The organism is Isoptericola aurantiacus (assembly GCF_044769875.1).
Taxonomy (GTDB): Bacteria; Actinomycetota; Actinomycetes; order Actinomycetales; family Cellulomonadaceae; genus Isoptericola; species Isoptericola aurantiacus.
The window spans coordinates 173014-542511 of record NZ_JBJBAE010000003.1 but is presented as its reverse complement, the minus strand read 5'-3'; the positions used below and the strand labels follow the sequence as shown (position 1 = coordinate 542511).

Here is a 369498-nt window from a genome sequence, read left to right as displayed (position 1 = left end):
TCCCCGCGTTGTGGGTATGAAATCGACGGCCCCGAACCGGTTCGGGGCCGTCGATTTCATACCCACAACGCGGGGACGTGGGGCGCGAGGGTGTGGGGCGCGGGGTGGGGCGGCAGCCGGAGTCGGCGAGATCAGAGGAAGCGCAGCGGGTCGAACTCGTCGATCGGGATGATCCGCACCCGGGGCAGAGCGCTGGTGAAGGCGTCGGCGTCGCCCTCCAGGTCGAAGATCTCCAGGCCCTCGTCGCTCAGCGCCGTGAGCTGGCCGTTGACGAACTCGCGGAAGGCGAGCAGCCCGACCCGGCGGTCGCCGCCGAGCAGACGCTCCACCTGCGGCAGGAAGTCGCCGTCGTGGCTGGCCAGCAGGACGTCGGCGTCACGGTCGGCGATGGCGTCCAGGGTGAGCTGGATACCGAGGTCGACGACCTTCTCGTCGCCGCTCGCCGCCAGCGGGATCGGCTTGTAGCCCATCGCGAGCAGCGCCTGCACGAACGACATCGGCATCTGGCCGCTGGTGGCGTTCAGGAAGAACAACGGGACCACGTCCTGGTCCCAGACCTTCCGGGCGAACCCCGTGATGCGGTCCCAGCGGGGTCGCTCCTCCGGGTTCGGCCGCCGGTTGAGCACGTTCATGCCGAGCGTCGCGTCGATGTTCTCGCCGTCCACCAGCAGGTAGGTGGTGCGCGGGCTGTGCTGCGCCGGGGCGGACGGGACGGGGAAGGGGGCGGCCATGAGCACAGCGTACGCGGGGCGGCGCTCGTGCGGCCCGATCGTGCCGGTCGGGGACGGACCGGGCGGGCCCTGCGTCGAACCGGCAGCATGGACGCCGCGCGGCGCGAGGACTACTCTCGTGCGCCGTGGCCCTGAACACGACATCGGCGGATCCGCGCGTGACCGTGCTGCAGCACGGTTCGGACGTCCCCCTCGACCTCTACACCGGTCGGCTCGGCGACGTCCGCATGGTGCGCCTGTTCGCCGGAGACCCCGTTCCGTCCCTCCCCGACTGCGGTGACGCGTTGGTGGTGCTGGGCGGGCAGATGAACGCCTACGCCGACGACGAGGCGCCCTGGCTGCCGCAGGTGCGGTCGCTCCTGGCCGAGGCGGTGGGCGCGGACCTGCCGACGCTCGGCATCTGCCTGGGTGCCCAGCTCCTCGCCGTCGCCGGCGGTGGGAGCGTGGCCATCGCCGCACCTCCCGGGCGCGAGGTCGGCGTCGTGCCGGTGTTCTGGCGCGCCGAGGCGTTCGACGACCTGGTGCTCGGCCCGGTGGTCCGTGCGGCGGGTGCCACGGGCCCCGACGACCTGGACGGTCGTGGCCCGGCGACCGAGTTCCTGTCGATGCACTCCGACGCCGTCATCGAGCCGCCCGCCGGTTCCCGGTGGCTCGCCTGGTCGGACCTGTACCCCTACCAGGCCTTTCGCTGGGGATCGGCGCTCGGCGTCCAGTTCCACCCGGAGGCCGGCCCGACGACGGCGGTGCGGTGGGCGCTGGGGGACGGGGACGTCGACACGGCGGCCGTGCACGCCCAGGTCACCGCGCACGGCGCCGCGCTCGCGAAGTCCGGCACGCTGCTGGCCGACGCGTTCCTCGGACAGGTGCGAGCCGCCGTCGCCCTCCGCGACGCCCCCGCCCCGGAGACCGAGCGGCCCGCCGCCTGACCTCTTCCGGGACGCCGATCCGCTCAGGCCTCGATCTGGCCCGTCGGTGAGTTGCCGGACTTGAGCGCGGCGAGCCGTGCCTCGAGCTCGACGTCCTCCATCGAGCCCTCGAGCTCGGCGAACTGCGACTCCAGCGACGACGCCGCGATCTCGGCCTGGCCCATCGCCTGCGCCTCCTCGCGACGCACCGCCTCCTCGAACCGGGAGAGCTCGCTGGTCGGGTCCATCACGTTGATCGAGCTGATGGCGCCCTGGACGGTCTGCTGCGCCTCGGCGGCCTTCTGCCGGGCCACGAGCTGGTCGCGCTTCGACTTCAGCTCCACCAGCCGGTCCTTCATCTGCGCCAGCCCGGTCTTGAGCTTCTCGACCGTCACCTGCTGCTGCTGGATCATCGGCTCGGACGACCTGACCTCGCTCTCGGCGTCGAGCTGCTTGCGCAGCGCCACCTTGGCGAGCTGGTCGAACTTGTCGGCGTTCGGCAGGTCACCCGCGGCGCGCCGCTCGTCGGCCTTGCGCGAGGCGGCCAGCGCCTTCGCGCCCCACTCCTGCACCGACTGGACGTCCTCGTGGTAGTCCTGCTCGGCCAGCCGCAGGTTCCCGATGGTCTGGGCGATCGCCTGCTCCGCCTCGGCGATGTTGTTCGAGTAGTCGCGGATGAGCTGGTCGATCATCTTGCCGGGGTCCTCCGCCCGGTCCAGCAGCGCGTTGATGTTGGCCTTCGCGAGCTGGCTGATGCGGCCGAGGATGCTCTGCTTCTGGGTCATGACATGCCTTCCTGGTACAGGACTCGTGGTCGATCTGCCCCGACAACGTGCGGCGTGCCGGGAAAGTGCCTCAGAACCGGCCGCCGCCGCCGCCCCGGCCCCCGCCGCCGAAACCGCCGCCGAAACCGCCCCGGCCGCCGCCGCCGAAGCTCCCGCCGCCGAAGCCCCCGCCGCCGAAGCCGCCGCCGATCCGCACACCGGGCCGCCGGCCGCGCCGCCGGTGCCGTCCACCGGTGAGAACCTCCTCGAGGAGGATGCCACCCAAGATCATGCCGCCGATGTCCGCCCCGCGGCCACCGGGGCCGGCGATCCCGCCGGGCTGGTGCGACCCCCATCCGGAGGTGTCGGTCTGCGCCATCTGCAGCGCCTGCTGTGCGTACCGCTCGGCCTGCTGGGCGGTGGCCAGCGCCGCGTGCGGTGAGCTGCCCTGCTCGGCGCGGGCCTGGCCGAGCAGCCGCTCGGCCTCGGCGAGCCGGGTGCGGGCATCCGGCCCGACGGCGCCCCGGCGGGTGGCGACGAAGTCCTGGGTGGCGCGGATCTGGGAGTCGACGCGGCCGAGGATCTCGCGCAGCAGCGCCCGGGCCCGGGCGTCGGACTCGGCCGCCTCGCGGACAGGTGCCAGGGTGGCGTCCAGCGCGGCCTCGGCCGTGGTCAGACGCGTCAGGGCGGCCAGCGGGTCACCCTCCTCGCCGGCGCGACGGGCCTGACGGGCCTGGTCGATCGCGGCTCGGGCCTCGGTGACCGCGCCGCGGACCGTCGCGTCCTCGGGGGCCAGGCGATCGGCGTCCGCGACGTCCTGGGTGATCGAGGCGATCCCCTTGTCCAGGTCGCGGTCCGCGGCGGCGAGGGCGTCCCCGGCGCCGTCCACGGCGTCGAGCAGCATCACGGCCTGCCCGAGCGCGTTCTGGGCCGCGCGGGCGTCGGCGACGGCGAGCGCGCGCTTGCGCTTCTTGACGGCGACCCGACCGTCGGCGACGGCGTCGCGTGCGTTGGCGACGAGTCGGGCCGCCTGGTCGGGGTTGTCGGCCACGGAGGCCAGGGTCGCGGGCGGGTAGATCCCGGCCAGGCCGTCGACGGTGCTGCGGGCCACCTCGACCCGGGACTCGATCTCGGCGGCCCGCTGCTCGGTCTCGTCGAGGACCTCCGGGGCGCGGGCGTGCAGGCGCCGCAGGTCGTCGAAGGCGCGGGCCTGGGCGTCCAGGGTGCCGGCGGCCGTGTCGCAGCGGCGCACGACCTCGGTGAGCAGGTCCCTCTCGGTCAGCGGGTCCCCGGGCGGCTCGTCGTCGAGGCGCTGGCTCGTGCGGAACGCCTCGGCGACCTCCTGCCGGGCGTCCGCCAGCGCCGCGGAGAACTCCTGGGTCGCCTCGAGCCCGAACTCGGCCTGCGCGAACCCGAGCTCCTGCTCGGACGTCCGGATCGCGTCGTCGACGGCCACCAGGGTGCTGCCGGCCTTGCGCCGCAGGTCCTCCAGCGGCATCTGCGCCAGGGGGTCCGGCGCTGCCGCGCCGCCCCGGTGCCGACGGGCCGCGGCGGCGGCTCCGCGACGGGCGAGGTCGGCGTCCTTCGCGCGGGCGCGTCGCACCAGGACGATCCCGCCGACGACGACGAGCACCACGATGCCGCCGACCACCACGACGCCGGGCACTCCCGCGCCGTCGGACGTGCCGTCGTCGTCGGAGGCACCGGCGGACGTCGCGGCTCCGGCCGAGCCCGTGACGGCGAGCAGCGTGTCGACGGCCGCCACGGTGGCACCGGCCCAGTCGTCGTCGCGCAGCGCGTCGACGGCCGCGTCCCGGACCTCGTCGAGCTGGTCCTCGGAGAGCTCGACGTTGTGGTCCCAGCTCATGCCGTACAGCCGGTCCTCGGTGGCCACGGCGAGCAACAGGTCCTCGGTGCCGAGGTGCGCGTTGTTCGCGGTCGCGTCGGCCCACTCGCGTCCGTCCAGCCCGTCGAACCTGTCGACGTAGACCACGAAGAGCTGGTACGGGGTCTGTGTCGCGAGCTCGTCGAGGGAGGTCTGCACCTCGGCCAGGCCGTCGTCGTCCAGCACCTCGGCCACGTCGGTGACGTCACCGTCGAGGTCGGGCAACGGTGCCTCGGCAGCCGCTGGGGAGGCGAACAGGGCAGGCAGGAGCGCCAGTGCCACCGCGGCGAGGGCCACGGCGACGGGCGGTGCGGCCGCGCGTCGCCGCGCGGTCCGGAGGGACGGGGTCACGGTCTGCATCGTTCCGTTCCGGCGCGCGGCGCGCAATCTCGCGGCGGGTGAGGTGTGGACGGCCGGGTCGTCCGACCGGCCGTCCACGGGTCGTGCGCCCCTGACGTCACCTCCGGTCGACCGTTCCGTCACCTGGTCGTGACCTTCACCTGGTTGGATCCTGGGAGGCCGCGCCGTGGCCGCCGAACCGATACAGGAAGAAGAGTGCACGTGCGTAGACGCAAGATGACCGCCCTGCTCGCCGCCGGGGCCGTCGGCCTCACGCTGACCGCCTGCGGGGCCGCCGACGACGCGGACGTCGTCGACGAACCGACGGCAGCCGGCTCCGCGCCCGCCGGAGACGTCGACGAGGCCGCCGTCGAGCCCGTCGTGGTCGAGGACCTCGTCGCGCTCTCCGAGCAGATGGCGGCGGCGCAGGCGGAGCACCCCACGGTGCACGTCGAGTCCGGCGTGGGCGGCGACGCCGCCGAGGAGGCCGGGATGGGTGAGTTCACCCAGAGCGCCGACATCGTGCTCGCCGAGAAGTTCGAGGACATGCGGATGCGCATGACGATGGACATGATGGGCCTGTCGATGGAGGCCCTCCTGGTCGACTCGACCATGTACATGGACATGAGTGCGATGAGCGGTGGCGAGGTCGGCTACGTCTCGATCGACCTCGAGGACCTCGAGGACGAGCCCGGGATGGCGGGCGCGCTCGACACCCTCGACAGCGCTGACGCCGCCGCCCAGGCCGAGGCCGTGGCCGACGCCGTGCAGTCGTTCGAGCACACGGGTACCGAGACCGTCGACGGCCAGGAGGTCGAGGTCTACACCGCGACGATCGATCCCACCCTGGCCTCCGACCCGGCCTCCCTCGGCCTCGACCAGGAGATGCTGGACGAGATGGCGCGGACGACGATGGACATGGTGTTCCGTGTCACCGAGGACGGTCTGCCCACGTCCATCGACATCGTCATGGAGATCGAGGGGCAGGAGTTCGTCGCGACGACGGCGTACTCCGACTGGGGTGAGGACGTGACCGTCGAGGCGCCGCCGGCCTCGAAGGTGACGCCGTACGACGAGGCGATGGGCGCCGGGGCCGGCGCCTGACCGGAACGTCCGCCGTCGGAGCGCCGTGCCGACGCGTCAACCGACGCCGTCGGCGCGGCGCTCGTCCACCGTGCGGGCCGCCTCGCGGGCCGCACGAGCGTTGCGGGCGCTGCGTCCGCCCCTGCGCTCGGCGACCTCGGGGTCGCGCAGCAGGTCGGAGTCGACGAGCTCGTGGCGCTGCAGGTAGGTGTTGGCCACCGCCTGGATGGTGGCGGCGATGGGCAGGGCGAGGAACGCCCCCAGCGCCCCGAAGACGGCGCCGAACGCGAGCACGACGACGAAGCTCACGGCCGGGTTCATCTCCAGCGCACGGGCGGAGATCTTGGGGGAGAAGTACAGGTTCTCCAGCTGCTGGTAGGCGATGATGAACGCCAGCACCGCCAGGCCCTGCGGCAGCCCCTGGGACGTGAGCGCCACCGCCACCGGCAGGGCGCCGCCGATGTACGTGCCGATCGTCGGGACGAACTGCGAGACGACGCCGGTGAACAGCGCCAGCGGCAGCGCGTACGGGGTGCCCATGATCACCAGGAACACCGCGGTGAAGGCCGCGGACAGCGCCGCCAGGACGATCCGCGAGCTGATGAAGTCCGAGACCTTCACCTGCGTGATCTCCCACAGGCGCAGCACCTCGGTCTGGCGGTCCGGGCTCAGCCACCGGCACACCGCCGCGCGGAACTGCGGACCCGCAGCCATCAGGTAGTAGGTGACCAGCCCGATCGTCAGGGCGGCGAAGACGACGCCCACCAGCGTGGACCCCACGGCCAAGGTGCCCGAGGCGACGTCGGAGCCGTACTCGGTCACGAGCTGCTGCAGCAGGACGTCGGAGGCCGGCAGGTCGACGTCGAAGCTGCGTTCGATGTCGCCGCTGATCGTCACGTACAGCTCCGGCAGCACCCGGACGAGCTGGACCAGCTGCTGGACGAACAGGTTGCCGAACATGGCGAGCACCACCACGGCCACCACCACCGAGCCGAAGAACGCCGCCCCGGCGGCGACGCCGCGCCGCCAGCCGTGCCGCACCAGCCAGACGACGATCGGTTCCAGTGCCAGCGTGACGAAGAACGCGACGAGCAGGTAGACGAACAGCGTGCTGAGCTGCCCCAGGGCGTCCCAGGCCCACGCCGCCACGAACACCGCCACGGCGCCCATGACGAGCACCCGCGGCACCCAGCGCGGCGGGCGGGCGGAGTCGTGCAGCACCGGGCGGGCGCCGTCGTCGGCCATGACCGCACCGTAGAGCGTGCCGTGGGTTCTTGTCGCGACGTCGGCCCCTGACCTCAGCGCCGGCGATGCTGTCCCGTGCGCTCCTTCTGGTGCGCCGCCATGAGGGCCGGCGCCGTCCACACGTCCGGCGCCGGGCGCTTGCGCGCCCCGGGCTTCTCCTGGGCCAGGTGGGTGCAGGCGTCCTGAAGGTCGCGCAGCAGCATGTCGACCATCTGCCGGCTCAGGTCGACGCGCACCACGATGCGCAGCAGGTGGACCTCCTCGGCGTCGGGCGGAAGGCTGTAGGCCGGGACGATCCAGCCGTGCTCCCGCAACCGTGCGGACAGGTGGTAGACGTCGAACCCGGGGTCGTCCCGCAGGCGGAAGGTGACGACGGGCTCGCTCAGCCCGGGGTTGAGGATCTCGAACCACGGCCCCGACGCCAGCTCCTCGTTGAGGTGACGGGCGTTGGCGAGCATCGTCGCGACGATCTCCTGGTATCCCGACCGGCCGAGCCGCAGGAAGTTGTACAGCTGCGCCTGGATCATGGCGGACCCGCGGGAGAAGTTGAACGTGTACGTGGGCTGCGCACCGCCGAGGTAGTTCACGCTGAACACCAGGTCCTGCGGCAGCTTGGTGCGGTCGCGGAAGACGAGCCATCCGACACCCGGGTAGACCAGGCCGTACTTGTGCCCCGAGGCGTTGATCGACGCCACCTGCTCGAGCCGGAAGTCGAACTCCAGGTCCGGTTCGGCGAACGGTGCGACGAACGCGCCGCTGGCACCGTCGACGTGGATCGGGATGTCCCAGCCCTCCTGCTCCTTGATCTGCAGCAGGCGGTCGTTGATCTCGGCGATCGGGTCGGCCTCGCCGATGTGGGTGGTGCCGAGCACGACCCCCACGGCGATCGTGTTCTCGTCGACCTGCTCGGCCACCTCGTCGGCGCTGATGACGAACCGGTCCGGCTTCATCGGGATCTTGCGCATCTCGACGTCGAAGTAGTTGGCGAACTTGTCCCACACCACGTGCGTCTCGGCCCCGTAGACCACGTTCGGCCGGTCCGCCGGCAGGCCCGCGGCACGACGCCGGTCCCGCCAGCTGCGCTTGTGCGCCAGCAGCCCGAGCATGATCGCCTCGGAGGAGCCGATCGTGCCGACACCCACGACCTCGGCCGGGTCGGGGGCGTTGAACAGGTCGCCCAGCATGTGGACGCAGGCCTCCTCCATCAACGACGACGCCGGGTACTCCTCGTGGTCGATGTGGTTCTTGCGCAGCGAGCCCATGATGAGCCGCTCCGCCTCGGGCTCCATCCAGGTGGTCACGAACGAGGCCAGGTTGAGCGTCTCCCGGCCGTCCAGCATCAGGCCGGTGTGCAGCAGCTCGTAGGCGGTCCCGGCCGGCATCCCCGACGTCGGGAACTCGAACGGGTCGAGGTGCTCGCGGAACGCGGCCGTGCCGTGGATCGGCCCGGTGGGGTCGTCGGGCATCGCAGTCTCCTTCGTCGGTCAGGTGTCGGTCTCGACGTCGCACGGGAGCGCCGCCAGGTCGGGAGCCGTGGTCTCCATCGACTCCGTGGTCTGTTCGATCAGAGCGGGGGAGAGGCGCCCCGCTCCGGGGCTGAACGGCGTGCTCAGCGCGACGACGATCAGCAGCATCACCACCGTGAACACGGCCGACACCGAGACCAGTGCCGCCTGCGCGGCGGCACGGGCCTGGAGCGTCACCACGAACAGCAGCACGAGGATGAGGACCCCGCCGAAGATCAGCAGCACCCACAGCAGCGGCGGGGTCTGGATCTCGGCGGCCACCAGGCGGGTCTCGCGGGCCGTGGAGATGTTGCCCAGCTGTGCCAGCAGGTTCGTCGCGGTCGCCGGCTGGAACGTCCCGCTCGTGGGCTCGGTCGACTCGCTCAGCGTCACGAACAGGTCGCTGTACGCGGCATCCACCTCGGGTGACGCCCGGCCGACCTGCAGCGCCGGCCAGTCGTGGGCGGGGACCGCCCGGGAGTAGCAGATCAAGGAGTGCTGGATGGCGTCCTGGCTGGCAGGGAACAGCTGCGCCTCGTCGAAGGCGGTGCCGATCGACGTCGCCTCGTCACCGATCGCGGCGCGGGCCGCGGAGAACTCCCCGAAGAGGAAGATGATCGAGAAGCCGAGCACGATGCCGTACGCCGTCGCCACGTAGGACAGCGTCGACGACCACGGGCCCGGGTCGATGTCGATCCCGCGCACCCACCGCCGGGCCAGGAGGCTGAGCCCGAACGCCACGACCGCCGTCGTCAGCAGGAACGCCGCGGTCGTCGTGACCGTCATCGGTCGTCACCGTCCGACGACGAAGACGGAGTGATGGCCCCGGCGGCGCCGGCGGCGGAGAGCTGCTCGGGGGTCGGCATCGATGCCTCCGTCCAACGACGAACCCCGGCGACCTGCGCACGGGGGCCGGAGCGAGCGGACGGTCGCGGTGCGGCCGTGCGCGAGCCGCAGGTGCGTGGGTCGGCGTGGTGTCCCGGGCGGGGCGCCGTCGCCACGAGTCAGGCTACGCGTCCGCGACGTGCCCGGCACGACGAGTGGGCCTCGTTCCTCGGCCCCCACCCTTCACGTCGCTCCGTCCAGCTCCTCGGGTCCGAGGGTCGGAGCCGGGCTGCGCTTCGTCGCGGGCGCGTGCCTCGTTCCTCGGCCCCCACCCTTCACTTCGCTCCGTCCAGCTCCTCCGCGTCGACGATGCGGTAGGCGTACCCCTGCTCCGCCAGGAAGCGCTGCCGGTGCGCCGCGAAGTCCTGGTCCACGGTGTCGCGGGCGACGACGGCGTAGAAGTGGGCGGTGCGGCCGTCCGCCTTGGGGCGCATGACCCGGCCGAGGCGCTGCGCCTCCTCCTGCCGCGAGCCGAACGAGCCGGAGACCTGGACGGCGACCGACGCCTCGGGCAGGTCGATCGAGAAGTTCGCCACCTTGGACACCACGAGCCGTGAGATCTCGCCGGAACGGAACGCGGTGAAGAGGCGCTGGCGCTCGCGGACCGTCGTCGACCCCGTGATCAGCGGCGCGTCCAGGTGGGCGGCGAGCTCCTCGAGCTGGTCGATGTACTGGCCGATCACCAGCACCTGGTCGTCCGGGTGGTCGGCCACGATGCGTTCCACCACCCGGTTCTTCCCCGGAGCGCAGGCCGCCAGGCGGTACTTGTCCTCCGGCTCCGCCGTGGCGTACACCATCCGTTCGTGCTCGGGCAGCGTGAGGCGCACCTCCACGCAGTCCGCCGGCGCGATGTAGCCCTGGGCCTCGATGTCCTTCCACGGGGCGTCGTACCGCTTCGGGCCGATCAACGAGAAGACCTCGTCCTCGCGACCGTCCTCGCGCACCAGCGTGGCCGTCAGGCCGAGCCGACGGCGGGCCTGCAGGTCCGCCGTCATGCGGAAGATGGGCGCCGGCAGCAGGTGGACCTCGTCGTAGAGGATCAGGCCCCAGTCGCGGGCGTCGAGCAGCTCCAGGTGGGAGTAGACGCCCTTCCGCTTGGTGGTCAGCACCTGGTACGTCGCGATGGTGACGGGGCGGATCTCCTTGCGGGACCCCGAGTACTCGCCGATCTCGTCCTCCGTCAGGGAGGTGCGGCGCACCAGCTCGTCACGCCACTGCCGCGCACTGACGGTGTTGGTGACGAGGATGAGCGTGGTGGTCTGCGACCGGGCCATCGCCCCGGCGCCCACGATCGTCTTGCCGGCGCCGCAGGGCAGCACCACGACGCCGGAGCCACCGTGGAAGAACCCGTCCACGGCCTGCTGCTGGTACGGGCGCGGCTCCCAGGCGGAGGCCTCCTCGCCCGGGTACACGGGCGTCGTCGTCGGGCTCAGCGCGATGGCGTGCTTCTCGCCGTCGACGTACCCCGCCAGGTCCTCCGCGGGCCACCCCAGCTTGACCAGGGCCTGCTTGAGGTTGCCGCGCTCGGACGGGTGGACCGTCACGGCGCCGGCGGTGGTGCCGATGTCCACGCGCTCGCCCACGAGCCCCGCGGTCCGCCGCGACTTGAGGACCTCGGCCAGCACGGCGGCGTCGGTCGACTCGAGCACGAGCCCGTGGGTCGGGTGCGAGGCCAGCGTGAGGCGGCCGTAGCGACCCATCGTCTCGGCGACGTCGACCAGCAGCGCGTGCGGCACCGGGTAGCGCGAGTACGCGATGAGGGTGTCGACCACCTGCTCGGCGTCGTGCCCGGCGGCGCGGGCGTTCCACAGGCCCAGGTTCGTCAGCCGGTAGGTGTGCACGTGCTCGGGGGCGCGCTCCAGCTCGGCGAACGGGGCGATGGCGCGGCGCGCGGCCTCGGCCTGCGGGTGGTCGACCTCGAGCAGCACGGACTTGTCGCTCTGGACGATGAGGGGGCCGTCGGGCATGCGGGTCCTTCCGGTGGGGGTTCCAGGATGCCAACGCCGGGGCGGGCGGTCCTGTTCCGGACGCGGCCGGTGTCAGTCGACGGGCTCCACCGCGGCGATGCGGTGCACGGCCACGGTGAGCTCCGCCTCCCGGTCGGGGTCGAGCGCGCGCAACCGGCCGCCGTCGAGCCGCAACGGCTTGAGCGCGCGCCGCACCAGCGTGCCCGAGCCGCCCACCATCTCGACCCACACGGTGCGCCCGTCCCGCAGGGCGTCCTGCAGCTCGGCCAACGCGTCCGCGGGTCCGGGGCGCGGGGCGACGGCGGCACCCGCCCCCGTGGGGCTGCGGTCCGCGCCCGTCCCGGGAACCGGGCCGCCGTCGTCGTGCCCGGGACCTCCCGTGCCCGGTGCGGTGGGGCGCTCCGGCGCGCCGGCGCCGTCGGACCGCGCAGCAGCCCCGGCCCCCGGTCCGGCACCGTCGGGCGGCGGCCCACCGCTCGGCGCGGCGCGGCGCAAGGCGCGGACCAGGGCGACGCGGGCGTCGTCGCCGGGGCTGCGCACCGGTTCGCCGCCGTGGCGGACCCGGGCGTCGCGGTCGAGGCGCGCGGGGCGCCGCAGCCGCCCCAGCGCCCGCCCGTCGGGACCCTCGAGCGCCGAGAGCAGACCGCGTTCGCGCAGCGCGGTGTGCAGCTCGGCGGCCGGCACCGAGGCGGCGAGGACGGTCGGTGCGAGCCGGACCAGACCGAGACCCGCCAGCCGAGGGTCCTCGGCCAGGCCCGCCAGGACGGTGGGGTCGGCGGCACGCACGTACGACGTCGCGGCGCCGATGCGCAGCGCCTCGTGCCGCCGGGCGGTGTCCCGCACCAGGTACTCGAGCGGCTGCGGCACCGGCACGGGGGACCGCGCGGCGAGCTCGGCCAGCAGGTCCTCGCCACCGCGGCCGTGGTCGAGGGCGCGCGTGACCGAGCTCGTGGAGAACCGGACGGTCGTGGCGGCACCCCGCGTCTCGACGTCCGCGGCCTGGTCGATCAGCCGGGCGAGCTCCGGCGAGGGGCGGCCGGGCACGATCCCCGTCAGGTCGCCCTGCAGGAGGATCTCGGGGACCTCGGCGGGCAGCACGTGCCGCAACGCGTCGGCCAGCACGGCGGACTCGGCGGAACGGCCGACGGCGACGGCGTCCGGTGCCGTCTCGGCCGTCCGGGCCACGAGCGCCCCGGGTCCCGAGAGCGCGCCGGCCCCCGTGACGCCGAGCAGCGCGGCCTCGCGCAGCAGGCCGGCGACCGCGGCCTCGGGCGGCACCGCGCGCGGCGATCGCCAGCGCAGCACCTGCGCGACCTGCTCCAGGCCGAGCGCGACGCCCGGCTGGGCGGCCAGCACACCGAGCACGTCCCGGCGCAACCGTGGCACCCACGCGCGGTGCAGGTCGGGTGACAGGGGTGCACGCACGGCGCCCTTCTCGTCCCGGGTCCCGATCTGCCACGGGGTCCGGCGCGAGGCGGCCCACGCAGCGACCAGGACCGCCCAGCGGCCGGCGTCGTCGGCCTGCTCCCAGGCGTCGGCCCGTGTCGTGGGCAGGTACGACGCCGGGGCGTCGCCGTCGTCGGCCACCAGCCCGGCGCTCGCGGCGAGCTCGACGACGAACGCCGCGGTCGGCTCGTCGCACTCCAGGAGCTGGGCGGTGCGACGCAGGTCCCGCACCCCGAGGCCACCGGCGCGCAGGGCCACCGGCGCGGCGTCGTCCCAGGCGGTCACGACGAGCCCGACGTGGCGCACCACGTCCAGCGCAGCGGTGGCGGCCTCGGCGTCGGTGCTCGCCGCCGGGATCGTGGTGCCGTCGGGTCGGGGCGCCTCCAGGTCGGGTGCGCGGTGGGTGCGGCCGTGGCGCAGCGCGAGCCCGACGTCGCGGGGGAGCAGGACGTGCCGGGCGTCCGAGCGCAGGAGCAGGCCGTCGGCCACCAGGGCGTCGACGGCGCGGCGTGGCGCTGTGCCCGCGGGCGGGACGACGCCCACGGGCGGCCCCCAGGTCAGCGCGTCCAGGACCTGGCGCTCACCGGGTGCGAGGTCGGCGGGCGGCGCGGCGGGCGGGTCGGCCCGCACCGGGCCGAGGCCTGCCGGGTAGGGGCCGAGCACCTCGTCCAGCCCGGGGGCGGGGCGCAGGCCCTCGCCGTCGTCCCACACGAGGGCGGTGGTCCGCAGGTGCTCGAGCGTCTGCTCGACGGCGGCCCGGGAGTCGGGTGCGCCCAGCGCGGCCGCGAGGCGGTCGGGTGCCACCGGGGGGCCGCCGTCGGACAGCGCGAGCAGCGACTCGAGGACCTGCAGCCGCCCGGCGTCGAGGTGGGCGACGGCACGCTCGATGCTGGTGCGGCTTGCGGCGCGGGCGGCCAGGGAGCGCAGCGTGGACGGGGCGGGAGTGCCGAGGTCGGGGCGGGCGCGCAGCAGCGTCACGAGCTCGGCGTCGGAGCGCGAGCGCACCCACTCGGTGAACGTGGCGGCCATCGGACCGATGCTACGCGCCCTCGCTCCCGCGTCGCCGGGCCCTCGGAGGTCAGGTCCCGGCGGTCGCCCGGCAGACCTCGTCCCAGGGCGTGGGCATGACGCCGAGGTGCTCGCGGGCGGCGGTGTCGTCCAGCACGTACGGACGCTCGAACTGGTGGATCAGCTGGCGCAGCTCGCGCAGCAGGGGGCTGACCAGTGCCGCCGTGGCCAGCGCCGGACCGCGCAGCGTCCGGACTCGCACCGGCTCCGCCCCGACGGCGGCGAGCACGTCGGTCAGGGCGCGCTCCTGGGTGACGGGCGGGTTGGAGGGCACGTGCCAGGTGCGCCCGTGGGCGTCCGGGTCGGCGGCCGCCGCCACGAGCGTGGCGGCGACGTCGCGCACGTCGGTGAAGGTGTGCGGCTGGTCGGCCCGCCCCATCATCACGACGCCGCGGCCGCGGCGGGCGGCGGGCACGACGCGGGAGACGTGGCCGTTCTGCCCGACGCCGGGACCGACGTAGTCCGAGCCGCGGACCTCGACGGTGCGGACCCGGCCGGCGCGGTGCGCGGCCAGGGCGTCCGCCCACATCCGGGCACGCAGGCGGCCCTTGTGGTCGGTCGCGACGTCGGGCAGGTCCTCGGTGAGGGGGCCGTCCACGGGGCCGTAGGGGTAGAGGTTGCCGGTGATCGCGTAGACGGCGCCGGTGCGTTCGGCCGTGGTGAGCAGGGCGGTGGCCAGCGGGGGCCAGACCGTGTCCCAGCGGGTGTAGTCGGCGGGGTTGGCGCAGTTGTAGAGGACGTCGGTGCCCCGGGCGACGGCGGTGAGCGCGTCGGCGTCCGAGGCGTCGGTCGCGACGTGGCGCACGCCGCGCACGCCGGTGTCCCGGCCGGAACGGGTCAGGACGGTGACGTCGTGGTGGTCCGCGGCGAGCCGGGCCGCGACGGCGCGGCCCACGGGTCCGGCGCCGACGACGAGGTGACGGGACATGATCATCGCTCCGATCTGAGAGCAGTGCTCTTTCTGGGAGCGACAGCATCCCACGGCGTCGGCCGGCACGGCAAGAGCAGTGCTCTCGCGCGGCGGTCGCGGACGACGGCACACGACCGGCGTCGAAGCAAGCGCGTCACGGGTGAATCAGGGGGTGAAAACCGCGGAATCATGCGGATCGCAGGCCGGGTGAAAGAGCGGGTGAAAGGCCTCGGAAACGTCCCGTCGAAACGGTTCGCCACTCCTAGCATCTGGAACGTACGGAGTGCACGAGGAGACCGACGTGTCGATTACCGAGGTACGGGACCAGACCCGCAACGCGCTGGCGAGCGTCCGCGCGCAGCGGCTGCGCGAGGTGCGCGACACCTTCCGCACGGGTCGCTGGCAGGGTGCCTACCGTCGTCGTCTCATGACCACCGACGCGCTCCTGGTCCTCCTCGCGTGCGCCGTCGCCGTCGCCGTCCGGGACGGGCAGCTGCTCTTCGCCGCGGGCAGCGGAGCGCTGCAGCTGGACCAGCTCCTCCTCGTCGGTCTGGTGACCGTCACCTGGCCGGTGTCGATCGCCCTGAGCCGCGGCTACGACGTGCGCGTGTTCGCCTCCGGACCGCAGGAGTTCCACCGGGTCTTCGAGGCCACCTGGCGGCTCTTCGCCGCGCTGGCCCTCGTCGCGTTCCTGTTCACCTGGCCCGGTCTGCGCGAGTTCCTCGTGGTGGCCTTCCCGCTCGGGCTCGTCCTGCTGCTCGTCGGGCGGTGGTCCTGGCGCCGGCACCTGGTCCAGATGCGCGCCCGGGGCGGCTGCACGACGTCGGTGCTCGCCATCGGGTTGCGGGACCAGGCCGAGCGGCTGGTCACCGAGCTGCACGCCCGCCCCTCGGGCTACCGGGTCGTCGGGGTCTGCGTGCCGACCGACGACGTCCTGCCGGGCGAGGAGATCCTCGGTGTCCCCGTGCTGGGCGACCTGCGCACGGCGGCGAGCACGGCGATCCAGACCGGTGCCGAGTGCGTCGCGGTCTCCGGGTCGGACTGCATCACGGCCGACGTCGTGCGCCAGCTCGGGTGGGAGCTCGAGCCGATCGGGGTCGACCTGATGCTGACCGCGGAGCTCGCCGACGTCGCCGGACCGCGCATCACCGTCACCCCCGAGCAGTCGGTCTCCCTGCTGCACGTCGACGCCCCCCGGTTCGCCGGGCCCAAGTACCTGGCCAAGACCCTCATCGACTGGACCCTGACGCTGCTGGTCACCGCGGTCGCGCTGCCCGTGATGGCCGTGACCGCCGCGGCGGTGGCGTTCACGAGCGCCGGGCCGGTCTTCTACACCCAGGATCGCGTGGGCCGTGACGGGCGCACGTTCCGCATGCTGAAGTTCCGCACCATGCGGGTCGGGGCGGACCGCGAGGAGACGGTCCTCGGCGGCGAGAACGACGCCGACGGCGTGCTGTTCAAGCGGCGGGACGACCCGCGCGTCACCACGGTGGGCCGGTACCTGCGGCGCTACTCCCTGGACGAGCTGCCGCAGCTGTTCAACGTGCTCGCCGGGCAGATGTCCCTGGTCGGGCCGCGTCCGCCGCTGCCGCAGGAGGTCTCGCGGTACGAGGCGCGGATGCGCCGTCGCCTCCTGGTCAAGCCCGGGATCACCGGGCTGTGGCAGGTGGGCGGGCGCTCCGACCTGCCGTGGGAGGAAGCGGTGCGGCTTGACGTCTACTACGCGGAGAACTGGACGCCGTTCGGCGACCTGCTCATCCTGGCGCGCACGGCCAAGGTCGTGCTGACCGGCCGCGGGGCGTACTGACACCGACGTTCCCGTGCGAGCGGCCGTCGCGGAGCAGCGCTCCTCGTCGCGATCGGTGCTCTGCCGTGCCACCCTGACGCCATGGCAGCACGGACCGCCCGCGAGTTCGCGCGGGCCACGATCACCCGCGACATCCTCGACGCCGCCCGCGCACGCCTGGCGGCCGACGGTCCCGCGGCCCTGTCCCTGCGGGCGGTGGCGCGCGACGTCGGGATGGTGTCCTCGGCGGTGTACCGCTACGTCCCGAGCCGCGACGCGCTGCTGACCACGCTGCTGGTCGAGTGCTACGACGAGCTGGGCGCCGCCGTCGAGGACGCGGAGGCCGCGGTGCCCCGTGGCGACCACGGCGCCCGCTGGCTGGCGGCGTGCCGCGCGGTCCGGACGTGGTGCGTGACCCACCGCGGCGAGTTCACCCTGCTGTACGGCACGCCCGTGCCGGGATACGCGGCGCCGCAGGACACCGTGGAGCCGGCGATCCGCGTGGTCCTGGCGCTGGCGCGGATCGCTGCCGAGGCGCGGGAAGCCGCCGGGGGGCAGGGTGCGCCCCGCGCGGCGGCGCTGCCCGACGTCGGTGCGCTCGTGGCCGGAGCGCGCGACGTCGTGGTGCAGCGGGGGATGCCGGACCCTCCGGCCGAGGTCGTGGCGCGGGTCCTGATGGCCTGGAGCGGGCTGTTCGGCACGATCTCCTTCGAGCTGTTCGGCCACCTGAACAACGCCGTGAGCGACCCGGCGGACTGGTTCGACGCCGTCGCCGTCCGCCTCGGGTGCGACGCCGGGGTACCCGCCCCCTGACCCCCCTGATCGTTGTGGGTATGAAATTCACCGGGCGACACCGTTGTCGGTCGGTAGATCTCATACCCACAACGGGTGGGCGGCGGCGTGAACCGATGCGACGGCGGGCCGTGCGCCCCGGTACCCTGGGTCACTGCCCCGATCATCCGATCGCGCGGCCGAACGACGACGAGCACGAAGAGGTCCAGGTGCCCACCGGCAAGGTCAAGTGGTACGACGCCGATCGCGGCTTCGGTTTCATCGCCGGAGACGACGGCGGCGAGGTGTTCCTGCACGCCTCCGCGCTGCCCGCCGACGTGGCGAGCCCCAAGCCGGGCACCCGCGTCGAGTACGGGGTGGCCGACGGACGGCGTGGACCGTCGGCGCTCTCGGTCGCGCTGCTGGACCCGAAGCCGTCGGTGGCCCGCGCGAAGCGCAAGGCGCCGTCGGAGATGGCCGGCATCGTCGAGGACCTCATCCGGGTCCTCGACCGCACGGGCGACCAGCTCAAGCGTGGCAAGTACCCGGAGGCCGACGCCGGACGGCGCGTCGCCACGATGCTGCGCGCGGTCGCCGACAACCTCGATTCCTGAGAGCGAGACTTCCCATGGCTTCCGCCTCGGCCCCTGCGAAGGCACGCCGCGTGAGCTCGCGCGCCCGCAACGACGCCGTCCTGCTCGGTGCCGTCGACCAGGCGCGTGCGGCCGCGCTGGACGTCGCAGGCACGCCCGACGACGTCGGTGAGCACCTCGGTACCCTGGCCGAGGGCGAGCGCCTCATGTCGCACCGGTTCGCCGCGACGATGAAGGGCTACCACGGCTGGCACTGGACCGTGACCCTGGCCCGCGTCCCGCGCGGACGGTCGGCCACGGTCTGCGAGGTCGAGCTGCTGCCCGGTGACGAGGCGATCCTCGCCCCGCAGTGGGTGCCCTGGTCGGAGCGGTTGCGCCCGGGTGACGTGCGCCCCGGGGACACGCTGCCGTTCCGCGCCGACGACCCGCGGCTCGAGCCGGGCTGGGAAGCCACCGGTGACGAGGAGCAGGACCTCGTCGCCATCGACGAGCTCGCCCTGGCCCGTCAGCGCGTGCTCTCGCCGCAGGGCCGCGAGGAGGCCGCGGAACGCTGGTACCGCGGCACGCGCGGCCCGACGGCGCCCGGTGCGGTGGCCTCCGCCTCCGAGTGCAGCACGTGCGGGTTCCTCGTGCCGCTGCAGGGTTCCCTCGGTCAGCTCTTCGGGGTGTGCGCCAACGAGTGGTCGCCCGACGACGGCAAGGTGGTCTCGCTGGACCACGGCTGCGGCGCCCACTCGGAGACGGACGTCGAGCGACGGCGGAGCGACTGGCCCGATCCGGCACCGCTGATCGACGAGTCGACGGTCGAGCAGGTCGACCTGTCCTCGCCCCGGCCGGCGCAGGATCACGGGGCGCGGACGCCCGGTCCGGACGACGCCGGGACGGACCAGGGAACCGACGAGCCGGAAGGTGATGGGACCGCGTGACGGACGACGTCTTCGGGACCGCCGCGCTGCGGCACGCGGTCACGGAGGCGTGGCTCGGGTCCGCCACCCGCTTCCGTGAGGACGCGAACTCCGAGGAGGACCACGCGCGCGGGCACTACCGCGACCGCGTGGTGGTGGAGCTGCTGCAGAACGCGTCCGACGCCGCTACCCGTGCCGCCGTGGCCGGCCGGGTCCAGATCACGCTCGACGTCGGGCGCGCGCTGCTGCGCGTGGCGAACACCGGCGCCGCGCTGGACGCCGACGGCGTCGCCTCGCTCGCGGCGCTGCGCGCGTCGGCCAAGGGTGACGACGGCGAGGTCGGCCGGTTCGGCGTCGGCTTCGCCGCGGTCCGCGCGGTGTCCGACGACGTCACGGTGGCCTCGCGCAGCGGTGGCGTCCGGTTCGGGCTGGACGCCACCCGCGCGCTGCTGGACGAGCTGACCGCCCGGCCGGGGGCGCAGCGGCTGGCGGGTGACGTCGTCGCGCGCGGCGACGACCTGCCGGTCCTGCGGCTGCCGTTCCCCGCGCCGGCGCTCGACGACGACGACGGGTACGACACGATCGTGGAGGTGCGGCTGCGCGACGAGTCCGCCGTCACGGCGGTGCTCGCCCAGCTCGCCGAGGTCGACGAGGTGCTGCTGCTGGCGTTCCCCGCCCTGACCGACCTCTCCCTGAGCGTGGTGGGCGGTTCCGGGGCCGAGGACCGGCACGTCCGCCTGGTGCCCGGCCGCCGGCCCACGCCGCGACGGACGGCGGACGGCCGGTTCGCCGCGGAGGAGCTGGCCGGGCTGCCTCGCGAGCACCGGCGTGCCCGGTGGTCGCTGACATGGGCGCTCGCGCCCGACGACGCCGCCCGCGACGGCGCGGCGGACGCGCGCCGCCGGGTGCTGCACGCGCCCACGCCCACGGACGTGCGGATCGACCTGCCGGCGGTCCTGCTGGCGACGTTCCCGGTCGACGCCGGCCGCCGCACCGTGCTGCCGGGCCCCGCCACCGACCGGCTCGCCGCCGAGGCGGGCCGCGCGTACGCGGCGCTGGTGGGGCAGGTCGCGGCCGAGGGGGGACCCGCCCTGGAGCTCGTGCCGACCGGGCTGCCCGGTTCCGAGCTGGACGCCGCGATCCGTGCCGCCGCCGTCGAGGCGCTGCGCACCACCCCGCTGCTGCCCGCTCCGGACCGTCCGGGGCTCGACGCGGACGTCACCGACGAGCCCGCGCCCACCGACGAGCCCGGCACCCCGGGCGCGGCCTCCGACCGCCCGGCGCACCTCGTGCCAGCCGCCGAGGCCCTGGTGGTCTCCGGCGAGGCCGGCGCGGACCCGGACCTCGTGGCCGCGCTCGCGGGGATCCTGCCCGGCGTCGTGGCCGTCCCGGCACGGCACCAGGCCACCGCACGGTCTCTCGGCGCCACCGTGGTGCCGCTCGCGGACCTCGTCGACGACCTGCCGGGCGGCCTGGCGACCGAGGGCTGGCGCGCCGTCCTGGGCGCCCTGGCCCCGCACGCCGACGAGCCCGGGGTCCTGGAGGCCCTGTCGGGCGCCCGCGTCCCGCTCGCCGACGGCCGCGTGGCCGGCGTGCGTGGCGCCGTCGTCCTGCCCGAGGGATCCGTGGATGACGGCGACGAGGCCTCCCTGGCCGCCACCGCCCGGGTCCTCGGCCTCCGGGTGGTGCACCCGGACGTGGCCCACCCCCTGCTGGTGCGTGCCGGAGCCGTGGTCACCGACGCCCAGCGCATGCTGCACGACCCGGAGGTGCGCCGCGCCGCGCTGGCGGCCGCGGACGCCGTGCTCGACGGCGACGGGGACGACGGCGCCACCGAGATCGTGGCCTCCGCGCTGGCCCTGGTGCGCCTCACGGGCGGCATCGACGCGCCGTTCTGGACGGGCGAGCTCCCGGTGCCCACGGCGGACGGGGAGATGTCGGCGCTGCGCGAGGCGACGCTGCCGGGCACCTGGGCCGCCGAGGTGCTCGACGGGCTGTCCCCGGTCGACGTCGAGTACGTGGCCCGGTACGGCGCGCCCGTGCTCGCGTCCGCCGGCGCCCGCACCGACCCCGACGTGTACACGGTGGGCGACGTCGTCACCCCGGAGACCGACGAGCCGGACGACGACGGCGGCCCGGACGACCCGGCCGCGTGGCTGGCAGGGTGGTCGGACTACCTGCGCCTCCTCACCAGCCGGTTCGGTGCCGGCGTCGCGATCGGCGAGCTGGTCGCGGTGGCGGACCTCGACGCCGTCGCCGAGTCCGCCTGGCCCGACGTCCTGGCCCAGCTCGCCGTCGACCCGGTCACCCGCCGGGCCCTGCTGACGCCGGTGCGCCGCGGCCGCAGCAGCGCGCCGTCGTACACCGCCTGGTGGTTGCGCGAGCGGCTCGGCGCACCCTTCGCCCTGCACGACGGCGTCCCGCTGCTGCCGCCCGCGCCGCGCCAGGTGGCCGGGCTCGACCTGGCGACCCGGCGCGCCCTCGGCGGGGCGGAGTCGCTCGGCGACCTTGACGCCACGGACTGGCCGGCCGCGCTGGACCGGCTGCCCGCGCCCGGATCGGCCCTGCCGCTGCGGGACGCTCTCGTGGTGTGGCGCGGCCTGGCGAACCTCGCGACCCGTCTCGACCCCGCCGACCGGGGCGCCGCGCTGGACCCGCTGCCCGACCGGCTGCCCGCGCTCGACGCGAGCGCCGTCGTCGTGCAGCGTGCCGACGACGTCGAGGTGACGGGCACGGCGCGCTGGGCCGCGCTCGGTGCGGTGATCCCGGTACCCGCCCCGGAGGCGGAGGCGCTCGCAGACCTGCTCGACCTGCCGCTGGCCGGCCAGGACGGGCTGCCCGCCCCCGACCTGCTGGGTGACGAGCAGGAGCTCGAGCCCCGGGTCGCCGAGCTCGACCACCGGCTGCCGCAGGTCTGGTACCGGCACGAACGGCTGTCGGTGGCAGGGCGGCCCGTGCCGTGGTGGGTGGACGCCACGGGACGGGTCCACGCCACGTCGCGGGCCGGTCTCGCCGCGGGGCTGGCGGACCTGCTCGGACGTCCGGACCGGGTGGCGCTGCTGGGCGCGGTGCTCGACGAGCCGGAGCGTGCCGTCCCGCTGTGGGCCACGACGGCGTGGGGCTGAGCGACTGATCAGTCGTCGCGGTGGCGGCGGGCCCAGACCAGGCCGAGCAGACCGAGCAGGATGCCGGCACCGCACGTGGCGACGAACTCGACCGAACCACCGGCGAACGCCAGGAGGGCGCCGGCGACGACGAGGGCCACCGCCCAGGCGGCGATCCCGACGAGCATGACGCGGCGCAGGTCGGCACGCGGTGGGTCGGGAGCCTGCCGGCGCTGCTCGGGGTGCAGCAGCAGGGTCAGGACGGAGGGCACGTCCCGATCGTACGTGTCCGCACGGCCCGGGACCGACGGTGCGGCGTGGTGACCGTCACGGGCGGCCGGAACGGGCCAACCGGCCGAATCGCCCGAACGTCTCCGCAGGACCTTCACGCCTCTGGCACGATAGGTGCCCATGGCCACCGAGACCTCCGCGCCCCCGACGGGGCCCCGCGGCATCGACCGCTTCTTCAGGATCACCGAACGAGGATCGACCGTCGGGACCGAGATCCGCGGGGGTCTCGTGACGTTCTTCGCGATGAGCTACATCATCGTCCTCAACCCGCTCATCATCGGCACGGTCCCGGACGGCACGGGGCAGTTCCTCGGTGGTGGGACGGAGGCCACCCCCGACTCGATCGCCATGGTGGCGGCAGCGACCGCGCTGGTGGCCGGCGTCGTCACGATCCTCATGGGCGTCGTGGCGAACTTCCCCATCGCGCTCGCCGCCGGTCTCGGGCTCAACGCCGTGGTCGCCTACTCGATCGCCGGCCTGCCCGACGTGACCTGGGCCGACGCGATGGGCCTGGTGGTCATCGAGGGCGCCATCATCCTCGTGCTCGTCCTCACCGGGTTCCGCGAGGCGGTGTTCAACGCCGTGCCGCTGGAGCTCAAGACCGCCATCAGCGTGGGCATCGGCCTGTTCATCGCGCTCATCGGGTTCGTCAACGCCGGGTTCGTGGTCCCCGGCGAGGGGACGCCGCTGGCGCTCGGCTACCTCGGCACGTGGCCGATCCTCGTGTTCGTGGTCGGCCTGCTCCTGGTGATCGCGCTGTTCGTGCGCAAGGTGCGCGGGGCGATGTTCATCGCGATCGCCGTCGCCACGGTGCTCGCGATCGTCCTGGAGAACACCCTGCACATCGGGACCAAGGCGGCGGGCAACGAGCACGGCTTCAAACTCAACGCGCCGACGTGGGACGGCGTCGCCACCATCCCGGACTTCGGGCTCCTCGGGGAGTTCTCGCTGCTCGGTTCGTTCCGGTCGATCTCCGCCGTGACCGTCATCCTGCTGGTGTTCTCCCTGCTCATCGCCGACTTCTTCGACACGATGGGCACGATGGTGGCCGTGGGCTCCGAGGCCGGGCTCCTGGACCCCGACGGCAACCCGCCCAGGACCCGCCAGATCCTCGTGGTCGACTCCCTGGCCGCGGTGCTCGGCGGCATGGGGTCGGTGTCCTCGAACACCGCGTACGTGGAGTCCACCTCGGGCGTGGGCGACGGGGCCCGGACCGGGCTCGCGTCCGTCGTTACCGGTGTCGCGTTCCTCCTGGCGACGTTCCTGTCACCGCTCGTGGCGCTCGTGCCCTACGAGGCGGCGGCTCCCGCGCTCGTGTTCGTCGGCTACCTCATGATGATGCAGGTCGCGTCGATCTCCTGGCGCAACGTGGAGATCGCGATCCCCGCGTTCCTGACGATCGTGCTCATGCCGTTCACCTACTCGATCGCCGACGGCATCGGCGCCGGCTTCATCGCGTTCGTCGTCATCAAGGTGGCGCTCGGCAAGGTCAAGCAGGTGCACTGGCTGATGTGGGTCACGGCCCTGATGTTCCTCGTGTACTTCCTCCTCGCGCCGCTCGAGGCCGCGTTCGGGATCTGATCGGCGCAGCGTCAGGCGCGGAGCGACGCCACGTACTCCTCGACGGTCTCCAGCGTCGGCAGCAGGCCCTGCTCCTTCGCCTCGGCCAGGGTCGGGGCGGCGGTGTCCTTCGCGGACAGCTGTGGCGTGACCGGGGCACCGTCACGTGCCGACGTCGGCCACTCGATGCCGATCGCCGGGTCCAGCGGGTGGACGCCGTGCTCGGCCGTCGGGTTGTAGCCCGTCGAGCAGAGGTACATGACGGTCGAGTCGTCCTCGAGCGACATGAAGGCATGACCGAGGCCCTCACCGAGGTAGATCGCGCGGCGGTCCACGTCGTCGAGCAGCACCGAGTCCCAGCGGCCGAACGTCGGCGACCCGACCCGGATGTCGACGACGACGTCCAGGACCGCGCCCCGCGGGCAGGTCACGTACTTGGCCTGCCCGGGCGGGACGTCCGCGAAGTGGACCCCGCGCAGCACGCCCGCCGCGGACACCGAGAGGTTCGCCTGCTGCAGGTCCAGGTCGTGGCCCAGGTGCTCCGAGAAGGTCGAGGCCTTGAACCACTCGAGGAACACACCCCGAGGATCTCCGAACTGCTTCGGGGTGATCTCGTAGGCGCCGGGGACGGCCAGCTCGCGGAACTGCACGGGAAACTCCTCCAGATCGGTGGTCGCGGGCCTTAGGATCCTACGGTGACGGCAACGACTCCACAGACCAAGGACCCGCGTTGGCTCGTCCTGGGCGCGGGCGGCATGCTCGGCCAGGACCTCCTCGGCGTTCTCACCACCGCGGGGCGGGACGCGACGGGACTCGGCCGGGCCGATGTCGACGTGACCGATGCGCAGGCCGTCCGTGCCGCCGTCGTCGGCCACGACGTCGTCGTCAACGCCGCCGCCTGGACCGCCGTGGACGACGCGGAGAAGCACGAGGCCGAGGCCTTCGACGTCAACGCCACCGCCGCGGCCCACGTCGCCCGGGCGGCGGACGCTGCGGGGGCCCGCCTGGTGCACGTCTCCACCGACTACGTGTTCGACGGCGCGGCGGACGCACCGTACGCCGAGGGGGCGCCGATGGCGCCGCGATCCGCCTACGGCCGGACCAAGGCGGCAGGGGAGTGGGCGGTGCGCGCCGAGGCTCCGGACCACCTGATCGTGCGCACCGCCTGGCTGTACGGCGCCCACGGTGGCTGCTTCCCGAAGACCATGGCGCGGCTGGGTGCCGAGAAGGACCGGCTCGCCGTCGTCGACGACCAGGTCGGGCAGCCCACGTGGACGCGCGACCTCGCCGAGCTGATCGTGCGCCTGGTCGACGCCGAGGTGCCCGCCGGGACGTATCACGGGACGTCGTCGGGCCGGACGTCGTGGTTCGGGTTCACCCGGCGGATCCTGGCGTCGGCGGGCCTCGAGACTCCGGTGGAGCCGACCACGAGCGACGCGTTCGTCCGCCCTGCGCCGAGGCCCGCCTTCTCGGTGCTGGGCCACGACGCGCTGCGAGCGGCTGGTGTGGAGCCGATCGGTGACTGGGCCGAACGGTGGGAGGCTGCCGCGCCCTCCGTGCTCGCGTAGCTCACACGCTGCGGGTGCACGACACGCGGTAGGCCCGACCGCTCGATCGGCGTGTCGTGCACCCGCAGCGCGGGGTGGGCTACTCGTCCAGCAGGCCCAGCAGGTAGCTGCCGTAGCCGGACTTGACCAGCCTCTCGGCGCGCACGCGCAGCTCGTCGTCGGACAGGAAGCCGCGCCGCCAGGCGACCTCCTCCGGCGCGCCGATCTTCAGCCCCTGGCGTTGCTCGATCGTGCGCACGAAGTCGCTCGCCTCGAGCAGGGAGTCGAACGTGCCGGTGTCCAGCCAGGCCGTGCCGCGGGGGAGCACCTCGACCTGCAGCGAGCCACGGCGCAGGTACTCGGCGTTGACGTCGGTGATCTCGTACTCGCCCCGCGCCGAGGGCTCGATGTTCTTGGCGATCTCGACCACGTCGTTGTCGTAGAAGTACAGACCCGGTACCGCGTAGTTCGACTTGGGCTGTGCCGGCTTCTCCTCGAGGGAGATCGCGCGACCGGCGTCGTCGAACTCGACCACGCCGTACGCCGACGGCTCCGCGACCCGGTAGGCGAAGACGGCGCCGCCGTCAATGTGCTGGAAGCGTGCCAGCTGGTCGCCGAGGCCCTGGCCGTAGAAGATGTTGTCGCCCAGCACGAGGGCGGCGGAGTCGGAACCGATGAAGTCCTCGCCCAGCACGAACGCCTGCGCGAGCCCGTTCGGCTGCTCCTGCACCGTGTACTCGATCGACACCCCGAACTGGGAGCCGTCTCCGAGGAGCCGACGGAACTGCTCGGCGTCGTGCGGGGTGGTGATCACCAGGATGTCCCGGATACCCGCCAGCATCAGCGTCGAGAGCGGGTAGTAGATCATCGGCTTGTCGTACACCGGCACGAGCTGCTTGCTCACGCCCAGGGTGATCGGGTGGAGTCGGGTGCCGGAGCCGCCGGCCAGGATGATGCCACGCATAGGCGGGATGATCTCACGGAGCGGGGGTCCGATGACGCCGACGGCCGTCGCGCGCCGCGGCGCCACGCCACCTGCCACAATGGCCGGGTGACGCGTGACACGCCGCCGTGCGAGCGTGCCTATCGCCGCACCCTCGCCCTCCTGACGCTCGCGGTGGCGTCGTGGACGGTGGCCTGGGCCGTGCTGACGCCGGGGTTCCGCTCGCCCGACGAGCAGAACCATCTCAACAGCGTCGTGCGGGTCGCCTACGGCGGGGGCTGGCCGGCGCCGGGTGACGCCCACTTCGCCCCCGTGACCGACCAGGCGGTGGCCGAGGCCGCCTACCCGGCCGACCTGCCCGGGCGCTGGGTGTTCCGGCCCGACCGCAACCAGTTCGTCGACCTCACCCCTGTCCCCGCCGACGAACGCGTCCGGATCACCGCCCAGAACGCCCTGCCCGCGCCGGGCACCAGCGCCACCGTGGACCAGATGACCCAGCATCCGCCGGCGTACTACGCGCTGGGCGCCGCGGTCCTGCACGTCACCGGCACCGCCGACGCGCGCTGGGACGTCGCCCTGCTGGTGCTGCGGCTCCTCGACGCCGTCCTGTTCGCCGCGACGGTCCCGCTGGCGGCGGCCACCACCCGGCGGCTGACCGGGTCGCGCTCGGCCGCGCTCGTCGCCGCGCCGGTCCCGATGCTGATCCCGCAGGTCGGCCACATCATGGGAGCCGCCAACAACGACGCCCTCGTGGTCCTCACCGGCGCGGGCGTCACCTACCTCGCCGCCCGGGTCGTCACGGGCGACCTGCGCTGGCGGGTCGTGGTCGGCATCGGTCTCGCGCTCGGCGTCGGGCTGCTGACCAAGGTGATGCTCGCGTTCGCGATCCCCGTGGTGGTGGCCGCCTACCTGCTCGCGCCCGGTCCGCGCGGTCGCCCCCGCGCCGGCCCGACGGCGGTCTCCCGCGCCTGGCGCGGTCTCGTCGCACTGGTCGTGGCCTTCGTCGTCGGCGGCTGGTGGTGGGCCCGCAACTGGATCGTCGACGGCGCGGTGCAGCCGGTCGGGCTGCCGCGCGACTACTCGGGGATGACGCCCGTGCCCGCCGGCGAGGTCCTCTCCGACGCCGTCGGCCGCACCGCTCAGGCGTTCTTCGGGAACCTGTCCTGGCTGGAGGTCCGCCTGCCGGGTCACCTGGTGGTGCTCGGCTCGGTCCTGCTCGTCACGGCCGGACTGATCGCCGTCGTCGTGCCCGGTGCCCGGCGAGGCGCCGTGACGATCGCGCTGCTGCCCGCCGGACTGTTCGGCGGCGTCATCGTCAACGCCGTGAAGAGCTGGACGGACTCCGGTGTGCTCGTCGCCCTGCAGGGGCGGTACGTGTTCGGCGGTCTGACGGCGCTCGCGGCGCTCGTGGCGATCGCCGTCTGGCAGGTCTGCCGACGCCGGGAACGCCGGGTGGCCCTCGCCGTGCCGGTCACCGCGACGCTCGCCGTGACGGTGGCGGTCGCGGGCCTGGTCTGGGCCTTCGTCGCGATGTACCGGGGCCCGGGGGATTCGGCGGCCGACGCCTGGGAACGGTGGGCGGCGTGGAGCCCCCTGACCGCACCGGTGATCGCGAGCGTGCTGGTCGTCGTGGCACTGGGGCTGGCCGCCGCCGTCGTCGTCGCCTGGCGGTGGCGGGCCCGGACGCCGGGTCGCACCGTCGCGGCCGGGAGCGTCGCCGCGGGCCGCGGGTGAGCCCGCCGACGTCGCCCGTGGCTAGACTCGCGCACGTCAGCGCCACCGCGCTGCTCAGCGCCGCCGTCGTCCCCACCGAAGGGCCTCGATGAAGCTCGTCGTCCAGATCCCGTGCCTCGACGAGGCCGCGACCCTCCCGCTCGTCCTGGCGACACTGCCGCGCGAGGTCCCGGGGTTCGACGAGGTCGAGTGGCTCGTCGTCGACGACGGCTCCACGGACGGCACCGCCGAGGTGGCCCGCAACCTCGGCGTCGACCACGTGCTGCGCCACACCCGCACCATGGGCCTGGCCCGCTCGTTCCGCGACGGTGTCGACTTCGCCCTCGCCCACGGTGCGGACGTCGTGGTCAACACCGACGGTGACAACCAGTACCCGTCCGAGCTGGTCGGCGATCTCACGGCACCGATCGTCGCCGGTGCGGCCGACATCGTGGTCGGTGACCGGCAGACCGCCACGATCGAGCACTTCTCGCCCTTCAAGAAGCGGATGCAGCGCCTCGGCAGCCGGGTCGTGTCCGCCGCCGCACACACCGCTCTGCCCGACGCCGCGAGCGGGTTCCGCGCCTACTCCCGGCTCGCGCTGCTCCGGCTGAACGTCGTCACCCAGTTCAGCTACACGATGGAGACGATCATCCAGGCGGGGAACAAGCACCTGCGGATCGTCTCGGTGCCGGTGACCACCAACCCGAAGACCCGCGAGTCGCGGCTGTTCCGCAACATCTGGCAGCACATGGGCCGTTCGGGGCGGGCCATCGTGCGCAGCTGGATCATGTTCCGGCCGCACCTGGTCTTCCTCACGCTGGCGGCGGTGTTCTTCCTGGCCGCGGCCGTGCCCGCGGCCAGGTTCCTCGTGTTCTTCGCCCAGGGCGAGGGTGGCGGCCACGTGCAGTCCCTGGTGTTCGCCGCCGCGATGCTGGTGGGGTCGCTGCTCTGCCTGGCGCTGCTGGTCATCGCGGACCTGCTGCGGACCAACCGCACGCTGCTGGAGGACGCGCTCGAACGGCTCAAGCGGGTCGAGTACGGGCGGGACGGGTGATCGTCGCGTTCGGCACCTACGACGCCGCCCGGCACCCGCGCGTCGGCGTCCTCGTGGCCGGGCTGCAGGCCCACGGGTACGAGGTGGCCGAGCTGAACCGCCCCCTCGGGTTCTCGACGGCCGCGCGCGTCCGGATGCTCCGCCAGCCGTGGCGGTTGCCGCTGCTCCTGCTGCGTCTGCTGGCCTGCTGGGCGCTGCTGGTGCGCGACGCCGCCGCCCACCGCCGCGTCCACGGCGCCCCCGACGCGGTGCTGGTCGGCTACCTGGGCCACTTCGACGTGGTCCTGGCCCGGCTGCTGCACCCGCGCACCCCGGTGGTCCTGGACCATCTCGTCTTCGCCGCCGACACCGCCGTCGACCGCGGTGCGACCGGCCTGCGCGTCCGCCTGCTGCAGGGTCTGGACCGGCTCGCGCTGGCGTGTGCCGACGTCGTCGTCCTCGACACCGACGAGCACCGGGCGCTGCTCCCGACCCCCCGCGTCCGTCGAGCGTTCCTCGATCTCCCTCACCGGCGGCCTGTCGGGGAGAATCCGGCACGCTCGAGGCGTCGCGGGGTGGTGGTCGTGCCCGTCGGGGCGCCGGACGCATGGTTCGCCGACGCGGCGTCCCGTGCCGCACGGGGGCGGGGCATACCGGGGCCCGACGGCGGCACCCCGGCCGTCGCCGGGCCGTTGCGCGTCGTGTTCTTCGGCCTCTTCACCCCGTTGCAGGGAGCCGTGACCGTGGCCGAGGCCCTCGCCGACGCCCTGCCCCGGGCCGCCGCAGCGGGCCGGCCGATCGAGGCGACGTTGATCGGCACCGGCCAGGACCACGCCGCCGCGCGGTCCGCGCTGGAGGGCGTCGACGGCGTCACCTGGCTCGGCTGGACCGCACCGGCGGACCTGCCCGAGCTGGTCGCCGCCCACGACGTCTGCCTCGGCATCGTCGGCGGCACCCCCAAGGGGCGGCGCGTGGTGCCCAACAAGGTCTTCCAGGGGCTGGCCGCCGGATGCGTGGTGGTCACCTCCGACACACCGCCCCAGCGTCGGCTGCTCGGGGACCACCTGGAGCTGGTGCCGCCGGCCGACCGCCGGGCGCTCGCCGACCGGCTCGTCGACCTGACCGATCCCGTCCGGCTCGCCGCCGCCCGGGCCCGAGCGCACGGCGCGCGTGACGCGATCCGGCCGGCCGCCGTCGTCGGCCCCCTGGTCGCGGCCCTGGACCGCCGCGGGATCCGGCCGTGACCGGGCGGCCGGGACCCGGCGCCACGGGGGCCCCGCGCGCCACGGGGGCCCCCTCGCGAGCACGGCACGGCGCCACCGCGCGCCTGCTCGCCGTCCTGCGCTCGCCGTGGGTGCGCTGGGGTTTCCTCGTGCTGGCCGTGGCGCTGGCCGTCTACGCCGTCGTCGCCGTGCGCGAGGACCTGCTCGTGGCTGCCGCCGCGCTGTCCGGCGCGCGGCTGGTGGGGGCGTTCGCCCTGTCGGTGCTGTTCGTCGGCGGCACGCTGCTCGCGTGGCGGGCCGTGCTGGCCGACCTCGGCTCCCCGCTCGGTGCCCGCGCCGCCGTGGCCGTGTTCGGCATCAGCCAGCTCGGCAAGTACGTCCCCGGCGGGGTGTGGAACATCGTCGCGGCCGCCGAGGTCGGGGCCGACCACGGGGTCCCGCGCCGCCGCACCGTGACGGCCACCGCCGTCGCCACCGCTGTGGGCGTGGTCTCCGGTGCGGTCACCGGCGTGGTCGCGCTGCCGTTCGTCGCCGCCGACGCGCTCGGGCCGTGGTCCTGGACCCTGTGGTTGCTGCCCGCCGTCGCGGTGCTGCTGCTGCCTCCCGTGCTGAACCGGTTGCTGGCCGTCGCCTTCCGGCTGGCCCGCCGCGCGCCCCTGGAGCGCCCGCTGTCCTGGCGCGGGCTCGGCACGGCCGCCGCCTGGTCGGTGATCGGCTGGGTGTGCGTGGGCACGCAGGTCTGGTTGCTCGCGACCGGGCTCGGGATGGCGACGGGCATCGACACCCTCGCGCTGGCCGTGGGCGGGTACGCGCTGGCGTGGACGGTCGGCTTCCTCCTGGTGATGTTCCCGGCCGGTGCCGGGGCGCGCGAGCTGGTGCTCCTGGCCGTCCTGACCGGCGCGCTGCCGCACGCCGAGCTGCTGCTCGTCGTGCTCGTCAGCCGCGTCCTGGTGACCCTCGCCGACCTCGGGTTCGCCGCGGCCGGTGCGTTGGCCCGCCAGGCGATGCTGGCCCGCTACGCCCCGCTGCCGCCGCGGGCCTGGTTGCGCTGGGACGCCGTGCGGCGCGCGCTGCCGCGGCGGCGCTCCCGCGTCCTGGAGATCGGCTGCGGCCAGGGGGCGTTCGGCACCCGGATCGCCGCCCGGCACGACTACACCGCCGTGGAGCTCGACGGCGTCTCGTGGCGCACGGCAGCGGCCCGCGTCGCCGCCGTGGCCCCCGACGCCCGGGTCCTGCACGGCGACCTGTCCGCGCTGGGGCCCGGCGAGCGGTTCGACGTCGTGTGCGCGTTCGAGGTGATCGAGCACGTCGCCGCCGACGCCGCAGCGCTGCACGAGTGGGCCGCCCGGGTCCGGCCCGGCGGCATGCTGCTGCTGTCCACCCCGGCCGGGCCGGACCGGTTCGGCGCCTGGGACACCCTGGCCGGCCACTACCGGCGGTACGATCCCGACGCGCTCGCGGCCCTGCTCACCGACGCCGGGCTGGTCGACGTGCACGTCCGGCTCTACGACGCGCCGCTCGGCTACCTCCTGGAGGCGGTGCGCAACCGGGTGGCCCGCCGTCGGGCCCGGAGCCGCGACGAGGCCGGCAGCCCGGCCGAGCAGACGGCCGGGTCGGGGCGCACCCTGCAACCGTCCTCGCCGGTGACCGGGGCCGCCGTCGCCGTCGCCGTCTGGCCGTTCCGCCTGCTGCAGCGGGCCCTGCCTCGCCGGGGTACCGGCATCGTCGCCCGGGGCCGCCGCGCCCGTACCGAAGGAGTCCGTCGATGACCGCACTGCCGCCGCTGACGTTGTTCGGTTCGCTGCGCTGGGACGTCGTGCGCCGCCACCTGCCGCCGGGCGGGCGCGTGCTGGAGGTCGGCTGCGGCCAGGGCGCCGTGGGGGTGCGGCTCGCCGCGGCAGGTCACGACTACACGGGCGTCGAGCTGGACGGCGCCAGTGCCGCCGTCGCCGGCGAGCGGCTGGCCGCGGCCGGGCTGCCCGGCCGGGTCCTGCACGGGTCGGTCGAGGAGCTGGGCGACGACGGCGCGTTCGACGTCGTGTGCGCGTTCGAGGTCCTGGAGCACATCGACGACGACGCCGCGGCGCTCGCGCAGTGGCTGCCGCTGCTGCGCCCGGGCGGGCTGGTGCTCGTCTCGACCCCCGCGTGGCAGCAACGGTTCGGCCCGATGGACGCCGCCGTCGGCCACCACCGCCGGTACGACCCGCCGCAGATGCGGGCGTTGCTGGCCGGCGCCGGGCTGACCGACGTCGGCGGGCGCCTGTACGGCGCGCCGCTCGGCTACGCGCTGGAGGCGGTGCGCAACCGGCTCGCGGAGCGTCGTCTGGCGGACGACGGGACGACGACGGCGGAACGCACCGCGCGCTCGGGGCGCCTGTTCCAGCCGTCCTCCGCGGTCTCCGGCGCCGCGGTCGCGGCCGCCACCTGGCCCTTCCGGCTCACCCAGCGCGCGTTCCCGGCCTCGGGCCCGGCGCTGGTCGCGTGGGGACGGCGGCCCTGAGCCCGCCGTGAGCGGCCGGGAATAGACGGTCGCGTCGAAACGTTCCGAGACCACTGATGAGTGCCACCTTCTCCTCCCTGCGCTACCCGAACTACCGGCTGTGGTTCGGCGCCGCACTCGTCGCCAACGTCGGCACGTGGATGCAGCGGATCGCGCAGGACTGGCTGGTGCTCACCGTCCTGACCCACGACTCGGGCGTCGCCGTCGGCATCACCACGGCGCTGCAGTTCGTGCCCTTCCTGCTGATCGGGCCGTGGACCGGACTCCTCGCCGACCGACTGCCCCGCCGGCGCCTCCTCATGGCCACGCAGGGCGCGATGGGGCTGCTCGCCCTGGGGCTGGGCGCGCTGGTGCTCTCCGGGAACGCCGAGCTGTGGCACGTCTACGCGTTCGCCCTCGGGCTCGGGTTCGCCACGGCGTTCGACAACCCGGTGCGCCAGACCTTCGTCGCCGAGCTCGTCCCGCCGCAGCGCCTGGCCAACGCCGTCGGCCTGAACAGCGCGTCGTTCAACGCCGCACGCCTCGTCGGACCAGGTGTAGCCGGGCTGCTCATCGCCGCCGTCGGGCCGGGGTGGGTGTTCGTCGTCAACGGGGTCACCTTCGCGGCCACGATCGCCGCCGTCGCGGTCATGAGGCCGGCCGCGATGTGGACCAAGGAACGCGCACCCCGCGCCAAGGGACAGATCCGCGAGGGGCTGCGCTACGTGCGGGGCCGGTCGGACATCGTGGTGATCATGGTCGTGATGGCGGTCGTGTCGACCTTCGGCCTGAACTTCCAGCTCACCAGCGCGATGATGGCGCGGGTCGAGTTCGGGCGGGGCGCGCAGGAGTTCGGCCTGCTCGGCTCCGTCCTGGCGATCGGGTCGCTGGCCGGGGCGCTGCTGGCCGCCCGTCGCGAGCGCCCGCGGGTCCGGCTGGTGATCGGGGCCGCGTTCGGGTTCGCCGTGGCCACGGCCGTCAACGCCCTGATGCCCTCCTACCTCGGCTACGTCCTGACCTGCATCCCCGTCGGCCTGGCGGCCCTGACCATGATGACGGCCGCGAACTCCACCATCCAGACCTCCGTCGACCCCGTGATGCGCGGGCGTGTCATGGCGCTCTACATGATGGTCTTCCTCGGCTCGACGCCGATCGGGTCGCCCGTGGTGGGCTGGATCGGGGAGGCGTTCGGTCCGCGCCAGGCGATCCTCGTCGGATCGGTGACGACGTTCGCCGTGGCGTCGGCCGCGACCCTCTGGGCGGTGCGGAGCTGGCGGCTGCGGGTGCGGTACCGGCTGACACGCCGCCCGCACCTGGAGGTCGTCTACCTCGACGCGCCGCGTCCCGAGGTCGCGACCGCCGCCTGACCGCCGCTCAGACCAGCCGCTCGACGACGTGGTCCACGCACGCGGTCAGCGCCGCGACGTCGTCGGGGTCGACGGCGGGGAACATCCCGACCCGCAGCTGGTTGCGGCCCAGCTTGCGGTACGGGAACACGTCGAGGACGCCGGCCGCGCGCAGGTGGGCGACGACGGCGCTCGCGTCGATCCGGTCGTCCAGGTCGACGGTGCCCACCACCGTCGAGCGTTCCGCCGGCACGGTGACGAACGGCGTCGCCCACTCGCGGGCGTCGGCCCAGCCGTAGAGGATCTCGGCCGACGTCGCGCAGCGCCGGGACGACCACTCCAGGCCGCCCTGGCCGTTCAGCCACTCGACCTGCTCGGCCAGCATCACGAGCGTGGCCACCGCGGGCGTGTTCAGCGTCTGGTCCTTGCGCGAGTTCTCCAGCGCCGTCGTCAGCGACAGGAACTCCGGCACCCAGCGTCCGCCGCCCGACGCCTCGACCTCCGCGGCCCGTTCGATCGCGGCCGGGCTGCACAACGCGAGCCACAGCCCGCCGTCGGCCCCGAACACCTTCTGCGGGCCGAAGTAGTAGACGTCGGTGGAGCGCAGGTCCACCGGCAGGGCGCCCGCGCCCGACGTCGCGTCGGTCAGCAGCAGGGCGTCCTCGGCCGGGCGCCGCACCGGCGCCATCGCGCCGGTCGAGGTCTCGTTGTGCGGGGTGGCGTAGACGTCCACGGCGTCCGACGGCGTCAGGTACGCGACGCTGCCGGGTGCTGCGTCGACGACCTCGGGGTCCGCGAGGAACGGGGCGCGGCGCGTCGCCGCGGCAAACTTGGCCCCGAACTCGCCGAAGGTCGCGTGCTGGGCCCGCTCGCGCACGAGAGACGCCGTCGCCACCTCCCAGAACGCCGTCGACCCGCCGTTGCCGAGCACCACCTCGTAGCCGTCCGGCAGGTCGAAGAGGTCCGCCAGACCGGTGCGGACCCGGTGCACGACGTCCTTGACGGGTGCCTGGCGGTGCGAGGTCCCCAGGACGGGCCGGGTCGGGTCGCCCGCCGCGGCCACAGCGTCCACCTGGGCCGTGCGGACCTTCGACGGGCCGGAGCCGAACCGGCCGTCCGAGGGCAGCAGCGACGAGGGGATCTGCAGGGGCATGGTGACTCCGTGTCTCGGGTGCGCCGTCCGTCCCGGGGGCGACGCGGCAGCGTGGGTGTGTGCGAATAGACTAGGCCCGGGCCTCAAGACGGGAGCGGACGTGACGGACCTGATCGACACCACCGAGATGTACCTCAAGACGATCTACGAGCTGGGCGAGGAGGGCATCACGCCTCTGCGCGCACGGATCGCGGAGCGTCTGGGGCACTCCGGGCCGACGGTGTCGCAGACGGTCGCCCGCATGGAGCGCGACGGTCTCGTCGTCGTCACCGGGGACCGGCACCTGGAGCTCACGGACTCCGGCCGGTCCAAGGCCGTGCGGGTCATGCGCAAGCACCGGCTGGCCGAGCGCCTGCTCACCGACGTGATCAAGCTCGACTGGGAGCACGTGCACAACGAGGCGTGCCGCTGGGAGCACGTGATGAGCGACCTCGTGGAGCGTCGCCTGGTGACCCTGCTGGACCACCCTCACCAGGACCCGTACGGCAACCCCATCCCGGGTCTGTCCGAGCTCGGCGAGCAGTTCCAGGACGTCCCGTTCCTCGAGGGCGTGCAGTCCTTGCCGGCGCACCTGCTGGCGCGGCCCGGCGACGACGGGCTCGTGCTGCAGCGCATCGCCGAGCCGGTCCAGGTGGACGACGAGTTCCTCGCCCGGCTGGCGAGCGTCGGTCTGACGCCCGGCGTGCAGATCCAGGCCGAGCGGGCCGGTGACACCTACACGATCCAGGCCGTCGGCGGGAGCGAGGCGCTGGAGCTGCCGGAGGACCTCGCCAAGCACCTGTTCGTCGCAGCCGGCTGACCGGCGCCCGGACGCCCGGAGCGCGGTCGGACCGTCGGCCACGAGGCCGTCGTGATCGGAGCGTGACATCCCCATCCGGTTCGGGTACGGTCGGACACGCTCACCGGATTCGGTTTGGTGAGTACCGGGACGGACGCCGAACCCTGCCACCGTCCCGGTGCCCACGGATGACCGCACGGCAGGGGCGGGGGACCCACTTTCGGGCATCGGAGACGGTGTCCTCGGGGTGAAGCCTGATGGTTCGTAGGGACCGTGAGGCCGGGTGTTTTCTCCCACCCGAACCCGACAGCTGACCTCGTAGGCGACCGGAGAGGTTGAACGTGACTGCTCGCACCTCGCGTGGCAAGCACCGCGCTGCTCGTCGTCCGATGATCGCCGCGCCGTCGGCGGCTGCTGGGCGCCGGGCCGCTGTCGTGGCCACCGCCGGTGGTCTGCTGGTCTCGACGATCGGTGGCGCCACCGCTGCGCAGGCCGCGCCGGTCGACGCCGACGCCGCTCAGAAGCTCAGCACGGTCGACCTGGGTGCGCTGACCGACCAGGCCCGTGAGGCGCTGGAGTCCGCGCCGGTGGTCACGGTCGCGGCCAAGGCCGAGCTGGACGTCGAGAAGGTCACGGCGAAGTCGATCGAGAAGGCGGGCATCAAGGCCGCTCCCGAGCCCGAGCCGGTGCGTGAGGTCGCGCCGTCGCGTTCGGCCGAGCGCACCGCCGTGGAGTCGACCGAGTCCACCTCGACCGAGACGTCCACCACCGAGACCACCAGCACCGAGACGACGTCGGTCCCCGCCTCCGCGGTCGGTTCCTCCGTGATCTCGGTCGCCTCGCGCTACGTCGGCGTCCCGTACGTCTCCGGCGGCACCTCGCCGTCGGGCTTCGACTGCTCCGGGTTCACGCAGTACGTCTACGCCCAGGTCGGGATCTCGCTGCCCCGCAGCTCCTCGGACCAGCGGTACTCCGGAACCGTGATCTCCCGGGCGGACGCGCAGCCGGGTGACCTCATCTGGTCCCCGGGCCACGTCGCGATCTACGCGGGCGGCAACTCCCAGATCGACGCGCCGCGTCCCGGCAAGACGATCCAGTTCCGCAGCATCTGGCAGTCCAGCCCCACGTTCATCCGACTCGGCTGACGGCAGGACGCACAGCTCTCCGAGGGCCCCGAGGCGCGGCATGCGCCTCGGGGCCCTCTGCGTCCTCGGCACGGCACCCCGCGGTCCGTGTACCTCGGGCCGCCCTGCTGGCCGCAGAGGCCCCCTGGAAGCCCTCGACGAGCCCCGATCGACACGCTCCCGACGTCGTCGTGATCGAAACGTGACATGGCGACGACGATCGGATACCGTTCACTCGTTCGGTGGAGCATTTCGCCGAACCCCGTCCGGACGCCGAGTCCTGCCACCGGTCGGGGAGCCGAGACCCATGGCAGGAGCGGGGGACCCACTTTCGGGCATCGGAGACGGTGTCCTCGGGGTGAAGCCTGATGGTTCGTACGGACCGTGAGGCCGGGTGTTTTCTCCCACCCGAACCCGACAGCTGACTTCGTAGGCGGACGGAGAGGAAAGACGTGAACGCACGCACTACGACGCGAGGCCGGCACCGCGCCGCTCGTCGTCCGATGATCGCCGCGCCGTCGGCGGCTGCTGGGCGCCGGGCCGCTGTCGTGGCCACCGCCGGTGGTCTGCTGGTCTCGACGATCGGTGGCGCCACCGCTGCGCAGGCCGCGCCGGTCGACGCCGACGCCGCTCAGAAGCTCAGCACGGTCGACCTGGGTGCGCTGACCGACCAGGCCCGTGAGGCGCTGGAGTCCGCGCCGGTGGTCACGGTCGCGGCCAAGGCCGAGCTGGACGTCGAGAAGGTCACGGCGAAGTCGATCGAGAAGGCGGGCATCAAGGCCGCTCCCGAGCCCGAGCCGGTGGTGCGCGAGGTCGCGCCGTCGCGTTCGGCCGAGCGCACCGCCGTCGAGTCGACCGAGTCCACCTCGACCGAGTCCACCTCGACCGAGACCTCCTCGACCGAGACCACCAGCACCGAGACGAGCACGGCGCCCGCTGCCAGCACGAGCGGCTCGTCCGCCGTGTCGATCGCGGCCCGCTACATCGGCACGCCGTACGTGGTCGGCGGCGCCTCGCCGTCGGGCTTCGACTGCTCGGGCCTCGTCACCTATGTCTACGCCCAGCTCGGCATCTCGCTGCCCCACTCGTCCAGCGCGATCCTCAGCGCGTCGAACACCACGCAGATCTCGAGCTCGTCGGCGCAGCCGGGCGACCTCATCTGGTCCCCGGGTCACATCTCGATCTACATCGGCAACGGCCAGCAGATCGAGGCGACGCGCCCCGGTGGGTGGACCGTCCGCCAGTCCGGCATCTGGCAGTCCAGCCCCACGTACCTGCGCGTCACGGGCTGACCTCCCGCCGTCGCTGCGACCGACGCCCCGGTGCTCCCCACGAGCGCCGGGGCGTCGTCGCGTCCCGGTGTCGACGACGTGCCCGCGGGCGGGGGTGAGCGTGCGGCGCGCCCTCGGCGACTCCCGGCGGCTTTGCTGCACCTTGCGGCCGTCTTTCGCTACGCTTGAACCATGATGGCATCGGACGCCGAGGTCCGGTCATGACGGGAGGCGCGACATGACACGTCCAGAGGTCGTACTGGTCGGGGTCGACGGATCGGCGGCAAGCCTGCATGCCCTGGACTGGGCCGCGGCGTACGCCGGCAGGGTCGGCTGGTCGCTGCACGCCGTGTGCAGCTATTCGCTGCCGTCCTTCACGGCGGCCTCGCTCGACGGCGGGTACGCGGCCCTGGACGACACCGCCATCGCCGAGGGTGCCAAGGCCGTGCTGGCCGAGGTGCAGACACGGATCGCGCCGACGGGTGTGCCGATCGAGACGAGCGTCGCCACGGGGGACGCGGCGGGTGTCCTGGTCGAGCTGTCGGCGGAGCACTGCCTGGCCGTGGTCGGCACCCGCGGTCGCGGCGGGTTCACCGAGCGGCTTCTCGGCACCGTGTCGTCGGCGCTGCCGGCGCACGCCCACTGCCCGACGGTCGTCGTGCCGTACCGCGAGCCGGCCGGCGACGACGATCCGGAACGGCGGGACGGTGACACGGTCCATGAGGTGCGCCGGATCGTGGTCGGGGTGGACGGGTCGCCGACGGCGGAGGTCGCGCTGCGGCACGCCGTCGAGCAGGCCTCGGCCTGGGGCGCCGAGCTGGTGGCCGTCGCCGGGGTGCCGCTGGGGTCCGGCGCGGGCGTCCTGGCCTGGCTGCCCTCGCAGATCGACCACGAGCAGGTGCTCGCGGACGTGAAGGCCGGGCTCGACGTGATCGTCGACCGGGTCGGCGCCGAGCACCCGGAGCTGACGATCAAGCGGCACGTGCTCGACGGTTCGGGTGCCGAGCTGCTCACCGAGTTCTCGGCGGCATCGGACCTGGTGGTCGTGGGCTCGCGGGGCCGTGGGGGCTTCCGCGGTCTGCTGCTGGGCTCGACGAGCCAGGCGGTGCTGCACCACTCCAAGTGCCCGGTGCTGGTCGTGACCCGCAAGTGCGACGAGGAGCTGCAGGCGGAGTCGGCCGCCTGACCCCCTCCGTTGTGGGTATGAAATCGACGGCCTCGGAGCGATCCGGGCCGTCGATTTCATACCCACAGGGCTCTCGTGGGGGAGCCTGTGGAAATCGCCTGCAGGCAGGAGCGCGGTGGTGCCACGGTCGGGGTGTGCTGCACAGGACATCGGACAACCTGCTACACCCCAGCGAGACGCCGAGCCTGGGCCGGCCGTTCCGCGTCGCCGATGCGTTGGCCCGTGGCCTCCCGCCGCGGGTGCTGCGTCGGGCGGAGCTGGACCGGCCGTTCCACGGACTCCGGTCGCCCTCAGGCTTCGGAGGCGATCTGGCCGCCCGGTGCCGTGCGCTGAACGTCGCGATGGACGACGGCGTGGTGTTCAGCCACGTGACAGCGCTGCGGCTGCACGGGATCGACGTCCCGTGGACGCTGCGGGAGGCCGCGGCCGACGACGCGCCGCTCCACGTCGCCACACGGGTGGAGGGCGACCGTCTGCAGCGTCGCGACGTCGTGTCTCACCGCACCCGCCAGGATTTCCTGGAGGTCACCACGGTCGACGGCCTGCCCGTGACGACACCCGCGCAGACGTTCGTCCACGTGGCCGCCGACCTCAGGCTGCCCGACGACGTCGTGATCCTCGGCGACGCCATGATGCGGTACGGCGACGTGCTGACGAGCACCGCTGAGCTGGCCGACCTGGCACGCCGCACTCGCAAGGTCAAGGGAATCGCGCAGGTCCGGGAGCAGATCGAGCGGATGTGCCCCGGCACCGACTCGGTCATGGAGACCCGTACCCGGCTGCGGCTGACCGACGCCGGCCTTCCGTGGCCCCTGGTCAACGCCGTCGTCCGGCTCGACGACGGCACCTACGTCAAGCGCTGCGACCTGCTCTACCCGGAGGCGCGGGTCGTCATCGAGTACGACGGGGATCAGCACCGCACCGACAGACGGCAGTGGCGGGACGACGTCCGGCGTCGCCGATGGCTCGAGGAGCTGGAGTACGACGTGGTGGTCGTGGTCGCGGACGACTTCACGCGCGAGGCGTCGATGAGTCAGGAGCGCGACGCCGTCTCCCACGTCCGTGCTCTGCTCCGCGACCCGCGGCGTCCAGGTCCCGGAACGCCCGGGACGATCGTCGTGCCGTTCGACCCGAGGCCCGTCCGGTACTGAGGGGTTCGCCGACCGTCCCACCCCGTTGTGGGTATGAAAATGACGGCCCCGGACCGATCCGGGGCCGTCATTTTCATACCCACAACGGGGTGGGACGGGGTCAGTGGCGGGTGCGGTACAGATGCATGGTGATCGGGGCGAAGATCGCCGTCATCACGACGGCCGAGACCAGCACGGTCACCACGTCGCCGCCGTCCGCCGCCCCGCCCATGAGCCCGCGGACCGCGGTGACCAGGTGGGACACGGGGTTGATGTCCACGAACGCCTGCAGACCGGACGGCATCGTGGACGGGTCCACGAAGATGTTCGAGGCGAACGTCAGCGGCATCAGCACCATCATCGACACCCCCATCACGGCGTTCGGCGTGCGCAGCAGGAGCCCGAGGATGGTGAAGATCCAGCTCAGCGCGAAGGCGAACACGAGGAGCAGGGCCACCCCCGCGACCACGCCGACGAACCCGCCCGCCGGACGGAACCCGATGATGAGACCGAGCCCGATGCACATGATCGACGCGATCGTGTACCGGACGGTGTCCCCGAGCAGTGCCCCGACGATGGGCGCCGGGCGCCAGATCGGCAGCGAGCGGAACCGGTCGAACACGCCCTTGGTGATGTCGGTGTTGAGGGTGTAGCCGGTGTACACGGTCACGATGATGATCGTCTGGACCAGGATGCCGGGCAGCAGGAACTGGATGTAGGCGTTCGTCGATCCCGCGAGCGCCCCGCCGAACAGGTAGGTGAACATCAGGGTGAAGATCACGGGGGAGACCAGGACGTCGAAGAGCTGCTCGGGCACGTGCTTGATCTTGAGCAGCGCCCGCCACGCGAACGTCAGCGAGCAGGAGACGGCGGACGGCCGCGTCGGCCGGGTCTCGAGCGCGACGGCGTCGCGGAGCGTGGTGGTGCTGATGTCGACGGCGCTCATCGGGCCACCTCCTGCTCGATGCCGGCATCCTCGGGTGCGTCGTCCGGCAGGGGCTCGCCGGTCAGGGTCAGGAACACCTCGTCGAGGCTCGGCTGCCCCAGCGAGAACTCGGGGACCGCGATCCCTGCCGCGTCGAGCGCGGGCAGGAGCCCGGCCACCAGGTGGGCCCCGTCGTCGGGCACGCGGGCACTGAGCGCGTACGGGTCGGTGGGCAGCGTCGGTTCGGTCCCGAGGACGTCCTGCACGACGGCGGCCGCCTCGCCCCGCCGGGTGGCGTCCGCGAGGCGCAGGTCGACGGCGCCCTGCCCGACGGACCGCTTCAGCTCGCTGGAGGTGCCCTCCGCGATGAGTTGACCGTGGTCGATGACCCCGATCCGGTCGGCGAGCTGGTCGGCCTCCTCGAGGTACTGCGTGGTCAGGAGCACGGTGGCGCCGTCGTCGACGAGCACCCGCACGATGTCCCACACCTGGTTGCGCGAGCGCGGGTCGAGGCCGGTGGTGGGCTCGTCGAGGAACAGCACCCGCGGGGAGAGCACGAGCGAGGCCGCGAGGTCGATGCGGCGCCGCATCCCGCCGGAGTACGTCTTGACCTGGCGGGCACCCGCGTCGGTCAGGCTGAACGCCTCGAGGAGGTCGGCGACGCGTCGCCTGGCCGCGGGGCCGCGGAAGCCGTACAGCCGGGCCAGCATGAGCAGGTTCTCGGTGCCGGTCAGGTCCTCGTCGACGGACGCGTACTGGCCCGTGAGCCCGACGGCGCCGCGGACGGCGTCGGCGTCGCGCACGACGTCGTGCCCCAGCACGCGGGCGGTGCCGCCGTCGGGCCGCAGCAGCGTGGCGAGCATCCGCACGACCGTCGTCTTGCCGGCGCCGTTCGGCCCCAGCAGGCCGAACACGCTGCCGGTGGGGATCGTCAGGTCGACGCCGTCGACGGCCTTGGTGGTCTTCTTGCCGGACGTGAAGTGCTTGACGAGGCCGGACGCCTCGACGGCGTCGCCTGCTCGGTCGTCGGGTGTGCTCATCGGGGGATCTCCTCGGTCGACTCGTCCACGGTAGAACCTAGGACGCGCCACCGACAGGGAATTCATCGGTCGGCGGACGCTCCCGCGGCGGCGTCCGGGCCGCGCAGGACGCCGTGGGCGATGTCGAGGATGGTCTCGTCCGTCAGGCCGGCCGCGCGGGCCCGGGCGACGACGGTGCGCAGCTCCTCGACCAGCGCGGGTCGGGGGTCGCGTGAGCCGGCGCCGGGCCCGGTGCCCTCGGCGACGACGGTGCCCGTCCGGCGACGGGAGGTCACCACCCCGGTGCTCTCCAGCTCGCGGTAGGCCCGCTGGACGGTGCCGACGGCGATGCCGAGGTCGCGCGCGAGGTCGCGGGAGGCGGGGAGCCGGTCGCCGGGGACCAGGGTGCCGACGGCGACCAGGCCGGCGACCTGGCGACGGATCTGCTCGTAGGCCGGGACCGCGGCGTGCAGGTCGACGGTGATGTCGGTCATCCGTCCGCCCGGGCCCCGACCCGCACGGGTGCGACGGGCACACCGCGCGCAGCCCGGACGACGACGGCCACGGTGACGGCTGCGATCGCGACGGCGAGAGCGGTGGCCAGGTAGCCCGTCACCGTCATCGCCGCGACGCGGTCGACGACGTCGCCGATCCGGGCGGTACCCGCGCGGCGGAGCGCACCGCCGGTGACGACCAGCGTCAGTGCTGTCGCTCCGCCGACGCAGACCTGGACGGCTGCCACCGTGCGGGCGGCCGAGGTGCGGCGCACGGCGTCGTCCTGCTCGCTCGACAGGTCGGTGAGCGGGGCGCGGCGTGCGACGACGCGCAGGGTCGCGATCGTGACGACCAGCGTCACGGCGAGAGCGGCGAGCATCGGGACGCCGTAGGGCCAGCCGGGGTAGGGGCCCGCGGACCCGCTGACGATGCTCCCGTCGGCGAGCGTGCGTTCGGGGCTCGCCACCGACGTTCCGCTCGGCCCGGCCGTGACGCCGGCGGCCACCAGGGCTGTGGCCAGGAGCGCAGCCGTCGCTCCCAGCGCGCGCAGGGGCACGCTGCCGAGGTCGCGGACGGTGCGGCGGGTGAGCGACGCCGTGCGCACGGTCCCGGCGGGCCGTGGCCAGGTGAGCTCTCCGACCGCCCGGACGAGGCAGGCGGCCACGGCGACCGCGAACGGTCCGACGGTCCACAGCACCCCGGCGGCCGGTGGTGCGGGCAGCCGGTCGGTGGTCCAGGTGATCGGCAGCGTCAGGACCCCGGCCGCCGTGACGAGGCCCGCGACGGTGGAGGCCCAGGCGATGAGAGCGTCGTGCCGCCGGGCTCGTCGCAGCGGTGCGCCGTCGGGGGCGTGCCGGCCGGACCACCGGAGCAGGGCGACCGCGACCGCGGCGGGCACGGCGACGAGCAACCCGCCGAGGACGATCAGGGTGATGCCGGCCATGGGACCTCTCCTCAATGAGTGAATAACCTGATTCATTCAATCATAGAAGCTGACGGCGCCGCTAGGCTGGCGGCATGACCCTCACCGGCGCCGAGCATGCCCCTGCGCGCACCACCGCCGACCGGCTCAACACCCCCTACCTCGCCGACTGGGTCGCCACCCAGGCCGGCCTCGCCCGTGTCCCCGGTGTCCAGTACGCCGTGCTCGTGGACGACGAGGTGGTGCTCGACGGCGCGTGGGGCGTCACCGACATCACCTCCGGCACCCCGCTGCGCAGCGACCACGTCTTCCGGGTGGCCTCGCACTCCAAGACGTTCACCGCCACCGCGATCGCGCGCTTGGCCGACGCCGGTGCGTTGCGGCTGGACGACCCGCTCGGCGACCACGTGCCCGAGCTGGGCGGTGCCCCCGCCGGCCGGGTCACCGTGCGCGAGGCGCTCGGGCACACCGGCGGCCTGCGGCGTGACGGCCGCGACGCCGACTTCTGGCAGCTCGCCGCGCCGTTCCCCGACCGTGCCACCCTGCTGGACTCGGTCCTGGACGACGGTGACGTGCTGGGCCGCGGTGAGCACTTCAAGTACTCCAACCTGGCCTACGGCCTGCTGGGCCTCGTCATCGAGGCGGTCACCGGCACGCCGTACGCCGACCACGTGCGCCACGACCTGCTCGACCCGCTCGGCCTGGCCGACACCGCACCCGAGCTGGACGACGACGTCGCCCGCCGCGCCGTCGTCGGGCACAGCGCGCGCGCCCTGGCCACCCCGGGGCTGGCCACGACGTTCGCCGACGGGCGCCTGCCCGTGGCCGGGGTCACCACCGGGACGCTGGCCGCGGCGACCGGGTTCTGCTCCACCGCCCGGGACCTCGTGCGCTGGGCGGCGGCCCATTTCGACGGCTCGGCGCTGGTGCGGCCCGAGACGCAGCGGCTGCTGCAGCGCGACGAGTCCGTGATCGAGCGTCCCCACGCGGCCCGGCGGGCCTACGGGCTCGGGTTCGAGTCCCGCACGGTCGCCGGCCGGCGCCTGGTCGGCCACTCCGGCGGCTTCCCGGGCCAGATCACCCGCACCTGGTTCGACCCGACGGCACGCATCGCCGTCTCGGTGCTGACCAACGCCGTCGACGGGCCCGCCGACCCGATCGCGCTCGGCCTGCTCGCCCTGATCACGACGGCGCGGGACGACGACGGCGCTCCGGCCGCGGACGGCGTGCGGCCGGGGCCGGCCCCGGTGGAGGCGGCGGAGCTCGACCGGTGGACGGGCCGGTTCGCCAACCTGTGGGGGATGACGGACGTGGTGCGCCTCGGGGAGCGGCTGTGGCTGCTCGACCCGCGGCGCGCCGACCCGCTGGACGGCGCCGAGGAGCTCACGGTCGACGGGGACGTGCTGCGCCCGGAGCCGCACGCCGGGTTCGGGCCGGTCGGCGAGCCCGTGCACGTGCTGCGCGACGCGGCGGGGGAGCCGACCGCCGTCGTCGTGGGCGGGATGACGTCGTGGCGCGCGGACGAGTTCGAGGCGCAGCGCCGCGCGTCGGTGGCGGGCCGCTGACGGCTCCCGACCCCCCTTGCCGCTGTGGGTATGAAATTGACGGCCCGGCATCGATGCCGGGCCGTCAATTTCATACCCACAGCGGTCGAGGTCAGTGGCCGATCGGGCCGAGCCGCGGGGCCGGGAGCGGGCGCGGTTCCTCGAGCGTCTCGACGCCTGCCGACTCCGGTGCGAGCAGCCGCAGCACGGCGTCGTCCAGGTTGGCCCGGATCGCGGCCTCGAGGCCGTCGGCGTCGCGCGCCTCGAGCAGGTCGACCAGCGGTGCGTGCGACGCCGCCGCGTCCCGGCGGACCACGTACTCCTCGCTGACCGTGAAGCTGGCGATGCGCACCTCGACGATGAGCGTGCTCATCCAGCGCAGCAGCCACGGGTTGCCGCTCGCGGCCACGAGCTCCCAGTGCACGGAGAGGTCGGCGGCGCCGACCCGCAGGGCGTCGTGCGAGGCGTCGGCACGGACCAGCGCGTCGTGGGCGGCGCGGACCTCGGCGACCTGCTCGTCGGAGGCGTGCGCCACGGCGAGACGCGCGGCCGTGGTCTCGACCGTGGTGCGTGCTGCGTACAACGGGCGGATCCGGTCCGCCCCGATCGTCCGCACCGACAGGCCGCGACCCGGGGTGGCGACGATGAGTCCCTCGGCCACGAGGCGCTGCGCCGCCTCGCGGAAGGGCCCGCGGCTCACCCCGAGCTGCCCGGCCATCTCCACCTCGCGGATGGGGGAGCCGACGCGCAGTGCTCCGGTGTAGATGGCGTTGCGCAGCTCGACGGTGATCAGGTCCACGGTGGACGGCCGCGTCACGGGCGACAGTGTCGGCGCGGCACCGGGGGCCGGCCGGTGGGGCGGGGACATCTGGGCTCCTTTCCGGTCACGACCTGACAACGATCGCGAGGGTCGAATGTTGCAGGCTCGTGTCGCGGGGTGAACTCTGCCGCGATGAACTGCGGGATCACGCCGATCTGATCATTGTAGACAATCAGACACGACGACACGCCCATTGTCGGATCGTCCGGATCGACGCTACCGTAACGGATCGTCCGCACCACCCAGCCCGCGGCAGCACGCCGTCGGGCGACGGAAGGGAGACCCCGTGCAGTCCATCCGGACCACGAACCGCCGCCGCGCACTGGCCGCCGCCGGCTCCGTACTTGCTCTGACCGCCCTGGCCGCGTGCTCCAGCACCGACGACGGCGGATCCGGTTCCGACGGCGACGGGGACATGTCCCACCTCGCCTCGCTCCAGGACGCCGGCTCCATCAACGTGGGCTTCTTCGGCGAGGTGCCCTACTCCTACGAGGAGGACGGCGAGCTCACCGGTGCCACCATCGAGCTCGGCCGCGCCATCTACGGCGAGCTCGGCATCGACGAGGTCACCGGCACGCAGGTCGAGTGGAACGCCCTCATCCCGGGCGTCCAGGCCGAGCGCTTCGACGCCGTCAGCGCCGGCATGTCGATCCTCCCGGATCGGTGCGAGCAGGCAGCGTTCGCCGAGCCGACCATCATGTACACCACCGCGTTCCTGGTGCCCGAGGGCAACCCGCAGGGCCTGACCGACTGGCAGTCGGTCGAGGGCGGCGACGTCAAGGTCGCCGTGACCCAGGGCGCCATCGAGGCCGGCTACGCCGAGGACACCGACGTGGACTCCATGGAGGTCCCGGACCGCCAGGCGGGTCTGGACGCCGTGGTGAGCGGCCGCGCCGACGCCTACGCCCTGACCGGCATCTCGCTGCGTGCGCTGGCCGACAGCACCGACGAGGCCGTCGAGGCCACCGACGCGTTCGTCGCGACGATCAACGGCGAGCCGCAGATCGGTGCGGGCGCCGAGGTCTTCCGCCAGGGCGACACCGAGCTCCTCGACGCCTACAACGAGCAGCTCGCGACCTACCTGGGCGACGAGGACAAGTGGCTCGAGGTCATGGAGCCCTTCGGCTTCAGCGCCGCCGAGTTCCCGCCCGAGGGTCTGACGGCCGAGCAGCTGTGCGACCCCGACCAGGACCTCTCCGACCTCGCGGACGAGCTGGGGATGGACTACTGACCGCATGTCCGATGACATCCAGACACTCGTCGATCGGCTTCCCGACCTCGGCAGCAGTGTTCTTGTCACCCTGGAGATGACGCTCGGCGGGGCCCTGCTCGCCATGCTCGTCGCCGTGGTTCTCGGTTTCGGCTCGCGCACCCAGACCCTCTGGGTGCGCGGGCCGTCCCGCGTCATCGTGGAGTTCTTCCGCGGCACCTCGCTGGTGGTGCAGATCTTCTGGATCTTCTACGTGCTGCCGCAGTTCGGCTTCAAGATGGAGGCGCTCGCGGTGGCGATCGTCGCGCTCGGCCTCAACTACGGGGCGTACGCCTCCGAGGTGGTGCGCGGCTCCATCGAGTCGGTGCCGAAGGGCCAGTGGGAGGCCGCGACCGCACTGAACATGACCTGGTTCCACAAGGTGCGTCGCGTCATCTTCCCCCAGGCGTGGGCGCTGATGATCCCGATGCTCGCCAACCTGCTGATCCAGCTGGTCAAGGGGTCGGCGCTGGCGTACTACATCACGCTGCACGACCTGAACTTCTGGACGGTCGAGCTGCGCAAGGCCACGAGCGACACCCTCTTCAGCTACGGCGCCGGCCTTATCGTCTACTTCATCATCGCCTACCTGCTGACCTGGGGGATGAACGTGCTCGAGGAGCGCGCCAAGCGCCGCCTCGGCCGGGGGACGAAGCCGACGCTGCGTGAGACGTTCGGGGTCAAGCCGGCCCCCAACACGCGGCCGGCGAACACGCAGATGCCGTCGCAGGCAGGAGGTCCCCTGTGAACAGCAACAGCATCTGGGACTGGGACAAGGCCTGGGAGGTCCTTCCCGACCTGCTCCGTGGCCTCGTCGTCACCGTCGAGGCCACGGTCATCGGCATGGTGATCGCCTCGATCCTCGGGCTCTTCATCGCCCTGGCGATGCGGACCCCGACCCGCTGGGTCAGGATCCCGCTGAAGTTCGTGTCCGACTTCATCCGCATGACGCCGCTGCTGGTGCAGCTCGTCTTCGTCTACCTGCTCTCGCCGCCCTGGGTTCCCGTCCTGTTCATCGGCTGTACGGTGCTGGGTATCCACTACGCGACGTACATGTCCGAGGTGTACCGCGCCGGGATCGAGGCGGTGCCGAAGGGGCAGTGGGAGGCGGCCACGGCGCTCAACATGGCCAAGGGCCGCACCTGGCGTGCGGTGATCCTGCCGCAGGCGATCCGCAACACGCTGCCCGGCCTGGGCAACTACGCGATCTCGATGTTCAAGGAGACGCCGTTCCTCTTCGCGATCGGCATCGTGGAGATGTACACCGAGGCGCAGAGCTTCGGTGCCAACACGTTCTCCTACGTCGAGGCGCTGACGATGGTGGGCCTGCTCTTCCTCGCGGTGAGCTACCCGACCTCGCTGCTGGTGCGCAGGATGGAGATCCGCCTTGCTGCCTGACCCGAACCCTTCCGCAGAGAGCCAGACCATGACCACGAAGAACGGCGACACGCCCGCCATCGAGTTCCGCGACGTCACCAAGCGCTTCGGTGACAACGTCGTGCTGGACGGGCTGAACTTCTCCGTCCCGCAGGGTCAGCGCATCACGCTGATCGGGCCGTCCGGATCGGGCAAGACGACGATCCTGCGGCTGCTGATGACGCTCGAGGAGCTCAGCGGCGGCCTCATCCTCATCGACGGTGACCCGTACACCCACGAGTACAAGGGTGACAAGTGGGTCGCCGTCTCCGAGAAGCGCCGCCGGGTGGTGCGCAACCGGGTGGGGATGGTGTTCCAGCAGTTCAACCTGTTCCCGAACATGACCGTGCTCGAGAACATCATCGAGTCGCCGATCCATGTGCTGGGCAAGTCCAAGGACGAGGCGATCTCCGACGCCGAACGCCTCCTCGAGAAGGTCGGCATGTCCGAGAAGCGGGACTTCAACACCAACCAGCTCTCGGGCGGCCAGCAGCAGCGTGTGGCGATCGCCCGCGCGCTGGCGATGGACCCGGAGATCCTGCTGCTCGACGAGGTCACCTCGGCCCTCGACCCGGAGATCGTGGCCGACGTGCTCGGCGTGCTCCGCGAGATCGCCGAGACCACGGACATCACGATGCTCCTGGTCACGCACGAGATGCAGTTCGCCCGCGAGGTGTCGGACCGCGTGCTCATGTTCGACAAGGGGCAGATCGTCGAGGAGGCCGACCCCGAGACGATGTTCTCCAACCCGTCCCACGAGCGGACCAAGGAGTTCCTCAAGGCGGTGCTCGGCAACTGATCCGCAGGTCCGGCCGCGCTGCGTCGAGGTCGGGCCGGGACGCGACGAAGGGCGGTTCCCCGCATGGGGAGCCGCCCTTCGTCGTACCCGAGGTGGGTGCCGGCTCCGGCCGTGCTCAGCCGGCGTCCGTCGCGTCGCTGCCGCTCGACGAGCTGCTGACGCCGTCGGACGATCCGCTCTCGCCCGAGCCCGTGCCCGGCGTCGACCCGGCCCCGCCCGTCGACCCGTCGGTGCTGCCGCCCCCGGAGCCCTCGGGGTCCGCGGGGTCGGTCGGCTCGGCGGGGTCGGTCGGCTCGGCGGGATCGGTCGGTTCCGCAGGGTCGACCGGAGCGGTCACCTCGGGCGTCGGGTCGGTGCTCGTCTCGGCGCCGTCCTCCGACCCGTCCGTGCCGGTCGAGGTGCCGGCACCCTGCTCGTCGGTACCGGTGGCGGACCGGAAGTCGTCGGTCCCCGTCGTGCCGGTCTCGCGGCCGGCACGGTCCGTCGCACCGTCCGCGTCGCCGTCGGGCTGCTCGGAGGAACCCGACGGACTGGTGGCCTCGACACCGACGGACCGTCCGATGGTCGTGCCCGATCCCTCCTGACCCTGGACGGCGTCGGCGAGCGGCTTGCCGATCAGCAGCTCCACGGCCAGCACCACACCCATCACGGCCACGAACACCACAGCGGCCGAGGCCGCGAGCACACGGACCGTGCCGTGACGCCGGACCAGACGCAGCCAGGCATTGCGCGGGGGGACCTCGGCGTCGTCCGCGTCGTCCGCGTCGTCCGCCCGGTCCGCATCGGGCCCGCCGTCCGGCGGTGCGGCGTCGACCGCCGTGGCCGGACCGACCGGCGCGACCGATGCCGTCGTCGCGACGCCGTCGAGCGTGCCGCGGGCGGCCCGTGGCCGGACCATCTGGCCGACGACGGGCTTGAGCTGGGCGTGCGTCTTCTCGATGGAGCGCGTGTAGAGGAAGTTGGCCACGACGGTCAGGACGCTCGCGACCCCGGCGCCGATGATGGTCCCGGCGATGCCGAAGAACGACAGCGCCACCGTGGTGCTGACGGCGGCGAGCGCGCTGGCCACGATCTGGGTGCCCGAGAGCTTCGTCGCCGGCGCCTCGGCCGCCTCGCCGCGGGCGTCGTCGAGCTCCGTGGTCGGGGGAGGGCTGGTGGTGGTCACGAGTGCCTCCGGGGCGCGAGGGGACAGGACGCGCCCGCGTCACCCGTCGGCGGAGCTGCCGTGTGCTGCTGCGGATCCGGCGTCGGCCGCGGGCGAGGCCCCAGCCTAGGGTCCCGGCCGTGGCGCCCCCCGGGGGGAACGGCGAAGAACCTGTGCCGTGGCGCACGCCTCACTCCCGCCTCACCGCTGTGGGTATGAAATATGCGGGTCGCGACCGGTCGCGACCCGCATATTTCATGCCCACAGCGGTGGGTCAGGCGGCGGCGGCCTCCGCGGCGGCGAGCAGGATGCACGTCGCCACGCCGTCCATCGCCACCTCGACCTCCGCCAGCGGCGGCATCGACGGCGCGAGCCGGATGTTGCGGTCCTGCGGATCCTTGCCGTACGGGAACGTCGCGCCGGCCGGGGTCAGCTTGATCCCGGCCTCGCCGGCGAGCTCCACGACGCGCGAGGCCAGGCCCGGCGCCACGTCGACGGAGACGAAGTACCCGCCGTCCGGGTCGGTCCAGGTGGCCACCCCGGCGTCGCCGAGGCGCTCGGTCAGGATCGACGTCACCGCGGAGAACTTCGGGGCGAGGATCTCGCGGTGCCTGGCCATGTGGGCCCGCACGCCCGCGGCGTCCCCGAAGAACTGCGCGTGGCGCAGCTGGTTGACCTTGTCCGGGCCGATGGACCGGAACGCCAGGTGTTCGGTGAACCAGTCGATGTTCGCCGGGGACGACGCCAGGAACGACACGCCGGCGCCGGCGAACGTGACCTTCGAGGTGGAGGCGAACATCAGCACGCGGTCGGGGTTGCCCGCCTCGGCGGCCAGCTCGATCGCGTTCGCCGTCTTCGTCTCGTGCTCGGTCAGGTGGTGCACCGCGTAGGCGTTGTCCCAGAAGATGCGGAAGTCCGGCGCCGCAGCCGGCATCGAGACGAGCCGGCGTGCGACGTCCTCGGAGACCACCGACCCGTCCGGGTTGGCGTACGTCGGGACGCACCACAGCCCCTTGACGGACGGGTCGTCGGCCACCAGCGCGGCCACGGCCTCGACGTCGGGGCCGTCGGGCGTCATCGGGACCGTCACCATGCGGATCCCCAGCTCCTCGCAGATCGCGAAGTGCCGGTCGTACCCGGGCACGGGGCAGACGAACGTCACCGACTCCTCGGCCGACCAGGGGCCGTCGCCGCCCGGCACCCCGAACAGCACCGCCTGGACGAGGCAGTCGTACATGAGGCGCAGCGAGGCGTTGTCCTGGGCGAGCAGCTGGCGGACCGGCACGCCGAGCAGCTCGGCGAAGATCTCGCGCAGCTCGGGCAGGCCGTCCAGCCCGCCGTAGTTGCGCACGTCCGTCCCGGACGCGGCGGTGTGGTTGCCCTCGCCGGGCAGCGACAGCAACGGCTCGGACAGGTCGAGCTGCTCGGCCGAGGGCTTGCCGCGGGTCAGGTCCAGGGACAGGTCGCGGGCCTGCAGCGCGGCGTACTGCTCGCGCAGCTCCGGCAGGCGGGTGGAGAGCTCGGGGTCGACGGCGGTGGCGTGGTCGGGTGAGGTACTCACGATGGAGAGACTACGCGTCCGGGCGGGCACCGTCGTCGTCGGGGACCTGCGAACCTCGGCGCCGGAATCGGCGGAAACGCACAGCCGGGCGCTCCTCGCCGGCGTCGACCTCGAGCGCGGGCGGCGGCTGGTCGATGACACGGGGGAAGTGGCCGGGCGGTGCGCCGAACGCTGTCCGGGACTGCGCGATGACGCCGTGGCCGAGCGCCCGTCCGCCGGCGAACCCCACGACCGCGCCGACGCCGAACGGGATCATCCGGCCGAGCGCCAGCGTGCCCTGCTTGGCGAGCTGCCGCTTGAGGAACCGGTGCGTCAGGACGCGGTTCACCTGCTTGATCGTGGACTGCGGCATCGAGGTCAGCAGCACCTTGCCCCAGGCGAGCTGGGAGCCGGAGGCGGCGCGTTCCACGTCCCGGGCCCCCGACTCGCCGAGCACCGTGGCCAGCAGCAGGGCGCGGCGCCGGGCGACGTCGTCGATCGCGATGCCGTGCACGTCGGCGACGGCGAGGGAGAAGGCCGCCGACGAGGCGAAGAACGTGGCGATGTCGCTGGTGGTCAGCAGCCCGGCTGCCGCGGTGCCGACGGCGGGGGTGGCCGCCGCGGCGCCGACCGCGCCGCCGGCCGTCGCGACGAGGGTGAGGTACTCCTTCTCCAGGATGCGCACGACGCCGGCCGGGTCGGCCTCCGGGTTGCGGCGCCGCACCGAGTCGACGTGCTTGTGGATGGCCGCCGAGGGGATCGTCACCGCCTTCGACAGCAGGGCGTCCAGCAGCGGTGTCGGGCGGTACCGGGTCCAGCTCTCGACCTCGGTGCCCGGGGCGCTGCCGGGCACGTCGCCGCCGACGGTACCCGCGCCGACGTCGTCGAGGTGCTCGTTCGCGCTGCTCACCCCGGCGACTCTACCCACGTCGCGCCAGGAGGCGACCCAGGCGGTGCAGGGAGACGTGCATCATCACGCGCAGGGCGACCCCGACGAGCACCGCGTTCGGCCGTCGCGGCCACGGCCCGGCCAGGTACGCCTCCTCCCACCACACGACGACGCAACGGTCGGCGTCGAGCGGGACGACGTCGAACCCGGCCGTCCCCAGCAGGGCGGGTCCGGTCTTGCGCACGGCGGTGCGACCGACGGTCCCGGTCCGCGACGACGGACGCGCGACCTCCTCGACGACCATCCGGTCCACGAAGCCGCGCCGCCCGCGCCGCGCGCCCGGTCCGGAGACCATCGCGAACGACTCGCCGGGGCCGGGCGCCTCCCGCGCCGCGCCGTCGAGCCGGGTCAACGGGATGAAGCGCGGATGGGTGCGCGGGTCGGCCACCCAGGCGAACGCGACCGACGCCTCGACGGGCATCGTCCGGGCGACCTCGACGCGGTACGGCCGGTCTGCGGTGCGCTGTCCCATGGGAGGGTCCTCCGGGTCGAGGGCTGTCACCGGGCCGCGCGGCCCGGGGTAGATCGGGTCAGGACGCCGGGGGCTCGAACCGCGCGGGCGGCACCTCGGCCCCGGCCTTGAGGGTGCGCCCCACGGTGCACGCGCGGTCGATCGACCGCTGGGCCAGCAGCAGCGTCTTGTCGCGGGTCTTCTCGTCCAGGCCGGACAGGTCGATCTCGAAGACCTCGGACAACACCGGGTAGAGGTCCTGCTCCATGTCCTTGGGGTCCTCGACGCGGATGGTGGTGGCGTAGTCGTCGCCCAGCACGCGGGCGAACTTGGTGTCGCTCGACATCCCGGCGCAGGCGGCGAGCGCGATCTTCAGCAGCTCGCCCGGGGTGAAGACGGCGCCCTCGGACGCCGGGCCGATCTCGACGCTCGCGCCGCGGGCCGTGTAGCCGCGGTAGGTGCGGGTACCGGTGCGCTCCACCCACAGGGGGTCGGTGGGGGACGGGGTCACGGCGGCGGGGGCGTCCGCGGGAAGGGTCTGGTCGCTCATGCCCCGATCCTCCCACCCGTCGGCGCGGCCCGGTGCACCGGGTCGGGCGCGATCCGAGGCCGGGCCACGGCGCACGGCGGGCGAGCAGTGGCCGACGGTGCCACGATCGACGGATGAGCACCCGGGACAAGTCCGACTTCGGCTCCGGCAAGATCCTGCCCGAGGAGCCCGCCGACGGCGGGACGGGCCCCGGCGAGCCGCACCCGGACCGCGACTGGGCCACCGGTCCGGACATCGCCGCCGCCGAGACGGCGGAGCGCGCCGCCGAGGAGCACGCGGCGGGGGAGGAGCACGCCGGCGAGCACCGCCCGGTGGAGCAGGGTGCGCACTTCCGGCCCGACGACGGGGACGGCGCCGCGCCCGCCGCCCCGGTCGACCCGCCGACCCCGCCCCGGCACGCCCGTCCGGAGTGAGGTCCGGTCACCGGGCGAGCAGCTCGCGCACGCGGACGACGGCGGCCGCCCGGTGTCCCGTCGTCGCCCACGCCCGTCCCTCGTGCGACGTCGGCACGAGCTCGAGCCGGGCCGAGGCGTCCCGGATCGCCACGGCGTCCAGCTCGCGACGCCCGACCCGCACCGCACCGGTGGCCACGGGCGCCGGCAGCGTGACCCACCACCGCGGCGCGTCGTCGCCGCGGACCCACAGCTCGACCCGGTCGGGCAGGAACGCGTAGACGACGTGCTCGCGGTCCGGGCAGTCCGGCGGCAGGCCGCGCGTCCCGGCCCGCAGCCGCTGCGCCTCGGCCGTCAGCGCCGTCGTCGGGCGCCCCACCACCACCGGGACGCCGGGGCGGTGCCGCGCGACCCGGGCGACCTGACCGCGGACACGTGCCGAGGCGAAGGCGACCCAGGCGAGCACCCCCACCACGGCCACGGCCACCAGGGCGAGCAGCCCCGGGGCCACACCTGGCTCACCGAGGCGACGTCCGGCGCGGGCCGCGTACAGCAGCACGACGAGCACGGTGACCAGACCGGCCAGACCGCCGGTGGCCAGGCCGCGGCCGGGAGTCGTGCGGCGGGGCATGGGCGGCCTCCCTGTGGTTTCGCGACGCGGTCCGTAGACTCTCGCACATGAGCGGAGCCCCCGAGTCGAGCATCCCCACGCCGTACGAGGACCTGCTGCGTGACGTGCTCACCCACGGCACGCACAAGGACGACCGCACCGGCACGGGCACCCGCAGCGTGTTCGGGCGCCAGATCCGCTACGACCTGTCCGCCGGATTCCCTCTGATCACCACCAAGCGGGTGCACCTGCGCTCGATCGCCTACGAGCTGCTGTGGTTCCTGCGCGGCGACTCCAACGTGCGCTGGCTGCAGGAGCGCGGCGTGACCATCTGGGACGAGTGGGCCGACGACGACGGCGAGCTCGGTCCCGTCTACGGCGTGCAGTGGCGCTCGTGGCCGACGCCGGACGGGCGCCACCTCGACCAGATCGCGGCGGTGATCGAGCAGATCCGCAGCAACCCGGACTCACGACGGCACGTCGTGACGGCCTGGAACCCCGCCGAGATCGACCGGATGGCGCTGCCGCCGTGCCACGTGATGTTCCAGTTCTACGTGGCCGACGGCCGGCTGAGCTGCCAGCTCTACCAGCGCTCCGCCGACCTGTTCCTCGGCGTGCCGTTCAACATCGCCTCCTACGCGCTGCTGACCCACATGGTCGCCGCGCAGACCGGGCTCGCCGTCGGCGACTTCGTGTGGACCGGCGGCGACTGCCACGTCTACGACAACCACGTCGAGCAGGTCGAGCGCCAGCTCGCCCGCGATCCGTACCCGTACCCGACGCTGCGGCTCGCACCGCGCGACTCGATCTTCGACTACACCTTCGAGGACATCGAGGTACTGGGATATCAGCACCACCCGGGCATCAAGGCGCCCGTCGCGGTCTGACGGGCCGGGCGATGATCGGACTGATCTGGGCCCAGGCCCGTGACGCCGCCGGCCGCGCTGTCATCGGGGCCGACGGCGGGATCCCGTGGCACGTGCCCGAGGACTTCGCGCACTTCCAGCGCACGACGGCGGGGCACCCGGTCGTGATGGGCCGGCGCACCTGGGAGTCGCTGCCGGACCGGGTGCGGCCCCTGCCGCGCCGGACCAATGTCGTCGTCACCCGCGGGCCGGCCGACGGCGTCCGGGCGCTGGCCGTCCCCGAGCGTCACGACTCGCTCCGGGTGGCCGACTCGATCGCGGCGGCGCTCGCCGTGGCTGCCGAGGCGTCCGGCGGGGACGAGGTGTGGGTGATGGGCGGATCGCGCGTCTACGCCGACGCGCTGCCGGCGGCGGACCGGCTCGTCGTCACGGAGATCGACCTGGAGGTCGACGGGGACGTGTACGCACCGGAGGTCGACCCGGAGGAGTGGTCGCTCCTGCCCGACGGCACCTTCGCAGGCGACGTCGACACGGGCGGCACGGACGCCGACGGCACCTTCGCAGGCGACGTCGACACGGGCGGCACGGACGCAGGCGAGGCCGGGTGGGCGACGTCGTCGGGTGCGGACGGGCTGCGCTACCGCATCCGCACGTACCGGCGAGCGCGGCCGCCGAGGTAGGCCACCTCCCCCCGAGGTAGGCAACCTCCCCCCTGAGGTAGGCCGTTCTCGCTCGGGGTAGGCAATGTCCCGCCGAAGGGTGGCCTACCTCGCGGTGAGGATGCCTACCTCGGCGGGAGGTTGCCTACCCCGGCGGGGCGGTGCCTACCTCGGGACGTCGCTCGGGTCACCAGGAGGCGTTCCGGGCCATCTCCAGCGCGATCTCCTGCCACCACGCCCCGGCGCTCGGACCGCCGTTGCAGGTCCCGTCCGACTCGCCGGGCAGCTTGACCCAGAGCAGGGCGTCGAGCCCGCCGGCCTCGTCGACGACGGCCGGTCGCTCGCCGAGGGCGCGGCCCCGGGGGTTGCACCACTCCCCGTTCGACCCGTTGCCGTTGCGGGAGGTGTCGATGACGAACCCGGCGCCTCCCGTCAGCGCCGAGATCTGCTCGCCGTACGCGCGCTCGGCCGCCGTCGTGTGGTAGTTCGACGTGTTCAGGGCGAACCCGGCGGCGTGCTCGAACCCGACCTGGTTGAGCCGCTGCGCGGCCTCGGCGGCGCTCAGCCAACCGGAGTGACCTGCGTCGATGTACACCCGGCCGCCGGCGGCCGTGAGCTGCTCAGCCGCGTACTGCAGGAACCCGATCCGGTCCCCCTGCCCGTCGCAGTCGCCGAGCTGGGCGAGGGCGTCCGGTTCGAGGACGATGTACGGCTCGCCCTCGATCCCCGCGGAGACCGTGTCGATCCAGTGGGCGTACTCGCTCTGCTCGACGCCACCGCCCGAGTAGCTGCCGCAATCCCGGCCGGGGATCGCGTAGACGGTGAGCATCGGCGTCGTGCCGTCCGCGGCGGCGCGCCCCGTGTAGTCGGCGACGGCGGCACGCTCCTCGGCGGCGCTGTTCCAGTTGCCGACCCAGTACGACTGCGGGGTCAGCGCGATCTTCGCCAGCAGGTCCTTGTCGGTGCCGCTCGCGGACTGCCACGCCTCGTACGCCTGGTTCGCGGTGTCGACGTAGAGGTCGTCGGCGGGCGCCGGGGTCGGGTCCGCGGTGGGCTCGTCCGTGGGGTCCACGGTCGGGTCGTCCGTCGGGTCCACGGTGGGGTCCGGGGTCGGGGTCGGGTCGGGGTCGACGACGGCGCCGGTGCAGGTCACGCCGTCGAGCGTGAACTGCGTGGGCACGGGGTTGCTGCCGGACCAGGAGCCGATGAACCCGAAGCTCGCGGTCGCGCCGGTCGGGAGACCGGCGTTCCAGCCGACCCCGGTGGCCCGGATCGTGGCGCCTGACTGCGCGACCTCGGCGTTCCACGCCTGGGACACCGACTGCCCGGCCGCCGCGGTCCAGGCCAGCTCCCAGGCGTCCACCGGGTCGCCGAGGTTCGTCACGCTGACGTCCCCCTGGAAGCCCCCCGTCCACTGGTTGGTGACGCGGTAGTCGACCGTGCACCCCGTGGCTGCTGCGGCGCTCGTGGCGGCGACCGTCCCGGTGGCGCCGGCGGCCACGAGGCCGAGTGCGGCGGTGAGTGCGGTCCAGCGGGTACGTCGTCGTCCCTGGGGCATGGCTCGCTCCGATCGTCATCGAGGGGAGCGCCCAGCCTAGGGAGCGCGACCTGGCGGTGCCCAGCGCCTAAACGATTCGGTCACCACGCGGTCGTCCCGGGCGCGTGGGTCAGACCAGGTCGCGCACCGCCGCGTACTGCTCGCGGACCTCGGGGTGCGGGTCCGCCTCGAGCGTGGTCGCGACCGTCGCGGACCACCCGGGTGCCGCCGCGCCGGGCGCCTGCGCCGCCGCCAGCACCCACGCCGCCTGCCGCGCCGCGCCGTCGGCCACGTACTCACCCGGGGTGGGCACGGAGATCGGCAGCCCGAACACCTGGGTGGCGACCTCCTGGACGGCGGGGGACTGGGCGGCACCCCCGATGAGCAGCACCCGCTCGACGGGCACGTCCTGGGCGCGCAGGGCGTCGAGGCCGTCCGCCAGCCCGCACAGCATGCCCTCGACGTAGGCGCGGGCGAGGTGCTCGCGGGTGGAGGTGGCCAGCCGGATGCCGTGCAGCGTGCCGGTGGCCTCGGGGCGGTTCGGGGTGCGCTCACCCTCGAGGTAGGGCACGAGCACGAGTCCGTCGGCGCCCGACGGGGCAGCGAGCGCGAGGTCGGAGAGCTCGTCGAAGCCTGCGTCCAGGACGCTGCGTGCGGCGTCGAGCACACGCGCCGCGTTGAGCGTGACGGCTAGCATGAGGGCGTTGCCGGTGGCGTCGGCGAACCCGTTGATCGCCCCGGACCCGTCGGCCGTCCGCCGCGGCGCGACGGCGGAGACGACGCCGGAGGTCCCCAGCGAGATCGCGATGTCGCCCGGCTGCATGCCCAGGCCCAGGGCGGCTCCGGCGTTGTCGCCGGTGCCGGGCCCGATGAGCGCGCCACCGTCGACGTCGGCGCCCGCGACCGTCGGATGGGCCACCGCGCCGGACGCGGAGGGCGCGAGCACGCGGGGGAGGGTCACGTCGTCGCGGCCCAGACCGAGGCGCAGCAGGTCGCGTCGGTACGCGCCGGTGGTGCCGTCGTCGTCCCCGGGTGCCTCGGCGTCGTAGTAGCCGGTGCCCGACGCGTCGGAGCGGTCGGTGCACAGCGCGTCGAGGTCGGGGCCGAGCGGGGAGTCGTCGGCGGGGCCGTACCCGGCGATGCGCCAGGACAGCCAGTCGTGGGGGAGGGCGACGGCGGCCACGCGCGCGGCGTTCTCGGGTTCGGCGTCGCGGAGCCAGCGCAGCTTGGTGACGGTCAGGGAGGCGACGAGCACGGAGCCGGTGGCGTCGGCCCAGCGCTGGGCGCCGGCCTCGCGGTCCCCGTCGCCGAGCTCGCGGATCAGGTCCTCGGCGGCGTCGGCGGAGCGGGTGTCGTTCCACAGCAGGGCGTCGCGGATCACGCGGCCGTCGGCGTCGAGGGCGACCATGCCGTGCTGCTGGCCGCCGACGGCGATCGCGGCGACGTCGTCGAGCCCGCCGGCCTCGCGGGCGGCCTCGCGGAAGGCGTCCCACCAGTGGTCGGGGTGGATCTCGGTGCCGTCGGGGTGCTTGGCGGACCCGCTGCGCACCAGGGCGCCGGACTCGGCGTCGCGCACGACGATCTTGCAGGACTGCGTGGAGGTGTCCACGCCGGCCACGAGGGGCATCTTCGCTCCTGGGGAGTGTCGGGTGCCGTGAGATCGACCCACCCGGCCCGAGATCGATGCTCGGTGCGTCGATCTGGATCCGGGTGGGTCGATCTCACGGGCGGGGGTGGGTCAGCCGATGAGGTGCCGCAGCGCGAGCTGGTGCAGGCGGACCAGGCCGTAGTCCTTCTCGGCGTTGGCGTCGACGTCGATCCCCTCGACCGAGGAGTCGGCCATGAACGCGTCGAACGACTCGCCCTCGCCGAGCGTGGGCTGGGCGAGCTCGCCGATCCCGGCGTGCTCGAACGCCGCCTGGACCTCCGGGTCCTCGCGGTAGGCCTTCGCCTTGGCGGCGAGCATGTCGTAGGTCTCCATGTTCGCCTTGGCCGACTCCCACACGCCGTCGAGGTACTCGGTGCGCGAGGGCTTGTAGTCGAAGTGGCGCGGGCCCTCGTAGCGCGGGCCGCCGTTCGGGAACCCGTTCTCGAGCAGGTCCACGGTGAAGAACGCGGACAGCAGGTCGCCGTGGCCGAACACGAGGTCCTGGTCGTAGCGCGGGCCGTGCTGACCGTTGAGGTCGATGTGGAACAGCTTGCCGCAGTACAGCGCCAGGGCGAGGCCGTGGGTGTAGTTGAGGCCGGCCATCTGCTCGTGCCCGGTCTCGGGGTTGAGGCCCACGATGTCACCGTTGTCGAGGGTGTCGATGAGCGCGATGGCGTGCCCGATGGTCGGCAGGAGGATGTCGCCGCGCGGCTCGTTCGGCTTCGGCTCCAGGCCGATGCGCAGGTCGTAGCCCTTGGACTTGATGTAGGCGGCGACGGTGTCGATGCCCTCGGCGTACCGGGCGTGCGCGGCGTGCAGGTCCTTGGAGTTGTCGTACTCGGTGCCCTCGCGGCCACCCCACATGACGAACGTCGAGGCGCCCATCTCGGCGGCGTTGTCGACGCTGCGCAGCACCTTCTTCAGGCCGAAGCGGCGCACGTCGCGGTTGTTCGAGGTGAACGCGCCGTCCTTGAAGATCGGGTGGCTGAACGTGTTGGTGGTGACCATCTCGCAGACCAGGCCCGACTCCTGGGCGGCCTTCTTGACGGCGTCGATGCCGGCCTGGCGCTCGGACTCCGAGGCGCCGAAGGGGAACACGTCGTTGTCGTGGTAGGTGAAGCCCCACGCACCGAGGTCGGCCAGCTTGCGCACGGACTCCGCCGGGTCGAGCTCGGGGCGGGTGGCCGGGCCGAACGGGTCGTTCGCGGGCCAGCCGACGGTCCACAGGCCGAACGAGTACTTGATGTCGCTCACGGGTTCTCCTCGTCGAGTCGGGTGCCGGGCGACGCCACGGCGTTTGTTGTACGGCTGAACTATTACGTGTCCTTCGGCTACAGTCAAGGCGTGACGCTCCCACCGACGACGACGCAGCACACCACCGGTGCGTCCGCCAGCGCGTCCCGGCAGCACACCCTGCGGGAACGCAACCTGCGCCTCGTCGCCCGGGCGATCTACGACGCCGCGGCCGACGCCGTCGGGCGACGCGACGCCGTCCCACCGTCGCGCGCCGACGTCGCCGCCGCCACCGGACTCACCCGCGCCACCGTCTCCACCCTCGTCGACCATCTCGTCGCGGCGCACCTCGTCGCCGAGCTCCTCCCCGTGGCCACCCAGCGCGCCGGCCGCCCCGCCGTCCCGCTCGTGCCCGCGCGCCGCACCGTCGTCGGCCTCGGGCTCGAGGTCAACGTCGACTACCTCGGCGTGCGCGCGCTCGACCTCGCCGGCGACGTCGTCGCCGACCACGTCGAGGCGGGAACCTTCCACGACTCCGACCCCGCCACCGTCCTCGCGCGCCTGGGCTCGCTGGCCTCCGACGTCGTCGCCCGCGTCGAGGCCGACGGCATGCGCGTCGCCGGCGCCCGGCTCGCCCTGCCCGGCCTCGTCGACGCCCGCACCGGCGAGCTCGAGGTCGCCCCCAACCTCGGCTGGTCCTCCCTCGACCCCGTGCCGCTGCTCGGACTGCCGCGCCTCCCCGTCCACGTGGCCAACGAGGCCAAGCTCGCGGCGCTGGCCGAGCTCGCCGGTGATGCCCCCGACTCCTTCCTCTACGTCTCCGGGGACGTCGGCATCGGCGCCGGCATCGTCGTCGACCGCGCCCTGTTCCTCGCCGAACGCGGGTGGAACGGCGAGGTCGGGCACGTCGTCGTCGACCCCGCCGGACCGCGCTGCACCTGCGGCGCGCACGGCTGCCTCGAGCAGTACGCCGGCAAGGAGGCGATCCTGCGGGCCGCCGGGCTGCCCGGGGACGCGCCGCTCGACCGGCTCGTCGAGGCGTTGCTATCCGACGGCGGAGATCCGGTCGGCGCGGCGACGCCCGGCGCCGGTGCGGCTCCGCTGCCCGACGGCGGCACCCCGGCCGCGCAGGCACGTGCCGCCGTCGAGCGGGCCGGGCAGGCGCTCGGTTCGGCGCTCGCCGACTTCGTGAACCTCACGGGTGTCTCGACCGTCGTGCTCGGCGGGGTGTACACGGACCTGGAGCCCTGGCTGCGGGAGCCGGTCGAGGCAGGGCTGGCCGAGCGGGTGCTCGCGGCGCCGTTCGCGCCGGTGGCGGTCCGGTCCGCGCGGGCCGGCGTCCACGCGGCGCTCAGCGGGGGAGCGCGCGAGGTGCTGCGCGAGGTCGTGGCCGACCCGGCGGCGTGGGGCTGATTCCTGCTCGCGCGGGCTCGGACGCTAGGCTGTGGGCGTCGCCGGGGCTTCGGTTGCGGCGGCGCGTCGTCCTCAAGACGGCGAGCGCCTGTAGCTCAGGGGATAGAGCACGGCTCTCCTAAAGCCGGTGTCGTTGGTTCGAATCCAATCAGGCGCACTTTGGTCAACAGATCGTCAAATCGGTCAGGCTGCGTCGTACGCTGCCCGCATGCCGCTCTCCGACGTCGAACCTCGCCTCGACTCCACCGACCCGTCCGCCCAGTTCGTGGCCTACCTCGACTACTACCGGGCCGCCGTGGCGCGGAAGCTCGACGGGCTCACCGGCGCCCAGCTCACCACCAGCACGCTGCCGTCCGGGTGGACGCCCGCCGAGCTCCTGATCCACCTGGTCCACATGGAGCGTCGCTGGTTCGTGTGGGGGTTCCTCGGCGAACAGGTCGACGACCCGTGGGGCGACCACGCCGGCGGTGACCCCGAGGGCCCCTGGCAGGTGCCCGACGGTGTCACCGCGGCTGCGCTGGTCGACGCCCTGCACGCCGGTGGGGAGCGGACCCGCGCGGTGCTGGCCGGGCACGACCTCGCCGACCGTGCCGCCGTCGGCGGCCGGTTCACCGCTGACCCGCCGACCCTGCTGTGGATCTGCTTCCACGTGCTCCAGGAGTACGCCCGGCACGCCGGGCACCTCGACGTCGCGCGAGAGCTGGCCGACGGGGCCACGGGGGAGTAGGCCCGCCCGTCTCACCGAAGCCAACCCCCGTCGTTGTGGGCATGAAATATGCGGGCCCGCGGCGGAGCGGACCTGCATATTTCATGCCCACAACGACGCGGCGGGTCAGGTGGCCTCGGTGTGCGCGATGTTGGCGAGCTGGCGCCACACCAGCACCAGCGTCAGCCCGGCGCCGACGAACGCGAACCAGAACGGGGCGGTGATGCCCCAGAGCTCGGCGAGCACGCCGCCGATCGCGTTGCCCGCGACGATCCCGCCGAACAGGCCGATGAGGTACACCGACCCGACCCGCCCCTGGTACGCGGTGGGCACGGCCCGCTGACGCACCGTGTTCGACACCGTGCCCCACACGAACGTGTACGCGCCGAACACGAACAGGCACGCCATCGCCACCCAGCCGGTCGTCGTCAGGGCGAGGACCAGGTGGAAGACGACCTCGAGGGACAGGCAGACCTTCATGAGGTTCGCCAGGGAGAACCGACGCTCGAGCCGCCCGTACAGCAGCGTGCCGAGGATCCCGCCGACGGCCGAGGACGTGATGAGCAGCCCGTAGCCGACCGGACCCATCTGCACGCGCTCCAGGGAGTACAGCACCAGCACGCCCCACGGCGCCGCCCACGTCAGGTTGAAGCTGAAGATCACCAGCGCCAGCGTGCGGACGGGCGGGTGGTGCCACAGCCAGCGCAGACCGTCGCGGATCTCGCGCGAGGTGCCGGCCGTGGCCGTCCTCTCCACCGGCGGGAGCTGCAGTCGGCCGACCAGGACGACGGCGAGCAGCACGCACACGACCTGGACCGCGAACGGCCAGGCGGTCCCGGCGGCGAAGAGCGCCGCGCCGACGGGCGGCCCCACGAGCTGGTTCCCGGTGAGGAAGCCGGCCTGCAGGCGGGCGTTGCCGGTGCCGAGGTCGCGGGGTGCGACCACCATCGGCAGCAGCGTCTGGGAGGTCGTGTCGGCGAAGACCTCCGCGACGCCCATGAGCAGCATCGTCACCAGCACGACGCCGATGCTCACGTGCCCGGTGACGATGACGGCGCACAGCACCGCCACGACGACGGCGCGCAGAGCGTTGGCGACCATGACGAGCCGGCGGCGGTCGAGCCGGTCGGCCAGCGCGCCGGCCCAGAGCCCGAGGACCACCCACGGCAGGCGTTGCAGCAGCGCGGCCAGCGCCACGAGGAACGCGGAGTCGGTCTGGGAGGCGACGAGCAGCGGCCCGGCGGCCAGCGCGATGCCGTCACCGATGTTGCTGGTCCAGCTGGAGGCGAGCAGCCACCGGAAGTGGTGTCCCATCCGGGCGGGGACGATCGCCTCGAGCATGCGGTGCACCTGCCGAGGTTACGGCCCGGGCGTCGTCGCACGCCACGCGATGCCCCGGGGCAGGGGGCGACGTCGTGAACGGCCCGCCCGGACAGCGCAGGGCAGGTACCGGATCCGCCCGGACGGACGGCGCGGCCGCAGGGGCATCGTGCCTGTTGACGCCGCACGTTTCACCCGGCAGACTGCCCGATGGCAGCGCGTACCGCCCGCCCCCTGCGCGGTGCGCGCTGTCCTCATGTCCGGACGCCGCCGATCGACGACATCGCCGGGCCCGCGATCCGGGTCCCCACGGATTCGCGGCCGGTCCGGCGTGCCCACCGCCACCGACGCCACCGCGGGAATACCGTGCTCGCGTGAGAGTGCTGCGCCGATCCACCGCCGCTGCCGTGGCAGAGTCCGCGGCCGAGCCGCAGGACGCCCCGGCCCGGACCGGCGGCCCTGCGGACCAGCCCGACCCCGCGGAATCCGCGGGGACCAGTCAGGAGAGCCCCGATCCCGCCCCCGGTCCGCTCGCCTCGACCCCGCTCGCCGAGGCGGTGCGCCGGTGGCGCGCCGGGCTCGTCGACATGGTGGGCGGCTCCAGCCTGGCCGACGTCGGGCTCCTGGGTGAGGCCGTCGTCGATCTGTCCGCCGCCCACCCCTCCGGCGTCGCCCAGCTCTTCGCGGGGCGCCCCACCCGGTTGTCGAACCTGGTGCGCGAGCCCGCGACCTTCCCGACGGCACGACGGCGCGCGCGGTCCGTCGTCGTCCGCTCCGCCGAGCACGCCGCCCGCTACGGCATGGCGCCCACGTATCTCGCCATCGGTGTCGCCACGTGGAGCGAGCCGGTCGACGCCGACGGCGAGCCCACGAACGACCGCCGGGCCGGGCTGACGGCGCTCGCGGACGCCACGTCGGCCTCGGCCGCCGGCGCGTCGTCCCCGGTCGCCGCCGCCTCGGCCGCCTCACCCGACGCCACGGTCTCCGCCGACTCCCCGCCGGACCCGGACGACCTGCCCGCACCCCCGGTGACGACCTCGATCCCGGTGGTGAGCGTCGCGCGGCGCGACGACGCACCGCGGCTGCGCGTACCGCCGTCGGACCCCGAGCCGGTCGGCACCCGGACGGTTCACGCCCCCCTGCTGCTGCGACCCGTCACGCTCACGCCGCGCGGCGAGGGTGAGACGGACTACGAGCTCACGCTCGAACCGACGGTGGAGGTCAACCCGGTCGTCGTCCGCACGCTCGCCGCCCGGGGCATGACGCTCGACGCCGACGCGCTGGCGCAGGCGACGTTCACCGCCGCGGGGTTCGACCCCGACGACGTGCTGCACCGGATCGGCGCCGTGGCGCGGGAGCACCTCGACGACTACCGCCAGGAGCAGCGGGTGCTGGTGGGCACGTTCGTCCATCCCGGCCAGGCGCTCGTCGACGACCTCGACGAGCTGACGCCGGGGCTGGGACGCCACGAGCTCGTCGCCGCGCTGGCGGGGGCCGAGCAGGCTCGAGAGCGCGTGTCCCGGGTACAGCTGCCGGAGGCGAGGCGGACCGATGCCGATCCTGCCCGCGAGCGCGGTGTGGGAGACCTGGACCCCCACCAGCGGCACGTCGTCGACGTCCTGGCCACCGGGAGCCACGTCTTCGTCGACGCCCCGGTCGGTTCAGACGTCGCGGGCACGTTGGCGGCCGTGGTCGCCGAGGCCGCCGCGGCGGGCCGTTCGGTGCTCTACGTGACCGGCCACCGGCGCGCCGCGGACCAGCTGGCCCAGCGCCTGGAGGAGCTGGGGCTGGGCGGGCTGTCCCTCGACGTCACGCCGCGTCCGACCTGGCGGGAGGACATGGCGCGACGGCTCGCGAACGCGATGGCGACCGAGCCCGAGGAGGTCGACACCTCCGGCGCGGCACAGGTGCGTGACGCCCTCATCGGTGCCCGCGCGCAGCTCACCGGGTACATCGACGCGCTGCACGCCCGGCGTTCGCCGTGGGGCGTGTCGGCCTACGACGCGCTGCAGGAGCTGGCCCGGTTGACGTCGGAGCGCCCGGCCCCGGGAACGACGGTGCGGCTGGACCGCACCACGGTGCTGGCCCTCGACGGTGACCGCCGACGGCGCGTCGCCACCGATCTGGAGCGTGCCGCGACGCTGGGGGCGTTCACGCTGCGCCCGTCGGCGACGCCCTGGTTCGGGGCGAACCTGCTGACGATGGACGAGGCGCGCGACGCCCTGTCGCGGGTGCAGCGGCTCAAGGAGTCGACGGTGCCGCAGCTGCGCCGTCAGATCGCCTACGCCGGCGAGGTGACGGGCCTGGACCAGCCGCGCACGCTGCGGGCGTGGGGGGACCAGCTGGCGATGCTCGCCGGGATGCGCAGCACCCTGGACGTCTTCCACCCGATGGTGTTCGAACGCACCGCCTCCGACCTGGTGCAGGCGACGGCGTCGCGCGGGTGGCGCCGGGAGCACGGCGTCGAGATGGGCTGGTTCACCCGACGGCGGCTGCGCAAGCGGGCGAAGGACATGGTCCGCCCGGGCGTGCGTGTGCCCGACCTGCACGCCGCGCTCACCGAGGTCGCCCAGCAGCGTGACGTGTGGGCCGAGCACTCCGCACGCGGTGGGTGGCCGACGCTGCCGGAGGGTCTGGCCACCATCGAGGACACCTACGAGGCGGTGCGTATCGACCTCGTCGAGCTCGAGCCGGTCCTGGCTCCGACGACGCACGGCGCGCGGCTGCTCGACCTGGACCTCGACGCGCTGGCCGAGCGCCTGCACCAGCTCGCCGGGGACCCGGAGGCCCTCGAGACCCTGCCGGAGCGCACCAGCCTGCTGCGGCGCGCCCGGGAGTCGGGCGTGGGGGAGCTGGTGGACGACCTGACGACCCGTCGCGCCGACGCCGAGCTGGTGCGGGCGGAGGTCGACCTGGCCTGGTGGTCCAGCGTGTTCGAGCAGATCCTCGCGACGGAGCCGGCGCTCGCGGGGCAGGACGGCGCCGGGCTGGACGCGCTCGCGCGCCGGTTCCGCGACCTGGACGCACGGCACCTGGCCGCGTTGTCGCAACCGGTACGGGTCGCGGCCCGTGCGCACCTGGGCAGCGCCATGCGGCAGGACCGCGACGGGGCGGAAGCGCTCTTCGCGGAGCTCATCGAGGGCCGGATGACGTCGTTGCGCGATCTGGTGGACCGGTACGGCGACGTGGCGCGCCGGCTGCGCCCGGTCGTGCTGGCGACGCCGACGCTGGTGCCGCACCTGTTGCCCGCGCACCGCACGGTGGACCTGGTGGTGCTCGACGCCGTCCAGCACGTGCCGACCGAGGTGGTGCTGCCCGCGCTGGCACGCGGTCGGCAGGTGGTGGCCGTCGGGGACCCGCGGTCGGCGTCGGGGACGAGCGTCGACGAGCTCGCGGACCTGCTGCCGACGGTGACGCTGCAGCCCCTTGAGAACCGGCGTGATCCCGCGCTGACCCGGCTGCTGGCCGCGCACGGCTACGGCGACGTCCTGCGACCGGCACCGCTGCCGCGCCCGGAGGCGCTGGTGCGCCTCGACGTGGTGGACGGCACGGGGATGCCCGACCCGGTCTCGGGCTCGGTCGAGTCGACGCGTGCCGAGGTCGACCGCGTCATCGAGATCTCGATCGAGCACGCGCTCACGCGGCCGGAGGAGACGCTCGGGATCGTCACCGTCACGGCCGCGCACGCGGACCGGATCCGGGAGGCGCTGCTGGCCGAGGTGCGGGCGAACCCCGCGCTGGCCCCGTTCTTCTCGGGGCGCCGGCCCGAGCCGGTGGTCGTGGCGGACATCACGGGGGTCGCGGGGCTGTCCCGCGACACGATCCTGCTGTCGGTGGGCTTCGGCCGGACGCCGCACGGACGGGTGCTGCACCGGTTCGGCGAGCTCGGGTCCGACGGCGGCGCCGCGATGCTGCTCGGGGCCATCGGCGCCACGCGGCACCGGTTGCACGTGGTGTCCTGCTTCGGCGCGGACGCCCTGGACCCGGAGCGGCTGCGCGGCGGCGGGCCGCGCCTGCTGCGCGAGCTCCTGGAGCTGACGGCGCGGCGATCGGGTGTGGCCGACCAGGTCGAGCTCGGCAACGGCGTCGACGTGGGGCGGGTGCCTGACCGGCTGCTCACCGACCTGGGGGAGCGGCTGTGGCGGCTCGGGTACCTGGTCGAGACCGACTACGGCACCGACGACGGCGACCACGTGCCCCTGGTCGTGGGGCACCCGGACCTGCCCGGTGAGCTGCTGGTCGCGGTGCTGACGGACGACGCCGCCTACGTGGCCGAGCCGTCGGTACGGGTGCGTGACCGCCAGCTCGCCCAGCGGCTCGAACGGCTGGGTTGGACGGTCACCCAGGTGTGGTCGGCGGCCGCGTTCCTCGACCCGGGCGGCGAGGCGGACCGGGTGCGCCGCCTGGTGCAGCGGGTCCGCGACGAGCGGGTGGGGACGCCGGGAGGCGTGCCGGTGCCGCCCGAGGTGGTGGTGCCCGTGCTGCCCGACGACGGCGAGCCGGTGGCGTCCGCGGCGTCGGCGTCGTCCGCAGCGTCGGCGTCGGCCCCGGTGCCCGATGCTGTCGCGGGGTCGGCAGGCTCGGCCGGTTCGCCTGCCTGACCCGGGGGACAATGGCCCGATGAGCAGTGAGACGGACTCTCCCGACCGCCCGCAGGACGACGCGGCCGAGCCGCGCGTGCGTCGGTCCCGCCGAGCCGTCCGGCGCGGGACGGAGCGGGAGACGGTCTGGGGAGCCACCACCGACGACGAGGGCGGTCACGGCTCCAACGACGACCGCCTGCGCGGCGACGTCCCGCCGCACTGGTGACCCGCACGTTGTGGGCATGAAATTGACGGCTCAGCCCGGTGCGGGGCCGTCAATTTCATGCCCACAACGGTGTGCGGGGTGGGTGCCGGTGGTACCGGCGCGCGGGCTCAGCTGCGGGTCGACCGGTCCGCGAGCAGGTCGCGGATCTCGGCGAGCAGGACGACGTCCGGCTCGGGGACCGGCTCCGGTTCGGGCTCCTGGCCGCGGGCGCGGCGCTCGGCGAGCTTGTTCATCGGCAGCACCACGAGGAAGTAGAGCGTCGCGGCCACGATGAGGAAGTTCAGCACGGCGGACAGGAAGACCCCGATGCTGAAGTGGGCCTGGTTGATGGTGAACGCCCAGACTCCGGACAGGTCGGGCTGACCGAAGACCGCGGCGATGAGCGGGTTGATGATCCCGGCCTGCAGCCCGCTGATCACGCCGGCGAACGCGCCGCCGATGACGATGCCGACCGCCAGGTCGACGACGTTGCCACGCATGATGAAGACCTTGAACCCGGCCAGCGCGTTCTTCACGGTGCGATTCCTCCCTCGGCGCCGGACCTGCTCCGGCGCGACCGCGTCGATTCTGTCCGCGGGGCCCGCGCGGGTGCAAGCGGATGCCGTGCGCCGGCGGCCGTCAGGGGACGAGCACGGCGACGACGGCGCCCCATCCCGACGCGGACGAGACGGCCGCCGCCTCGTCCGGGTCGACGGCGACGAGCGTGACCGGGGAGTCGGTGCCCGTGGGCGCGGCCCCGTCGAGCAGCCCGCCGGCGCCGCCGCCGGCATCGGACCCGACGCCCGGCAGGACGAGCGCGCGCCGGGCCAGGCGGGTGCCGTCGTCGTCGGCCGCGAGCAGGTCGACGTGGTCGCCGGGACGCAGCCACGAGGTCTCCGCCAGCCGGACCGCGACGACGACGCTGCCCTCCGGCGCCCGGGAGGCCGGCCCGCCCCCCGGGACGAGGCCCGGGTGCAGGGGGAGCCCCGCGGGCAGCGGGACGGCGGACGTGCGCCCGACGACGTCGCCGGGGTCGCCGAGCACGTCGTCGGGTGCGAGCTCGACGGCCACGCTCACGGTCGTGACGTCGGCCGCCGCCAGGGTCGTGCCGGCCGGCACGTCGCGTGCCGTGACGACGACCTGTCGCGAGGGTGGGGCGGGCGGCCGCAACGCGTCGACCGTGACGCTCGCGGCGAGCCCGCAGCACACGGCGGCGAGCACGAACCGTGAGCGCCAGACCGCCGAGCGCAGCCGGCGCAGCAGCCGGGAGGTTCCGGTGGACTCCATGGCCGGCACGCTAGGTGGCGGCCGGGTCCACGGAGCGGTCCGCCCGGGAAGGCTGTGGACGACGCCGGTCGAGTGCCGGCTGGGGGTGGCCCGCGGCCGCGGCGGTCAGGCGGAGGCGGCCTGGGAGCCCGAGGACGACCCGGTGGAGCCACCGCTCGTCGACGACGTGCTCGAGGACGACCCGCCGGACGACGTGCCCGAGGACGACCCGCCCGAGGACGACCCGGACGACTTCTTCGACCCCGACCGGGAGTCGTTGCGGTAGAAGCCGGAACCCTTGAAGGTCACACCGATCGAGCCGAACTGCTTGCGCAGGGTGCCGGCGCACTCGGGGCAGACGGTCAGCGCGTCGTCGGTGAACGCCTGGTGGATGTCGAAGGCGTGGCCGCAGTCGGCGCACCGGTAGGCGTACGTGGGCACGGGCAGCTCCTCAGCACTGGCACTCGGATCAGGTGAGTGCCAATCATACGCCGGGCGGTAGTCTCGCCTGCGTGTCATCGAGCGCCCCACCCGAACCGAACGGTCCCGACGAACGTGCGACGGCCGAGGACGGCCCGGCGGACGACGCCGCGCAGCCGCCGCGGTCGCGGTTGCGCCGCACCGCGGTGGGCGTCTCGGTGCTCGTGGTGCTCGCCCTCGTGGCGGGTGTGACCTTCACGTTCGTCACGGTCCGCAAGCCGCTTCCCGAGGTCACCGGGACGCAGACGGTCCCGGGGCTCTCCGGGGACGTCACCGTGCACCGCGACGACCAGGGCGTGCCGCAGGTGTACGCCTCGGACGCCGAGGACCTGTTCACCGCTCAGGGGTACCTCGACGCGCAGGACAGGTTCTTCCAGATGGACTACCGCCGGCACGTCACGGCGGGCCGTCTCGCGGAGCTCGTCGGTGACGTCCCGGAGGCGATCGACGCCGACCGCACGGTGCGCACCTTCGGCTGGCGCGAGGTCGCGGAGCAGGAGTGGGACCTCGTCTCGCCGGAGACCCGGAGCTACCTGCAGGCGTACTCCCAGGGCGTGAACGCCTACCTGGCCGACCGCGGTCCGGACGACCTCGGCGTGGAGTACACCGTGCTGGGCACCCGCGTGGCTGTGGCCGACCCCGACCCGTGGGACCCGGTCGACTCGCTCGCCTGGCTCAAGGCGATGGCCTGGGACCTGCGCGGCAACTACGACGACGAGCTCGACCGCGCGCTGGCCTACAGCACGCTGGAGGACGTCGACATGGTCGAGGAGCTGTTCCCGGACTTCGACCAGAGCGGTGGCGAGCCGATCCTGCGCAAGCAGGACGTGGCCCGGACCGCGTCGGTCCGCCATGACGCCGTGACGCAGACCGCGGGTGCGGAGGTGCCGTACGGCACCGGTCTGCTGGACGCGGCGGTCGCCTCGGCCGAGGAGGCGCTGGAGGCGGTGCCGGTGCTGGTGGGCCGGGGCGACGGCGCCGGGTCCAACTCGTGGGTCGTGGCCGGCGAGCACACGGCGTCGGGGTCGCCGATCCTGGCGAACGACCCGCACCTGTCCCTGGAGATCCCGGGGGTGTGGTCCCAGGTCGGGCTGCACTGCGAGACGGTCGACGACGACTGCCCGTTCGACGTCGCGGGCTTCAGCTTCGCCGGCTTCCCCGGGGTGGTCATCGGGCACAACGCCGACCTGGCCTGGGGCCTGACCAACATGGGTGCGGACGTCACCGACTTCTTCATCGAACGCGTGCGGGGCGACACCTGGCTGCGGGACGCCGAGGGTGAGGAGTGGGCGACGATGACCACCCGCACCGAGACGATCCGCGTCAACGGCGGTGACCCGGTGGAGCTGGAGGTGCGGTCCACCGACCACGGGCCGGTCGTCTCCACCGTGCTGGACGTCGACGAGGTGGTGGACTCCCCGACGGAGGCAGGCACCGGGTTCGGCGAGTACGCCGTCTCCCTGAGCTGGACGGCGCTGGAGCCCGGACGGACCGCGGACGCGATCTTCGCCATGGCGACGGCGTCGGACGCGAGCGACGTCCAGGACGCCGCCGCGCTGTTCGACGTGCCCGCGCAGAACATCGTGTTCGCTACCACCGACGGCCACATCGGGTACCAGGCCCCGGGCCGTGTGCCGGTGCGCCACCGTGTCGCCGGGCCGGTGCCGTCGGACGGGACCTGGCCGCGACCGGGCTGGGACCCGCGCTACGCCTGGCAGGGGTACGTGGACCCGGCGGACATGCCGCGGGCGCTCGACCCCGAGTCCGGGTACGTCGTGGCGGCGAACCAGGCGGTGCTGCCGACCGGCACGGAACCGTACCTGTCGAGCGACTGGGACCCCGGGTTCCGGTCCGGGCGCATCTCCGCGCTCCTCGACGCCCAGATCGCGACCGGCAGGCCCTTCACGGTCGAGGACATGAGCACGATCCAGCTCGACGACTGGTCGCCGTTCGCCGCCGAGCTCGTCCCGGTCCTGCTCGACCTCGACATCGACGACGCGTACGACGCCGCGGGCCAGGAGCTGCTCGCCGGGTGGGACTACTCGACGGACGTCGACTCGGCGCCGGCCGCCTACTTCAGCGCGGTGTGGCGCAACCTGCTGTCGGCCACGTTCTGGGACGACCTGCCCGCCTCGATGGCCCCGTCGGGCGGCGCGCGCTGGCTCGTCGTCGTGCAGGACATGCTGCAACGCCCCGACGACCCGTTCTGGGACGACCGCTCGACGGTGAACGTCGTCGAGACCCGCGACGAGGTCCTGACCCAGGCGCTCGTCACCGCACGTCGTGACCTCACGGTCGAGCTGTCCAAGGACCCGGACGACTGGGACTGGGGCTCCGTCCATCAGCTGAGCCTGCAGCACCCCGTGCTCGGTGGCAGCGACGTGCCCGCGCTGCTGCGCGACTTCGTCAACCCGCGGCCGGTGGCGCTGCCGGGCGGCAGCTCCATCGTGAACGCGACCTCGTGGGACGCCTCGACGGGCAGCTTCGCCGTCACCACGGGCCCGTCGATGCGGATGGTCGTCGACCTCGGCGACCTGGACGGTTCGACGTGGGTCGCGGCCGGGGGTGTCTCGGGGCACCCCGCGTCGTCGCACTACGAGGACCAGCTCGCGGCCTGGGCGGACGGGGAGACCTTCCGGTTCCCCTTCTCCCGGGCGGCGGTGGAGTCCTCGGCCGCGGACACGGCGACCCTGACGCCCTGACCGGGGGGTGCCGCCCGGCCCCTACTCCACGGGCAGGGCGTGCCAGCCGGCGGGGGTGGCCACCGCCTGCACCGGCACGTCGTGCGACTCGTACGGCAGCGGCCGATCGGCGGCGTCGTACAGCTCCTCGGGGAAGACCATCGCGATCGACGGCACCCCGGGTCGCACCTGCTTGAGCACCCGGTCGTACCAGCCTCCGCCCTGACCCAGCCGGGCGCCGCTGGTGTCGACGGCCAGCGCCGGGCAGATGACGACGTCGGCCTCGACGATGACGTCGGCACCGAGGTTGGGTCCGCCGGGTTCGGGCGGGCGCCCCGGCGCGCGCTCGCGCAGGTCGTCCGGTCCCGCGTACTCGGCCCAGTCGCGCGCCAGCCCGGCGCCGAGGACGGGCAGCAGGACACGCGCCCCACGGCCGGCGAGCCGTTCGAGCAGCTCGCCGGTGCCGGGTTCGGTGGGCCGGGCCGCGTAGGCGACGACGACGGCGGCGTCCTGCACCGCCGGCACGGTGGCCAGCACGTCGGCGAACGCGACCGCGGCCTCGTCCCGCAGCCGGTGGGACCGACCCTCGCGCTGGTGGCGGATGGCGCGACGCAGCTCGTCCTTGACGTCCTCGGCCTCCATCCCTGCTGCGACCGGGTACGGCTGATGGGCTGTCGTGGGCCTGGGCTCGCCGTGCATGATCACATTGTGGCAGGGTCCGGTGCACGGGGTACCCGGCACGCCGGGTGGACGAGGGGCTTCGGATGAGCGACGCGAAGAGGTGGGCGGTGACCAGACCGTGGCCGGTGACGCTGCGTGAGGACACGCCGTCGGGCGCGGTGGTGCTGCGTCCGCTGCGACGGCGCGACGGCGGCGAGTGGATGCGGCTGCGCCGGTCCAACACCGACTGGCTGGACCGGTGGGAGGCGACGTCGCCGGGGGAGCACCCCGGGTCGGCGTCGTTCGCCGAGTACGTGCGCGCCCTGACGTCGCAGGCGAGGGCGGGCGCCGCCCTGCCGTTCGTCGTGGAGCTGGACGGTGCGCTGGTCGGCCAGCTCACGGTGTCCTCCATCCAGATGGGTTCGCTGTGCTCGGCCAGCATCGGGTACTGGGTGGCGCGTGAGCACGCCGGGCACGGGATCATCCCGACGTCGGTGGCGATGGCCACGGACTACTGCTTCCACATCGTGGGGCTGCACCGCATCGAGATCAACGTGCGTCCGGAGAACGCCGCGAGCCTGCGCGTCGTGGAGAAGCTGGGCTTTCGCGACGAGGGCGTACGCGAGCGGTACCTGCACATCCAGGGCGCCTGGCGCGACCACCGGACGTTCGCGCTGACGGCCGAGGAGGTCCCCGGGGGGCTGCTCGCCCGGTGGCAGCAGGTGCGCGACGGGGCCTGAGCACGGGCTCGCGGCCACGTCAGGTCGCGGACACGCCGCAGATCGGTGCGACCCACGGTGCCCCGGCTCGCCTACCGTCATGTCGTGGACACCTCGCCGGCAGGACTCGCAGCGCTCGCGCTGGTCGTGCTCTGGCTGGGGTACTGGGTCCCGCAGCAGGTGCGGCGGCGTCAGCTGCTCGCCGACGCGCGGGTGGCAGACCGTTTCTCCGGCGGTCTGCGGGTCCTGGCGGTGGCGGACGGAGCAGGGAAGGGGCGAGCGATGCGACAGACCAGCACGTCCGGCGCGCCGGCGACCGGCAGCGTGCCGCTCGTGACCTCGCGGACCGGGGGCGCGCCGTCGGGCATGACCCCGCAGGTGCGCGCGAGCCGGCTGGCCGTCCTGGAGCGCCGCGCCGCCCGGGCGCGCCGCAGGCTCACCCTGACCGTGGTCCTCGTGCTGCTGACGGCGGCCGCATGGACCGTCGTCGGGCTCGGCTACGTGACCTGGCCCGTCGCCGCGGTGCCGTCCGCGCTCCTCGCGGTGGTGCTGGCGCTGGGCCGCCTGGCGGTGATGGCCGCCCGCCGCTCCGACGCCCGGTGGCGGGCGGAGCGGCGCGCCGAGCGGCAGCAGGCCACGCAGCAGCGCACGCTGGCGCACGGCGGCCCGTACGCGCCCCGCAACCGGGCACGTGTGACGGGTCGGGCGGTGCACCCCTCGGACACCAGCACACAGATGATCCCGCGGGTGCGGCCGGCCGCACCGGAGCGGTCCGGCACCACGGAGGGGGCGACGGCGGGGCGTGAGCCGGGGACGCCGGCGGGCGTCGCGTCACCGGGCGGCGAGGCGGCGGGTGACGCGGCGGCGGGTGACGGGCGCGACGACGCCGAGCCCGAACGGGCCGAGCCGGCGTCGGCACCGGCCCGGGAGGACCGACCCGTCGGCGGTGAGCCGTGGGACCCGGTCCCGGTGCCGTTGCCCACGTATGTGCACAAGGCCTCGGCGCCGCGTCCCGAGCAGCCGACGACGGTGCCCACCCAGGAACGTCGGGTGGTGCCGCCGCCGTCCGAGCGTCCGGTGACGCCCGAGACCGCGCCGGCCTCAGGAGGTTCGGAACGGCCCGACGCCGGGGCGGCCCCCGAGGGAACGTCCGGCGCGGCGGACGGTCCGCGCGGTCGCGACGTCGGGGACGAGCCTCGCCCGCGGACCGAGACGCTGGGTCTGCCCCTGGAGCAGATCCTCGCGCGGCGTCGCGCCGCCGGGTGATCCGCGCGTCGGGTGCGACGCATGTCACGTCGGCGTCGCGGTGCCGATTTGGTCCGAAGCGGTGGCCGGGTGCTAATCTGACTACCGCTTCACGGGGCTATGGCGCAGTTGGTAGCGCGTCTCGTTCGCAATGAGAAGGTCGGGGGTTCGAATCCCCCTAGCTCCACCCGCAGAAGGCCCGGAACCGCACGGTTCCGGGCCTTCGTCGCTCTCGAGCGGCCGTCGCCCGACGCGGCGACCGGGTCGAGGACCCCGAGCCGCCGCCCCTCCCGCCACGTGGGGACATCCCCGGATGCCGAGATGTGCACCCCGAGCAATAATTGCTTCAGGCCCGGTCGCTGCGCCGGGTTTCTGCCGCACGGCAGCGCGTCGCTCCGGCCTTCTGCAGGCCGGTCGGCCCGACGCCGTGCGGGAGCGAGCAGTCCGGGGGGACGACAGCGGTATGACGACAAGAAACAGGATCGAGCAGGGCACGCACGTGGCCGGCAGCCGGTTCCGGGACGTCCGGTTCCGCGCTGCCACGGAGGACGGCGCCCGGGTGCTGCGCGACGAGGCGGACCAGCAGCTGCTCGCCGAGTGGATCACCAGGACGCGGCTCCAGCAGGCGCAGATCGACCGCGACGTCGCCGCCGGACGGTGCTACGTCCTGGTCGGGGACGACGTCGTCCACACGCTCGACTGCCGCCGTGTGGCCCACCTGCTGGACCGGCACGGCCTCGTGAGCGCCTGGATCGCCGGCACGATCCCCCGGGAGCCGGCCGTGCCGGAGCTGTACCACCGGCACGAGGTCCTCGACTACTTCGACGACTGGTTCCTCTGCGAGGTGTGCGAGCCCGAGCTCGGCGCCGGCGCCTCGGCGGACCCGCATTCAGGGCGGTCCGCGTCCGCGTGCTCGCCGGCCGGCTGAGCGGCGCTCCGGTCCCCGCCTACTCGCAGCCGACGCCGTCGCCGTCGCGGTCGAGGTGGTCGGCGTACCCCGGGTCGCCGCGACGCACGGGGTCCGCGCCGGCCTCGCGCACCTCGGTGCAGTTCTCGTAGTGGACGGACTCCGGCTCCGGGTCGGCCGAGCCGGAGCCGGAGGGCTGCGACTCGGTGGTGGGCTCGGGCTGGGCCGTGGCCGCCTGGACCGTCGGAGCCAGGCCGCCCTCGGGCAGCGGCTCGTCCGGGCAGGACGACAGCACCCGCTCCATCGCGTCGTGCTCGGCACCGGTGATCCACAGGTCGTAGGTCCTCTTCACGGCGATCTGCCGGGCCACGTACTCGCAGCGGAACGACGTGTTCGGGGGCAGCCACGTCGCGGCGTCACCGTCGCCCTTGGCGCCGTTGGTCGGCCCGTCGACGGCGTAGAGGTTCAGCGGGTCGTTCGCCAGCTGTCGGCGCGTCTCCTCGTCGATCTGCTGGGCGCCCTTCTGCCAGGCGTCCGAGAGGGCGACGGCGTGGTCGATCTGCACGGCCGTGGAGGTGTCCTGCCCGCGCTGGAACTCGATGACGGTGGCGGTGTACGGGTCGGCGAGCCGGCCGGTGAGGACCACGCAGTCGTGGGTCCCGGACTTGTACGTCGGCCGGGTCAGGTCCCGGGTGAGGATGTCGTTGCGGGTGTCGCAGCCGTTGTGGTCGACGTCCGCCCACGCCGGACCGAACTGGTCGCGGTCGTACCCGGTCTTCGGGGCACGTCCTTTGATCGTGAGGTCGGCGAGGGCGGCCAGCGCTGTGCCGTCGCCCGCCTTCTGCTTCGATCCCTCGCCCGACTTCTGGCTCGAGCCTTCGCCCGACTTCTTCGACCCGCCGTCGGTCTTCTTCGACCCGCCGTCGGACGAGGTGTCCGAGGACGCCGCGGCCGCTGCGGTCGGCTCGGTGACGGTGCCCGCCGTGTCGACCGGGCCGCACCCGGCCAGACCCGCCATCAGGAGCGCGGCCACCACCGCCCCGGCGCCCCGGGAGGCGCGGGTGGCGGCGTGGGCCGTCGGGCGGGCGGTGAGGCGGTGGCGCATCGAGGTCTCCTGCGGTCGGTCGGGGCCAGCCCAGTATCCACGGTGACCTGGGGTGGGACGGCCCGCCGGGCCCTTCTCACCCGGTCCGCCGGAGGTGGCCGCGGTGGGATGGCTGCTTCGTGAACGACGGTGAACAGTGGCCGAACGCTCGGCGACCATGCCCGGTTCGCCCGACATGACCGTTCGGCGCAGCACCATACTGCCACCGTGCACGACGAGATCACGCAGGTTGCCCGGCACCGGCAGGTCCGCGGCGGAGCCCGCCTGGCGGGCGTCGTCTCCGACCTCTCCCGTCCTGTCACCGTCGTCGGTTCGACGATGCCGGTGGGCCAGCTCGAGGTGATGTTCCGCAACCCCGAGGTGAGCTGCGTCGTCGTGCAGGACGAGCGCGGCGACCGCTCGGGGATGATCATGCGCTCGGGCCTGACGGCGGCGCTCACCGGCCGTCTCGGATACGGCCGAGCGGTGCTCGAGCGCCGCCCCGTCTCCGCCGTGACCGACTGGGCTCCGATGATCGTCTCCCCGGACGACCCCGTCTCGTCGGTGGCGACCCGGGCGATGGAGCGCGACGACGACCACCGCTACGACGACGTGCTCGTCGCGGGGCAGCGGTGGGGCAGCGCAGGGACGGCGGACCTGATGCGTTCGCTGGTCGCCGCGCTGGCCGAGCGGTCCTCGCTCGACCCGCACACCCGCCTGCCCACCCGCGCGGCGACGTGGCACTCGCTGTCCCGGCGCTGCGAGCTGGTGCGGACCTCGGGCACCCGCGTCGTCCTGGTGCTGCTGGACGTGCGCGGCATGGCGGCGCTCAACGCCCGTCACGGCCTGGAGATGGGTGACACCGTGCTGGTCGAGCTGGCCGGACGGCTCCGGACGAGCCTGCCCCGCGGGTGCGAGGCCGGGCGCATCGACGGCGACCGGTTCGCCGTGCTGGCGACCCTGCCCCCGATGGACGACATCCACGCGGCGGCCTCCGCCGACCAGCTCCGCCGCCACGTGCTGGGACACCTGTCCGCACCGTCCGGCGGCGTCGACGAGCTGGTCTGGCCCGACCTTCGCTCGGCGGTCGTGTGGTCGGTCGCCGGGGCGGCGGTCGCGGACGAGCTGGTGCGGGAGGGCGAGTCCCGGCTGGCCCGCAGCCGCGACGTCGGACCCGACAGCGCGGCCTCACCGCCGTCGTCGCCGGCCCCGCCGACGTCCTCGACGCCGGCCGTGCCTGCGGCACCCCTGCGGGACCGGGGTGCGGCGGGGGCGGACCCGTCCCGCGGTGCCCCGAGCCTGCCGGTCCGCGGCGCGTAGCAGCCGTCGGTGCGGCTGCCGTGGAGGCGCCTCGCCCGTGCACCGCGGGTGTCGACCGGACGGCTCGGCATGCGGGAGGATGGGCACCGTGCGTGCGCGAAACGTCCGATTCGTCCTGGCCCTCCTCGGGGCGGCCGTCCTGGTCGGTGCCTGCAGTCCTGCCGACCCGCCTCCCGAGCCCGCCGGGCCGGCGGTGCGGACCGTCGTCCAGGAACCGACGTCGCACACCCTGCTCCTGGACGTCTCCGACCCCGCCGAGCTCGCCCTGACCGCCAGTCAGCAGATCTTCTCGCGGTCACCGGTGGTGGTGCTGGCGGCCCCTGCCCAGGGCCCCGGTGCCCAGCACGTGCGTGCCGCCCATGCCGCCGCTGCCGAGGCGCTGTCCGCTCCCGCCCTGGTCGTCGGTGACGCCGTGTCGGCGCACGGCGCCGCTGCCGAGCTCGACCGCCTCGGGGCGAGGGTCGCCGTCGTCGTCGAGCCGGAGCCGGCGCCGCCGCAGGCGATGGCGTCCGACGGTGCGGCTTCTCCGGCGGGGGAGTCTCCGGGTTCGGACCCGAGCGGCACGCCCGGCGGTCCGGACGGCACCGCCGCCGCCGAGGAGGCCGCGAGCGCCGCGGGGGCCACGGTGGTGCGCCTGGACGTGGCCCAGCCGCTGCCGGGGGACGCTCCGCAGGACGGCTTGGCCGCGGATGACGCGTCCCGGCTGCACGAGCAGGTCGAGGCGGCTCTGGCCGGCTCCGGGGAGGCGACACCCCCGGTGGACCGGGCGCGGCTCGACGAGGTGCTGGCGCTCACGGACCCGCGCCCGGGGCAGGAGGCGGCGATCGCCACGCTCCGGGCGGCCGGCGCCGTGGACGAGGAGGTGCCCGACGGTGACATCGCCTCCTCGCCGGAGGCGATCGATCGCATCGACTCCGCACAGGCGCTGGCGGTGGTGGGCGTGGGGCCGTCGTTCGGGGACGCCGCGGAGTTCGCCTGGCGGGTCGCGGCCGCCGAGCGGGGGGACCTGCTGCCCACGGGTGACCAGCGCCTGCTGCCGGGCCGCTACGTCACGGTCGGTGCCGACGGGGACGACGACCCGGCGGAGGTGGTCGCGCGGGCGGCGGCGACGGCCGAGTCGTACGCGGGGCTGGACGGCGGGCCGGTGGTGCCGACCGTCGTCGTGCCCGCCGGTGCCGCAGGTGCGGTCCCCGGCGACGACGGTGACTGGGTGGACGAGGCGGCCGTGGCGGACCTGGCTCCGCTCGTCGACGCCGCCCGGGAGGCAGGCCAGTACGTGCTGCTCGACGTCCCGGCGGGGACGCGGCCGTTGGTCGAGGAGGTCGAGCCGCTGGCCGACCTGCTCGCCCGGCCCGGGGTCGGCGTCGCGCTGCACCCCGAGGACCGGCGTTCGGACGGGACGACGGCGCCGCAGCAGGCGTCGGTGGCCGAGGTGCAGGACGCGATCGCCTATATTGAAGGGGTGGTTACTAATAACGGCCTGCCCCCGGCGATGGTGGTGATCCACCAGACGCGGCCCGAGTCCGTCGTCCAGCGCGAGCAGCTCGGGACGGCCACGGCGTCCGACGCCGTCGAGGTGGTGATCGCCGCCGACCGGACCGGGGCCATGACCACCACCGGGTGGGTGTGGGGCCGAGTGACCGACGACCTGCCCGACGGCGTGCACGCCGCGTGGTCCGGTCCGACGCTGGTCGCGTACCAGTCGGCCGACCTCGTCCCGACGGACCCCGAGCCGCTGCTGGTCCTGGGTTCCTGACCTGGAGAGATCCATGCTCCCCCTCATCCCGTGGCCCACGGAGGTCACCGAGTCCGACGACGACGCGCTCCGGCTGGCAGCCGTGCGTCTCGACGCCCCCGACCCGGCGCTCGCCGCCGTGGTCGCCGAACAGCTGGCCGCTGCCGGTGTGCCCGTCAGCGAGGACGCCGACCCACCGGCCGGCGCGGTGACGTTCACGCTGCGCCTCGACCCCGCCGCGGGACCTGCCGGCCCCGGGTCCGACGGCCCCGAGCGGTACACGCTCCGCGTCGGTGACGGCGAGATCCTCGCGACTGCCGCCGAGCCGGTCGGGCTGCTGCACGCCGCGAGGACCCTGCGCCAGCTCGTGGTTCCCGCCGCCGACGGCACTGCCGCCGACGGCGCCGCCGCCACGGTGCCCGCCGTCGTCGTGCACGACGCCCCGCGGTACTCCTGGCGCGGGCTGAGCTTCGACGTCGTGCGCCACTGGTTCGGGCCGGAGGACATCCGCGCCGTGGTCGACCTGGTCGGCGCGTTCAAGCTGCGGGTGCTGCACCTGCACCTGACGGACGACCAGGGCTGGCGTATCGAGATCCCGTCCCGGCCCGAGCTGGAGAAGGCCTCCGACAACCAGGTCGGCGGCGGGACGGCCGGCTACCTCACCGTCGACGACTACGTGGCCCTGCAGGAGTACGCCGCCGCGCGGTACGTCACGATCGTGCCGGAGTTCGACATGCCCGGTCACGTCAACGCCGCCACGCACGTCTACGGCGCGCTGACCTCGGACGGTCTCGCCACCGACGCCTACGACGGCATCGAGGTCGGCTTCTCGCGGCTGTGGTTCGACAACCCGGCCACCGAGCCGTTCCTGCGCGACGTGATCGGCGACCTGGCGCGCACGACCGACGGTGCGTGGGTGCACGTCGGCGGTGACGAGGTGCTGACCATGGACCACGGCGAGTTCGCGCAGTTCGTCGAGCTCGCCGCGCGGATCGTGCGCGAGCACGGCAAGACGCCGATCTTCTGGCAGGAGGGCGCGCGCGGACCCGTCGAGCCCGGCACGCTGCTGCAGTACTGGGAGCCCAAGGGCGAGGAGTTCGAGCGGTTCGTCGCCGCGGCCGACGCCGGGGCGCGGTTCGTCATGTCGCCCGGCAACCACGCCTACCTCGACATGAAGTACACGTCCGAGCACCCGCTCGGGCTGGAGTGGGCCGGCACCGTCGAGCTGCGCGACTCCTACGAGTGGGAGCCCACGGCCGTCATCGACGGGCTGCCGGCGTCCGCCGTCGAGGGCGTCTCGGCGGCGGTGTGGACCGAGACGCTGACCACCCGCGACGAGCTGTTCTCGATGCTGCTGCCGCGGCTCGGGGCCGTGGCGGAGGTCGCGTGGACCGCAGCGGCGGCGAAGGACTTCGACGCGTTCGCGGCCCGGACGGCCGCTCAGGCCCCGGCGTGGCGGTCCGCGGGCTGGGCCTTCCACCCGACCCCGCAGGTCGCCTGGTGAGCTGAGCCGGGGCCCCGGCGAGCCTGCTCAGACCCAGTTCTGGAAGCGGATGACCTGACGCCAGTAGTCGTAGGGCACCTGCATCGCCGACCAGAACGGGTAGAACGCCACCGACACGGCGGTGATCGCGAGCAGGACCACCGCGATCACCGCGACCACACCGCCGCGGCCGGCTCTCCGGCGTGTGCGTTCCAGCGCCACGACCATCGGGTACACGAGCGTCATGATCACGAACGGCGTGAAGACGATCGAGTAGAACGTGAAGATCGTGCGGTCGGTGAAGAAGAACCACGGCACCCAGCCGGCGATCGTCCCCGACAGCACGGCCAGCGCCCGCCAGTCGCGCAGCCAGACGCCGAGCGCGATCGTGACGACGATCGCGATCGCCGCGAGGAACCACAGCAGCGGGTTGCCCAGCGCGGTCACCGCCGACGCGCAGCCGTTGGTGGTGTCCACGGGGCAGCCGTTCTCCCCGGCGGCCGAGCGCTCCCAGAAGAACGACGTGGGGCGCCACTGCACGATCCACCCCCACGGGCCGGCCGCATAGGCGTGCTCGGAGTCGAGGTGGGTGTGGAACGACCACATCTGCTGGTGGTAGTGCCACAGGCTCTCGAGCCAGTCGGGGATCCAGCCGACCGTCTCGTCGGGGTGCGCCGCCGCCCATCCCCGGTGGTAGCCGCCGTCGTCCGAGCCGGCGATCCACGACCACCACGAGGCCAGGTAGGTGACCAGCGCGACGGGCACGATCTGGACGAACGCGGGCAGGCCGTCGGCCAGCACGGAGTCCTCGAACCAGCGTCCGATCCCCGCCCGGCGGCGCGCCGTGATGTCCCACAGGACGGTGAGCAGGCCGAAGACGGCCACGAAGTACAGGCCCGACCACTTCACCCCGCACGCGAGGCCGAGCGAGACACCGGCGGCCAGCCGCCACCACCGGAACCCGAGCCGCGGGCCGTACCGCCCGACCGTGCCCCCCGCCTCCAGGACCGCCCCCACCCGGTCCGCCAGCCGGCGGCGGGCCTGCTCCCGGTCCAGGACCAGGCAGCCGAACGCCACGAGCACCCAGAACATGAGGAACTGGTCCAGCAGGGCCGTGCGGGAGTGCACGATCGCCTCGCCGTCGATCGCCAGCAGGAACCCTGCGGCCAGGCCCATCACCGTCGAGGAGAACAGCCGCCGCGCGATCCGCGCCAGCAGCAGCACGGCGAGGATGCCGACGACGGCGCTCGCTAGACGCCACGCGAACGGGTTGGTGGCACCGCCCCCGGACTCCATGCCGAGCCAGATCATCCACTTGCCCACCGGCGGGTGGACCACGTAGGCGGCCTGGTCGAGGTAGGTGTGGACGTCCCCGGCCTCGAACGCGGCGTTCGGGTCGTCCGGCCACTGCTTCTCCGCGCCCGTCTCCCCGAGCGTGAAGGCGTCCTTGACGTAGTACGTCTCGTCGAAGACGAGCGTCCCGGGCCGGCCGAGCTCCCACAGCCGGGTGACCGCGGCGATCAGGGTGACGACGACGGCGCCGAGCCAGCCCAGCGCGCGGGCCTGCCAGGTCACGCCCAGCGCCAGTCGGCGTTCGCCGAGAAGGCGGACGAGGAGCGTGCGCCCGGTCGGGACGTCGCGGTCCGCTGCGCTGTCGACCGTCGCGCCGGTGACCGGTTCGCGGTCGGCCGTCCGCCTGTCGGGCACGGGGCCGCCCGGAGGAACGGCGTAGGGATCGTCCGGCCCGTCGGGTGCAGCCGCCGTGGTGCCCGACGGCGGGACGGACGCCGCGTCGTCGGCCGACGGGGAGGTCGTCCCCCGCGCCGGATCGGCCGGGCTGTCTGCGGACCGCCGGCCCACGGCGGGCACGGCGCCCGTGATGGCCCGGATCGCACCCGTCACGACCGGGATGCCCCGGGTGTCGGTGCGGCGGTGGCCGTGGATGTCGCGCCGGGACGGGTACTGCTGGCGGGGCTCGGCGGACGTCCCGGCCTCCGGGATCTCACCGGTGGCCTGGGCGTCGGCATCGGGGGCGCTCACCTCGGCCACTTTAGGGGGTCATGACGCCGCCGTGGGACAGTTGTCCCCATGAGTCGTGTCGCCGAGGCAGGGTCCGTCGTGCTGGCCGCCACCCCGATCGGCAACGTCGAGGACGCCTCCCCGCGACTGCTGCGGCTCCTCGCCGACGCCGACGTCGTGGCCGCCGAGGACACCCGCCGGCTGCACGGTCTGGCCACCCGGCTCGGCGTCACCGTGGGCGGGCGTGTCGTGTCGTACCACGAGCACAACGAGCGCGACCGCGCCGACGACCTGCTCGACGTCGTCGCCGACGGCGGGACCGTCGTCGTCGTCACCGACGCCGGGATGCCCGCCGTGTCCGACCCCGGCTTCCGCCTCGTGGAACGGGCCGTCGAGCGCGGGCTGCCCGTCACCGCGGCACCCGGCGCCTCCGCCGTGCTCACGGCGCTGGCCCTGTCCGGTCTGCCCACCGACCGGTTCACGTTCGACGGGTTCGTGCCCCGCAAGCCGGGGGAGCGGTCCCGGTGGCTCGGGGCGCTGGCGACCGAGCCCCGCACGATGGTGTTCTTCGAGGCTCCCCACCGCGTCGTGGAGACGCTCGCCGCGATGGCCGACGCCCTGGGTACCGACCGGCCCGCCGCCGTCTGCCGCGAGCTCACGAAGACCTACGAGGAGGTGCTGCGCGGCACCCTCGGCGAGCTGGCGGCGCTCGCGGCCGACCGCGCCGAGGCTGGCCCCGGGCTGCGCGGCGAGATCTGCGTCGTCGTCGCCGGGGCGCCCGCCGCCGAGGCGCCGCGGGTCGAGGACCTGGTGCCCGAGGTCCTGACCCGGGTCGGGGGCGGGGAACGCCTCAAGACCGTGGTGGCCGACGTCGCCACCGCGGCCGGGGTGCCCAAGCGGGACCTGTACGCCGCGGCGCTCGCCGCGCGGAGCGCCTGAGCGGCTAACGGGCGGACCGCGCTGCCGTGTCCGCGAGGTAGCCGACCTCGTGGCCGGGTCGCCTACCTCGCCGAGAGCGTGCCTACCCCGCGGAGAGCGTGCCTACCCCGCGGAGAGCGTGCCTACCCCGCGGAGGAGCGGGTCAGCTCGACGCCCACGGCCGCCATCTCGCTGCGGGCCTGCTCGCCCTGCTCGGCCGAGACGGGAGCGGTGAGGTCGGTGAGCACGCGGGTCGCGAACCCGTGGCGCACGGCGTCCAGGGCCGTGTGCTTGACGCAGTGGGACTCGGCCAGCCCGACGACGTCCACGGTGTCGACGGCGGCCTCGCGCAGCACCTGGTCGAGTGACCGCCCGACGGGATCCGTGCCGTCGAACCCGGAGTAGCCGTCGTCGTACTGGCCCTTGCGGATCGCCACGTCGGCGTCCAGGTCGGCCAGGACAGGGTGCAGGGCGGCGTTCGGTGACTCCGCGACGCCGTGGACCGGCCACGAGCTGACGAAGTCGGGCGCGTCGCTGAAGTGCTCGCCGGGGTCGATGTGCCAGTCCTGAGTGGTGACCACCAGCCCGTACCGGTCACGGTGCGCGGCCGCGTAGGCGGCGACGTCGGCGGCCACGCGGTTCCCGCCGTCCACCCCGAGCTCGCCGCCCTCGCAGAAGGTCGGCTGGACGTCCACGACGATCAGTGCCCGCGTGCTCATGCCACCCACTGTGCCACCAACCGCCCCCCAGGTGTCGAGATCGACGTACCCGTACCGAGATCGACGGACCGTCCGTCGATCTCGGTACGGGTACGTCGATCTCGGCGGGAGAGGCGGCGGACGGGTGAGACGTCCCGACGTCGCCACGGCCCGGACCAGTAGGATTCGGGCCATGACCCACATCCTCTCCGCGGTGGCATGGCCCTATGCCAACGGTCCGCGGCACATCGGCCACGTCGCCGGCTTCGGCGTTCCCTCCGACGTCTTCAGCCGGCACATGCGGATGGCGGGTCACGACGTCCTGATGGTCTCCGGCACCGACGAGCACGGCACGCCGATCCTCGTGCAGGCGGAGCAGGAGGGGGTCACCCCGCAGGAGCTCGCCGACCGCTACAACCGCGTCATCGTCGAGGACCTGACGTCCCTGGGCCTGTCCTACGACCTGTTCACGCGCACCACGACGCGCAACCACTACGCCGTCGTGCAGGAGATGTTCCGTACCGTCCACCGCAACGGCTACATGGTCGAGAAGTCGACCATGGGTGCGATCTCCCCGTCGACGGGGCGCACCCTGCCGGACCGCTTCATCGAGGGCACCTGCCCCATCTGCGGCTACGACGGCGCCCGCGGCGACCAGTGCGACAACTGCGGCAACCAGCTCGACCCGATCGACCTGAAGAACCCGCGCAGCCGCATCAACGGCGAGACGCCCAAGTTCGTCGAGTCGAACCACTTCTTCCTCGACCTGCCGGCGTTCGTCGACGCGCTGTCGTCCTGGCTGGAGACGCGCGACGGGTGGCGGCCCAACGTGCTGAACTTCAGCCGCAACCTGCTCGACGACGTCCGCCCGCGGGCGATGACGCGGGACATCGACTGGGGCATCCCCGTGCCGCTCGAGGGCTGGGAGGGCAATCCCACCAAGCGGCTGTACGTCTGGTTCGACGCCGTCATCGGCTACCTGTCCAGCTCGATCGAGTGGGCCCGGCGCCGCGGCGAGCCCGAGGCGTGGCGGGCGTGGTGGACCGACCCGGACGCCCGCTCGTACTACTTCATGGGCAAGGACAACATCACCTTCCACTCCCAGATCTGGCCGGCCGAGCTGCTGGCGTACGACGGCGGCGGCTCGCGCGGGGGAGAGCCGGGCCGGTTCGGTGCGCTCCAGCTGCCCACGGAGGTCGTGAGCAGCGAGTTCCTCAACGTCGAGGGCCAGAAGTTCTCCTCCTCGCGCGGCGTGGTCATCTACGTGCGCGACATGCTGGCCCGCTACCAGCCCGACGCGTTCCGCTACTACGTGGCGGCGGCCGGGCCGGAGAACCAGGACGTCGACTTCACCTGGGACGGATTCCTGCGCCGCACCAACGACGAGCTGGTCGCCGGCTGGGGCAACCTGGTCAACCGCACCGCGTCGATGGTCCACAAGAACTTCGGTCAGATCCCGACGGCCGGCGAGCTCACCGACACCGACCGGGACGTCCTGGCGTCCACGCGCCGGGCGTTCACCGACATCGGCGCCCTCATCGAGTCCAACCGCCAGCGGGCCGCGATCGCCGAGGCGATGCGCGTCGTCGGGGACGTCAACCGCTACGTCTCCGAGACCCAGCCGTGGAAGCTCAAGACCGACCCGGACCGGCTCGCCACCGTGCTGCACACCACGACGCAGGCGGTCAGCGACTGCAACACGCTCCTCGCGCCGTTCCTGCCGCACTCCGCGCAGTCGGTGCACGAGGTGCTCGGCGGGACCGGGGAGTTCGCCCCCCAGCCGCGCATCGAGGAGGTCGCCGACCTCGACGACGACTCGCGGCACTACCCGATCATCACCGGCGACCACGACGGAGCCTACGAGTTCCCGTCGTGGGAGTCCCGCCCGGTGACCCCGGGGACCCCGATCGCCAAGCCCACGCCGGTGTTCACCAAGCTCGACGACTCGATCGTCGACGAGGAGCTGGAACGCCTGCGCGAGAAGGCCTGATGGGTCGCAGCAAGCGCGAGCGCGGCTTCCCTCCGGACCCTGAGCCGTTGCCCGTCCCGGTCGTCGACAACCACACGCACCTGGACGTCATCGCCGCGGTCCTCGACGAGCGTGCCCTGCAGGGCTCGCCGGTCCCGACCGTGACCGACCACCTCGCCCGGGCCGCCGCCGCCGGGGTGGACCGGCTGGTGCAGGTCGGTTGCGAGCTGCCGACGATCGCGTGGACCGACGCGCTGCTGCGCGACCCGGCGTACGGGTCGAGCCTGCTCGGCGCCGTGGCGATCCATCCGAACGAGGCGGTGCTGCACGCCGGGGTCCGTGAGGTGGGCCCGGACGGCTTGGAGCCGTCGCCGCAGGATCACCACGCGACGTCGCTCGGCGACGCGGTCACCCGGGTGGCCGACGTCGCCCGGGACAACCCGCGTGTCCGGGCGATCGGGGAGACGGGGATGGACCTGTTCCGCACCGGTCCGCAGGGCGAAGCCGCGCAGCGGGAGTCGTTCCGCGCGCACGTGGCGCTGGCCAAGGAGCTGGGGCTGGCGCTGCAGATCCACGACCGGGACGCGCACGCGCAGGTGGTCGACGTCCTGCTCGCCGACGGTGCGCCCGAGCGCACGGTGTTCCACTGCTACTCCGGCGACGAGCAGATGGCTGCGCTGGCCGCCGAGCACGGCTGGTACCTGTCGTTCGCCGGGCCGGTGACCTACCCGAAGAACGACCACCTGCGGGCCGCGCTGCGCACGATCCCCCTGGACCACCTGCTCGTGGAGACCGACGCCCCGTTCCTGCCGCCCCACCCGTACCGGGGCCGCCCGATCGGCCCCTACGTCGTCGGGCACACGGTCCGGGCGATGGCCGAGATCCTCGACCGGCAGCTCGAGCAGGTCTGCGACGCCGTCTCGGCGACGTCCGTCGAGGTGTACGGCCCGTGGTGAGGCCCTTCCGCCGCAGCGCGTGGTCGGCTACGGTCTGGTGACCGTGGCGGGAACCAACGCGAGTCGACGACGCGAGGAGCCGCGTCGTCGCCGTGCGTCGGCGCCTTACGTGGGCCGGCGGGGTCGCCTGCCGGCGGCCGCTCGGGCGGGCGTCCAGGCGCTGGTGGTCGTCGCGCTCGCCGTCGGCGCCTACGGAGTGGTCGACGCGCACGCGCAGATCACGGTCGACGTCGACGGCCAGGTCCGCACGCTCGACGGCTACGGCGACACGGTCGGGGACGTGCTGGCCTTCCACGGCATCCACCCCGGACCGGACGACCTGGTCCAACCCGCGGTGAACGCCGCGGCGCCCGATCACGGCGAGGTGGTGGTCCGGTCCAGCAAGGACGTCACCCTGGAGATCGACGGCGAGACCCTGACGTTCCCGACGACGGCGCACACGGTGGGCGAGCTGCTCGCCGCGCTGGGCCCCCGCGCCGACGGGGCGGTCACCACGGCCTCACGCAGCGCCCCGCTCGGACGCGAGCCGGTGCGCGTCTCCACGCTCAAGACCGTCAACGTCGCTGTCGACGGCTCGGTGCTGCCCCTGCGCACGACCCAGGCGACGGTGCGGGACGTGCTCGCGGAGGTCGGCATCAGCCTGGGCAAGCACGACCGGACGTCGGTGCCCCTGGGGGCCGCCGCGGTGGACGGCATGGTGGTGGTGGTCAACCGCGGGTCGAGCGGGGCCGACATCGTCACCGAGGTCGTGCCGTTCGAGACGGAGCGCGTCGAGTCCGACCAGCTGCCGGTCGGCCACGAGGTGGTCCAGACGCGCGGCGTCCCGGGGGAGCGGGTGACGACGTACCAGGTGCGGACCCTCGACGGCGCCGAGGTCGAGCGCACCGTGGTGGACCGCAGCGTGACGACGGAGCCGGTCACCGAGGTGGTCCTGGTCGGCACGCTGGACGTCTCCGACATCCAGGTGGACCCGGGGTCGGCCAAGGCCGTCGCCCGCGCCCTCGCCGCGGAGCGCGGGTGGGGCGACGACCAGTTCTCCTGCCTCGACAGCCTGTGGACCAAGGAGTCGAACTGGCGCTGGAACGCGCAGAACGCCTCGAGCGGCGCGTACGGGATCCCGCAGGCCCTGCCCGGATCGAAGATGGCCTCGGCGGGGTCGGACTGGCGGACCAACCCGTCCACGCAGATCACCTGGGGTCTGGGCTACATCTCCGGCCGGTACGGCACCCCCTGCGCGGCCTGGAACCACTCGATGTCGGTCGGCTGGTACTGAGCCGAGACCCTTGCTCGAGCGGCGCCTCGAGCAACAGTGTGACGTGCCCGGCAGATCGGGCTGATCTTTTGGCGCATATGGGCCCGTAACCGGTCAGACTTACCACAACTGCTCTTGGATGAATATCACGATGCGGTTACGGTCGTCGGAGCCACCGGATCGACCCGGGCCCCGACCACCACGCGCGGGCCCTCGTCGTGCCCGGACCTGACGACGACTGGACCGACACGTGAGCGACTGGCCCGCCGACTCCGTCACACCCCCGACCGCACCCGTGCCCGTCAGCGCGCAGCCCGCCGAGGCCGACGGCACCGCCGCTGAGCCGACGCCGCCCGCGCGCCGCCGCCGTCGCTGGCCGCTCGTCGCCCTCGTGGCCGTCCTCGGGCTCGCCGTGGCCGGCGGCGTCACCGCCGCCGTCGTCGAACAGCTGCGCAAGGACGTCACCATCGACGTCGACGGCACCTACACCACCGTCTCCACCTACGCCGGCACCGTCGACGACCTCCTGGCCGAGGAGGGCGTACGCGTCGGCGAGAACGACCAGGTCACTCCCGCCGCGGACGAGGACCTGCGGGACGGCGCCGTCGTCGAGGTCCGCTACGGGCGTGAGCTCACCGTCGAGACCGACGGCACGAAGCGTGACGTCTGGATCGCGGCACTCGACGCCGACGAGGTGCTCGACGACCTCGACGCCCGCGCCGACCAGGTCCGGCTGCTGCCCTCGCGGTCCGCCGACCGTGCGACCCTGCCCATCCGCCTCGACGCCGACCAGCCGGTCTCGCTCGTCGTGGGCGGCAAGGAGAGCATCGTCGACAACGGCGCGGTCACCCTCGACGAGCTCCTGGCCGAGGAGGGCGTCGAGCTCGACGGCGACGACATCGTGCACGTCGACCAGATCGAGCCCCAGAACCCCGGCGACCCCAGCGTCCGGGTCGTCGTGCAGGTCGTCGACGTCAAGAAGGTCTCCACCACCAAGAAGATCGCCTACGACACGGTGACGAGGACCGACGCCGACCGGTACGTCGACGAGGGCTCCTACGTCGCCACCGAGGGCAAGGCCGGCGAGCGGACCATCGTCCACCGCGTCACGCGCACCGACGGCAAGGTCACCGACCGCGAGAAGGTGTCGAACAAGGTCACCACCAAGCCGGTCGACGAGGTCGTCGTCAAGGGCACCAAGGAACGGCCCGAGCCCGAGCCCGAGCCGGCGCCCGCCGAGTCCTCGTCCTCGTCCTCGTCGAGCAGCTCCTCGTCGAGCAGCTCCTCGTCGAGCAGCTCCGGCAGCTCGTCCTCCGGTGGCTCCGGCACCGGCAGCGCGCCGGCCGGCGTGTGGTCGGCGCTCGCCCAGTGCGAGTCCGGCGGCAACCCGGCCACCAACACCGGCAACGGCTACTACGGCCTCTACCAGTTCACCCTGTCGACCTGGCAGGCCGTCGGAGGCACGGGCCTGCCGTCGGACGCCTCGGCGGCCGAGCAGACCAAGCGGGCGCAGATCCTCCAGGCGCGGTCCGGGTGGGGTCAGTGGCCCGCCTGTGCCGCCAAGCTCGGCCTGCTCTAGCTTCACTCGCTGAAGGCGCCGGACGACACGACGCCGGACACGATCGCGTTCACGGGCGCTGGGCGCCCTGCCACTTCGGGGATGACGATCGCGTCCGGCGTCGTGCCGTCCGGCGCCGTCGTGTTGTCTGCGCGCAGTGCCCGGCCGGCCCGCGCGGCGCAGGTGGAGAGGATCTGCGGAGCCGGCCGCGGAGCGGTCGCGGGCGGGTGGGCACCGAGATCTGACGGTGGCGGAACCGGGCCGTGAACGGGCTGTGAAGGTGCGGTGCGAGGGGCTCGGGATGTGAGGTAGACCGTCTTGCGATCGATAACGAGACGGTTACGGTCGGGTGTCTTTGGCGCTCACCCCATCCGATCTGGTGTACGCGCCGCGCCCGCCAGGGCCCCACTGCCCCACCACCTCTGGAGCCGTATGACCACCGCACCCGAGACCCCCGAACCGCAGCCGACCACGGCCGAGACCCGCGCCGTCGCACGCAGCCGCCGCAGCCGACGTCGCCGGATCCTGGTCGCCTCGTGCACCGCAGGAGCACTCGCCGTCGGCGGCGGTTCCGCCGTCGCCGTGTCCCACGCCTACAAGACCGTCACGCTCGACGTCGACGGCCAGACCCGCGACGTCTCGACCTTCGCCGGGGACGTCGACGGCCTCCTGGCCGAGGAGGGCATCGAGGTCGGCGACCGCGACGTGGTCGCCCCCGGCACCACCGCCGCGCTGCAGGAGGGCGCCGACGTCGTCGTGCGCACCGGCAAGAAGGTCGACATCCTGGTCGACGACGAGGAGTCGACGGCCTGGGTGACGGCCGCCGACGCCGACGAGGCGCTCAACCTGCTCTCCCAGCGCGGTGGCGACGTCGCCCTCGTCGCCTCGCGGTCCGACGACCGCCTCGAGCTGCCGCTCACCGTGCACGACGGCGAGCAGGTCGCCGTCGTGCACGACGGCGAGACCGCCGTCGAGGACGGGTCGGACGACGTGGACGCCGTGCTGGACGACGCCGACGTGACCGTCGACAAGAACGACGTCGTCACCGTGGCCACGTCCGCCGATGCCGGCGTCCGGGCCAAGGACCTGCCCGCCGACGCCGAGGTGCCGCAGGTCGCCGTCGTCGTGCAGCGCGTCGACGTCAAGAAGGTCAAGGACGTCAAGACCATCGAGCGTGACACCCGGGTCGTCGAGAGCGCCGACCGCTACGCCGACCTCGACGCCAAGGTGCGCCAGGCCGGTCGCGACGGGGAACGCACCGTCGTGCGCAAGGTCACCACCGTCGACGGCACGAAGGTCTCCTCGACAAAGATCTCGGACAAGGTCACCACGAAGCCCGTGACGCGGGTCCTCGTGGAGGGCACCAAGGAGCGCCCGGAGCCCGAGCCCGCCACGCCCTCGTCCGGCGGCTCGTCCTCGGGGTCGTCCTCGTCGAGCACGTCCGGCTACTCCGGCTCGAACCGCCAGATCGGCCAGCAGATGGCCGCTGCGCGGGGCTGGAGCGGTTCCGAGTGGACCTGCCTCGAGTCGCTGTGGACCAAGGAGTCCGGCTGGTCCCACACGGCCGCGAACCCGTCGTCGGGCGCCTACGGCATCCCGCAGTCGCTGCCCGGCTCGAAGATGGCCAGCGCCGGCTCCGACTGGCAGACCAACCCGGCCACCCAGATCGCCTGGGGCCTGGACTACATCGCGAGCGTCTACGGCTCGCCCTGCGGTGCGTGGAGCCACTCCGAGTCCGTCGGCTGGTACTGACCTGCCGGGTCGGGCGATACTCGGCCCCATGACACACACCCCTGGCGCCCTGCTCGGCCCTGCGGAGATCCGCGAGCTGGCAGGGCGCCTGGGCGTCCGGCCGACCAAGACGCTCGGGCAGAACTTCGTGCACGACGGCGGGACCGTCCGCAAGATCGTCCGTGCGGCCGGGGTGCTGCCCGGCGACCGCGTCGTCGAGGTCGGCCCCGGGCTGGGCTCGCTGACGCTCGGTCTGCTCGAGGCCGGTGCCTCCGTGGTCGCCGTCGAGATCGACCCCGTGCTGGCCCGCCAGGTCGGGGACACCGTGCGGCGTCACCTGCCGGACGCCGATCTCGAGGTCGTCACCGCGGACGCGATGGAGGTCACCGAGCTGCCCGGGACACCGCCGTCGGCTCTGGTGGCGAACCTGCCCTACAACGTGGCCGTGCCCGTGCTGCTGACCTTCCTGGAACGGTTCGCGTCGTTGGAGACGGTGCTCGTCATGGTCCAGGCCGAGGTGGCCGACCGGCTCGCGGCACCCCCCGGATCGCGGACCTACGGCGTCCCCTCCGCGAAGACCGCCTGGTACGGAGCCGCGCGGCGGTCGCTGACCGTCAGCCGGAACGTCTTCTGGCCGGTGCCGAACGTCGACTCGGCCCTCGTGGCGATCCAGCGGCACGAGCCGCCCGCCACGACGGCCGCACGCCGGGACGTCTTCACCGTGGTCGACGCCGCGTTCGCCCAGCGCCGCAAGACGCTGCGCGCCGCGCTGGCGGGACTGTTCGGCTCGGGGGCCGCTGCCGAGACGGCGTTGCGCGCTGCAGGGGTGGACCCGGGCCTGCGGGGAGAACGGTTGGGAATCGTGGAGTTCGCGCGCATCGCCGAGCAGCTTCCGGCAGGGGCTGCCAGGGTGGACGCGTGACCCGACTCGCCGCCGCTCCCTCGCCGTCGGTCCGTGTCCGCGCGCCGGGGAAGATCAACCTGTCCCTGCGCGTCGGGCCGGTCGCCGACGACGGCTACCACCCCCTCGTGACCGTCTTCCAGGCCGTGGCGCTGGTGGAGGAGGTCACCGCGACCCAGGTCGCCGAGGGCGCGGGGATCTCGTTGACCGTCGACGGCCCGCAGTCCGGACGCGTCCCGCTCGACGCCTCCAACCTCGCCTGGCGGGCGGCCGAGCTGCTCGCGCGGGAGGTGGGGCTCGCACCGGACGTGGCGCTGCACCTCGCCAAGGGGGTGCCGGTCGCCGGGGGCATGGCCGGCGGGTCGGCGGACGCCGCCGCCACGCTCGTGGCCTGCGACGCGCTGTGGGGAGCCGGTCTGCCCCGTGCCGAGCTGCACCGCCTCGCCGCGATCCTCGGGTCGGACGTGCCGTTCGCCCTGCTCGGCCACACCGCGGTCGGGACCGGTCGAGGTCACCTGCTGACCCCGGCGATGTCGCGCGGGGAGTTCCACTGGGCCTTCGCGACCCGGGACGAGGGGCTGTCGACGCCCGCCGTCTACGGGCGCTACGACGAGCTCGCCGCGACCGGCGCCCTCGTCCCCTCCGCGGACCCGGCGCAGGACACCGCGCTCATGCAGGCGTTGCGTGCCGGGGACCCCACGGCCCTCGGACCGGCGCTGCACAACGACCTGGAGGCCGCCGCGCTCGACCTGCGGCCCGAGCTCGAGCGCACCCTGGAGATCGCGCGGAACGGCGGTGCGCTCGGTGCGATGGTCTCGGGTTCCGGACCCACCGTCGCGGCGCTGGCCCGGTCGCGGCAGCACGCGCTGGCGATCGCGGCGACGTGGACCGCCGAGGGTGCCGCCGACGCCGTGTGGTGCACGACGGGCCCGGCCGCGGGCGCCCGCCTCCTCTGACCCCCCGGACGCTGTGGGCATGATTCTGACGGTCTCAGAACGATTCGAGGCCGTCGAATTCATACCCACAGCGGGTCAGTGGCGCGTGCGAGCGCTCAGAGGTGCTTGCGGAGGAACTGCAGCGTCGGGGCGAACCGGTAGTGCTGGCCGCCCTCGTGCCGGTTGTACGGGTAGACGTCGATCTGCTTGTCCGCCCCGCCCCACGTGTTGTAGGCGGCGTAGACGGTGGACGGCGGGCAGATGTCGTCCATGAGCGCGACCGAGAAGAGCCCGGCGGCCCGCGCCCGGCGCGCGAACGACACCCCGTCCAGGTAGGACAGGGTCCGCCAGACCGCCTCCTCCTGGTCACGGTGCACCGAGAGGTACTGCGTGATCTCGGCGTACGGGTGGCTGTCCACGATCTGTACGGCGCGGCGGAAGTGGCTCAGGAACGGCACGTTCGGCGCCGCGGCGACGACGTCGGGCAGCAGGCCGGCCGCCGCGATCGCGATCCCGCCGCCCTGGGAGGTCCCGGCCACCGCGACGCGCGCCGGGTCGACGCCCTCGACCTGCCGCACGGCGTCCACCGCGCGCACGCCGTCGGTGAACACGCGGCGGTAGTAGTGCTCGGCGGGGTCCAGGATGCCCCGGGTCAGGTAGCCGGGAGCCGCCGGGGCGTGCCCCACCGGGTCCGCGGTCCCGCCGCCGGAGCCCCAGCCCGACCCCTGCCCGCGGGTGTCCATCACCAGGTGCGCGAACCCGGCGGCTGCCAGGCCGAGATGCTCGTGCGGCAGCCCGCGACCTCCGCCGTACCCGACGAACTCCACCACCGCCGGCAGCGGACCGTCGACCCGCGCCGGGCGCACCAGCCAGGCCTTGATCGGGTGGCCGCCGAACCCGGGGAACGTGACGTCGTCGACCGTGATCTCGGTCAGCCCGGCGTCGACGCGCTCCAGCTCCACGCCGTCACCGTGACCGCGCGCCTCGGCGACCGTGCCGGTCCAGAACGCGTCGAAGTCGTCGGGCTCGGCGATCGCGGGCGCGTACTGCTCGAGCTCGGCGACGGGCAGGTCGAACTGGGCCATGCGGATCTCCTCGGTGCGGTCGGCGGCGACGGTCCGAGGCTAACGGCTTCCCCGGCCTCGACGGCGGAGGGTGGGGCGTGGGCAACTACCCTTCTCGGGTGGCACATCTCCTCGGTGCGGACGGCATCTCCTTGACCATCGGCACCCGCACCCTGCTCGACGGCGTCTCCCTCGGCCTCGACGACGGCGACCGGATCGGCGTCGTCGGCCCCAACGGCGCCGGCAAGTCGACCCTGCTGCGGCTCCTGGCCGGCACGGCAGCGCCCGACGGCGGACGGGTCACCCGGGTGGGTGGCTCGCGGCTCGGCATGCTCGACCAGCGCGACGACGCCCGCCCCGGCGCCACGGTGCTCGACCTCGTGCACGGCGACGACGCCACCCACGAGTGGGCCTCCGACGCGCGCATCCGGAACGTGCACGCCGGGCTCCTCGCCGACCTCGACCTCGACCAGCCGGTCGCCACCCTCTCGGGCGGGCAGCGCCGTCGGGCGGCGCTCGCCGCGCTGCTCGTGACCGACCCGGACGTGCTGCTGCTCGACGAGCCCACCAACCACCTGGACGTCGAGGGCGTGGCCTGGCTGGCCGAGCACCTGCGGAACCGATATGGATCGGCCGGGCGCGCCTCTGCTGGTCAAGGCGCGCTCGTCGTCGTCACCCACGACCGCTGGTTCCTCGACGCCGTCTGCTCGCGCATGTGGGAGGTCCGCGGCGACGGGACGGGCGCCGTCGACGGTTACGAGGGCGGGTACGCCGCCTACATCCTGGCCCGCGCCGAGCGGTCGCGGCAGGCCGCCGCGGCCGCCGAGAAGCGCAACAACCTGCTGCGCAAGGAGCTCGCCTGGCTCAAGCGCGGCGCCCCGGCCCGCACCTCCAAGCCGAAGTTCCGGCTCGACGCCGCCGCGGCCCTCATCGACGACGAGCCGCCGCCGCGCGACCAGCTCGAGCTCACCCAGATGGCCACCAAGCGGCTCGGCAAGGACGTCCTGGACCTCGAGGACGTCACCGTGCGTGTCCCGCTGCCCGACGGCGGGGACCGCACCCTGCTCGACGACGTCACGTGGCGCCTCGGCCCGGGCGACCGGTACGGGCTCGTCGGGGTCAACGGGGCGGGCAAGACGACGGTGCTCGCCCTGCTCGCCGGCCGCCGGGCGCCCGACGGCGGACGCGTGCGGCGCGGCAAGACGGTCGAGGTCGCCGAGCTCACCCAGGAGGTCACCGAGCTCGACGAGGTGGGTCACCTCACGGCTGTGCAGGTGGTCGACGCCGAGAAGCGCACCGTGGTCGTGGACGGCAAGGAGATGACGGCGGGCCAGCTCACCGAGCGGCTCGGGTTCACGCGCGAGCGGGCGCACACCGAGGTGCGCAGCCTCTCGGGTGGGGAGCGCCGGCGTCTCCAGCTCCTGCGGCTGCTGGTCTCGGAGCCCAACGTGCTGCTCCTGGACGAGCCCACCAACGACCTCGACACCGACACGCTGGCCGCCGTGGAGGACCTGCTCGACGGCTGGCCCGGCACGCTCATCGTGGTCTCCCACGACCGCTACCTGCTGGAGCGGGTGTGCGACCGCCAGTGGGCGCTGCTCGGCGACGGGACGCTGCGGGATCTGCCCGGCGGCGTCGAGCAGTACCTGGAGCTGCGCCGTGCTGCGGTCTCCGCGCCGGTGTCCGGCGGAGAGCCTGCGTCGCGAGGGGCGGCGTCCGCGCCGGCGGACGCCGCGACCCCCGCGCCGTCGGCCGCCGAGCAGCGGCAGGCGAAGAAGGCCGTGCAGCGCCTGGAGAAGCAGCTCGCGCGACTGGCCGACGAGGAGACTCGGCTGCACGAGCGGATGGCCGCCGACCCCACCGACTTCGAGGCGACCGCCAAGCTGGACGCGCGCCTGCGTGAGCTCGGCGCCGAGAAGGACGAGCTGGAAATGCAGTGGCTGGAGGCCGCCGAGCTCGCCGACTGAGCGAGCTGGACGGCGACGGCACTCAACCTCTCGGCGCGTCCGGGCGTGTACCGGGTGTGACAGCGACGACGAGCACGTCCGACGACGTGGCCGATCCATCCTGCGGTGACGAGGCGCACCGTCCCGAGTTCCGAGTGGTGCCGCACAGCAGCTACCAGAGCGTCCTGCCGCCTTCGGAGGCCGAGCTCGCCGCTTCAGGGGCCGACTGGGATCGATCGAGTGTCCCGGGCAGCGTGTCCCGGGAATGCTACGACGAGGCCCAGGACGCCGGACTGTCCTACGACCCGCAGGACTTCGAGACCGGTCGGCACCCGCTCGCCCCGGAGTCTGCCCCCAGCCCTGCGCTGACGACGGACGAGGGTCGACGAGTCCGCGCCGAGTGGCGTGAGTGCCTCGCCGAGCAGGGGGTTCTCGGAGCTCTGGGCGTGTCCGTCCCGCGCAGCGCGGAGGCGGGGATGGTCGTCGTCGGCGTGTTCGATCTGCCCCTCGAGGATCAGATCCGTGTCGCGACGCTGGACGTCGAGTGCAAGCAAGAGCTCGCCACGGTGCAGCACCTCGCGGATCTGGATGCTGCTGCACAGACGAAGTACATCGAGGCCAACCGCAAGTTCCTCGCCGACCGTCGTGCGGTCGAGGACGACGTGCTGGCGAACGCCGTCGAATACCTCGAGGAGCTCGGCATCGAGATGCCCTGAGGTGCTACCGCCAGGCGGCCACCAGGTCCTCGGGTCCCCAGGTGGCCGCCAGCGGCAGCCCGTCGCTGAAGCCCGATCGGGACACCCCGACCAGGGGTACGCCCTCGTCCGCACCGGGGACGGCGACGGCTGCGCGGGCCAGAGCGTCGTACTCGCGCCGGTCGAAGGGTCGGGTGTCGTGCCACTTCACCGAGCCGACGAACTCGACGGACCGCGCGACGGGCTCACGATCGGCGCCGACCAGGTCGACCTCGGGGTTGTTCTGACGGTTCCACCATCCGCCGACGGCAGCAGCGGTGGGCCAGGAGTTGTCGGGGAGCAGCCGTTCCAGCGACGCGCGAACCAGCGGCTCGACGGCGCGACCGCGCCAGGACGTCCACGACCGCTCGATGTGCTCGAGCGCGCGTTCGCCGTGGCCGCGTTCGGCGAGGGGCAGGGCTCGACGGATGAAGGCGAGCCAGAACCGCAGATAGGTGTCGGCGATGCGGTACCGCTTGTTCTTGCTGTCGGCCCGTGTCGACAGGGGGCTGTCCGCAGCGAGCACGCTCCTGCTCAACAGTGAGGTGAGGAGGGGTCCGAGCGTGCCGGACTTCAGGGGGCCGTCGTTGCCGGCTGCCGCGGCGATCGTGCTGAAGGTGCGCTCACCCGAGCCGACGGCGTCGAGGACCGCGCGCGCTGCGGTCGGTTCGGGAAACTCGCCGAGCAGGGAGAGCTCACCGGAGACGAGCAGCGGGGAGAGCGGGTCGGTCAGGGACTCGTGGAGGAAGGCGCGCAGCGGTGTACCCGGCTGCCACGACTGGACGACCTCCGGGAACCCGCCGGTGACGAGGTAGGCGTCGATGGCAGCGGCGGCATCGAGCCCTGTGGCGTCCTGGACGTCGGCGACATGCAGCGGCTCGATGTGCATCGGCCGTGCACGCCCGAAGAAGGGGCGGCCGTGCTGTTGCAGGGCGGTCATCACGGACAGGTCGCTGCCGACGAGGATCAGCAGCACCGGTTTGTGCGAAAGGTGCTGGTCCCACACCGTCTGCAGTGCGCCCTCGAGCTCGGGATCCTGTTCGGTCAGCCAGGGAAGCTCGTCGATGACGACGATGGCGGGGCGGTCGTCCGGCAGCGCGATCGCGAGGGAGCGGAGCGCCTGGTTCCAGTCGGAGGCGGTGAGTCCGGCGACGAGGTCCGAGCCGGGCAGACCGGCCTGGGACACCGTGTCGAGGAAGTCTCGGCGTTCGGCGCTGGTGCTGCGGCGCCGTGTCGCCTGGAAGACGACGGACGGGACGTCCGCGCGGTCGCACAGCTCCTGCACGAGCCGTGACTTGCCCACCCGTCGCCGACCGCTGACCATCAGCGCGCGGCCGGACGTCGTGCCTGCACCCGTGTGGACGTCCTCGAGTTGCCGTCGGAGCAGGCGAAGGTCTGCGGACCTGCCGTGGAACGCCATCGTCGCCTCCATGAATGTTAGATGTCATCTAAGTTAGATCGCATCTGACATTCGGTCAACGGTGTCCGTGAGGCCTCCGCGCGACGGCGGCCGGTCCGGGACCGCACCCCGGCCGGCCGCCGTCGTCCCTGCTACGGCACGGTGTAGCCCGCCGCGCGGAACAGCTCGTACCACTCGGCGCGGGTCAGGGGGACGTCGGACCCCTGTGCCGCACCGGCGACCCGCTCGGGCGTCGTCGTGCCGAGGACCACCTGCATCCCGGCCGGGTGGCGGGTGATCCACGCGGTCGCGATCGCGATGGCGGGCACGTCGTACTTCGCCGCCAGCCGGTCGATGACGGCGTTGAGCTCCGGGTAGTCCTCCGAGCCGAGGAACACCCCGGTGAAGAACCCGGCCTGGAACGGCGACCACGCCTGCACGGTGATGTCGTGCAGACGGCAGTAGTCGAGCAGCCCGCCGCCGTCACGCACCACCGACTGGTCCAGCCCGGCCATGTTCGCCGCCACGCCCTGCGCCACGAGGGGCGCGTGCGTGATCGAGAGCTGGACCTGGTTCGCCACGATCGGCTGCCGCACGGACTTCTTCAGCAGCTCGATCTGCCCCGGCGTGTGGTTCGAGACGCCGAACGCGCGCACCTTGCCCGTCGACTCCAGGTGGTCGAACGCCCGCGCCACCTCGTCGGGCTCCACCAACGCGTCGGGGCGGTGCAGCAGCAGGACGTCGAGGTAGTCGGTGCCCAGCGCCTCCAGTGAACCCTCGACCGAGGACACGAGGTGGTCGTACGAGTAGTCGAAGTACGGGCCGTCGGGCACGATGCCGGCCTTGGACTGGATGGTCAGCTCCGCGCGCTGCGAGGGCGTGAGCTGCATCGCCTCGGCGAACCGGCGCTCGCAGCCGTGCAGGTCCCCGCCGTAGACGTCGGCGTGGTCCACGAAGTCGATGCCTGCGTCGCGGGCGGTCCGTACCAGGGTGCGCACGGCGTCGTCGTCCATCTGCGCGATGCGCATCAGGCCGAGCACGACGTTCGGCACCTGGTGACCGGTGGTGCCCAGGGGGACGGTCCTCATGGTGATCCTCCTCGATCGGTGGGGGTGGTCAGCGGGCCGAGAGCTCGGCGAGCTCGTCGGCGGTGAGGGTCAGGTCGGCGGCGCGGGCCGAGTCCTGGGTGCTGGCCGGCCGCGACGCGCCGGGGATGGGCACGACGACGGGGGCGAGCGCGAGCTCCCAGGCGAGCGTGACCTGCTGCGGGCTCACGCCGTGACGCTCGGCCACGCGGCCGAACGCGGCGTGCGCGGAACCGACGTCGGCGGCCTTGGCGATGCCGCCGAGCGGCGACCAGGGCAGGAACGCGATCCCCAGGGAGGCGCAGTGCTCCAGCTCGTCCAGGCTGGAGCGGAACGCCGGGGAGAACTGGTTCTGCACGGAGGCCAGCCGCCCGCCGAGCACCTCGTTCGCCTCGTCGATCTGGGCGACGTCGGCGTTGGAGATGCCGGCCTGCACGATGACGCCCTCGTCGAGCAGCTCGACCAGCGCGCCGATCGAGTCGGCGTACGGCACGGCGGGGTCGGGCCGGTGGAACTGGTAGAGGCCGATCGCCTCGACGCCGAGCCGCTGGGCCGAGGCCTTGGCGGCCGCCTTGAGGTGCTCCGGGTGGCCGTCCTGGGTCCACGACCCGTCGCCGGGGCGCAGGTGCCCGCCCTTGGTGGCGACGAGCACCTCGGAGGCGTCGCCGCCCCAGCTGCGCAGGGCGCGGGCGATCAGCTCCTCGTTGTGGCCGACCTCGCCGGCGTCGCGGTGGTAGGCGTCGGCGGTGTCGATCAGGGTGACGCCGGCGTCGAGCGCGGCGTGGATGGTCGCGACGGACCGGGACTCGTCGGGGCGTCCTTCGATGGACATCGGCATGCCGCCGAGTCCGATCGCGCTGACGGTCCGGGTGCCGATGGTGCGTTGCTGCACGGTTCTCCCTCGGGTCGACGACGGGGTGCACTCGACGATAGGAAGGAGGATGGTGAGAAGTCCAACCACTGAGACCGATAAGATTAAGAAGCGGGAGTGATCGATGGAGCTGCGGCAGATGGAGTACGTGGTCGCGGTGGCCGACGAGGGCCACTTCACGCGGGCGGCCGCCCTGTGCGGGGTGAGCCAGTCCGGCCTGTCCGCCGCGATCCGGTCCCTGGAGAACGAGCTGGGCGCGCCGCTCTTCCTGCGCACCACCCGCCGGGTCGGTCTCACCGACGCCGGACGCGCGCTCGTCCCGTTCGCCCGCCGCATGCTCGCGCAGGCCTCGGCCGGCCGGGACGCCGTGGTGCGGGCCAGCCAGCAGCTCTCCGGGCGGCTCCGCGTGGGCTCCGAGCAGTGCCTCGGCGTCCTCGACGTCGGACCGCTGCTGGAGCGCTTCCAGCTCCGCTACCCGCTCGTGGACATCCAGTTCGTCCAGGCCGGCTCGCACGAGCTCGCGGCCCAGCTGCGAGCGGGCGTCCTCGACGTCGCCTTCGTCGCCACGACGGAGCACCTGGGCAGCCTGCGCCGTCTCGAGCTGGGGCGGCGCCCCGTGGTGGTGCTCGCCCATCCCACCGACGCCCTGGCCGGTGTGCCGGAGGCCGTGTGGGAGGACCTCGCGAGCCGCGACTTCGTCGACTTCCGCGAGCCCTGGGGGATCCGGGCGCTCGTGGACGGCGCGTTCGCCGAGAGGCACCTGGACCGCCGGGTCCGCATGAGCGTGGACGACGTCCACACCCTGCTGGACTTCGTCCAGCGTGGCCTGGGGATCGCGATCGTGCCGCAGCACGTCGCGGCCAAGCCCCAGGCGGCCGGGCTCGCGGTGCTGGAGCTGCCGGCCGCGGGGCGCCCGGAGTGGGTGGTCTCCGCGGTCTCGTCCGCCGGCGCCGAGCCCACCGCCGGTCGGCTGCTGGACCTGCTGGGCGAGGCGAACCTCGAGGTCGCCCGGACGTGAGGACGGCTCAGCGCACGTAGGTGGGGCGGGCGGCGACCCACAGCGCCGCCGTCATCAGGGTGAGCACGCCCAGCACCACCACCAGCGGCACGGTCCAGCCGCCGGTGGCCTCGTGGACGGCACCCAGCACGGTCGGTGCGGTGGCCGCGCAGGCGTACCCGGCGCCCTGCACGACGGCGGAGGCGCGGCGGGCGGCGGCGACGGACGGTGCGCGCTGGGCCACCAGGGTGAAGATCACCGTGAAGTTGCCGCCCTGCGCGACGCCCGACAGCGTGACCCACAGCCACCAGGCCTCCGGCGCCAGGAGCAGCCCGACCGGCAGCGAGAGCCACAGTGCCGACATCGCCGCCGCCACGGCACGCGGGGGCAGGCGGTTCGCGAGCCCGAGGGGCACCAGGAGCGCACCGGCCACGGCCGCGAGCTGGAAGGGTGCCGCCGCTCCTCCCGCCGCCGCGTGATCGAGGCCCAGCCGGTCGGCCAGGATCGTCGGCAGCCAGGCCGTCACGGCGTAATACCCGGACGCCTGCCCCGCGAACGCCACGGTGAGCAGCACCACCAGCCGTCGCTGCGCCCCCGCTGCGGCCGCCGAGGGAGCGGGGGCGGGCGACGACGGCGCCCCGGCGTGCCGGCGGGCCAGGCGCCGGCCGGTGGGGACCCACACGACCAGCGCGAGCACCGCCAGCACGCCCCAGCCGGCCAAAGCCCACTGCCACCCGAACGCGACGGCCAACGGCACGGTGAGCACGGTCGTGAAGGTCGAGCCGACGTTCATGGTGGCGGCGTACGCCCCGGTCACGGACGCGGCACGACGTCGGAAGTCCCGGGCGATGACGACGGGGACGGCGACGTTGCCGACCGTGATCGCCACACCCAGCACGGTGGTCCCCACGAGCGCTGTCGCGACCGAGCCCGTGGAGCGCAGCACGGTCCCGGCGAGCACCCCGCACAGGGCGAGGCCCAGTGCTCGCTCGGGGCCGAGCCGCGCCGTCACCCCCGAGGCGACCGGCGTGAAGAGCGCGAAGCACAGGACGGGGATCGAGGTGAGCAGCCCGGCGCCCGCCGACGACAACCCGAGCGCCGAGGCCACCTCGTCCACGACGGGCGGCAGGGAGGTGATCGGTGCGCGGAGGTTGAGGGCCACCAGGAGCAGCGCCACGAGCGCGAGCCCCCCGGCCGCCGCACCCGCGCCGCCCGGGCGGGCACCGGCGTCGTCCCCGGACCCCGACCGGCCGCGCTCCGAGCCATGCGCGGCCCCGGACGCGCCGTCGGACTCGCTACGCATCGAACTGTGCGCCGAGGGTGCGCAGCAGCGCCGCCAGCCTAGGGCGCTCGGCGGCCGGCAGGGCGTCCAGGACGGAGGCCTCGACGTCGAGCAGGTCGCTCATCGCCGCGTCGACGCGGGACCGTCCTGCGGAGGTGAGCTCGACCAGGACGCCGCGGCGGTCGTCGGGGGAGCGGTGCCTCTCCACCAGCCCGCGGCGCTCGAGCCGGTCGATGCGGTTGGTCATCGTGCCGCTGGTGACCAGGGTCTGCGCGACGAGGCGGCCGGGGGAGAGCCGGTACGGGTCGCCGGCGCGGCGTAGGGCCGACAGGACGTCGAACTCCCACGTCTCGAGCTCGTGGCGGTCGAACGCGCCGCGCCGGGCGCGGTCCAGGTGCCGTGCGAGCCGGCTGACGCGGGAGAAGACGGTCAGCGGTTCCACGTCGAGGTCGGGGCGCTCGCGCTGCCAGGCGGTGACGATGCGGTCGACCTCGTCACCGGTGTGCGTGCTCTCCATCCCCCGAGCCTAACGCGGTCTCTCGACGTCAAGACTCTTGACGCCCCATGACGCGCTGTGGGTGGACGACGCGCCGCGTCGCCGTCCGAAGCAGCGGCGCGTCGTCCACCCACAGCGATCGGGGGGGCCGGGAGGGAGGGCTCAGCGGCGGGACAGGGCGACGCCGACGCGCGCGACGACGCGGCCGAGGTCCCGCAGGTCGTCACCGACGACGACGATCACGATCCAGCCGAGCTCCTCGAGCCGGCGCCGGGCACGGACGTCCTCGCGCCACTGGGCCCGGTCGGTGCGGTGCTGGTCGCCGTCGTACTCGATCGCGACCCGTTCTGCGCGATAGACGAGGTCGACACGTTTGACGTACCGACCCTCCGGATCGGTGACGACCTGGTTGACCTGCGGGCACGGCAGCCCGCCGGCCACCAGGCCGAGCCGCGTCACTGTCTCCGGGGAGGAGTCGGTACCGGGCCGCATGCGCGGGATCTGGGCGCGCACCTGGGCGATCCCCTTCACCTTGCGGGTGCGTCGGGACAGATCGGTCAGCCCGGCCACGGTGGTGAACGAGCGCCGACGGCGCATCATCGCGTCACCGAGGACGACGACGTCGTCGGGGCGGCGCAGACCCACGCCGACGTGCACGAACGTCTGTGCCGCGGTGGTGACGAGCAGCCCGCCGTGCTCGACGACCTCCAGGGACGCCTGCCGTGAGCGGTGCGCGACCACGCCGTCGTACCGGGGCCGGTCCTGCTGCCTGGTCGTGACCACGTGGAGGGCGTCGTCGTCCTCCAGCGTCCAGGGGCGTTCGATGCCGAGCAGGTCGAGCGCCGTGGTGTGCGAGAACGCGACGCCGGGACCGAGCCGTGCGGCGAGGGCTCGGCACGTCGCGGCCAGGTCCTGCGGCGGCTCGACCGACCGGACCCCTCGGAACGGCGTGGCCAGCCGTGCCGAGCGGAGCCGATGGCGGGGGACGCCGTGCCGGACGGCGTCGGCCACGCGGAAGGGTCGGTCGCGGGGGATGCGGGGGTCGAGCTGTTCCGGTCGGGGCATGGGTCGACGCTGCCGGTGCGCCCCGCGGCGGTGGGAGGGGCGGCCGACGGGCCTGTGGACGATCGCGTCACCCCCCCGCGCTGTGGGTGGACGACACGCCGCGCCGGTGTGGGCGACGACGGCGCGTCGTGCACCCACAGCGAGGGAGGGGGTCAGGGGCCGAGGAGTCCCGGTCGGCGCTCCATGCCGGCCAGGCCGTTCCACGCGAGGTTGACCAGGTGGGCGGCCACGTCCGCCTTCTTGGGGCGGCGCGCGTCGAGCCAGTACTGGCCGGTCAGCGCGACCATCCCGACGAGCATCTGCGCGTACAGCGGGGCGACCTTCGGGTCCAGGCCGTTGCGCCTGAACTCGTCCGCGAGGATGTGCTCGACCTGCGTGGCGACGTCCCCGATGAGCGAGGAGAACGTGCCCGTCGCCTGCGCCACGGGGGAGTCGCGCACCAGGATCCGGAACCCGTCCTCGGACGCCTCGATGTAGCCCAGCAGTGCCAGCGCCGTGCGCTCCACCATGACCTTCGGGTGCCCGCCCTCGGACAGCGCCCCCGTCAGCGCGCCCGTGAGCGCCTGCACCTCGCGGTCGACGATGACGGCGTAGATGCCCTCCTTGCCCCCGAAGTGCTCGTAGACCACCGGCTTGGACACCTCCGCCGTCGCGGCGATCTCCTCCACGCTGGTGCCCTCGAACCCCTTGGCCGCGAACAGGCCCCGGCTCACGGCCAGCAGCTGCTCGCGGCGCTGGCTCGCGGTCATCCGGGCACGCGGGGCACGCTTGGACGCGCTGGGATCGGCAGGCATGGGTCCATCATGCCTGGTCCGTGTGGCACGCCCCACGCCGCCCGGGGGTCCGGTTCGCCCGGATGTGCGCAGCCCACCCCCGGCGACCTGGCAGACTGAGGCCAGACGTGCGGCAGCCGGCTCGTGCGCGCCCCCGCGCAGGTGCGTCCGGCCGCCCGCCGTCCGGTCCGCCTTGGTGTAATCGGCAGCACATGGGTTTTTGGTGCCCTTGGTCCAGGTTCGAGTCCTGGGGGCGGAGCTCGCGCGAGACGACCCCGACAGAGACGGAGCACCGGTGGTTCCCACGGACCCGCACGGCGAGACGAACGCAGCCCACGGCCCGACGCCCGGCCCGGACGACACCCCGCGGCCGGCCGCCGTCGTCGTCCTCGCCGCCGGGCAGGGCACCCGCATGCGGTCCACGACGCCGAAGGTCCTGCACGCCCTCGGCGGACGCACGATGCTGGGTCACGCCATGGTCGCGGCCCGCGAGCTCGAGCCCGAGCACCTCGCTGTCGTCGTCCGGCACGAGCGCGAGCAGGTCGCCGCCGCGGCGCTCGGCATCGACGCGGGAGCGTTCGTCGTCGACCAGGACGAGGTCCCCGGTACCGGTCGCGCCGTCCAGTGCGCGCTCGACGCCCTCGACGCCCGCGTGCACGCCACGCGCGCGGCCGCCCTGGCGCACAGCGACACGGTGCACGACGACCACCTCGAGGGGCAGGGTCATCCGCTCGGCGACGGGGTCGACGGCGCCGTCGTCGTCCTGGCGGGGGACATCCCGCTGCTCGACGGCGCGGCGCTGGCCGAGCTGCTCGCCGCGCACCACGCCGACGGCAACGCCGTGACGATCCTGTCCACGGAGCTCGCCGACGCCACCGGCTACGGCCGCATCGTGCGCGAGCCCGGCACGGGCGACGTCCTCGCGATCGTCGAGCACGGCGACGCCACGCCCGAGCAGCGCGAGATCCGCGAGATCAACTCCTCGGTCTACGTCTTCGACGCCGCGGTGCTGCGCCGCGGTCTGGGCGGTCTGGGCAGCGACAACGCCCAGGGCGAGGTCTACCTCACCGACGTCGTCGCCTCCGCGCGGGCCGAGGGCGGCGCGGTGCGGGCCGTGCTCAGCGACGACCCGATGCTCGTCGAGGGCGTCAACGACCGGCTCGCGCTGGCCGCCCTGGGCGCCGAGATGAACCGCCGCACGCTCGAGGCCTGGATGCGTGACGGGGTGACCGTCGTCGACCCGGGCACCACGTGGGTGGACGCCGACGTCGAGCTCGCCCCGGACGTGACGCTGCTGCCCGGCACGCAGCTGCACGGCGCCACGACGGTCGCCGCGGGCGCGACGATCGGCCCGGACACGACCCTGACCGACGTCGAGGTCGGCGAGGGCGCGACCGTGGTGCGCACCCACGGCTCCCTCTCGGTGATCGGCGCGGGGGCGAGCGTCGGACCGTTCGCCTACCTGCGCCCGAACACCGTCCTCGGGGCGAAGGGCAAGATCGGCACGTTCGTCGAGACCAAGAACTCGGACATCGGCGAGGGTGCCAAGGTGCCCCACCTGTCCTACGTGGGCGACGCGACGATCGGCGAGCACACGAACGTCGGTGCGGCCTCCGTGACGGTCAACTACGACGGCGTCGCCAAGCACCGCACCGTCATCGGCGCGCACGCGCGCACCGGCGCCGACAACATGTTCGTCGCACCCGTCACCGTCGGCGACGGCGCCTACACGGCCGCCGGAAGCATCGTGACCAAGGACGTGCCCGCCGGTGCGCTGGGGGTGAGCCGTGCCCAGCAGAAGAACATCGACGGCTGGGTGGAGCGCCGTCGTCCCGGCACGCCCGCCGCCGACGCCGCCGCGCGCTCCCGCGAGTCCGTCGAGGGCGCGCCCGGGCTGGCCCCGCAGGCGAAGCGTGAGCTCGCCGAGCACAATGCCCTCACGGGGGCCGTGCCGGTGGTCCCTCCGCCCGGCGACGACGCCGGCACCACCGAGTCCTCCACGTCCGCCTGACGCCGCCCGAACCCCGCAGCACGACCGAAGGAAGCCCCCACAGATGAACACCTCGATCCCTGGCACCGGTGAGCGCAACCTCGTCCTGGCGGCGGGGCGCGCCCACCCCGCGCTCGCCGAGGACGTCGCCGAGGAGCTGGGCATCGGCCTGCTGCCGACGTCCGCCTACGACTTCGCCAACAGCGAGACATACGTCCGCTTCGGCGAGTCGGTGCGCGGGGCGGACATCTTCCTGCTGCAGAGCCACACCGCCCCGGTGAACCAGTGGCTCATGGAGCACCTGCTCATGGTGGACGCCGCCAAGCGGGCCTCGGCGCGGTCGGTGACCGTCGTCGCGCCGTTCTACGCGTACGCGCGCCAGGACAAGAAGTCCCGCGGGCGCGAGCCGATCTCGGCCCGCCTCGTGGCGGACCTGCTGCGCACCGCGGGCGCGGACCGGATCATGAGCGTGGACCTGCACACCGCGCAGATCCAGGGGTTCTTCGACGGCCCGGTCGACCACCTGTGGGCGATGCCCGTGCTGACCGACTACGTGCGCACCCGGGTGGACACCACGAACGTGACCGTCGTGTCCCCGGACGCCGGCCGCATCCGCGTGGCCGAGCAGTGGGCGGCGAAGCTGGGCGGCGGGCCGCTGGCGTTCGTGCACAAGACCCGGGACGTGACGCGCCCCAACCGCGCCGTGGCCAACCGGGTCGTCGGGGACGTCGAGGGCCGCGAGTGCGTGCTGGTCGACGACCTCATCGACACCGGCGGCACGATCTCCGAGGCCGCCAAGGTGGTCATGGACGCCGGTGCGAAGTCCGTCATCGTCGCCGCGACCCACGGGGTGCTCTCCGACCCGGCCGCCCAGCGGCTCTCGGAGTCCGGGGCCACGGAGGTCGTCGTCACCGACACCCTGCCGATCACCGCCGACAAGCGGTTCGACGACCTCACCGTGCTCTCGATCGCGCCGCTCATCGCGCGGGCGATCCGCGAGGTGTTCGACGACGGCTCGGTGACGTCGCTGTTCGACGGCAACAGCTGAGGGTTCTCGGCTCGCGAGGTACGACGGCGGTCGCCCGGTCGGGGCGGCCGCCGTCGTCGCGTCCGTGGCACCGGGGTGAACGGCTCGCGGGCGACCGGCCCGGGTGAGGGGCCGCGGTGTGACGCGCACCGCGGACCGCCGCTTTCGCTCCACGTCGGGTGCCGGGTACAGTAGTCAGGTTGCCTCGGCGAGGGACGTCTGACGGGCGCCGGTCTGCAGGACCGATCGAACGCAGAGCAGGATCCGTCGGATTTCCGTGATCGACTGGGCGGCTGCGGGTGTCGCGCGTGAGCGCAGACCCTGCGGCGTCCGCGATCGCGTCCGTCACGTGTCCCACGCCGACGCAGCCGCCGCCCGCACCTCACCGGTCGCGGGCAGCCGACGGCTCCCTCTGGTCGTCGGCACGCCACAGACCATCCGCAGGAGTGATCCACATGGCCGAGATCAAGCTCGCCTCCGAGACCCGCACCGAGTTCGGCAAGGGTGCCGCCCGCCGCATCCGTCGCGCGAACAACATCCCCGCCGTGCTCTACGGCCACGGCACCGACCCGGTGCACATCACGCTGCCGGGCCACGAGACGATGCTCGCGGTGCGTCACACCAACGCGCTGCTCGAGCTCACCTTCGACAACGGCACCGAGCTCGCCGTCGTCAAGGACGTCCAGCGCCACCCGGTCCGTGCCGACATCGAGCACATCGACCTGCTGCTGGTGAAGAAGGGCGAGAAGATCACCGTGGACATCACGGTGCACGTCGTCGGCGAGTCCGCCCCCGGCACGATCCACCTGGTCGAGTCGCAGACGCTGTCCGTCGAGACCCTCGCCACGAGCATCCCCGAGTACGTCGAGGTCTCCATCGAGGGCCGCGAGAACGGCGACCACATCGTCGCGGGCGACGTCGAGCTCCCCCAGGGCGTCGAGCTGCTGACCGACCCGGAGTACACCGTCGTCACCATCACCGAGCCGCGCGGCGAGGAGTCGGCCGACGAGGAGTCCGCCGAGTCCGCCGCTGCGGCCTCCGCCGAGAGCGAGTCCTCCGCCGAGTGACTCTCGCCCCGGCGAGCAGATGACGACCCGAACGCCCGACGGCGGCCGTGTGCCGCCGTCGGGCGTTCTGCGTGCCGGGTAGGTTCTACCCGGCGGAAGGAAGACACCCATGGCTGACACCCCCTGGCTCGTCGTCGGGCTCGGCAACCCCGGACCGAAGTACGCGGGCAACCGGCACAACGTCGGCCACATGGTGCTCGACCTGCTGGCCTCGCGCGTCGGCGCGAGGTTCGCACGCCACCCCCGTGCCCAGGCCGCCGTCGCCGAGGCGCGTCTCGGCACGCTCCCCGGCGGGGCCCCGGGCCCGCGGGCGGTGCTCGCCAAGCCCGGCACGTACATGAACACCTCCGGCGGGCCGGTCTCGGCCCTGGCGAAGTACTACGGCATCGACGCCGACCACGTGCTCGTGGTGCACGACGAGGTCGACATCCCCTTCGACACCCTCAAGCTCAAGACCGGCGGAGGAGAGGGCGGCCACAACGGGCTGCGCGACATCTCCAAGGCGCTCGGTACCCGTGACTACGTCCGCGTCCGCGTCGGCGTCGGACGGCCGCCCGGGCGCACCGACACCGCCGACCACGTGCTCCGCGACTTCTCGGCCACGGAGCGCAAGGACCTGCCGATGCTCGTGGACGACGCCGCGGACGCCGTCGAGATGGTCGTGACCGAGGGGCTGCTGGCCGCGCAGGGGAAGTTCCACCCGCGGGGATGACGGGTGCCCTGCCCGGGCGACCGCCCGCGTGAAATGATGGGGGCGTGACGCACACCCCGGCACGCGCTCCTGCGACCGGCGTGACCCGCGTCGTCGTGCTCGACCACACGGGAGCGCTGGGAGGCGCGGAGCTCGCGCTGGTGCGGGTCTGCGAACACCTGCCGCGCACGGTCGAGATCCGCGTCGTCCTCTTCTCCGACGGCCCGCTGCGAGGCCTGCTCGAGAAGGCCGGCGTCACCGTCGACGTCGTCGCTCTGGACGACGACGTCGTGACGACGGACCGGACCCGCGTCGGGCGCCTCTCGCTGCGGACGCTCCGCGGCGCGGTGCGCCTCGTACCCTTCAGCTGGCGCCTGGCGCGGCACGTCCGGAGCCTGCGGGCCGACGTCGTCCACACGACCTCCTTGAAAGCCGACGTCCTCGGCATCGTTCCCGCCGCGGTCGCGCGGCGACCGCTCGTCTGGCACGTCCACGACCGGATCGCGCCGGACTACCTGCCCGGGCCGGTCGCCCGCGCCTTCCGTGGGCTGTCGCGGGTCGCGCCGGACGCCGTCGTCGTCAACTCGCGGGCGACGGCCGGCACCCTTCCGCGCGTGACACGGGTCGTCCACCCGGGGTTCGCACCGGAACAGCGCAGCGACGCCGCGCACCACCCCCGGTCGCCGCGCGAGATCGCCCTGATCGGCCGCATCAGCCCCACCAAGGGCCAGCTCGAAGCCGTCCGCGCGCTGCCCGCCGTGCTGGCCGTCGCACCCGACGCGCAGCTGCGACTGGTCGGCGAACCGGCCTTCGGGGCCGAGGACTACGCGGAGTCGGTGCACGCGGAGGTCCGGCGGCTCGGGCTCGGGAGCAGCGTGACGTTCGTCGGGTTCGTCCCGGACACGCGAGCCGAGCTCGACCGCGCCTCGGTGTGCTTGCACGCGTCCCCGGTGCCCGAGCCGTTCGGCCAGGTGGTGGTGGAGGCGATGGTCCGTGGCGTCCCGGTGGTGGCGACCCGGGCCGGTGGGGTCGAGGAGATCATGCAGGATCCCGAGGTGGACGGGCCGCTCGGCGTCCTGGTGGACCCGGGTGATCCCGCGGCCCTCGCCGCGGGGCTGTGCCAGGTGCTCGCCGCGCCGCAGGAGGCTCGTGCCGACGCTGCCCGGGCGCGGGAGTCGGCCCTGAGGCGCTTCCCCGTCGCGCGCACGGTCGAGGGGCTCACGGAGGTCTGGGATCAGGTGTCGCGCCGTCGGGCCGGGTCGCGATCCCGGCGCGGCCGTCCCGCGCGGCCGGCGGGCTCTCGGCGCTGATCGCGAGGCTCTGAGGCGTCGGCCACGTCCGCCCCCGCGCGCGCCGCGGATCCCGGGGTGAATTCACCCCGGTCCTGCGCGTGCCGACCGAATTCACCCACGGCCGGGACCGGTGGGGGCCGTCGCCGTTCCTATGCTCGAGGAAGGAGGTGGTCCATGACCGTCCAGGTCGCCCTCGCCCACGACTACGCCACCCAGCGCGGCGGGGCCGAGCGTGTCGCGCTGGCGATGACCCGCGCCTTCCCGGAGGCGCCCCTCCACACCACGCTCTACGACCCGGCCGGGACGTTCCCCGAGTTCGCCGACGTCGACCTGCGCACCTCCCGCCTCGATCGCTGGGGCGTGCTGCGTCGGCACCACCGCCTCGCCCTGCCCTTGCTCCCTGGTGCCGTCGATGCCCAGGCGGTCGAGGGCGACGTCCTGGTCGCGAGCTCCACGGGCTGGGCGCACGGCTATCGCGGGGCGCGGCGGACGGTCGTCTACTGCCACGCCCCGGCGCGCTGGCTCTACCAGCGGGACCGCTACCTGTCCGGTCAGGAGGCCAGCGGTCTGCTCGACCGGGGGCGGACCGCCCTGGCGGGCGCGGCGCTGGGGATGCTGACGCCGCGGCTGCGTCGCTGGGACGCGGCGGCCGCGGCCCGTGCCGATGTCTACCTCGCGAACTCCACGGTGACGCGGGACGCCGTCCGCGCGGCCTACGGCATCGAGGCGGAGATCCTCCCGCCGCCCCCGGCGATGATGCCCGCCGGCGAGGAGCGGGCGGTGCCCGGCCTGGAGCCCGGGTTCCTGCTCTGCGTGGCGCGCCTGCTGCCCTACAAGAACGTCGACGTCCTGATCCGGGCTGCGAGCCTGCTCGGCGGGCCGCGGCTCGTCGTCGTCGGTGACGGGCCCGACCGTGCACGGCTCGAACGGATCGCCACCGGTGCCCCGGTCACGTTCACCGGGAGGGTCGAGGACGACGAGCTGCGCTGGCTCTACCGCAGCTGCGGAGCCCTGGTCGCCGCCTCGTACGAGGACTTCGGACTCTCGCCGCTCGAGGCCGGAGCGTTCGGCCGGCCGTCGGTCGTGCTCGGCGCCGGCGGCTACCTGGACACCGTGGTCGACGGCGTGACGGGCCGCCACGTCCCGGTCCCGGAGCCCGGGGCCTTCGCCGAGGCGGCCGACGAGGTCCTGCGGGCCGACTGGTCCCCGGCCGTCCTGACCGAGCACGTGGCCTCGTTCTCGGAGGAACGCTTCGCCGACCGGTTGCGCGGGATCGTGCGGTCCGTCGTGGCGACGGTAGGCTCGGAGCCACGCGGACGGGTCGCGGGCCCACGCGCCGACGAGGAAGAGGTGTCCACCGGTGACCGTGCGTGATTTCCTGCAGGTCGTCTGGGCGGGCAAGTACTACGTCCTCGTCGCCGTGCTGCTCGTGGTGGCCGGCGCCTGGCTCTACCTCGACCGGCTGCAGACGGTCTACGAGTCCTCGGCCGTGGTCCAGATCAACTCGGCCGACTCGATCACCGGCGACACGGCCGTCGCCGCCCTGGGGAGCATCGATCCGTTGGTGGTGACCTCTGACCCGGTGGCGCGGGCCGCTGCCGACGAGCTCGGGTACCCGGGTTCGCCGGACGACCTGACGAACGCGGTGAACGCGGAGTACGACGCGAACGCCCAGACGGTCACGATCATCGCGGACGCCGCCTCTCCCGGGGGAGCCGAGGAGATCGCCGACGCGTTCGCCTCGGCATACGTCGGCTACCTCCCGACGGTCCGGGACGATCAGATCGCCGCGCTCGACGAGAGGCGCGACGCGCTCCGCAGCCAGCTCGAGGAGGTTCAGGGGCAGCTCCGTGTGAACAAGAACGACCCCCTCGCGAACGCCGAGCAGGAGTCCATCGTGGCGCAGTACCAGGCGGTCTCGGCGCAGCGCAGCACGCTGCAGTCGATCGTCGAGCCGGGCTCGGTGCTGACGACGGCCACGCCGGCCGTCGCCCTGGGTCTGTCCCCGGCGAGCGTGCTGGCGCTCGCGGCGATCCTCGGCCTGGTCGCGGGTGTCGGGCTCGCGTTCGCACGCCGGGGTCTGGACTTCCACGTCCGCTCCGCCGACGAGGCCGCCGCGGTGAGCGAGGTGAACGTGCTGGCCGAGCTGTACGGGGTCAGGGAGGCTGCCAAGCAGGCCGGCGGGACGTCGCAGCTCCCGATCACCAGCCGCGCGGCATCGCCCTTCACCGAGTCGATCCGTGAGCTGCGCACCGCCGTGCGCGTCTCGCTCGGAGGTCGCGAGCACAGCGTGATCATGGTGACGGCGGCCGACCCCGCGGCACCGCGCGCCTTCATCGTCGCGAACCTGGCGGCGTCGTGGGCCCTGTCCGGGCAGCGGACGATCGTCTTCTCCGCGGACCTGCGCCGTCCGCAGCTCGACGAGTGGCTGCCCGCCCCGGAGGGCTGGTCCGGTGATGCCACCGCGCTGCGCCCGACGACGGTCCCGAACCTGGAGCTGCAGCCCGTCCCGGACGTGCACATGGACCCGGCCGACTTCCTCGCCACGGCCGAGGTGCGTGGGCTCGTGGACGGGCTGCGCGAACGGGCCGAGGTCATCGTCATCGACGCACCTCCCGTGCTCGCCGCGGCCGACGCGACGATCCTCGGCGGGTACGCGGACGGAGCCGTCGTCCTGGCCTCGGCGGGCCGCACGGACCGCGTGGTGCTGGCCGAGGCCGTCCAGCGCCTGCGCATCAACGACGTGGCGATCTCCGGCCTCGCGCTGTCCGGGGTCAAGGGCGACCGCCGCACCCAGTACGCATCGGTCTACGGCGACGGGGAGTCCCGCCCGGCCGCCGGACCGGACGTGGCGCCGGCATCTGCCGCTTCGGCACCGTCGGCCGCCTCGGCCGGATCCGCGTCGTCCGCCGCGGTGGCGCCGCACCTGTCCGCGAGCTCGGGCTCGTCCTCCTCACCCGAGGCGGCCGAGTCCGCCGACTCGACGACGTCGGCCGCCTCCGCATCGGTGTCGTCGGCCGCCGTGCCGGAGCCCCGCGCCGACGGGACGAAGGGCCCCGGCTCCGCGCCCGACAGCTCCGCCTCCGACGCCTCGACGGCCGACGCCTCGACGGCCGACGCCGCCGCGGGGCGTGCCGCGGTGTCCGTGCCGGTCGCCCTGCGGAGCCCGGCGTCGGCGTCGTCGGCGCCCGCTCCGGCAGTCATCCCACCGACCGGCGAGGTCACGCCCGACCCCCGTGACCGCAGCCGCAGACCTGCGGAGAACCGCCACGCGGCACGCAGGCCAAGTCCGGTCTGGCAGCCCGTGCGGAGGTCCCGGGACGCCGAGGACTGACGTCAGCCGGTCCTGCCGACTCCGGCACGGCCGTCGGCCGCACCGCCCCGGCGCCGTTCCCGTGCCGTCCTGACCTCGTCCACGACCCGCGCCATCCGAGCGGCCTGGCCCGTCCAGGTCGGCAGGTCGCTCGGGACGTCGCGCGCCGGGGGCGCGACCCTGGTGGCGGCCAGGGTCGCCTCGGGAAAACGCGCACTGTCGACGGCCATGACCCGCCTGTCGGTGCTGTCGCGGAACCCCGCCACCTGCGTGGACACCACCGGCCTGCCCACGGCGCGGTACTCGTAGAGCTTGATGGGGTCGAGGCTGTCGGTGAACGCGTTCACCACGTGGGGCACCACGAGGGCGTCCGCGTGCTGCAGGTAGGCCGGAACCTCGTTCCACGGTCGTGGACCCAGGAGCGCGACGCCGGCCGACCTCAGGCGGTCCTCGTCGGGCGTGCCGAGAGCCGACGGGCCGACGAGGGTGAGCGTGGCCTCCCGACCGAGAGCCTCGGCCGTGCGGACGCACAGGTCGACGTCGAGGCGGTCGGCGTGCAACGTGCCGACGTACAGCGCGGTACGTCCGGCCGGCAGGTCGGCGGGCCGGGGGGCCGGCCGCACGTAACGTCCCACGTCGACGCCGTTGGTGAGCAGCGTGACGGGGCGGTCGGTGCCCTTGCTCGCCGCCAGTGCGGGCGAGCAGACCGTCACCGCTGCGGCCCCGGCCAGGACCCGCCGTTCCGCACTCGCGAGCCGGCGGTGCTCGGCCGGGGCGCGGTCGGCGGCGAGCCAGTCGTCGGTCACGTCGTAGAGCACCGGCCAGTCCGTCGCCTCGAGCAGATCGACGCCCACCAGGTCGTTGATCCACAGCGTCGGCGTGCTGAATCCCAGCCGACGAGCGGCCCGCACCACCGACCGCGCGCGGCGTCGGTCCCCACCAGCGGCGATGCGCCGGGGCAGGAGCTTCGTCGGGCGCACGGTGTGCAGCCTGCCCGGCCCCACGCCGTCGACGGCGGCGATCTGCCGCACGGGCCGGCCGAGCCCCGGTCGGCGACGGCTGAGGAGGTCGTGCAGCGGGTCGGCCGGAGGCTCGACGAACAGCACGCGCAGCCCGGGATCGGCGCGCAGCATCTCCGCGACGAGATACTGGTTGCGGCGCCAGACCTCGTTCCACGACTCGAGCGAGACGACGACGATCTCGTGGCCGGTGCCGCTCATGCCCGCACCGCGGGGCGAGACCTGGTCCGCGGCGTCCGGGCGGCACGCAGGACCCGACGGTAGACGTCCGTCGTGGCGCTCGCCTGAGCGGCGAGGGTGAACCGCTGTCGCTGCCGGGTCAGGGCACGCGCGGCCACGGCGTCGCGCAACCCCGGGTCCGCCCCGAGGACGGCCAGGGCGTCACCGGTGGCGTCCGCCTCGCCGGCAGGTGCCAGGCACGCCCGGCCGACGCCGTCGAGGAGCTCCAGGTGACCACCGGCGGCCGAGGCGACGACCGGAAGACCGGCGGCCATCGCCTCCAGGACGCTGAGGCCGAGGCCCTCGACGGGGCACGGCGCGACGAGCATCCCGGCCGAACGCATGAGCTCCGCGACGTCGGCGCGGTGCCCGAGGAAACGGACGCTGGTACCCGGGAGGATCCCGAGGGACGAGGCGAGCCGCTCCAGGCGCTCGCGCTCTGCGCCGTCGCCGGCGACGTCGAGCGTCCAGCCCTCCGCGGCGAGGCCGGACTGCGCGAACGCGCGGATCGCGACGTCGCTGCGCTTCTCCGGCTGGAGCCGTTGCGCGAGCAGCACGGTCCGGCCGCGCTCGCGGGCCGCGGGCCCCGGTGGCGCGGCGTCCAGTCCGGCCGGGACGACGGCCGAGGATCCGTCGATGCCGGCAGCGACGTACCGCGAGATCGCGATCTGAGCGTCGACCCGATGCCGGGCGACGGCGGCGACGACCGGGCCGGTGACCCCGTGCCCGCGCGTCAGGGCGAAGTGCCGGGTGCTCACCACGGCGGGTCGGCCGCGGGGCCTTCCCGCCAGTGCGAGGGTGGCGGCGATCTCGGCCGCCGTCATGTGCACGTGCACGACGTCCGCCAGGTCGCGGTGCTGGCGCAGGTCGCGAACCAGCTCGCTGATCGACCCGGCGGACGCGTGCGTGGCCCGAGACCCGTCCAGCTCGCGGACCATCGCGTCCGTGGCGCCACCGGCGACGTGGACGTCGAGCCCGGCGGCGCTCTGGGCCCGCGCGAGCCGAGCGACGTGGCGCTCGACCCCCGCGAACGCGTCGGAGACCACCGCGTGCAGGATCCTCATCGCCGGACCTCCGCTGCACGGCGCTCGTCGCGGGACGGTGCCGCCGGCTCGTCGTCCCGCCCCGCGGCGGCCGCGGCCTCGGACGGCCCGGCCCGGTCCTCGAGGGCCTCGTCCTCGGTCCCGTCCTGCAGGTCCCGGCCGGTCGGCGGCCCGGCGGCGTGCCGGGCCTGCACCCCCAGGCAGACACCGGCCAGCAGGAACGGGACCGAGGACTGGATCGCCACCCAGAACAGGTCGAACTGCGCCTGGACGAGCCGCGAGGCGACCAGGGCGAGCGCGAGCGACCCGTAGCGCCGGTCCATGCGCCACAGCACCACGAACATCCCGGCGAACATCACGAGGAAGCCGGCCAGTCCGACGGCTCCGGCCGAGGTGAGCACCTCCAGCTCGGCGTTGGGCGGCTGGAACTCGTAGTCGGTACGTCCGGCGGTCCACCAGCGCAGGCCGACGCCGAAGGCGGGGTTCTGGTTCCACACCGACAGGGCCTGTTCGTACCAGGTGAGCCGCTGGTAGGCGGAGTTGAACTCGTTGCCAGACTCGAGCTGGTCGTTGACCAGCGTGAGAACGTAGACGCCCGCGACCGCGACGGCGAGCAGGATGAGCTTGGAGTGCCGACGTCCGGGTTCCGGTCGTAGCACGAGGATCACCAGGGCGACCGCCAGACCCACCATGGCCTGGCGCGCCTGCGAGGCGACGACGGCGGCGGTGCAGAGCCAGAACATGGGCAGTGCCCAGCGCTTGGTCCATCCCATCCAGGACGGCCGTGCGTAGGCCACGACCGCGGCGAACGCGACGACGTCGCCGACGAAGTTCTTGTGCATGCCGAACGGCCAGGTCGGGTACACCGCCCCGAAGTTCCCTGCTGCGACCTGGCCGGCCCACTGCACGAGCGTCGACACCGCGAGAACTCCGCACGCCGCCAGGAACAACGTCATCCCGAGGCGCGCATGACCGCTGCGCCCCACGGCCCACCCGACGACCAGCGCCCCGCTGATCAGCACCCAGGCATGGAACCACTCGACGGTGTTGGCCTGGTAGGGGTTGGCGATGACGGTGAAGATCGTCGCCACCTGATACAGGGCGTTGAGCCAGAGCATCGATCGCATCGGCCGGGAGAAGGGGCGGGGTGCGAACACGAGAGCGATCCAGAACGCCCCGAACAGCACGATGTCGGAGATGGTCAGGTCGATCCCCCCGGCGCCGAAGCGCTCGACGATCACGACGGCCGGCATCGCCAGCACCGGCAGCGACATCGGATCGTGGAAGAGGAGCCCGCAGGCCAGGATCGCGACGGCGGCCAGGCCCGCGTACTGCTGGTCGAGGACCGACGCGGCCCCGAGGACGACGAGCACGACGGCGACGGCGACGGCGACCAGCATCAGCCCGGCGGAACGGCCGAGGCGCCTCATGCCGCCACCTCGCAGCGACCGTCGGCGCGCTTCGCGGCCGAGACCGGCCCGCGGAGGTAGAGCCCGAGACGGCGGCGGGCCTCGGCGCCCCGCTCGCCGGGGAGCAGCAGGCCACGCACCGCAGAGCCGGTGATCTGGGCGAGGCGCGCCGCGGTCCACCCGGCCGACCCGAAGTGCTTGCGCAGGTAGCGCTCCTGGGAGGCGTGGAACATGCGCTCGCGGCCGGCCGGGTCGGCGCTGGTGGCGCCACCGAGGTGCAGCGCCCGGGTGTCGTCCGCGACGACGTGCCGCCAGCGCGCCGTGCTCGCGCGATAGGCCCAGTCGGTCTCCTCCGCGTACAGGAAGAAGCGCTCGTCGAACGGTCCCACCTCGGCCAGGGCATCCGCGGACAGCAGCAGCACCGATCCGATGACGAACGTGCCACGGCGCCCGTCATTGAGCAGGCGTCCGAGCCCGAGCGCCTCGGCCCAGGAGCGGACCGGTGACGGGAAGGGCCATGCGACCCGCGCGGGCCTGCCGGCGGCGTCGACCTGGGCCGGGCCGACGCTCGCGACGTCGTCCCGGGTGTGCAGCACCTCCTGCAGCCGGACCACGACGTCGGCATCGACCACGGCGTCCGGGTTGAGCAGCAGCACGTCGGAGTCCGTGGACCGTCGGTGCGCCAGTCCGGTGTTGACGCCCCCGGCGAAGCCGAGGTTCCGACCGGGGTCGAGGTAGGTGGCGTCGAAGTGTTCGGCGACGGCGCGGATCTCGGGCAGCGAGGAGTTGTCGACGACCGTCAGCGGGAACTTGCCGGCCAACGGCTCGAGCGCCCGGCGCAGGAGGTCGGGCCGGCCGTAGGCGACGACGAGCACCTCGGGCAGCGGCCGGTCCCCGACATCTTGCGGACCGTCGACGACGTCGCGGTACAGCCGGTCGTACCGTGCGGCGACCCGGGGCCAGGAGCAGGAGCGGGCCCGTGCGAGGCCTCCCGCGCGCAGCCGGTCGGCGAGGCCGGGCTCCGTGCCGACCCGCAGCAGGGCGGTCCGCAGCGCGTCGGCGTCGCCGGGCGGGACGAGCAGCCCTCCGGCCGGTTCGCCGCCGGGGGCGCCGTCGTCGCCGACGACGTCGGGCAGCGCCCCCGAGCGCGAGACGACGACGGGGACGCCGCACCCCATCGCTTCGACCACGACCCGCCCGAACTGTTCCACCCAGCCCGGGGTGTCCAGGGACGGCACGGCGAGGACGTCCAGGCCGCGGTAGAACTCGACGAGGGCCGGCCCCGACAGCGAGCCGTGCCACCGCACGCGGGCGCTGGAGTCCGCCGCCTCGGCGACCAGGTCGCGCAGGGGGCCGTCCCCGGCGACGTCCAGGTGCAGCCGCTCGTCCGCGGCCACGGCGTCGAGCAGCACGGTGACGCCCTTGTGCGCCGCGAGCCGGCCGGCGTACCCGACGTGCACCGCCTGCGGGCCGGCATCCGGCGGGGCGGCCCGGGTCGTGCCGGACGCCTGGTCGGCCAGCTCGACACCGAGCGGGATCGTCGCCACGACGCCGCGGGCACCCTTGCGCCGCAGGATCTGCCCCGCACGGTCGTTGCAGACCGAGATCCCCGCCGCGCTGCGCAGCGCAGCACGCTCGAGGGCGCGGAACGGCCACGGGTAGCGCTTGGCGATGTTCTGGGCGGAGTAGAGCACGACCGGTGGTGCGGAGCGTCGGGAGAGCGTGGCCCGCAGGCGCAGCAACGCGAGCACCTCGGCCGTGGCCAGGGCGAACGGCTCCTCGTGCACGTCGACCACGTCCCACGGCTCGCCCAGCGCGCGCCACAGCGGCCCGGGGGAGTACAGGAACAGTGCGGGATGCCGGCCCCACGTCGCCACACCGCGCACCGGCTCCCCGGCGCGGGGCTCGAGGCGGACCCGACGGCCTCCCTCGTCCCACACGCGCGCGGACACCAGCCGCACGTCGTGGCCGAGCGCACGCAGCTCGCGCTCCCGCTCGCGCCAGGCGTCGACGACGGCGCTGTGCGAGACGCGCAGGATCCTCATGGTCCGATCCTCACGTGCCGACGCTCCCGGCGGAACGTCGATCCGGCTCAATCACCCGGTGGCCGGCCGTTTTCACCCGGCCAGGACCTGACGGTCGCCGCGCGCACTCGTTAGCGTCGAAGTCGCGGGCGTCATGTCCGCCCTCACGTGGCCTGGCGACGGGTGCACGACACAGCAGGCCGCAGATCGGGAGATTGCCATGAGAGTGCTCGTCGACGGTGACCGTGGGTATATCGGAGCGGTGCTCGTTCCCTTCCTGCAGGAGGCGGGTCACGAGGTGGTCGGGCTCGACGCCGGCTGGTACGACGGCTGCGACTTCGGGTCCCCGGTGGGCGGGTACGAGCAGCGCACCGGTGATGTCAGGGATGCGCAGCCCGAGGATCTCGAGGGGTTCGACGCCGTGATCCACCTCGCGGCCATCTCCAACGACCCGTTGGGTCACCTCAACCCCGAGGCCACGTACTCCGTCAACACCGACGGTGCCGTGCACATGGCGAAGGCGGCCAAGGCTGCAGGCGTCACCCGGTTCCTGTTCTCGTCGTCCTGCTCCTTGTACGGTGCCGCCGGTGACGCGCCCGTCGACGAGAACGCCGGGTTCCACCCCGTGACGCCCTACGGCGAGTCGAAGATCAGGTCGGAGCAGGCCCTGACGGAACTCGCCGACGACAGCTTCTCGCCCACCTACCTGCGCAACGCCACCGCCTACGGCTCGTCGCGTCGGCTGCGCGCCGACATCGTCGTCAACAACCTCACCGGCACGGCGTTCACCCGCGGTGAGGTCCGGCTCGCGTCCGACGGGTCGCCCTGGCGTCCGCTCGTGCACGTGGAGGACATCTCACGGGCGTTCCTCGCCGCGCTCGAGGCACCCCGCGAGGTGGTCCACGACCAGGCGTTCAACGTGGGCCGCGACGAGGACGTGGTGCAGATCCGTACCGTGGCCGAGCAGGTCAGCGAGATCACCGGGGCTCCCGTGACGTTCGCCGAGGGCGCCGGCGCCGACGCGCGCAACTACCGCGTGGACTTCACGAAGATCCGGGAGCAGCTGCCCGCCGCCGCGCCTCGATGGACCGTCCCGGACGGGATCCGGGAGATCTGGAAGGACGCCGGAGACCGTGGTCTGACGGCGGAGGACTTCGAGGGCGAGCGATTCGTCCGCCTCGAACGCATCCGCCGCCTGGCGAACACCGGTCGGCTCGACCTGGCGACCCTTCGCCTGAGCTGACCGAGCGCACGAGACATCCGACCCGGACGAAGAACCTGGAGCACCCGATGACCGACATCGCGACGTCCGCCTCGACCCCGCAGAGCGCGGCGGACGAGTCACTGCCCGACAGCGACTGGCGGGACCGCTGGAACGGCTCTCCCGAGGGCGTGGTCGTCCTCGACCTCGGGATGCAGCCACCGGCCGACCTCTTCCCCGCCCCGTCCGACGCCACGCCCGACCCGGAGCACCCTCTGCGCATGGTGCTCGGCACGTCGACGGGCCTGGCACAGCTCGAGGCCGACCCCACGACGCCGGAGGAGCCGCGGGGGGTCGAACCCGCTGCGCTCGTCGCCCAGGCGGAGGCGGCCGTCGACCAGGCGGAGGCGGCCGGGTTCGTCCGCCGGGGCACGCGCGTCCTGGAGTACCCGAGCCCGCACGGTGGCAGCTGGGTCGATCAGCTGGCCCGGCGCGACATGGTCGAGGTCACCGAGGGTCCCGCGGAACTCATCGTCGACATCTTCGGCATGATGCACGACGCCGACCAGCGGGCCGCTCTGGTCGAGCGTCGTGACCGGCTGGCGGACGACGGGGTCCTCCTCATGCAGTACCACACGCTCGCGGCGATCATGCGGGGCGGGATCTGGAACGCGCTGCGCCACGGGCACTTCGCCTACTACTCGACGCCCGCCCTGGTGCGCATGGCGGCGGACGTCGGGCTCACGGCCGTCGGGGCCTGGGAGTACCGGTTGTACGGGGGCACCATCATGCTGGCCCTCGCCAAGGACGGCTCCCGCTGGGGCGAGCAGTCGCCGGACGTCACGGCCATGATCGAACGCGAGACGGCGGAGGGAGTCCTCGAACCCTCGTCGGTGGCCGGGCTCGGCACCGCGTTGCGCGAGTCCGTCGCGGCGATCGGCGAGTACCTGGCCGACACCACGGCGCGTGGACTGCGCGTGGCGGGCTACGGTGCTGCCTCCCGCACCTCGGCGCTCCTGCGGGCGTCGGGGATCGAGGCGACGGACGTCGTGGCGATCGCGGACGCCTCGACGGCCAAGCACGGCCGGACGATGCCGGGCAACCGCATCCCCATCGTCTCGCCCGACGACCTCGTCGGGCTCCGGCCCGAGCGGGTGCTGCTGTTCGTGCCCGATCTGCTCGACGAGGTGCGTCGTGCACTGCCGCAGGTCGAGGCGAACGGTGGACGGTGGGTCGTCCTGGACCCGATGCCCCGCGAGGTCGAACCCGTCTGACCCGACGACGAAGGGCCGGGACGCCGTGGGCGTCCCGGCCCTTCGTCCTGGGGCCAGCTGTGTGGCCCCGCTGCGTCAGCGGCCCAGGGACGCCCGGAAGTCGGCCCACGACGTGGCGTGGCGGTCGCGCTCGCTCACGATCGTCACGGGGGCGGGCCACGGCACGGCGAGGTCGGGGTCGTCGAAGCTCACGGTGACGTCCTCGTCCGGTCCGTAGAAGTCGTCCATGCGGTAGACGAAGTCCGTGACCGAGGTGAGTGCCTGGTACCCGTGCAGGAATCCTCGGGGGATGTACACCTGCCGGCAGAGCTGGTCGTCCAGGAGGAACGTCTCCATCTGCCCGAACGTGGGCGAGTCGGGGCGGGCGTCGATCGCGACGTCGAGCACCGCGCCGTGCGCGCAGCGCACCAGCTTGGCCTCGCCCTTGTTCGACCGGCCGTGCAGACCGCGGACCACGCCCTGATAGGACCGTGACTGGTTCTCCTGCTTGAAACCCGCAGGGTCGATGCCTGCCTCGGCCATGACCGCCACGTCGAAGGTGCGCGAGAAGTAGCCGCGCTCGTCGCGGTGCGGAGTCGGCTCGAAGACGACGAGCCCGGGGATGGACGTCTCGGTGATCTTCATGGCTCATACGCTAGGACGGCTGGGCCGAGTCCGGCTGAGGCCGAGCGGATGAAATCCGGCGGCGGGAGCCGGTCGGCCGGGTGAACTTGGGGCTCCCGCCTTCCACCGCTCGTGGGCCGGTGCGCAGACTTGGACCGTTCAGGGCTTCCACGGCGAGGAGCAACGAGATGACCCAGGTCGCAGCAAACCCCACACCAGGTCTCCTTTCGGAGCCGGACCTCACGCCGAAGGGCTTCACGGCCTCGGCCGCAGCGCAGCGGCGGCTGCACGAGCTGGTCCCGGGCGGTGCGCACACCTATGCACGGGGCTCCGACCAGTACCCCGAGCACATGGCGCCCGTCCTGGTGCGCGGCGACGGCGCACGGGTGCAGGACCTCGACGGCAACTGGTTCGTCGAGTACGGCATGGGCCTGCGGGCGGTCACGCTCGGGCACGGCTACCGTCCCGTGGTCGAAGCCGTCACGCGAGCGGCCGCGGACGGAGTGAACTTCTCCCGGCCGACGGTGTGGGAGCTGCGGGCCGCGGAACGGTTCCTCGACCAGGTGCCGGGCGCCGAGATGGTGAAGTTCGCCAAGAACGGCTCCGACGTCACCACGGCTGCGGTCAAGCTCGCACGCGTCGCGACCGGACGCGACCTCGTCGCGATCTGCAGCACGCAGCCCTTCTTCTCCACCGACGACTGGTTCGTCTCGACGACGGCGATGTCCGCCGGGATCCCCCAGGCCCACCGCGACCTGACGGTCGGCTTCCGGTACAACGACCTGGACTCCGTGCGGGCGATGCTCGACGCACATCCCGGCCAGGTGGCGGCCCTGATCCTGGAGCAGGCCACCGCGACGGCGGAGCCCGCGCCCGGATTCCTCGAAGGCCTGCGCGAGCTCGCCGACCGCGAGGGCTTCGTGCTGATCTTCGACGAGATGATCACCGGGATGCGCTGGGCGGCCGGCGGGGCGCAGTCCGTCTACGGCGTCGTCCCGGACCTCTCGACCTGGGGCAAGGCCCTCGGCAACGGCTTCTCCGTCTCGGCGCTCGCGGGCCGCGCCGACCTCATGGAGGTGGGCGGGCTCAACACGGACGTGTCACGCGCGTTCCTGCTCTCGACCACGCACGGAGCGGAGACGACCGGGCTGGCCGCCTACCTGGCCGTCGCCGACGCGTACGCCGAGCGCGACGTCGTCGGGGTCATGGAGACGCAGGGGGAGCGGCTGCGCACCGGCGTCGAGGAGGCCGTGGCCGATGCGGGGATGTCCGATCACGTGACGGTCATGGGCCGGGCGTCGTGCCTGGTCTTCGGCACGCGCGACCACGAGGGCAACCCGTCGCAGGCGTTCCGCACGCTGTTCCTGCAGGAGCTGCTCTCGCGGGGCGTGCTGGCCCAGTCGTTCGTGATCTCGGCGGCGCACACCGATGCCGACGTCGACCGGACGGTGGAGGCCGTGCGCGGCGCGCTGTCCGTCTACGCGCGGGCTGTCAGCGCGGGGACCACCGAAGGACTCCTGCGGGGCAGGCCCGTGGCGCCGGCGATGCGCGAGCTGGCCGCCCCGCGCAGATTGCCGGACGCGCTTCCGCGGTCCGGGACCAGCACGAGCGAGGAGGCCGGCGACGCTGCCGGTCGGGCGACGACGGAGGTCGGGTCATGAAGGTCGTACTGTTCTGCGGCGGACTGGGGATGCGCATGCGCTCCGGTTCGGAGTCGCTGCCCAAGCCGATGACCTCGATCGGATCACGCCCCGTCCTGTGGCACATCATGAAGTACTACGCACACTTCGGGCACACGGAGTTCATCCTGTGCCTCGGGTACGGCGCGACGGCCGTCAAGGACTACTTCCTGAACTACTCCGAGACGCACTCCAACGACTTCGTCCTGACGAAGGGCGGGGAGCAGATCGAGCTGCTCGCGAGCGACATCAGCGACTGGCGCATCACGTTCGTCGACACCGGTATCGACACGCCGATCGGGGAGCGACTGCGGCGGGTGCGTCCGTACCTGGAGGACGACGACGTCTTCCTCGCGAACTACGGCGACGTGCTCACCGACGCGCCGATGAACGAGATCATCGACGAGCTGGTCGCCACGGACGCCGTCGGCTCCCTGCTGGCGGTGCCGCCCCAGGACTCGTTCCACGTCGTGCGGTACGACGCGGACGGCACGATGCGCGACCTCGAGCCCGTGGCCGGCATGAGCATGTGCATCAACGGCGGCTACTTCGTGCTGCGCCAGGGCATCTTCGACTACCTGGACGAGGGCGACGACCTGGTCATGAACGGGTGCGTCGGCGCGGCCCGTGACGGACGGTTCCGCGCCGTGGGCTACGACGGGTTCTGGGCGCCCATGGACACCCTGAAGGAACGCAACATGCTCGAGGAGATGGACCGGCGCGGCCACCGGCCCTGGGCCGTGTGGGAGCACCCCGCCGGCACGCTGCGCCCCCTCACCGCCAGCCCCTCCACCCCTGCGGCCGTGGCGCCCGTCCCGGCAGCGGACCGCGACCTCGCGCCGGCGCTGAGCGGGTCGAGCACGGCACGATGATCGGGCTCGGGCTGCCGGAGGGGAACCTGCGGGTGCTGTGCGTCGCGGCGCACCCCGACGACGTCGAGATCGCCTGCGGCGGCACCCTCCTGGCGCTCGCGGCGCGCGGGGGGGCGCAGGTCGTCGTGGCGACCCTCACCGGGAGCCCCGAACGGCGTGCCGAGGCCGAGGCGGCGGCCCAGGCGTTCAGTCCCGGGGCGACGAGCCGGTTCTGGTCGCTGGCCGACGGCCGGCTCCCGGAGCACTGGGGTGCCGTCAAGGACGCTCTGGAGGGCCTCGCCCGCGAGCTCGAGCCGGACGGAAGGATCGACCTGGTGCTCGCGCCCAGCCCGCAGGACGCGCACCAGGACCATCGGCTCGTCGGGGAGCTGGTGCCCACCGTGTGGCGCGACGCGCTGGTGCTCGAGTACGAGATCCCGAAGTGGGACGGCGATCTGCGCCGTGTGACGACGTACGTCCCGGTCGGCTCCGCGGACGCGCGCCGCAAGGTCGAGCTGTTGTCCAAGCACTATCCCTCCCAGACCGGCCGCGACTGGTGGGACGACGAGACCTTCCTGGGTCTGATGCGCCTGCGGGGGATGGAGTGCCGGTCGACGTACGCCGAGGGGTTCACTGTGCGCAAGCAGCGCCTGGATCTGGGGGCGGGCACGTCATGACCACCCGGGTGGCGCTGCTGGCGGAGCTGGGTGTGAGCAGCATCGGCAACGACGCATCGGCGGCACAGGTGATCGGCATGCTCGAGGCCGGTCCGGGCGATGTCGACGTGACGATCCTCAGCCGCGAACCGGCCGCCGCGCAGAAGGTGCTCGGCCAGCCTGCGTGGGATGCCCGAGCGGCGTGGACCTATCGCGGTCCGCTGCACGCTTCCGGCGTAGCGAAGGTCGTTCGCCTCGCTCTGGACCTGATGCACCTGCTGCGTATCGCGGGCCGTTTCGACGCGATCATCGTCCCCGGCACGGGTGCGCTCGAGGCGGGCCACGGAGGCCTGCCCCGAGGGACGCTCCTCTCGCTGCTCCTCGCCGGCGTGGCGGCTCGGTGCCGACGCACCCCCTACGTGTGGCTCGCCGTCGGGGGAAGTCGGTACACCCGTCGGCTGACCCGGTGGACCGTACGTGCAGCCGCAGCAACGGCGTGCGTCCGCTCGTACCGTGACGTGGTCACGCTCGAGGCCGTTCGATCTGCGGGTGTGGATACGTCCCGGGACGTGCTGATGGAAGACGTCGTGACCGGTCGGGCAAGTGTCCCCTCGCCCGGGCCGGGAGCCGCTGACGGTCCCGTGGTGGTGAGCGTCATCGACGTTCCGTCCGCCTCCGGTGCGGCCCAGGCGACGGATGACGAGCGTCGGCGATATCGCGGCGAGATGAGCCGTTTCGTCGCGGCCCTTCTCGACCGCGGGGAGCGGGTGCACGTCGTCGTGTCCGATGCCGCGGACGTGGCCGTGGCGCGCCAGGTGGTCGAGGAGGCCACGAGAGACAAGGCCTCAGCAACCGTCACGCTGCGGGTGCCGCGCAGCTTCGACGAGTTGCTGCGGGAGCTCGCGGGTGCGCGAGCAGTCGTCGGCAGCCGGTTCCACATCCTGATCGCCGCCGCGTTGAACTCGATCCCCTTCGTGGCGGTCGAGCACGCGGACAAGGTCGGGATCCTGTCGGAAGACCTGGGGCTCGGCGCCTACCGGGTCGGCGTCCACACCTTCCGACCCGAGGAGCTCGTCGGGTCGCTCGACGCGCTGCTCGACAAGCGCGACGCGTTGTCGCGCGACATCCGATCGTGGATCGACGCCGCGCGGGAACAGACGCTGCAGGGTTACGACGAGGTGCTGGCCAGGCTCGCGAGCAGGGGAGTGACCACATGACCGCCCCACCGCGTGTCACGATCGGCGTACCGGTCTACGACGGCGAGCGCTACCTGCCCCGGGCGCTGGCGGCGCTGGAGAGGCAGGACGTCGACGACTTCGCCGTCGTGGTGGCGGACAACGCGTCCACGGACGGCACCCAGGAGATCGCCCGCGCCGTCGCGGCTCGCGACCCCCGGTTCTCCTACGTGCGGCACGAGGTGAACATCGGTGGCGGGCGCAACGCGGCGTGGCTGCTCGACCACGCGCGCTCGCCGCTGTTCGCCTGGGCGTACCACGACGACGTGCGCGAGGAGACGTGGCTGCGCCGTAGCGTCGAGGTGCTCGACGACGCGGGCACGGGGGCGGTGTGCGCCGTCCCGCGGGTGGTGCTCGTCGACCCGCAGGACCGGGAGGTGGGCGAGCACCAGGACGGTGACGCCGAGCTGGCCGAGGGCTTGGCGGCAGCGACCCCGCACCGGCGCTTGGCCACAGTGCTGCGGCGCATGGTCGGCCAGGTCGGCTTCGGCCTGATGCGCACGGCTGCGGCCCGTGCGGCGGGCGGCATCAAGGTCTCGACGGCGGGCGAGATGGTGCTGCCCGCGGCGCTCGCCCTGTCCGGACGCCTCGAGGTGGTGCCCGAGCGCGGGCTGCTGCACATCCGCGCCCACGAGGAACGGCATGGCGGGGACCGCGCCTCGGAGGCCGCCTGGGTGAACCCGAACCGTCCGCGCACGGTGTTCCCCTACTCGCGGTCGACGGCGCTGCTGCTCCACGCGGTGGCAGCGGCCCCCCTCGACGTCGCGGAGCGCGCCCGGTGCGTCGCCACCGTGCTCGGCCGCTGGACCGTGCCCGGGTGGCGCTCCATCGCCGGGGACCTCGTCCGGCTGCCTCAGGACGTCGGGATCGTGGGGAACCGCCGGAGGACCGCATGAGGCCGGCGCGGCGGGTCGCATTCTTCGGCGAGACGGGCACCGGCAACTACGGGAACGAGGCCTCGCTGGCCGCCGGGCTGCGCCTGCTCGACGGCACGGACGCCCGGCCGCTGGCTGTGGCGCAGCTGCCCGCCGTCGTCGCCGCCGAGCACGGCGTCGAGGCGGTGGAGATCCGGTACCCGAGCGGCCCGCGCCACGGGCTGAGCAGCCTGTGGGGTCGCGTGGCCGACGTCGCGCACCTGGGGCGTACGGTGCGTTCGGTGGACGCCGTCGTCATCCCCGGGACGGGCATCTTCGAGGGCGAGGGGCAGCGCCCGCGCGGGATCGCGTTCTCGCTGTTCTGGCTCGCCGCATGGTCACGACTGCTGCGCCGACCGCTGCTACTGCTCAGCGTGGGAGTCGACGCCTGCGGCTCCTGGGGCGTGCGGTGGTTCTTCGCACGGACGCTCGCGTGGGCGGACGTCGTGACCGTGCGCGACGAGGGGTCCGCCAGGGCGCTCGTGGAGCTCGGAGTGCGTCGCACCGTCACGGTGGTGCCCGATCTCGTGCTGTCCCGAGATCCTGTCGCCACCGCACCCTCGCCCGGCAGCGTGGAGACCGACCCCGTGGTGGCCGTCGGCGTCATGGACTGGGGCGGCACCGAGCGCGACACGGATCGCGAGACGTACACGGGCCGGTGCGTCGACCTGGTGCGAGCGTTGCTCGACGTGGGTGTGCGGGTCCGGGTGGTCACGGGTGAGGAGCTGGACCTGCGGGTCGCCCGCGAGACGGCGGCACGGGTGGTCGACGACGACCCGGGGGCGGCCGTCGAGCTGAGCGAGGCACGCACGGTGGAGCAGGTCGCCCACGCGCTCGGGGGGTGCCACGCCATGGTCGCCACGCGGTACCACAACCTGGTCGCCGCGGTGAGCGAGGGGGTACCCGTCGTCGCGACGGGCTATTCCGGCAAGCAGGCGGCGCTCGCCGCGCACTACGCTCCACCCGGCACGGGCGACGAGCGGGCGCACGATCGCGACTCGTACGATCTCGCGACCGTCGTCGCCCAGGTGCGCCAGATCTTGGCCGACTACACCGCCGAGTCGTCGCACGTGCGGGCCGTCGCCGCCAACGACCGCGCGGCGGTGCGGGAGCAGGACGACCGGGTCCGGGCGGCGCTCGGTCTGCGGTCGGCCGAGCGGTTCGTGCCATGAGGCGCCTCATCGTCGTGCTGGTCCTCGTCGCCGTCGCCCTCGGTGGTGCTGCCGTCGTCTACCGGGAGCTGAGACCGGCCACGCCGACCCAGGACGGCTGGTACGAGAGGCCACCGGCCGCCGGCGCGCCGCTGAGGTCCGTCGAGCCGTCCACGGCCCGCAGCACCGCGGACGGCCGGCCCCGCTTCGTCACGGCCGTCTCGGCCGACGGGCGGTCGTTCGTCGACCAGGACGGCACGCCGATCCTGGTGGCCGGGGACGCTCCGTGGTCCTTGCTGGTGGACCTGCTGCCCGACGAGGCGGAGACCTATCTGACCGCCCGCTCGGACCAGGGCTTCAACACGCTCGTCGTCTCGTTGCTGGGCAACCCGGCCAACGGGGGACCGTCGGCCGACGGCGCGACCGTGGACGGGCTGCTGCCCTTCGCCGACGGCGACGTCACCCGGTGGAACGCCGCGTACTGGGATCGGGCGCACGCGACGCTGGAGCGTGCCGCCGAGCTCGGGCTCACGGTGCTGCTCTACCCGGTGGACAGCTGGACGATCGACGAACCCTTCGGGTCGCCGTCGGTCGACGTCTGCCGGGAGTACGGAGCGATGGTGGGCGCGTGGGCGGCCGACCTGCCGAACATCCTGTGGATGGCAGGTGGCGACTACACGCCGGACGCGGACGACGACGCGTGCCTCGAGGCGGTGCAGGCGGGTATCCGCTCCACGGGCGACGACCGTCCGTTCTCGGCCCAGCTGATCTCCGTGCGCTTCGCGGGGCAGGATCCGCACTGGGGGCCGCTCGTCGACTGGGACTTCGTCTACACCTACCAACCGGTCTACGAGGCGGTCCGCGAGGCGTACGACGCCGCGCCGGTGCGCCCCGCCCTGCTGGGGGAGACGAACTACGAGGGCGAGAACAACATGGGCGACGAGCCCACCACGACGGAGACCCTGCGGCGCCAGGTGCTGTGGGCGATCACGTCCGGTTCTCCGGGTGACGTCTACGGCACCGACGACTGGGAGTTCCTGCCCGGGTGGCAGGACCGGTTGCACTCGCAGGGCGCCCAGCAGGTGGCCCGGATCCGTGACGTCGTGGCCTCCCTGCCGTGGTGGACGCTCGTCCCCGACTCCGGCGATCTGCTGACCGGTGGCATCGGCGGCAACCCGGACGCCTCCGACCAGCTCGAGACCGACCTGGCGACGGCGGCCGTGAGCCCCGACGGCGACCTTGCCCTCGTCTACGTCCCCACGGACCGCACGATCACGCTCGATGTCGACCGGCTGGCGGAGGGTGCGGGTGCGTGGTGGGTCGACCCGACGACGGGCGAGGCCACGTCGACGAACCCTGCCGCGACCATGACGACACCGGGTGCCAACGCCGGCGGTGATCACGACTGGCTGCTCGTGCTCGGAACCCACGCTGTCGGATGAGCCGGGCGCGGGCGTTCCGCAGTCAGCCGCTGCTGCTCCGCCGGGTGCGGTTCCGGAGGCGCCGCACGGCCTCGCCAGTGGCGGCCCGCGTGTCGAGACGCACGGCGCGGGCGAGCATGCGGGCAGCACCCGGGACACGTCCGCGGCGCAGCCGGTCGAAACCCTCGCCCACGGAGTCCACGGCGTCGTGCGCGTCCAGAGCGGCGAGATTGGCGCGGACGTCCACGAGGACGCCCGGATCCGGGTGCTGCTCCGCACCCCACAGCTGCATGCCGATCATGCGGCGCGCCCAGTCGTACACCTCAGTCAAGTTGTCGTGGGTCGTGTTGGAGCCGTGTCGACGGTAGAGGGTGAGCACCTCAGGAACGGCAAGAATGCGCGAGTACTGCAGCATCCGGAACGTGAGGTCGGTGTCCTCGGCGTAGGCGAGAGCGGGGTTGAACCCGCCGACACGTAGCAGCGCAGTGCGTCGGTAGACGAACGAGACGAGGTTGGGGAAGGGATAGTGGCCGGACAACAGGTCGTGCGCCGACTCATCCTGTGCGATGAAATGGTGTCCCTGACGCCGACCACGAGAATCGATGACATCGATCGACGAGTACGCAGCGCCCGCAGCAGGGTCGGCGTCGAGAAGGTCCACCAGCACTCGGAGCCGGTCTGGCAACCACACGTCGTCGTCGTCCAGGAACGTCACATACTCGCCACGAGCGAGTGCTGCGCCATGATTGAGCGGAATCGACACGACGTGGCCCGACTCCTGCACCACGTCCGCGCCCGGGATCATTCCGACCACCTCGCGCACGCCGGCCGGGTCGGGCGAACCATTGTCCATGACGACGAGGTGCCAATCGGTGAACGATTGATCCTTGACACTCTGCAAGGCCTCGGCGAGATAGGGCGAGACACGGTTGGTCGACATGACCACCGTCACGCGTGCGTCCATCAGATCAGATCCGCGAACTCGCGCTCGCGCCGCTGGAAGATCAGCAGCCCCACCACCACGGCAAGCACCGACGCCGCAACGAGCCCCGCCACCTGCCAGACCGGCGGCGCCTGGGTGCCGAGCATGGCCCAGCGGAAGCACTCCATGAGCCAGGTCAGCGGGTTGATCTCGAACCACCACGACAGGCCGGCCGGGACGGCATCCAGGGAGTAGGCGACCGGGGTCGCGTACATGAGTACCTGCACCAACCAGGGCAGCACATACTGCACGTCGCGGTACTTGACCATGATCGCTGACGAGGCGAGGCCTAGACCAGACCCGAGAGCGAGGGCGCAGAGGGTCCAAAGCGGCAGACCGAGCACGGCCCATCCCGGGTTGACGCCGTTGACGGCGAGCAGTACCCCGAACAGTGCGAGTGACACCCCGAAGTCGAGCAGCACGGACAGCATGGTCGACAGCGGCACGACGACGCGCGGGAAGAAGACCTTGGACACCAGCTGCTGGTTGGCCACCAGGGACGGCGCGGCCCGGGTGAGCACCCCGGAGAAGACGGTCCACGCGGCTGTTCCGGCGAAGGCGAAGAGGAAGTACGGCACACCGCCCGTGGGCAGGCCGGCGACCCGGCCGAAGACGACGGCGAAGATCGCCGCCGTGACCAGCGGCTGCAGCACCACCCACGCCACTCCGATCGCCGTCTGCCGATACCGCAGCACGACGTCGCGAACTCCGAAGCGGTAGAAGATCTCGCGCGCCTCCCACAGCTCTCGCCACCGTGGCACGTTGAGCTTGCGAGGCGGGGTGATGACGATCTTCGTGGTGGTCCTGGATGCGCTCACGCCGGTCACCATGCCTCGTAGTCGAAGTCGCACAGGACGGCGCCGAAGATGCCGTCCTCGATGACGACCTCCGGGTACGGAAGGTGGGGGAGCACCTCGAACGTGGCGGCAGCCTGCCACTCGTCGAAGATGCCTGCCTGGCACAGATGCATGTCGACGGTGTAGAGCCCCGGCTGGAGCCAGAGGTCCTTGATCCGCACCTCACCGCCGTGCGGCTCGGAGGGATCGAACCACTGGTTCACGAGCCGGGAGTCGCACTGAGTGACGATGACGCCCTGGTAATTGCGGATGTGGCACGTCACGAAGTACTTCCCGACGATCTCAGGGTTCGCGCCGACCTCGAACTTGACCACGGTGTCGGCCACGGGTTCACGGATCTCGGGAGTTGTGACCTCGGTAAACCGGATGAGCCCGGAGCCGGGCCGCCGGCGGACGTCCTCCTGGCTCTTGCGAAAGCTGCTGAAGCTGTCGCGGTACGTCGACATCACGTCGTCCACCGTCCCGTGCTGCACCAGGCGGCCGCGGTCGAGGAACATCGCTGACGTGCACAGCGACGTCACCGTCTGCATCTGGTGGCTCACGTAGAGAACGGCACGGCCGTCCTTCGCGACGTCGCGCATCTTGTCCAGCGACTTGCGTTGGAACTCGGCGTCGCCCACCGCCAGCACCTCGTCGATGGCGAGGATCTCCGTCTCGAGGTGTGCAGCGACGGAGAATGCCAACCGCACGTACATCCCGGAGGAGTATCGCTTGACCGGCGTCTCGAGGAACTTCTCCACGCCGGAGAACCGGACGATGTCGTCGAACCGGCGCCGGATCTCGCTGCGGCCCATCCCGAGCAGCGACCCGTTGAGGTAGATGTTCTCGCGCCCGGTCAGCTCGGGGTGGAAACCGGTGCCGACCTCGAGCAGGCTGCCCACGCGGCCACCCAGCTCCACCCGACCACTGCTCGGCGCGGTGATCCGGGTGAGGATCTTGAGCAGCGTGCTCTTGCCTGCTCCGTTGCGTCCGACGATCCCGACGGCTTCACCCCACGGCACGTCGAAGGACAGGTCGGACAGAGCGTCGAACGTCTCGAACTCCCGCCGGTGGAACGGGTCCTTGAAGCGCGCGGCGACGGCCTCCGTGAGACGGTCGTGCGAGCGCCCGGACGTGGCGATGCGGTACGACTTGCCCAGGCCTTGCGCCTGGATCGCGGACCCTACCTGCTGATGCACAGGTGAACCGTAGGCATGGGGGACGGGCATCGGGAACGCCGGGAACGGGTGAATCTGTCGTCCCGGGCGCCTACAGGGGGTGAATCCGGGAGGAGCGGTGCCGCGAGGCGTCGGACCACCGGCGTGCCCGCCGCTCCAGACGTGCCGGGGCTCGGCCGTAGCGCCGCTGAACACGCGCCACGGCGACTGTTGCCAGGATCCATCCGGTGCGTATCCCCGCCCGCGCGCTGTGCGCCCGGGCGTCACGGACCGGCGTCGGGAGGACGCGCGTACGCAGCAGACGTCGCCGCTGGCGGGCCGGCAGCCAGGTCGAGGCGAACAGGAGCAGGTTGCGCAGGTAGTAGTACGTGCCCAGGTAGGCGTGGGCACCGGTGAAGGACCGCGAGACCCCGTGGTGGATCCGCGCGCGGGGCGCGACCTGCAGCGTGACCCCGCGGGATCGCGCTCGCATGCTCCAGTCGGAGTCCTCGAAGTTGAGGAAGTAGCGGTCGTCGTACAGCCCGACGTCCCGCCACGTCGAGGCCGACGCGGTGACGCAGCACCCGGCCAGGATCGCGACGGCGTAGGGATCGCCGCCGTCCCGACGACCTGCGGCGGCGGCCTCGACCGGCGTCATGTGCCGAGGCAGCCCGTCGTCAGGATCCAGCAGACCGCCTTCGAACCAGGCACGTCCCGGCTCGTCCCGGTAGAGGACGAGGGGGCTCACGGCCGTGCCGCCACTCGCTGCGATCCCGACGAGCTCGTCCAGGGCGCCGGGTTCGACCACCGTGTCGTTGTTCAGCACCGTGACGACGTCGTAGCCCTCGCGAAGCCCGCGGGAGATGCCGGCGTTCATCCCTCCGGAGAAGCCCAGGTTCGTCCCTGTCTGCATCGTCGCGACACCGTGGAACCTGGCTGCGAGCTCGTCCAGGACGCCGTCGAACGACCCGTTGTCGATCACAAGGACGTCGTGCCCCGGCGACCCCTGGACCAGAGAGTCCACGCACGCGAGGGTGTCGTCCACGCCGTGGAAGGACAGGACGACGACCAGGCTGCGGACCGTCGGCGGCATCTCAGTCGGCCACTCGCCGGAGACGGGGCCACAGGTCACGCGCGAACGGGTGGAAGTCACGAAGAAGCCGCCAGGTCAGGGGCGCCGGCAACCACACCGCGCAGTAGTACCGGTAGCGGTGGATGTCGTTCGCGTGTCCCCACGAACGGACCTTCGCGAGGATCTCGCGAGGAGTCCGCCCCCACGAGTTGTGCACGAGGGGGCTGAACTCGGCCGGGAGGTCCTCGCGGACCTCACCCGGTCCGGGCGGCCTGGCGACCTGCAACGAGGTGTCGCCGGGCACCACGAGACGGAGGAAGGCGCCGTCCGTCCGGCGCGAGCTGGCCAGCCGCGTGGGGGAGCGCACCAGCACCGGCCCCGGGTACTCGAGGTGCGGGGCACCGCTCGGCCGCACCACCTCGTAGCGGGCACGCCGGGTGCGGCGGAAGACGACCCGCATCGGCAGCTCGACCGCGTCCACACCCAGCACGTCGGCGCGGTCCATCGCGTGGACGAGCAGCTCGGGGGAGGGCAGCAGCTCGTCACCGTCGACCTGGACGACCCAGTCCGTCCCGGCCAGGGCATCGACCGCGGCCTGGCGCTGACGGGTCTCCACGCCGAGCGGGTCGCCGGGGTCCACCCAGCTGCCGCGCACGAAGCGCACGATCCCACGGGTGTCCACGGAGCGGACGATGTCGACGCACTCCTGGACCGGCAGAGGCCTGCCGGTCCAGCCGCGCTGGTCCTGTGGCAGCGCGACGACAAGCTCGTCGAGCAGCGGGTAGTACACGCGCAGCGTGCGTTCCAGCCACGTCGGGTCACCGGACAGGACGTAGGCACCCACGCGACGAGAGCTCATCGGGTCCAGGCCTCCTGCACATCGGGATGATCGGCGCTAGGGATCATCATCACCGGTCGGCACGGAGGGACGACAGCAGGAGCCCGTCCGGGCGGGGGTGAACTGCGGGTGATCTTGCCGACGGTCCGTCCGGGTGAAGTGTCAGCCGATCCCTCGCCGTCGTGGCACCGGCCTTCTAGCGTGGCAGTACCGGGTCGAGCGCGGGAGGCACCATGGCACGACGCCTTGTGGTCGCCCTGCCCGTGCTGCTGGTCGGCCTCGTGATCGTGGCGCTCGTCCTGATCCTCGTCCGCGGTCGGGGCCCGGACGACGCCCCCGCCGGCCGGCCGTCGACCGCCGGGGACGCCGCCGGCGAGCAGACCGCGGGGAGGCCCGCGGGCGACTCACCGGTCTGCGGGGTGCCCGACCTCACCCAGCTGGTCGCCGACGGCGTCGACGCCGAGGCGATGCCGGGATTGCGCACGGTCGTCGACGACGTGCTCCCGGACTCCGGTGAGCTCGTCACCGTCCGGGTGCACGACGGCACCGCGTTCGTCATGTCCCGTGACGAAGCCACGTACACGGTGGTCCGCTACGACCTCGACGACGGCACGTCCGGGGGCCGGACCGCGGTGACGCTGGAGTGGGACCCGAGCTACGAGCTGTTCGGCCTCGACACCTTCGAGGTGGACGACGAGGGGAACGTGTATCTGCTGGACACGCTCATGGGTCGCCGCGATCTTCTCAAGATCGCCCCGGACGGTACCGAGCTGTTCCGGGTGGAGCTCCCGGCGGGCCCTCAGACCACCGGCGCGGTGCTCGACCTGTCCGGAACGGTGGCGTGGGACGACGAGGTGCACGGACGCGTCGTCGGCGTGGACGACGCGGGCGCCGTCGTGCACCGCGTCACCGGCGACGGCGAGCGCCTGGACCCGCTCACAGCGGACGGCCGCGTCCTGGGTGCCCTGGACGGGGGCGCCGTGGTCTATCGCGGCGACGACGGGGACGGGCCGACGCTCACCGTCGCCGGTCCGGACGGCGAGGTGCAGGCACGACTCGGTGCGCCCCCCGAGCGGGACGGGCCTGTCGGACTGCCGGACCTGCCGTGGACCGAGGCGACCGGCGTCGCGAGCGCTCCGGAGGGCGGGTTGCTGCTGGCCGAGCCCGGCACCGGTCTGCGCTGGTACGGCGTCGACGGCGTCCGGCGCGGCGTGTGGCCCGATGTCGGCGCCGACCTCGCACAACCGTTCTCCCTGTGGGATCGCACTCCGGTGCTGCGCGACGCAGACGACTACTACCTGCTCACCGACGGCCCTGATGCCACGGTCTCGCTCACCGCGATCAGCACCGAGCGGATGGAGCTCGGCCTCCGCGAGCCGTTCCAGGTCGACGCCGCGGACGAGTCGCTGGTGGCCACCCTGGGTCTCGGCGCCGGTCTGCTGGTGGATCGCCCGTATGCGGTCTTCGGCGCGGACGAGACCCCTCGGGTCACCGCGGAGTTCGATCCCTCCTGGGGCGCTCACGCCGACCGGTACCGGCTGCGCTACCAGGTGCGCGGGGACCCTCGGGTTCCCGACCCCGTCGCGGGCGACGTCCACCTGAGCGACCTGCCCGCGGACGGCGGGTCGATCGTTCTCGAGCTGCCGGCACCGCGCCCCGGGGTCTACGAGGTCGACGCCGCGCTGCTCGACGGCGAGGACGTCCCCGTGTCCGGCACGTGCCTGCGGTACACCGTGACGCCCCCGGGCAGCGCGCTCGATCCGTCGGCGCTCGCCGAGGGCGCGGACTGGGGAGGCGCCGGCCCGCTGCGTGGTGTGCAGCTCGCTCACCAGCTCGGCGTCGGGTCCCACCGGGTGCAGCTCGACTTCGGCGCTCTCGTCCCCGACCCGGCCGGGACCCCGGACGCGGCGGCGATCGACTGGGAGTTCCTGCCGGGTGCGGGTCTCGGTGCCGCCGACGACGAGATCACGGACCCGTTCGCCGACCTCGAGGCCGCTGCGCGGCTGGCGTCCCGCAGCGGCGTCGAGCTCGCGGTCCAGGTGGGTCAGGGCGGCGAGGCGGAGACGGCGGCGGCGCGGGCGGGTACCTGGGAGGGGTGGGTGCGAGAGATCGTCACGGTGCTGGGAGAGCGTGCACCCGGCATCTCTGCCTGGGAACCGTGGAACGAGCCGAACAACACCGGCTACGAGGATGCGGCTCGCTACGAGCGCGAGGTGGGTGCGCCGTTCGCACGAGCCGTCCGCGCCGCCGACCCGGGTGCCGTCGTCGTCGGCGGCAACACCCTCGGCTTCGCCCTGGACTGGTGGCGTGGCCTGGTGGACGCGGGCGGGTGCGCGTCGATGGACGCCGTCGGGATCCACCCCTACACCGGGTACAACCGCTCGTGGGAGGAGGAGGGCTTCTCCCGCGACGGCGCCGAGATGGACGCGCTGCGCGAGATCCTCGCCGACTGCGACGGGCTGCCCTGGTGGGACACGGAGTCCGGGTGGTGGTCGGACGGGGTCGTGAACTTCTGGGCGTCCGGGTGGGACGTGGCCCGCAAGCTGTGGTGGTACGCGACCGAGGACGTCGCCGAGTGGACCTACTTCTTCAGCGAGGGTGGTTTCGGTGAGAACGGCGTCTCGTGGTCGCTCGTGCAGTACGACGGCTACGTCAAGCCTGCCGGAGCCGCGTTCGCGGCCACCGCACCCCTGGTGGACCGGTACGACGACGCGACGACGGTGTCCACGGGTGTGCCCGGGGTCCACGCCGTGCGTGCCGCCGCAGCCGACGGGACGTCCGTGCTGGCGTTGTGGTCGGAAGGGCTGAGCACCTCCGTCCTGGTCGCGTCCGGCTCCCGCGACGACGTCGAGGTGGTCCGTCGTGACGTCTACGGCGCGGAGGCCCCCCTGGTCGTGGAGCCCGGGGGGACCGACGTGCCGGTGAGCGGCAGCCCGGTGATGCTGAGAGCCCCTGCGGGGGAGCGGCTGTCGGTGCGGGCCGCCGAGCCCTTCGGCCGGGACGTGCTCGCCGGTGCGTCCGTCACGGCGTCGTCCACGCACCCGGAGGCCGGGGACCCGGCCACGATCACGTCCGGCACGTTCGATGTGCGGGACCCGTGGCGTTCGGGTCGCCTGAGCGACGGCTCCGTGGACCCCGCCCCGTCCGTGACCGTCACTCTGGAGGAACCGGCCGAGGTGGATCGGATCGCGGTCGCTACTCCCGGCATCCGCTGCTGCACCGCGGGCCTGCGTGCCTACACGGTGGAGGTCGAGACGACCGACGGCGAGTGGCGTCCGATCGGGTCCCCCACCGACCAGCTGTGGGACCGTGTCGCGCTGCTGCACACCGATCCCGTGGAGATCACCGCGGTGCGGATCAGCGTGCCGTGGACCCGTGTCCGGGGCGTACGGGTGCTGGACGTCAACTACACCGGCGTGCTCGGCGGTCCGCCGACACCGTTCATGGGGCTGGTGACCGAGAGCGACTGGCTGGTCGCCGTCAGCGCCGTGCAGGCATGGTCACCGTCCTGAGGCCCGCCGGCGTCGCGGTGCATCGCGGTGGCGTGATCGCACGGGTGAACTTCCGCCGAGGAGCTGGGGCGCGCGGGGTGAAAAGCCGCCTCGGACGTTGAGTGCCCCACGACTGGCGCCGAGACTGGGGTGGCGAGCGCGGTGCTCGGTGTGAGCGGAGGAGACCACAGATGACGACCGGACGTCGTGCTGGAGCGCATCGGCCAGGTGCCGCATGCAGAATCCGGGCGGGTCGACGCGGCCGCCGGCACGGAGCGGCATGACTGCGGTACGCCCGGTGGCGTTCTACCTGCCGCAGTTCCACCCGGTGCCCGAGAACGACGAGTGGTGGGGACGGGGGTTCACCGAGTGGACGAACGTGGCCCGTGCGCGGCGTCTCTACCCGGGACACCGGCAACCTCTCGTGCCGTCCGAGCTGGGCTTCTACGACCTGCGTCTGCCGGAGGCGAGGGCTGCGCAGGCCGAGCTCGCCCAGGAGTACGGCGTCGAGGCGTTCGCCTACTGGCACTACTGGTTCGGGCACGGGCGCAGGATCCTGGAGCGCCCGTTCGCCGAGGTGCTGGCGTCGGGCAGCCCTGATCTGCCGTTCTGCCTCGCGTGGGCGAACCAGACGTGGAGCGGGATCTGGCACGGCGAGCCCCACCGCGTCCTGATGCACCAGAAGTACCCGGGCCTCGACGACTACACCGCTCACTTCGAGGCGGTGCTACCGGCGTTCCGCGACGCGCGCTACCTGCGTGTCGGGGGGCGTCCGGTCTTCTACGTCTTCCGCCCCGAGGAGCTGCCCGACGCCGGACAGTTCGTGGACCTGTGGCAGTCGTTGGCCCGTCGCGCAGGTCTCGAAGGCCTCTACCTGGTGGCCGAGATGAGTGACATCGACGGTGGAGGGGTCCGCTACGACCGCGTCAAGGAGGACGGCTTCGACGCGGGCGTGTACATGCGCATGCCGGCAGGCAGGTCACGACTCGACATGGTCCGCATGCGCGCCTACCGCAAGCTGGCCGGCGGACCCGAGATCCACCCGTACTCCACGTCGTGGAGCCAGGAGAACCGCACCGGCGACCTCATCCAGCCGTGCGTGTACCCGAACTGGGACAACTCGCCGCGGTCGGGCCGGCGCGGCGTCGTGCTGCACGGCGCGACGCCGGAGAAGTTCCGTGAGAACGTCCACCAGGCAGCGGCCTCCATCGCCCACCGTCCCGCGGACGAGCAGCTGCTCTGGGTCAAGTCCTGGAACGAGTGGGCGGAAGGCAACCACCTGGAGCCGGACCTGCAGTACGGCCGCGGCTGGCTGCAGGCCCTGCGCGACGGTCTGCGGGACGCGTCATGACGGCCACGCCTGCGGCGCCCGAGGCCACCGGGGACCGGACCTCGAGCCGTCCCCTGCGCATCGCGATGATCTCCTACTACCTGCCGAGCGCCAGCAAGCAAGGTATCGGGTACCAGGTGCACGAGCTCGCCACCGAGCTCGTGCGGCGCGGGCACCACGTCGACGTCATCAGCGAGTGCCCACCTGTCCCGGGGGCGACCTACGGGCACCGGCACGTCGAGCTGTCCGGAGCGCTGCGGACGTTCCGGTTCGCCACGGCCGTGCGCCGACTGGACCTGACGAGCTATGACGTGGTGCACGCCCACGGTGACGACTACTGGATGTGGCGCCGCCGGGTCGGCCGGCACGTGCGCACGCTGCACGGATCGTGCTTCGAGGAGGCCCGCCGCATCCGCGGTGCCAAGGAGCGGGTGCGCATGGTGCTGCTCGGCCTCTCGGAGTGGCTCGCGAGCGTCGTCGCCGACGACACGGTGGTCGTCTCGCCGGCCACGCGACGGTGGTACCCGTGGGTGCGGGACGTCGTGCCCAACGGCGTCGACCTGGGGAGGTTCCACGCTCAGGGCGACCCGCGATCCGAGCATCCGACCGTGCTGTTCGTCGGCGCGTGGCACGGACGCAAGAACGGGGCCGAGCTCGCCCGCCAGTTCGTCGCCCAGGTGCGGCCCCGGCATCCCGACGCCGAGCTGTGGATGGTCTCGCGGGACGTCCCCGAGGACGCGGGGCCCGGCGTGCGGGCGCTCGGAGCACTCGACGACGCCGAGCTCGCCGACGCCTACCGGCGGGCGTGGGTCTTCTGCCTGCCCTCCGACTACGAAGGATTCGGCATCCCGTACGTCGAGGCGATGGCGAGCGGGACACCCGTGGTGGCCACGCCCAACGTCGGGGCCAGATACGTCAGCGACGACGGGCGTTCCGCACTTCTCGTGCCGCTGGACGGCACCGGTCGGGCGCTCGCCGACCTCCTCGCCGACGCGGGGCGCCGCGCGTCGCTCGCCGCAGCGGGTGCCCGGCGGGCCCAGGAGTTCTCGCTCGCGCGTACCGTCGACCGCTACGAGGAGCTCTACCGCCGTCGCTCCTGAACCCGGGGCCCGCGAACCCCGAGGCTCCTCCGGCCCGACCGGCCGTTCGTGGTCTCGCTCCGACTCCGGAGTAGCCTGGACCCACCAGCCCGCACGCCCCGTCCCGGGGTGAGGTGGGCCCGTCGTCGTGCGCTGCGCCGAAAGACCTGCTCCGAAGGACTCCCATGAACCTCACCGGCATCGTCCCCGCCCTGCTCGCCGACCCCGGTGCCGCAGCCGCCCTGGAGGCCGTGCCCGCGGGCGGCGAGGTGGACGTCGTCGGTCCGAAGGGCGTGCGGCCGCCGCTGCTGGCCGCCGCCGCCCAGGAGCGGCCGCTCGTCGTGGTCACGGCCACGGGTCGCGACGCCGACGAGCTGGCGGCGAGCATCCGTGCCTACCTGCCGGACGAGCGGTCGGACGACGTCGCGGTCCTGCCCGCGTGGGAGACCCTCCCGCACGAGCGCCTCAGCCCCCGCGCGGACACCGTCGCCAAGCGGCTCGCGGTGTTCCGCCGTCTGGCGCACCCGGACGCGGACAGCGGACAGGCCGGTGCGGTCCGCGTGCTGGTGATGCCCGTGCGTGCGCTGCTGCAGCCGGTCGTGGACGGCCTGGGCGAGCTGGTGCCGGTCGAGCTGCACCACGGGCAGACGGCGGACCTCACCGCCGTCGGTGACGCGCTGGTGGCCGCCGCCTACACCCGGGTGGACATGGTGGAGCGGCGCGGCGAGTTCGCGGTGCGCGGCGGCATCCTCGACGTCTTCCCGCCCACGGAGGACCACCCGCTGCGCATCGAGTTCTGGGGGGACGAGGTCAGCGAGATCCGCTGGTTCTCCGTGGCCGACCAACGCTCCCTGGAGATCGCGGACCAGGGTCTGTGGGCCCCGCCGTGCCGCGAGATCCTGCTCACGGACGCGGTGCGCGAGCGGGCCGCCGCGCTCGTGGAGCGGCTGCCCGGTGCCACGGACATGCTCGACAAGCTCGCGGCCGGCATCGCGGTGGAGGGCATGGAGTCGCTCGCCCCCGTGCTGGTGGACCGCATGGTGCCGGTTCTCGACCTGGTCGCCGCCGACGCCCTGCTGGTGCTCGACGAGCCCGAACGCGTCCGCCGTCGTGCCCACGACCTGGTCGCCACGACCGAGGAGTTCCTGGCCGCGGCGTGGACGGGCGCCGTCGCCGGCGGGGACGCCCCGCTCGACCTGTCCGCGGCGTCGTTCGCCTCGTTCGCCGACACCCGCGAGGTCGCCGCACGCCGGGGCCTCGGCTGGTGGACGCTCTCGGCCTTCTCCCTCGACACGGCCGAGCAGGTCGCGGACGACGACGGCGCTCCGGCCGCGGCGTCGGCCGCCGTCGTGCGGGGGGACGACGGCGGCACCACGCTCACCATCGCCGCCCGCGACGTCGAGTCCTACCGGGGCGACGTCGCCCGGGCCCTCGACGACGTCCAGGGCCTGCAGAAGGCCGGCTGGCGGCTGGTCCTGACCACCGAGGGCCCCGGACCGGCCAAGCGGATGGTCGAGCAGCTCGGTGCCGCCGACACCGCGGCCCGCCTGGTCACGACCCTGCCCGACGAGCCCGAGGGCGGCGTCGTGCACGTGGCGCCGGCGATGGTCGGCAAGGGGTTCGTCGTCCCGGAGCTGCGCCTGGCCGTCTTCAGCGAGGCGGACCTGACGGGCCGGCAGGGCACCACGACGCGGGACATGCGCAAGATGCCGTCGCGGCGTCGCAACGTCGTCGACCCGTTGCAGCTCCGCGCGGGGGACTTCGTGGTGCACGAGCAGCACGGCGTCGGGCGGTTCATCGAGATGGTGCAGCGCACCCTGGGCGCCGGCGCGAACGCCGCCACGCGCGAGTACCTGGTCATCGAGTACGCCTCCTCCAAGCGCGGCCACCCGGGAGACCGGCTGTTCGTGCCGATGGACCAGCTCGACCAGGTCACCAAGTACACCGGCGGCGAGGCGCCGACGCTGTCCAAGATGGGCGGCGCCGACTGGAAGAACACCAAGGCGCGCGCCCGCAAGCACGTGCGCGAGATCGCCTCGGAGCTGATCCGCCTGTACTCGGCGCGCATGGCCACGCAGGGCCACGCGTTCGGCCCCGACACCCCGTGGCAGCGCGAGCTCGAGGACGCGTTCGCCTACATCGAGACGCCCGACCAGCTCGTCACGATCGACGAGGTCAAGGCGGACATGGAGAAGTCGGTGCCGATGGACCGGCTCGTGTGCGGCGACGTCGGCTACGGCAAGACGGAGATCGCGATCCGCGCGGCGTTCAAGGCCGTCCAGGACGGCAAGCAGGTCGCGGTACTGGTCCCGACCACCCTGCTGGTCCAGCAGCACTTCGACACGTTCTCCGAGCGGTACGCCGGGTTCCCCGTGAACGTCCGGGCGCTGTCCCGGTTCCAGAGCAGCAAGGAGTCCTCCGAGACCTTGGAGGGGCTCAAGGACGGGTCGGTGGACATCGTCATCGGCACCCACCGGCTCATCACCGGGTCCGTGCACTTCAAGGATCTCGGGCTGGTCATCATCGACGAGGAGCAGCGGTTCGGCGTCGAGCACAAGGAGACGCTCAAGCAGCTGCGCACCAACGTGGACGTCCTGGCGATGTCCGCCACCCCGATCCCGCGCACCCTGGAGATGGCGGTCACCGGCATCCGCGAGATGTCGACGCTCGCCACCCCGCCCGAGGAGCGGCACCCGGTGCTCACCTACGTGGGCGGGTACGAGGAGAAGCAGATCACCGCGGCGGTCCGGCGCGAGCTGCTGCGCGAGGGCCAGGTCTTCTACGTGCACAACAAGGTCGAGTCGATCGACCGGACCGCCTCGCGCCTGCGCGAGCTGGTGCCCGAGGCCCGCATCGGCGTCGCGCACGGCAAGATGTCCGAGACCCAGCTCGACCAGGTGATCCGGGCGTTCTGGGAGAAGGAGCTGGACGTGCTGGTGTGCACCACCATCATCGAGACCGGCATGGACATCTCCAACGCCAACACCCTGGTCCTCGAGCGTTCCGACACCCTCGGCCTGTCCCAGCTCCACCAGCTCCGGGGCCGGGTGGGCCGTGGGCGCGAGCGCGCGTACGCCTACTTCCTGTACCCGCCCGAGCGGCCGCTGACCGACACCGCGCACGACCGGCTCGCCACCATGGCCGCCAACACCGACCTCGGCGCCGGCATGCAGATCGCCATGAAGGACCTGGAGATCCGCGGCGCCGGCAACCTGCTCGGCGGCGAGCAGTCCGGCCACATCGCGGGCGTCGGGTTCGACCTGTACGTGCGCATGGTGGGGGAGGCGGTGGCGGCCTTCCGGGGCGACCGTGAGGAGGAGCAGCCCGAGGTGACCGTCGAGCTGCCCGTGGACGCCCACCTGCCCGAGTCGTACATCGCGACCGAGCGTCTGCGCCTCGAGGCGTACAAGAAGATCGCCGCCGCCCAGGACGCTGCCGCGCTGGCGGAGGTACGGGCCGAGCTCGTCGACCGTTACGGTGCCCTGCCCGAGCCCACCGAGGCGCTGTTCGAGGTGGCCGAGTTCCGCAACCACGCCCGCCGCGCCGGCCTGACCGACATCACCGCGCAGGGCAAGCACATCCGGTTCGCCCCGGTGGACCTGCCGGAGTCCGCCCAGCTACGGCTCAAGCGGCTCTACCCGGGCACCATCCTCAAGCCGGCGATCCGGGCGGTCCTGGTGCCGTTCCCGACGACGGCGCGCATCGGCGGCAAGCCGTTGCGGGGCGCGGCGATCCTGACGTGGGCCAGGCAGCTCATCGACGCCGTGGTCCTCGGGGAGGTGTTCGCCGCCGCGGCCGTCTCCACGACCTCCTGACAGGCCCCGGGCGAGAGCCTGTCAGGGGACCGACTCGGGGGACGCGATCGCACCGATCTCGTCCAGCTGCGTGCGGTAGGCGACGAGGGACAGGAGCAGGAGCGCAACGCCAGACATCTCGAGGAGCTCCTCACCGAGGGCGAAGAGCTGGGTGAGCACGCGATCCGAGTCGGGGTCCGCGTGGGCGAGGCCGACGGCGATCTCCAGACCGGCCGCTCCGCCGACGAACAGGGCCCCTGCGAGGAGTATGCGATTCCGAACGGGGGCAGGCAATGCGCTCAGGTGCGGAATGAAGAGCAACAGCGCGAGCAACGCGAACGGGACGTAGACGATCACCCACACGTTGAACGGCAGCTCGGCTATTCCCGAGACGTTGTGCTCAAGCGCTGCGCCGATCCGCTCATGGACGGTTGCGGCCTCGTCGAGCGAGAGGAAGACCATGACGGTGCCCAGCGCGATCCAGGCGCGGCGACCGGCGTGATCAGCGCGTGCGAGGTCGAACGCCACCAGACCTGTGACCGCCAGCAGCACGGACGAGAACCACATCGGAAGGCCGCCCTCCTGGTCGAGATTGACGAAGAGGTCCACGATGTGCAATCCCCCCGAGTCCGGAAGCACCCACTCCGTGAGGGCCACCAACAGGACATGGAGCACACCGAGCCCGGCGATCGATATCACGAGGAATCGCGTGAGTGTCGAGATATCGATAGTGATACGCATGGGTTCCTTCGGCGTCGAGCGTGGAGTGGACCCTAGCTCAGGAGCCGTGCTCGGTGCGCCGCGCGACGCCACTTTCACCCACCGTCCCGCACCGACTACTCGGTGAGGAGAGACAGCTCGCGCAGCGAGTCCACGAACGCCTCGGCGTCGGCGACCGCCGTCGCACGGTCGATGTCGAACTCGTCGACGAGCGCTGCCGCGAGCGCCTCGAGGCTCTGCTCCTCGCGCAACCGCTGGGCGAGCACCGCCCCGGCGCGGTTCGTCGTCAGGTAGGCCGACGTCCTCAGGTCGAGGACGACGAGCTCGCCGTCGATCTCCTGCCAGGCCACGTCGTCGGTCCGGATCCTCATCGTGCACTCTCCTCGGTAGGTCGTGTCGTCCTAGGATCCTCGCCGCGCGCACGCGGCGCGGCGAACTGAAGCCGGATCTCGGGTGAAAACGTCCGCGGCACCTGGTTTCACCCGCCCGGACGATTGCCGGTCGGTGCTGCACTTGCGACGCTTTCGTTGCGACGACCAACGAGAGGGGGACACGATGTACGAAGCACCGAGCATCACCAAGGTCGGCAGCCTGTCGGAGCTGACGCTGGGCAAGGACGCCAACGCCGTCGACTGGGACGACACCTACAAGTGGTGGCCGTTCGACCACGTGAGCCGCTGAGCTCCACCAGCACGGATGGCCGGGGCACCGCCCCGGCCATCCGTCGTGAAAGGACATCGTGCCTGATCTCGTCGAGTCGGCCGAGCCCGGGTTCGTCCGTCTGTCCACGATCGAGGACACCCTCGGCGTCGTCGCCGGCCGGGACGACGCCGGACCGCTCCCGTGGGCAGAGCCCGAACCGCGCGCGGTCCTCGAGCGCGTCGTCGCCGAGCACCTCGCAGCGGGGCCTGCCGTCGTGCTGTTCTCCGGCGGGCGGGACTCGTCCGCGCTGCTCGCGGTCGCCGTGTCGGTCGCCCGGGCGCAGGGCATGGACGAGCCGATCGCGGTCTCGGTCCGCCATCCGGAGGTTCCCGAGTCCGACGAGACCGACTGGCAGCGTCTGGTCGTGGACCATCTCGACGTCCACCACGAAGTCATCGAGCTCCACGGGGAGCAGTCCCTGCTGAGCGAGACCGCGCAGCGGGCGATCCGGCGCCGCGGTGTCGTGTGGCCGACGGCGCTGCAGCTGCGCGAACCGGTGTACAAGGCCCTGGACGCCGCGGTGCTCCTGACCGGTGAAGGTGGCGACCACGCCTTCCTCCCGCACCGCGTCACGTCCCTGCGCAACGTCCTGCTCAACCGCGGGCGCCCCTCCCGGCGGCTCCTGCGGTCGGCGGCCTGGTCGGTCCTGCCGTACGCCGTGCAGGCCCGGCGCCCCGGCCTGCCGCGCGAGGACCAGTCCTGGCTGCGGGCCCCCTACGGCAGACGTCGTCTCCAGCTGATGAACACCGGGACGCACGAGCGATGGCGCTGGGACCAGGCGACCTGGCGAGTCTTCGAGCCGCGCGCCGTCTCGGTCGTCCTCGCGAACCACGAGGCGGGCGTCCGCGAGTTCGGGATGGCCCCGGCCACACCGTTCGCCGACCCTCGCTTCCTGGCGGCACTCGCACGATGGGGAGGTCGGTGGGGCCCGGCCGGCCGTACGGACGTCATGCGCCGGCTGTTCCACGACCTGCTCCCCGACGCCGTGCTCGCCCGGACCAGCAAGGCCGCGTTCAACGGCGCCCGCTGGGGCGGCCGTGAGGAGGAGTTCGCACGGTCCTGGGACGGGACCGGAGTCGACCCCGACGTCGTCGACGTGGAGGCGCTGCGTGCCGCATGGCTGAACCCTGTCCTGCGTTCCGGGACGGACCACCACCTGCAGACGGCCTGGGCGGCGTCGGAGCGCCTGAGCACGCCTCTGGTCGACGCATGAGTGCGCTCCGGACCTTCTGGTCCCTCCCGCTGCGCGCGCAGCTCGACGCCGTCGAGCTCGTCGCGTTGGCCGCCGTCGTCGAGCTGGGCGTCCGCCACGCGCCGCTGCCGCGCCTCGCCGCGCTCCTTCGCCTCGACCTCGTGGCGGGCCGACCCGCGGACGCCGCGAACGGCGCCGGCCGGGCGGCCCTGGCGTTCACGCCCCGGGAGCGCGACCGCCTGGAGCTCGCCGCTCGGATCCTGCGCACCCGGTACTTCGACGGCTCCTGCCTGCGCGCCGCGCTCGTCGGCGGGCACGTGCTGCGCGCCCACCGCCCGCAGCTCGCCATCGGGGTGGCCAAGCGCGGCGGCGCCGTCGCGGCGCACGCCTGGCTCGTCGTGGACGGGACCAGTCTCGACCCCAGCGCCGACGAGGAGTTTCTCGTCCTCGGCGCCCCGACATCCCCGAGGCCATGATGACCACGAACCGACTCGACGTGCAGGACATCTACGGGCTCGTCGTCGCCAGCACCTTCCCCCTGCACCAGGCCAGGCCCGCCACCGGGAGGACGCCGGACGTCCTGGTCTCGCTCGGTGGGCGCATCGGGTCGACCTCGGACACCCCGGCCGGCACGGTGCTCCTCGACCAGGCCACCGGTGACGACCACTGGTACTCGCTGGTCCGGGCCGAGGACGGCAGCCTGGTGTTCCGCATCTACGGGCTGTGCGACGTCCTGATCGCCCAGGACCTGGACCGTGCCGAGTTCCGGATGGTCGACGACGTCGACGAGGGCATGGCCTCGATCCTCGCGGTCGGGACCTTGTGCGCACTCCTGCTCACGCTGCGGGGTCGGCTCGTGCTGCACGCCAGCGCCGTCGAGGTCGACGGCGCTGCCATCGCCTTCATCGGCCACTCGGGGATGGGGAAGTCCACCATGGCGGCGCTGATGTGCGCGGACGGTGCTCGCCTCCTGTCGGACGACGTCGTGCCGGTCGACCCGGCCGACGACGTGGTGACGGTACCGCCGGGAGCGACCGAGATCCGCTTGCGGCCGGGGACCGTCGTGACCGAGGAGGGCCTGCGCGAGCAGGGTGTCGGCGAGCGGATCAGCGCGGACGACCGCAGGATCCTCCGCTTCGAGGGAGCGAGCTCCGACGCCGTCCCGCTCGCCGGCATCGTGGTGCCCCTGCCCACCCGCGACGGGCGGTCCGAGGTGGTGCGCCTCACGGGCAAGGAGGCGATGCTCGCGCTGATGTCCTTCCCGCGGCTCATGGGCTGGTCGGAACCCACGGTGGTGGGCAGGGCGTTCACGCAGGCCGCCGGGCTGGTGTCGAAGGTGCCGGTCTACCGTGCCTACGTCCCGTGGGGACCGGAGGCCGCCCCGACCACAGCACGGCTGGTCCGCGAGGGCGTCCTGCAGTCGGCGCCGATCTGACGTCGGCCCTCAGGTCGTGTAGGCCCTCGCCTGCAGCCGGAACAGCTCCGCGTACCGTCCGCCGAGGTCCATGAGGTCGTCGTGGCTGCCCTCCTCGACGATCCTGCCGTCGTGCAGGACGACGATCCGGTCGGCGTCGCGCACCGTGGAGAAGCGGTGCGACACGAAGACGGCGGCTCGTCCGTCCAGGGTCGACCTCAGGTCGCGGAACAGCGCGTGCTCGGCGCGCGGGTCGAGCGCTGCGGTGGGCTCGTCCAGGATCACCAACGGAGCGTCCTTGTAGAAGGCCCGGGCGATCGCCACCCGCTGCCACTGCCCGCCCGAGAGGTCGACGCCGTCGTCGAACATCCTCGACAGCATCGTGTCCAGGCCGGAGGGGAGCGACCCCAGCACGCCCGTGGCCCCGGACGCGGCCGCAGCGCGCTCCACGGCGTCGTCGTCGCCGTCGCCCCGGGGCGCGATGTTGTCCCGGGCCGAGAACGCGAACCGCACGAAGTCCTGGAAGATCACCGCGACCCGCCCGCGGTACGACTCGGGGTCGATCGTGGCGACGTCGGCTCCGTCCCAGGTGAGCGACCCGGAGTCCGGCGCGTAGAGCCCGGAGAGGATCTTGGCGAGCGTCGTCTTGCCGGACCCGTTCTCGCCGACGAGAGCCACGACCTCCCCGGAGCGGATCGTCAGGTCGATCTCGGCCACGGCGGGCCGGTCCGATCCGGGGTAGGTGAAGCCGATACCGCTGGCCTCGATCTGCTCGAAGTCCGTGGGCGCCGGGGTCGGGCTCGCCGGCCCGGTGGTGGCGGGCTCCAGGTCGAGGAACTCGTCGACGTCGTCCAGGAACAGCCCGGCCTCGAAGATCACCTGCATCCCCGCGTACAGGGCCTGCACCTGGCCCTGCAGGAGCCTGATCGCGACCACGGCGGCGCCGGCCTCCGCGACGGAGGCGCGGTCGGTGCTGATGAGCCAGACGACGACCAGCAGGGTCAGCGCCAGCATGAGCGACGTGGCCAGGCTTCCCAGCAGCGCCAGACGCGTCCGTCGGACCAGGTGTCGCCGCAGGTCCTTCAGGTAGCGGTCGTAGAGATCGGTGAAGCGACGCAGCAGCGAGTCCGCCATCGTGAAGGAGCGGATCTCCTTGGCAGCGTCCCGGTCACCGAGGATGTACGTGAGGTAGCCGCGCATCCGTCGCGTGGGCGTCTGGTCCACGGTGAAGCGGAACTCGAGCTGCCCGGCGCGTCGGTTGGCCAGGAACAGGGGCACGCCGCCGACGACCAGCAGGACGAGGATCGGCGGATAGATCGAGACCAGCGTGGCCGCCATCGCGATCGAGGCCGCCAGCGCCCCGATCATCGAGATGAGCCCTTGTGTCACCTGGTTGGGGCGGGAGATGGCGTCGCCCTGCACCCGCACGAGCCGGTCGTAGAAGCCCGTCGACTCGAAGTACCGCAGCGGGACGCGGGAGGCGACGGTCAGGACGTGCTCGAGCATGTTCCGCGCGACGCTCTCGCCGAGGAACCTCCCGATCGAGCCGGTGAGGCTCCCGAGGACGGTGGCGCCGGCGATGGTCGCCGCCAGCAGGACGATCGGCAGGGCGGCGGACGCGGCGTCGGCCGAGGGGTCCAGGAGGGTGTCGAGGACGAGCTTGACGGCCAGGACCTGGCCGGAGAGCAGCAGCGCGTTGACGACCTGCAGGAGCACCGTCCCGGTGAAGGCCTTCGGTGCCGCCTCACGGACGATGCGGATCGAGCGGCGCACGAGGTGGCCGAAGCGCATCAGGGACCGGCGCCGCGGTGCGGAGCCGGCCGCCCCGGTGCGGTCTCTCGACATGGTGCGCCTCGATTCGCGGGTGACGTCTCGCTGCATCTTCGCACCGACCGACCCGGTGGCGAACCTCGGAGCCGCGTATCACCCGTGCCGAGGACGAATTCACCCGACGCCGCAGTGGCCCGTCGACCGTGCCTCGGTACGCTGCCAGCGTGTCAGATCACGACCCGTCCGGACCGGGGCGCCGGCAGGTCCGGCGGATCCTCCTCGACGCGGTCCGGGGTGACCGGGAGGGCGGGACCGCCGACGTCGAGGGCCTCGACCTCGCGCTGCTCGGCGAGTCCGCGCGGGAGCACCGGATCCGCCCGGCCGTCCACCGCTACCTCGCGGCGACCGCGGAGATCCCCTCGGTGACCGCTGCCGCCCGCAGGCAGTCGATGCGGCACCTGCTGCTGCTCGCCGGTCTGCGGGAGGTCGGTGGGCACCTCGACGACGCCGGTGTCCGCTGGGCCGTCGGCAAGGGGCCGGTCGCGGCCGGGCACCTCTGGCCCAGCGCGGCGATGCGTGAGTACACCGACCTGGACCTGTACATCGCGCCGCAGGACTTCCCCACCGCCGTCGAGGCCCTGCTCGACAGCGGCTGCGTGCTGGTCGACCGCAACTGGCCCGCACTGCTGCGGTCCGGCCGTGGCGAGCTCGCGATGCGGGCGCCGCGCGGGCAGATGCTGGACCTGCACTGGAGCGTCGCGGTCCGCCCGGAACTGCGGCGTGCCTTCCGTATCGACCTGGACGCGATGTTGGCGGCACGTCGCACCGTCGAGATCGGGGGGATCGACGTCCCCACGTTCGACCCGGTCGACGGCGCGCTGCTGCTGGCCTTCCACGCCTGCCAGGAAGGGGCCAACCGGCTCCTGTGGCTGGGGGACGTCTGGCACGCCGCCCGCGAACCCGGGTTCGACTGGTCGGAGCTCGAGGACCGGGCACGGTCGTTCGACGTCTACGCGCCGGTGATGCAGGTGTGCGCGAGGGTGGACCGGGTGCTGGGGCTCGGCGAGCACGGTCGACGAGCCGTGCAGGGTCTGACGGGCTTCTGGCCCTGGATCGTGCGGCAGCGCGAGCGTCGGTTGCCGGGTGTCCTCCTGCCCGGGGACCGGCACGGCGACGGCAGGTTGATCGCCGCCACACGGAACGGACCCCTGTCGAGCCTCGCGGTGGCGGTCGGGTCGGGCCTGGAGGTCCGGCGCATCCAGCGACGCGTGGCCCGGAACGGTCCCGAGGGGAACGTGCTCGACCTGGACGTGCCGGACGACGACGCCCGTTCCGCCTACCTCGAGCTCGCCGCACGCGGGGCGGTCAGGCGTCCCTGACCGCCCGCTCCCGGACCCGCTCCGCGGTCGGTCGGACCCGGCGTGGACCGGCTGCTGCGATCAGCAGACCGGCGAGTGCGCAGACGAGGAGGACCCCGCCGACGACGTCGCTCGGTCGGTGCGCGTGCGTGGCCACCGAGCCGAGCGCGGCAGCGAGCACGACCACGATCGCGACGGCGACCGAACCCCTCGGGAGCGCTCGCGGCCACAGCAGGATCAGGGCGACCACCAGCGCGGCGGTCGCAGCGACATGTCCGCTGGGGTAGGTGTTGACCATCGACTCCCCGCTGAGGCCAGGTCCCTCGCCCGGGCGGGGGAGCAGGATGCGGAGCCCGGTCGCGGTCAGGACCGTGGTGACACCCAGGACCGCGGCCACCACGAGGGCGGCCCAGCGGCGGCGCCAGGCGGCCACGACGGCGAGGACGACCACGACGACGGCGAGCACGTAGGGGAACACGTTCCGCAGAAAGCTCCCGACCGGTTCGAACCAGGTCATGCCGACGACGATGTCGTGCATGAGGTCCTGATCGGCCCGTTGTCCCGTGTCGGTGTGGACCGCGAGGAGGTACAACCCGAGGAAGAGCCCTGCCGACAGGAGCCCGGCAGCGAGCACGTGCGTACGGCCCCTCGGCGCTGGGCGGGGGCGGCGCTGGGCGCGTGGTCGCGGTGGTCGTCCGATCACTCGCCTCCCTCGGTGTTGCAGTCGATCATCCCGCACTCATCGGCCGGACACCCCGGAGCGCCGCGGGTGAAACTCGGTTCGCGACCCTCGTGGTGGTCGATCGCCGGTGCTTGAGCCCCGTCCGGGGCCCGCCGTCCTCCGTCGCACCTCGTTGACATCGTTTTCGCACCACCTCTAGTGTCCTCACCACAGGGCACGCTGGGTGCCCGCGCCGCGGCACCGACGCCGCCGGCCGCACATCGCAAGGGAGCGACGATGAGGCAGAGGATCACCAGGACGGTCGCGGGGCTCATCGTGGCCGCGCTGGCGGTGAGCGGCGCAGCAGGTGCCGCCGTCGCCGGGGCAGCGACAGCGGCGGCGGAGGACTCCGTTTTGCTGGAAAACGATTTCGACACGACCTACGACCCCTGGGGGCCTCGTGGTCCCGTGACGCTGGAGATCACGGACGACGCCCGCACCGGCTCCGGCGCCCTGAGCGTCACCGGTCGCACCGCCGAGTGGAACGGCCCCGCCACGGACGTGACCGGCCTGCTCACCGAGGGAGGTGCCCACCAGATCGAGGCATGGGTCAAGCTGCCCGCCGGCGCCACGGACCCCACCGACCTCCACTTCACCGTCCAGGAGACACCCGCCGACGGCGGCGACGACGCCTACACCTGGGTCGGCGGCGCCGTCACCGCCACGGCCGACGACTGGGTGCAGGTCGGCGGCAGCTACACGATGCCGGAGGGCCTGAGCGCCGCACAGCTCTACCTCGAGGCCGCTCCCGTCGGCGACGTCCACCCCGACTTCCTCGTCGACGACCTGTCGATCACCGGCCAGCAGACCGACGGCAGCCTGCCCGACGGGTTCGTCCCCGGCGGCGCGGTGAACCCGACCACCGCACCGGTGTCCGCGGCCCAGGCGGGCAGCGCCGGCGCACCCGTGGCCGCCCTGACGTTCGACGACGGCCCGAACCCGGGCACGACCCCGGCCCTGCTGGACTTCCTCGCCGCGAACGGGCTGCACGCCACCTTCTGCGTGATCGGCCAGAACATCGAGGCCGACGGCGGCGCCGCGCTCCTGCGCCGCATCGTGGCCGAGGGGCACGCCCTGTGCAACCACTCCACCGGCTACGCCGACATGGGGTCGATGACGCCGGAGCAGGCGCAGGCGGACATGATCGCCAACCTGGACATCATCCGCGGCGCGCTCGGCGACCCGAACGCGAAGGTCCCGTTCTGGCGCGCCCCGAACGGGTCCTGGGGCGCCACCCCGGGGGTCGCGGTCAGGCTCGGCATGCAGCCGCTGGCCGTGACGAACACGATCTCCGACTGGGAGACCCAGGACGAGTCCACGCTGACGGAGAACCTGCGTTCCGCCATGACCGACGGCGAGCTGGTCCTGGTGCACGACGGCGGTGGCGACCGTTCGGGATCGCTGGCCGCGGTGCAGACCGTGGTCACCGAGCGGCTGGCCGACGGCTGGGAGTTCACGCCGGTGCAGGGCACCCCGCCCGCGTCGGGCACCGTGCTCAGCACCGACTTCGAGGACGGCCTCGCCGGCTGGGGCCCGCGCAGCGGCGACGAGACCGACCCGACGGTCGAGATCACCACGGCCGACGCCGCGTCCGGCGGGGCCGCGGCCCTGATCGGCTCCCGGGACGGCCAGGGCGACGGCATCGGCCGCGACGTCTCCGACGTCCTGACGCCGGGCGTGCGCTACGAGCTGACCGCCCAGGTCCGGTTCGCCGCCGGCCAGGAGCCGGACGCCGTCTGGCTCTCGCTGGCCAGCACGGCCGACGGCAGCACCAGCTACGCGACGCTCGCCCAGTGGTCCGGTGTCACCGCCGACGGCTGGACCGAGGTCACCGCCTCCTTCCAGGCACCGGCCGGAGCGGAGCAGTACCTGTACCTCGAGACCGACTACAACGGCACCAACACCAGCGACTTCCTGGTCGACGACGTCGTGCTCGCGGTGCCCGAGCCGGAAGGAGTCCAGGACCTCACGCCGATCCGCGAGACGGTCCCGTTCCACACCGGCGTGGCGATCGACTCGCGGGAGACCACGGGCCCGGCCGCCGAGCTGCTCCTGAAGCACTTCGACCAGATCACGCCCGAGAACCACATGAAGCCCGAGGCCTGGTACGACGACGAGGGCACGTTCCGCCCGCATCCCGAGGCCGTCGCGCTGATGGACTTCGCCACGGCGAACGACGTCGACCTGTACGGGCATGTGCTCGTCTGGCACTCCCAGACCCCGGACTGGTTCTTCACCGACGACGCCGGCGAACCGCTGACCGACTCGGCGGCCGACCAGCAGATCCTGCGCGACCGCATGCGCGACCACATCTTCGCCGTGGCCGAGTGGCTCGCCGGAACCTACGGCGAGTTCGGGGCCGACAACCCGATCACGGCCTTCGACGTCGTCAACGAGGTGGTCTCGGACGGCGCCACGGACGACGGCCTGCGTCGCAGCGAGTGGTACCGGATCCTCGGTGAGGACTTTATCGACCTGGCCTTCGAGTACGCCGACGAGGCCTTCAACGACGTCTACGCCGCCGAGGGCACGGACCGCCCGGTCAAGTTGTTCATCAACGACTACAACACCGAGCAGGGCGCCAAGCAGGACCGCTACGTCGCGCTCGTCGAGCGGCTGCTCGAGCGCGGCGTGCCGGTCGACGGCGTCGGCCACCAGTTCCACGTGTCGCTCGCGATGCCGGTGGCCGCGCTGGAGACGGCCCTGGAGCGGTTCGAGGATCTGCCGGTGACGCAGGCCGTCACCGAGCTCGACGTCACGATCGGCACGCCCGAGACGCAGGCGAACCTCATCGAGCAGGGCTACTGGTTCCGGGACGCCTTCCGGATGTTCCGCGACCACGCCGACGCGCTGTACAGCGTGACCGTGTGGGGGCTGACGGACGGGCGGTCGTGGCGAGCCGACAACGGGGCGCCGCTCGTGTTCGACGACGCCTACCAGGCCAAGCCCGCCTACCACGGCGTCGTCGACGGCGACCTGCCGGCGCAGCAGCGTGCGGCGGACGTCTTCGCCGGGGACGTCGCGCTCGACGGCTCGGCGGCGGCCTCACCGCAGTGGGACCGGCTGCCGCGCCACGCGATCACCGCAGCGGGGGAGCAGGTGGCAGGTTTCCAGCTCCGCTGGGCACCCGACCACCTCACCGCCGCGGTCGCGGTCGCGGACGACGCGGTCGAGGCGAGCGACGCCGTGACGTTCGAGCTGGACGGCAGCACCGTCGTCGTCGGCCGGGACGGCTCGGTCAGCGGGGCCGCCGGAGCGGCCGCGGAGGTCACCGGGACCGACGCCGGGTACGACGTCGTCGCGCACCTGCCGCTGGACGGCGCCGCGCAGGGCGACACGGCGGCCCTGGACGTGCGGGTGTCCGACGGCGGCACCACCGCCGGGTGGAACAGCCCCGGCGCCACCGGCACGCTCACGCTCCTGGAGGAGCTGTCGTTCGTCGAGGTGCCCGAGGGGGCGTCCGCGCCGGCGGTCGACGGCGAGGTCGACGACGTGTGGGCCGACGCGGCGTCGGTGACCGCGCAGAAGCCGGTGGAGGGCAGCGACGGAGCCGTCGGTACCTTCCGCACCCTGTGGGTCGGCGACACGCTGTACGTACTGGCCGACGTGACCGACCCGACCTTGGACGTCAGCGGCTCGGACCCGTGGATCCAGGACTCGGTGGAGATCTTCCTGGACACGGGCAACACCAAGAACGGTGGCTACGAGGCCGACGACACCCAGATCCGCGTCAGCGCCGAGAACGCGGTGTCGTTCGGCACCGGCGACGCCGCGGCCCAGGCCGCCCGGGTGACCTCGGCGACCACGCCCACCGCGGACGGCTACCGCGTCGAGGTGGCCGTCGACCTGCTCGGCCAGGGCGGCCTGCGCACGTTCCACGGCCTGGACCTCCAGGTCAACGACGCCGCCGACGGCGCGCGCACCGCGGTGACCTCGTGGGCCGACCCCACGGGCACCGGCTACCAGTACACGAGCCGCTGGGGTGTGGCCGAGCTCGTGGGCCCGGCCGCGCCGCCGGTGCCCGAGTGGGTGGCGGGTCAGGTGTACACCGCGGGGGACGAGGTGTCCTTCGAGGGGTCGGTGTTCCGGGCGTCGTGGTGGACGACCGAGACGCCGGGGGTCTCGCCGTGGGGGTCGTGGCAGGAGATCGCGGTGGCGGGTGACGGGACGGCGGTGTGGACGGCGTCGCGGATCTTCACCGCGGGTGACGTCGTGGTGCACGACGGGTCCCGGTACGAGGCGCAGTGGTGGACCCGCAACCAGGAGCCGGGTGGCAAGCACGGCCCGTGGGAGCCGGTCGACTGATCGCCCCGAGGTAGGCCAACTTCTCGCGGGGTAGGCCAACTTCTCGCGAGGTAGGCAATCATCTCGCGAGAGGTTCGCCTATCTCGCGCCGAGTTTGCCTACCCCGCGCAGGGTTCGCCTACCTCGCGGCGGCGCCCGGCACGGCGGCATAGCCTGACCCCATGGTCGCGCCGGAGCGGGTCGTCATCCACGTGGTCGCGGACTCCACGGGGGACACGGGCGCCCGTGTGGGCCGCGCCGTCCGAGCCCAGTACCCCGGCCTGGACGTCGTCGTCGTCCGCCACCCTCGGCTGCACAGCCAGGAGGGTCTCGACGACGTCGTGGAGCAGCTGCGGGCGGACCCGGACCCCGCCGTCGTCTTCTGCACCGTCGTGGACGAGGCGCTTCACGGCCAGGTGATCGACCGGTGCGCCGAGCTCGGCATCCCGTGCGCCGACCTGCTCACCCCCGCGCTGGACGCCGTGACCGCCCGGACCGGCGCCGCGCCGGCCCGGCTCGTGCAGCCGGTCGGGCTCGCCGCGGACTACTTCGAACGTATCCACGCGATGGAGTTCGCGATCGCCAACGACGACGGCAACGCCACGCCCGAGGGGCTGGCGGAGGCGCAGATCGTGCTGGTCGGGGCGTCGCGCACGGGCAAGACGCCGTTGTCGATGTACCTCGGTTATTTGGGGTACCCGACGGCGAACATCCCGCTGGTCGCCGGCGTCACCCCGCCGCCCGAGCTGTTCCGGATCGACTCCTGGAAGATCGTCGGCCTGACGATCGACCCGGAGCGGCTGCTCACGATCCGGCGCCGGCGGGTGGACCTCATGGGCGTCGGCCTGCAGGACGCCGGCCGCCTGGGCGGGTACGCCGACCTGGGCCGCATCGTCGACGAGCTCGACGACATCACGCGCGTCCAGCGGCGCCTCGGCTGTCCGGTGCTCGACACCACCACGCTGGCCCTGGAGGAGGCGGCGGGTCGCATCATCGACCTGGTGACAGCGCGGCGCCGTACCCGTACAGTCCTGCCCACGCACCGCGACGGGCGCGACGACCCCGCCTCGCCCGGAGCCGAGACGGAGACGAGGTAGCCATGAGCGACCAGTCCGAGCAGGCCCGCAGCACCACCGACCGGCCCGCCGCCGAGCCCGACGCCCCACGCCTCGTGTACGAGCTCGCCGAGGGCACCGCCGACATGAAGCCTCTGCTCGGCGGCAAGGGGGCCGGGGTGGCGGAGATGAGCCGTATCGGCGTCCCCGTGCCCGACGGGTTCACGGTCACCACCCAGGCCTGCGTCGCCACGATGGAGTCCGGCGGCACCTGGCCCGACGGGCTCTGGGCCGAGATCCTCGCCCACCTGGACGCGCTCGAGCAGCGCACCGGACGCCAGCTGGGCGCGGCAGAGCGACCGCTCCTGGTCTCGGTGCGCTCGGGCGCCGTCGTGTCGATGCCCGGCATGATGGACACGATCCTGAACCTGGGGATCTCGGACGAGTCCGTCGTGGGCCTCGCCGAGGAGTCCGGCAACCCGCGGTTCGCCTGGGACTGCTACCGCCGGTTCCTGCAGATGTACGGCGAGGTGGTCGAGGGCGTGCCGGCCCACGCGTTCTCCGACGAGATCGACGCGCTGAAGTCCCGGCGCGGCGTCGAGCAGGACACCGGGCTCACGGTCGAGGACCTGCAGGCGCTCGTCGAGACCTTCCGGACCGTCGCGCTGCGGCACACCGGCGAGGAGCTGCCGACCGACCCGCGCGAGCAGCTGCGCCGGGCCGTGCACGCCGTCTTCGCCTCCTGGGACACCCCGCGGGCCGGGGTCTACCGCAAGGCCCACGACATCCCGGACGATCTGGGCACCGCCGTCAACGTCATGCAGATGGTGTTCGGCAACCGCGGCGACACGTCCGCCACGGGTGTGTGCTTCACACGGAACCCCTCCACCGGCGCGAAGGAGCTCTACGGAGAGTTCCTCGTCAATGCCCAGGGCGAGGACGTCGTCGCCGGCATCCGCACCCCGCTGCCCCTGGCGCAGATGGAGCAGGTGCTGCCCGACGCCTTCCGGGAGCTGCTCGACACGATGGCCCGCCTCGAGCAGCACTACGGCGACATGCAGGACATCGAGTTCACGGTCGACGACGGCAAGCTCTATCTGCTGCAGACCCGCACAGGGAAGCGCACGGCGGCGGCCGCGCTCAAGGTCGCCCGCGACCTGGTGGCCGAGGGGGTCATCGACCGTGAGGCGGCGCTGCGGCGCATCGAGCCCGCGCAGCTCGACCAGCTCCTGCACCCCGGGCTCGACCCCGACCACGGGCAGACGGCGCTCACCCGCGGCCTCAACGCCTCCCCGGGTGCCGGGGTCGGCGCGGTGGTGTTCGACGCCGACACCGCGGCCGAGCGGGGCGGCGCCGGGGAGCCCGTGGTCCTGGTGCGCTGGGAGACCACGCCCGACGACATCCACGGCGTCATCGCCTCCCAGGGCGTGCTCACCTCGCACGGCGGCATGACCTCGCACGCCGCCGTCGTCGCCCGCGGGATGGGCAAGCCGTGCGTCGCGGGCGCGGGCGAGCTGCGGATCGACGCCGAGGCCCGCACCGTGACCGTGGGTGACGTGGTGCTCTCCGAGGGCGACACGATCACCATCGACGGCACCACCGGCGAGGTGTTCGCCGGGGCGTTGCCGCTGGTGCCGCCGCAGATCACCGACGACTTCACCGAGGTGCTCTCCTGGGCCGACGACGTGCGTCGGCTGGGCGTGCGGGCCAACGCGGACACCGGGGCCGACGCCGCCAAGGCCCGCGAGCTCGGTGCCGAGGGGATCGGGCTGTGCCGCACCGAGCACATGTTCATGGACGCCGAACGGCTCCCGGCGGTCCAGGCGATGATCCTCGCCGAGAAGCCGGAGGACCGCGCCGCCGCCCTGGAACGCCTGCTGCCGATGCAGCAGGCGGACTTCACCGAGATCCTCACGGCGATGAGCGGGCTCCCGGTCACGATCCGGCTCATCGACCCGCCGCTGCACGAGTTCCTGCCCGACCTGGTCGAGCAGTCCGTGCTGGTCCAGCGGCTGGAGGACTCGGGGGTGACGGGGCGTGAGCTGGACGACGCCCGCACGGTGCTGGGTCACGTGAAGCGACTCAGCGAGATGAACCCGATGCTGGGGACCCGCGGGGTGCGGCTCGCGCTGCTGTACCCGGAGATCGCGCAGATGCAGGTGCGGGCGATCGCGCGCGCCGCGACGGCCGTGCGCGAGCAGGGCGGCGACCCGCGCGTGGAGATCATGGTGCCGCTCGTCGGTTTCGACGAGGAGCTGCGCCGGATGCGTGCTGTCGTCGAGGAGACGTGGGCCGAGGAGACCGCTGGCGACCTGCCGTGCACGGTCGGCACCATGATCGAGCTGCCGCGGGCGGCGCTCGTCGCCGACGCGATCGCCCGGCACGCGGACTTCTTCTCGTTCGGCACCAACGACCTGACCCAGACGACGGTCGGCATCTCGCGCGACGACGCCGAGGGGTCGTTCCTGAGCGCCTACGTCGAGGCCGGCATCCTGCCCGGCAACCCGTTCGCGAGCATCGACGTCGACGGGGTGGGTGAGCTGGTCCGTACGGGTGTGCGCAAGGGCCGGAGCGCCGTCCCGGGGCTCAAGGCCGGCGTCTGCGGCGAGCACGGGGGAGACCCGGCGTCGATCGCCGTGTTCGACGAGATCGGCCTGGACTACGTCTCGTGCTCGCCGTACCGCGTGCCGATCGCGCGGCTCGCCGCGGCCCAGGTCACGCTCGACGCCTCCGCGACGTAGCGCACCTCTCGCCGGGGTGCGCCACGTCGCGGGCGGGGTCAGCGCTCGGAGACCGTGCCGCCGGCGATCCGGAGGCGACGCGGCGCGCGGCGGGCGACGGCGGAGTCGTGGGTGACCATGACGACGGTGAGCCCCTGCTCCTTCCAGAGCCCCTCGAGCAGCTCCACGATCTCGTCCCGCGTGGCCTCGTCGAGGTTGCCCGTGGGCTCGTCCGCGAGCAGCACCCGCGGCTCCTTGACGAGCGCGCGGGCGATGGCGACGCGCTGCTGCTGGCCGCCGGACAGCTCGCCGGGCAGGTGGTCGGCCCGCTCGTCCAGCCCGACGGAGGCGAGCGCCGCGAGCGCCCGCCGGGTGCGTTCCTCGGCCTTGACGTGCAACGGCACCAGCGCGGTGGCGACGTTCTCGGCCGCGGTGAGCGTCGGGATGAGGTTGTAGTGCTGGAAGACGAAGCCGATGCGCTCGGCCCGCGCCCTGGTCAGCGCCCCGTCGGAGAGCCGGGCGAGGTCGTCGCCGGCGAGCCTGACGCTGCCCGACGTCGGCCGGTCGAGCCCGCCGAGCATCTGCAGCAGGGTGGACTTGCCGCCGCCGGTGGGTCCCTGGATCGCGACGAGGTCGCCGTCGCCGATCTCGAGGTCGACGGATCGCAGGGCGTGGACGGTGCGCTTGCCGGTATAGGTCTTGGTGACGTCCTGGAGCTGGTACATGGTGGGTTCCTCTCGGGTTCGACGGCGGTCAGGCGAGCGAGCGCAGGGCTTCGGCCGGGCGCAGACGTGCGGCGCGCCAGCCACCCACGACGCCGGCGAGCAGCCCGCCGAGCACCGCGAGGCCGACGGCGGCCACGACGACCCAAACCGTCACTGGCGCGGAGAGCACCACGTCGACGGCGCCGGCCGCGGCGTCGGCCACCTGACCGAACGGGCCGCCACCGCCACCACCCCCGGCCGCGGCGCCGTCGGGCAGCCGGCCCCCACCGCCGCCGGGTCCGCCGAAGCTGACGGCGCCCCCGCCGGAGGACCCGGACAGGGTGATGCCGGCGAGGTTGATCGCCACCACCGCGACCGCCCCGAGCGCGACGCCTGCCACACCGCCGATGAGGCCCTGCACCACGGACTCGCCGGCGACCTGCCCGACCACGCGGCGCTTGGCCCAGCCGATGGCCTTGAGGGTGCCGAGCTCGCGGGTGCGGCGGTTGACGCCGGAGACGGTGAACAGGATCGCCAGACCGAACGCCGCGGCCAGCACGATGACGCTGAGCCAGGTGCCGAGGGTCCCGACCAGCGACGACGCGGTGGACAACGACCCGGTGACGTCGCCGGCCAGGTCGGACTGGGTGCTGACGGACGCGTCGGGCAGCTCCGCGGCGATGGCGTCCGCGACGGCGTCGACGTGGTCGGAGGAGTCGACCGAGACGTAGACGTCGGTCACCTGGCCGTCCAGGTCCGCGAGGGACTGCGCCAGGGCCAGCGGGACGTAGACGTCGGAGGCGGTCGCCACGCCGTCGCCGGTCGTGGAGGTCACCGTGCCGACGACCTCGACGTCGCTGCCACCCACGGAGATCGTGTCGCCGACGGCGATCTCGGCGGACTCGGCGTAGGCGGCGTCCAGCACCGCGACGTCCTCGTCGCCGGCCTCGAGCCCGCGCCCGTCGGCGACCTCCACGGTGGTGAGCGGCCCGACGGCGTCGGCGGCCGGATCGAGGCCGGTGACCGTGAACGAGTCGACCTCGAACGCGCTCCCGCCGGCGCCGTCGGGGCCGCCCGCGGGCGCTTCGGAACCGTCCTCGCCGTCGGAGCCCCCGGCGCCCGGCTGTCCCTGCCCGCCACCGGCCTCCATCTGCTCGCGCATGGCGTCGAAGTCGGGCATCTCGCCGCTGAAGGAGGTGCTGGTCAGCGTGAGCGTGGCGGCGGCGCCGGTGACGTGCTCCACGCCCAGGACGTCGTCCAGCGCGGTGTCGTCGAACGAGGCGCTGCCCCGCTCCACGGCCAGCCGGGCCTGGTCCAGGGACCGCGTGCCCTCGTCGTCGGCCTCGCCGTCCTGGGAGTCGAACTCGAACCGGCCGGGTCCGCCGCCGCCGGCCTCGCCCGCCTGGGTGACGGTCACGTCGGTCCCGACGCCGTAGACCGACTCCAGGACGGACGCCTGGGCGTCACGCACGCCCGCCGACACCGACGAGACGACCATGACCAGCGCGATCGCGACGGCCAGGCCGACCGCGACGACGGCGGTCTGCTTGCGTCGATGCCGCAGCTCGCGGCGCAGGTAGGTGAGGAACATGCCACTCCTTCTGGGGTGGGCCGGAGGCCCGCGGACGACCCGACGCCGTCAGGTCTGGACGTGGCGGAACCTAGGCGGCCGACCTGGTGCGGACCTGCCACGAGCCTGTGACGAACCTGTGAACGTGCAGTTCGGGGCGGCGTCGTCGGCGTGCGACGTCGCCGGTGACGTGGTCAGGCGGAGGGCTGCTCGTCCTCGGGCGTCTGCTCCAGCGCTCCGGCGATGCGCTGCTCGATCGCGTCGGTCGCGGCGTCGGGGAGCACGATGATGCCCTCCAGCTCCCGGGTGGCCCGGCGGTAGGCCGACTGGCGTTCCGCCTGGCTCGCGCCGGCGTCGTCGGCGATGGCCAGCAGCTTCTTCGCCCGGTCGACGGCGCGACGTTCCTCGGCGGAGAGGTCGGAGGCGAGGCGCCGCCTGGCCTCCCGCTCGGCGACGTCGAACGTGAGCTGGTACTCGCGGACCGCCTCGCGGTAGCGGTCCAGGCGACGGCGGTCCCGCAGCTCGTCGAGGTCGTCGGGCCGCAGCCCCTCGGCGTCGCGCCGGGCGCGGTGGAAGTCCACGGTGACCTGCTCGCGCATGTCGGTCATGACCGGGTGCTCGAGCATCTTGACGGCGTCGAGCTCGTACTCCAGCCAGCGGCGGTCGGTGTCGGCGTGCACGGCCACGACCCGTTCGATCTCGCTGGTCAGGGACTCCTCGGCCTCGGTGGCGGCGAGCCGGTCGGCGTGCTTGAGGCGGTAGAGCTCGATCTTGTCGCGACGCCGGCGCTCGTCCCACTTCCGGGCGCCGCGGACCCACCCGCCGGCGATGCCGCTCAGCGGGAAGACCAGCCACCAGTAGGAGCCGACGAACTCCCAGAACCCGTCCACCGCCGCCACGATAGTCCGATGTGTCGGACCCGCAGCGGCCGGTCCGGTGTCCGGGACGACCGCCTGGTGGGCCTCCGGAGCGACCGCGCGGCGACGGGGCTACGCTGGGGGCGTCAACCCTCCATCGTCGCGGGCGTCGGCTGCCCGGACGCACACGTGTCCGAGCCTGGTCCCGACAGCCCGCGAGCCCCTGCAGAAGGAGCATCCGTGGCAAGCATCGAAGCCGTTGGCGCACGCGAGATCCTGGACTCTCGCGGTAACCCCACCGTGGAGGTCGAGATCGCCCTCGACGACGGCACCTTCGCCCGTGCCGGGGTCCCGTCCGGCGCCTCCACCGGCGCCTTCGAGGCCGTCGAGCGCCGTGACGTCGACGCCGACCGCTACCTGGGCAAGGGTGTCGAGGGGGCGGTCAACGCCGTCATCGACGACATCGCCCCCGAGCTCATCGGCTACGACGCCGAGGAGCAGCGCCTCATCGACCAGACGCTCATCGAGCTCGACGGCACCCCGAACAAGGGCAAGCTGGGCGCGAACGCGATCCTCGGCGTCTCGCTCGCGGTGGCCAAGGCCGCGGCGAAGAGCGCGGGCCTGGACCTGTTCCGCTACGTCGGCGGCCCGAACGCGCACGTCCTGCCCGTGCCGATGATGAACATCCTTAACGGCGGGTCCCACGCGGACTCGAACGTGGACATCCAGGAGTTCATGATCGCCCCGATCGGCGCGACGTCCTTCAAGGAGGCGCTGCGGACCGGCGCGGAGGTCTACCACGCGCTGAAGTCGGTGCTCAAGGCCGACGGTCTGGCCACCGGGCTCGGCGACGAGGGCGGTTTCGCGCCCAACCTGTCGAGCAACCGTGCGGCGCTCGACCTCATCATCACCGCCATCGAGAAGGCCGGCTACACCCCGGGCTCCGACGTGGCGCTGGCCCTGGACGTCGCCTCCACCGAGTTCTTCTCGGAGGACAAGTACGCCTTCGAGGGCAAGAGCCTGCAGGCCGCCGAGCTCATCGAGTACTACGAGCAGCTCGTGGCGGACTACCCGCTGGTCTCCATCGAGGACCCGCTGGCCGAGGACGACTGGGAGGGCTGGAGCACTCTGGTGTCCCGGGTCGGCGACAAGGTCCAGATCGTCGGCGACGACCTCTTCGTCACCAACCCGGAGCGCCTGGCCAAGGGCATCGAGACCAAGGCCGCGAACTCCCTGCTGGTCAAGCTCAACCAGATCGGCACGCTGACCGAGACCCTCGACGCCGTCACGCTCGCGCAGCGCAACGGCTTCACCACGATGACCTCGCACCGCTCCGGCGAGACCGAGGACACCACCATCGCGGACCTGTCGGTGGCCACGAACGCCGGTCAGATCAAGACCGGTGCCCCGGCCCGCGGCGAGCGCATCAACAAGTACAACCAGCTCCTGCGCATCGAGGACGCCCTCGACGACGCCGGCCGGTACGCCGGTCGCTCGGCGTTCCCGCGCTTCCAGGGCTGACCCGCGAGGTAGGCAACCTCCCTCCGAGGTAGGCACCGTCGGCGCGAGGTAGGCGACCTCACGCCGAGGTAGGCAACATCGGCGCGAGGTAGGCCGTGATCCGGCGGCACGACGACGGCCGGTGGCTTCCGTACGGAGGTCACCGGCCGTCGTCGTCCCGGGAACCGGACCCAGCGGGCGAGTCGGGCCTACGTCGTCGGGATGTCGCCTACCTCGGCGGGATATCGCCTACCTCAGCGCGACGTGGCCTCCGTCGTCGCGAGGTGGCCTACCTCGGCGCGGCGCGGCTCGGCGGGAGGTGGCCGGCGGGACGTGGCCGGCCTGTCGGCGCCGGGCGCGCCGACGCAGGTCCCCGACGTGCGGCGTCGCCTTCGGCAGAATCGGAGCGTGCCCTCCCGTCGTCCCGCCACGCCCCGCCGCCCCGCCTCCCGCCCGGGTGCCCGTCCGGCCGCGCGCGCGACGTCGCGCACGGGCGGACGCGGACGCTCCACGGGTGCGTCCCCGCGGGCGGGCAGCTCGGGGAGCAAGGCTGCGGGTCGCAGCACCCGCCGCCCGTCGGGGCCGGCCCGTGACGAACGACGGCGCAGCCGGCTCGGGCTGGTCCTGCCCGAGGTGCTCACCGTCCGCCTGCTGGTGCTGGGCGTCGTGCTGCTGCTGGCGTTCGTCCTGCTGCTGCCGACCGTGCGGGGCGCGGTGCAGCAGCAGGCCGAGATCGACCGCCTGCAGGCCGAGCTGGCCGCGCACGAGACCGAGCGCGACGAGCTCACCCACGAGCTCGCGCGCTGGGACGACCGCTCCTACGTGATCCAGCAGGCCCGCAGCCGGCTCAACTACATCCTGCCGGGTGACACCCCCTGGCGGGTGGTGGACGGCGACACGGCGGCGGACGCCGACTCCGGGGACGGCGAGGCCACGGCGTCGCCGACGAGCACGGGCCGGACGCCCACGGTGCCCTGGTACCAGGCGATGTGGGAGTCGGTGCGGGTGGCCGATGACCCGGACGCCGGGACGCTGCCCACCGAGGAGCGTGACGGGTCCGACGCCGGCGACGTGCCCTCCGAGGAACCCGACGGGGGACAATAGTCGGCGTGACCCGCGAAGCCCCCGCCCCTCCCGACGACCCGACGGCCGTGACGGACCGCGACCTCGAGGTGCTCGCCGAGCAGCTCGGCCGGACGCCCCGCGGCGTGGTCGGCATCGCCGCGCGCTGCGTGTGCGGGCGCCCCCTGGTGGTGCGTACCGCCCCGCGGCTGCCCGACGGCACGCCGTTCCCGACGACGTACTACCTGACGCACCCGGGCGCCGTGGCCGCGGCCTCGCGCCTCGAGGCCGACGGCGTGATGGCCGAGATGACGCAGCGGCTCACCGAGGACACCGAGCTCGCCGCCGCCTACCGCGCTGCCCACGAGCACTACCTCGCCCAGCGCGCCGAGCTGGGGCACGTGGCCGAGATCGAGGGCATCTCGGCCGGGGGCATGCCCACGCGGGTCAAGTGCCTGCACGTCCTGGTCGGGCACGCGCTGGCGGCCGGGCCCGGCGTGAACCCGCTGGGTGACGAGGCGCTGGAGCGGGTGCGCGACCAGTGGCGCCCGGACCGGTGCTCGTGCTGAGGGCCCGCCGGTCGGCCGTGCGCCTGTCGGTCGCAGGTGGCAGGGTGCGGTCGTGATGAGCAGCACCCGTGTCGCCGCCGTGGACTGCGGCACCAACTCGATCCGCCTCCTGATCGCCGACGTCGCCCCCGACGGCACCCTGACCGAGCTCGACCGCCGCATGGAGATCGTGCGCCTGGGGCAGGGGGTGGACCGCACCGGCGAGCTCGCCCCCGAGGCGCTGGAGCGCACCCTGGCCGCGACCCGCGAGTACGCGAAGGTCGCCGCCGAGCTGGGTGCCACCCGTGCGCGGTTCGTGGCGACGTCGGCCACCCGCGACGCCCGCAACCGCGACGAGTTCTTCGAGGGGGTGCGCGCGGCGCTGGGCGTCGACCCGGAGGTGGTCACCGGGGCCGAGGAGGCCCGGCTGTCCTTCCGCGGCGCCGTCAGCGGCGCCGCTGGAGCGCACCCCGGTCCCTACCTGGTGGTGGACCTGGGCGGCGGTTCCACCGAGCTGGTCCTCGGGACGACGACGCCGGACGCCGCGATCTCGATGGACATCGGGTCGGTCCGGCTCACCGAGCGGCACCTGCACTCCGACCCGCCGGCTCCCGAGCAGGTCGCCGCGGCACGCGCCGACGCCGACGCCGCGCTCGACGCCGCGGCCGCCGTCGTCCCCTTCGGCCGGACGGCCACGCTGGTCGGCCTGGCCGGCTCGATCACCACGGTCACGGCGCACGCACTGGGGCTGGCCACGTACCGGCGCGACGTCATCAACGGGGCGCGGCTGGCCGTGCCCGACGTCCTGTCCGCCTGCGGTGACCTGCTGGGCCGCACGCGTGCCGAACGCCTCGCGCTGGGGTTCATGCACCCGGGCCGGGCGGACGTCATCGGGGCCGGCGCGCTGCTGTGGTCGCAGGTGGTGGCCCGGGTGCGCGACGACGTCGCGGCCTCGGGCGGCGAGCTGACGCACGTGGTCACGTCCGAGAGCGACATCCTCGACGGCATCGCCCTGTCGATGGGCTGAGGGAGACCGGGCTCGGACGTTCGTGTCCGGACCGTGACGACCGTCGCTGCCCATCCGCGCGCGAGCGGTCCGCGGGCAGTCGTAGACTGAGGATCATGCCTCAGAACGTTCTGACGACGGATACCCCTGCCCAGGACGCGACCGCGCCCACCCCGCGCCCTCGCAAGGTGCCGCGGATCGTGGTGCTCGGCGGTGGTTCCGTCGGGCTCTACGTGGCGCGACGCCTGCGCAAGAAGCTGGGCAAGCGCGAGGCCGCGATCGTCGTGGTCGACCCCCGCCCGTACATGACCTACGCGCCGTTCCTGCCCGAGGCCGGCGCAGGATCGATCGACGCGCGCGACGTCGTCGCCCCGCACCGCATCGCCCTCAAGGGCATCGACGTGCTGCAGGGCAAGGTGCGCCAGATCGCGCACGGCGACAAGAAGATCACGATCCGTCCCGAGGAGGGCCCGGACTACGAGGTCTCGTACGACCACGTCGTGATCGGTCTCGGCTCGGTCTCCCGCACGCTGCCCATCCCGGGCCTGGCGGAGCAGGGCATCGGCTTCAAGAACGTCGAGGAAGCCATCGCGGTGCGCAACCACGTGCTGAACCGCATGGACGTGGCCTCCTCGACGTGGGACGCCGACCTGCGCAAGAAGATGCTGACGTTCACGTTCGTGGGCGGCGGCTTCGCGGGCATCGAGGCGCTCGCCGAGATCGAGGACATGGCGCGGTACGCGACGCGCAACTACCCGACGATCGAGGAGTCGGACCTGCGGTTCGTCATGATCGAGGGCGCGGGCCGCATCCTGCCCGAGGTGTCCGAGCCGATGGGGGAGTGGGCGCTCGAGGAGCTGAAGAAGCGCGGCATCGAGTTCCACCTCAACACCTTCCTGTCCTCCTGCGAGGACGGGCACGTCGTGACCTCGACGGGGGTCGAGTTCGACACCGAGACGCTCGTGTGGACGGCCGGCGTCAAGGCGAACCCGGTCATCAAGGACCACTCCGACCTGCCGTACGACCGCATGGGCCGGGTCACGGTCAAGGCGACGCTGCAGGTCGCGACCGCGAACGAGGACGGCACGACCGGCGACGTCGTGCCGGACGCCTGGGCCGCGGGCGACTGCGCCGCGGTGCCGGACCTGCTCAACCCGGGCTCGTTCTGCCCGCCGAACGCGCAGCACGCGATCCGCGAGGCGACGCAGCTCGCGGACAACATCATCGCGACCCTGAAGGACGAGCCGCCGACGGAGTACAAGCACAAGAGCGTCGGCGTGGTGGCCTCCCTGGGCATGTACAAGGGTGTCGCGGAGCTCTTCGGCTTCCTCAAGCTCAAGGGCCCCCTGGCCTGGCTGGCCCACCGCGGCTACCACGTCTCGGCCATGCCGACGGGCAACCGCAAGCTGCGCATCCTGGTGGGCTGGACGGGACAGTTCCTCATGGGCCGGGAGATCGTCTCCCTCGGTTCGCTGCACGACCCGCGCGACGAGTTCCGCAAGGCCTCGGTGCCGCCCAAGAACGCCGGCGGCGCGTCGGGCGGCAAGGTCGAGCAGAAGGCGCAGTCCTCGGCGGCGGCGGCCGAGAAGGGCTGACCCGGCCAACGGACGCACGGGCGGTCTCGCTCGGTCGTTCCCACCTGGCTCGGTACCGTGAGGTGTCGAGCGAGGTCGGAGCCGCCGAACGAGGCCGCCCGTCGTCGTCCCGCACCGCCCCCGTAGCCCAACTGGCAGAGGCAGCCGGCTTAAAACCGGCCCAGTCCCGGTTCGAACCCGGGCGGGGGCACTATGTCTGACCTGCGTCGACGTATCGTCGCGGCACCCGTGTACACACGCCCGGTACACACGTGCGCCCCGGTGCGCACGAGGTTGCCCGAAATTCGCATCACTTCACCCTGTGGATATCGCTCCGACGTCTCACTCCTGATCCGTCGCAACGTCGTCGGCCGCGATCTGCCGGTGCACGGCTCGGCGAGCTCCGGGTCACGGCCGGGGCGCTAGGGCAGCCGTCCGGTGACGTCGCGGTACTCGGCGTCGAGCTGGGCCAGGGCGAGCACGGTCAGCGGGTCCATCGGTCCAGGGTGGCCCACCAAGAGCGATGGCGGCGGCGTGGTCCACAAGGGCTCGGCTCAAACGGTCAAGGTCAGCGAGATGCGCCCGCTGCCGGACGAAGCCTTCGAGCTCCACGTCACCATCGGCGCCGCGTCCGTGTGCCGGCGTCCGCGCGACCGACCGCCGCGAGGACATCGTCCGCCTGGCTCGCCAGGGCCTGTCCTGTCGCGCGATCGCCGACCAGGTCGGCCTCGGCAAGTCCGCCGTGAACAAGCTGCTGCAGGCCGAGGGCCCGCTGACCGCGTGAACTTCACCCGGTGCCGCGCCGACCAGCGGCGCGGCACCGGGTAGCCTCCGAACGACCCCACCTCGAAGAGGAACAGGACCGTGCGGACCGAGTACCGAACCAACACTGACCTGGCGTTCCATGCGATAGCGGGCATCGTCCTCTGTACCGTCGGCCTCGGGGCCATGACGTTCACCATCGTCGACGGCATCGTGTCGCTCTCCAAGCCTGACACCGGCGGACTCGTGATCGGTGGCCTTCTGATCGCCGGCGGCCTGGTGTTTGGCCTCATGGCCTTGCACCGCTTCCTGGTGCTTCACCAGGAGCAGACAGACCACCTGGCCGACGCCGTCGAACACGTCCGACGGATCGCGGTTTAGACCGAGCGCACCTAATCTGGCGCGCCGAACGACCTACGGACACACCACGGGAGATGCGAACATGGACCGTCCCAGCAGCCTAAAGAGCACCGTCCTCAACGACTCGCGCCAACCTGCACGCGTCAAGCCGCCCGAGTTAGGCGCTGCGTATGCGGCGCTAGGATTCGTCGGCTCTGTGGCTGGACCGGCGATGGTGGCCATCGGGTTGTCGATGAACACGAGCTACTCCAACGACGGTGGCCCGTTGGTGCTCATCGGCGGGATCGTCGGCGTCCTCGGCCTAATCCTTGCTGCGATGGGCATCTTCTTCGCCGTGAGCAACCTCGACACGATCGCCGCCGTGAAGTTCAACGAGGAGCTGCGAACGCTGCGAGCCGTCAGGTCGGAGGACGTGACGGGCCCCGAAGTGTAGGGAGACCACAGGAGACGTGCTAGCCAGACTTGTGGGAGGGCCCTGGGACGGTCTGGCCGGCGAAGTGCCTGGTCCCGGCTCCTACATGCAAGCGCCCGAGGTCAAGGGAGACCCTGAAACCTGGTGCTTCGAGCGCGGGCTAGACCCGGCCGACGTGGACGCCCATGCTGCCGCGACCCGAGCCCTGACACGCATGGTCATCGTCCCCGTCCGTCCCGACGGGACTGCGCACTGGGCGGACCGGCGGCCCGCACCACGCAGATCTGGACCAGCAAGCTCCAGGAGCTGACCTGAACTCGGCGGGTGGGTGAATTGCGGGGTGATCTGGGAATTCCGGGCGACCCCGCGGGGGCCGTGCCAGTAGCATCCGGTCATGGTCCTCGCCTCCGAACTGACCCCTTCCAGGGTGAACAAGGCGGGGAAGACCATACGTCGGGTGCTGCGGGGGGACGCCGAGCTGGACCCCGACCGGTTTGAGCAAGCCGTCGACATCTTGCTGGCCTTCCGAGCAGCACACCAACGACCGCTCACCACCGCCAACATGGGGCTGCGGTCGATGGTTCGCACCGAGCGGTGCGCAAAGGCTGAGGTTTCGCAGCGCCTGAAGCGGGTGCCCACGATCTTGGACAAGCTCGTCCGGGAGCCCACGCTTCCGCTCTCGCGCATGCAGGATCTGGGCGGATGCCGGGCCGTGCTCTCGTCGATCGACGAGGTCTACCGCGTACAGTCGCGGATCGCGAAGCGACGGACGATCGAGTCTGTAAGTGACTACATCGAGGAGCCACGGGCGTCCGGCTACCGCGGAGTACACGTGATCGCCTGGTACAAGGACCGTCGCATCGAGGTGCAACTTCGGACCCAGGTGATGCACCAGTGGGCTGTCACCGTCGAGCAGCTGTCCGCTGCGATAGGCAAGGACGTGAAGTCCGGCTACGGGCCCCAGGAGGTTCAGGACCTCATGCAAGCCATCTCACATGCGATGGCGATTGAAGAACAAGGTGGCATAGTGGAAGATGAACTGCTTCACGAGATGAGGGCGCGGCGAGAGGCCGCAGCCCCGCACCTGGCAGGAGGAGAGCGATGAGTGCAGGCAGTATCCACCACTACCTGCTCGTGTTCGACCACGCGGAGGGTCAGCTGATCGAGCAGGTTGACTTCCGCAGCGATGGCACCAAGGCGGTCAAGGAGTACGCGGCGAAGGAGCAGGAGTACCGCGACCGCAAGGACATCGAGATCGTCCTGGTCGGCTCAGACTCGATCGAGACCGTCAGGATGACGCACGCAAACTACTTCGATGGCTCGATCGCGATGTCGAAGTGGCTGCAGGGGATCGTCCCCGATCACGTCCGCTAGTCACGTTCCGAACGGCGGCGACGGCCCCCCTCCCCATCGCGGGAAGCGGGGGCCTTCGCCATGCTCGGACGCCTAGCTGGCCGGCGGCCGCCAGCTGAGCTCGAGGAGCCGCTCGACCTGACGGTCACCGAAAATGAGGCGTTCCTCGCCATCGAGCTGGTGCAGGAGATCGACGACCTCGGTCTTGGCGTCGGACACCTCGGCGAGCTCGTAACCCTCGGGCATGTCCGCGGACAGTGACGTGATGTCCGGGACGCCGTCCGCGCCGACGGGGGCGGGGTCGGGCACCTCGGGCAGGGACGCGATGAGTGTCCGCACCAGGGTGGTCGCTGCGGCGACGGCGGCCTGTCCGGCGACGGACGACCAGGCGACGGCGTCGAACGTGGCCGCGGCCGCGAGCGCCGCGGCGAAGACCTGAGCGAAGCTGCGGACGGTGCGGGATAGGATGGCTCGCCAGCGCGGGACCGGGGTGCCGGCCTTCTCGGGCAGGCTCGCGAGCGAGGTTGCGATGGACAGGGTGGCCGCGAGCGCGAGCGCGAGCGCGAGGGCGAGGCCGGCCTGCACGAGCTGCGTCGTTGACGGCTCGATGATGAGCAGTGCGAGGAACGGTAGCGCGGCGACGAGCACGGTCTGCAGGGAGCGCAGGCCGGCGGCGCGCCAGAGCTCGGCGCTGAAGAGCTTCATGGGTGGGTGGTCCTTACCGTGGTCGAGGTGTGGGGTCGGCGGGGTCAGCGCTTCTTGTCGCTGCGCAGCGCGAGGTAGGCGCGGTCGGTGTCGGGACCCCAGATGCCGTCGACGGTGACGCCGAGGACCTTCTGGATGGCGGCCACGGTGTCGTCGTGGCCGGCGCGGGACTTCGGGCCCCACTTGTCGTCGGGGCGGGTGCCGACGGCGCGCTGGGCGGTCTTGACGCCGTCGGGGAACTTGTTGCCGCGCCAGTTGGAGGCGGCGCGCACGGCCTGCAGGCCGGTCTAGCGAACCTCACGTTCTTGTGGGGGCCGGTTCGAACCCGGGCGGGGGCACCGCCGTCGGCCGCCGGCTGATAGTTGCTGCAAGCAACCAACTGGCGTAGTCTCGTCGTGTCCCCGCCCTCCCGAGGAGGTACCCCCGTGGCTGCGCACCGCGACGAGCCGAACAAGACCGCGATCTACGCGACCGCCCTGACCGCGTTCTTCGCGATCGCCGGCATCGCGATCGTCGACCCGATCCTGCCCGTCATCGGGCACGAGATCGGCGCCAGCACCTGGCAGATCGAGATGCTCTTCACCGCGTACGTCGCGGTGATGGCCCTCGGCATGGTGCCGGCCACCGTCGCGACCGGACGCTTCGGGTACAAGAAGATCCTCGTGGCCGGCGTCGGCCTCGTGGCGGTGGCGGCGATCGGCGCGGCGCTCGCCGGCAGCCTGCTCGGACTGTCCCTCCTGCGCGGGCTCTGGGGACTGGGCAACGCCATGTTCTTCGTCACCGCGATGGTGCTGCTGGTCTCCCTGGCCAACGACCGCGGCTGGGCCGTCGAGCTCTACGAGACCTGCCTCGGCCTCGGCTTCGCGCTCGGCCCGCTGCTCGGCGGCCTCCTCGGGCAGATCTCGTGGCGGGTGCCGTTCTTCGCGTGCGGCCTGTTCATGGTCGGCGCCCTGGTGCTGTCGGTGCTCAAGCTGCGCGACCCCGCCGAGCGGCCCGCGCCCTTGCGCTACCGCGAGGTCTTCGCCCCGTTCCGCCGCCCCGCGTTCGTGGTGCTCTCGGTGATCATCGCCGCGTACAACTTCGTGTTCTTCATCGTGCTGGGCTACACCCCCATCGCGCTCGGGCTCGACGTCGTCCCCCTCGGTCTGGTGTTCACCGGCTGGGGCGTGGGCCTCGCGTTCGGCATCCTGGTGGTCGGCCACCGCCTCGCGCACCGGATCGGTGCGGTGCAGACGGTCGCGATCGCGCTCGTCGTCCTGCTCGCGGCGCTCGTGGGCCTGGCGACCTCGCCCGGCACGACGGCGTCGGTCGTCTGGCTCGTCCTCGCCGGCCTGGCGATGGGGGTCACCAACGCCAACGTCACCGATCTGGCCCTGGGGGTCGGCGACCCCGACCGGCGCGTGACCACCGGTGCCTTCAACCTGGTGCGCTGGGGCTTCGCAGCCCCGGCGCCGGTGGTCTCCGGTCTGCTGGCCGAGCACGTGGGCCTCGCCGCGCCCTTCTGGGTCGGCGCCGGCGTCCTGGTCGTCGGGGTCGTCACGATGCTCGTGCTGGGGCACCGGATCGCCGACGGCGTGGGGGAGCGGGTGCTGTGGCGCCGCTGGAACCGCGCGGCCGCCCAGGTCGAGGCCACCCCCGCGGAGGCGATGACCGAGCTGTGACGTCGGGCGCCCCGCGGTCACCCGTGCGCCGCGGACGCCGCCGAGCCGGGTGACGGCACCCCGTGCGCCCGGGCGACCTCCTCGGCCGATCCGGCGATCGCGCGCAGCACCTGCCGCACGGCGCGCCGTCGAGCCCGGTCCGGCCGCATCACCGCCGAGACGTGGCGGACCGCCGGCACGCCCGTCAGCGGCCGCAGCGTCAGGCCCGAGCCGGTCGTGGTGGTGAAGCGCGGCAGCACCGCGAGCCGGTCGCTCGCAGCCACCAGCGCCTCGACCAGCCGGTTGTCCACCAGGCGCTGCCGGACGTCGAGCCGCTGGCCGGTGGCCTGCTCGACGCCACGCAGGACGGTGTCGAACGGGTAGCCCCGCGGCACGCCGATCCATGCCTCGCCGACGACGTCCTCGACGCTCACGGTGCGCTGTGCCGCGAGACGGTGCCCGGCGGCCATGGCGACGTCGAGCGGCTCGTCGACCACCGGGACGACGTCGAGCCCGTCGGTCCCGGCGGGCCGCACGCTGGTCAGACTGTGCGCGACGACGACGTCGTGGTCCGCGGTCAGCGCGCCGAACTCGGCCTCGGCCACGTCCGCGTCCGTGAAGCGCAGCTCGATGCCCGACTCCTCCAGGCGCCGCTCGAGCACGGGGTACAGGAACGTCGCCGCGCTCGGCAGCGCCGCCAGGGTGACGGTTCCCGTCGGCTCGTGGCGGAACGTGTCCCAGCGGGCCTGCACCTCGGCGAGGGCGGCGGCGACCTGGACGCCGCCCTCGGCGAGCAGCCGGCCGGCGTCGGTGAGACGGACCCCGCGACCGTGCGGCTCGACCAGCGGGGTCCCCAGCTCCCGCTGCGCCGTCCTGAGCTGCTGGGAGACGGCCGACGGTGTGCGGTGGGTCGCGGCCGCGACGGCGGTGATGCTCCCGCGGTCGGCGAGCTCGCGGAGAAGGTCCAGGTGGCGCGCTTCCATGAAGGCATCCTACAGAGATAGGCAAGAAAGCATCGCTTGTGCTACAGAGATCTGGCGGTGACGATGACGACATGCCGCCCCGCCACCGTCTCCTCGCCGTCGTCGTCGCCCTGCTGTGGGGGCTGAACTTCCTGGCCATCGACGCCTCGCTGGGACACTTCCCGCCGATGTTCCTCGTGGCGCTGCGCTTCGCGCTGCTCGCCGTCCCCACGGTGCTGTTCGTCCCGTGGCCCCGGGTGCCGGTGCGCTGGCTGATCGGGTACGGCCTCGGGTTCGGCGTCCTGCAGTTCGCGTTCCTCTACTGGGGGATGGCCGCCGGGATGCCCGCCGGCCTCGCGTCGCTGGTGCTGCAGGCCTCCGGACCGTTCACCGTGGTGCTGGGGGCCACGTTCCTGCGGGAGCGGGTCGGTCCGCGCCAGGTCGTCGGCATCGTCGTGGCGATGGCCGGCCTCGCCGTCGTCGGCTGGCAGCGGGCCGAGCACGCCGCGCTGCTGCCGTTCCTGCTCACGCTGGCCGGCGCGTTCGGCTGGGCGATCGGCAACGTGTGCAACCGGCAGGCGCGCCCCCGCAACCCTCTGCACCTGGCGATGTGGATGTCGGTGGTCCCGCCCCTGCCGATGCTGGCCGTGTCGCTGCTGGTCGAGGGGCCCGAGGAGATCACGACGTCGCTGACGACCTGGGGCGCCCCCGGAGCGACCGCCGCGCTCGTCGGGCTCGCCTACACCGTGGTGCTCGGCACCGTGGCGGGATCCGGGCTGTGGACCTGGCTGATGGCGCGCCACCCGGCGGGCGTCGTGGCGCCGTTCTCGATGCTCGTGCCGGTGTTCGGCATGTCGGCGGCGTGGGTGGTGCTGGGCGAGACCGTCTCCGCCGGGGAGCTGGCCGGTGGCGTCCTCGTGGTCGGCGGGGTGCTGCTCGGCAGCCGGCCGGCACGGCCCCGGGCCGGCGCGCCGGACCTGGTCGGCCCCGCGGCTGACGGGGCCCTCAGTCCTGCGGTTCCGGATCGTCCCGCAGCTCGTCGACCAGCGGGAACGCGTTGAAGTGGATCTGGACGGGGGACGCTCCGGGCGTGCCCTCCTGGCCGCGCAGCGGCGCGAGGTGCTCGTCGACGAACCGGTCGTAGGCGGCGATGACCTCCTGCAGCTGCTGCGGTGTCGCCCAGAGGTGCGAGGTGCTCAGCGTGATCGCGTGCAGCCACCTGCCGTACCGCGGGTCGGTGCGGTCGGCCTGTTCCATGGCCTCGAGCAGGCGCCACACCTTGGCCTGGCGGGTGCGCTCGAGCTCGGCGTTCACGGACGTCTTCGCCGTGCGGGCGCCGGCGTCGTCGTCGTCGTCGATCCCGATGCTGTAACCACCGGGCGCGGACTCCCACCAGCGCTCCCGCGCGGTGCCGCGCCCCTCGACCTCGCGGACGAACCCGTGCTTGGCGAGCTGGCGCAGGTGGTAGCTGGTCGAGCCGCTGGACTCGCCGACGAGCTCGGCGAGCCGGCTCGCCGTGAGCTCGCGGTGGGTGTGCAGCAGGTCGAGGATCTGCACCCGCAGCGGGTGCGACAGGCCCTTCAGCCGGTTCGAGTCAACGGCGTCCGACCGCTGGTCCGCCTCGGGGGCTGGCTCGGTTCCCATGGGACGACCGTACTGCGACGACGTCTCAGCGCAGACCCAGGGGATTGATCTGCGCGGTGTTGTCGCGCGCCCGCTCCGAGGCGGCGTGCCGGCGGGCCGCCGCGGCGCGCCGGGCGGGGGACCCTGCTAGGCGCTGCTCGACGCGACGGTGCGCGACGGCGGCCAGTCGGGTCCCGGCGGCGACGCAGGCGCGCCCGGCCCCGTCGATCAGGCGGTCCAGCGCGGTGCGGTGGGTCGAGGACGGTGCGGTGACGGCGACGATCATGGCTTCTCCCGGTCTGCTCACGGCGGCTGCTGCAGTGCCAACATAGCGCTGCAAAGAAGACGTTGCAAGGGTTTCTTTGCAACATGTTCGGATACGGGTGTGTACCGAACGGGAACCCGCGGCGCGTAGGCTCCGTTGTGCAGCCGTACGACTCCGCCGTCGTGCACTCCCCCTCGACCCCCTGGAGTGAGCGTGTTCCGCCTTGCCCGCTTGTCCCTGGCGAACCGCGCCGTGGTGGCCCTGGCCACGGTCGCGATCTTCGCCTTCGGCGCGCTGAGCCTGACGTCGCTGAAGCAGGAGCTCATCCCGTCCCTCGAGCTCCCCGCCGGCGTCGTCGTCGCGACGTACCCGGGCGCCTCGCCGGAAGTGGTCGAGGAGAGCGTCACCGAACCGCTCGAGGCCGCGGCGCAGACGGTCGACGGCATCGAGTCGCTCAGCTCCACCTCCGCCACCGGCATGTCCACCACCACCGTGGAGTTCACCTACGGCACGGACATGGACGCCGCCACGCAACGGCTCACCACCGCCGTGACCCGCACGCAGTCCCAGCTCCCCGAGGACGTCGAGCCGCAGGTCATCACCGGCTCCCTCGACGACCTCCCGGTCATCCAGCTCGCGGTGGCCGGTGACGGCGACCTCTCCGAGCTGGCCGACGACGTCGACTCGGTGCTCGTCCCGGCGCTCGAGGACGTCGACGATGTCCGGTCCGTGGCCGTCACCGGGGCCGTCGAGGACCAGATCGTCATCGACGTCGACCCCGAGGAGCTCGCCGCCGAGGGCCTGGAGCTCACCCAGGTCACCGACGTCCTCGCCGACTACGGCGTCGTGATCCCGGCCGGCACCATCACCGAGGACAGCGCGACGTACTCCCTGCAGGCCGGCACGCGCCTGGAGAGCACCGACGACCTCGCCGACCTGCCGCTGGTGCCCAGCGCCTCGAGCGCCACGGGCAGCGGGTCCGACGACGGGACCGCGGCGTCGGGCGGGGGCGACGCCGCCACGCTTCCCGAGGGCGGGGCCGCAGCCTCGCCGTCGGGCACCGAGGGTGACGGCGCCGCCGCCGCCGAGGGCGGTGCCGGGACGGGCGCCGACCTGCTGCCGGACGCCAACGCGCCCCCGGCCGTCCCCGACCCCGTGCTGCTCGGCGACGTCGCCGACATCACCGTCACCCCCAGCGAGGCCACCTCCTACTCGCGCCTCGACGGCGAGCCCTCGTTGGGCGTCGCCATCACCAAGACCCCGCAGGGCAACACCGTCGACGTCTCCCACGGCGTCCAGGACGTGCTCGACGACCACGCCGAGGAGCTCGACGAGGTCGGCATCACCACCGCCGTCGTCTTCGACCAGGCGCCGTTCATCGAGGAGTCCATCGAGGGCCTGGCCACCGAGGGCGGGCTCGGCCTGGTCTTCGCGATCGTCATCATCCTGCTGTTCCTGCTGTCCGTGCGCTCGACCCTGGTCTCGGCCGTGTCGATCCCGCTGTCGCTCGCGACCGCGTTCCTGGTCATGGAGACCACCGGCTACACCCTGAACATCCTCACCCTCGCGGCCCTGACGATCTCCATCGGCCGGGTGGTCGACGACGCGATCGTGGTCATCGAGAACATCAAGCGGCACCTGTCCTACGGCGAGGACAAGTCCGAGGCCATCCTCACCGCGGTCCGGGAGGTCGGCGGGGCGATCACCGCCTCGACCGTCGCGACCGTGGCCGTCTTCCTCCCGCTCGGACTCGTGTCCGGCATGACCGGCGAGCTCTTCCGGCCGTTCGCGTTCACCGTCGCGATCGCCATGCTCGCCTCGCTCCTGGTCGCGCTGACCATCGTGCCGGTGCTGGCCTACTGGTTCGTCAAGGCCCCGAAGAGCGCGCAGGGCACCGAGGGCTCGGTCGACGGCGACGACGTGGCGACCCGTGAGGCCGCCGAGGCCAAGGAGCGCCGCGGGCTGTGGCAGCGGGCCTACGTCCCCAGCCTGGCCCTGGCGCTGCGGCACCCGTGGGTCTCGCTCGTCATCGCCGTCGGCATCCTCGCGGGCACGCTCGCGCTGGTGCCGCGGCTCGAGACCAACTTCATCGGCGACTCCGGGCAGGACACCGTCACCGTCACCCAGACCTTCACCGACACGGCCTCGCTCGAGGCGCAGGACGACGCCGCCCGCGAGCTGGGCGACGAGCTGCAGACGGTGCCCGGGGTCGAGACGGTCCAGACCTCCGTCGGATCCGCCGGCGGTCCGGAGGCCGCGTTCTTCGGCGGCGGGGGTGCGCCCACGGCCACGTTCTCCGTCACGCTCGACGAGAACGCCGACGGGGTCGCCGTGCAGGACGACGTCCGCGCGGCGGCCGAGACCTTCGCGGGCCAGGGACCCACCACCGACGTCAGCGTCGCCGGTGGGGACTCCGGGTTCGGGTCCACGACCATCGACCTGGTGGTGCAGGCCGGCAGCGCCGACGACCTGGCCTCGGCCGCGCAGACGGTCCAGGACGCGGTCGCCGACCTCGACGGGGTCGCGGAGATCAGCAACGACCTGTCCTCCGCGCAGACCGTGCTGCAGGTCACCGTGGACCGCGAGGCCGCCGCCGAGGCGGGGCTGACCGAGACCCAGGTGGCCGGCATCGTCTCCGGGACGATGAACCCCCGGCAGACCGTCGGCGAGGTCGACCTGGGCGACGGTCCGCTGGAGGTCGTCGTCGACTCGGGCGACGCCCCGGAGAGCGTCGAGCAGGTCGAGGAGATCGAGATCCCCACGGCCACGGGCCTGGTCCCGCTGACCGACGTGGCGGACGTCGAGGAGGTCCAGACCCCGACGTCGATCAGTCGTATCGACGGCGAGCGCGCCGCCACCGTCTCGATCACCCCCGACGCCCAGGACCTGGGCACGCTCAGCGCCGAGGTCACGACCGCGATCGACGACCTCGACCTGCCCGCCGGGGCCGGCGTCGACGTCGGCGGCGTGGCGGCCGACCAGGAGGAGGCGTTCGCCGACCTCGGCCTGGCGCTGCTCGCGGCGATCGCGATCGTGTACCTGGTCATGGTCGCGACGTTCAAGTCGCTCGTCCAGCCGCTCATCCTGCTCGTCTCGGTGCCGCTGTCCGCGACCGGTGCGCTCATCGCGCTGCTGGTGACGGACACGCCGCTGGGCGTGCCGGCGCTGATCGGCGTCCTGATGCTCATCGGCATCGTGGTCTCCAACGCGATCGTGCTCATCGACCTCATCAACCAGTACCGCCGGCGCGGGCAGACGTTGGACGAGGCGGTGCGCGAGGGTGCTCGCAAGCGCCTGCGGCCCATCGTGATGACGGCCCTGGCGACCATCGGTGCGCTGACGCCGATGGCGTTCGGCCTCACCGGCGGCGGGGCGTTCATCTCCCAGCCGCTCGCGCTGGTGGTCATCGGCGGGCTCATCTCCTCGACGCTGCTGACGCTGCTCGTCGTGCCCGTGCTGTACGTGCTGGTGGAGGGGCGCAAGGACCGCCGGGCCGCTCGCCGGGACCGCCGCGCCGCACGCAAGGGCCGTCGCGCCACGGAGCGCAGGGACCGGGAGGCCGCGGCGCGGGCCGCGTCCCAGGCCTCGGGCTCGACCGCGCGCTGACTGCCGAGCTCGCGCACCGCAGGTCTCCGGGAACCTGTCGGCCGGGTCGTGCGTTGCCTAGGATGATGGCCACGGCCAGCGACCCGGCCCTGCCCGCGCGACGACCCGTCGTCGGGCACCCGGCAGCCGCGACCAGGAGGAGCTCATGAGCAACCCCGTCTTCTCGAACAGCGCCGTCTTCGGCGAGCCGCGGCGCGGCGCCGGCGGCGCCACCACGGCGCCGCCGCAGGGCGGCCGGTACGGCCAGGGCGGTCAGTACGGTGCCCAGGCCGCAGACGCCGCCTCGCTGCAGAACATGTACAACGCGCCGTCGGCCACGCCGGTCGACACCAAGCGCCTCACCTACACCGACGTCATCATGAAGACGACCGGGCTGTTCGCGCTGCTCGTCGTCGTCGGCGCGGTGAGCTGGCAGCTCACCGACACGATGCCGGCGTTGTGGATCATCGGGATGATCGCCGGGCTCGTACTCGGTCTGGTCAACGCCTTCAAGAAGAACCCGAGCCCGGTCCTCATCACCCTCTACACGGTGGCGCAGGGTCTGTTCCTCGGGGGCATCTCCGAATTCTACGAGGCCGCGTACGACGGCATCGTGGGGCAGGCCGTCCTGGCGACGCTGTCGGTGTTCGCGGCGGCGCTGGCGCTGTTCAGCTCCGGCAAGGTGCGGGTGACCCCGAAGTTCACGCGGTTCCTGCTCCTCGGCATGGTCGGCTACCTGCTGTTCTCGCTGGTGAACGTGGTCCTGACCTGGACCGGCGTGCTCGAGGGCTGGGGCATGCGCTCCGGCGGCTGGGGCATCGCGATCGGCATCTTCGCCGTGATCCTGGCCTCGATGTCCCTCATGGTCGACTTCGACGCCATCAAGCGGGGGGTCGAGGGCGGCGTGCCGGCCAAGTTCGCCTGGTCGGCTGCGTTCGGCCTCATGGTCACGCTCATCTGGCTGTACCTGGAGATCCTGCGCCTGCTGGCGATCTTCCGCGAGTGAGCGCCCGCTCCCGCGAGGTAGGCGACGTCCTCGCGAGGTAGCGCTCCACGCCGCGGCGTAGCACTCGCCGCACCGACGTAGCGCTCGCTGCTCCGATGACGGCCGGGCACCTTCACGCGAAGGTGCCCGGCCGTCGTCGTGCCGTCCCCGTCCCGCGAGATAGACAACCCTCCGCCGAGGTAGGCAACGACCCCGCGACGTAGGCGACCCTCCCGCGGGGTAGGCGACCCTCCGGCGGGGTAGGCAACCCCCCGGCCAGGTAGGCGACCCGGTGGCCAGGTAGGCCAACCTTTCGCGAGGAGGTGACCTACCTCAGCGGGAGGTGGCCTACCCGAGCGCGGCCATGCCTACCTGGGCACAGCGGTGCCTACCTCGCGGGGAGATGGTCTACCTGGGAGGGGCGTGGTCTACCTCGCGTCTCCGCGCCCGCCCGCTCGTCCTCGCTGCCCGCGCCCGCGCCCGCGTCCGCGGCCACGGACGCGGGACGACGGCGGTGCTCAGGCCCGGCTGGGCGTCCGGAAGGCCCGGTGGTCGCCCGGCTCCTCCTCGGCGCGGATGACGTGCATGACGGCGTTGATCAGCGCCAGGTGGGTGAACGCCTGCGGGAAGTTGCCGAGGTGCCGGCCCGTGCGCGGGTCGATCTCCTCGGCGTACAGGTTCAGCGAGGACGCGAAGGACAGCAGGCGCTCGCACAGGGTCCGCGCCTGCTCCACCTCGCCGATCTCGCTGAGCGCCGAGACGAGCCAGAACGAGCAGATCGTGAACGTGCCCTCCTCGCCGGACATGCCGTCGTCGGTCTCGTCGGTGCGGTAGCGCAGCACGAGCCCTTCCTCGGTGAGCTCCTCGGCGATCGCCGTCACGGTGGCCCGCACCCGTTCGTCGTCGGGCGGCAGGAACCGCAGCAGCGGGATCAGCAGCAGCGAGGCGTCGAGTGCGTCGTCGCCGTACCGCTGGGTGAACACCCCGCGCTCGTCGATGCCCTTGGAGCAGATGTCGGCGTGGATCTCGTCGGCGAGCTTCTGCCACTGCTCGGCGAAGTCCGGTTCGTCGTACAGCCGCGCCAGGCGTGCCCCGCGGTCGAGCGCCACCCAGCACATGAGCTTGGAGGAGGTGAAGTGCTGCGGCTCGCCGCGCACCTCCCAGATGCCGCGGTCGGGCAGGTGCCAGTGCTTGGCGGCCTCCTCGACCTGCCGCTTGAGCACGGGCCACAGCGCCTCGGGAAGCTGTTCGCGGTTGCGCGTGTGCAGGTACACCGAGTCGAGCACCGCCCCCCAGACGTCGTGCTGACGCTGGTTGTAGGCGGCGTTGCCGACCCGTACGGGCTGGGCGCCCTCGTAGCCCGACAGGTGGGCCAGCTGCGACTCGTCCAGCTGTTCCTCGCCGCCGACGCCGTACATGATCTGCAGCTGCTTGTTGTCGTGGCAGGCGTCCTGGATGAACGCGAAGAAGTCGTTCGCCTCCCGGTCCAGGCCCAGGGTGTACAGGCCCCACAGGGCGAACGTCGAGTCACGGATCCAGGCGTACCGGTAGTCCCAGTTGCGCTCCCCGCCGGGGGTCTCGGGCAGCGACGTCGTCGCTGCGGCGAGCAGCGCGCCGGACGGGGCGTAGGTGAGGCCCTTGAGCGTCAGGGCGGACCGCTGCAGGTAGATGCGCCACGGGTGGTCGGGGAACGAGCCCTGGGTGATCCAGTCGCGCCAGAACTGCTCGGTGCGCCACATCTTCTCGGCTGCCTCCGCGAAGGAGTCGGGGGCCGGCAGCGGTGACCAGGCCAGTGCGACGAAGTGGGTGTCGCCGGCGTCCATGCGGGTGCGGGCCTGGGCGCGGCGCCCCTCGAGGCCGAACCGCAGCGACGCGCTGAGGCGCAGGTCGGGGTTCTCCTCGCCGGTGCGGGCGACCACCGAGGAGTACCCCTCGTCGAGGTACTCCCACTCCGGCTCGTGGCGCCCGTAGTCGGCCATGGGGGAGCAGATGACCTCGAGGTCGACGGTGCCCGACACGCACTTCACGGTCCGCAGCAGGATGTGCTCGGCGTCGTGGTCGGTGGGCGTGCGGCGGTGCGTCTGGGACCGTTCGTCGACGTTGTGCCAGGGGCCCAGCACCATCGCGTCCCGCACGACGAGCCAGCCGGTGGACGTCTGCCAGGTGGTCTCGAGGATCAGCGTGCCCGGGATGTAGCGCCGGGCCACGGGGACGCGCACGGCGTGCGGCCCGACCCGGAAGGTGCCGGCCCCGCGGTCGAGGATCGCGGCGAAGACGCTGGGTGAGTCCGGCCGTGGGGCGCACATCCACTCGACGGCGCCGCTGGGGGCGACGAGCGCGTTGGTCTCGCAGTCGGACAGGAAGGCGTACTCCGCGATCGACGGGAAGGTGCTGCGTCCGTCGGGCCGTGGTGGTGCCGGGGAGTCGAGCGTCATGGGTCCAGACTGCGGTGCTCGGGGCCCGTCACGCCACTTCCGACCGGGGTGGTGTCCGAAGATTCACACAGTTGTGACGTGGGAGCCGTGCGGCGCCGTCGCTGTCAGGGTCCCTCGCTGCCGAGGGTCTCGATGCCGGTGACGAGCATGTCGATCAGCGCGTCGAAGCTGTGGTCGACGTCCTGCGGCAGGCGGAACCCGCCGGCGAGCTCGAGGACGACGTACCCGTGGACGCCGGCGCGCAGGGCGCGGACGGCGTCGATGGTGGCGGTCTCGGAGAGCCGGAAGCCCCGCAGGGCCGCGGCGATGGTGGCCACCACGTCCTGGGCGACCGCGCGGTGCTCGGCGGCCTCCGGGTCCTCGGGGTCCGGCGCCACCTGGGTGGCCTCGTACCGGCCCGGGTGGGCCCGGGCGTGGTCCCGCAGGGCGTGCGCCAGCCCCCGCAGCGCGTCCGGTCCGGAGCGGCCGACGACGGCGCGGGTGATCGTGGCGTCGAGCTCGCGGACGGCGACGACGGCGACGTCCCGACGCAGCGCGCCGAGCGAGCGCACGTGCTTGTACAGGCTCGGCGCCGAGACGCCGGCCCGTGCGGCGACCTGCGCGAGCGAGAGGTTCGTGAACCCGTCCGTCCCGCCGTCGTCGACGATCTCCAGGGCGATCCGGACGACCGCCTCGCGGGAGAGGCCGGCCCTAGGCACGCTGCGGACCGGTGGGCAGGTGGGCGAGGAACTCCCGCACGGACGCCGCGACCTCGTCCGGTGCCTGGTGCTGCGGGTAGTGCCCGGTGTCCGGCACCAGGGTGGCGCGGCCGTCGAGCGCGTCGGCGGCCCAGGCGAGCTCGGCGGCGGGGTCGGCGAAGTCCGGGTCCTGGGCCCCGACGACGACGAGGCTCGGCGCGCGGACCTCGTCCAGGCGCCGCTCGACGACCTCGTGGTCGAGGGAGACGGCGAGGCGACGGAACGCGCGCAGGTGCGCGGGGTCGCGCATCGCGTCGTGGACGGCGGCGACGTGGGTGTCGTGACGTGGCGAGCGGCGTCCCGTGCTGATCCGGGTGTAGTAGCGCGCCCAGAACGCCGCGCCCCAGGGGCGGGCGAGCAGCGCCGCGTAGGCGAGGGGCATGAGGCGGCGTGCGGCGGCCGAGCCCGGCTGGCGCAGGAACGGGGAGATCAGCACGAGCCCGCGGACCAGGTCGGGGCGCTCGGCGGCCGCCCACGTCGCGGCCGAGGCGCCCATCGAGTTGCCCAGGAGCACGGCCGGCCCGGCGTCCAGGTGCTGGACGAGGGCGATCAGGTCGGCCCCGGTGGCGTCGTCGCCGAACGTGGTGAAGGTGGTGTCGGAGTCCCCGTGGCCGCGCAGGTCGCTCACCACGACGCGGTGGCCGGCGTCGAGGAGGGCGGGCACGAGGTCGTCGTAGGTGGCGCGCAGGTCGCCCATGCCGGGGACGGCGACCACGAGCGGGCCGGCCCCGGCGTCGGTGTAGGCGATGCGCCCGTCGGGGCGGTCGAGGAAGTGCAGGGTATCTGGCATAGCCGTAAAGTTACGCTTACTAACTTTGCGGCGCAAGAGGTTCTCCGTCCCGCGTGCCCCGCGATCCCTGCCGAGCGATCTGGGGCCGCCTGTCGATCCTCGGCTGTCCCGTTCGACCTGGGGGTGAGAAGGTCTCGAACGGGGGCCTCCACCGTCACGGGAGATGAGAGAGATGGCCAGGTACATGCTGATCATGCGGGCCTCCGACGAGGCGCAGGAGGCGTTCGACGCCGCCGGGGTCGACTTCGAGGAGATGCTGGCCACGATGGGCCGGTTCAACGAAGAGCTGATCGACGCCGGTGTGCTGGTCGCGATGGACGGACTCGACGACCCGGCGAACGGCGTCGTCGTCGACTACTCCGGTGACGAGCCCGTCGCCACCGACGGGCCGTACGGGGAGACCAAGGAGCTGTTCAACGGCTTCTGGATCCTCGACGTCGCCACCATGGACGACGCCGTCGCCTGGGCCAAGAAGGCCCCGCTCGCCGGTCCGGGCATGAAGGCGGAGATCCGCCGCATCCCCGGGATCGACGAGTTCCCCCAGGACAACGCGTGGGTCCGGCGTGAGCGCGCCTGGCGCGAGCGCACCGGTCAGCTCTGAACTGCCGATCATCACCGGAGAGGAACGGATCATGACCAAGTACATGCTGATCATGCGCGGCACCGACGAGGGGCAGGCGGCCTACGAGGAGATCGACTTCACCGAGGTCATCGCCGCGATGGGTCGCTACAACGAGTCGATGATGGACGCCGGGGTGCTGAGTGCCGGGGAGGGTCTCTCGGACGCCTCGGAGGGGGCCGTCGTGGACTTCTCCGGGGACACCCCGGTGGTCACCGACGGCCCGTACGGGGAGACCAAGGAGCTGTTCAACGGCTTCTGGATCCTCGACGTCGCCTCGAAGGACGAGGCGATCGAGTGGGCCAAGCGGGCGCCGCTCAGCGGCCCGGGAACCAAGCTCGAGGTGCGCCGGGTGCACGGCGAGGACGACTTCCCGGCGGACAACGAGTGGATCCAGAAGGAGAAGCAGTGGCGCCAGGAGCTCGGGACGGAATGAGCGGCGTGCCCGACGGCGGCACCGCGGCGGGCGCTCCGGCGTCCGACGGCGGTACCCCGGACGAGCGGCGCGGCGTCGGGGCCGCCGAGGATCCCGACGCCGCGCGGCGTGCCGTCGAGGCGACGTGGCGGATCGACTCCGCCCGCATCGTCGGCGCGCTCGCCCGGTACACCGGCGATCTCGCTCTGGCCGAGGACGTGGCGTCCGAGGCGCTCGCCGAGGCTCTGGTGGCCTGGCCGCGCGACGGCCGGCCGCGGGACCCCACGGCGTGGCTGCTGACCACCGCACGGCGCCGGGCGATCGACGCGTTCCGCCGTCGTGCCGGGCGTGACGACCGGTATGCCGCGCTGGGCCGCGACCTGGCCGAAGGGCAGGCGCACGCCGGGGTGCCGCCGTCGGACACCGGTGAGGCGGACCTGCTGTGGGACCCGGACCGGATCGAGGACGACCGGCTCGCGCTGATCTTCACCGCCTGCCACCCGGTGCTGTCCAAGGAGGCGCGCGTGGCGCTCACGCTGCGGGTCGTGGCCGGGCTGTCCAGCGACGAGATCGCTCAGGCCTTCCTGGTGACGCGTGCCACGGTCCAGGCCCGCATCACCCGGGCCAAGAGGACGCTCGGCGCCGCGCGGGTCCCGTTCGAGGTGCCGACCGCGGCGGACCGGCCCGAGCGCCTGGGCTCGGTGCTCAACGTGCTGTACGTGATCTTCACCGAGGGGGCCACGGCGTCGTCGGGCAGCGATTGGATGCGCACGGACCTGGCGTCCGAGGCGATCCGCCTGGCGCGCGTGCTGCGGCGGCTGGTGCCGCGCGAGCCCGAGGTTGCCGGTCTTCTCGCCCTGCTGGAGCTCACCGCCGCGCGGTTCCCCGCGCGCACGGGACCGGACGGCGAACCCGTGCTGCTGGCCGACCAGGACCGGCGGCGCTGGGACACGGGCGCGATCCGGAGGGGCCGGGCCGCGCTCGCCCAGGCGGTCGGCGCCGGGCGCGGCCTCGGACCGTACGGGTTGCAGGCCGCGATCGCCGAGCAGCACGCCGTCGCCCGGTCCGTGCAGGACACCGACTGGGAGCGCATCGTCGTGCTGTACGAGGCGCTCGGCCAGGTGGCGCCCTCACCCGTGGTGGAGCTCAACCGGGCGGTGGCGGTGTCCATGGCCGCCGGCCCGGCGGCCGCGCTGGAGATCGTCGACGACCTGGTCGCCCAGGAGGTGCTCTCCGGCACCTACCTGCTGCCGAGCGTGCGCGGCGAGCTGCTGTCCCGGCTCGGACGGCGCGACGAGGCCCGCGCCGAGCTGGAGCTGGCCGCCCGCCTCTGCGGCAACGACCGCGAGCGCGGGGTGCTGGCGGCCAAGGCCGCGGCGCTGCGCTGACCGCTCAGGCCAGGCCCGTGGGCTGCCGCGCACCGGAGCTGCCGGCGCGGCGCGTCCGGCGGGGGAGCGTGGCGACGGCGACGCCGGCCAGGGCGAGCGCCCCGCCGGCCAGCGCCACCGGAGGCGGCACCTCGTCGAGCAGGATCCAGGACAGCAGCACCGTCAGCGGCGGGATGGCGTAGGCGCTCGCGGCGGTCCGCCCGGCGTCCGTGCGCGCCAGGACGTACCCCCAGGTGCTGAACGCGATCGCCGTGGGGAACACGCCCAGGTAGACGACCCCGACGGCAACCGCTGCCGGTGCCGCGGCGAGCTGGGTGACGAGGGCAGGCAGGAACGGCAGTGCGGCGAGGGTCCCGGCGGCGCAGCCGATCCAGGTCATGGTCAGGGCGTCCAGGCCGGGCAGGATTCGCTTCTGCAGCACGGCGGACCCGGCGTACAACAGCGCGGCGACCAGGGCGAGCACCACTCCGGCGGCGTCGAAGCGCCCGTTCGAGGTGGCGAGCGCGATGAGGACGACGCCGGCCAGGGCGACGCCCATCCCCGTCAGCAGGCGACGGGGGAACCCCTCGCCCAGCAGGAGCCCGGCGAGGACGGCGATGAGCACGGGTGCGAGGTTGATCAGCATCGCCGTGGTGCCGGCGTCGAGGTGCTGCTCGGCGGCGTTGAGGGCCACGTTGTAGCCGCCGAACCAGGCGACGCCCCACGCCGCGACCACCGCGAGGGTGCGGCCGCGGGGGAGCCGCCCGACGGGCCGACCGCGGGTGAGGCGCCGGTGGCGCGCGATCCCGACCAGGACCGTGAGGGTGAGCGTCCCGACCGCGACGCGACCGAGCGTGAGCGGCCCGGGGTCGAGGTCGTGGGCGACCGCGCGGATGCCGATGAACGCCGAGGCCCACAGCAGGATCGTCGTGGTCATCGCCGCCACGACGAGCGCGGGGCGGCGCGGGGCCGACGTCGGGGCGGGTGCCGGCGCGGGCTGCTCGCAGGGGACGGGTGCGGTCGTGGTCGTCATGCGGTGATCGTGCCCTGGCGCGACGCATCAGCACCAGTTCACGTTTCTGCTGAAGGATTCAGTGCGACTGTATGATCGACCCCATGCTCGACGTCCACCGCCTGCGCATCTTCCGCTCCGTCGTGGCCAGCGGCTCGGTCGCCGCGGCGGCGAGCAACCTCGGCTACACCCCGTCCGCCGTGAGCCAGCACGTCACCGCGCTGCAGCGGGAGACCGGCCTGACCCTCCTCGAACGCGCCGGCCGGGGCGTGCGGCCCACCGCCGCCGGACTCGAGGTCGCCGCCCAGGCCGACCGGGTCCTGGCGCGGCTCGGCGAGGCCGAGGCCGTCGTCGCCGACCTGCGCTCCGGCCGGACCGGGAGGCTGTCCATCGCCTACTTCGCCTCGGTCGGGGCGGCCTGGCTCCCGCGCGTGGTGCGGCGACTGACCGCCGACTTCCCCGGCGTCCGGCTCGACCTGACGCTCAGCGAGCAGATCGCCGACGACCCCGACGCCCGCCCCGACCTCCAGGTGGCCGTCGCGCAGACGGGGTTCCGCGCCGGGGCGGGGTTCGTGGCGCACCACCTCCTGGACGACCCCTACCGCGCCGTCGTGCCGGCCGACCACCCCCGGGCCGCCGCGGCGGAGGTCGACCTCGCCGACCTCGCGACCGAGCGGTGGATCGACAACGACTTCGCCCGCGGCTGGTGCCGCCGCAACCTGCTCGAGGCGTGCACCGCCGCCGGGTTCAGCCCGAGGTTCGACGTCGAGGCCCACGACTACCCGACGGCGATCGCGATGGTGCGGGCCGGCGTCGGCATCACCGTGCTGCCCGCCCTCGGCGCCGTCGACCTGCCGCCCGGGACGGCCTCCGTCTCCGTCGTCCGCCCCGAGCCCGTCCGGTCGATCTTCGTCGTGGTGCGCGACGCCGTCGCCCGCACGCCCGCCGCCCGGGCCGCCGTCGAGTCCCTGCAGGACGCCGTGGCGGCGGGACGCCCCGGCGCCGGACCGCGCCGCACCCTCCCGACCGCTGGTGTGCCCGCGGCGACGCCGTAGGCTGGTCCGGCACCCGCCGGCGCACCGCCGCCGGCTCCCCGAGCTCTCGTGAGGTACCCCTGTGACCACGCTGCCCACCGCTTCCGGTTCCTACGGCGACAAGCCCGAGATCACCTTCCCCGAGGGGGAGGCCCCCGCCGGCCTGCAGGTGCAGGTCCTGGCCGAGGGCACCGGCCCCGTCGTGGACGCCGGCCGCACCATCGTCGTGAACTACCTCGGCCAGACCTGGGGCGGCGACGTCTTCGACAACTCCTGGGACCGCGGCCAGACCATCGACTTCCCGATCGGCGTCGGCGCCGTCATCGGTGGCTGGGACAAGGGGCTCGTTGGCCGCAACGTCGGTGACCGCGTCCTGCTGTCCATCCCCGCCGAGCACGGCTACGGCCAGCGGGGCGTCCCGCAGGCCGGCATCCCCGGCGGCGCCACCCTCGTGTTCGTCGTGGACGTCGTCGACGTCAAGTGAGCTGAGCCGGATCACCCCGGACGGTCCGCCGCAGCCTGCCCGTCGTCGCCCCCGAGCCCCGCTCGGCGGGCGGCGACGATCGCCTGCGGCCGGTCCGGAACCTGGAGCTTGACCAGCACGTTCGAGACGTGGTTGGCGACCGTCTTGACCGAGACGTCCAGCCGCCGTGCGATCACCGCGTTGGAGAGACCGGACGCCACGAGGTCGAGCACCTCGCGTTCGCGGCCGGTCAGTCCCGGGAACGGCGTCACCGTCGGAACGCTGCCCGGTGCCGCGCGGAACATCCCACCCAGCCGCCGGGCCACCTGCGATCCGAGCAGGAGGTCCCCGCGCCCCGCCGCGTGCACCGCCCGCAGGACCTCCTCGGAGTCGGCGCCCTTGAGGACGTAGCCTCCGGCGCCGGCGCGCATCGCGGCGAACAGGGCGTCGTCGTCCTCCACCATGGTCAGCATCACCACGGCGACGTCCGCATGTGCGGCCGTGATCCGCTGCGTCGCGTCGATCCCGCTGGTCCCGGGCATCCGGATGTCCATGAGGACGACGTCCGGGCGCACCCTGGTGACGAGTCCGACCGCGTCCTCGCCGGAGCCGGCCGTTCCCACCACCACCGTTCCGGCCGCCCGGTCCAGCAGCGCGGCCAGGCCCTCGCGGAAGATCTCGTGGTCGTCCACCACGACCACCCGCAGGTCAGCGTCCTCGGACATCGTCCTCCTCGTCGTCCGGTGCGCCCGCCGGACGCAACGGTAGCCGGGCGACCACCTCCAGGCCGTCGGGCTGCGTGATCTCCAGCCTGCCGCCCAGCTCCTCGGCCCGCTCGCGCATGCTCGTCAGACCTACTCCCGGACGACCGCTCGTCGCCCGGGAGGCCACGCCGTGCCCGTCGTCGTGCACCGAGATCCGCAGATGCCCGCCCGATGCCCGCAGCGACACCTGGCACGCCCCGGCCGAGGCATGCCGGGCGGCGTTGGTCACCGCCTCACGGACGATGTGGAACGCTGCAGCCTCGACCGCTGCGGGCAGTGCCGGCAGCGGCACGGGATCGACCTGGACCTCGACGTCCAGCCGTCCACCCGCCAGCAGCGCCGCGTGGGATCGCAGGGCGTCGGCAAGACCGAGCTCGTCCAGTGCGCGAGGACGGAGCTCGTCGACGACCTGGCGCACCTGCCCGACGAGCTCGCGGTTGCGTTCCTTCACGGCGGTCACGACCAGCGCAGCCCGCTCGGGGTCGCGTGGCAGCAGGGCCAGCGCCTCGTCGAGCTGGAACGTCTGGGCGGCCAGGGACGGTCCGAGCCCGTCGTGCAGGTCCCGGCGGATCCGGCGCCGCTCCTCCTCACGAGCCACCACCAGGCGCTCGCGGGAGTCGCGCAGCGCGGTCGTCAGGCGGGCCGATCGGACCACCGCGGCGATCGGTCCCGCCACGCTCTCCAGCAGGGCGAGGTCGGCGGGCGTCAGGTCCTCCCCGGGCCGCCGTGGAGCGACGACGAGGTGCCCGACCAGCTCCCCGGCGTCGCGCAGGGCAACGTCCGCGGCCGTCTCGTCCAGGGCGCCGTGGTGTGCCAGCACCTCGGTCCGGCCGGGGTGGGTGGCCTCGACGGCCGCCCCTGCCAGGTGCAGCGACTCGCTGACGGTACGCACGATCGTGGCCAAGGTCTGCTCGGACGTGCCGGCATCGGCCAGGTGGCGCCCGAGCCGGCTGAGCACCGCGACCGGGTCGTCCCGTTGCCCGTACAGCATGCGGGTGACGACGGCCTGCAGACGCCGTCGGGCGGGCTCCACCAGGACGGCCACCACGACGGCGGCCAGCAGGGCGGCGGCGGGGAGGCGGTCCGGGGCGAGCGTCGCGGCCAGGGCGACCACGCCGGCGTACACGATCAGCAGCAGCGCGGTGAGCAGGCCGTAGACGGCGGTGCGCCGTAGGCCGCGGGGGACGTCGTGCAACCGGTAGCGCAGCACGGCTGCGCCCCAGAGGAGCGCCAGAGCGATCGCGGCCGTGGCCGCCGCCGCGTGCAGCACGGCGGACAACCCGAGACCGACGCCGAGCGTGGCGCCGACGGCATCGGCCGCCTCCGCCGTGGCGGTCAGGACCAGCACGACGCCGAATGCGACCGCGACGGTCGCGATCTGGCGTCGCAGCGTCGTCCCGGTCGCCCGGCGCCACCGGGTGACGAGGCTGCCGACGGCCACGACCACCGAGGCCACGACGAGGACCAGCCAGACCGGCCCCAGCAGTGCCGCCAGGACGTCGTCAGGAACCTCGAGCACACCGAGGGGGTTGGGCGGCGGGTCGGCCGCCTCGAAGAACACGTTCTGCGCCGGGCGCTCGACGAGGGCGAACCATGCCACGTACAGCACCCAGCCGGCGGCTGTGACGACGACGGCACGGCCCCGGCCCGGCGAGGCCGCCGACCCGTCGGGGAACAGTGCGGGCAGCAGCAGCGCCACCAGCAGGAACGTCACGGGGAAGAGGTCCTGCGTCCAGACGGCGGCCGCAGCGCCCGGCAGGTCGTCCGCCGTCGCCACCGGCGCGAGGACCGCGGCGCAGCGCAGCACCACCGTCGTCGTCCCGGCGGCGAGCATGAGCCAGCCGTAGCGGACCGGGTCGCCGCGCAGGACCACCAGCGTGCCCAGCACGGCCAGGGTCAGGGCGAACAGGTCTCCCGCGACGCCGCCCAGGTCGGTGCCGCCGGTCGTCAGGGCGACCCCGCCCGCGGTGGCCGCCGCGACGACGGCTACGGCAAGCAGCCCGACCGCGCCGGCCCGGGAGGGTACCGACGGGCGGTCGATGGAACGTCGGTCCTGCGTCATCGCTGTCTCCGGCCGGTGACGTCCCACTTTATGCCGGTGTCGACCCTGGCGCTCCCGATGCTCGCCCGCCACCGCCGCCGGGCCCGAGTTGGCCGCGCCGGACGCCGGATGCCGCGCGGCCGGTCAGCGCGGCGAAGGCCGCCGCCCAGAGGAGGGCGAGCACCGCCGTCGTCGTGCCGAGCGCGGAGGCTGACCCGGGGAAGGTCAGCGAGTGCACGGCCACGACGGCTGTCGCGCCGACGGCGATCCCGGCCGGTAGGCCGCGGCCGTCGGTCCGGGAGGCCCCGAGGAGCGCGGCGGCACCCAGGACGACGCCGAGCACCGCCACGGCCGCGCGGTGCTGGGAGTGCGGCCCGTCCGCACCGGCCTCCACCTGCCCGACCAGGGCGGCGACGGCCACAGCGGCCCATCCCGCTGCCCCCGCCAGCGCGAGCACGAGCGGGCCGCGGTCGAACGGGCCCACCGTGAGCACGTCCCGAGCCCGCGGGTGCAGTGCGGCGAGCAGCAGGACCGGCAGGAGGACGGCGCACTCCTCGAGCAGTGCGGGTCCGAGGTCGCCGGTGCTGCCGAACACCACGAACGAGCCGACCGCCACCACGCAGAGGAGCTGCATCGAGGCGACGCGTCGCTCCGGCCGACGCCACTGGGCGTAGGCGGGCAGCAGCGTCGCCCACCCCAGGAGGCCGGCGGCGAGGTAGTGCAGACGCTCGCCACCCAGATCCACGTCGTCGCCCGTGATCACGGTGACGGTGGATTCGGGCAGCCACATCAGCACGACCTCCGTCAGGGCGAAGACCACGACGGCGGTGAGCCAGAGGGCGACGACGACCGACACGACACGGAACGCACGCCGTCTCCGGGCGTGACGAGCGGTCGGTGCCGGTGCGGTGGTGGTGTGCATGGCGGGCCTTCCTCTCCGAGGGACGGTGCGAACCTACCCAGCGGGAGTTCCCGGGAGCACGGGGGCAGATTCCCGGCGGGCCGGGAGATCTGGTCAGGCCTTGCGCGAGCGCGTCACCGTGAAGCGCGGGTCCTGGGCGACGTGCTCGGTGGGGCCGACGGCACGGTTCAGCGACCCGCGGAAGCGCAGCCGCGTGTTGTACACGCACCACAGCTCCCCGCCGGGCCGCAGGATCCGGCCGGCCGCGGCGAACATGCGGTGCGCGGCATCGGTGCTCACGGCCGCCCGGTCGTGGAACGGCGGGTTCAGGAGCACGACGTCGGCGCTCGCGTCCGGCAGCCCGGCGGCGGCGTCGCTGCGGTCCAGACCGGCGGTGGCACCGTTCGCCGCCAGGGTCGCTCGCGTCGAGGCCACCGCGGCCGCCGACCTGTCGGTCGCCACGACGTGCGCCTCGGGGTACCTCAGCGCCAGGACGGTCGCCACGAGTCCCGAGCCGCAGCCGAGGTCGACGGCGTCACGCACCCGCTCGGCGCCGGGCCAGCGGGCCGCCGTGCTCAGCAGGAACCGGCTCCCGTGGTCCAGCGCCGCGCCCGCGAACACCGCCCCGTGCGCGACGACGTCGACGTGCCCGGGCGCTTCTCCTCCCGACGTCGGGGTGGCGGCGGCGAGCAGCTCGGCGTCGGTGAGGCGTGCGCGGACCGGGTGCAGGGGGTCGGCGGTGCGTGCCTCGGGCCGCGGGGACGAGGCCACCAGCGCGCGGGACTTGCTCCGCGCCAGGGTGGCGTGCACCGCGGTGAAGCGGTCGCCGAGCACGTCGTTCATCGCGCGCGTCATGTGCTTGACGCGCCCCCCGGCGAGCAGCGTGACGTCGTCGGACGCGTACCGCGCCACGGCCTCGGCGATCTCGGTCAGCTCGGCCAGCCCCTTGGGGAGCTGCAGCAGGACCAGCCGGGCGCCGTCCAGCAGGGCGGGGTCCAGGGCGCCGGAGGTGGTGATCCGGTCGGCGTCCTGCGGGCCGCCGAGCGCCCGCGCGGCGTTGTGCGCGACCGCTGCCTCGGCGTCGACGGCGTCGGTGTGGCTGCGCACGCGCTCGGCGCCGAGGGTGAGCGCGCCCACGGACAGCGCGCCGAACCGGTCGCCGAGGACGACGACGCCGGCCGGCCCGGCGCCCGGGACCAGGGCCGCCGCCTCGGCCAGCAGCAGCCGGTCGGTGGCGTCGACGGCGACCGGTGCGTCGGCGCGGGTGCCGTCGTCGGGCCAGGGCAGGAGCCGGTCGAGCACGGCGGTCAGCGACGGCGGCAGGGCAGCGGGGGAGGTCACCCCCCGACCGTAGTCTGGGCGCATGACCGAAGCCACGTCGTCCGAGGCCCGTGTGACCATCACCTACTGCACGCAGTGCCGCTGGCTGATGCGGGCGGCGTGGGTGGCCCAGGAGCTGCTGCAGACCTTCCGCACCCGGATCGGCGAGGTGGCGCTGGTGCCGGGCACGGGCGGGGTGTTCCGCGTCGAGCTGGTCCGGGCCCCGGGTGAGGAGCCGGTGCTGCTGTGGGACCGCAAGGCCGAGGGCGGCTTCCCGGAGATCCCGCCGCTGAAGATCGCGGTCCGCGACGCCGTGGCACCGGACCTCGCGCTGGGGCACACCGACCGGGTCGCGTCCGGCGAGTAGCTTCGTTCGGCACTCGCGGTTTCGATCGGCACTCCGGAGCTGCCGAGCGAAGCCGCGAGTGCCGAACGAGATCAGTGCGCCTCGCGCTCCTCCGCGATCCGCTCCTCCTCGGCGCGCACCTTGGCGGCCGTCTCGCGCTCGCGGACGAGCCACTCGGGCGGGTCCTCGCGCAGCTCCTCGATCTGCTCGGTGGTCAGCGGCTCCGTGACCCCGCCGCGGGCCAGGCCGCCGATGGAGATGCCGAGCCGCCCGGCCACGACGGGCCGGGGGTGCGGGCCGTGGCGCCGCAGGTCGGAGAGCCACTGCGGAGGGTTCTCCTCGAGCGCGGTGAGCTCCGCGCGCGTGATGCCGTGCGCCTGGAACTCCGCCGGCGTGGCCGGCAGGTGCACCCCGAGCTTCTTCGCGGCGTTCATGGGCTTGAGGACCTGCTGGGAGAAGGGGGTTCCGGCCATGGGCCCAGCCTAGACGTGCCCCGACGCCGCCGCCGTCCTGCGGGCGGTCGCCGCGCCGTCGGCGGGCCGGGTGCGGCCCCGTAGCCTGGTCCCGTGAGCGACGACACACCCCCCGCGCCCGGCCCGGACGGTCCCGGACCCGACGACGGCGCACCGGCCGAGGACACCGGGCCGCGGTTCCGCCTGGCCTACGTCCCGGGCGCGACGCCGGGCCGGTGGGCCCGTACGTGGGAGCAGCGACTGCGTGACGTGCCCCTGGACCTGGTGCCGGTGCCCGCGGCCGACGTCGCCACGGCACTGCGGGCCGGGGACGTCGACGCCGCGATCGGACGGCTGCCCGTCGACAAGGACGTGTTCCACGCCATCGAGCTGTACACCGAGGTGCCGGTCGTCGTCGTCTCCCGCGACCACCTGCTCGCCGCCACCGAGGAGTCCGAGCACCTCACGGCGGCGGACCTCGACGAGGCGGACGACGTCACCTGGCTGCCGGCCGACGACGTGCTGTTCACCGACGGTCGGCCGGTGCCCGGGCGGGCGCCGACATCGCCGGACCCGGAACTGGCCGACGGACTGCGCCCCCGGACGACGGCCGAGGCCGTCGAGTGGGCGGCGACCGGGGTCGGGATGGTCGTGGTGCCGATGTCCCTGGCGCGGCTCCACCACCGCAAGGACGTGGTGCACCGGGTGCTCGACGGCGGGCCGGAGGCTCCGGTGGGGCTCGTCTGGCTGCGCGACGGCCTCTCCGCGGAGACGGCCGTGCTCGTCGAGGAGATGGTCGGCATCGTGCGGGGGCGGACGGTCAACAGCTCGCGGGGGCGCGGTGGCGCCGAGGGGGCGACGGCGGGAGGCCCGACGGAGCCTCGGGGCCGGGGGGCCGGGGGCGGTCGCGCGGGTCGCCCGCCGGCCGAGGAGCGCCGCAGCGGGCGTGGTCGGGGCGGGACCACCGGCCGGGGCGGCCGGCCGGGCAAGGGGTCGTCCGGGCGGGGCGGCCGGACGGGCGGCCGCGGGCGGCGGTGAGGTGCCGGCGGTGCGGCGGGCACCGAGCCCGTCGCACGCAGTGCGGGGCGGCCCGACGGCGTCACACGCTGCGGTCGGTGCCCTGCGGATCCAGGAGGCGTCGGACGGTCTGGAGGGTGTCGGCCTCGTCCGGCCGCTTGTCGTCGCGGTAGCGCAGCACGCGGGCGAACCGCAGCGCGACGCCGCCGGGGTAGCGGGTGGAGCGCTGGACGCCGTCGAACGCGATCTCGACCACCTGCTCGGGGCGGACCGTCACGACGTAGCCGTCGGTGGGACCGTCGGCGAGCTCGGTGAAGCGCTCGGTCTGCCAGGCGAGCATCTCGTCGGTCATCCCCTTGAACGTCTTGCCGAGCATGACGAAGCCGCCGGCCGGGTCCCGGGCGCCGAGGTGGATGTTCGACAGCCACCCCTGGCGGCGCCCCGAGCCTCGTTCGACGGCGAGCACCACGAGGTCGAGCGTGTGCCGCGGCTTGACCTTGACCCACGCGGCGCCGCGGCGACCGGCGTCGTACGGGGCGTCGAGGTCCTTGAGGACCAGGCCCTCGTGCCCCTGTGCCACCGTCGCCTCGAAGAACTCCTGGACCGTCGTCGCCTCCGTGGACGTCACGCGGGGCACGACGGCGTCCGGTCCGGCCGCGTGGTCCAGCGCCGCCAGCCGGTCCCGCGCCGGGGAGTCGATCAGGTCGGTGCCGTCCAGGTGCAGCAGGTCGAAGAACCGGACGGTCAGGGGGAGCGCGTCGGGCTCGGCGTCGTGCGTGCCCGTGCGCGCCGCGGTGTCCTGGAACGGACGGGGGCGGCCGTCGTCGTCCAGCGCGAGGGCCTCGCCGTCGAGCACGGCGGCGCGCACGTCCAGGGAGCGGGCGACGGCGACGACCTCGGGCAACCGCTCGGTGATGTCGTCGAGCGACCGCGTGAACACGGTGACGTCGCCGCCGGTGACGTGCACCTGGACACGGATGCCGTCCAGCTTGACGTCGGCGGCCACCTCGCCGTCGAACCGCTCCAGGCCTCCGGCGACGTCGGGCGCGGACGAGGCGAGCATCGGCCGGACCGGGCGGCCGACCTCGAGCCGGAACCCGTCCAGGCTCGCGGTGCCGCCGGTGAGCGCCGCCCGCGCGATCGGGCCGGACAGGGCGCTGAACATCGCTGCGCGGCGGACCACCCGCACCGGGACGTCGGCCGCCGCGGCGATGGCGTCCAGGAGCAACGAGTCCAGGGCGCCCTGCCGCAGCTCGCCGAGGATCAGGTCGCGCAGGAACCGCTGCTCGGCGGCGGTCGCTCGGGAGAACAGGTCGGTGACCGCCGTGGCGCGAGCCGTCTGCGACCCGGGCCCGGCGAGGTGCGACAGGGTCTCCAGGGCGTCGTCGACGGCGACGGGGGTCAGGCCGGGGGCGTCGGCGGCCGGGGGCGCCTCGGCCAGCGACCGGCGGCCCAGCCCGGTGCGGCGCTGGCGGTGCCGCCCGGACAGGTACGAGGCCACGATCTCGATCTCGTCGCCCTCGGGGCCGTCCCGGTCGCCGGGGGCCGCGGCCGCCCGGAGCGCCTGGGACAGCAGCTCGCGCTTGCGCAGCCGCGACCGCGTCGCGGAGAGCGCGGTGTGGGTCTCGACGAGCTCGGCGAGCAGCACCCCTCGATCCTCGCAGGACCCACCGACATCGGCGTCGCGAATCCTCACGCTTCAGGCGGGCGAAGGCTGAGGAATCCCGACGCCGGCCGGGACCGGCGTCGCGCATCCTCATGGTTCAGCCCGCTGAAGGCTGAGGAATCCCGACGTCGGCCGACGCCGCGGCCGTCAGGCGGCGTCGGGGAACGGCACCCCGGTCGTCGCGTGGCAGCGGTAGCCGTGCGGGTTCTTCGCGTCGGACAGGTACTGCTGGTGGTAGTCCTCCGCGTAGAAGAACGGACCGGCCTCGGCCGCGGGCCGCATGTCCGTGGTGATCGGGTCGTAGCCCTTCGCGGCCAGCACCTCGCCGTAGCGGGCCGCGGTCGCCCGGACGGCCTCCGCCTGCTCCGGCGTCGTCCAGTACACGCCCGAGCGGTACTGCGTGCCGACGTCGTTGCCCTGCCGGAAGCCCTGGGTCGGGTCGTGCCGCTCCCAGAAGATCCGCAGCAGCTCCTCCTCGGACACGACCGCGGGGTCGTACGCCACCAGGGCCGTCTCGGTGTGACCGGTGCGGGCCGAGCACACCTCCTCGTAGGTGGGGTTCGGCGTCGTGCCGCCCATGTAGCCGACGGCGGTGCTCACCACACCGGGGACCTGCCAGTAGATCTCCTCGGCGCCCCAGAAGCAGCCCATCGCGAGGTACAGCACGCGGGTGCCGGGCGCCCACGGGCCGGTCAGCGAGGTGCCGAGCACCGTGTGCGGGCGGGGGGCCGGCAGGATCGGCGACTCGCGGCCGGGCAGTGCGTCCTCGGGCGCCACCATCGTGGTCTTGCCGCCGCCGAACAGGTTCTCGAACATCGCGTCGCCTCCTGGAGTGCCTGCGAGGCCGGTCTGCCGGCCCTGCACCCTGCGCAACGACGCGGGACCGTCCGGTGTTCCGACGTCGCCGCCGGACCCCGTGATCAGTCGAGATCGCGCACGGCGCGGGCCTCGACGTCGGCCAGCACCTCGTCCGCCACGTGCGGGCTGGCCAGCCCCTCGCTGCGGGCCCGGATGACGACGCCGCGCTCCACCTCGACGGCGTCGGCCAGCAGGGCGTCGACCAGCTCCCCGTAGCGGTCCTCGGTGTCCGCACCGGCCGCCCGGGCCTCGGACAGGGCGAGCTGCGCGGTGAGATACCCCTCGTACTGCAGGGCGACGGCGTCGCGCACCGGTTCCGGGACGTCGTCGCGGGCGCGGACCGCCTCGAGCGCCGCCCGGGTGGCCTCCTCCCGCAGCCGCGCCACCTCCGCGGTCTCGTCCACCGTGCTGCCGACGCCGAGCCGCCGCACCACCGGGGCCAGGGTCAGCCCCTGGAGCACCAGCGTGACGAGCACGACGACGAGCCCCACGAACACGACGGTGCTGCGGTGCGGGAAGTCGCCGCCGCCGTCGACCAGGTGGGGCAGCGCGAGCGCGGACGCGACCGAGACGACGCCGCGCATCCCCGCCCAGGACATCACCGTGGTCTCGCGCTGCGTGAACGCCCCGACGCCGGCCACCGCCTCCGGCACGCCCTGGCGCACCGCGCGGGCAGCCATCCCGCGCTCCACCAGCCACACCGCCGGGAACATCCAGGCGAACCGCAGCGCCACCAGCAGACCGACGACGGCGAGCGCCAGGGGGAGCGTGGAGGCGGCGACGGGGTTGTCGTCCAGGACGGACGTCAGCTCGAACCCGATGAGGATGAACACGACGCCGGTGATGAGGTAGTCGAGGTACTCCCACACCGACCGGCCCAGCAGCCACCCGCCCGAGGTCACCGACGTGTGCGACACGTCGCGCAGCAGCAGGCCGAGGGTGAGGACGGCGAGGACCCCGGACCCGTACAGCTCCTCCGCCAGGAGATAGGCGGCGAACGGCAGCGCCAGCGTGATCGTGGTCTCCGCGGCGGGCACCCGGATCCGGCCCAGCACGAGGTGCCCGACCCAGCCCAGCGCGAGCCCCAGCCCGATGCCGACGACGACGGCGAGCAGCAGGTCGAGCCCGACCTCCCCGGCGGTCACGGACCCTGCGACCACGGCGGCCACCGCCACGTGGTACATGACCAGCGCGGTGGCGTCGTTGAACATGCCCTCGCCCTCGAGGACCGTCACGACCCGTCCGGGCAGCCGCAGCCGCCGGGCCACCGCCGTCGCCGCGACCGGGTCGGGGGGCGCCACGATCGCGCCCAGCACCCAGGCCACGGCCCACGGGACGCCGGCGGCGTGCGCGACGACGGCGACGACCGCGGCCGAGGCGATCGTCAGTCCGACCGCGGTGAGCAGGATCGGGCGGGCCTGGTCCTTGAACTCCCGGGCGGTGGACCGCTGCGTGGCCGCGAACAGCAGGGGCGGCAGCACGATCGGCAGCACGAGCTCCGGGTCGATCGACAGGCCGGGGGTGCCGGGAACCAGGGGCAGGGCGATGCCGAAGATCGTCAGCAGGACCGGCAGGGGTACCCGGATCTTGTCGGCGAGCGGTGTCAGCACCACCAGACCCGCGAGGACCAGACCCCACAGGGCGACGGAGGACATGAGGTGGGCTCCCGGCGTGCGACGAGGGTGGACGCGCACAGTCTGCCCGTCGCGAGGTCGCGGTGCACGCCGCAGGCGCACGGAAGGGCGAGCCGCGGCTGCTGCCGGTGTCGGCGCCGGGCCGTAGCGTGACTCCCATGACCGAGCGAGCGACGGTGCCGCCAGAACCCCTGCTCCTGCCGGACGCCGCGGCCTGGCGTGCCTGGCTCGACGAGCACGAGGACACCACGCCCGACGGCGTCTGGCTGGTCCTGGCGCGCAAGGGCCAGGACGCCCCGACCACCCTGACGCGGGCCGACGCCCTCGACGAGGCCCTGTGCAGCGGCTGGATCGACGCCCAGGCCAAGGGCCGCGACGACGTCACGAGCCTGCAGCGGTACTGCCCCCGGCGCGCCCGCAGCATCTGGTCGGTGCGCAACCGCGGGATCGTCACCGGCCTGATCGAGGCCGGGCGGATGCGCCCGCGGGGACAGGCCGAGATCGACCGGGCGAAGGCCGACGGGCGCTGGGAGGCTGCCTACGCGGGGCCGGCCACGATGGAGGTGCCGCCGGCCATGGTCAGGGCGCTCGCCGAGAGCCCGCGGGCGACCGCCGCGTGGGAGCTCCTCACGTCGCAGAACCGCTTCGCCTTCCTGCACCGGTTGGCCACCGTGAAGAAGGAAGAGACCCGGGAGCGCAACGCCGCGAGGTTCGTCGCCATGCTCGAGCGGGGTGAGACGTTCTACCCGCAGCGCCGTAGCATCCCGCGGGACTGACCGTGCCGAGCGGGTCGGTCGCGCGACGTGCCGCGACCTCTCCGGGCGATGACCACCACGGAGACCTACTGTGGGGCCGTGGTGAACGCTGAGAAGAGCGGGGTGAGCGGGCGGGGCATGGTCACGCCCAGCGTGCGGGGCGCGGCGGCGTGGTCGTGGCGGCTGCTGCTGATCGCCGCGGGCGTGGCGGCCCTGGTGTGGGTGCTCGGGCAGCTCAAGACGATCGTGGTGCCGGTCGCTGTCGCCCTGCTCATCACCGTCCTGCTGCGACCGGTCCGGCTCACGATGGAGAGGTGGGGGGTGCCGCGCGGGCTGGCGACGGCGTTGTCCATCCTCGGGCTGATCGCCTTCGTCACCGGTCTGGTCGTCATCGCGGGGCAGTCCATCGTCAGCGGGTTCCAGGACCTGTGGGACCAGGCCGTGGCCGGGTTCAACGAGTTCCTCACCTGGCTCTCGGACGGTCCGCTGGGGGTCGACACCGCCACGCTGTCCGACCTCGGCCAGCAGGCCCAGGACTTCGTCGCCGACCAGAGCTCCTCGCTGATCACCGGGGCGTTGGGGGCCGCGACGACGGTGGGACACGTCCTGGTCGGGATCATCATCGCGATCTTCTGCCTCATCTTCTTCCTCCAGGACGGGCGCACCATCTGGACCTGGATCGTCAACCTCCTGCCGGTCACCGCCCGCGAGCCGGTGCACCAGGCCGGCCGCCGCGGCATGGTCACGCTGTCGTCCTACGTGCGCACGCAGATCCTCGTGGCACTGGTGGACGCGATCGGCATCGGTGTCGGGTCCGCGTTCTTCGTCCCCACGCTCGCCATCCCCATCGGCATCCTCGTGTTCGTCGGCTCGTTCGTGCCGATCCTGGGAGCGATCGTCACGGGTGCGATCGCCTGCGCCGTCGTGCTCGTCGCCGAGGGGTGGATCGCCGCCCTGATCATGCTCGGCATCGTGCTGCTGGTGCAGCAGGCCGAGAGCCACATCCTGCAGCCGTTCCTCATGGGCCACGCCGTGTCCCTGCACCCCGTGGCCGTGGTGCTGGTGGTCGCGGCGGGCAGCCTGTCGGCAGGCCTGATCGGCGCCCTGTTCGCGGTGCCGCTGGCGGCGGTGCTCAACACGGTCATGCAGTACCTGCACGGGCACGACAAGTTCCCCGAGCTCGGCACGGACGACCACGTGCCCCTGCTGAGACGGCCGTCCTTCTCCGACCTGCCCGGCACCCTGCTCTGGTCCAACCGGTCCGGTGCGACCCCGGACGACGACGAGGGGACGCCGTCGCCCGGCACCCCCGGGACGGAGCCCGACGAGCGCCGCGGCTGACGGCCCGGGCCGGTGCGTCGCCGTCCGGCGCCGTCGCATACTGGGCGGGTGACTCTTCCGACCCCCCTCGCCCGCGTGACCCTCGACGACGTCCGCGACGCCGCCGATCTGATCCGGCCGGTGGTGACCCGGACCCCGGTGCAGCCGTTCCGGGCGCTCACGCAGCTCGCCGGCGCCGACGTCGTCCTCAAGTGCGAGAACCTGCAGCGTGCCGGGTCGTTCAAGATCCGCGGCGCCTACACCCGGCTCTCCCGCCTGACGCCCGAGGAGCAGGGCCGGGGCGTCGTCGCGGCCTCCGCCGGCAACCATGCGCAGGGCGTGGCCCTCGCCGCACAGCAGCTCGGCATCCCGGCGGTCGTCTACATGCCCCAGGGCGCCTCGGTCCCCAAGCTGCAGGCCACCCGGGGTTACGGCGCCGAGGTGCGCCAGGTCGGCACCAGCGTGGACGAGGCGCTCGCCGCAGCCCGGGCCGAGGCGGCGCGCACCGGCAAGGTGCTGGTGCACCCGTTCGACCACGTCGACGTCGTGGCGGGGCAGGGCACCGTCGCGCTGGAGATCCTCGAGCAGGTGCCCGACGTCGGCACCGTCGTCGTGCCGCTGGGCGGCGGTGGCCTCGTGGCCGGGATCGCGACCGTGCTGGCCGAGGTGGCGCCCCACGTGCGCGTCGTCGGCGTCCAGGCGGCGTCCGCGGCCGCGTACCCGGCCTCGCTCGTGGCCGGGCGGCCCGTGGTGGGGGACCTGGGCTCCACGATGGCCGACGGCATCGCGGTGGGCACCCCGGGCGAGGTGCCCTTCGAGGTGCTGCACCGGCTGGGCGTCGAGGTGCGCACCGTCACCGAGACGGAGATCTCCCGGGCGCTGCTGCTGGTCGCGGAGCGGGCCAAGCTCGTCGTGGAGCCTGCGGGGGCCGCGTCCGTCGCCGCGGTGTCGGCCGCGCCCGAGGAGTTCCCGGGCACGATCGTGCCGGTGCTGACGGGTGGCAACATCGATCCTCTGCTCCTGCAGCGCGTGATCCAGCACGGACTGGTGGCCGCCGGGCGCTACCTGCAGATCTCCGTGCGCCTCGACGACGAGCCGGGTGCTCTCGCGTCCCTGCTGGACTCGGTGGCCGGCGCCGAGGGGAACATCGTGCGCGTCGACCACCGCCGCACGGACACGACGCTCGAGGTCGCCGAGGTCCTCGTCACCCTCCAGCTCGAGACCGAGGGACCGGATCACTGCGCGCAGGTGCTGGAGCGGCTGCGCCGCGACGGGTACCACCTCACCTGAGCTGCGCCACGGGTGTCGATCAGCGGTGTCGCCGTTCGTCGTCCTGATGACACGGCCGCACGGGCCGTGCGGACGAAGGAGGCGGACGATGCGATTCCTGGACAGGATCCTCGGCAGGGCCCCGCAGGCGCAGGGCTACCGGGCTACCGTGGCGCCTGACCGGCGCGGCCCCCGCGACGTCGAGCCGGTCGACGTGGCGTTCTACGGACCGATGGTGTTCTTCCGGCGTGACGACCGGAGTTGGTGAGGAGACGACGATGCGCTATCTGATGCTGGTGCTGTCCACGCCCGACGACCGACCCCCGAGCCCCGAGGACGCGGCGGCCGCCCCGTCGATCGAGTCCTGGGTGGAGCGCTACTACGGCGACGGCGTCGCCTCCGCGGGGGATCGGCTCCGCCCGCCCGAGGACGCGGTGGGCGTCCGGGTCCGCGGGGGCCGGGTGCTCGTCACGGACGGCCCGTTCTCCGAGTCCAAGGAGGCCATCGGCGGGTTCGACGTCATCGAGGCTCCCGACCTCGACACGGCGATCACCGTCGCCTCCGAGCACCCGATGGCCTACGCCGGCGCGATCGAGCTGCGTCCCGTGTGGCCGCTGGACCTCGACGGCACGGGCGGTGAGGGGTGATGCGCTACCTGTTCCTGATCCACGAGCCCGACGTGCCCGACCGTGGCCCGACCCCCGACATCGAGGACTGGGTGCGCCGGCACGACGCCGCCGGCTCCCGGGTGCTCGGCGAGCGGCTGCGCCCCGCGGCGGACGTCCGCCGGGTGCGCGTCGACGACGGCCGGACCGTCGTCACCGACGGCCCGTTCGCGGAGTCCAAGGAGGTGATCGGCGGGTTCGACGTCGTCGAGGCTCCCGATCTCGCGGCAGCGCTCGCCATCGCCGCGGAGCACCCGGGGGCGTGGGGCGGGTCGACGGTCGAGGTGCACCCGTTCTGGCCGACGGACGGTGACGGGTCGGCGTGAGCGGCACGGCGGGGACCGCGGTCGAGGACGCGTTCCGCTCCGAGTGGGGGCGCGTGCTGGCCGCGGTCGCCCGGTCCACGGGTGATCTCGACCTGGCGGAGGAGTCGACGCAGGAGGCGTTCGCGTCCGCCGTGCGGACGTGGGCCCGCGACGGCGTGCCCGAGCGGCCGGGCGCCTGGCTCACCACGACGGCGCGCCGCCACGCGATCGACGTGCTGCGCCGTCGGCGCACCGAGCGGGAGCGGACGGAGGAGTCCGCCCGCCTCGACGAGCGGGTGCGGTCCGGCGCGCCGGTCGGGGCCCGGACCGCGGACCCTGTCCTCGCGGAGGTCGCGGACGGCCTGGAGAGCGAGCCGTGGGAGACCGACGACCCGGACGGCGACCTGCTGCGGCTCGTCTACACGTGCAGCCATCCGGCGATCCCGCTCGAGGGGCGGGTGGCGCTGACCCTGCGGTCGCTGACGGGCATGACCACGTCTCAGGTGGCGCGGGCCTTCCTCGTGCCGGAGGCGACGATGGCCCAGCGGCTCGTCCGGGCGAAACGACGGATCCGGGACACCGGCATCGTCTTCCGGGTGCCGCCGCCGACCCTGCTGGCCGACCGCACGGCGGGTGTCCTGGCCGTGCTGTACGTGCTCTTCACCGAGGGCTACGACGCCTGGGCCGAGCCCGCCGACGCCGTCGAGGGGGCAGCCGGGCGCCGGGCGCTGGCCGGCGACGCGGTGCGCCTGGCCCGGCTCGTGGTCCGGCTGCTGCCCGACGAGCCGGAGGCGCGTGGGCTGCTGGCCCTCATGGTGCTCCAGCACGCGCGGCGGGACGCGCGCACGGGGTCCGACGGAGCGGCGCTCGTCCTGGCGGAGCAGGACCGGGCGCTCTGGCGCGACGACGAGACGGCCGAGGGACTGGCGGTGCTGGACGACGCGCTCGTCGCAGGCCGCCCCGGTCCGTACCAGGTGCAGGCGGCGGTGGCGGCCCTGCACGCCCGTGCTGCCGAGGTCGAGGCGACGGACTGGCCCGAGGTGCTCGCGCTCTACGACGTGCTGGTCGCGATGACGGGCTCACCCGTGGTGGCGCTCAACCGCGCGGTGGCCCTGGCCGAGGTCCACGGGCCGACGGCGGGTCTCGCCGCCGTGGACGAGGTCGCGGCGGACCCGGCGCTCGGTGGCTATCACCTGGTGCCGGCCGTGCGGGCCGAGCTGCTGACCCGGCTGGGCCGGCCCGGCGAGGCTGCCGACGCCCTGCGCCGGGCGCTGGAGCTGGTTGACCGGGAGGGGGACCGCCGCCTGCTGGCACGCCGGCTGGCGGGGCTCACCACCCCCTGACGCGTCGAGCGTGCCGGCTTCTCCCTCGAACCGAAGTCTGGGGGAAGAAACCGGCACGCTCGATGCGCGACCGGGGCCGGGGGCCGGCCCGGGGCGGGACCGTCAGGCCGTGGTGGTCTCCGGCTCGGTGACGAGCGGGTACACGCCGTTCTCGTCGTGCACCTCGCGGCCGGTCACCGGGGGGTTGAAGACGCACACGCACGTGATGTCGGTGGTGGGCCGCACCTTGTGCTTGTCGTGGTCGTTGAGCAGGTACAGCGAGCCCGGCTTGAGCTGGTGGACCTCACCGGTGGCCAGGTCCTCGATCTCGCCCTCGCCGGACGTGATGAAGACGGCCTCGATGTGGTTGGCGTACCAGAAGAAGCTCTCGGTCCCCGCGTACAGCGTGGTCTCGTGCACCGAGAACCCGACACCCTCCTTGGCGAGGATGATGCGCTTGGAGCGCCAGTTCTCGCTCTTGATGTCGGCGTCGGTGTCGGTGATCTCGTCGAGCGTGCGGACGATCATGGGGTCTCCTCGGTCGTCGAAGGGTCGGACGGGGGTGGCGGGTCAGCCGAGGGCGGCGGCGAGGGACTCGTCGATGATCGCCAGTCCCTGGCGCAGCTCGTCCTCGGTGATGGTCAGCGGCGGCAGCAGCTTGACGACCTCGCTGTCCGGACCCGAGGTCTCCACCAGCAGACCGCGCTGGAAGGCCTCTGCGGTGACGCGGCCGGCGATCTCGCCGTCGGGCATCTGCAGGCCGCGGGCCAGGCCACGACCCTTGTTGATCAGCCCGAGGTCGGGGTACCGCGAGACGATCGCGTTGAAGTGACCCTCGATGATCATGCCCTTGGCGAGGATCTCCTTCTCGAGGGTGTCGTCCGACCAGTAGGTGCGCAGCGCCTCGGAGGCGGTGGCGAACGCCGGGGCGAACCCGCGGAACGTGCCGTTGTGCTCACCGGGCTCCCACACGTCGAGCTCCGGGCGCACCAGGGTGATGGCCATCGGCAGGCCGTAGCCGGAGATCGACTTCGACAGGCAGATGATGTCCGGGACGATCCCGGCCTCCTCGAAGGAGAAGAACCCGCCGGTGCGGCCGCAGCCCATCTGGATGTCGTCGAGGATCAGCAGGATCCCGTGCCGCTTGCACAGCTCGGACAGGCCGCGCAGCCACTCGGCGCGCGCGGCGTTGATGCCGCCCTCGCCCTGGACGGTCTCGACGATGACGGCTGCGGGCTCGTTCAGGCCGCTGCCGCCGTCCTCGAGCAGGCGCTCGAGGTAGACGAAGTCGTCGACGTCGCCGTTGAAGTAGTCGTCGTACGGCATGGGGGTGGCGTGCACCAGGGGGATGCCGGCGCCGCCACGCTTCATCGAGTTGCCGGTCACGGACAGCGCGCCGAGCGTCATGCCGTGGAAGGCGTTGGTGAAGTTGATGACCGACTCACGGCCTGTCACCTTGCGGGCGAGCTTGAGCGCGGCCTCGACGGAGTTCGCGCCGCCGGGGCCGGGGAAGACGACCTTGTGGTCCAGCCCGCGCGGCTCGAGGATCGTGGAGTGGAACGTCTCGAGGAACTCGCGACGCGCCGTGGTGAACATGTCGAGCGTGTGCACCATGCGGTCGTCGGCGAAGAAGTCGAGGACGACCTTCTTCAGGATCGGGTTGTTGTGCCCGTAGTTGAGGGACCCGGCACCGGCGAAGAAGTCGAGGTACTCGGTGCCGTCCTCGGCGTAGACGTGGGCGCCGACCGCGCGGTCGAACACGACCGGCCAGGCGCGCGAGTAGCTGCGGACGCCGGACTCGAGGGCGGTGAAGCCTGTCGGGTCCTCGGTCGACGCGTCGTTGGTCGGGGGGGTCACAGTTGTCACGAAGGACACTCCTGTAGGTGGTGCGCGCGGGTGCGTGCGAAGTGCGGGGCTGCGTCGTCACCTGCGCGCGGGACCGGCGCAGCCCGGAGTCTCTGTGGCGTCAGCGCCGGCCGAGGCCGTCGATGACGAGCAGTGGTTCGGCCTCGTGGCCGTCGGGGAAGTGGTGTGCCTCGAACCCTGACCTCTCGGTGAGGGTGGCTCCGCGATCGTCGGCCAGTCGCTGGAAGACGCGACGGGACGAGGCGTTGTCCGCCGTCACCGTGGTCGCCAACGATTCTACCCCGGGGACCTCGTCGAGGACGGAGTCCACGAGGCGGCCGGCCACGCGGTGGCCGCGGGCCCGCTCGTCGACGGCGACCTGCCACAGGAAGTAGCGGCTCGGGTCGCGCGGCAGCAGGTAGCCCGTCACGAAGCCGACGACGTCGTCACCCAGCAGGGCGATCCGGCAGGTGTCGGAGAAGTGGTCGGCCAGCAGCAGGTAGCTGTAGGAGGAGTTCAGGTCGAGGCTGCCCGAGTCCCGGGCGACCCGCCACATCTCGCCGCCGTCGGCGAGCGTCGGCGGGCGGATGGTGAGGTGTGCGGAATCGTGCCCGGCCGGGGTGCGGTCGGGCGTCGGATGGTCGCTCGCTGAGGATTCGGTGCGGTTCATACCACGGAAAAGGATAGACAATTCTGCGGCGAAATCCCACCCCGGGCTTTGCCCGCGGGCTTCCCGGCGGCGCCCGTGGGAACCGCCCGCAGCGTTGCTACTCGGGGGCGCAGAGGGGTTGCGAGGCCCCGTGGCGACGCGGTCCCGACGTGGCGGACGTCACGGTCCGACGGCGTCCGCGGGCGGGGTGCACGCTGCCCGCGGACGCCGTCGCTCAGCCGGAGAACGGGGTGGCGGAGGTGATCTCCACCGGGATCTCGCGCCCGTTCGGCGCGGTGTAGCTGACCTTGTCGCCGACCTGGTGGCCGTCGATCGCGGCGCCCAGCGGGGACGTGGGGGAGTAGACGTCGAGCTCGGTGGTGCCCGCGATCTCCCGCGAGCCGAGCAGGAAGGTCATCTCGTCGCCGGCCACCTTCGCCACGACGACCATGCCGGCCTCGACCGTGCCGTCGTCGGCCGGCCGGCTGACCGCCACGTTGCGCAGCTTCTCGGTCAGCTCGCGGATGCGCGCCTCGTTCTTCGCCTGCTCCTCGCGCGCGGCGTGGTAGCCGCCGTTCTCCTTGAGGTCACCCTCGTCGCGGGCGGCAGCGATGCGCTCGGCGATCTCGGTGCGGGCCGGGCCGGAGAGGTTCTCCAGCTCCGCCGTCAACCGGTCGTGAGCCTCCTGGGTGAGCCAGGTGACGTTGCTCTCGGTCACGAGGGCTCTCCTTTCCTGGTGCTCGATGGCCTGCGCGGGTCGGCACGCGTCGAAGCGCCCGGCGGGCGTCGGCACGCGCGCCGGCTGTCGCAGGACTGCGTGTGAATCCCTCAGGATAGCCGACGGTGCCCGACGGCGTGTCCGGTCGGCCGCCGGCGCCGGCGGCCGACCGGCGGCCGGGTCAGCGGCCCGGTCAGTCGCCGGTGACGGCGCACGAGGCGATGTCGACCGACGTCGCCAGCTGCGAGGTGCCGATCGTGACCTCGTACCCGGTGCTGCGGGACTCCGACGGCCCGACGGGCACGTCGAGCGTGCCGACCTGCGCGTAGCTGGGCGCCAGCGCGTCGAGTGTGCAGACCGCCGTCGTCCCCGGCGGCATGTTCACCTGGAACCTGGCCTCGACGTGCTCGGCGTCCACCGCGGTGAACCCGACCATCTCGGAGGTCACGGGGTCGGCGGCGTTCCGGGCGAAGGAGTACCACCCCACGGCCGCGACGGCGGCGGTCAGTGCGACCCCGATCGCCACCTTCCGGCCCCGTCCCGGCCGACGGCGCGGCGTCGCGCCCGCACGGCCGTACCTGTCCGCGGGGACGGTGGGGTGCTGCTCGGAGGTCATGACACCATTGTCCCTGACGTCCCCGGCTGTCATGACAGCCCCCGACGCGTCGTCCGACCACGATCCTGGAGGTCCCCCTTGGCAGGCAAACCACTGCGTCTCATGGCGGTGCACGCGCACCCGGACGACGAGTCGAGCAAGGGTGCCGCGACCACGGCGCGCTACGCGGCCGAGGGTGTCGAGGTGCTCGTCGTGACCTGCACCGGCGGGGAGCGCGGTGACGTCCTCAACCCCTCCTTCGAGGTGCCCGCCGGGCACGAGTTCGACTCGATCGAGGGACGGCGTGCCGTGCGGCGGCTCGAGATGGCGGCCGCGGCCGACGCGCTCGGGGTGCGCCAGACCTGGTTGGGGTTCGTCGACTCCGGCCTGCCCGAGGGTGACCCGCTGCCGCCGCTGCCCGAGGGCTGCTTCGCACTCCTCCCGCTCGAGGAGGCCTCGGCCCCGCTCGTGGAGCTCGTCCGCGAGTTCCGCCCGCACGTCATGACCACGTACGACCCGTCGGGCGGCTACCCGCACCCGGACCACATCCGCTGCCACGAGGTGGCGTTCGAGGCCTACCACGCGGCCGCGGACGGCGACCGCTACGTCGTCGAGGGCGGCGCGGAGCCGTGGGCGGTGAGCAAGCTCTACTACAACCACGGCTTCTCGATGGCCCGGATGCGGGCGGTGCACGAGGCGATCGAGGGCGCCGGCCTCGAGTCGCCGTTCGGCGACTGGATCGAGTCGCGCGCCGCCCGGGAGATCCCGGAGCGGACGGCGACGACGCACGTGGACGTCACGGGCTACTTCGACCGGCGCGACGCGGCCCTGACCGCGCACGCCTCGCAGATCGACCCCGACGGCTTCTTCTTCGCCGTGCCGCGGGACCTCGAGGCCGACGTCTGGCCGACCGAGGAGTTCGAGCTCGCCGACGCCCGCGTGCCCACCACGACCCCCGAGGACGACCTGTTCGCCGGCCTGCGGAAGGAGTCCTGATGGTCTCGCTGCCCGCCGTCGCGCTCCTCGCCGCCGTCGACCCCTCACCGAGCCCGACCGCCCGGGTGCTGGACGACTGGGAGGTGACCCCGGGCCTGGCCGGCTTCCTCGCGACGTTCGGCGTCGCCGTCTGCGCCGTGCTGCTCTTCCTGTCGTTGAGCCGCCACATGCGCAAGGCCGACGCCTACGCCCGGGCGCACGGTATCGAGGTCCCCCAGCGCCGCCGTCTCGGGGTGCGGCGGGACGCGACCGGGACGACGCCCCCGGTCGACGACGTGCCGACGAGCCCGTCCGACGGGCTCGGCAGCCCCGCCTCGCCCGACGACGTCGGCTCGCCCGACGTCGACGGCGAGCACCACCGGGGCGGGCCGGCATGAGCGTGCGGGTCACGATCGCCCAGGTGGCGGTCGCCGACGACCACGAGGCAAACCGGTACATGGTGGCCGACGCGTTCGACGCCGCCGCGCGGCTCGGCGCGGACCTGCTGGTGCTGCCGGAGTACGCCTCCGGCTACCACCCGCAGGGTGTCGGCATCGAGCACGCCGAGGACCTGGACGGTCCCTTCGTCACGACGCTGCGCAGGCTGGCGGCGGAGCACGGCGTGGCGGTGCTCGCCGGCACGACCCTGCCGGGGTCCGAACCCGCCCCGGGCGCGGGACCGCGCAAGGGGGTCAACGCCGTCGTGGGGGTGGATGCGGCCGGTGACCTGGCCGGCGTGTACCGCAAGGTCCACCTCTACGACGCGTTCGGCACCCGCGAGTCCGACCGGCTCGAGCCGGGTCCCGCGGACGCCGCCCCCCTGACGATGCGGGTGGGGGACCTGACGTTCGGGGTCATCACCTGCTACGACCTGCGGTTCCCGGAGTCCGCGCGCCGCGTGGTCGACGCCGGCGCGGACGTCGTCGTGGTGCCCGCCGCCTGGGTGTCCGGTCCGCTGAAGGCCGAGCACTGGCGCGCGCTGCTCACGGCCCGCGCCATCGAGAACACCGTCGTGACGATCGGCGTGGGCATGGCGGGCAAGGGCGTGACCGGGCACTCGATCCTCGTGGGGCCCGACGGCGTCGTCGGGCTCGAGGCGGACGAGGCGCCGCAGTACCGCACCGCCGACCTGGACCCGCAGGAGCTGGCCGCCGTCCGGCGGGCGAACCCGTCCCTGGACAACCGCCGCTACGCCGTCGTGCCGCGGTAGCGGAGACGCCGCGGCGCGGCCGGGCCGCGCGCGCCGCGGAGTGCGCTCAGACCGTCAGGGACGCGAGGAAGATCGCCACGGTGTGACACGTGAAGCCGACCACGGTCAGCGCGTGGAAGATCTCGTGGAACCCGAACCAGCGCGGCGACGGGTCGGGGTACTTGGTGCCGTAGACGATCGCACCGAGCGTGTAGGCGAGCCCGCCGCCCGCGACGAGCCAGACGACGGCCGCGCCGCCGGTCGCCCCGAACTGCCCCAGGTAGGCCACCGCCACCCACCCGAGGGCGACGTAGACCGGCACGTAGAGCCACCGGGGGGCGCTCATCCACAGCACCCGGGCCAGCAGGCCGGCGACGGCGCCGCTCCACACGATCGTGAGCAGGGTCGTGGCGGAGCGGGGGTCCAGCAGCGCGACGGCCAGCGGGGTGTAGGTCCCGGCGATGATGAGGAAGATGTTGGCGTGGTCCACGCGGCGCAGCACCGCCTCGACGCGCGGCGACCAGGTGCCCCGGTGGTAGACGGCGCTGGTGCCGAAGAGCATGAGGGCGCTAAGCCCGAAGATCCCGGCGGCGACCTTGCCGGCCACCGGTTCGGCGAGGACGACCAGGACGATGCTGGCGGCCAGCGCGAGCGGCGTGGTGACGGCGTGGATCCAGCCGCGCAGTCTCGGCTTGAGCCGACGGGCCCCCGCGGCCGCCTCGGCGGTCGCGGTCCGGACGGCGCCGGTGACCACGTCACGGGCGCCGGCGACCGTGCCCCGTGCGGTGTCCGTGGCGTCCGCGCCGACCGCCGCCGGGTCGGTGGCGTCGAGCGGGCGGGCAGGGTGCTCGGCGGCTCGTGCCACGGAGGTCCTCCTTGCGGGACGGGGCGGAACGGACAACCTACGGTTGCGTAGGTTACGCCAGCGTAGGCGACCCGGAGGGCCTCTGTCTCCCGGCTCCTGTGAAGATCGTGCGAGGAGTCGGCGCGCCCCGCACGACGAGCCCGCCCGCCCGGCGAGGTCGGCACCCTCGGGCGGTACCGTTGTCCCGATTCGTCCGTCCCGAACCCTCCTGAGGAACCGCGTGCGCCTGCCCCACCCGCTGTACAACCTGTACGAGCACCGGCTCGCGACGTCCCTGGCGTCCGCGCCCCTGCCGCGGCACGTCGGCGTCATCCTCGACGGCAACCGGCGGTGGGCGAAGTCCTTCGGCGAGACGGCCGCCACCGGTCACCGCAAGGGAGCCGACAAGATCGCCGAGTTCCTCGGCTGGGCCGAGGAGCTCGGCATCGAGGTCGTCACGCTGTGGATGCTCTCGACGGACAACCTCGCGCGCCCTGCGTCGGAGCTGGCCGACCTGCTCGACATCATCTCCGACGCGGTGCGCGACCTGGCCGCCACGGGCCGCTGGCGGCTGCGCGTCGTGGGTCGGCTCGACCTGCTGCCCGAACGCCTCGTCGGTGCCCTGCGCGAGGCCGCCGCCGCCACCAGCGACGCCGACGCGCTGCAGGTCAACGTCGCCGTGGGCTACGGCGGCAGGCACGAGATCGCCGACGCCGTGCGGTCCTACCTCGCCGCGGCCGAGGCCCGCGGCGCCAGCCTCGCCGAGCTGGCCAGGAGCCTCGATGTCGAGGACATCGCGGACCACCTGTACACGAAGGGTCAGCCCGACCCGGAGCTGGTCATCCGCACCTCCGGCGAGCTGCGGGTGGGTGGCTTCCTCATGTGGCAGAGTGCGCACTCGGAGCTGTACTTCTGCGAGGCCTTCTGGCCCGACTTCCGGCGTGTGGACTTCCTGCGCGCCCTGCGTGACTTCTCCCGGCGCGAGCGCCGCCTGGGACGTTGAACCGAGAACCGGCGAGGGTGCCGGGGGACAGGAGAGCCTGATGACGACGCCGCCTCCGTCACCCGGCAGCGCGCAGCGGGCCGCCCGCACCTGGGAGGCCCTCTTCCGTACCCAGGTGACCCTCATGCGCCGGTTCCAGGACGACGACGTCTGGGTCGAGCTCTCGATCCGCGAGTACGACGTGCTGTTCACCCTCTCCCGCGCGGACGGGCACGCTCTGCGGCTGCGCGACCTGAACGAGGAGGTCCTGCTCGCCCAGTCGTCGCTGTCGCGCATGGTCGAACGGCTGGAGGCGCGCGGCCTGGTGGAGCGGTCGGTGCCGGGCGACGACGGGCGCGGCACGCTCGTGGCGCTCACCGACGAGGGGCGCCGGCTGCAGCGCAAGGTCGGGCGGCGCCACGTGCGGGCGATGGAGCAGTACGTCGGGGGCGCCCTGGACGCCGACGAGCAGGCCGAGCTGAGTCGGTTGCTGGACACGTTGCGCCGGGCGCAGCCCGAGATCCCGGACTGGTCGCCCCGGGTTTGATCGGGGCCGATATCCTCGGCGCGTGACCTCGCCGACGCCCGCCGGACCCCGCGCCGCCGCCCCCACCGCCGACGTCCCGCACGTCGTCGTCGTCCCCGACTCCTTCAAGGGGAGCCTGGCCGCTCCCGACGTCGCGGCCGCCGTCCGGGAGGGCGTCCTGGCCGCCGCACCGGAGGCCAGGGTGACGTGCCTGGCCATGGCCGACGGCGGTGAGGGCACGCTGGACGCGCTGCTCACCGCCTGGCGGACGCCGGTCCACCGGACGGTCACGGTCGACGCCGTCGGCCGGCCCACCACCGCCCGCTGGGCCACCTCGCCCGACGGCCGGACCGGCGTCGTCGAGCTCGCCGAGGCCAGCGGCCTGCCGGCCGTCAGCGACGTCCCGCTCCAGCCGTTGCACGCCCACACCCGTGGCACGGGCGAGGTCGCCGCCGCGGTGCTGGACGCCGGGGTCGAGGAAGTCCTCGTCTGTCTCGGGGGGTCCGCCTCCACCGACGGCGGAGCCGGCATCCTGACCGGGCTCGGAGCGCGACTGCTCGACGCCGACGGCGAGCCGGTGCCCGACGGCGGCGAGGGCCTGGCCTCCGTGGCCGCGCTCGACCTGTCCGGGCTGCACGCCCGTGCCCGCGAGGTCCGCTGGCGGCTCGCCGTGGACGTCACCAACCCGCTCGTCGGCGAGCTGGGGTCGGCGACCGTGTTCGCGCCCCAGAAGGGCGCCGGACCGGGTGAGGTCGCGTTCCTCGACGAGGCGCTCGCCCGGTGGGCCGGCGTCCTGGAGCGGGAGTCGGGAGTCCGGGTGCGCGAGCTGCCGGGGGCGGGCGCCGCCGGTGGCGTGCCCGCCGCGCTCGCGGCGCTGGTCGGCGCCGAGCTCGAGCACGGGGCGGCGCTCGTGGCCGAGGCGCTCGGGCTGCCGGCGGCCCTGGCCGACGCGACGCTCGTGCTCACCGGTGAAGGGTCGTTCGACTCCCAGTCGGTGCGCGGCAAGGTCGCCGACGGCGTGGCGCGCCTCGCGGCCGCCTCGCCGGCCCGCCCCCCGGTCGTGGTGCTGGCGGGGCAGGTCCTGCTGCCGGCCGACCAGGTGCGCGCCGCGGGTATCGCGGCCGCCTTCTCGATCGCGCCCGGTCCGATCGGCCTGGACGAGCTGCTCGGCCGGACGGCGGTGCGTCTGGCCGACCTCGCCGCGTCGGTGACGAACCTGGTGCTCGCCTCCCGGTAGCCGTCGACGAGCCGTCGACGCTCCTGCGGCGGGACGCCGCGTCCTGAGATCAGGGCTCGACGTCGTCGTGGAGCACCACGCGCGACAGCTCCACCCCACCGCCCGGCAGCACCCAGTAGTGCAGCCGGCGCGCCTGCGGCGAGCTGACCTGCAGGGACAGGCGCATGGCCTGAGCGCCGTCCGACTCGCGGACGCGGTAGGGGTCTCCGCCGCCGTCCCCGCGGCGCAGCCGGTGCAGCTCGTAGCCGGCGACGTCCTGCGCCCGGCCGACGAGCACCAGGACCACGGCCCGGTGCACCTTCTCCTCGAGCCCACGGCCGGTCCCCGCGAGGGTGTCGCAGAACTCGGGCCCGACGACGAACTCGGGCAGCGGGTACTCGTCCTTCTCCTCGGCGTCGACGAGCTCCGCCCAGGTGCGCCGGACGTCGTACCGCAGCTGGTCGACGGGGTCCACGAAGAGCCGACGGTGCGCCGGCGCCGGTTCCACGTCCCGCCGGCGTTCCTTCTTGGCGATGCGGACGCTGCGCTTGTGCCGCTCGACGTCGCGCTGGAGCCGGTCGATCCGGTCCTGCTGCTCACGGGCGAGGTCGCGGAGCCCGGCGGTCTCGGCCTCGAGCCCGCGGACCGCCGCGCGCAGCTCGAGCACGCGAGCCTCGGCCGCGTCGGCCCGGGCGCGTTGCTCGTGCACCGTCAGCTCGAGCTGGTTGACCAGCGCCCGGTGCCGTGCGCGGGTCGGGTCCTCGGCCGCGCGTTCCGGGAGCGCGGCGTGCCCCGCGGGATCCTCGTGGCCGGGCGGGGGGACCGCGCGCCGGAGACCGGGACCAGGTTTGGGGCCGGACCGGCGGGGCGCCGGACCGGGTGGAGTGGCCTGCCCGGGCGTGGCCTGCCCGGGCGTGGCCTGCCCGGGCGCGGCCGGGTCCGGGCGCGACGGACCCGGCGACGGCGGGGCGGGCGACGTCGTGGCGTCGCCGCGCCGCACGAGGTCGGCCGGGGTCGGTGGCACCGCACCGGCGCCGGGCCGCCCCGACGCGTCGGGCGCACCGGGTGCATCGGGTGCATCGGGCGTATCGGGTGCGTCGGGCGACGACGCGGAGCCGGCGCCGACGCTGGGCCGGGGCAACCAGGCCGGCCCCCCGGCGAGCAGGCTGAGCGCGGGCAGCACGCAGGCTGCGTCGTCGACGTCGTCGAGGCGCAGGTCGGGGCGGGTGGCGCCGGCCGGTCCCGGGACGGGCCGGGGATCGAGCATCCGTGCGGCGACGACCTCGCCGACTGAGAACAGGTCGCAGAGGTCGTCCAGCGAGCCGCCCGAGGCGGCGGCACGGCCGACCCGGACGAGGACTTCGGGGGCCAGGGCGAGGACCACCTCGTCGGCGCGGACGTCCTGGACCTGGACGGGCACCACGGCGTCGACCGGGTAGGCGTCGCGCACCAGCGCGGCCTGCGCCGTGGCGTCGGGCAGCATGGCGCGCACGTCGAGCCGTTGGGAGGCGCGGTCGAGGACGCCCTGGACCGTCATGTCGGCGGCGAGCAACCGATCGACGGGCACGGTCGGCAGGGTCAGCTCCTGGGCGACGTGCGCCGTCGATCCCTCCTCGGTGCGCACCAGGGCGCGCGTGCCGACGACGCCGAGCACCACGGCCCGGACGTCCGCCGGTGCGGAGGGCGTGGTGGTGGCCGCCAGCCCCGCGCCGGCGGCCGCGGTGAGGGCGTCCTGGACGAGCCGTTCGCGGGTGCGGGCACCCTCGGCGTCGTCGTCGGCGAACCACAGGGGCGAACGGTCGAGGTGGTGGACCCATCCCAGCCCGACGGGATAGACGCGGGAGGCTCCGCCGTAGACCTGGGTGCCCTGCGGCATGGCGCGGGAGAAGGCCCACGAGGCCTCGCCGGTGCGGATCACGACGACCTCGGCGAGTCCGCGCACCTCGTCCAGCAAGCGGTCGGCGTCGACGTAGGGGCGGCGGCGGCCGCGGGCGGTCGAGACGACCGCGACCGGCCAGGAGCGCCCGGGGTCCTGGAGCCGGGCGGCGAGCGCCTCGGCATCACCCTCGTCGTGGACGTGACCGACGGCGGACGGCGCGTGGTGCCGGGTCCCGCCGGGAGCAGCGGGAGCAGCGGGAGCAGCGGGAGCGCCGGGGGCGGTGCGGACGGGTGCCACGGTGCCTCCTTGCGCTGTCGTTGCCGGGGTCTCCTGAGCCTACCTGCGATCGTGACCTGACCGTGACATTTGAGCGCGGCGCCGCGACGCCGCCGTCGTGGGACCTGACACCGCGTCCGTTCGATGTCACGTCCACCGCGGGGCTCGGCGGGCCGCCCGCCGTCCCCCGCGGTGCGAGGATGAGTGCCATGCCGATGACCCCCCGGTCGGCCGACACCCGGCCGTACGACGCGCTGCTCCTGTACTCCTTCGGAGGTCCGAACCGACCGGAGGACGTGGTCCCGTTCCTGCGGAACGTGACGGCCGGCAAGGGCATCCCGGACTCCCGCCTCGAGCAGGTCGGCGAGCACTACTACGGGTTCGGCGGCAAGAGCCCCATCAACGACCAGAACCTCGCGCTGCAGGCGGCGCTCGAGGCCGAGCTCGCGTCCCGGGGGATCGAGCTCCCGGTCGTGTGGGGCAACCGCAACTGGGAGCCGTACACCACCGACGCGATCGACGAGCTGGAGAAGCTCGGGGCCGAGCGCGCCGTCGCGCTGGTGACCTCGGCGTACTCCTCGTACTCCGGGTGCCGGCAGTACCGCGAGGACCTCGCGGTGACCCTCGAGCGTCGCGGCCAGCTCGGACCGGACGGGTCCACGGGGGTGCGGTTCGACAAGATCCGCTCGTACTTCAACCACCCCGGGTTCGTGCAGGCCAACGTCGACGCCGTCGCCGACGCCTACGAGGAGCTGGCGGCGAAGGGCGGCAGCCCGGCCGACGCGAAGCTCGTGTTCGTCACGCACTCGATCCCGGACACCATGGAGGCCGCGTCCGAGGTGTCGCAGGCCACCTACTCGGCCCAGCACCTCGACGTCGCCGCGGTGGTCGCCGCCGAGGTGGCCCGCCGGCGCGGTCACGCCGTCGAGTGGGAGCTCGCCTACTGCTCCCGTTCCGGCCCGCCGACCCAGCCCTGGCTGGAGCCCGACGTCAACGACCTCCTGACCGAGCGCGCCGGGCAGGGCCTGCGGGACGTGGTGATGTCCCCCATCGGGTTCGTCTCGGACCACATGGAGGTCGCCTACGACCTCGACACCGAGGCGATGGCCACCGCCACCGAGCTCGGGATGACGGCCGTCCGCGCCGGGACGGTCGGCACGCGCGCACCGTTCGTCGCCGGGCTGGTGGACCTCCTGCTCGAGCGTGCTGCGCTGGCCCGCGGCGAGGAGGTCGCCGAGGAGACGGTGGGAGACCTCCCGGCGTTCCGCTCGGTGTGCGAGGTGGACTGCTGCCTGCGGCGGGACGGAGAGCCGAGCGGCGTCCCGGCACTGTGCTCGCGCGACCTGTACCGCTGAGCGAACCACGAAGGAGAGCGACGTGACCGACCACCACATCCACGGCGACACCGGCGAGACGGTCGACGCCGAGTCGATCAACTCCTCGATCCGCTACGCCATGATCTCGGTGTTCTCGACGGCGGGTCCGCTGCCCGCCGACGACGCCGAACGCGCCGCGGTGGCGGCCGGGGCGGCCGACGCGCTGTGGGACGGGGCGCCCGACGACGTCCGCGACGCCGCCCGCACCGACGGCGACGTCGTCGTGCGCGGCGTGTACGACGTCTCCGGCCTGCGCGCCGACGCCGATCTGATGGTCTGGACGCACGGTCCGAGCGTCGAGGCGGTCCAGGGGGCCTACCGCAGGCTGCTGGCCTCCCGCCTGGGCGCGACGCTGGCGCCCGTCTGGTCCGTGGTGGCGCTCCACCGCGCCGCGGAGTTCAACCGCGGGCACGTCCCGGCGTTCCTCGCCGGTGAGCAGCCGCGCGACTACCTGTGCGTGTACCCCTTCGTGCGGTCCTACGAGTGGTACCTGCTGCCCGACGCCGAGCGCCGCACCATGCTGCGCGACCACGGCATCGCGGCCGCCGGGTACGCGGACGTGCGCGCCAACACGATGAGCACCTTCGCGCTGAGCGACTACGAGTGGTTGCTCGCGTTCGAGGCCGACGAGCTGCACCGCATCGTGGACCTCATGCGCGAGCTGCGGGCCACCGAGGCGCGACGGCACGTGCGCGAGGAGGTGCCGTTCTTCACCGGACCGCGCACCACCCTGGGCGACTGGGTCGAGGCGCGGCCGCGGGCGTGACCGCCGCCGGGTGCTCAGCAGCTGATGTTTGACATGCTGGGGCCATGAGCCCCTCGGATCGACCGACCGCCGGCAGGGAATCGCCCCAGGGGGTCCTCCCGGACCCGACGGCGGCCGACCGGGTGCGGCAGACCGTCGTCGCCCTCGGCGCCCTGCTCGCGATCCTCGGTGCCGCCGTGGGCTCCGGGGCGTTCGGCGGGCAGCCGATCGCCGAGGCGGCCGGCGGGGCGCTCGCCGCCGACGCGACCGTCGTCGCCCCGGGCACGCCGGCGTTCTCGATCTGGTCGGTGATCTACGCGGGCCTGGTGCTGTTCGCCGTGGTCCAGGCGCTGCCGGGGCGCGCCGCCGATCCCCGGATGCGGTCGGTGGCCTGGTGGATCCTGGTGTCCATGCTGCTCAACGCGGCGTGGATCGGGGTCGTCCAGCTCGGCCTGCTCCGGCTGAGCGTGGTGGTCATCGCGTTGCTGGTCGTGGTCCTGAGCGTGGTGCTGGTCCGGCTGGTCCGGCAACAGCCGACGCGGTGGCTCGACGCGGCCGCCACGGACGTGCCGGTCGGCCTGTACCTCGGCTGGGTGTGCGTCGCCACGATCGCGGACGTCGCAGCGACCCTCGCGGACGCGGGCGCCGGCGACCTCGTGCTCGGCGCGACGGGGTGGGGGATCGTGCTCGCCGTCGTCGCCGCCGTGCTCGTCGTGGCGATCGCCGTGGCCGCCGCGCCCCGCCCCGCCGTCGCGGTGCCGGTGGGCCTGGCGGCCGGCTGGGGGCTGGGCTGGATCGCCGTCGCCCGGGCCCAGGGGGAGCTGATGGACTCGGGCGTGGCCTTCGCGGCGGGCACGGCCGCCGCGATCGCGGTGCTGGGTCCGATCCTCGTGGTGCTGGTCCGCCGCCGTGAGGCGGGTCCCCGCGCGGCGCTCTGACCCGCGCGGCTCAGGTGCCCGGGAGCCGGCGGTCCGCGGCGACGACGACCGTGGCCCCGAGCTCGTCGTCCTCGACCACCCTCGCGTCGAGGCCGACGGCGACGACCTCCGCACGGGCCGGGTCGACCTGTGCCGTGGCCACCTCGAAGAGCAGCGCGCCTCCCGGAGCCAACCATGCCGGCGCGCCGGCCAGGACCCGCCGCAGCACGTCGAGCCCGTCCGCGCCGCCGTCCAGGGCGACCCGGGGCTCGTGGTCGCGCGCCTCGGGCGGCATCGTGGCGATCGCCGCCGTCGGCACGTACGGCGCGTGGCACAGCAGCAGGTCGACGCCCCCGCGCAGCGCCTCGGGCAGCGGGTCGAACAGGTCGCCCCGGAGCACGACGCCGCCCAGGGGTTCCAGGTTGCGCCGGGCGTGGACGGCGGCGGCCGCCTCGACGTCGACGGCGTGCAGCCGCACGTCCCCGGCCCCGGGCAGAGCGCGCAGCCCGAGCACGACCGACCCGCCGACCGCGCCGCACCCGCAGCACAGGTCGACCACCGACGTCGGAGCCGGTAGCGGACGCGGGCCGACGCCGGAGCGGTCACGGCGCAGCTCCAGCGCCGTGCGGACCATCAGCTCGCTGCGCCGCCGCGGCACGAACACTCCCGGCCCCACCGACCACCGGCGCCCGGCCAGCTCCACGGTGCCGAGCAGGTGCTCCAACGGCTCACCGGCGACCCGCCGCGCGATGAGCGCCTCCAGCGCCGCGGCGTCGGCGGGTTCCGCGGCCAGCAGCAGCGCCGCCTCCTCCTCGGCGAACACGCACCCGGCTGCCCGCAGGCGGGTCGCGAGCACCGCCGGGTGCGGTGCGGTGCGCCGCTCCTCGGGGGTCAGGGGTGCAGCCCGCGGATCTCGGGGGCTCCGGCCGCACGCCGTACCCCGACGACCGGCGCGTCGCGCGGCGGGAGGCCGCCGCACCGGGCCGGCACCGACGTCGTGGTCACCGCATTCCTCCTCGCAGAGCGGACCGGCGTCGACCCGGCCGGATCAGGTCCCGGACGGGCCCCGCGCCCACGGTAGCCCGTGGCGTCGCGGGAGCCTTGTCGAAAGGTCGTGGCGTCCGGGCGCCTTCTGTACAAGACGCGCGGCGTGCAGGAGGCGCACCCTGGGGACATGAGCACGCACACCTTCGCACGGGGCGCCGGGCACCGGGACGACCCCCGGCCCGACCTCGTCGACACCCGGACCCTGGTCGAGGACGCGGTCGCGCTGGCGCACTCCTGGATCGCCGCTGCCGAGGACTCCGCCGGCGCCACCCGCGCCGACCGCCGCACGCGCGCGACCGCCGAACGTCTCGGAGACCTCGTGGCCGATCCTGCGGGGCTCGACCTCGCCGTCGGGTTCGTGGACGACGTCGCCCGGCCCCAGGACGCACGTGTGGCGGCCAAGGCCCTGGCCCGGCTCGGGCGCGACGCCGGTGCGGCGTCGTTCCTGTCGCCGGTCGACCGCACGCTGTTCCGGGTCGGCGCCGCCGTCGCACCCGTGCTGCCCTCGGTCGTCGTGCCCGCCGCGCGGGTCCGCCTGCGCCAGCTCGTCGGGCACCTGGTCGCGGACGCGGGCCGCGGCCTGGGCGCGCACCTGGAGCGCACCCGCGCCGAGGGGTACACGCTCAACGTCAACCTGCTCGGCGAGGCGGTCCTGGGCGACGACGAGGCCCGCGCGCGCCTGGCGCGAACCATCGCGCTGGTCGAGCGCCCCGACGTCGACTACGTCTCGGTGAAGGTCTCGTCCGTGGCAGCCCAGCTCGTGACCTGGGACCTCGAGGGGTCGCGGCGGCGGGTCGTGGAACGTCTGCTGCCGCTGTACCGCGCGGCGCGCGACAACGGCGTGTTCGTCAACCTCGACATGGAGGAGTACAAGGACCTCGCGCTGACCGCCGCGGTGTTCCGCGACGTCCTGGAGCACGAGGACCTGCGCGAGATGTCCGCCGGGATCGTGCTGCAGGCCTACCTGCCCGACGCCCTCGGTGCCCTGGACGAGCTCACCGCCTGGGCACAGCGGCGGGTGGCCGCCGGCGGTGCACGCATCAAGGTGCGGCTCGTCAAGGGCGCCAACCTCGCCATGGAGCACGTGGAGTCCGAGCTGCACGACTGGCCGGCCGCCCCGTACGGCACCAAGGCCGAGGTGGACGCCAACTACGTGCGCATCCTCGACCACCACCTCACCCCAGAGCGGACCGCCGCCGTGCGTCTCGGCGTCGCCTCCCACAACCTGTTCCACGTGGCGCTCGCCATCCTGCTCAGCCGGTCCCGGGACGTCGGCGAGGGCCTGGACATCGAGATGCTGCAGGGCATGGCACCGATCGAGGCCCGGCTCGTGCAGGCCGAGCTGGCCGCCCACGACGACGGCGGGCAGCGCAGCAGGGTGGTGCTCTACACGCCCGTGGTCCGCAGCGAGGACTTCGACGTCGCGATCTCCTACCTGGTGCGGCGTCTCGAGGAGAACGCCGCCGAGCAGAACTTCCTGCACGCCTCGTTCGCCCCGCCGTCGGCGGTCCCGGGCGTGCGCGGCACGCCCATGGAACGGCAGGAGATCGCGTTCCGGGCCTCCGTGGCGGCCGGGGTGCGCACCGCGCCCGACGACGTCGAGCCGCGACGGGCATCGCGGTTCGGGTCCGACGCCTCCTCCGACGGCCCCGCCCGCCCCGAGGACGTCCCGGCCGCGTTCCGCAACGCCGTCGACACCGACCCCGCGGTGGCGGCCCACCGGGAGTGGGCCACCCGGCTGATCGGACCGGACAGCGGGTTCGTGCCGGCGCAGTCGCCCGAGGTCACGGACACCGCGCGCGTCGACGCCGCCGTCGCCCGTGCCGTCGAGGTCCGTGCGGCGTGGGCCGCCGTGCCCGCCGCCGGCCGCGCCCGCGTGCTGCGCGAGGCCGCCCGCCGGCTCGAGGACCGCCGTGGGGACCTGATCGCCGCCGCGGTGCACGAGGCGGGCAAGACCGTCGCGGAGACCGACCCCGAGGTCAGCGAGGCCGTCGACTTCGCCACCTATTACGCGGCCGCCGCCGAGGCCCTGGACACCGTCGACGGCGCCACGTTCACGCCCGACGGCGTCACGCTCGTCACGCCGCCCTGGAACTTCCCCGTCGCCATCCCCGTCGGCGGCGTGCTGGCGGCGCTCGCGGCCGGGTCCACGGTGCTGGCCAAGCCCGCACCCCCGACACCCCGCTGCTACGAGCTCACGGTCGGGGCGGTCCAGGACGCGCTGGCCGCCGTCGCCCCGGAGATCGGGTTGCCGGTCGACGTCGCGCGTGACGTCGTGCAGCTCCTGCGGGTCCCGGACGGGGAGGTCGGGCAGCACCTCGTCACCCACCCCGACGTGGCCCGTGTGGTGCTCACCGGCTCCCTCGAGACCGCCGAGCTGTTCGCCCGGTGGCGTCCCGAGCGGCCCGTCCTGGCCGAGACCTCCGGGAAGAACGCCCTGGTCGTGACCGCGTCGGCGGACCTCGACCTGGCCGTCGCCGACGTGGTGCGCAGCGCGTTCGGCCACGCCGGGCAGAAGTGCTCGGCGGCGTCCCTGGTGATCCTCGTCGGCTCGGTCGGCGACCCGACGACCGTCACGGGGGAGCGGTTCCGGCGCCAGCTCGTCGACGCCGTCCGCTCGCTCGCCGTCGGGCCGCCCACCTCGCTGTCCACCGTCATGGGCCCGTTGACCGAACCCGCCACCGGCAAGCTGCACCGGGCGCTGACCACGCTGGAGCCGGGGGAGAGCTGGCTCGTCGAACCACGGCGCCTGGACGACGTCGCGACGGCGGCGGGCCTCGACCCCGACCGGCTCTGGTCACCGGGCCTGCGCGACGGCGTGGCGCCCGGGTCGTTCTTCCACCTCACCGAGGTGTTCGGGCCGGTGCTGGGCATCCTGCGCGCCGAGACGCTCGAGGAGGCGATCAGCCTCCAGAACCAGGTGTCGTTCGGCCTCACCGGCGGCATCCACTCCCTGGACACCGCCGAGATCGCCACCTGGCTCGACGGTGTCGAGGTCGGCAACGCCTACATCAACCGGCACATCACCGGCGCCATCGTGCAGCGACAGTCGTTCGGCGGCTGGAAGGCCTCGTCCGTGGGTCCGGGCGCCAAGGCGGGCGGCCCGAACTACGTCGCCCAGCTCGGCGCCTGGGCGGACAGCCCCGCCGACGCCGGCGGGCCGCCGTCGCGGGGGAACGACCCCGAGGGCTGGCTCGCCTGGGCCGGGCGCTCCGACGACGCCGCGTGGGACGGCGAGCTCGGCGTCGAGCACGACCCGACCGGGCTCTCCGTCGAGGAGAACACGTTCCGCTACCGCCCGGTGGACCAGGTGACCGTCCGTGTGGGCGACGACGCCCTGCCCGTCGAGGTGCGTCGCGTCCTGGCCGCAGCCCGCCGCGCCGGGGTGCGTACCGTCGTCGTCCCCGAGGCGGACGCCGGCTGGGGCGTGCCGCACGAGGTGCCCGTCTCGCACGCCGAGTTCGCCGCCGCCGTGGCCGACGGCCGGGTGGCGGGGCGGATCCGCGTGGTGGGCCGTGCACCCGGCCTGCGCGAGGCGGCCGCCGACCGGCTCGGTGCGGTCACGGTGCTGGACGGACCCGTGCTCGCCAGCGGGCGGCGCGAGCTGCTGACGTTCCTGCGCGAGCAGGCCGTGAGCCGGACGAAGCACCGCTACGGGCACCTGCGCGACTGAGGCGCGCTCGACCTGCCGCCGCCCCGATCGCTGTGGGTGCACGACACGCCGCCGGGCTCAAGCGCCCGGCAGCGTGTCGTGCACCCACAGCGATCGGGGCGGTGGCGTGCGACGATGTCGCCGTGACGGTCGCGTTCGTGCTGGGCGGTGGCGGCGTGCGCGGTGCCGTGCACGTCGGGATGCTGCAGGCGCTCTTCGAGGCCGGGGTGCGGCCGGACCTGCTGGTCGGCACCTCGATCGGGGCCATCAACGGTGCGGCGGTCGCCGCCGACCCGACCCCCGCCGTCGTGCCGCGCCTGCTGGAGGCCTGGGCGTCGCCCACCGCAGCCAGCGTCTACTCCGAGCCGTGGTACCGCCAGGTCGGGCACCTGGCCCGGTCGCGGATCCACCTGTACGACCCGGCCAAGCTGCGTGCCCTCATCACCGAGACGCTGGGCGAGCACCGGACGTTCGCCGATCTGCGGGTGCAGCTCGTCGTGGCGGCCGCGAGCATCGAACGCGCGGCCGAGCACTGGTTCGACTCCGGGTCCCTGGTGGACGCCGTCCAGGCGTCCGCCTCCGTGCCCGGGGCGCTGCCGCCCACCGAGATCGACGGCGAGCACTTCGTCGACGGCGGGGTGGTCGACTCCATCCCGCTCGGTGAGGCGGTCCGCCGTGGCGCGACGACGATCTACGTGCTCCAGGTGGGTCGGATCGAGGAGCCCCTCAGCGCGCCCAGGACGCCGGCGGACGTCGCCCGCGTGACGTTCGAGATCTCGCGCCGGCACCGGTTCTTCCGCGAGCTGGACGACGTGCCCGACGGGGTCACGGTGCACGTGCTGCCGTCGGGCGGATCGCTGCCGGGGGACGAGAAGCTCGGGGCGTTCAAGCGGCTCGACGCCACGCGGCGACGCATCGAGCAGTCCCACGCCGCGGCCCGCACCTACCTCGAGGAGCAGGCGTGATCGCACCGCCGCCGTGGTGGGTCCGGCGACTGGTCGTCGCGCCGCTCGTGGTGGCGCTGGCCGTGCTCATGGTCCCGACCACCCTCATGTTCGCGCTGGTCGTGGGCGCCGCGCTGACCTGGGTGCTGCCCGGCAGGCTGCGCGTGGTCCGTCTGCTCTGGATGATCGCGTTCTACGTGGTCTGGGACGCCGCCGCGCTCCTCGCCCTGCTCGGCCTCTGGATCGCCGCCGGGTTCGGCGCCTTCGCCCGGCGTCCCTGGTACCGGCGCGCCCACGTGCGGCTCGCCCGCGGCATGCTCGCGCTGTTCTTCTGGCAGGTGCGCTGGACGCTGCGGCTGCGCATCACCGTCGATGTCGGACCGGGGTTCTCGCTGCCCGCCGTGCCCCTGGTGGTGGTCAGCCGCCACGCGGGACCCGGCGACTCGTTCATCCTGCTCGACCGGCTGCTCGGCCTGACCGGACGGGCTCCGGCGGTCGTGCTCAAGGACTCGCTGCAGTGGGATCCCGCGATCGACGTCCTGCTGCACCGGCTGCCGTCGGCGTTCGTCACGCCGTCGACCCGGCGTCCGGAAGGGCAGGCCGGTGCCCGCCAGACCGTGCGGCGGATCGCCGAGGAGCTGACGGGGGACGACGCCCTCGTGCTGTTCCCCGAGGGCGGCAACATCACGGCACGACGGCGCACGGGGCGTATCGCCGCGTTGCGTGAGGCCGGCCACGAGGACCTCGCCCGCCGGGCCGAGGCGATGGGCAACGTCATGGCTCCCCACGCCGGCGGGTTCCAGGCCGCGATGGAGGGGGCTCCGGCTGCCGGCGTGCTCGTCGTGGCGCACACCGGGCTGGAGCGCCTCGTGACGGTGCGGGACATCTGGCGCGAGCTGCCGATGGACAAGTCGATCACGCTCGCCGGCTGGTGGCACCCACCGGGCACCGTCCCGTCGGACGAGGTGGCGGGTGAGGTCTGGCTCTTCGAGCAGTGGCAGGTCGTCGACAGCTGGATCGGCGAGCGCACGCCGGTCCGATGAGGTGACGGCGGCGCCTCAGGGGTGCGGTGACCGGCCACCCTGCGCTGCACCTTCGCCTCAGGTGGGGCTGTGGCCGCCGGAGGCTGCGGTTCCGCTGCGGGCGGGTGCCGTGCTCGGTGTCTTCGGTCGCGATCCTCCTGGGCTCGCACGCTCGCTCCGGAGTATCGCTCGGGTGCGGCCCCCACCCTGCGCTGCACTTTCGCCTCAGGCGGAGTCACCCTCGACGAGGCGGGGGATGAAGATCCGGGGCTCGGGGTGGACGTTCTGCCCGGCCAGCATGTCGAGCAGCGAGGACGTCGCGGCGGCGACCATCTCGACCACCGGCTGCAGCACCGTGGTCAGTCGCGGCGTCGTGCGCTCGGCGCCCAGGGCGTCGAACCCGACGACGGCGACGTCCTCGGGCACCCGGCGCCCCCGCGCGTGCAGGACCTGGAGCGCACCGGTGGCCATGAGGTCGGACGCGGCGAACACGCCGTCGACGTCCGGGTGCTCGTCGAGAACCTTCTCCATGGCGGCGGTCCCACCCTGGACGGTGAAGTCGCCGTTGGCCACGGCCGCTGTCGACAGGCCGGCCCGGGTCAGCGTCTGGCGCCACCCGTCGAACCGGTCGAGGGTGGCCGTCATGTCCTGGGGGCCGGTGAGAGTGGCGATCGTGCGGCAGCCGCGGTCGATGAGCCGCTGCGTCGCCACCCGTGCACCCGCGCGGTTGTCCACGTCCACGTAGTGCAGCCCCGCGGTGTCGAAGGGACGCCCCACGAACACGCCGGGCAGGGTGCCGGCGCGCAGCTCCGGCTCGATCTGGTCGTCCTTGTGGTGCGAGGCGATGATGACCCCGTCGACGTGGCCGCTGTTCAGGTACCGCGCGATGTGCCCCGGCCGTTCGCCGGGCCGGGCCAGCAGCAGCACGAGCTGCAGGTCGGTGCCGCCGAGGCCCTCGCTCACGCCTCGGACCACGCCCGCGAGGAACGGGTCGGTCAGGATGCGGGCGTCCGGTTCCGGGACCACCAGGGCGATCGAGTCGGTCCGACGGGTCACGAGCGAGCGCGCCGCGCGGTTCGGGGCGTACCCGAGGTGCGCGATCGCGGCGTCGACGGCCTGCTGGGCCTCGGGCGAGACCCGGTCGCCCCCGTTGATCGCGCGCGACGCCGTGGAGCGGGAGACGCCGGCCGCTCGGGCGACGTCGTCCAGCGTCGGTGCGATGTGCTTCGTGACCACCATCGGAGGTTACCTAACTATTCGTTCCGCGCCGGGACGGCGTTGTCACCGGCGACGTCGGCGTACCAGCGGCCCGAGGCCTTGACGGTCCGTTCCTGCGTCTCGTAGTCGACCCTGGTGATGCCGAAGCGCTTCGAGTAGCCCAGCGCCCACTCGAAGTTGTCCATCAGGGACCAGGCGAAGTAGCCGCGCACGTCGACGCCGGCATCGATGGCGTCCCGCACGGCACGCAGGTGCCGGTCCACGAAGTCGAGGCGGTCCTGGTCGTCCACGCTGCCGTCGGCCTCGACCACGTCCGGGTAGGCCGCGCCGTTCTCGGTGACGAAGAGCGCGGTCCCTCGCGGCCCCGTGTAGTCCCGCTGGATGCGCGTGAGCAGGCGGGTGAGCCCTTCGGGCTGCACCTCCCAGCCCATGTCCGTGGTGGGCAGCCCGCGGCTGTGCGGGTGGACGCCGTCGGGGACCGGGTTGGGGGAGAGGGTCTCCCACACCGGGCCCGACGTCGCCGGCTCGCGGGCGCCGTCGGGCCCCGCCGTGCCCTCCGGCGTCCCGTCGGACTGCGGGGTGGCCGCGACGGCCCCGCCGTTGTAGTAGTTCACGCCGAGCACGTCGATCGGGGTCGAGATGATCTCGAGGTCGCCCGGTCGGACGTGATCCGTCAACCCGAGGTGTGCCACGTCGTCCAGGATGTCCTGCGGATAGGCGCCACGCAGGATGGGATCGAGGAAGATGCGGTTGAACATGCCGTCGTCCCGCCGTGCGGCGTCCACGTCCGCGGGGTTCGTCGGGTCGACGGGGTCGGACACGGTGAAGTTCAGGGTCAGCCCGAGCGAGGCCTCCGGGTCCCGCTCCCGCAGCGCCTCCACCGCCAGACCGTGGCCCAGCATGAGGTGGTGCGCGGCCGCCAGACCGAGCTCCGGAGACTTCCTGCCGGGTGCGTGGGCGCCGGAGGTGTAGCCGAGGAACGCCGAGCACCACGGCTCGTTGAGGGTGGTCCAGACCTTCACGCGGTCGCCCAGGGCGTCGTGCACGGCCGTGGCGTAGTCGGCGAACCGGTACGCGGTGTCGCGCTCCGGCCAGCCGCCGCGGTCCTCCAGCGCCTGCGGCAGGTCCCAGTGGTAGAGCGTGAGCCACGGCAGGACGTCGGCGGCGAGCAGCTCGTCCACGAGCCGTGAGTAGAAGTCGAGGCCGGCAGGGTTGAGGGTCCGGCCGTCCGGCATGATGCGGGCCCACGACGTCGAGAACCGGTAGGCGTCCAGGTTGAGCTCGCGCATCAGCGCGACGTCCTCGCGGAACCGGTGGTAGTGGTCGCAGGCGACCGCACCGTCGTCACCGTTCACCACGGCACCGGGGATGCGCGCGAAGACGTCCCAGATCGAGTCCGCGCGGCCGTCCTCCGACGCCGCGCCCTCCACCTGGTAGGCCGCGGTGGCGGTGCCCCAGACGAATCCGTCGGGGAAGGTCACCCGGCCGGTGGAGTTCGGGGTCGGGGCCGTCAGCGGGGACGACGGCGTGAAGGGGACGGTCGTCCGCGGAGCGGCGATCCGGGCACCGGTGCCCGTCGTGCTCAAGGTCATGTCAGCCGTGCTTCCGTGTCGGGGATCGCCCGGGCGGGGGCCCGGGCGATCCGAGGGGGACGTGGCGGTTGGTTCAGCCCTTCACGGCGCCGGCCATGATGCCGGCGACGAGCTGGCGGCCGACGAAGAAGAAGAGCACCAGCAGCGGGAGGGTGACGAGGAACACGCCGCCCATCACCAACGAGTAGTCGACGAAGTAGTTCGCCTGCAGCGACCTCACGACCAGCGGGAGCGTCGGGTTCTCGTTGGTGAGGATGATCGACGGCCAGAAGAAGTTGGTCCACTGCTGGACGAACTGGAACAGACCGAGCATCGCGGCCGCCGGCAGCGCGGCCGGCAGCGCGACCGACCAGAAGGTGCGGATCATGGACGCCCCGTCCACCCGGGCCGCCTCGATGAGCTCGTAGGGCAGCGCCTCGGAGAGGTACTGCGTCATCCAGAACACGCCGAACGCCGTGACCATGCCGGGGATGATGACGGCCTGGACCTTGCCGTACCAGCCGATCTCGCTCATGAGGATGTACAGGGGGATGATGCCCAGCTGCACCGGCACGGCCATGGTCGCGATGACGAAGACCAGCAGGGGACCGCGACCGCGGAAGTTGAGCTTGGCGAACGAGTAGCCCGCGAGCGTGGAGAAGAACACGACCGACGCCGACGAGATCACGCCGATCAGCGTCGAGTTCCACAACGCCTTCCAGAAGTTGATGTTGCTGTCGGAGATGACCGTCTGGAACTGCGTGAAGAGGCTGAAGTCGGGCAGCCACTGCGGGACGGCGTCCTTCGCGATCGCGACGGGGTCCGAGGAGCCCAGCAGCAGCGTGTAGTACAGCGGGAACATCGAGATCAGCAGGACGATCCCGAGCAGCAGGTACGTGACCCATCCGGCCCGCCGGAGCGAACCCCCGGCGGGCGACGTGCCTCGGGAGCGGCGCTTGGCCGCGGCGCGGGCGGCACCGGTGCCCGCGGTCTGGGCGGTGACGGCGACGGAGCTCATCGGACGTCCTCCCCGGAGTTCGTGGACGGCTGGCTGGGCGGGATCGAGGGCGGTGGCGGCGGAGTTCCCGGCGGGCCGGCGGCACCACCCGGAGCCGTCGTCGGACCGGCACCCGGAGCGGCGGCGGCGCGTGCCTCGGCCAGCAGCCTCCTGGTGTGCCGACGGCTCACCTTGGGCGTCCTCTGCCCGCCGGTGGCGATCCGCTGGGTCATGAGGAAGTTGATCATGCCGACGGCGACGATGATGAGGAACAGCAACCAGGCGACGGCGGCGGCGCGGCCGAAGCTCTTCTGGTTGCCCCACGCCACGTCGTACAGGTACACCACGGTGGTCATCCAGTCGCGGTCGGGCCCGCCGAGGCCCTGGGCGTCGTACATGCGGACCTCGTCGAAGATCTGCATGCCGCCGACGGTCGAGGTGATGACCACGAAGATGACGGTCGCCCGGATCTGGGGGACCGTGACGGAGAAGAACTGGCGGACGCGGCCCGCGCCGTCGATCACGGCGGCCTCGTAGAGCTCGCGGGGCACGGCCTGCATCGCGGCCAGGAAGATCAGGGTGTTGTACCCGGTCCAGCGGTAGTTGACCATCGACGCGATCGCGAAGTGGCTGGCGATGCGGTCCCCGTGCCAGGCGATCGGGTCGATGCCCACCAGGCCGAGCAGGTCGTTGATGAACCCGTACTGGTCGGCGTAGAGGCGGCCGAAGATCATCGAGATCGCCACGGGGGCGACGACGAACGGCACGAGCACGCCCATGCGCCAGAAGGTGGCCGAGCGCAGGTTCTGGTCCAGCAGCGCGGCGATCGTGATCGCCATGATCACCTGCGGCACGGAGGAGAACAGGAAGATCGAGAAGGTGTTGACGACCGACTTCCAGAACAGCGGCTGGCCCAGGACGTCGACGTAGTTCTGCATGCCGACGAAGTCGCCCTGGCCCCCGAGGAGGTTCCAGTCGTACAGGGACACCACGGCCGTGTAGACGAGCGGGAAGAGCCCGACGACGGCGAAGAGGATGAAGAAGGGGGAGATGTACAGGTACGGCGAGAGCTTGACGTCCAGCCGGCCGAGCCGTTGGGAGAACCCGAGCCGCCGCGGGGGGCGGTCCGAGCCGCCGCGCGCGTGCGCGGGCTTCGTGGGGGACATGAGGGCCATGAGCTGCTTCCTGTACGTCTCTGGCGTGATGCGGTGCTGTGGGCACGTGTCGGGCCGGCCGCCGGGAAGGCGACCGGCCCGACACGGTGGCTCTCAGGGTGCGTGCGGCCGAGGCCTCACGTCCGGAGAGCTGACGTCACTGAATGACGTTCTGGGCGTCGGAGACGGCGGTCTCCCACGACTTCTCCGGGTCCTCACCGGTGAGGTCGACGCGGTTGAGCGCGTTCTGGACCTCGGTGTGGATGGCGAAGTAGTTCTTGCCCTTGAACGGAGCACCGTCGATCGCCTGGGCGCGGGTCGAGAAGATCTGACCGGCGGGGGCGTCGTTCATGAAGGCGTTCGTGAACGTCTGGACGGCCTCGGACTCCTGCGCCTCGACCTGCGAGGGGAAGGTGCCGGCCTCCTCGAAGGCCTGGGTCTGGACGTCGGGAGAGGTCAGCCAGTCGGCGAGCTCGGTGGCCGCCTCGGTGTTCGGGCCGGAGGCCGGGACGGTGAGGAACGAGCCGCCCCAGTTGCCGCCGCCACCGGGGAAGACGTCGGCGATGTCCCAACCCTCGACGTCACCGGCGTTCTGCTCGATCGGACCGGTCATCCAGGCCGGGCAGAGCATGGTGGCGAAGGCGTCGTTCTGGAAGCCCGCGGACCAGTCGTCGCCCCACTGCTCGAGGCCGGCCGACAGCTTGTCGTCGACCGAGGCGGTCACGACCTGGTCGTACAGGTCCTTGACCTCGGTGTTGGTGGCCAGGTCCTTCGGCTCACCCGTGGACGGGTCCTCGTAGGCGGCGTCGACCTGGTTGATCATGCCCTGGAACGTGGCCACGGCGCCGTCGTACCACGCGTTGCCGGTGGCGTCGACGTACTCCTTGCCCGCGTCGAAGTAGCTCTCCCAGGTGGCGTCGTCGCCGCCGAGCCACTCGGCGACCTTGTCGCGCTCCGAGGGCAGACCGGCCGCCTCGAGCAGGTCGGAGCGGTAGCAGATGGCCTCGGGGCCGATGTCGGTGCCGTAGCCGATGAGCTTGCCGTCGGTCGTGGTGGCCTGCGCGACCTTCCAGTCGACCCAGCGGCCGTCGACGGCCGGCAGCTCGGTGAACAGGTCCGGGTACTGCATGAGCTCGGGCAGCCAGTCGACCTCGATGGCCTCGATGTCGGCCAGACCCTCGCCGCCGGCGGCGAGCTTGGTGGTCAGGTTGGTGCGGGCGTCGGCCGACTCGGCCGCCGTCACGTGCTCGATCGTGACGTTGGGGTGCTCCGTCATGTACTCGTCGAGGAGCTCGTCGGTGTAGCCGAAGTTGTTGAAGGTGGCGACCGTGAGGGTGATCTCCTCGTCGGTCGACCCACCGTCGTCGGTGGCCTCGTCGTCCGCGGGCTCGTCGCCGCCGGAGCAGGCGCCGAGGACGAGAGCGAGGGACGCGATGCCGGCGGATGCCGCGGCGAGGCGACGAGTCCGGCGGGGGCGGGTGCTGCTGAGCACGGTGACTCCCTTGTCTGGTTCGAACAAATAGGTAGGACGTTCAGGGAGAGCTGCCCGGCCGTGACGACATGGTCACGACATGGTAGCGCTTCCACGACCGACCATGATGCTTCCGTCGCGAGGGGTGCCGCGTCAAGCGTCAATCGACGTCGATACGGGACGGTGACGTTGCGATCTGGTAACGGTGCAGGTGAGAGGGGTTGTGGGAGCGCTCCCGTTATCAAGATGAGATCAAGATCGAAGCGCTTCGTGAGAGTCAGGTGCGTGCGAGCCAGTCCCGGGCGGCGCGCTCCTCGGCCTCCAGCGCGTGCCGCACCGCACCCGCCGCGGCCTCCTCGATCGCGGCGGCGAACAAGGGCACCGACGCCCGCAGCTCACCGTCGTACACGTGCCGGGTACCGCCGTCGGGCAGGGCCTCCAGCAGGAGCGAACCCGTCAGGCGCACCGACGCGCCGGTGATCTCGACCGCGACGGTCCCGACGTGGCGACCGGCACGAGCGGGCTCCCACGCCTCGGCCTGGCGCACCTCCAGGCGGTCGCCCACGAAGGGTCGTAGCTGTGCCGGGATGACGTCCGTGGGCAGGGTGCGTCGCAGCGAGACGGTGAAACCGGACTCCGGATCGCCCGAGACGTCCACGCGGGCGGCGGGGCCCGCCCCGGCGCGGGAGACCTTCCAGCGCACGAACTCCACGTCGCCGAGCATGGCGGCGACGGCGGCCACGTCGGCCGGATAGGTCAGCTCCACCGTCAGGTGCACGCCCTCACCCTACAAGTGGCGCCCCGTCGGCAGGAGCGCCCGTAGGCTGGTGGGCGTGTCCGCCATGAGTGATCTGATCGCCGAGCACGCCGACATCCCGGGCGGGGACGTCGAGTGGCTCCATCTGCTGGTCGGGGACTGGCAGATCGTCTCCGACCTCGCGTTCGCCGACCTCGTGCTCTGGCTGCCGACCAGCGACGGCCGGTTCGTCGCCGTCGCCCAGTGCCGGCCCAGCACCGGGGCCACCGTCCACTACGACGACGTCGTCGGTTCGCTGGCGCCCGAGGGGCAGCTGGGCCAGCTCGCCGCGGCCATGGCCGAGATGCGGGCGCAGCGGTCCCGCGAGCCGCGATGGTTCGGTGCCTACGCCGTCCGGGAGGAGGCCGTGCCCGTCGTGCACGACGGGCGGGCGATCGCCGTCGTCGCGCGCCAGACGAACCTCGGCTCGGGCCGCACGCCGAGCCGCCTCGAGCTCAACTACGTCGAGTCGGCCGACGACCTGCTGGCGATGATCGCCCGCGGCGAGTACCCCTCGCCGAACGCCGCGACCGGGCCCCGGCGCGGCGCCCCCCGCGTCGGCGACGGCCTCATCCGCCTCAACTCCGAGGGCGAGGTGCTCTACGCCAGCCCCAACGCCCTGTCGTGCTTCCACCGTCTCGGGGTCATCGGGCCGCTGGTGGGCCAGTCGCTCGTCGAGGTGACGGCAGGCATCGCCGAGCAGCAGGACGCCGTCGACGAGTCGCTGCCGCTGGTCGTCATGGGACGGGCTCCCTGGCGCACCGACATCGAGGCGGGACGCGTCGCGCTCTCCCTGCGGGCGCTGCCGCTGACCGACCACGGCCAGCGGATCGGTGCGGTGCTGCTGTGCCGCGACGTGTCCGAGCTGAGGCGCCGTGAGCGCGAGCTCATGACCAAGGACGCGACCATCCGGGAGATCCACCACCGGGTGAAGAACAACCTCGCCACCGTCGCCGCGCTGCTGCGCCTGCAGGCGCGGCGGATGGAGGTTCCCGAGGCCCGTGCCGCCCTCGAGGAGGCGATGCGCCGCGTCGCGACGATCTCGTTGGTGCACGAGTCGCTGTCGCAGACCATCGACGAGCACGTCGAGCTGGACGACATGCTCAAGAGGGCGCTGCGGCTCGCCGCCGACGTCGCGTCCACCCGGACCAAGGTCGGCACCCGGCAGAGCGGTTCGTTCGGGATGGTGCCGGCCCAGGACGCGACCCCGCTCGCACTGGTCCTCACCGAGCTGGTGACCAACGCCGTCGAGCACGGGTTCCCCGGGCGCGAGTCCGGCACGGTCTCCATCGACGTGGAGCGTGAGGGCAAGGCGCTGCAGGTCGTCGTCGCGGACGACGGCGTCGGGATGCAGGACGGCATCGACGAGCTCGGGCGCGCCTCACGCAGCGGGCTGGGCTCGCAGATCGTCAAGACGCTGGTCGTCAACGAGCTGCGGGGCACCATCGACTGGCGACCGCGGGAGGGCGGCGGCACCGAGGTGATCGTCGACGTGGAGCTGCGCGACGTCGACCACCGCTGACGGCGCGGGCGCTTCCGTCCGACGTCCGGCTGCGGACGCGAGAACGCTCCCCCGCTCGGCAGGAGCGGGGGAGCGTTCTCGACGGGTCGCGCGGCGGGTGCGTCAGCCGGCGCGGCGGGCCCGGGCGGTACGGCGCTTGAGCGCGCGACGCTCGTCCTCGCTCATGCCGCCCCACACGCCGGCGTCCTGACCGGACTCCATCGCCCACTTCAGGCAGGTGTCGACCACGTCGCAACGACGGCACACCGCCTTGGCCTCCTCGATCTGCATCAGCGCGGGGCCGGTGTTGCCGATGGGGAAGAAGAGCTCGGGGTCCTCGTCGAGGCAGGCAGCCTTGTGACGCCAGTCCATGGTCATCTCCTCAGTAGTGGGCCCGGCGGAGCCAGGCGCGCGGGCGCGCCAGCGGCAGCCCTTCCGGGTCCGGTTCGTCCAGGGGGGTTCGGAATCTGAGATCAAGACTCACACCTCGTGAAGCCGCGCACAAGGGGTTACCGACAGATTTCTGCGGCGTGAACCCTGAGGGTTTCATCACACTGCACAAAGATGCTGGTGGGACGTATCCTGCGTGACATGGCTGGTGCGCACGACGTCGACCCGGCGTCGGGCGGCGATTCCCCGCGCCGCGTCGACAAGCCCCCGGCGGTGCTCGTGGCCGTCCTCGCCGCCGTCGGGCTGGAGGGCGTCGCGCTGACGGCCTTCGCCGGTGCCGTGGTCGTCGGCCTGCTGCGCGGGCAGGCGCAGAGCCTGGGACTCAGTCTCTTCGTCGTGTTCTTCTTCGTCGGCCTGGCCGTGCTGCTCGTGCTGTGCGGGCGCGCCCTGTGGCGCGGGCGCCGTGGTGGACGCGCGCCGGTCGCCGGCTGGCAGCTGTTCCAGGCGCTGGTCGGCATCGCGCTGCTCACCGCCGGGACGCCCGTGGCGGTCCTCGGCGGGCTCGCCCTGCTGCTGCTCGCCGCGAGCGTCCTCGTCGGGCTCATGACACGGCGGGTCGTCGAGCACACCGTCGGCTGACGGCCTCACACCGCCACCGTCTGCACCGGTACGGCCCGTCCCACCTGCACGAGCGCACCGCGACCCGGTCGTGGCGGTCCGGGCTCGGCCACCTCGCTCAGCGGTACGCCGAAGACGTCGTCGGCGCCGCGTTCGCCGGCCGCCAGGACGACGCCGGTGCGCAGACCCCGCAGCTCGGCCAGCGGCCCTCGGTGGGCCATCAGCGCCGACTGCACGGTGCAGGCGGCGACCAGGGACACCGCGCCGTCCGTCCCGAGGGACCCGAGCCGGTCGACCTCGACCGGGCACGACTGGGCCAGGGCGTCCAGATCGTCCACCACCACGACGGGACGGCCCTCGACCCCGGCTCCCTCCGTGCCCGAGGACCCGCAGGTGTGCCGTCGCACCAGCTCCTCGACCAGTGCGCGCACCGCGGACGGGGCGTGGGTGCCGGCCGCGGCGGTCCCGGCGTCGGACCGCAGGTCGGGGTCGCGCGCGAGGACGGCCGCCAGGACACCTCGCTGCGCGGCCCCCCGGGCGATCGCGCGCAGGAGGGTGGTCCGGCCCGACCCGCGGGGTCCGGCCACCAGCGCGCCGCCGGCCACCTCCAGGCGGACCGGGTCCGCGCCGTCGCCCCCGACACCGATGACGATCCCGGTCCCGGCCCGGCTGCTCTCGAGCTCCTCGGCCTCGACGTCGACCCGGAGCACCCGGTCCGGCAGCGGCCGCACGACGACGGGCGCGACGTCCGGTGCGAGCCCCGGCCGGTCGGTCACCGGGTCGCCGGGCAGCAGCACCTGGCAGGTCGGTGGCTCGTCCGAGCACAGCCACGCGCCTCGTCCCGGCGGGCCGCCCCGGCCCGCCAGGGCGGACGGTGCGCCGAGCATCACGTCGGCGTGCTGGTCGGTGCTGAGGAGGATCAGCCGTGGTCCCGTCCGTGCGGCGAGGCCACCCACGGAGGCGGAGTCCGAGGTCACGGCGAACGCTGCGGGGGCGTCGGCGAGCGCGGTCGTCAGCGGGTCCCACGGTTCGGCGCCCGCGAGCGCGGCACGCAGCTCGGCCACCCCGTCGACGACGACGAGCGTCGGCGCTCGGCCGGCGTGCCCCCGTGTGAGCAGGTGCAGCAGACGCCGAGCCCGCCGTGGGTCCTCCGGCCCCGCGAGCGTGCCGAAGCACGGGTGGTCCGCCAGCCGGGCGAACCGCGGTGCCGCCGACGCCGGGACGAGCGCGTGCACGTGCCGGCCCTGGTCCAGCGCCGCCGTCGCGAGCTGTTCGAGGGCCGTCGTGCGCCCCGAGCGGGTCCGGCCGAGCACCGCCAGGTGCCCGGCCTCGGGCCGCCAGTGCACCAGGGACCTGCGCTGGTGGTCCGGGTCCTCGGCCAGGGCCAGCGGGATCCCGCCCACGTGCCCCGTCGGCACGACGTCGGACGGCAGGGTCTCGCCGGTGACCCGCTCGGGCAGCGGGTCGAGCCACGGCGCCGGACCACGGTGATGCCCGATCCGTGCGGCGGCACGCCGCACCGCCGCCACGGTCGCGGCCACCGGGTCGGCCGGCACCGGACCCCGGGAGGGCCCGGCCGGCGTCGGGCCCGGACCCTCCCGACCTGTGCCGCCGTCGAGCTCGCCCCTGCCGTGGACGTCTCGGTCGCTCGTGGCGTCCGTGCCCGGCCGGTGCCCGTGCGGCACGCGCCGCACGACGGACTCGCCGCCGTCGGGAGCAGCGCCCGCGTGCGCGCACTGCAGCACCACCGGGGGCGCCGCGCCGACCCGCAGGACGGCCCGTCCCGGGCGGTCCACGGGGATGCGTGCGGCCGCGGCGGTCTCCACGACGTCGTGGGAGTCCGCGGTGTCCACGACGCGCAGCGCGATGCGGGTCGAGACGTTGGCGCGCACGTCCGTGCTCACGGCACCGGCCGGACGCTGCGTGGCCAGCACCAGGTGCACACCCAGCGACCGACCCTGCGCGGCGACGCGCAGCAGCCCGGGCAGGAACTCGGGCAGGTCGTCCGCCAGGGCGCGGAACTCGTCGATGACGACCACCAGGCGGGGCAGCGTGCCGGGCGGGGCGTCGTCGAGCGCCGCCGCACGGTGCTCGGCCAGCACGCGCTCGCGACGGCGGAGCTCGGCGCGCAGACCGGCCAGGGCACGGCCGGCCAGACCGGCCTCGAGGTCGGTGACCTGCCCGACCACGTGCGGCAGGTCGGCGCACCGGCCGAAGGACGCCCCGCCCTTGAAGTCGACGAGGGCGAGGGCGAGGTCCGCGGGCGAACGGGTCAGCGCCAGCCCGAGGACGAGCGACTGCAGCAGCTCCGACTTCCCGGCACCCGTGGTGCCCGCGACGAGCAGGTGCGGACCGTCGGCGACCAGGTCGACGGTGACCGGCTCCCCGGCGGCGTCCCGGCCGAGCGGCACCGCCCACCCGGTCGCGGCGGCCCACCGACGGCCCGGGTCGTCGGCCGGGACGAGTCCCGCCAGGGGCACGGTCGCCGGCAGGCGGGGGTCGGTCGGGTCGGTGGCGTCGGTGCCGGACGGGGCGGCGAGCCCCGGACCCCGGCGCTCCGCCTCCTCGAGGTCGCCGAGGCACCGGGACAGACCGCGCAGGCCCGCCAGCCGGCGTGCCGTCCGCTCCGCCCACGCCTCCGTCACGCCCGTGGGAGCCACCAGCGTGTCGGTCCCGTCGGGAGCCGTGCGCAGGGCCCGCCCGTCCGGGAGCAGGCGCAGCACGGCCCGGCACCAGGCGGGCGCCGCGGGTTCCGGTGCACCGGGTCCGGCGTCCGGCAGGCACAGCACGACGACGTCGCCCCGCCGGGCGGCGGCGTCCGCCGCGGCGCGCGAGTCCGCGTCCGGGCCGTCGACCACCAGGACGACGGGGTCCGGGTCGCGGCTGCCCGCGGCCGGTGCCTCGGCCGACCACCGGGCCCAGGTCCAGGCGTCCCGTCGGGTCCCGGCCACGGCGACCCTCGCCCCCGCCGCGGCGAGATCGACGACGACGGCGCGCGCTGCGGCGCGGACCGGGTCGGCGGCGCCGCGCACGGCGAGTGCGCCGTCGGGGAGCAGGTCGCGGGGACGGGTCGCCGGACCGCTGTCCGCCCCACGTGCCGCCGAGCGTGCGGCGCGCACCTCCAGCGACCGTCGCCACGCGCCGTCCGAGGCCTGGTGGGCGGCCACGACGCGCAGCGCCGTCCGCGCGGGGTCGGTGCCGGCGGGCGGGACGGCGGTACCGGCCGCCGGCTCGCTGCCGGCCCGGCGTCGTCGGCGCGCGGCCAGCACCTGGGGGATCAGCGCGACGACGGCCACCACCGAGAACAGGGCGTACAGCGGTTGGCGGAACGCGACGGCCAGCGCCACGGAACCGATCACGGGTACCAGCCCGGTGGCCAGCACGGCCGGCCCGGGAGCCGGCGCGGCCGGGGGGTCGGCGGTCTCGGCCGCGAGCCAGGCAGCGACGTCGCCGGAGGCATGCAGCGCGTATCGCGTCCCGGCGACGTCCAGCAGCGTGCCGACGTGCCACCGTCGCGGCAGGAGACCGAGGCGACGTCGGCGCGCTCGCGGCCGGCCGGCCGCCCCGTCGGCGGGGCGCACGAGCACCGGGGTCCGGCCGCGCGGTGTCCCGCGGGACGCCGAGACGGCGGGGGAGCGGCGCACCCGGACCCGGTCACGGGCGTCGACCCGGACGGTCACGGCATCGGCCGCGGGGCCGAGGCGGAGGGGGGCTCCCGGGACGAGCGGTGACGGCTCGCCGGCGGCGGGGCCGGTCGCGGCCGCGACGAACCGGCGGCTGCGCAGCGCCGCGACGTCCGGTGCCGCACCTGCGGGACCGCTGGTGGGCCGCACCGTGCGCAGGACCGCTCCCGGCAGCAGCGGCCGCAGCCCGACCCGGGCGTCGTCGCCCACCGGGGCGCCGTCCGCCGTGAGACCGCAGTGCAGCAGCTCGGGCCGACGGGCCAGCTCGGCCAGCGCGGCGCGCAGGTCGCCGAGGCGAGCGCCGGCGGGCAGCTCGACGTCCTCGTCGGGGTGCAGGGTGAGACGGACGGGCATGCGCACCAGGGTGCCGCCGTCGTGCCCCCACCCGCAGGTGCTGTCCACAGCCCTGTGCACAACCGCGAGATCGACGCACCCGGACCGAGATCGACGCACGGTACGTCGATCTCGGAACGGGTCCGTCGATCTCGCGGCAGGGGGTGAGCGCCGGCTACTCGGTCGCGAGCGCCTCCACCGGGGAGGCCTTCAGCGCGGTCCGCGCCGGGGCCACCGAGGCGACCAGTCCCGCCACCAGCGCCACCAGCAGCACCAGCGCGACGTCCCGCCACGGGACCGCGAGCGTGACGTCGCCCATGATCCCCAGCGCGGCCGCCGACCCCGCCCAGCCGTACACCAGCCCCAGCGCGATGCCGAGGACCGCGCCGACCCCGGCGATGAGCAGCCCCTCGATCGCCAGCATCCCGCGCAGCTGGGCCTTGGACAGCCCGATCGCCCGCAGCGTGGCCGACTCCTTGCGCCGCTCGATCACCGACAGCGACAGCGTGTTCGCCACCCCGATCAGCGCGATCACCACCGCCACCGCCAGCAGCCCGACGACGATGCCGAGCAGGGTGTCGATCACGCGGTCGAACGCGGCACGCTCCACGGCCACGCCCATCACCTGGGCGGCCTCGCCGGAGTCCGCGACGACGTCCTGGATCGTCCCGACCGAGGCGACGGCGTCCGTCGGGTCCGCCAGGGACAGGTACATGCCGGTCACCGCCGGATCCGTGTCCAGCGCCGCCAGGTCCGCGGCCGCGAGGTAGGTCGTGGCCGCACCGGGCGCGCCGACCGCGACGGTGAACGTCCCGGTCCCGTCGGGGCCCGCCAGCGCCAGCGCGTCGCCGTCGGCGAGCCCGAGGTTCTCGGCCTCGTAGGAGCTCAGCAGCACCGTCCCCGGTGCCAGCCCCGCCACGACGTCCGGAGCGTTGAGCACCGTCCGTGCGGCCTGCGGGTCGACGGCCGACACCGTCACCGACCAGGCGTCCCCGGACGTGCCGGGTTCGGCCGCCACGACGTCCCCGTCCGGGGACAGCACCAGCTCGGGCGTCGTCAGCGTCAGCTCGGTCACGTCCGCGACCGCCGCCACGCCCTCCGTCCCGGCCACCCGGGTGCGCAGGTCGTCGGACAACGCGACCGCGCCGTCGTCGTCCCACGCCGTGCTGGACACCAGCACGTCCACGGGGAACTGCTCGTCCAGCGCGGCCGTCAGCGACGTCCGCGCGCTCGCCGCGCCCGTGGACATCATCGCCACGAGCGTGACACCGATGAGCAGGGCGGTGCTGGTGGTGGCGGTGCGCCGCGGGTTCCGCAGCGTGTTCGCCGCGGCGAGCCGCGCCGTCGGACCCGAGGCACCGACCAGCCGCCCGGCCGCCGCCGCGACCTTCGGCAACCAGAAGACCGCGCCGACGGCCACGCCGACGAACGACAGGGCGCCGCCGGCCACCCCGGCCAGCAGACCGGCCGTCGGGTTCTCACCCACCGTGCCCAGCGCGGCACCGCCGCCCAGCAGGGCGAAACCGACCACGGCGGCCAGGAGGGAGAGCACCAGCCGGACCGTGCCCGCGCGGCGGGACGCCGACGGCACGTCCGACGGACGCAGCGCCGCCAGCGGTGCGACGCGGGTGGCGACCCGCGCCGGCACGAGCGCCGCCCCGACGGTCACGAGGGTGCCCACGGCGACCGGGACCACGACGACCTGCCAGGTGATCGTGACCGTGTCCGGCAGCGGGACGGGCACGTCCAACGCCTGGGCGACCCACAGGGCGCCCTGCCCGAGCACGGTGCCGACCACCACCCCCGCCACCGACGCGACCAGCCCGAGGATCGCGGCCTCGGTCAGCACGCCCCGCGCCACCTGGGCCTTGTCCGCCCCGACGCAGCGCAGCAGCGCCAGCGTCCGCGCGCGCTGGGCGACGAGCACCTGGAAGGTGTTGGCGATGACCAGGCCCGCGACCACCAGCGCGATCGCCGCGAAGGTCAGCACGAAGATCAGGAACATCAGGTCCTGGCCGCCGGTGAAGTCGGCGGCGACCTCCGCGGCCCGCTCGTCCGTGGGGACCACCCAGCGGGCGCCCTCGGTGCTCGTGGTCCCGCCGACCTGAGCGGCCAGCGCGGACTGCACGGCGGCCACGTCCGCGCCCGGGGCGAGCGCGACGGCGACCTCGACCGTCCCGGGATCGTCCCCGACCTCGGCCGCCTGCCACGCGGCGAACGTCCCGGCGTCGACGACGGCGGCGCCGTCGGTCTGCGAGTACGCCCCGTACGGGTCGTCCAGCAGCCCGACCACGGTGGGCTGCTCGGTGACCTGCTCCCAGGACCCGTCCGCGGCCGTGACGTCACGGCGGACGTCGACCGTGTCCCCGAGCCCGACCCCGAGCCGGTCGGCCACGGGGGCCGGCAGGGCGATCTCGTCGTCGCCGGCCGGCATCGTCCCGTCGGTGACCTCCAGCGGCATCAGCCGGTCGTCCGCCGTGGGGACGACGTTCTGGTACACGGTCCGCGAGCCGCTGGACATCTCGGCGTACGTCGAGGACATCGGGGCGACGGCGGCGACGCCGTCCACCGCCGCGAGCGCGTCGACGTCCCGCACCGGGTCGTCCTGGGTCGCGCCGACCACCAGGTCGGCGTCCGCGTACCGGGCGGCGATGGAGTCGTAGGTGGTGCGTGTGATGACACCGCTCGCCAGCAGCGTGGCGGCGACGAACGCGGTGCCGATGACCACGGCGAGCCCCGCCGCGGACAGCCGTCCCAGGCTGCGGCGCATCTGCGCCCAGGTGATCCGGAGCATCAGGCACCCGCCTGGGTGCCGCCCGCGGGCACCGGGGCCTCGAGGGACCGCAGCGCGTCCAGCCCGGCCAGCACGGCCTCGGGCGTGGGGTCGGTGATCTCCCCGGCGATGCGGCCGTCGGCCAGGAGCACGACGCGGTCCGCGTAGGCGGCGGCCGTCGGGTCGTGCGTGACCATGATGATGGTGCGGCCCAGCTCGCGCACCGAGCGGCGCAGGAAGCCCAGCACCTCTGCCCCGGAGCGGGAGTCCAGGTTGCCGGTGGGCTCGTCGGCGAACACGACCTCGGGCTGGGCGACGAGCGCGCGGGCGATGGCCACGCGCTGCTGCTGACCACCGGAGAGCTCGCCCGGCCGGTGGGTCAGGCGCTGCTCCAGGCCCAGGGTGCTCACCAGGGTGTCGAGCCACGCCGCGTCGGCCGACGCGCCCGCCAGGTCCAGCGGCAGCGTGATGTTGTCCCGCGCGCTGAACATGGGCAGCAGGTTGAACTGCTGGAACACGAAGCCCACCCGGTCGCGCCGCAGCCGCGTCAGCGCCTTGTCGCCGAGCGCCGTGACGTCCGTCGACCCGAGGAACGCCTGCCCGCTCGTGGCGCTGTCCAGGCCGGCGAGCAGGTGCATGAGGGTGGACTTGCCCGAGCCGGACGGGCCCATGATCGCGGTGAAGCGACCGGCGGCGAAGTCGACGTCGACGCCGTCCAGGGCCCGGACCTGCGCCGCGCCCTTGCCGTAGGTCTTGGTGAGCGAGCGGGCACGGACGGCGGGGAGGGCTTCACCGCCGGGCCGGTGGCCCGCCGGTGCCTCGGGGGCGCCGCTGGCGCCGTCGTCGATCGGGACGAACACGGTGGTGTCCACGGAGTCTCCACGGTGGGTGCTGGCGGCTCCCGGGCGGGGAGCTCGATGACAGCCACGACGTTACGGAGCGCGCGTCCCGGCGTCGTCGGCCCGGGGGCTGGTCCTGGGCGCCGTCCAGGTCATCCCCAGGTATGACCCGCTCCCGGGGACGTCCCGGGGGGCTGCTCGGTCTGCTGGTCAGGGTCGTCGGGAGCCGCGTCGTCGGAAGCCGCGTCGTCGTGCTCACCGTCCACGGCGTCGTCACCCAGGCACAGCGCACGGCGGAGCGCGGCCCGCCGACGCCGTCCCCTCCTCGCGTCGGCGAGGGCGAGCAGGAGTGCTGCGGCCGGCAGTGCGGCCACCGTCCAGGGCCGGGGCAGCCCGATGGGCACGGAGACCTGCGGAGCCGCCAGCAGGACGCCCAGCGTGACCGGGGCGAGCACGGCGAGGAGCCGGGCGGCGGACACCGCGGCACGCCGGCGGCCCAGCAGGTCGGCGGCGACGGCGTCCGGCAGCCGGCGTGGCGCGCCGTCGGCCACCCACCGGGCGACCACCCGCTCCTGGCGTGCGCGCTCGACGAGGCGGGCGGCCAGGACGGTGAGGAGCAGGGCCGTGGCCGCGACGAGCAGGACCGTCACGGAGACGCTCGCGGCGTCCATGCGCGCCTCGCCGAGCGCGCCGAAGCCGCGGGGCTCGCAGCGGCGGCAGGGTCGGCGCACGACGACCGGGACGAACCACAGGACCACCGCCACGATCTGCGTCGGCACGGCGATCCAGAGGGCGACCCCCAGCCACCGTGTCCACCGGGTGCGCCACCCGGCGGGGAGGTCGCTCGCGGGTGCGGCGTGCCGCCGTCGCGTCGCGAGCTCCTGCGCCGCATCCGCGGACGGGCCGCGCTGTGCACGGAACGTGCTGACCCGGTCGGACCAGCGGGCGGCGCCGCGGCGCAGCGGGGCCCGTACGGCGAGCCACAGCCCCACGAGGCCGGCGCACCCGAGAAGGGGTGGCGTCGTCGCGTCGGCGCCGCCGACCGTCACGAGCACCAGGACGATCCCCGCCCCGGCGGCGCACACGCCGAGAGTCGCGACGAGCCGGCCGACGATCTCCGTCGGGCCGGGTGCGAGCCGTGCCACGGCCGAGGCGAGGGCGACGTCCGCGGGGCGCTCGGCCAGGTCACGTTCCAGGCGGGGGAGCAGCACCGACCGTTCCAGGGCGGCGAGCAGGGGCCAGACGACGGCGACGCCGCCGGCGCCGGCGAGCGTCACACCGGCCCAGGTGCGGGCGAGCAGGTCGAGGTCAGCCGCGAGGTCGCCCGCCGGCAACGCCTCCTCGGCGAAGACCCCGAGCACCAGCGCGGCCCCCAGCGCCACGGCGACGCCCCACGCGAGCCCGACGACGACGTGGCGGACCGCCCGGAGCACCAGGGACGGGCCGTCCGGCTCGACGAGGCGTGGTTCGGAGGGACCGACCCCTGCGGGCACCGAGGCCGTCACCGCGTCCGCCCGCCGTCGTCGTCGGGGGACTCCAGACGTCCCCGGACCAGCACGAACACGGCGCCCGACAACAGCAGCCCGGCGACCACCACGACCCAGACGGAGGCCGGGCCACCCACGAGCTCCGCGATCAGGACGCGGCTCTGCGAGGTCGGGTCGGCCAGCACGACGGCGACGAATCCCGCCACGACGGCGATCACCAGTCCCGTGACGACCCGCTCCCACCGCCGGTCCATCCGGGAGTGGTCCATGACCCGCCGCCCGGCCCGCACGATGTGCCGGGCGCGCAGCAGCCGCAGGGCGCCGACGGCCCGGACGAGCCGCAGGAGCTGCGTCGGGCCGATCGCCAGGACGGCCGAGACGACGATGGCCAGGGTCACCAGCACCAGCCACCGGTGCTCGCGCACCCAGCGGCGCTTGTCCCGCGAGACGACGAAGAGCACCACCGTCTCGCCCAGGAGGACCGCGCCGGTGAGCAGGCTGCCGACGGTCCCGACGGTGGCGTAGGGCTCGTCGAGCAGCGTGAGCCACACCGCGGGGACCGACACGAGCGCCGCCACGATCACGGGCCAGGCGAAGCGCTGCTCCCACCGGGACTCGGCCTGGTCCACGTCCGGATCGTCGTCGACGGACAGGGAGACCTCGGGGCGCACCGCACCAGGGTAGTGGGCCGGGCGGCCCGTCCGGGAGCCCAGCGGCTCAGGAGCCCGGTCGCACCAGGCCCGTCTCGTAGGCGGCCACCACCGCCTGCACGCGGTCGCGGGCCCCGAGCTTGGCCAGCACCCGCCCCACGTGCGTCTTGACGGTCGCCTCGGCCACGAACAGCTCCGCGGCGATCTCGGAGTTGGACCGTCCCCGCGCCATGAGCACGAGCACCTCGCGCTCGCGGTCGGTGAGCGCGGCGAGCGCCTCCCGGCGCGGCTCCGCCGCGGCGTCGGGCAGCACCGTGACCAGGTGCTCCAGGAGCCGCCGGGTGGAGGACGGCGCGATGACGGCGTCCCCGCGGTGCACCGTGCGCACGGCGGCGAGCATCTCCTCGGGCGGGGCGTCCTTGAGCAGGAACCCGGAGGCTCCGGCCCGGATCGCCTCCAGCACGTACTCGTCGAGGTCGAACGTGGTCAGCACGACCACGCGCGGGTGGTCCGCCGTGGCGGTGAGCCGCGCGGTGGCGGTCAGTCCGTCCATGGTGGGCATGCGCACGTCCATGAGCACGACGTCCACGGCGCGGCCGGCGAGCAGGCGCAGCGCCTGCTCGCCGTCGGACGCCTCGACGACGACGGTCAGGTCGGGCTGGGACTCGATGACCATGCGGAACCCGGCGCGCACCAGCTCCTGGTCGTCCACCAGGGCGACGCGCACCGGCCCGGCGTCCGGCGGATGCGCCGTCATGCGGTCTCCTGGGGCTGTGCGGGACCGCCGGTCCGGCCGGCCGGCGGCGCCGCGGCGGGCACGGGCATCGTGAACCGTACCCGCCAGCCGCCGCCGGGCCGCGGACCGGCCGTGAGCGTGCCGTCGAACATCGCGGCGCGTTCGCGCATGCCGAGCAGCCCGTAACCGGCGGCGGTGTCCTCGGTGGCCGCGCCCCGGCCGTCGTCGGCGACCTCCACGGTGACGGACTCCGGTTCCCAGCGGAGCACCACCGTCACGCGCGGGTCGGGCCCGGCGTGCTTGCGCACGTTGGTGAGCGCCTCCTGGGTCACCCGGTGCAGCGTGACCCCGGCTCCTGGCGGCAGCCGGCGCGACGTGCCCACGCGGACGAGGGACACCCGGGTGCCGGCCGCGCGTGCCTGGGCGACGAGCGCGTCGAGCTCGGCGTCGTCGGGCTGCGGAGCGAGCGGGGCGGGGGACGACGGCGGCACGCGGGGCGCCGGCGCGGTGGCGGCGGCGCCCGTGGTGACGCCGCCCGTGGTGGCCGCGCCGTCCGCGCCCGGGGCGCCGTCGGGGGAGTCGTCGTCGCGCAGCACGCCGAGCAGCCGACGCATGTCGGCCAGGGCGGCCCGACCCGTCTCGGAGATGACGCCGAGCGAACGGACGGCGGCGTCGGGGTCGGCGGCGGCGGCGTACCGTCCGCCGTCCGCCTGGGCCACCACGATGGACAGCGAGTGGGCGACGATGTCGTGCATCTCCCGGGCGATGCGGGCGCGCTCCGCCGCGGTGGCGATGCGGGCCTGCTGGTCACGTTCGACCTCGAGCCGTTCGGCGCGGTCGCGCAGGGCGTCCACGGTGACGCGGCGGTAGCGGCGCGTCAGGCCGAAGGCCCAGACGGCCAGGGCGATCGATCCCATGAGCACCGCGCTGGGCAGCAGGTCGACGACGGTGTCGAGGCTGCCGGCGCCGTACGGCCCCACGGACGACACCACCGTGAAGAGCAGGCATCCGGCGCCGGTCGACCCGATCGCGGTGAGGTGGGCCCAGCGTGGCCCGTGGACCGTCACGGAGTACAGGGCGACCAGGACGGCCAGGTCGGCGGGCAGCAGCAGGGGGTAACCGGCCAGCAGGTGGGCGAGGGCCACGGCGTACACGGCGACCGCCGAGGCCACCGGACGGACCCGGCGCCAGGCCAGCGGTGCCGCCAGGGCGACCGCCCAGAGCATCGCGCCGCCGCGACCCGCCGTGACGTACCGGAAGACGTCGGCGCTCGTGGCGGCCACGAACAGGGCGAACAACGCGGCCCCGAGCGCGTCCACGGTGAACCGGTGGTGCTCGAACCACCCGGTGACGCGCGCGAACCAGCCCATGCCGCCCAGCGTAGGCACCGCCGGTGTCCCCGCGCGTCCCACCCCAGGGGGACGTGACATGCGACCTCAGAGTGACGACCACGTCGTGTCGCGACGTGCCGACACCAGGCATGATGCCGCTAGCATGAGGGAATGACCCACGTACTTCTGGCCGAGGACGACCCGGCGATTGCCGAGCCTTTGGCGCGGGCTCTCACACGTGAGGGTTACGACGTCGTCGTGCAAGGAACTGGTCAAGGCGCGATCGACCATGCCGGCGACGCGGACATCGTGGTCCTGGACCTCGGTCTGCCGGACGTCGACGGCCTCGACGTCGCCCGGGAGATCCGGGGCCGCGGGCTGACCACACCCATCCTCGTGCTGACGGCGCGGGCGGACGAGGTCGACCTGGTGGTCGGCCTGGACGCCGGGGCCGACGACTACGTGACGAAGCCGTTCCGCCTGGCCGAGCTGCTCGCGCGCGTGCGGGCGCTGCTGCGCCGCACCCACGGCGAGGCCACGGAGGACGACGAGCTGCGGGCCCAGGACGTCCGGGTGGACGTCTCGGCCCACCGGGCGTTCCAGGGTGAGCGGGAGCTGCACCTGACGACCAAGGAGTTCGACCTCCTGCGAGTGCTCGTGGGCAACGCGGGTTCGGTCGTGGTGCGGGACACCCTGATGCGGGACGTGTGGGGCTCGGACCCCGTCGGGTCCACCAAGACGCTGGACATGCACGTGTCCTGGTTGCGCCGCAAGCTCGGCGACGACGCCAACTCGCCGCGCTACGTCTCCACCGTTCGGGGCCTGGGCTTCCGGTTCGAGCTCGGTCAGCAGGCCTGAGGTCCGGTGCGCCGTCGCGTCCTGCTGGCGACGATCTCGGCGGTCGCCGTCGCAGTGATCCTCCTGGGCGTCCCGCTGGGCCTGTTCACGGCCCGCTACGTCGTCGCCAGCGAGGAGCAGCGCATCTCCGACCGCGCCAACACGTTCTCCGCGACGGTCGACCGCGTCGTCGAGAACGAGGAGCGGCCGACGGACGAACAGCTCGAGCACGCCGCCCAGGGTCGCTCCGGCGACCTGCCGGCGCGGGTCACCGTGAGCCTGCCCGACGGCGAGCAGCTCATGTACGGCGAGGTGCTCGACCCCCCGACGATCGTCAAGGCCACGGAGGCGGGTGACAGCCGCGCCTGGGTGTCCCTCGAGGTCTCCGCCTGGAGCGTGTACGTCAAGGCCGCGCAGATCGTGGCGCTCGTGGTCGTCGCGGGGGTCGTCGCCATCGGAGCCGGGGTGGCGATGGCGGTCTGGCAGGCCAACCGGCTCTCCGCGCCGCTGGTGTACCTGGCGGCGTCGGCCGAGCAGCTCGGGTCCGGCCAGGTACGGCCCAGCCTGGAGCCGTCGGGCGTGGAGGAGATCGACCTCGTCGCCGCCGAGCTGGCCCGCAGCGCCGACCGCCTCGCGGGGCGGCTGGCCGCCGAGCGGCAGTTCACCCAGGACGCCTCCCACCAGCTGCGCACGCCCCTGACGGCGCTGACGATGCGGCTCGAGGAGATCATGATGACCTCCGACGACGACGGCGTGGTCGAGGAGGCGCGGGTCTCGCTGGAACAGGTGGAGCGGCTGGTCACCGTCGTGGACGATCTCCTGGCCACGTCCCGGCGCTCCACGGGCGGGACCACGGAGGCGGTGGTGCTGCTCGACGTCGTGCGCCAGCAGCACGAGGAGTGGGCGGACACCTTCGCCCAGGCGAAGCGTGCGCTCGTCGTCGACGTCGCCGCCGAGCATCGTGTCCTGGCCACCCCGGGGGCGCTCGCCCAGGTCATCGCCACCCTGCTCGAGAACTCCCTGAAGTACGGCGACGGCACCACGACGGTGCGGTCCAAGCCGTCCGGGCCGAAGGGCGCCGTCGCCCTCGAGGTGACCGACGAGGGGCCCGGTGTCCAGGACGACATCGCCCCCCGCATCTTCGACCGCGGTGCCTCGTCCGGCGGGAGCACGGGCCTCGGTCTCGCGCTCGCCCGAGACCTCGTGGCGGCCGACGGCGGGCGGCTCGAGCTCGCGCAACGGCGCCCGCCGGTCTTCCGCATCTTCCTCGTCGGGGTGCCGCGGACGCTCGACCCGAGCATCGTGCTGCCGCCCGGGACCACCATCTCCTCCCGAGGCCGCCGGCGCGGCTGGCTGCACCACGACGAGCGCGCGTGACGGGCTCTCAGCCCTCCCCGCGGAACACCACCGTGCGGTACAGGACGTACCGGAAGATCATGGCGAGCACCAGACCGACGCCCTTGGCCGCGACGTTGTCCGCGAGGGCGGAGTCCAGTCCGAGCACGTAGCGGGAGAACGCCAGGCAGGCCGACGTGATCACGACGCCGCCGACGTTCACCGCCGCGTACTCCAGCAGCTCGCGGACCCTGCGCCGGGTCCGGCGTGCCGAGAAGGTCCAGTACCGGTTCCCGAGCCACGACACCACGGTCGCGACGGCCGTGGCGATGACGTTGACGGTCACGGGCTTGTGCGCGAGCACGTCGACAGGACCGTGCAGCATGAGGTTGAACACGGTGAAGTCGACGACGAACGCCAGGGCGCCGATCGTGCCGAACCGGAGCAGCTCGACCCGCTGCCGCCAGACCGCGGCGGCCAGGCGGTTCGGCCACGCCCCCCGGCGGGGGGTGGCCGGTGCGGGGGCGTCGGGCATGTGGGCCAGCCTAGCGGCCGTGACCGGCGACGGCGGTGAGCCGGCGGGCGGCTGCTCCCGGCGGGCCGGTATCCTCGTGGCCCGTGACGTCTCCCTCCGCCTCCGCCGTTCCCCCCGTCGTCGCCGTCGTCGGCGGCGGGCAGCTCGCCCGCATGATGGCACCGGCCGCCGCCGAGCTCGGCGTCCACCTGCGTGTCCTGGTCGAGGACCCGACGACGGCGGCGGCCCAGGTCGTGGTCGACGCCCCGGTCGGTGCCGCGAGGGACGAGGCCGCGCTCCGTGCCCTGGTCGAGCCCGACGGCGGTGCTCGGGCCGACGTGCTGACCTTCGAGCACGAGCACGTCCCGAACGCGCTGCTCGCCGACCTGGTCGAGGCCGGCGTGCCCGTGCGGCCCGGCCCGCACGCCCTGGTGCAGGCGCAGGACAAGATCGTGATGCGTCGCCGCCTCTCCGCTCTCGGCGTGCCGTGCCCCCGCTGGGCGGCCCTGCCCTCCGAGCCGGCCGACGCCCGCGCCGCGCTCGCCGAGTTCCTCGCCGGTGCGCCCGGCGGCGAGGCCGTGGTCAAGACCGCCCGCGGCGGCTACGACGGCAAGGGGGTGCGGGTCGTCACCGGCGCCGAGCAGGTGGACGACTGGATCGCCGCGCACGTCGACGGCGGCCCGGAGCTGCTCGTCGAGGACAAGGTCCCGTTCGTGCGCGAGCTGGCCGTCCTGGTCGCACGCCGCCCGTCCGGCGAGGTCCGCACCTGGCCGGTCGTCGAGTCGATCCAGCGCGACGGCGTGTGCGCCGAGGTGATCGCGCCGGCGCCGGACCTCGGCGTGGAGGTCGCCGAGCAGGCCCGGGACGTGGCCGTGCAGGTCGCCGACGGGCTCGACGTGACGGGCGTCCTCGCCGTCGAGATGTTCGAGGTGCCGACCGCCGAGGGCGGGACGCAGGTGCTCGTCAACGAGCTCGCGATGCGACCGCACAACTCCGGCCACTGGACGATCGACGGCGCGATCACCAGCCAGTTCGCCCAGCACCTGCGTGCCGTCCTGGACCTGCCGCTGGGCGCGACGGAGCCGACGGCCCGCTGGACCGTGATGGCCAACGTGCTCGGCTCGTCGCTGGACCGGCTCACCGACGCCCTGCCCGCGCTCGGCGAGCGGTTCCCCGAGGCCCACGTCAACCTGTACGGCAAGGGCATCCGCCCGGGCCGCAAGCTGGGACACGTCAACGTCAGCGGCGACGACCTGGACGAGGTCCGGCGTCGTGCCCTGGCCGCGGCCGCACTGCTGCGCGGCGAGGACGTCGCGACCCCCGAGAACCGCGAGGAGCACTGATGAGCGACAACCAGCCCGTCGTCGGGATCGTCATGGGGTCGGACTCCGACTGGCCCGTCATGGAGGCGGCGGCCGACGCGCTCGAGGAGCTCGACGTCGCCTGCGAGGTCGACGTCGTCTCCGCCCACCGGATGCCGACCGAGATGATCGACTACGGCCGCGGAGCCGCGGATCGCGGGCTGCGGGTGATCATCGCCGGCGCCGGGGGAGCGGCGCACCTGCCCGGCATGCTCGCCGCCGTCACCCCCCTGCCCGTCGTCGGGGTGCCCGTCCCGCTCAAGCACCTGGACGGGATGGACTCCCTGCTCTCGATCGTGCAGATGCCGGCGGGTGTGCCGGTCGCGACGGTGTCGATCGGCGGCGCCCGCAACGCGGGCCTGCTGGCGGCGCAGATCCTCGGCGCCGGGACCGACCCGGAGTCGACGGCGCTGCGGGAACGGATGGTGGCGTTCCAGGCCGATCTGCGCGACGTCGCCCACGCGAAGGGCGAGCGGCTGCGGGCTGCGCGGGCGGGCCGCTGATGCGGGTCGAGGCGAGCCGGACCGGCGCGCGGTCGCGCTCACGCGCCCCAGGGGGCGCTCCGCTTCCGGTCTGACGACCGTGCGCCGGTCCGGCTCTCCTCGACCGTGGGGCCCGCTCTCAGAGGCCGCCGACGGTGGTGCCCGGCTTGAGGTCGCCGTCGGCCATCTTCGCCCAGAACTTCTCGGCGTCGTCGGAGAGCAGGACCGTGGACCCCACCCCGGTGCCGGGGTCGTAGCCCGGGTCGGCGATCGGCGGTGTCCCCGTGACACCGTCGGGTCCGGTGGCCTGCTTGAAGGCCAGCGCGAGCCGGCCGAGATCCACCATGCCCGTGTCCTCGTCCACCAGGAGCGCGTCGGTGCCCGCTTCCACGAGCTGGACCTGGTTCACCGGGTTGAGCAGCACGCTCGGCTGCACGACCTTCTCCGAGACCGCGGCGATGACCTGTCGCTGGCGCTCGGCCCGTCCGATGTCGCCCTTCGGGTCGGAGTAGCGCATGCGCGAGAAGGCGAGCGCCGTGGCGCCGTCGGCCTCGTGGCAGCCCGACTTCCAGACGAGCTCGGACTTCGGGTCGTCGACGTCGTAGTCGAGGCAGAGCTCGACGCCGCCGACGGCGTCGACCAGCTCTTCCAGGCTCCCGAACCCGACCTCGGCGTAGTGGTCGACCGTCAGGCCGGTCAGACCCTCGACCGTCTCGACCAGCAGGGGCGCACCGCCCCAGGCGTAGGCGGCGTTGATCTTGTTCATGCCCTCGCCCGGGATGTCCACGTACGTGTCCCGCGGGATCGAGATCAGCGCGGTCGGGCCGTTGGAGGGCTTGTGCAGCACCATGATCGTGTCCGTGCGGGCCCCGGAGGTGCCGTCGTTCACCCCTCCGGTGCCGCGCCTGTCCGAACCGGCGAGCAGGTAGGTGGTGCCCGGGGTGTTCGCCGCGCCGGACAGTGCGTCGGTGTGCTCGATCTTGCCGTTGGCCCAGATGACGAGGCCCACGGGCCAGGCCAGCAGCAGCACGAGGACCAGGCAGAGGATCAGCACGGCCACACGCCCCTTGCGCACCCGGATGCCGCCGTCGCCCGTGCCCCGGGCGGGCGCGGCCTGCGACGGGGCCGGGCGCTGCGGGGCCACCCTGGTGCCGGTGACGCCGCGGGACGGCGCGGGCTGCTGCGACGGCGGTCGCTCGGCGTTGCGGCGGGTGCTGCCCACGGCGGGAGCGTAGGACTGGGGACGGCGGTTCGGGGTGGCCGGGCGCCGTTCCGGCTGGACCGGGATCTCCCGTGACGACTGGCGGCGCACCCGCGGCTCGCGACCCTCCAGGGGGACGGCGTCGTCGCGGCGACCCACCCGGGGCGGCCGGGCGGGGCTGCTGGAGCCACCCACCGAGATGGCGTCGCCGTCCCGCTCGGGACGGGAGCTCCGCCCGCCGGAGGGCGTGAAGCTCGGGGGGATGCGCCGGTCGTCGCTCATGCCGCTCACCCGCAGACCGAGGTCACGTCGGCACCGGTGAAGGCCTCCGCGCCCGCCTCGCGCGTCCTGGTCGGGCTCGGTTCGTCGGCGGCGTCCTGGTCGTCCCCGGTGTCGGTGGCCTCCGTCGGGTCGTCCGTCGCCGTCGCCCCGTCCGTCGTCCCGGAGTCCTCCGAGGAGGCGTCGTCGCCCGACTTCTTCGTGTTCTTGCCGGACTTCTTCTCGGTCTCGATGGCGTCGCTCAGCGGCTTGTCGTCCCGCAGGCTGTCGAAGACCGCGGGCGCCTCGTCGGTGAGCACCACGTTGTTGGGGTTGGACGGGTCGTACTGCCAGGGGACCGTCATGAACGCGATCGTCTCAGGTCGCAGACCGCGGGCGCTGTACGCCAGACCGGTGAGTCCCTGGATCGAGGCGAGGTTGCTGCTCATGGTCAGCGATCCGGTGACCGCCCGCAGGAACTTCAGCAGCTTCGGGGAGTCGGTGAGCAGGTTCTGTCCCAGGACCGTGCGGGACAGCGCCGCCATGAGCTCCTGCTGGCGGGCGATGCGGCCGATGTCGGACCCGTCCCCGAGCCCCTCGCCGGTCCGGGCGCGGGCGTACTTGAGCGCCGTCGCGCCATCGAGGTTCTGGACGCCGGCCTGCAGCTCCAGGTGACCCGCCTTGGCCGAGGAGACGTCGTTCGGGATGCAGAGCTCGACGCCGTCCAGGGCGTCGATCATGTCCTCGAAGCCGGAGAAGTCGATGACGATGAACCCGTCCATCCGGACGTCGGTGATCGTCTCGACCGTCTTCATGGTGCACAGCGCGCCGGACTCGACGTCGTCGCCGTACAGCACACCCTGGGCGAACGCGGCGTTGAACTTCACGCCGTACAACGCCGGCGTCTCCGCGCCGGAGGAGGTCGGGCAGCTCGGGACGTCGATGGTGGTGTCGCGGGGGATCGACATGAGCTCGACCCGGGAGCGGTCCGCCGCGATGTGCATGATCATCGTGGTGTCGGAGCGGGCGCCCTCGGTGCCGTCGCCGACCACCTCGGCGTTGTCCCCGCCCCGGGAGTCGGAGCCGAGGAGCAGGATGTTGAGCGCCTCGCCGGCCGACGGGTCGGACGGCGGCTCCTTCGTGGGCCGATCGGTCCCGAGCGCGGCCTCGGCGTCGACGGCGTCGATGTTGTTCGTCAGGGTGACGGCGGCGGTGGCGGCACCGACGCAGCCGAAGGCGAGCACGGCCGTCATGACCAGCCCGATCGCGCGCAGCACCGGGTGCTGCGCCCGTGCACGGGCGTGCGACGGTCCCGTGACGGGTACGCGTCGCGGGGCGACGTGGCGGGCGGGCGAGGCTTTCACGGTAGGTGAGCATAGATGCCTCGGGCGGTCTGTCTGCGGCGTCCGCGGGCCGAGGAGGTAGAGGAACTGTGTGGGTCAGAGCCTCGAACCCGTGGGGAACTGCCGTTTCGTGACCTTCAGGATCTCGTGGACGGTGGGGTGCGACCCGCCGTTGAGCACCCGCGCGCGATACCTGGTCACGGGGTGCAGCACGCCGTCCTTGATCAGGTATCGCTGATCATGGCCTCTCTCTCGGACGAAGACGGTGTCGTCCTCGGCGCGGATCGTCCGCGGCAGCTGCTTCATGAGTCCCTTGCCCCAGTCCTGGGTCACGGCGGTGGGGCGGACGTGCCCTGTGCCGTCGATGCGGACGAGCCGGTCGAGGGCGAGGACGAACTCCCTGCCGTTGGCTCGCCGTATCACTCCGGTGGTCGACGGCACGTGCCGGATGCGTGCGATGCTCCTCCGGTCGAGCTCGCCCTGGACGATGCCGGCCAGTGGCGTGTCGTGGCGGAGGCCGGGTCCCAACGAGCCGTGGCTGCCGCGGACCGTCACGAGGCTGCGGTCTCCGGAGGACCGATCGATCACGATCACGCCTCCCCGCAGGACCGGCTTGCCGTAGGGCACGAGGTCCAGGGCGCTGCGCGCCATGCCGACTCGCGTGCTGACCTTGTCGTTGCGCTGGAGCGCGAGGTCGTCGAACGCCTGCCGTTTCTCGCCCCCGTCCACCCAGTACAGGCGTCCGTCCGGGGTCTGGACGGTGTGGCGCAGGCGACCTCCACCGGGCACGGCGTCCCACCGGGACGCGGAGACGGGCAGGGCGTCGGCACAGCGCCCGCCGTAGGCCCGGACCATGGAACAGGTCGCGATGTGCTTGCGACCGTTCTCGTACAGCGCCAGCCGCCCGCGCGGGTCCGTGACGAAGGTGCCGTCGGGAACGTCCAGGGTCGTGTTCTGCCGGGCCTGGGCGCGCCGTCGGATCTCGCCGAGGCGCTGGTACAGGTTCCGGCCGGGGCAGGCGGTGGACGCGACGTCGCGGTGCCCGAAGATCCGGTTCAGGCGGGTGCCCTCGATGACGGCCGTCCCGGAGGCCGGCACGCCGTGCCGGGCGAGCTTCCACGCCGCGAGGTTCACCACGGCGCTCACGGCCGCGTTCGACGGCGTGGCGGTCTCGTAGTTGCCGAGCATCGAGATCCCGGTGGTGCTCGCGTTGAACCCGAGGGCGTGACCACCGATCGTCTGGCGGGAGATGCCGCCGGCCCGTCCTTCCCAAACGCGGCCGAACTTGTCGACGAGGAAGTTGTAGCCGATGTCTCCCCAGCCCCGGGTCCTGGCGTGATAGGCGTAGATGCCGCGGATGATGCCGGGCACCTGACTCCTGGTGTAGGAGTTCGTCCCTGCGGTGTGGTGGATCGCGGCTCCGCGGACGTCGCCCTGACGCGGGGTCCACGTCATGATCGACTCGTCCGCACCCCAGGCCGCACGGGAGGCGATCGCAGGTCGGCCGGGCACCCCGAAGGACACGGCGGCGCCGCTTCCCGAGTACTCCTCGGGGACCGCGACGTCGTCGTCCGCGGCGGAGGTTCCCGGATCGACGACGGAGAGCTCGAGATCGCGGACGGTGCCCGCCGCAGGTCCGGTGACCCGGGCCTGGACCTGGGCGACGTCACCCACCACGACGGCCTCGGTGCCGTCGATCGTGCCCTGGGGGGACGGCTCGACGGCGATCTCCTCCCAGGCGGACCAGGCGGGGTCGGTCGCACGGTCGCCGGTGGTCCGGATCTCGACGACCACGCCGTCGGGGTCGTCGAGGTCGCCCTGCCAGGTCACACCGGCCACCCCGAACCCGGTGACCGCAGCGGTGGCGACCAGCTCGGGTTCTTCGGGGTCGGCCGCCGCACGGTCGGCGTCGTCGGAGGTGTCCCCGCGCCGTGACGACGGTGCGGGAGCGGCGTCGGCCTCCTCGAACGTCGTCTCGCGCAGGCTCGGCGCGACCGGCTCGGGGTCGCTCCCGGACGGCTCGGCCGGGGCGTCGTCCGTGTCGACCGGCGAGGCAGCCGCCGCCGAGTCCGCCGGGACGACCGGCACGGGCATGGCGCCGGCGGACGCCGGGACGGTCAGGGAGAGCACGAGGAGGCCGACGACGGAGCCGCTGACGGCGGCGTGCCGCGAGATGTGGCGTGTCACACACGGCACGCTACGGCCGGGCAACCGTCGGTGCAGATCGGGTCCGGACAAGCGGCAGGTGAACGGAATGTCCGACCGGTCCGATCCGGCGCCGCGCAGAGTTCACCGTGGTGTCATCCACCGGCCCTGTCGGGGTCCGGGGCCGCGTCCTAGACTCGCCGGCATGCGGATCTCCGTGACCGGTCTGGGCTACCTGGGTGCGGTCCATGCGGCGAGCATGGCGAGCCTGGGGCACGAGGTCGTCGGCGTGGACGTCGATGCCGCCCGGGTCGAGTCGTTGGCCCTCGGCAAGGCCCCGTTCTTCGAACCGGGCCTCGACGAGCTGCTGACCCGCGTCCAGAGCTCCGGCCGACTGACGGTCTCCACCGACCCGGGCGTGGTCGCCGGCGCCCGGGTGCACTTCGTGTGTGTGGGCACGCCGCAGTCCGCGGGCTCGCTCGCGGCCGACCTGCGGTTCGTCGACGCCGCGGTCCGGGGCCTGGTCGACCACCTCGGCGAGGGTGACGTCGTGGTCGGCAAGTCGACGGTGCCGGTGGGGACGGCGGGCCGGCTGGCCGGGCAGGTCGAGGCGGTGGGAGCGACCCTGGTGTGGAACCCGGAGTTCCTGCGCGAGGGGTTCGCCGTCCGGGACACGCTGCACCCCGACCGCATCGTCTACGGGGTCCCGGCCGGGGCTGCGGGCGAACGGGCCACCGCGGTGCTGGACGAGGTCTACGCGGCCCCGCTGTCCGAGCCGACGCCGCGCATCGTGACGGACTACCCCACGGCCGAGCTGGTCAAGGTGGCGGCCAACTCGTTCCTGGCCACGAAGATCTCCTTCATCAACGCGATGGCCGAGTTGTGCGAGGTGGCAGGCGGCGAAGTGACGCAGCTCGCCGACGCGATCGGACACGACGCCCGGATCGGGCGCCGGTTCCTCAACGCGGGTCTCGGCTTCGGCGGGGGATGCCTGCCGAAGGACATCCGCGCGTTCATGGCGCGGGCCGACGAGCTGGGCGCCGGTGAGGCCGTGGCGTTCCTGGGCGAGGTGGACGCGATCAACACGCGCCGCCGGGTGCGGATGGTCGATCTCGCCGCGGGCATGCTCGACGGCACGATCGAGGGTGCCCGCGTCACGGTCCTGGGCGCGGCGTTCAAGCCGGACAGCGACGACGTGCGCGACTCGCCGGCGCTCGACGTGGCGGCGCGGCTCGGCGAGCTGGGCGCGGACGTCGTCGTGCACGATCCGCAGGCGATCGACAACGCGCGTGCCAAGCACCCCGGCCTGGGGTACGAGCGGGACCTGGACACCGCGCTGACGGGGGCGGACGTGGTGCTGGTGCTCACCGAGTGGCGGCAGTACCGCGAGCTCGACCCGGCGCGTGTCGCGGCGCGGGTGGCACGGCGGAACGTCCTGGACGGACGCAACGCCCTGGACCGGTCCGTCTGGCAGGGTGCCGGCTGGACGTACCGGGCGCTCGGCCGCGCGGAGGAGTCGGCCGGAGGACCCGTCGGCTGAGGTCCCCGGGCGCCCGCGGCCCGTGCTGACGCCGCAGGTCCCCCCGGTCAGACGCCGGTGACCTGCTCGGTGGCCACCAGACGTCCGAGCCGCTCGGCGTCCGCATCGAGCTCCGCCGTCGTCCGTGCCGAGACGAGCACCACCGACCCGCCGCGCGACCAGACGCCGACGGCCTCGGCCAGCAGCGCGGCGACGTCGCGGTCGCCGCGGACCAGCACGCGGCCGCCGGTCGGCGCGGCCTCGCCCCCCGCGGTCCCGGCGTCGGTCGATCCGATCAGGGCGTCCAGGGGCAGGTCGGTGCCGGCCGCGGGGTCGAACCCGATGGCGTCGCCGTAGGTCATCACGGCGGCCGCGGCGTCGACGGCGCCGGGCGGCAGGTCGCCGTCGAAGCGCCGGGCCAGGGCGGGCAGGGCCACGGCGACGAGCTCCGCCGAGGTTCCCGTCCACGCCCCGGGCCTCGAGGTGATCACGACGTCGGCGTCCTCGTGCCGGGCGGCGGGGTCGGCCGTGGCGGCGGGATCCACCTGGACCAGCGCCGCGCCGCAGCGGGCCGTGGCGAGTGCCCAGACCACCTGGCGCCAGCCGACGGGGAGGTCGACGACGACGTCGGTGCCGGGCCCGGCGTCGAACTCCTCGCACAGCAGGTTGACGGTCTTGGCGACCCAGTTGCCCACGACCGCTCCGGACAGCTCGATGCGCTCGCCGTCATCTCCGTACCAGGTCAGGGCCGGCCGTCCTCCGGAGGCGGCGAGGCGGGCGAGGAGTGCGGTCACGGTGGTGGGTGCGGTGGTCACCGTGCCAGCCTACGAGGGGTGACGCGCCTCAGATCTACCTCATGCGGACCTCAGACGGGTGTGAACAGGTGGTGCAGGTGAGGCGCGTAGCACATTTCGGCTTGACGACCGTTGATGACACGCGTGTAATTCCATGTATGCAGTTTCTTCGAGAACGGCATGGAGGGGCACGCCATGTGGAACTTGCTCGACGGGGACCAGGAGGTCTTCCCGTCTGACGTCGGCAGCGCACCGGACCGCATCGCGCCGGTCCTGCCGCTGTTCGGCCAGGGTGACGTCGTCGACGACGAGACCCTGCTGGGGTGGCAGGAACGAGCTCTGTGCGCCCAGACCGACCCGGAGGCCTTCTTCCCGGAGAAGGGCGGGTCCACGCGTGAGGCCAAGAAGGTCTGCGCCTCCTGCGAGGTCCGGAGCGAATGCCTGGACTACGCGCTCGAGCACGACGAGCGGTTCGGGATCTGGGGAGGTCTGTCCGAGCGGGAGCGTCGCAAGCTGAAGCGGCGCGCCGTCTGACGGATATCCCACGCGACGCCGCCTCGGCGCCGCATCATGGCGGACAGGATGACTGCTCCGCACCTGACCCAGGCCCCCGCCCGGGACGGGGCCGCCCCGCAGGCGGCTCCCGGCCCCGTGGCGGTCGACGGCGCGAGCCCGCGCGCCGCCGTCACCGTGACCACCGTGGTGGTCACCCACGGCCGCACGCCCTTCCTCCAGGCGACCCTCGACGCCGTCGCCGCCCAGGACCGCGCGCCCGACGAGGTGGTCGTCGTCGACACCGACGCGGCGGCCTCCACGGGACTGCACCCGGACCTGCGCATGGGCGGCCGCCGGTTCGTCGCCGCGGCCGGCACGCGCACCTTCGGCGAGGCCGTGGACCGTGCGCTGGTCGGGACCGCGCCCGACGACGTGGGCGGGCCCGGCACGGTGGACGACCCCGCCGGGCCGACGTGGCTGTGGGTGCTGCACGACGACGCGGCGCCGGCCCCCGACGCGCTCGGCCGCCTGCTGCGCGCCGTGGAGCACTCGGCGGCCGTCGCGGTGGCGGGCTGCAAGCAGCGTCGCTGGACCCTCGACGCCGACGGCCGCGCCGCACTGCCTGACCCGACGCGGCCGGGCCTGCTGGTCGAGGTCGGCTACACCGTCTCCCCGCTCGGTCGGCGGATGACCGGCATCGACGACACGGAGATCGACCAGGGGCAGCACGACGCCCGCGAGGACGTGCTCGCGGTGGGGCTCGCCGGTGCGCTGGTGCGCCGGTCGGTCTGGACGGACCTGGGCGGCACCGACCCGGAGCTCGGGCAGTTCGGGGACAGCCTGGACCTGTGCCGCCGGGCCCGGCTGGCCGGGCACCGGGTCGTCGTCGTGCCGGACGCCGTGGTCCACCACGCGCAGGCGTCCCTGCGCGGTCTGCGCCGGACACGTCGGCACCGGGCGTCGCGGACCCGCCGGGGCATCGAGGTCTCCGCCTACGCCCGACGGCGCAGCCGGCTGTACTCCCGGCTCGTGTCGGTCCCGCTGCCGCTGGTGCCGCTGGCCATGGTGGCGATGGTCGTCTGGGCGCCCTTCGCCGCCGCCTACCGGCTGGCGCTGAAGAACCCTGCCGGCGCGCGGGACGAGCTGTTCGCCCCGGTCGTCACCGTCCTGCGGGTCGTGCCGCTGGCCCGTGGGCGGCGGCGTGCCGCACGGACCCGGACCCAGCCCCGCAGCGTGCTGCGCTCGCTGCGCGCCGACTGGCGCCAGGTCGCCGCCGAACGGCGCGAGGCGCGGCTCATGCGCGCCGAGGCCCACCAGGTGCGGCGCCAGCCCACGGACCTCGAGCGCGCCGAGCTGCACGACCTGGCACGGCGCCGGCGGACGGGCCTGGTGCTGGTGCTGGTGGCGACGGCCGGGCTCGCGGTCGCGGCCTTCGCTCCCTGGCAGGGTGTGCTGGCCGACGGCGGGCGGATCGTGGGTGGCGCCCTGCTGCCCGCGCCGGCGTCCTTCTCCGAGACGTTCGACGCCGCCACGTCCGGCTGGGTGCGTGAGGGCCTGGGCACGCGGGCTCCGGCGGACCCCTGGCTGCTCGTGGTGTCCTTGCTGAGCGCCCTGGCGGGAGGCAGCGCGCAGACGGGTGTGAACGTCCTGGTCGTGGCGGCGCTGCCCCTGGCCGCCCTGGGCGGCTGGTACGCCGCGGGCGCCCTGACCCGGTCCGTGTGGGCGCGGGCCGGCGCCGCGCTGGTGTGGGTGGCCGCGCCCGGGTTCCTCGACTCCCTGGGCAGCGGTCGGCTCGCCGCCGTCGTGGCCCACCTGCTGCTGCCGTGGGTGCTCCTCGCCTCGGTCCGTGCCGTCGGCGCCCAGGCCCGCGACGGCGTCGTCCCCGCCGGCCCCCGCCGGGGGTCGTTGGGGGCGACGGCGGCCGCGGGGCTGCTGCTGGCCGTGGCGGCGTGCGCCGAACCCGTGCTGCTCCCCGTCGCCCTGCTGGCCGTGGTGGGCGGGCTGGCGGTCGCGTGGCGGCACTGGCGGCACCTGCTGCTGATCCCGGTCCCCGCGCTCGTCGTGGCGCTGCCGTTCTGGTGGCAGGTCGCCACCACGTGGTCCGACGGCGGGTGGCGGCTGCCGCTGGCCGAACCCGGTGCCCCCGTGGCCGCGACGACGTCGGACGGTCTGGCGCTGCTGCTCGGCCTCGCCGGGCCGCTGTCCTGGTCCGGGGGGCCGGGGTCAGGTCTGCTGCCGACGGTGCTGGCCGTGGTGCCCTGGCTGCTCGGCGCCGGTGTGCTCGTGCTGGCCCTGGCCGGGCTGTTCGTCCGGGGCCGGGTGACGGCGGTGCGATGTGCCGTCGGTCTGTCCGTGCTGGGGCTCGTGGCGGCGCTGGCGGCCGCGGGCACCGTGGTGGCGGCGGCGACCGACGTCGACGGCGCCGTCGTCGCGGCCCACGGCTGGCCGGGCGCGGGTCTGTCGGTCCTGCTGCTGGGCCTCGGGGCCGCGGCGCTGTGTGCCGTCCCGGCGGGCGGCGGACAACCCTGGCGGCGTACCGGTGCCGGTGCGCTGGCGGCCGTCGCCCTGGCGGTGCCCGTGCTGGGGCTGGCGGCCTGGTGGCAGGACGACGTCGCCGACGGCGGGGTCGCGCAGCTGCAGGCCGCGCACGCGGGCGTCGTCCCCGCGGTCGGGCGCCAGCTGCAGTCCGCGCCGCAGGCCGCTCGCGTGCTGCAGCTCGACCAGGTCGACGGCGCGGTGGAGTACACGCTGATGCACACGGACGGCTCGAGCCTGCTCGACTCCTCGGTGGTGGTGCGGGCCCGGGACGCCGGGCTGGTGCCGGCGCCGGAACGGACCGACCTCGCCGCGTTGGACGCGACCGTGGCCCGGCTCGCCACGGGGCGCGGCGACGACGTCGCCGGACGGCTGAGCGGCCTCGGCGTCGGCGCGGTGCAGGTGCCCCCCGGTGCGGACGCCGAGCTGGCCACGACGCTCGACCTCGTGCCCGGGCTGACCCGGACCACCGAGGGCGGGACCCTGCTGTGGCGGGTCGGTCCGGACGGCCCGCCGCCGTCGTGGGCGACCGTGCACGCCGGTGTGCCGCAGGACGGCGAGGAGTCGGTGCCGCAGCGAGCCGTGGACTCGGACGGCACCGTGGTCGACGACGTGCTCGGCACCGGGGCGGCCGACCGGGTGCTCGTGCTCGCCGAGAGTGCCGACGCCGGCTGGCACGCCACCCTGGACGGTCGTCGCCTGGCCGCCGTGGAGGCCGACGGCCGCCAGGTCTTCGAGCTCGGTGCGGCCGGCGGTCACCTGGCCGTCCACCACGAGGTGCCGGCCCGCGCGCCGTGGTTCGTGGCCGGGGGTCTCCTCCTGGTCGTCTATCTGCTGCTCGCCCTGCCGGTCGGGCGACGGAGGTCCCGATGAGACTTGCACGCCTGGGCCGCCTGGCCGCGGTGACCGCCACGGGTCTGGTGGCCGCCGGGGTCCTCGCGGCGACCGCGGCCGTCGGCGAGACCTGGGTGGACCGGTGGACCGGTGCCGACCGGACCGCCGTGGGATCCGGGCAGCAGGAGGTGGCGGTGGACCCGGGCGAGGACGTGCTCGTGTGCCCCCGTCCGGTCCGGCTGCCCCGCGGGGCGGACGTGGGTGACGACCAGTTCGGTGCGACGCCGGTCGAGACGCGGTCGAGGCTCGCCGCCGCGATCTCCGGGGCGTCCGGGGCGATCACGCTGGGCCGCCTGGACGGCTCGCGGCGGTCGGACCTGGCGCCCGGCCCGGACGCCGCCGTGACGGCCGGTGAGGCCGCCGGGGTCCGAGCGCTCCGGGCGACCCCCGAGTCCGGTGGCACCCTCGGTGCCGCCGGTGCGGTGTCCTCGCGGACCGCCACCGGTGACCTGCGCGGCCTCGCCGCGGCGTCGTGCCGACGTCCGGCCACGGACCACTGGCTGGTCGGCGGCGACAGCGAGGTGGGGTCGAGCGCCCTGCTGGCCGTGCAGAACCCGAGCCCGCGCCCGGCCGCCGTCACGCTCGAGGTGTTCGGGCCGGCCGGAGCGGTCCCCGTCGGCGGCCAGGGGACGTTCACGGTGGCGGCGGGGGAGCAGACCGTGGTGCGGCTCGACTCCCTGGCTCCCGAGCAGCGGCGGCTCGCCGTGCACGTGACGGCCGTCGGCGCCCGGGTGACCGCGAGCCTGCAGACCCAGGGCATCGACGGGCTCGTCCCGGCCGGGGTGGACCTCGTGGAACCCGGCGCGGCTCCGGCACGGTCGCTCGCCGTGACCGGCGTCGTCTCCCGTGGCGAGGACCTCGACGACGAGCACGCCCCCGTCCTGTGGCTGGTGGCGCCCGGGCAGGACGCCGGCAGCGCACGGGTGGGCGTCTACGGGCCCGACGGACCCGTGCGGCTGCGTGGCGCGGAAGAGGTGGACCTGGAGCCGGGGACGGTCGTCGGCGTCCCCCTCGGAGGTCTCGGGGCCGGCACGTACACCGTGACGGTCGACGCCGACGTCCCCGTGACCGCCGGCGCGCGGATGTCCGTGCCGGGCACCGCGCCGGAGAAGGCCGTGATCGAGGACACGCCCTACGACGTCGCGTGGAACGCGGGTCGGTCGCTCTCCGACAGCGGGTCGTCGACCTCGGGGCAGGTGGCGCTGCCGGACGGCGGCGCGGGAGCCACCGTCGTGCTGTCCGCGGTGCCCGGCGCCGACGACCGCGACCCCGACGCCGACGTGGTCGGCGAGGTCACGGTCACCGTGCGCGGACTCGACGCCGAGGGTGCGGTGGCCGACGAGCGCGAGGTCACCGTCCAGGCCGGCACGACCGTCGAGCTGCCGGCGTCCGACGTCGGTGCGCAGGTGGCCGTCGTCGTCGAGGCGCCGGCGGACGCCGCCGCGGGCCCGAGCCTCGCCTGGGGCGTCCGGCTGGCGGGGGACGACGGCACCGGGGACAGCGGCACGCTGGTGGCGACGCTGGACCCGACGCCGGCGCTCCCCAGCCCCGGGGACGTCATCGTGCGGCGCGTGGACGCGTCCTGAGCCTCAGCGGCGGTCGGCGTCGGGGTCGATCTCCTCGGGGGTGCGCGCCAGGAGCTGGGCCACCTGCTCCACCACGACGTCGTTGACGAGGTCGACCAGGTCGTCACCGTCGAGCGCGCGGGACTCGACCGGACGGCGGTAGACCACGATCCGCGCGGGCTGCCCGGCCTCGGCGGGGAAGAGTCGGCCGAGCGGGACGCCCTTGTCCTCCCAGGGCGCGGGGTCCGACGGCGGGACGTCCTCGACGGCGAGCTCGGTGCCGGACACGGCCGGCCAGCGCCGCTCGATGCGCTGCACCACCCCGAGCACCGTGTCGTCGAACTGCTCGGCACGGGTGCGCCGGGCCGGCGCGTCCGGGGGGAGCAGCGGACCCCGGATGCCCCGACCGCGCCGGTCCCGCCGTCGGGGACCGGACGGGGAGGCGGACGGCACGGGGACCCCGGCGCCGGTGGGCTGCACACTGTTCACCCCACGAGGGTATCCACGCACGGCGCGCCGGGAGCGGGCGGTGCTGCTGCGGGCGTATCCTCCCCGGGTGAGATCGGTCAGGCAGTGCTCGCGCACAGCATGCACGCAGGCAGCGGTGGCGACGCTGACCTACGTCTACGCGGACTCCACCGCGGTGCTGGGACCGCTCGCGCAGCGCGCCGAACCGCACAGCTACGACCTCTGCTCCGTGCACGCCGGGCGTCTCACCGCTCCGCGGGGCTGGGAGGTCGTGCGGCTCCAGCCCGAGTTCGTCGCCCCGCCGCCGTCCAAGGACGATCTCTCGGCGCTCGCCGAGGCGGTCCGCGAGGCGGGCCGGGGTGGCCGGGCCGCCGACGTCGCAGCCCCCGTGCCCGAGCCGGAGGGCGTCACGGAGACGGCACGTCGCGGGCACCTGCGGGTCCTGCGCGCCGAGTCCGACTGACCCCACCTCGTTGTGGGTGCACGACGCGCCGCCTCGAGGATCGAGCCGTCGGCGCGTCGTGCACCCACAACGAGGGCGACGGGGTCGGATCGGCTACGGCACCCAGGCGCAGACCACGTGGCCGGACCCCGCCAGAGTGAGGTTCCCGGCGTCGTGCGGGACGAACACCGACTCGCCGCGGTGCAGCCGGGCGGGGCCGTCGTCGGACCGGTCGGACGTGAGCTCGACCGACCCGTCGAGGCACAGCACGATCCGTGGCCCGGCCTGGGGGAGCGTGACGTCCTCGGAGGCATCGACGTCGGCGAGCGTCAGGGCGAACTCGGCCACGGGGACCCGGTAGGTGTGCACCTGGCCGCGGCCACCGGACGTGGTGATCTCCGGCGTCGCGGGTCGGCGCGGGGCGAACGAGGCGCACTCGAGAAGCGCGTCGACGTCGATCCGCTTGGAGGTGAGCCCCGCTCGCAGGACGTTGTCGCTGGAGGCCATCACCTCGACCGCCAGGCCGGACAGGTACGCGTGGGCCTCGCCGGGCGGCAGGAAGAGCGCATCCCCGGGGTCCAGCGTGACGCGGTTGAGCAGCAACGAGGCCAGCGCTCCGGGGTCTCCCGGGTGCTGCTCGGCGAGCCGGACGACGGTCGCGTCGGCGCGTCGGGACGGTGAGCCGGACGCCAGCCGGTCGCGTACCGCCTGGACCGAGGCGCCCACGACGTCGGCGCAGGTTGCGGACGTTCTCGCGGTGAGGAGCTCGACGAAGGCCTGGCGGACGCCGCTCGTCGTCCTGTCGGCCTCCAGGGCGGTACGGACCCGGCCGATCAGCGGTCCGTCGAGGCCGTCGAGAAGTCCGAGCACGGTGCGTGGCGTGCGGAAACCGGCGAGACCCTCGAACTCCGTCAGCGCGACGACCATCTCGGGCTTGTGCTGGTCGTCGTGGAACGAGCGCTCCGGTGAGTCGAGCGGGATGCCGAGCGCGTTCTCGCGGTTGTAGCCGGCCCGTGCCAGGTGCGGACGTGGATGGACCTGCAACGACAGCGCGCGCTCGGCCGCGAGCACCTTGAGCAGGAACGGCAGGCGCGGGCCGAACCGGTCGCTCACGCGCCGACCGAGCATCCCCTCGGGGTCGGACCGCACCAGGTCGCCCAGCGCGGCTCCGCCGGAGCGGCTGGGTGCGCTGGGGTGCGCGCCGAGCCACAGCTCGGCCACCGGTCGGCCGTCGGCGGGCACGCCCAGGAGCTCGGGGATCTGTCTCGGCGAGCCCCAGTCGTAGCGCTGCACGGGGTTGTCGAGCGGGTAGAGCTCGGTCACGGCCACAGCCAACCACAGGACCCCGCCCGCCGTCGTCACCCGCTCCGCCGGCCGTGGCGGCCCGGGCAGGGGTGTGCCCTGTCCCCGTAGGCTGGGGCGGTGGACGCACTGGACCTGGGCCGCATCATCAAGGCGTACGACGTGCGCGGAGTCGTACCGGACGAGCTGTCGCCGACGGCGGCACGGGCGATCGGGCAGGCTTTCGCGCGCGTCGTGGCAGTCCCCGAGGGGGCCTCGCGCGTCGTGATCGGCCGGGACATGCGGGACTCCGGGCCGGAGCTGGTCGCCGCGTTCGCCGACGGGGTGCGGTCCGCCGGTGTCGACGTCGTGCTCATCGGGCAGTGCTCCACCGACGGGCTGTACTTCGCCTCCGGGCGGCTGGACGCCCCCGGGGCCATGTTCACGGCCTCGCACAACCCTGCGCGCTACAACGGGATCAAGCTGTGCCGGGCGGGCGCGCGCCCGGTCGGGCAGGACAGCGGGCTGGCGGAGGTCCGCCGGGTCGCGCAGGAGCTGCTCGACGCCGGTGGGGCCGGGGGACCGGACGGCCCGGCGTCGGACGCGGTGACGGGGAACCTGACCGAGCAGGACCTCCTCGGGGACTACGCGGCCTTCCTGCGCTCGCTGGTGGACCTCTCCGGGATCCGGCCGCTGAAGGTGGTGGTCGACGCCGGCAACGGCATGGCGGGGCTGACGGCCCCCGCCGTGCTCGGGACGGCGACCGGGCTGGCGGAGCTGCCCGTAGAGCTCGTCCCGATGTACTTCGAGCTCGACGGCTCGTTCCCGAACCACGAGGCCAACCCGCTGGAGCCGGCGAACCTGCTGGACCTGCAGGCCGCGGTCGTGGCCCAGGAGGCGGACCTCGGCCTGGCGTTCGACGGGGACGCCGACCGCTGCTTCGTCGTCGACGAGCGTGGTGCGGCAGTCTCCCCGTCCGCCGTGACGGCCCTGGTCGGGCTGCGCGAGGTCGAGCGGGAGAAGGCGGCGGGTCGCACCGCGACCGTGATCCACAACCTCATCACCTCCCGGTCCGTGCCGGACCTGCTGGGTGCCGCCGAGGCCGAGGTGGTGCGCACCCGGGTGGGCCATTCGTTCATCAAGGCGGAGATGGCCGCCCACGACGCCGTGTTCGGCGGCGAGCACTCGGCTCACTACTACTTCCGCGACTTCTGGTTCGCCGACACCGGCATGCTCGCCGCGCTGCACGTGCTCGGGGCGCTCGGCTCGCAACCGCACCCCGCCTCGGCGCTGGCCGAGATGTACACGCCGTACAGCGCCTCCGGGGAGATCAACTCCACGGTGGCCGACGCCGGTGCGACCGCAGAGCGGGTCCGTGAGGTCTATCACGAGGCCTACCCCGACGCGGTCGTGGACACCCTCGACGGCCTGACCGTCGCCCACTGGGACGGGCTGCACCCGCAGTGGTGGTTCAACCTGCGGGCCTCCAACACCGAGCCGCTGCTGCGGCTCAACGTCGAGGCCGCCGACGAGGACATCATGATCAAGGTGCGCGACGACGTGCTGTCGCTCGTGCGGGAGGAGGACGCGACGTGAGCCCGCAGACCCCCTGGATGGACCCGTGGGTCCGGTCCGTGCTGCGCTGCCCGGTGACGGGTGCGGAGCTGGTCGACGCCGTCGGACCGGACGGTGCGCCCGAGCTGCGGTCGACGGACCCCGAGCGTCCTCTGGCCTACCCGGTGCGCGACGGCATCCCCGTCCTGCTGGAGGGGGAGGCGCGGGAGGTCTGAGGCGATCCGCCGGGTCAGTTCTTCTGGATCGACGTGATCCAGGACGCTGGGAGCGACCCAGCCGTGGTGGCACGCCCGATCACCGACCGCATCTTGTCCGCCTTGCCGGAGAGGGTGGAGGTGGTGCCCCGCCGGTTCGTGCCCGTGATGCTGCGCACCTGACCGCTCGGCCACCGCGCGGTCACGCGGACCGAGACCACCTTCGGCAGTCCGAACAGGTCGCTCGCGCTGGCTTGGGTGAGCGTTCGCGTCCACGTCGCGTAAGAGTTCCCCGGCGCCCGCCGGCTGTAGGGGTCAGAGACGGAGCGTTCGTAGGGAACGACCGACGTCCACACATCTTCTGAGTCGGCGGTGCGTCCTCCGCTCGACGAATAGTAGTGTGCGGCGACGGCTTGACCGCGATACGTCAGAACCCTGGCCCGCGTCGTCGAAGTACGGGTGAGATCAACCGAAGCCTTCCACAACTTGCCGTAGCGGCCACCGGCCCCCTCGTTCTCCTTCTTCCAGCCGGTGTAGTTCTGGTCGCGCACGTCGTCCACGACATGGCAACGACACGCCGCCTTGTTGGAAAGCTTGGACAATGCGTACGACCGGGCTGTGATCGCCTGCGCTCGAAGTGCTCGCTCGCCTCCGGAGAGGCCCCAGGAAGAGGGCATCTCCGCGATCCCGTAGAGATACTCAGTATTGAGCCGCACGTCATTGGTGATGTTAGGGATACCGTTCTTCACTGTCACCGTCAAACGTCCGTGCCGGTAGGTGCCGTGGGCACCCTGCACCTGGGCGACGGCCGCGGTGCCGCCCTTCTTGTAGTACCGGGTGCCGGACCAGTAGATGCGTGTGACGCCGGCGGAATAGGTCTTGCCGCCGGTCTTGACCTTGACCTTGCCCGAGGTGGTCTTCGAGACGTTGAGGGTCGCGCCGCCTGTGCCGTTGACGAGCGTGGTGCCATGGCCGTTGCGAACTCGCCAGGCTCCGCGGTCGATGGTCACCGTGGTGGTCGCCGATGTGTCGCCGTAGCCGGAGAACGAGTATGGGTCAGGCCCATAGACCTGGACGCGGATGTTCATCGGCGTGGTGAGGTACGGGGTGCCTACACCAGTGTAGTAGTGCTTCAGGATGCGCGTCGCGGTGGCGCCCTCGCGTGCCATTTGAAAGGCACCGTACTGCGGCATGCCGACCCCGTGGCCGTAACCGCTCCCGTAGAACCGGAAGACCTCCGGCGCTGGGGTCGTCGCCGCGGCGACACGTTCGCGCACCTGGATCGGCCCGCTCTCGGCGCTGCTGGGGGCCGCCAGAAGACCGAGTGCCAGCACGGCAGACATCGAGACCGCGGTCACCCGCGTTGCCCAGGACTTGCTCATGGTCGAACCTTCCGAGAGACCGCCTCTGTCATTTCACTGTGCCCCAGCCTCGGGTCATCAGCATCTCGATGCTCTTGGTCCGGGGCGTCCGCGGTCCCCTTCCTCTATGCTCACCAGTCGTGAGTCGTCGCCTCCTCCTGCACCTCGGAATCAACAAGACGGGTTCCACAGCCCTCCAGATCGCCTTTGTGCGCAATCGTGACGTGCTGCGCGAGCACGGGGTCCACTACCCGATGTCGTCGTCCGACGCCCGGGCGCTGAGCGGTGAGGTCGTGAGCGGCAACGGCAATGCGCTCCTGCCCTATCTCGGCCAGGGCGGCCGGGCGAACGACGAGCAGGCGCTAGCGGCTCTCGCCACCCTCCTGCGCGAGCTCGATGCGACGGAGGACCCGACCGTTCTCTACTCGTCCGAGCTGTTGTTCCGGTTCAGCCCCGACCGGATCACTGCGTTGGCCCAGCTCCTCGAGGAACGTGGCGTCACGCTGCAGGTGGCCGTCTACCTCCGCGACATCGCCGGGCACGCCCTGTCGGTCTACGCCCAGGGGGTCAAGAAGAATCGAGTGACGAGCGACCTGGAGGGCTACCTCGGCCGGGACGGTGAGCCGGCCCGCTATGCGCCCCCGTTACGCAGCCGGCTCCAACACCTGCGTGATGTGCTCGGTGTCGAGAACGTGAGGGTGCTCCACTACGACACCGAACGGGCGCACCTGGTTCCAGGGTTCTTCTCCACCGTGCTCCGTCTGGACCCCGCCGTCCCGCTCGATCTGGGAGCCGGCTTCGTCAACCGGTCCCTCACCGTGCACGAGCTCGAGCTGATGCGACACGCGAACCGGAACCTGCGGCAGAAGAGCGCAGCGTGGGCGCTCAGCGATGCCTTGATGGCGCGTCCCGCCCCGCCCGACGGCCGGAGGCTCCAGCTGACGCAGCAAGACCTCGACCACCTGCATCACCAGTTCGACGACGAGGTCAGGTGGATCAACGAGACGTTCTTCCCTGACGAGCGACTCACGGTCGAGGGCGGTGCCGGCGTGATCGCCGACAGCCGGGTCGAGGCGGAGTCGACGGCGATGGAGCGGCACCTGATGGACGCCCTGGTCGACCTGGCCGGAAGCAAGGCGCGGACACGCCCGGGGACGCCCACGGGAGGCGGCGCGCTGAAGCCGGCAGTTCCACCCTCCGACGCCGCCACCACGCCCCGGAACGATCAGGACCGAGCCCTCTGGCGTCGTGCCACCGGTCGTCTGTCCCGGGCGGTGCAGGTGCTGGTCAGGGGCTACTACTGAACCCATTCGACGCGACTGCCGCCACGGCTCGAGATGCTCTCCCGTCCCTGGGGGCCTAGCGTGCTGTGGCATGGCTCGATGGGGACGCAGGTGCGTAGCAGCGGGAATCTGTGCGGCGCTCGCAGTCGGGGGCGTGGTCTTGCCGACCGTGACGCTGCCCGTCGCCGAGGCGCACGCGGTGCCGCCGGAGGTTGAGGCGCTCGACGTCGAGGGCGTTGACCGGTCCGCCGAGGCGCGGGCGGACTCGCTCGACGCAGCGGTCGGGTCCGAGCAGGAAGGGCCGGACCACGCCGCTGCGGGTCGCGGCGTGGAGGAACCGGACGGCGAGGCCGTCGAGGAGGCACGCGCTGAGACCGCCGAAGAGCTTGCCGCGTTGAGCCCGATGGAGTTCACCCAGGAGTTCCTCGTGGCCGGCGTGACGTGGGCCGCAGGCCCGGACGAGGTGAACGAGGTGGCGGTCCGACTCCGCGAGGACGGGGAGTGGACCGAGTGGCGGGCACTGGGACTGGACGGTGTCGTCGTCGAGGACGGCAGGACCGGCACCGAGCCGGTCACCACCTCAGGTGCCGACGGGATCCAGGTGCGGGTGCTGACGGCGAGCGGCGCCGCACCGGAAGCCCTGCGGGTCGACGTCGTCGACCCGGGAACGTCCGGTGCCGATGCGACGGTCGGTGAGAGCCCGAGCCCGGCCGCGTCCGCGGACGCCGCGACCGGCCGCGAGATCGTCCCGAACATCGTCACGCGGTCGCAGTGGGGTGCGGACGAGTCGCTCCGGGGATCGTGGCCGGAGGTGTCTGGGCGGCTCGACGCGATCTTCGTCCACCACACCGCGGGGACCAACTCGTACTCGAAGTCCCAGTCCGCGGCGATCGTGCGAGGCATCTATGCCTACCACACGAAGTCGCGCGGCTGGCCCGACATCGGCTACCAGTTCCTGGTGGATCGCTTCGGGCGGATCTTTCAGGGGCGTTCCGGAGCGGTGCACGACAATCCGATCGGTGCCCAGGTGGGTGGGTACAACACCGGGACGATCGGCGTGTCCGTCATGGGTGACTACGAGACGGCTCGGCCCTCGTCCCAGGTCATGCACAGCCTGATGCGCGTCATTGCCTGGAAGGCGTACCGGTACGGCATCGGGGCCAAGAGCCACGTGATGCTGCCCACCGGATCCAGCACCGGCTCCACCACCCGCGCGGATCCGGGGGAGTGGGTGCGGGTCCCGGCCATCACGACGCACCGGACCACGAACTACACGGCTTGTCCGGGGCAACACCTCCAGTCCCAGATGAGAGCCCTTCGCACCGCGGTCGGCAACAAGGTCAAGCGGGCGAAAAGCTACTACGGGACGGTCCGTCCCGCAGTCGGCAAGCCGAGGGGGCAAGCGCCGGCCGGACAGGTGCCCGCCCAGTGGTCCCCGACGGTGACCTATCGATGGAGCGCGGTGTCCGGCGCGAAGAAGTACCAGGTGCTGCACCGGTACGCGGGCTTGAACGACGACATGCCCAACAGCCGCTACTGGCGGGTGTACGGCACGACGACGAACACCTCGGTGCGGATCAAGACCAGCGCCGGAACGACGCGTCAGGTCGCGGTGCGGGCCATTGGAAAGAACGGCGAGCGAGGCAAGATCGAGCGCATCATGCGCTCCTCGCGCCCGGTACATCCGAACAACTGGGATAGGTCGAACGCCTGGAAGAGGACGACGGGCGCGAAGTACCACACCGGACTCTCGTTCCGGGCCTCAAGCAAAAATGCCTCTATCGTATTCCGCGGCGCGCGCGAGGTGAAGTCGGTGCGGATCGTCGCCTCGACCAGCTCGGGCTCCGGGCGGATCCAGGTGCGGGTGAAGGGCCACCCGTTCGGCCGGATCAACCTCAAGTCCGAGAAGTTCAACCCCAAGAAGACGTTCGTGATCAAGATCCCGAACTCCAAGGACGGTGAGGTGCGGATCCGCACGCTGGACGGCAAGCCGGTACGGATCAGTTCGATCGCGATCGCCCGCCGCTGAGCGTGCTCCGGGCCGACTCCCGGCGCCGCCGTGCGTCCCCTACGATGGTCCGGACCTCGCACCGAGCGAGCGACGCACGGAAGGAGCGGCGTGAGGACTGCGCTGATCGGACACACGGGCTTCGTCGGATCGAACCTGGCGGCCGCGTACGGGTTCGACGATATGTACAACACGTCGAACATCGAACAGATCGAGAGACAGGAGTACGACCTCGTCTTCAGCGCGGCGGCACGTGCGGACTCGCACCGCATCAACTCCGACGGCGCCGCGGATCGAGCGGAGATCGACGCGTACGTCGATCTGCTATCGACGGTGCGCACGTCGAAGCTGGTGCTCGCGTCCACCGTGTGCGTGTACCCCGGTCAGACCTCGCCGGACGAGACGACGCCGCTCTCCGAGAACGGCCTGACGCCGTACGGTGCGAACCGACTGCACATGGAGCGCCGGCTCGGTGACGTGTTCGACCTGCTGCCCGTCCGCTTGCCGCAGCTCTACGGCCTCGGCATCAAGAAGGGCATCGTGTACGACCTGATGAACGACTACCGGGTTGAACACATCCGCCCCGAGGGCGAGTTCCAGTACTACGATCTTCGGCGGCTCTGGGCCGACGTTCAGGTGGCGCTAGATCACGGCCTGGAGGCGCTCAACGTGGCCACGCCGCCGCTCACGAGCGCGACGATCGCTCGCGAGGTGTTTGGCCGTGACATCAGCGCCCAGGTGATCACCGACCCGGAGAATCCCATGTCCCGGATGTACACGCGCGACATGCGCACGCGGCACGGCGACCTGTTCGGCGGCCCCACTGGCTACCTCATGACCGCGGAGACCGAGATCGACGCCGTGCGCACGTTCCTGCGTGACACCCGTTCCGGCCTGCTCGACTGACCGACAGCCCCAGCACACCAGCCCGGACGACGTCGTCTGCCGTCGGCCCACCCCTGAGGAGAGATTCCACCCTGATGTTCAAGTCCCACAAGGTCTCGGCGATCGTCACGTGCGCCGGCCGCGGCGTCCGCTTCGGCGGCAACAAGTTGCTGGTCAAGATCAATGGAGTCACGATCCTCGAGAAGACGGTGCGTGAGTTCGTGCACCCGGCGATCGACGAGATCATCGTGACGATCAGCCCGGAGAACCGCGACGTCTATCACGAGATCCTGATTGAGAAGGCAGGCTTGCCGGTCACGCTCGTGGACGGTGGCGAGGAGCGATTCATCTCCGCGCGGCTCGGTCTGCAGGCGACAACCGGCGGGATCGTCATGGTGCACGACGGCGTCCGGCCGTTCGTCAACTCCGAGCTTATCGAGCGGATACTCGAGGCCGGTGTCGAGCACGGAGCCGCCATGCTGGGGATGCCGACCGTGGTGCAGCTCAAGACGGTTGACGACGACGAGTTCATCACGGGGTCGCTCGACCGTTCGCACAGCTGGCTCGGGCAGACGCCGCAGGTGTTCCAACGGGAACTGCTCGCCAAGGCTTACGACGACGCGATCGCGTCTCACTACCACCGCGTCTCCGACGACGCCGACCTGGTCGCCGAGTTCACAGGGCACCGGGTCAAGATCGTCAGGGGCGAAGATTACAACATCAAAATCACCACGCGCACGGACCTCGTCATCGCCGATCAGATCATGGCGCAGGCCGACTGGGAGTGAGCCCTATCCAAGCTCGCTGAGACGCGCGAACAGCGGATTCTGCGGGCAATAGCTCGCGGCATCCGCTGTTGGCGTCTGGCGGGTCAGCGGCTCGACTCCTCTAGGTAGCGCTCGCGCCACTCCGCGTTGCGGGCGGTCGCCTGCCGAGCCGTCTCGGGCTCAGGAAGGTCCGCGGGCACCGGCACCCCCAGGAAGGTGCACACGTCCGTCACCGTCTGACCGGGGTCGGTGAGCATGTCCTCGTAGACGACGACGTGCGGATCAATGCCCCGGCCCTCGAAGAAGGCGTCCCAGGCAGCCTCGTGCTTCTTCAGCCCCCGTTCGGCCGACGCCAGTGCGTCGTAGTCGTAGCTGGGTTCGTGCTTCTCCTGGTGGAAGCTGATCCAGGACTTGGTCTGCCGCGCGATCACGAGCGAGACGGCCTGCGCCACGGTGTCCCTGCGGGTGATCCGGAGCCAGTCCTGGATGTCGAGGATCTCCAGCAGCTCCACGTCATCCTCAAGGGTGTGGGAGAACTGCGGCCAATGTGCTTTGAGCCCGAACCGCCCGTTCGGTGTGGTGCGCCGGGCCATGATCCTGCGCAGCGTGGACGCCCTGCTCTCCTCGCCCAGCCGCTTCTGCCACGTGGAGAAGTTTCTCGGGTGGACGTACTCCAGCGGGCTCCCCAGCTCGCCGGTGCTGAACAGGAGGTGCCCCAGCATGTGGCTCCCGGAACGCGGCATCGACGCAATCATGTACGTACGCGGCTGTCCGTCGAAGGGCGGCTGGTCGTAGGCGGGGCCGAACTGGTCCCACGTCCGGGAGCTGGCAGCGGCCGCATTGTCCTCGGTCATATCAGTCATTTCTCCTCGTCGCCTGACGTCGACTGGTGTCGGACGCCACTCAAACCTCGAAAACTCTACCGGGGACCTACCGCGTGGTGCGCCTACGAAGTGGCTACTGGCGATTGCTTCGGTCAGACCGGGACGCTCTGCAGCAGTCCCCGCTGCAGAGCATCCAGCCCGACCGGGGGGCGGAACCTATCCTGGACACGGCCGACGAGTCGTTCGACGGAGAGCCCGGCGACGTCGTCGGGCGACCATGGGTCGTGCTGCCGCTCGGCCCCAAACGCAGAGTAGTAGTCCCGATACTTGAACAACCCGTGCCGGGCGCCGCCGACGCGCTCGCTGAGACGCAGGTGGGCGTTTGGCACGCCGAGCGCGTCAGCGAAGATCATCCCATGCAACGAGGAGGAGATGACGACCTCGCACGCGGCGATCTCGCGGGCGACCTCCTCGGGGGTCCATGCCACGTCGATCAGCCGGACCTGATCCGACAGACCCCTCATGGCGCCGACCGCAGGTTCGGACTTGTCTTTGTAGTGGGGGATGACGCCGACGGCGTACCGCTTGCGAACGCGCCCGTCGACGAGCAGGTGAGCGAGGAGCCCAGGGTCGCCGAGAGCGATCTGCTGACGGCGGTCCTGAGGGAAGTGCTCGGCGCTGAGCCGGCCGCGCAGTGCGGACACGCGCAGGTCGTCGCGCAGCGCGTGGGTGTACGGGCGCATGAAACCGGAGCCCCAGATCGCCGGGAACCTGCGGGGATTCCCTTTCAGCAGGCCGACGAGCACAGAGCCCGCTCCGACGATGTCCGCCTCGCCCGGTTCGCTGTGACGCACGGGCCGGCCGGTGATCCGCTCGAGCAGAGGCGCGGTGACCTCGTCGCCGAAGTTCAGCTCCTTCGGGTACTGCCAGCGCCACCACCACAGGCTGATCGGCTTCATGGCCTCGCTCCTCGTGTGAAGTTCCTGGTCACCGTCAGGTGATCTTCTTCGCGGCGTACGGTCAGGTGGCCGATCTCGAGGTTTTCGAGGCCATCCAGACTCGGACCCACGCGGATGCCATCTGTGACCACGACGAGCTGTGTCCGCAACGCACCGACGGCGTGTGGAACGGGGAGCCGGACGGCAACTGTCCCGTCGTCCAGACGACGCCAGGGGAGACGTTGTCGTGCGTCCCTGCTTCCGGCGGGGGTGACGTCGGCGTACACCCGCAGATCGCCATCGAACGTTTGCGCTCCCACCACGACTTCCGGCCGACCGTCCGGGTCGTCCTGAAGACGCTCCGCTGTGACGTGCGGGAGACTACGAATACTGCGGGCGACCGTGGCGTTCCCCCCGTCAGCGGTGAAAGTCAAGATGTCGTCATCCGGCCCGAGAAGGCGGCCGTCGGTATCGGCGCGAGCGATGCGTTTCGATCCGAACGCGACGGCGGGCCCCGTGCCCTGGTTCCGCAGCGGTGCGATTTCGATGTCCCACGCGCCGCGACCGGGCAGAGTACTGGGGTCGACGACGACGGCGAACGCGAGGGATTGCTCCCCTCCGATCGAACGCTTGCCCCGCAGCTGCACCGGGATCTCGATCGACTGCTGAGTGTGTCGGAGCCGCATGAAGCCCCGAATGCTCAGCAGTGCATCGGCGTCCGAGCCGGCGCTCACCCGGCCGATCAGCTTCGCCACGCTGCCGGAGGCCTCGACGCCGGTGAGCACAGGTTCAAACGTGGACAACGTTGCTGATCTTGCGGTGGCGTCGGTCGTAGGGGTCGGCCTGCCACGAGCCAGGATCCGGCCCGTGATCCGTGCCCAACCGCCTCGCGTGACGGGACTGTTCGCCATGGATGCTCCCTGCGGGTGATGGTAGATGAGCCGGGATATCGTCCCACACCGCAACCTGCCGAGCGTCGAGCGGATCTCGCAAGGTTGGGCGATCTTGCGTCAGCGGTAGAGTGTCCCGGTCCGTCGTCCCCCGACACCTGGAAGATCGATGACCGCTACCGAACCGCGCCAGGCACGGCTGCTGCTTCCCGAGCGTGCACGCCTCTTCCACATCGGCCTGCCGAAGACCGGCACCACGCACCTGCAGAACGCCGCCGCCGCGCTGCGCCCCGAGCTTCTCGCGCACGGCGTCCACTACCCAGGGCGGACTTTCAACCACCGTCGGGAGGTCTCCTCGTTCATGGGGCGAGGTTGGGGCTGGGGCACCAAGCCCACGCGGGACAACTGGAACCGCCTCATGGCGGAGGTGGACGCGGACACCGAGAACCGGATATGGCTGGGCCACGAGTTCGCCTCGGAAAGCTCCGAGGAGATGGTGCACAACTTCCGCGAGGTGCTCGGCGAGCGGATCCACGTCGTCGTGACACTGCGTCACTACGGGTCGATCCTTGCCTCGTCCTGGCAGCAGTACATGAAGATGGGGGACGTCGTCGGCTTTGAGGACTGGCTGCGCGCAGTCCTTGCGGACCCGCCGGACCGCAAGGTCACCAAGACGTTCCACACCCGCAACGACCAAGGGCTCGTCGTATCCCGTTGGGCCGACATCGTGGGACCGGAAAACATGACCGCGATCGTCATCGACAAGGCGACCCCGAACTTGCTCACCGATGCCTTCGAAGACCTTCTCGGACTTCCCCGTGAACTGCTCGCGTCCGCCGAGCAGGACGGCTACTCCTCGAACCGGGGTATGTCCGTCGAGGAGGCGGAGTTGCTGCGGACGGTCAACGCGGAGTTCCGCCGGCGCAAGTTGCCCTGGCCCGCGTATGAGCACTGGATGCGACAGGGCGTCGCCGGTCACATGATGAGTTCCCGGCAGCCCGCTGACCATGACACGACGTTCGAGCTGCCCGAGTGGGCGGCGGAGAAGGCCACCGAGCGGGGCAACCGGTACGTGGACCAGATCGAGGCGACTGGCGTGCGAGTCGTTGGTGACCTGGGCGTCCTGCGAGTCCCGGCGCGAAGCAGCGAGAACCCCGTCTTCACCGTGGCGCAGGTACCGCTCGACGCGGCTGCCGAAGCGGTGCTGGGTTCGATCCAGGCCGGCCTGAAGAAGGACACACAGCTGACGTCCGCCAAGGAGAAACTTGCCGCGGAGAAGGAAAAGCTTGCCGCGGAGAAGGAGAAGCTTGCCGCGTGGAAGCAGGAGCCACCCACGCTTGACGGGTTCCGTGCCTCCGAGCTGGTGGCAGAAGTCGGCCGTCGAGTGGCTCGGCGTGCGCGGAATGCATTGCGTCGGTCCTGACCGCAGCATTCGCACCAGCCGGGATCGCCCGTACGGCAGTCCCGGCTGGTGCCGGATCAGGCGCGACAGACGACGAGCGCCCCACCCGGACGTCGGCTCAGGTGCGTCGTCTTGTCCAGGTCGACGGGGAGGTTCTCGTCGGCGCCCTCCGAGATTTTGCGTCCGACCTTGGTCGGGGCGCCGGAGATCGTTCCCCAAACTGGCGTGATGGCGAGGTTCCACTCTCCGTCACCCGGGACCGCTAGGGAGTCGAGGGTGATCGCGCAGGTCACCGGTCCTCGCTCTCGCCTCGAACTGACCTCCACGGGCAGCACGACCCTGGCCCCGTCCCCTGCGTGCGGCCGGAGCTCGGCTAGGACGGTCTCCGGCGGCGTCAGTACCCGCTTGCCGGCCGCCTCGACGTGGATCGTGACCCCTGATGGTCCTTTCTCGAGTTGGAGGAGGTTTGCCGTGGTCGACATGGCCTCTGTCGCCCGGCGCCAGTCGAGTGGGATCCTGGAGGACAGATCTCTGGGGAGCGCGACGACCATATGGCCGTCCTCCACGGCGTAATGCAGTCGTCGGACGTCGCCGTGAGCGTGATCCGCCACGGCTACAAGGTCGTCGTCCCGATCTCCCGCGAACAGCAGCCATAGCGGGAGCTGCAGGTGCGGTGGTAGGTGCGAGCGCAGCCCGTCGTTCCAGATCCCGCGGAACCGCTCGCGGGAACGGGCTGCCATCTGGGCGCGCACTGCGCCATCCTGCTCCTTCCAGATGTTGCGGACGAGGCCGTGGTAGACGTAGCGGGAAACGCGGCGCATGAGCGCGTCTCGGCGAAGACCTGGCTCGACGTGTTCCCTGATGAGGGTTTCCAGGCGCGAGGCCTTCTCGAAGATCGTCTCGAACCCCGGCCCGGACTTCGACAGATGCTCGCCACTGTCGTCACGGAGCCGCCACAGGTAGTAGTCGTCGTCCGCCAGGATCGCGATCCTGCGGGCCTTCAGCTCCGCCGCGGCCACGAAGAGCACGTCCTCACCGACACTGATGTCCTCTGGGAACCGCAGCCCGTTGTCCTCGATGTGCGACCGGCGGAAGAGCTTGTGGGGTGTCATCGCATGGAACAGGTGGTCCTCGGCCAGATCCGCGTCCAAGACCGTGCGGCGGAACGTGGTCGACGGCTGACCTCGGCCGCCGATGCCCTTCAGCCGACCGAGAACGACGTCGCTCCCGGTCGCCTCGGCCGTGCCGACGAGGCGCTCGAGGGCCCACGGGGTGAGCAGGTCGTCCGCGTCCAAGCAGAAGACGTACGTGCCCGTGGCGTGGTCGAGGGCCACGTTGCGCGGCCGGGACGCCGAACCCGAGTTCTGCTGCGCGATGACCCGCATGCGAGGGTGCTCGGTAGCGAGTTGCTCGAGTATCGCGAGGGTGTCGTCCGTCGAACCGTCGTCGACGACGACGATCTCTACGCGTTCGGGAGCGAGTGTCTGCGCGAAGACCGACCGCACCGACTCTTCGACGTAGCGGGAGACGTTGTAGGCAGGGATGATGACGGTGACGTCGGCCCCGCCGGACGGTTCCGTACGACGCGGCCGGGCAGCCTCGTTCGCCGCCGGCGGGGCGGTTACGTCCCATCCGCGCGCAGTCCGTGGGCCGTCCGCTAGGCGGGGGCGCAACTGCCACCGCCAGGTCGGGGCGTGGAAGATCGCTGTCAGGCGGCTGCCGGTTGGAGCGACCTTGAGCGTCGCAACCCCGCGTTCGGGCGTCGCCCGGGCCAGCAACCGGGCGATCGGGCCAATCGCGCCATGACGCTCGGCCGCCGAGTGCAGCAGTACTCCCGCGGCGCCGGAGAGCTGTGCCGGGGCGTCGGCATGCAAGCCGTGCACCGGCACATCGACCGTATGCCGTCGCAAGAGCCCCTTGCCCGACGTCGTGACGGTGCCGCGCATCCAGTCCGGCCTCAAGTGGTCGAGGATACCGTGACGCACCTGTCCGACGTCGATGGTCAGCGCGCCGTGCTTCGACCGGGCCGCCACGACGGCGCGTCCACCCACCATGGCTGGCCGGGGCGGAGCGGCGGACCGAACGGGGTGGTGGGAGAGTTCGCCGAGCAGGCGGCTCTTGGCGTTCACCACCCACTCGGCGTCGGCGACGGCCTTCCCCTGTGCCGCGGTGGCGGGGGAGAAGTTGGTGATCGTCGACACGGCGACGCTCACCATCGATCCCTGGGGCGGCTCCGGTGCGGTGCCGGGTCGGGCCATCCGCTCCAGGGCGACCTGGCTGCGCGACTTGAGGTTCCAGGTGGCCTTTGAGAGGTCGTCGCGAAGCGTCAGGTGGGACGACGCGGCGCGCACATCTTCGGTGACGTCGCGGAGGCCGATCGGCAACTCGTCGAGCGACGGGGGCAGCACGCGGTGCAACCGACCTTCCGTCTTCCGGAACGGAACAGGCCGGCCCTCAGAGTCGGTCCATCGAGCGGTCGCCCGGATACGCAGTGTGCCCTTTTCCCACCAGATCGCGTCCACCGTGGAGTGCCCGACGACCGAGGAGTCGAGCATCTCTAGTTCGCGCAGCTGATCGACGCGACGGCGCCGCAGGAGCCACGCTTTGGGGCGGTCGAGAGCGGGCAGGCTGGCGTCCCAGTCCTCCGGGATGTGCCTGCGCGTGAGTTCGGCTGCGCGCTCGACCGCGTACTGGGCATGCTCGGGAGTGCGAACGGAGCGGAGGTAGCTGGTGAGGCGCGACAGCACCCGCAGCCGGTACTGGTGCATGAGCTGCGTCTGGCGCGCGGCCGCGAGCGACTCGGTGGCGAGGGCCGTGGTGATGAAGTCGAACAGGGCGGCGAGCTTTTCCCAGAACTCGTCCTCCCACGGGCCGTAGGTGGCCGAGTTGTTCTGGTCCGTCGCATGCCACAGGTAGACGGGCGTGTCCGACAGGATCGACACGACCTGGGCGTGCTTGAAGCACTCGACGTTGAAGTAGACGTCCTCCCACAGCATCCGGCGGCCCTCGGGGAATCGGATGTCGTGCTCCAGCAGGAAGGCTCGACGATAGAACTTGTGCGGCATCATCGGCATCAAGGCGTTGATGCCGCGGCGTGGCAGGGCATTCGGAATGTTCGCCGTGTAGTTGCCGAGGCCCCAGCGAGGGTCGGAGGTCTTTAGTTCCTTCGGGCTGAGCACGTCAGCGTGGTGTGCGGTCGCGTACTCATAAGAGGCGCGCAGGCCGTCAGGGAGGATCTCGTCGTCGTGATCCATGAACAGCACGTACTCGCCGCGCGCAATCTCTATGCCGATGTTGCGGGGCCGGCTTGGCCAGCCGGAGTTCTCGATGCGTTTGATCCGGACGTTGGGCCGTTCGTCGCGGATCGCCTCGAGCCTCGACCAGGTGTCGTCCGGAGAGCCGTCGTCGACGATGATCAGCTCGAACTCGTCCTGCGGCATCGACTGGGCCGCGAGCGAGTCCACGACGCGTCGGATGCCTTCCCCGGGCTGGTAGGCCGGGACGACCACCGAGACTTTCAGCGTGGTGGAGGTGGCGGACGGGGTCACGCGCCGGACTCCCGGTTCGTGGCGCCACGGCCGTTCTTTTCCGACTCGATGCGCTCTTCCAGCGCGGCGATGGCACGGTTCGTGACCTCGCGGTCCGCAGACGGCGCCACTCCCCGCTCGGCCGCGTCACGGCGGGCTCGCTCGAACACGACGTCGTAGAGCTCGGCGACACGACGGTTGTCCCGCCGCAGCGCGTCGACCTCGCGACGCAGGTCCTGCAGCTCGCGCTCGTAGGCCACGAAGCGCAGCGGGCCCTCTGCGTGGTCGGCCGTGAGGTCGCTGAGCGCCTCGAGGTTGCGGATGGTGCGCGGTGCGAAGCGGCGCGCGATGCGGGCGACATAGGACTTCATTGGTGGTCAGGCTCCCAGGGTGGTCAGCGCCAGATCAGCGTCGTGAGGGTCTGTCGGTCTCCGATGGACGTCGGTTGCTCGCCCGTCTGGACCGTGTGCAGGGCGAGGCCGAAGCGGCGCATCTCGGAGCGCAGCTTGGCCGCGGACAAGCCCCACGTCTCGGGGTTCTGCGGGTCGCGCAGCGGCGCGTCGGTGCACACTGTCGCATAGCAGAACGTCTGCTCGTCCAGGGCGCCGCGCAGCAGCGCCTGGAAGAGGTCCGCGCGGCCCAGCTCGGGCATCTCGTGGATCAGGTGGTGCGCGAAGAAGTACGGCTGGCGTCCCTCCTCGATGAGGTCGAGGGTCAGACGCAGGAGCATGTGCCGGTCGTTGAAGTTGCAGAAGCGGTACTCGACGCCGTCGGGCCGGGTCTGGTGGGCGATGCGCAGGGCCTCGTAGCTGTAGTCCAGCCCGAGCACCTCGTGCCCGGCCGCGGCGATCCGTTCGGTGAGTCGGCCGTCGCCGCAACCGAGGTCGATCACGAACGACTTGTCCGGCAGCAGAGAGAGGAACTGGTCCACCTGGGCCTCGCCACCCGCCGCCTCTTCCGAGCGGGCGGAGTACTTCTCGTAGTGCTTCTCCCAGAACACCCGCTGGCGGTTGAACACACCGAAGTAGTTGTCGAACCGGCGTCGGGTCGAGCGCGGCGAGACGAACATGAACGAGGGGTCGGGGATGCGCCAGGACGGCCCGTAGGCGAACTCCAACCATGCCTCGGGCTTGGCCGGAGCAGGGAGGTCCACCCCGTCGATCGTCATCGTGGAGACGGGAACGAGCGTGTCCGCAGCCAGCTCGCCGCGAAGCGCGAACGGTTGGTTGTAGAGGCCGTCCTCGGTGTGGTAGCCGGTGAAGATGTCGATGTAGTGGTCCGTCTCGCCCTTCTCGGTGAAGAACGTGACCTGGAGCTGGGCCAGGCTCAGCACGATCGCCGTGTATCCCTCGGCGGCGAGCCTGCGCTGCAGGTCGTAGCTGACGCGTCCCGCCTCCCAGTCGGTGCGAGCCTCGGAGAGGAAGGCGAAGTCGATGTCGTCGTCGTGGGGGAGCATGCCGCCGTTGCGCATCGCGCCCAGCAGGCTGCCGCCGACGATGTAGAGGGGGTATCCCCAGGACTCCATGAGGTCGGCCAGGCGTCGGCCGTTGGCGAGAAGCCGGTCACGCACCCCGGTGTCGCCCTCGAGCACGGGACCGAGTCGGTCCCACTTGTTCATGGCGAGCGGACGGCCCTGGGAATCCGTCACCGACACGCGAGCAGACCGTTCAGCCGCTCCGCGGAAAGTGACGTCGCCGGTCGCCAGCACCTCGTCGTCCGCAGAGCGGCGCACCGTCACCGTCGTCCGGCCCCGCAGGTACGGGCGCAGCGGCTCGGGCCAGCTCAGCCGCCGACCGAGAGGGTTCCGGGTCGCCGCGGGAAGCTTGGTCGACCACACCCGGCGACCGTCGAAGAGCACGTCGACGGTCTCCGCAGGCTGGTCGGCGGGAACACGAACGCGCATCCCGAACCGGGAGGCGGTCACGGAACTCATCGCAGGGAGGGCCCTTCGTCGCTGATGTCGGCAGGTCGTGAGTCTACGGGACCCGCCACGTGCCCTCGGTGGTCCACACGCGACGTCGCGGGGAGCGCCGGACGCTAGGGTGGTCGGGCTCTGCACCATCACCTGACGGAAGGCCCCCATGCACGTCGCCCACGTGCTGTCCGCGCCCAGTGGCCCGGACCGCCGAGCGCTCTACCTGGAGTCCCGCAGCGGCACGGACCGTGGCGAGTACCACCCCGACGGGTCGGTGCGTGTGCCGTCCGGGGGAGCGCAGGGCTTCGCCACCTATCTTGGTGCCTTCCCGGCGTCGTACTGGGCGCACTGGACCGGTACGCAGAAGGTCCGGCTGGAGCTCGAGGTGGAGGGGTCGGGAACCGTCCGGCTGATGCGGAGCGCTCCGGACGGCACCGGAGCTGCCGTGACGTCGGTTCCCGCTGCCCGGGACGTCGCGCTCGAGGTCGACGTGCGCGACATGGGCGAGGGCGGATGGCTGTGGTTCGAGATCGAGGCGACCGACGACGTCACGGTGCGGGCCGGGCGGTGGCTCGTCGACGCCGCACCCCGCCGCGCGGGAAAGGTGTGTCTGTCGATCACCACCGTGAACAAGCCCGACTACTGCACGGCGACGCTCTCCGCGATCGCGGCCTCCCCGGCGCTGCTGGAGGCGGTGGACACGGTCTTCGTGATCGACCAGGGCAACGACAAGGTGGCCGACCACGCCGGGTTCGCGGACGTGGCCCGTGCCCTCGGTGCCCAGCTGACGGTCATCGACCAGGGCAACCTGGGTGGTTCCGGCGGCTTCTCCCGCGGCATGCTCGAGACGCTGGACCGGCCGGGCAGCGATGCCGTCATGCTGCTCGACGACGACGTCGCCGTCGACCCGGAAGCGTTGCTGCGGGCGATCCGGTTCCACCGCACGGTGCCGGAACCCGTGGTCGTCGGCGGTCACATGCTCGACTACAACGATCCGACCGTCCTGCACGCGTTCAGCGAGGTCGTCGACCAACGGCACTTCATGTGGGGGTCCCCGGACCGCGAGCACGAGCGGCACGATCTCGCCGACCAGCCGCTGCGCGACACCCCCTGGATGCACGCGCGGGCCGACGGTGACTTCAACGGCTGGTGGATGTGCCTGCTGCCGACCGCAGTCATGCGGGCGGTCGGGCTCTCGATGCCGTTCTTCATCAAGTGGGACGACGCCGAGTTCTGCCTCCGCGCCGGGGAGGCCGGCTTCCCCACGGTCTCGCTGCCGGGCGCAGCCCTGTGGCACGTGGCCTGGGTGGACAAGGACGACACCGTCGAGTGGCAGGCGCGGCTGCACACGCGAAACCGGGTGGTCACCGCTCTGCTGCACGCCGAGCGTCCGCGCGGTGGTGCCCTGCTGCGCGACCTGCTGGCCACTGACCTCAAGCTCCTGCTCGGCATGCGGTACTACCCGGTCGACCTGCACGTGCGTGCCCTGCAGGAGGTGCTCGCCGGCCCGGCCACCCTGCACGACGGGCTGGAACGGACCGTGGCCGACGCCCTCGACGTCGGAGCGCGCTACGTCGAGACGGTGCGGCACGGGGACGACGCCGTGCTCGCTGCGGCGCCCCGGCAGGACGGCGGCCCCGGGCCCAGGCCCCAGGGCGCCAGGGCGCAGGCGATCTTTGCGACGAAGGGGGTGCTGCGCACCCTGCGCCCCGTCGGCGCCACGGCTCGTCGGCGCCCCGACGTCGTGCTGAGCCGCGCCCAGGCGACCTGGTGGGAGGTGCCTCGCCACGCCTCGGCCCTGGTCCTGTCCGGTGACGAGTCCACGGGGACCTGGCTGCGCCGTGACGCCCGGACGTTCTGGCGGCTGGCCCTCGCCACCGTCGCTTCCCACCTGAAGGTCGCGTTGCGCTGGCGCAGCCTGTCCGCGACCTGGAAGGCGGCTGCCGACGACCTGACGGCGCTCGGGACGTGGCGCCGCACCTTCGAGAAGTGACCGTCGACCGCGGTGCCTCGGCGCGCCGCGGCGCCCACTAGGATGTGCGGGATGTCCACACCCACCGTCGTCGCCGTCGTCGTGTCGTACAACCGGGCCGAGCTGCTCGGTCAGGCGCTCGACGGGCTGGCGGCCCAGTCGAGGCCGGTCGACCGCATCCTCGTCGTCGACAACGCCTCGACGGACGACGCGCTGGACGTCGCGCGCGCGCACCCCGTCGGCCCCGACGTCGTCGCCCTGGCGCGCAACACGGGCGGTGCCGGCGGATTCGCCGTCGGGCTGGCGACCGCCGTCGCCGATCTCGGCGCCGACCTTGTCTGGCTGATGGACGACGACACGGTCCCGACGCCGTCGGCCCTGGACGCGCTCCTGGCCGCACGGGACGCCCACGCCGGCCCGGTGGCCGCGCTGGCCAGCCGGGTCGTGTGGACCGACGGCAGCGACCACCCGATGAACACGCCTCGGCCGCGCCCGGGCGCCACGCCCCAGGCGCTGCGGCGGGCGAGCGCCGCCGGGGCCGTCCCGGTCCGGTCGATGTCGTTCGTGTCGATGCTGGTCGACGCCGCGGCGGTGCGGCGTCACGGACTACCGGTGGCCGACTTCTTCATCTGGAACGACGACTTCGAGTTCTCGACCCGGGTGCTGCGTGACGGCGTCGGGCTCTACGTCCCCGGCAGCGTCGTCGAGCACCGGACCGCCCGGCTGGTCGGGACCGACTCGGACCCGGGGCCCCGCTTCTACTACGAGGTGCGCAACAAGGTCTGGACGTTCACCCGGTCGCCGGCGCTCAGTGCGTCCGAGCGGCTGCTCTACGGCGGATCGACGCTGCGCCGCTGGTGGCGGACGTTCGTGCGGTCCACCGACCGCAGAACCCTGGTCTCGTCGGGTCTGCGGGGCCTGCGCCACGGCCTGGTGCGGCGTCCGCGAGCCGACACCGAGGTCCTGTCGGGCGTCGGGACCGCCGCGCTGAGCGTGGCGCGGTTCGAAGCGGGGGATGCGGTTCCGGACCTGCCGCGACCGACGCCCACCACGCTGGACGACGCCCCGGTGACCGGCCCGCTCGACGACTCCCGGTTCTCCGTGCTGCTGCCGGTGTACGGCGGAGACGACCCGGCGCACCTGGAGCGTGCGTTCCTCTCCGTGACCCAGGACCAGACGCTCCGCCCGGACGAGGTCGTCGTCGTCCGCGACGGCCCGGTGGGTGCGGCGGTCGCCGCCGTGCTGGCCCGGCTGCCCGAGCTCACCGTGGTCCCGGTGACGGTCCTGCCCCTGGAACGCAACGTCGGCCTGGCCCGAGCCCTGGCGACGGGGCTGGAGGCCTGCAAGCACGAGATCGTCGCGCGGGCGGACGCCGACGACATCTCCCGTCCCGGCCGGTTCGCCGTCCAGGTGCCGCAGATCGTCGACGGGTACGACATCGTCGGGTCCGCCATCCAGGAGTTCGACGATAACGAGCACGATCCGGGGATGGTGCGGGTCCCGCCGACAGGCGCGGAGATCGCGACGGCTGCGCGCTTCCGCGATCCCTTCAACCATCCGTCCGTGGTGTACCGGCGCTCCGCCGTGTCCGCGGCGGGGGGGTACCAGCACCTGGACCTCATGGAGGACTACCTGCTGTTCTCCCGGATGATCGCCGCCGGTGCCCACGCGCAGAACGTGACGACGCCGCTCGTTCTCTATCGGGTGGGAGCGGGCGCCTATGCGCGTCGGGGAGGCCGACGACTGCTGGCCTCCGAGCTCGCGCTCCAGCGCACCCTGCACGCCGAAGGATTCCTGACGGGACCTCAGCTGATGCGCAACGTCGTCGTCCGGGCCGGCTACCGCCTCGTGCCCGAACCCGTGCGGAGGGCCGGCTACCGGCTGTTCGTGCGGCAGCGCGGCGGATACGTCCCGGACTGACCCCGCTCAGGGGCTTCCGCCCCGCTCTCAGGAGGAATGACATGACCGACCTCGTCGTCGTCGGGTCCGGCTTCTACGGCCTGACCGTCGCCGAGCAGATGGCTGGCCGGGGCCGCAAGGTGCTCGTCATCGATCGCCGCGACCACATCGGGGGCAACGCCTACAGCGAGACCGACCCGGAGACCGGGATCGAGGTGCACCGCTACGGGGCCCACCTCTTCCACACCTCGAACGAACGCGTGTGGGAGTACGTCAACAGGTTCACGGCGTTCACCCCCTACGTGCATCGGGTGTACACCACGCATCGCGGCGAGGTGTACCCGATGCCGATCAACCTGGGGACGATCAACCAGTTCTTCCGCTCCGCCCACGGTCCCGACGCCGCCCGCGCGCTGGTTCGTGAGCAGGCGGCCGAGCTCGCCGGAAAGGCCCCCGAGAACCTGGACGAGCAGGGTGTCTCCCTCATCGGCCGTCCTCTGTACGAGGCGTTCATCCAGGGCTACACCGCCAAGCAGTGGCAGACGGACCCGAGAGAGCTGCCGGCGTCGGTGATCTCGCGTCTCCCGGTGCGGTACACCTACGACAACCGGTACTTCAACGACACCCACGAGGGCCTCCCGGTCGACGGCTACACGGCGTGGCTCGAGCGGATGGCCGACCACCCGAACATCGAGGTCCGCCTGGACACCGACTTCTTCGACACGACGCAGCCGGTCCATCAGGGCGCGGTGGTCGGCCAGGTCCCCGTCGTCTACACCGGGCCCGTCGACCGGTACTTCGGCGACGTCGAGGGAGAGCTGAGCTGGCGCACGCTGGACTTCGACCGTGAGGTCCTGTCCGTCGGCGACTTCCAAGGTACGCCGGTGATGAACCATGCGGACGCCGACGTTCCCTACACGAGGATCCTCGAGTTCCGACACTTCCACCCGGAACGTGAGTACCCGGTGGACCGTACCGTGGTGGTGCGCGAGTACTCGCGCTTCGCCGAGCGTGGTGACGAACCGTACTACCCCGTGAACACCCCCGAGGACAGGGCCCGTCTGCTGCGCTATCGCGAACGCATGGCGGGGGAGCCGGACGTCCACTTCGGGGGCCGGCTCGGTACCTACCAGTACCTGGACATGCACATGGCGATCGGCTCGGCGCTGTCCATGGTGGACAACAAGCTCACCGTCTAGGCTTCCCGGCGGGGTCCGGGCCTGACCGCCCGGCGGACCGGCAGGCGGTTGTCGGTCGGACCGCCGAGGGCAATATCATCCGGTAGTCGCTCACGGAGCGATCGCCGTGGGGAAGGACTCCGTACCACTGACAGGAAACAGATATGCGCGTGCTCATCACCGGCGGGGCCGGTTTCATCGGGGCGAACTTCGTGCGGCAGACGGTGCGGGAGCGTCCCGGTGTCGCGGTGACCGTGCTGGACGCCCTGACATATGCGGGCGACCGTGCCTCGCTCGCCGGGCTCGAGGGCGTCGAGCTCGTGGTGGGTTCGGTGGCCGACGCGGAGCTGGTGGACCGGCTGGTCGCGGGCAGCGACCTCGTGGTGCACTTCGCGGCGGAGTCGCACAACGACAACTCGCTGAACGACCCGTCGCCGTTCGTGCAGACGAACCTGGTGGGCACGTACACGCTGCTGGAGGCGGTGCGCCGGCACGGCGTGCGCTTCCACCACATCTCGACCGACGAGGTGTACGGGGACCTGGAGCTGGACGATCCGGCGAAGTTCACCGACCGGACGCCGTACAACCCGTCGAGCCCGTACTCGTCGACCAAGGCGGGGTCGGACCTGTTGGTTCGGGCCTGGGTGCGCTCGTTCGGCGTCGAGGCGACGATCTCGAACTGCTCGAACAACTACGGGCCCTACCAGCACGTGGAGAAGTTCATCCCGCGTCAGATCACGAATCTCATCGACGGTGTGCGGCCCCGGTTGTACGGAGCGGGGTTGAACGTGCGGGACTGGATCCACGTCGAGGACCACAACGCCGCGGTGTGGGCGATCATCGACTCCGGCCGGATCGGTGAGACGTACCTGATCGGGGCCGACGGGGAGAAGAACAACCTCGAGGTGGTGCAGACCCTGCTGGAGGTGTTCGGTCGCGACGCCGGCGACTTCGACCACGTCGCCGACCGGCCGGGGCACGACCTGCGCTACGCGATCGATGCGTCGAAGCTGCGCGAGGAGCTGGGCTGGGAGCCACGGTTCACCGACTTCCGCAGCGGGCTGGAGACCACGGTGGACTGGTACCGCGACAACGAGGCCTGGTGGCGACCTCGCAAGGCCGCCGTCGAGACCAAGTACGCTGCCACCGGTCAGTAGGCACGGACGGCTGGGGCGTCACCGAGTGGAGGTCCGCACATGATCTGCACCGTCAGCACGATCAAGGAATCGCCCGAACGAGTTCGACAGTTCGTCGATGACAACCTGTCAGCAGGCGTCGACCACATGTTCGAGTTCGTCGACGCCCCGAACGGTCCCGTGGTGCGGTATCTGGCAGAGCATCCGCACTGCACCGTGGTGCGGACGGACGACCGCTACTGGGACGGGGATCGACCGCCGAACCTCAACAGCAGGCAACGGATCAACGCCAACCTCGTGAGGACCCTGCTCGCCCCGCTGTCGTGGTGCGACTGGCTCTTCCACATCGACGCCGACGAGTGCCTGGACATCGATCGAGAGCAGCTCGAGACGTTGGCCGACGATGTTCACGCCGTTCGGCTCTCCCCTTGGGAGTCGGTCAGCGGGCCGCACGCGTACTCCGGAAGCTTCAAGCGGTTGCTCGACCGCGACGAGCTGCGTCTGCTTCGACTGCTCGGTGTCCTCAGGAAGCCGACGAATCGTGCGCTCTTCCACGGACACGTACAGGGCAAGGTGGGCATTCGGCCATCGCTCGACTTGGCCCTCTCGATCCATTGGGCGACGATCGGGGGTGGGGAGCGCATCCTGGGCACCCATGACCACTCGTGGTACGTCCTGCATCGGGAGTCGGTCAGCGAGGACGACTTCATGACCAAGTGGTCGGGGATGCTCGACCAGCCCGGCAACGGCACCCACCGGGGATTCCGCGCCGTCGTCAGATCGGCAGTCAGTGCGCTCGTCACGAACGAGAAGCTGGACGACCAGGAGCGGAGCTTGCTGCTCCACCAGGTGTACACCGAGGCGGTGGCCGACCCGGTGGGAGCACTCGAGCGCCTGGGCTATCTCGAACGGCCTGATCCCGGCCGCCACCGCCATACCCCACGGCCCCCGTCGGGCCGACAGCTCCGGGAGACGGAGGCCTTGCTGGACGTGCTCCTGGCGGCCCCCAAGCGCAGCTTTCTCCCGACGGCCGGTCTGGAGGCGCAACGCCGGGAGCTCCGGGCTGCCGCACGCTCGCTGACGGACGAGCACGGGGACCTGGCCGACCGGGTAGAGGCGACGGTGGCACGGGAGCCGTCGCCGGTGACGCCGGACGCTCCACGAACGCCGTGAACCGGATGCCGGCCGGCCGACTTCGTCGACCTCATCCCGGGTGCTGCTGTTGGGGGTACTCGACGGACTGTCCGGCCGAGCCCCGTCAAGTCAGGGGAGGATCCGCCTGACCCGTCGGAGGACGGCTCGGGGGAGGCCGCGCAGTGTGCGGTGGTGCAGTGCGGTCTCGAGTGCGGCGTTGCGGGCGCGGAGCTCTGCCGTCTCGGTGGTCGCGGTGCGGAGCTGTTCGCGGAGGGTGTCGTTGGCCGCGCGGGTCTTTGCCAGCTCGCGATCCCGGGCGTCGCGGGTGGCGCGCAGCTGCGCGATCGTCTTGGCGTTCGATCGTGCGGTCTTCTTGAGGTCGCGGAGTTCGGTGCGCAGCTCGGAGCGCATCTGCTTGGCGTTGCGTGACAGGTCGGCGATCTGGCCGCCGGCGGCGACTCGTGCGGCGATGTCGCGGAAGGCGTCGCGGGACCACTGGGGTTCTTTGGTCAGGACGGTGTCGAAGTCCCATCGGTCGCCGAGGTGTTCGAAGTCGTCGGCGTACACGCGGTCCAGGGTGTCCTTGACCTCGGGGGTGAACAGGCGTCCGGCGACGGGCAGCGGGGTCGAGTTCTCTCGACCGAGCACCAGTGGCTCCGTGTGTCCGTGCTGGGCGAGGTGGTGGCCGAGGTCGTCGAGCAGCTCGGGGACCTCGGACATGTCGTAGAGCCGCGAGTAGGGGACCGTGCCCCGGCCCAGACGCTGCCACTGTGACTGGAAGTGCACGTCCGACTGGATCCTTGCCCTGCCGGCCCCGCCCAGTGCGGTCACGAACCGTGCGAAGTCCTCGACGACGTCGTCGGCGGACTCCGGCACCCGGGCCAACCACGGCTCACCGGCGAAGCGCTCGAAGACCTGGACCGGGTGACCGGTGAGGAACTTGGACTGCCAGGCCGACCACGCCCGCAGGCGGGGGTCCCGGACCACGGAGAACACGAACCAGCCGTTCGCCGGTGAGATCTGCGACCGCTGCTCGTCGGTCAGCTCGTGCAGACCCGTGACGTCGGACCACAACGTGTGGCGGTGCACCGTCTCCTGCCGGTTCGGCGCAGGGCCCAGGCCGCGACGGAACCTGGTGGGTTCCTGCCCGCTGATGTCGGCGAGCAACCATTTGATGCTCGTCCCCGCCGCCTTCCCGACGGCGACATAGACGATCTTCTGGTCCCACAGGACGAGAGACCTCAGCTCGCCCGTGGCATCGACAGCGGTCGGTGGTGCACCCGCGGCACGCCTCGCCGCATCCTGCGCTGTGCTCTTGACGGTCACTGCTCGCTCCCGGAACCGTGCAGCGCACGTCGCGCCCGTCGGAGGACGGCTCGGGGGAGGCCGCGCAGTGTGCGGTGGTGCAGTGCGGTCTCGAGTGCGGCGTTGCGGGCGCGGAGCTCTGCCGTCTCGGTGGTCGCGGTGCGGAGCTGTTCGCGGAGGGTGTCGTTGGCCGCGCGGGTCTTTGCCAGCTCGCGATCCCGGGCGTCGCGGGTGGCGCGCAGCTGCGCGATCGTCTTGGCGTTCGATCGTGCGGTCTTCTTGAGGTCGCGGAGTTCGGTGCGCAGCTCGGAGCGCATCTGCTTGGCGTTGCGTGACAGGTCGGCGATCTGGCCGCCGGCGGCGACTCGTGCGGCGATGTCGCGGAAGGCGTCGCGGGACCACTGGGGTTCTTTGGTCAGGACGGTGTCGAAGTCCCATCGGTCGCCGAGGTGTTCGAAGTCGTCGGCGTACACGCGGTCCAGGGTGTCCTTGACCTCGGGGGTGAACAGGCGTCCGGCGACGGGCAGCGGGGTCGAGTTCTCTCGACCGAGCACCAGTGGCTCCGTGTGTCCGTGCTGGGCGAGGTGGTGGCCGAGGTCGTCGAGCAGCTCGGGGACCTCGGACATGTCGTAGAGCCGCGAGTAGGGGACCGTGCCCCGGCCCAGACGCTGCCACTGCGGTACGAAGTGGTCGTCCTCGCCGACGCGGGAGTCCTCGCTGCTGCCCAGCACGGTCACGAACCGTGCGAAGTCCTCGACGACGTCGTCGGCGGACTCCGGTACCCGGGGCAGCCACGGCTCGCCCTCGAAGACCGTGTGGGTGTGGGTCGGGTTGCCCGAGAGGAACTTGGACTGCCAGGCCGACCACGCCCGCAGGCGAGGGTCCCGGACCACGGAGAACACGAACCAACCGTTCGCCGGTGAGATCTGCGACCGCTGCTCGTCGGTCAGCTCGTGGAGGGTGGGAACTCCCTGCCACACCGACCGTGCGTGCACGGTCTGCCACCGTGTCGGTGCGAGCCCGATGCGCGCACGGAAAGCGCCACGGTCCTGGCCGGTGAGGTCGGCAAGCAGCCACTTGATGCTGGTGCTGGCGTTCTTGGCCACCGCGACGAAGACGACACGCTGCTCCCACAGCACGAACGAGTCGAGCGGCTCGGTCGCGGCGGCCGCGGTGGGAGGATGTTCCGCAGGAGCGCCCACCTGTGGCACCGATCGTTCGTGCTCACGTGTCATGGCGCTGCCCCTTAGGATCTGACGAGTTCGTGCGGCTCCGCACGGCGCGTTCAAGGACGTCGACCGCCCCGGGGGCACCACGGCGGGCCCCCGGGACGGTCACCCGGCGTTCAGGCAGAGTGCGGCAGGCCGCCGACCATGCCCGCAGCCACCGTCTTGTTGGTGGACTCGTCCACGAGGATGAACGACCCCGTCTCCGGGTTCTGCTGGTACGGGTCGACGAACAGCGGCTGCGTCACGCGCAGCTGGATGCGGCCGATCTCGTTGAGCTTGATCTCGGTCGCCTCCTCGTCACGGTGCAGCGTGTTGACGTCCACGCGGTAGTTGATGTCCTTGACCATGGCACGGGCCCAGCGGGTCGTGTGCTTGATCGCGTACTTCTTGCCGGGCACCAGCGAGGCGGTCTCGTCCATCCAGCAGATCTGCGCGTCGATGTTCTGCAGCGCGGCCGGGGTGTTGTTCGGACGAGCGATCATGTCCCCGCGTGAGATGTCGATCTCGTCGGCGAGGCGCACCGTGACCGCCATGGGCGGGTAGGCCTCGTCGACCGGGCCGTCCGCGGTGTCGATCGACTCGATCGTCGTCTCCAGGCCCGCCGGCAGCGCGACGACCCGGTCCCCGGGCTTCATGACGCCGGAGGCGACCGTCCCCGCGTAGCCGCGGTAGTCGCGCGCGTCGTGGGACTGCGGGCGGATCACGTACTGCACCGGGAACCGGACGTCCGTGAGGTTGCGGTCCGAGGCGACGTGCAGCCGCTCGAGGTGGCTCAGCAGGGCGGGGCCGTCGTACCACGGGGTGTTCTCGGACCGGTTGACGACGTTGTCGCCCTCCAGGGCCGAGATCGGGATGAAGGTCAGGTCGGGCACGCGCAGGCGCGAGGCGAACTCGCCGAAGTCCTTGCGGATGTTCTCGAAGACCTCCTCGGAGTAGTCCACGAGGTCCATCTTGTTGACGCACACCACGATGTGCGGCACGCCCAGCAGGGTCGCCAGGAACGTGTGGCGACGCGACTGCTCGATGACACCCTTGCGCGCGTCCACGAGGATCAGCGCCACGTCCGCCGTCGAGGCGCCCGTGACCATGTTCCGCGTGTACTGCGTGTGGCCCGGGGTGTCGGCGATGATGAACTTGCGCTTCGGCGTCGCGAAGTAGCGGTACGCGACGTCGATCGTGATGCCCTGCTCGCGCTCGGCACGCAGGCCGTCGGTCAGCAGGGCGAGGTCGGTGTAGTCGTTGCCCCGGTCCTTGGAGACCTGCTCCACCGAGTCCAGCTGGTCCTCGAAGATCGTCTTCGAGTCGAACAGCAGGCGTCCGATGAGGGTGGACTTGCCGTCGTCGACGGAGCCGGCGGTCGCGAACCGAAGAAGGTCGGTCGATCCGTCGGTCAGCGCCTCGGCGAGGTTCTCGGTCGTGGTGGTCATGGCTTAGAAGTAGCCCTCTCGCTTGCGGTCCTCCATGGCGGCCTCGCTCACCTTGTCGTCGCCACGGGTGGCGCCGCGCTCCGTGATGCGCACGGCCGCGGTCTCCTCGACGATGGCGGTCAGGGTGGAGGCGTGGGACTCGACGGCGGCCGTCAGGTTGGCGTCGCCGACCGTGCGGTAGCGCACGGAGCGGGTCTCGGAGGTCTCCCCGTCCTTGAGCGGGGTGAACTCGTTGACCTCGAAGAGCATCCCGTCGCGGTTCACGACCTCACGCTCCTGGGCGAGGTAGAGGTCCGGGATGTCGATGTTCTCGGCCGCGATGTAGGACCAGATGTCCAGCTCGGTCCAGTTCGACAGCGGGAAGACGCGGATCGACTCGCCCTGGTGGACGCGGCCGTTGTACAGGCTCCAGATCTCGGGGCGCTGGTTCTTCGGGTCCCACTGGCCGAAGTCGTCGCGGAACGAGAACACGCGCTCCTTGGCCCGCGCCTTCTCCTCGTCGCGACGGCCCCCGCCGAAGGCGGCGTCGAAGCCGTTCTTCTCGACGGCCTCCAGCAGCACCGGCGTCTGGATCCGGTTGCGCGAGCCGTTGGGCTCCTCCTTGACCAGGCCGCGGTCGATGGCGTCCTGGACGGAGGCCACGACGAGCTGGATCCCGAGGGTGTCGACCCAGCGGTCGCGGCACTCGAGGACGGTGGGGAAGTTGAGCCCCGTGTCCACGTGCATGATCGGGAACGGGATCCGCGCCGGCGCGAACGCCTTGGCCGCCATGTGGAGCATGACGATCGAGTCCTTGCCGCCGGAGAACAGCAGCACGGGCCGCTGCATCTCCGCGACGACCTCACGGATGATGTGGATGCTCTCCGCCTCGAGGCTGCGGAGCTGGCTCAGGACGTGGGACGTCACGACTGGGCACCTTCCTTGATCGCCACGCCGACCTCCTGAAGTGCCGCACGCAGGTGTGCGGCCAGGGCCGGGTGGCAGACGAACAGATCGGGGAGCCAGGGATCCTGGCGGTTGTACTCGAGCGGCGAACCGTCGAGCCGCGTGCTGACGTGACCGGCGGCGAGCGCGACCGCGACCGGAGCCGCGGAGTCCCACTCGTACTGGCCGCCGCCGTGCACGTAGGCGTCGACAGTACCGTCAACGACGGAGACGACCTTCACGCCGGCCGATCCCATCGGGACCAGCTCGACGTCGTCGCGCTCCGCGAGCTCGGCCACGAAGGCCGGGGGGCGGGACCGGCTGGCGGCGATCCGCAGCGGCCGGTCACCCCGCAGCACGGCCTCGGCGCCCGCGTCCAGGTCTGCTACCGACGACGGCGCGCCGGTGGTGTGCACCAGGTCACGGGCGGGCAGGGCCACCGCGGCAGCGGCGAGACCGCCGGGACCCGCGGTCGCGTCGTCGTGCCCCCGCACCCAGAGCGCCACGTGGACCGCGAAGTCGTCCCGCCACCCGGCGTCCGCGGTCCGCTCGGCGAACTCGCGGGTGCCGTCGAGCGGGTCGATGATCCAGACGCGGTCCGCTCCGGTACGCGCGGCGTCGTCCTTGGCCTCCTCGGACAGGACCGCGTCGCCGGGGCGGGCGTGGGCGAGAGCCGCGGCCAGCCAGGACTGCGCGGCGGCGTCGCCGGCGTCCTTGAAGGCACGCGCCTCGAAGTCGCCACCGGCGGCGTCGACGCCGGACCGCAGGCCGAGCAGGACGTGACCGGCCCCCTCGGCGAGCGCCGACGCGAGCGCGTCGTCGTCGAGGTCGGCCTCGGGGAGGGCCGGCAAGGGCGTGGTCATCGAACTCCTCTGGGTCTCGGAAGATGGCGCACGGCGTTCTGGGAACCCGCCGAGGCTACCATTGCGGCCATGCCTGCGACCGAGACCCCTCGACGACCGAGACGCGCCCCGCGCACCACGCCGGAGGTGCCCCGCAGGTCTGTCGGCAGCCGGCTCAGGCAGGTCGGGGCCACCGCGTGATCGAGATCACCTGGGGACTGGTCCTGGGCGGGCTGCTGGTCGGCTTCGTCGTCGGGCTGACGGGCATGGGCGGCGGGGCGCTGATGACCCCGATGCTCATCTTCGTCTTCAAGATCGACCCGCTGGTCGCCGTCTCGAGCGACATCGTCGCGAGCCTGTTCATGAAGCCGGCGGGTGCGATCGTGCACCTGCGCCGCAGGACGGTGAATCTCCAGCTCGTGCTCTGGCTGTGCCTCGGATCGGTGCCGGCAGCCTTCTGCGGCGTCTTCCTCATCCGGGCACTGCCCTTCGGCGACGACCTGGACGAGGCGCTGCAGCTCGTGCTCGGCGTCGCGCTGCTCCTGGCGTCCACGATGCTGGTGGTGCGAGCCACCCTCGGCATGGTGCAGCACCGCAGGGCGCTCGGCGAGGGTCCGGCCCGCCCCGCGAACGCCGAGGTCGTGGTGCGCAAGGTGCCCACCGTGATCCTCGGGCTGGTCGCCGGCCTCCTGGTCGGCATGACGTCGGTCGGCTCCGGGTCGATCATCATCGTCGTGCTGCTGATGCTCTACCCGGCGCTCAAGGCGTCCAACCTCGTCGGCACCGACCTGGTCCAGGCCGTCCCTCTCGTCGCGGCGGCCTCGCTCGGCCACGTGCTGTACGGCGAGTTCGAGCTCGGTCTGACCGCGTCGCTCCTCGTCGGCGCGATCCCGGGCGCCTGGTTCGGCGCCCAGGTCTCCAGCCGGGCCCCGGGGGGCCTCATCCGCCGGGCGCTCGCCATCCTCCTGCTCGCCTCGGGCCTCAAGCTGCTCGGCGCACCCGTCGCCGTCGTGGCGGCCGCGGCCGTGGCCGCCCTGGTGCTGGGCAACCTGACCTGGATCCTGGTGCGCGAGCAGCTCGCCAAGCACCCGCCCCGGCCCCGCGCCACCGCAACTCCCCGGGAACACTCCCCGGTCGCCACGACGAAGGACGACACCGAACGCTCATGAACCTGCCCGACCACACCCGCGTCCTGACCGCCGACGAGCTCGACCGGCTCGAGCTGCACCTCGGCGGCGGCACGACGACGCTCGAGCTGACCGACCTCGCCGCCGACGCCCGCGTCACCCTCACCGACGCCGAGAACACCCCGCTGGCCGTCCTCGACGGCGGACGGGCCACCGCGGTCAAGCCCTTCGCCCGCGCGGCGGGACCGCACTGGGACCCCGCGCTACGCCGGTCCGCCCACGACGTCCAGGGCCGGGTGCGCCGGTCGGTGGGACCCGAGGGCGACGTCCTCGCCGTCGTCGTCGATGCGGCACCGACGCGGGACGAGCTGGACGCGTGGCCGGCGGTGACAGCAGGCGCCGACGCCGTGCTCGTCCTCGTGCCGGCAGCGCGGCGGTCGCCCGAGCCCGGCGTCCTGGGCGCTCCCGGCCTGACCCGGGCCGCCGTGGCCGTCGCCGAGACCGCGGCGGCTGCCGGGGGGCCGGCGGCGACCGTCGTGGTGGTGCCCTGGGCGGCGGGCAGCGGTGCGCTCGGGGCCGACGTCGCCAGGGCGTACGGTGCGGACCGTGTGGTCCGCCTCGCGGACCACCGCACCGAGGAGACCCGCCGGCGCCTCGGAGCCCTGGCGAGCCGCTGGACCGACGAGGTGGCGGCCCTCTACCCCGAGCCCGTCGCGCAGGAGGTCCTGCGGGCCGTGGAGGGCGCACGGCAGGAGGGCACCGTCGTCTTCTTCACGGGACTGTCCGGCTCGGGGAAGTCCACCGTGGCCCGTGCGCTGGCTGCCGAGCTCGACGACGAGGGCCGGCACACGACGCTGCTCGACGGTGACGAGGTCCGTCACCACCTGTCCCAGGGCCTGGGCTTCGACAAGGCCTCGCGCGAGCTGAACGTGGAGCGGATCGGCTACGTCGCCTCCCTGGTGGCCTACCACGGCGGCATCGCCGTGGCGGCACCCATCGCGCCGTTCGCGTCGGGTCGCGCCCGGGTCCGCGAGCACGCCGAGGCGGCGGGGCGATTCCTCCTGGTCCACATCAGCACACCGCTGGAGGTCTGCGAGGCGCGGGACCGCAAGGGCCTGTACGCCAAGGCACGCGCCGGCCAGATCCCCGAGTTCACGGGGATCTCGTCCCCTTACGAGGAACCCACGGACGCCGACCTGGTGATCGACACGTCGGTCACGTCCGTGGAGGACGCCGTCGCGATCGTCCGGGCCGCGCTGGACGAGCGAACCCGGTCGTAGGGCGGGCCCAGGGTCGCAGGGGCTCGACGCGTCGCGCCCCTGCGACCGTCACTCCTTGCGCTGCTTCTTGTTCTGACGGGCCCGTGGGCCGACCCCGCCGGCCCTGCCGGAGGACCCCGCCTCCCGGTGGGCGCGGACGAACGCGCGGTACTGCTCGGCGACCTCCGCGGCCGGGCCGTCCATGACGAGCTCGCCCTGGTGGACCCACAGCACCCGGGTGCACATCGCCTCGACGGTGGCGATCGAGTGGCTGACGAGGAAGATCGTGCCGGCGTTCTCGCGCACCTCCTCGATGCGGGCCTTGCTCCGCGACTTGAACGCGGCGTCGCCGGTGGCCAGGGCCTCGTCGATCATGAGGATGTCGGGGGTGGCGGCCGAGGAGATCGCAAACCGGAGCCGCGCCGCCATGCCGGAGGAGTACGTCTTCATCGGCAGGTACACGTAGTCGCCGATGTCGGCGAAGTCGACGACCTCGTCGAACCGCTCGTCGACCTCCTTCGGCGTCAGGCCGAGGGCGAGCCCGCCGATGACGATGTTCCGTTCCCCGGAGAGCTGGGGCATCAGTGCGGCGTTCACGCCGAGCAGCGCGGGCTCCCCGGCGACATGGACCGAGCCCGAGTGCGGCGGGATCAGTCCGGTGATGGCTCGGAGCAAGGTGCTCTTGCCGGAGCCGTTGACGCCCACGATGCCGATGGCCTCGCCGTGGTGGGCGACGAACGAGATGCCGCGGACCGCGTGGACCTCGCTCACGGCGCCGACGTGCTGCGACCCGGAGGCGAGCAGGCGCTTGAGCAGGGAGGGCTTGGCGACCGACTTCTTGGTGACGTGCGCGCCCGAGGCCGCAGCCGTGCGCGCCTTGCCGCCGATGACGCGGTAGACGATGTGCAGGTCGTCGACCACGAGGACGGGGTCGCCCAGGTGGGCGACGGGTGGAGCGCCGCCGAGATCCTCCGGGTCCAGCTCGCCGTCGAGGTCGACGTCCAGGTGCAGGTCCGCCTCAGTCACGTCCGTACCGTTCCTCTCCGCGCCAGAACACGATGAAGCCGAAGACCAGCGTCACGACCGCCCAGAGTGTGGCCCAGAGCCACATCCAGGCGTCCGGCGGGATGGACTCCTCCTGCATGAGGATCGACCGCGCGACGTAGAGGAACACCGCGATGGGCTGGTAGGTGAGGATCGGGTCGAGCACGGCCTCCACCCCGTCCGGCAGCCTGTCCACGTAGTGCGTCACGGGGAAGATGACCCCCGAGCCGTACATCGCGAAACGCATCACGAACGAGATGATGTTGTCCAGGTCCGGCGTGATCGCCACGACCCGGGCCATGATGAACGCCAACCCGGTGTTGAAGACCCAGATCAGTGCGACGATGCACGGCAGCAGGAGCCAGTACCAGGTGACGTGGATCTGCGTGTACGCCGGGATGAAGCCGCTGAGCAGGACGATGGCGCACATCACGAACAGCGTCGGCACCAGCGTGGCGAGCAGCGAGAACACCTGGGCGATCGGCAGCACGGCTCGGGGGAAGTGCAGCGACCGGATGAGGTTGGTCTTCTGCGCGATCGACCTGGCCCCACCCTGGACGGACTGGTCGATGAACCGGAAGAGGAACACGCCGATGACGATGAAGGCCACGCTGTTCGTCACGCCGCGGTTGGCGCCGATGAGGACGCCGAAGACGAGGACGTACACCAGGGCGTTCAAGGTCGGGTTCAGGACCGCCCAGAGCTGGCCCAGATAGTTGTTCTGGTTCTTCGAGTATGCCGTCGCGCTGCCCAGCGTCCGGATGAAGGCCCACCGCGCGAAGAGGTCGCGGAGGTACCTGGTCAGCGGTGGACGGACGCCCATCGGCTGGAGGCCGTACTGCTCGGCGAGCGCGAGCCGTTCGGCGGAGGACAGGGCGGGTACGATCGGAGCCGGCGGCGTGGGTCCTGCCGTCCTGGCCGGTCGTCCGCGGTCCTCCCCGGACGCGGAGGTCGCCTCGCTGGTCTCGGTGGTCACAGTGGTGTCGGAACCCGTCGTTCGGCAATGTCGACGCTCGAGTCTACAAGAGCGCGGGGGTGGTCAGGATCGTGGGCACGCCCTTCGCCGCTGCTCCCGCAGGGGTTCCCCCGACGTTCATGATCTTGTCACCCTCACGTCGTCGGTCCGACCCCGCTCCGTGGCCCGCTGGTGCCAGCATCGCGTCGTGGACGCGTTCGTGGAGTCTCCGTTGCAGCTGGTGTGCGCCGTCGAAGCGCATGCGGCCGGTGTGGCCGGCCCGAGCACCGTCGCGCACGTCCGGGACGGCGTGCCGACCCTCGCCGAGACGACGGACGCCGTCGTGGCGCTCGGCCTGCCCGTCGGGCTCGATCTCCACCCGGGCCCAGCAGTACGCCGGCTGGCCTCGGGGGACGTCCTCGTCGGGGACGTGTTCTCGGGGGCCTTCCAGGCCGCGCTGGTCCGATCTCCGCCGACGGCTCCGCGGCGGCTCGTCGTCGTCGACGACGGTCTGGCCACTCTCGACCTGATCCGGCGGCTCGTCGCGAACGAGCCGCTCGTCCGGCTCGCCAGCCGTCCGGGCCCGCTGCGCCTCGGCCTGGGCTCGCTCGCCGGGCGGCGGCTGCGGCGGCTCGCGAACGAGGGTCGCCTGATCCTGTGCACGGGGTTGCCGGTGCCCGACGACCTTGCTGCCGGGCTCGCCACCGCGGGGGTTCAGATCGCCCGGCACCGCTTCGACTGGCTCACGTCGCGGTCCCAGCACGACGCTCCGGACGAACCGACGGTCGTGGTGGGTTCGGCGCTCGTGGCGGACCGGCTCGTCCACGCGGACCAGTATGTCTCCTGGGTCCGGGGGATCGCGGCCGACGGGCCCGTGCGGTACGTCCCGCACCGCCGCCACGAGCCGATGGTGACCGCTCTGCTCGAACGAGTTCCGGGAATTCGGGTGGATGCCCCCGGCGCTCCGGTGGAGATCCGGCTCCGCGGGCTCCGACCGCATCAACGGGTGGTCACGCTCCCCTCGACCTCGGCGGTCACGTTGTCACAGCTGCTCGCACCGCGTGGCGTGGCGGTCGTGTCGCAGTCCGTCCCGACGGGGTGGTGGACGGACCGGGCGGGGCCACAGCTGCGCCGACACCTCGAGGCGACGCACGACCTCGCCGTCCTCGCGGTGGCGAGCGCGCACCGCGACGCGGGGCGCGCACCGGACCGCACGGACGCCGTCGTCCGGTCGTGCGTATGACGCCACCGGACGGGAACTCCTCGACCGGCGGCCCGCTGCGCGTGCTGGCCGTGGCGGACTCGGACTCCTATCTGAAGTGGGCCTGCTGGACCGTGGACAGGCTGCGTGGCGGTCAGGACGGAGCGGACCCGTCGACCGCCGTCGTCGTCCTCCGGTCGCCGATCGCCCCCACCCGGGACCAGGTGACCGCCGCCGCCCTGGGCACCGAGGTCCTCCCACCGCCCGTGGTCGGCGTCGCGGCACTGCGTCGTCTCGTCCGGCGGGAACGCCCGGACGTCGTCCTGGTGGCGGCGACCGGGCCCGTCGCCGAGCTGGTGGCCCGCCACGTCGTCGGCGCTGTGCGCGGCCCTCGTCCCGCCCTGGTGGCAGGGCTGCCGGGCATGGCGCTGCCGGCCACCGCACAGGGGACGGGCTGGCGCCGGTGGTGCGACGCGTTCGTCGTCCACGCACGCGTCGAGGCCGAGCCGTACCGGGCCGCGTTCGCCGACCACGGGAGCACGCCGGAGCTGCCTCTGACCCGGTTGCCCTTCCTGGACGTCCCTGCGGCCCACCGAGCAGCACCGGGTCGCGGACCGTCCCGGATCGTGCTGGCCGCGCAGGCCAAGGTCCCGGCGGCTCGCGCCGAGCGTCTCGCCCTGCTCGACTCCCTGGCACGGCTGGCGCAGGACGGCACCGAGGTCGTCGTCAAGCTCCGGGCGCGTGCGGGCGAGCGGCAGACCCACAACGAGGAGTACCCGCTCGACGAGCTCTGGGACGCCGGGCACCGGGGGCTGGGCCACCCGGCCGGTGCGGTCACCTTCGCCACCGGGGCGATGGGTGACCACCTGGTCCCCGGGACGGCCCTGGTCACCGTCAGCTCGACGGCCGCGCTGGAGTCGTTGGCTCGGGGCCTGCCGACGGTCTTCGTGGCGGACTTCGGGGTCGGTCCGCACCTCCTGAACGAACAGTTCGCGCGGTCCGGGTGCCTGCTCCGGGTCGCCGACGTGCCGGCGGCGTCGCGTGCAGGAGGGCCGGCTCCGGACCCGGCCTGGTGCGAGGATCACTACCTCCACTCCACGCCGTCGGAGCTCCCCGCCGTCGTCGATCGGCTGGCTCGTCGCTCCCGCGCGGACGCCCTGCCACCGCTCACCGTCCAGCCGTGGTCCTGGCCCCGGCACCTCTACACGCTCCTGCGCTCGCTGCTGCCGGTGCGCCTGGCCCGGGCCCTCGGGCCCGACGGCATCAGGCGCGGTGGTCGACGACGGCGCGGTCGGTGAGGCCCCGGACGAACCCGGCCCCCCAGGCCAGATGCATCGTGGCCATGACCAGGGGCAGCACCGCGGCTTCCGCGAGCCCGAGCCGCGGTGACCTCACGGCCGCGTGCGCCGACGCCGCGAGCAGCCCGAGCGCATAGAGCATCGGGACGGCGGACCCGGCCAGGAGCAGGGCGGGCGCCCCGACGACGACGCCCAGCAGGGCGGCGACGACGGACGCCGTCGTCGCCAGCACCACCGCGGGAGGCGCCAGGTAGCGCAGGCTCGCGGTCGACCGGTCCCGCCGGATCACCTCGCGCCGCCACATCCCGGTGCGCCAGAACTGCTTGGCCACGGCCCCCACCGTGCGTCGGGGCCGATAGGTGACCTCGAGGTCCGGGTCGAACCACAAGGTGCCTCCCGCACGCCTCAGCCGGTGGCAGAGGTCCCAGTCCTCGGCGCGGACGAGGCTGGGATCGTAGCCACCGACGGCCTCGACCGCCGCTCGTCGGAACGCACCGAGGTAGACCGTCTCGGCCGGCCCTTCCGCGCCACCCACATGGAACGACGCCGACCCGATCCCGGCCGGATGGCTCATGGCGCGCGCTGCCGCACGCTGGACCGTCGTCGTGCCGACGGGGCGCATCAGTCCACCGGTGCCGACCGCGCCCGTCCGTCGTAGCGTGGCGACACAGCGCTGGACGTAGTCGGCGGGCAGGACGGTGTGCCCGTCCACGCGGAGGATCACCTCGGCTCCGTCCGCGCGCGAGATCGCGGCGTTGAGCCCGATCGACCGTGAGCCGGTCGGACTGTCGACCAGCTGCACCCGAGGGTCGTCGTCGGCGAGAGCTGCGGCGATCTCCGCCGTCGCGTCGTTCGACGGTCCGACCGCGAGGACGAGCTGCATCGGCCCCGCATAGTCCTGCCCGAGCACCGAGGACACGGCGTCGGCCAGGTAGGCCTCCTCGTCGCGCACGCACGCCACCACGAGAACGCCTGGCAGGGTCGACCGACCGGTGGGATCGGGCGGGTCGGTCGTGGCGGCCCGCGGCTCCGCGTCGGTCGTCGCAGGACAGGTGTCAGTCATTCCGCGCCTCCAGCGCGGCCATACCGGCACGGCGTTCCTCGCCGGCGCGGGAGTAGTGCCGACGGGCGACCTTCCGCAGCGCACCACCGGTGCGTCGGTCCAGCGCGTCGGCGAGCTTGAACAGCCGGGTCGACCGCCAGGGGGAGAGCCGGAAGCCGCCCGGCAGCCCGAGCGTGGTGAGCCGTCCTCGGCGGAACCAGAGTCGGACGTCCTCCACGTCCAGGGTCCGCAGGAGCTGGGTGGTGGACGCCCGGAACTCCGTCAACCGCTGCGGCTGCTGGCAGTACGAGACGGCGCGGACGAGCTGTTCGAGCCGCGCGGGATCCCGCCAGGTGTCGTCGGGGCGTCCGAGCGCGTCCGTGACCACCGCGGGGACCCGGTTGCTGTTCGAGTACGGCTCGAGTCGTTCGAGCAGCATCGCGGTGCCGACCCCGGACGTCGGGATGCCGTAGACGGCGGAGGCCGTGGCCAACGCCGTCGAGAAGCACGAGAGCACGAGACCTGGCGGCGACTCGGCGAACACCTGCTCGGCCAGGACGGCGGACGGCATCGCCGTGAGCGTGACCCCCAGGGTCCGTGCGTGCTCGGCGAGCTCCTCGGTGCCCTGGCGCGGTGCGGACGGGTGCGGCTTGAGCACGATCTCGGTGAATCCCTGGTCCGCGGCCGCGCGGACCATCGACCGATGCAGGGCCGCTTCCTCGTCGACCGACACGAGGCCGATCGCCGCGAGGTACTGGCCGAGGATCAACGCGTACGGCCGGCGCTCGGGGAGAAGCCCCGCGATCGGCGCGACGCCCGGGGCGGTCGTGAGGCCCGCGATCACCTTGCGGAACGCCTCGGTGGAGATCACGGACGACGGCACGTCCCACTCCGCGAGGAGCGAGGGCCGGACCCCGGGGAGGAGGTCGAGGTGCAGCAACCGGTCGATCCGGCCGCCGGTCTCGAACGGCAATCCGAACCGGGTGGGCCCGTAGACCATGAGACCGTCGGCGTAGACGGTGACGGCGGCACCCGAGAAGATCGAGACGATCGCACCGGTCGGAGGGGTCGCGACCGACTCGCCCACCACCTCCACCGGTTCGTCCCCCAGCCCCCACCGGTCGCGCAGCAGCCGCTGCCACAGGGGCACGTCCTCCGCGCGGGGTCTCCACTGCTGAGGGTGCAGCGGAGCGACGACGTCGTTCCACGCGACGACGTCGTCGAACCGCTCACGCAACGCGGCGAAGGCGGCACCGTCGGTGAAGGGCGGGTGCGCCTCGGGGACCGGGACGTTGTTCTGCACCACGAGCAGGGTGCGCTCGCGGCGTTCGAGCACCCCGGCGTCCCACGCGGCGACGACCGTCGCCGCGCCGAACAGCGTGGAGGCGGTGATGATCTGGACCGTCACAGGTGGACCCCCTGGCGTCGGATGGCGTGGGCGCGCTGGTGCCCGATGGCGGTGGTCTGCGCGGCGACCACAGCCGGGTCGAACCGTCCGACGAGGGCCTGCGCCCGGGCGACCATGGCGTCCCAGACGTCGTCCGGGTACGCGCTGCGCCGGTTCACGTGGTGGTGCAGCACGGCCAGCGTGTCTCGCAGGACCTTGGGTTCGAACTCGGTCTGGCCGGCGGACCGGACACCGTCGAGCACGCGGTCGTAGGCCAGGAGGAAGCCCAGCTGGCGGGAGTCGCCGATGTCGGTCAACGACCCCGACACCTGCCGGCGGTAGACGTAGCCGGGGGCGTCCACGACGGCGTACTCCCGGGTACCGAGCAGCAGCCGCCAGGACCACTCACGGTCCTCCGCGGTCGGCAGGTCCTCGTCGAACCGCGCCAGGCCGGCGTCGACAACGCGACGGGAGAGGAACCTGCTGCTGACCTGCACGTAGTTGACCATCGTGGACCGGGACGTCGGCATGACGCCGGTGCGTGGGTCGAGGACCCGGTGGCGCCGCGGCTCCGGCGCCCGCACCGTGCGACGGGCCGTGCCCCGCGCCTGGACCTGGTCGCACACCAGGAAGTCCGCGTCGCTCGTCCCGGCGTGCGCCAGCATGGCGCTCAGGTGACCGGGGAAGAACCAGTCGTCGGGGTCGAGGAAGGTCACCCAGCGTCCCCGGGCCTCCCGCACGCCGTGGTTCCGGGCGGCCGACACCCCGCGGGACACGGAGTGGCGCACGGTGCGCAGGCCGGGGAGTCGCTCCGCGGCATCCTCGAGGACCCGCCCGGTGTCGTCCTGCGAGCCGTCGTCGACCACGATCACCTCCAGGTCGTCCCCCAGGTCCGAACCGCCCGGACCCTGCCGGCGCAGGCTCCCGAGGGCGTCGGGGAGATGCCGCGCGGCATCCCTGGCGGGGACCACCACGGAGACCGCGGGGCGTCGCGTGTCCAGCATCGCGCCCTGCCCGTCAGGCGTCGACGCGGCGCAGGCGCGACATCGGGGACAGCTCGCCGGGCATGACCCGCTTCTGACCGTCACCCAGGGCCTGCTCCAGGATGCGGATGTCCCGCACCAGGTTGGTCAGGCCCTTCGGCTCGAGGGAAGCCGCGTGGTCCGAGCCCCACATCGCGCGGTCGAGGGTGATGTGACGTTCCACGGCGACGGCCCCGAGCGCGACGGCGGCGAGCGAGATCTGCAGGCCCGTCTCGTGCCCGGAGTACCCGACCGGGACGTCGTAACGCTCCTGCAGCGTCGAGATGGTGCGCAGGTTCGCCTCCTCGGGAGGCAGCGGGTACGTGGAGGTCGAGTGCAGCATCACCAGTCCGTCGGTGCCCAGGATCTCCACCGCGGCATCGATCTGCTCCAGGGTGGACATGCCGGTCGACAGGATGATCGGCTTGCCCGTCTCCGCGAGCGCCCGCAGCAGGTCGTGGTCGGTGACGGAGGCGGAGGCGACCTTGTGGGTGGGGACGCCGAACTCCTCCAGGAAGGCCACCGAGGGCAGGTCCCACGGGGAGGCGAACCACTGGATGCCGTGGGCCTTGGCGTACTGGTCGATCTCCGTGTACTGCTCGTGCTCGAACTCGACGCGGTACTTGTACTCGAGGTAGGTCATCTCGCCCCACGGCGTCTGCCGGATCTTGTCCCGCTGGGCCGCGGGGGTGCTGATCTCCGGCGTGCGCTTCTGGAACTTGACCGCCTGGCAGCCGGCAGCCGCGGCGACGTCGATGAGCTGCTTGGCGATCTCGACGTCGCCGTTGTGGTTGATGCCGATCTCGCCGATGACGTAGACGGGGTGGCTGTCGCCGACCTCGTGGTCGCCGATGCGGACCGGGGCGAGGGGGGTGGTGGTGCTCATGACGGGGTCCTTCCTGAGGTGGTGTGGTGCGATGGGCCGGGCGGCATCGGGCCGGCCCGTGAGGATGCGGTCACAGATCTCCCGGACGGCGCCGTGGCCGCCCGGGCGGTCGAGGACGACGCGTGCGACGGCGACGACCTCGGGTCGGGCGTCGGCCACCGCCACCGGCCAGCCGACGACGCCGAGCGCGGGGAGGTCGTTGACGTCGTTGCCGACGTAGGCCACGCGGGCGGGATCGAGCCGACGGGCCGAGCACCAGTCGCGCAGGGCTGCCGCCTTGTCGTCGACGCCGTGCAGGACGTCGACGCCGAGCTTGTCGCCGCGGGCGGCGACCACCGGGTTCGTCTCGGTCGAGAGGATCAGCACCGGGAGTCCGGCGCGGCGGAGCCGGGAGATCCCGAGTCCGTCACCGCGGTGCACCCGGACCTGCTCGGTGCCGTCCTGGGAGACGAAGGCGCCGTCGTCGGTGTGCACGCCGTCGAAGTCGGTGACGAGAGCGTCGACGTCCATGCCGTCGGGGCCGCGGCCCGCGGCACCGGGCAGACCCCCGAGCGGGTCCGCGGGCTGTCCCAGCAGCGTCCGTGCCAGCCACAGGTCGCGCGGCTCGTCGATCTCGAGGGACCACTCCGGGGCGACCGGCTGCAGGCCCACCGATCCGAAGAACCGGCTGCCGCTGGTGCGGAGACCGGCCGTGCGCATCGCGTAGAACGCTCCGGTCTCGCGGAAGTGCGGTGCCCGGTCCTGCCGGCGGGGCCGGCGCTGCGTGTCGTGACCGACGGGTACAGGACCGCCGTCGTCGTCGAGCCGCCACTGGAAGTCGTGCGTCGGTGCGACCGCCACGACCACGTCGTGCTCGCCGGCGGAGACCCTGCGCACGGCCGCGTCCAGGTCGGACGGGTCGACGAACGGTGAGGTCGCCTGGAGCAGGACGGTGACCAACGGGTCGGGCGCCGGGGAAGGGCCACCGTTCACCGCGTCGAGGACGTGCAGGACGGCCGACTCCGAGCTCGCGGTGGACCCTGCCAGGTCCGCGGGACGCTCGACGACCCGCGCTCCGTGGGCCCGCGCCTCGGCGGCGATCCCGTCGTGGTCCGTGGACACCACGACCTCTCCCACGGACGACGCCGCGAGAGCGGCGCGGACCGCCCTGGCAACCAGGGTGACCCCGCCGACCCGCTCCAGGTTCTTCAACGGGATCCCCGTCGAACCTCCGCGTGCGGGAATGACGACGAGCGCTCTGCCGTCCGGGTTGTTGCTGTTCATGGCGGTGACACTAAGAGCTGAACGATAAGGGCTCCGTCATTTCCGGAGAACTGCGGGAGAACATCGGCGTTCGGAGAGATGAACGTTGCGCGACAAGGTCCCGGAACGGTCATCCGCACGATGGACTGTGGCCTTATATAGGTGCAGTCCGACGACCGCACCTCCGATCCGCAGGAGCTTTCGCATGACCACCGGCCCGCCGTCCTCCGTCGTCGTCCACCTGAGCGTGGACCCGGCCACCACACGCACGATCCACCGGTGGTGCCGTGCGCACGGGCCGGCGCTCGCGGCCCGAGGCATCACGGCCCGGACGGACCCCAAGGAGCTTCGCGACGCGGTCACAGGTCTCGACCTGCGCTCCGACCACGGCCGTCGACAGCTGCGCGGATATGTGGCCGACGGCGGACCGGTGCTGTGGTCGTCAGGTCAGGTCCTCGGGCCCGTCTACCGGTTCACCGGCGGCGACCTGCTTCCCGCGGCGGCATCGGCGGTCGCCGGTATCGACGTGGCCACCCGCGACGCGACGCGTCATGTCGCCCTGACGCTCGTCCCGCACGGCCGGGCGGTCATGGACGCCTATGTCGAGTCGGTCCGCGCCGGCCATGCGGTCGCCTTCGACGACTTCGTCGCGTCGTTGCCGCGGCAACCTTCCTGGACCCCGCTGGTCCGGCGTCTCGTGGAAGTCTTCGGCGCCGACCGCGTCACCGCCCGCATCGCCGGCACGGACACCTCCAGGCAGGTGCTGACCGAGGCCGAGCGCGTCCTCGCCGCGGGCCCGGACCGGGGGCCGCTTCCCGACCCGCCTGCCGAGAGCCGGCCCGCCGCGCCGTGGACGCCCCGCATGGTGGCGCTCACGTTGGCAGCCCTGCCGCACCTGCGTTCGTACGAGGAACGCGGGGCGTGGCGAAGATTCGTCGAGACCCGGGTCGACCGCGCGGATGCCGGCTCCGGCATCGCTCCCGCGCTCGGACTCGCACCCGCCCAGGAAGACCGACTCGCCCGGTGCGACGCCGAGGACATGGCCTCGATCCAGGCGCTCGTGGAGGTTCGATGAGATCCGCAACCGCCCCGCTCCGTCGGATGCTCGGGCTCGCGCCACGTGCTCGTGACGAACGTTCCCGGGTCGTGCTCCATCTGGGGTCCCAGAAGACCGGCACGACGGCGATCCAGGCATGGTGCCGGGAGAACGGCGAGCTGCTCTCGCGGCACGGCGTGGCCGCGCGCACCACCCAGGAGGAGATCCGTACCGCGCTCGGCGGTTGGTACGACACGTCGCGGGACGGCGCCGACCGCCGCCTGCGCGAGTTCCTGGACGCGACCGGCTCGCACCGGGTGTTCTACTCGTCGGAGAGCAACGTCGGACCGTCCTTCGTGGCCGGCGCACCGGACCTCTACCCACGACGACGGGCGTGCCTGGAGGGCATCGACAGGGCGACGGCGGACCGGGAGCGCACCGTCCAGTTCACGATCCGCAGCTACGGACCGTTCCTCGAGTCCGCGTACCTGCAGCAGCTCAAGCATGGTCGGGCACAGTCGTTCGCGGCCTTCACCGCCGACATCGACCCGGCGTTCTCCTGGGTGCCGGTGGTGCAGGACCTCGTCGACGTCTTCGGTGCGGAGAACGTCGTCCTGTACGACTACGACAGGGACCGGACCGGGTCCGACCCGCTCGTCGGACAGGTCCTGACCGATGCCGTCGGCGCCCTCGGTGCCGGGCAGGCCGTCGCCGGCGCCGACTGGTCGCACCGCACGAACTCGCGATACACGCAGCGCATGGCCGACCTGGCGCTCGACGTGCTGCCCCTGCTGCGGACCGACGGCGAGCGGACGGCGTTCCACCGGTTCGTCAGCCACGACGTCGCCGACCAGGACGGGGAGCCGGCCACGTTCCTCGACCCCGAACAGCGGCAGGCTCACGCCGTGCGCTACGCCGACGACCTCGCGGCCGTCGCCTCGTTGGTGGACGTCCGATGACCCTCGTCGTACCGGAAGTACCGCGCGAGCAGGGGCTCCCGGTCCAGGACCCGGCGGCGTGCGTCGTCGGGCACGGAGAACCCGGGATCGCGGTCCAGCCGCCGGCTCGTGTTGACGCGCCGGGTGCGGGACAACGCCTCGAGCGCCACCTCGCGCGACGGACGCCAGCGCAGCTCCGGCCGCCGCACCAGGTCCTCGAGGTCGTCGATGAGGGACTCGTTGCGCACCACGACGTCGGCGCGTACCCGGGCGGCGTACTCGGTGACCAGCTCCTCGGCGCTGCGGACCGCGGAGATCCAGCGCATCGGCCGCACCGTGGACAGGCGGGCCACCCGGAACGACAGGAGGCCGGCCACGGGCGCCACACCGGACCGGTGGTAGGTGGGCGGGTTGAGCGCCGAGGAGTACTGCGGGTCGAGCACCACCTCGAGCCACCGCGAGAAGCCGGCCGAGCTCCCGTCGTACAGGCCGCCCAGCCCGGCGTCGCGCAGGGTCCCGGACAGGCCGCCCTTGCCCTGGCAGCCGTAGGAGTACAGCGACAGGTAGGTGTCGAACGGGTCCCGCACGGACAGCACGTGGAGCCGTCCCTCGGGCGGGCGGTCCTCCATCGGGGCGTGCTTGCGGAAACGTACCTCGTCGTCGTCGAGGAAGTCCCGCAGGAACTGCGAGACGTAGGTGGACCCGGACTTCTCGACATCCATGTAACCGAGGGAGTGGAAAGCGTGCACCGGACTGACCGACCTTTCTGTCGCGAAAAGACTTCTGCTGCGTGCCCGACGACGATCGCGGCACCGTTCGATGTGCACGGGACGGCGAGGCACGTCGATGCCCAGGGGGAGTGGACGACATGACGATGAATGTTCGGGAAACTGTCGATGTCTTCGCGGCGACCATTCTTGAAAATACAGTCCAGCACTACGACTGGGGATCGACCACCGCCATCCCGGACCTGCTCGGCGCGACCCCCGACGGTCGCCCGGCTGCCGAGCTCTGGCTGGGGGCCCACCCGTCGGCCCCCTCGCGCCTGTGTCCGCCTGGTGGAGGCGGCGTGGTCAGCCTCGCCGACATGGTCGGGTGCGATCCGGTCCGGACTCTCGGCCCGCGGGTCGTCCGTGACTTCGGCCCTCGGCTGCCCTTCCTGCTCAAGGTGCTGGCCGCGGACCGACCCCTGTCGTTGCAGGTCCATCCCGACGCGGCCCGGGCCCGCCGCGGGTATCAGGAGGAGAACCGGACCGGTCCGGCGGTCGGACACCCGACCCGGTCCTTCCACGACGACCAGCACAAGCCGGAGATGCTCGTCGCCCTGACGCCCTTCGAGGGACTGGCCGGCTTCCGGAGCCCGCGTGCGGTCCGCGCCCTGCTCGACGGGCTCGAGGGAGACCTCGTGCGACGGATGCGCGCGGCACTGGACGGGCGAGCCCCGGCCGACGCGATGCGTGCCGCGACCGCACTGCTCGTCGGGACCCGCACGGAGGACTCCTGCAGCGCCGAGCTCGACAGGGCGGTGGCCTCGGTGGCCCGCCGCTACGAGGCCGGCTCGCCCTCCGCCCGTGCCGACGCCACGGTCCTGCACCTGGCCGAGCAGCACCCGGGTGATCCCGGGGCGCTCGTCTCCCTGCTGCTCAACCGGGTGACGCTCGAACCAGGGGAGGCGATGTTCGTCCCGGCGGGCGAGGTCCACGCCTACCTGTCGGGGGTCGGGGTCGAGGTGATGGCGGCGTCGGACAACGTGCTGCGGGCCGGTCTGACGTCGAAGCACGTGGACGCTCCCGCGTTGCTCGAGTGCGCGGGGTTCGCACCTCGGCCCCCGGGCCGGCCGGAGACGACGGTGACGGGGAGCGGGAGCGTCGTCACCACGCACCGTGCGCCCGCGACCGAGTTCGCGCTCACGCTGACCGAGCTCGCGCCCGACGACCCGGTCGGGCTGCTCAGCGACGGGCCGCGCATCGTGCTGGTGCTGGACGGGCACGTGCGCCTGCTCACCGGTTCAGGTGAGCTCGAGCTGCACCAGGGGCAGTCGAGCTTCGTCCCGCACGCCGCGGGTCCCGTGACGGTCGACGGAACCGGGCACGTCGTGTGCGCCTGGGTGCCGTGACCTGCGGTGCGGCCGGAGGGCTGTCGTTCGCTAGAGTGTGCGGGCCGCGACCGACGGCGACGAGGAGAGCGCACCCCCATGCCAGTGTTCACCAAGGGCGACAAGGCCGTCCTGTACGTGCACGTCCCGAAGGCCGGTGGCTCCGCCATCGAGAAGCACTTCGAGGCCGCCGGATACGCGATGTCGTTCCGGGACGGGAAGACCGGCCCGGGGACGCTGAACCACTACCGGCGTTGCTCACCGCAGCACATGCATGCAGCACCCTGCGAGGAGACCTTCCGGCTCGAGCGGTTCGACGCGATCTTCACGGTCGTCCGGGAGCCGCTGGCCCGGTTCCGTTCGGAGTACTCGATGCGCCGTCGGAGGAATCTCGATCTTGATCCCGCCGTTGTCGAGCAGTGGTCCCGCCGCATCCTCCGGAAGTTCGAGCAGGACCCCTACGTGCTCGACAACCACATCCGGCCGCAGAGCGAGTTCGTGCTTCCCGGTGCGCTGGTCCACCGCCTCGAGGACGGCTTGGAGAGCCTGATGGCGCTGTTGAACGACCAGTTCTCGCTGGGGATCCCCGAGGAGGTCGCCCGCGTACGTACGAGCGAGAAGAACAGCGGCGTCCCGAGCCAGGACGTGGAGCTCACGCCGGCGCTCGAGTCCCGATTGCGCGACTTCTACCGCACGGACTTCGACACCTTCGGCTACTGAGCGCGGTGGCCGCACCGGTCACCGCCCGGCGGCGTACCCCTGCGCCCCGCGCGGGTTCGCCGCGGCCCCGAGCACCCCGGTCGCCGGGTCGCGGGTGACGGCGGTGAGCCGGCCCAGGGCCCAGTCGCCGGCGAGCGTCAGCGCGTGCCCGCGCTCGGCCAGGCCGGCGAGCACCTCCGGACCGAGGCGGTCCTCGACGACGGCGCCGCCGGGCGTCCATGTGCGCGGCCAGAACGAGTCCACCCGCGAGGTGGTGTGCAGGGTGGGTGCGTCGACGGCCTGCTGCGGGGTCCACCCCCCGGCGAGGACGCGCAGCAGGAACGGCAGCTGCCACTGGTCCTGCTGGTCCCCGCCCGGTGTGCCGCAGGCCATGACCGGCGTGCGTCCGCCGTCCGGCGTGGGCGCGAGCACGAGGGTCGGCGACAGGGTGGTCCGTGGCCGGCGCCCCGGCTCCAGCCGGTTGGGCGAGGCCTCGTCCAACCACGTCATCTGCAGGCGGGTGCCGAGGCAGAACCCGAGGTCGGGCACCGTCGGGGAGGACTGCAGCCAGCCGCCCGAGGGCGTGGCGCTGAGCATGTTGCCCCACCGGTCCACGACGTCCAGGTGGCAAGTGTCGCCGCGGACGGCACCGTCCGCGGCGACGGTGGGCTCCCCGGTGCTCGACGACGTCGGTCCGTCGGCGCGCAGGGGTGGCAGCGGGGGAGCGGCCCGGCCGGGGACGACGCCGGGTCGCAGCTCGTGCGAGGCGCTCTCGCCGACGAGGGCGCGGCGCCCGACGGCGTAGGTCTCGGAGAGCAGGTGCTCGAGCGGCACGTCGGCGTCGCCGTACCAGGCCTCCCGGTCCGCCAGGGCCAGCTTGAGCGTCTCCAGGACGCAGTGGGCCCCGAGCTCGGTGCCGACGTCGAGGTGGTCGTCGTCCAGGCCGTCCAGCAGGCGCAGCGACTGCAGCAGCACGGGGCCCTGGGTCCACGCACCCGGCTTGACCACGGTGCGGCCACGGAACTGCGTCGTCGCCGGGTCCTCGTAGGACGCGGCGAAGGAGAGCACGTCGACGGCGCTCAGCACACCGGCGTGGTCGCGGCCGTCGGAGTGGCGGTGCGGCGTGGCGACGAACTCCTCGGCGGCGGCACCGACGCGTGCGCGCCAGGTGTCCCGGGCGGCGTCGACCGCCGCGGCCCGGTCGCGGCCCGCGGCGGCGGCGTCGTCGGCGACGACGCAGAGCTCGTCCAGCAGGTCGGCGTAGTCGGGGTTGGTGATCACGTCGCCGGGCCGGGGCGGGTGGCCGTCCGGCATCCAGCGCGCTGCGGACGTCGGCCAGTGCTGCGTGAACAGGTCGGCGACCCGCGCGATCGCGGCGGCGACGGCGGGCAGCACGGGGTGCCCGTCGCGGGCGTAGCCGACGGCGGGAGCCAGCACGTCGCGCACCGGCCACGTGCCGTGGTCGCGCAGGAGCAGCAGCCAGCCGTCGACGGCGCCGGGCACGGCGGCGGCCAGCGCGCCCGAACCGGGGACGAGGTCGAGGCCCTCGACGTCACGGTAGTGCTCGATGGTCGCGCCGGCGGGCGCCGGACCCTGCCCCATCAGCACCTGCGGGTGGGCCGGCCGGTCGGCCGTGGCGAACAGGCCGACCAGGTCCCCGCCGGGTCCGTTGAGGTGGGGTTCGACGACGTGCAGCACGAAGGCGGCGGCGCATCCGGCGTCGAAGGCGTTGCCACCGCGTTCGAGCACGGACTGGGCGGTGCCGGTGGCCAGCCAGTGGGTGGAGGCGGCCATCGCGTGGGTGCCCTGCAGGTCGGGGCGCGTGAGGTGCGGCGGCGGTGCGGTGAACGTCATCGGGCGACCTCCCGTCCGCGCAGGTGGCCCAGGAGCGTAACGGCCAGGGCGATCGCAGCGCTCACGCCGACGCCGAGAGCCAGGTCGACCTGCAGGAGCAGCGCACCGACGCCCGCGCCCGCGCTCAGCAGCAGGATCGCCGCGACCCGGCGCCAGACGTGGCGACCGTGGCCGCCCACCAGGCGGGAGTCCATCGCGAGCCCGGTGATCGCGCTGGTGACCACGACGGTGGTGATCTCCTTGACGGCGAGGTGTCGCGCGGCGGCGGCCTGCAGCCCCATGGCTGCCGCGAGCAGGCCGGTCACGGTGAGCTGGACGCCGTGCGCCATGTCCCCGGCGGTGGCGGCCAGCAGCACCGCGAGCACGACGAGGATCGCGGCGACGGTGCCGAAGCACGCGGTCGTGCGGCCGGTCCACCCGACGTCGTCCTTGCGCAGCACGAGCCCACCGAGCGCTGCGCCGGCGAGGAACGTCGCGAAGGCCAGCAGCGGCCCGACCACCGGCAGGTCGTCGGCGCCGGCGAGACCCATGCCGAGGATGACGACGTTGCCCGTCATGTTCCCGGTGAAGACGCGGTCGAGGCCGAGATAGCCGACGGCGTCGGCGATGCCGGTGGAGAAGGTCAGGGCCAGCATGAGGCCGAGGTGGAGCTTGTCACGATGCACGGGGGCAACCTTATGCGGCCGCCGTGTCGTGAGGATCCTCACGACACGGGAAGCCGACATTCATTGCCAACTGCTGCGTCCGGGGGCCTCCAGGTCACATCATGATAACGAATTGGGTGTCATCGTGATAAAGATCATCGACATCTGTTCGTGGGCTCACCAGGAGTTCCCCTCGAATGTCCTACTGTGAAGTGCAGTGCCCTGGTCGCCTCGTGGCCGAACGCGCCACGAGGAACGGGCGATCTGCCCGTGCGGGCAACGGAACCAGCCGCGCCCGACGACCTGTCAATGTCCCCGACCCGGGAGAACCGTGCCAGCCATCGAGGCGAACGGCCTGACCAAGATCTTCGGACGCCGACCGCAGCGCGGTGCCCGCCTGCTGAAAGAGGGTGCCGACCGCGACAGGCTCCGCAAGGAGGGCCTGACCGCCGCAGTCATCGACGCCACGTTCGACGTGAAGCCCGGCGAGATCTTCGTCGTCATGGGGCTGTCGGGCTCCGGCAAGTCGACCCTGATCCGGATGGTCAACGGTCTGCTGGAGCCGACCGACGGCACCATCTCGATCGACGGCCAGGACGTCACGCACCTGTCGACAGCCGGTCTGCGCGAGGTCCGTCGCACCAAGGTGTCGATGGTCTTCCAGCACTTCGCGCTGCTGCCGCACCGCACGGTGGGTGAGAACGCCGCCTACCCGCTGCAGCTGCGGGGCGTGAACCGGGCCGAGCGGGAGGAGCGTGCCGAGGAGGCCCTGGGCATGGTGGGCCTCGGCGGCTGGGGAGGTTCCATGCCGTCGCAGCTCTCCGGCGGCATGCGCCAGCGGGTCGGTCTGGCCCGCGCGCTCGCGGCCGGTACCGACGTCATGCTCATGGACGAGGCGTTCAGCGCGCTCGACCCGCTCATCCGCAAGGAGATGCAGGACCAGCTCCTGGAGCTGCAGACCGAGCTGGGCAAGACGATCCTGTTCATCACCCACGACCTCAACGAGGCCATGCGCCTGGGCGACCGCATCGCGATGATGCGCGACGGCCGCGTGGTCCAGGTCGGTACCACCGAGCAGATCCTCAACGAGCCGGCCAACGACTACGTGGCGCAGTTCGTGGCCGACGTCGACCGGTCCCGGGTCCTGTCCGCGGGCGCGGTCATGGAGCGTCCGGTCGCCGTCATCGGTCCTGACGCCGGTCCGAAGGCCGCGCACAAGCTCATGCGCGAGCACCAGGTCTCCTCGTTGCTCGTCATCGGGCGCGACCGCACGGTCTCCGGCGTCGTGTTCGAGCACGACGTCGCCGACGCGGTCCGCCGCGACGCCGGTCGCCTGCCGGTGAGCGGCACCCCGGTCGCGCAGGTCTCTCCGGACACGCCGCTGGCCGAGCTCTTCCACGACGCGGCCGCGAGCACGGCGCCGCTGGCCGTGGTTGCTCCGGACGGCCGCCTGCAGGGCGTCATCCCGCGGGTGACGCTGCTGAGCGCGCTGTCCGTCCCCCCGAGCGACGACGCCGACGGCACCGTGGGTGCGGGCGACGACCCCGCCGACGGCGAGCCCGTCCTCGACACGGCAGGAGCGAGCTGATGGCCCCGATGTCCACCTCCGACACCCCCTTGATCCCCAAGGTGCCGATCGGCGAGGCCGTCGACAGCGGTATCGACTGGATCAACGACAACCTCGAATGGCTGCTGGACGCCATCACGGCGGTGATGTCGTTCCTCATCGACGGCCTGACGGACCTGCTGCTGGCCCCGAACCCGCTCGTCCTGGTCGCCGTGTTCACCGTGCTGGCGCTGCTCGTGCGGTCGTGGGGGCTCGCCGTCTTCACGCTGATCGGCACCCTGCTGATCATCTCCATGGAGATGTGGGAACCGGCGATGGAGACGCTGAGCCTGGTGCTGGTCGCCACCGTGATCGCCGTGGTCGTGGCCGTCCCCGTCGGCATCCTCGCCGCCCGCAACGACACGGTCAGCGCGGTCGTGCGCCCGGTCCTCGACTTCATGCAGACCATGCCGGCGTTCGTCTACCTGGTCCCGGTGGTCCTCTTCTTCGGTATCGGCGTCGTCCCCGGCGTCTGTGCCACGATCGTCTTCGCCCTGCCCCCGGGCGTCCGGCTCACCGAGCTCGGCATCCGTCAGGTCGACGGCGAGACGGTCGAGGCGGGCGAAGCCTTCGGCGGCACGCCCTGGCAGATCCTGCGGGGCATCCAGCTGCCGCTGGGACTGCCGACGATCATGGCCGGCGTCAACCAGGTCATCATGCTCGCCCTGTCGATGGCGGTCGTCGCCGGCATCGTCGGGGCCGGGGGCCTGGGTGGCGAGGTCGTCCAGTCGATCTCGACGCTCGACGTCCCCCAGGGCGTCGAGGGCGGTCTGTCGGTCGTGATCCTGGCGATCTTCCTCGACCGCCTCACCGGTGCCATCGGCCAGCCCACGGGCCGGTCCCTGGTCGCCAAGGTCCGCAGCTTCCGACCGGCTGCCGCACCGATGGCCTGAGGACGCGCCTCAGGCACACCCGACGAACCTGCCGGGCAGGACACGACCTGCCCGGGACCCACGTCCCGGGACCCGTCCCCGACACGGGACTCCGTCCCTCGACACGGAAGGAACTCATCACATGAGCACCCATCGCAAGCACCTCCGCCGCCAGGGCGTCGCCCTGGTCTCCGCCGCCGCCCTCGGGCTCACGCTCACCGCGTGCGGCTCCGACGACGCCGACAGCAGCGGTGACGACATGGCCGGCGGCTCGTCCGACGGCGACATGGGCACCATCACGCTGGGCTACATCCCGTCCTGGACCGACGGTCTGAGCACCGCCTACCTGCTGGACAACGTGCTGACGGAGGCCGGCTACACGGTCGAGCACCAGGACGTCCAGGAGGCCGGCCTGCTGTACACGGCGCTCGCCGAGGGCGACGTCGACATGTACCCGTCGGCCTGGCCCGAGGTCACCCACGCCCAGTACATGGAGGAGTACGGCGACTCCATCGAGGACATCGGCACCTACTACGACAACGCCAAGCTGACGCTGGCCGTGCCGGAGTACACCGACGTCGACTCGATCGCGGACCTCGCGGACAACGCCGACCTGTTCGACGGCACGATCACCGGCATCGAGCCCGGCGCCGGTCTCACCGCGGCCGTCCAGGACGACGTCATCCCGACCTACGGTCTGGACGACGCCGGCTACGAGCTGAAGACGTCGTCCACCACGGCGATGCTGACCGAGCTCGAGCAGGCCACGGAGAACGACGAGGACATCCTCGTGACGCTGTGGCAGCCCTTCTGGGCGAACGCCTCCTACCCGGTCAAGACGCTGGAGGACCCGGAGGGCGCGCTCGGTGAGTCCGAGGGCCTGCACTTCCTGGGCACCGACGGCTTCTCCGACGAGTTCCCGGAGGCGGCCGACTGGATCAGCCAGATCAAGCTGGACGACGAGCAGTACGGCACGCTCGAGAGCACCGTGGTCAACGACTACCCGGACGACCCGGCTGCCGGCGTCCAGGCGTGGCTCGACGAGAACCCGGACGTCATCCCGCCGTTCGAGGGCTGAGCCGCCCGGCAGTCGTCCCGTGGCGTCGATCCGATCGCGCCCCGGAGCCTGCCTGGCCGCTCGAACGGAGCGCCCGCCCCCGGCACACCTGCCGGGGACGGGCGCTCCGTCGTTCCCGGTGCCGTCAGCGCAGCGAGGCCGGCCGCGCCAGCTCCCGGGCGGCGGCGCGGACGGGACCGTACGGCTCGGGCTCGTTCCGGGCCGCCGGAGCGCCCTGCGCCCCCGACCTGAGCGCCACGAGCGCCGGGACGGACGGCAGCGCCCGGGTCACGGCCCGGCGCAGGCGTGTCGAGAACGGCCGTTCCACCGCGTGGTGGATCAGCACGGCGAGCAGCACGGAGACGCCGACGGCTGCTGCCAGCGTCGCCCATCGGCCCACCCCGGCCCGCGACAGCCACTCGGTGACGGCCCACCCGAACTGGGTGTGCACCAGGTAGAGCGGGTAGGTGAGGGCGCCGGCCAGGACGCACAGCGCTCCGAGGCGAGGGTCGCGGACGGCGGCCCACGGCCGCGTCGCGACCCAGACGGTCGCGACGACGGTCAGGAGCACGGTGACCGCGACGCCGGGGGAGACGGGCACGCCCTGCAGCTCGGAGGCCTGCTGGGCCGACGTCGTCACGCGCACTACGGCCAGCGCCAGGAGGGCGGCCAAGGAGGCGCCGACGACGGCGGTGCCGCGGCGTCCGGGCCGGCCCGGGGCCGCGGTGGTCGCCGGGGCGCCCGCGGCGGCCGCTGCGTCCGGGGCGCTGCGGGCGGTCACGTCCTGCCAGAGCAGGAACAGCAGCATGCCGATGCCGAGGTAGACCGAGTGGCGGACCACCAGGTGCTCGGCGAGCACCGGGTACCCCAGGGCATGGGCGAGGATCCCGGCTGCGGGCCAGCCCAGGGCGAGGCCCAGGACCTTGGCCCGGGTCAGCGGGCCGAACGCCAGGAGGACGCCGACCAGGACGTAGAACGTCAGCTCGACCAGGAGCGTCCAGTACACGACCTGCGACAGCTCGGCGCCGAAGACGTCGGGCGCCATCGTGAGGTTGAGCAGGGTGTCGCCGAGGCCGAGCTCGCGGCCCCCGGTCCAGAAGGCCTGCAGGAGGGCCGTGACGGCGATGCACGCCCAGAACGCGGGGTAGAGCCGGCCGACGCGGGACCCGACGTACTGCGCGAGGGAGCGCCCCTGGGTGGACCAGAGGATCGCGAACCCGCTGACGACGAAGAACGCCTCGACCGCGAGCCAGCCGTAGCGGGTGACCTCGTTCAGCCCGGCGAACAGCGCCGTCACGTCGGCACCCCAGTAGCGGGTGGCCGTCGGTGTCGCGGTGAAGTGGTAGAGCACCACGGCCGCCGCCGCGCCGAAGCGCAGGAGGTCGAGCAGGTGCATCCGCTGGGGCGTCCGCGTCGTCGATCTCATCGGAGCACCATAGATCACGATTTGATAACGGCGCTCGGTCGGCCCCGGGACGTCCGCGCACGGCTAGGCTGGAACCCTGCGCCGACGGGAGCCCCCAGCGCGCGACACGACACCGACGACGTCCCAGGAGGGCACCCATGACCGACACCGCCGCGCCCGCGACCACCGACCGTCCCACGCCCGGCTTCGACGAGGTACCGGGCCGGTACAAGGTCCGCTCCCTCGCGCTCGCCGAGGCCGGACGGCACCAGATCCGCCTCGCGGAGCACGAGATGCCCGGCCTCATGGCCCTGCGCGCCGAGTACGGCGACTCCCAGCCCTTGGCGGGCGCCCGTATCGCCGGCTCGCTGCACATGACCGTCCAGACCGCCGTCCTCATCGAGACGCTCACCGCGCTGGGGGCCGAGGTTCGCTGGGCGAGCTGCAACATCTTCAGCACCCAGGACGAGGCGGCGGCCGCCGTCGCCGTCGGCCCCGACGGCACGCCCGACGACCCCCGCGGCGTGCCCGTCTTCGCCTGGAAGGGCGAGTCGCTCGAGGAGTACTGGGACTGCACCGAGCAGATCCTGGTCTGGCCCGGTGAGAACGGCCCGAACCTCATCCTGGACGACGGCGGGGACGCCACCCTGCTGGTCCACCTCGGTCTGCAGTACGAGCGGGCCGGCGTCGTGCCGCCCAACACGCTGCCCGGCGAGCCGGACCACACGCACGAGATGAACGTGGTGCGCGACCTGCTGCGCGCAGCGCTGGCCGGTGACCCCCTGCGCTGGACGGGCATCGCCCAGCAGGTCGGGGGCGTGACCGAGGAGACCACCACCGGCGTGCACCGCCTCTACCACCTGGCGGAGTCGGGGGAGCTGATCTTCCCGGCGATCAACGTCAACGACTCGGTCACCAAGTCGAAGTTCGACAACAAGTACGGGATCCGCCACTCGCTGCCCGACGGCATCAACCGTGCCACCGACATCCTCATCGGCGGCAAGGTCGCCTTCGTGGCCGGCTACGGCGACGTCGGCAAGGGTGCGGCCGAGGCGTTCCGCGGCCAGGGTGCCCGGGTGATCGTCTCCGAGGTGGACCCGATCTGCGCGCTGCAGGCCGCCATGGACGGCTTCCAGGTCGCCCGCATCGAGGACGTCCTGGACGAGGCCGACTTCTTCATCACCACCACGGGCAACTTCGGCGTCATCACCGCCGACCACATGCTCGCGATGAAGGACAAGGCCGTCGTCGGCAACATCGGGCACTTCGACAACGAGATCGACATGGCCGGCCTCGCCGACGTGCCCGGTGTCGTCAAGACCGAGATCAAGCCCCAGGTGCACGAGTGGGACCTGCCGGCGGGTACCGGGCCGGACGGCGCCGACCGGGCGGCACGCTCGATCATCGTGCTGTCCGAGGGCCGGCTGCTCAACCTCGGCAACGCCACCGGCCACCCGTCGTTCGTGATGTCGAACTCGTTCGCGAACCAGGTGATCGGCCAGCTCGAGCTGTTCGCCGACATGGCCCGCCCCGCCGAGGAGAAGCAGTACGAGCGCCAGGTCTACCGCCTGCCCAAGGTGCTGGACGAGAAGGTCGCCCGGCTGCACCTCGACGCGCTCGGTGTCCGGCTCACGGAGCTCAGCCCGGCGCAGGCCGAGTACCTCGGCGTGCCCGTCGAGGGCCCGTACAAGCCCGAGCACTACCGCTACTGAGCGGGTGGCACGAAGCCGTCGGGACCGGCGCGGCACCTCGCCGCGCCGGCCCCGACGGCTCGGGGACGGTCAGGTCAGGAGCAGTTCTCGGTCGTGTACTGGTCGAGGTCGGCGCTCGCGGAGGAGAACTCCTCGCTCGACATGGCCTCCTGGGCCTCGGTGAGAGCGTCGGTGTCCGCGTTCTCCATGTCGGCCAGCGCCTCGGTGGCGGCGTCGGCGTAGCCCACGAACGCGGTCGAGACGACCTCGAACGACTCGGCGATCTCCTCGGGGGGCTCGATCGCCTCGATCTCGGAGATGACCTGCTCCAGGGACTCGGTCGCGGCGTCGGGGTCGCTCGGGTCGATGGCGCCGAGCTCCGTGGTCAGGGACTCCAACGACCCGACGGAGTCGCAGAAGGCCTGCGCGGACTCGTCGTCGCCGCTGCACGCGGCGAGGCCCAGGGTCAGCAGGACGGTGGACGCCGCGGCGGCGGAACGGTGCAGGTGGGTTCGCATACGGCGAGCCTACGGCCCCTCGCAGGGCGCGCCCAGCCGTTTCCGAGGCGTGGGACCCCGGCCGGCCGGCACGGCGGCACGCGGCACCAGCATCCCCGGTCAGCGGGGCACGTCCCGACGTCGGAACCCGGCCAGGCCGAGGGCGAGCAGCGCCGCCGCCACCGCCAGGACCACCAGCACGGCCGTCCCCGACGCGTCCTGCGTCGGCAACCGGCCGATCGCGTGCAGGGGAGAGATCTGCAGGGCGGCGTCGGGCAGGTCCAGCGTCTCGCCCAGCATCTCGACCACCGCCACGTACGCGACCGCCGCCCACTGCAGGCCGACCGCCCGCGGCACCAGGCCGAGCAGCGCGACGCCGAGCCCGACGACGGCGGCCACGGCCGGCAGGTAGGCCGCGGTCGCTGCGAGCGTGCCCGCGGCGTCGGCCGTCGTGTCCCGGACGACCAGGGCCAGGCCCGCACCCCCCGCCAGGGCGACCACCGCACCGCCTCCCAGCGCCACGACCGCCCGGGTGCCGAGCCAGACCGTGCGTGAGGTGGACCGGGCCAGCACCGGCTCGAGCCGACCGGTGGTCTCCTCGGCGCGCGCCGCGCCGACGACCTGCGCGCCGGCGCCGATCGCCATGAGCAGCAGCAGGACGAGCGTGAACGACAGGTACCAGCTCGTCGGGTCGCCCTCGACCCCGGCGGAGAAGGCCTCCTGCAGGGTGGGGTTGGCCGCCACGGCGTCGGCGACGTCGTCGGTGAACGCTCCGAAGACGGCCCCGACGGCGGCGGCCCCCGCGGCCCATGCGACCAGCGCGCCGCCGTGCTGCCGCAGGGCGAGTCCCCAGGGGCGCACGAGCACCCGGCCCGCCCGCGACGGCCCGGGACGGCTGGGGACGGCGGCGCTCCCGAGGTCGCGGCGTCCGACGAGCCAGAGACCGGCGGCGCCGGCCGTCGCCGCCACGCCCAGGGCGACCAGGAGCGGCCAGACGCGCGGGTCGTCGGTGAAGGGGCGGGTCTCCTGCATCCACGCCAGGGGGGACAGCCACTTCCAGCCACTGCCCTTGACGTCCCCGATCGCCCGGAAGACGTACGCGGCGCCCAGGGCCACCACGCCGACGGCGACGACGCCCGCCGAGCGACGGACGAGCTGGCCGGCGAGGGTGGCGAGGCCGGCGAACACCAGCCCGAGCCCGGCGATCGAGGCGCCGTAGAGCGCGGCGTCCGAGGCGTCGGCACCGGAGCCGACCAGGGACGCCGTCATCCCGAGGCCCACGACGGCGAGGGCGACGGCGGTCACGGCGAGGGCGACGACCCAGGGAGTGCGCGATCCGACGGCCCGCGAGCGCAGCAGCTCCAGCATCCCGGACTCCTCGGAGGCGCGGGTGCTGCGGTTGACGAGCATCAGCCCCATGAGCGGTACGGCGATCGCCGCGATGAACCCGAACTCGTTGGCGACGACGCCGCCGAGGGTGTCGGCGCCGTAGGGCGTGCCGTTGATCGCAGCCATCGTGGGGTCCGCCCCCACGGTCGCGGCGTACCCGGCGAGGTCCTGCGGTGTGGCGTACGTCGTCTCGATCGCCGCGACGGTGGCCGCGTAGGTCGCCACGATCCCGGCGGTCCAGGCGAGGAGCGCCTTCCACCCGGTGCGCAGCTGCAGCCGCAGGACCGCTGCGGCGCCGCTGCCGCCTCGCGAGCGGCTCCCCGGGGTGCCGGTCACGCCGTCGCCCCGTCGTACTCGCTGAGGAACAACTCGTCCAGGCTCGGCGGCCGCACGGTGAGCGAGCTGAGGCCCCCGGCCACCAGCGGCGCCAGCACGGCGTCGAGCTCGGCGGGATCGACGGTGAACGTGATCTCGCGACGGTCCGCGTGCGAGGGATCGTCGGTATCGGTCTCGTGGAGCGGCGATACGGTCAACCCGTGCAGGTCGAAGCGGTCGAGGTCGGGAGCACCCGCCGCCGTGACGGCGTGCACGGTGGTGCGTGCCAGGGCCCGCATCTGGCTGACGGTGCCCGCCCGCACGGTGCGGCCGTGCCGCACGATCGTCACCGTGGAGCACAGGGACTCGACCTCGGACAGGATGTGGCTGGACAGCAGGACGGTGGCTCCGGAGCGGGCACGTTCGGCGACGCACTGGCGGAAGACCTCCTCCATCAGCGGGTCCAGCCCGGAGGTGGGCTCGTCGAGCACCAGGAGGTCGGCCCGGGCGGCGAACGCCGCCACCAGGGCCACCTTCTGCCGGTTGCCCTTGGAGTAGTCGCGCACGCGCTTGGTGGGGTCGAGGTCGAACCGTTCGACCAGCTCGTCACGCCGGGACGCGTCGACCGGGGCGCCCGAGGCGCCGAGGACGTCGAGGCACTGCCCGCCGGTCAGGCCGGGCCAGAGCGCGACGTCGCCCGGGACGTAGGTGAGGCGTCGGTGCAGGTCGACGGCGCGCCGCCACGGGTCGGCGCCGAACAGCCGGACGCTGCCGCCGGAAGCGCGGACCATGCCCAGCAGGATGCGGATCGTCGTGCTCTTCCCGGCGCCGTTGGGCCCGAGGAATCCCCGGACCTCGCCGGGTTCGAGAGTCATGTCGAGACCGTCCAGCGCGCGCACGCGCCCGAACGTCTTGACCAGCCCCTGGATGTCGACCACGTGCTCGGTCATCACGGCTCCACCTGTCAGTCGCTGCCAGATGGCAGCGACTGTACTATGGGTCGTCCGCGGCGGCCAGGGCCGTCGTGACGCGGAAGGGGTGGGACATGGACCTGCGGGCCCGACGGCGCGCGGCCACGATGCGGCACGTCCAGACGGTCGCGCTGGACCTCTTCGAGCGCCACGGCTACGACGCGGTCCCGGTCGCACGGGTCGCCGCGGCCGCGGAGGTCGCCGAACGCACGGTCTACCGGCACTTCGGCACCAAGGAGTCGCTGGCCCTGCACGACGACGCCGACGCCGCGTTCCTCGCCGACGTCGTCACCCGGACCGGGCAGGTCGGCGTGGCCCGAGCCGTGCACGCCGCCCTCGACGCCCAGCCTGAGCAGACCTGGGACGCCGCCGGCGCCGTCACCCGCGACTGGCTGCGCAAGCTGCGCCTGATGCGCTCCACCCCGGCGCTGCGGGCCGCCGCCGAGCGCATGACCTCGCAGCTCGGCGACACCCTGGGGGCCGCCGAGGCCGCCGCGGGGGTCGAGCCGTTCGTCGCGCGCGCCCGCTGCCGCGCTGTGGCCGCGGCGCTCACCGTCGCCGTCGAGGAGTGGGCCGACGGCGACGGCCGCCAGGATCTGCCCGCGCTGGTGCGCACCGCGACCGACGCCGTCGTCGGCCTGGCCGCCACGACGCTCCCGCCGGGGCCGGCCGCACCGACCGGACCCGTGGCGGGGGAGCGGTCCGCTCAGTCGCGCGGGTCGGGTACCGCGTAGGGCAACCGGTGCAGGGCCGCGGCCTGCGCCGTCGCCCGCTCCCGGTCCGCCCGGCCGCGGACGAGCTCACGGTCGCGCCGCTCGTGCAGCACCGCGTGCAGGAACGACTCCGCCGACGTCCCCGGCGGCGGGCCCGGGGCCACGTAGCCCTCCACCCGGGCGGCCAGCTCGTCGGTCAGGCGCGCCCGCGACGCCGGCGCGAGCCGGGGCGCCCGGTCCAGGACCTGCCGGACCTGCAGCGCCAGGCCGTCGGGGAGCCGGCGGATGTCCGCCGCGGCGGCCCACGCCGCCAGCCCCGGGACCATCACCAGGGGTTGCTCCCAGCCGCGACCGCCCCGCACCCGGACCGCGTAGGTGCCGGCCAGCAGGTCCCCGAGCCGCTTGCCGCGGGAGTTGGCCAGCGACGTGATGACGGCGACCGAGCCGAACGACAACCAGATCTCGAAGAAGCCGACCAGGGCCCGGATCAGCGCGTGCCGGAAGGTGACGGGGCCGCCGTCGTCGCGCACCACCCGCAGACCGCAGGCGAGCTTGCCCAGGGACCGGCCCCGCGTCAGGGTCTCGACCGCCGTCGGGAGTCCGACGAGCAGCACCACGAGCACGGCGATCGACAGCGAGCTGGTCCACTGCTCGGTGAGCCGGGCGGCCGTGCCCGTCACGGCCAGGGAGACGGCGATCAGCAGGACCACCGTCACCGCCACGTCGATCAGTGCCCCGAGCCCGCGCGTCGCGAACGACGCCGGGCGGGCGTCCAGGATCACGCCTTCGCCGATGAGGATGCCGTCCTGCACCGTGCCTCCGTCCGTGGGACCGCCCTGTGGGGGCGGTCGGGTCGTGCCCGGCTCGAGGCCGCGGCCCTGTCACGTGTGGCAGGGTATCGGGCGTGGACCTCGACGCCTTCACCGCCGTGCACCGACCCGAGTGGGACCGCCTGGCGGAGCTGACCCGGCGCCGGCGGCTGGACGGCGCCGAGGCCGACGAGATCGTCCGCCTCTACCAGGCCGTGGCCACCCACCTGTCCACGGTGCGCTCCGCGGCCCCCGACCCTGCCACGGTGACGCGGCTCTCCGACCTGCTGGGCCGGGCCCGCACCCGGATCTCCGGGGCGCACGAGCCGGCCTGGGGCGAGGTGGTGCGGTACGCCGTGGTGACCGTGCCCGCGGCCCTGTACCGGATCCGCTGGTGGATCCTGGCGGTGACCGTCGCGTTCCTCGTCGTCGCCGTCGTCGCGGGCGTGCGCGTCGCCGTCGACCCCGACGCGCTGGCCGCCATGGGCACGCCCGCCGAGCGCGAGCAGTACGTCTCGGAGGCGTTCGCGTCCTACTACGACCCGCAGCTGTCGTTCGCCACCATGGTCTGGACCAACAACGCGTGGATCTGCGCACAGCTCGTCGCGTTCGGCATCAGCGGCGTGTGGCCCGTGTTCGTGCTGCTGAACAACGCCGTGGGCGTGGGGGCCACCGGCGGGATGATGGCGGCCCACGGCGAGCTGCCCCTGTTCCTCCAGCTCATCGCCCCGCACGGGCTGCTCGAGCTCACCTGCGTCTTCGTGGCCGGGGCCGCGGGGCTGCGGCTGTTCTGGACGTGGATCGCGCCCGGCCCGCGGCCCCGGGGGGTGGCGCTGGCGGCCGAGGGCCGCGCCCTGTTCACGGTCGCGGTCGGACTGGTGGCCGCGCTGGCCCTGTCGGGGCTCGTCGAGGGGTTCGTCACCGGCTCGGCCCTGCCGTGGTGGCTCAAGATCGCGATCGGCGCCGTCGCGCTCGGTGCGTTCCTGACCTACTTCCTCGTGCTGGGCCGGCGCGCGGTCGGCGCGGGGGAGACCGGCGACCTGGACGCGGACCGCGCGGGCGCCGTCCTGCCCACCGCCGGGTGAGTCCTAGAGCCGACCGGCGGCCTTGAGGGCGAGGTAGGTGTCGGCCAGGCGCGGAGCCAGCTGGTCGGGCAGCGCCTCGACCACCTCGGCACCGTGCCGGCGCAGCACCGTCGCGACCGCGGACCGTTCCAGGTCGCCCCGGGACGCCGCCGCGGCGTCGTAGACCTGCTCGACGTCGTCCCGTCCGGCGGCCATCGCCGCGACCTCGGCGTCCTGCACGGCGGCCACGACCACCTGGTGGGTGTCGGTGAGCCGTCCGACCACGGGCAGGAGACCCGTCTCGACCGCCGCCGGGTCGAGCGAGGTCAGCAGCACCACGAGCGCCCGCTGCGAGACGCGGGCGCGCACCTGACCGACCAGTCCCGTCCAGTCGGTCTCGAGCAGGACAGGTTCGACGGTGGCCAGCGCGTCGGCCATCGCCGGCAGCAGCCGCGGCCCGGAGGCGCCGGCCACGCGGGTGCGCAACGTGCGGTCGTAGGCGAGCACCTGGACCCGGTCACCGGCCCGGTCGGCCAGCGCGCCGAGCAGCAGGGCGGCCTCGACGCTCGCCTCGAGGCGGGTGCCGCCGGTGTTGACCGAGGAGTCCGCGAGCGTGCCGATGCGCGCGGCCGAGGTGCGGCCGGTGTCCAGCACGACGACAACCCTCCGGTCCCGCTCCGGCCGCCAGGTGCGCACGACGACGTCGCCGCCGCGGGCGGTGGCGCGCCAGTCGATCGAGCGCACGTCGTCCCCCACCACGTACTCGCGCAGCGAGTCGAACTCGGTGCCCTCACCACGCACCTGCACCGCCGCGCGCCCGTCCATCTCGCGCAGCCGGGCCAGCCGGCTCGGCAGGTGGCGGCGCGAGGCGAACTCGGGCAGGACGCGGAGGCGTCCGCCGACCGGGACGGAGGCCTGCCGGCCGGCGATCCCGAGCGGCCCGGTCGTGCGCACCGTGACGGCACCCGCGGTGCGTTCCCCGCGCCGGGTGGCGAGCAGCGGCGTCCGCAGCCGCGCCGACTCGCCGGGCCGCAGGTCGACCCGGTGACGGGCCGACGTGGTCACCGTCGCCGGGTCCGTGTGCGGCCGCATGCCGTCGCCGTCCAGGTCCGCGGCCAGCGACGGCGGCCAGGCGTCCCGCACCAGCGCCCGCAACCGGCGTCGGCCGCCGGCCGTGACCACCAGCCGGGACCAGGCCGGGGTCCCGAGGCGCACGGACGCCGGGACGGTGCGCTGCAGGGTCACCTCGCGCGGCGAGGCCGCCAGCGCGGCGTCGGCGGCGCACACGAGCGCGACCACGACCGCCCACGCGACGACGGTCCCGGGCACCGGCCAGACGGCCACGGGGACCGCGCCGAGCGCCGCGAGCGCGACGGCGCGCCAGGTCAGTGCCATCTCAGCGGGGGACCGGGACGGCCGCCAGGACGGTGCCGAGCACCGACTCCGCGGTCACTCCCTCCAGCTCCGCCTCGGGGCGCAGCTGGACGCGGTGCCGCAGCGTCGGGTGCGCGAGAGCCTTGACGTCGTCGGGCGTCACGTACATGCGCCCCGACAGCCAGGCCCAGGCGCGGGCGGCGGCCAGGAGCGCGGTGGCGCCCCGGGGCGAGACGCCCAGCTGCAGCGAGGGGGACTGGCGGGTCGCGCGGCAGACGTCGACGGCGTACCCGAGCACCTCGGGCGCCACCTCGACCTGACGGACCTCCGCACGGGCTGCGGCCAGGGTGTCCGCCCCGGCCACGGCGCGCACGCCGGCGGCCGCCAGGTCGCGGGGGTCGAACCCCTTCGCGTGGCGGGTCAGGACCTCGACCTCGGCGTCGCGCTCGGGCAGCGGCAGCAGCACCTTGAGCAGGAACCGGTCGAGCTGGGCCTCGGGCAGCGGGTAGGTGCCCTCGTGCTCGACCGGGTTCTGGGTGGCGATCACCACGAACGGCTCGGGCAGCGGCCGCGGCTCGCCGTCGACCGAGACCTGCCGCTCCTCCATCGACTCCAGCAGCGACGCCTGGGTCTTGGGCGGCGTGCGGTTGATCTCGTCGGCCAGGAGCAGGTTGGTGAAGACCGGCCCGTTGCGGAACGAGAACTCGGCGGTGCGCGCGTCGTAGACGAGCGAGCCGGTCACGTCACCGGGCATCAGGTCGGGGGTGAACTGCACGCGCTTGACGTCGAGGTCGAGCGCCGCGGCCAGCGACCGCACCAGCAGGGTCTTGGCCACACCGGGCACGCCCTCGAGCAGCACGTGGCCGGAGCACAGCAGCGCGATGAGCAGGCTGGTCACGGCGGAGTCCTGGCCGACGACGGCGCGGCCGACCTCGGTCCGCACGCCGGCCAGCGCACGACGCAGCTCCAGGGAGGGTTGCGGCGCGGGCGCGGGCTCCGGCGCGGGTGCCGGCGTCGTGTCGTCGGATGCGGGCGACCCGTCCGCCGGCGGGGCGGAGACCGCGGCGGCGGGCGCCGGCGAGGTCGCCTCCGCGGAGGCCGCGGGTGGCTCCGGGGACGGGGCGGGGACCGCCCCGTCCGAGGGGTCGGGGCGGTTCTCGTCGGGGTGGGTCACGATCGGTGAACCTCGCTCTCCAGGGTGTCGAGCCGGCGCGCGAGCGCCGTCAGCGCGGCGTCGTCGGCAGGTGGGGGTCCGTACAGCAGGTCGCCGACCTCGTCCGTGGGGCGGCCGGTGGTGCGCACGACGGCGTCGACGACGGCCGCGGCGTCGGCGGACCGCGGCAGGCCGAGCCGGCGTGCGACCCGGTCGGCGGCCGCGGCGCGCAGGCCGGCGGCGGCGTGTCCGCGCGACCGTGCCCGGCGGTAGAGCCGTGCGCGTCCGCGTGTGGACTCGGCGGACGGCACCACCACCGGCAGGTCCTCGGGGACCAGCCGGCCGAGGCGGCGTCCCCGCCACAGGGCGGCCACGAGGGCGACGAGCGCCGCCCAGGCCAGGACGGCCACGAACCACCGGGGCAGGGCCGCGCCGGGGTCGAGCGCGACCTCGCCCGGTCCGGCGCCGTCGGGCAGCGCCGACATGTCGGTCGGGTCCTGGACGAGCCAGACCAGGTCCTCGTGCGCTCCCAGCAGCTGCAGCGCGAGGGCGGCGTTGCCCGGTGCCAGCACCGAGTCGTTGCGCAGGAAGCTCGGGTCGTCGACGGCGGTCACGGTGCGCCCGGCCACCTCGAGCGCCGCCAGTGCCGCCGCCTCGGGGCCGTCGTGCCAGCACGTGGTCACCTCGGCGGCGTCCGTGGTCAGCCCGGCGGCGAGCCGCACCGGGCCGGCGGCGACGGCGGGTCCCAGGTCGCAGCCGGGTTCCCGCGGGGCGGCGGTCTCGGCGGACAGCCCGACCCGGTCGACGCGGCCACCGGTGGCGGCGCGCAGCAGCTGCCGTCCTGCGCCCGCCAGCACGAGGTCGCCGTCCGCCCGGGCGAGCGCGTCCGCCTGCTCGGGCAGCAGGTAGGGCGAGGGGACCACCAGGAGGGTGGTGCCCGGGCGGGCGGCCTGCACCGCGTCGGCCACGCGGGTGACCTCCCGGACGCGCACCCCCTGGTCCTGCAGGACCTGGGCCACCGCGCGCGAGCCGTCGTCGTGGGAGTTCTCGCTGCTGAAGGGGGCGGTGGGCCCGGGTGGCCGGACGACGAGCAGGACCAGCACGACGAGCACGAAGGCGCCCGCCCCGAGGAGGAACCAGCGCGCCGAGCGCCAGCGGCGTGCGCTGCGGGAGGCGAACGTGGTGCCGTCCCCGGTCGTGGCGCCGGACGTCCAGGTGCCCGTCGGGGCGGCGGTCGGCACGCTCACGGGGCCACCGCCGTCGCCGTCTCCGCCGGCCGGGCGTCCCGGGCGAGGTCGTCGAGCCGGCGCACCGTGGCGTCGTCGTCCGGGCCGGCCGGCAGGTGGCCGTAGCAGACGCCGTCGAACAGCGTGGCCCCGGCGTGCAGGTCCGCGGCCAGGGCGGGCAGCCGCTCGGCCCCGGCGTCGGCCGCCTCGCGGGCCGTGCGCCCGGGGCGCTCGTCGAGCACCACGCGCTCCTCGAGTCCGCGCACGACCGCCCGGAAGCGCTCCAGGACGGCCAGGGACCAGTCGCCCCGCGCGGCGGCGTCGTCGGCGGCGGCCCGCATGGCCGCGGCGGTGCGGGCGTCGTCGTCGTGCACGACGGCGGAACGCGCGGCGCCCCGGCGGCGCAGCCGCACGGGACCGGAGACCCACCAGGCGATCGCCACGACGGCCGCGATCACGACCACGACGATCACGGCCAACCGCCACGGGGTGACGTCAGGCGCGGTGAGCCCGTCGAAGAGACCCCCGATCCACCGGAGCAGGCGCAGCAGCAGCGACTCGTCGTCCGCGTACTCGGGCCCGGCGAGCTCCTCGACGAGCCAGCGTCGCGCCGTGTCCCGGTCCGGGGTCACGGGCACCTCGGTGACCACGCCCGGCCCCGACCACGACGCCCATGCCGTCCACGCCGCGCTCACCACTGCGTGCCGGTGCCCGTCGGTGGCGGGGTCGGGGGGCCGGCGGGGCCGGGGTTCCCGGTCGGGCCGGACCGACCGTCGGCGACCCGTGCCGCGGACTCGGCCAGCCGCACGTCCAGGCCCTCGCGGCGCATGCGGGCATCGGTGTAGACCAGCGCGACGACCCCGGAGACGAACACGAGGTAGACCAGGGTGGAGATCACCGAGCTGACGACGGTGACCAGGACGAAGCCCCAGCCGAAGGAGCCGCCGTCGATCGCGAGCCCGAGCAGCGCCAGGGGGTAGCCCACGACCTGCCCGGCGACCCCGGCGATGATGCTCGCCAGCAGGACGGTGCCGAGGATCCGCCAGAACCCGCGCCGGGTCAGACGCCAGGCACGGGCGAGGGTCGCGCCGAGCCGGCCGCCCTCCAGCACCAGGGCGGGCACGACGAGCAGCAGGCGCACCACCAGCCACACGACACCCACGACGATCGCGGCGGCGAGCAGGAGACCCAGGAGCACGGCGGCCCAGGGGGAGTCCACGACGCTCGCCACCGCGGCGACGAGCAGCACCGCCACGACGACGATGACGACGTAGCCGACGAGCACGGCGACCGATCGCAGCAGCATCCACCCGATCAGGACACCCAGGCGTGGGCGCACGCGCGTCCAGACCTCGCCGACGGAGAGCTTGCGGCCGATCACGGACTGGCTCACGGACACCGTGATGACGCCCTCGGCGATCGGCTGGGCGAACAGCAGGGTCAGGGTGAGCGCGCCCGCGATGGCCATCACCTGGACGACGGCCGCCACGTCACCGGAGTAGAGGTTCGCCGTGGCCGGGTCCGCGGCGAACACGTCGGTCATCAGCCCGGTCAGCGCCGGCACGGCGAACTGGGCGAGCAGCGTGGCCAGGACGGTCGCCGCCGCGACCACGATCGTCACCAGCCCGAGCATCACCGCCGGGTTGTGCCGCACCGAGCTGAACGCGCCGTCGAAGACCTCCCCGAGGGACAGCGGTCGCAACGGGACCACGCCGGGCTTCGCCGCGGAGGGGCCGTACGGGTTCGGTGCCCCCGCCGCCGGCGGCGGGTACCCGGCCGGACCCCCGGTGTCCTGCGGCCCGGCGCCGTACCGGCCCTGCCCGTACTGACCCTGCCCGTACTGGCCGTAGGTCGGCGGGCGCGGGGCGTCGCCCCACCCCGAGGGCGGTGGCGGCTGGTCGGGCGTGCTCATGCGGCCTCCTGGGTCGCGACGCGGACGGACGGGGACGGACCGCCACGACCCTATAGCCTCCGGGCGCGTGCGGGGGCGGCACGGGCCTCCTCCGGACGGACGGGCCCACCTGCTGGCACACTGTGGCCATGAAGTCCCGTGTACTGGTGGTCGACGACGACACTGCCCTGTCCGAGATGATCGGCATCGTCCTGGAGTCCGAGGGGTTCGAGACCAGCTTCTGCGCCGACGGCGACGAGGCGGTGGGGCTGTTCCGCTCGGTGCAGCCCGACCTGGTGCTGCTCGACCTCATGCTGCCCGGCAAGGACGGCATCGAGATCGCGCGGGAGATCCGCGGCGAGTCCGGGACGCCGATCATCATGCTCACGGCGAAGACCGACACGGTCGACGTGGTCCTCGGGCTGGAGTCGGGAGCCGACGACTACGTCACCAAGCCGTTCAAGCCCAAGGAGCTCGTCGCCCGGGTGCGGGCGCGGCTGCGGCACGCCGACGAGCCCGGGCCGGAGCGGCTGAAGATCGGCGACCTCGAGATCGACGTCACCGGTCACGCCGTGACGCGCGACGGCGAGCGGATCGCGCTGACCCCGCTGGAGTTCGACCTGCTGGTCGAGCTGGCGCGCAAGCCGTGGCAGGTCTTCACCCGCGAGCTGCTGCTGGAGAAGGTCTGGGGCTACCGCCACAGCGCCGACACGCGGCTGGTGAACGTCCACGTCCAGCGGTTGCGCTCCAAGATCGAGAAGGACCCCGAGAACCCCGAGGTGGTGCAGACCGTGCGGGGCGTGGGCTACAAGGCCGGTGCCGCCCGCTGAGGAGGGCGCGGCGGGCGGGCCGCCCGACGACGACGCCACCGCGGCGGCCACGGCCCGGCCGGTCGCCGAGAACCCCCTGGTGCTGTGGATGCGCTCGCTCGTGCGGCGCTGGCGGTCCTCGATGCAGGTCCGGGTCGTCACCTCCGCCCTCGCGCTCGGCGTGCTGGTGGTGGTCGTGCTCGGCGTCTTCCTGTCGTTCTCGATCCGCGACGGGCTCTTCGAGCAGCGTATCGACCAGATCGAGGGGGAGAACGCCGCCCTGGTCCAGGAGGTGCAGGCCGACTTCAGCACCTCCCCGGCGACCAGCACGGGCGAGCTCCAGGCGCTGCTGCGTGACGTCATCCTCAAGCTGAGCGGTGCCGGGTCCAGCGCGCAGGACTACTTCCTGCGCCAGGTGCCCGGCCAGGGGCTCCCGCTGGCGGACCCGTCCTCCCGCCAGAACCTGCCGGTGGGCGACGTGGTCAGCCCCGAGCTGCGGGAGGCGACGCTGACGACGGACGGTCAGGTGCTGCAGTCGGTGCTGATCCCCGCGGAGTTCTCCGAGACGGGCCAGGACGAGCCCGGCGTCGTCGTCGGGGCCACCGTGGACCTGGCGTCGTCGGGCAGCTTCGAGCTGTACGCGCTGTACTCGCTGGCCTCCCAGCAGGAGACGCTCGGGTTCGTCCAGCGCACCCTCGCGGTGGGCGCCCTGGTGATTCTCGCGATGATCGGGCTGCTGACGTGGACGGTCACACGGCAGACCGTCGCGCCGGTGCGGCGGGCCGCCACGGCGGCCGCCCGTCTCGGCGAGGGGCACCTGGACGTGCGGATCCCGGGGGCGAGGGGTGAGGACGAGATGGCCACCCTCGCGCGGACGTTCAACGAGACCGCCGCGAACCTTGAGGAGCAGATCGCCCGCATGGAGGAGCTCTCGGCCGCCCAGCGCCGGTTCGTCTCCGACGTCTCGCACGAGCTGCGCACACCCCTCACCACCATCCGCATGGCCGGTGAGGTCATCCACGAGTCGCGGGACGAGCTCGACCCGGCCGCGCGCCGCTCGGCCGAGCTGCTGCAGACCCAGCTCGACAGGTTCGAGGAGCTGCTCACCGACCTGCTCGAGATCAGCCGGTTCGACGCCGGGGCCGCGGTCCTGGACGTGGAGCACCGCGACCTGCGCGACGTCGTCACGGCCGTCGTGGACACCGCGGCACCGCTGGCGGAGCGCAAGGGCGTGTTCCTCTCGGTGGACATGCCGCCGGTGCCGGCGGCGGCCGACGTCGACCCGCGGCGCGTCGAGCGGATCCTGCGCAACCTGGTGGTCAACGCCATCGAGCACGCCGAGGGCGACCCGGTGGAGATCACGGTGGCCGCCGACGACGAGGCGGTCGCCGTCGTCGTCCGCGACCACGGGGTCGGCCTGGGCCCCGACGAGCTCAACCGCGTCTTCGACCGGTTCTGGCGCGCCGACCCGGCCCGGGCCCGGACCACGGGCGGGACGGGGCTGGGGCTCGCGATCTCGCACGAGGACGCGCGTCTGCACGCCGGCCGTCTGCAGGCATGGGGAGCCCCGGGCCAGGGCGCCTCGTTCCGGCTGACCCTGCCGCGGCGGGCAGGGATCCGGCTGACGGGCTCCCCGCTCCCGCTGGAGGGCCCGTCCCGGGCCGAGGGGCGGCACGTCCCGACCGGGCAGGTCCCGGTGGTCAACCCGCCCACCGGGGCCACCCCCACGACGATCCCCGTCCTGCCGTCCGCCGAGGAGGAGTCCCGATGACCACGCTCCGGACCCGGTGGCCGCGCGCCGCGGCCGGTGCCGCCTGCCTCGTGGCCGTGGCGCTCGCCGCGGCGTCCTGCGCGACCATCCCCACGTCGGGTGACGTCGTCGAGGGGGCGGTCCAGGTGGACACGCCGGTCGACGTGGGGTTCAACGTCCAGGGCCCGGCGGCCGGGTCGGACCCTCAGCAGATCGTCGAGGGGTTCGTCAGCGCCGCGCAGTTCGGACCGGCGTCGACGAGCAGCTTCACCACGGCCCAGGAGTACGTCACCACGCCCGCGTGGAACGACTGGGACCGGGACATGCGGGTGCTGGTGCTCTCCGAGTACCCCGAGTGGGTGGCGGGGGACTACGACGACTCCTCGACGTCGACGACGGTGACCGGCGAGGCGCTCCTGGTGGCGTCGCTGGACGAGTCCGGGGTGTACACCGAGCTGCCCGCGCCCAGCACGGTCGACGTCACCTACGACCTGCGGCGCGACGGCGACGGCGAGTGGCGGATCAGCGACGTGGCGGACGGTCTGCTCGTCCTGGGCGACGTCCTGGGCAACGTCTTCCACCGCACCACGCTGTACTACCCGACGCCGGACCGGCGGTGGTGGGTGCCCGACGTGCGCTGGTTCCCCGAGCAGTCGTGGCGCACCACGGCCAGCCAGGAGATCCTCGCCGGCCCCCCGCAGCGGCTGGCGCAGTCCGCGGTGTCGGTGGTTCCGGAGGGCACCACGCTGGCGATCGACGCGGTGACCGTCGACGACGACGGGGTCATCGACGTCTCGGTCACCTCGGCGATCACCGCGGCGCCGCCCGACGACCGGGCCCTGCTGGTCGCGCAGCTGGAGGCCACGCTGCGAGAGGAGCAGGGGCGCAGCGTCGAGCTCTCCGACGGCACCAACCCGCTGGCGGTCGAACCGGTCGACCCGCCGTCACGGCCGCTGACCGTGGGTGATCCGCTGGCGATCGTCGACGACGGCGCGGGCGTCGCGCTGCGCCGGGTGGTCGGCACCGAGCTGACGGACCTCGCCACCCCGGTCCGGCTCGGGTCCGTCGACCCGACCGCGGTGGGGGTGGGGCCTGACGACGGCACGGTCGTCCTGCGTGACGGCTCGGACCGGATCGTGCGTGCCACGGGCGATGCCGCGCCCAGCACGCTCCTGGAGGGTGAGGACCTCGCCGCCCCGTCCGTCGACCGGTTCGGTACGGTCTGGACGGCGGTCGACGGCGTCCCGTGGGTCGTGCTCGCCTCCGGCGAGGCGTTCCCGATCGAGGCGGAGTGGCTCACCGACGGCGCCGTGCGCTCGTTGCGGGTCTCACCCGAGGGTGCCCGGGTCGCGGTGGTCCTGCAGGGCGCGGAGCGGCCGGAGGTCTGGGTCGCCGCCGTCGAGCGGGACGCGGACGACGTGCCCACGGGGCTCTCGGCCCCCGTGCGGGTCGGTGCCCCGGTGGCGGGTGTCCAGCTCGCGGACTGGAGCGAGGAGACGACGCTCGTGCTCCTCGGTCGGAGCACTGACGGGACCCGGTCGGTCTACGTGGCCGGCGTGGGCGGGCTCCCGGCGTCGAGCAGCGGTCAGACGCGGCTGCTGGTGACGCCGACCGCGCCGGTGGCGGTCGCCGCCGGCGTGGGAGCCAGCCCGATGCTGCTCCTGGACGCCGACGGGGTGCTGCAGGTGCGCCAGAGCGCGGCCCTGTGGCCGTCGGTCTCCGACGGGGTGGTCGCCGCCGCCTACCCGGGCTGACGGCGGGCTCGGGCAGTACGGCCGTCCACAGCCCCGGGCGGGGTGCGTGCGGTCCCCAGGCGGGCCGCGGTCGGCGCGTCGCGAGCGTCGGACCCGTGGCAGCGTCGCGGCCGTGCTCACGCTCCTGAACCGTCTCGCCGTGCCGGTGGCCTGCCCCGGCTGCGGTCGGCCCGACGTGCCGGTCTGCCCCGGCTGCGCTGCCGCCGTCGCCGGGGACCGGCCGCGCCGGGTCGAGGCCGACGCGGCGCGGCTCGACCGTCTCGACGGCGTCGCGCCGCTGCCGGTGTGGGCGCTGGCGGACTGCGCGGGTGGGGTGCGCGAGCTGATCGTCGCCTGGAAGGACCGGGACCGTGCCGACCTCGACGGCCTGCTCGCCCGGGCGGTGCGCCGGGCCGCACGGACCCTCGCGCCCGCGCTGCGTCCCGCCGTCGGGCCGTCCCTGCTGCGCGTGGTCCCCGCTCCGTCGTCCCCCGGTGCCCGGCTGCGGCGCGGGCGGGAGACCACCGGCGTCCTCGCCGCGGCCGTCGCCCGCGGGGCGGGTGACGCCGGACTCCGCGCCGCGGTGGTGCCGGCGCTGCGACGTCGTGGTCGTGCCCGCGACCAGGTCGGGCTGGGCGCCCGCGCTCGCGGGGACAACCTGGCTCGTGCCGTCGAGGTGCGGGCAGGCCGGGTGCCCGGCGGCGCCGTCTGCCTCCTGGTGGACGACGTGCTCACCACCGGCGCCACCCTCGCTGCCGCGGAACGCGTCCTCGAGGCGGCCGGCTGCGGCGTGGTGGGCGCACTGGTGCTCGCGGCCACGCCGCCACCGGGAACCGTCACCAGATCTCCCCGGCCCGGCCCGTCGCCAGGAGTTCACCCCGGGGACACGTTCGGGTTAGTGTGAGAACCCGACGGCGGCCGTTCCTCCCACGGACCGGACGCCGCAACCCACGAGCGGGTCGGACACGGATCCGGCGACCGGGAGGTGGTGCCAGTACCGGCACCGGCCACGGTGCCCGGACAGCGCAACCAGGCCGCTCGCGACGCGTGGCGGCCTCACACGACGAAGTGGAGCAGCACGATGGAGATCATCGTCGTCGGCAGGCACACGGACGTGACGGACCGGTTCCGTCGCCACGTGGAGGACAAGCTCGGCAAGGTCACCCAGCTCGCGCCGAACGCGCGGCGCGTGGACGTCTCGGTCACGCACGAGAAGAACCCGAAGCTGTCGGACGTCAGCGAGCGGGTGGAGCTGACGGTGCGGGCCAAGGGCCCCGTGATCCGGGCGGAGGCGGCGGCGGACGACAGGTTCGCCGCGCTCGACCTCGCGATGGACAAGCTGAACGAGCGGCTGCGCCGCTCCCGGGACCGCCGCAAGGACCACCGTCGTCGTGGTCCCGAGGTCGTCCCGCCCGTGGACGTGCGCCCCTACGACGACGTCGTGGCCTCCCAGCCCGAGGCCGACGCCGAGCCCGCCACCCTCGAGACGCCGGGTGACGCCGTCGAGCACCAGCTCGGCGACTCGCCCGTGGTGATCCGGCAGAAGCTGCACACCGGGGAGCCGATGGCGGTCGACGAGGCCGTGGAGCGGATGGAGCTCGTCGGACACGACTTCTTCCTGTTCATCGACAAGGAGTCGGCGCGCCCCGCGGCGGTGTACCGCCGCAAGGGGTGGACGTACGGCGTCATCGAGCTGGACACGACCTGCGCCGGCGTGGAGCCGGTCTCGGCGCTGACGTAGGACTGCATCTTCGGCGGGGGCCGTCCCGTCCCTCCGCACGATCGCGTTCACGGGCCCAGGGGCCCTCCACTTCGGGGATGACGATCGTGCGGAGGGACCGGACGGCCCCCGTCCGTTTCTGCGGGCGACCGCGCGCAGCGCACCGCGGGGTAGGCCTGCCACCCGCGAGGTAGGCCGGGCCGTGGCGAGGTAGGCCAAGCCGTGGCGAGGGAGGGCGGCGCCGGTGTCGGTGGCGGGCGGCACGATCGGTCCCATGGAGACGCTCTCGAACGCCGAGGCGCGCCGCGCCGCGCTCCGCGCCCAGGGACTCGACCGCCCCCGTGCCGCGGGTCCGGTCACGATGCGGCACCTGACCGGCACCGTCGACCGGGTCAACCTGCTGCAGATCGACTCCGTCAACATCCTCGCGCGCGCCCACCTGATGCCGCTGTACTCGCGCCTCGGCCCGTACGACACCGCGCTGCTCGACCGCGCCGCCTCCCGCGCCCCCCGCCGCCTCGTGGAGACGTGGGCGCACGTGGCCTCGTACGTCCCGGCGACGACGTACCCGCTGCTGGCCTGGCGCCGTCGGGCCTACGCCCAGGAGGCCTGGCGGCGCGTGGCCTCGGTCCCGAAGGCCCACCCGGTCGAGCTCGACGCCGTGCGGGAGCTGGTGGCCGCGCGGGGCCCGGTGACCGCGAGCGCCCTCCACGACACGCTGGAGGCCGCGGGGCGCTCGGCACCGCGCGACCGCGCGGAGTGGGGATGGAACTGGACGACGGCGAAGCTCTGCCTCGAGCACCTCTTCTTCACGGGGGAGGTCATGTCGGCACGCCGCAACGGCGCGTTCGAGCGGTGCTACGACCTCGCCGAGCGCGTGCTGCCGCCCGCGGTCCGGCACGCGCCGCCGGTGCCGGACGACGTCGCCGTGCGGCGGTTGCTCGAGCTCGGTGCCCGGGCCCACGGGGTGGGCTCGGCCCGCTGCTTCCGCGACTACTTCCGGCTGCGCGGCCCGGCGGCCCGGCGCGCCCTCGACGAGCTGGTGGAGGAGGGCACCCTGGTCCCGGTCGTGGTGCAGGGGTGGTCGGAGCGTGCCTACCGGCACCGGGACGCCGTCGTCCCGCGGCGGGCCGGCCGGGCGGCGCTGCTCAGCCCGTTCGACCCGCTGGTGTGGGAGCGCCGGCGCCTGGAGGAGCTGTTCGGCGTCCGCTACCGGATCGAGATCTACGTCCCGGCGCCGCGACGGCAGCTCGGCTACTACGTGCTGCCGTTCCTGCAGGGTGAGCAGATCACCGCGCTGGTCGACCTGAAGGCGGACCGGGGTGCCGGCGTCCTGCGTGTGGTCCGTGCGCACCGGACGCCGCACGCCGACGGCGACACCGCGGCCGTCCTGGCCGCCGAGCTCGGGCTCCTCGCCTCCTGGCTCGGCCTGGCCGAGGTGCTGGTCGCCGGCGACGGGGACCTCGCGGACGATCTCGCCGCCGCCGTCGCCGGTCCGTCCGGCGGGTGACGGCCTGCCGACGGGACGCGACGGGACGCTGCGGCGACCGTAGGATCGTCGGCACGAAGGGGGTGAGCCGTGGACGTCGTCGCGCTGTACCTGGGCGTCGCCTTCGTCGGCGGCGTGCTCGCGACGCTGGTGCGGCTGCCGCCGCTGGTCGGGTTCCTCGGCGCCGGGTTCGTGCTCGGCGCGGTCGATGCTCCCGCGATGCCGGGGCTCGAGCTGCTCTCCGAGGTCGGCGTGGCGCTGCTGCTGTTCACCATCGGCCTCAAGCTCGACGTCCGTTCGCTGCTGCGGCCCGAGATCTGGCTGACGACGGTCGTGCACATGGCGGTCACCGTGGCCGCGGGCATCGGGGTGCTGAGCGGTCTGGCGGTGCTGGGCGTCGCACTCGTGGCCTCCGAGTCGCTGCGCACCGTCGCCCTGATCGCCTTCGCGCTGTCGTTCTCCTCGACCGTGTTCGTGGTCAAGGTGCTCGAGGACCGCTCGGACGCGACGAGCCTGTACGGGCGGATCGCCATCGGCATCCTCATCGTGCAGGACGTCGTCGCCGTCGCGTTCCTCGCGACGTCCGAGGGGCGGGTGCCCAGCCCGTGGGCGCTCGCGCTGCTGGCCCTGCTGCCCGGCCGCCGGCTCCTGCACCTGCTCTGGGACCGCCTCGGTCACGGTGAGCTGCAGGCGCTCTACGGGGTCGCGATGGCGCTCGGCCCCGGCTTCTTCCTGTTCGAGCTCCTCGGCCTCTCCGGAGACCTCGGTGCGCTGATCATGGGGGCGCTGCTGGCGACGCACGCGAACGCCGGGGAGATGTCGCGCTCCCTGATGACGTTCAAGGACCTGATGCTCGTGGCGTTCTTCCTCGAGATCGGCATGCACGGCACGCCGGAGGTCCCGCACGTCCTGCTGGCCCTCGGGCTGCTGCTGATGCTGCCGTTGCAGGCCGCCGTCTTCGCGCTCGTGCTGTGGATGCTGCGCCTGCGTCGGCGGACGGCCTTCCTCACCGGCCTGGCGCTGGGCAACTACTCCGAGTTCGGCATCATCGTCGCCGTCGTCGGGGCGGAGTCGGGCGCGCTCGACGACGGCTGGGTGATCGTGATCTCGCTCGCCGTCGCCGCGAGCTTCGTCGTGTCCTCGGTCGTGAACCGCCGCGGCGTGGAGCTCGCCTCCTGGTTGACGAGGTTCCTGCCCGCCAAGGACCCGGCGACGCTGCACGTCGACGACCGGGTGGTCGACGTCGGCGACGCGGACGCGCTGGTGCTCGGGCTCGGCCGGGTGGGTTCCACGACCTTCGCGACGTTGCGGGACAGCTACGGCCTGCACGTGGTGGGGGTGGAGCACGACCAGAGCCGGGTCGACGCGCTGCGCGACGAGGGGTTCGAGGTCGTGCGTGCCGACGCGACCGACCTCGAGTTCTGGGCCAGGGTCAAGCGGGCCGGTCACGTCCGGCTCGCCGTGCTGGCCATGCCGTTCCACAACGCGAACCTCATCGCGCTCTCCCGGCTCCAGGACGCCGGCTTCGAGGGTCAGGTCGCCGCCATCGCACGGTACGACGACGACGCCGACGAGCTGCGCAGGCACGGGGCGCACGCCGTCTTCCACCTCTACGGCGCGGCCGGCGCCGAGCTGGCCGACCGGGCGGCCGAGGTGCTCGCCGCCGGTCGGTGACCGCGGTCTCGGCACCGCCGTCGTGCGGGCGCCGTTTCGTCCCGCGCGAACCTGGCCCCGAGGGCTCCCGAGGGGGAATAGGATGATCGATGGTGCGACCGGTCGGCGCCGGCGTCGGCGGTCGGCACCGAACCGACGGGCCCGGGTCCTCCCGGGCACCACCGACACGGGAGAACTGCGTGCCTGCCATCCTCGAGAAGATCCTCCGCATCGGCGAGGGGCGGACCCTGAAGAGGCTCACCGCCCTGGGCGAGCAGGTGAACCAGCTCGAGTCGAGCTTCGCCGAGCTCAGCGACACCGAGCTCGCCGAGGAGACGGACCGGTTCAAGGAGCGGCTCGAGCACGGCGAGACGCTCGACACGCTGCTCCCGGAGGCGTTCGCCACCGTGCGCGAGGCCGCGCGGCGCACCCTCGGTCACCGCCACTTCGACGTCCAGCTGGTCGGCGGCGCCGCCCTGCACCAGGGCAACATCGCCGAGATGAAGACCGGTGAGGGCAAGACGCTGGTCGCGACGACGGCCGCGTACCTCAACGCGCTGTCGGGCCGGGGCGTGCACGTGGTGACGACCAACGACTTCCTCGCGCGGTACCAGGGCGAGCTGATGGGGCGCGTCTACCGGTTCCTCGGGCTGACGACGGGCATCATCGTCTCCGGCCAGAACCCGGACGAGCGCCGCGCCCAGTACGCGGCGGACATCACCTACGGCACGAACAACGAGTTCGGGTTCGACTACCTGCGCGACAACATGGCGTGGTCGCCCGAGGACCTCGTCCAGCGCGGCCACAACTTCGCGATCGTCGACGAGGTCGACTCCATCCTCATCGACGAGGCACGCACGCCGCTCATCATCTCGGGCCCGTCGTCGGGTGACGCCAACCGCTGGTACGTCGAGTTCGCCAAGGTCGTCAAGCGGCTGCGCAACGAGACGGACTACGAGGTCGACGAGAAGAAGCGCACCGTCGGCATCCTCGAGCCCGGCATCGAGAAGATCGAGGACTACCTCGGCATCGACAACCTCTACGAGTCGCTGAACACGCCGCTCATCGGGTTCGTCAACAACGCGATCAAGGCCAAGGAGCTGTTCAAGCGCGACAAGGACTACGTCGTGCTCAACGGCGAGGTCATGATCGTCGACGAGCACACGGGCCGCATCCTCGCCGGCCGCCGGTACAACGAGGGCATGCACCAGGCCATCGAGGCCAAGGAGGGCGTGCAGATCAAGGCGGAGAACCAGACCCTCGCCACGATCACGCTGCAGAACTACTTCCGCCAGTACGACAAGGTCGCCGGGATGACCGGTACGGCCGAGACCGAGGCCGCCGAGTTCCAGGGGACCTACTCCCTGGGCGTGGTCCCCATCCCGACGAACAAGCCGATGATCCGCATCGACCAGTCGGACCTCGTCTACAAGACGGAGGAGGCGAAGTTCGACGCCGTCGTCGCGGACATCGTCGAGCGGCACGCCAAGGGTCAGCCCGTGCTGGTCGGCACCACCAGCGTCGAGAAGTCCGAGCTGCTGTCCACGCTGCTCAAGAAGGCCGGTGTCCCGCACGACGTGCTCAACGCCAAGGAGCACGAGCGGGAGGCCTCGATCGTCGCGCAGGCCGGCCGCAAGGGCGCGGTCACGGTGGCCACCAACATGGCCGGGCGCGGCACGGACATCATGCTCGGCGGCAACGCCGAGTTCACCGCCGTCGCGGAGATGGCGGCCCAGGGCTACGACTCCACCGAGGACCCGGAGGCCTACGAGGCCGCGTGGCCGGACGTGCTGGCGAAGGCCGAGGAGTCCGTCAAGGCCGAGCACGAGGAGGTCGTCGAGCTCGGCGGCCTGTACGTGCTGGGCACCGAGCGGCACGAGTCGCGGCGCATCGACAACCAGCTGCGCGGCCGCTCCGGCCGTCAGGGCGACCCGGGCGAGTCGCGGTTCTACCTGTCGATGCAGGACGACCTCATGCGGTTGTTCAACTCGGGGCTGGCCGAGTCGATGATGGGGCGTGCCGGGTTCCCGGACGACATGCCGCTGGAGTCGAAGATGGTGACGCGCGGCATCCAGAGCGCGCAGTCCCAGGTCGAGTCCCGCAACTTCGAGATCCGCAAGAACGTCCTCAAGTACGACGACGTGCTGGCCCGCCAGCGCACCGTGATCTACGACGAGCGGCGCCGGGTGCTCGAGGGTGAGGACCTGCACGAGCAGGTGCAGCACTTCATCACCGACGTCGTGACGGCCTACGTGGACGGCGCCGCCGACGACGGCAGTGCCGAGGGCTGGGACCTCGACGCCCTGTGGACGGCGCTGAAGTCCGTCTACCCCGTCTCGATCACCGTGGACGACGTGGTGGCCGAGGCCGGTGACCGGTCGCGGATCACGCAGGAGATGCTGCTCGACGAGCTGCTCTCCGACGCCCGCGTGGCCTATGCGGCTCGTGAGGAGTCGCTCGGTTCTCCCGCGATGCGCCAGCTCGAGCGCCGGGTCGTGCTGTCGGTGCTCGACCGCAAGTGGCGCGAGCACCTCTACGAGATGGACTACCTCAAGGAGGGCATCGGCCTGCGGGCGATGGCCCAGCGTGACCCGCTGATCGAGTACCAGCGTGAGGGTTTCCAGCTCTTCCAGGCCATGACGGAGGCCATCAAGGAGGAGTCGATCGGCTACCTGTTCAACCTCGAGGTGCAGGTCAAGGGTGCCGGCGACGGCGCGCCGGACGACGGGCCGGCGGTGTCGGTCGCCTCGGCCGCCGCTGCTGCCGGCTCGTCCGCCGGGCGGCTCGTCGGCGGGGGAGCCGCCACGGTCGTGGGCGCGGACGCCGTCGAGGACGCCCCGGCACCGGCCGAGGCGGAGCCCGAGACCGAGGTCGAGGTTCCGGCGGCGTTCGCCGGTGACGAGGAGCCCGTGCTGCTGGCCAAGGGGTTGGAGACGCCGCGGCCGCCGCAGAACCTGCAGTACTCGGCGCCCAACGAGGACGGCACGGCGTCGGGTGAGGACTCCCGGTCCGAGCGCCGGGCCCTGCACGGTGAGGCGTCGTCCGCCGAAGCCGACGGCCGGACGTTCCCCGGCACCCCCCGCAACGCGCAGTGCCCGTGCGGGTCGGGCAAGAAGTACAAGGTCTGCCACGGCGTGAACGAGTAGGACGACCTCCCCGCAAGCACTCCGCCCCGCGACGCTCGGCGTCGCGGGGCGGAGTGCTGCTCGGCCAAGAGCGGCCACGGTCACCCGAGCTCGAGGACCGCCACCCGCCACAGCCCGCGACGGGCCTCGAGGCGGACGGCGGCCGCTCGCACCCGCCCGCGGTCCTCGAGCACCACGGTGGCCTCGGCCGTCTCCTCGCCGAGCCGCACCATCCGCACCCGGCGCACGACCACCGGAACTCCCGTCGTCCCGGCGCCGTCCCGCCGGGCTCGTGCCCGGACGAGCCGTGCCCGTTCGACGAGCTGGTCGTGGACCGTCGGTGTGACCCAGCGGGCGATCTGCGCGGCCGGGCGTTCGCCGCGCAGCACCTCGACGGCGGCGCGGACGACCGAGCAGCACAGGGCCGTCGGGTCCGGCGGGCGCACCGTGCCCGACGCGGTGGGCGCGGTGAGCGGGCGCCCCGGGACGGGGACCGCGCCCGGCGTCCGAGCGCCCACCCGGATGCGGCGGACGGGTCCGGGGCGCCGGGACGCCTGCGGCGGTGCGCCGGGCCGCCCGGTCCGCGGCGGGGCCGACACCCGCAGCCTGTCCGTGGTCCGTGGGCGGCGGTCGCGGGTGGTGGGGGTGTTCTCGGGGGCGGGGGCGCTCATGGGGTCTCCGGGGGTTCGGCGGGGCGGTGCGGGTGGCGGGTCGAGGGCGGTGCGGGGCCGGTCAGGGCGCGTACAGCTCCTGTCCGGGCAGGATGAGATCCGGGTCGTCGCCGACGACGTCGCGGTTCGCCTCGTGCCAGCGCGTCGCGGCGCGCAGCACGTCGGCGTCGGTGGCGTCGTCCGGCAGGGTGCGCGCGGCGATGTCCCAGAGCGTGTCGCCGCGCACGACGACGACAGGGTCGCCGCCCTCGCCGTCGGGAGTGCGTCGGAGCGACGTGGGGCGGGCGTCCCCGACGTCGTCGACGTGCGCGACGTCGTCGACGTGCGCGCCGTCGTCCCCCGGGTCGCCCCCGGTGCCGTCCTCCGCCTCGGTCGCGTCGGCCGGCACGGACACCGCTCCCGAGCCGGCCACGACGTCGGCACCGGTCGAGCCGGTGCTCTGCCAGCCGAGGTCCAGCACGGCCGCGGTGCCGTCGGCGGGAGAGGCGTCGTCGGCGGCGGTGGCGGCCACGGGCGTCAGTGCGAGGCCCGCGCCCAGGCCGACGCCGACGGCACCGCGCGCGAGGCGGCGCACGACGCCGGGTGCCCAGCGTCCGAGCACCACCTCGACGGTGCGCCGGGACCGGGACCGGCGTGCGACGACGACGCACGCGACCGCCGCCGTCGCCCCGGTGAGGACCCAGGCGGCCGCCAGGACGCCGATCGCGAGGACGAGCACCTCCACCCACCGGTCGATCCCGGTCGCGACCGCGGCGGCGGCGTCGCGGGGCACCACGGCGAGGAGCCGCCCGCCGAGCAGGACGAGCGCGCCCGCGGACCCCAGGACGCAGACGAGGAGGCCCGCCGCGCTGCGAGCCTCCCGCAGTGTCGTGCCGTGGCTCATGATGTCGCTCCCTCGCGATTCAGGAATTTTGATGCTTCTTGATAGCGCTTGATGTGATCTGGTGTCAGATATTCAAGCGCAGTCTGGTCCGGCTGTCCAGGGCAGGGCATCCTGGTGCGGGCCCGGCGACGGACCGGGGCCGGGAAGGAGACCCAGGTGACGTCGTCGGACGGGTCCCGCTGGGCGAGGCTCTTCGCCGACCTGGAGGCGCAGCTCGTGGCCGCGGAGGCCGCCGAGCGCGACGGTGCGGTGGCCGAGCTGACCCGGGCCGAGCAGGCGTCCGTGCCGCTGGTGGACCGGCTGCGCGCGTCCGGTGGCGGCCGCCGGCTCCGTGTCGAGCTGTGCGACGGTGACGCGGTCGAGGGTCGGGTCGCCCACGTGGCGACGGAGTGGTTCCAGGTCGAGGGGAGCGGGGTGCGCGGACCCGTCCAGCACGTGGTGCCGGTGGCCGCCGTCGTCGGCCTCGTCGGGCTGGGGCCCTACGCCACGCCGTCGACCCGGCGGACGGACCGCCTCGGTCTCGGCGCCGCACTGCGGGGCCTGCAGCGGGACCGCGTGCGCGTGCAGGTCTGCACGAGGGCGGGCGTGACCTTGGGCCGGATCGCCCGCGTGGGTGCCGATCACGTCGACGTCGAGGACGTCGACCGGGCGCGGCCGGAGGTGCGGGTGGTGCCGTTCGCCGCGCTGGTGCGCGTGAGCTCGGCCTGACGGAGCGGGGTTACAGGTCGCCGGAGGCGATGCGCTCGCGCGTGCGCGAGTACTGCTGCTCGATGTACTCCTCCAGCCGGGCGGCCTCGACGCGCCAGACCTTCTTGGGGCCGACCTGGATCGCGGGGAGCTCGCCGGAGCGCACGAGGGAGTAGGCCTGGGCGGCGGAGATGCTCAGCATCTCCTGCACCTCGGCGAGGGAGAGGAAGCGGCTGGCCATGGATTCATCATGGCACATGGTGCCGGATCGTCAGAGTTGTCCACAGAAGATGGCGGCGGGTGGTGACGAGAAGTCGCACGTCCCGGATGATGGATCAGCCGCGGTGCGTCGCACGCGCCGTCGGTACCCTGCGACCGCCTGACGGACCACCCGTAGTCCCGGGCGCACCGACGCGCCCGGCCGATCCGAAGGACCACCCGTGAGCAACGACGCCCTCCCGGCCCGTACCGCCCCCCGCCTGCGGCGACCCACCTGGCGCGACCCGCGGCTCGTCGTGGGCGTCGTGCTGGTGGCCGTGTCCGTGGCGCTCGGTTCCTGGGTCGTGTCCGCCGCCGACCGCACCGTGGGCGTCTACGTCGCGGCGGGCACCCTGACCCCGGGCGAGCCGGTCGACGAGGGCCGGCTGCGGGTGGTCGACGTGAACCTCGGCGTCGAGGCCGACGGCTACCTGCGGGCCGACGCCGGGCTGCCCGCCGACCAGGTCGCCCTGCGGGTGGTTCCCGAGGGAGAGCTGGTCGCCGCCACCGCCCTCGGGGACGCCGCCGCCGTCGACGTGCGATCGGTGGCCGTCCCGGTCTCCGCCGGGATCTCCGACCGGCTCCACGCCGGGTCCGTGGTGGACCTCTGGTTCGTGCCGGAGCAGAGCCCGGGTTCCGGTGCGGACGACCCGGAACCGGCACCGCTCGTCGCCGGCGTCGTGGTGGAGGACGTGGACGCCGCCGACGGCGGGCTCGTGGTCTCCCAGCAGGGCACCCTGCACGTCCTCGTCGGTGACGGCGACCTGCCCGCCGTCCTCGCGGCGCTGGGCGCCGACGGCTCGGTCGCCGTCGTGCCGGTGGTGGGCACCTGATGCCCGCGGAGATCACGGTGCTGTGCGCCGTCAGCGGTCCGGCGGAGCCGGACGTCGTCCTCACGCTGGGCGAGCCCGGTTCCCGGGTGAGCGTCACGCGGCGCTGCGGCGACCTCGCCGAGCTGCTGGCGGCGTCGGCCGCCGGGGCCGGCTCGGTCGCCGTCGTCTCCGCGGACCTGCCCGGTCTGGACCGGGAGGCGGTCGGACGGCTGCACGCTGCCGGTACCCGGGTCGTGGCGCTGGCGGACGACGGCCCCGTCGAGCGTGTGGAGGCGCTGGGTGTGGAGGCGGTCGTGCACGGACCGGCCGATCCCCGCTTCCTCGACGCCGTGCGCGACACCGCCCCCATCGACGACCCGCTGGCCACGTCCGAGATCGACCTGACCGGCCTGGCGGGGCGCGGCGGGGACCACGAGCAGGGGTCCGTCGTAGCGGTGTGGGGACCGGTGGGCGCCCCGGGCCGCACGACGACGGCGGTGGAGCTGGCGGCCGAGCTCGCCGGTCTGGGCGGCGCGGCCGGGCGCCGGCGTCGACGGCGCGGCGCGGCGGGCGGTCCCGTCCCCGAGCCGACCCTGCTCGTGGACGCCGACACCTACGGGTCCTGCGTGGCGGCACGGCTCGGCCTGCTCGACGACGCGCCGGGACTCGCGGCGGCCGCGCGGGCCGCCGGCCAGGGCACCCTCGACCTGCCGACGCTCGCCCGTCACGCTCCGGTGGTGGAGGGCAGGCTGCGGGTCCTGGCGGGCATCACGCGGGCCTCGCGCTGGCCGGAGCTGCCGTCCAGCGCGCTGGAGGTCGTGCTGGAACGTGCCCGAGCGCTGGCCCGGTGGACCGTCGTGGACTGCGGCCCGCTCCTGGAGGTCGACGAGATGCTCATGTACGACACGCACGCGCCGCAGCGCAACGCGGCCACCCTGGCGGCGCTGCAGGCCGCGGACGTCGTCGTCGTGGTGGGCGCGGCCGACCCGGTCGGCATCCAACGGCTGGTGCGGGCGCTCGAGGACCTGGGCGAGGCGCCGGTCCCCGTGTCCGGGCGGCAGGTGGTGGTGGCCAACCGGCTGCGGTCGGCAGCCGTCGGGTCCGACCCGGCGCGGGCCGTCGGCCAGGCGCTCGCCCGGTACGGCGGCGTCGAGGACGTCCACGTGGTGCCCGACGACGGCCCGGCGCTGGACGCTGCGGTCCTGGCCGGGCGGACGCTGGCCGAGCAGGCGCCGTCGTCGGCTGCGCGGCGTGCCTTCGCCGGGCTGGCCGCCCGGGTGCGCGAGCCCGCGACGAGGTCTGCGGCACCGGTCGGCTGACCCTCCCGTGCGCCGCACCGGCCCGGGGCCGCCGTCACGGCAGACTGGAGCCATGCGCCTCTATGTGCCGGTCACCCTGGACGAGCTCGACACGGCGGCCGTGGCCGCGCACGGTGCCCGGTGGCACCTGCGTCCCCGCGGTGCCCACGCCGTCACCCCGGCCCTGGTGACGGGGCTGGCCGACGAGGACGACGAGGGCCGCGAGTACGCCGCGTTCCTCGCGGCCGCCGACGACTCGCTCGGCCTCGTGGCCGCTGCGTCGGACCCGGTGCCGCCCCTGCGGGCGGTCCTGTCCCTGGAGGTGCCGGACGACGTCGTCGCGCCGGGCACGCCGTCGCCGGCGGGCGGACCGGTCGCCCCGTCGGCCGTCCAGGTGACACGCGAGCTGCCCGATGCCGCCCTGGTGGCGATCCACGCGGACGAGCCCGCCGCGGAGGCGGACGTGCTCGCGGTGCTGGCGGCCGTGGACGCCGACGACGACGCCGCCCTCGACGAGGCGGTGCAGCGGGTCACGGACCGCGACCTGCTCTGGTACGCGCCGTCGGAGGCGCACGACGTGCCGCGCGGCCGGGGGGATCAGCCCAGGTAGACCATCGTCTTGTCGTGCAGCAGCCCGTTGGTGGCGACCGCGTTGCCGCCCCACGGGCCGTCCATGCCGTCCAGGGAGGTGAACCGGCCGCCGGCCTCCACCACGATCGGGACCAGGGCGGCCATGTCGTAGAGCTCGAGCTCGGGTTCGGCGGCGATGTCGGCCGAGCCCTCGGCCACCAGCATGTACGACCAGAAGTCCCCGTAGCCGCGCGTGCGCCAGCACTCGCGGGTGAGGTCGAGGAACCCGTTGAGCTTGTCCCGCTCCTCCCAGCCCGACAGCGAGGAGTAGGCGAACGAGGCGTCGGACAGCGAGGACACCCCGGACACGTGCATGCGGGTGGCCGCCGCGAGGGACTTGCCGGTCCAGGCGCCCGAACCCTTGGCCGCCCACCACCGGCGTCCCAGCGCGGGTGCCGAGACCAGGCCCATGACGATCTCGTCGCCGTCGGCCAGCGCGATGAGGGTCGCCCACACCGGGACGCCGCGCACGAAGTTCTTGGTCCCGTCGATGGGGTCGATGATCCAGCGGCGCGGCCCGCTGCCGGCCTCGCCGAACTCCTCGCCGACGACGGCGTCGCGCGTGCGGGCGCGGGCGAGCTGGGCGCGGATGAACTCCTCGGCCCCCCGGTCGGCGTCGGAGACGGGGGTGGAGTCGGGCTTGGTCTCGACGTGCAGGTCGACCGCGCGGAACCGGGACATCGTCATCGAGTCGACCTGGTCGGCGATCACGTGGGCCAGGCGCAGGTCGTCGGAGTACGTGCGCCCGTGCCCGTGCGGGCTGGATGTCTGCTGAAAGGTGGCCACGGTCACACGCTAGCGGTTCGCGTGGTCCGGGGGGCGCACAGGCACGCGGAGCCGTGCGGTTCAGGGCGTCATCAGGCCCAGCAGCTCGGCCGCCGTCCCGGTCTCCCCGAGCAGCGGGAAGATCCTGGTGACGCTGTGCTCGTGGGCGTCGGCGGAGCGGTCGCTCATGGCGTCCGTCACCAGGCTCAGGTGGTAGCCGTGCTCGTGGGCCGAACGCGCGGTCGACTCGACGCCCATGCTCGTCGCGATACCGGCGAGCACCAGCTGCGTGACGCCGCGTCGGCGCAGCTGGAGGTCCAGGTCGGTGCCGTAGAAGGCTCCCCAGGTCCGCTTGGTCACCACGAGGTCCGTCGCGGCGGTGTGCAGCTCGGGGGCCAGCACGTCCCAGCCGGCGGGACGGTCAGGACGGGGCCCCGCGGCGCGAGCGGCGTCCGTACGCGCCGAGACCGCGTCCGCGCCGTCGGGTGCGGCCGTCACCCGCACGAGCACCACGGGCAGGTCTCGGGCACGGAAGGCGGCCGCGAGCGCGGTGCTGCGGGCGAGGACGTCCGTCGCGTCGACCGGTCGTACCGGTGCGGCGAGGATGCCGGCCTGGAGGTCGACGACGACGAGGGCGGTGCGGGGGTCGAGGGTCGTGAAGGTCATCGGGTGTCCGTTCGAGGTCGGGGACGGGGTCGAGAGCCGCGGGGACGGCGGGGGAGCGACCGGTCGACGGCGGTGAGCAGGACGACGCCGAGCGCGCACCCGGCCATCGCCAGGGCGAGGTCGTGCAGTCCCGTCGTGGTGGCGCCCTGCGGGTAGAGGGCGGCGATCGCGGCCGTGGAGACGAGCGCGCCGAGGTAGGTGAAGGTGCGCAGGAGCCCGGCGGCGGCGCCGACCGTGCCCGGGTCGGCCTGGTCGGCCAGGGCCTTCTGGTTGGCCAGCCCGAAGAGACCCTGCATCCCGCCGATACCGAGGCCCACCACGACCAGCACCCACAGCGGGCTGTCGGTCGCCACGGTGGCCAGGACCCCGGCGCCGACGAGCAGCGAGACCGCTCCGACGAGGAGGGCAGGCCGGACGGGGGCCCGCCGCCCCGTGGTCGACGCGAGAGCCACCGCGAGGACGGAGGTCGGCAGCATCAGCAGACCGGCTGCGGCCTCGGTCAGGCCGCGACTCTGCTCGAGCCACTGCACGTAGCCGAACAGGAACGCGTAGATCGCGGTCGCTCCGAGCATGGCGCGGGCGTAGGTGAGGAGCAGGGGGCGATTGCCGATCAGGAGCCGCAGGTCGACGAAGGGGTGCGCGGTCCGCAGCTCGTGCCGGGCGAACCAGGCTCCGGCGACGACGGTGACGCCCAGGACGGTCGCACCGGTCGCACCGACGAGCACCAGCATCAGGCTCGTGAGCGCCACGGCGAACAGCAGCACGCCGCCGGCGTCCGCCCGGGCAGCAGCAGCCGTCCCGGCGGCACTGCCGTCGTCGCCGTCGTCGCCGCGGAGCCCGGCCGCGGTGGTCCGGGGGAGGCGTCGCGCCCCGAGCACGAGGCACGCCGCGGCGAGGGGGACGTTGACGGTGAAGACGGCCCGCCAGCCGCCGACGCCGATCAGCACACCGCCCAGGGTGGGGCCGACGATCATCATGACCTGGTTCGTCACCGCCAGGACCGTGAGGACCGTCGCGGTGCTGCGGTCCCGGCCGTGACCTCCGCCCGAGCGGCGGACGAGCCACATCGCCGCGGGGTAGGCCGCGCAGGTGCCGAGACCCAGCAGGACGCGCGCCAGGACGAGCACGCCCAGCGTCGGCGCGAGCGCCCCCAGGACGCCGGCGAGCCCGACGAGCGCCGTACCCACCAGGTACGGACGGCGCGGGCCGACCAGGTCGACGATCCGTCCGGCGACGGGCTGGCCGACGGCGGTCGCGAGGTACAGGGCCGTCACGAGCCACACCGTCTGCGCGGGGCCGGCGCCGAAGGCGACCCCGATGGGCACGAGCGCCACGGAGATCATCGAGGAGTTGATCGGGTTGAGCAGGGACCCGACGGCCAGGGGGAGGGTCAGCCGCCGGTCGTAGCCACCGACGGCGGTGCCGGGTGCCGTCACGGTTCCTCGAGCCCGTCGAGCAGGGCCAGGGCGTCGAGCACGGTCTCGAGCTGGTCGGGGGTCAGGGCCTCGTCCAGGGCACGGGTGAGCCACTCGTCGCCGGCCTCGCGGCGACCCGTGACCAGGGCCCGGCCCGACTCGCTCACCGAGACGACCAGGCGGCGTCCGTCGTGCGGGTCGGGCGCGCGCCGGACGAGCCCGCGTTCGGTGAGCACCGCCAGGGTGGCGCCGAGCGACTGCGGGCGGACGCGTTCTGCGGCGGCCAGCGCGCCGGGCGAGCTCGGTCCGTGCTTGACGAGACGGTTGAGCAGCGACGTCTGGGAGGGCGTCAGCCCCTGGTTGTCGGACGCCTCGAGGAAGCGGCGGCGCAGCCGGCCGACGAGCGAGCGCAGCTCGCCGGCGGCGCGCAGGGCCTGCGGGGTAGGGGCGGTCCGGGGCATGCCTCCACGGTAGAACTCATCAGGCCAGACTGACAAGTTTCACCTGATCGATGCGCCGCCCCGCAGGTCGGGCACCCGGGTGAGGTGGTGGTCGTAGACCTCACGGAGCGCGGGGCCGCCCGCGGTGCGTCGCAGCACGACCGGCAGGATCGCGTCGCGCAGCCAGCGCGCCAGGCCTGTGGCCGCCTTGGAGCTGTTCACGCGCCGGGCCTGCGCGACGATCCGCTCGACGCGAGGGCGCCGAGCGGCCTCGTAGGCCGCGAGCGCCGGGAGGACGGCGCCCTGCTCGCCCAGCGCGAGCGCGAGCGCGACGGCGTCCTCGACGGCCAGCGAGGCACCCTGGCCCGACGACGGCGACGGCGCGTGGGCGGCGTCGCCCAGCAGGGCGGTGCGCCCGGCGTGCCAGCGCCGCAGTCGGGGCACCGTGTGCATCGGGCTCGCGGGAGTCAGTCGCGTGGCGGCCCGGAGGAGTGCGACGGCGGGCCCGGCGTCGTCGGCGAACAGGGTGGTGAGTCGGTGCCGCCAGGTCTCGGCGTCGATGCTCTCGGGCTCGCCGCGCACGGGCTCGCGGGGCTGCGGGACGTTCGCGAACCACCAGACCTGCTCGTCGGGTGCGGTCGCGTAGCCGAAGAAGGCGCGCCGGCCGAAGATCATCCGAAAGCTCCCCGGCGGTTCGTCGACGATGCCGGCCGGGCTGTCGCCGCCCAGGCCGACGAGCCCGGTGTACTCGGGTCCCGGTGCGTCCGGCACGATCTCAGGTCGGATCCGGGAGTGGATGCCGTCGGCGGCGACGACCAGGTCGGCCGCCGCCTCGGTGCCGTCGGCGAGACGGACCCCGGCCGGGCGGCTCGCCGTGCCCGGCCTCGTGAGGCCGACGACGTGCTGCCCGGTGACGATCTCGACGCCGCGCCGGCGCGCCTCGTCCCGCAGCGCACGGGCGAGCTCGGCGCGCCGCACGGTGCGGGACGTCGGAGCTCCCGGGAGCGTCGCCGAGGTCCTCGAGTCGCCGAGGACCTTGCCGGTGCCGCTCACCATCGTGAGCACCGGGGTGGGGAAGCCGACGCCGGCCACGGCCGTGTCGAGACCGAGCGCCGCCAGGGCGTCGATCCCGTTGGAGCCGAGCGTGAGGAACGAGCCCTCCGCCTCGTCGTCGTGCCGCCGTTCGAGGACCGTCACGTCGATCCCCACCGTCGTCAGGGCGACGGCCGCCGCCGTGCCGCCGATCCCGCCACTGATCACCAGGGCCGTAGTCATATTATGACTATGCACTGTCGCGTCGCTGCCGGTCAAGCAGGACCTCTGCGACGATGCAGGGGTGAAGGGGACCGAACCTGCTGCCGGGACACCGGCGCGCCGCCGCTCGCCGCTGGCCATGACGGTGCTGGCGCTGCTCTACGAGGCACCGGCGCACGTGTACGGGATGCACCGGCTGATCCTCGACCGCGCCAAGGACCACGTCGTGAACGTCGGGTCGCGCAACAGCCTCCACCAGGCGGTCGAACGGCTCGAGCGCGACGGCCTCGTCGCCGTCCACGAGCGTCCGTCCGCACCCCGGGGACGCACGGTGTACGCCCTGACCCCCGACGGCGAGACCGCCCTGCGCACCTGGCTCGCCGAGGCGATCGCCACCCCTCGCGACGAGTACCCGGAGCTGCCGGCCGCGCTCTCGTACGCCGTGCTGCTGGGCCCCGACGAGCTGACCGGGCTGCTGGTGCGCCGGCTGGCCGCCCTCGACCGGCTGCTCGCCGCACCGACGCCCGAGCAGGTCGCCGCCGCCCACGGGCTGGTGCGTGTCCTCGTGCTCGAGGACGAGTACCAGCGTGCCGTGCTCACCGCCGAGCGCGACTGGGTGCGCGGCGTCGTGCGCGACCTGCGCTCCGGCGCGCTCACCTGGACCGAGGCGCAGATCCGCGCGCTCGCAGCCCCGCCCTGAGGCGCGGTCAGTCCGCCGCGGTCCGTGAGGACAGCAGCCGGCGGAACGAGCCCAGCCGCGCCGCCCGCCCGGCGCGGCCGGGCTCGTCGTCGGCCGCGGCCACCCAGTCGTCCAGCGCGCAGTCCGGGGCGTCGGCGGCGTGCGTGCACCCGCGCGGGCACTCCTGCGCCGCCGCGTCGAGGTCCTCGAAGGCGCGCAGCAGGTGATCGGTCTCGACGTGGGCGAGCCCGAACGATCGCACGCCGGGGGTGTCGATCACCCAGCCGTCGTGCGCCGTGCCCCCGCCTGCGTCCTGTCCCGCCACCGGCAGCCGCAGCGCCACGGCCGAGGTGGACGTGTGCCGCCCCCGGCCGGTGACGTCGTTGACGACCCCGGTGGCGCGACCGGCGGCCGGGACGAGCGCGTTGATCAGCGTCGACTTGCCGACCCCGGAGTGCCCGACCAGGACGGAGGTCCGTCCCAGCAGGCGCTCGCGGACGGCCTCCACGGCGGCCGGGTCGTCGCGCCGGGTCACGACGACCTGGACGCCGATCGGCTCGTAGAGCGCGAAGAGATCGTCGGCGGGGGCGAGGTCGGCCTTGGTCAGGCACAGCAGCACGTCCATGCCGGCGTCGTACGCGGCCACGACGCAGCGGTCGATCATCCCGGTGCGCGGCTCGGGCTGGGCGAGCGCCACCACGACGACGAGCTGGTCGGCGTTGGCCACGACGATGCGCTCGTACGGGTCGGTGTCGTCCGCCGTGCGGCGCAGCACCGCGGTGCGTTCCTGGATGCGCACGATCCGGGCGAGCGTGCCGTCGTCGCCCGAGACGTCGCCGACGACGTCGACCCGGTCGCCGACCACCGCCCGCGTGCGGGAGAGCTCGCGCGCCTTCATGGCGAGGATCTCGCGCTCGTCCGGGCCGCCGTCGTCGACCACCAGGGTGTAGCGCCCCCGGTCGACGCCGGTGACCAGGCCGGTGACGGCGTCGGCGTGGTCGGGACGCTGCTTGGACCGGGGCCGCGACCCGTGCTTGGACGGGCGCGCGAAGCGCTCGTGCTCGTCGCGGACCCGGCGCGCCATCAGGCCCGGCCGTCCGTACGGCCCAGCATGCGGGCCCAGATCGCGTCGAAGCCCGGCAGCGTCTTGGCGGTCGTGGCCACGTCCTCGACCAGGACGCCCGGCACACGCAGCCCGAGCAGCGCGGCCGAGGTGGCCATGCGGTGGTCGGCGTAGGTGCGGAAGGTCCCGCCGTGCAGGGGCCGCGGGGTGATGACCAGCCCGTCGCGGGTCTCCTCGCACCGGCCCCCGAGGCGGGTGATCTCGGTGGCGAGCGCGGCCAGCCGGTCCGTCTCGTGCCCACGCAGGTGGGCGATGCCGCGCAGCCGGCTGGGGGAGTCGGCCAGCGCGGCGAGCACCGCGAAGGTGGGGGCGAGCTCGCCCCCGGCGTGCAGGTCGACGTCGATCCCGTGGATCTCGCCGGTGCCCGTGACGGCGAGCACGTCACCGTCCCGGGCCACCGACCCGCCCATCCGCTCGAGCAGCCCGGGGACCAGGGCGCCGGGCTGCGTCGTCGTCGCGGGCCAGCCGGGCACGCGGACGGTGCCGCCCGCGACGAGGGCGGCGGCCAGGAACGGCGCCGCGTTGGACAGGTCCGGCTCCACGCGCACGTCCCGGGCGGCGATCGGGCCGGGTGTGACGCGCCAGATGCCGTCGCGGGAGTCGTCGACGTCCACGCCGACCTCGCGCAGGGTGGCCACGGTCATCTCGATGTGCGGCAGGGACGGCAGCGTGGCGCCGATGTGGCGCAGGGTGAGGGCCCGGTCGAACCGGGGGGCGGCGAGCAGGAGCGCCGAGACGAACTGCGAGGACGCCGAGGAGTCGATGTCGACGGCGCCGCCGGCGACGTGGCCGCGGCCCCGGACGGTGAACGGCAGGTGGGTGGGCAGCCCCTGCCCGCCCCCGGGGGCCTTGTCGAGCACGCGGACCCCGAGCGCGTGCAGCGCCGCCAGCACCGGCAGCATGGGACGGACCCGCGCGCCCGGGTCGCCGTCGAACCGGACGTCGCCGTCGGCCAGCGCCGCCACCGGCGGGAGGAACCGCATGACGGTGCCCGCGAGCCCGCAGTCGACGTCGACGTCGCCGGTGAGGCGGCCGGGGGTGACGTGCAGCGTGCTCGGGTCCGCACCCTCGGTGATCGTGGCGCCGAGGGACCGCAGCGCGGCGATCATCAGGTCGGCGTCGCGAGAACGCAGCGCCCCGCGCAGGGTGCCGGGCGCGTCGGCCAGCGCGGCCAGGACGAGGAGGCGGTTCGTGAGCGACTTGCTGCCCGGGACCTCGACGGTTGCGTCGACGGGGTCGCCCGCGAGGGGTGCTTCCCACAGCGGGAGGTCGGTCGGGGCGTGCGCGCTCGTCATGGGCCCGAGCCTAGTCGAGCGACCCGCCGGGGACGCCGCCGTCCCGTGGGCCGGGACGCGCGGTGGGCCGGCTCTCAGCTCAGCTCGGCGGCGGCCCGCCGGGCCGACGCCGTGGCGCGCTTCGCGGCGTGCTCGGCCGACTTCCTCGCGGACCGGGCGCTGTGCTCGACGGTGCCCTGGGCCCGCTGGGCGGCGTGCCGGGCGGACCGCTTCGCGGTGTCGGCGGTGTGCTCGACCGAGCTCTTGGCCTGGTGGGCCGCGTGCTTCGCGGACCGGGACGCCGTGTCGGCGGCGTGGTGGGCCGACCGCGTGGCGACGGAGCGCTTCTGCTCGAGCCGGTAGGTGACGCCGGGGCGGCCCTCGAGGTCGATGCCGGCGATCACGGCGGCCCCGACCGCGCCGAGGTTGCGCACGAACTTCCCCGTGCGCTCCCGCCGTTCGTCGCCCTTGGACGTGAACGGCTGGTTGACCACGGCCAGCGGTGCCGTGAGCGCGGCCAGGGTGAGCGCGGCCGTGCGGGGCGCGCGCCCGACGGCGAGGAGGAGGCCGGCCACGGCCGTGGCGGCCCCGTGCGCGCGCACCAGCAGCGAGACCTGCGTGTCGTCGAGCCGGTCGACGCCGAGCGCGTCGGTCACCGTGTCCGCACCGCGCCGGGCGGCCTCGGTGTGCTCGGCCGGTCGCAGCGCGGTGGAGGTGCCGTCGTAGACGAACGGGACGGCCAGCAGGGGGCGGGCGAGACGTCGCAGCAGCATGGCCCCACTGTGGCAGAGGGGCGGGGTTCATGCCTACCGGTGCGGGCGCGTGCCCGGCCGGCGTCAGCCCGGGTCGGCGCCCTCCCACCAGTCGCGGTGGGACCGGGGCGGCCTCCGGGCCCCCAGGCCGTCGTTGCGCACCGTGCGGCGCAGGGCGACGAGCCAGGCGATGCCGCCGGCCAGGGTGAGGGTCAGTGCGAGGGTCATGGCAGCAATTCTTTGACCATCGATCATCAGCCACGAGTGGCGCCATCGACACTCTTCGTCGACTTCCTGCCACCATGTCGCGGCTGCTGTTGACAGACGGGAGCAGCCCCGATGAGGTCGTTGACCATGGACACGGAGCGTCTGGTGACGGTGCGACCCTGGCCCACCGCGCTGTGGATCTGCGTCGTCGGGCTCGCCGTCCACCTGCTCCTCCTCGTCGCCGTCGCCTCGGCGGTCACGGGCGGGGCCTCCGGCGGCTGGTCCCTGCCCGATCTCGTGGTGCACGGTCTGCTGTGGACCGGGATCCCGGTCGCACTGGTGGGGCTGCCCGGCGCCGCCCTGCTGGTCTCGCTCGTGTGGCGGTACCCGCTCGGGGCGCGGCTGGCGGCGTTCGCGGGCGCCGGCGTCGTGTTCGGCCTCCTCCTGCCCGGGTCCGGACTCGCCGCCGGCGTCGGATCGCTGCCCGGCTGGGGGTACGACGTCGTCGCGGCCGTCGGCGCAGCGGTGCCCGCGGTCGCGGGGTGCGCCGTGGTGGCCGCCCGGGACCGGCGGCGCGGGCCCGCCCCGGCGGCGAGCGGCCCCGACGGGGACAGCGGTGCCGTGCCGCGCGGTGCCGTGCCGCGCGGTGCCGTGCCGGAGGAATCAGGGCGGGTCCGCGGCGACGGGGCGGGCTGGGCGTCGCCCCTGGTGTGGCTCGTCGCGGTCTGCGGCATCGTCCTGGTGCCGCTGTGGACGGGGTTCGGTGCCCTGATCACCGCGTCGGGCTTCATGGGTTCCGGCGGCGACCCCGACGCCGCCGCGTCCTTCCTCGGGGTGGGGGCGGGCGTCGCCGTCGGCGCGGCCGTGATCGTCCTCGTCGTGACGCGGCTGGGGAGGCGCCGGGGCGCGTCGGTCCGCGGCGGCGGTCTCCTCGTCGGCCTCGGGGTGGTCGTGGCCGCCGTGCTCGCCGCGGCCGCGGCCACCGTCGGATGAGCACCGTGAGGTGGCAGATCATCATCGACCCTCGATGTCCTGCCGCGCACCTGGCATCATGAACCGATGATCCAGAAGGTGGCTGCCGTCGTCGTCCCCGGTGTCGCGCCGTTCGAGCTCGGCATCGCCTACGAGGTCTTCGGCATCGACC

General features: G+C 73.3%; 319 protein-coding genes, 4 tRNA genes, 1 pseudogene and 2 riboswitches (1 of these 326 only partly in view). Of the genes and pseudogenes, 174 read left to right on the top strand and 150 right to left on the bottom strand.

Features of this window, described 5'->3' with window-relative positions; genetic code table 11:
• Window positions 1-131: 131 nt before the first annotated feature.
• Window positions 132-731: an NYN domain-containing protein gene (locus ACIQLL_RS12355; protein WP_402467391.1), complete on the bottom strand. Its 600-nt coding sequence runs from the start codon at window positions 729-731 to the stop codon at window positions 132-134.
• Between the two features lie 158 nt (window positions 732-889).
• Between ACIQLL_RS12355 and ACIQLL_RS12350 the strand changes: the two genes are divergently transcribed.
• Window positions 890-1657: a type 1 glutamine amidotransferase gene (locus ACIQLL_RS12350; protein ID WP_402467388.1), complete on the top strand. Its 768-nt coding sequence runs from the start codon at window positions 890-892 to the stop codon at window positions 1655-1657.
• A gap of 23 nt (window positions 1658-1680) precedes the next feature.
• Here the strand turns inward: ACIQLL_RS12350 and ACIQLL_RS12345 are convergent, their stop codons facing one another.
• Together ACIQLL_RS12345 and ACIQLL_RS12340 are read right to left on the bottom strand one after the other, a co-directional pair.
• A complete protein-coding gene (locus tag ACIQLL_RS12345) occupies window positions 1681-2421 on the bottom strand; it encodes a PspA/IM30 family protein (RefSeq protein WP_402467385.1) in 741 nt (246 codons plus the stop codon).
• A 70-nt stretch (window positions 2422-2491) separates the two neighbouring features.
• Window positions 2492-4645 carry a TPM domain-containing protein gene (locus tag ACIQLL_RS12340; RefSeq protein WP_402467382.1) on the bottom strand — a complete coding sequence of 718 codons (2154 nt, stop codon included), beginning with the start codon at window positions 4643-4645 and terminating at the stop codon, window positions 2492-2494.
• A 201-nt stretch (window positions 4646-4846) separates the two neighbouring features.
• On the opposite strand from ACIQLL_RS12340, the gene ACIQLL_RS12335 reads away from it, so the two are divergent.
• Window positions 4847-5728 (top strand): hypothetical protein, encoded by an 882-nt coding sequence (locus ACIQLL_RS12335; RefSeq protein ID WP_402467379.1) that lies wholly within the window; start codon window positions 4847-4849, stop codon window positions 5726-5728.
• Between the two features lie 36 nt (window positions 5729-5764).
• On the opposite strand, the gene ACIQLL_RS12330 is transcribed toward ACIQLL_RS12335, so the two are convergent.
• The 6 genes from ACIQLL_RS12330 to ACIQLL_RS12305 all read right to left on the bottom strand — a co-directional run bounded on the left by ACIQLL_RS12330 (window position 5765) and on the right by ACIQLL_RS12305 (window position 14751).
• Window positions 5765-6952, bottom strand: coding sequence for an AI-2E family transporter (locus tag ACIQLL_RS12330; RefSeq protein ID WP_402467377.1), 1188 nt, complete (start codon window positions 6950-6952; stop codon window positions 5765-5767).
• A gap of 53 nt (window positions 6953-7005) precedes the next feature.
• Window positions 7006-8418 (bottom strand): glutamate decarboxylase, encoded by a 1413-nt coding sequence (locus ACIQLL_RS12325; RefSeq protein WP_402467374.1) that lies wholly within the window; start codon window positions 8416-8418, stop codon window positions 7006-7008.
• Window positions 8419-8436: 18 nt separating this feature from the next.
• Window positions 8437-9243 (bottom strand): bestrophin-like domain, encoded by an 807-nt coding sequence (locus ACIQLL_RS12320; RefSeq protein ID WP_402467371.1) that lies wholly within the window; start codon window positions 9241-9243, stop codon window positions 8437-8439.
• 374 nt (window positions 9244-9617) lie between these two features.
• Window positions 9618-11309: a DNA repair helicase XPB gene (locus ACIQLL_RS12315; protein ID WP_402467368.1), complete on the bottom strand. Its 1692-nt coding sequence runs from the start codon at window positions 11307-11309 to the stop codon at window positions 9618-9620.
• A gap of 72 nt (window positions 11310-11381) precedes the next feature.
• Entirely contained in the window at window positions 11382-13784 is a 2403-nt protein-coding gene (locus tag ACIQLL_RS12310) for a helicase-associated domain-containing protein (RefSeq protein ID WP_402467365.1), read from the bottom strand.
• A gap of 49 nt (window positions 13785-13833) precedes the next feature.
• Window positions 13834-14751, bottom strand: a complete 918-nt coding sequence (locus ACIQLL_RS12305) for an NAD-dependent epimerase/dehydratase family protein (RefSeq protein ID WP_402467362.1) — start codon at window positions 14749-14751, stop codon at window positions 13834-13836.
• A gap of 283 nt (window positions 14752-15034) precedes the next feature.
• Here ACIQLL_RS12305 and ACIQLL_RS12300 point away from each other — a divergent pair, with 283 nt between their 5' ends.
• The 5 genes from ACIQLL_RS12300 (at window position 15035) to ACIQLL_RS12280 (ending at window position 21913) form a co-directional block, all read left to right on the top strand.
• Window positions 15035-16540, top strand: coding sequence for a sugar transferase (locus ACIQLL_RS12300; RefSeq protein WP_402467359.1), 1506 nt, complete (start codon window positions 15035-15037; stop codon window positions 16538-16540).
• 81 nt (window positions 16541-16621) lie between these two features.
• Window positions 16622-17332 (top strand): TetR/AcrR family transcriptional regulator, encoded by a 711-nt coding sequence (locus tag ACIQLL_RS12295; RefSeq protein WP_402467356.1) that lies wholly within the window; start codon window positions 16622-16624, stop codon window positions 17330-17332.
• 188 nt (window positions 17333-17520) lie between these two features.
• Window positions 17521-17904 (top strand): cold-shock protein, encoded by a 384-nt coding sequence (locus ACIQLL_RS12290; protein WP_402467353.1) that lies wholly within the window; start codon window positions 17521-17523, stop codon window positions 17902-17904.
• 14 nt (window positions 17905-17918) lie between these two features.
• The gene (locus ACIQLL_RS12285) at window positions 17919-18809 is read left to right on the top strand and encodes a DUF3027 domain-containing protein (protein ID WP_402467350.1); all 891 of its coding nucleotides are present in this window, start codon (window positions 17919-17921) and stop codon (window positions 18807-18809) included.
• Entirely contained in the window at window positions 18806-21913 is a 3108-nt protein-coding gene (locus ACIQLL_RS12280; protein ID WP_402467347.1) for a sacsin N-terminal ATP-binding-like domain-containing protein, read from the top strand. Before ACIQLL_RS12285 ends, ACIQLL_RS12280 begins: the two co-directional genes overlap by 4 nt.
• Before the next feature lie 8 nt (window positions 21914-21921).
• Here the strand turns inward: ACIQLL_RS12280 and ACIQLL_RS12275 are convergent, their stop codons facing one another.
• Window positions 21922-22164, bottom strand: coding sequence for a DUF2530 domain-containing protein (locus ACIQLL_RS12275; protein ID WP_402467344.1), 243 nt, complete (start codon window positions 22162-22164; stop codon window positions 21922-21924).
• Between the two features lie 139 nt (window positions 22165-22303).
• Here ACIQLL_RS12275 and ACIQLL_RS12270 point away from each other — a divergent pair, with 139 nt between their 5' ends.
• A complete protein-coding gene (locus ACIQLL_RS12270; protein ID WP_402467341.1) occupies window positions 22304-23764 on the top strand; it encodes an NCS2 family permease in 1461 nt (486 codons plus the stop codon).
• 11 nt (window positions 23765-23775) lie between these two features.
• Here the strand turns inward: ACIQLL_RS12270 and ACIQLL_RS12265 are convergent, their stop codons facing one another.
• Complete coding sequence (locus ACIQLL_RS12265) at window positions 23776-24393, bottom strand: dTDP-4-dehydrorhamnose 3,5-epimerase family protein (protein ID WP_402467338.1); 618 nt, start codon at window positions 24391-24393, stop codon at window positions 23776-23778.
• Between the two features lie 45 nt (window positions 24394-24438).
• On the opposite strand from ACIQLL_RS12265, the gene rfbD reads away from it, so the two are divergent.
• Window positions 24439-25311, top strand: coding sequence for a dTDP-4-dehydrorhamnose reductase (gene rfbD / locus ACIQLL_RS12260; protein WP_402467335.1), 873 nt, complete (start codon window positions 24439-24441; stop codon window positions 25309-25311).
• A gap of 79 nt (window positions 25312-25390) precedes the next feature.
• On the opposite strand, the gene rfbA is transcribed toward rfbD, so the two are convergent.
• Entirely contained in the window at window positions 25391-26254 is an 864-nt protein-coding gene (gene rfbA, locus ACIQLL_RS12255; RefSeq protein ID WP_402467332.1) for a glucose-1-phosphate thymidylyltransferase RfbA, read from the bottom strand.
• A gap of 87 nt (window positions 26255-26341) precedes the next feature.
• On the opposite strand from rfbA, the gene ACIQLL_RS12250 reads away from it, so the two are divergent.
• From ACIQLL_RS12250 to ACIQLL_RS12225, 6 genes are all read left to right on the top strand, one after another.
• Window positions 26342-27967 carry a DUF2142 domain-containing protein gene (locus ACIQLL_RS12250; protein WP_402467329.1) on the top strand — a complete coding sequence of 542 codons (1626 nt, stop codon included), beginning with the start codon at window positions 26342-26344 and terminating at the stop codon, window positions 27965-27967.
• An 88-nt stretch (window positions 27968-28055) separates the two neighbouring features.
• Entirely contained in the window at window positions 28056-29003 is a 948-nt protein-coding gene (locus ACIQLL_RS12245; RefSeq protein ID WP_402467326.1) for a glycosyltransferase family 2 protein, read from the top strand.
• On the top strand, window positions 29000-30226 hold the full coding sequence (locus ACIQLL_RS12240) for a glycosyltransferase (RefSeq protein ID WP_402467320.1): 1227 nt from the start codon (window positions 29000-29002) through the stop codon (window positions 30224-30226). The genes ACIQLL_RS12245 and ACIQLL_RS12240 overlap by 4 nt, the downstream gene beginning before the upstream one ends.
• The gene (locus ACIQLL_RS12235) at window positions 30223-31974 is read left to right on the top strand and encodes a methyltransferase domain-containing protein (RefSeq protein WP_402467317.1); all 1752 of its coding nucleotides are present in this window, start codon (window positions 30223-30225) and stop codon (window positions 31972-31974) included. The genes ACIQLL_RS12240 and ACIQLL_RS12235 overlap by 4 nt, the downstream gene beginning before the upstream one ends.
• A complete protein-coding gene (locus ACIQLL_RS12230) occupies window positions 31971-32705 on the top strand; it encodes a class I SAM-dependent methyltransferase (protein WP_402467314.1) in 735 nt (244 codons plus the stop codon). Before ACIQLL_RS12235 ends, ACIQLL_RS12230 begins: the two co-directional genes overlap by 4 nt.
• Window positions 32706-32761: 56 nt before the next feature.
• Window positions 32762-34051: an MFS transporter gene (locus ACIQLL_RS12225; protein WP_402467311.1), complete on the top strand. Its 1290-nt coding sequence runs from the start codon at window positions 32762-32764 to the stop codon at window positions 34049-34051.
• A gap of 7 nt (window positions 34052-34058) precedes the next feature.
• On the opposite strand, the gene serC is transcribed toward ACIQLL_RS12225, so the two are convergent.
• Window positions 34059-35183, bottom strand: a complete 1125-nt coding sequence (gene serC / locus ACIQLL_RS12220; protein ID WP_402467308.1) for a phosphoserine transaminase — start codon at window positions 35181-35183, stop codon at window positions 34059-34061.
• Between the two features lie 100 nt (window positions 35184-35283).
• Between serC and ACIQLL_RS12215 the strand changes: the two genes are divergently transcribed.
• The 5 genes from ACIQLL_RS12215 (at window position 35284) to ACIQLL_RS12195 (ending at window position 40693) form a co-directional block, all read left to right on the top strand.
• Window positions 35284-35982: a metal-dependent transcriptional regulator gene (locus ACIQLL_RS12215; protein WP_402467305.1), complete on the top strand. Its 699-nt coding sequence runs from the start codon at window positions 35284-35286 to the stop codon at window positions 35980-35982.
• A 129-nt stretch (window positions 35983-36111) separates the two neighbouring features.
• Window positions 36112-36300: riboswitch (cyclic di-AMP (ydaO/yuaA leader) on the top strand.
• Window positions 36301-36302: 2 nt separating this feature from the next.
• Window positions 36303-37106 carry a C40 family peptidase gene (locus ACIQLL_RS12210; protein ID WP_402467302.1) on the top strand — a complete coding sequence of 268 codons (804 nt, stop codon included), beginning with the start codon at window positions 36303-36305 and terminating at the stop codon, window positions 37104-37106.
• Between the two features lie 265 nt (window positions 37107-37371).
• Window positions 37372-37535: riboswitch (cyclic di-AMP (ydaO/yuaA leader) on the top strand.
• A gap of 2 nt (window positions 37536-37537) precedes the next feature.
• Window positions 37538-38377, top strand: a complete 840-nt coding sequence (locus tag ACIQLL_RS12205; RefSeq protein WP_402467299.1) for a C40 family peptidase — start codon at window positions 37538-37540, stop codon at window positions 38375-38377.
• A gap of 217 nt (window positions 38378-38594) precedes the next feature.
• Window positions 38595-39542, top strand: coding sequence for a universal stress protein (locus ACIQLL_RS12200; protein ID WP_402467296.1), 948 nt, complete (start codon window positions 38595-38597; stop codon window positions 39540-39542).
• A gap of 134 nt (window positions 39543-39676) precedes the next feature.
• Window positions 39677-40693 carry a DUF559 domain-containing protein gene (locus ACIQLL_RS12195; RefSeq protein ID WP_402467293.1) on the top strand — a complete coding sequence of 339 codons (1017 nt, stop codon included), beginning with the start codon at window positions 39677-39679 and terminating at the stop codon, window positions 40691-40693.
• Window positions 40694-40793: 100 nt separating this feature from the next.
• On the opposite strand, the gene ACIQLL_RS12190 is transcribed toward ACIQLL_RS12195, so the two are convergent.
• From ACIQLL_RS12190 to ACIQLL_RS12175, 4 genes are all read right to left on the bottom strand, one after another.
• The gene (locus tag ACIQLL_RS12190) at window positions 40794-41618 is read right to left on the bottom strand and encodes an ABC transporter permease (protein WP_402467290.1); all 825 of its coding nucleotides are present in this window, start codon (window positions 41616-41618) and stop codon (window positions 40794-40796) included.
• Window positions 41615-42637: an ATP-binding cassette domain-containing protein gene (locus ACIQLL_RS12185; protein WP_402467287.1), complete on the bottom strand. Its 1023-nt coding sequence runs from the start codon at window positions 42635-42637 to the stop codon at window positions 41615-41617. The genes ACIQLL_RS12190 and ACIQLL_RS12185 overlap by 4 nt, the downstream gene beginning before the upstream one ends.
• A gap of 62 nt (window positions 42638-42699) precedes the next feature.
• A complete protein-coding gene (locus ACIQLL_RS12180; protein WP_402467284.1) occupies window positions 42700-43110 on the bottom strand; it encodes a GntR family transcriptional regulator in 411 nt (136 codons plus the stop codon).
• Window positions 43107-44054, bottom strand: coding sequence for a hypothetical protein (locus ACIQLL_RS12175; protein ID WP_402467282.1), 948 nt, complete (start codon window positions 44052-44054; stop codon window positions 43107-43109). Before ACIQLL_RS12175 ends, ACIQLL_RS12180 begins: the two co-directional genes overlap by 4 nt.
• A gap of 74 nt (window positions 44055-44128) precedes the next feature.
• On the opposite strand from ACIQLL_RS12175, the gene ACIQLL_RS12170 reads away from it, so the two are divergent.
• Window positions 44129-45598, top strand: coding sequence for a serine hydrolase domain-containing protein (locus ACIQLL_RS12170; protein ID WP_402467279.1), 1470 nt, complete (start codon window positions 44129-44131; stop codon window positions 45596-45598).
• A 91-nt stretch (window positions 45599-45689) separates the two neighbouring features.
• Here ACIQLL_RS12170 and ACIQLL_RS12165 read toward each other — a convergent pair whose 3' ends face one another.
• Complete coding sequence (locus tag ACIQLL_RS12165; RefSeq protein WP_402467276.1) at window positions 45690-46394, bottom strand: GntR family transcriptional regulator; 705 nt, start codon at window positions 46392-46394, stop codon at window positions 45690-45692.
• 289 nt (window positions 46395-46683) lie between these two features.
• Between ACIQLL_RS12165 and ehuB the strand changes: the two genes are divergently transcribed.
• Genes ehuB through ehuA form a run of 4 tightly spaced genes read left to right on the top strand, consistent with a single transcriptional unit; the run spans window position 46684 to window position 49861 of the window.
• Window positions 46684-47628: an ectoine/hydroxyectoine ABC transporter substrate-binding protein EhuB gene (gene ehuB / locus ACIQLL_RS12160; protein WP_402467273.1), complete on the top strand. Its 945-nt coding sequence runs from the start codon at window positions 46684-46686 to the stop codon at window positions 47626-47628.
• A gap of 4 nt (window positions 47629-47632) precedes the next feature.
• Window positions 47633-48394, top strand: coding sequence for an amino acid ABC transporter permease (locus tag ACIQLL_RS12155; protein WP_402467270.1), 762 nt, complete (start codon window positions 47633-47635; stop codon window positions 48392-48394).
• Window positions 48391-49044 carry an ectoine/hydroxyectoine ABC transporter permease subunit EhuD gene (gene ehuD / locus ACIQLL_RS12150; RefSeq protein ID WP_402467267.1) on the top strand — a complete coding sequence of 218 codons (654 nt, stop codon included), beginning with the start codon at window positions 48391-48393 and terminating at the stop codon, window positions 49042-49044. Before ACIQLL_RS12155 ends, ehuD begins: the two co-directional genes overlap by 4 nt.
• 28 nt (window positions 49045-49072) lie before the next feature.
• Window positions 49073-49861, top strand: a complete 789-nt coding sequence (gene ehuA / locus ACIQLL_RS12145; RefSeq protein WP_402467263.1) for an ectoine/hydroxyectoine ABC transporter ATP-binding protein EhuA — start codon at window positions 49073-49075, stop codon at window positions 49859-49861.
• Window positions 49862-49976: 115 nt separating this feature from the next.
• Here ehuA and ACIQLL_RS12140 read toward each other — a convergent pair whose 3' ends face one another.
• The 5 genes from ACIQLL_RS12140 to ACIQLL_RS12120 form a co-directional block, all read right to left on the bottom strand.
• Window positions 49977-51026, bottom strand: coding sequence for a hypothetical protein (locus tag ACIQLL_RS12140; RefSeq protein WP_402467260.1), 1050 nt, complete (start codon window positions 51024-51026; stop codon window positions 49977-49979).
• A 253-nt stretch (window positions 51027-51279) separates the two neighbouring features.
• Window positions 51280-52566: an aminotransferase class I/II-fold pyridoxal phosphate-dependent enzyme gene (locus ACIQLL_RS12135; protein WP_402467257.1), complete on the bottom strand. Its 1287-nt coding sequence runs from the start codon at window positions 52564-52566 to the stop codon at window positions 51280-51282.
• 10 nt (window positions 52567-52576) lie between these two features.
• On the bottom strand, window positions 52577-53455 hold the full coding sequence (locus tag ACIQLL_RS12130) for a hypothetical protein (RefSeq protein WP_402467254.1): 879 nt from the start codon (window positions 53453-53455) through the stop codon (window positions 52577-52579).
• A gap of 10 nt (window positions 53456-53465) precedes the next feature.
• Complete coding sequence (locus ACIQLL_RS12125; protein ID WP_402467251.1) at window positions 53466-53966, bottom strand: SRPBCC family protein; 501 nt, start codon at window positions 53964-53966, stop codon at window positions 53466-53468.
• A 58-nt stretch (window positions 53967-54024) separates the two neighbouring features.
• Window positions 54025-54495 (bottom strand): OsmC family protein, encoded by a 471-nt coding sequence (locus ACIQLL_RS12120; protein WP_402467248.1) that lies wholly within the window; start codon window positions 54493-54495, stop codon window positions 54025-54027.
• A gap of 113 nt (window positions 54496-54608) precedes the next feature.
• Here ACIQLL_RS12120 and ACIQLL_RS12115 point away from each other — a divergent pair, with 113 nt between their 5' ends.
• Complete coding sequence (locus tag ACIQLL_RS12115; protein WP_402467245.1) at window positions 54609-54908, top strand: hypothetical protein; 300 nt, start codon at window positions 54609-54611, stop codon at window positions 54906-54908.
• Window positions 54909-54915: 7 nt separating this feature from the next.
• Here the strand turns inward: ACIQLL_RS12115 and ACIQLL_RS12110 are convergent, their stop codons facing one another.
• Window positions 54916-55518, bottom strand: coding sequence for a hypothetical protein (locus tag ACIQLL_RS12110; RefSeq protein WP_402467242.1), 603 nt, complete (start codon window positions 55516-55518; stop codon window positions 54916-54918).
• Between the two features lie 47 nt (window positions 55519-55565).
• On the opposite strand from ACIQLL_RS12110, the gene ACIQLL_RS12105 reads away from it, so the two are divergent.
• Entirely contained in the window at window positions 55566-56384 is an 819-nt protein-coding gene (locus ACIQLL_RS12105; protein WP_402467239.1) for a thymidylate synthase, read from the top strand.
• An 11-nt stretch (window positions 56385-56395) separates the two neighbouring features.
• On the top strand, window positions 56396-57043 hold the full coding sequence (locus ACIQLL_RS12100; protein ID WP_402467236.1) for a dihydrofolate reductase: 648 nt from the start codon (window positions 56396-56398) through the stop codon (window positions 57041-57043).
• Between the two features lie 166 nt (window positions 57044-57209).
• On the opposite strand, the gene ACIQLL_RS12095 is transcribed toward ACIQLL_RS12100, so the two are convergent.
• The 3 genes from ACIQLL_RS12095 to xylA all read right to left on the bottom strand — a co-directional run bounded on the left by ACIQLL_RS12095 (window position 57210) and on the right by xylA (window position 61461).
• Window positions 57210-58580 (bottom strand): glycoside hydrolase family 6 protein, encoded by a 1371-nt coding sequence (locus ACIQLL_RS12095; RefSeq protein ID WP_402467233.1) that lies wholly within the window; start codon window positions 58578-58580, stop codon window positions 57210-57212.
• A 109-nt stretch (window positions 58581-58689) separates the two neighbouring features.
• Window positions 58690-60186 carry a xylulokinase gene (locus ACIQLL_RS12090; protein ID WP_402467230.1) on the bottom strand — a complete coding sequence of 499 codons (1497 nt, stop codon included), beginning with the start codon at window positions 60184-60186 and terminating at the stop codon, window positions 58690-58692.
• 111 nt (window positions 60187-60297) lie between these two features.
• Window positions 60298-61461, bottom strand: coding sequence for a xylose isomerase (gene xylA / locus ACIQLL_RS12085; protein ID WP_402467227.1), 1164 nt, complete (start codon window positions 61459-61461; stop codon window positions 60298-60300).
• Between the two features lie 90 nt (window positions 61462-61551).
• On the opposite strand from xylA, the gene ACIQLL_RS12080 reads away from it, so the two are divergent.
• From ACIQLL_RS12080 to ACIQLL_RS12070, 3 genes are all read left to right on the top strand, one after another.
• Window positions 61552-62853, top strand: coding sequence for an ROK family transcriptional regulator (locus tag ACIQLL_RS12080; protein WP_402467224.1), 1302 nt, complete (start codon window positions 61552-61554; stop codon window positions 62851-62853).
• An 84-nt stretch (window positions 62854-62937) separates the two neighbouring features.
• Window positions 62938-63010: transfer RNA gene (locus ACIQLL_RS12075), tRNA-Arg, on the top strand.
• A 51-nt stretch (window positions 63011-63061) separates the two neighbouring features.
• Window positions 63062-63580 carry a DinB family protein gene (locus ACIQLL_RS12070; protein WP_402467221.1) on the top strand — a complete coding sequence of 173 codons (519 nt, stop codon included), beginning with the start codon at window positions 63062-63064 and terminating at the stop codon, window positions 63578-63580.
• Between the two features lie 105 nt (window positions 63581-63685).
• On the opposite strand, the gene ACIQLL_RS12065 is transcribed toward ACIQLL_RS12070, so the two are convergent.
• Complete coding sequence (locus ACIQLL_RS12065; RefSeq protein ID WP_402467451.1) at window positions 63686-64900, bottom strand: MFS transporter; 1215 nt, start codon at window positions 64898-64900, stop codon at window positions 63686-63688.
• Window positions 64901-65253: 353 nt separating this feature from the next.
• Between ACIQLL_RS12065 and ACIQLL_RS12060 the strand changes: the two genes are divergently transcribed.
• Both ACIQLL_RS12060 and ACIQLL_RS12055 read left to right on the top strand, forming a co-directional pair.
• On the top strand, window positions 65254-69480 hold the full coding sequence (locus tag ACIQLL_RS12060) for a hypothetical protein (protein WP_402467218.1): 4227 nt from the start codon (window positions 65254-65256) through the stop codon (window positions 69478-69480).
• Between the two features lie 19 nt (window positions 69481-69499).
• On the top strand, window positions 69500-69688 hold the full coding sequence (locus ACIQLL_RS12055; RefSeq protein ID WP_402467216.1) for a hypothetical protein: 189 nt from the start codon (window positions 69500-69502) through the stop codon (window positions 69686-69688).
• 107 nt (window positions 69689-69795) lie between these two features.
• Here ACIQLL_RS12055 and mscL read toward each other — a convergent pair whose 3' ends face one another.
• The 3 genes from mscL to ACIQLL_RS12040 all read right to left on the bottom strand — a co-directional run bounded on the left by mscL (window position 69796) and on the right by ACIQLL_RS12040 (window position 71374).
• Complete coding sequence (mscL, locus tag ACIQLL_RS12050) at window positions 69796-70203, bottom strand: large conductance mechanosensitive channel protein MscL (protein WP_402467214.1); 408 nt, start codon at window positions 70201-70203, stop codon at window positions 69796-69798.
• Between the two features lie 103 nt (window positions 70204-70306).
• On the bottom strand, window positions 70307-70954 hold the full coding sequence (locus ACIQLL_RS12045; RefSeq protein ID WP_402467211.1) for an SAF domain-containing protein: 648 nt from the start codon (window positions 70952-70954) through the stop codon (window positions 70307-70309).
• 105 nt (window positions 70955-71059) lie between these two features.
• Window positions 71060-71374 (bottom strand): FmdB family zinc ribbon protein, encoded by a 315-nt coding sequence (locus ACIQLL_RS12040; protein ID WP_402467209.1) that lies wholly within the window; start codon window positions 71372-71374, stop codon window positions 71060-71062.
• A 71-nt stretch (window positions 71375-71445) separates the two neighbouring features.
• Here ACIQLL_RS12040 and ACIQLL_RS12035 point away from each other — a divergent pair, with 71 nt between their 5' ends.
• Window positions 71446-74115: a penicillin acylase family protein gene (locus ACIQLL_RS12035; protein ID WP_402467207.1), complete on the top strand. Its 2670-nt coding sequence runs from the start codon at window positions 71446-71448 to the stop codon at window positions 74113-74115.
• Between the two features lie 21 nt (window positions 74116-74136).
• Here ACIQLL_RS12035 and ACIQLL_RS12030 read toward each other — a convergent pair whose 3' ends face one another.
• Window positions 74137-74793, bottom strand: a complete 657-nt coding sequence (locus tag ACIQLL_RS12030; protein WP_402467205.1) for a 5-formyltetrahydrofolate cyclo-ligase — start codon at window positions 74791-74793, stop codon at window positions 74137-74139.
• Between the two features lie 65 nt (window positions 74794-74858).
• Here ACIQLL_RS12030 and ACIQLL_RS12025 point away from each other — a divergent pair, with 65 nt between their 5' ends.
• The 4 genes from ACIQLL_RS12025 (at window position 74859) to ACIQLL_RS12010 (ending at window position 77646) form a co-directional block, all read left to right on the top strand.
• On the top strand, window positions 74859-75494 hold the full coding sequence (locus ACIQLL_RS12025; RefSeq protein WP_402467203.1) for a GNAT family N-acetyltransferase: 636 nt from the start codon (window positions 74859-74861) through the stop codon (window positions 75492-75494).
• Between the two features lie 84 nt (window positions 75495-75578).
• On the top strand, window positions 75579-76739 hold the full coding sequence (locus tag ACIQLL_RS12020; protein ID WP_402467200.1) for a hypothetical protein: 1161 nt from the start codon (window positions 75579-75581) through the stop codon (window positions 76737-76739).
• A 93-nt stretch (window positions 76740-76832) separates the two neighbouring features.
• A tRNA-Ala gene (locus ACIQLL_RS12015) sits at window positions 76833-76905 on the top strand.
• A 276-nt stretch (window positions 76906-77181) separates the two neighbouring features.
• The gene (locus tag ACIQLL_RS12010; RefSeq protein WP_402467198.1) at window positions 77182-77646 is read left to right on the top strand and encodes a hypothetical protein; all 465 of its coding nucleotides are present in this window, start codon (window positions 77182-77184) and stop codon (window positions 77644-77646) included.
• 19 nt (window positions 77647-77665) lie between these two features.
• On the opposite strand, the gene ACIQLL_RS12005 is transcribed toward ACIQLL_RS12010, so the two are convergent.
• On the bottom strand, window positions 77666-78730 hold the full coding sequence (locus tag ACIQLL_RS12005) for a GmrSD restriction endonuclease domain-containing protein (protein WP_402467195.1): 1065 nt from the start codon (window positions 78728-78730) through the stop codon (window positions 77666-77668).
• A 207-nt stretch (window positions 78731-78937) separates the two neighbouring features.
• Between ACIQLL_RS12005 and ACIQLL_RS12000 the strand changes: the two genes are divergently transcribed.
• The 3 genes from ACIQLL_RS12000 (at window position 78938) to ACIQLL_RS11990 (ending at window position 83268) form a co-directional block, all read left to right on the top strand.
• Complete coding sequence (locus ACIQLL_RS12000) at window positions 78938-80029, top strand: diguanylate cyclase domain-containing protein (protein WP_402467193.1); 1092 nt, start codon at window positions 78938-78940, stop codon at window positions 80027-80029.
• A gap of 88 nt (window positions 80030-80117) precedes the next feature.
• Window positions 80118-81785 (top strand): hypothetical protein, encoded by a 1668-nt coding sequence (locus ACIQLL_RS11995; RefSeq protein ID WP_402467191.1) that lies wholly within the window; start codon window positions 80118-80120, stop codon window positions 81783-81785.
• Window positions 81786-81798: 13 nt separating this feature from the next.
• On the top strand, window positions 81799-83268 hold the full coding sequence (locus ACIQLL_RS11990; protein WP_402467189.1) for a family 20 glycosylhydrolase: 1470 nt from the start codon (window positions 81799-81801) through the stop codon (window positions 83266-83268).
• Window positions 83269-83295: 27 nt separating this feature from the next.
• Here the strand turns inward: ACIQLL_RS11990 and ACIQLL_RS11985 are convergent, their stop codons facing one another.
• The gene (locus ACIQLL_RS11985) at window positions 83296-85287 is read right to left on the bottom strand and encodes a phospholipid carrier-dependent glycosyltransferase (RefSeq protein WP_402467187.1); all 1992 of its coding nucleotides are present in this window, start codon (window positions 85285-85287) and stop codon (window positions 83296-83298) included.
• Between the two features lie 48 nt (window positions 85288-85335).
• On the opposite strand from ACIQLL_RS11985, the gene rsmI reads away from it, so the two are divergent.
• Window positions 85336-86205, top strand: a complete 870-nt coding sequence (gene rsmI, locus ACIQLL_RS11980) for a 16S rRNA (cytidine(1402)-2'-O)-methyltransferase (RefSeq protein ID WP_402467185.1) — start codon at window positions 85336-85338, stop codon at window positions 86203-86205.
• A 122-nt stretch (window positions 86206-86327) separates the two neighbouring features.
• Here rsmI and ACIQLL_RS11975 read toward each other — a convergent pair whose 3' ends face one another.
• The gene (locus ACIQLL_RS11975) at window positions 86328-86903 is read right to left on the bottom strand and encodes an isochorismatase family protein (RefSeq protein ID WP_402467182.1); all 576 of its coding nucleotides are present in this window, start codon (window positions 86901-86903) and stop codon (window positions 86328-86330) included.
• A gap of 172 nt (window positions 86904-87075) precedes the next feature.
• Here ACIQLL_RS11975 and metG point away from each other — a divergent pair, with 172 nt between their 5' ends.
• The 7 genes from metG to ACIQLL_RS11940 all read left to right on the top strand — a co-directional run bounded on the left by metG (window position 87076) and on the right by ACIQLL_RS11940 (window position 96205).
• Entirely contained in the window at window positions 87076-88872 is a 1797-nt protein-coding gene (gene metG, locus ACIQLL_RS11970; protein ID WP_402467180.1) for a methionine--tRNA ligase, read from the top strand.
• Window positions 88872-89807 (top strand): TatD family hydrolase, encoded by a 936-nt coding sequence (locus ACIQLL_RS11965; RefSeq protein ID WP_402467177.1) that lies wholly within the window; start codon window positions 88872-88874, stop codon window positions 89805-89807. Before metG ends, ACIQLL_RS11965 begins: the two co-directional genes overlap by 1 nt.
• Before the next feature lie 43 nt (window positions 89808-89850).
• Window positions 89851-91080: an aggregation-promoting factor C-terminal-like domain-containing protein gene (locus ACIQLL_RS11960; RefSeq protein ID WP_402467175.1), complete on the top strand. Its 1230-nt coding sequence runs from the start codon at window positions 89851-89853 to the stop codon at window positions 91078-91080.
• Between the two features lie 229 nt (window positions 91081-91309).
• The gene (locus tag ACIQLL_RS11955) at window positions 91310-92638 is read left to right on the top strand and encodes a transglycosylase family protein (protein WP_402467172.1); all 1329 of its coding nucleotides are present in this window, start codon (window positions 91310-91312) and stop codon (window positions 92636-92638) included.
• Between the two features lie 411 nt (window positions 92639-93049).
• Window positions 93050-94369 carry an aggregation-promoting factor C-terminal-like domain-containing protein gene (locus ACIQLL_RS11950; RefSeq protein WP_402467170.1) on the top strand — a complete coding sequence of 440 codons (1320 nt, stop codon included), beginning with the start codon at window positions 93050-93052 and terminating at the stop codon, window positions 94367-94369.
• 28 nt (window positions 94370-94397) lie between these two features.
• Complete coding sequence (rsmA, locus tag ACIQLL_RS11945) at window positions 94398-95270, top strand: 16S rRNA (adenine(1518)-N(6)/adenine(1519)-N(6))-dimethyltransferase RsmA (RefSeq protein WP_402467168.1); 873 nt, start codon at window positions 94398-94400, stop codon at window positions 95268-95270.
• Window positions 95267-96205: a 4-(cytidine 5'-diphospho)-2-C-methyl-D-erythritol kinase gene (locus ACIQLL_RS11940; RefSeq protein WP_402467165.1), complete on the top strand. Its 939-nt coding sequence runs from the start codon at window positions 95267-95269 to the stop codon at window positions 96203-96205. The genes rsmA and ACIQLL_RS11940 overlap by 4 nt, the downstream gene beginning before the upstream one ends.
• A gap of 95 nt (window positions 96206-96300) precedes the next feature.
• Here the strand turns inward: ACIQLL_RS11940 and ACIQLL_RS11935 are convergent, their stop codons facing one another.
• On the bottom strand, window positions 96301-97269 hold the full coding sequence (locus tag ACIQLL_RS11935; protein ID WP_402467162.1) for an acetylxylan esterase: 969 nt from the start codon (window positions 97267-97269) through the stop codon (window positions 96301-96303).
• 98 nt (window positions 97270-97367) lie between these two features.
• On the opposite strand from ACIQLL_RS11935, the gene ACIQLL_RS11930 reads away from it, so the two are divergent.
• Both ACIQLL_RS11930 and ACIQLL_RS11925 read left to right on the top strand, forming a co-directional pair.
• Window positions 97368-99215, top strand: coding sequence for an ABC-F family ATP-binding cassette domain-containing protein (locus ACIQLL_RS11930; RefSeq protein WP_402467159.1), 1848 nt, complete (start codon window positions 97368-97370; stop codon window positions 99213-99215).
• A gap of 233 nt (window positions 99216-99448) precedes the next feature.
• On the top strand, window positions 99449-99910 hold the full coding sequence (locus ACIQLL_RS11925; protein ID WP_402467156.1) for a hypothetical protein: 462 nt from the start codon (window positions 99449-99451) through the stop codon (window positions 99908-99910).
• Between the two features lie 4 nt (window positions 99911-99914).
• Here the strand turns inward: ACIQLL_RS11925 and ACIQLL_RS11920 are convergent, their stop codons facing one another.
• The 3 genes from ACIQLL_RS11920 to ACIQLL_RS11910 all read right to left on the bottom strand — a co-directional run bounded on the left by ACIQLL_RS11920 (window position 99915) and on the right by ACIQLL_RS11910 (window position 103304).
• Entirely contained in the window at window positions 99915-101348 is a 1434-nt protein-coding gene (locus ACIQLL_RS11920) for an ATP-binding protein (RefSeq protein WP_402467448.1), read from the bottom strand.
• A 131-nt stretch (window positions 101349-101479) separates the two neighbouring features.
• Window positions 101480-102415 carry an aldo/keto reductase gene (locus ACIQLL_RS11915; RefSeq protein ID WP_402467154.1) on the bottom strand — a complete coding sequence of 312 codons (936 nt, stop codon included), beginning with the start codon at window positions 102413-102415 and terminating at the stop codon, window positions 101480-101482.
• Window positions 102416-102443: 28 nt separating this feature from the next.
• On the bottom strand, window positions 102444-103304 hold the full coding sequence (locus ACIQLL_RS11910; protein WP_402467151.1) for an aldo/keto reductase: 861 nt from the start codon (window positions 103302-103304) through the stop codon (window positions 102444-102446).
• A 103-nt stretch (window positions 103305-103407) separates the two neighbouring features.
• Here ACIQLL_RS11910 and ACIQLL_RS11905 point away from each other — a divergent pair, with 103 nt between their 5' ends.
• Complete coding sequence (locus ACIQLL_RS11905) at window positions 103408-104301, top strand: LysR family transcriptional regulator (protein ID WP_402467148.1); 894 nt, start codon at window positions 103408-103410, stop codon at window positions 104299-104301.
• Window positions 104302-104308: 7 nt separating this feature from the next.
• Here ACIQLL_RS11905 and ACIQLL_RS11900 read toward each other — a convergent pair whose 3' ends face one another.
• The 4 genes from ACIQLL_RS11900 to ACIQLL_RS11885 all read right to left on the bottom strand — a co-directional run bounded on the left by ACIQLL_RS11900 (window position 104309) and on the right by ACIQLL_RS11885 (window position 107872).
• Window positions 104309-105583: an MFS transporter gene (locus ACIQLL_RS11900; RefSeq protein ID WP_402467146.1), complete on the bottom strand. Its 1275-nt coding sequence runs from the start codon at window positions 105581-105583 to the stop codon at window positions 104309-104311.
• Window positions 105576-106079, bottom strand: a complete 504-nt coding sequence (locus ACIQLL_RS11895) for a MarR family winged helix-turn-helix transcriptional regulator (protein WP_402467143.1) — start codon at window positions 106077-106079, stop codon at window positions 105576-105578. Before ACIQLL_RS11895 ends, ACIQLL_RS11900 begins: the two co-directional genes overlap by 8 nt.
• Window positions 106080-106220: 141 nt before the next feature.
• Window positions 106221-107123, bottom strand: a complete 903-nt coding sequence (locus tag ACIQLL_RS11890; protein ID WP_402467141.1) for a DUF559 domain-containing protein — start codon at window positions 107121-107123, stop codon at window positions 106221-106223.
• A 152-nt stretch (window positions 107124-107275) separates the two neighbouring features.
• Window positions 107276-107872 carry a TetR/AcrR family transcriptional regulator gene (locus tag ACIQLL_RS11885; protein WP_402467445.1) on the bottom strand — a complete coding sequence of 199 codons (597 nt, stop codon included), beginning with the start codon at window positions 107870-107872 and terminating at the stop codon, window positions 107276-107278.
• Window positions 107873-108083: 211 nt separating this feature from the next.
• Here ACIQLL_RS11885 and ACIQLL_RS11880 point away from each other — a divergent pair.
• The 8 genes from ACIQLL_RS11880 to ACIQLL_RS11845 all read left to right on the top strand — a co-directional run bounded on the left by ACIQLL_RS11880 (window position 108084) and on the right by ACIQLL_RS11845 (window position 117297).
• A tRNA-Gln gene (locus tag ACIQLL_RS11880) sits at window positions 108084-108155 on the top strand.
• A gap of 36 nt (window positions 108156-108191) precedes the next feature.
• On the top strand, window positions 108192-109907 hold the full coding sequence (gene glmU / locus ACIQLL_RS11875) for a bifunctional UDP-N-acetylglucosamine diphosphorylase/glucosamine-1-phosphate N-acetyltransferase GlmU (protein WP_402467139.1): 1716 nt from the start codon (window positions 108192-108194) through the stop codon (window positions 109905-109907).
• Between the two features lie 43 nt (window positions 109908-109950).
• Window positions 109951-110934: a ribose-phosphate diphosphokinase gene (locus tag ACIQLL_RS11870; protein ID WP_402467136.1), complete on the top strand. Its 984-nt coding sequence runs from the start codon at window positions 109951-109953 to the stop codon at window positions 110932-110934.
• Window positions 110935-111368: 434 nt separating this feature from the next.
• Complete coding sequence (locus ACIQLL_RS11865; protein WP_402467133.1) at window positions 111369-111980, top strand: 50S ribosomal protein L25/general stress protein Ctc; 612 nt, start codon at window positions 111369-111371, stop codon at window positions 111978-111980.
• Window positions 111981-112089: 109 nt separating this feature from the next.
• Complete coding sequence (gene pth / locus ACIQLL_RS11860; protein WP_402467131.1) at window positions 112090-112692, top strand: aminoacyl-tRNA hydrolase; 603 nt, start codon at window positions 112090-112092, stop codon at window positions 112690-112692.
• Window positions 112693-112736: 44 nt separating this feature from the next.
• The gene (locus ACIQLL_RS11855) at window positions 112737-113981 is read left to right on the top strand and encodes a glycosyltransferase family 4 protein (RefSeq protein WP_402467129.1); all 1245 of its coding nucleotides are present in this window, start codon (window positions 112737-112739) and stop codon (window positions 113979-113981) included.
• Between the two features lie 156 nt (window positions 113982-114137).
• Window positions 114138-115337 carry a glycosyltransferase gene (locus tag ACIQLL_RS11850; RefSeq protein WP_402467126.1) on the top strand — a complete coding sequence of 400 codons (1200 nt, stop codon included), beginning with the start codon at window positions 114138-114140 and terminating at the stop codon, window positions 115335-115337.
• A complete protein-coding gene (locus ACIQLL_RS11845) occupies window positions 115324-117297 on the top strand; it encodes a polysaccharide biosynthesis tyrosine autokinase (RefSeq protein WP_402467123.1) in 1974 nt (657 codons plus the stop codon). The genes ACIQLL_RS11850 and ACIQLL_RS11845 overlap by 14 nt, the downstream gene beginning before the upstream one ends.
• A 2-nt stretch (window positions 117298-117299) precedes the next feature.
• On the opposite strand, the gene ACIQLL_RS11840 is transcribed toward ACIQLL_RS11845, so the two are convergent.
• Genes ACIQLL_RS11840 through ACIQLL_RS11825 form a run of 4 tightly spaced genes read right to left on the bottom strand, consistent with a single transcriptional unit; the run spans window position 117300 to window position 123011 of the window.
• Complete coding sequence (locus ACIQLL_RS11840) at window positions 117300-118496, bottom strand: glycosyltransferase (RefSeq protein ID WP_402467120.1); 1197 nt, start codon at window positions 118494-118496, stop codon at window positions 117300-117302.
• On the bottom strand, window positions 118493-119578 hold the full coding sequence (locus ACIQLL_RS11835) for a glycosyltransferase family 4 protein (protein WP_402467117.1): 1086 nt from the start codon (window positions 119576-119578) through the stop codon (window positions 118493-118495). Before ACIQLL_RS11835 ends, ACIQLL_RS11840 begins: the two co-directional genes overlap by 4 nt.
• Window positions 119575-120987 carry an O-antigen ligase family protein gene (locus ACIQLL_RS11830; RefSeq protein WP_402467114.1) on the bottom strand — a complete coding sequence of 471 codons (1413 nt, stop codon included), beginning with the start codon at window positions 120985-120987 and terminating at the stop codon, window positions 119575-119577. The genes ACIQLL_RS11835 and ACIQLL_RS11830 overlap by 4 nt, the downstream gene beginning before the upstream one ends.
• Window positions 120984-123011 (bottom strand): glycosyltransferase, encoded by a 2028-nt coding sequence (locus ACIQLL_RS11825; RefSeq protein ID WP_402467112.1) that lies wholly within the window; start codon window positions 123009-123011, stop codon window positions 120984-120986. Before ACIQLL_RS11825 ends, ACIQLL_RS11830 begins: the two co-directional genes overlap by 4 nt.
• Before the next feature lie 199 nt (window positions 123012-123210).
• On the opposite strand from ACIQLL_RS11825, the gene ACIQLL_RS11820 reads away from it, so the two are divergent.
• Together ACIQLL_RS11820 and ACIQLL_RS11815 are read left to right on the top strand one after the other, a co-directional pair.
• Entirely contained in the window at window positions 123211-124233 is a 1023-nt protein-coding gene (locus tag ACIQLL_RS11820) for an NAD-dependent epimerase/dehydratase family protein (RefSeq protein WP_402467109.1), read from the top strand.
• A 47-nt stretch (window positions 124234-124280) separates the two neighbouring features.
• Window positions 124281-125465 carry a class I SAM-dependent methyltransferase gene (locus tag ACIQLL_RS11815; protein WP_402467107.1) on the top strand — a complete coding sequence of 395 codons (1185 nt, stop codon included), beginning with the start codon at window positions 124281-124283 and terminating at the stop codon, window positions 125463-125465.
• Between the two features lie 75 nt (window positions 125466-125540).
• Here the strand turns inward: ACIQLL_RS11815 and rfbC are convergent, their stop codons facing one another.
• Window positions 125541-126089, bottom strand: coding sequence for a dTDP-4-dehydrorhamnose 3,5-epimerase (gene rfbC / locus ACIQLL_RS11810; protein WP_402467105.1), 549 nt, complete (start codon window positions 126087-126089; stop codon window positions 125541-125543).
• Between the two features lie 167 nt (window positions 126090-126256).
• Here rfbC and ACIQLL_RS11805 point away from each other — a divergent pair, with 167 nt between their 5' ends.
• Genes ACIQLL_RS11805 through ACIQLL_RS11775 form a run of 7 tightly spaced genes read left to right on the top strand, consistent with a single transcriptional unit; the run spans window position 126257 to window position 133996 of the window.
• Window positions 126257-127729 (top strand): glutamate-1-semialdehyde 2,1-aminomutase, encoded by a 1473-nt coding sequence (locus tag ACIQLL_RS11805; RefSeq protein ID WP_402467102.1) that lies wholly within the window; start codon window positions 126257-126259, stop codon window positions 127727-127729.
• Complete coding sequence (locus ACIQLL_RS11800; RefSeq protein WP_402467100.1) at window positions 127726-128619, top strand: glycosyltransferase family protein; 894 nt, start codon at window positions 127726-127728, stop codon at window positions 128617-128619. The genes ACIQLL_RS11805 and ACIQLL_RS11800 overlap by 4 nt, the downstream gene beginning before the upstream one ends.
• The gene (locus tag ACIQLL_RS11795) at window positions 128616-129275 is read left to right on the top strand and encodes a PIG-L deacetylase family protein (RefSeq protein WP_402467098.1); all 660 of its coding nucleotides are present in this window, start codon (window positions 128616-128618) and stop codon (window positions 129273-129275) included. Before ACIQLL_RS11800 ends, ACIQLL_RS11795 begins: the two co-directional genes overlap by 4 nt.
• Window positions 129272-130471: a polysaccharide pyruvyl transferase family protein gene (locus ACIQLL_RS11790; protein ID WP_402467095.1), complete on the top strand. Its 1200-nt coding sequence runs from the start codon at window positions 129272-129274 to the stop codon at window positions 130469-130471. The genes ACIQLL_RS11795 and ACIQLL_RS11790 overlap by 4 nt, the downstream gene beginning before the upstream one ends.
• Window positions 130468-131385, top strand: a complete 918-nt coding sequence (locus ACIQLL_RS11785; protein ID WP_402467093.1) for a glycosyltransferase family 2 protein — start codon at window positions 130468-130470, stop codon at window positions 131383-131385. The genes ACIQLL_RS11790 and ACIQLL_RS11785 overlap by 4 nt, the downstream gene beginning before the upstream one ends.
• Entirely contained in the window at window positions 131382-132575 is a 1194-nt protein-coding gene (locus tag ACIQLL_RS11780; protein WP_402467090.1) for a polysaccharide pyruvyl transferase family protein, read from the top strand. The genes ACIQLL_RS11785 and ACIQLL_RS11780 overlap by 4 nt, the downstream gene beginning before the upstream one ends.
• On the top strand, window positions 132572-133996 hold the full coding sequence (locus tag ACIQLL_RS11775) for an apiosidase-like domain-containing protein (protein WP_402467088.1): 1425 nt from the start codon (window positions 132572-132574) through the stop codon (window positions 133994-133996). Before ACIQLL_RS11780 ends, ACIQLL_RS11775 begins: the two co-directional genes overlap by 4 nt.
• A gap of 22 nt (window positions 133997-134018) precedes the next feature.
• Here ACIQLL_RS11775 and ACIQLL_RS11770 read toward each other — a convergent pair whose 3' ends face one another.
• From ACIQLL_RS11770 to ACIQLL_RS11750, 5 genes are all read right to left on the bottom strand, one after another.
• Window positions 134019-134939 carry a glycosyltransferase gene (locus tag ACIQLL_RS11770; RefSeq protein WP_402467086.1) on the bottom strand — a complete coding sequence of 307 codons (921 nt, stop codon included), beginning with the start codon at window positions 134937-134939 and terminating at the stop codon, window positions 134019-134021.
• Window positions 134939-135775 (bottom strand): ABC transporter permease, encoded by an 837-nt coding sequence (locus ACIQLL_RS11765; RefSeq protein ID WP_402467084.1) that lies wholly within the window; start codon window positions 135773-135775, stop codon window positions 134939-134941. Before ACIQLL_RS11765 ends, ACIQLL_RS11770 begins: the two co-directional genes overlap by 1 nt.
• A gap of 5 nt (window positions 135776-135780) precedes the next feature.
• On the bottom strand, window positions 135781-136992 hold the full coding sequence (locus ACIQLL_RS11760; protein ID WP_402467081.1) for an ABC transporter ATP-binding protein: 1212 nt from the start codon (window positions 136990-136992) through the stop codon (window positions 135781-135783).
• Between the two features lie 70 nt (window positions 136993-137062).
• Entirely contained in the window at window positions 137063-138043 is a 981-nt protein-coding gene (locus tag ACIQLL_RS11755; protein ID WP_402467078.1) for a glycosyltransferase, read from the bottom strand.
• A 1-nt stretch (window position 138044) separates the two neighbouring features.
• Window positions 138045-138881 (bottom strand): hypothetical protein, encoded by an 837-nt coding sequence (locus ACIQLL_RS11750; protein WP_402467076.1) that lies wholly within the window; start codon window positions 138879-138881, stop codon window positions 138045-138047.
• 212 nt (window positions 138882-139093) lie between these two features.
• Here ACIQLL_RS11750 and ACIQLL_RS11745 point away from each other — a divergent pair, with 212 nt between their 5' ends.
• The 4 genes from ACIQLL_RS11745 to mfd all read left to right on the top strand — a co-directional run bounded on the left by ACIQLL_RS11745 (window position 139094) and on the right by mfd (window position 148575).
• The gene (locus tag ACIQLL_RS11745; RefSeq protein WP_402467073.1) at window positions 139094-142372 is read left to right on the top strand and encodes a hypothetical protein; all 3279 of its coding nucleotides are present in this window, start codon (window positions 139094-139096) and stop codon (window positions 142370-142372) included.
• 259 nt (window positions 142373-142631) lie between these two features.
• Window positions 142632-143702, top strand: a complete 1071-nt coding sequence (locus tag ACIQLL_RS11740; RefSeq protein ID WP_402467070.1) for a glycosyltransferase WbsX family protein — start codon at window positions 142632-142634, stop codon at window positions 143700-143702.
• On the top strand, window positions 143699-144781 hold the full coding sequence (locus ACIQLL_RS11735) for a glycosyltransferase family 4 protein (RefSeq protein ID WP_402467067.1): 1083 nt from the start codon (window positions 143699-143701) through the stop codon (window positions 144779-144781). Before ACIQLL_RS11740 ends, ACIQLL_RS11735 begins: the two co-directional genes overlap by 4 nt.
• A 164-nt stretch (window positions 144782-144945) precedes the next feature.
• Window positions 144946-148575 carry a transcription-repair coupling factor gene (mfd, locus tag ACIQLL_RS11730; RefSeq protein WP_402467064.1) on the top strand — a complete coding sequence of 1210 codons (3630 nt, stop codon included), beginning with the start codon at window positions 144946-144948 and terminating at the stop codon, window positions 148573-148575.
• Between the two features lie 21 nt (window positions 148576-148596).
• On the opposite strand, the gene ACIQLL_RS11725 is transcribed toward mfd, so the two are convergent.
• Both ACIQLL_RS11725 and ACIQLL_RS11720 read right to left on the bottom strand, forming a co-directional pair.
• A complete protein-coding gene (locus ACIQLL_RS11725) occupies window positions 148597-149295 on the bottom strand; it encodes a hypothetical protein (protein ID WP_402467062.1) in 699 nt (232 codons plus the stop codon).
• 95 nt (window positions 149296-149390) lie between these two features.
• Window positions 149391-149645, bottom strand: coding sequence for a PqqD family protein (locus tag ACIQLL_RS11720; protein ID WP_402467059.1), 255 nt, complete (start codon window positions 149643-149645; stop codon window positions 149391-149393).
• Between the two features lie 184 nt (window positions 149646-149829).
• On the opposite strand from ACIQLL_RS11720, the gene ACIQLL_RS11715 reads away from it, so the two are divergent.
• The 4 genes from ACIQLL_RS11715 to ACIQLL_RS11700 are packed head-to-tail and all read left to right on the top strand — an operon-like array spanning window position 149830 to window position 152603.
• Window positions 149830-149955 carry a lasso RiPP family leader peptide-containing protein gene (locus ACIQLL_RS11715; RefSeq protein ID WP_402467056.1) on the top strand — a complete coding sequence of 42 codons (126 nt, stop codon included), beginning with the start codon at window positions 149830-149832 and terminating at the stop codon, window positions 149953-149955.
• A 58-nt stretch (window positions 149956-150013) separates the two neighbouring features.
• Window positions 150014-151189: an asparagine synthase-related protein gene (locus tag ACIQLL_RS11710; RefSeq protein WP_402467054.1), complete on the top strand. Its 1176-nt coding sequence runs from the start codon at window positions 150014-150016 to the stop codon at window positions 151187-151189.
• Window positions 151186-151644 carry a lasso peptide biosynthesis B2 protein gene (locus ACIQLL_RS11705; RefSeq protein WP_402467053.1) on the top strand — a complete coding sequence of 153 codons (459 nt, stop codon included), beginning with the start codon at window positions 151186-151188 and terminating at the stop codon, window positions 151642-151644. Before ACIQLL_RS11710 ends, ACIQLL_RS11705 begins: the two co-directional genes overlap by 4 nt.
• Window positions 151644-152603 carry a hypothetical protein gene (locus ACIQLL_RS11700; RefSeq protein ID WP_402467051.1) on the top strand — a complete coding sequence of 320 codons (960 nt, stop codon included), beginning with the start codon at window positions 151644-151646 and terminating at the stop codon, window positions 152601-152603. Before ACIQLL_RS11705 ends, ACIQLL_RS11700 begins: the two co-directional genes overlap by 1 nt.
• Before the next feature lie 9 nt (window positions 152604-152612).
• Here the strand turns inward: ACIQLL_RS11700 and ACIQLL_RS11695 are convergent, their stop codons facing one another.
• On the bottom strand, window positions 152613-154427 hold the full coding sequence (locus ACIQLL_RS11695; RefSeq protein WP_402467048.1) for an ABC transporter ATP-binding protein: 1815 nt from the start codon (window positions 154425-154427) through the stop codon (window positions 152613-152615).
• 149 nt (window positions 154428-154576) lie between these two features.
• On the opposite strand from ACIQLL_RS11695, the gene ACIQLL_RS11690 reads away from it, so the two are divergent.
• Entirely contained in the window at window positions 154577-155731 is a 1155-nt protein-coding gene (locus ACIQLL_RS11690; protein ID WP_402467045.1) for a nucleotidyltransferase family protein, read from the top strand.
• Here ACIQLL_RS11690 and ACIQLL_RS11685 read toward each other — a convergent pair.
• Window positions 155718-156248 (bottom strand): phosphatase PAP2 family protein, encoded by a 531-nt coding sequence (locus tag ACIQLL_RS11685; protein WP_402467042.1) that lies wholly within the window; start codon window positions 156246-156248, stop codon window positions 155718-155720. The genes ACIQLL_RS11690 and ACIQLL_RS11685 overlap by 14 nt on opposite strands.
• Window positions 156249-156668: 420 nt before the next feature.
• On the opposite strand from ACIQLL_RS11685, the gene ACIQLL_RS11680 reads away from it, so the two are divergent.
• From ACIQLL_RS11680 to ppdK, 3 genes are all read left to right on the top strand, one after another.
• Window positions 156669-160736 carry an endo-1,4-beta-xylanase gene (locus tag ACIQLL_RS11680; protein WP_402467040.1) on the top strand — a complete coding sequence of 1356 codons (4068 nt, stop codon included), beginning with the start codon at window positions 156669-156671 and terminating at the stop codon, window positions 160734-160736.
• 161 nt (window positions 160737-160897) lie between these two features.
• Complete coding sequence (locus ACIQLL_RS11675) at window positions 160898-161812, top strand: pyruvate, water dikinase regulatory protein (RefSeq protein WP_402467038.1); 915 nt, start codon at window positions 160898-160900, stop codon at window positions 161810-161812.
• Window positions 161813-161814: 2 nt separating this feature from the next.
• Entirely contained in the window at window positions 161815-164511 is a 2697-nt protein-coding gene (ppdK, locus tag ACIQLL_RS11670; RefSeq protein ID WP_402467036.1) for a pyruvate, phosphate dikinase, read from the top strand.
• Window positions 164512-164549: 38 nt separating this feature from the next.
• Here ppdK and ACIQLL_RS11665 read toward each other — a convergent pair whose 3' ends face one another.
• The 3 genes from ACIQLL_RS11665 to ACIQLL_RS11655 form a co-directional block, all read right to left on the bottom strand.
• Window positions 164550-165215 (bottom strand): ABC transporter ATP-binding protein, encoded by a 666-nt coding sequence (locus tag ACIQLL_RS11665; RefSeq protein ID WP_402467033.1) that lies wholly within the window; start codon window positions 165213-165215, stop codon window positions 164550-164552.
• A 28-nt stretch (window positions 165216-165243) separates the two neighbouring features.
• Window positions 165244-166785 (bottom strand): ABC transporter permease, encoded by a 1542-nt coding sequence (locus tag ACIQLL_RS11660; protein WP_402467030.1) that lies wholly within the window; start codon window positions 166783-166785, stop codon window positions 165244-165246.
• A 173-nt stretch (window positions 166786-166958) separates the two neighbouring features.
• Window positions 166959-167654 (bottom strand): hypothetical protein, encoded by a 696-nt coding sequence (locus tag ACIQLL_RS11655; RefSeq protein WP_402467028.1) that lies wholly within the window; start codon window positions 167652-167654, stop codon window positions 166959-166961.
• A 207-nt stretch (window positions 167655-167861) separates the two neighbouring features.
• On the opposite strand from ACIQLL_RS11655, the gene eno reads away from it, so the two are divergent.
• The 11 genes from eno to ACIQLL_RS11600 all read left to right on the top strand — a co-directional run bounded on the left by eno (window position 167862) and on the right by ACIQLL_RS11600 (window position 176219).
• Window positions 167862-169142, top strand: coding sequence for a phosphopyruvate hydratase (gene eno / locus ACIQLL_RS11650; protein WP_402467026.1), 1281 nt, complete (start codon window positions 167862-167864; stop codon window positions 169140-169142).
• Window positions 169143-169529: 387 nt separating this feature from the next.
• On the top strand, window positions 169530-170225 hold the full coding sequence (locus tag ACIQLL_RS11645) for an FtsB family cell division protein (RefSeq protein WP_402467024.1): 696 nt from the start codon (window positions 169530-169532) through the stop codon (window positions 170223-170225).
• A 5-nt stretch (window positions 170226-170230) separates the two neighbouring features.
• Window positions 170231-170752 carry a DUF501 domain-containing protein gene (locus ACIQLL_RS11640; protein WP_402467021.1) on the top strand — a complete coding sequence of 174 codons (522 nt, stop codon included), beginning with the start codon at window positions 170231-170233 and terminating at the stop codon, window positions 170750-170752.
• Window positions 170753-170807: 55 nt separating this feature from the next.
• The gene (locus ACIQLL_RS11635) at window positions 170808-171758 is read left to right on the top strand and encodes a Ppx/GppA phosphatase family protein (protein ID WP_402467019.1); all 951 of its coding nucleotides are present in this window, start codon (window positions 170808-170810) and stop codon (window positions 171756-171758) included.
• A 95-nt stretch (window positions 171759-171853) separates the two neighbouring features.
• Window positions 171854-173332 carry an NAD(P)/FAD-dependent oxidoreductase gene (locus ACIQLL_RS11630; RefSeq protein WP_402467017.1) on the top strand — a complete coding sequence of 493 codons (1479 nt, stop codon included), beginning with the start codon at window positions 171854-171856 and terminating at the stop codon, window positions 173330-173332.
• Between the two features lie 116 nt (window positions 173333-173448).
• Window positions 173449-173522 (top strand) — tRNA-Leu (locus tag ACIQLL_RS11625).
• A gap of 312 nt (window positions 173523-173834) precedes the next feature.
• A complete protein-coding gene (locus ACIQLL_RS11620) occupies window positions 173835-174095 on the top strand; it encodes a helix-turn-helix domain-containing protein (protein ID WP_402467015.1) in 261 nt (86 codons plus the stop codon).
• A gap of 80 nt (window positions 174096-174175) precedes the next feature.
• Window positions 174176-174454, top strand: a complete 279-nt coding sequence (locus ACIQLL_RS11615; RefSeq protein WP_402467012.1) for a hypothetical protein — start codon at window positions 174176-174178, stop codon at window positions 174452-174454.
• A 175-nt stretch (window positions 174455-174629) separates the two neighbouring features.
• Window positions 174630-174866: a hypothetical protein gene (locus ACIQLL_RS11610; RefSeq protein WP_402467010.1), complete on the top strand. Its 237-nt coding sequence runs from the start codon at window positions 174630-174632 to the stop codon at window positions 174864-174866.
• A gap of 373 nt (window positions 174867-175239) precedes the next feature.
• Window positions 175240-175950 carry a RelA/SpoT domain-containing protein gene (locus ACIQLL_RS11605; protein ID WP_402467007.1) on the top strand — a complete coding sequence of 237 codons (711 nt, stop codon included), beginning with the start codon at window positions 175240-175242 and terminating at the stop codon, window positions 175948-175950.
• On the top strand, window positions 175947-176219 hold the full coding sequence (locus ACIQLL_RS11600; RefSeq protein WP_402467004.1) for a hypothetical protein: 273 nt from the start codon (window positions 175947-175949) through the stop codon (window positions 176217-176219). Before ACIQLL_RS11605 ends, ACIQLL_RS11600 begins: the two co-directional genes overlap by 4 nt.
• Window positions 176220-176291: 72 nt before the next feature.
• On the opposite strand, the gene ACIQLL_RS11595 is transcribed toward ACIQLL_RS11600, so the two are convergent.
• Together ACIQLL_RS11595 and ACIQLL_RS11590 are read right to left on the bottom strand one after the other, a co-directional pair.
• On the bottom strand, window positions 176292-176903 hold the full coding sequence (locus ACIQLL_RS11595) for a hypothetical protein (RefSeq protein WP_402467002.1): 612 nt from the start codon (window positions 176901-176903) through the stop codon (window positions 176292-176294).
• A 44-nt stretch (window positions 176904-176947) separates the two neighbouring features.
• Complete coding sequence (locus tag ACIQLL_RS11590; protein WP_402467000.1) at window positions 176948-177175, bottom strand: hypothetical protein; 228 nt, start codon at window positions 177173-177175, stop codon at window positions 176948-176950.
• Window positions 177176-177328: 153 nt separating this feature from the next.
• Here ACIQLL_RS11590 and ACIQLL_RS11585 point away from each other — a divergent pair, with 153 nt between their 5' ends.
• A complete protein-coding gene (locus ACIQLL_RS11585) occupies window positions 177329-178564 on the top strand; it encodes an MFS transporter (RefSeq protein WP_402466996.1) in 1236 nt (411 codons plus the stop codon).
• Window positions 178565-178581: 17 nt separating this feature from the next.
• Here the strand turns inward: ACIQLL_RS11585 and ACIQLL_RS11580 are convergent, their stop codons facing one another.
• Window positions 178582-179526, bottom strand: a complete 945-nt coding sequence (locus ACIQLL_RS11580; protein ID WP_402466995.1) for a LysR family transcriptional regulator — start codon at window positions 179524-179526, stop codon at window positions 178582-178584.
• A gap of 71 nt (window positions 179527-179597) precedes the next feature.
• Between ACIQLL_RS11580 and ACIQLL_RS11575 the strand changes: the two genes are divergently transcribed.
• Window positions 179598-180566, top strand: coding sequence for an EamA family transporter (locus ACIQLL_RS11575; protein WP_402466992.1), 969 nt, complete (start codon window positions 179598-179600; stop codon window positions 180564-180566).
• On the opposite strand, the gene ACIQLL_RS11570 is transcribed toward ACIQLL_RS11575, so the two are convergent.
• Together ACIQLL_RS11570 and ACIQLL_RS11565 are read right to left on the bottom strand one after the other, a co-directional pair.
• Entirely contained in the window at window positions 180511-181149 is a 639-nt protein-coding gene (locus ACIQLL_RS11570) for an ArsR/SmtB family transcription factor (RefSeq protein WP_402466990.1), read from the bottom strand. The genes ACIQLL_RS11575 and ACIQLL_RS11570 overlap by 56 nt on opposite strands.
• Window positions 181150-181174: 25 nt before the next feature.
• Window positions 181175-181435: a hypothetical protein gene (locus ACIQLL_RS11565; protein ID WP_402466987.1), complete on the bottom strand. Its 261-nt coding sequence runs from the start codon at window positions 181433-181435 to the stop codon at window positions 181175-181177.
• A gap of 171 nt (window positions 181436-181606) precedes the next feature.
• Here ACIQLL_RS11565 and ACIQLL_RS11560 point away from each other — a divergent pair, with 171 nt between their 5' ends.
• The gene (locus ACIQLL_RS11560) at window positions 181607-184999 is read left to right on the top strand and encodes an efflux RND transporter permease subunit (RefSeq protein ID WP_402466985.1); all 3393 of its coding nucleotides are present in this window, start codon (window positions 181607-181609) and stop codon (window positions 184997-184999) included.
• A gap of 145 nt (window positions 185000-185144) precedes the next feature.
• Window positions 185145-185984, top strand: a complete 840-nt coding sequence (locus ACIQLL_RS11555) for a Bax inhibitor-1/YccA family protein (RefSeq protein ID WP_402466982.1) — start codon at window positions 185145-185147, stop codon at window positions 185982-185984.
• A gap of 497 nt (window positions 185985-186481) precedes the next feature.
• Here ACIQLL_RS11555 and ACIQLL_RS11550 read toward each other — a convergent pair whose 3' ends face one another.
• The 3 genes from ACIQLL_RS11550 to ACIQLL_RS11540 all read right to left on the bottom strand — a co-directional run bounded on the left by ACIQLL_RS11550 (window position 186482) and on the right by ACIQLL_RS11540 (window position 189925).
• Window positions 186482-188398, bottom strand: a complete 1917-nt coding sequence (locus tag ACIQLL_RS11550) for a glycoside hydrolase family 15 protein (protein ID WP_402466979.1) — start codon at window positions 188396-188398, stop codon at window positions 186482-186484.
• 104 nt (window positions 188399-188502) lie between these two features.
• The gene (locus ACIQLL_RS11545; RefSeq protein ID WP_402466977.1) at window positions 188503-189096 is read right to left on the bottom strand and encodes a TetR/AcrR family transcriptional regulator; all 594 of its coding nucleotides are present in this window, start codon (window positions 189094-189096) and stop codon (window positions 188503-188505) included.
• A complete protein-coding gene (locus tag ACIQLL_RS11540; protein WP_402466974.1) occupies window positions 189089-189925 on the bottom strand; it encodes an alpha/beta fold hydrolase in 837 nt (278 codons plus the stop codon). The genes ACIQLL_RS11545 and ACIQLL_RS11540 overlap by 8 nt, the downstream gene beginning before the upstream one ends.
• A 172-nt stretch (window positions 189926-190097) precedes the next feature.
• Between ACIQLL_RS11540 and ACIQLL_RS11535 the strand changes: the two genes are divergently transcribed.
• Genes ACIQLL_RS11535 through ACIQLL_RS11525 form a run of 3 tightly spaced genes read left to right on the top strand, consistent with a single transcriptional unit; the run spans window position 190098 to window position 192347 of the window.
• Window positions 190098-190526, top strand: coding sequence for a YciI family protein (locus ACIQLL_RS11535; protein WP_402466972.1), 429 nt, complete (start codon window positions 190098-190100; stop codon window positions 190524-190526).
• A gap of 31 nt (window positions 190527-190557) precedes the next feature.
• A complete protein-coding gene (locus ACIQLL_RS11530; RefSeq protein WP_402466970.1) occupies window positions 190558-190980 on the top strand; it encodes a YciI family protein in 423 nt (140 codons plus the stop codon).
• Window positions 190977-192347 (top strand): RNA polymerase sigma factor, encoded by a 1371-nt coding sequence (locus ACIQLL_RS11525; RefSeq protein WP_402466968.1) that lies wholly within the window; start codon window positions 190977-190979, stop codon window positions 192345-192347. The genes ACIQLL_RS11530 and ACIQLL_RS11525 overlap by 4 nt, the downstream gene beginning before the upstream one ends.
• Before the next feature lie 4 nt (window positions 192348-192351).
• On the opposite strand, the gene ACIQLL_RS11520 is transcribed toward ACIQLL_RS11525, so the two are convergent.
• On the bottom strand, window positions 192352-193359 hold the full coding sequence (locus ACIQLL_RS11520; protein WP_402466965.1) for a DMT family transporter: 1008 nt from the start codon (window positions 193357-193359) through the stop codon (window positions 192352-192354).
• 83 nt (window positions 193360-193442) lie between these two features.
• On the opposite strand from ACIQLL_RS11520, the gene ACIQLL_RS11515 reads away from it, so the two are divergent.
• Both ACIQLL_RS11515 and ACIQLL_RS11510 read left to right on the top strand, forming a co-directional pair.
• The gene (locus tag ACIQLL_RS11515) at window positions 193443-194393 is read left to right on the top strand and encodes a LysR substrate-binding domain-containing protein (RefSeq protein WP_402466963.1); all 951 of its coding nucleotides are present in this window, start codon (window positions 193443-193445) and stop codon (window positions 194391-194393) included.
• A 61-nt stretch (window positions 194394-194454) separates the two neighbouring features.
• Window positions 194455-194856 (top strand): FKBP-type peptidyl-prolyl cis-trans isomerase, encoded by a 402-nt coding sequence (locus ACIQLL_RS11510; protein WP_402466961.1) that lies wholly within the window; start codon window positions 194455-194457, stop codon window positions 194854-194856.
• An 11-nt stretch (window positions 194857-194867) separates the two neighbouring features.
• Here the strand turns inward: ACIQLL_RS11510 and ACIQLL_RS11505 are convergent, their stop codons facing one another.
• The 4 genes from ACIQLL_RS11505 to ACIQLL_RS11490 all read right to left on the bottom strand — a co-directional run bounded on the left by ACIQLL_RS11505 (window position 194868) and on the right by ACIQLL_RS11490 (window position 199882).
• Entirely contained in the window at window positions 194868-195560 is a 693-nt protein-coding gene (locus tag ACIQLL_RS11505) for a response regulator (protein ID WP_402466959.1), read from the bottom strand.
• Window positions 195544-197661, bottom strand: coding sequence for a sensor histidine kinase (locus ACIQLL_RS11500; RefSeq protein ID WP_402466956.1), 2118 nt, complete (start codon window positions 197659-197661; stop codon window positions 195544-195546). Before ACIQLL_RS11500 ends, ACIQLL_RS11505 begins: the two co-directional genes overlap by 17 nt.
• A 28-nt stretch (window positions 197662-197689) precedes the next feature.
• Complete coding sequence (locus tag ACIQLL_RS11495; protein ID WP_402466954.1) at window positions 197690-198562, bottom strand: hypothetical protein; 873 nt, start codon at window positions 198560-198562, stop codon at window positions 197690-197692.
• A 93-nt stretch (window positions 198563-198655) separates the two neighbouring features.
• The gene (locus ACIQLL_RS11490; protein WP_402466953.1) at window positions 198656-199882 is read right to left on the bottom strand and encodes a class I SAM-dependent methyltransferase; all 1227 of its coding nucleotides are present in this window, start codon (window positions 199880-199882) and stop codon (window positions 198656-198658) included.
• A 22-nt stretch (window positions 199883-199904) separates the two neighbouring features.
• Between ACIQLL_RS11490 and ACIQLL_RS11485 the strand changes: the two genes are divergently transcribed.
• Window positions 199905-200228 carry a SelT/SelW/SelH family protein gene (locus tag ACIQLL_RS11485; RefSeq protein WP_402466951.1) on the top strand — a complete coding sequence of 108 codons (324 nt, stop codon included), beginning with the start codon at window positions 199905-199907 and terminating at the stop codon, window positions 200226-200228.
• A 71-nt stretch (window positions 200229-200299) separates the two neighbouring features.
• Here ACIQLL_RS11485 and ACIQLL_RS11480 read toward each other — a convergent pair whose 3' ends face one another.
• Window positions 200300-200680, bottom strand: coding sequence for a DUF5997 family protein (locus ACIQLL_RS11480; protein ID WP_402466949.1), 381 nt, complete (start codon window positions 200678-200680; stop codon window positions 200300-200302).
• A gap of 93 nt (window positions 200681-200773) precedes the next feature.
• On the opposite strand from ACIQLL_RS11480, the gene ACIQLL_RS11475 reads away from it, so the two are divergent.
• Window positions 200774-201697 carry a LysR substrate-binding domain-containing protein gene (locus ACIQLL_RS11475; RefSeq protein ID WP_402466947.1) on the top strand — a complete coding sequence of 308 codons (924 nt, stop codon included), beginning with the start codon at window positions 200774-200776 and terminating at the stop codon, window positions 201695-201697.
• Between the two features lie 61 nt (window positions 201698-201758).
• Here ACIQLL_RS11475 and ACIQLL_RS11470 read toward each other — a convergent pair whose 3' ends face one another.
• The 3 genes from ACIQLL_RS11470 to ACIQLL_RS11460 all read right to left on the bottom strand — a co-directional run bounded on the left by ACIQLL_RS11470 (window position 201759) and on the right by ACIQLL_RS11460 (window position 205855).
• Window positions 201759-203324 carry an ATP-dependent DNA ligase gene (locus ACIQLL_RS11470; protein WP_402466945.1) on the bottom strand — a complete coding sequence of 522 codons (1566 nt, stop codon included), beginning with the start codon at window positions 203322-203324 and terminating at the stop codon, window positions 201759-201761.
• 165 nt (window positions 203325-203489) lie between these two features.
• Window positions 203490-204158 carry a peptide-methionine (S)-S-oxide reductase MsrA gene (msrA, locus tag ACIQLL_RS11465; protein WP_402466943.1) on the bottom strand — a complete coding sequence of 223 codons (669 nt, stop codon included), beginning with the start codon at window positions 204156-204158 and terminating at the stop codon, window positions 203490-203492.
• Between the two features lie 104 nt (window positions 204159-204262).
• Window positions 204263-205855 carry a Na+/H+ antiporter gene (locus ACIQLL_RS11460; RefSeq protein ID WP_402466940.1) on the bottom strand — a complete coding sequence of 531 codons (1593 nt, stop codon included), beginning with the start codon at window positions 205853-205855 and terminating at the stop codon, window positions 204263-204265.
• A gap of 137 nt (window positions 205856-205992) precedes the next feature.
• On the opposite strand from ACIQLL_RS11460, the gene ACIQLL_RS11455 reads away from it, so the two are divergent.
• The 7 genes from ACIQLL_RS11455 (at window position 205993) to ACIQLL_RS11425 (ending at window position 211491) form a co-directional block, all read left to right on the top strand.
• Entirely contained in the window at window positions 205993-206610 is a 618-nt protein-coding gene (locus ACIQLL_RS11455; protein WP_402466937.1) for a YdeI/OmpD-associated family protein, read from the top strand.
• Between the two features lie 78 nt (window positions 206611-206688).
• On the top strand, window positions 206689-207930 hold the full coding sequence (locus ACIQLL_RS11450; protein WP_402466935.1) for an AI-2E family transporter: 1242 nt from the start codon (window positions 206689-206691) through the stop codon (window positions 207928-207930).
• A 48-nt stretch (window positions 207931-207978) separates the two neighbouring features.
• Window positions 207979-209199 carry a threonine ammonia-lyase gene (ilvA, locus tag ACIQLL_RS11445; RefSeq protein ID WP_402466933.1) on the top strand — a complete coding sequence of 407 codons (1221 nt, stop codon included), beginning with the start codon at window positions 207979-207981 and terminating at the stop codon, window positions 209197-209199.
• A gap of 88 nt (window positions 209200-209287) precedes the next feature.
• Window positions 209288-209446: a hypothetical protein gene (locus tag ACIQLL_RS11440; protein ID WP_402466930.1), complete on the top strand. Its 159-nt coding sequence runs from the start codon at window positions 209288-209290 to the stop codon at window positions 209444-209446.
• Window positions 209447-209456: 10 nt separating this feature from the next.
• Complete coding sequence (locus ACIQLL_RS11435; protein WP_402466927.1) at window positions 209457-209825, top strand: YciI family protein; 369 nt, start codon at window positions 209457-209459, stop codon at window positions 209823-209825.
• Complete coding sequence (locus ACIQLL_RS11430; RefSeq protein WP_402466924.1) at window positions 209825-210169, top strand: YciI family protein; 345 nt, start codon at window positions 209825-209827, stop codon at window positions 210167-210169. Before ACIQLL_RS11435 ends, ACIQLL_RS11430 begins: the two co-directional genes overlap by 1 nt.
• Window positions 210166-211491, top strand: coding sequence for an RNA polymerase sigma factor (locus ACIQLL_RS11425; protein WP_402466922.1), 1326 nt, complete (start codon window positions 210166-210168; stop codon window positions 211489-211491). The genes ACIQLL_RS11430 and ACIQLL_RS11425 overlap by 4 nt, the downstream gene beginning before the upstream one ends.
• A gap of 102 nt (window positions 211492-211593) precedes the next feature.
• Here ACIQLL_RS11425 and ACIQLL_RS11420 read toward each other — a convergent pair whose 3' ends face one another.
• From ACIQLL_RS11420 to ACIQLL_RS11400, 5 genes are all read right to left on the bottom strand, one after another.
• Entirely contained in the window at window positions 211594-211998 is a 405-nt protein-coding gene (locus tag ACIQLL_RS11420; protein WP_402466920.1) for an ectoine synthase, read from the bottom strand.
• A 42-nt stretch (window positions 211999-212040) separates the two neighbouring features.
• Window positions 212041-213336, bottom strand: coding sequence for a diaminobutyrate--2-oxoglutarate transaminase (gene ectB / locus ACIQLL_RS11415; protein ID WP_402466917.1), 1296 nt, complete (start codon window positions 213334-213336; stop codon window positions 212041-212043).
• 100 nt (window positions 213337-213436) lie between these two features.
• The gene (gene ectA / locus ACIQLL_RS11410; RefSeq protein ID WP_402466914.1) at window positions 213437-213985 is read right to left on the bottom strand and encodes a diaminobutyrate acetyltransferase; all 549 of its coding nucleotides are present in this window, start codon (window positions 213983-213985) and stop codon (window positions 213437-213439) included.
• A 214-nt stretch (window positions 213986-214199) separates the two neighbouring features.
• Window positions 214200-214682 (bottom strand): transcription elongation factor GreA, encoded by a 483-nt coding sequence (greA, locus tag ACIQLL_RS11405; protein WP_402466911.1) that lies wholly within the window; start codon window positions 214680-214682, stop codon window positions 214200-214202.
• A 193-nt stretch (window positions 214683-214875) separates the two neighbouring features.
• Window positions 214876-215298, bottom strand: coding sequence for a DUF4307 domain-containing protein (locus ACIQLL_RS11400; RefSeq protein ID WP_402466908.1), 423 nt, complete (start codon window positions 215296-215298; stop codon window positions 214876-214878).
• Between the two features lie 102 nt (window positions 215299-215400).
• Between ACIQLL_RS11400 and mca the strand changes: the two genes are divergently transcribed.
• Genes mca through ACIQLL_RS11385 form a run of 3 tightly spaced genes read left to right on the top strand, consistent with a single transcriptional unit; the run spans window position 215401 to window position 217462 of the window.
• Window positions 215401-216273 (top strand): mycothiol conjugate amidase Mca, encoded by an 873-nt coding sequence (mca, locus tag ACIQLL_RS11395; protein WP_402467442.1) that lies wholly within the window; start codon window positions 215401-215403, stop codon window positions 216271-216273.
• Entirely contained in the window at window positions 216273-216650 is a 378-nt protein-coding gene (locus ACIQLL_RS11390) for a hypothetical protein (protein ID WP_402466906.1), read from the top strand. Before mca ends, ACIQLL_RS11390 begins: the two co-directional genes overlap by 1 nt.
• Entirely contained in the window at window positions 216647-217462 is an 816-nt protein-coding gene (locus tag ACIQLL_RS11385) for a nitrilase-related carbon-nitrogen hydrolase (protein WP_402466905.1), read from the top strand. Before ACIQLL_RS11390 ends, ACIQLL_RS11385 begins: the two co-directional genes overlap by 4 nt.
• Before the next feature lie 46 nt (window positions 217463-217508).
• Here ACIQLL_RS11385 and trhA read toward each other — a convergent pair whose 3' ends face one another.
• Entirely contained in the window at window positions 217509-218306 is a 798-nt protein-coding gene (gene trhA, locus ACIQLL_RS11380) for a PAQR family membrane homeostasis protein TrhA (RefSeq protein ID WP_402466902.1), read from the bottom strand.
• A gap of 220 nt (window positions 218307-218526) precedes the next feature.
• Here trhA and ACIQLL_RS11375 point away from each other — a divergent pair, with 220 nt between their 5' ends.
• From ACIQLL_RS11375 to ACIQLL_RS11365, 3 genes are read left to right on the top strand one after another with little or no spacing between them, the layout of a single operon-like run.
• Window positions 218527-219288 carry an isoprenyl transferase gene (locus ACIQLL_RS11375; RefSeq protein WP_402466900.1) on the top strand — a complete coding sequence of 254 codons (762 nt, stop codon included), beginning with the start codon at window positions 218527-218529 and terminating at the stop codon, window positions 219286-219288.
• A 40-nt stretch (window positions 219289-219328) separates the two neighbouring features.
• Complete coding sequence (locus ACIQLL_RS11370) at window positions 219329-219814, top strand: MarR family winged helix-turn-helix transcriptional regulator (protein WP_402466898.1); 486 nt, start codon at window positions 219329-219331, stop codon at window positions 219812-219814.
• A gap of 22 nt (window positions 219815-219836) precedes the next feature.
• The gene (locus ACIQLL_RS11365; protein WP_402466895.1) at window positions 219837-221030 is read left to right on the top strand and encodes a glycerate kinase; all 1194 of its coding nucleotides are present in this window, start codon (window positions 219837-219839) and stop codon (window positions 221028-221030) included.
• A 49-nt stretch (window positions 221031-221079) separates the two neighbouring features.
• Here the strand turns inward: ACIQLL_RS11365 and ACIQLL_RS11360 are convergent, their stop codons facing one another.
• Window positions 221080-223185 (bottom strand): hypothetical protein, encoded by a 2106-nt coding sequence (locus tag ACIQLL_RS11360; protein WP_402466893.1) that lies wholly within the window; start codon window positions 223183-223185, stop codon window positions 221080-221082.
• A 188-nt stretch (window positions 223186-223373) separates the two neighbouring features.
• On the opposite strand from ACIQLL_RS11360, the gene ACIQLL_RS11355 reads away from it, so the two are divergent.
• Genes ACIQLL_RS11355 through ACIQLL_RS11345 form a run of 3 tightly spaced genes read left to right on the top strand, consistent with a single transcriptional unit; the run spans window position 223374 to window position 226223 of the window.
• Complete coding sequence (locus ACIQLL_RS11355) at window positions 223374-224519, top strand: ferrochelatase (protein WP_402466890.1); 1146 nt, start codon at window positions 223374-223376, stop codon at window positions 224517-224519.
• A 22-nt stretch (window positions 224520-224541) separates the two neighbouring features.
• On the top strand, window positions 224542-225306 hold the full coding sequence (hemQ, locus tag ACIQLL_RS11350) for a hydrogen peroxide-dependent heme synthase (protein ID WP_402466887.1): 765 nt from the start codon (window positions 224542-224544) through the stop codon (window positions 225304-225306).
• 44 nt (window positions 225307-225350) lie between these two features.
• Window positions 225351-226223 (top strand): tryptophan-rich sensory protein, encoded by an 873-nt coding sequence (locus ACIQLL_RS11345; protein WP_402466885.1) that lies wholly within the window; start codon window positions 225351-225353, stop codon window positions 226221-226223.
• A gap of 10 nt (window positions 226224-226233) precedes the next feature.
• Here the strand turns inward: ACIQLL_RS11345 and ACIQLL_RS11340 are convergent, their stop codons facing one another.
• On the bottom strand, window positions 226234-227058 hold the full coding sequence (locus ACIQLL_RS11340) for a putative protein N(5)-glutamine methyltransferase (RefSeq protein WP_402466882.1): 825 nt from the start codon (window positions 227056-227058) through the stop codon (window positions 226234-226236).
• Window positions 227059-227376: 318 nt separating this feature from the next.
• Here ACIQLL_RS11340 and ACIQLL_RS11335 point away from each other — a divergent pair, with 318 nt between their 5' ends.
• The 3 genes from ACIQLL_RS11335 to ACIQLL_RS11325 all read left to right on the top strand — a co-directional run bounded on the left by ACIQLL_RS11335 (window position 227377) and on the right by ACIQLL_RS11325 (window position 232888).
• A complete protein-coding gene (locus tag ACIQLL_RS11335; protein WP_402466880.1) occupies window positions 227377-230922 on the top strand; it encodes a proline dehydrogenase family protein in 3546 nt (1181 codons plus the stop codon).
• Between the two features lie 122 nt (window positions 230923-231044).
• Complete coding sequence (locus ACIQLL_RS11330) at window positions 231045-231866, top strand: patatin-like phospholipase family protein (RefSeq protein WP_402466878.1); 822 nt, start codon at window positions 231045-231047, stop codon at window positions 231864-231866.
• Entirely contained in the window at window positions 231863-232888 is a 1026-nt protein-coding gene (locus ACIQLL_RS11325; RefSeq protein ID WP_402466875.1) for a 1-acyl-sn-glycerol-3-phosphate acyltransferase, read from the top strand. The genes ACIQLL_RS11330 and ACIQLL_RS11325 overlap by 4 nt, the downstream gene beginning before the upstream one ends.
• A 204-nt stretch (window positions 232889-233092) precedes the next feature.
• On the opposite strand, the gene ACIQLL_RS11320 is transcribed toward ACIQLL_RS11325, so the two are convergent.
• The 6 genes from ACIQLL_RS11320 to ACIQLL_RS11295 form a co-directional block, all read right to left on the bottom strand.
• A complete protein-coding gene (locus ACIQLL_RS11320) occupies window positions 233093-234106 on the bottom strand; it encodes a LacI family DNA-binding transcriptional regulator (RefSeq protein ID WP_402466873.1) in 1014 nt (337 codons plus the stop codon).
• A 14-nt stretch (window positions 234107-234120) separates the two neighbouring features.
• Window positions 234121-235677 (bottom strand): glycoside hydrolase family 1 protein, encoded by a 1557-nt coding sequence (locus ACIQLL_RS11315; protein ID WP_402466870.1) that lies wholly within the window; start codon window positions 235675-235677, stop codon window positions 234121-234123.
• Window positions 235678-235750: 73 nt separating this feature from the next.
• Window positions 235751-236674 carry a carbohydrate ABC transporter permease gene (locus ACIQLL_RS11310; RefSeq protein ID WP_402466867.1) on the bottom strand — a complete coding sequence of 308 codons (924 nt, stop codon included), beginning with the start codon at window positions 236672-236674 and terminating at the stop codon, window positions 235751-235753.
• Window positions 236671-237828: a carbohydrate ABC transporter permease gene (locus ACIQLL_RS11305; protein WP_402466865.1), complete on the bottom strand. Its 1158-nt coding sequence runs from the start codon at window positions 237826-237828 to the stop codon at window positions 236671-236673. The genes ACIQLL_RS11310 and ACIQLL_RS11305 overlap by 4 nt, the downstream gene beginning before the upstream one ends.
• A gap of 136 nt (window positions 237829-237964) precedes the next feature.
• Entirely contained in the window at window positions 237965-239299 is a 1335-nt protein-coding gene (locus ACIQLL_RS11300) for an ABC transporter substrate-binding protein (RefSeq protein WP_402466863.1), read from the bottom strand.
• A gap of 256 nt (window positions 239300-239555) precedes the next feature.
• Window positions 239556-240056 carry a DUF2505 domain-containing protein gene (locus tag ACIQLL_RS11295; RefSeq protein WP_402466861.1) on the bottom strand — a complete coding sequence of 167 codons (501 nt, stop codon included), beginning with the start codon at window positions 240054-240056 and terminating at the stop codon, window positions 239556-239558.
• 64 nt (window positions 240057-240120) lie between these two features.
• Here ACIQLL_RS11295 and ACIQLL_RS11290 point away from each other — a divergent pair, with 64 nt between their 5' ends.
• Window positions 240121-241596 (top strand): sensor histidine kinase, encoded by a 1476-nt coding sequence (locus ACIQLL_RS11290; RefSeq protein ID WP_402467439.1) that lies wholly within the window; start codon window positions 240121-240123, stop codon window positions 241594-241596.
• A gap of 102 nt (window positions 241597-241698) precedes the next feature.
• Here the strand turns inward: ACIQLL_RS11290 and ACIQLL_RS11285 are convergent, their stop codons facing one another.
• On the bottom strand, window positions 241699-241947 hold the full coding sequence (locus ACIQLL_RS11285; RefSeq protein ID WP_068204216.1) for a WhiB family transcriptional regulator: 249 nt from the start codon (window positions 241945-241947) through the stop codon (window positions 241699-241701).
• A 219-nt stretch (window positions 241948-242166) separates the two neighbouring features.
• On the opposite strand from ACIQLL_RS11285, the gene ACIQLL_RS11280 reads away from it, so the two are divergent.
• Window positions 242167-242604, top strand: coding sequence for a hypothetical protein (locus ACIQLL_RS11280; protein ID WP_402466858.1), 438 nt, complete (start codon window positions 242167-242169; stop codon window positions 242602-242604).
• Between the two features lie 5 nt (window positions 242605-242609).
• On the opposite strand, the gene ACIQLL_RS11275 is transcribed toward ACIQLL_RS11280, so the two are convergent.
• The 7 genes from ACIQLL_RS11275 to ACIQLL_RS11245 all read right to left on the bottom strand — a co-directional run bounded on the left by ACIQLL_RS11275 (window position 242610) and on the right by ACIQLL_RS11245 (window position 254454).
• A complete protein-coding gene (locus ACIQLL_RS11275) occupies window positions 242610-246620 on the bottom strand; it encodes an FtsK/SpoIIIE domain-containing protein (RefSeq protein ID WP_402466856.1) in 4011 nt (1336 codons plus the stop codon).
• Window positions 246621-246774: 154 nt separating this feature from the next.
• The gene (locus tag ACIQLL_RS11270) at window positions 246775-249393 is read right to left on the bottom strand and encodes an ABC transporter permease (RefSeq protein WP_402466854.1); all 2619 of its coding nucleotides are present in this window, start codon (window positions 249391-249393) and stop codon (window positions 246775-246777) included.
• Window positions 249393-250244 carry an ABC transporter ATP-binding protein gene (locus tag ACIQLL_RS11265; RefSeq protein ID WP_402466851.1) on the bottom strand — a complete coding sequence of 284 codons (852 nt, stop codon included), beginning with the start codon at window positions 250242-250244 and terminating at the stop codon, window positions 249393-249395. Before ACIQLL_RS11265 ends, ACIQLL_RS11270 begins: the two co-directional genes overlap by 1 nt.
• 119 nt (window positions 250245-250363) lie before the next feature.
• Window positions 250364-251704, bottom strand: coding sequence for a hypothetical protein (locus ACIQLL_RS11260; RefSeq protein WP_402466849.1), 1341 nt, complete (start codon window positions 251702-251704; stop codon window positions 250364-250366).
• A gap of 8 nt (window positions 251705-251712) precedes the next feature.
• Entirely contained in the window at window positions 251713-252369 is a 657-nt protein-coding gene (locus ACIQLL_RS11255) for a hypothetical protein (protein ID WP_402466847.1), read from the bottom strand.
• A gap of 46 nt (window positions 252370-252415) precedes the next feature.
• Window positions 252416-253105, bottom strand: coding sequence for a response regulator (locus ACIQLL_RS11250; RefSeq protein WP_402466845.1), 690 nt, complete (start codon window positions 253103-253105; stop codon window positions 252416-252418).
• On the bottom strand, window positions 253102-254454 hold the full coding sequence (locus ACIQLL_RS11245) for a sensor histidine kinase (RefSeq protein WP_402466842.1): 1353 nt from the start codon (window positions 254452-254454) through the stop codon (window positions 253102-253104). Before ACIQLL_RS11245 ends, ACIQLL_RS11250 begins: the two co-directional genes overlap by 4 nt.
• Window positions 254455-254586: 132 nt before the next feature.
• Here ACIQLL_RS11245 and ACIQLL_RS11240 point away from each other — a divergent pair, with 132 nt between their 5' ends.
• Both ACIQLL_RS11240 and ACIQLL_RS11235 read left to right on the top strand, forming a co-directional pair.
• Entirely contained in the window at window positions 254587-255273 is a 687-nt protein-coding gene (locus tag ACIQLL_RS11240; protein ID WP_402466840.1) for a response regulator transcription factor, read from the top strand.
• A gap of 6 nt (window positions 255274-255279) precedes the next feature.
• Entirely contained in the window at window positions 255280-256629 is a 1350-nt protein-coding gene (locus ACIQLL_RS11235) for an ATP-binding protein (RefSeq protein ID WP_402466838.1), read from the top strand.
• A 7-nt stretch (window positions 256630-256636) separates the two neighbouring features.
• Here ACIQLL_RS11235 and ACIQLL_RS11230 read toward each other — a convergent pair whose 3' ends face one another.
• Window positions 256637-257122 (bottom strand): GtrA family protein, encoded by a 486-nt coding sequence (locus ACIQLL_RS11230; protein WP_402466836.1) that lies wholly within the window; start codon window positions 257120-257122, stop codon window positions 256637-256639.
• A 152-nt stretch (window positions 257123-257274) separates the two neighbouring features.
• On the opposite strand from ACIQLL_RS11230, the gene ACIQLL_RS11225 reads away from it, so the two are divergent.
• The gene (locus tag ACIQLL_RS11225) at window positions 257275-258444 is read left to right on the top strand and encodes a 5-(carboxyamino)imidazole ribonucleotide synthase (protein WP_402467436.1); all 1170 of its coding nucleotides are present in this window, start codon (window positions 257275-257277) and stop codon (window positions 258442-258444) included.
• Window positions 258444-258965 (top strand): 5-(carboxyamino)imidazole ribonucleotide mutase, encoded by a 522-nt coding sequence (gene purE / locus ACIQLL_RS11220; RefSeq protein WP_402466833.1) that lies wholly within the window; start codon window positions 258444-258446, stop codon window positions 258963-258965. Before ACIQLL_RS11225 ends, purE begins: the two co-directional genes overlap by 1 nt.
• Before the next feature lie 118 nt (window positions 258966-259083).
• On the opposite strand, the gene ACIQLL_RS11215 is transcribed toward purE, so the two are convergent.
• The 3 genes from ACIQLL_RS11215 to ACIQLL_RS11205 form a co-directional block, all read right to left on the bottom strand.
• Complete coding sequence (locus tag ACIQLL_RS11215) at window positions 259084-260427, bottom strand: LCP family protein (RefSeq protein WP_402466830.1); 1344 nt, start codon at window positions 260425-260427, stop codon at window positions 259084-259086.
• A gap of 5 nt (window positions 260428-260432) precedes the next feature.
• Complete coding sequence (locus ACIQLL_RS11210; RefSeq protein ID WP_402466828.1) at window positions 260433-261767, bottom strand: LCP family protein; 1335 nt, start codon at window positions 261765-261767, stop codon at window positions 260433-260435.
• A 75-nt stretch (window positions 261768-261842) separates the two neighbouring features.
• Window positions 261843-263933, bottom strand: a complete 2091-nt coding sequence (locus ACIQLL_RS11205) for a peptidoglycan recognition protein family protein (RefSeq protein WP_402466826.1) — start codon at window positions 263931-263933, stop codon at window positions 261843-261845.
• A gap of 163 nt (window positions 263934-264096) precedes the next feature.
• On the opposite strand from ACIQLL_RS11205, the gene ACIQLL_RS11200 reads away from it, so the two are divergent.
• Window positions 264097-265431 carry a UDP-glucose dehydrogenase family protein gene (locus ACIQLL_RS11200; protein WP_402466824.1) on the top strand — a complete coding sequence of 445 codons (1335 nt, stop codon included), beginning with the start codon at window positions 264097-264099 and terminating at the stop codon, window positions 265429-265431.
• A 47-nt stretch (window positions 265432-265478) separates the two neighbouring features.
• Here ACIQLL_RS11200 and ACIQLL_RS11195 read toward each other — a convergent pair whose 3' ends face one another.
• Window positions 265479-266225 carry a TIGR03089 family protein gene (locus ACIQLL_RS11195; RefSeq protein ID WP_402466821.1) on the bottom strand — a complete coding sequence of 249 codons (747 nt, stop codon included), beginning with the start codon at window positions 266223-266225 and terminating at the stop codon, window positions 265479-265481.
• Window positions 266226-266399: 174 nt separating this feature from the next.
• Between ACIQLL_RS11195 and ACIQLL_RS11190 the strand changes: the two genes are divergently transcribed.
• The 3 genes from ACIQLL_RS11190 to ACIQLL_RS11180 are packed head-to-tail and all read left to right on the top strand — an operon-like array spanning window position 266400 to window position 271714.
• On the top strand, window positions 266400-266738 hold the full coding sequence (locus ACIQLL_RS11190) for a WhiB family transcriptional regulator (RefSeq protein ID WP_402467433.1): 339 nt from the start codon (window positions 266400-266402) through the stop codon (window positions 266736-266738).
• Between the two features lie 48 nt (window positions 266739-266786).
• Window positions 266787-270107 (top strand): glycosyltransferase, encoded by a 3321-nt coding sequence (locus tag ACIQLL_RS11185; protein WP_402466818.1) that lies wholly within the window; start codon window positions 266787-266789, stop codon window positions 270105-270107.
• On the top strand, window positions 270104-271714 hold the full coding sequence (locus ACIQLL_RS11180; protein ID WP_402466816.1) for a DUF5719 family protein: 1611 nt from the start codon (window positions 270104-270106) through the stop codon (window positions 271712-271714). Before ACIQLL_RS11185 ends, ACIQLL_RS11180 begins: the two co-directional genes overlap by 4 nt.
• Before the next feature lie 3 nt (window positions 271715-271717).
• On the opposite strand, the gene ACIQLL_RS11175 is transcribed toward ACIQLL_RS11180, so the two are convergent.
• On the bottom strand, window positions 271718-272182 hold the full coding sequence (locus tag ACIQLL_RS11175) for a metallopeptidase family protein (RefSeq protein WP_402466814.1): 465 nt from the start codon (window positions 272180-272182) through the stop codon (window positions 271718-271720).
• Window positions 272183-272249: 67 nt separating this feature from the next.
• Here ACIQLL_RS11175 and ACIQLL_RS11170 point away from each other — a divergent pair, with 67 nt between their 5' ends.
• Entirely contained in the window at window positions 272250-272624 is a 375-nt protein-coding gene (locus ACIQLL_RS11170; protein ID WP_402466812.1) for a DUF3499 domain-containing protein, read from the top strand.
• Window positions 272625-272717: 93 nt separating this feature from the next.
• Here the strand turns inward: ACIQLL_RS11170 and manA (ACIQLL_RS11165) are convergent, their stop codons facing one another.
• Window positions 272718-273926, bottom strand: coding sequence for a mannose-6-phosphate isomerase, class I (manA, locus tag ACIQLL_RS11165; protein WP_402466809.1), 1209 nt, complete (start codon window positions 273924-273926; stop codon window positions 272718-272720).
• A gap of 99 nt (window positions 273927-274025) precedes the next feature.
• Between manA (ACIQLL_RS11165) and ACIQLL_RS11160 the strand changes: the two genes are divergently transcribed.
• Window positions 274026-275480 carry a phosphomannomutase/phosphoglucomutase gene (locus ACIQLL_RS11160; protein WP_402466806.1) on the top strand — a complete coding sequence of 485 codons (1455 nt, stop codon included), beginning with the start codon at window positions 274026-274028 and terminating at the stop codon, window positions 275478-275480.
• Window positions 275481-275497: 17 nt separating this feature from the next.
• Window positions 275498-275674, top strand: a complete 177-nt coding sequence (locus tag ACIQLL_RS11155) for a Trm112 family protein (RefSeq protein ID WP_402467430.1) — start codon at window positions 275498-275500, stop codon at window positions 275672-275674.
• A 14-nt stretch (window positions 275675-275688) separates the two neighbouring features.
• Here the strand turns inward: ACIQLL_RS11155 and ACIQLL_RS11150 are convergent, their stop codons facing one another.
• Window positions 275689-277035 carry a SpoIID/LytB domain-containing protein gene (locus ACIQLL_RS11150; RefSeq protein ID WP_402466803.1) on the bottom strand — a complete coding sequence of 449 codons (1347 nt, stop codon included), beginning with the start codon at window positions 277033-277035 and terminating at the stop codon, window positions 275689-275691.
• 119 nt (window positions 277036-277154) lie between these two features.
• On the opposite strand from ACIQLL_RS11150, the gene ACIQLL_RS11145 reads away from it, so the two are divergent.
• The 4 genes from ACIQLL_RS11145 (at window position 277155) to ACIQLL_RS11130 (ending at window position 281978) form a co-directional block, all read left to right on the top strand.
• On the top strand, window positions 277155-278318 hold the full coding sequence (locus tag ACIQLL_RS11145; RefSeq protein WP_402466801.1) for a hypothetical protein: 1164 nt from the start codon (window positions 277155-277157) through the stop codon (window positions 278316-278318).
• 133 nt (window positions 278319-278451) lie between these two features.
• The gene (locus tag ACIQLL_RS11140; RefSeq protein WP_402466799.1) at window positions 278452-280326 is read left to right on the top strand and encodes an N-acetylmuramoyl-L-alanine amidase; all 1875 of its coding nucleotides are present in this window, start codon (window positions 278452-278454) and stop codon (window positions 280324-280326) included.
• 90 nt (window positions 280327-280416) lie between these two features.
• Window positions 280417-281211, top strand: a complete 795-nt coding sequence (locus tag ACIQLL_RS11135; RefSeq protein WP_402466796.1) for an NAD-dependent epimerase/dehydratase family protein — start codon at window positions 280417-280419, stop codon at window positions 281209-281211.
• A gap of 74 nt (window positions 281212-281285) precedes the next feature.
• Window positions 281286-281978, top strand: coding sequence for an IspD/TarI family cytidylyltransferase (locus tag ACIQLL_RS11130; RefSeq protein ID WP_402466794.1), 693 nt, complete (start codon window positions 281286-281288; stop codon window positions 281976-281978).
• 83 nt (window positions 281979-282061) lie between these two features.
• On the opposite strand, the gene ACIQLL_RS11125 is transcribed toward ACIQLL_RS11130, so the two are convergent.
• The 3 genes from ACIQLL_RS11125 to ACIQLL_RS11115 form a co-directional block, all read right to left on the bottom strand.
• On the bottom strand, window positions 282062-282820 hold the full coding sequence (locus tag ACIQLL_RS11125; protein ID WP_402466791.1) for a Stf0 family sulfotransferase: 759 nt from the start codon (window positions 282818-282820) through the stop codon (window positions 282062-282064).
• A 113-nt stretch (window positions 282821-282933) separates the two neighbouring features.
• Window positions 282934-283740, bottom strand: a complete 807-nt coding sequence (locus tag ACIQLL_RS11120) for a polysaccharide pyruvyl transferase family protein (RefSeq protein WP_402466788.1) — start codon at window positions 283738-283740, stop codon at window positions 282934-282936.
• A complete protein-coding gene (locus tag ACIQLL_RS11115) occupies window positions 283737-284504 on the bottom strand; it encodes a hypothetical protein (protein ID WP_402466786.1) in 768 nt (255 codons plus the stop codon). The genes ACIQLL_RS11120 and ACIQLL_RS11115 overlap by 4 nt, the downstream gene beginning before the upstream one ends.
• A gap of 274 nt (window positions 284505-284778) precedes the next feature.
• Here ACIQLL_RS11115 and ACIQLL_RS11110 point away from each other — a divergent pair, with 274 nt between their 5' ends.
• Window positions 284779-286032: a hypothetical protein gene (locus tag ACIQLL_RS11110; RefSeq protein WP_402466783.1), complete on the top strand. Its 1254-nt coding sequence runs from the start codon at window positions 284779-284781 to the stop codon at window positions 286030-286032.
• A gap of 56 nt (window positions 286033-286088) precedes the next feature.
• On the opposite strand, the gene ACIQLL_RS11105 is transcribed toward ACIQLL_RS11110, so the two are convergent.
• Genes ACIQLL_RS11105 through ACIQLL_RS11095 form a run of 3 tightly spaced genes read right to left on the bottom strand, consistent with a single transcriptional unit; the run spans window position 286089 to window position 291471 of the window.
• On the bottom strand, window positions 286089-289559 hold the full coding sequence (locus ACIQLL_RS11105) for a glycosyltransferase family 2 protein (RefSeq protein ID WP_402466780.1): 3471 nt from the start codon (window positions 289557-289559) through the stop codon (window positions 286089-286091).
• Entirely contained in the window at window positions 289556-289909 is a 354-nt protein-coding gene (locus tag ACIQLL_RS11100; RefSeq protein ID WP_402466778.1) for a hypothetical protein, read from the bottom strand. The genes ACIQLL_RS11105 and ACIQLL_RS11100 overlap by 4 nt, the downstream gene beginning before the upstream one ends.
• A 23-nt stretch (window positions 289910-289932) precedes the next feature.
• Window positions 289933-291471, bottom strand: coding sequence for a LicD family protein (locus tag ACIQLL_RS11095; protein WP_402466775.1), 1539 nt, complete (start codon window positions 291469-291471; stop codon window positions 289933-289935).
• A 148-nt stretch (window positions 291472-291619) separates the two neighbouring features.
• Between ACIQLL_RS11095 and ACIQLL_RS11090 the strand changes: the two genes are divergently transcribed.
• The 5 genes from ACIQLL_RS11090 (at window position 291620) to ACIQLL_RS11070 (ending at window position 298811) form a co-directional block, all read left to right on the top strand.
• The gene (locus ACIQLL_RS11090; RefSeq protein WP_402466773.1) at window positions 291620-293446 is read left to right on the top strand and encodes a glycosyltransferase; all 1827 of its coding nucleotides are present in this window, start codon (window positions 291620-291622) and stop codon (window positions 293444-293446) included.
• Window positions 293447-293497: 51 nt separating this feature from the next.
• On the top strand, window positions 293498-295345 hold the full coding sequence (locus ACIQLL_RS11085) for a glycosyltransferase family 2 protein (RefSeq protein WP_402466771.1): 1848 nt from the start codon (window positions 293498-293500) through the stop codon (window positions 295343-295345).
• Between the two features lie 41 nt (window positions 295346-295386).
• Window positions 295387-296523, top strand: coding sequence for a UDP-galactopyranose mutase (glf, locus tag ACIQLL_RS11080; protein ID WP_402466769.1), 1137 nt, complete (start codon window positions 295387-295389; stop codon window positions 296521-296523).
• Between the two features lie 143 nt (window positions 296524-296666).
• Complete coding sequence (rfbB, locus tag ACIQLL_RS11075) at window positions 296667-297659, top strand: dTDP-glucose 4,6-dehydratase (RefSeq protein WP_402466767.1); 993 nt, start codon at window positions 296667-296669, stop codon at window positions 297657-297659.
• 39 nt (window positions 297660-297698) lie between these two features.
• Complete coding sequence (locus ACIQLL_RS11070; protein WP_402466764.1) at window positions 297699-298811, top strand: glycosyltransferase family 2 protein; 1113 nt, start codon at window positions 297699-297701, stop codon at window positions 298809-298811.
• Window positions 298812-298901: 90 nt separating this feature from the next.
• Here the strand turns inward: ACIQLL_RS11070 and ACIQLL_RS11065 are convergent, their stop codons facing one another.
• From ACIQLL_RS11065 to ACIQLL_RS11045, 5 genes are all read right to left on the bottom strand, one after another.
• Entirely contained in the window at window positions 298902-300098 is a 1197-nt protein-coding gene (locus tag ACIQLL_RS11065; protein ID WP_402466762.1) for a sulfotransferase family 2 domain-containing protein, read from the bottom strand.
• Complete coding sequence (locus ACIQLL_RS11060) at window positions 300095-301312, bottom strand: sulfotransferase family 2 domain-containing protein (RefSeq protein WP_402466760.1); 1218 nt, start codon at window positions 301310-301312, stop codon at window positions 300095-300097. The genes ACIQLL_RS11065 and ACIQLL_RS11060 overlap by 4 nt, the downstream gene beginning before the upstream one ends.
• A gap of 110 nt (window positions 301313-301422) precedes the next feature.
• Window positions 301423-302733, bottom strand: a complete 1311-nt coding sequence (cysN, locus tag ACIQLL_RS11055) for a sulfate adenylyltransferase subunit CysN (RefSeq protein WP_402466758.1) — start codon at window positions 302731-302733, stop codon at window positions 301423-301425.
• 3 nt (window positions 302734-302736) lie between these two features.
• Complete coding sequence (cysD, locus tag ACIQLL_RS11050) at window positions 302737-303639, bottom strand: sulfate adenylyltransferase subunit CysD (RefSeq protein WP_402466755.1); 903 nt, start codon at window positions 303637-303639, stop codon at window positions 302737-302739.
• Window positions 303636-304520: an inositol monophosphatase family protein gene (locus ACIQLL_RS11045; RefSeq protein ID WP_402466752.1), complete on the bottom strand. Its 885-nt coding sequence runs from the start codon at window positions 304518-304520 to the stop codon at window positions 303636-303638. The genes cysD and ACIQLL_RS11045 overlap by 4 nt, the downstream gene beginning before the upstream one ends.
• A 176-nt stretch (window positions 304521-304696) precedes the next feature.
• Between ACIQLL_RS11045 and ACIQLL_RS11040 the strand changes: the two genes are divergently transcribed.
• Window positions 304697-305668 (top strand): sulfite exporter TauE/SafE family protein, encoded by a 972-nt coding sequence (locus ACIQLL_RS11040; RefSeq protein WP_402466750.1) that lies wholly within the window; start codon window positions 304697-304699, stop codon window positions 305666-305668.
• The gene (gene cysC, locus ACIQLL_RS11035) at window positions 305665-306906 is read left to right on the top strand and encodes an adenylyl-sulfate kinase (RefSeq protein WP_402466748.1); all 1242 of its coding nucleotides are present in this window, start codon (window positions 305665-305667) and stop codon (window positions 306904-306906) included. Before ACIQLL_RS11040 ends, cysC begins: the two co-directional genes overlap by 4 nt.
• A gap of 48 nt (window positions 306907-306954) precedes the next feature.
• On the opposite strand, the gene ACIQLL_RS11030 is transcribed toward cysC, so the two are convergent.
• Window positions 306955-307911 carry an ABC transporter ATP-binding protein gene (locus tag ACIQLL_RS11030; RefSeq protein WP_402466745.1) on the bottom strand — a complete coding sequence of 319 codons (957 nt, stop codon included), beginning with the start codon at window positions 307909-307911 and terminating at the stop codon, window positions 306955-306957.
• Window positions 307904-308905 (bottom strand): ABC transporter permease, encoded by a 1002-nt coding sequence (locus tag ACIQLL_RS11025; protein ID WP_402466742.1) that lies wholly within the window; start codon window positions 308903-308905, stop codon window positions 307904-307906. Before ACIQLL_RS11025 ends, ACIQLL_RS11030 begins: the two co-directional genes overlap by 8 nt.
• A 187-nt stretch (window positions 308906-309092) precedes the next feature.
• On the opposite strand from ACIQLL_RS11025, the gene ACIQLL_RS11020 reads away from it, so the two are divergent.
• Complete coding sequence (locus ACIQLL_RS11020) at window positions 309093-310127, top strand: hypothetical protein (protein WP_402466740.1); 1035 nt, start codon at window positions 309093-309095, stop codon at window positions 310125-310127.
• Window positions 310124-311383: a DUF6716 putative glycosyltransferase gene (locus ACIQLL_RS11015; protein WP_402466738.1), complete on the top strand. Its 1260-nt coding sequence runs from the start codon at window positions 310124-310126 to the stop codon at window positions 311381-311383. The genes ACIQLL_RS11020 and ACIQLL_RS11015 overlap by 4 nt, the downstream gene beginning before the upstream one ends.
• Here the strand turns inward: ACIQLL_RS11015 and ACIQLL_RS11010 are convergent.
• From ACIQLL_RS11010 to ACIQLL_RS10990, 5 genes and pseudogenes are all read right to left on the bottom strand, one after another.
• Window positions 311349-312446: a glycosyltransferase family 2 protein gene (locus ACIQLL_RS11010; RefSeq protein WP_402466735.1), complete on the bottom strand. Its 1098-nt coding sequence runs from the start codon at window positions 312444-312446 to the stop codon at window positions 311349-311351. The two genes, ACIQLL_RS11015 and ACIQLL_RS11010, sit on opposite strands and share 35 nt — an antisense overlap.
• The gene (locus ACIQLL_RS11005) at window positions 312439-313833 is read right to left on the bottom strand and encodes a polysialyltransferase family glycosyltransferase (RefSeq protein ID WP_402466733.1); all 1395 of its coding nucleotides are present in this window, start codon (window positions 313831-313833) and stop codon (window positions 312439-312441) included. Before ACIQLL_RS11005 ends, ACIQLL_RS11010 begins: the two co-directional genes overlap by 8 nt.
• Window positions 313830-314816, bottom strand: coding sequence for a glycosyltransferase family 2 protein (locus ACIQLL_RS11000; protein ID WP_402466731.1), 987 nt, complete (start codon window positions 314814-314816; stop codon window positions 313830-313832). The genes ACIQLL_RS11005 and ACIQLL_RS11000 overlap by 4 nt, the downstream gene beginning before the upstream one ends.
• Window positions 314817-314829: 13 nt before the next feature.
• Complete coding sequence (locus ACIQLL_RS10995; RefSeq protein WP_402467427.1) at window positions 314830-315720, bottom strand: N-acetylneuraminate synthase family protein; 891 nt, start codon at window positions 315718-315720, stop codon at window positions 314830-314832.
• A 114-nt stretch (window positions 315721-315834) separates the two neighbouring features.
• Window positions 315835-316983 (bottom strand): annotated as a pseudogene (locus tag ACIQLL_RS10990) (cytidylyltransferase domain-containing protein); the annotation flags it as partial.
• Between the two features lie 184 nt (window positions 316984-317167).
• Between ACIQLL_RS10990 and ACIQLL_RS10985 the strand changes: the two are divergent.
• Both ACIQLL_RS10985 and ACIQLL_RS10980 read left to right on the top strand, forming a co-directional pair.
• Complete coding sequence (locus tag ACIQLL_RS10985; RefSeq protein ID WP_402466728.1) at window positions 317168-318037, top strand: hypothetical protein; 870 nt, start codon at window positions 317168-317170, stop codon at window positions 318035-318037.
• The gene (locus ACIQLL_RS10980) at window positions 318034-318957 is read left to right on the top strand and encodes a hypothetical protein (RefSeq protein WP_402466726.1); all 924 of its coding nucleotides are present in this window, start codon (window positions 318034-318036) and stop codon (window positions 318955-318957) included. Before ACIQLL_RS10985 ends, ACIQLL_RS10980 begins: the two co-directional genes overlap by 4 nt.
• Here the strand turns inward: ACIQLL_RS10980 and ACIQLL_RS10975 are convergent.
• Window positions 318909-319658, bottom strand: coding sequence for a sulfotransferase family protein (locus ACIQLL_RS10975; RefSeq protein ID WP_402466723.1), 750 nt, complete (start codon window positions 319656-319658; stop codon window positions 318909-318911). The genes ACIQLL_RS10980 and ACIQLL_RS10975 overlap by 49 nt on opposite strands.
• 146 nt (window positions 319659-319804) lie before the next feature.
• Here ACIQLL_RS10975 and manA (ACIQLL_RS10970) point away from each other — a divergent pair, with 146 nt between their 5' ends.
• A complete protein-coding gene (manA, locus tag ACIQLL_RS10970; protein WP_402466720.1) occupies window positions 319805-321052 on the top strand; it encodes a mannose-6-phosphate isomerase, class I in 1248 nt (415 codons plus the stop codon).
• A 78-nt stretch (window positions 321053-321130) separates the two neighbouring features.
• Window positions 321131-321751, top strand: coding sequence for a sulfotransferase family 2 domain-containing protein (locus ACIQLL_RS10965; RefSeq protein WP_402466717.1), 621 nt, complete (start codon window positions 321131-321133; stop codon window positions 321749-321751).
• A gap of 18 nt (window positions 321752-321769) precedes the next feature.
• Here ACIQLL_RS10965 and ACIQLL_RS10960 read toward each other — a convergent pair whose 3' ends face one another.
• Together ACIQLL_RS10960 and ACIQLL_RS10955 are read right to left on the bottom strand one after the other, a co-directional pair.
• Window positions 321770-323584, bottom strand: coding sequence for a gamma-glutamyltransferase family protein (locus ACIQLL_RS10960; protein ID WP_402466714.1), 1815 nt, complete (start codon window positions 323582-323584; stop codon window positions 321770-321772).
• Window positions 323581-324249 carry a YoaK family protein gene (locus tag ACIQLL_RS10955; RefSeq protein WP_402466712.1) on the bottom strand — a complete coding sequence of 223 codons (669 nt, stop codon included), beginning with the start codon at window positions 324247-324249 and terminating at the stop codon, window positions 323581-323583. Before ACIQLL_RS10955 ends, ACIQLL_RS10960 begins: the two co-directional genes overlap by 4 nt.
• Before the next feature lie 310 nt (window positions 324250-324559).
• On the opposite strand from ACIQLL_RS10955, the gene ACIQLL_RS10950 reads away from it, so the two are divergent.
• From ACIQLL_RS10950 to ACIQLL_RS10940, 3 genes are all read left to right on the top strand, one after another.
• Window positions 324560-325816: a quaternary amine ABC transporter ATP-binding protein gene (locus ACIQLL_RS10950; RefSeq protein WP_402466709.1), complete on the top strand. Its 1257-nt coding sequence runs from the start codon at window positions 324560-324562 to the stop codon at window positions 325814-325816.
• An 8-nt stretch (window positions 325817-325824) separates the two neighbouring features.
• A complete protein-coding gene (locus tag ACIQLL_RS10945; protein ID WP_402467424.1) occupies window positions 325825-326727 on the top strand; it encodes an ABC transporter permease in 903 nt (300 codons plus the stop codon).
• Between the two features lie 121 nt (window positions 326728-326848).
• Window positions 326849-327784: a glycine betaine ABC transporter substrate-binding protein gene (locus tag ACIQLL_RS10940; RefSeq protein WP_402466707.1), complete on the top strand. Its 936-nt coding sequence runs from the start codon at window positions 326849-326851 to the stop codon at window positions 327782-327784.
• Between the two features lie 124 nt (window positions 327785-327908).
• Here ACIQLL_RS10940 and ACIQLL_RS10935 read toward each other — a convergent pair whose 3' ends face one another.
• Window positions 327909-329189, bottom strand: a complete 1281-nt coding sequence (locus ACIQLL_RS10935; protein ID WP_402466705.1) for an acyltransferase family protein — start codon at window positions 329187-329189, stop codon at window positions 327909-327911.
• A 137-nt stretch (window positions 329190-329326) separates the two neighbouring features.
• Between ACIQLL_RS10935 and ahcY the strand changes: the two genes are divergently transcribed.
• On the top strand, window positions 329327-330880 hold the full coding sequence (ahcY, locus tag ACIQLL_RS10930) for an adenosylhomocysteinase (RefSeq protein WP_402466703.1): 1554 nt from the start codon (window positions 329327-329329) through the stop codon (window positions 330878-330880).
• A 74-nt stretch (window positions 330881-330954) separates the two neighbouring features.
• On the opposite strand, the gene ACIQLL_RS10925 is transcribed toward ahcY, so the two are convergent.
• From ACIQLL_RS10925 to ACIQLL_RS10915, 3 genes are all read right to left on the bottom strand, one after another.
• Complete coding sequence (locus ACIQLL_RS10925) at window positions 330955-331377, bottom strand: hypothetical protein (protein WP_402466701.1); 423 nt, start codon at window positions 331375-331377, stop codon at window positions 330955-330957.
• Window positions 331378-331476: 99 nt separating this feature from the next.
• Window positions 331477-333081 (bottom strand): ABC transporter permease, encoded by a 1605-nt coding sequence (locus tag ACIQLL_RS10920; RefSeq protein WP_402466698.1) that lies wholly within the window; start codon window positions 333079-333081, stop codon window positions 331477-331479.
• The gene (locus ACIQLL_RS10915; protein WP_402466696.1) at window positions 333078-334010 is read right to left on the bottom strand and encodes an ABC transporter ATP-binding protein; all 933 of its coding nucleotides are present in this window, start codon (window positions 334008-334010) and stop codon (window positions 333078-333080) included. The genes ACIQLL_RS10920 and ACIQLL_RS10915 overlap by 4 nt, the downstream gene beginning before the upstream one ends.
• Before the next feature lie 95 nt (window positions 334011-334105).
• On the opposite strand from ACIQLL_RS10915, the gene ACIQLL_RS10910 reads away from it, so the two are divergent.
• A complete protein-coding gene (locus tag ACIQLL_RS10910) occupies window positions 334106-334765 on the top strand; it encodes a TetR family transcriptional regulator (protein ID WP_402466694.1) in 660 nt (219 codons plus the stop codon).
• Here the strand turns inward: ACIQLL_RS10910 and ACIQLL_RS10905 are convergent.
• Window positions 334738-335556, bottom strand: a complete 819-nt coding sequence (locus tag ACIQLL_RS10905) for an RDD family protein (RefSeq protein ID WP_402466692.1) — start codon at window positions 335554-335556, stop codon at window positions 334738-334740. The two genes, ACIQLL_RS10910 and ACIQLL_RS10905, sit on opposite strands and share 28 nt — an antisense overlap.
• A 92-nt stretch (window positions 335557-335648) precedes the next feature.
• Between ACIQLL_RS10905 and ACIQLL_RS10900 the strand changes: the two genes are divergently transcribed.
• The gene (locus tag ACIQLL_RS10900; RefSeq protein ID WP_402466689.1) at window positions 335649-336638 is read left to right on the top strand and encodes a stage II sporulation protein M; all 990 of its coding nucleotides are present in this window, start codon (window positions 335649-335651) and stop codon (window positions 336636-336638) included.
• A 3-nt stretch (window positions 336639-336641) separates the two neighbouring features.
• On the opposite strand, the gene ACIQLL_RS10895 is transcribed toward ACIQLL_RS10900, so the two are convergent.
• From ACIQLL_RS10895 to ACIQLL_RS10875, 5 genes are read right to left on the bottom strand one after another with little or no spacing between them, the layout of a single operon-like run.
• Entirely contained in the window at window positions 336642-338012 is a 1371-nt protein-coding gene (locus tag ACIQLL_RS10895; protein ID WP_402466686.1) for a DUF58 domain-containing protein, read from the bottom strand.
• 1 nt (window position 338013) lies between these two features.
• Window positions 338014-339165, bottom strand: coding sequence for an AAA family ATPase (locus ACIQLL_RS10890; protein ID WP_449768906.1), 1152 nt, complete (start codon window positions 339163-339165; stop codon window positions 338014-338016).
• Window positions 339162-340391 carry a DUF4350 domain-containing protein gene (locus ACIQLL_RS10885; protein ID WP_402466683.1) on the bottom strand — a complete coding sequence of 410 codons (1230 nt, stop codon included), beginning with the start codon at window positions 340389-340391 and terminating at the stop codon, window positions 339162-339164. Before ACIQLL_RS10885 ends, ACIQLL_RS10890 begins: the two co-directional genes overlap by 4 nt.
• Window positions 340388-341020: a DUF4129 domain-containing protein gene (locus ACIQLL_RS10880; protein WP_402466681.1), complete on the bottom strand. Its 633-nt coding sequence runs from the start codon at window positions 341018-341020 to the stop codon at window positions 340388-340390. Before ACIQLL_RS10880 ends, ACIQLL_RS10885 begins: the two co-directional genes overlap by 4 nt.
• Window positions 341021-341061: 41 nt before the next feature.
• Complete coding sequence (locus ACIQLL_RS10875) at window positions 341062-342282, bottom strand: glycerophosphoryl diester phosphodiesterase membrane domain-containing protein (protein ID WP_402466678.1); 1221 nt, start codon at window positions 342280-342282, stop codon at window positions 341062-341064.
• A gap of 128 nt (window positions 342283-342410) precedes the next feature.
• Here ACIQLL_RS10875 and mtrA point away from each other — a divergent pair, with 128 nt between their 5' ends.
• From mtrA to secA, 8 genes are all read left to right on the top strand, one after another.
• The gene (gene mtrA, locus ACIQLL_RS10870; RefSeq protein WP_402466676.1) at window positions 342411-343091 is read left to right on the top strand and encodes an MtrAB system response regulator MtrA; all 681 of its coding nucleotides are present in this window, start codon (window positions 342411-342413) and stop codon (window positions 343089-343091) included.
• A gap of 121 nt (window positions 343092-343212) precedes the next feature.
• Window positions 343213-344841 (top strand): MtrAB system histidine kinase MtrB, encoded by a 1629-nt coding sequence (mtrB, locus tag ACIQLL_RS10865; RefSeq protein ID WP_449768907.1) that lies wholly within the window; start codon window positions 343213-343215, stop codon window positions 344839-344841.
• Entirely contained in the window at window positions 344838-346574 is a 1737-nt protein-coding gene (locus tag ACIQLL_RS10860; protein ID WP_402466671.1) for an LpqB family beta-propeller domain-containing protein, read from the top strand. The genes mtrB and ACIQLL_RS10860 overlap by 4 nt, the downstream gene beginning before the upstream one ends.
• A 112-nt stretch (window positions 346575-346686) precedes the next feature.
• A complete protein-coding gene (locus ACIQLL_RS10855; RefSeq protein ID WP_402466669.1) occupies window positions 346687-347457 on the top strand; it encodes a ComF family protein in 771 nt (256 codons plus the stop codon).
• Between the two features lie 177 nt (window positions 347458-347634).
• Window positions 347635-348294 (top strand): ribosome hibernation-promoting factor, HPF/YfiA family, encoded by a 660-nt coding sequence (gene hpf / locus ACIQLL_RS10850; protein ID WP_402466666.1) that lies wholly within the window; start codon window positions 347635-347637, stop codon window positions 348292-348294.
• Window positions 348295-348547: 253 nt separating this feature from the next.
• Window positions 348548-349783 carry a winged helix-turn-helix domain-containing protein gene (locus tag ACIQLL_RS10845; protein WP_402466664.1) on the top strand — a complete coding sequence of 412 codons (1236 nt, stop codon included), beginning with the start codon at window positions 348548-348550 and terminating at the stop codon, window positions 349781-349783.
• Window positions 349784-349852: 69 nt separating this feature from the next.
• Window positions 349853-351436, top strand: coding sequence for a cation:proton antiporter domain-containing protein (locus ACIQLL_RS10840; protein ID WP_402466661.1), 1584 nt, complete (start codon window positions 349853-349855; stop codon window positions 351434-351436).
• Between the two features lie 179 nt (window positions 351437-351615).
• A complete protein-coding gene (secA, locus tag ACIQLL_RS10835; RefSeq protein ID WP_402466659.1) occupies window positions 351616-354561 on the top strand; it encodes a preprotein translocase subunit SecA in 2946 nt (981 codons plus the stop codon).
• Window positions 354562-354641: 80 nt separating this feature from the next.
• On the opposite strand, the gene ACIQLL_RS10830 is transcribed toward secA, so the two are convergent.
• Both ACIQLL_RS10830 and ACIQLL_RS10825 read right to left on the bottom strand, forming a co-directional pair.
• The gene (locus tag ACIQLL_RS10830; RefSeq protein ID WP_402466656.1) at window positions 354642-355211 is read right to left on the bottom strand and encodes an Rv3235 family protein; all 570 of its coding nucleotides are present in this window, start codon (window positions 355209-355211) and stop codon (window positions 354642-354644) included.
• 61 nt (window positions 355212-355272) lie between these two features.
• Window positions 355273-356094 (bottom strand): LysM peptidoglycan-binding domain-containing protein, encoded by an 822-nt coding sequence (locus tag ACIQLL_RS10825; protein ID WP_402466653.1) that lies wholly within the window; start codon window positions 356092-356094, stop codon window positions 355273-355275.
• Between the two features lie 156 nt (window positions 356095-356250).
• On the opposite strand from ACIQLL_RS10825, the gene ACIQLL_RS10820 reads away from it, so the two are divergent.
• On the top strand, window positions 356251-356802 hold the full coding sequence (locus tag ACIQLL_RS10820) for a hypothetical protein (RefSeq protein ID WP_402466651.1): 552 nt from the start codon (window positions 356251-356253) through the stop codon (window positions 356800-356802).
• 10 nt (window positions 356803-356812) lie between these two features.
• Here ACIQLL_RS10820 and ACIQLL_RS10815 read toward each other — a convergent pair whose 3' ends face one another.
• Window positions 356813-357022, bottom strand: coding sequence for a helix-turn-helix domain-containing protein (locus ACIQLL_RS10815; protein WP_402466649.1), 210 nt, complete (start codon window positions 357020-357022; stop codon window positions 356813-356815).
• Window positions 357023-357221: 199 nt separating this feature from the next.
• Here ACIQLL_RS10815 and ACIQLL_RS10810 point away from each other — a divergent pair, with 199 nt between their 5' ends.
• From ACIQLL_RS10810 to ACIQLL_RS10800, 3 genes are read left to right on the top strand one after another with little or no spacing between them, the layout of a single operon-like run.
• On the top strand, window positions 357222-357872 hold the full coding sequence (locus tag ACIQLL_RS10810) for a CpaB family protein (protein ID WP_402466648.1): 651 nt from the start codon (window positions 357222-357224) through the stop codon (window positions 357870-357872).
• A complete protein-coding gene (locus tag ACIQLL_RS10805; protein WP_402466645.1) occupies window positions 357872-359170 on the top strand; it encodes an AAA family ATPase in 1299 nt (432 codons plus the stop codon). The genes ACIQLL_RS10810 and ACIQLL_RS10805 overlap by 1 nt, the downstream gene beginning before the upstream one ends.
• A gap of 52 nt (window positions 359171-359222) precedes the next feature.
• On the top strand, window positions 359223-359759 hold the full coding sequence (locus ACIQLL_RS10800; protein WP_402466642.1) for a DUF6912 family protein: 537 nt from the start codon (window positions 359223-359225) through the stop codon (window positions 359757-359759).
• Here the strand turns inward: ACIQLL_RS10800 and hisN are convergent.
• From hisN to ACIQLL_RS10775, 5 genes are all read right to left on the bottom strand, one after another.
• Complete coding sequence (gene hisN / locus ACIQLL_RS10795) at window positions 359747-360466, bottom strand: histidinol-phosphatase (RefSeq protein WP_402467418.1); 720 nt, start codon at window positions 360464-360466, stop codon at window positions 359747-359749. The two genes, ACIQLL_RS10800 and hisN, sit on opposite strands and share 13 nt — an antisense overlap.
• Before the next feature lie 159 nt (window positions 360467-360625).
• Window positions 360626-361210, bottom strand: coding sequence for an isochorismatase family protein (locus ACIQLL_RS10790; protein WP_402466639.1), 585 nt, complete (start codon window positions 361208-361210; stop codon window positions 360626-360628).
• Window positions 361207-362646: an MFS transporter gene (locus ACIQLL_RS10785; RefSeq protein WP_402466637.1), complete on the bottom strand. Its 1440-nt coding sequence runs from the start codon at window positions 362644-362646 to the stop codon at window positions 361207-361209. The genes ACIQLL_RS10790 and ACIQLL_RS10785 overlap by 4 nt, the downstream gene beginning before the upstream one ends.
• Window positions 362643-363086, bottom strand: a complete 444-nt coding sequence (locus ACIQLL_RS10780; protein WP_402466634.1) for a MarR family winged helix-turn-helix transcriptional regulator — start codon at window positions 363084-363086, stop codon at window positions 362643-362645. Before ACIQLL_RS10780 ends, ACIQLL_RS10785 begins: the two co-directional genes overlap by 4 nt.
• 39 nt (window positions 363087-363125) lie before the next feature.
• Window positions 363126-364340 carry an FAD-dependent oxidoreductase gene (locus tag ACIQLL_RS10775; RefSeq protein ID WP_402466632.1) on the bottom strand — a complete coding sequence of 405 codons (1215 nt, stop codon included), beginning with the start codon at window positions 364338-364340 and terminating at the stop codon, window positions 363126-363128.
• 61 nt (window positions 364341-364401) lie between these two features.
• Between ACIQLL_RS10775 and ACIQLL_RS10770 the strand changes: the two genes are divergently transcribed.
• Window positions 364402-365019, top strand: a complete 618-nt coding sequence (locus tag ACIQLL_RS10770; RefSeq protein WP_402466629.1) for a PadR family transcriptional regulator — start codon at window positions 364402-364404, stop codon at window positions 365017-365019.
• A 7-nt stretch (window positions 365020-365026) separates the two neighbouring features.
• Here ACIQLL_RS10770 and rsgA read toward each other — a convergent pair whose 3' ends face one another.
• The 4 genes from rsgA to ACIQLL_RS10750 form a co-directional block, all read right to left on the bottom strand.
• Complete coding sequence (gene rsgA, locus ACIQLL_RS10765; RefSeq protein ID WP_402466627.1) at window positions 365027-366082, bottom strand: ribosome small subunit-dependent GTPase A; 1056 nt, start codon at window positions 366080-366082, stop codon at window positions 365027-365029.
• A complete protein-coding gene (gene aroA, locus ACIQLL_RS10760) occupies window positions 366082-367416 on the bottom strand; it encodes a 3-phosphoshikimate 1-carboxyvinyltransferase (protein ID WP_402466625.1) in 1335 nt (444 codons plus the stop codon). The genes rsgA and aroA overlap by 1 nt, the downstream gene beginning before the upstream one ends.
• A gap of 74 nt (window positions 367417-367490) precedes the next feature.
• Complete coding sequence (locus ACIQLL_RS10755; RefSeq protein ID WP_402466623.1) at window positions 367491-368168, bottom strand: DoxX family protein; 678 nt, start codon at window positions 368166-368168, stop codon at window positions 367491-367493.
• 63 nt (window positions 368169-368231) lie between these two features.
• Window positions 368232-368375 carry a hypothetical protein gene (locus tag ACIQLL_RS10750; protein WP_402466620.1) on the bottom strand — a complete coding sequence of 48 codons (144 nt, stop codon included), beginning with the start codon at window positions 368373-368375 and terminating at the stop codon, window positions 368232-368234.
• A gap of 126 nt (window positions 368376-368501) precedes the next feature.
• On the opposite strand from ACIQLL_RS10750, the gene ACIQLL_RS10745 reads away from it, so the two are divergent.
• Both ACIQLL_RS10745 and ACIQLL_RS10740 read left to right on the top strand, forming a co-directional pair.
• Window positions 368502-369347, top strand: coding sequence for a hypothetical protein (locus ACIQLL_RS10745; RefSeq protein ID WP_402466618.1), 846 nt, complete (start codon window positions 368502-368504; stop codon window positions 369345-369347).
• 66 nt (window positions 369348-369413) lie between these two features.
• A protein-coding gene (locus ACIQLL_RS10740) for a helix-turn-helix domain-containing protein (protein ID WP_402466616.1) crosses the window boundary here: on the top strand, window positions 369414-369498 show its start. Its footprint extends 881 nt past the window's final position; only the first 85 of its 966 coding nucleotides appear in the window; its start codon is at window positions 369414-369416; the stop codon falls past the right edge of the window.

Excerpts from the sequence above, each read along its gene's own strand:
- ACIQLL_RS12355 (WP_402467391.1), bottom strand. The coding sequence starts at position 731 with ATGGCCGCCCCCTTCCCCGTCCCGTCCGCCCCGGCGCAGCACAGCCCG.
- ACIQLL_RS12345 (WP_402467385.1), bottom strand. The coding sequence starts at position 2,421 with ATGACCCAGAAGCAGAGCATCCTCGGCCGCATCAGCCAGCTCGCGAAG.
- ACIQLL_RS12340 (WP_402467382.1), bottom strand. The coding sequence starts at position 4,645 with ATGCAGACCGTGACCCCGTCCCTCCGGACCGCGCGGCGACGCGCGGCC.
- ACIQLL_RS12330 (WP_402467377.1), bottom strand. The coding sequence starts at position 6,952 with ATGGCCGACGACGGCGCCCGCCCGGTGCTGCACGACTCCGCCCGCCCG.
- ACIQLL_RS12325 (WP_402467374.1), bottom strand. The coding sequence starts at position 8,418 with ATGCCCGACGACCCCACCGGGCCGATCCACGGCACGGCCGCGTTCCGC.
- ACIQLL_RS12320 (WP_402467371.1), bottom strand. The coding sequence starts at position 9,243 with ATGACGGTCACGACGACCGCGGCGTTCCTGCTGACGACGGCGGTCGTG.
- ACIQLL_RS12315 (WP_402467368.1), bottom strand. The coding sequence starts at position 11,309 with ATGCCCGACGGCCCCCTCATCGTCCAGAGCGACAAGTCCGTGCTGCTC.
- ACIQLL_RS12310 (WP_402467365.1), bottom strand. The coding sequence starts at position 13,784 with ATGGCCGCCACGTTCACCGAGTGGGTGCGCTCGCGCTCCGACGCCGAG.
- ACIQLL_RS12305 (WP_402467362.1), bottom strand. The coding sequence starts at position 14,751 with ATGTCCCGTCACCTCGTCGTCGGCGCCGGACCCGTGGGCCGCGCCGTC.
- ACIQLL_RS12295 (WP_402467356.1), top strand. The coding sequence starts at position 16,622 with ATGGCAGCACGGACCGCCCGCGAGTTCGCGCGGGCCACGATCACCCGC.
- ACIQLL_RS12285 (WP_402467350.1), top strand. The coding sequence starts at position 17,919 with ATGGCTTCCGCCTCGGCCCCTGCGAAGGCACGCCGCGTGAGCTCGCGC.
- ACIQLL_RS12270 (WP_402467341.1), top strand. The coding sequence starts at position 22,304 with ATGGCCACCGAGACCTCCGCGCCCCCGACGGGGCCCCGCGGCATCGAC.
- rfbA (WP_402467332.1), bottom strand. The coding sequence starts at position 26,254 with ATGCGTGGCATCATCCTGGCCGGCGGCTCCGGCACCCGACTCCACCCG.
- ACIQLL_RS12245 (WP_402467326.1), top strand. The coding sequence starts at position 28,056 with ATGAAGCTCGTCGTCCAGATCCCGTGCCTCGACGAGGCCGCGACCCTC.
- ACIQLL_RS12230 (WP_402467314.1), top strand. The coding sequence starts at position 31,971 with ATGACCGCACTGCCGCCGCTGACGTTGTTCGGTTCGCTGCGCTGGGAC.
- ACIQLL_RS12225 (WP_402467311.1), top strand. The coding sequence starts at position 32,762 with ATGAGTGCCACCTTCTCCTCCCTGCGCTACCCGAACTACCGGCTGTGG.
- serC (WP_402467308.1), bottom strand. The coding sequence starts at position 35,183 with ATGCCCCTGCAGATCCCCTCGTCGCTGCTGCCCTCGGACGGCCGGTTC.
- ACIQLL_RS12200 (WP_402467296.1), top strand. The coding sequence starts at position 38,595 with ATGACACGTCCAGAGGTCGTACTGGTCGGGGTCGACGGATCGGCGGCA.
- ACIQLL_RS12190 (WP_402467290.1), bottom strand. The coding sequence starts at position 41,618 with ATGAGCGCCGTCGACATCAGCACCACCACGCTCCGCGACGCCGTCGCG.
- ACIQLL_RS12185 (WP_402467287.1), bottom strand. The coding sequence starts at position 42,637 with ATGAGCACACCCGACGACCGAGCAGGCGACGCCGTCGAGGCGTCCGGC.
- ACIQLL_RS12180 (WP_402467284.1), bottom strand. The coding sequence starts at position 43,110 with ATGACCGACATCACCGTCGACCTGCACGCCGCGGTCCCGGCCTACGAG.
- ACIQLL_RS12175 (WP_402467282.1), bottom strand. The coding sequence starts at position 44,054 with ATGGCCGGCATCACCCTGATCGTCCTCGGCGGGTTGCTCGTCGCCGTG.
- ACIQLL_RS12170 (WP_402467279.1), top strand. The coding sequence starts at position 44,129 with ATGACCCTCACCGGCGCCGAGCATGCCCCTGCGCGCACCACCGCCGAC.
- ACIQLL_RS12155 (WP_402467270.1), top strand. The coding sequence starts at position 47,633 with ATGTCCGATGACATCCAGACACTCGTCGATCGGCTTCCCGACCTCGGC.
- ehuA (WP_402467263.1), top strand. The coding sequence starts at position 49,073 with ATGACCACGAAGAACGGCGACACGCCCGCCATCGAGTTCCGCGACGTC.
- ACIQLL_RS12125 (WP_402467251.1), bottom strand. The coding sequence starts at position 53,966 with ATGGGACAGCGCACCGCAGACCGGCCGTACCGCGTCGAGGTCGCCCGG.
- ACIQLL_RS12120 (WP_402467248.1), bottom strand. The coding sequence starts at position 54,495 with ATGAGCGACCAGACCCTTCCCGCGGACGCCCCCGCCGCCGTGACCCCG.
- ACIQLL_RS12115 (WP_402467245.1), top strand. The coding sequence starts at position 54,609 with ATGAGCACCCGGGACAAGTCCGACTTCGGCTCCGGCAAGATCCTGCCC.
- ACIQLL_RS12110 (WP_402467242.1), bottom strand. The coding sequence starts at position 55,518 with ATGCCCCGCCGCACGACTCCCGGCCGCGGCCTGGCCACCGGCGGTCTG.
- ACIQLL_RS12105 (WP_402467239.1), top strand. The coding sequence starts at position 55,566 with ATGAGCGGAGCCCCCGAGTCGAGCATCCCCACGCCGTACGAGGACCTG.
- ACIQLL_RS12100 (WP_402467236.1), top strand. The coding sequence starts at position 56,396 with ATGATCGGACTGATCTGGGCCCAGGCCCGTGACGCCGCCGGCCGCGCT.
- ACIQLL_RS12095 (WP_402467233.1), bottom strand. The coding sequence starts at position 58,580 with ATGCCCCAGGGACGACGACGTACCCGCTGGACCGCACTCACCGCCGCA.
- ACIQLL_RS12090 (WP_402467230.1), bottom strand. The coding sequence starts at position 60,186 with ATGCCCCTCGTGGCCGGCGTGGACACCTCCACGCAGTCCTGCAAGATC.
- ACIQLL_RS12070 (WP_402467221.1), top strand. The coding sequence starts at position 63,062 with ATGCCGCTCTCCGACGTCGAACCTCGCCTCGACTCCACCGACCCGTCC.
- ACIQLL_RS12065 (WP_402467451.1), bottom strand. The coding sequence starts at position 64,900 with ATGCTCGAGGCGATCGTCCCCGCCCGGATGGGACACCACTTCCGGTGG.
- ACIQLL_RS12055 (WP_402467216.1), top strand. The coding sequence starts at position 69,500 with ATGAGCAGTGAGACGGACTCTCCCGACCGCCCGCAGGACGACGCGGCC.
- ACIQLL_RS12045 (WP_402467211.1), bottom strand. The coding sequence starts at position 70,954 with ATGGAGTCCACCGGAACCTCCCGGCTGCTGCGCCGGCTGCGCTCGGCG.
- ACIQLL_RS12030 (WP_402467205.1), bottom strand. The coding sequence starts at position 74,793 with ATGCACGGCGAGCCCAGGCCCACGACAGCCCATCAGCCGTACCCGGTC.
- ACIQLL_RS12025 (WP_402467203.1), top strand. The coding sequence starts at position 74,859 with ATGAGCGACGCGAAGAGGTGGGCGGTGACCAGACCGTGGCCGGTGACG.
- ACIQLL_RS12010 (WP_402467198.1), top strand. The coding sequence starts at position 77,182 with ATGACGACAAGAAACAGGATCGAGCAGGGCACGCACGTGGCCGGCAGC.
- ACIQLL_RS12005 (WP_402467195.1), bottom strand. The coding sequence starts at position 78,730 with ATGCGCCACCGCCTCACCGCCCGCCCGACGGCCCACGCCGCCACCCGC.
- ACIQLL_RS11990 (WP_402467189.1), top strand. The coding sequence starts at position 81,799 with ATGCTCCCCCTCATCCCGTGGCCCACGGAGGTCACCGAGTCCGACGAC.
- rsmI (WP_402467185.1), top strand. The coding sequence starts at position 85,336 with ATGAGTCGTGTCGCCGAGGCAGGGTCCGTCGTGCTGGCCGCCACCCCG.
- ACIQLL_RS11975 (WP_402467182.1), bottom strand. The coding sequence starts at position 86,903 with ATGAGCACGCGGGCACTGATCGTCGTGGACGTCCAGCCGACCTTCTGC.
- metG (WP_402467180.1), top strand. The coding sequence starts at position 87,076 with ATGACCCACATCCTCTCCGCGGTGGCATGGCCCTATGCCAACGGTCCG.
- ACIQLL_RS11965 (WP_402467177.1), top strand. The coding sequence starts at position 88,872 with ATGGGTCGCAGCAAGCGCGAGCGCGGCTTCCCTCCGGACCCTGAGCCG.
- ACIQLL_RS11950 (WP_402467170.1), top strand. The coding sequence starts at position 93,050 with ATGACCACCGCACCCGAGACCCCCGAACCGCAGCCGACCACGGCCGAG.
- rsmA (WP_402467168.1), top strand. The coding sequence starts at position 94,398 with ATGACACACACCCCTGGCGCCCTGCTCGGCCCTGCGGAGATCCGCGAG.
- ACIQLL_RS11935 (WP_402467162.1), bottom strand. The coding sequence starts at position 97,269 with ATGGCCCAGTTCGACCTGCCCGTCGCCGAGCTCGAGCAGTACGCGCCC.
- ACIQLL_RS11920 (WP_402467448.1), bottom strand. The coding sequence starts at position 101,348 with ATGGCGTTCCACGGCAGGTCCGCAGACCTTCGCCTGCTCCGACGGCAA.
- ACIQLL_RS11915 (WP_402467154.1), bottom strand. The coding sequence starts at position 102,415 with ATGAGGACCGTCCCCCTGGGCACCACCGGTCACCAGGTGCCGAACGTC.
- ACIQLL_RS11905 (WP_402467148.1), top strand. The coding sequence starts at position 103,408 with ATGGAGCTGCGGCAGATGGAGTACGTGGTCGCGGTGGCCGACGAGGGC.
- ACIQLL_RS11900 (WP_402467146.1), bottom strand. The coding sequence starts at position 105,583 with ATGCGTAGCGAGTCCGACGGCGCGTCCGGGGCCGCGCATGGCTCGGAG.
- ACIQLL_RS11895 (WP_402467143.1), bottom strand. The coding sequence starts at position 106,079 with ATGGAGAGCACGCACACCGGTGACGAGGTCGACCGCATCGTCACCGCC.
- ACIQLL_RS11890 (WP_402467141.1), bottom strand. The coding sequence starts at position 107,123 with ATGCCCCGACCGGAACAGCTCGACCCCCGCATCCCCCGCGACCGACCC.
- ACIQLL_RS11885 (WP_402467445.1), bottom strand. The coding sequence starts at position 107,872 with ATGACCGCGAGCCAGCGCCGCGAGCAGCTGCTGGCCGTGAGCCGGGGC.
- ACIQLL_RS11870 (WP_402467136.1), top strand. The coding sequence starts at position 109,951 with ATGAACACCTCGATCCCTGGCACCGGTGAGCGCAACCTCGTCCTGGCG.
- ACIQLL_RS11865 (WP_402467133.1), top strand. The coding sequence starts at position 111,369 with ATGGCCGAGATCAAGCTCGCCTCCGAGACCCGCACCGAGTTCGGCAAG.
- pth (WP_402467131.1), top strand. The coding sequence starts at position 112,090 with ATGGCTGACACCCCCTGGCTCGTCGTCGGGCTCGGCAACCCCGGACCG.
- ACIQLL_RS11850 (WP_402467126.1), top strand. The coding sequence starts at position 114,138 with ATGACCGTCCAGGTCGCCCTCGCCCACGACTACGCCACCCAGCGCGGC.
- ACIQLL_RS11840 (WP_402467120.1), bottom strand. The coding sequence starts at position 118,496 with ATGAGCGGCACCGGCCACGAGATCGTCGTCGTCTCGCTCGAGTCGTGG.
- ACIQLL_RS11835 (WP_402467117.1), bottom strand. The coding sequence starts at position 119,578 with ATGAGGATCCTGCACGCGGTGGTCTCCGACGCGTTCGCGGGGGTCGAG.
- ACIQLL_RS11830 (WP_402467114.1), bottom strand. The coding sequence starts at position 120,987 with ATGAGGCGCCTCGGCCGTTCCGCCGGGCTGATGCTGGTCGCCGTCGCC.
- ACIQLL_RS11825 (WP_402467112.1), bottom strand. The coding sequence starts at position 123,011 with ATGAGGATCCTGCGCGTCTCGCACAGCGCCGTCGTCGACGCCTGGCGC.
- ACIQLL_RS11820 (WP_402467109.1), top strand. The coding sequence starts at position 123,211 with ATGAGAGTGCTCGTCGACGGTGACCGTGGGTATATCGGAGCGGTGCTC.
- ACIQLL_RS11815 (WP_402467107.1), top strand. The coding sequence starts at position 124,281 with ATGACCGACATCGCGACGTCCGCCTCGACCCCGCAGAGCGCGGCGGAC.
- rfbC (WP_402467105.1), bottom strand. The coding sequence starts at position 126,089 with ATGAAGATCACCGAGACGTCCATCCCCGGGCTCGTCGTCTTCGAGCCG.
- ACIQLL_RS11805 (WP_402467102.1), top strand. The coding sequence starts at position 126,257 with ATGACCCAGGTCGCAGCAAACCCCACACCAGGTCTCCTTTCGGAGCCG.
- ACIQLL_RS11800 (WP_402467100.1), top strand. The coding sequence starts at position 127,726 with ATGAAGGTCGTACTGTTCTGCGGCGGACTGGGGATGCGCATGCGCTCC.
- ACIQLL_RS11795 (WP_402467098.1), top strand. The coding sequence starts at position 128,616 with ATGATCGGGCTCGGGCTGCCGGAGGGGAACCTGCGGGTGCTGTGCGTC.
- ACIQLL_RS11790 (WP_402467095.1), top strand. The coding sequence starts at position 129,272 with ATGACCACCCGGGTGGCGCTGCTGGCGGAGCTGGGTGTGAGCAGCATC.
- ACIQLL_RS11785 (WP_402467093.1), top strand. The coding sequence starts at position 130,468 with ATGACCGCCCCACCGCGTGTCACGATCGGCGTACCGGTCTACGACGGC.
- ACIQLL_RS11780 (WP_402467090.1), top strand. The coding sequence starts at position 131,382 with ATGAGGCCGGCGCGGCGGGTCGCATTCTTCGGCGAGACGGGCACCGGC.
- ACIQLL_RS11775 (WP_402467088.1), top strand. The coding sequence starts at position 132,572 with ATGAGGCGCCTCATCGTCGTGCTGGTCCTCGTCGCCGTCGCCCTCGGT.
- ACIQLL_RS11770 (WP_402467086.1), bottom strand. The coding sequence starts at position 134,939 with ATGGACGCACGCGTGACGGTGGTCATGTCGACCAACCGTGTCTCGCCC.
- ACIQLL_RS11755 (WP_402467078.1), bottom strand. The coding sequence starts at position 138,043 with ATGCCGCCGACGGTCCGCAGCCTGGTCGTCGTCCTGTCCTTCCACGGC.
- ACIQLL_RS11750 (WP_402467076.1), bottom strand. The coding sequence starts at position 138,881 with ATGAGCTCTCGTCGCGTGGGTGCCTACGTCCTGTCCGGTGACCCGACG.
- ACIQLL_RS11745 (WP_402467073.1), top strand. The coding sequence starts at position 139,094 with ATGGCACGACGCCTTGTGGTCGCCCTGCCCGTGCTGCTGGTCGGCCTC.
- ACIQLL_RS11740 (WP_402467070.1), top strand. The coding sequence starts at position 142,632 with ATGACTGCGGTACGCCCGGTGGCGTTCTACCTGCCGCAGTTCCACCCG.
- ACIQLL_RS11735 (WP_402467067.1), top strand. The coding sequence starts at position 143,699 with ATGACGGCCACGCCTGCGGCGCCCGAGGCCACCGGGGACCGGACCTCG.
- mfd (WP_402467064.1), top strand. The coding sequence starts at position 144,946 with ATGAACCTCACCGGCATCGTCCCCGCCCTGCTCGCCGACCCCGGTGCC.
- ACIQLL_RS11725 (WP_402467062.1), bottom strand. The coding sequence starts at position 149,295 with ATGCGTATCACTATCGATATCTCGACACTCACGCGATTCCTCGTGATA.
- ACIQLL_RS11720 (WP_402467059.1), bottom strand. The coding sequence starts at position 149,645 with ATGAGGATCCGGACCGACGACGTGGCCTGGCAGGAGATCGACGGCGAG.
- ACIQLL_RS11715 (WP_402467056.1), top strand. The coding sequence starts at position 149,830 with ATGTACGAAGCACCGAGCATCACCAAGGTCGGCAGCCTGTCGGAGCTG.
- ACIQLL_RS11705 (WP_402467053.1), top strand. The coding sequence starts at position 151,186 with ATGAGTGCGCTCCGGACCTTCTGGTCCCTCCCGCTGCGCGCGCAGCTC.
- ACIQLL_RS11700 (WP_402467051.1), top strand. The coding sequence starts at position 151,644 with ATGACCACGAACCGACTCGACGTGCAGGACATCTACGGGCTCGTCGTC.
- ACIQLL_RS11695 (WP_402467048.1), bottom strand. The coding sequence starts at position 154,427 with ATGTCGAGAGACCGCACCGGGGCGGCCGGCTCCGCACCGCGGCGCCGG.
- ACIQLL_RS11685 (WP_402467042.1), bottom strand. The coding sequence starts at position 156,248 with ATGCACGACATCGTCGTCGGCATGACCTGGTTCGAACCGGTCGGGAGC.
- ACIQLL_RS11680 (WP_402467040.1), top strand. The coding sequence starts at position 156,669 with ATGAGGCAGAGGATCACCAGGACGGTCGCGGGGCTCATCGTGGCCGCG.
- ACIQLL_RS11675 (WP_402467038.1), top strand. The coding sequence starts at position 160,898 with ATGGTCGCGCCGGAGCGGGTCGTCATCCACGTGGTCGCGGACTCCACG.
- ppdK (WP_402467036.1), top strand. The coding sequence starts at position 161,815 with ATGAGCGACCAGTCCGAGCAGGCCCGCAGCACCACCGACCGGCCCGCC.
- ACIQLL_RS11665 (WP_402467033.1), bottom strand. The coding sequence starts at position 165,215 with ATGTACCAGCTCCAGGACGTCACCAAGACCTATACCGGCAAGCGCACC.
- ACIQLL_RS11660 (WP_402467030.1), bottom strand. The coding sequence starts at position 166,785 with ATGTTCCTCACCTACCTGCGCCGCGAGCTGCGGCATCGACGCAAGCAG.
- ACIQLL_RS11635 (WP_402467019.1), top strand. The coding sequence starts at position 170,808 with ATGAGCAGCACCCGTGTCGCCGCCGTGGACTGCGGCACCAACTCGATC.
- ACIQLL_RS11630 (WP_402467017.1), top strand. The coding sequence starts at position 171,854 with ATGCCTCAGAACGTTCTGACGACGGATACCCCTGCCCAGGACGCGACC.
- ACIQLL_RS11620 (WP_402467015.1), top strand. The coding sequence starts at position 173,835 with ATGGCGGCGGCGTGGTCCACAAGGGCTCGGCTCAAACGGTCAAGGTCA.
- ACIQLL_RS11605 (WP_402467007.1), top strand. The coding sequence starts at position 175,240 with ATGGTCCTCGCCTCCGAACTGACCCCTTCCAGGGTGAACAAGGCGGGG.
- ACIQLL_RS11600 (WP_402467004.1), top strand. The coding sequence starts at position 175,947 with ATGAGTGCAGGCAGTATCCACCACTACCTGCTCGTGTTCGACCACGCG.
- ACIQLL_RS11595 (WP_402467002.1), bottom strand. The coding sequence starts at position 176,903 with ATGAAGCTCTTCAGCGCCGAGCTCTGGCGCGCCGCCGGCCTGCGCTCC.
- ACIQLL_RS11580 (WP_402466995.1), bottom strand. The coding sequence starts at position 179,526 with ATGGAAGCGCGCCACCTGGACCTTCTCCGCGAGCTCGCCGACCGCGGG.
- ACIQLL_RS11575 (WP_402466992.1), top strand. The coding sequence starts at position 179,598 with ATGCCGCCCCGCCACCGTCTCCTCGCCGTCGTCGTCGCCCTGCTGTGG.
- ACIQLL_RS11570 (WP_402466990.1), bottom strand. The coding sequence starts at position 181,149 with ATGGGAACCGAGCCAGCCCCCGAGGCGGACCAGCGGTCGGACGCCGTT.
- ACIQLL_RS11555 (WP_402466982.1), top strand. The coding sequence starts at position 185,145 with ATGAGCAACCCCGTCTTCTCGAACAGCGCCGTCTTCGGCGAGCCGCGG.
- ACIQLL_RS11550 (WP_402466979.1), bottom strand. The coding sequence starts at position 188,398 with ATGACGCTCGACTCCCCGGCACCACCACGGCCCGACGGACGCAGCACC.
- ACIQLL_RS11540 (WP_402466974.1), bottom strand. The coding sequence starts at position 189,925 with ATGCCAGATACCCTGCACTTCCTCGACCGCCCCGACGGGCGCATCGCC.
- ACIQLL_RS11535 (WP_402466972.1), top strand. The coding sequence starts at position 190,098 with ATGGCCAGGTACATGCTGATCATGCGGGCCTCCGACGAGGCGCAGGAG.
- ACIQLL_RS11530 (WP_402466970.1), top strand. The coding sequence starts at position 190,558 with ATGACCAAGTACATGCTGATCATGCGCGGCACCGACGAGGGGCAGGCG.
- ACIQLL_RS11525 (WP_402466968.1), top strand. The coding sequence starts at position 190,977 with ATGAGCGGCGTGCCCGACGGCGGCACCGCGGCGGGCGCTCCGGCGTCC.
- ACIQLL_RS11520 (WP_402466965.1), bottom strand. The coding sequence starts at position 193,359 with ATGACGACCACGACCGCACCCGTCCCCTGCGAGCAGCCCGCGCCGGCA.
- ACIQLL_RS11515 (WP_402466963.1), top strand. The coding sequence starts at position 193,443 with ATGCTCGACGTCCACCGCCTGCGCATCTTCCGCTCCGTCGTGGCCAGC.
- ACIQLL_RS11505 (WP_402466959.1), bottom strand. The coding sequence starts at position 195,560 with ATGTCCGAGGACGCTGACCTGCGGGTGGTCGTGGTGGACGACCACGAG.
- ACIQLL_RS11500 (WP_402466956.1), bottom strand. The coding sequence starts at position 197,661 with ATGACGCAGGACCGACGTTCCATCGACCGCCCGTCGGTACCCTCCCGG.
- ACIQLL_RS11495 (WP_402466954.1), bottom strand. The coding sequence starts at position 198,562 with ATGCACACCACCACCGCACCGGCACCGACCGCTCGTCACGCCCGGAGA.
- ACIQLL_RS11485 (WP_402466951.1), top strand. The coding sequence starts at position 199,905 with ATGACCGAAGCCACGTCGTCCGAGGCCCGTGTGACCATCACCTACTGC.
- ACIQLL_RS11480 (WP_402466949.1), bottom strand. The coding sequence starts at position 200,680 with ATGGCCGGAACCCCCTTCTCCCAGCAGGTCCTCAAGCCCATGAACGCC.
- msrA (WP_402466943.1), bottom strand. The coding sequence starts at position 204,158 with ATGTTCGAGAACCTGTTCGGCGGCGGCAAGACCACGATGGTGGCGCCC.
- ACIQLL_RS11460 (WP_402466940.1), bottom strand. The coding sequence starts at position 205,855 with ATGTCCTCCGTCGCCCTGTGGGGTCTGGTCCTCGCGGGTCTGGTGGTG.
- ACIQLL_RS11455 (WP_402466937.1), top strand. The coding sequence starts at position 205,993 with ATGACCGAGCGAGCGACGGTGCCGCCAGAACCCCTGCTCCTGCCGGAC.
- ACIQLL_RS11440 (WP_402466930.1), top strand. The coding sequence starts at position 209,288 with ATGCGATTCCTGGACAGGATCCTCGGCAGGGCCCCGCAGGCGCAGGGC.
- ACIQLL_RS11435 (WP_402466927.1), top strand. The coding sequence starts at position 209,457 with ATGCGCTATCTGATGCTGGTGCTGTCCACGCCCGACGACCGACCCCCG.
- ACIQLL_RS11430 (WP_402466924.1), top strand. The coding sequence starts at position 209,825 with ATGCGCTACCTGTTCCTGATCCACGAGCCCGACGTGCCCGACCGTGGC.
- ACIQLL_RS11420 (WP_402466920.1), bottom strand. The coding sequence starts at position 211,998 with ATGATCGTCCGCACGCTCGACGAGATCACCGACACCGACGCCGACATC.
- ectA (WP_402466914.1), bottom strand. The coding sequence starts at position 213,985 with ATGAACCGCACCGAATCCTCAGCGAGCGACCATCCGACGCCCGACCGC.
- ACIQLL_RS11400 (WP_402466908.1), bottom strand. The coding sequence starts at position 215,298 with ATGACCTCCGAGCAGCACCCCACCGTCCCCGCGGACAGGTACGGCCGT.
- mca (WP_402467442.1), top strand. The coding sequence starts at position 215,401 with ATGGCGGTGCACGCGCACCCGGACGACGAGTCGAGCAAGGGTGCCGCG.
- ACIQLL_RS11390 (WP_402466906.1), top strand. The coding sequence starts at position 216,273 with ATGGTCTCGCTGCCCGCCGTCGCGCTCCTCGCCGCCGTCGACCCCTCA.
- ACIQLL_RS11385 (WP_402466905.1), top strand. The coding sequence starts at position 216,647 with ATGAGCGTGCGGGTCACGATCGCCCAGGTGGCGGTCGCCGACGACCAC.
- ACIQLL_RS11370 (WP_402466898.1), top strand. The coding sequence starts at position 219,329 with ATGACGACGCCGCCTCCGTCACCCGGCAGCGCGCAGCGGGCCGCCCGC.
- ACIQLL_RS11355 (WP_402466890.1), top strand. The coding sequence starts at position 223,374 with ATGCCGATGACCCCCCGGTCGGCCGACACCCGGCCGTACGACGCGCTG.
- ACIQLL_RS11345 (WP_402466885.1), top strand. The coding sequence starts at position 225,351 with ATGAGCCCCTCGGATCGACCGACCGCCGGCAGGGAATCGCCCCAGGGG.
- ACIQLL_RS11335 (WP_402466880.1), top strand. The coding sequence starts at position 227,377 with ATGAGCACGCACACCTTCGCACGGGGCGCCGGGCACCGGGACGACCCC.
- ACIQLL_RS11320 (WP_402466873.1), bottom strand. The coding sequence starts at position 234,106 with ATGGTGGTCACGAAGCACATCGCACCGACGCTGGACGACGTCGCCCGA.
- ACIQLL_RS11315 (WP_402466870.1), bottom strand. The coding sequence starts at position 235,677 with ATGACCTTGAGCACGACGGGCACCGGTGCCCGGATCGCCGCTCCGCGG.
- ACIQLL_RS11310 (WP_402466867.1), bottom strand. The coding sequence starts at position 236,674 with ATGAGCTCCGTCGCCGTCACCGCCCAGACCGCGGGCACCGGTGCCGCC.
- ACIQLL_RS11305 (WP_402466865.1), bottom strand. The coding sequence starts at position 237,828 with ATGGCCCTCATGTCCCCCACGAAGCCCGCGCACGCGCGCGGCGGCTCG.
- ACIQLL_RS11290 (WP_402467439.1), top strand. The coding sequence starts at position 240,121 with ATGAGTGATCTGATCGCCGAGCACGCCGACATCCCGGGCGGGGACGTC.
- ACIQLL_RS11285 (WP_068204216.1), bottom strand. The coding sequence starts at position 241,947 with ATGGACTGGCGTCACAAGGCTGCCTGCCTCGACGAGGACCCCGAGCTC.
- ACIQLL_RS11280 (WP_402466858.1), top strand. The coding sequence starts at position 242,167 with ATGGCTGGTGCGCACGACGTCGACCCGGCGTCGGGCGGCGATTCCCCG.
- ACIQLL_RS11275 (WP_402466856.1), bottom strand. The coding sequence starts at position 246,620 with ATGCCCGTCCGTCTCACCCTGCACCCCGACGAGGACGTCGAGCTGCCC.
- ACIQLL_RS11270 (WP_402466854.1), bottom strand. The coding sequence starts at position 249,393 with ATGCTCCGGATCACCTGGGCGCAGATGCGCCGCAGCCTGGGACGGCTG.
- ACIQLL_RS11250 (WP_402466845.1), bottom strand. The coding sequence starts at position 253,105 with ATGACGGCGCATCCGCCGGACGCCGGGCCGGTGCGCGTCGCCCTGGTG.
- ACIQLL_RS11245 (WP_402466842.1), bottom strand. The coding sequence starts at position 254,454 with ATGGGCTGGTTCGCGCGCGTCACCGGGTGGTTCGAGCACCACCGGTTC.
- ACIQLL_RS11240 (WP_402466840.1), top strand. The coding sequence starts at position 254,587 with ATGACCCACGTACTTCTGGCCGAGGACGACCCGGCGATTGCCGAGCCT.
- ACIQLL_RS11230 (WP_402466836.1), bottom strand. The coding sequence starts at position 257,122 with ATGCCCGACGCCCCCGCACCGGCCACCCCCCGCCGGGGGGCGTGGCCG.
- ACIQLL_RS11225 (WP_402467436.1), top strand. The coding sequence starts at position 257,275 with ATGATGGCACCGGCCGCCGCCGAGCTCGGCGTCCACCTGCGTGTCCTG.
- purE (WP_402466833.1), top strand. The coding sequence starts at position 258,444 with ATGAGCGACAACCAGCCCGTCGTCGGGATCGTCATGGGGTCGGACTCC.
- ACIQLL_RS11215 (WP_402466830.1), bottom strand. The coding sequence starts at position 260,427 with ATGAGCGACGACCGGCGCATCCCCCCGAGCTTCACGCCCTCCGGCGGG.
- ACIQLL_RS11200 (WP_402466824.1), top strand. The coding sequence starts at position 264,097 with ATGCGGATCTCCGTGACCGGTCTGGGCTACCTGGGTGCGGTCCATGCG.
- ACIQLL_RS11190 (WP_402467433.1), top strand. The coding sequence starts at position 266,400 with ATGTGGAACTTGCTCGACGGGGACCAGGAGGTCTTCCCGTCTGACGTC.
- ACIQLL_RS11185 (WP_402466818.1), top strand. The coding sequence starts at position 266,787 with ATGACTGCTCCGCACCTGACCCAGGCCCCCGCCCGGGACGGGGCCGCC.
- ACIQLL_RS11180 (WP_402466816.1), top strand. The coding sequence starts at position 270,104 with ATGAGACTTGCACGCCTGGGCCGCCTGGCCGCGGTGACCGCCACGGGT.
- ACIQLL_RS11155 (WP_402467430.1), top strand. The coding sequence starts at position 275,498 with ATGGACCCGTGGGTCCGGTCCGTGCTGCGCTGCCCGGTGACGGGTGCG.
- ACIQLL_RS11150 (WP_402466803.1), bottom strand. The coding sequence starts at position 277,035 with ATGAGCAAGTCCTGGGCAACGCGGGTGACCGCGGTCTCGATGTCTGCC.
- ACIQLL_RS11130 (WP_402466794.1), top strand. The coding sequence starts at position 281,286 with ATGTTCAAGTCCCACAAGGTCTCGGCGATCGTCACGTGCGCCGGCCGC.
- ACIQLL_RS11125 (WP_402466791.1), bottom strand. The coding sequence starts at position 282,820 with ATGACTGATATGACCGAGGACAATGCGGCCGCTGCCAGCTCCCGGACG.
- ACIQLL_RS11120 (WP_402466788.1), bottom strand. The coding sequence starts at position 283,740 with ATGAAGCCGATCAGCCTGTGGTGGTGGCGCTGGCAGTACCCGAAGGAG.
- ACIQLL_RS11110 (WP_402466783.1), top strand. The coding sequence starts at position 284,779 with ATGACCGCTACCGAACCGCGCCAGGCACGGCTGCTGCTTCCCGAGCGT.
- ACIQLL_RS11100 (WP_402466778.1), bottom strand. The coding sequence starts at position 289,909 with ATGAAGTCCTATGTCGCCCGCATCGCGCGCCGCTTCGCACCGCGCACC.
- ACIQLL_RS11095 (WP_402466775.1), bottom strand. The coding sequence starts at position 291,471 with ATGAGTTCCGTGACCGCCTCCCGGTTCGGGATGCGCGTTCGTGTTCCC.
- ACIQLL_RS11090 (WP_402466773.1), top strand. The coding sequence starts at position 291,620 with ATGCACGTCGCCCACGTGCTGTCCGCGCCCAGTGGCCCGGACCGCCGA.
- ACIQLL_RS11085 (WP_402466771.1), top strand. The coding sequence starts at position 293,498 with ATGTCCACACCCACCGTCGTCGCCGTCGTCGTGTCGTACAACCGGGCC.
- glf (WP_402466769.1), top strand. The coding sequence starts at position 295,387 with ATGACCGACCTCGTCGTCGTCGGGTCCGGCTTCTACGGCCTGACCGTC.
- rfbB (WP_402466767.1), top strand. The coding sequence starts at position 296,667 with ATGCGCGTGCTCATCACCGGCGGGGCCGGTTTCATCGGGGCGAACTTC.
- ACIQLL_RS11070 (WP_402466764.1), top strand. The coding sequence starts at position 297,699 with ATGATCTGCACCGTCAGCACGATCAAGGAATCGCCCGAACGAGTTCGA.
- ACIQLL_RS11060 (WP_402466760.1), bottom strand. The coding sequence starts at position 301,312 with ATGACACGTGAGCACGAACGATCGGTGCCACAGGTGGGCGCTCCTGCG.
- cysN (WP_402466758.1), bottom strand. The coding sequence starts at position 302,733 with ATGACCACCACGACCGAGAACCTCGCCGAGGCGCTGACCGACGGATCG.
- ACIQLL_RS11045 (WP_402466752.1), bottom strand. The coding sequence starts at position 304,520 with ATGACCACGCCCTTGCCGGCCCTCCCCGAGGCCGACCTCGACGACGAC.
- cysC (WP_402466748.1), top strand. The coding sequence starts at position 305,665 with ATGAACCTGCCCGACCACACCCGCGTCCTGACCGCCGACGAGCTCGAC.
- ACIQLL_RS11015 (WP_402466738.1), top strand. The coding sequence starts at position 310,124 with ATGACGCCACCGGACGGGAACTCCTCGACCGGCGGCCCGCTGCGCGTG.
- ACIQLL_RS11010 (WP_402466735.1), bottom strand. The coding sequence starts at position 312,446 with ATGACTGACACCTGTCCTGCGACGACCGACGCGGAGCCGCGGGCCGCC.
- ACIQLL_RS11000 (WP_402466731.1), bottom strand. The coding sequence starts at position 314,816 with ATGCTGGACACGCGACGCCCCGCGGTCTCCGTGGTGGTCCCCGCCAGG.
- ACIQLL_RS10995 (WP_402467427.1), bottom strand. The coding sequence starts at position 315,720 with ATGAGCACCACCACCCCCCTCGCCCCGGTCCGCATCGGCGACCACGAG.
- ACIQLL_RS10985 (WP_402466728.1), top strand. The coding sequence starts at position 317,168 with ATGACCACCGGCCCGCCGTCCTCCGTCGTCGTCCACCTGAGCGTGGAC.
- ACIQLL_RS10980 (WP_402466726.1), top strand. The coding sequence starts at position 318,034 with ATGAGATCCGCAACCGCCCCGCTCCGTCGGATGCTCGGGCTCGCGCCA.
- ACIQLL_RS10975 (WP_402466723.1), bottom strand. The coding sequence starts at position 319,658 with ATGGATGTCGAGAAGTCCGGGTCCACCTACGTCTCGCAGTTCCTGCGG.
- manA (WP_402466720.1), top strand. The coding sequence starts at position 319,805 with ATGACGATGAATGTTCGGGAAACTGTCGATGTCTTCGCGGCGACCATT.
- ACIQLL_RS10965 (WP_402466717.1), top strand. The coding sequence starts at position 321,131 with ATGCCAGTGTTCACCAAGGGCGACAAGGCCGTCCTGTACGTGCACGTC.
- ACIQLL_RS10960 (WP_402466714.1), bottom strand. The coding sequence starts at position 323,584 with ATGACGTTCACCGCACCGCCGCCGCACCTCACGCGCCCCGACCTGCAG.
- ACIQLL_RS10945 (WP_402467424.1), top strand. The coding sequence starts at position 325,825 with ATGTCCACCTCCGACACCCCCTTGATCCCCAAGGTGCCGATCGGCGAG.
- ACIQLL_RS10940 (WP_402466707.1), top strand. The coding sequence starts at position 326,849 with ATGAGCACCCATCGCAAGCACCTCCGCCGCCAGGGCGTCGCCCTGGTC.
- ACIQLL_RS10935 (WP_402466705.1), bottom strand. The coding sequence starts at position 329,189 with ATGAGATCGACGACGCGGACGCCCCAGCGGATGCACCTGCTCGACCTC.
- ahcY (WP_402466703.1), top strand. The coding sequence starts at position 329,327 with ATGACCGACACCGCCGCGCCCGCGACCACCGACCGTCCCACGCCCGGC.
- ACIQLL_RS10925 (WP_402466701.1), bottom strand. The coding sequence starts at position 331,377 with ATGCGAACCCACCTGCACCGTTCCGCCGCCGCGGCGTCCACCGTCCTG.
- ACIQLL_RS10915 (WP_402466696.1), bottom strand. The coding sequence starts at position 334,010 with ATGACCGAGCACGTGGTCGACATCCAGGGGCTGGTCAAGACGTTCGGG.
- ACIQLL_RS10910 (WP_402466694.1), top strand. The coding sequence starts at position 334,106 with ATGGACCTGCGGGCCCGACGGCGCGCGGCCACGATGCGGCACGTCCAG.
- ACIQLL_RS10895 (WP_402466686.1), bottom strand. The coding sequence starts at position 338,012 with ATGGCACTGACCTGGCGCGCCGTCGCGCTCGCGGCGCTCGGCGCGGTC.
- ACIQLL_RS10875 (WP_402466678.1), bottom strand. The coding sequence starts at position 342,282 with ATGAGCACGCCCGACCAGCCGCCACCGCCCTCGGGGTGGGGCGACGCC.
- mtrA (WP_402466676.1), top strand. The coding sequence starts at position 342,411 with ATGAAGTCCCGTGTACTGGTGGTCGACGACGACACTGCCCTGTCCGAG.
- mtrB (WP_449768907.1), top strand. The coding sequence starts at position 343,213 with ATGCAGGTCCGGGTCGTCACCTCCGCCCTCGCGCTCGGCGTGCTGGTG.
- ACIQLL_RS10860 (WP_402466671.1), top strand. The coding sequence starts at position 344,838 with ATGACCACGCTCCGGACCCGGTGGCCGCGCGCCGCGGCCGGTGCCGCC.
- hpf (WP_402466666.1), top strand. The coding sequence starts at position 347,635 with ATGGAGATCATCGTCGTCGGCAGGCACACGGACGTGACGGACCGGTTC.
- ACIQLL_RS10845 (WP_402466664.1), top strand. The coding sequence starts at position 348,548 with ATGGAGACGCTCTCGAACGCCGAGGCGCGCCGCGCCGCGCTCCGCGCC.
- ACIQLL_RS10830 (WP_402466656.1), bottom strand. The coding sequence starts at position 355,211 with ATGAGCGCCCCCGCCCCCGAGAACACCCCCACCACCCGCGACCGCCGC.
- ACIQLL_RS10825 (WP_402466653.1), bottom strand. The coding sequence starts at position 356,094 with ATGAGCCACGGCACGACACTGCGGGAGGCTCGCAGCGCGGCGGGCCTC.
- ACIQLL_RS10815 (WP_402466649.1), bottom strand. The coding sequence starts at position 357,022 with ATGGCCAGCCGCTTCCTCTCCCTCGCCGAGGTGCAGGAGATGCTGAGC.
- ACIQLL_RS10805 (WP_402466645.1), top strand. The coding sequence starts at position 357,872 with ATGCCCGCGGAGATCACGGTGCTGTGCGCCGTCAGCGGTCCGGCGGAG.
- ACIQLL_RS10800 (WP_402466642.1), top strand. The coding sequence starts at position 359,223 with ATGCGCCTCTATGTGCCGGTCACCCTGGACGAGCTCGACACGGCGGCC.
- hisN (WP_402467418.1), bottom strand. The coding sequence starts at position 360,466 with ATGACGATGTCCCGGTTCCGCGCGGTCGACCTGCACGTCGAGACCAAG.
- ACIQLL_RS10790 (WP_402466639.1), bottom strand. The coding sequence starts at position 361,210 with ATGACCTTCACGACCCTCGACCCCCGCACCGCCCTCGTCGTCGTCGAC.
- ACIQLL_RS10780 (WP_402466634.1), bottom strand. The coding sequence starts at position 363,086 with ATGCCCCGGACCGCCCCTACCCCGCAGGCCCTGCGCGCCGCCGGCGAG.
- ACIQLL_RS10775 (WP_402466632.1), bottom strand. The coding sequence starts at position 364,340 with ATGACTACGGCCCTGGTGATCAGTGGCGGGATCGGCGGCACGGCGGCG.
- rsgA (WP_402466627.1), bottom strand. The coding sequence starts at position 366,082 with ATGGCGCGCCGGGTCCGCGACGAGCACGAGCGCTTCGCGCGCCCGTCC.
- aroA (WP_402466625.1), bottom strand. The coding sequence starts at position 367,416 with ATGACGAGCGCGCACGCCCCGACCGACCTCCCGCTGTGGGAAGCACCC.
- ACIQLL_RS10755 (WP_402466623.1), bottom strand. The coding sequence starts at position 368,168 with ATGCTGCTGCGACGTCTCGCCCGCCCCCTGCTGGCCGTCCCGTTCGTC.
- ACIQLL_RS10750 (WP_402466620.1), bottom strand. The coding sequence starts at position 368,375 with ATGACCCTCGCACTGACCCTCACCCTGGCCGGCGGCATCGCCTGGCTC.
- ACIQLL_RS10745 (WP_402466618.1), top strand. The coding sequence starts at position 368,502 with ATGGACACGGAGCGTCTGGTGACGGTGCGACCCTGGCCCACCGCGCTG.